The organism is Mesorhizobium sp. M2A.F.Ca.ET.046.03.2.1, from assembly GCF_003952425.1.
In the GTDB taxonomy this organism is placed as follows: domain Bacteria; phylum Pseudomonadota; class Alphaproteobacteria; order Rhizobiales; family Rhizobiaceae; genus Mesorhizobium.
This window is the reverse complement of sequence record NZ_CP034449.1, coordinates 2453342-2906288: the sequence shown is the minus strand read 5'-3', so window position 1 is coordinate 2906288 and position 452947 is coordinate 2453342. Positions and strand designations below refer to the sequence as shown.

Sequence of the window (452947 nt, the reverse complement as noted above, 5' to 3'; positions counted from 1 at the left end):
AGGATCGGCCGGGTGAGGCCGCGGCGCGGCTTGGCGGGAGCGGGCGGAGTTACGGTGACGGAAGCCGGCTTCGGCTGCGCCGAAGGCGCCTCCAGCGTCGCCGGCTCCGGCGCCACGGGCGCTTCCAGCTCATCGTCTTCGACGACAGGCGGATTATTGCCGCGCCTTTGCTCGCGCTGGCTGTCCAGGCGAATGACCTGGTCGCTTGCTCTTTCGCCGGCATTTTCTCCGTCGGCGGGCTTTCTGGGTGAGGTTCCTTCAGACATGGACTTTCTCCCGGTCGACGGCCGGCTGGGTGCAGGCCTCGAGCAGATTGGATTTGATCAGGCAAAGGGTTTGCAGCAGTTGCTGCTGCGCGTCCGCGGACAGGCCGGCGAAGGCTTCGTCACGCGTTTTCCGGCCGTTGCTGCGCATCACCTCAATCAATGGATGCGCCTGCGGGGTCAGATAGAGGAGCCACGCCCGGCGGTCGGCAGGATCGGGCCGGCGCTCGATGAAGCCGCGCGCTTCCATCTTGTCGAGCAACCTTGCGAGCGTGATCGGCATGATCTCGATGAGGTCGGCCAGCTTGTTCTGGTGGATGCCCTCATGCACCGAAAGAAAGGCCAGCACCTGCCATTGCGCGCGGGTCAGCCCAAAGGCGCGCGAGCGCTGCTCGAACCACTTCCTGAGCAGGCGCGCGACATCGTGCAGCACGAAGCTGATATTGGGCGAGGAGGGCATGGGAGAACTTCGGGGCCGGCGGACAAACTTTCGTGAGCATGCTTATTATCATCATGCACATAATCCCGCTGGACGCCGAGCGCAAGACCGACTAAGGCGCTTGCTAAAAATATCGCATAGGCCAGAACCCGGCCCGCTCGGCTTGGGTTTTCGGCAAGGACAAGACAATGAACCGGCTCAAGATCACCATGCTGGCGCTGCTCATGGGATACGCTTTTCCGGCCGCCGCGAAGGACGCGGTGAGCTGCGGCGGGGCGGCGATGCTGGGCGGCGCGCAGCTCAACTGCAGCCACGTGCAACCCAAGGCGCCGCCGCAATTCTGCACCTTCAGCTGGGCACTGCACACGATGACCAGCGACCAGAAAATCGTCGAAGGCAGCTTCTCGCTGCCGCCCGGCGCGTCGAACGTCCAGGTCTATCAGGGCAGCGGATTCGACAGCGCCCTTTCCAACCCGATCGTGATCTGCCGCGGCAATCATTGAACAGTTGTGCCGGGGCCGGATCACGTTAGTTTGATCGGACGTTGACCGCGCCGGAACGCATTGTCTTTCTGTTTTTACGCAATTCCGGACGGAAAAACCGCTCACACTTTTCCTGGAATTGCTCTAGCCACGGAGGGACCGCGATGACCGGACCCAATCCCAACATCAAGCATCCGATCGCGACGTATCCGCGCGTCGGCTTCCTGAAGGGGCTGGTGACGTCGCCCAACATCGAGATCGGCGACTTCACCTACTATGACGATCCCGATGGTCCCGACAAATTCGCCCAGAAATGCGTGCTGCACCACTATGACTTCATCGGTGACCGGCTGGTGATCGGCAAGTTCTGCGCCATCGCGGAAGGCGCGCGCTTCATCATGAACGGCGCCAACCATGCCATGTCCGGCTTCTCGACCTATCCGTTCAACATCTTCGGCCACGGCTGGGAGGAAGGGTTCGATCCTGAGACCTGGTCGAAGGAGATCCGCGGCGACACGAACGTCGAAAATGACGTGTGGATCGGCATGGATGCGGTGACCATGCCGGGCGTCAGGATCGGCAATGGCGCCATCGTTGCGGCGAAATCGGTTGTCACACACGACGTGGCGCCTTATGCGATCGTCGCCGGCAATCCGGCAAGGACAGTGAAGATGCGCTTCGACGAATTCACGGTGCGGCGGCTTTTGAAGGCGGCCTGGTGGGACTGGCCGGTCGACAAGATCAGCCGCAATCTCAACGCTATCCGCGGCGTCGACATTGCAAGACTGGAGGCAGCGGCTTGAGCGCACCCGACACGAAAAGCGACAAGATGGCGGTTGATCCGGAGCTGTTCACCCGCGGCTGGATCTTCATCCGCGGCGTGCCATCGATGAAGTTCCTGCCGCCGGAAGGCCCGCCGGAGATCGCCTTCGCCGGCCGCTCCAATGTCGGCAAGTCGTCGCTGATCAACGCGCTGGTCGGACACAAGGGCCTGGCGCGCACCTCGAACACGGCGGGGCGCACGCAGGAGCTCAACTATTTCGTGCCGGACGGGTTCTCCGGCGAAGGCGCCGACCTGCCGCCGATGGCGCTGGTCGACATGCCCGGCTACGGCTATGCCAGCGCGCCGAAGGACAAGGTCGATGAGTGGACGAAGCTCATCTATGAATATCTGCAGGGCCGCGTGACGCTGAAGCGCGTCTATGTGCTGATCGACGCGCGCCACGGCATCAAGGCCAAGGACGAGGAAGTGCTGACCCTGCTCGACAAGGCGGCAGTGTCCTACCAGGTGGTGCTGACCAAGACCGACAAGATCAAGGCCGCCGGCGTGCCGAGGCTGATCGAGGAGACGCTGGCCAAGATCAAGAAGCGGCCGGCCGCTTTTCCCGTGGTCCTGGCGACATCATCGGAAAAAGCCTCGGGTCTCGACGAGTTGCGCGCCGCGATCGTGCTGGTGGCGAACGGCGGCTGACGCCGTCCGCCTGAGGCCGATCAGCCGCGAATCACTCCGTCTCTTCGCGTTCGGGCTCGCGATCGCGCCGGCCGGTGAGGATCTCGCGCTTGCCGACATGGTTGGGGGCGCCGACCAGACCTTCCTTCTCCATGCGCTCGACCAGCGAGGCGGCGCGGTTGTAGCCGACGCCGAGGCGCCGCTGGATGTAGGAGGTCGAGCATTTCTTGTCGCGCTTGACCACCTTGACCGCTTCCTCAAAGAGCGCATCGCCATCCTCCTCGGCGATCGCGCTCTTGTCGAAGACCGGGCCGGCATCGGCCGCCTCTTCAGCCTCCTCTTCGTCGGCGGTGACGGTGTCGAGATATTCAGGACGCCCCTGCGCTTTCAGATGCGCCACGACATGCTCGACCTCGAGATCGGAAACGAAAGGACCGTGCACGCGCGAAATGCGTCCGCCGCCGGCCATGTGCAGCATGTCGCCCTGGCCGAGCAGCTGTTCGGCGCCCTGCTCGCCCAGGATCGTGCGGCTGTCGATCTTGGACGTAACCTGGAAGGAGATGCGGGTGGGGAAATTGGCCTTGATCGTGCCGGTGATGACGTCGACCGAGGGGCGCTGCGTAGCCATGATCAGGTGGATGCCCGCGGCGCGCGCCATCTGCGCCAGTCGCTGGATGGCGCCTTCGATCTCCTTGCCGGCCACCATCATCAGGTCGGCCATCTCGTCGACGATGATGACGATATAGGGCATCGGCGCGAGGTCGATCACGCGTTCCTCGAACAGCGGCTCGCCGGTGCCCTTCTCGAAACCTGTCTGCACCCGCATGGTCACGACCTCGCCCTTGTCGCGGGCGCTTGCCGCGCGCTGGTTGTAGCCGTCGATGTTGCGCACGCCGAGGCGCGCCATCTTGCGGTAGCGGTCCTCCATCTCGCGCACCGCCCATTTGAGCGCCGTGACCGCCTTCTTGGGATCGGTGACGACCGGCGTCAGAAGGTGCGGGATGCCGTCATAGACGGAGAGTTCCAGCATCTTGGGATCGACCATGATGAGGCGGCATTCCTCCGGCTTCATTCGGTAGAGTAGCGACAGGATCATGGTGTTGATGGCGACCGACTTGCCGGAACCGGTGGTGCCCGCCACCAACAGATGCGGCATCTTGGCGAGCTCTGCGATGACCGGTTCGCCGCCGATCGTCTTGCCGAGGCCGAGCGCCAGCTTGCAGGAGGTGTTGCGGAAACCGGCCGATCCGATCAGCTCGCGGAAATAGACCGTTTCGCGCGTCTCATTGGGCAATTCGATGCCGATCACATTGCGGCCCGGCACCACGGCGACGCGCGCCGAGATCGCCGACATCGAGCGGGCGATGTCGTCGGCAAGGCCGATGACGCGGCTGGATTTCACGCCCGGCGCCGGCTCGAACTCATAGAGTGTGACGACCGGACCCGGCCGGACATGGATGATCTCGCCTTTGACGCCGAAATCCTCCAGCACGCTCTCGAGCAGATCGGCATTCTGCTCCATGCGCTCCTGCGACATGTAGAAGCCCTGGCCTTCCGGCGGCATCTGCAGGAGCTCCTCGGAGGGAAGCTCATAGCCGACGGAAGCCGGCAACGGCACGACCTCGCCGGCAATGGGCAAGGAGGGTGCCTGCCTCGCCATCCTTGCGCTTGCCGGTGCCGGAGTCGTGATGGCCTCGGCAGGTATCGGCTGGGCGGCCACTTGGGACGGCGTCGGCGCCGGAGCAGGGCTTATATCCGCCGCGTTGGAGCGCCACTCGATGACCCGATAGAGTGATGTCGCCTCGCCCATGAAGGCGGCGCGAGGCGGCATCGGTCGCGCCGCCGGCGCCGGCATCGGCCTGACGGGCGGCGACACTGGCACTGCGGAGGCCTGGCCCGCTTCATTCAGGCGCGTCCGCGCCAGGCGCTCGGCGAGGAAGGGCATGCCGAATTCGAAGAAGGCGTGATCGGAAAGATAGGACCAGCGCAGTCCGCTCGGGCGCGGCTTTTGTGCCGGAGCGGCGGTGGGCTGGAGCGGCGCAGCGGGAGCGACGGGCGTGGCGGCGGAAGGCGCGATGACCGGTTTCGCTTGCGCCGGCGCCGCGGCTCGAGCCGCAGGAATCGTCCGAACTGAATTGGCTGGCGGCGGAGCCGGCGGTGCAGGCCGGACGGGCTCGCGGGCCGGTGTCCTGGCCGGCGCGGCATCTTCCTGCGGGGCGGCTCGCCGGGCGAGATCGGTGTCCGGTGTGCGGGTGAACCGCACATTGGGCGCAAGGAAAAAATAGTCCTGCCAAGCCGGGCGGCTGAACTCGCCATCGTCCGATTCGCTCGCCGGCGCGACGCGCAACGCGACCACCTGCCCAGTTTGCGTCTGCGGAACCCCGCTCCGGCGCCCGTCCGCGCCGTGATCGTCGTCGCCCTGATAAGCGGAAGCGCCGGAAAGATTGGCACGGGGAAAGCGCATGGATGTCATACTCGAGACTCGCCGATTGAACGTCCCCCGAGACATAGGAAGCGATGGTTAACAGGTCCTTCCGAATGCGCGTGCCGGAGGGATGCCTACCAATATTTTCAGAGGGGTCGGGGGGACGATCGCGACGAGCGTCACAAGACACGGCGAGGCCTCCCAGCCTTGCTTCGCACGCTTTGGGATTCACATGCCCGGAGTGGTCAGGCCGATTGCAGCGCCTTTTCCTCGGCGAGGAATTTTTCCGTGCCGTAGGCCTTGAGGAAGACGTCGACGCCGGATTTCACGATACGCTCGATCTCGGCCTGGGTCGGCGCCTTGGTGCGGTAGGAAAAGATGCACTGGCGAAACAGGCCGGCGAGGCAAAGCTCGGTGAACTGATAGGCGGCAACGTCGACATCGTCGATCTTGAGCAGGCCGCGTTCAATGGCTTCATTGAGGAAAGCCATGACCTTGTCATGGCCCCGCTTCGGGCCGCGCTCGTAGAAACGCGCGCCGAGCTCGGGAATCCGGTCGGCGGCGCCGACGACGGTGCGCTGGGCCTGGATGACCTTGGCCGAAGTGATCTTGATCGAAAGCGCCATGCCGAACTTCACCAGCGTCTTGCGCAGGTCCTCGAAATGATCGAGCACCTCATACAAGTTCTTGAAGATGGTGCCGCGTTCTTCCTCGATGAGAGCCTCGAACAGCTCTTCCTTGTTTTCGAAATAGACGTAGATCGTGCCCTTGGAGACGCCGGCCTCGCGCGTGATGTCGTTCATCGAGGCGGCCTCGAAGCCTTTGTCTATGAAGACGCGGCGGGCGCCTTCGATGATCTGGGCGCGCTTGACTGGGTCCTGCCCGGCTGCCGGCCGGCCCTTGCGTAAGTCGAGCAGATCGCTATCGGCTGTCGTGTCGACCATGGAAGTCATTCCTTGAAAATATTTCGAACCACTCGGTTCGATTTCCTCTTGATATGGTCCTCTTTCCGCGCTATGTCAATCACCAATTCGAACCGAACGGTTCAGTATGACTGACATCCAGAGAGATACCCATGTCCTCCAACGCGCCCGCCACCGCCGAAGTCCGCACGTTTCCCAACGCCAAGGTCCAACCGTCGACCGAGGCTCCGGAAATCCCTGTCCAGCCCGCCGCCCCGGTTGCCGCGCCCGCGGGTGAAGCACCCGCCAAGAAGAAGCGTTCGGTGCGCTCTTTCCTTTTGCCGGTCATCGGCCTCGCCCTGCTCGGCGCCGGTTCCTACTATGGCTATAACTACTGGACCGACGGCCGGTTCATGATCTCCACCGACGACGCCTATGTCCAGGCCGACATGTCGTTCGTGTCGCCGAAAATCTCCGGTTATATCGACAAGGTGCTGGTGAGCGAGAACCAGCAGGTCAAGGCCGGCGATCCGCTGTTCGTCATCGACAATGGCGACTACAGAATAGCCGTCGCCCAGGCCGAAGCGCAGATCGCCACGCTGGCGAAGACGCTCGACCGCATCGACGCGCAGACCAAGGCCGCGCAGGCCTCGCTGTCGCAGGCCGAGGCGCAGAAGGTCGCCGACCAGGCCGCCGCCGACAATGCCGGCCGCGCCCAGGTGCGCGCCGCGCAACTGCTCAAGACCCATGTCGGCACGCAGGCGCAGCTCGACGACGCCCAGACCGCGCTCGACCAGGCCAAGGCGGCGCTTGTCGGCGCCGATGCGCAGATCGCCGCGGCGCAGGCCAATATCGGCGTTCTGAAAGCCCAGCGCGCGGAATCGGCCTCGACGCTCGCCTCGCTGCAGCTCACCCGCGACAAGGCCCAGCGCGACCTCTCCTTCACCGTGCTGAAGGCGCCCTATGACGGCGTCGTCGGCAACCGCTCGGTCGAGCAGGGCGACCTCGTCAGCCCCGGCCAGAAGCTTGCCGTCGTCGTGCCGATGGACAAGCTCTACATCGTCGGCAACTTCAAGGAGACGCAGCTCGGCCGCATGGTGCCCGGCGAGAAGGTCCGCATCACCGTCGACGCGATCGACGGCCAGAGCTTCGAAGGCACGGTCTCCTCGCTGGCGCCGGCTTCGGGCGCGGTGTTCTCGCTGTTGCCGCCGGAAAACGCCACCGGCAACTTCACCAAAGTGGTGCAGCGCGTGCCCGTGCGCATCGACGTGCCGGCCGACGTCTTGAAGACCGGCAAGCTGCGCGCCGGCCTCAGCGTCGTCGTCGCCGTCGACAGCCGTACCGCGCCGGCCCCGACGACCAACTGATTGGGGGGCGGTTCGGTGGCCAATCGAGCGCCGAGCCGCCCAGCCTGCTTTATCCGTTTCGACGCAATTCCGGAGCGCCACGCGCTTGTCTTCGAGAATTGCTTAAGGAGGCCATGACATGGCAACCGCAACCATCACCGCAGGATCAATGCCCGCACGTCCGGCAGCCGCCGCGCCGGCCCTGCCCGCGGACCATATGCCGGTGCGCCGCGTCATCGCCTTCCTGGCGATGGTGTTCGGCATGTTCATGGCGATCCTCGACATCCAAATCGTCTCGGCATCGCTGTCGGAAATCCAGGCCGGGCTCAGCGCCAGCTCCGATGAGATCCCGTGGGTGCAGACCGCCTATCTGATCGCCGAGGTGGTGATGATCCCGCTGTCGGGCTTCCTCAGCCGCATGCTGTCGACGCGCGTGCTGTTTACCGCCGCGGCCGCCGGCTTCACCGCTGCCAGCGCGCTGGCAGCGACGGCCACCAATATCGACCAGATGATCGTCTACCGCGCCATCCAGGGTTTCATCGGCGGCGGCATGATCCCCAGCGTGTTCGCAGCCGCCTTCACCATCTTCCCGCCTTCCAAGCGCGCCGTCGTCTCGCCGATGATCGGCCTGGTGGCGACGCTGGCGCCGACGATCGGCCCGACGGTCGGCGGCTATATCAGCCATGCCATGTCCTGGCACTGGCTGTTCCTGATCAATGTCGTGCCCGGCATTTTGGTGGCGACTGCCGCCTGGGCGCTGATCGATTTCGACAAGCCCAACCTGAAGCTGTTCTCCAAGTTCGACTGGTGGGGCCTGGCCGGCATGGCCGCCTTCCTCGGCTGCATGGAATATGTGCTGGAGGAAGGCCCGAACCATGACTGGCTGCAGGAGCCGGCCGTGTTTGCCTGCGCCATCATCATGACCATAGGCGGCGTCATCTTCTTCTGGCGCGTCTTCACCGCCGAGGAGCCGATCGTCGACCTGAGGGCCTTCAGCAACATCAACTTCGCCTTCGGTTCGCTGTTCTCCTTCGTCGTCGGCATCGGCCTTTACGGGCTCACCTACCTCTATCCGGTGTTCCTGGGACGCATCCGCGGCTACGATTCGATGATGATCGGCGAGGCGCTGTTCGTCAGCGGCCTGGCGATGTTCTTCACCGCGCCGGTCGCCGGCATCCTGTCGAACAAGATCGATCTCAGGCTGATGATGATGATCGGCTTCGCCGGCTTCGCCACCGGCACCTGGTGGATGACGCATCTCACCGCCGACTGGGATTTCTACGAACTCTTGATCCCGCAGATCCTGCGCGGCTGCTCGATGATGCTGTGCATGGTGCCGATCAACAACATCGCGCTCGGCACTTTGCCGCCGGAACGGCTGAAGAATGCGTCCGGCCTATTCAACCTGACCCGCAATCTCGGCGGTGCCGTGGGCCTCGCGCTGATCAACACGGTGCTGATCGACCGCAACGCTTTCCACTATGCGCGGCTTGCCGAGCATGTGCAGTGGGGCAGCCAGGCCGCACAGACCAAGCTGCAGAACATGACGCTGAACTTCGAGCAGACCGCGGGCCTCGACGCGGGCAGCGCGGCGATGTCGAAACTGTCGGGCATGGTGCACCAGCAGGCGGCGCTCTTGTCCTTCATGGACGTGTTCATGATGCTGACCGTGCTGTTCGCCTCGCTTGGATTCTTCGTGCTGTTCATCAACAAGCCGGCCCAGCAGGGCGGCGGTGGCGGCGGAGGCCATTGAGGAGCCGGAACCCCCGCCTGGTCTCCTCAACATGTGACCCCGGAAATCGGCGACGATTTCCGGGGTCATTCTTTTGGAGAAATCGCATAGGGCGCTCCCCCTCACCCAGCCTCCGCTTCACTCGGCTGACCATTCCGGGGCGAGCCACGGATCTCGCCCGTCCTTCGGACCCCCGAGGGGAGAGGAGACTGTCGGCGCCGGCGCCAATCTCTTCTCCCCTGGGGGAGAAGGTGGCCGCGAAGCGGCCGGATGAGGGGGCGGCGCTACCCTATGCGATTGAGCTGTGTTGGCGCCGGGGGACCGCTCAAGCCGCGGCCGGCTTGAAGCTCAGCGCCACGCCGTTGATGCAATGGCGCAGGCCTGTGGGCGCCGGGCCATCGTCGAAGACATGGCCGAGATGACCGCCGCAGCGGCGGCAATGCACCTCGGTGCGCGTCATGCCGAGTGAATTGTCCACGGTCTTGCCGATGGAGTTGGCGATCTCCTGCCAGAAGCTCGGCCAGCCGGTGCCGGAATCGAATTTCGTCTCCGACGAATAGACCGGCAGGTCACAGCCGGCGCAGGCGAAGATACCCTTGCGATGCTCGTTGAGCAGCGGACTGGTGCCGGGATATTCCGTGCCCTGCTTGCGCAGCACGTCGAAAGCCTCGTCCGAAAGAATGGCGTGCCATTCGGCGTCGGTCTTGGTGACCTCGAACGTTTCGGCGGCGAGATCGGGTTTCGGTCCGCCGGCGCGCAGCATCGCTGCGGATCCGACGATGAGAGCGGTGGCGGCCGCCCCGCTCCAGAGAAAATCGCGACGGTTCATGGCCGTTCCTCCTGACGCATTTTGCCAAGATAGAGCCCGGCCCGGAAATCAAAAGCCGGTGACGCCCCATCCGTTCGTCTTGGTGATGCAGTTCCGCGCCGCCCTTGCGGGACGGCGCGGAGCACACCCTTGCCGGCGGCGCGGATCTTGGATGTCGCGGCCGGCGCTCAGCCATGTCTTCGCCGGCCAGGCCCGCTTCGTTACATCTTCGGCAAGAGAACCTTGTCGATGACGTGGATGACGCCGTTCGACTGGCGGACATCGGCGATGGTGACGTGGGCGACATTGCCGTTCTCGTCGGTGACGGTGACCTTGCCCTTCTCGGCTTTCAGCGTCAGCTCGCAGCCGCCGACGGTCTTGACCTGGTGGGCGCCGCCATCGGCCTTCGCCATCTTGGCCACGTCGGCGGCCAAGGCCTTGGCGGCGACGACATGGCAGGTCAGCACCTTGGTCAACTTGTCCTTGTTCTCGGGCTTGAGCAGCGTGTCGACCGTGCCGGCGGGCAGCGCCGCGAAGGCTTCGTTGGTCGGCGCGAAGACGGTGAACGGACCGGCGCCCTGCAGCGTGTCGACCAGGCCGGCAGCCTTGACGGCGGCGACCAGCGTGGTGTGGTCCTTCGAATTGACGGCGTTCTCGATGATGTTCTTCTTGGCGTACATCGGCGCGCCGCCGACCATCGGATTGGCATAGGCAGCGGCGCCGAGCGCGGAAAGGCCGAGCGTAGAGGCGAGCAAAAGCGTGGCGAGTTTACGCATTGTGTCAGTCTCCTCGGGTTGTTTTTCCCATTCTTGGGAACGTGAGGAGATACGGGTGCGCCGAAAATCTAGTTTCACGCCCGTCGCAAGATTTTTTCTTCATGCGGTTTATTTGATCCGCGCCGCTCATGACGTCGGCAGACTTTCCCTGCCTTCGGCAGAAATAGGATAAACTGCGATTGGTCTTTATAGGCGTGATTATGCCGAAGCGGGGATCAGATGCCCTTCAGGTCACCCGCGGCGACGACAGGGCCGGTCGGCTGGCCGGTCGGCGAACCGCCCGAAGGCTCGAGGCTGACGGCGAGCACGGCGCCCTGCGCCAGCTTCTGCTGGACAGCCGGGGTAACGGCCATGCGCGCGGTCTGGCCGGTGGGGATAACGCCCATCGAGACCGGCGCGTTCTTGCCTTCGATCATCCACAGCTCGAAGTCCTTGCCGGCGGCGTGATCGCCGGAGACCAGCGACAGGCCGACCTCATGGCGGGCGGCGTCATAGACGGCGAGGTATTTGACGTTGCTGTTGTCGGCGGCCAGCGACGCGACCAGCCTGGTTCCGGGCGGCTGAACCGGCGGATTGACGTAAGGCAGGGCGGCATAGACAGCGAGGGCGGCAATGGCCGCGACGGCGAGGCCGCGCCAGAAGGCAAGGCTTGTCCACAGGCTGCCAATGGGCGCGCCGGATGTGGAAGCCGTCGACGCGAAGAGGCGCCGGTCGATCGCCACCTTGACCGACGCCGGCGGCTCGACCGCGGCATAGGCGGCGGCCATCGGCGCGAAATGGACCTCCCAGGCATCGACCAGGCGGGCGAACGCCGTCTCGGTGTCGATGCGGCGGGACGCGATCTGCCGTTCGTCGGCTGGCAGAACGCCGAGAACGTATTCGGCGGCGAGCAGGTCGTCGCCTCCGCGTTCCGGTCCGTTGTCTTCCGCCAGTGTCATCTTTCCAGGCATTCCCTCAGTTTGAGCAGGCTTCGCCGCAGCCAGGTCCGCATCGTGTTCAGCGGAACCTTGAAGCGCTCCGCCAGCTCGGCATAGCTTTCGCCGTTCAAATAGGCGCCCCGGACGGCCGCCGCCCGGTCTTCTTCAAGTTCGTCGAGGCAATGGTGGATGCGTACGGCCTCGCCGCCCGCCACAGCCATCGCCTCGGGTCCCGGTGCCGGATCGGCGACGTCGAGGACCGCGTCGATGTTGGCGGAAGGACCGCGCCGCGCCCGGATGCGATCGATCGCATGGTTGCGCGCGATGGCCACCAGCCAGGAAATCGGGCTCAGATCGGAAACCGCGAAGCGGTCCGCCTTCGTCCATATCTTGACGAAGACCTCCTGCAGCGCTTCTTCCGCATCTCCCCTGTCCCTCAAGACACGCAGGCAGACACCGAAAAGTTTCGCGCTGGTCTGCTTGTAGAGCAGATCGAACGCGGCCCGGTCCTTCATCGAAGTCCGGACGATCAGCTTGCTGATGTCCTGCGGCGCCATGGCGGCAAATTAGAAGATTGCGATTTAATTGCAACGGGTGCGGAAGCGTCGTTCACCAGCAGGCGCGGGCCGGCCCGACGCATCTCACGAATCGGGGTGTCGCTAGCTGGAGATCGGCTGAAACCTTCCAACCTCGTCATTCCAGGGCGGAGCAGCCGCGCAGCGGCGTCTCGGAGACCCTGGAATCCATTCCGTGACCCTGATCGAAGAGTGCAGCGGAACAGAATTCTGCACCGCAGCAGCGCCCGCATGTCACGGAATGGATCCTCGGGTCTGCGCGCGTCGCTACGCTCCTTGCTCCGCCCGTGGATGACGACTGGGTTAGGCGTTTCGGCCAATCTCAACCGCATGCCGCCTGCCAACGCAGACATAGCCGAACGGTCAAAATCCCTGCGCCGGGGAATTGGCAGATTTCATCATTGTGACCGCAAAGCCGTTTGCGGCTCGCGGCAATTCCCGCTAAGAGGCCGCCAATCAAGACTTGATGTTCAAGCATGTCTTCATCCCGAAACCGGAACCCACTTTCGGGAGACATGCTCAGCTGGGATCGATACCGATGACGGACGTCGCCGCCAACGCCGAAATGCAGGCCGCGCTGCTCTCGCGCGCGCTGCCTTACATGCAGCGCTACGAGAACAAGACAGTGGTGGTGAAATATGGCGGCCATGCCATGGGCGACCATGAGCTCGGCAAGGCCTTCGCCCGCGACATCGCGCTCTTGAAACAGTCCGGCGTCAACCCGATCGTCGTGCATGGCGGCGGGCCGCAGATCGGGGCGATGCTGACCAAGATGGGCATCGAATCCAAGTTCGAGGGCGGGCTGCGCGTCACCGACCAGAAGACGGTCGAGATCGTCGAGATGGTGCTGGCCGGCTCGATCAACAAGGAGATCGTGGCGCTGATCAACGCCGAGGGCGAGTGGGCGATCGGGCTTTGCGGCAAGGACGGCAACATGGTGTTCGCCGAAAAGGCGCGCAAGACCATGATCGACCCCGATTCCAACATCGAGCGAGTGCTGGATCTCGGCTTCGTCGGCGAGCCGGTCGAGGTCGACCGCACGCTGCTCGACCTTCGCGCGCTCGGAATGATCCGTGCTGGCCGGTCGGCCCGCCGCGACTCGCCGCACGTTTGCAGGCGCCATTGCCGGCGCCTGCCGCGCCTCGCGCCTCTTGTTTCTCACCGACGTGCCGGGCGTGCTCGACAAGAACAAGAAGCTGATCGACGAGCTGACGGTCGCCGAAGCCAAGGCGCTGATCAAGGACGGCACAGTGTCCGGCGGCATGATCCCGAAGGTCGAGACCTGCATCGAGGCGATCGAACGCGGCGTCGAGGGCGTCGTCATCCTCAACGGCAAGACGCCGCATTCGGTGCTGCTGGAGCTCTTCACCGAGCACGGCGCCGGCACGCTGATCGTTCCGTAAAGAGCGCGCGAGTTCGTTGTTTCTGCAAACGGTGAACTTGCCTTTAGCCAGCTAATCTTCTCTGGTCTTCGATAATTGCGGCCGGCTTTCTCACCGGACGCCGGACGATCATTGATTCCTCCTCGGCGTCCTGCGGCGCGCCCCAGAATTCGGCGAGCGTCGGGCCGTCCGTGACCCGGCGATCACGGGCGAGAAAACCCCACACCTCGCGGAACCAGACGCGGCGGCCCATCTTGGTGTACCAGCGCATCGAATGCCGCTGCCCCGGATCGGGGTGGAAGAGGATGCGCGCCATCGCCTTCGGCCGCGACTGCACGGCGACCTCGATGAGCTTGACGGCGAAGAACAGCATCCACGGTCTCAGCCGGGTCATCGCCAGCACCTGGTGCTTGTAATCCCAGAGGCGCACGTCCTTCTGGATCACCTTGCGATCGGCAGCGATGCGGAAGAACGGCGTCCAGCGGTGCGGCGTGACATAGAGCGCCTGGATCTGGTCGGGATCATAGGCGATGAGCTGGCGGAAGCCGCGCCAGAGATCGCGCAAGGTCTCGTCCTCGAAGCCGGCCACCCAGGTCGCCATCGACAATATCCCGTGCCGGCGAAGCAGCCGGATCGCTTCGCGGTCCGACTTGGTGCTGCCACCCTTGCGGATCAACGACAGCGTTTCTTCGTCGGTGTTTTCCATGCCGAGCAGCCAGCGGATGACACCGGCCTTGCGGTAAAGGTGGAGGATATCGGCGTCGCGCACGATGTCGTCGGCGCGGGTCGAGCCGACGATCAGCACCGGCACGTTCTCGGCGATCATGGCGTGCAAAAAGGCGCGCCAGGCCTTCTTCGAGGAGGTCGGATTCTCATCCGCCAGATTCACCAGCTCGACGCCGTGCTCGCGATGCAGCCAGGCGATCTCCCTGGCGAATTTGACCGGGTCGCGATGGCGCCAGCGGGTCCAGAAGCCGCGCTGGCCGCAATAGTTGCACAGATGCGGGCAACCGCGCGAGAACTGCATGACCACCGCGCGCTTGCCGCCCCAATAGGAATAGCGGCGATGATCGATCAGCTCCCAGCCGACGCGCCAGGCATCGAGGTCGGCAATGGTCATTGCCGCCTGCGTCGCGACCGGGCGGCCGAGATCGTCGCGATAGGCGATGCCGGCGACACTTCCCACCGGCTGGCGCATCTCGATTGCCTCGACCAGCGCCGTCGCGGTCGCCTCGCCCTCGCCGCGCACGATGAAGTCGAAGACATCGGTCGCGGTCAGGATGTCGCGCCAGTGATAGGTCGGAAACACGCCGCCATAGATGACGATGACGCCCGGAGCGCGCGCCTTGATCATTTCGGCAATCTTCAAGGCGGTCGGATGCGCCGAGGTCGAGCCGGAATGGCCGATCAGGATGAGATCCGGATCGCCACACAGAGCATCATCGACCAGCACCGCAAGCGACATCGGCCCAAACTCGGCATCGACGAGGCGAACCTGGTGGCCGGAATCGATCAGCGGGCCGCCGATCGCCAGCAGCCCGAGCGGCGGCAGATGGTCGTCGGGCACGCGGCTGCCGATTGCGGTATGCGGCGGGTTGATCAGCACGGTGTTCAAGGCGGACCTCCATGTTGGTCCGCTTGTGCTAATTGCCGATGACGAAGCCACCTTGGCGCGGTTCAGCAGTTTCCACGCAGCTTTTCCGGAAAAATTCGCCCCGGTGAACGGTTATTTCCGCAGATGGCTGAGCGGCACATGGCCGGGGCCCTTGATGTTCTGCAACACCAGTTGCGTGTGGACGTCGCGCACGCCGGGCAACCGCATCAGCCGGTGCATGACGAAGGCGTTCAAATCGTCCACCGACGGCACCATGACATGCAGCAGGAAATCGTGGTCGCCGGTCATCGTCCAGCAGGACGACACCTCGTCCATACGCTGCACAGCCGCGATGAAGCTCTCAGGTGAGCCGTCGCTGTGGCTGACCAGCCGCACCTGGATGAACACCTCGACGGTCAGGCCGACGGCGCGGCGGCTGAGCACGGCGGCAAAACCCTTTATGATCCCGGTTTCCTGCAAGGCCTCGAAGCGGCGCGCGCAAGGCGTTGTCGACAGTCCGATCTCCTGCGCCAGCTCCGATACGGGCTTGCGGCCGTCGCGCTGCAGGATGTCGAGCATCCTTATCTCAAATTCGTCGAACTGAGGCATGTCTTGTCGATCTCTCGTTGATTGGAGTGATTTTACCTCAATATCCGCCGGCAAGCTACAAACAAGGCTGATTTGCCTCATCAGCCGCCTCTAAACTCCGCTTCACGATCCACGGATCACGATCTGAGAGGAGGAAACGATGACGATCAGCGTTGCCGATTACGCCGCCGAATGCGCGGCGCAGGGCCTTCGCGGCGACTATTCGGTCTGCCGCGGCGATTTCACGGTGGCGCAAGGCTACGACTACTCCGCCGAGGAACAGGCGGTGTGGCGCACGCTGTGCGACCGCCAGACGAAGCTTACCCAGAAGCTCGCGCACCGTTCCTATCTGGACGGCGTCGCCGCGCTCGGGCTGCTCGACAGGATTCCCGATTTCGACGCGGTGAGCGAAAAGCTCAGCAAGCTGACCGGTTGGGAGATCGTCGCTGTGCCCGGCCTCATTCCGGCCGGCCCCTTCTTCGACCATCTCGCCAACCGGCGCTTCCCGGTCACCAACTGGCTGCGGACGAAGAAGGAGCTCGACTATATCGTCGAACCGGACATGTTCCACGATTTCTTCGGCCATGTGCCGATCCTGACCCAGCCGGTGTTTGCCGATTTCATGCAGATGTATGGTGAGAAGGCGGAGGACATGATCGCGCTCGGCGGCGACGAGATGATCACCAGGCTTTACTGGTACAGCGCCGAATACGGCCTCATCCAGGAACCCGGCCAGCCCGTGAAGGCGTTCGGCGCCGGCTTGATGTCGTCCTTCACCGAGCTGCAATTCGCGGTCGAGAGCAAGGACGCCCACCATGTGCGGTTCGACCTCGAGACGGTGATGCGCACCGGCTACGAGATCGACAAGTTTCAGCGCGCCTATTTCGTGCTGCCGTCCTTCGATGCGCTGCGCGATGCCTTCGCTAATGGAGACCTTGCCGGCATCGTGGCGCGGTTCAAAGGCCGGCCGGCGCTCGACCCGTCGATGGTCTGAGCTTTTTACGCAACTCCGGACGGAAAACTGGGCAGCGCTTTTCCTGGAATTGTTCTGAGGTCGGTTTTCGCCCAACCGACATTCAGGGCGGTTCAGTTGCCGAGAGGCAGCTGAGCCGCTTTGTCTTGCGGATGTCTAAGCCTTATTGGGCTCGGCCTTGATCCTGGCCAACTGCTCGCTCTGCAGGTCCAGCGCGGCATTGATGAAGCGCAGGACGGTCGCGAGCTCCGCATTGCTGAAGCTCGCCACCACCTTCTCCCCCTCGCGCGCGATCGTGCCGTAATAGCGCTCCGACAATTCCCTGGTCAGCTCGGTCGCCTCGATCACCACCTTGCGCCTGTCCTCGAGGCTGCGGGCCCGGGTGACGTAGCCGCGCGCCTCCAGCCGGTCGATCAATGCAGTGACGGCGGCCGGCGTCAGTCCGGTCGCCGCCGCCACGGCGCCCGCCGATTGCGGTCCAGCATAGAGCAGGCCCAGACAATGCCGCTCGGCCGCGATCAGGCCCAGCCGCGCGCCCACCGCCTCGTCATAAGCCTGGGTGGCGTCCTGCCAGCGCATGACGGCAACGCCGGCTGGTGGCGCTGGCCGCCGCGGCCGTGCTGGTGCGCATTGCCGTCTACGGCCTTTGAACGCGGTTGCAATTTCGCCAAAAGCGCCCAGGCGGCGCCGGTTGCCACACCAGGCGCCGGCGCCGCCGGCGTTTCGGAGATCAGACGGCGATCAGCTTGCCGAGGTGCTCGCCCAAGCGGCAGGCGAGCGCGGTGATGGTCGTCGTAGGTTGCACTGGCCCGACGTGCAGAACACCGATGAGGCGCCGACATAGAGATTGTCCATGCCGTGCACTTTGCAATTGACGTCGACGACACTCTTCAAGACATCGGTGCCCATGCGGGTGCCGCCCATATGATGGTGGCCGGCGGTCTCCTCGTTGGTCGGGTAATCGCCGCCGTTGCTGATCCAGTCGTCGATGCGGACGCGGCCGAGATTCTTCTGCGCCAGCGTCGTGCCGAAGAGCTTCAGCCCCTCGAGCAGGGTGCGGCGCTCGAGCGGCGACTTCTTCCAGTGCAGTTCGATGCGCGGAACGCCGGCGTGATCGACGTCGGTCTTCGACAGCTCGATCTGGTTCGAAGCGAGTGGCGCCTGCTCCCAGGCGACATAGAGCTGGGCGGCGCAACGCAGCCTCTGGTCCAGTTGCGAAGACATCCACTCCGCCATGTTCGGCGCGGTGCAGGCGAGGTCGGCGATCAACTTCTTGACATTGGGATAGGGGCTCTCGATCAGGCGGATGCCGAAATTCATGATCTGCAGCCGCTCCATCGCGGCAAGCGTCGGCGAGAAGAAGGCTTCGTTCGAGGCGTCGACCTCGAACTCCGAATAGCTGGCGAGAATGGCGTTGCCGCCCTCGAAGGTCGGATGCTCCATCCAGTAGCGGCCGAGCGCCGCCGCGTTGGGCACCACGCCGCCATTCGAACGCTCATTCGACCACAACAGCAGCCGCGAGTTTTCCAGCCCACCGGTGCAGGTGACGAAATAGTCCGCGCTGAAAGTGCCGGCGTCCTGGCCGTTCGACCACAGCTTCGCGCCGGTGACGCGCTTGCCGTCGCCGATATGCTCGGTCGCATAGGTGTTGAGCACGACGGCGATGTTCTTGCTCCGGTCGAGCTCGTCGGCGAATTTCTCGCCGAAGCGAACCGCAGGACTCTTGATCAATTGCACCCAGCGTATGTCGTCCGAAACCGGCACGTCGGGCCGGAAGTCGGGAAGCTCGAGGATGTCGTGGACTTCCTTCAGATTAGGGCTCAACATCGGCGCGGCTGATCGGCCAGCCGGTGTCCGGCGCCCAGGCCTTGGGCTCGAAGTCTTGGCTGTCGAGCACGCGGCACCAGCCGGCCCAGTGATTGGACGAGCCGCCCATGAAGCGCAGCCTAGTGATGTCGAGGTCGAAGTAGAAATCGCCAACCGTCTTACCGCGGTAGAAATCCTGCGACTCGTCGCTGAACTCGCGCGAGCCCGCCTCCAGGACGACGACCGGGATGCCGGCGGCGCCCAGCTTCCTGGCGATCGTGGTGCCGGCCGGCCCGGAGCCGAGGATGCAGGCCCTGGGTTTGAAGCCGGCCTGCTTATAGGCTTCGTAGCTGTCGAAGATCATGCGAGGTCGCTCCGCCGCAGGATCCATCCGTTGATCTCGACGATTTCATCACGGTCGATCTCGTCAGGGTTGGCGGGGGCCGGTGGGTTGCGGAACAGCGACAGTGCCGGCAACGTGATCAAGGCCTGCAGGATCACGCGGCGCGATATTTTTCTTATGAACCTGCTCATGATACGTCTTTCGATAGGGGGCTCGATCCACGCATGCCGTTCCTGAACGGCACACATGCCGCCGAGGAGGCCAAACTCCGTGCCAAACCCGGGTGAAGACGGCGTTACACCCGGAAGTTTAGCGCGGTTGAATATGGACATGGTTAGGGTTTTCCTAAAGCGCGTCGCATTGGAGCGGTTCAGGCGCCGGGCTTTTGAGTTTTGTTTCGATGTCGTTGCCCCAAAACCGCTTCGCACTTTTGGGCGACATGCATGACGCCCGCGAGGGGCCTCAAGCCGCTTCGGGAAGCTCGCGGTCGAGTATCGAAAGGTTGCGGCCGCGGTTCTTCGCCTCGTAGAGCCTGCGGTCGGCCGCGCGCATCAAATCGGAAACGGTTGCACCTTCGCCGCAGCTTATGCCGCCGATCGAGACCGTGAGCGGCACGGTGCGCCCGTCGGTAGGGCGGAAACGGATCAGCTCGACCTCGCGACGGATGCGTTCGGCGACATGCTTGGCCTCACGCTCGCCGGCGCCGACCAGGAAAGCCGCGAACTCCTCGCCGCCGATGCGGCCGAGCACGTCGCCGTTGCGCACACCACGCTCGATGGCGCCGGCGATCAGAAGCAGCGCTTCGTCCCCCGTCAGATGACCGTAGCTGTCATTGATCCTCTTGAAGTGATCGGCGTCGATAATGAGCAGCGCGCCACGATCGCTCTTGCGCCGCGACCCATCGAGCGCGGCAAAGAAGGTTTCGCGATTGAGCATGCCGGTCATGTCGTCGCGGCTTGCCTTTTCGGAGAGGCGCCTGTGCGCCGCGGCGAGTTGCGCGTGGGCGCGGGCAAGTTCGCGATGCGCGTTCTGCAACCGGTCGCTGTGCCAGAAGCTGCCCGCGCTGGCGGCCCAGGCGAGCACGAGCGGGCATAGCGTCGATGCCAGCCAGATCGTGCGGCTCATCGGGAAGCCGATTGCCGGAACCACAATCAGCGTCAACAACAGCGAGACGGCGACCGAAGCGAATGCTACGGTAGCGGCCTTTAGAAATATGCGGCTCATCACTTGCTCCCAAGGGATAGCCTCTGTGCCAGCAAGCGCTGAAGGCGACCTTTCCGGAACTTTTAAAATTTGAAGCGAGACGCCATTTTCACATACCGTGACGCGCATAAGTTGTGGATAACTTCAGCGCCGGCATGCCATAAGAAGCCATGACAATGACACCCGATCCCGCCCGCTTTGCCCATGTCACGGACTGGGTGTTCGACCTCGACAACACGCTTTATCCGCATCACTCGAACCTGTTCGCGCAGATCGATGTGAAGATGACCGCCTATGTCGGCGAGCTGCTGACGCTTTCGCGCGACGACGCGCGCAAGCTGCAGAAGGAACTCTACCTGGAATATGGCACGACGCTGAACGGGCTGATGAAGCGGCACGGCATCGATCCCGACGATTTCCTCGAGAAGGTGCACGATATCGACTATTCGCGACTGGTGCCGGATCCGGTGCTGGGCGCGGCGATCCGCCAGCTTCCGGGGCGCAAATTCATCTTCACCAATGGCGACCGCAGGCATGCCGAGCGCACCGCGCGCCAGCTCGGCATATTGGAGCATTTCGACGCCATCTTCGACATCGTCGCGGCGGGGCTCAATCCCAAGCCGGAGCGCCAGACCTATGAACGCTTCGCCGAACTGCACTCGGTGACCGGGCACAATGCGGTGATGTTCGAGGATCTGGCGCGCAATCTGGCCGTGCCGAAATCGCTCGGCATGACGACCGTGCTGGTGGTGCCGCGCAATTTCGAACCGACCTTCTCGGAAATCTGGGAACGCGACCCGGCGAATGATGACGACGTCGATTTCGTCACCGACGATCTCGCCGGCTTCCTGACCGCGATCGTCGACGTGGTGGCCTGACCAACTTCGGATTGCCTATACGCTGTCCCGGCGCGAGCACTATTGGCGCGGACTGCGGAACCTAATCGAAATCCGGAATCGTGCCGGGCGGCAGTCCCAGCCGGCCGTTCAGCTCCTTCAAGAACCGGCAGAGGTCCGGATTGCCGGCTGCTCCCGTACCGTTGCCGTCGGACGCGTAGCCGTTGCCGTGGCCGTTGCCGCAATTGGCGTTGCCGTTGAAGCTGCCGCCATTGAAATTGCCGCTGAAGCTCCCGGCATTGCCGTTGCCGTTGAAATTGCCGCTGTTGCCGTTGCCGTTGAAGTTGCCGGCATTCCCATTGCCGTTAAAATGTCCGGTATTGCCAAGGCCATTGAAATTTCCGGTGTTGCCAAGGCCGTTGGCGACACCGGCGCCGATTGGAAGATCGGCAATCCTGACCAGGGTCGAGGCATCGGCGGCAAGCAACGCGGCAAGCAGGGTGCCGAGCGCGAGGCCGTTGCCACCAAGCAGCCTCGCCGCCACCCGACGCTCGCGGGGCCGGGCGGGCCCGGATGATTTCAGGCCGGTCATCAGCGGTTCCCCCGGCCGTTGAAGTTGCCATTGAAGGCGCCGACATTGCCGTTGCCGTTGAACGATCCGCCGTTGAAGTTGCCATTGCCGGCGCCGATGTTGCTGTTGCCGTTGTATTCGCCGGTGTTGCCGTTGCCGTTGAAGGAGCCGATGTTGCCGTTGCCGCTCGTCGCCGAGGTGTTGTTGTTGCCGTTGAACGCGCCGACATTGCCGGTACCGCTGTTGAAGGCGCCGACATTGCCGGTGCCGCTGTTCTTGTAGCCGAGATTGCCGCCGAAGTTACCGAGCGGATTCATGCTCCTGACGTCCGAGCCGATGGCCTGGCCGTATTTGCCGACCGCCGCCTGGACAGCCGACATGCCGAAGGCCTGGCTGCCCGTCGTGGTGTCGGCCTTCGCCGCGGTTGCACTCAACAACCCCAGGCATAGCGCCGGTATGACGTAGCGTTTCATCTGCGAGCTCCTTCCATGGCTAAGCTTGAAATTGGGCTTTCGAAATTGGCCCCCGTTTCGAAAAGGACCATTCTTCGAAAAGGACTGGGACCGCCGGCGACATGTCGCGATAGCCTTTGCGCGGGGGACGGGCGCGTGGCTCGGCGATCCCAGAGGCGTCAGCGTCGACTTGGCGACGCTGGCGGTTGGTCGGCGCTAGTGGTTGGCGTTGCCGTTTCCGTTGCCGTTGTTGCCGGCGCCCCAGTTGCCGTTGCCGTTGGCATTGCCGTTTCCGAGGCCCCAGTTCCCGTTGCCGTTCACGTTGCCGTTGCCGAGGCCGAAATTGCCGTTGCCGTTGCCGTTGCCGTTCGCGACGCCGGCATTCAGATTGCCGTTGTAGTTGCCGTTGAAGGCGCCCCAGTTGCCGTTGCCGTTCCCGTTGCCGTTGCCGAACCCGAAGTTGCCGTTGCCGTTGAAGTTGCCGTTGTAGGCGCCGGTATTGGCGTTGCCGTTGCCGTTGCCGTTGCCGACGCCGACATTGCCGTTGCCGTTGCCATTGCCGCTGCCGATCGAAAGCGCGGATGCCGTACCGGTCAGAGCCGACAGTACGGCCGCGGCCAGGATGATCTCATGACGTTCTCCTTCGTTGCGTTGAGCTTCCCGGGCAGTTCAAGATGACCGGGAGGACGCTTGAAGGATGCACGCAGAAATAGCGGCGATACATTCGGGCTGATCAGCGGAGGTTGTCGGTTTTTCTGCTGATCCCCATGTCAGGAAAAGTTGAAGCAATCAGGAAAAAACTGACAGGCATAAAGGCATCTGGCGGGTGTATACTGCGCAAACATTCATGCCTTTTCTCGCCGACCCGCGGGTGGCTTGCGATCCTCGCGACGGCAATGGGAAGAGAAAGGTTGATGTGGGCGGGTATGACCACAGGTAAGGACGATAGGGCCCTGCGCCGCAGGCTTGCGCGGCGCTTGATCGCCGTGCAGGAAGAGCAGCGCCTGCGCCTGTCGCGGGAGCTGCATGACGACCTCGGCCAGATGCTGGCCAGTGTCGCGCTGGAGTTGCACAACGTACGTGCCGGCACGCAGGAGATGGACGGCCGTCTCGAGCGCGCCGCGATGCTTATCGACCGGCTCAGCGCCAAGGTGCATGACGCTGCCTGGAACCTGCGGCCCGCCGACCTTAATCGTCTCGGCCTGCGCGCTTCGGTCGAGGATCTGACGACAATGCTTTGCAGCCAGCTCGGCATTCCATGCGAGATGGATCTCGACGCCCTTTCGAACCCGCTGCCCGCAGAGACCGCGCTCACGCTTTATCGTGTCGCGCAGGAGGCGATCACCAATATCGGCAAGCATGCCCTGCCGAGCCGGGTAAGCGTAACGGCCCATATTCAGGACGATCGGATGCGCCTGACAATCGAGGATGATGGCCGCGGCTTTGACGGCCGCGCCGACCCCGGTCCGGGCCATCTGGGACTTGCCGGAATGCGGGAGCGGCTGGCGCTGGTCGGTGGTGAACTGACGGTCGAAAGCGCCACGATGAAAGGAACTGCCGTTTATGCGGATGTGCCGTTGGCACATTGAATAGTGGGGGAAAGGGCTGCGCCTTCCAAGGACAGTCTGATTGGTGGGGAAATGGTTGCGTCGGCTTCGGGCCTGTTCGTCGCGTTTTGCCAAGTGTCTGGTTTTGCACGGGTTCGGACAGCACAACGCGACGTTCCTTTCCTAAACTCGTCTACGTGAAGCGCCGCACATCCCGGACATTAGCTGCGGCTTACAATCCGCGCCGCATGGGTTAGGCGGGGGGATAGCTTTACCCGCTACGGCCGCCTCAGGGCTTGCCGATACAGACGGGCGTCCCGCGCCATGCGGGGCTGTTGCCTAGACCATCAAGGACAAGAGGCCTCTTCCGGAGGAAGGGCTCTTCACGACTGATGGAGGTTAAAGGTGCGCTGCAGGCGGATATTTCTGGTCGACGACCACCCGATCATGCTGTCGGGGGTCGGGGCGATGATCAACAGCCAGGACGATCTGACGGTCGTCGGCCTGGCCGGGAATGCCGAGGATGCCCTTGAAGGGATCGGCAAGACGCTGCCCGATATCGCCGTGGTCGATATATCGCTTCCCGGCGACAGCGGGGTCGTGCTGATCGAAAGGCTCGGCGAGCGCTTTCCCGAGGTCAGCTGCATAGCATTGACAGCGCATGAGGACCCCGGCTGCCTGCGCCAGGTGCTTGCGGCGGGTGGCCGCGGCTTCGTGGTCAAGCGCTCGACCGCGACGGACCTGCTGCAGGCCATCCGATGCGTGCTGGCCGGCGACAATTATGTCGATCCCGCACTCGCGGCGCGCATATTGAGCCCGCGCAGCGCCCCGCAGGGCGATCCGGGCAATCTCAGCCAACGGGAGCGGTCGGTGATCCAGCTGGTGGCGCTCGGCTACAGCAACAAGGAAATCTCGTCCCGACTCAACCTCAGCATCAAGACGATCGAAACCTATCGCACAAGGGCGTCCGAGAAGCTCGAGCTCCGCTCGCGGGCGGCCATTGTGCGCTTCGCGCACTCGAATGGCTGGCTGGCCGAGTTGCCGGTGTGAGCCGGCATGGCCGGGATGGATCCCCGAGTAGAGGAATTGGAGAATTGAAGAATTGACGAAAAAGGGAGTCCGAGTCGTTCTTCAATTGTTTAGTTCTTCAATTCATCAGTTCCTACTCCCCCAACTTGTAGAAGCGTCGGATGATTTCCCACGCTTCCTCGGCGGTGTCGACGAAATCGATGATATCCTGATCGCCGGGCGAGATCGTGCCCTGCTCGGCAAGGAAATCGAGGTCGATCACCCTTCGCCAGAAGGCCTTGCCGAACAGGATCACCGGCACGCGCTCCATGCGCCCGGTCTGGATCAGGGTCAGCGTCTCGAAGAACTCGTCCATCGTGCCGAAGCCGCCCGGGAACACGGCAACCGCCTTGGCGCGCATGACGAAATGCATCTTGCGGATGGCGAAATAGTGGAAGTTGAAGCAGAGCTCCGGCGTGACATAGGCGTTGGGCGCCTGCTCGTGCGGCAGCACGATGTTCAAGCCGATCGACGGCGCGCCGACATCGTCGGCGCCGCGGTTGCCCGCTTCCATGACGCCAGGGCCGCCGCCGGTGACGACGACATATTCACGATAATAGGAGGTGGCCGATTGCTGCGAGCACAGACGGGCGAATTTGCGCGCTTCCTCGTAATATTTGCTGTTCGCCTCGAGGTTCTTCTTCTGCGTCTCGTTCTTCGCAGCCCAGGCTTCGCCGCCCGGCTCGGGCAGGCGGGCGCCGCCGAACAGGATCACCGTCGAGCGGATGCCGCGTTCGGCCAGGATCATTTCCGGCTTCAAGAGCTCCAGCTGCAGCCGCACGGCGCGCAATTCGCGCCGCGTCATGAAGTCCGGATCGTTCCAGGCCAGCCGGTAGGTTTCGGCACGTGTCTGCGGGGTATCCGGCACGCTTTTCGCGCGCTCCAGGTCCTCGTCCGAATGCGGCAGCGGCGTCCACCCCGCCTTTTCCATGGGAGTCATCGAATCCACCCGTCCAATTCCTTACTTGCGCCGTCCCGTGACGCTGGCGCGATTGACCCCCATTCAGCCTTAACATAGGGTCCGCGCGACTTTTAAACAGGTTAAGGCTCAGCCCCTTAACAGCTTGGTAATGGAGCGAAATCATGTCGAAGCCCGATCTGGCGAGCCTCGAAACGACTATCGAGAAGGCCTTCGAGGAGCGCGACACGATTTCGACCGCCACGCGCGGCGAGACGCGCGACGCCATCCAGTCCGCGCTCGACCTGCTCGACCGCGGTGTCGCCCGCGTCGCGGAGCGGCGGGACGACGGCACGTGGCACGTCAACCAGTGGCTGAAGAAGGCGGTGCTGCTCTCCTTCCGGCTGAACCCGATGGAGATCATCAAGGGCGGCCCCGGCCAGGCGGTGTGGTGGGACAAGGTGCCGTCCAAGTTCGACGGCTGGAGCGCCGTCGATTTCGAGAAGGCCGGCTTCCGCGCCGTGCCGTCCTCGATCGTGCGCCGCTCGGCCTATGTCGCGCCGGGCGCGGTGCTGATGCCGTCTTTCGTCAATGTCGGGGCCTATGTCGATACGGGCACCATGGTCGACACCTGGGCCTCGGTCGGCTCCTGCGCCCAGATCGGCAAGAACGTGCATCTTTCCGGCGGCGTCGGCATCGGCGGCGTGCTGGAGCCGATGCAGGCCGGCCCGACCATCATCGAGGACAATTGCTTCATCGGCGCGCGCTCCGAAGTGGTGGAAGGCTGCATCGTGCGCGAAGGCTCGGTGCTCGGCATGGGCGTGTTCATCGGCCAGTCGACCAAGATCGTCGACCGGGCCACCGGCGAGGTCTTCTACGGTGAGGTGCCGCCCAACTCGGTGGTGGTCGCCGGCTCGATGCCGGGCAAGAATTTCCCGAACAACGAGCCGGGCCCGAGCCTCTACTGCGCCGTCATCGTCAAGCGCGTCGACGCCAAGACGCGTTCGAAGACCTCGATCAACGAATTGCTGCGCGATTGATCCTTCCTAAAGCGCGTCGCGATCTTTCAGATTCGCTCCCTGCGCTTTAGGTTTTGATCTTGCGCATGTCTTTGTCCCGAAACCGGTTCCCACTTCGGGAGACATGCTTTGACGGAGCGGACGCGGTTGTCTGAAAGATCGCAATTCCTCTGGCTGTTCTTCAGCCTTTCGGGGCGGCTGAGCCCGGTCGCCTATGCGCTGGCCGGAGTTTTGCTGGTGCTCGTTCAGTTTTTCCCGTTCTACCAGTTCGCGCGGGTGGAGTTGAACACCACCGCCAGCCAGAACTGGGCCATGATCTGCTGGGGCGTGCTCTTGATCTCGGCCTGGGCCACCTTCGCGGTGACGGCAAAGCGCTTCCACGATTTCGGCAAGCCGACCTATTTTGCGCTGATCTCGCTCATCATCGGTCCCATCCTGCTCATCATCCTCTCCTGTTTCCGCAGCGATCCCGGACCGAACCGTTACGGCAGGCGCACCAACGCGCCGGCCGATTCGTGAGGCTGTCATGCGCTACCGCGCGCTCGATCCGCAACTGATCATCGAGACGGCCGAAAGGCTGGAGGGGCGGATCGGCGAGCGTTTTCCGGATGCCGGCCTGCGCGGCGTCGCCGCCGAGCTGGTGTCGCTGTCGCGGGACCTCGCCAAGGCGGCCAGGGAACTGGAGACGCCGATCTGGTGGCTGCGCGGCGTCATCATCGCGGCCTTCATCGCCGGCGTGGCGGTGTTCCTGTTCGTCGGCACGATCCTGCCGCTCGACCGCATTTCGGGCGCCGACGACGCCGTACAGTCGATGCAAGGCATCGAAGCGACGATCAACACCGTCATCCTGGCCGCGCTCGGGCTGCTGGCGCTGGTCCGCACCGAGGAGCGCATCAAGCGCAAGAAAGTCTTCCGCCAGTTGCACGGGCTGCGCTCGCTGATCCATGTCATCGACATGCATCAGCTGACCAAGGACCCGGCGGCGCTGTCGGCCGATTTCAAGCCGACCGCGCACTCGCCCGCCCGCATGACCAACGCCGCGGACCTTGCGCGCTATCTCGACTATTGCTCGGAGATGCTGTCGATCGCCGGCAAGGTGGCGGCGCTGTTCGCGCAGTCGGTCAATGACGATGTCGTCATCGACGGGGTCAACGACATCGAGAACCTGAGCTCCAACCTGTCGCGCAAGATCTGGCAGAAGATCACGCTGATCGAAGGCCGCCGCTAGAGCGGTTCACCGTTTCAAGGAAACGGCGAACCGCTCTATCCGTTTGTTTTTGCGCAATTCCGGACGGAAAACCGCTCACACTTTTCCTGGAATTGCGCTGACCGCGTCCGGCCCGAGGCCGGGGGGACCGCGCTTTTCCGCTTCGGCCTGACGCACCAGAGCCGCGACCCGTTCGTTCATCGGCGCCGGGATGCCGGCCTGCCTGGCCAGGCGAATGACCGCGCCCTGCAATTCGTCGATCTCGGTCGGACGGCCGCGTTTGAGATCGTCCCACATCGACGAACGCGCCTGAGGGCCGATCGCCAGCATGCGGCGCGCCAGGAGGCCGAACAGCCAGTCGGGCAGCCGCAGCACTTTCGGCAGCAGCGCCGGCGGCAGGCCGGTGATGCGCGCCGGCGCTATCCCCGCCGCCCTCATCGCGGCAAGCGCCTCGTCGACCTGGGCGGCCAGGATCACGCGCCAGCTCCGGTCGGCCAGTTGGCTTTCCAGCGGCAGGTCGGAGAGCGCCACCAGAGCATTGTTGAGGTTCATCAGCAATTTGCTCCACTGCACCGCCTTCATGTCGGCGCGCGCCTCGACGGCAAGCCCGTCGACATCGAGCAGCTCGGCAAGGCCATCGACGCCGTCGTCGATCATTACCTCGCCCTGGCTGGCGCGATGGATGCGGAACGGCAGCTCGCCGTCCGCCGACTGCACGACGTTGAACATCACCATGCCGGTCAGCACCCGCCGTCCGGGGAGCCCGTCACGCAGCCGGTTGGCATTGTCGACGCCGTTCTGCAGGCTGACCACCACGGCATCCGGACGCCCGTGGGCGGCGATCAGCTTCACCATCTCCCCGGTCGCGCCGCTCTTCACCGTCACCAGGATGACATCGGCGTCCGCCAGTGCGATCGCCGGATCGACGGTCGCCGAAATCGCCTGCGCTTCGATGCGGCGGTCGCGGCCATCAAGATCGCTGACGCGCAACCCGCTTTCTCGCATGGCCTCGACGACGCGGCCGCGGCCTAGGAAGACGACCTTGCGCCCGGCGAGCGCCAGGCAGCCGCCGACATAGCAGCCGATGCTGCCGGCGCCGGCTATCGCGATGGTGCTTGTTTCGCTGGCCATGAATTTGTCCTCGCTTGGCTCCCGACTTGCCATGATGTCCTGTCGTTCTCCCAGAACTGCTGCAAACGTCCGGGCGACATGCATTTATACGTGATGAAAACCATATTGTCGGCGGCATCACCGGCGATGATCTGCCACCGTGACACGACAAACGCTTTCGACTATCGCTTTGCCCATGACATTGCCGACCGATCCCGCCGCGAATCTTGCCGCCCTGATCCGCTGTCCGTCCGTCACACCCGCAGAAGGTGGGGCTCTTGCCGCACTGGGGGACATGCTGAAGCCGCTTGGCTTTTCGGTCGAGCGCCCAGTCTTCTCGGAAGACGGCACGCCGGACATCGAAAACCTCTATGCGCGGCGCTCGGGCAACGGCCCGCATCTCATGTTTGCCGGCCATACCGATGTCGTGCCGGTGGGCGACGAATCGGCATGGACGCATCCGCCCTTCGCCGCCGAAATCGCCAAAGGCGAGATGTATGGCCGAGGCGCCGTCGACATGAAGGGCGGCATCGCCTGCTTCATCGCCGCGGTGGCTCGCCACGTGGAGAAAAACGGCGGGCCGAAAGGCTCGGTCTCGCTGCTCATCACCGGCGACGAGGAAGGGCCGGCGATCAACGGCACCACCAAGCTGCTCGACTGGGCGGCGGCCAAGGGCGAGAAGTGGGACGCCTCGATCGTCGGCGAGCCGACCAATCCGGATGCGCTGGGCGACATGATCAAGATCGGGCGGCGCGGCTCGCTGTCTGGTACCGTGACCGTCAACGGACGCCAGGGCCATGCCGCCTATCCGCAGCTTGCCGACAATCCGGTGCGCGGGCTGATGAGCCTGGTCGACGCGCTGCTCCATCCCGTATTCGACAAGGGAACCAAGGATTTCCAGCCGACCAATCTCGAAGTGACGTCGATCGACGTCGGCAATCCGGCGACCAACGTCATCCCGGCCAAGGCGACGGCGACGTTCAACATCCGCTTCAACGACACATGGGACGCGCAGACGATACAAGCCGAGATCCACAACCGGCTCGACCAGGCGGCCGGCCGCAAGAAATACCGACCGGGCAAGAAGACGCCGGTCGACTACGAGCTTGTCTGGCGCGACCGGCCGAGCCATGTCTTCCTCACCCGCGACGACAGGCTGATCGATACGCTGAGCAGCTCCGTCAAGACGGTGGTCGGCAGGACGCCGGCGCTCTCCACCTCCGGCGGCACGTCGGACGCGCGCTTCATCAAGGATTATTGCCCTGTGGTCGAGTTCGGGCTGGTCGGCAAGTCCATGCATATGGTGGACGAGCGCGTCGCGCTTGCCGACCTCGAGACGCTGACGCAGATCTACGAACGTTTCATCGAAGACTGGTTCGCAAAAGGCCTTTCGTGACCATGCTATCGGCGGACGAAACCTATGCTTCGCTGGTCGGCGCTTGGCGGCTGATGTTCGGCAAGGCCGACGGGCTGCGCCTGCTCGACCTTTCGGCGGACGGTTTCTGGAATTCCTTCTACGCCATCGTCGTGGCGGCGCCGGCGCTGATCGTCGGCTGGGTGGGGATCGCCAATGAGATCGGCGATCCGGAGGCCTTCGCCGGGCGCCTCGGCATGCTGATCAGGCTGGCGACGGTGGATATCGGCTCCTGGGTGCTGCCGCTGGTGGCGCTGGCGCTGGTCGCGCCGCGCACCGGCATCGGCGGCCGCTTCGTCCACTATGTCGTTGCCTCCAACTGGGCGTCGGCGATCATCGCCTGGCTGATGCTGCCCTCGGCGCTGCTCAGGCTGTTCCTGCCCTCAACCAGCGAGATCAGCAGCCTTGTCTCGCTGTTCCTGTTCGCGCTGTCGGCGCTGCTGACCTGGCGCATGACCAATGCGTCGATCGGCAAGGGCGCCGCCGTGGGCACCGCCGTCTTTGTCGGCATGTTCATCGCCTCGCTGCTCGTCCTGTTCGGCCTGCAGGCGCTGCTCGGCATCGACATACCGGACAGCACGACGGGTTAAGTGTCGGGGTCCCCGGCGATGGTGAATTTGCCGGGCGCCTCCGGATAGTCGACGCCGACGAGAAAAAGCCCGTCCGGCGGCGCTACCTGGCCGCAGGCGGCGCGATCGCGCGCTTCGAGCGCAGCCTTGAGATCGGCCGCGCCCCAGGAGCCGTCGCCGACCCGCCGCAAGGAGCCCACCATCGAGCGAACCTGGTTGTGCAGGAAGGAGCGCGCCGAGCTGCGCACCTCGATGAAATCGCCATCGCGGCTGACCTCGAGGCGGTCAAGCGTGCGGACCGGGCTTTCGGCCTGGCACTGGGTGGAGCGGAAGGTGGTGAAGTCGTGCTTGCCGAGCAGCACTTTCGCCGCCTCGTGCATGGCCTCGGCGTCGAGCCGTTTCGGCACCCACCAGACCTTGCCCTTTTCCAGGGCCGGCGGCGCGCGACGGTTGAGGATGCGATAGAGATAGTGGCGGCCGGTGGCGGAAAAGCGCGCGTCGAAATCATCGGCGACAACCGCCGCCTTGAGGATGGCGACGCGCGCGCCGACCGCCTGCAGATGGGCATTCACCGCATCGCGCACCTTGTCGCCCGGCCACGCTTTGGCAAGATCGACATGCGCCACTTGGGCGGTGGCGTGCACGCCGGCATCGGTGCGGCCGGCGGCCCGTATTCTTACGTCTTCGCCGCAGAACTTTTCGATCGCCTGCTCGATCGCCTGCTGCACCGAGGGCTGGTCGGCCTGATGCTGCCAGCCCGCGAACTGGCTGCCGTCATATTCGATATCGAGCCGAAAACGCGGCATGCCAGCTTGTGCTGCCTTAGCCTAGGCGGCCAAGGCGGTGAAAGCGGAAGCGTAGACCAGCCTGCCGGTCTCGGGCGCATCGCCCCAGGCCAGCGCCTGCAGCGCCTCGCCCTGATACTCGCTGTCGAAATTTGCGGCGCGGCCATGGGTGTAGCCGAAGCGGCCGTAATAGACTGGATCGCCCAGGACAACGGCCAGCGTCTCGCCGGCTTCCTTGAGGCGGATATGCGCCTCGCGGATCAGCGCACCGCCGATGCCGGTGCCGTGGAAGGAGGGTTCGACCGCCAGCGGCGCCAGGGCGACGGCCGCGAAACGCTTGCCGCCACTCTGCACGTAAAGCCTGGAAAACAGGATGTGGCCGACGACCTGGCCGTCTTCCTCGGCAACCAGCTCGACGACGGCGTCGCCGCCGGTGACCAGGGCATCGACCAGCCCGGCTTCCGCCTGCTGGCCAAAGGCATGTTCTTCGACGAGGCGGATCGCCTCGCGATCCCGCGGCGTCGCCGCGCGTATCGACATCATGCTCATGTCAGTTTCGTTCCTTTTGCGATCTTGGCGCCGCGCAAGAACTCCTGCGCGGCGGCAGGCTTTCCGCCCGCCCGTTGAACTTCGACCAGCCTGACCGCGCCCGATCCGCAGGCGACCGTCAGCCGGTCATCGAGAATTCCTCCCGACTCGCCGACGCCCTCCGAGAGCGCCGAGCGAAGCAGTTTCAGCCGCTCCATGCGGCCGCCAATTTCGACCTCGCACCACGCGCCCGGAAAGGGCGAGAGGCCGCGAATGTGATTGTGGACTTCGCCAGAAGGCCGCGTCCAGTCTACGCGTGTCTCCGATTTATCGATCTTTCGGGCGTAGGTCACCCCTTCCGCCGCCTGCGGGGTAAATGTCAGACAATTTATCCCCAACTGCGCGAGCGCCTCGACCATCAGCGAGGCGCCCTGAACCATCAGGCGGTCATGCAATTCGCCGGCCGTCATATCGGGTGCGATGGCGACTTTTTCAACCAAAGCCACCGGCCCGGTATCCAGACCCTCTTCCATCTTCATGACCATCATGCCGGTCAAGGCATCGCCCGCCATGACGGCGCGCTGGATGGGAGCAGCACCACGCCAGCGTGGCAAAAGCGAGGCATGGCCGTTGAGGCAGCCGAGCCACGGCGCGTCCAGAATGGCTTTCGGCAGCAGCAATCCATAGGCGACGACCACGGCGACATCGGCCTGCAGGGCCGCGAATGACACCTGCTCGGCTTCGCCCTTCAGCGATGTCGGCGTTCGCACTTCAAGCCCCAGCCGCTCGGCCTCGCGCTGCACCGGCGACGGCGTCAGTTCCAGCCCGCGCCGGCCGGCGGCACGCGGCGGCTGCGTGTAGACGGCCGCGATCTCGTGACCGGCTTCGGCGATGGCGCGCAAGGTCGGCACGGAAAAGTCCGGCGTGCCCATGAAGATGACGCGATGCGGCATGAGGTCCTGCGATCCTGTCTTACGGGAGGCTCAAGTGCTCGCGCGGCCGAAACGGCCCTCAGCCCACCATCTTGCCCGGCGCCTTGTCCTTGGCGAGCTTCTTGAACTTGCGCACCACCATGTCGCGCTTCAACTTCGAGATGTGGTCGATGAACAGCACGCCGTTGAGATGGTCGATCTCGTGCTGCAGGCAGGTGGCCATCAGGCCTTCCGCCTGTATCTCCTGCAGCTTGCCCTCGCGGTCGAGATATTTCACCCGCACGGAAGCCGGGCGCTCGACCTCGGCATAATAATCGGGAATCGACAGGCAGCCTTCCTCATAGACGGAACGCTGGTCGGAACTCTCGAGCACTTCGGGATTGATGAAGACATGCGGCTGAGGCTCCTCGCCTTCCTTGGCGAGGTCGATGACCAGGAGCCGACGCGGCTCGCCGATCTGGATCGCCGCAAGGCCGATGCCCGGCGCGTCATACATGGTCTCCAGCATGTCGTCGGCGAGCTTGCGCAAATCGGCATCGACGCGCTCGACCGGCTTGGAAACCTGGCGCAGGACGGGATCGGGAAGGATGATGAGCGGCTTGATCGACATGGCGTCTCACCTAAGACTTCACTGGAGAAGCGTCAACGGGGGCAGCTTTTCCCTGTTCACGTTTTGATCTGTTCCGGCGATGCGAATCGGTTATGCTGCGCACATGAACGACATGACCTCCATCCTTTCGCAGCCGGTCGCGCGGCTCGGCGCCACCACGGTCACGCTCGGACAGGCGCTTGGTATCGTCGCTGTCCTATTCGTCGTGCTGTTCGCCGCGCTCGTCATCGCCCTGTGGCGCTCCGCCAAGGCGCGCGCGGTCGCCGCGGCGGAAGCGGCCGACCATGCCCGTGACACCGAGGCGCGGATGGCCGACATCATGCAGGCGCAGGCCGAGATGCAGGGGCGCATGGGCGCGATCGCCGACGTCTTCGGCGCCAGGCAGGCGGAGCTTACGCAATCGCTCGGGCAGCGGCTCGACGCCATGACCGGCCGCATCGGCCAGACCATGGCCGAGCAGACCAAGTCGACGCATGAAAGCCTGGCCAAGCTGCAGGAGCGGCTGGCGGTGATTGACACCGCGCAGGGCAATATCCAGTCGCTTGCCGGGCAGGTCGTGCAGCTGCAGGCGATCCTCTCCAACAAGCAGACGCGCGGAGCCTTCGGCCAATCGCGGATGGAAGCGATCGTCGCCGACGGGCTGCCGCACGGCGCCTATGAGTTCCAGGCCAGCCTCAGCAATGGCAGCCGGCCAGACTGCCTGGTGCGAATGCCCAACGGCGCGCCGATGCTGGCCATCGACGCCAAGTTCCCGCTGGAAGCGTGGAACGCCATCCGCGCCGCCGAGGGCGCCGACATGCAGAAGGTGGCGGCGCAGGCCTTTCGGCGCGACATCGAGGTGCATATCCGCGATATCGCGGAAAAATACCTGATCCAGGGCGAGACGCAGGACACCGCCTTCATGTTCGTGCCTTCGGAATCGGTGTTCGCGGAAATCCACGAGAATTTCGAGGCGGTGGTGCAGAAGGCGCACCGCGCCCGCGTCGTCATCGTCTCGCCGTCGCTATTGATGCTGTCGATCCAGGTTATCCAAGCGATCCTCAAGGACGCCCGCATGCGCGAGCAGGCGCATCTGATCCAGGGCGAGGTCATCCGGCTGATGGAGGATGTGGCCAGGGTCGACGAGCGGGTGCGCCGGCTGCAGACGCATTTCGGCCAAGCGGCCAAGGACATCGACGACATTCTGGTCTCGACGTCGAAGGTCACCAAGCGCGGCCAGAAGATCGAGGCGCTGGAATTCGCCGAGGGCGAGACCGAGGCGCCGCGCCCGGCGAAGGCCGAAGGCGGCGCGCGTGTGGCGGACTCCAAGACGGGCCAGTTGAGGCTCAGGGTCGTCGAGGACGGCGAATAGCCTACTGCTCTTCGAGAGTCGTCATGCCCTCGAATTCCGGCAGCCAATGCAACGCCGAGCGGTGCCATTTCTGTTGTCTGGGAACCAGGTCCTGACGCTGCCTGGCGGTCCCGACCCTGATGCCATAGACCTTCGGACCGTCGCCGACAGACGTTGCATAAAGATGCGAGCCGCAGTCGGCGCAAAAGGCCTGGGCGCGCCTGGCGCCGCTTGCCACGACCTTGATGTAGATCTTCGGCGCGCCCTTGATGATCTTGTAGTCGCTTTCCGGTGCCGGAACGGTGACGCGGAATGCCGTGCCGGTCAGTTGCTGGCAGTCGGTGCAGTGGCAGATCGAGGTCTTTTCCGGGTCGACCTCCGCCTCATAGGTGATCGCGCCGCAATGGCATCCGCCGTCGATCTTCATAGACTATGCTCCTCACAAACTTCGCTGCGTTCAACCTAACTATCGTCCGAAGCCTCGGCCATGGCCTTGCGCCGCCGCTCCCATGTGCCAGTCGCCTGCGGCTTGACGAAGAGCCTGGAGATTTGCGGCATTTCCTTCTTGAGCCTTGCCTCCAGGCGCTCGACGCAGGCTTCAATCTCCGGCGCGGTGAGGTGATCCTCGAATTCGATGCTCAAGCCCGCGACGATCTCCTCCGGGCCGACATGGACGCTTAATATGCCGTTCGCCTGCTGGACGGCCGGATCCTGCTGGACGATCGCCAGAACCTTCTTCTGGACCTCGGGCGACGCAGGTTCGCCGAGCAGCAGGCCCTTGCTCTCACGCGCCAGAAAAATCGCTGTGGCGCCAAGGATGAGGGCGATGCCAAGAGAACCGACGCCGTCGAGCTCCGGCCTTTCCAGGAGTTGCGCTGACAGGATGCCGGCGAAGGCGACGACGAGGCCAAGCAGCGCGGCGCTGTCCTCGAACAACACGGTGTAGACGCTCGGATCCTTGCTCGACTGCACGGCCTCGAACCAGCCCTGTCGGCCCTTCTGCCGGCGGAACTCCCTCAGCGCCACCAGCCACGAGCTGCCCTCGAACAAGAACGAAAGGCCGAGCACGATATAGTTGACCTTGGCGTTGACGACCGGTTCGGGCGCCATGATGTGGATGATGCCCTCATAGAAGGAAACGCCGGCGCCAAGCGCGAAAACCAGAAGCGCGACGATGAAACTCCAGAAATAGAGCTCGCGCCCGTGACCGAGCGGATGGGTGTGATCGGGCGGCCGCGCGGCGCGATGCATGCCGTAAAGGAGCAGCGTGCCATTGCCGGTGTCGACCAACGAATGCACACCTTCCGACAGCATGGCGGACGAACCGGTGAAGGCTGCCGCCACGAATTTGGTGACCGCGATCGCCAGATTGCCGGCAAGCGCGGCGTAGATCACCCGTCTCGATCCGCTATGTCCTGCCATCCGATCCCCGGCTAGCCCTGCGCGCGAGCTTAGCGGCCCGCCCAGCAAAGCTCTACAGACAATGCGCCAGTCCATGCGAGGTTTCGAACTGGCGTCGCGACCGCAAAATCGGTTGACAGCCGGCCGGCCGGCTTAGCAAAGCCGCACTGCCTCTTGCAGTCCGTCATTTCTCTTGTTTCACTCGGCTTGCCCACAATCGGAGGAGCGAATCATGGCTAAAGGTGCGATGAAGGCGGGCAAGGAAGCCCGCAAACCGAAGAAGGACGCCAAGAAGCCCGCCGCGGCCCCGGCTCCCAAGGCGCCGCCGGTCAAGGCGATGCGCATCAAGGAAAAGTAAGCGGCCCGAATCGGTCGACCGGCTCCCTGCAGATCTGAACCGGCGGCATGACAATGCTGCCGGTGTTTTGTTGATCGGAAAACAGGCCATCTTATTTTCAAGGAGGGAGGACGACCTCGCTTCCCGGAAAAACCGGCCGTGACGACCCGCCACCAAGCATCTCAGGCGATGCTGGAATGACCGAGCGTTTTTGATGTCCTGGATCTTTCTATGCTTCGCCGGCTTGTTCGAGATCGGCTGGGCGATCGGCCTCAAATACACCGATGGTTTCTCCAGGCCGCTGCCGACCCTTCTCACCATCGCCTCGATGATCGTCAGCCTCGGCCTGCTCGGCCTGGCGCTGAAGACTCTGCCCGTCGGCACCGCCTATGCCGTATGGACCGGCATCGGCACCGTCGGCACGGCGCTGCTCGGCATCTGGCTGCTCGGCGAACCTGCGACCGTCGTCCGGCTGGCCTGCATCGGCCTGATCGTCTGCGGCATCGTCGGGCTGAAGCTGGTAGCCTAAAGCGCGTCGCGATCTTTCAGATTCGCTCCATGCGCTTTAGTTTTTTGATTTTACGCATGTCTTTATCCCGAACCCGGTTCCCACTTTCGGGAGACATGCTTTAAATTAGAGCCGACGGCACAAACGCGTTCAGGGCCGCTTTCGGCGACCCTGACCGATCTTCCAAACAACCCGGACTTAGCGGGCCGAGAAGCCCGGAGGCGTCCTGCCGACGCGCGCCTTGCGGGCGGCGTAGCGTGCGTCACGCTTGGCCTTGCGCGCGGCCTCGTCGGCAAGCTCGAACGCGATGCGCTCTGCTTCCTCGGCCTCGCGGATTTTGGCCTCGGCGGCAGCAGCCTCTTCGGCGGCGATACGCGCCGCTTCGGCGGCGGCTTCGCGTTCGGCCTTCTCGGCCGCTTCGCGAGCCAGCTTTTCCTGCTTCAGCCTTGCCTTCTCCGCTTCGCGGATGGCGCGGGCCTCGAGGATCGCCTTGCGTTCGGCCTGGCGCGCCAGCACAGCGGGATCATCCGCCGCCGGCTTTGCCTTGAAGCGCGCGAGCAGCGCCTTCTTTGCCTCGTTCGCGGCATTGCGCCGCTCGAAAATGTCTTTTTCCCTGTAGATAGCCAAGTGTACTTCCCTGCAGTCTATTCGCGACGCTTACATACGCGTGAAAGCGGCGAGTTCAAGCGTCAAAACGGTATGCCAGCCATGAAAAAACCGGGCTTGTTGCCGCAGGGATACGGCTTGGCGATGCGCGATGCACTGTTCACCGATCGCGCCTCTGGCGGGCGGCAAGGCATACGGTTACCTAGAGTGCCAACAGGCAAAAAACCCACATGAACAGGTTCAGGACGCAACCAGATGGAACTCGGTCTCTACACTTTTGCCGATGTCAGCCCGGAGCCGGGTCCCGGCGCCATCGGTCCGCATGAGCGGCTGCGCAATCTCATCGAGGAAATCGAGCTGGCCGACCAGGTCGGCCTCGACGTGTTCGGGCTCGGCGAGCATCACCGCCCCGACTATGCCGCCTCCGCGCCGGTCGTGGCGCTTGCCGCGGCGGCCGAGCGCACGAAGAAGATCCGGCTTACCAGCGCCGTCACCGTGCTTTCCTCCGACGATCCGGTGCGCGTCTTCCAGCAATTCGCCACGCTCGACCTTCTGTCCAACGGCCGCGCCGAGATCATGGCGGGGCGCGGCTCCTTCATCGAATCCTTCCCGCTGTTCGGCTACAATTTGGAAGACTATGACGAGCTTTTCGCTGAGAAGCTCGATCTGTTGCTCGCCATCCGCGACCAGGTGAAGGTGATGTGGCAGGGCAAGCTACGCGCGCCGATCAACGGCCGCGGCGTCTACCCGCGTCCCTTCCAGGAGAAGCTGCCGATCTGGATCGCCATTGGCGGCACACCGCAATCCGCAGCCCGCGCCGGCGTGCTCGGCCTGCCGCTGGCTTTGGCCATCATCGGCGGCGAGCCGGCGCGTTTCGCGCCGCTGTTCGATATCTATCGCGAGGCGGCGCGCCGCGCCAACACCGATACGGCAACGCTTGCCACCAGCATCAACGTGCACGGCTTCATCGCCGAGACGACCGAGCAGGCGGCCGACGATTTCTACGGACCGCAGGCCGAGGTGATGAACCGCATCGGGCGCGAGCGGGGCTGGGGCCCGACCTCGCGGGCGCATTTCGACCAGGCGCGGGGTCCCAATGGGGCGCTCTTCGTCGGTAACCCCGAGCAGGTGGCTGAAAAGATCGTCGCCCAGCACAGGATCTTCAACAACGACCGCTTCCTGCTGCAGATGGCGATCGGCACCATGCCGCATGCCAAGATCATGAAGGCGATCGAGCTCTACGGCACCAAGGTGGCGCCGATCGTGCGCAAGGAGACGGCCAAGGCGGCGCCAGCGCCGGCTGCCTGACGAGCGATCCGCTCTAAACCGGCCCCCCGGATGCGGAAAGCCGGCTCTTGGAACCTTGCCCGGAACTCCCGCGTTTCCGGCACAGGCCCGCCATGCATTATCGGCTGGCGGCTTGCAAGGGAACCGATGAAAGCCGAACAGACCGCTTCGGGCGCAAGCGCTGCCGAAAGCCCTGACCCGCGTGCCGATGCCAGGGCGGACATACGCCTGATGCGGTCGCTGGTGATCGGGATCTTCATTCTGATGACCGCGGCGGCGCTATACTTCGCCCGCGCCTTCTTCATGCCGGTGATGCTTGCCTTCCTGCTGGCGCTGACGCTGACGCCGATCGTGCGCTTTCTGAGAAAGCACGGGATCCCGGAAGTGGTGTCGGCGACGCTGTTGGTGCTGCTGTCGATCTTCATTTTCACCGCCGCCGGCTATCTGCTCAGCGGCCCGGTTATCGACCTCATCAACAACTCCTATTCGATCGGCCAGCAGCTGACCGAGCGGCTGGCGCCGTTCAGGCGGCCGCTCGAACGAATGACGGACCTCGCGCATCAACTGGAAGCGCTGACCGAGACCTCGCAGGAGCCCGGCCTGCAGCGGGTCGCGGTGGCGCCTTCCGGCATCCTCTCCACCGCGGCCAGCAACATCCTGGAAGCAGGCACCGCGATCACCATCGTCTTCGTGCTGTCGCTGTTCCTGCTCGCCTCCGGCACGCTGTTCTACGAGAAGATCGTCCAATCCTTCGCCAGCATGACGCAGAAGAAGCGGGCGCTGCGCGTCGTCTATGACGTCGAGCGCGAGATTTCGCACTATCTGCTCACGGTCTCCGTCATCAATGTCAGTCTCGGCACGGTGATCGGGCTGGGCCTCTGGGGGCTCGGCATGCCCAACCCGCTCGTCTGGGGGGCGATGGCGGCCTTGCTCAATTTCCTGCCCTATGTCGGGGCGCTGATGACCGTCCTGATTGTCGCCGTCATTGCGCTGATCAGCTTCGACACGATCGCCTATGCGCTCTTGGCGCCGGCCTTCGTGGTGCTGTGCGACATTGTCGAAGGCCAGTTCGTGACGCCGACGGTGGTCGGGCGGCGTCTTGAGATCAACGCCGTGGCGATCTTCATCGCCATCGCCTTCTGGTCCTGGCTGTGGGGCTTCGTCGGCGCGCTGATGGCGGTGCCGCTGCTGGTCGTCATCAAGGTGTTCTGCGACCACTTCGAGAGCCTGAGCCCGTTCGGCAATTTCCTGGCGGCGCAGCAGACGGCTGTCGTCGATGACGAGCCGGCCGAGAACAACCACAATCAAGCAGCCTGAGGGCTGGCCCAATCCCAAATCCCGGCCATTGTTTGCGACGCCGGTGCCCAGTGCCTATATCGGACCGGTCAAGCCGGACCCGTCCTGAATGAGCGACTTCGATCTCGATGGCTATTTTGCCCGCATCGGTTACGGCGGACCGGCCGACGCTTCGCTTGCCACGCTGCAGGCGCTGCACGCCGCGCACCCGCGGGCGATCCCGTTCGAGAACATCGATGCCTTGATGGGCGTCTCCGTCGGCCTCGACGTCGCTTCGCTGCAGGACAAGGTTTTTCGCCAGGGCCGCGGCGGCTATTGCTTCGAGCACAATCTGATCTTCATGCACGCGCTTGACGCGCTGGGCTTCACCGTCAGCGGCCTTGCCGCCCGCGTGCTGTGGGGCCAGCCGGATGACGCCGTCACGGCGCGCAGCCATATGCTGCTGCGCATCGAGCTTGGCGGCCGCACTTACATCGGCGATGTCGGCTTCGGCGGCCTGACGCTGACGGCGCCGCTGCTTTTGGAACCAGGGCTCGAGCAGCAGACGCCGCACGAAACCTTCCGCCTCGTCGAGACCGGCGGACAATTCCGCCTGCAGGCCGATATCGGCGATGATTGGCGCACGCTCTACCGCTTCGACCTGAGCCGGGCCTATGAGGTCGACTACCGGGTCGCCAGCCATTTCCTGTCGACGCATCCGAGCTCGCATTTCCTGTCGACGCTGGTCGCCGCGCTCGCTTTGCCCGACCGGCGCTACGCGCTGCGCAACAACCGCCTTTCGACGCATCATGCCAGGGGCCGCAGCGAGCAGCGCGAGATCGCGACCGCCGTCGAACTTGCCGACGTGCTGGAGAACCAGCTCGCCATCGTCATTCCCAACCGCGCCGCTTTCGAGGCAAGGCTCAGGGAAAAACGCATCGTGGAGACCTGACCAATGACCGCCCTTTCGGTTCTCGACCTGTCGCCGATCACCCAAGGCAGCACCGCTTCGCAGTCGCTCGCCAATTCGCTCGACCTCGCCCGCCATGCCGAGCGCCTGGGCTACAAGCGCTACTGGCTGGCCGAGCACCACAACATGCCGGGCATCGCGAGCGCCGCGACATCCGTCGTGATCGCGCATGTCGCCGGCGGCACCAAGTCAATCCGCGTCGGCGCCGGCGGCATCATGCTGCCCAACCATGCGCCGCTGGTGATCGCCGAGCAGTTCGGCACGCTGGCGGCACTTTTTCCCGGCCGCATCGACCTCGGACTCGGCCGCGCGCCGGGCACCGACATGCTGACCGCGCGGGCGCTGCGCCGCAACCTGGAGTCTGCCGACAATTTCCCGCAGGACGTGGTCGAGCTGATGGGCTATTTCCAGCCGGCCGAGGAAGGCCAGCGCATCCGTGCCGTGCCGGGCGAAGGCCAGACCGTGCCGGTCTGGATACTCGGCTCCAGCCTCTATGGCGCGCAGCTCGCAGCGCTTCTCGGCCTGCCCTACGCTTTCGCCTCGCATTTCGCGCCGGCCGAGCTCGACCATGCGCTGGAGGTTTATCGCACGCGGTTCCAGGCGTCGGCGCAGCTCGACAAGCCTTATGTCATGCTCGGCCTCAATGTCTCCGCCGCGCCGACGGACGCTGAGGCGAAGCTGTTGTTCAGCTCGCTGCAGCAGGCCTTCGTCAATTTGCGCAGCGGCCGTCCGGGGCAATTGCCGCCGCCGGTCGAGAATTACGACCGCGATCTCGATCCTATGGCGAAAACCATGCTTGCCCAGGCGCTGTCCTGCGCCGTCATCGGTTCGCCGGAGACGGTGCGCCAGGGCATCGACGCCTTCATCCGCCGCACCGGCGCCGACGAATTGATGGTGACGGCGCAGATCTTCGATCACGCTGCGCGCGTGCGCTCCTACGAAATTCTCGCCGACGTGCACAAATCGATGTCCAAGGCGGCGTGATCGCGCTGTCACTTTCGCCTGACATATTGGTCTGTTAAGGGCGCAGATGTCCCTCTCAGCCAAGAGTTCCCCGTGACCAAAGATCTCGACGACCGCATGCATTTTGCCATCGACCTGGCGCGCCGCGCCGGCGAGCTGGGGCTGAAATATTTCCGCGACCTCGACAACCTGGCCGTCGAGAGCAAGGGTCACCAGGACCTGGTTTCGGAAGCCGACCGCGAGGTCGAGCTGTTCATCCGCGCGGCGATCGCCGAGGCCTATCCGCAAGACGGCATCATCGGCGAGGAGCATGCTGCGGTGACCGGAACAACCGGCCATGTCTGGGTGATCGACCCGATCGACGGCACCGCCAATTTCGTGCGCGGCATTCCCGCCTGGTGCGTGGTGATCGCCTGCGCCAAGGACGGCGAGACGGTGGTCGGCGTCATCCATGAGCCTTCGACCGACGAGACGTTCTACGGCCGCCTGGGCGGCGGCGCCTTCCTCAACGGCAAGCCGATCAAGACCAGCAATGCCGCGTCGCTTTCCGAGGGCGCCGTCGGCACCGGGCTGTCCAACCGCGCCTCGACCAAGAATGTCGTCACTCTCATCAGCCTGATCATGGCGGAGGGCGGCGTCTTCTACCGCAATGCTTCCGGAGCGCTGATGCTCGCCTATGCGGCGTCCGGCCGGCTGCTCGGCTATGTCGAGGAGCACATGAACGCCTGGGATTGCCTCGCCGGCATGCTGCTGGTCGAAGAGGCCGGCGGCACGGTGCTCAGAGCGGATCCGAAGACGGTGCTCGGCCAGGGCACGCGGGTGATCACCGGCGGCAGCCGCATCTTCCCGAGATTGCAGGCGCTGTGCGCAGAGGCTCTCGAAGCTACGCGCTGACGCTCTGCGCGATCGCGCCCAGCGGCCGGCAGGAATTGCGGATCATCAGCCGGCCCTTCAGCACCAGCTTGCGCGGCGGCGCGTCGCGGTTGCCGGCCAGCCGGTCGAGCAGGAGGTTCGCCGCCTGCTCGCCGATCGCCTGCACCGGCTGCGCGACGGTGGTGAGCTGCGGCACGAACACGTCCGACCAGGGAAAGTCGTCGAAGCAGGCGACCGAAATGTCCTCGGGGCAAGAGAGGCCGATGTCGCGGATCGCCTTCATCGTGCCGATCACCATCGGGTTGTTGGCCGAGAAGATCGCGCTTGGCCGGTCGTGCAGCGACAAGAGCTGCATGGTGGCGTTGTAGCCGTCGATCTCGTGGAAATTGCCGGAGCGTATGAGTTCCTCCGCCACCGGCAGGCCGGCCGCCTGCAGCGCCTCGCGATAGCCGATCATGCGGTCATGCATGGGAGATATGTCGGACGTGCCGGTGATGTAGCCGATGCGCCGATGGCCAAGATGGATTAGATAGGTGACGGCGTCGAACACGGCACGCTGGTTGTCCAGCACCACCGCGTCGGTGTCGACGCCTTCGCAAAGGCGGTCGAGCAGCACCACCGGCACATTGGTGTCCTCGACGATGCTCTTCAGAAGGCCGCCGTCGCCGACGCGCGCCACGATCAGCCCGTCGACCATGCGGTCGAGCAGCAGGCGGATCTGCTCGTCCTGCGTGTTCAGATCCTCGTCGGTGCAGCACAGCATGACGGCATAGCCGGCGCGGTCGAAGGCCTGCTGGATGACCGAGACGACATCGGTGAAGAACGGGTTGGTGATGTGCGGCACGGTGAGGCCGATTGTGCGCGTGGTGCCCATCTTCAGGCTGCGGGCGATGGCATTGCGCTTGTAGCCGATGTCGCGGATCGCCTGCTCGATGCGTTGCGTAAGCTCGGGACTGACGGTGGCGGTACCGTTGAGCAATGCAGAGACCGTGGCTACGGACACACGCGCCGCCTCAGCCACATGCAGCATGGTCGGCGCCGTGGATTTCCGCTGTTTTTTCTGCTCTGACGCCGTCATTTTCGAAACGTTTAGCCGCCCTTATCTGGCTAAACCTACGTAAACCCGGCATTTTTCGCAAGAATTGAAATGCATCAATCCTCAGAGAACAGATAGGCGCTTGACACGTTCGAAACGTTTCGATTAGCGTTCAAGTCGCCGAAGACGACGGAGGGAGGCCGTCCTTTGTCATGCAGCGCGCTGGCTCCATCACGACGGAGGACGTGACGGCCGACGGTCCGACCGTCGTCCTGAGCGCGACCGGCATTTCCAAGCGGTTCGGCGGCATCACCGCGCTGTCCGATGTCAGCCTGGACCTCAGGCCCGGCGAGGTGCATGCGCTGATGGGCGAGAACGGCGCCGGCAAATCGACGCTGATGAAGATCCTCTCGGGCGTCTATACCGACTACGAAGGCACTGTCGCCATCGACGGCCAGGCGGTCCGTTTCGCCGGTGTGCGCGACGCCGAGGACGCTGGCATCGCCATCATCCACCAGGAGCTCAACCTCGTCCCCGAGCTCAGCGTCGCCGACAACATCTTCCTCGGCCGCGAAAAGCTGATCGCCGGGCTGGTGGTTGACCGCAAGGCGAGCAGCCGCGCGGCAAAAGCGCTGTTGCAGCGTCTCGGCATCGAGCTCGATCCGGAAGCGCGGGTCGGCCGGCTCAGGGTCGGCGAGCAGCAGCTGGTGGAGATCGCCAAGGCGCTGTCGAAATCGGCGCGCATCCTGATCATGGACGAACCCACCTCGGCGCTGTCACCGGCCGAGTGCGAGCGACTGTTCCGCATCATCCGTCAGCTCGCGGCAAGCGGCGTCGCCATCGTCTACATCTCGCACCGCATCGACGAGGTCATGCATCTGGCAAGCCGGGTGACGGTGCTGCGCGACGGGCGTCACGTGCTGACCAACGATATGGCGGCGCTGAACGAAGACGCCATCATCTCGGCCATGGTCGGCCGCGATCTTATGGCGTCCTCCGATCATCAGCGCGGTCCGGGCGGCAAGGCTGTGCTCGCGGTCAGGGACCTGTCGCTGTCGAAGCCCGACCGGCATGGCTGGCGCAGCGTGATCGAGGGCGTGAGCTTCGATCTTTCGGCGGGCGAAATCCTCGGCATAGGCGGGCTGCTGGGTTCCGGCCGCACCGAAATCCTGGAAGCGATCTTCGGCTCCGGCGGCGGCCGTACCGGCGGCGAGATCAAGCTCGACGGCGCGCCGGTCGAGATCGGCTCGCCGCGCGAGGCGCGCCGGCTGGGCATTGCCTTGGTCACCGAGGACCGCAAGACGCAAGGCCTGCATCTCACGGCCTCGATCACCGACAATGTCGCGCTGCCGCTGGTCGGCGCGCTGGCGCGCTTCGGCCTGCGCTCGCGCTCGGGCGAGCAAGGCCTTGCGCGCGAGGCGGTGAGCGCGCTCGGCATACGCTGCGAAAGCATCGAGCAGGCCGCCGGCACGCTGTCGGGCGGCAACCAGCAGAAGGTGGTGATCGGCAAATGGCTGGCGACACGGCCGCGCGTGCTTCTGCTCGACGAGCCGACGCGCGGCATCGATGTCGGCGCCAAGCGCGAGATCTACGACCTCATCTTCAAGCTCGCCGGCGACGGGCTGGCGATCACCGTGATCAGCTCGGAACTGCCCGAGCTTCTGCATCTGGCCGACCGCATCCTGGTCATGGCGGAGGGCCGCCAGCGCGGCATCCTGTCCCGCATTGAGGCCAGCGAGGAGGCGATCATGCGGCTTGCCGCCCCTAGAAGGACCGCGAGACCTGCGGCATGAACCTCATCAGCCTTGTCTCCCGCACCAAACTTTACTGGGGGCTGATCGCCATCTTCCTGATCGGCGTGTTCGGCTCGCCGATCAGCTCCAAGGGCAACAACATCTTCTTGTCCTACGGTAACCTGCTCGACGTGCTGCGCCAGGTGTCGACCACCGGCCTCATCGCCACCGGCATGACGGCGGTGATCCTGACCGGCGGCATCGATCTTTCCGTCGGCTCGCTGATGGCGATCTGCTCGGTCGTCTGCGCCATGCTGCTCACCGTGCCGGGCATCACGCCGTCGGCGGCGCTTGGCGTGCCGACGACCGCGCTGGTGGCTCTCAGCCTCGGCGCACTCGCCACCCGCTTCATCCTGCTCAACATCCAGAAATCCCGCGCCGGCGCGGAAGCCGGCCGCGACGTGCGGCTGGACACGACGCGCGGGCTGGTCATCCCGGGCGTGGTCGGCGTGATCCTTTGCTGCCTCTCGCTGTGGTACCTGCTGCCGCAGGTCGAGACCAAGTTCGGCGTGCTCGGCGTGCTTCTGGTGGCGCCTTGCGTCGGCCTGCTGTTCGGCACCATCAACGGCTTCATCATCGTCGCCGGCCGCCTGCAGCCCTTTATCGTGACGCTGGCGATGATGGTGACAGCGCTCGGCATCGCCAGGCTGACCGCCGGCCAGAACAATGCGGTGCTGCCGGTCTATACCGGCTCCAACGCCACGGAAGAGTTCGAGATCCTGCGCTCGCTGGTGTTCGGCGTCGTGCCGATGCCAGGCCTGTTCTTCCTCGGCGCGGTCGTGATCTACGGCGCGGTGCTGCGCTTCACGCCCTTCGGCCGCTATGTCTACGCCATCGGCGGCAATGAGGAGGCGGCCAGGCTTTCCGGCATCGCGGCGGGACGCGTCAAGATCGCCACCTATGCGGTGTCCGGCCTGCTCGCCGGCATCGCGGCGGCGCTCTACGTGGCGCAATACCGGCAAGGCAAGCCGGATGCCGGCGCGGGGCTGGAGCTCGACGCCATCGCCGCCGTGGTTATCGGCGGCACCAGCCTGATGGGCGGGCGCGGCAGCCTGATCGGCACCTTCTGCGGCGTGCTGATCTTCGGACTGCTGTCCAACATCCTGCAGCTGCACAACATCAATTCGAACCTTCAGCTGGTGCTGAAGGGGGCGATCATCATCGGCACGGTGCTCGTTCAGGAGCGCAACGCCGGCGACATTTTAAGCTATCTGCGCCTGCCCGGCGGACGGGCGGCGCAAAAGGAAACGGCCGCGGCCAAGCGGCCGTCACAGGAGACCTCGTCTCTATAATCCGGAGGAAACAGGACCATGAAACGACGTGAAATGCTGAAGCTCGCCACTTTCGCGGCGGCACTTCTGACGACCACCGCAATTCTGTCCGGCAACCATGCCTTTGCCCAGGACAAGAAGTGGAAGATCGGCTTCTCGCAGGTGACGACCATCGAACCCTGGCGCGCCCAGTTCAACAAGGACATCATCGCCGAGGCCGCCAGGCATCCGGAAGTCGAGCTGATCATCACCGACGGCGAGGACAAGACCGAAAAGCAGGTCGCCGACGTCGAGAACCTGATCCGCCAGGAGGTCGACGCGCTGCTGGTGTCGCCGAAGGAATCGGCCGGCCTCACCGGCGTGGTGCAACAGGCGATCGACGCCAAGATCCCGGTCTTCGTGCTCGACCGCAATGTCGACACCAAGGACTACACGCAGTTCGTCGGTGGCGACAACAAGCTGATCGGCCGGGCTGCCGGCGAATATGCCGTCGAGCTTCTGGGCGGCAAGGGCAAGGCCGCCGGCAACGTCGTCGAGATCTGGGGCGGCATGGGCACGCAGCCGGCGCATGACCGCCATGACGGTTTCCATGAATTCACCGACAAGGAGCCGGGCATCAAGTATCTGCTCGACCAGCAGTCGGGCGACTGGAAGCAGGACCAGGCCTACAACATCATGGCCAACGCGCTGAAGACCAACGAGAAGATCGACCTCGTCTACGGCCACAACGATCCGATGGCCTATGGCGCCTATCTCGCGGCGAAGGATGTCGGGCGCGAGAAGGACATCAAGTTCATCGGCATCGACGGTCTGCCCAACGAAGGCGTGCAGATGGTGAACAAGGGCGAGCTGACCGCGACCTTCACCTATGTCACGCCGGGCGCCGAGGGCCTGCGTCAGGCGATCAAGTTCCTCAACGGCGAGAAGGTCGAGAAGACCATCACGCTGCCGACGGAGAAGATCACCAAGGAGAACGCCGCCAAGATCCTCAAGGACAACGGGCTCTAAGTCCGGAGCCCTGCCGGGCCACGCGCCCGGCAGGGTTTTGCCCGAGCGCGAGGCGCTCCCCTGACAAGCTAGCCGCCGGATGCGTGAAAGGTCGCCGAGACGCCGATTTTCCGGCCTTTCGCGACCGAAAGTCACGCCCCCCGAGGCGAGCGTTACCCTCACCGGATGACGGCTCCAGGCGCCGCCAGCGGCGTCGCGTCCAAAAAAGCCAGTCGGAACAATACGATAGCGCGGGCTCGCGCCGAGCGCGCCGCAACGCGCGGCGGATCGCTGCCAAAGCCTTGCCGAGACAATGAACAGCTTGCGCAGAATGCTTGCGCCCCGTATCGGCTGTTCTTATATACGCCCCAGCCGTCCCGGCCCCCGAAAACCGGTGACCATGACGGGATTTCTTGTGAACAGGGGCTTTCGTCGGAACGCCTTTTGAAGGGTCCTGAGAGCCTGCTTAGAGGAGAGACTAGAACAATGGCAAAAGTTATCGGTATCGATCTCGGCACCACCAATTCCTGCATCGCCATCATGGATGGCAAGGACCCCAAGGTGATTGAGAATGCTGAGGGCGCGCGCACGACGCCTTCCATCGTCGCCATCTCGAATGACGGCGAACGCCTCGTTGGCCAGCCGGCCAAGCGCCAGGCGGTCACCAATCCTGAAAACACCATCTTCGCGGTCAAGCGCCTGATCGGCCGCCGCTATGACGACCCGGTGACGGAGAAGGACAAGAAGCTTGTCCCCTACAAGATCGTCAAGGGCGACAATGGCGACGCCTGGGTCGAGGCCGGCGGCAAGAAGCAGTCGCCCAGCCAGATCTCGGCCATGATCCTGCAGAAGATGAAGGAGACGGCAGAAGCCTATCTGGGCGAGAAGGTCGAGAAGGCGGTCATCACCGTTCCGGCCTATTTCAACGACGCCCAGCGCCAGGCGACCAAGGACGCCGGCAGGATCGCCGGCCTTGAGGTGCTGCGCATCATCAACGAGCCGACGGCCGCAGCCCTTGCCTACGGCCTGGAGAAGAAGGACGGCAAGACCATCGCCGTCTATGACCTTGGCGGCGGCACCTTCGATATTTCCGTGCTCGAAATCGGCGACGGCGTGTTCGAGGTGAAGTCGACCAATGGTGACACCTTCCTCGGCGGCGAGGATTTCGACATGCGGCTCGTCGAATATCTGGCGGCCGAATTCAAGAAGGAACAGGGCATCGACCTCAAGGCCGACAAACTGGCGCTGCAGCGTCTGAAGGAAGCGGCCGAGAAGGCCAAGATCGAGCTGTCGTCGACGACGCAGACCGAGATCAACCTTCCCTTCATCACCGCCGACGCCACCGGCCCGAAGCACCTGACGATGAAGCTCACCCGGGCGAAGTTCGAGCAGCTGGTCGACGACCTCGTCCAGCGCACGATCGAGCCCTGCAAGGCGGCGCTCAAGGATGCTGGCCTGAAGGCTGCCGAGATCGACGAAGTGGTGCTGGTCGGCGGCATGACCCGCATGCCCAAGATCCAGGAGATCGTGAAGCAGTTCTTCGGCAAGGAGCCGCACAAGGGCGTCAATCCGGATGAGGTCGTTGCGCTCGGCGCCGCCATCCAGGCCGGCGTGCTGCAGGGCGATGTTAAGGACGTGCTGTTGCTCGATGTGACGCCGCTGTCGCTGGGCATCGAGACGCTGGGTGGCGTGTTCACCCGACTGATCGAGCGCAACACGACGATCCCGACCAAGAAGAGCCAGACCTTCTCGACCGCCGAGGATTCGCAGTCGGCTGTGACGATCCGCGTCTTCCAGGGCGAGCGCGAAATGGCGGCGGACAACAAGCTGCTCGGCCAGTTCGACCTGGTCGGCATCCCGCCGGCGCCGCGCGGCGTGCCGCAGATCGAGGTCACCTTCGACATCGACGCCAACGGCATCGTCAACGTCTCGGCCAAGGACAAGGGCACCGGCAAGGAGCACCAGATCCGCATCCAGGCTTCGGGCGGCCTGTCCGACGCCGACATCGAGAAGATGGTGAAGGACGCCGAGGCCAATGCCGACGCCGACAAGAAGCGCCGTGCTCTCGTCGAGGCCCGCAACCAGGCCGAGGCGCTGGTGCATTCGTCCGAGAAGTCGCTGAAGGATTATGGCGACAAGGTCTCGGATGCTGATCGCACCGCGATCTCCGATGCCATCGCCGCGCTGAAGACCGCGGCCGAAGGCGACGATCCGGCCGATATCGAGGCCAAGTCGCAGTCGCTCGCCGAAGTGTCGATGAAGCTCGGCCAGGCCATGTACGAGGCCTCGCAGAAGGAAGCGGCCGAAGCCGACGCCAAGGCGGATGCCGCCAAGGATTCGGACGTGGTCGACGCCGACTTCGAGGAAATCGACGAAGACGACGACAAGAAGAAGTCGGCTTGAGCCGGCTGACGGCGATTAAGTGCAAAAGCCCGGTGCAAAGCCGGGCTTTTTTGCAACCTTCGTTGAAAAAGTACGGGCCTGCTTGAAAAAGTGACGGAAAAAACCGGAGCTAGCCTGCTTGGTACTAGCATCCGGGAAACATCGCTCCTAAATCCAAGGCCATGCCGGCAAACGTCGCCAACAATGCTTGAAGACATTGAGCATCCGGACAGCGGGAAAAAATGAAAGCTGATTTCTACGAAACGCTGGGCGTGCAAAAAGGCGCCGACGAAAAGGAACTCAAGAGCGCTTTTCGCAAGCTCGCCATGCAGTTCCATCCCGACCGCAACCCCGGCGACCATGCCTGCGAGCACAAGTTCAAGGAAATCAACGAAGCCTACGAGACGCTGAAGGACCCGCAGAAGCGCGCCGCCTATGACCGCTTCGGCCACGCCGCCTTCGAGGGCGGCATGAACGGCGCCGCGCACGGCTTCGGCGCCGGCGGTTTCGCGGACATCTTCGAGGATATTTTCGGCGACATGATGGGTGGCCGCCAGCGCCGCTCGTCGGGCGGCCGCGAACGCGGCGCCGACCTGCGCTACAACATGGAAATCACGCTGGAAGAGGCCTTTTCCGGCAAGACCGCGCAGATCCACGTGCCGGCTTCCATTTCCTGCTCGGAATGCTCCGGCAGCGGCGCCAAGCCCGGCACGCAGCCGGTGACCTGCTCGATGTGCCACGGCCACGGCAAGGTGCGCGCCACGCAAGGCTTCTTCTCGATCGAGCGCACCTGCCCGCAATGCCAGGGCCGCGGCCAGACGATCAAGGACCCTTGCCCGAAATGCGCTGGACAGGGCCGCGTCACCGAGGAGCGCTCGCTGTCGGTCAACATCCCGGCCGGCATCGAGGACGGCACTCGCATCCGGCTGGCCAATGAGGGCGAGGCGGGCTTGCGCGGCGGGCCGTCCGGCGACCTTTACATCTTCCTGGCGGTAAAGCCGCACGAATTCTTCCAGCGCGACGGCGCAGACCTTTATTGCAAAGTGCCGATCTCGATGACGACGGCCGCCCTTGGCGGCTCCTTCGAGGTCACCACGCTCGACGGCACGCAGACCAAGGTGAAAGTGCCGGAAGGCACGCAGAACGGCCGCCAGTTCCGCCTCAAGGGCAAAGGCATGCCGGTGCTGCGCCAGGCCAATGTCGGCGACCTCTACATCCAGACGGCGGTCGAGACGCCGCAGAACCTGTCGCGCCGCCAGCGCGAATTGCTGGAAGAGTTCGAGCAGCTCTCCTCGAAGGACAACTCGCCTCAGTCGAGCGGCTTCTTCGCCCGCATGAAGGACTTCTTCGAGTCGTTCGGCGAAAACTGATCGTCACACGCCAGCATTGCGCACGGCCTGGGAGGGCGATCCGCTTCCCAAGCGTCAGCAACATCTTATGCCAGCTTGACGCCTTGCCTTGTCCCACCCACCTGCTAAGTAGCGGATCGGGGGGCGAGCATTGAGGAGAGCTCTGATGGCACGTAGTCCCGGATTGCGCAAAGCGCTGGCGGAAAAATTCGACGACGAGCTGAAGTTCTTCAAAGGCTGGATCGACAAGCCGAAAACGGTCGGCTCGATCGTCCCCACCAGTTCCGTCACCGCCCGCAAGATGGCCTCGATCGTCAATCCGAGATCTGGCCTGCCCGTGCTTGAGGTGGGGCCAGGCACCGGCGTAATCACCCGCGCCATCCTCGCCCAGGGTGTAAAGCCGGAAAATCTCTACGCGGTCGAATATTCGACCGACTTCGTGCGCCATCTGCGCGGGCTCTATCCCGGCGTCAACGTGATCGAGGGCGACGCCTTCAATCTAAATGCCACGCTCGGCGAGAAGCGCGACATGGTGTTCGATTCGGTCGTCTCCGGCGTGCCGCTGCTCAATTTCCCGGTCGCCCAGCGCATCGCCTATATCGAAAGCCTGCTCGACCGCATTCCCGCCGGACGGCCGATCGTGCAGCTGACCTACGGCCCGCTGTCGCCGATCCCGGCGGGGCGCGGCGACTACACCGTCGAGCATTTCGATTTCATCTTCCGCAACATCCCGCCGACGCAGCTGTGGATCTATCGCCGCGCGGCGCATTAGGGTTAAGGGAGTAGGGGAGTAAGGCAGTAGGGGAATAGGGAATGAACATTCAGTTTCCGCACTATCCCTACTGCCCTATTCCCTTACTCCCCTACTCCCTTGGCGAAGCAGGCCCATGGCAGTGATCCTACGAATCCTCGTCTTCGCCGGCTCGGTCCGGACCGGCGCCTATAGCGGCCGGACCGCCGATGTGGCGCAGAAGGAATTGGCCGTGCAGGGCGCGGAAGTGACGCGCATCTCGCTCGGCGACTATCCGCTGCCGATCATGGACGAGGACCTCGAAAAGGAAAAAGGCATCCCCGAGAACGCGCTCAGGCTCGGCCGCCAGATCGCGGCGCATGACGGGGTCCTGATCGCGACGCCCGAATATAACGGCTCGATCCCGCCATTGCTCAAGAACGCGATCGACTGGGTGAGCCGGATACGCCGTGAGGGCAGCCGCACCTTCAGGCCGCTTGCCGGCAAGCCGGTCGGGCTCTGCTCGTCCTCCGAGGGCAAGTTCGCCGGCATACGCTGCATCAACCATCTGCGCGCGGTGCTGGTGCGCTGCCAGATGGAGGTGATCACGCCGGAATGCTCAGTCTCCGAGGCCGACGAAGCCTTCGCCGAGGACGGACAATTCAGGGACGCCAGACTACACCAATCGATGGAGCGCCTATGCCGTACACTGATGGAAACCTCGCGCATGCTGTCGACCCGGATCGAGGTGTGATCAATTTCGCGGAGGCAGACACGATGCGGGGCCGTTTGATCGTCGGGCTCGACCTTCCGACGCTGAAGGAGGCCGAGACGGCGGTACGCGAGCTCGAAGGCGCCGTTTCCTTCTACAAGATCGGCTACCAGCTGGCCTTTGCCGGCGGGCTAGACTTCGCGCGGGAGCTCGCCAGCGGCGGCACCAAAGTGTTCCTCGACATGAAGCTGCTCGACATCGACAACACCGTGGCCAAGGGCGTGGAGAACATCGTCAAAATGGGTGTCTCGATGCTGACGCTGCATGCCTATCCCAAAACGATGAGAGCGGCTGTCGAGGCGGCCAAAGGCAGCGATCTGTGCCTGCTTGGTGTGACGGTGCTGACCTCGATGGACGAGCAGGACATGATCGACGCCGGCTATGAATACGACCCGCACACGCTGGTGCTCAGGCGCTCCGAACAGGCGCTGCATGCCGGCATGGGCGGCATCGTCTGCTCGGCGGAAGAGGCCGAAGCGGTGCGCCGCATCGTCGGCCCCGACCTGGCGGTGGTGACGCCGGGCATCCGCCCGTCGGGCAGCGACCATGGCGACCAGAAACGCGTGGTGACGCCGGCGCAGGCGATCCGCAACGGCGCCAGCCATCTCGTCGTCGGCCGGCCGATCGTCAAGGCGCCGGACCGCCGCGCCGCGGCCGAGGCGATAATCGCCGAGATGCAGTCGGCCTGAGGACCGGTTCTGAAACTCTACTCCGGCGCGTTTTCTGCGCTTCCGGTACTCACGTACTTTAAGTACGCTCCGCTCCGGTTCTCGAAAAAACCACCAGCTGCCTCACCGGAGCGACTTTCGGAACCGGTCCTCGCTCCGTGCGCGCAAACAGGAGGAACGCAATGCCCAAGGGATATTGGATCGCTCGCGTCGATGTGCGCGACGCCGAGGGATACAAGTATTATGTCGCCGCCGCGAAGCTCGCCTTCGATCGCTTCGGCGCGAAATTCCTGGCGCGCGGCGGCGAGCATGAAAAGGCCGAAGGGCCGGGCCGCGCCCGCAACGTCATCATCGAGTTCGAATCGCTGGCCGTGGCGCATGACTGCTACCACTCGCCGGAATACCAGCGCGCCGCCGCCATTCGCCAGAAAGTGGCCGACGGCGAGATCGTGCTGGTCGAGGGCGTTTAGCGAAAGAGCCTATTGGCCGCCGTCTCAGCCATCGCATCCGCGAGGCTCATGCCCCATTCCCTGCGGCAATAGTCGCGAAAATCGAAGCAGGGCAGGCCGGGGCAGACTTCGAACTCGATGAGGTGGACGGTGTCGTCAGCGTCGACTCTGAGGTCGACGGAAAAGACATCTCTCAGGCCGAGACCGCTTATCAGTTTTTGCGCGATGGCGCGGATTTTTCGATCCGCCGCCGGCTGGCTGGCGCCGACAGCCTCCAGCTCCGGCTCGACATAGGTGCCCGCATCCTTCGCGGCCTGGCCGGTCTCGCCATAAAGCGCCATCGAGTCGGCCATGGTCTGGAAGTCGCCGCCGGAATCGACGAAGAAGATACCAAGCGCCTCGATGCCGGTTTCGGGCTTTAGCCCAAGGAAGCTCGCGCGCACGTTGCGGCCGGCGACATAGGGCTGGACGACGACGTCGTCGCGGTAATGGGAAAAGACGCGCCGGCTAAGCTCCAGCGCATGGCCGAGATCGGTGATGCGCGAATCCGGCCAGATGCCGATCTTGGCGCCGAGCCGCTTCGGCTTGACGAACCAGCCCTTGGGCGAGGCCGGCGGCTCGACCAGCCATTCGCCGTTGCGCGCCAGGCCGGCTTGCGGCACCGGCAGGCCGAGCGCGCCAAGCACGGCGCCGCAGCGGAACTTGTCCTGGCAGAGCGCAAACAGCGAATCGTCGGCGCCGATGGTGCGCAGCCCGTTCAGCCGCGCCAGCGCCGGCGAAGCGCCGCCCCGGAAATAGGCAATGCCGTCGGTCAGCGTCCAGACCAGCGTTGTTGCGGGATCGGCCTTTGCCAGCACCGGCACCGCGTCGTCGAGCTCTACAGGCTTGAAAGCGAGGCCGCGCTTCTCGCAGGCGGCGGCGAGCAAGTCGAATTCGGGCGCAAGGTCGGTCGACTGCGCCAGATAGGACGAAATTTCCAGGGCACGATCCGCCGGGTATCCGTCGGCGGACAGGCGGTCGAGGCAGGCCTTTTCCGGCTCGTAGACGAGGATGAGGGTCGGCTGATCCTGGGCGCCTTCCGGCAAGGGCGCCGTTTCCGGCTGGAGCGCGATTTCGGACTCCGCCGAATCGATCGAGATATGCGGAACGGGCAGGCGCGCCACGCGCGCGGCATAACCGGAAACGCTGATCACCATCGTGACGTTGGCGTCCTCGATGATCATCACCATACGGTCTTCGGGAAACGCGGTGGCCAAGGGCACGAATGCCGCCCCGGCCTTCATCACTGCAAGCACCGCGATGTAGGTTTCGGCGGAGCGGTCGAGCAAAAGGCCAATCCTGTCGCCTGGCTTGACACCGCGCTCGATCAACAGATGGGCAAACTGGTTGGCGCGGCTGTTCAGCTCGCGATACGACCAGCGCCGACCGCCGGAGATGACCGCCGGTGCGGCATCGAAGCGGCTCGCCAGATCGGCGAATAACCGGTCGAGCCGCTCATGCGGCTCGCCTTTCTGGATGAAATCAGGGCCGATCAGGATCTGCTCGCGCGGCGGCGCCGCGGTGGCTGCTTTGGCCTTGCGGGAATCCTGCTTGGCGGGCTTGGTGGCTTCGGTAAGAGACATCAGAGAACCTCGCGGGCTCCTGTCCGCCCGCATTACGTGAGTGGTGAAATGATAAAAAACTAACGACGGCTGGCCAGGCGCCTTCTTCGCGGACGGTGAAATGATCGTGCCGTGGCGCGTATGGGACCGGGGACTGGCCGACTTCGAGCAGGCCTATGCTGCTGCGCTGATGGCCGATCCGTGACGATCGCGCGGCTTCACGATGATTTGATGGAGCAGTGCCTCACGCGACGATCAAACGCCGACGGGATGGATGTCTGCATTCTCGAGGCAGTAGGCTGCATGGCGAAAATCGCGGATGCGCACAACCTCTTCGCCGCGCCAATGGACCAGCACGAAGCCGCGCACGGCATCGTCCGCCTGCGGGTTGCGGATGAGGATCGCCGGCAGGCCATCGACAAAGCCGAGCGACAGTGTCCAGTCGCCGAGGCGCTCGTAATTGCCGAAATAGGTCGAGGCTTCCTTCTTGCCGGTGAGGCGGGTGCGGTTGACGACGTCGACCTGGACGTCCTGGGCGATCAGCGCCCTGACCCCGTCGAAATCGCGCGCGTTGAACAGCTCGATATAGCGGCGCAGCCGGCGCTCTTCTTCCGGTTCGAGTTTCGGCATCGCGAGATCGGCCGGCGCCGAAGCCAGCGCCTTCAGCTCCGCCCGGCCGCGATGCAGAGCCGCCTTGGTGGCGGCAAGCGTCGCGCCCGTCACCTCGCAGGTCTCATGCAAGGTGAGGCCAAGCACGTCGACGAGGATCACGGCGCTGCGCTGCGCCAGCGTAAGCTGCATGAAGCTGCGCAGGCTTGCCGCCGCCGCGAGCCTCACCTCGGCGTTGGCCGAGAGATCCTCGATCGTTGTCATGTCGGCCTCGGTGACGCGGGAGCGCTCCCGCTGGCGGCGGCGCAGATGATCCTGCGCCGCGTTATGAGCGATGCGGAACAGCCACTGCTCGGGGCGTTCGACGAGAGCGCCGCCATCATGGGCGGCGAGCGCCTTCACCACTGCCTCCTGCACGATGTCCTCGCCCTCGACGGCGGAGCCCGCCATGCGCGCGACATAGCGGTGCAGTTTCGGGCGCAGGCCGACGAGCATGGCTTCAAGTTCCGCGCGGCCGAACCCTGCCAAGCTCATCGTCCTCTTTCTCGCCTCGCCAATGCCAAGGTCAGGCGGGCACGGCTTCATTGGCCCTGGCCAGCATACGATAATCGCCGACGATCTTCGCCGGCGACCTCACAAGCGGCGTCGAACGCCGGCCGGCATGATCGGCGCTGAACGCCTTGAACGCGTCGAGCTCGGTCAGCGCCGAGCTGTCCTTGTCATAGCCGACAAGGTGGACGAACTCGCCGTTATCCAACTCAAGCACCAGATAGCGCACCGATCGCGGCTGCGTTTCGTCCAGCGCCTCGAACACTTTTTCCACCAGCGCCCGGTTCTCGGCGATGTTGGCGTCCTTCACGCCATAGCGGATCAGATTGTAGGTCATGGGAGTCTCCTGTTTGCGGGTCTGCATGAGGAAGACGTTCCATGGGCCCGAAAGGATTCTCGGGCGGCTCTGTTTTTTGATTGCCTCCGGCGATCAGCCGGTTCCGTCGGCCGCGCCGATCATGGAGGCGATCGTGTCGTCGCCGGCCGATTGCGGCCGCATCCGGCCGCTGGCCAGCGCGATCGACAGTCTGCACAAGGCTGCGTTGACGGGCGTCGCCATGCCGTGCAGCCGCCCGAGCAGCACGATCTCGCCGTTGAGGAAGTCGGTTTCGAGGGAGCCCGTCCCGCGCACGATGCTCTGCAGCGTCGACGACCCGACGCGCGTTCGGCCGGGAATGGCGGTTATGGTCAGTTCCTGGCGGGCCATGGCGTCGGTCTTGTCCCACGCTATTCCGGCGGCGGTCAGCACCGCCTCCGCCTCGGCGAGCGCCCTGGCATACCATTTCCGCTGAAGCTCGGTGTCGCCAAGCGCCGCGTCGATGATGTTGCGAAGATTGGCCAGCAGCTTGCGGTATTTGCTGTCCATCACATTGTCCCTGGCCTCGACGATGAAGCCGGACGTGCTCAGGACCCCGCACAGTTTCTCGACCGCGTCGTCGGTTCCGGAAGGATAGCGGCCGATGTCGAAGGCGCCGATCTTGGGCGCGAAATAGGTCCCGACCTCGCCGGGCGTGTCGTAATCGGCCGGCAGCATCACCGTTGCGCCATAGACATTGGCAAAGAAACGCAAGGCCAGCGCCTCGTTGGCGACGCCGTTCTGGAAGCAGAATACGGGTTGCGTCGCCAGGCCGGCGGCGTTGAGCCGTTGCAGCGCGCCGAGCGTGTCTGGCGTTTTCATCGTCAGCAGCACGACATCGTCCGGCTCGAAGGAAATCTCCGCCGGGTCGGCATAGACAGGAAAGCGCGCGGTCCTGGTGCCTTGCGGAGTGGAAAGCGACAGTCCCGAAGCGCGGATGGCATCAAGCTGCCTGCCGCGGGCGATGCCGAGGACCGTGTGGCCGAAAAAACTCAGCTGGGCCGCGATGGCGCCTCCTATCGCGCCGATGCCATAGACGATGATGCGCATGCTCTTCCCGCTGATTGGAGTTCGGTCGACAACTGTTGACTGAAAAAGCCTACAGCGTTGTCGCTAACCCGGCGATCACCTGCCCCCTCCGTTCACGCAATCGTGGCCGCCGCCGCCCGTCCGGCGCTGCGCCCCGAAAAGATGCAGCCGCCGAGGAAGGTGCCCTCCAGCGCCGCATAGCCATGCAGGCCGCCGCCGCCGAAGCCGGCTACCTCGCCGACCGCGTAGAGCCCCGGAACCGGCTGTCCGGCGGCATCGAGCACGCGGCTGTCGAGATCGGTCTCAAGCCCGCCCAGCGTCTTGCGGGTGAGGATGTTGAGGCGCACCGCTATCAGCGGGCCGTTCGCCGGATCGAGCATCTTGTGCGGCCTGGCCGTGCGGATCAGCCTGTCGCCGAGATAGGTGCGCGCGCCGCGCAGCGCCGTGATCTGCGCATCCTTGGAGAACGGGTTGTCGAGCTGCCTGTCGCGGGCGCGGATCTCGCGCTCGACCTGGGCGACGTCCAGCAGCGGCTCGCCGCCGGCCAGCGCGTTCATGCGCGCCACCAGCTTTGAAAGGTCGGCCTCGACGATGAAGTCTTCGCCTTTTTCCATGAAGGCTTTCACCGGGCCGGGAATGCCCGATGTCGCGCGGCCCAGCACTTGCCGCCAGCTCTTCCCGGTGAGGTCCGGATTCTGCTCGGAGCCCGACAGAGCGAACTCCTTCTGGATGATTTTCCTGGTCAGGATGAACCAGGAATAGTCGAAGCCGGTGCCCATGATATGGCTAAGCGTGGCGAGCGTATCGAAGCCCGGATAGAGCGGCACCGGCAGCCTCTTGCCGCGCGCGTCGAGCCAGATCGAGGAGGGACCGGGCAGGACGCGGATCGCATGCTCGGTCCAGATCGGCGCCCAGTTCTTGATGCCCTCGACATAGTGCCACATGCGGTCGCGGTTGATGATCCTGCCGCCCGCGGCCTCGGTGATCGCAAGCATGCGCCCGTCGACATGGTCGGGCACCCCGGTAATCATGCGCTTGGGCGGCGCGCCCAGGCGCTCGGGCCAATTCCTGCGCACCAGCTCGTGATTGCCGCCGATGCCGCCGGAAGCGACGATCACTGCTTGCGCGCTGAGCTCGAACGCGCCGGACACGGCGCGCGAGCTCTTATGCCCGCGCTCGACGCTGCTCGCCTCCAGCACGTCGCCGCGCACGCCGGTGACGGTATCGCGGGTGCGGATGATCTCGTTGACCCGATGACGGAACCTGAATTCGACCAGCCCGCGCTTCTGCGCCTCGCGCACGCGCAGCACGAAAGGTTCGAGCACGCCGGGTCCGGTGCCCCATGTGACATGGAAGCGCGGCACCGAATTGCCGTGGCCGACGGCATTGCCGCCGCCGCGCTCGGCCCAGCCGACGACGGGGAAGAATTTCAAGCCGCGCTCGATCAGCCAGGAGCGCTTCTCGCCGGCGGCGAAGCCGACATAGGCCTCGGCCCATTTGCGCGGCCAGAAATCCTCCGGGCGGTCGAAAGCGGCCGTGCCCATCCAGTCCTCGAGCGCGAGGTCGTGCGAATCGCGGATGCGCATGCGCCGCTGCTCCGGCGAATCGACCAGGAACAGTCCGCCGAAGGACCAGAAGGCCTGGCCGCCCAGCGACTGTTCCGGCTCCTGGTCGACGATGATGATTTTCTTGCCGGCCTCCGCCAGTTCGGCAGCGGCGACGAGGCCCGCCAGCCCCGCGCCGACAATGATCACGTCCGCGTCAGCCATTTTTCCTCCCAGAATGAGCCGGCAAACTTATTCGAAACCTACGCAATTCAGGAGAAGTGTGACGCGGTTTTCCGTTTGGAATTGCGTAAAAGCAAAAATCGTCAGACCGGCTCCCAGCCGTCCTTGTCGCCGGCGCGGAAGATGGCGTCGATGACCTTCTGGTTGAGCACCGATTCCTCCAGCGTGAAGACGCGGTCCTTGCCGCCCTGTGCGGCGCGCACGAAGGCCTCGCATTCCAGCCGGTATTGCTGCGTGCCGGGGAAGCGGAACACCTGCGCCTCGGTATGGTTCTGGTTGTGCAGCTCGATGCGGTGGTGCTCGTAGAGCCCGGCATTGAACGGGCCGAAGACCTCGATGAAGCCTTTCTCGCCGTGGAACACCATCACCTGGCGCGCCGCCATCTGCGTCGAGAGATAGAAGGACAATTCGAAGTCGCCGAAATCGGCGCGGATCGAGGAATAGATGTCGGTGCCGAAGGTCTTGTCGCGCTCGATCGTCGCCTGCACGCGGATCGGCTCCTTGCCAGTCGAGAACCGCGTCGACACCGTCGGATAGACGCCGATATCGGGCAGCGCGCCGCCGCCGAGGTCTAGCTTGTTGCGCATGTTGTTGGGATCGACATTGTAGTAGGAGAAGGCGCCCTGCACGTGCCGCAGCCGGCCGATGGCGCCGCTGGCGATCAGATCGCGCACCTTGATCCATTGCGGGTGATAGGTGACCATGAACGCCTCGCAGACCAGCACCTTCTTTTGGTCGCGCAGCTTGATCAGCGGCGGGATGTCCTTGGCGTCGAGCGCCAGCGGTTTTTCCACCAGCACATGCTTTCCGGCCTCGATCGCCTTCGCCGTCCATTCAACATGCTGCGAGGTCGGCAGCGGGATGTAGACGCCGTCGACGTCCGGGGAGGCAAGCAGTTCCTCATAAGAGCCGAAAGCATGGCGGGCGCCGAAACGCTCGCCCAGCGCCTTGGCCTTCGACAGGTCGCGGCTGGCGATCGCCGACAGGACGCCGTTCTCCGAATCCACGATTGCCGGCAAAAGCTGCTCGCGGCCGATCTTTGCCGTCGACAGAACACCCCATCGGAACATCACGCTTCTCCATGTCGGTTTACAGGCGACGAGGTTTGCCTGAAATCGACGGAAAAGCCAATGCAGGAGGCGGCGCGCTTCCTCGCCCCACGCAGTGGGGAGAGGTGGCCCGGCGAAGCCGGGACGGAGAGGGGCCTTCGTAGAACGCAGCTTCGGAGTGGGACGGCTTCACGACAGCACAATTCTGCGAAGGCTCTGCCGTCGCGGAGGGCGCCCCCGCTCCGTTCTCGGGCTTCGCCCGAGCCACCTCTCCCCCGCCTTCGCGGGGGCGAGGAAATGTGCTGTGCCTACCCCCTCTTCCCCGTCAGCGTCATGTCGAAGTCGACGACATTGGAATAGAGCGGCGTGCCGACATCCATGCCGTAGCGCGACCGCAGCACCTTGCCGGTGACGTGGAATTTGATGGTCCCGCCCTTCAATCCGCCGAGCTCGGCGGTGAATTTCTCCGGAAACGTCTTGCCGCGCGCCGTCAGGCGCCCGGTAACGACCGCCGTCGTGTCACCGGTGCGCGTCACGCTGGTCGAGCGGAACTGGATCTCCGGGTTGTTGGCCGCGTCGAACACCGCGTCGGAGCGCAGGAAGGCATCGATGCGGGCCTGACCGGTGCCGACGCTTTCGGGATAGATGGTGAGGTCGACCTTGGAGCGGCCGACATCGCCATTGTCGATGCGGATCGTGCCCTTGAAGCGGCCGAAAGCGCCGTCGAAGCCGCCGCCGCCGGCCTTGCCGATGGTGAAGCGGATCGAGGAGCCAGACGGGCTGATCGTGTAGCTGCCGGCCGCGTCGCTGAGCGCCACCGCGGCAACGGCAGGCACGGCAAGGCAAGCGGCAAAGGCCGCCAATCCGAGGATACGCGCGTTCATGGGTTTCTTCCTTCCGCAGATACGCTTTTCTGCGTTCTTGCCCCACCAACGAATGGTGGCGCGGTTCTATTCCCTGCCTGACGAAGGTGTGATCATGCGCGTCAGCACATTGTCGCGCAGCAGGAAATGGTGGCGCAGCGCCGCCGCGATGTGCAGCGCCACCAGCCCGATGCCGGCATAGGCGAGATACCAGTGCGCGGACGTCCAAAAGCTCTCCGAAGCGTCGGATTCGGCGAGCGGCAGATTGGGCATCACGAAGAGATCGAACGGCATGGTCGGAATCTCCAGCGTCGACACCGAAACCAACGCCCAGCCGGAGAGCGGCAGCGCGATCTGGAAGGCATAGAGCGCGAAATGCGCCAGCGGCGCGGTCCTGCGCTCCAGCGTGCCAACCGAGCTGGGCAGTGCCGGCGCCACATTGCCGAGCCGCCAGGCGATGCGCAGGATGATCAGCCCGAGCAGCAGGAAGCCGAAGGATTTGTGCAGCTGGATCAGCTCGAAGGACGCGCGCTGGCTTGTCGTGCGCACCATGACGACGCCGAGCGCGAACTGGCCGATGAAGATGACGCCGATCAGCCAGTGCAGGACGATCATCGCCCAGCCGTAGCGGGTGGGGGTGTTGGTAAAGGGTTGCATGCGAGGCGAACGAAGCCGGCGCCGGCTTTCTTCCGGGAGCCTTACCCTCCCCACAAGGGGGCAATCGCATATGGCAGCGCCAGCCCCCTCATCCGGCCGCTTCGCGGCCACCTTCTCCCCGACGGGGAGAAGAGACTGGCGCCGACGCCGGTAATCTCCTCTCCCCCTGGGGAGAGGTCAGCCGAGCGAAGCGGAGGCTGGGTGAGGGGGAGTGCCATATGCGATAGTCCTCCCCACAAGGGGGAGGGTGCCACTCACCTTGAAGAAATCGACAAACGCCCGCAGCGCAGGGCGCATCTGCCGGCGGCTCGGATAGTAGACGAAGAAGCCGTCGAAGGACGGGCACCAGTCCTCCAGCACGCGGATCAGCCTGCCGTCGGCCAGTGGCGCCGACACATAGGGCTCGAAGACGAAGGCAAGGCCGGCGCCGTCGACCGCCGCCTGGGCGATCAGGTGGTCCTCGTCGAGGATCAGCGGTCCTTGCGCCGCGATCTCGATCTCCTCGCCGTCCTTCTCGAATTCCCAGCGGTAAAGGATGCCGCTGGAGAAACGGAAGCGGATGCAGCGGTGGTCGGCCAGCTCGCGCGGATGGCGCGGTTTCGGCATGGAGGCGAAATAGGATTGCGAGCCGACCACCGCGCCGCGGAAGTCGGATCCGATGCGCACCGCGATCATGTCGCGCTGCAGGCTTTCGCCGAGCCGCACGCCAGCGTCGAAGCCGCCTTCGACGACATCGGTGAAGCGATCCTCGATGACGATCTCCAGGACGATATCGGGATAGGCCGCGGCAAAGGCGCCGAGCCTGGGCGTCAGAGTCAGGTGTGCGGCCGTGCGTGGCACGGTGAGCCGCAGATTGCCGGCGGGCCGGTCCCGCGCCTCGACCGCCGTCTCCAGCGCCAGGTCGATCTCGGACAGCGCCGGGCGCAGCCGTTCGAGCAGCTGCGCGCCTTCTTCGGTCGGCGCGACGCTGCGCGTGCTGCGCGCCAGAAGCCGCACGCCGAGCCGCGCTTCGAGGCTCGACACCGCGTGGCTGACCGCCGAGGGCGCGATGCCGAGCTCGCGCGCGGCGCCGCGAAAGCTGGCGCATTGGGCGACCGTGGCGAGCACGGCGAGCTGCGAGAGGTTGGTGCGGTTCATTGGTCTATGTTTTAGAACAAGCCGTGCAAAGGAGAGCCGATTATCGAACGGACTGCAAGGCCCTATTTCCTGCCCATCGCAACAAGGAGATGCGTGATGAAAACCCGCAAACTCGGAACTGAACTCGAAGTCTTCCCCGTCGGGCTCGGCTGCATGGGCATGAGCTTCGCTTATGGCGGCCAGCCGGAGGCCGAGGCCATCGCCACGCTGCGCCGCGCCGTCGAAATCGGCGTGACCTTCTTCGACACGGCGGAAGTCTATGGTCCGTTCGAGAACGAAATCCTGCTCGGCAAGGCGCTGAAGCCGGTGCGCGACAAGGTGACCATCGCCACCAAATTCGGCTTCAAGATCCTCGACGAAGGCACCGGCCTCGACCGCATGGCGGGCGTCGACAGTCGCCCCGAGCACGTCAAGGCGGTGGCCGAAGCTTCGCTGAAGCGGCTCGATACCGACGTGATCGACCTCTACTACCAGCACCGCGTCGATCCCAACGTGCCGATCGAGGACACGGTCGGCGCCATGGCCGAGCTGGTGCGCGAGGGCAAGGTGAGGGCGCTGGGCCTGTCGGAGGTGAGCGGCGCGACATTGCGCCGGGCGCATGCCGTGCACCCGATCGCCGCGGTGCAAAGTGAATATTCGCTGTGGAGCCGCGATCCCGAGGACGAGGTCTTCGCCGTCTGCCGCGAGCTTGGCATCGGTTTCGTGCCCTACAGCCCGCTCGGCCGCGGCCTGCTCACCGGCACGATTGCCAAGCCCGATGTGCTCGGCGCCGGCGATTGGCGCCTCACTCTGCCGCGCTTCCAGGCCGAGGCGATGGCAGCTAACAACGCCGTCATCGCGGTGCTGGAGAAGATGGCGGCGGAAAAGGGCGTGACACCGGCGCAGCTGGCGCTCGCCTGGGTGCTGCACCAGGGCGATTTCATCGTGCCGATCCCCGGTGCAAGAAAGATCCGCCACTTGGAGCAGAATACGGCGGCGGCCGGGATTGAGTTGAGCGCGGCCGAGGTTGCGGCGATCGGCGATGCATTGTCGCCGGATAAGGTGGTCGGCAAGCGCTATACGGAGGAATTGCTGGCGCTGGTGAATGGGTAGCAGACGAAGGGCGCTTTGGCGCCCGTTGTTGAAAGGCCGGCACGAGGCCCCCCTCTCTGGCCTGCCGGCCATCTCCCCCTCAAAAGGGGGGAGATCGATGTCGCATCTGCTTTCGTCAATCACCTGCGTTGCAAGGGAGCGCCGGCATCGAAACTGCCAATCTCCCCCCTTGAGGGGGAGATGCCCGGCAGGGCAGAGAGGGGGGCCTCGCGCCGACCTATTTTATTCTGCACCCTTACCAAGGCATCACTTCAATCTCCGGCCAGCACTCCCTGGCCCTTCTCCCCTTCGCCTCATGGGTCCGCTGATTGTCCAGCGCCCGGTTCGGCGTGATGCGAAACGAAAAGATATAATCCAGCCCGAACGGCGCCACCAGCTCCAGCGCCCCGTCAGCACCGTATCGCACCCCAACCGCATGCGTCTTCGACGCAAAATAGCTCACCGACTCGCTCGAACTCGCATACCGCGGACATTCCTCACCAAACTTCACCGGATACCACAGATGCACCCTCGCCTGGTTGCGCACCTCGACCGGCAGCGGCAGCCCCTCGAAATGCGCCGCCGCGCGGCGGATCACCGTGTCCTCGGCCTCGTAGGAGAGATCGGCATCATCGAAATAGAACAGATCGACGTCCTTGATGCCGTAGCCTGGCGGCTTGCCGGTCAGATGGTTCCAGACGCTGTTGTAGAGCGCGCCGGAAGCCACCAGCCAATCCGGCAGCGCAAGCGCCCGCGCCCGCGCCAGCGTCTCGGCCAACAGCGGGTCGGCCGCGATGATGCCGAGGAAAGCCGTGCGTTGCGTTTCGAAGGGAAGGCCGGAGTAGCGGAGGTGGTCCATCGCCCTTTGGAAGGCGATTCGCCACCTTCCGGCAATCCCAAGAAAGCCTATGCCCTCAGCACGCCGCCCGTCTGCTTGTTGACGTTCTCGACGATGCGCTTGGCCAGCGCCTCGAAATCCTCGTCGGTCAGCGTCTTTTCGACCGGCTGGATCGACACCTCGATGGCGATCGACTTCTTGGCTTCGCCGAGCGTGGCACCCTCGAAGACGTCGAACACCGAAACGCCGGTGACCAGCTTCTTGTCGGCAGCCAAGGCTGCTCGCACCAGCGTTCCGGCCTCGACCGTCCTGTCGACGACGAAGGCGAAATCGCGCTTCACCGCCTGGAAGGGCGACAGCTCCAGCTTCGGCTTGGTGCGCGTCGGCTTGGCCTTCGGCTCCGGCACGGCGTCGACGAAAACCTCGAAGCCGCAGATCGGGCCGGACGCATCGAGCCCGTCCAGCGTCTTCGGATGGAACTCGCCGAAAGTGCCGAGCACGGTCTTGGGGCCGAGCTTAATCGTGCCGGAACGTCCCGGGTGATACCAGGCCGGGCCGCCCGGCTCGATCTGCAGCCGGTCGACCGGCGCGCCGCAGGCCTCGAGCGCCGCGATCGCGTCCGCCTTGGCGTCGAACACGCCGACCGGCCCGGCATTGCCGGCCCAGCTGCGGCCCGAACCGTCGAGCCTAGCCGTACCGCGCCTCACGCCGGCTGCCACTCGCCGCTGCTGTTCGGGCGCGTCACCTTCATAGGTGCCGGAGACCTCGAACAGCGCCACGTCGCCGATGCCGCGGTCGGCATTGCGCTGCGCCGCGGCGATCAGTCCGGGCAGCAGCGAAGGCCGCATGTCGGACATGTCGGCGGCGATCGGGTTGGCGAGCTTCAGCGCCGTCTGGCCGCCGCCGAACAGCTCGGCGTGCTTGGCCGGGATGAACGACCAGGTCACGGCCTCCATCATGCCGCGCACGGCGAGCGCTCGCTTGGCGGCGCGGGTGCGCACCTGCAGCGTGGTCAGGATCTTGCCGTTGACGGCGTCATGCGAGGTCAGCGGCTGGGCCAAGATGTTGTCGACGCCGTGGATGCGCATCACCTCCTCGACGAGGTCTGCCTTGCCGTCGATGTCCGGCCGCCAGGACGGCACCGTCACCTTGACGACGTCGCCCGAGCCCTGCGGCTCGAAGCCGAGCCGCGTCAGGATGTCGAGGCTCTCGGCCTTGGGGACCTCGATGCCGGTCAGCCGCTTCACTTCCGACAGCGGGAAGGACACGACCATCGCCTTGTGTCCGGCATAGCCGGCAACCTCCATCTCGCTCGGCGTGCCGCCGCAGAAATCGAGCACCAGCCTGGTCGCGAGCTCCACGCCCGGCACCATGAATTGGGGATCGACGCCGCGCTCGAAACGATAGCGCGCGTCGGTGATGATGCCGAGCGCGCGGCCGGTGCGGGCCGTCGTGATCGGATCCCAGAGCGCCGATTCGATCAGCACATCGGTGGTGTTCTCGTCGCAGCCCGAATGCTCGCCGCCCATGATGCCGGCGATCGATTCCACGCCATTGTCGTCGGCGATCACACACATTTCGGGCGTCAGCGTGTATTCGCGGCCGTCCAGCGCCAGCACCTTCTCGCCGTCCCGGGCGCGGCGCACGACGAGGTTGCCGGCGACCTTCTTGGCGTCGAACACATGCAGCGGCCGGCCGCGGTCGAAGGTGACGTAGTTGGTGATGTCGACCAGCGCGCTGATCGGCCGGAGCCCGATGGCGATCAGCCGCTGCTGCAGCCATTTCGGCGACGGGCCGTTCTTGACGCCCTTGACCAGCCTCAGCGCGAAGCCGGGGCAAAGCTCGGGCGCCTCGATCGTGACCTTGACCGGTGTCGCGCCCTTGCCGGGAATCGCTTCCACCGGTGCTGTCTTCAGCCGTCCGAGCCCGCTCGCTGCAAGGTCGCGGGCGATGCCGTAGACGCTGGTCGCATCCGGCCGGTTCGGCGTCAGGTTGATCTCGATCACCGGATCGTCGAGATGCGCGTAGGCCGCGAAGCTGGTGCCGACCGGCGCATCCTCAGGCAAATCGATGATGCCGCTGTGCTCGTCCGACAGTTCCAGCTCGCGTTCCGAGCACATCATGCCATGGCTTTCGACGCCGCGGATCTTGCCGACCGAGAGCGTCACGTCGATGCCCGGGATGTAGGTGCCGGGCGCGGCGAAGGCGCCGATCATCCCCGCGCGGGCATTGGGCGCCCCGCACACCACCTGCACGGGCGGCTTGCCGTCGCCGGTGTCGACGGTCAGCACCCGCAGCCGGTCGGCATCGGGGTGCTGCACCGCCGTCAGCACCTTGGCGATGACGAAGGGTTTCAAGCCTGCCTTGTCGTCGACATGTTCGACTTCGAGGCCGATCGCGGTCAGCCGCTCGACGATCTCGGCAAGCGAGGCGTCGGTCTCGAGATGGTCCTTGAGCCAGGAGAGCGTGAATTTCATGGTTCTGTTCCGTTCGGTCCTTGCCCTTCTGGTCGGGGCACGCTGGTCTTCAGATGTCTCGGCAGGTCGTCCGGCATGTGCAGGAAGGGCAGTTGCTCGCGCACATAGGCATGCAGCGTCGGCTTGAAATAGGCCGGCATGTCCATGACGCCGAGCATGAAATAGATCTTGTTGTCGAGCCGCTTATCGACATAGGCGATCGGCGAGCCGCAAATGCCGCAGAAGGAGCGCTCCACCGGGCCGTTGCGGTAGCTTTTCAGCGACTTGCCTTCGAGCGCGACCTGGTCGGCCATGAAGCCGACAAAGGCCGACACCGGCGCGCCCGTGGCGCGCCGGCAGTCGCCGCAATGGCAATAGCTGATGTGGTGCGGCTCGGCCGAGGCCTCGAACCGCACCGCGCCGCAACGGCAGCCGCCGGTGTGAGGTGCCGTCATGCAGACAGCCCCCCGAACAGCGTCGGCAGGTCGAGCGGCCGGAAGCCGTAATGCGTGAGCCACCTCACGTCGGCGTCGAAGAAGGCGCGCAAATCCGGCATGCCGTATTTCAGCATGGCGATGCGGTCGATACCCATGCCCCAGGCAAAGCCCTGATATTCGTCGGGATCGAGCCCGCCGTAACGCAGCACGTTGGGATGCACCATGCCGCAGCCCAGGATCTCCATCCAGTCGGAGCCTTCGCCGAAGCGCACTTCGCCCGGACGCGAGCGGTCGCACTGGATGTCGACCTCGAGGCTGGGTTCGGTGAACGGGAAGAAGGACGGGCGGAAGCGCATCTTGACGCTAGGCACCTCGAAGAAGGCCTTGCAGAACTCCTCCAGCACCCACTTCATGTTGGCGATGTTGGCGGTTTTGTCGATCACCAGCCCTTCGACCTGGTGGAACATCGGCGAATGCGTCGCGTCGGAATCCTGCCGGTAGGTCTTGCCGGGAATGACGATGCGGATCGGCGGCTTCTGCCGCTCCATGGTGCGGATCTGCACAGGCGAGGTGTGTGTGCGCAGCAGCTTGCGCTCGCCCCTCTCGTCCGGCTGGAAGAAGAAGGTGTCGTGCATCTCGCGCGCCGGATGTCCCTCGGGGAAGTTCAGCGCCGTGAAATTGTAATGGTCGGTCTCGATATCCGGACCTTCGGCGATCGAGAAGCCGAGATCGCCGAAGATCGCCGCGATCTCGTCGATCACCTGGCTGATCGGATGGATGCGGCCGCGCTCGCCCGGCGACTGGCGAACGGGGAGCGTGACATCGACCTTCTCGGCCTCGAGCCGGGCGACGATCGCCACATCCTTCAACTCGGCCTTGCGCCGGGTGAGTGCCTCGGTGACGCGGTTCTTGAGGCCGTTGATCGCCGGGCCCTTCACCTGCCGTTCCTCGGCGCTCATGGCGCCCAGCGTCTTCAGCATTTCGGACACCGAGCCCTTCTTGCCCAGCGCCGAGACGCGCACCGCCTCGATCGCGGCCTCATCCGAGGCCGCCGCGATCTCGGCGAGCAGCGAAGCTTCCAGGGCTTCAAGATTTCCAGCAGTGGCGTTCACGGCGAAACTCTCTTCGTTCGGGCGGACAGCACCCATGTGGTGCGTCACCATCTTGGTTTGATCAGGCATAAGAAAAACCCGCGCCAGCCGTGCCAGCGCGGGTTCCCCAAATCAGTACTAGAAATGCTTGGGAAGCGCTGGCTTAGGCGACAGCGCTCTCAAAAGCATTCGGCGTGGTGTTCTTCAGATATTCGAGCGCGACCTTGGCCTTGGCCACCAGCGCGGCGAAAGCCTGCGGCTCGTGGATGGCCATGTCCGAAAGGACCTTGCGGTCGATCTCGATGCCGGCCTTGTTGAGACCGTCGATGAAGCGGCCATAGGTCAGGCCGTGCTCGTGGGTCGCCGCGTTGATGCGCTGGATCCACAGCGCGCGGAACGAGCGCTTGCGGTTCTTGCGGTCGCGGTAGGCATACTGCAGCGACTTCTCCACCGCCTGCTTGGCGATGCGGATGGTGTTCTTGCGGCGGCCGTAGAAACCCTTGGCGGCTTTCAGGACCTTCTTGTGCTTGGCGTGGGCGGTGACGCCTCTCTTTACGCGTGCCATGTCATGATCTCCTTAATACGTTGTCCAAGCCGAGGGATTAGAGGCCGTTCGGCAGAAAATTCTTGATGACCTTCTTGCCGTCCGGTTCAGCCAGAACCATCGTGCCGCGGGCATCGCGAATGAACTTGTTGGAACGCTTGATCATGCCGTGGCGCTTGCCGGCGGCAGCCGACAGCACCTTGCCGGTGGCAGTAATCTTGAACCGCTTCTTGGCGGCCGATTTGGTCTTCATCTTGGGCATTTTGCTACTCCGTATTGGTGGCGCACCATCGCGCTTCTTTTCTCGCTTCGGGCCGACCAAAGCCCGAAAAGCAAATGAAACCGCCACGGCATGCCCTGCCGGGCGGTTTTCTGGAACCGCGGTCCTATAGATCAAAGACGGCTGCTGTGCAACACCTCAAGCCATGCGACGCGGTGTCCGCGATGTGCGCCGGCGGGAACGGTTGAGATTCAGGTCAGGCCGAGCCGAAAATGGTGGTTTCCGAGAACCGGAGCGGAGCGTACTTAAAGTACGTGAGCACCGGAAGCGCAGGAAGCCGCCATTTGCAGGCCGGCCTCACCTGAAGATTACCGTTCCTAGGGCAGCGTGAACCACACCGGCAACACCCCCGACTGTTGCGCGCCGTCGATCAGCTCGAAGGCCGGCAGCGCCACCAGGAACACCATGCCGTCGAGCAGCGTGTTCAACAACAGGCGCGGCTTGAAGCTGCCGGTGTCGCCCTCCCGGTAGAGCCGGAGGTTCGGGAAGAAACGCGGCACCTTGGCAAGATACGCCGCATAAGGGGCGCCGAGAACTTCCTTCAGATAGCGCTCCTCGCGCAGGATGACGATGTGGAACGCGCCGGCGCACAGCAGCGCAAAGAGAATGATGCCTGAAAACGAGCCGATCTGCGCGCCGACGCCGGCAGCAGCCACGGTCGAGAACAGGTAGAGCGGGTTGCGGGTGATCGAATAGGGCCCGCCGGTGACCACTTCGGAGGATTTGCGCCCCCCGATATAAAGCGTCGACCACAATCGCCCGACTATGCCGAGAAAAATCAAGAGCACGCCGAACATCTCGATCGTTTCGTGCACCGGCGTGTCCGGCGGAAAAGTCGACTGTCCGAACAGAAGCGCGGCAAACAGCACCACGATCAGAACGGCCAGCACAACGCGGCGCATATACTGATAGCCGCCGAGACCTGGCGTTTGCCTGGCAGGCTTGGACTTCACTTCATCGGCCATGAGGAAAACCCGATCGTCTGCTCGCGATCTCGAAGCGATCGTCGAGATTTGCACGCAACCGAAGAACTCGGTCGTCGATTTGCTCGCGATCGGACAGAAAACAGGCGTCCCGCCGATCGTCGGGACGCCCCTGCACCATGATTTTGGCGGGATTTAGCGCGGCGCCAGAACCATCATCATCTGGCGGCCTTCGAGCTTCGGCTCCGCCTCGACCTTGGCGATCGTCGCCACTTCCTCGCGCACCTTGTTCAGAAGCTGCATGCCGAGCTCCATATGCGCCATCTCGCGGCCGCGGAAGCGCAGCGTCAGCTTGACCTTGTCGCCTTCCTCGAAGAAGCGCCGCACGGCCTTCATCTTGGTCTCATAGTCATGGCTGTCGATGTTCGGGCGCATCTTGATCTCCTTGATCTCGATGACCTTCTGGTTCTTGCGCGCTTCGGCCGCCTTCTTCTGGTTGGCGTATTTCAGCTTGCCGAGATCGAGGATCTTGACGACGGGCGGTACCGCATTGGGCGATATCTCGACCAGATCGAGCCCGGCCTCTTCGGCGAGCAGCAATGCGTCGTTGATGGAAACATCGCCGCGGTTCTGGCCTTCGGCGTCGATAAGCTGGACCCGGGGAACCCGGATGTCTCGGTTGGAGCGCGGCCCGTCCTTGGTGGGTGCCGCTGCTTTGAAAGGTCTGCGAATGGTCGTGGTCTCCTCGGCCGTTTCGTTCAGGGTTTCTGTAGAGTCAAAACAGGTGGACGCGCCTATGTGGTGAGCGCGGGGTGTGAGTCAATAGCATAGCCCTGCCGGAAAATCACCTGCCGCCTGCAATTGTCTGCACCAAGCAAAGAAATGCCGCGAGCACTTTTCGTTGAACCACCGCCTGTGCCAAAAGACCGGCGGAAAGGACAAGCCCATGGCCGCCGGCGCTCCGGTTTTCATCGATGTGGACGGATCGAGCATCGCCGTCAGGCAGGCGCCGGGCGCGGCGCCCGGCGTGGTGTGGCTCGGCGGCTACAAGTCCGACATGCTGGGCACGAAGGCGGAGACACTTGCCGCCTGGGCCGCTCGCGAGGGCCGCGCCTATCTGCGCCACGACTATTCCGGCCATGGCGAGTCGGGCGGCGAATTCGCCGGCGGCACGATCTCCAGATGGCTGGCCGAGAGCCTTGCCGTCTTTCGGCGCTTCAGCAAAGGCAAGCAGGTCCTGGTCGGCTCCTCGATGGGGGCGTGGATCGCTCTGCGCATGGTGCAGGAATTGCGCCGGGCGGGCGACGACCGCGTGGCCGGTCTCGTGCTGCTTGCGCCGGCGCCTGACTTCACATTCGAGTTGATCGAACCGGTGCTGACCAAGGCACAGAGGCGCGATCTTTCTAAAAAGGGATTTTTTGCCGAGCCGTCCGACTATTCGGACGAGCCTTATATCTACACCCGGGCGCTGATCGAGGACGGCCGCGCCAACCGGGTCATGACCGGACCGATCGACACGCACTGTCCGGTGCACATATTGCAGGGCCTGGCCGATCCGGACGTGCCGTCCAGCCATGCGCTGAAGCTCGCATCGATGCTTCCCGCCGACGACGTGACGCTGTCGCTGATCCCCGACGGCGACCATCGCCTGTCCCGTCCCGAGGATCTCGATATGCTGCAGCGCGCCGTCGCCGACATGGTCAGGCGGGCCGCCTGACCATGCGCATCTCCATCCCGATATCCGCCTTCGTCGCCGCGATCGTCGGCTTCGGCGGCACGCTGGCCCTCGTCATCGCCGCCGCCAAGGCGGTCGGCGCCACCCAGATCGAGACCGCCAGCGGCGTGACGGCGATCTGCCTTGCCATGGTCGTGGAATGCCTGTGGCTGTCCTGGCGCACGAAAATGCCTGTCATCACCGCCTGGTCGACGCCGGGTCTCGCCCTGATCGCGGCCTCCAGCGGTTTCACGATGCCGCAGGCCGTGGGCGCCTTCATGGTCACCGGTGTCCTTCTGGTCGCCACCGGCCTCTTCAAGCCGCTGACCCGGCTGATCGCGCAGATCCCGGCCTCTGTGGCGTCCGGCATGCTGGCCGGCATCCTGGTCAGCTTCGCCGTCAATGCGGTGAAGGCCATTCCCGCCGATCCCTGGCTGATCCTGCCACTGATCGCCGCCTTCTTCGTCATCCGCCTGTTCAGTCCGGCTTTATCGGTGCTGGTGGTGCTGATCGGCGGCGGCCTTGCCGCTTTCCTCACCGGCCGCGTCGGCAGCCTGCCGGTGCCGGAACTGTCGACATTGACGTTCATTGCGCCGCAATTCACCGCATCGGCGACCATCGGCCTTGCCTTGCCGCTCTACCTGGTCACCATGGCCTCGCAGAACCTTTCCGGCCTCGCGGTGCTGCGTGCCGCCGGCTATCACCCCGAACCCGGCCCGCTGATCGGCGTCACCGGACTGTTTTCGCTGCTCTCGGCGCCGTTCGGCGCCGCGACCACCAATCTCGCGGCGATCTCGGCCGCAATCTGCACCGGCCCCGATGTCCATCCAGATCCGGCCGAGCGGTGGAAGACCGGGCCGTTCTACGCGCTGGCCTATCTCATCTTCGCCATCTTCGGCGCCTCGCTGGTGGCGATCTTCGCCGTGCTGCCGCAGAGCCTGATCGTGCTGGTCGCGGGGCTCGCCTTGACGGCGCCCCTGGCCAATGCGCTGTCGATAGCCCTTCATGACTCTGGCGACCGCATGCCGGCCACCGTCACCTTCGCCGTGACCGCGTCGGGACTCACGCTCTTCGGCGTCGGCGCGGCGTTCTGGGGGCTTATCGCCGGCATGGCAGTGCTTTTCCTGGAAAAACTCAAAAAGCGATAATCATTTCAGAAGCTTCGCCGGTTTTGGCCGGATTTGTCTTGAATAGCCCATTTCGCCTTCCCATTTCGATTCCACGCAGCCGATTTGGCTGTCTCCAATGGAAGGATTGGGAGAAATGAATACGACTGCATTGATCCGTCCGGCCTGGACGCCGGCCACCATCGCGCTGATGGTCATCGGCTTCATGGTGTTTTGGCCGCTCGGCTTCGCCATGCTCGCCTACATCATCTGGGGCGACCGGCTGGAAGGCTTCAAGCGCGACGTCAACCGCGCGACCGACGGCATCTTCGCCGGCTGCCGCCGCGGCTCCGACAAGGCGGCCCGCTGGGGTCACGGTTCGGCCCGCACCGGCAATGTCGCCTTCGATGACTGGCGCGAGAAGGAGCTCGAGCGCCTGGCCGAAGAGCGCCGCAAGCTGGACGAGATGCTGACCGAGTTCGACGACTACGCCCGCGAACTGCGCCGCGCCAAGGACCAGGAAGAGTTCGACCGCTTCATGGCCAACCGCAACAAGCATACCGCGCCGACCACCACCGGCTCGGACGACAAGCCCGCTGCCAAGCGCGGCAAGGGCACGAACCTGCTCGACGACTGAAGCCGCGCGACAGGCTCCGGTATGATATGCGGCGTCGCGTTCAGCGGCGCCGTTTCTTTTTTGTTCTCTTTGTAGCTTCCCTCCACTGGCCGTTTTTTTCGAATCGCGTATCGTCCAGCCATGACCCTCGGCTTCTTTCGCAATCTGACCAAGCCAAAGCCCACCCCTGTGGTGGAGCGCGAACACTGCGTCGCCGGCCGCACGCTGCCGCTGAAGATCGTCGAAAGCGCCAGGGCCAGGCGGCTCACTTTGCGCATCGATTCCGGCGGCCAGGGCCTTCGCGTCACCGTGCCGCCCGGCCTGCGCCGAGGCGAAGTGGAGAAATTCCTCGACCGCCACCAGGATTGGCTGGAGCAGCGCCTGGCCAAGGTGCCTACCCGCCCGCAAGTGCGGCCCGGCATAAAAATCCCGATCCGCGGCGTGCCGCACCGCATCGTGCATGAGCCTTCGAAGCGCGGCACCGTCACGGTCTCGCGTGACGAGCGCGGCCCGCTTCTGGTCGTCCATGGCGAGCGCATCCATCTGCCGCGCCGTGTCGCCGACTACCTCAAGCGCGAGGCCAAGAAGGAGATCGAAAGACTGGTGGTCAAGCACACCGAGGCGATCGGCAAGCGCGCCAAGGCCATAAGGTACAAGGATACGTCCAGCCGCTGGGGGTCATGCACCTCGGAGGGCAATCTCTCCTTCTCCTGGCGCATCATGATGGCCCCGCCGGCGGTGATAAACTATTTGGTGGCGCATGAGGTGGCGCATCTCAAGGAGATGAACCACGGCCCGAAATTCTGGAAGCTGTGCGAGAAACTGTGCCCCGATACCGACCGCTGCAAGGACTGGCTGAAGCGCAACGGCGGGGCGTTGCAGGCGATTGTGTTTGAGTAGGGACGATGGCTTGCGCGCTACTAGCCCGCGAAGCAAGGAGCGAAGCGACGCGCGCAGATCCTAGGATCCATGCCTAACGTGCGAGCGCCGCAGCGGTGCAAACAATGCTATGCCGTTGAACGAAAAAGGGAATATTCTCCGCCGCTGCACCTTTCGGCTGATGTAACGGCATGGATCCTAGGGTCTGCTCGCCGCTTCGCGTCGCTCCGCCCTAGGATGACGACCGCGCGGTTGCCTCACGCACCCCTCAATCATCATTCGCCGCGTTCAATTCCTCCGGCCGCAGCCCTTCTTCGATATGCGGCCACGGCAGGAAATCCCGGTCGAAGCCATCGCTGCCGAAATACTCCAGCGCCCGGTGCGCCTCGGCGCCGTTGAAGGCGGCCTTGTCGATCAGATGCGCGATCACCTCGCGCGCTTGCGCGACCTTCTGCTTCAGTTCGGCGACGGTCCGGTCGGCCATGATTATCCTGCTCTCGCCTGTGGTTCCTATATGAAGGTAGCGTTTTCCGCCGTGGTGGCAACAGCATGCTTTTTCTCGACTCTCGCGGCTTTTCGTGCCAAGCCCGGCCCATGACGCTCGACATCAAGATCTGCGGATTGAAGACCGACGCCGCGATGGCCGCCGCCCTTGCCGGCTGCGCCAGCCATGTCGGCTTTATCTTCTTCCCCAAAAGCCCGCGCTATGTCGAGCCCGCCGAGGCCGGGCGCCTGCGCGAAGCGGTGCGCGGCAAGGCCTTGGCGGTTGCCGTCACGGTCGACGCCGATGATGCTTTCCTGGACGAGATCGTCGCCAAGATGCAGCCGGACATGCTGCAACTGCACGGTTCGGAAACGCCTGAGCGTGTGGCCGAGATCAAGGCGCGTTACGGCCTGCCGGTCATGAAGGTGTTTTCCGTCAGCGAGACAGCCGACCTCGAGCGTGTAAAGCCGTTCGTTGGCATCGCCGATCGTTTCATGTTCGACGCCAAGCCGCCCAAGGGATCGCAGCTGCCGGGCGGCAATGGCGTCGCCTTCGACTGGCGCATCCTTGCCGGCCTTGACGCCGGGCTCGATTACATGCTTTCCGGTGGGCTCAACGCCGCCAATATCGGCGATGCCCTGAGACTGGCCAACCCTCCCGGAATAGACGTCTCGTCCGGTGTGGAAAGCGCTCCGGGCGTCAAGGATCCGGCGCTGATCGAGCAGTTTTTCCGGGCCGTCAGGGCCGCGCGCGACGACCGCGCCGCCTGAGCACAACCAAAATCAGGAGATCGGCGATGAACAAGCCGGCTATGCCCAATTCCTTCCGCACCGGACCCGACGAGCAGGGCATGTTCGGCATTTTCGGCGGCCGCTTCGTCGCCGAGACGCTGATGCCGCTGATCCTCGACCTCGAAGAGCAGTGGAACCACGCCAAGAACGATCCGGAGTTCAAGGCCGAACTGCAGAACCTGTCGACCCACTATGCCGGGCGGCCCTCGAAGCTGTATTTCGCCGAGGGCCTGACGAAGCATCTCGGCGGCGCCAAGGTCTATTTCAAGCGCGAGGACCTCAACCACACCGGCTCGCACAAGATCAACAACTGCCTCGGCCAGATCCTGCTCGCCAAGCGCATGGGCAAGAAGCGCATCATCGCCGAGACCGGCGCCGGCCAGCACGGCGTTGCCTCGGCTACCGTTGCGGCGCGCTTCGGCTATCCCTGTGTCGTCTACATGGGCGCCACCGACGTCGCCCGCCAGAGCCCCAACGTCTTCCGCATGAAGCTGCTCGGCGCCGAGGTGCGGCCGGTCACCGCCGGCCACGGCACGCTGAAGGACGCCATGAACGAAGCCCTGCGCGACTGGGTCACCAATGTCGAGGACACCTATTACCTGATCGGCACAGCCGCCGGCCCGCATCCCTATCCGGAGATGGTACGCGACTTCCAGTCGGTGATCGGCTCCGAGGCCCGCGCCCAGATTCTGGAACAGGAAGGCCGGCTGCCGGATGTCATCATCGCCGCCGTCGGCGGCGGCTCCAACGCCATCGGCCTGTTCCACCCCTTCCTTGACGACAAGGAAGTGCGCATCATCGGCATCGAAGCGGGAGGGCGCGGCCTCGACGGCGTCGAGCATTGCGCGTCGATGAATGCCGGCAGGCCCGGCGTGCTGCATGGCAACCGCACCTATCTGCTGCAGAATTCCGACGGCCAGATCCTCGACGGCCATTCGATCTCGGCCGGTCTCGATTATCCCGGCGTCGGCCCCGAGCACTCCTGGCTGCGCGATTCCGGCCGTGTCCAATATGAGCCGATCCTCGACGACGAGGCGCTGGAGGCCTTCCAGCTCACCACCCGGGTCGAGGGCATCATCCCGGCGCTGGAATCGGCGCATGCCATCGCCCATGCGATGAAGATCGTGCCGAAGATGGACAAGGACCAGCTCGTCATCGTCAATCTGTCCGGCCGCGGCGACAAGGACGTGCATACGGTGGCCAAGATGCTGGCCATGGAGATCTGACAATGACCACCCGCATCGACCGCCGCATGGCGAAGCTCAAAGCCGAAGGCCATCCGGCTCTGGTCACCTACATCATGGGCGGCGACCCCGACTACGAGACCTCGCTGTCGATCATGAAGGCGCTGCCTGCCTCAGGCTCCGACGTCATCGAGCTCGGCATGCCCTTCTCCGACCCGATGGCCGACGGTCCGGCCATCCAGGCGGCGGGTCTTCGGGCGCTGAAAGGCGGCCAGACGCTGGCCAGGACGCTGAAGATGGCGTCCGAGTTCCGCGCTGGCGACGACGAGACGCCAATCGTGCTGATGGGCTACTACAATCCGATCTATATCTACGGCGTCGACCGCTTCCTCGCCGACGCCAAGGCCAGCGGCATCGACGGCCTGATCGTCGTCGACCTGCCGCCGGAAATGGATGAAGAGCTCTGCATTCCGGCGTTGAAAGCCGGCGTCAACTTCATCCGTCTGGCGACGCCGACCACAGACGACAAGCGCCTGCCCAAGGTGCTCGAAAACACCTCCGGCTTCGTCTATTACGTCTCGATGACCGGCATCACCGGCTCGGCACTTGCCGACACCGCCAAGGTCTCGGCGGCGGTCACCCGCATCAAGGGCCACACCGCTCTGCCGGTCTGCGTCGGCTTCGGCGTCAAGACCGCCGAGCAGGCGCGCGTCATCGGCGCCTCGGCCGACGGCGTCGTGGTCGGCACGGCGATCGTCAATGCGATCGCCAATGTGCTGGGACCGAAGGGCGAGAAGACAGCCGATCCGGCCGAAGCCGTCGCCACGCTGGTCAGCGGCCTCGCCCAGGGCGTCCGTTCGGCCCGCCTTGCTGCCGCCGAATAGCCTGACTATTCCTCTACAAGCAGTTCCGGACGGAAAATCGCCACAGACTTTTCCTGGAATTGCGTGAAGTCCTTTTCAGGACGGGAGCCGAAGCCATGAACTGGATCACCAATTACGTCCGCCCGAAGATCAATTCGATGCTCGGCCGGCGCACCGACATGCCGGAAAACCTCTGGATCAAGGATCCCGAGACCGGCGAGATGATCTTTCATAAGGATCTCGAATCCAACCAGTTCGTCATCCCGGCCTCCGGGCACCACATGAAGATTTCGGCCAAGGAGCGGCTGAAATACTTCTTCGACGACGGCAAATACGAGGTGCTGGAAAATCCCAAGGTCGTCCAGGACCCGCTGAAGTTCCGCGACGAGAAGCGCTACACCGATCGCCTGAAGGAGGCGAAGGCCAAGACCAGCCTCGAGGATGCGATCCTCAACGGCGCCGGCACCATCGATGGGCTGCCGGTCATCGTCACAGTGCAGGATTTCGCCTTCATGGGTGGCTCGCTTGGCATGGCTGCCGGCGAAGCCATCGTGCATGCTTTCGAGGTCGCGCTGCAGCGCAGGCGGCCGCTGATCCTGTTCGCCGCCTCCGGCGGCGCCCGCATGCAGGAGGGCATCCTGTCGCTGATGCAGCTGCCGCGCACCACGGTCGGCGTCGACCGGCTGAAGGAAGCCGGCCTGCCCTATATCGTCGTGCTGACCAACCCCACCACCGGCGGCGTCACCGCCTCCTACGCCATGCTGGGCGATGTCCATATCGCCGAGCCCGGCGCGCTGATAGGCTTTGCCGGTCCGCGCGTCATCGAGCAGACCATTCGCGAAAAGCTGCCCGACGGTTTCCAGCGCGCCGAATATCTGATGGAGCACGGCATGGTCGACATGGTCGTCTCGCGGCTTGAGATGCGCCAGACCATTTCCCGGCTCTTGAAGATGCTGCTCAAGGTGCCGCAAGCCGACAAACCGCTGGAGCCGGAAATCCTGCCGCCGGCGATCGCCAACGCGGAGACACGGCCCCAGGCCTGATGACGCCATATCGGTCTGCGCGACATCATTCGCCGCGAACCGCGATTTGCGCCGTGCGTTGTCTGCTGTAGCCTCTTATTTGCATATGACCGTTCCGAGACCGATTCCCGGTCTCCGGGTCAGGCGTTAGGATTCCGCCATGACAACGCTCTCCGCCGAACGCGAAATCGAACATCTGATGACGCTGCATCCGAAAGGCTTCGACCTTTCGCTGGACCGCGTCACCCGGCTTCTCGAACGCCTCGGCAATCCGCAGGACCGGCTGCCGCCGGTCATCCACATCGCCGGCACCAATGGCAAGGGTTCCTGCGCCGCCTTCTCGCGCGCGCTTCTGGAGGCGGCCGGCCATCTCGTTCACGTCCACACCTCGCCGCATCTGGTGAATTGGCACGAACGCTACCGGCTGGCGGCCGAAGGCGGCGGCAAGCTCGTCGAGGACGATGTATTCGCCGAGGCCATCGCGCGCGTCGCCGAGGCCAATGGCGGCCAGAAGATCACCGTCTTCGAGATACTCACGGCCGTCACCTTCGTCCTGTTCTCGGAGCATCCGGCGGAGGCGGCCATCATCGAGGTCGGGCTTGGCGGCCGCTTCGACGCCACCAACGTCATCAAGCGGCCCGCGGTTTCGGTGATCATGCCGATCTCGATGGACCACGAAGCCTATCTTGGCGACCGCGTCGAGCTGATCGCCGCCGAGAAGGCGGGCATCATGAAGCGCGGCTGCCCGGTGGTGATCGGCGCCCAGGAAAGCGAGACGGCGCTTCAGGTGCTGATTGAGACGGCCGAGCGGCTGGATTGCCCGACCTTTGTCTACGGCCAGGATTTCCTCGCTTTCGAGGAAAACGGCCGCATGGTCTACCAGGACGAGGACGGGCTGATGGACTTGCCCTTGCCGCGCCTGCCCGGGCGTCATCAATACGCCAACGCCGCCGCCGCGATCGCCGCTGTAAAGGCGGCCGGCTTCGAGATCGGCCATCGCGCCGCCGAGCGGGCGATGACCCATGTCGCCTGGCCGGCACGCATGCAGAAGCTGACGCAGGGCAAATTGGTGGATCTGGCTCCGAAGGGCGCGGAGATCTGGCTGGACGGCGGCCACAATCCCGGGGCCGGCATCGTCATCGCCGAGGCCCTGGCCGAGCAGGAGGAGAAGAATCCGAGGCCTCTGGTGCTGATCTCCGGCATGATCAACACCAAGGACCAGACCGGCTATTTCAGCGCCTTCAAGGGGCTTGCCCGCCATGTCTACACCGTGCCGGTGAGCAACAGCGATGCCGGCGTTCCCAACGACGAGCTGGCATTGCGGGCGGAAGAGGCCGGCCTGTCGGCCGAGCCGGTCAGCTCCGTCGCCAGCGCGCTGATGCTGTTGCGCGACTCCTGGGACGGCCCGGCGCCGCGCATTCTCATCGGCGGCTCGCTCTATTTCGCGGGCGCCGTTCTGGCCGAAAACGGTACGCCGCCGACCTAAGTCAAATTCAAGATAGCGCTGCGGATTCGGCGGGGGCCGAAAGGAACCGGCCATGATCAAAGTCAGGCAGCTCGCCCATGTCTGCATCTTCGCGCACGACCTGGAGGCGACGCGCTCCTTCTATCGCGACGTGCTTGGCATGGACACAAGGTTCAATTTCCTGCGCGACGGCAGGATTTTCGGCTTCTATCTCAACTGCGGCGGCCGCAGCCATGTCGAGGTGTTTGAGAAGACCGAGGCCAGCTACGGCGACCGTAACCAGATCAACCATTTCTGCCTGGAAGTGGAAGATATCGAGGCTGCGATCGCCCATATCCGCTCGAAAGGCGTCGAGGTGACGCCGAAGAAGCTCGCATGCGACGACACTTTTCAGGCCTGGATCACCGATCCCAACGGCGTGAGGATCGAGCTGTTCGAATACACCGCAAAAAGCGCGCAGTTCACCGGCGGCGATCGCGTCGCCGACTGGTGACCCAAGCCTACTTCAGCTCGATCTCTATAAAAGCGTATTCGCCGTCATTGGCGTTGATGACGTCGTGCTCAACGCCCTCGCGGCGGAAATAGGGCGCTCCCTTCTTCATTTCGGCGAAGGATTCGCCGTCGTTGGTCACCAGCCTCACCTTGCCGTCCATCAGCGGCACGACGACATAGTCGTGGCCATGGCGGTGCCAGCCGGTGTTGGCGCCGGGCGCGAAGCGGTACTCGGTGACGATCACCCGCTCATTGTCGACATGGACTGTGGCCTTGGCTGTTCCGGTCATGGCGTTCTCCTTTTCCTGTAGAAGAGGAGATGGCGGGCGCGAACGTCAGGGCCAGGGCGCCATGAGCGATGGCGCCAAAGAAAAGCCCGGCGCGATGGCCGGGCTTGTTCCTTGGATATCCGAATGGCTCAGGCGATGGCGCCGTTGATCCAGTGCGACAGCGCGGTCTTCGGCGCGGCGCCCACCTTCATGTCGGCCACTTCGCCGCCCTTGAAGATCATCAGCGTCGGGATCGAACGCACGCCAAACTGCGCGGCAAGCTCCGGATTCTCATCGATGTTGAGCTTGGCGATCTTCACCTTCGAGCCGAGTTCCTTGGCGATCTCTTCCAGGGACGGGCCGATCATCTTGCACGGGCCGCACCACTCGGCCCAGAAATCCACCACGACCGGCTCCTTGGCATTGAGCACATCGGCCTGGAAATTGCCATTGTCGACCTTGACGGTGGCCATGCTGAAATCCTTTCGAAAACTCGGGTTGCACCAAATGTGGTGGTTGTGGCGGCGATGTTCAAGCAGTTCTTGTGTCACGCTCCCGTGAGTCGGGCAAGGGCATCGGCCATGGCCCTTGCAGGCAGCTCGATCAGCCGCAGTGCCTCGGTAAAGAGCAGCGCCGCCGTCACCTCGCGTCCCGGATAGAGCGGCTCAAGCAGCGCGCGGTAGAGCGCAAGCTGCAGCACATAGGCCGGCGGCACTTCGGCCAGGTCTTTGGGAGCCGGCCGGTTGGTCTTGTAGTCGACGATCGACACCTTTTCCGGGCTGACGGCCAGCCGGTCGATCTTGCCGGAGATGGAACGCAGCCTGCCCTTCACCTCCAGACTGCCCATGATCGCGACTTCCGCGCGGGACGACGGCGAGAACAACGCGCCGAAGCGGTCGTCGGAAAGGATGGAGAGCACCGCGTCCAACGCCCTGTCGCGCTCACCATCTGGCCAATCTGCGCCGGCGCGCGCGAGATAGCGCTCGGCCGCACCGTGCCTTTCCGTCTCGGCGATGCCGGGCAGCATCTGCAGCAATTTGTGCAAGGCAAGGCCGCGCACGACCGCGAAGCCGGGCTCGGCGGCAGCGTCGAGCACCGGCGAGCGCGTATCGGGAATAGCGTCGTTCGCTTCCTCGATCAGCGCCGAGGCGCCGGAGGGCGAAAGCGGACGCGGCAGCTCCTCATAGGGCGGCAATGGTCGGAACAGGGTGTCCGGCAGCGGCGCAAGATGCTCGATTGGATGCTCGGCTTCGCCCTCCGCCAGCGCAACCGGCGGTAGTTTCGTCTTATGGAAGCGATGCACCGCCACATCGGCCGTCGCCGGATGCCGCCGCTCGGAACTCTCGGGCGCGCCCAGCAGCGCGCGGCTGACGATCGAATGCCAGGTGCCGGGGCTGGGCTGCCGCTTGCCGTGATAGCCGCAGACGATCAGCCGGTCCTCGGCGCGCGTCATGCCGACATAGAGCAGCCGCCGGTATTCGTCGTCCGCCAGTTCGCGCGCCCGCACCGAGGCCGCCTTCGAAACGCCATTGGCGACATCGCTGGCCGAGCGCCACAGATAGCCCTTGCCCCTCCATTGCGTCCCCGAGCTTTCGAACGGCATCAGCCGCGGCAGATGCTGGTCGCTGAACGGCGCCGAGCCGCCATCGACCAGGAAGACCAACGGCGCCTCCAGGCCCTTGGCGGCGTGCACGGTCATGACGCGCACCTCATCGCGCGTCTGGTCCATCTCGCGCTTGATCTCGGGGCCCGCATTCTCCAGTGTCGACAGGAAGGATTCCAGCCCCGGCAGTCCGGTCCGTTCCTCGGCCAGGCAAAAGCTCAGGAATTCGTCGAGGATGTCGCCGGCTTCGGGTCCAAGCCGCGCCGTCATCTTGCGGCGCAGCCCGTCGCGCGCCAGCGCCGCGGCGTAGAATTCGAACACCGGCTTGAACGCGACCTCGGTTGCCCAGCCATCGAGCCGGCTAACGACAGCGGCGAGGGAAACATCTTCGGCCGCGTGATGCCTGAGCGAGGCAATCAGCGACTGGCCCTTCGGCCTTTGGCTGGCAAGCGTCAATAACGTCTCCTCGGAGACCTCGAAGATCGGGCTGCGCAGCACCGCGGCCAGCGAAAGATCGTCCTCCGGCTGGATCAGGAAATGTCCGAGCGCGATCAGGTCCTGCACCGCGATATGGCCGGGCAGGCTGAGCCGATCTGCGCCGGCGACCGGGATCTGCCGGTTCTTCAGGCTGCGCGACAGCGCATGGACGAAGCGGTCGCGCTTGCGCACCAGCACCAGGATGTCGCCGGCGGTCAGCTTCCTGCCCTTGCCTTCGATGACCTCGCCTTGCTTGAGCCAGGTCTGGATGGTCGTGGCCACATGCTCGGCGACGCGCACGGCGGGGGCGCTGGCGTGGTTGACCGGCAAGGTCCAGTCGTCCGGTTCCTCGACCATCTCGGCGCCGACCGATGGCCACACCTCGACATAGCCGGGCGCGTCATTGCGGATCGCCTTGTGGCTGAGCGGATCGGGATCGTGGCTGATGCCGCGCCGCACGCCGGGTTCAGCGAAGACGCGGTCGACGGCGGCCAGCACATCGTCGCTCGACCGGAACGACCAGGTGAGCTTGAGATTGGCGAAGGCGGCTTCGGCGTCGCGCACGCGCCCGGCGAACAGCTGCCGGCTTTCAGCGAAGGAATCCGGCGCTGCCCCTTGGAAGGAGTAGATCGACTGCTTCTCGTCACCGACGGCAAACACCGTGCGCCTGACTGCCTCGCGCTGGCCGAGCCCGGCAAAGAACTCTTCCGTCAGCTTCTTCACCACCTCCCATTGGTCCGGGCTGGTGTCCTGCGCCTCGTCGAGCAGGATATGATCAATGCCCTGGTCGAGCTTGAACTGCACCCATGGTCCGGCATCGGGCCGTGACAGCAGGCTCACGGTGCGGGTGATGAGGTCGTTGAAGTCGAGGAAGCCGCGTCCGCGCTTCAACTGCTCGTAGCGCGCGATCAGCCAGCCCGCGACGGTGAGCGCCGCCGCCGTGCCTTCCAGCATGCGGAACAGCGCCAGCCGGTCCGACACGTCGAGGATCGCCTTGGCCCCGGCCAGATAGCGGTCCGGCAGATCCGGTAGCCGGTCGACCAGCGCCTTCTTGAAGATCTTGGGCGGCTCATAGGGGTCGCCGTCGGCCTTGAGAAAGGCCTTTGCCAGCAGCCGCAGCCGGCGGATCGGGTCGGCTTCGGCGAAGGCGCCCCGTGCATAGGGGATGACGTTGTTCAGCACCTGCCGCGCGTCGGCGGCTTCGGCGGCATGCGCGAATTCGGCGAACTGGCGGGGGTCGAAGCCAGGCAGCGGCCATAGCGAAGCGGCGATGCCCTCGGCCGTCTGTCCCGGCCTGAAGCCGAATTCGGCGAAGAGCGGCCGGAAATCCCGATCCCTGCCGAGCTTGGCGATGAAATCGCGCAACTCGTCGCGCTTGCCGACGATCTCGGCAAGCAGGGAATCGAGACCGAACTCGCCGCCGCGCTCCAGCACCGTGGCGAAGGCTTCCGCCAGGCCTTCGACGCCGGCGCCAGCGCCCGAGATCATGTCGCGGCGGGCATCGGCGAACAGCGAGGCCTCCATCTGCGGATCGAGCATCTCGAAATGCGCCGGGATGTTGGCTTCGAGCGGGAACTGGTGCAGCACGGATTCGCAGAAGGCGTGGATGGTCTGGATCTTCAACCCGCCCGGCGTCTCCAGCGCCTCGGCGAACAGCCGGCGCGCGCGCCGCATCATGTCGCGGTCGGCGCCGCGGCCGTCCAGCGCCGCGATCCTGACCGCCAGCTCCGCATCGGGCAGCGCTGTCCATTCGGACAGGGTCGAGAACACGCGGTTCGACATGTTGGCGGCGGCAGCCCGCGTGTAGGTCAGGCACAGGATCTTCGACGGATCGGTGCCGTTGAGCAGGAGCCTAATCACGCGCTGCGCCAGGACATGCGTCTTGCCGGAGCCGGCATTGGCCGACACCCAGGCGGAATAGGCAGGATCCGAGGCGCGCGCCTGGCTGGCGGCGGTATCGGAGGGGATCGGATATTTCATCCTTCCGCCTCGTCTTCGCTGGCGCCGCCGGCCGACCATTCCAGCACGCGCGCCAGATGATCGTAATCGCCGTCGGCCTCGCCCTCGCGGAAGGGCAGGGCGCGCGACAGATAGCCGGTGGTCGGGTCGGCATAATGGAACAGCAGCCGCTCTAGCCGCGCCCAGGCTTCCTCGGAGAGATCGTTGGCGGTGCGGGGCTTGCGGTTGTATTCGAGGATCGATTCCTCGAATACCTCGCCATTCGGCTTCAGCCGCACGAAGGCCAGCTGCGAGGGCTCGCGGATACCCAGTTCCCTGAACGCGCCGCGCCTGAGCAGCGCGCCTTCCAGCGCAAGCTGCGGCGACAAAAGCGTGTGCGCCTGCGCTTTCGAGGGCGAGGAGCCGGTCTTGTAGTCGAGTATGTCGGCCATGCCGCCGGCCAGCAGGTCGACGCGGTCGGCATAGCCCGACAGCGTCACGCCGGTGCGGCCGACCACCGTCTTGTCGGCGCGTTCCTCGGCATAGCGCCTCGCGACCGCATCGGCGCGGGTATGCTCCCATTCGATGATATTCTCGGCGAGCTTTTCGAAACGCGGCCACCAGATGGCCTCGATGTCCGGCGGAAGCTTTGCCTCGGCAAAGCAGAGACGGCCGGCTTCGATGAGGCTCGAGAGCGCATTCGGCGCCCTTGGATCCTCCACCCGCCGCGAGAACAGATGCAGGATCTCGTGGAACAGCGTGCCGCGTTCGGCGGCGCCCGGATCGCGGATCAACGGCTCGAGCGGCGAGAGCCCCAGGATGCGCCGCGCATAGACCGCGTAGGGGTCGCGGCGCAGCGTCTCGATCTCGGTGACCGAGAAATGCTGCGGGCGCATGCTGAGCGGCGGCCTGGGCTGCGGGCGGGCGGCGAAATCCTTCTTCTCGCCGGCATCGAGCGCGCGCGCCCAGCCAAGCAGCGCGTCGCCCCGCCCGCGAAGGGCCGCCGCCGGCTCCTTGCTGATGAAGGTCAGGATGCGCTGCAGCCAGCGCGACGGCACCGCCGGCGCATCGCCGGATCGCGCCGACCGTGTCAGCAACACTTCCGCCGCGCCCATCGCCATCTGAAAATCATGCGCGGCAAGGCCGATGCGCCGCTCCGGCGGTTCGAGGTCGATGCCGGTCTTCATCAGCCGCGACATGAAGCGATCGCTATCGGGCTTGCGCGGCCAGACCCCTTCATTGAGCCCGCCGATGACCAGCATGTCGACATTCTGCAATCGCGCTTCCAGCGCGCCCCAGATGGCGATGTTGCGGTCGGTGCCTTGCCCCGGCTTCACCGTCTCCGGCGCGATCAGCGCCTCGATCACGTCGGGCCATTCCGAGGCGGCGAAAGTGAAGGGCGAGGACGCCGCCACCAGTCCGCGCAAAAGTTCGGCGAGTTTCTCGCCGGCATCGCCGGCATAGAGTTCCGCCAGGCTGCCATCGGCGGCGCGGCCGAGATCCTCCAGCGCGATGACGCTTGCGCTGGTCAGCGTCGCGATATCGGCGTCTTTCTCGTCGCGCATAGCGGTGAGCGGCGAGAGCGCCTTGCTAAGGCGGCCAAGCATGCCGTGCGCCTGCTCGATGCCGCGCACGGTGAGCCGCGAAAACCAGAAAGGCTGCCTCGTATCGCCGCTCAGCTCCGCGAGTCGCGTCTCGAAAAGCGCGCCGAGCGATGCGACATCCGGCCGGCCCGTGCCGCCGCGCAAGGCGACCAGCTCGACCAACTCGGCCGCCTTGCGCACGGCCTGGCGTTCGAGGCCGAGCCCGAGCAGCGGATGCTTGAGCAAGGAGAGCAGGCTTACCGGGTCGCCGGGCCGGAACGCGGCGCTCAGCGCGAGCCTGAGCAGGCTGGCGGCCGGTATGTTGATGAGCGGCGCGCCGCCGGAATCGTCGGCGACGACGCCGAAGCGCAGAAGCTCGGCCGAGACCCGCCGCGCCAGCGCGCGGTCGCCGGTGACGAGCGCCGCGCGCTTGCCCGGTGCCTCGACGGCAAGTTTGAGTGCAATGGCGATTGCCGCCGCCTCGTCGCGTTCGTTCGCCGCTTCCACCAGCGTCACGCCGGCAAGCGCCTGTTCGACATCGCCTGACGTGAAGCGCGGCCGCGTTTCGGTCCAGTATTCGGTGGTTTCGGCGGGCCGCAGCGCCTCGCCGACAAGGGCCGCCCGCAGCGCCAGCGGCGGTGGCGCGGCGATGACATCCTCGACATCGCGGCGCTGGATGCCGATGCCGCCGATCAGCTTGGCGAGGCCATATTGCGGGTGGCCGAGCGTTGCCGGACGCGCGCCGGGGGCCGTGATCGCCGCGAAGGATGCGTCGTCCAGCTCGCGGTCGAGCCCGGGCAGCACGACGGCGCCATTGGGCAGCCCGGCGATCACGCCAAGCAGTTCCGCCGTGGCGGGAATCGAGCCGGTCGAACCGGCGGCGATCACAGGTCCGGCCGGCGGATTGCGCTTCAGCCGCGCCGCTTCCAGCCGGATCAGCGCGCTGCGATGCGCGGCCGGATTGGAGCGGTTGCGCTCCTTGAGCAGTTCCGGCCAGTTGTCGGTGACTATGCCGAGGAAATCGAGCGTCACCTGCCACCAGCCGGCGAGATTGCCGGTGACCAGCGTCGCGAGCTTCGCCCAATCCGTGCCTTCGGTCTCGATCTCGTCCATCAGCCGGGCAAGGTCGCGCGCCAGCCAGATGGCGTCGGCGGCCGAGGTCGGCACGACGAATTCCTCGTTGAACCGCTCTCTGACATGCGCCGGCAGGCTTTCCTTCCAGGCACGCACCAGCGGCGCCAGCAACAGCAATCGCTCCTGCGCCGCGATCGGCGGCGCGAGGTCTATCGCCGGCGCCGCCTCTGCGTCGAAGGCTGCCTCATCCTCGTCGAACTCGCCGAGCGGCCGCACCGTCGGCAGGATGGCCGAGCGTTGACCGAGAATGTCGACGAAGGCGCCGCGCAGCGCCCGCGCCGCGCGTCGGGTCGGCACATAGACGGTCGCGTCGGCCAGCGCCAGCGGCTCGCCGTCGAAACGAAAGCCGGGAATCAATCGTCCGTCGAGCAACGCCTCCGCCAGCGTCGGCAGGAACGGCGCTCCGGGCGGGATGGAAAGGACGCGGCGCGCGCCGCTCATACCGCTTTCGCGAGCGCGCCGGCCACGGCCGCTTCGGCGGCGGGAATGGCGTCCGGCGTGCCGACGGTGATCCAGCGCCCGTTCATCTTCATGCCGAACAGGCGCCCGGCGGCGATCGCCTTGTCGAAATAGACGTTGAGCGAATGCGAGCCCGTGGGCGCGTCCTTGAAGATGCGCGGATGGATGATGGCGGCGCCGGCATAGATCAGGCCAGTCGGATCACCCTTCGAGCGCCGTAGAGCTCCATCGGCGGCAACCAGGAAATCGGTGCCGACGCAGTGCCCGGTCGCTGAGTCGAGATCGGTAAGCATCAGCAGAATATCCATTCTGGCGGCGTCCCATGCAAGGGCAAGGCGCTTGAGGCTGGGCTGACCGCTGTCGATCCAGAACGTATCGGCGTTGATGATGTAGAAGGGCTCGCTGCCCAGAAGCGGCAGCGCCTTGACGATGCCGCCCGCCGATTCCAGCAGCGCCTCGCGCTCGTCGGAGATGACGATCTTCGGAGCTTTCCGGCTGGCGACATGGGCGACGATCTGCTCGGGCAGATAGTGCACATTGACGACGGCCTTGGCGATGCCGGCGGCCTCCAGGCTGTCCAGCCCCCAGTCGAGCAAGGTCTTGCCGGCGATCTTCACCAGCGGCTTGGGCATCGTGTCGGTGATCGGCCGCATGCGCTTGCCAAGCCCGGCCGCCAGCACCATCGCTGTCTTCGGCGTCGTGGTTGGGGGCTTCATGGGACCCGTTCCTCGAGCAGGCCGTGGGCCATGTAGAATTCCTTCAGGCCGGCCAGCGCCGGATGCGCCAGCGCCCGCCTCAGATAGTCGCGGATGCGCGGCAGGTGTTTCAGATAGTAAGGCTTGCCGTCGCGCTTTTCGAGCCGCACGAAGATGCCGAGGATCTTCGAATTGCGCTGCGCCGCCATGATCGCGTAGGCCTCGGCGAAAGCGGCTTCATGGAAGGCGCCCGCAGCGTGCCGCGCCGCGACATAGGCGGCGACCGTCCGGCGCTCGATCTCGGGCGAGACGGTGACGCGTGCGTCCATGGCCAGGGAGGCGACGTCATAGGCGGCGGGCCCGATCAGCGCGTCCTGGACGTCGACGATGCCGAGCCGGTCGAGGCCGGATCGCTCTGCCCGCCAGATGATGTTGGGCGAATGGAAATCGCGCAGCATCAGCGTGTATTCGCTGCCGGCGAGGCGGTCGAGCGCCGCGTTCCATTCCTTGTGATAGCCCGCTCGCAAGTCCTCGCTCGCCGGACCGCCGGTGATCCAGGGCACATACCAGTCGACCAGAAGATCGGCCTCGATCAGCATGGCGTCGCGATCGAAGGGCGGCACGTCGTGGACCACGCCGGGCGCCGCTTCCATGCGCGTGGGCCAGGCCTTGCCATGCATCATGGCAAGCAGTTCGGCCGCTGCTTCGTAGCGTTCGGCGATGGGCTGGCCGTCGTGGCTGAGAAAACCTTCCGATCCGAGATGTTCGATGAGCAGAAAGCCTTGGTCGATGTCCTGGGCATGGATCACCGGCACGCTGACGCCGTTCGCCAGCAGCGCCTTGTCGATGGCGACGAAGGCGGCGACGGATTGAGCCGTATGGGCGATCACCGCATAGGGCTTGCCGTCGCGCACCGGCGGCCCGAGCACCAGGCGCGGAGAGTTCATAAGCACGCGCGGCGCCTCGCCGGGCAGCGACACGATCTCGTAGGAGCGGGCGGAGGCATCGCCGACGAAATGGCGGCGGCTGGCTTCGCCCCGTCTGGCCGAGGCCAGGAAATCGCGCATGGCCAGCGATCGCGCCACGCGCTCAAAGACAGGTCCCTGGCCCGACAACCGCGCCACGCGACCTTCGCCATGTTCGGCGAGATCGACCCACAGCGCATTTGCGGGCAATCGGTCTCCGGCCCGTTCCGGCCACTCGATCAACGCCGCGCCTTGGCTGAGAGCATCGTCGAGTCCGAGCTCGTCGAGCTCGTCCGGCGCGGAAAGCCGATAGAGGTCGAAATGGTGGACGGGGACGCGCGTCTCGTAGCTCTGTACCAGCGTAAAGGTCGGGCTCGGCACCTCGAGATTGGCGTCGTCGGCCAGTGCCCGGATCAGCGCGCGGGCCAGCGTCGACTTGCCGGCGCCGAGATCGCCTTTGAGCGCGATCGCGTCGCCGGCGCGCAATGCCATGGCGAGATCCTCGCCAAGCCTTGCCGTTGCCGCCTCGTCGGCGAGAAAACGCTCCAGCACCATCCCTTCCATATAGGCCGCGCTACTCGGCCGCGTCGCGGATGCCGGCCGGCGTATCCGGGATTCCGGACGGCTTGTCCGGGAAGGTGCAGATCACCGTGGTGCCCCTGTCCTGGCCGGTCTCGATGCGCACGGTTCCGCCATGCAGCTCGACGAAGCTCTTGACGATCGAGAGCCCCAGCCCGGCGCCGCGCCGCCGCCCGCCATTGGCGCGCGGCTCGAAGCGGCGGAAGACCGACTCCAGCACGTCCGGCGGCATGCCGGGGCCGTCATCATGCACCGAGAACTCGACGGCGTCGGCCAGCCGCCGGCAGGTAAGCCGGATCGTGCTTGCCTCCGGCGCGTAGTTCGCCGCGTTGCTGAGCAAATTGTAGAGGATCTGGCGGATGCGGGTCTCGTCGCCATGGAAGCTCGCCGGCGCCTCCGTCGCGTCGATCGCGAGCTTGATCCGGTGCTCGTCCAGCCGGTCGGCGACCAGCTCGGCCGCCGCGGCGATCGTCCGATCGATATTCATCTCGGAAATGTCGAGCTGCATGATTCCGGCGTCGACCGTCGCCAGGTCGAGAATGTCGTTGACGATGGTGAGCAGCACCGATGACGACGAGCCGACATACTCGACATATTCGCGCTGCTTCGGCGTCAACGGCCCGGTGGCGGGCAGCGACAGCAACTCGGTGAAGCCGATGATGTTGGTCAGCGGCGAGCGCAGCTCATAGGACACGTGCTGCACGAATTCGTTCTTCAACTGGTCGGACTTCTCCAGCGCTTCGTTCCTGTCCTTCAGCGCCCGCTCGACATTGACGGTGTCGGTGACGTCGACGAAGGTGATCATCACCTGGCCATTGGGCAGGTGGATCACCGCGTAGCTCAGCACGTTGCCATTGATCAGCTCGATCTGGCCGCGCCGGTCGCGGCGCTCGTCGTCGAAGCCGGTGACGGCGGCGACGAAGCCGCCCCACGGGCTGTTCGCGGCGTGCTGGTCGCACAGGTCGCGGATCGCCGAGACATGGACGTTGGGCTTGAGCGCTTCCGCCGTCAGCCCCCAAAGCGCGACGAAGGCCGGATTGGACAGGCGCAGCCGCCCGTCCGGACCGAAGACGACCACGCCTTCGGCGAGGTTGTCCAGCGTCTCGCCCTGCACCCGCACGGCGGTCTGGTAGCGGCTCTCGAGATCCATCTTCTCGGTCAGGTTCTCGAACACCCAGGTGACGCCGCCCTTCGGCTGCGGGTTCGCCACTACGCGGATCGTCTTGCCGTCCGGCAGGTGCCACCAATGCTCCTGCGATTCGACGGCGCGATAGGCGCTGAGCAGGTTCTCCTTCCAGCGCCGCCATTCCGGCTGCTCGGCGATCCTGCCTTCCGAGCGCAGCCGGTCAAGCAGCAGCGTGTTGGAGGGCGCGCTGAGCAGGAAGCCCGAATCCAGGCCCCACAGCTTCTGGAAGGCCTGGTTGAAGAAACGCAGCTTCTCGTCGGTGTCGAAGATCGCCACCGCGGTGTTCAGCTGGTCGAGCGTGTCGGCATGGCTGCGCACGGTCCGCTCATGTTCGGCGCGGATCGTCTCGGCCGCGCTTGTGTCGCAAGCAAGTCCCGCCGAGCCGTCGGCGCCGGCGAAGTCGGTGACCGCGAACATGCGGCGGTCGCCATCGATCACGGTGGAAAGCGTCTGTTCGAAGACCGCGCGCGTCTTGTGCTGTTCGGCGATCTGATCGCGCGCCTGGCCGCCGAGGAACTCCCTGGCGTCGCGCACGGCCGCAGCCGGGCTTTCCGCCTCCACCGCCTCGGCATAGGCGCGGTTGACCCATTGCAATCGGCCGTCCGCCGCCCGCAGCCATGCCGGCATCTTCAACGCGTCGAGCAGGCCGATCATGGTGTCGTGGTCGGCGCTGAGCCGCTGGTTCTCGATCTTCAGCCTGGCTTGGTTGCGCAGCGTCTCCGACAGCGAGACGAAGCGCACCAAGACATGCGCCGCGCTTTTGCGGCCATGCACTTCCAGCGGCACGCCGGCCTGCGTTTCGATGACCAGATCGAAGGCCTTTGCCTGCTCGCGCAGCGCGGCGACCGCGTGTTCCAGCGCCGCCGCCGAGCGCGGCATCAGCCAGCGGCCGAAAGCGAGGAAGGCGGACCTGTCGTCGGGCGCGCCGCTTTCCAACGGCAGGCTGCCGATGAGTTCGGGTTTCTTGTTGTCCGTGGCCCAGACGATCAGCCGCTGGTCGCGCAGGTTGAGCAGCGCCTCGGAACGCTGCAGCGCCGCGTTGACGTCCGCGATGCGGGCCCTGAGCTGGACATTCTGCGCGGCGGTGCGCCCGCGTTCGCGGATCAGGAAGATGGCCGAGACAAGCGCCGCGCCCATCACGCCGACGAACATGGCGAGCTGCATGACCTCGACGGTACTGACCGGCGCATCGGCCTTTCCCGGAAGGCTTGTGTCGGCGCGCGCGGCAAAGGCGAGCAGCGGGCTGGCAAGCGCCGAGGTGGCAAGAAGCAAGGCCTGCCGCGCACCGGCGCGAAAACCGCCGCCGTTCACGGCGGGGTCGGCTTCGTTCGAATCCTCATGGCCGCCGGAAACGGCCTTTCCCGCGCTTCGCGGGTAATCCCCCGGCATGTCTTGGTCCTCTTCGCCGCTTGAATGCAAGACCGCCCTGAATGCGTCCCCGGCCCAACATGTCCCCGGACCGCGAATCACAACAATAACGCCTGCTGGAATCGGCGTGAAGAATCATTGGCGCAAAAAATAAAGCCGGGCGGAAAGTCAACCACCCGACTTCAATATCTGGTAGATAATTTCGCTTTGGTTAATAGCGGTAGTGTTCCGGCTTATACGGGCCCTGCGGCGTCACGCCGATATAGGCGGCCTGTTCGCCGGAGAGCTCCGTGAGCTTGGCGCCGAGCTTGTCGAGATGCAGCCGCGCCACCTTCTCGTCGAGATGCTTGGGCAGCACATAGACCTGGTTCTGGTACTGGCCGTGCTTGGTGAACAGCTCGATCTGCGCCAGGACCTGGTTGGTGAACGAGGCCGACATGACGAAGCTCGGATGTCCGGTGGCGTTGCCGAGGTTGAGCAGGCGTCCCTCGGAGAGAAGGATCATCCGCTTGCCGTCCGGGAAGGTGATCAGGTCGACCTGCGGCTTGACGTTGGTCCATTTCAGGTTGCGCAGCGACGCCACCTGGATCTCGTTGTCGAAGTGGCCGATATTGCCGACGATCACCATGTCCTTCATCGCCCGCATGTGGTCGAGCGTGACGACATCCTTGTTGCCGGTGGTGGTGATGACGATGTCGGCGGTTGGGGCCGCGTCTTCCAGCGTCACCACCTCGAAGCCGTCCATCGCTGCCTGCAGCGCGCAGATCGGGTCGACCTCGGTGACCTTGACGCGGGCGCCGGCGCCGCGCAGCGAGGCCGACGAGCCCTTGCCGACGTCGCCATAGCCGCACACCACCGCGACCTTGCCGGCCATCATCGTGTCGGTGCCGCGGCGGATGCCGTCGACCAGCGATTCCTTGCAGCCATATTTGTTGTCGAACTTCGACTTGGTGACGGAATCGTTGACGTTGATCGCCGGGAAGGGCAGCAGGCCCTTCTTCTGCAGCTGGTAGAGGCGGTTGACGCCGGTGGTGGTCTCCTCGGTGACGCCGCGGATTGCTTCGCGCTGCTTGGTGAAGAAGCTGGGCGAGGCCTTCAGGCGCTTCTTGATCTGCGCGAACAGGATCCCTTCCTCCTCGCTGCCGGGATTGGACAACACGTCCTCGCCGGCCTCTGCACGCGCGCCGAGCAGAATATACATGGTGGCGTCGCCGCCGTCATCGAGGATCATGTTGGATGTGCCGCCATCGGTCCACTGAAAGATGCGGTCGGTGTAATCCCAATAGTCCTGGAGCGACTCGCCCTTGATGGCGAAGACCGGAATGCCGGCCTCGGCGATCGCCGCAGCCGCATGGTCCTGCGTCGAGAAGATGTTGCACGATGCCCAGCGGATGTCGGCGCCCAGCGCCTTCAGCGTCTCGATCAGCACCGCCGTCTGGATCGTCATGTGCAGCGAGCCGGTGATGCGCGCGCCCTTCAGCGGCTTCTTGGCGCCGAACTCCTCGCGGCAGGCCATCAGGCCCGGCATTTCGGTTTCGGCGATCTCGATCTCCTTGCGGCCCCAGCCGGCAAGCGAGATGTCGGCGACCACATAGTCCTTGCTACCCGTCATGGCAGTGCTCCGGTGTGATTTTCTCAATGCGCGCCGGCGCCGGGAGGCGCATGGAAGGGCGCGGTTGCCGGCCTGACTAGCAGATCGGCCGCGATACGACAATGGGACATAAAGAAATCTTTATGCGCGCATGTCTTCGAGGCGCGAAATGTGAGGCCGGGAACTAGATTTCCTCGCCGAAACGCGAGGCGACCAGCTGCTCCAGCGCGTCCATGGCCGGCACGGCTTCCGGGCCGCTGGCGATCACGCGGATCGAATAGCCCGGGCTCGCCGCCAGCATCATCAAGCCCATGATCGAGGTGCCGCCGACCTTCACGCCGTCCTTCTCGACATGGATGGTGGCATTGAAGCCGCTGGCAACCTGGACGAATTTCGCCGAAGCGCGCGCATGCAGGCCGCGCTGGTTGATGATCGGGAACTCCCGCACAACCTCGTCCGTCTGCTGCGCCGGTGCGTTCATTTGCTGCTCAGGAGCTGGCTGGCGACGTTGATGTATTTGCGGCCCGCCGCCTGCGCTTCATCGAGCGCGGCGGCCATGTTGTCGCCCTTGCGGATCGAGGAGAGCTTGATCAGCATCGGCAGGTTCATGCCGGCGATGACCTCGGTGCGACCGGATTCCATGACCGAGATGGCGAGGTTGGAGGGCGTGCCGCCGAACATGTCGGTTAGCACGATGACGCCGGCGCCGGTGTCGACGCGCGCCACAGCGTCGACGATGTCGGCCCGGCGCTGCTCCATGTCGTCGTCGGCGCCGATCGCCACGGTTTCGAAATTGTCTTGCGGCCCGACGACATGTTCTACGGCATGCCGGAACTCGGTGGCGAGTTGACCGTGCGTCACGAGCACGAGTCCGATCATTCTCTGGTGGCTCCCGTCATCGCCGCTTCACAGGCGTATATTATGTTCGCCAGCCATTCCAGGCGGCGGGAGCGCTATCTTGTCGACGCACGGCCGGTTGACAAGCCCAAAATTGCGGCGGCTTGGGCCATTTTGACGCATCGCAGCAAAAAACCCCGGCCGGATCATGAAAAAGGCTGGATCGCCAGCCGCGCCATCAGCATGGGCAGCGCGGCGGTGACATTTTGCCGGGTGATGTCGATGCGGGGCAGCCGGCAACCCTCGATCGTCTCGGTGGCTTCGTCTTGCAGCCGCGCCATATCGGCCGGCTCGACAAGCCGAACGACAAGGTCAATCACGGCGGCCGGCTCGAAGGCCAACGGCCGCGGCCCGATGCCGTGCACCTCGCAGAGTCCCGCGATGCTTGCCGGCGCGCGGCACACCAGCCGCCCGCCATGCGCGGCGGCGAACAGCTGGTCGTCGCCCAGCAGCCGGGAAAACATGCCGCGGGTTCGGCAATGATCGAGGAGCGCCAGCGCCAGCGTCGTCTTGCCGGCGCCGGACGGCCCCGTGATCAGCACGCCGCGCTCGCCGATCAGGAGGGCCGTCCCGTGGATATTCAGGGGCTTCGCGGCGGTGTCCGGCATGTTCGGCTAGCGTCAGCCTTCCGCCGGCAGCGTCACCACGAAACGCGCGCCCTTGATCTCGCCGGGCTTGGTGCCGGGGATGTTTTCGGCCGTCAGCGTGCCGCCATGCGCCTCGACGATCTGGCGGCTGATCGACAGCCCGAGACCAGAGTTCTGGCCGAACGCCTCGCCGGCCGGCCGGTCGGTGTAGAAGCGCTCGAAGATGCGGTCGATGTTCTCGGCCCGGATACCCGGGCCGTTGTCGTCGACGGTGATGATGTTGAACTTGCCAGCGCGCGCCAATGAGATCGCGATATGGCCGTGCTCGTCGGGCACGAAGGAGCGCGCGTTCTCGATCAGGTTGGTGATGACTTGGCCAATCCTCAGATCATGGCCGACAACGTAATAGCCCTTGGCGCCGGTCGGCAGCTTGGCCACCTTGAGTTCGATCTCGACAGCCTTCTTGTTGCGCGTGGTCTCGCGCGAGACCGCGACCAGATCGGTGATGAACTTCTTCAGGTCCACGGTTCCGGCGTCCTCGCGCGCCAGCTCCGCGTCGAGACGGGAGGCGTCGGAGATGTCGGTGATCAGCCGGTCGAGCCGCTTCACGTCGTGCTGGATGATCTCCATCAGACGCGCGCGAGACGTGTCGTTCTTCGCCAAGGGCAGCGTCTCGACCGCGCTGCGCAGCGATGTCAGCGGGTTCTTCAATTCATGCGAGACGTCGGCGGCGAAGCTTTCGATCGCCTCGATGCGCGCGTAAAGCGCATTGGTCATGTCGCGCACGGCGATGGACAAATTGCCGATCTCGTCCTGCCGGTCGGAAAAGTCCGGTATTTCCTCGCGGTTCTTGACGCCGCGCCGCACCCTGACGGCGGCGGCGGAAAGCCGCCGCAGCGGATTGGCGATGGTGGACGCCAGAAGCATCGAAAGGATCGCGGTGACCAGCGCCGCGACGCCGAACACGCGCAGGATCGCCTTGCGCTCGGCCGCGACGATCTTGTCGATATCGCCGCCTTCCGTGGACAGCATCAGCACACCCAGCACGGCGCGAAAACGCTGGATCGGCACCGCGACGGAGACGATCTGCTCGCCCTGCTCGCTCACCCGCACAATGGTCGAAGGGCTGCCGGTCAGCGCCTTGACCACCTCCGGGAAGGCCGCGCCATTGCCGCCGGGCTGCTCGTGGTAGACGGGCAGGTCCTTGTTGCGGAAGAAGTCGAAGATGAACTTCTCGACCCGCTCCACGAGGGCGGGCTGTTCGTCGTCGACGGGCGGCAGGTCGTAGCGCAGGATCTGGCCGCGCGAATAGAGATGCCGGGAGTCGAGCAGGAGGTTCGCGTCGCGGTCATAGATGCGGGCGCGGGTGCGCGTCGGCGAGATCAGCCGTCTCAGCACCGGCGCGACGCGCTCGGGGTTGATCGGGAAGTCCAGATTGTCGAGCTGGTCCGATCCGGGCCCCAGGCTCTCGCCGGCCTGCAGCTCGAGCAGCTTTTCCGGGTCGATGCTGATCGAATCGGTTTCCACCGTCGCCGAGGCGGCGATCGCGCCGGCGATGATTTCGCCCTGCGTCATCAGGCTCTCGACGCGAGCGTCGATCAGGCCGTCGCGAAAGGTGTTGAGGTAGAGGATGCCGGTCACCAGCACGGCAAGGCCGGCCAGGTTGAGGAACAGGATGCGCCTCGTCAGGCTGGAGAAGATGTGATGGCCGAGAAACCGGCGCATCGGCACCGTGATTCTCGACACGAAGGCGGGCACGATCCGCGGCGGACGCCTTGCCGCGCCCGCCCGTCTGCCTCGCTCTACTTCCACTGCCATCGAATAGCAGGCCCTGGTTAATTAGTGAGTAGTGAGTAGGCAGTAGGCAGTAGGGAATAGAGCAGTGGCTGGCGGGGACCGCAGCTGGCATAACCGGCCGCTCGCACTATTCAAAGCTGACTACCGACTATTCCCTACTGCCTACTCACTACTGCCTATTCATGCTTCGCGGAACCGGTACCCGACTCCGTAAAGGGTTTCGATCATCTCGAAGTCGTCGTCGACGGCCTTGAACTTCTTGCGCAGCCGCTTGATGTGGCTGTCGATGGTGCGGTCGTCGACATAGACCTGCTCATCATAGGCCGAATCCATCAGCGCATCACGGCTTTTCACCACACCGGGGCGCTGCGCCAGCGAATGCAGGATGAGGAACTCGGTCACCGTCAGCGTCACCGGCTCGCCTTTCCAGGTGCAGGTATGGCGTTCCTGGTCCATCACCAGCTGGCCGCGTTCGAGCGAGCGGGCCTGCTGGGCGGGCGCCTTGGCCGCCGCCTCGCGGGCGCTGGTCCGGCGCAGCACCGCCCGCACGCGCTCGACCAGGAGCCGCTGCGAGAAGGGTTTGCGGATGAAATCGTCGGCGCCCATCTTGAGGCCGAACAATTCGTCGATCTCGTCGTCCTTAGACGTCAGGAAGATCACCGGCAGGTCCGATTTCTGACGCATGCGGCGCAACAGCTCCATGCCGTCCATGCGCGGCATCTTGATGTCGAGGATGGCGAGGTTCGGCGGGCGCGCCGCCAGGCCTTCCAGCGCCGACGCGCCGTCGGTGTAGGTTTCGACCCGGTAGCCCTCGGATTCGAGCGCGATCGACACCGAGGTCAGGATGTTGCGGTCGTCGTCGACAAGCGCGATTGTTGCCATTTCAAGCGGCTCCCTCATGAGCTGTCCCTTCTGTCGTCGAGAAGGGGCTTTTGCAGGACAAATTGGGTACAAAATGTGGCACGGGCCCTGTCCGAAGTCACGGGCGGCCTGCCGCTACACACCATCGCACCCATAACGGGATTGGACGATTGGAGTCTGCCAATCCTTTGGGCAACGTCCGCGACTTTTGCACATATAAACGATTTAAACAACTTTCAAATTTTTTAAATCGATTAATGATTTGATATCATTCGGCTTTTCTGGTTCTGAACCTGACAGCCCCCGGCACGGGCTCAGTGAAATCCCCGTCACATGCGGCCAAATCCAGAGAGGAAATTTGATGTCGGAAGCCGGCAAACGCAACCCCGACTGCGCTATTGACGCGATCGGCCTAAAGACCACGGGCATGGTGCGCTACAATCTCGGCGCGGCCGAACTCTACGAGGAAGCGATCCGGCGCAGCGAGGCGAGGCTGACCGCGCAAGGCGCGCTGGTCGCCGAGACCGGTCAGCACACCGGGCGTTCGCCGAAGGACAAATTCGTCGTGCGCGACGAGGCGACCGAGCCGCATGTCTGGTGGGACAACAACAAGGCGATCTCGCCCGCCCAGTTCGAGTCGCTGCTTTTCGACTTCCGCGCCCACGCGGCGGACAAGGATCTCTATGTTCAGGACCTGATCGGCGGCGCCGACGCCGACCTCAAGCTGCCGACCCGGGTCATCACCGAATTCGCCTGGCACTCGCTTTTCATCCGCAACCTTTTGATCCGCCCGCAAGCCGCGGAGCTCGAGCGCTTCCTCCCCGACATGACGATCATCGATTTGCCGTCCTTCCGCGCCGATCCGGCGCGTCACGGCACCCGCACCGAAACCGTGATCGCGGTCGACCTGATCCGCAAGATCGTGCTGATCGGCGGCACGTCCTATGCCGGCGAGATGAAGAAGTCGGTATTCACCATGCTGAACTACCTGCTGCCGCAAAAGAGCGTGATGCCCATGCACTGTTCCGCCAATGAAGGCCCGGCCGGCGACGCGGCGGTGTTCTTCGGCCTGTCCGGCACCGGCAAGACGACGCTGTCGGCGGATCCGTCGCGCACGCTGATCGGCGACGACGAGCATGGCTGGGGCCCGCACGGCGTCTTCAATTTCGAGGGCGGCTGCTACGCCAAGACGATCCGGCTGTCGGCCGAGGCCGAGCCTGAGATCTTCGCCACAACGCAGCGCTTCGGCACGGTGCTGGAGAATGTCGTGCTCGATGCCGGCCGCGTGCCGGATTTCAATGACGGCAGCCTCACCGAGAACACGCGCTGCGCCTATCCGCTGGACTTCATCCCCAACGCCTCGAAGACCGGCCGCGCAGGCCATCCGAAGAACATCATCATGCTGACCGCCGACGCTTTCGGCGTGATGCCGCCGATCGCCAAATTGACCCCGGCGCAGGCGATGTATCACTTCCTGTCCGGTTACACCGCCAAGGTCGCCGGCACGGAAAAGGGCGTCACCGAGCCGGAGGCGACCTTCTCGACCTGCTTCGGCGCCCCCTTCATGCCGCGCCATCCCTCGGAATACGGCAATCTGCTGCGCGAGCTGATCGCCGAGCACAAGGTCGATTGCTGGCTGGTCAACACCGGCTGGACCGGCGGCGCCTACGGCACCGGCCGCCGCATGCCGATCAAGGTGACGCGCGCTCTTCTGGGCGCCGCGCTCGATGGTTCGCTGAAGTCGGCCGAGTTCCGCACCGACGCCAATTTCGGCTTCGAGGTGCCGGTGGCGGTTCCGGGTGTCGACGGCGCCATTCTCGACCCGCGCTCGACCTGGGCGGACAAGGCCGGCTACGACCGCCAGGCGGCGAAGCTGGTCAACATGTTCGCGACCAATTTCGAGAAGTTCGAGCGTCACGTCGACGCCACCATCCTGGGCGCAGCGCCGCGCCTGCAGGAGGCGGCGGAATAATCGCTGCCTCGAGCGTCCTCACCTCCAGGGCCCGGCCAGCGCAATTCCAGGAAAAGTGCAAAACGGTTTTCCGTCCGGAATTGCGTCAACATTGAGAGCCAGGGAGGATTCGCCGTTTCCGTGAAACGGTGAAGCCCCCTGCGCCGGGCCTTTTCTTTTTGCAGCCGTCGCGTCATGAGTGCTCCATGGCGAGCGACGACGACATCATCATATCAGGCGAAGCGGTCATCCATGCGGGCGACCTGCATGAGGACTTCATCCGCTCGTCCGGCCCGGGCGGCCAGAACGTCAACAAGGTAGCCACCGCCGTACAGTTGCGCTTCGACGCGGCGAACGCTTCGGGCCTTAGCGAGCGGGTCCGCGTCCGCGCGATCAAGCTTGCCGGCCAGCGCGCCACCAAGGACGGCGTCATCGTCATCGAGGCCGGCCGGTTCCGCACCCAGGAGCAGAACCGCGCCGACGCGCGGGCGCGCCTGACCGCGCTGGTCGCCAAGGCGGCCGAGCCGCCACCGCCGCCGCGCAAGAAGACCAGGCCGTCCAAAGGCGCCGTGGAGCGCCGCCTCAAGAGCAAGGCAGGCCGGTCGACGGTGAAGAAGCTGCGCGGTCGCGTCGACAGCGACTGAGAACAGCATGCCGGAAACGAGCGGCCGTTTTCGGGTCGCGGAACTCTTCCTTCGGTGGCATGCTTTCGGGCCAATTGATCGGATCGATCCATGCTCGTTCTGCCCAAAGGCGTCCGCCACATGCCGGGCTACATCGCTCGCCCCGCCCAGGAAGCGCTGGTCAAGGAGATCCGGCGCGTGGTGCAGGCCGCACCCCTCTACGTGCCCGCCATGCCGCGCACCGGCAAGCAGATGAGCGTGCGCATGACCAATTGCGGCGCGCTTGGCTGGGTGACCGACAAGGAGCGCGGCTACCGCTACCAGCCGACGCATCCGGTGACCGGCGAGCCTTGGCCGCCGATCCCCGAGGCGCTGCTGCAATTGTGGCGCGAAGTCTCGGCTTACCCGCATCCGCCCGAGGCCTGTCTTGTCAACTTCTATGCGGCGGACGCCAGGATGGGTCTGCACCAGGATCGCGACGAGCAGGATTTTGACGCGCCCGTTGTGTCGGTCTCGCTGGGCGACGACTGCCTGTTCCGGGTCGGCCAGAACACGCGCGAAGGCGGCACCAAATCGTTCAGGCTGAAGAGCGGCGACGTCGTCGTGCTCGGCGGCGAGGGGCGCCTCGCCTTCCATGGCGTCGATCGCATCTATCCGGCGACATCGGCGCTGTTGAAGAATGGCGGCCGCATCAATCTGACGCTGCGGCGGGTGACGGTGCCTGGCTGACCATGTCCGGGGGCAACGCGATTTTAAGGACACCCACGCTACAAGCGCGGTTGCCAAATCGAGATCGCCATGGAACCGAACTGGATCAGGACCCGAAGCCTCTTGGACGTGGCAATGGTCACGGTCGTATCGATGATCGGTATCTGGATGGCCGAGGTCTACCTGAGCATGTTGTGGAACCTCGACGGCAGAGGGTTTTCCGAGCTATCGCACAGGCTGCCCTACTGGGATTTCACCAATCTCTGGGCCGGCTCCCGCCTGGCCATCGACGGCCATGTTGCCGTGCTTTTCGATGCGGACGCCTACCGCGCGGCGTTGCGCGGCATGTTCTCGCCCGACCTTCCAAATCAGGAATGGAGCTATCCGCCGAACATCCTCTTGCTCGGCGTCCCGCTCGCGACCCTGCCGATCCTGCCCGCCTTTCTGGTCTGGACGTTCGGGACCGTTCTGTGTCTGTGGCTGGCAATCCGGCCGCTGAAACTCGGAGCGCTGGTGGAACTGGCGGTCGTCCTCAGTCCCGCCGTTATCTGGAACTCGATATTCGGTCAGAACGGCGGCTGTTCCTGACCGAAACCCGTCCCTTGATGACGGCGATCATGGAGGCGCCTTATCCGCAGCCTTATCAGTATAATGCGATAACGTTGTTCTTCACGGCGAGGGCGCTCGGCTTCGGGCTAACCGCCGCCTATGGCGCCCAGGCGGTCGCGACTATCATTTCCATCGCCATAGCGGTCTGGCTCTGGCGGCCGGGGCGCCAGGTCTCGCATCAGGAACGCGTGGCGCTGACCGCTGTCCTTGCGATCCTTGCCACGCCCTACGGCTACACCTACGACACGATCGGTCTGGCCGTCGCTGTCGCCATGCTGGCCGCGATGACGTCAAGGCCGCCCCGGCTGATACTCGCGATTTGCTGGCTCTGGCCTTTCGTCACGCATTACTTCACCTGGGGCGGATATTGCGTTGCCGTCCTGGTGCCATTGTTTCTCGCGCGTGGATGCTGTCTACGAAATGGACGGGAAGCCGGAAGGCTGAAATCTCCGCAAAGCCGTCGCTGGCGTAGCGGTTCAGGGCGCAGCCGTTCTGGGGCAACTGCCCCGGCGATTTTCCGTCTGGCATAGCGCAAGGAAGAGGGCTTCCGCGTCCCGAATTTTCAGCGATCCAGATTGGATCGTGGCGCGAAGGAGCTGCCTCGCAGATGTGAAGAATGGCGATCCGGCGTCGGGCGCGGCCTCACAGCTTCCTCAGCGCCACTTCCTCGATCAAATGGTTGGCGCCTTTGCGCAGGATGAGATCGGCCCGCGCCCTGGTCGGCAGGATGTTCTCGCGCAGGTTCTTCAGGTTGATATTGGCCCAAAGCCCCTCAGCAATGGCCCGCGCGGCATCCTCGGAAAGCTGCGAATAGCGGTGGAAGAAGGAGTCCGGATTGCGGAAGGCGGTCTCGCGCAGCCGCATGAAGCGCTGGATGTACCATTGGTGGATCAGCTTCTCGTCGGCATCGATATAGATGGCGAAATCGAAGAAGTCTGACAAGAACGGCACGATCTTGCCGTCCTTCGGCAGCTTGCCCGGCTGCAGCACGTTGATGCCTTCGAAGATCAGGATGTCGGGACGGTCGATGGTGACGAACTCGCCGGGGATGACGTCATAGGTCAGGTGCGAGTAGACCGGCGCGCGGACGCTGCCTTGCGCCGATTTGATGCCGGACAGGAATCTCAGCAGCGCGCCGACATCGTAGCTCTCGGGAAATCCCTTGCGCTCCATGAGGTTCTCGCGGCGCAGGATCTCATTGGGCAGCAGGAAGCCGTCGGTGGTGATGAGATCGACCTTGGGGCTCGACGGCCAGCGCGCCAGAAGCTCCTTCAGCACACGCGCCGTGGTCGACTTGCCGACCGCGACCGAACCGGCGATGCCGATGATGAAAGGCGTCTTGACGATGTCCTGCGCCTTGAAGAAGGCCTGGCGCTGCCTGAACAGCAGCTGGCTCGCCTCGACATGCGCCGAGAGCAGGCGGGAAAGCGACAGGTAGATGCGCTTGACCTCTTCGAGGTTGACCGGGTCATTGAGCGAGCGCAGCCGGTCGATCTCGTCCTCGGTCAGCGTCAGCGGCGTGTCGGCGCGGAACTGCGACCATTGCTCGGCGGAGAAGAAGCGATAAGGGGAATACTTCTCGGTCGGAGTCAGCTGGTCCATCGGGTTTCCTGCCCTCCTCGCCGTGTGCCCCGGGCGTCAAACCCGGGGGCGGGACGCCTTTTCGGCAACCCCCGAGCGGCCGGTGCGGCCCTCGAGCTCCTTGAGCACGTCGTCCAACGGAACGCCCGCGATGCCGAGCACGACCAGCCAATGATACAGAAGATCCGCGCTTTCCGAAACGAGGGCCTGCTTGTCGCCGCGGACGGCGGCGATCACGGCTTCCACAGCCTCCTCGCCGAGCTTCTGCGCCGCCTTGTCCATGCCCTTGGCGAACAGTTTCGCCGTCCATGAGTCCGGGTCGCCGGAATGGGCGCGCTGATGGATGATCGTTTCCAGCTCGGCGAGCGAAAATTGAGCCATGTCGGTCATCTATCTGCTTGTTTAAGCATGATCTTTTCCGAAAACCGGTCCCCAACCTTGCGGGATCATGCTTTAAGCCCGATGGGCGGCCGAGTCCAGCCGCATCGGCAGGCCGGCCTTGGCCATGTATGCCTTGGCCTCGGCGATCGAGTAAGTGCCGAAATGGAAGATCGAGGCGGCAAGCACGGCGCCAGCATGGCCGTCGCGGATGCCTTCGACCAGGTGATCGAGCGTTCCGACGCCGCCCGAAGCGATGACCGGCGCGCGCACCGCGTCGGCGACGGCGCGGGTCAGCGCGATGTCGTAGCCGGCCTTCGTGCCGTCGCGGTCCATCGAGGTCAGCAGGATCTCGCCGGCGCCGCGATCGACCATGCGTGCGGCGAAGTCGACCGCGTCGATGCCCGTCTTCTCGCGACCGCCATGGGTGAAGATCTCCCAGCGGTCGGCCTCGCCGGCCGCCGACACCTTCTTGGCGTCGATGGCCACGACGATGCACTGGTTGCCGAACTTGTCGGCGGCCTCCGTGACGAAATCGGGGTTCTTCACCGCCGCCGTGTTGATCGACACCTTGTCGGCGCCGGCCAGAAGCAGCTTGCGGATATCGGCCACCTGGCGCACGCCGCCGCCGACGGTGAGCGGCATGAAGCATTGCTCGGCGGTCCGGGCGACCACGTCGAAGATCGTCTCGCGATTGTCCGACGAGGCGGTGATGTCGAGGAAGCACAGCTCATCGGCGCCCGCGGCATCATAAGCCTTGGCGGCTTCGACCGGATCGCCGGCGTCGATGAGGTCGACGAAATTGACGCCCTTGACCACGCGGCCGTTTTTGACGTCCAGGCAGGGGATGACGCGGGCTTTCAGCATCACTTGCTTTCCAGGGTGGACAGCAGGTCGACCACCAGCTCGCCGACCAGCGGCGGCACGTCGCCCTTGGGGTCGAAGGCCGGATCGTAGGCGGAAATGGTGAGCCCGGCGATGGCAAGCGGACCGGCAAGGCCGCACATCGCCATGCGCACTTGCTCCGGCACCGGGCCGCCGGGCGTGGTGTAGCGGTTGGCCTGCAGCTTCTCGGGGTCATGCACGTCGAGATCGACATGCATGTGGACCGGGCGTGCGCCGTCGGCTTTCAGTCTCTGCGCAGCGCTCTTCCAGTCGGGGCATTCGGTCCGGACGATCGGCAGCTTTTCCAGCAGTTCTCTTTCGGCGGCGTCGAGGTCGCGCGCGTTGACTAGGACGCTGCGCGACGGATCGACTGGCTTGAAGCCGGGGATCTGGTTCGCCATCCGCCGCCAGCAGAGGCCGAGCACGGTGGCCAGCGCCATGCCGTCGAGGAAGCCCGTTGTGGTGGTCTCCGGCGTGTTGAGGTCCCCATGCTGGTCGGCCCAGATGATGGCGTCGGCGCCGGCGCCTGCCACGGCGCCGGCGGCGGTCAGGCAGTTGCCGGCCAGCACGATCGGAAACCGCTTCTTGTCCAGCGCCATGCGAACTTCGCCTGAAACGGCGTTGCAGACGGCAAAGCCGGTGCCGATCTCGCGCTCTTCTTCGTCCTCGACCACCTTGCCGATGTCGTTCACCTCGACGTCGTGGCCGGCGAGCTTCAGCGCCTCGGCCAGCCCGCCCGAGATGAGCGCGTCCGGGCCCTGGCCGCAGCCACCGTGGAAGTGGCCGCTGTCATAGGATGCCAGGATGATCGAGATGTTCACTATTCTGCCTCCGCCCGTTCGCCGCGCAGGATCGCCAGTGCCTCGGCCGGGTCGATACGTCCGTCATATAGGGCGCGGCCCGAGATCGCGCCTTCGAGTTTTTGCGCGTCGGGCATGGTCATGCGCACGATGTCGGCAATCGAGGCGAGGCCGCCGGATGCGATCACGGGAATGGAAACCGCTTCCGCGAGGTCGATGGTCGAATCCCAGTTGATGCCGGTCAGCACGCCGTCGCGGTCGATGTCGGTGTAGATGATAGCGGCAACGCCGGCGCCCTCGAATTTCCTGGCCAGCTCGATGACGCCGAGCTCGGAGGCTTCGGCCCAGCCCTCGACGGCCACCTTGCCGCCCTTGGCGTCGATGCCGACTGCGATTTTTCCCGGAAAAGCCTTGCACGCTTCCTTGACGAGTTCGGGTTCGCGCACGGCCACGGTGCCGAGGATGACGCGCGTCAGGCCGCGGTCCAGCCAGTCTTCGATCTGCGGCAAGGTGCGGATTCCGCCGCCGAGCTGCACCGGGTTCTTCGTCGCCCTGAGGATAGCCCCGACCGCGGCGCTGTTGACGCTCTGGCCCTTGAAGGCGCCGTTGAGGTCGACGACATGCAGCCACTCGAAGCCCTGGTCCTCGAAGGCCCGTGCCTGCGCGGCGGGGTCGTCATTATAGATCGTGGCGGTGGCCATGTCGCCGTGTTTCAGGCGCACGCATTTGCCGTCCTTGAGGTCTATGGCTGGAAACAGGATCATGGGTCAGTCGCCCTCGACGATGACGAAATGACCGGTCGAAGCGGCGAGCCGGAATTTCGAGGCGTGCTGATATTCAGGCGAATGATAGCATTCGATTGCCTTGTCGTAGGACTCGAACTCCACCAGCACGTGACGGTTGCCGGTCGGTCCTTCCGGGCTCTCGTAGCGGCCCGCGCGGACCGCGAATTTCGCCCCGTATTTCGCGAAGGCGACGGCATTCGCTTCGATATACTGCTTGTAGACGTCGGGATCGCGGACATCGATCATCGCCATCCAATAGCCCTTCCTGCTCATTTTCAGGGCCTCCATTTCAGGAAATTGGTGATCAGCGCCAGGCCGAGCGCCTGGCTCTTCTCGGGATGGAACTGCGTGCCGGCGAGGTTGTCGCGGGCGACCGCCGCCGTCACCGGGCCGCCATAGTCGGCAACCGCCAGCACCTCGTCCGGGTTCTTCGCGTCCAGATGATAGGAATGGACGAAATAGGCGTGCAGTCCCCTCGGGCCGGTCTCGATGCCGGAAAACAGCGGATGGGGGCGGATAAGGTCGATCGTGTTCCAGCCGATCTGCGGGATTTTCAGCGTTGGATCGGAGGGCTGAATCTCCTTGACGTCGCCGGCGATCCAGCCAAGGCCCTTGGTGATGGTCTTTTCCAACCCGCGTTGCGACATCAACTGCATGCCGACGCAGATGCCGAGGAACGGCCGCCCCTTGGCGATTGCCGCTTCCTCCACCGCCTCCCACATGCCTGGCACCGCGTGCAGGCCGGCGGCGCAGTCGGCATAGGCGCCGACGCCCGGCAGCACGATGCGGTCGGCGGAACGCACCCGCTCGGCATCGGCCGTCAGCTCGATCGTCGCTGCAATGCCTCCCTCGCGCGCGGCGCGCTCGAAAGCCTTGGTGGCCGAGCGCAGATTGCCCGAGCCGTAGTCGATGATGGCTACCCGCATGTCAGGGCCTTCCAGGCGTATGGGTCAGGCCCAGCGCCATGCCGGTTTGCGGCGGTCGCGCCAGCGACGCGTCCGGTATGATGCGCGGCATTGGCGTTGGCTCTGGCTCATGGTCATCGACCTCCGCCGCAAAGCGTATCTCGGCATCGGCGAGATCGCCGGCCTCGACCACGCCCCATTCGCGCCAGCCGCGCCGCCGCAGAGTCGCGATGCGCAGGGCCTGGCCTTCGAAGCCGACATAGAGCGAGACCAGCAGTGACAGCATTGATCCGGCCCATTCGAGCCCGAGCCTCTCACCGAGCGCCGACAACACCGCCATGACGACGAAGGCCAACACCGCCTCGATCCACAGCCGGTTCCAGGCGAGCCAGAGCGGCGAGAACAGGAAACCGAGCCAGGTGAAGCTGTCGCGCACAAAATGGACGTCCTCGGCTTTTTTGCCGGCCGGCGGCTCCATCACGACATAGATCGCCATAGCCTATCCTTTCAGCGATCCCTTGGTGGAAGGCACGGCATCCGGCTGGCGCGGATCTGGCTCGAGTGCTGCCCGCAGCACGCGCGCCACCGCCTTGAAGCAGGTCTCGGCAATATGATGGTTGTTGGCGCCGTAATGGTTGGTCACATGCAGCGTGATGCCGGCATTCTGCGCCAGAGCCTGGAAGAACTCGCGCACCAGTTCGGTATCGAACGTGCCGATCCTCGGCGAGGAGAAGCCGACGTTCCAGACCAGAAACGGCCGGCCGGACACGTCGATCGCCGCGCGGGTCAGCGTCTCGTCCATGGCAAGGTCGATCGAGGCGTAGCGCATGATGCCGCGCCGCTCGCCCAACGCCTTGCTCAGCGCCTGGCCGATCGCGATCCCCGTATCCTCGACCGTGTGGTGGTCGTCGATATGCAGGTCGCCCTTGGCCTTGATGGTCATGTCGATCAGCGAGTGGCGCGACAGCTGGTCGAGCATATGGTCGAAGAAGCCGACGCCGGTCGAAATGTCGGCCTTGCCCTTGCCGTCGACATGGACCGAGACCGAAATCTCGGTTTCCCTGGTCTTGCGGCTGACTTCGGCCGAACGCGTCATCGTCGTGTCCTTATTGCCCTGATCGGGGCCCCGGGCTTGAAAACGAAAGCCTTCTATCAGCATGATCCGGCGATTGCCAGTTGCCATTCCGGCCACTATCGGCCTTCGCCGCGGGGCGGTTTGCAATCATTGGCCTTATGCATACATATGGCCCATCCAACTCACTCGTACCGCGCCAATCGCCTTCAAGGGATAGCGCGAATCGGAGCTCAAAATGTCGAATGAACTCACCATGCACGCCACGACCATCATCAGCGTGCGCAAGGGCAACAAGGTCGTGATCGCCGGCGACGGCCAGGTCAGCCTTGGCCAGACCATCATGAAGGGCAACGCCCGCAAGGTGCGCCGCATCGGCAAGGGAGGCAGCGTCATTGCCGGCTTCGCCGGCGCCACTGCCGACGCCTTCACCCTCTTGGAGCGGCTCGAAGCCAAGCTCGAGCAATATCCCGATCAGCTGACGCGCGCCTGCGTCGAGCTCGCCAAGGACTGGCGCACCGACCGTTACCTGCGCCGCCTGGAAGCCATGATGCTGGTCGCCGACAAGTCGGTCTCGCTGGCGCTGACCGGCAATGGCGACGTGCTGGAACCCGAGCATGGCGTGATGGCCATAGGCTCCGGCGGCAATTACGCCCTGGCCGCGGCCCGCGCGCTGATCGACACCGACAAGGACGCCGAGGAGATCGCCCGCAAGGCCATGCAGATCGCGTCCGACATCTGCGTCTACACCAACAACAATTTTGTTGTCGAAACGCTCGATGCCGCTTGAGCTTGCCGACCATGATCCCAAAAAGTGGGAGCCGGTTTTTGGATAAGGTCATGGTCACTCAGCAGCATAGCTACGATTTTCGGCCGGTCACCGAGAAGGATCTGGCGTTGATCGCCAGGTGGCTGCGCGAGCCGCATGTCGCTGAGTGTTGGGACGATCCGGACAAGGAAATCGCCGAGATCCGCGAGCATATGGATTCGGTCTCGGTGGAGCCGCTGATCGTCGAGCTCGACGGCAGGCCGATCGCCTATCTGCAGAGCTATGATCCGCATCTGGAGGACGACCATCCTTACGCCGACCAGCCCTTCGGCACGCTGGGCGTCGATCTTACGATCGGCCCGCCGGAGCTGGTCGGTGTCGGCCATGGCTCGGCAATCCTGAGCCAGTTCGTCGAGGAACTGTTCGGGGAAGGCGCGCCGCGCGTCATCATCGACCCGCATCCCGACAACGGCCGCGCCATCCGCGCCTATGAGAAGGCCGGCTTCAGGCCGATCGGCCACAGGCATTCGCAATATGGGGACGTCGTGCTGATGGCCGTCGATGCGGACGAAGACGACGATGAAGATCTGGGGGACTGACGAATGACCGCGCCTGAGGACAAGACTCTTTCCGCCTATGAGGACAGCTGGCGCATGGGCCTGCTGCTGGTGCTCGCCTTGATCGTGTTCCAGGCGGGCACCCTATACGGCATGGGGCATCCGCCGATCTGCACCTGCGGCTACGTCAAGCTCTGGCACGGCGTGGTCAACAGCTCGGAGAATTCCCAGCACATCGCCGACTGGTACACCTTCTCGCACATCATCCACGGCTTCCTGTTCTATGCGCTGGCCTGGGCGCTGTTCCCGCGCTCGCCGGTCGGGTTGAGGCTCGCCTTCGCCGTCCTCATCGAAGGCGGCTGGGAGATCCTGGAGAACAGCCCCTTCATCATCGAGCGCTACCGCGCCGGCACCATCTCGCTGAATTATTACGGCGATTCGATCATCAACTCGGTGTCCGACACGCTGTTCATGGTGCTGGGATTTGTGATGGCGCGAAAGCTACCTATATGGGTGATCGTGGCCCTGGCGCTCATCTTCGAGCTCGGCACGGGCTACATCATCCGGGACAATCTGACGCTCAACGTGATCATGCTGCTGCATCCGTTCGAGTCCATCAGGCAGTGGCAAAGTGGAATTTGAGTAATATGAGCACCTTTTCTCCCCGCGAAATCGTTTCGGAACTCGACCGCTTCATCATCGGCCAGAAGGACGCCAAGCGCGCCGTGGCCATCGCCTTGCGCAACCGCTGGCGCCGCCAGCAGCTGGAAGGCCAGATGCGCGAAGAGGTGATGCCGAAGAACATCCTGATGATCGGCCCGACCGGCGTCGGCAAGACCGAGATCTCGCGCCGCCTGGCGCGGCTCGCCGGCGCGCCCTTCGTCAAGGTCGAGGCGACCAAGTTCACCGAGGTCGGCTATGTCGGCCGCGATGTCGAGCAGATCGTGCGCGACCTCGTCGAGGTCGCCATCGGCCTGACCCGCGAAAAGATGCGCGAGGATGTCGCCGCGCGCGCCCAGATCAACGCCGAGGAGCGCGTGCTGGAAGCCCTGGTCGGCAAGACGGCGAGCCCGGCCACGCGCGATTCTTTCCGCAAGAAGCTGCGCGACGGCGAGCTCGACGACAAGGAGATCGAGATCGAGGTGGCCGACACCGGCAATGGCGGCATGCCAGGCTTCGAGATCCCCGGCATGCCGGGCGCCAATGTCGGCGTGCTCAACATCAACGACATGCTGTCGAAGGCGATGGGCGGCCGCAGGACCAAGACCCGCAAGACGACGGTGCGCGATTCCTACGCGCTGCTCGTCAACGACGAGTCCGACAAGCTGCTCGACCAGGACGAGGTCGTGCGTCGCGCGCTGGACTCGGCCGAGAACGACGGCATCGTCTTCCTCGACGAGATCGACAAGATCGCGGCCAGGAGCGACATTTCGGGCGGCCCGTCGCGCGAGGGCGTGCAGCGCGACCTGCTGCCGCTGGTCGAAGGCACCACGGTCGCGACCAAATACGGGCCGATCAAGACCGACCATATCCTGTTCATCGCTTCCGGCGCCTTCCACGTCTCGAAGCCGTCAGACTTGCTGCCGGAATTGCAGGGCCGCCTGCCGATCCGCGTCGAGCTGCGCGCGCTGGAGAAGGCGGATTTCGTCCGCATCCTCACCGAGACCGAGGCCAGCCTCATCAAGCAGTATATCGCGCTGATGAAGACCGAGGGCGTCGAGCTGAGCTTCACCGACGACGCCATCGATTCGCTGGCCGGCATCGCCGTCGACCTCAACGCCAGCGTCGAGAACATCGGCGCACGGCGCCTGCAGACGGTCATGGAGCGCGTGCTGGACGAGATCTCCTACGACGCGCCGGACCGCAACGGCACCCAAGTCGTCATCGACGCCGCCTATGTCGAGAAGCATGTCGGCGACCTGTCGCGCAACACCGACCTGTCGCGCTTCATCCTGTAGCTCCGCCGCCGGCGGCAGCTATCCTTCCTTCTCGCTCGTTGGCGCATGGGACGGATGTCTGCCGCGCCCAGCGCGGGTCTTGATTGGATGCTGGCCCAATGCTATCATTGCTCTCAATGAGAGCATGGAAGGCGTATGGCCGGAAATCTGCACGTCCGCAATCTGGATGACGACTTGATCGCCAAGCTGAAGATGCGTGCCGCCCGGCATGGGCGCTCGGCTGAGGCCGAGCACCGTGAAATCCTCAGGCAGGCGCTGGAAAATGAGAGCGAGCCCTCGTTCGATGAACTGGCCGCCCGGCTGCGGCGGCTCACCGCGCAGCGAAAGCAGACACCCTCCGAAGTGCTGCTGCGCGAAGGACGTGACGAACGGTGACGGAAACGCTCGTCGTAGACGCCAGCATCGCTGTCAAATGGGTGGTCGAGGAGGAGGGTACGTCTCTGGCACTTGGCTTGCGGCATGGTCGACGCTTCGCGGCGCCGGAACTGCTGATCGTTGAGTGCGCCAACATTCTCTGGAAGAAGGTCCTGCGCGGTGAAGTCAGTCGCGAAGAGGCGAAGATGGCCGCAAGCTTGCTGGAGCGTAGCGATATCGAATTGTTCGGCATGCGGGGATTGCTCGCCAAAGCGACCGAACTGGCGACGGATATCGGTCATCCGGCCTATGACTGCATGTATGTCTGCCTTGCGATGAGCCGAAACTGTCGCTTTGTGACCGCGGATGAACGCCTTGTACGAGTGCTGCACCAGAAGGCTCCCCGTGAAATCGCCAATCTCTGCATGACCCTGGAGCAGCTCTCAGCTGGCTCGGATTAATGCCGTTGACCGATATCCGCCGGCTCGGCAATTTAACGGCGGCTGATCTCTTGGTGACGGTCCTTTATCTAAAACCTGCAGTGTGGCCAGACGGTACCATCTGGCCGCCTTTCGATCCGGTTTGACCGCGCCTTCTCTCGACTCTGTCGTGCGCTTTTCCTAGTTTGCCGCGAATTCAAAGGCGGCGGCATGAAGAAATATATCCTGCTTTTTCTGGGCATCGCTTTGGCGGCGGCGGTGACGATCGCCGATGCCGCGACCATGGTGCCTCCGGGCAATCGCAACGCCGTGCAGCCGGACATTCCGGGCGCGTCCAGCCGGCGCACCCAGGCAACCAACACCACCTTCCAGGCCAAGTACCGTAAAGTCTACGCGTTGCTGCAGAACGATGCCGAGCTGCGCGGCAAGATCAGGAAGGTGGCGGCTGCCTACGGTATCGATCCGATGCATATCGTCGGCGCCATCGTCGGCGAGCACACCTACAATGTCGACGCCTATGACCGCCTGCAGACCTACTACGTCAAGGCGATGTCCTATCTGTCGAGCAAGCTGACCTTCGCCTATGAGGGCGAGGATGTCGGCGATTTCGTTCAGCGGCCGGAATTCAAGAAATGCGCCGGCATGGACGACAGCTACGATCTGTGGGAATGCCGCGAGCAGGTGTGGAACCATGCCTTTCGCGGCAAGACCGTCGGCGGCACAAGCTTCCCCAACGACCGCTTCGGCGCAACCTTCTTCCAGCCCTATTATGCCGGCCAGACCTTCGGTCTCGGCCAGTTGAACCCGCTGACCGCGCTGCAGATGAGCGATCTCGTGCACAAGGTCTCCGGCCTGCCGAAGCTTGATGTCGAGGATCCCAATGCGGTCTACAAGACCATCATGGACCCGGACCTGACGCTGCCTTACGTTGCAGCGACCATCAGGAAGTCGATCGACGCCTATCGCAGCATCGCCGGCTTCGACATCTCCCACAATCCGGGGCTTACCGCCACGCTCTACAATGTCGGCAACCCCGAGCAGCGCGCCTATGCGCTGAAGGCCGAGAACGACAGACGCCGCGCCGCCGGCGAACCGGAAAAGCTGCCCGAGGAGAACTATTACGGCTGGCTGGTCAACGACAAGCTGGACGAGCTGAAGGCGCTTTTCTAACCAGACCTCAAGCTGCCAGCAGCGACTTCAGCTTGACCGCCTGCGAGCCGAGCGCTTCCGGCGCCGGCTTCCCCCGCTTGGCGATCAGCATCTCCGCCAGGCGGATATCGCGCGCCACCGCATTGCCGGGGCCGATGCCGCTGGCGGCGACCAGCCTGCCGTCCTCCGCCAGATGGAACAGAATGAAGGCGCCGTCGTCGAGGTCGCGCCGCACGATGCTCTTGCCCTCGTCGGGAAGCCCGGCGATCTGCAAGGTCAGGCCGTACTGATCCGACCAGAACCAAGGCACGGCGCCATGCGCCTCGTTGGCGCCCATCATGTTCCTGGCGGCCAATGCGCCTTGTTCCTGGGCGTTGCGCCAGGCCTCCAGCCGCACGCGACGGCCGCCATAGATCGCCAGCGGAAACGAGCAGCAATCGCCGGCGGCGAAGATATCCGGGTCGGCGGTGCGCAAATGCTCGTCGACGGCGATGCCATTGTCGATCGCGAGCCCCGCTTCGGCGGCAAGCGCCGTCACCGGCACGGCGCCGATGCCGATCACCGCGAGATCGGCAACGATCCTTTGTCCGTCGGCCAGCGTGATGGCGACGTCCTTGCCGTCATCGGCAATCGCGGCGATCCCCTGGCCGGTGCGGATCGGGACGCCCTCGGCCTCATGCGCCTTGTGAATGATCTCCGCGATCTCGGCCGTCACGCCGCGCCTCAGGATGCGCGGCTGCGCCTCGATGACGGTGACCGTGGCGCCGAGCTTGCGCGCCGAGGCGGCAAGCTCCAGCCCGATGAACCCACCGCCGATGACGGCGATGCGCCTTTCCGCACCGAGATGGGCACGGATGGCGAACGCGTCGCTGAAGGTCCTCAGATAGACGCAGCGCGACCCAAGGCCTGGCATCGGCAACTGCCGCGGCACGGAGCCGGTGGCCAGCAGCAGCTTGTCGTAGGCAAGCGAAGAGCCGTCCGACAGCTGCACGATATGGGCCGCGCGGTCGATCGCGACGGCCCGGACGGAATGGATGTGCCGGATCGCGCGTTCGGCGAAGAGCTCCTCTGTGGCGATCGCCTTGATGCCCGGAGCCTCACCGGTCATCGCGTCCTTCGACAGCGGCGGTCGCTCATAGGGCAGATGCGGCTCGTCGCCGACCAGTGTCACCGGCCCGTCATAACCGAGATCGCGGAGCGCAAGCGCGGCGCGCCCGCCGCACTCGCCCGCACCAATGATCACCATCCCCGGCATCGCCGTCATCCGACCTGGATCAGGACCTTTCCGGCATCGACCTTGACCGGATAAGTCCTGAGATTCACGCAAACCGGCGCGCCGCGCGCGTCGCCGGTCTTGTAGTTGAAGCGACCATTGTGCTTGGGGCATTCGATGATGTCGTCCATCACGAGCCCGTCCGCCAGATGCACCTTTTCATGCGTGCACAGGCCGTCGGTGGCGAAGTACTCGTCGTCTGGGCTGCGGTAGATGGCGAAGGTGCGTCCGGCATGGTCGAACCGCATCACGTCCTCTTCGTCGATATCCCCGGCCGCGCAGGCCTCGACCCAGTCGCTCATCTCGTCCTCGTGAAATTCCTGGTCAGCCTTCGGCAGCTCACTCGGCCGCTGCCGCCACCGGGCTGTCGTTGTGCAATTCTTCCCGGTAGGGCTTTGCCGTCGGCGGCAGCACGCGCTTGAGGAAGTAATCCTCGTTGCGCAGCTGGCGCAGGAAGGCAGGGATCATCTCGCGGTAGCCGGCCAGGATCGACGGCGTCGGTGGCGGCAGGTCGTGCTTGATCATCTCGTGCAGCTTGGGCAGCGCGTGATAGGGCACCATCGGGAACATGTGGTGCTCCACATGGTAGTTCATGTTCCAGTAGATGAAGCGGCTGATCGGGTTCATCAGCACCGTCCGGCTGTTCAGGCGGTGATCGATGACATTTTCGGCGAGTCCGCCATGCTGCAGCAGGCCGGTCATCACGTGATGCCAGGCGCCGTAGAGGCGGGGCAGGCCGACGAGCATCAGCGGCAGCCATGAATGCAGGTAGAGCGCCAGCGCGATGGTCGCGATGTAGATGGCGAGCCAGATACGCGCCACACGGATCGCCTTCGGCTGCTCCTGTTCGGGAATGAAGGTCTTTTCCGCGGGGCTGATGATGCCGGCGGCATTGCGCAGCATGTCGGTCATCGCATGCCAGGCGTCGACGATGCCGAAGAAGTTCAGCACCACGCGCAACAGGTCCGGCGGGCGCATGACGGCGATCTCGGGATCGCGTCCGACAATGATGGTGTCGGTGTGGTGGCGCGTATGACTCCAGCGCCAGGTCACCGGATTGCGCATGATCATGAAGCAGGCGAGCTGGTAGACGGCGTCGTTCATCCACTGCGTGCGGAAGGCCGTGCCGTGGCCGCATTCGTGCCAACGGGAATCGGTCGAGGAGCCGTAAAGCGTGCCGTAGACGAAGAAGAACGGCACGCACCACCAGCTGCCCCAGAACCAGATACCGCCCGCGGCGCTGATGACGAAAGCGGCGAGCCAGATGATGGTGTCGCGGATCGCCGGCTCGTCGGAGCGCTGCATCAGCTCCTTCATCTGCTTGCGCGGGATATCGGTGTGGTACCACTCGGCCGCGGCGAGCCCGTTCTCGACCGCGAGCCTGGCGTCCCGGCCGGTCAGGCTGTAGTCACGCGGCGACGCCGCCGAAGACGTGATTGCCGTCATTGGGGTCCTCCGTCAGAGCCTTGGCGAAGCGCCCGACCATGCGGGGCTCGCGCGATCGCTGACTTTGGACTTCAGCATAGCCGCAAGATCTGATAATCTCAACATCACAAAGATAGTTTCTATCATTTTCTATCAGAATGAGATATGGGTGAGCCGGATAGCCGGAGTGGGACAAGCGAGGAAGCATTCATGGCAAAGCGCCCGACCATTACCGATCTCGCGCGCGTCTCCGGCGTCAGCGTCGCCACTGTCGACCGGGTGCTGAACAGCCGTCTGCCGGTGCGCGAGGAGACGGCGCGCCGGGTCTATGACGCCGCCACCGAGATCGGCTATCACGCCGCCGGGCTGATCAAGCAGCGCATGCGCCAGGAATTGCCGGAATATCGGCTCGGCTTCCTGCTGCTCAGGGGCAATGACGTCTTCTATGGCGATTTCGCCAAGGAGCTCGAGCTCGCTGTCGCACAGTCGCAGCGTTTTCGCGGCGTTGCAGCCATCGATTTCGCCGCTTCGCTGGCGCCCGATGAGATCGCCGCCCAGATGCGTGGGCTTGCGGCGAAATCCAGGGCCATCGCCGTCGTCGGTCCGGACCATCCGACTCTGACGGCGGTCGTGGAGACAATGAAGGCGAGGGGACAGCCGGTCTTCTCGCTGCTGTCGGATTTTGCCGCCGGCATCCGCGAGGGCTATGTCGGGCTCGACAACCGCAAGGTCGGGCGCAGCGCCGCCTGGATGATCGCCAAGGCCGCCAGGAAGCCGGGCAAGGTCGCGCTTTTCGTCGGCAGCCATCGCTTCCACGGCCACGAATTGCGCGAGATCGGCTTCCGCTCATTCTTTCGCGAGCACGCGCCCGACTTCACCGTGATGGAGACGCTGGTCAACCTCGAGGCCAACGACGTGACGCATGACGCCATGCTCGACCTCCTGGCCCGCCATCCCGATCTCGCCGGCTGCTATGTCGCCGGCGGCGGCATGGAGGGCGCGGTCTCGGCGCTGCGGACGGCGCGCCCGGCCGAGATGCCGGTCGTGATCTGCAACGAGATCAACGCCGTCTCGCGCGCGGCGCTTGCCGACAACATCCTCACCATGGTGATCTCGACGCCGCTCGCGGCGCTCTGCCGCGAACTCGTCGGGCTGATGGCCCATGCCATCGAAAGCGGCGCCGCCAATGCGCCGGGGCAGACCTTCCTGCCCTTCGACATCTATCTGCCCGAAAACATCTAGGCGCGCCGATCACGATATAGCCGATGTGAAAGAATCCATCAGCCTGATGGATTCTTTCATCGTGGTTCACCCGGGCAAGGGCGCAAATTTCGACGAATTTGGTCCTCGCCCCGCCCATAGTGATCGAAAACCGGCCGCCCCGGTCGGAATCGCCCTTGACGTTTCCGAAACGAAATGGAATAAATATTTCACCAAACAGGCCTTTTGGTTCTTTCGTTCCGGAGCGCCTGTTCGAACGGAGGAAGAGGCGTTCCAGTCGACTGGCGACGCCGCATGGCCGCAGGGAGAGATTCCCCGGGCAAACCGGGGATTCCGGTTCAATAGGTGCAGCCGGACACCAAGTGGAGGAGAAAATGAAGAAACTTCTTTTGGGCGTCGCGCTTTCGGCGCTGATGTGTTCATCCGCCTTCGCCGCCAAGATCGGCGTTTCGATGGCTCTTTTCGACGACAACTTCCTCACCGTGCTGCGCAACGGCATGATCGCGCAGGCCAAGGGCATGGATGGCGTCGAGCTGCAGGTCGAGGACGCGCAGAACGACGTCGCCAAGCAGCTCGACCAAATCAAGAACTTCGCCGCCTCGGGCGTCGACGCCATCATCGTCAATCCGGTCGACACCTCGGCCACGCAGGCGATGTCGGACGCTGCCGCCGCGGCCAAGATCCCGCTGGTCTATGTCAACCGCGAGCCGGTCAATGTCGACAAGCTTCCCGACAACCAGGCCTTCGTCGCCTCGAACGAAGCCGATTCCGGCACGCTCGAGACCAAGGAGGTCTGCCGCCTGTTCAAGGAAGCCGGCAAGAAGGAAGCCAATGTCTATGTGATCATGGGCGAGCTTTCCAACCAAGCCGCGGTGCAGCGCACCAAGGACATCGACGAGGTCATCGCCACGCCGGACTGCAGCTTCATCAAGATCATCGACAAGCAGACCTCGAACTGGAAGCGTGACGAGGCGCAGAACCTGATGACCAACTGGCTGTCGTCCGGCAAGGCCTTCGACGGCGTCATCGCCAACAACGACGAAAGCGCCATCGGCGCCATCCAGGCGATGAAGGCCGCCAATATCGACATGAAGTCGGTCGTGGTCGGCGGAGTCGACGCCACCCAGGACGCGCTGGTGGCCATGCAGGCCGGCGATCTCGATGCGACGGTCTTCCAGGACGCCGCCGGCCAGGGCGCCGGCGCGCTCGACGCCGCGCTCAAGCTCGCCAAGGGCGAGAAGGTGGACAAGAAGGTCTACATCCCGTTCCAGCTCGTGACACCGGCGAACATCGACAAGTTCTTGAAGAAGAACTGAGGCGCCTCGATACGGGGCGGCGCGTCCAATCGGAACAAGCGCGCCGCTCCGCCTTTCCTCCCGCCCGCGCGGGAGGCCGGACAGCTGCGCCCGACGGAGGAAGAAGACGTGTCACAGACATCGCATGGCATTGGCGGGCTGAGCTACGACGCCAAGAAGCGCCCGTGGCCGGCCGAGTTCAACGTGTTCCTGGCCCTGGTCATCCTGGTCGCCGCCTTCGAGCTGGTCGGCCGCGTCTTCCTCGGCGACAGCTTCCTGTTCAACACCCGCGAGAATGTTTCCGGGCTCTTCAACGAGCAGCGCCTGCAGATCATCATCCTGCAGGTCTCGATTGTCGGCATCATCGCCATCGGCGTCACCCAGGTCATCATCTGCGGCGGCATCGACCTGTCCTCGGGCTCGATCGTCGGCGCCACCGCCATGATCGCCATGAGTTTCGCCCAGGTCGCGACCGTCAACGGCAATCCCAATCCCAAGGCGATGTTCATCAATTATGGCTGGACCGACCTGCCGGTCATCGTGCCGCTGCTGGTTGCTGTCGGCTGCGGCCTGATCGCCGGCCTGATCAACGGCCTCTTGATCGCCTACACCCGCATCCCACCCTTCATTGCCACGCTGGGCATGATGGTCACCGCCCGCGGCATCGCCAAATGGTGGTCGAAGGGCCAGCCGATCTCGTTTCCGACCGACAGCTTCGCGGCCATCGGCAAGGGGCTGATGCCGGTCGTCATCTTCATCTCGTTGGCGATCCTGTTCCAGCTCATCCTGACCTACACGAAATACGGCAAGCACTGTTACGCCATCGGCTCGAACGAGGACGCCGCGCGCATGTCGGGCATCAAGATCGCCAATCACAAGGTGCTGGTCTACGCGATCGCCGGCATCTTGGCCGCGATCGCCGCGGTGGTGCTGTCGTCCAAGAACCTCACCGCCCAGGCCGGCATGGGCGTCATGTACGAGCTCGACGCCATCGCCATGGCGGTCATCGGCGGCGTTTCGCTGTCGGGTGGCCGCGGCTCGATCATCGGCACCGTGATCGGCTCGCTGATCTTCGGCGTCATCATTTCCGGCTTCACCTTCCTGCGCCTCGACGCCTACTATCAGGAGATGGTCAAGGGCGTGATCATCGTCGGCGCGGTCGTTCTCGATCAATGGCGCCAGCGCCGCCGCGCGATAGGAGCTTGACCATGTCCGATATCGTTCTGAAAACCGAAAACCTCACCAAGCATTATGGCGGCGTGCACGCGCTGCAGGAGGCGAATTTCGAGCTGCGCAAGGGCGAGCATGTCGCCATCATGGGCGACAACGGCGCCGGCAAGTCGACCTTCGTGCGCCAGATCACCGGCGTCGAGCAGCGCACCAGTGGCAAGATCTGGTTCGACGGCAAGGAGGTGAACTTCGCCGGCCCGATCGAGGCGCGCGAGGCAGGCATCGAGACTGTGTTCCAGAACCTCGCTCTGGCTGATGATCTCGACGTGCCGTCGAACCTGTTCCTCGGCCGCGAGAAGGTGCTGTTCAACCTCGGCCCCTTCTCCATCCTCGACCGCAAGGCGATGCGCAAGGCCACCGAGGCAGCGCTTGTCCGCACGGCGGTGAAGATTCCTAACCTTTCCAGCACCATCCGCCACATGTCGGGCGGCCAGCGCCAGTGCGTGGCGATCGCCAGGACGGCGACCTTCGCCTCCAAGCTGATCATCATGGACGAGCCGACCGCGGCGCTCGGCGTGCAGGAGACCGCGCAGGTCGAAAACATCATCCGCACGCTGAAGGAGAACGGCGAGCCGTTGATCCTGGTCAGCCACAACATGCGCCAGGTGTTTGACCTGGTCGACCGCATCGTCGTCTTCCGCCGCGGGCGTATCGTCGCCAATTTGCGCAAGCAGGACACCGATGGCAACGACATCGTCGCCTACATCACCGGCGCCAAGACCGGCCAGGCGGAACTGCAGGCCGCCTGACGGCGTCCGACGAACCAATCGTCCGCGCCGCAAGGCGCGGATAGGCCTACAAACCCACCCTCGAAGGACATTCCATGACACTCCGCTTCGCTCTCCTCGGCGCCGGCCGCATCGGCAAGGTGCATGCCCGCGCCGTCGCTTCCAACCCGCAGGCAAAACTCGTCGCCGTGGCCGATGCCTTCGAGAAAGCGGCGACCGAGCTGGCCTCTGCCTATGGCGCCGAAGTGCGCAGCATCGATGCCATCGAAAAGGCCAAGGACATCGACGCCGTCATCATCTGCACGCCGACCGACACCCATGCCGACCTGATCGAGCGCTTCGCCAAGGCCGGCAAGGCGATCTTCTGCGAGAAGCCGATCGACCTCTCCGTCGAGCGCGTCGAAAAATGCCTGGCGGTGGTCGAGAAGACCGGCGCCACGCTGATGGTCGGCTTCAACCGCCGCTTCGACCCGCATTTCGCCGCCGTGCGCAAGGCGATCGACGACGGCGCCATCGGCACGGTCGAGATGGTCACCATCACGTCCCGCGATCCGGGCGCTCCGCCGCTCGATTACATCGCCCGCTCCGGCGGCATTTTCCGCGACATGACCATCCACGATTTCGACATGGCGCGCTTCCTGCTCGGCGAGGAGCCGGTCGCGGTCAGCGCCCACGCCTCGGTGCTGGTCGACAAGAAGATCGGCGAAGCCGGCGATTTCGATTCGGTCAGCGTCATCCTCGAAACCGCGTCCGGCAGGCAGGCCGTCATTTCCAACTCACGCCGCGCCACCTATGGCTATGACCAGCGCATCGAGGTGCATGGCTCGAAAGGCATGGTCGCCGCCGAGAACCAGCGGCCGGTCTCGATCGAGCTCGCCAACGACAAGGGCTACACCCGCCCGCCGCTACACGACTTCTTCATGACCCGCTACATCGATGCCTATGCCAATGAGATCGCCTCCTTCATCGCCGCGGCGACTGCCGGCAAGAAGGCGGCGCCGAGCGGCAAGGACGGACTGATCGCGCTGAAGCTGGCCGACGCGGCTTTGGAGTCGGCGAAAACGGGGAAGACCGTCCGCGTCGATTAGTCCGGTTGGGCGAACGCTTTGAAGGATGGTCGGTTTGTTGGTCTGCAAGGGTGGCGATTAGCCGGAACATCCATCGCGTCGTCATCCACGGGCGGAGCAAGGAGCGAAGCGACGCGCGCATACCCGAGGATCCATGCCGTTACATCGGAGCGGTGTGCAACGGTCCAGAAATTCTGCTCCGCCGCTTTCTTCGGCCGGGGTCACGGCATGGATCCTAGGGTCTCCGCAACGGAGCTACGCTCCTGCTTCGCCCTAGGATGACGAAGTCGGGCCGCTTCGGCCAAGTTATCAACGTGGGCCAAGGCACCGGGAAACCGAACGGAACGTCAATGAATCTCGAAAATCCATTGGTCATTCAAAACACAGGAGCACAGCGATGAGCGGTTTGGCCGGTCGCAATTCAGAAACACGCGCCATCGTCACCGGCGGCGCGCAGGGCATCGGCTTCGCCGTCGCGGAAGCGCTTGCAGACGAGGGCTGCCGCGCGCTCGCGCTGATCGGCCGCTCGCAGGAAAAGGGCGACAAGGCGGTGGCAGTGCTGAAGAAAAACGGCGTCGACGCCATCTTCATCAGCGCCGATGTCGCCAAGGTCGCCGACTGCAAGCGCGCGGTCGCGACGGCGCTTGAGCATTTCGGAACCTTGAACGCGCTGGTCAACGCCGCCGCCACGTCCGCGCGGGGGTCGTTAGTGGAGACCACCGAAGAACTCTTCAACCAGATCTTCGACACCAATGTCCGCGGCCCCTTCTTCCTGATGCAGGGCCTTGTCGCGCATCTGCTGGAGCGCAAGGCGCCCGGCTCGATCGTCAACGTGCTGTCGATGTCGGCGCATGCCGGCCAGTCCTTCCTCACGCCCTATTCGACCAGCAAAGGTGCGCTGATGACGCTGACCAAGAATGTCGCCAGCGCCTACCGGAAGAACCGCATCCGCTGCAACGCCGTGCTGCCGGGATGGATGGACACCGAGGGCGAGGCGATCGTGCAGAAGAAATGGCACGGAGCGTCGGATGACTGGCTGGAGAAGGCAGAGGCAGCGCAGCCGATGGGCCAGCTGGTCAAGCCGGCGCAGCTAGCCCGGCTGATCACCTATATGCTGAGCCCTCAGGCCGGCGTCATGACCGGCTCCCTCGTCGATTATGATCAGAACATAGCCGGCGTGATTGGGGAGTAGTGACAACCGCCCTCGCATCGACTATATGAGCCGCATGATCCACCTGACCGCCTCGTTTTGGTACTTTAGCTACGGTAGCTCGCTGGCGGCGGGAGGATTGCGCTCGATCTGAAAAACTCCAGATCAAAATCCGACAAGCCGCCAGACCTGGCGGCTTTTTTGTTTCAAGCCGGCAGGTCTCCTAAATCAGGAGCAGAAAGCCGTGTTGACCACCACAGACGACCTTCGGGTCACCGAAATCAGAGCCTTGAGCACGCCGGACGAGGTGATGCGCGAGATACCGCGCTCGCTCACCGCGACGCGCACCGTTGCCGCCTCGCGCAACACCATTCATTCGATCCTGACCGGGGCCGACGATCGACTGCTTGTCATCGTCGGCCCTTGTTCCATCCACGATCCGGTCGCGGCCGTTGACTATGCCAGCCGTCTGGCGGCGCTGCGCGAGACCCTGGCCGACCGGCTCGAGATCGTCATGCGCGTCTATTTCGAGAAGCCGCGCACCACGCTCGGCTGGAAGGGGCTGATCAACGATCCCGATCTCGACGGCAGCTTCAACATCGAGAAGGGCTTGCGCATGGCGCGCAACGTGCTGTCGGCCGTCAACAATCTCGGCCTGCCGGCGGCGACCGAGTTCCTCGACATGACCATCCCACAATACATCGCCGACCTCGTCGCCTGGGGCGCCATCGGCGCGCGCACGACCGAAAGCCAGATCCATCGCGAGCTGGCATCGGGCCTCTCCTGCCCGGTTGGCTTCAAGAATGGCACCGACGGCAATCTCAGGATCGCCGGCGAAGCGGTGAAGTCGGCAGCCCAGCCGCATCATTTCATGGCGGTGACCAAGGGCGGCCGCAGTGCGATCGCGGCCACCACGGGCAATGAGGATTGCCATGTGATCCTGCGCGGCGGCATTCAGCCGAACTACGATGCCGCAAGCGTCGATGCCGCCGCCGCCGAGCTCGGCCGCATCGGCATCGCTCCGCGGCTGATGATCGATGTCAGCCACGCCAACAGCGCCAAGAAGCCGGAGAACCAGCCGAAGGTGGCGCATGACGTTGCCGGTCAGGTCGCAGCCGGCGACGAGCGCATCATCGGCGTCATGATCGAGAGCAATCTCGTCGCCGGCCGCCAGGACGTCGTGCCCGGCAAGCCGCTTACCTACGGCCAGAGCATCACCGACGGCTGCATCGACTGGGCGACCACCGAGACCGTGCTTCACGGCCTTGCCGGCGCCGTCGAATGGCGCCGGTCCGTGAAGCGCGAGTTGCTCGCCAGCCGCCAGGGCGCGGCATAAGCCGAATGCAGAGGGCGGCGGTCAGGCCGCCCTCAACCCTTCCCAGGCGGTGAAGATCGATACCCCGAACAGCAACAACCCTGCTGCGCGGCCTGCGAATATGGTCGCTCGCGGATTGTCGACCAGCAGCCCCCGGCTGCGGCCCGCTGTAACGGCGAGCCCGCCATAGATCGCCGCCTGTGTGGCGACCGTCAGCAATCCCATGATCGTCGCCTGCATCCAGATCGGACCGTAAGCCGGCTTCAGGAATTGCGGATAGACGGCAAGGATGAAGAGATAGGCCTTCGGATTGATCAGGCAGGTGACCAGGCCCTGGCGGAACGCCTGCCAGGCCGAGCGGCTGCCGGCTGGCCCGTCATCGCCGACGGTGATCGAGCTGCGCATCAGCGAAATGCCGATATAGGCCATATAGGCGGCGCCGACGATAAGCAGCGGCGTGAACAGCACCGGCACGAAATGCATGAGCAGGCCGACCCCGATCGCCCCGTTCAGCGTGTGCACCGCGCCGCCGAGCATGATGCCTGCGGTCGCGGCCAGGCCACGGTTGCTGCCGCCGGTCAGCGCGTTGGCCAGCACGAACAGCATATCCATGCCCGGAACGGCGATGATGCCGAACAGAAGCACGAAGAACAGCCAGAGGTTTTCGCCATAGCTCATGTCAGTTGCCTGTCGCTTCGCCCGCCGGGGCAAAAAGGAATCTGTTGATTTTTGAAGTGCGTAGGCGGCCCTATAGGTCACGCCAACTGACGGGGATGTGTCAGTTGCGTTTCGGTCGGGTGGAAAAATGCGCAAGGCCTCGCGCCTGTTCGAGATCATCCAGATCCTGCGTCTGGCCAGAAAACCGGTGACCGCAGCTGCGATGGCCGGACAACTGGAGGTGACGGTGCGCTCGGTCTATCGCGACATCGCCGCCCTGCAGGCGATGCGCGTGCCGATCGAGGGCGGACGGGGCATCGGCTACATATTGCGCCCCGGCTTCGACCTGCCGCCGCTGATGTTTTCCATCGAGGAGATGGAAGCGATCGTGCTGTCGCTGGCGCTGCTCGAACGCACCGGTGACGACGAGCTGAAGCAGGCGGCAAAACGCGTCGGCGCCAAGATCGCCGGCGCCGTGCCGTCGCCCTTGCGGCAGACGCTCGACGCCAATGCGCTTCATGCCTGGGGTTTTGCGGCGCCTTCAGCTTCCGCCGTCGACCTTGCGCAGGTCCGCCGCGCCATCCGCGACGAGGAGAAGCTCGCTCTCTCCTACCGCGACGAGGCGGGACGGGCGAGCGAGCGCATCATCCGTCCGGTCGCGCTGATCTATTATGCCGAGACCGCCAACATCGTCGCCTGGTGCGAGTTGCGCCAGGCGATCCGCAATTTCCGCAGCGACCGCATCGAGGACTGCCGGCCAACGAACCTGTGGTTCAAGGGCGAGGGCGACCGGCTGCGGCAGGTCTGGGTCGACGGCTGGGAGATCAATGCCGCGGCCACCGGCGGCAACTGACGCGCGCCTTGGCTTCAGGGCACGATGCCGCGACAGGCCCAGGCGACATTGGCGAAGGATCGCGGGCCGTCGGGCCGGCCGGCCTGATAGGCATCGCGCATGGCGGCCTCGACGCGCTGCCGCTCGGCCGTATCCAGAGTGGTGATGTATTTGCCGAGCGGGCCTTCTCCGGCGCCGATCGGCGCCCAGAGGTCGTCGAAATCCGCGTAGTCCATGCGGATCATCAGCTCGGCCTCGGTGACTTCGACGAGACCCTGCTCGACAAAGGTCCGCTTCATCTCGCCCGGCTGCATCATCGGCTGGAAGCAGTAGCGGCTGCGCATTTGGCGTCCGCTTTCGCTGAGCGCCGCCATAGTGTCGATCATCATGCGCATCCCGGTCATGCCGCCGTAATGGTCCCAGACCACTGCCGCGACTATGCCGCCTGGTCGCACCACGCGGCGCATCTCGGCCACCGCCTTGCCGGCCTCCGGCACGAAATGCAGCACCAGCAGCGCCAGCGCGCGGTCGAATGCATTGTCCGCGAAAGGCAGCGCCGTGGCATCGGCCTGGCTGATGGTGATGCGCGGATCGGTGTTTTTCTCCTTCGTCGCCGCCACGAAGACCGGGGAAAAATCGATGGCCTGGATCTCGGCAAGATCGGCCGATTTCGCCAGCTCGAAGGTCAGGCTCCCGGTGCCGCAGCCGACATCCAGGATTGTCTCGCCGGGGGCAAGCCCGGCGAAATCGATGAATTTGGGCGCGAGCCTTTGGCTCCAGCGCCCCATGAGTTGCTCATAACCGGATGCTGCATGGACGGTGAAGGTGGACGTCATCGGAACCTCCCTTTCATCAGCTTAAGCTAAACGACGGCGCAACTGCTGCATAGTCGCCGGGCAATCTGCAACATCGGCAGCAAGGTAGCCGACCGGATCGGCGGTTATGTAGGTGATTTCACGCCCGCCACGCTCTCCCGCTCCACCAGCGGGCACTCCAATTTGGTGATGGGATAGCGGCCGCGGCCGGGCGTCGGCGGGGTTTCCAACTGCTCGATCGCCCATTGGCCCATCGCCAGATGCGGCAGGATCGAAGTGGTCAGCGGCGGGAAGAGATGACGGGCGATCTCCTCGTCGTCATAGCCGACCACGGAGATGTCCCGCGGGATATGCAGGCCGGCTTCCTTCAGCGCCTCGTAGCAGCCGATCGCGGTGCGGTCGTTCTGGCAGAAGATCGCGGTGGGCCGCTCCTTGAGTCCAAGCAGTTTCACCGTCGCGGCGTAGCCGGCGCTGGCCGACCAGTCGCCCTCGACCACCAGTTCGGGATCGAAGGGGATGTCGGCGGTAGCGAGGGCACGACGGTAGCCCTTGAGCCGATCCTGCGCGGCTTGCATCCACGGTTCGCCGGTGATGGTGGCGATGCGGCGATGGCCATGCGCGATCAGGTGCCTTGTCGCGCTCTGGCCGCCGGCGATCTCGGAGGGAACCACGGCCGGGAAGGCATAGTCGGCGGTGTAGCAGTTGAGCAGGACGACCGGGATGTCGAGGCTGTAGAGGAAATCCGGCGCCGTGATCTCGCGCGTGAAGATGGTCATATAGATCAGCGCCGAGATGCCCCGCCGCGTCAGCGCTGAAATCGCGCGCGGCTCCATCACCGCGTCGCCCATGGTCTGCGCAACCAAGAGCACGTTGCCGGCGTTCCACGAGGCCTGCCGCGCGCCCTCGATGGCGACCACCGCCTCGGGGCTGGTGGCGAGCTGGTCGACCGCGAAGCCGATGACGCCGTCCAGGCCCTCGAACGGCGTCACCGGCGGCCTGAGCGCCGAGAAGACCGGCGGCGAATAGCCCAGCGCCCGCGCCGCCTCGATCACCCGGTCGCGTGTCTGCTGCGACAGCCTGATGCCCGGCGAATTGTTGAGCACGAACGAGACCGTCGCCTGCGAGCAGCCGGCGGCGCGCGCAATGTCGGTCATGGTCACGCGCCCCTTCGGCTTGGCCGCCGGCTTGCGGCGCCTGGAAGCCCCGGGAGGATCGCGCAGGTCCGTCGGTTCGCTCATGGTCGTTTCCCAAACCCAGCCGGCTCTAAATCAAAGGCGGCGGCAACGGCAAGATGGTCGAGGCCGCTGCGTTTACCGACATGCGCCAACTAATATGTATTAGCAGGCATGACATGCAAATCGCTGGCTACGCCGCTTTGCGACGAAACCGGTCAGACAAGGTCAGCAATGCTGACAATTCGGCCATTTTCCGCGCGGCTGCAGACTTTGTAGCGCTCGCCCTCCTTACTCCCGGCACGTCCTTCGACCAGCGTCTCCTCCGCGTCGAAAGTGCGCCTCGCGGCTTCATAACTAATAGTCTTTACTAATAGCGGCAAGCGTTCTACTGTCAACTCGCCGTGGCTGTCCGGGCATCCGTTCGGCGCGGCAGGTGCGAGGGACGCTCGCTCGAAACCCGGCTTTTATCGCCGGTCTGGGCCTGCATCCGTTTCCACGAAATGTCGGACAAATCGGACTATTTACGAACGCCACATGAGTGTCTAGTGTCTCGACCGCGGCCCGATCGGCACCGTTCTTAAGTCGGCGGACCTTTGCGCCAGACCCTTGAGGAGGAGGGTTGTCCGGACCGCGGCCAGACATCGGCGACGAGTTCTACAGTCAGGTTCTACAAGGGAGGTTGAACTATGAAATCCATGATCCGTAACGCATCTGTCGCCGCGGCGGCCCTGCTCATCGGACTTGCGGCCACGGCGGTTACCCGCGCGGACGACAAGCCGACGCTGGCCTTCGTCGTCAACGGCGCGTCAGACTTCTGGAAGGCGGCGGAAGCCGGCGTTAAGAAGGCGCAGGGCGAACTGCCCGACTATAATCTCGAGCTGAAGTATCCCGAACAGTCCTCGGTCGCCATCCAGCAGCGGCTGATGGATGACTTGGTGACGGCTGGCGTCAAGGGCATCATGGTCTCGGCCGTCGATCCCAAGACCTCGACCGACGGGCTGAACAAGATCGCGTCCGAAACCGCGCTGTTCACCACCGACTCCGACGCGCCGCAGACCAAGCGCGTCGCCTATATCGGCTCGTCCAACGTCGATGCCGGCAAGCAGGCGGCCGAGATCGCCAAGAAGGCGATGCCGGACGGCGGCAAGTGCCTCGGCTTCGTCGGCCTGCTCGGCGCCGACAACGCTAAGGAGCGCATCCAGGGCATGAAGGACGGGCTCGCCGGCAGCAAGATCGAGCTGGTCGACGTGCGCGGCGACGATATCGACCAGGCGCGCGCCAAGAAGAATGTCGAGGACGCGCTGGTTGCCAGCCCAGACATCACCTGCATGGTCGGCTTCTATTCCTACAACACGCCGCGCATCTATGAAGCGCTGCGCGACGCCGGCAAGCTCGGCCAGATCACCGTCGTCGGCTTCGACGACGATCCGATCACGCTGGGCGGCGTCAAGGAAGGCACTGTTGCCGCGACCGTGGTGCAGCAGCCCTTCGAATGGGCCTATCAGGGCATGAAGCTGATGGCTTCCTACCTCAAGGGCGACAAGTCGGGCATCCCGGCCAACGGCTTGATCATCATCCCGACCAAGATCATCGGCAAGGATGATGTCGACGCCTACGCCGCCAACCTCAAGGCGATGCAGGGCAAGTAAGCCCAAGACAGGTGCGCCGGCTCAAGGGATTCCTTGAGCCGGCGTTCGTATTGACGGACCCGCCAAGGCCGGTCAGTCTGTGGCCCACCGGCTGCTGTCAGGCGCGATGACCTCTACCGACACCACTCACCCAGACACCGCTCCGTTCCTGAGCCTCGAGGCCGTGCGCAAGACCTATCCGGGCGTTGTCGCGCTGGACCGGTTCTCGATGGAGGTCCGGCCCGGCGAGGTCATCGGCCTTGTCGGCGAAAACGGCGCCGGCAAATCGACGCTGATGAAGATCCTCGGCGGCGTGACGCGGCCGGACAGCGGCACCATCACCGTCGATGGCGTCGCGCATGACGGGCTGACCGTCGAGCAGAGCATCGGCTCCGGCATCGCTTTCGTGCACCAGGAATTGAATCTCTTCGAAAATCTCGACGTCGCCGCCAACATCTTCTTCGGCCGCGAGCCGCTGAAGGCCGGGCCGTTGAGGCTGGTCGACCGCGCCAGGCTGCGCGAAATGGTGGCGCCGCTGTTGAAGCGTGTCGGCGCCAATTTCTCGGCCGACGCGCCGGTCGCGTCGCTGTCGCTCGCCCAGCAGCAGATGGTCGAGATCGCCAAGGCGCTGTCGATCAGGGCCCGCCTTGTGATCCTCGACGAGCCGACCTCCAGCCTGCCGATGGCGGAAACCGAAAAACTGCTCGACGTCATCAAGGGGCTGAAGGCGCAAGGCATCAGCGTCATCTTCATTTCGCATCGGCTGCACGAGATCGAGCGCGTCGCCGACCGCGTCGTGGTGCTGCGCGACGGGACGCTGGCCGGCACGCTGGCGAAGGACCGGATCAATCACGACGAGATGGTCAGGCTGATGATCGGCCGCATGCTGAAGGAGCGCGAGAAGGCGGGCGAAGCCACGCGCGCGCCGGGCAGTGTGGCGCTGTCGGCCGACGCGATCCGCACCAGCACCTATCCGGACCGGCCGGTCAGCATCGAGCTGAGGCGCGCGGAGATACTCGGCCTTGCGGGCCTTGTCGGCTCCGGCCGCACCGAGCTCGCGCGCGTGCTGTTCGGCATTGACGAGCGGCTGGGCGGCAGCGTCACGCTCGACGGCAAGCCGCTCAATGTCGGCTCGGCCGCCGACGCGGTAGCGACCGGCATCTTCCTCGTGCCGGAAGACCGCAAGCTCACCGGCATATTGCTCGATCTCTCGATCGCCCAGAACATCTCGCTGCCCAACCTGCCGGCGCATGCCAGGCGTTCGCTGGTCTCGGCCGGCGCCGAGCTTGCGACGGCGGAAAAGCAGAAGAAGAACCTGGGCATCAAGGCGCCCTCGGTCTTGACCCGCACAGGCACGCTTTCGGGCGGCAACCAGCAGAAGGTGGTCCTCGCCAAATGGCTGGCGATGAACCCCAAGGTTATGATCCTGGACGAGCCGACGCGTGGCATCGATATCGGCGCCAAGGCCGAAATCTACGGACTGATGCGGGCGCTGGCAGATGCCGGCGTCGCGGTGCTGATGATCTCCAGCGACATGGAAGAGGTGATCGGCGTCTCGGACCGCATCGCGGTCATGCATGAGGGGCAGATCTCCGGCATCCTCGACAAGGACGATTTCAGCCAGGAGAACGTGCTCTTGCTGGCGGTCGGCAAGAAGCCGAAACTGCTGCAAGCGGCGGGAGGAGTTGAATGAGCAAGAAAGATCTCGGCCTGCTGATCCTGATCCTGGTGGTCGGCGCGGTGGTGACGGCCATTAATCCGCGCTTCCTGTCGGCGATCAATCTCGCCAACACCTCCAACCTCGTCGCGCTGTTCGGCATCCTGTCGATCGGTCAGGCCTTCGTCATCATCACCGGCGGCATCGAATTGTCGGTCGGCTCGCTGATCGCGCTGCTCGGCACCCTGTTCATCGACTTCATCGCTGTCCGCGAACTGGACTGGCCGCTGGCCTTCGTGGTGATCATCGTGCTCGGCGCCGTCATCGGCTTCGTGCATGGCTGGCTGATCACAAGGCTGAAATTGCAGCCCTTCGTGGTGACGCTGTGCGGCCTCTTGATCTATCGCGGCGTGGCGCGTTTCTACACCGCCGATGGTACGGCGGGCTTTGCCTTCGGGCAGAATTTCCCGACGCTCGAATTCCTGACCGCGGGCCGCTCCTACGGCTTGCCGAACTCCTTCATCGCACTGATCGTCATTGCCATTGTCATGTGGGTGGTGCTGCACCGCTCGGTGTTCGGCCGCTATCTCTACGCCATCGGCAAGAACGAGGAGGCGGCGAAATATTCCGGCATCCGCACCGGCCGGATCATCATCGCGGCCTATGTCATCTGCGGCGTGCTGACGGCGCTGTCGGCGATCTATTTCGCCATGTACACGCGCTCGATCTCGCCGGCGAGCCACGGCCAGTTCTATGAACTCTACGCCATCGCCGCGGCGGTGCTCGGCGGCTTCTCGCTGCGCGGCGGCGAGGGCTCGCTGGTCGGAGTCCTGCTCGGAACTGTGCTGCTGCAGGAACTGCAGAACCTCGTCAACCTGCTCGGCATCCCCTCATCGCTCAATTTCGCGGTAATGGGCGGCGTCATCCTGATCGGCGTGCTGGTCGACCAGCAATGGGGCGTCTTCCGCGCCCGGCGCCGCATGATCGAAGCGACGCGCCAGAACGTTGCCGGCGCGCCGGCGGAGTAATCTCGCTCTTCGGACAACGGCCTGATTGGATCGATGCTCGCGGATGAGACGCCGGGCGCGTGCGGATTCGTCGACGAATTGCAACAACCCGTGAACCGGAAAACAGCCCTTGTCGGCGAATCGGGGCTGGGCTAAGCAGTTGGTATCTGAGCATTCCAAGAACAAAAATGGGAGTAACTACAGTGACATCATCAGGTTGGATCGCGCTCGCGGCGCTGGCGTTGACCTGCTCGACCCCGGCACTGGCCAAGGACTGGAAGACCGTTTCCGTCGCCATGGAGGGCTCCTATGCCCCCTGGAATCAGACCGATGCCAGCGGCAAGATCGTCGGCTTTGAGGTGGATATCCTCAACGATGTCTGCGCCCGCGCCAAGCTCGAATGCAACATCGTCGCGCAGGATTGGGACGGCGTCATTCCGGGCCTCACCGCAGGCAAGTTCGACATCGTCATGGACGGCATGTCGATCACCGAGGAGCGCATGAAAACGATCGACTTCTCGATCCCTTATGCCTCGTCGCCGGTGGCCTTCCTGGCCGACAAGAACGGCCCGCTGGCCAACCTGTCCAACAAAGGCAAGATGATCGATTTGTCGAAGGACGACGCCGAATCCAAGGCGGCGCTCGACACGCTGCGCAAGGAGCTCACCGGCAAGAATGTCGGCCTGCAGGTCTCGACCACCGAGGCGACCTTCGCCGACAAATATCTGAAGGACGTCGCCAACGTCCATGAATACAAGACCACCGACGAGCACGACCTCGACCTGATGGCGGGCCGCATCGACGTGGCCTTCGCCGACACCACCTATTTCCTCGGCACGCTGGCCAAGCCCGACGCCAAGGACCTGGAATTCGTCGGGCCGCAATTCAAGGGTGGTCCGATCCTCGGGCCGGGCATCGGCGCCGCCTTCCGCAAGAGCGACAAGGACCTGCAGGACATTTACAACAAGGCACTCAAGGCCGCGCTCGACGACGGCTCGGTGTCAAAATACTCCATGCAGTGGTTCAAGATCGACATTACCAAGTGATGTCGCAACGGGAGCAGCCAAGGCTGCTCCCGTTTTGCACTGAGACAAGGAACCGTCGCCGGGAAGGAAGGCGTACGTGGAGTTTCTCAACGATCTGCAGGCGCAGTTTTCGACGGCCTATGAGCTGCTGGCCGCCGGCTGGGGCGTGCAACTGCTCTGGGGCATCGCCTGGACGCTCGCCGTCACCGTCGTCTCGATGCTGATTGGTGCTGCGCTGGGCTCACTGGTGGCTGCGGCCAAGCTCTCGCATCGCGGCGGATTGAGGTTCATCGGCGAGAGCTACACCACCGTCTTCCGCGGCGAACCGGAACTTCTGATCATCTACCTGTTCTACTATGGCGGCACGCAGGTGCTGACCGGTGTGGCGCGGTCGACCGGATCGATCGGCTCGACCGACATCCTGAACATGCCGAGCTTCCTCGGCGGCGTGCTTGCGGTCGGCATCATTTCCGGCGCCTACCAGGCCGAGGTTTTTCGCGGCTCGTTCCTGGCGATCCACCGCGGCGAGCTGGAGGCGGCGCGCGCCTACGGCATGTCGGCCTGGCTGCGGTTTCGCCTCGTGATCGTGCCCCAGGTGCTGCGCCTCGCCGTGCCGGGGCTGGGCAATGTCTGGCAATTGACCATCAAGGATTCGGCGCTGATCTCGGTCACCGGCGTCGCGGAGCTGATGCTCACCGCGAACAAGGCCGCGCGTTCGACGCATCATTCGCTGCTTTTCTACACGGTCGCTGGCATCCTTTACCTGGTGATGACCTCGATCTCGACGCCGATCTTCGAAAAGGCCGAGCGTTACACCTCGCGCAGTTTCACGCGGCCGAAGTGAGGTGGCGGTGGATCTCGACTTCTACCTTCCCACCATGTGGAGCGTGCTGAAGGCGCTGCCGCTGACGCTCGAGATCTGGTTCTTCGGCATCGCCTTCGGGCTGATCATCGCCACCGGCCTGACCTGGCTGCGGGCTTCCGGCTACAGATTGGGCGAATATTTCACCCGCGCCTATGTCTTCATCTTCCGTGGCTCGCCGCTTCTGGTGCAGCTCTATTTGATCTATTTCGGCCTCTCCCAGTTCGACTTCGTCCGCCACAGCTCGATCCTGTGGCCGATCCTGCGCGATCCGATGTATTGCACGATCGTCGCTATGGCCTTGAACACGGCCGCCTATGAGAGCGAGATATTCCGCGGCGCGCTGCGGGCGGTGCCGGTCGGACAGATCGAGGCGGCCAAGGCGTTCGGCATGTCGGCCTTCACCCGTTTCCGCCTCGTCACGCTCCCGATCGCGCTGCGGCTCGCTCTGCCGGCCTATTCGACCGAAATCATCCTGATGACCAAGGCGACCGCGCTCGCCTCGGTGGTCACGATCATGGAGATGATGGGAACGGCGCAGAAGATCCAGCACGACACGTTCCGGCCGATCGAGGTGCTGACCTGCGCCGGCGTGATCTACCTGCTGCTCAACCTGTCGATCGCCCGGCTGTTCGCCTGGGTCGAATACCGGCTGTCGCCGCATCTGCGGCCGCCGCCCGAGCAGAGTCAGCAAATCAAACCCGTACCGGAGGTGTTGTGATGTCGGCAAATGTCGCCGCTGCCGCGAAAGCAGCACCGTCCTCCGGAGTGACGCCTGCCATCAGCGTCAAGGACCTGCGCAAATGCTTTGGCGATCACGAGGTGCTCAAGGGCATTTCGCTGGAAGCCCACAAGGGCGACGTGATTTCCATCCTCGGCTCCTCCGGGTCCGGCAAGAGCACGATGCTTCGCTGCATCAACCTGCTGGAGACCCCTGACTCCGGCGAGGTGCGGGTCGACGGCGAGCTGATCAAGATGAAGCGAAGCCGCGACGGCCATCAGATGCCGGCCGACATCCGCCAGGTGGAACGGATTCGCGCCAACCTCGCCATGGTCTTCCAGAGCTTCAATCTCTGGTCGCACATGACCGTGCTGGAAAACCTCGTCGCCGCGCCGACGCATGTTTTGAAGCGGCCGCGCGCCGAGTGCCTGGAGCAGGCCGAGGCCTTGCTGAAGCGCGTCGGCATATGGGAGCGCCGCAACTACTATCCGCCGCATATGTCGGGCGGCCAGCAGCAGCGCGCGGCAATTGCCCGCGCCCTGGCGATGAACCCCAAGGTGATGCTGTTCGACGAGCCGACATCGGCGCTCGATCCGGAACTGGTCGGCGAGGTGCTGCGCGTCATGCGCTCGCTTGCCGAGGAAGGGCGCACCATGCTCGTCGTCACCCACGAAATGGGCTTCGCCCGCGACGTGTCGAGCAAGGTGATGTTCCTGCACAAGGGCGAGGTGGATTCGGTCGGCGAGCCGAAGGAGATGTTCGCCAGGCCGCCGACGCCGCAGTTCAAGCAGTTCATCGCCAACTTCAACAAGTAGGCGCCTCTCCTTCTCGGATCGGCGCGAAGCGCCGAGACGGATGAGGGGTGTTCCAGCTGGGCAATGGCGTTCGCCTGGCAGCACCGTTGTGCCCAACCGCCAGCGCTTCATTCCTTCCAGCACCCTTCATCCGGCCGCTTCGCAGCCACCTGCTCCCACAAGGGGGAGAAGGGAAGGCGCTTAAATCATGTCCGACAGACCGGAAAACGCCATCGCCTTGCGCAGCACCTCGGCGAAGCGTTCGCCGGCGAGCTCCTTGTCGCCGCTGTTGTCGATCGAGGTGACGTCCGGCCCGGTCAGCTTGACGCTGGCGCTGCGCGCCAGGCGGGCAAGCACTTCGCCGCGCGATTCGCGGCCGCGCGCCGCCAGCCGCTCGGCGAGGATCTCCGGCGTGGCGGTGATCTCGACCACGGCCAGGTTGGCGTAGCGTTCGCGCAGCGCCGGGATGACCGCGCGGGAGACATTCGCCACGGCGACATGGCCGTTCGCCACGGCCCAGTCGACATCGGCCGGCAGGCCGTAGCGCAGGCCGTGCGCGTCCCAGCACAGCGAGAAGGCGCCGTCTGCCTCGGCTTCCGCGAAGGCGGCATCCGCCAGCGTGTCGTGATCCTCGCTTGCGGTGTCACTTGGCCGGGTGATGACGCGGCGCACGAATTCCAGCCGCGTCTCACCGGCAAAACGCTGCTTGGCGTAGCCGATCACCGTATCCTTGCCGGCACCGCTCGGGCCGACCACCGCGACGAAGACGCCGTTGCGGATCGGCAGGCTATCGGCCAGCTCGCGCTCGATGAGGGCCGAGACCATCATGCGACCCGGCGGCCCTGGCGCCACACGGTGCGCACGACCGGCACATGGTCGTCGACGCGCACGCGCACCAGATCGGCGCGGCGGCCAGGCTCGATGACGCCGCGGTCGGCGAGGCCGACCGCTTCGGCCGGGTTCTTCGAGACCATCGCTACAGCCTGGGGCAGCGAAATCCCTTCGACGACATCGCCGAGGAAGAAGGCCGACTGGATCAGGCTGAAGGGGATGTAGTCGGACGACAGGATGTCGAGCAGGCCGTCGGCGGCAAGCGTGCGCGCCGAGACATTGCCGGAATGCGAGGCGCCGCGCATGACGTTCGGCGCACCCATCAGCACGCCGAGACCCGCCGCCTTGGAGGCCTTGGCCGCTTCTTCCGTCGTCGGGAACTCGGCGACGCGCACGCCCTGCTCGATCGCCTCGTCGACATGGCCGGCGGTTGCATCGTCATGGCTGGCCAGCACGATGCCGCGCTCGCGGCAGGCGGCCGAGATGAAAACCCGGTTCGGGCCGGAATTGCGGGCCGATTCCGCCATTCGCTTCTCGCAGAATTTCTGGAAGTCGCGGTCGGTCAGCTTCAGCTTGCGCTGGTAGTAATAGGCATAGGTCTCGAGATTGACGAACTGGCGCTGTCCGGGCGCGTGATCCATCAGCGAGGCGAGCTTCACCCTGTCGTCAGTCTCGAAATTGGCGAAAGCCTCGAGGCAGTCCGGCGCCGAGACCTCGCAGCGCAAATGGATGAAATGGTCGGCCCTGAGCCGATCCTGGCGCACGCTATCTTCGATCGCATCGGCCAGCTTGCGCACATCGTCGGATTTCAGGTCGGCGTCCTCGTCCATGCCGACGCGCAGGGCGTCGAGCACGGTGGTGATGCCGGCGGTCGCCACCTGGGCATCATGGGCAAGCACGGCGGCGATCGGGTTCCAGCGCACTTTCGGGCGTGGCGCGTAATGCCCTTCGAGGTGATCGGTGTGCAGCTCGACGAGGCCCGGGATGATGTAGTCGCCGCCCATATCCTCGCCGGTGCGGGCAGCGCCCGGCTCGACGGCGGCGATCAGGCCGTCGCGCAACAGAAGCGAGCCCTCGACGATCTCGTCGGGCAGCACGATGCGGGTATTGGTGAGAACGGTTTCGGCGGTCATCTCAGGCGGTCCTATCTCGAGCGGTCGGCAATCAAATCAAGCTGTCTTGCGGGCCTGGCCACGGCCAAGCGCGTGGTGCGAAAGCACCATGAACGGGGCGCCAGGCTCGCTTTCGACGAACAAGGTCAGCGCATCGACCGGCACCGGCTGCCGCAGCACGTCGGCGAACAGGCCGTCGATCGCCGCGCGAAGACGCGGGCTCTCCTCCGGCCCGACGCGCCCCGACAGCGTCATGTGGAAGCGGAACGTGTCGAAGACGTAAGGATAGCCCCATTGGCAGAGGTTGCGGAACTCGTCCGGCTTCAGCGCATCGGGGCTGCGTCGCTCGATCTCGGCCTCGGTCAGCGGCGCCCGGAAACTGTCGAAGGCGCGCACCACCTCGCCGGCGAAGTCGTTGAGCGGCGCGAACCGCGTTTCCGGCACCAGCGCGAAGAAGCCGTCGATCTGCCCGACGACCAGACGCGGGATGACGACAGGCGGCGTCGCCTCGGCGAAAGCGTCGAGCGCGGCCCGCAGCGAGGCTTCGGTCTCGTTCGGCGCCAGCCGGAATGGCGCCTTCAGCGTCGCATGGAACCCGTAGCGCCTGGCCGAGGCGGTGTGGAAGGCGACTTCCGCGGCAGACAGATCGCCGACGGCCTCCACCGGCCGCGTCGCCGCCCCGAATGGGTCACGGCCCAGCCAGTTGGCGGCAATGCGCGCCAGCTTCTCGTCCTGTTCCGGTGTGTAGTAGATGGCGTATCGCATCGGCGTTCCTCGTCAAGCGCGCCGCGCCCGAAGGATCATGCGACGCGCTTCAAGTCATTGTCTTGGCAAGTCGTGGGTCCCAAAACGCCAAGGCGTTTGCGGCGACATGCACCGGAACCGCTGCCATAGGTGATTTCCATGACGGATTGACGAAGCTTTCATGGGTTTTCGAAGGCAAGTCCAGCCGCAAGCTCGTTAGCCGACGATTTTTCCGGGCTGGACCAATGCGCGGTCAGGCCTTCATCAGCCATTCGTGCTCGGCCGCGTTGTGGAATTTCCACGTCCGCTTCGGTCCGGCCATGACGTTGAGATAATAGAGGTCGTAGCCGTGGCAGGCCGCGCAGGGGTGATAGCCCTTCGGCACCAGCACGACATCGCCGTCCTCGATCGCCATGGCCTCGTCCAGCTCGCGCACGCCGTTGCGGTCGGCGTCGGTGTAGACGCGCTGGAAGGCAAAACCCTGCGGCGGGTTGAGGCGGTGATAGTAGGTCTCTTCCAGGTAGGATTCGGCCGGCAGATTGTCCTGGTCGTGCTTGTGCGGCGGGTAGCTGGACGTGTGGCCGCCGGGCGTGATGACCTCGACCACCAGCAGCGAATCCGCCGGCTTGCCCTCGGGCAGGATGTTGGTGACGTAGCGCGTGTTGGTGCCCTTGCCACGTACCTCCTGGCCGAGATCGTCCGGCCCGATGACGCGCACCGGCAGGCCGCCGCCGAGGCCCGGCGCCGAGCAGACGGCGAGTTCCAGCTCGGTGTCGGCGGTCACCGACCATTCGGTGCCTTGCGGCACATAGACCGACCACGGCTTGCCTTCGAAAGGCGACATGCGCTCGCCGAGCAGGCCGAGATCCTTGCCGCCGGCGGTCGCCTTGCCCTTGCCGGTAACGAAGACCAGGCAAACCTCGCGGTCGCCCGTCTTGCCGGACGCCGTCTCGCCCACCTTCAGCCGATGCAGGTCGAACCCGACATAGGTCCAGCCGGCGCTTTGCGGCGTGACATGCGCGACATGGCCGTGGCCCCTGTCGGCCTTGACGATGAGTTTCGACATTTTGTCTCTCCTGTCCTTGTTCGCTCAGCGGGCTGGCGACCCAGAGATTTCACCAGCTGAGGAATCCGGCGCAAACCTTCGGTGTTGGCCGTGGCCTCTAAACTTCGTCATCCTAGGGCGAAGCAGGAGCGAAGCTCCGTCGCGGAGACCCTAGGATCCATGCCGTTACCTCAGACGTGGAATGCCAGCGGAGCAGAATTCTGCACCGTTGCAACACTTCAAAGTCATGGCATGGATCCTAGGCCTGCGCTGCGTCGCTGCGCTCCTTGCTCCGCCCTAGGATGACGAAGCGAGGTGCGTTCCGGCCAATCGCCGACGTATGCGATCTATGACGCACGCAGCACCCGATCCGCAAAAACGTCCGCGCCATGGCTTCCGCCTCATTCCTTCGGCTCGGCCGGAGGCTTCGCCTCCTCCGCCGGCTTGTAGAGATAGAAAAACTGCCACACCGCATAGCCGGCGAAGCCGAGCGCGATGATGCCCCAGAACGGCGTGCCGGAGGCGAACTCGATCGCCGACCAGATCAGGCAGACCGCGACGACGGCGATGCGTCGCCACAACGGCCGGAAGAAGGGATGCTCATAGTCTTTCATCACGCCAATCCAGGATTTGCCCAAAGCGCAACGGATAAACCGGGCGCTGGACCAGATCCACCGTTCAGGCCGGAAACCCTTGCGTCTCCACCGTGTAGCCGGCGGCTGTCATCACTCGCATCAGCTCCTTGTGGCCGACCTGGGCCATCTTGAGCGGCGGGTTCTTCTTAGGATCCTGTTCGGCTTCCACGACGAACCAGCCTTCATAGCCATAATCGGCGAAACGCTGAACGATGGCGCCGAAATCGAGCGAGCCGTCGCCCGGCACGGTGAAGGCGCCGAGCGCCACGGCATCGAGGAAGGACTGTTTGGAGCGGTCGAGCCCCTCGATCACACCCATGCGCACATCCTTCAGATGGACATGGTTGATGCGCTTGTAATGGTTGTCGATGGCGCGCAGCACATCGCCGCCGGCAAAGGCGAGATGGCCGGCGTCGAGCAAAAGCGGGATGCCTTCGCCGGAGTTGCGCATGAAGGCATCGAGCTCCGGCTCGGTCTCGACCACAGCGGCCATGTGATGGTGGTAGGAAAGCGGCATGCCCTGCTCCGCGCACCATTCGCCGAATTCGGTGACGCGCCGGCCATAGGCCTTCATCTCGTCGTCCGAAAGTTTTGGCTTGGTGGCCAAAGGCTTCGAGCGGTCGCCCTGGATCGAACGGCCGACCTCGCCATAAACGATGCAGGGCGCGTCGACCGCCTTGAACAGGTCGATCATAGGCTGGATGCGGTCCTTGTTCTTCGCCAGGTCCTCGTTGACCAGCGTGCCGGAGAACCAGCCGCCGCAAAGGGTGACGTCGGCCTCCTTCAGGATCGGCAGCATCACCTTGGGATCGTTGGGGAAGCGGCGGCCCATCTCCATGCCGGTGAAGCCGGCCGAGCGCGACTGGCGCAGGCACTCCTCCAGCGACACGTCGTCGCTCAGTTCCACGAGATCGTCGTTCCACCATGCGATGGGAGACATGCCCAGTTTGGCTTTCAAGTCGTCACTCCAATGTCGGTTCGTTCCTACCCTCCCCCTTTGTGGTGAGGGTCGCTGCGAAGCAGCGGGGAGGGGGCAGCGCCGACCCCCACCCGGACCTTCGGTCCGACCTCCCCACAAGGGGGAGGTAGGGGATCTGCGCTGTCAGCTTCAATCTCCGATCTTCTGCATTTGACGCTTTTCTTCGTAGACTTTGCGCGCTGCGTTCACTTCGCGTCGCGCCGAGACCTCCGGCACGGCGACGTCCCACCAGTGGCCGCCGGCCTCGGTCGAAACCAGCGGATCGGTGTCTATGACCAGAACGGTCGTCCTGTCGTTCTTCTTCGCCTTGGCCAGCGCCGTTTCCAGCTCGGCGATCGACGCCACCTTCTCGGCGATGGCACCCATGCTTGCGGCATGCGCGGCGAAATCGACATCGGGCAGCACCTCGTGGCGCGCGTCCTTCAAGAGATTGTTGAAGTTGGCGCCGCCGGTCGCCATCTGCAGCCGGTTGATGCAGCCATAGCCGCGATTGTCGAGCAGCACGATGGTGAGCTTCAGGCCAAGCATCACCGAGGTGGCGATCTCGGAATTCATCATCAGATAGGAGCCGTCGCCGACCATGACGACGACCTCCTGATCAGGCTTGGCCATCTTGGCGCCGAGCCCGCCGGCGATCTCGTAACCCATGGTCGAGAAGCCGTATTCCCCATGATACGAGCCGGGAGCGCCCGCCTGCCAGAGTTTGTGCAGTTCTCCCGGCAGGCCGCCAGACGCATTCAGCAGCGTCACGCCCGAGCCCATGGCGCGCTGCACGGCGCCGATCACCTGCGCATCGGAAGGGTAGGCGGCGTTGGTCGAAGCCGTCACCTTGGCGGCGGCGGCCTGCCACTCCGTCTTGCCCTTCAGTGCATTGTCGGTCCAGGCGGCGGGCGCCGTCCAGCCCTTCAGCGCCGCGGCCAGTTCGGAAAGCCCTTCGCCGGCGTCGGCGACCAGCGGCAGCGCCCAGTGCTTGCCCGCATCAAAGACTTGCGTGTTCAGCCCGATGATGGTGCGGCCGGCATTCTTGAACAGCGCCCAGGAACCGGTCGTGAAATCCTGCAGCCTGGTGCCGACGGCGAGCACGACGTCGGCCTCCTCCGCCAGCCGGTTGGCGGCCGAGGTGCCGGTCACGCCGACCGCCGCCATGTTGAGCGGATGATCGTCAGGCAGCGAGGACTTGCCGCCCTGGGTCTCGCAGACCGGGATGCCGGCGCCCTGCACCAGCTTCGCCAGTTCATCGGAAGCCTGCGAATAGAGCACGCCGCCGCCGGCGATCACCAGCGGCTTCTTCGCCCCTTTCAGCGCCGCGACGGCGGCCGCAAGCTCGTTGCGGTCGGGGCGCAGCCGCCGTGGCGTCCAGATCCGTTCGGCGAACAGGCTTTCCGGATAATCATAGGCCTCGGCCTGCACGTCCTGGCAGAGCGACAGCGTCACCGGGCCGCATTCGGCTGGATCGGTCAGCACCTGCATCGCGCGGTTGAGCGCCGGGATGATCTGCTCCGGCCGCGTGATGCGATCGAAATAGCGCGACACGGGCCGGAAGCAGTCGTTGACGCTCGCCGTGCCGTCGGAGAAATCCTCCGCCTGCTGCAGCACCGGGTCGGGCAGGCGGTTGGCGAACACATCGCCGGGCAGGAACAGGACGGGCAGCCGGTTCACATGCGCCAGCGCCGCCGCGGTCACCATGTTCAGCGCGCCGGGGCCGATCGAAGAGGTCGCGGCCATGAAGCGGCGGCGGAAATTCGCCTTGCCATAGGCGATCGCCGCATGCGCCATCGCCTGCTCGTTATGGGCGCGGAAGGTCGGCAGTTCGTCGCGCACCTGGTAGAGCGCCTCGCCGATGCCGGCGACATTGCCATGGCCGAAGATTGCCCACACGCCGCCGAAGATCGGCACCGTCTTGCCGTCGAGCTCGGTCATTTGCCGGCTGAGAAAGCGGGTCAGTGCCTGCGCCATCGTCAGGCGAACGGTCTTCGTCATTGTCGTTTCCTCCGGCTTTCGTTGACGCCGTTTTCTTATGCTGCCCGTTTCTTATGCTGCTTTACGGCCGCGCGCGGCAAGCCACGCTTCGGTCAACTGTTCGAAACGGGACGCCATGTCGGCGATGGCCTCGTCATCCGACATCCGGCCCGCCAACCATTGTTCGGCGGCGTTGATGAAGATGGTGCGACCGACGGCAAATCCTTTCACGATCGGCGCATTGGCCGTTGCCGCAAAGGCCGCGACCAGCTCGTCCTGCGGCGCTTCCAGCCCCAGCAGCACGACGCCGCGGCACCATGGGTCGTTCCTGACGATCACCTGTTCTATCTTCGCCCAGGCGCCTGCGGAAGCTTGCGGCTCGAGCTTCCACCAGTCGGGCTTGATGCCCAGCGCATAGAGTTCCTCCAGCGCGCGCGGAATGGTGGTGTCGTCGAGCTTGCCATGCTTACCGGCGATGATCTCGACCAGCAGTTCGCGGCCGACTTTCCGCGCCGCCTCGAACAGCGCGCGCAGCTTCTGCTGCTGCTCGACTTTGAGCGTTTCCGGATCGTCCGGGTGATAGAAGCACAGGCACTTGATGCAATGGTCGACCGGCCATTCGGTGAGTTGCGAGCCGATATCCTGCGAGAATTCGAAGCGCAGCGGCCGCGATCCGGGCAGCTCGACCGGACGGCCGAGCCAGGCGAAAGGATGGCGAGCGAATTCGAACATCGCGTCGCGGCCGTATTTCTCGTCGATCAGCATGCCGTAGCCGTCGCGGCCGGCGGCGACTTTTGCCGCCGCCTTGACCGTCAGCACCTTGAAGTCCGGAATGCGCGATTGATCGGCGCCCACCCTGGCCGCGACATCCTCCAGCTGCACGCGATGGTCGCAGGCCAGCGCCATCAGCGAAGGAATGTCGCGCCTGCGTGTCGTTGCCCAATGGATGTGGTTGATCGCCTCGTCCTTGCGTAGCGCCAGGTGCTTGCTGCCGTTCTTCAGGAAGAACTGCAGCTCCTCGAAGGTCGGATATTCCGGCGCGCAGAGCAGGCGCGACACCGCAAAGGCGCCGCAGGCATTGGCCCAGGTGGCTGCGGTGGCAAAGCTTTCGCCGCCCAGCCAGCCGCGCAGGAAGCCGGACATGAAGGCGTCGCCGGCGCCCAGCACATTGTAGATCTCGATCGGGAAACCCTTGCCGACGATGCCGTCCTCGAGGTCGTCGCTGATCGGGCCGTCATAGACGATGCAGCCCTTGGCGCCGCGCTTCAGCACGATGGTGGCCGAGGAAAGCGCACGGATCGTCTTCAGCGCGCTCAGACAGTCGTCGGCTCCGGAAGCGATCATGATCTCCTCCTCGGTGCCGACAATGAGATCGCAGTCCGGAAGCACCGTCTTCAGCTGCGCTGAGACACGGTCGGATTTGACATAACGCTCGAAACCTTCGGCATGGCCGGCAAGGCCCCAGAGGTTCGGGCGATAGTCGATGTCGAAGACTACCTTGCCGCCTCGGGCCTTCATCAGCCGGATCGCCTTGCGCTGCGCGGCATCGGAATTCGGCCGCGAGAAATGCGTGCCGGTGACGACGACGGAGCGCGCCGAGGCAATGAAGGCCTCGTCGATATCCTCTTCGGCCAGCGCCATGTCGGCGCAGTCGGAGCGGTAGAAAATCATCGGCGAGACGCCTTCGCTCTCGACCGAAAGCAGCACCAGCGCCGTCAGCCGTTCCTTGTCGGTCTTCAACCCGTCAACGGAGACGCCCTCGCGCCGAAGCTGTTCGCGGATGAAGCGGCCCATCTGCTCGTCGCCGACGCGCGTGAGCAGCGCCGAACGCAGGCCGAGCCTTGCCGTGCCGACGGAAATATTGGCCGGGCAGCCGCCGACCGACTTGGCGAAAGAGGTGATGTCCTCCAGCCGCGAGCCAATCTGCTGGCCGTAGAGATCGACCGAGGCGCGGCCGATGGTGATGACGTCGAGCGGCGGGTATTTCCCTTCCACGGCTTCGCCCATTCGAACCTCCCATCGGCCTTGTTGTGCAGAGCAGCGTCGTTTTGGACAGCGCGCGCCAGCGACGGCGTGATGTCGCCAATATGAAATATTAATTCCAATCAGCAGTCAATATGGAATGAGCGTTCCCATGCCGAAAAGCACTCCGCCGGCAGGGTTCAGCCCTTACGCCGGCGCCCGGCTTCGCGGCGCTTTTCGCCGACGGCAACGGTCAGCGCCATGGCCAGCGCCATCGTCGCCGAGATCGAGCGGAAACCGCCGAAATCGGCCTCGGCGACCTCGAACCAGACCTTGGCGAACTGCGCCAGCGGCGAGAAGGACGAGTCGGTGATCGCCACGATCGGCACGCCCTCTTCTGCGATCGCGCGCGTCTCCTCGATGGTCGCCGGCGCGTAAGGCGAGAAGCTGATGGCGATGACGGCGTCGCGCGGCGTGGCGAAGCCGATCATCTCGGCATTGAGCCCCGCGGCCGATTCTACCAGCTGGTTGCGGATTTTGAGCTTGCCGAGCGCATAGGCGATGTAGGCGGCGACCGGATAGGAACGGCGCTTGGCCAGCACATAAATGGTCTCGGCTTTCGCCAGGAGTGCGATCGCCTCTTCGAAATGCGCGTCGTTCAACGCACGCGAAATGTCGCTGAGTGAGGTGCTGGCGGCGGCGACGAAGCCGTCGAAGATTGCCCGGTGGCCGGCGCCTTCCTCCGCCTTGGCACGCAGCGCCGCCAGCCTTTCGTCATAGGAGGAGTTGCGCTCGCGCAGCCGCTCGCGGAAAACCTGCTGCAGGCTGGTGAAGCCGTCGAAGCCGAGCTGCTGGGCAAAACGGATCAGCGTCGAGGGCTGGACGCCGGCCGAGGCGGCGATGCTCGCCGCCGTGCCGAAGGCGATATCGTCGGGGTTGTCGAGCGCATAGGCGGCGATCTGCGCGATGCGCTTGGGCAGGCTCGCGCGCCTGTCCAGGATCGTCGCGCGCAGCGTTTCGAAATCGCGAGGCACCCGTTCGTCCATCGTCACTCCGTCCGCGCCCATAAGGTCTGTCCCTCTCCTGCCTCATCATAGCGAGTTCGCGCAAGAACACCATAAAAAATGATTTGTATGTTCCATTCGCAGCCAAAATGGACTAATCAATCCACACCAGTATTTCCTTCGTCTCGGAGACAATCGACATGGTCGGAGTGGGCCTCATCGGCACGGGCTTCATGGGCAAGTGCCACGCCATCGCCTGGAACGCGGTGAGCACCGTCTTTCCCGATGTCGACAAGCCGAAACTGGTGCATCTGGGCGAGGTGAATGACGAGTTGGCCCGGCGCAAGGCCGGCGAGTTCGGCTTCGCCAAGGGCTCCGGGGACTGGCGCGCCGTGGTCAACGATCCGGAGGTCGATGTCGTCTCGCTGACCACGCCGAACCAGTTCCATCCCGAGATGGCGATCGCCATCCTCGAAGCCGGCAAGCATCTGTGGTGCGAGAAGCCGATGGCGCCGAGTTTCGCCGAGGCCGAGACCATGGCGGCCGCGGCCAGGAAATCCGGCAGGGTCGCCGGGCTCGGCTACAACTACATCCAGAACCCCGCCATCCGCCATATCGGCGCGCTGCTCGAGGAAAAGATCATCGGCGACATCAACCTTGTGCGTATCGAGATGGACGAGGACTTCATGGCCGACCCGGAAGCGCTGTTCTTCTGGAAGCACGAGGCTTCGTCCGGTTACGGCGCGCTCGACGATTTCGCCGTCCATCCGCTGTCGCTGATCAAGGTACTGTTCGGCCGCGTTTCGCGCGTCATGTGCGACATGGCCAAACCCTATGCCGACCGCAAGACCGCTTCGGGCGCCCGCCGCGCGGTCGAGACCTATGATATCGCCAGCGTGCTCATGCATCTCGAAAACGGTGTCGCCGGCACGCTGCTGGTCAACCGCTCGGCCTGGGGCCGCAAGGGCCGCATCGCCATCCAGATATTCGGCTCGAAGGGTTCGATCCTCTACGACCAGGAGCGGATGAACGAGTTCCAGCTCTACCTCACCGCCGACCGGCCGACCGAGCAGGGCTACCGCACCATCCTGGTGGCGCCGCATCACAAGCCCTACGATTCCTTCCTGCCGGCGCCCGGCCATGGCCTCGGCTTCAACGACCTCAAGATGATCGAATGCCGCGAGCTTTTGATGCGCATCGCCGGCAAGCCGGCCCGCATCATCGACTTCGACGAGGGGCTGGAGATCGAGCGCACCGTGCATGCCATGGCGCGCTCCTTCCAGGAGCAGCGCTGGGTCGATGTGAGGTAGGCCAGGCAAACGTGTCAGAACCGGACAGGCTCGAATCGGCCGGATTTCGCCGAGGCAAGGGCGGCTTCGCATAGGATCATCGCCTTGCGTCCGTCCGCCGCGCCGACCGCCGGCGTCCGGCCCGCGGCGACCGACTGGATGAAATGGTCGAGCTCGGCCTCGTAGGATTCGGCATAGCGCTCGACGAAGAAATAGAGCGGCCGGTCGGCCGCGATCCCGCTCTCGCCGCTGAGGCTGACCGAGGTCGGCGTGCGGTTGCCGGCCTGCAGCATGCCCTTCGCGCCATGCACCTCGATGCGCTGGTCGTAGCCATAGACGGCGCGCACGCTGTTGTTGATGTGGCACTGCCGGCCGGACGCCGTGCGCAGGATGAACATCGCCGTGTCGTAGTCGCCGAGCCTGGCGTAGTAGGACTCGACCAGCGAGGAGCCGGTGGCGAAGAGCTCCACCGGCTCCTCGCCGAGCAGAAAGCGCGCCATGTCGAAATCATGGATGGTCATCTCGCGGAACACGCCGCCGCCGCCGGCCAGCGCTTCCTCGGTTTCCGGCTCAGGGTCGCGGCTGGTGATGATCACCTGCTCGACCGCGCCAATCTCGCCGGCGTCGATCCTTTTCTTGACAGCGGCGAAGGACGGATCGAAGCGCCGGTTGAAACCGATCTGCAGCGGCACGCCGGCCTTCTCCACGGCAGCCAGGCACTGGTCCGTGCTGGCGATGTCGAGGTCGATCGGCTTCTCGCAGAAGATCGCCTTGCCCTTGGCGGCGGCTTCGATGATCAGCTCGGCATGCGTGCGGGTGGCCGACGCGATCACCACCGCCTTGATCGACGGGTCGTTAATCACCGTCGCGGTATCGGCGATCTCGGCGCCTGTGCCGGCCGCGATCCGCTCGGCCGCGTCGCGGCGCGGGTCCACGATGGTGCGCAGGTGCACATCCGGATGGCGGGCAAGATTTTTCGCATGCACCGAGCCGATCAGCCCGGCGCCGAACAATGCGGCGTCGATCATTTTTCTCTCTTTTCAGTCTTTCAGGAGGTGACCGCTTCCGCGCCGGATCTCGGCTTGGTGAAGCGCTCCAGCTCCTGCTGCAATTCGCGGATCTCGCGGCCGCCGGCCATCATGTCCAGCACCTCCTTCTCGCTGATGTCGCCCTTGCGGAACGTGCCGAGCGAGCGGCCGCGGTTGAGCATGGTGAAGACATCGCCGATCGGATAGGCGTGATGGATGTTGTGGGTGATGAAGATGACGGCGAGCCCGCGCTGGCGCGCCTGCGCCACATAGCGCAGCACGATCGAGGCCTGGTGCACCCCGAGCGCCGAGGTCGGCTCGTCGAGGATCAGCACCCTGGCGCCGTGATAGACGGCGCGCGCGATCGCCACGCATTGCCGCTCGCCGCCGGAAAGCGTGCCGACAGCCTGCTGCGGGTCGCGCACATTGATGCCGATCTTGCCGAGCTGGTCATAGACGATCGCGTCGGCCGTCTTCATGTCGATACGCCTGGCCGGCCCCCAGCCTTTCACCGGTTCGCGGCCAAGGAAGAAATTGCGCGTGATGCTCATCAGCGGGATCATCGACAGGTCTTGGAAGACCGTGGCGATGCCGGCGTCGAGCGCCTGGCGCGGCGAGGTGAAGGTCACCGGCTTGCCGTCGACATACATCTGGCCTTCGCTCGGCGTGTGCACGCCCGACAGCGTCTTGATCAGCGTCGACTTGCCGGCGCCATTGTCGCCGAGCAGGCAGTGCACCTCGCTGGCATGCGCGGCGAACGACATGTCGCGCAGCGCCGTCACCGAGCCGAAGCGGCGGGTGACGTTGCGCAGTTCGATGAGCGGAACGGCGTCAGTCATCAGCGCGCCTCCGTCGCCTTGCGGCGTACGTAATTGTTGACCAGCACCGCGATCAAAAGCATCGAGCCGAGGAAGACCTGGAACCAGTCGGTGTCAATGCCGGTGTAGAAGATGCCCATCTCCACCGTGCCGAAGATCAGCGCGCCGAACATGGCGCCGATCGCCGAGCCGTAGCCGCCGGTGAGCAGGCAGCCGCCGATCACCGCGGCGATGATCGCCTGGAATTCCTTCTGCGTGCCGCGCAGCGTATCGGCCGAGCCTGCCTCCAGCACCTGGATGACGGCGAACAGCGTCGCCGACAGCGCCGTGCCGATGAACAGCAGGATCTTCACCCGGTCGACCGGCACGCCGACATTGCGCGCCGCCCGGTCGTCGCCGCCGACGGCGAACACCCAGTTGCCGAAGCGCGTCTTGATCAGCAGCCAGGTGGCGAAGGCGGTCACCGCCACCCACCACAGGATCGACATGGACAGGCCCTGCACCATCGGCGAGCCGTCGGGACGCGCGGCGATCACGCCATGCGCTGCAAGCCAGGCGAAGACCGGCCCGCCGAACTTGCCGCCGAACAGCCAGACGACGAAGCCGCCTTCCTGGCCGTCGGTGATGTAGGGGATCTGCGTGCGCCCGGTGACGGTGCGCGTGATGGCGAGCGTCAGCCCGCGCAGGATGAACAGGCCGGCCAGCGTGACGATGAAGGAGGGCAGCCTGGTGCGCACCACAAGGATGCCGTTCAGCGCGCCGACGATGATGGCGATGACGAAGGCGATCGCCACCGCCGCGGGGATGGAAAGCCCGAACTGGGTGACGCAGAGCCCGATGGTGACGCTGGCAAAGCCGATCATCGAGCCGAGGGAAAGATCGAACTCGCCGCCGATCATCAGCAGCGCCACCGCTGCGGCGAGGATGCCGAGCTGCGCCGACACCTGCAGGAAATTGGCGATGCCGGCCATCGAGAACAGGCCGCTGTTGCCGGCGGTGATGCCGAAGGCGAGGAACACGATGATGGTGCCGGTGATGGCGCCGAGCTCCGGCCGCCGCATCAGGCGCACCAGGCGTCGCGAAACGGGCTTCGGCTCGGGCGGGTGAGCCGGGTTCAGAGCTTCGGTCACGATCGTCATCCCAATAAGCGTCCAGGGCATCCAACAAGGGCCCGCCAGCGCCTTTCGCCGGCGGGCCATTATAGCATCAGCGGATGCCGGCCTTGCTGAGATCGCGCACGGCGGCCGCGTCCTCCTTCATGATGAAGGACGGACCGGTGCGCACGGCCGATGTCGGGAAGGTCTTGTACATCGCCTTGTTGGTGAGGAAGACGACCGGATAGTAGCCCATCATATATTGCTGGTTGTCGATGCCGAACATCATCGTGCCCTTGGCGACGGCATAGAGGATCTCGGGCGACAGGTCGAACGTGCCGATCTTGTAATTGCCGATCGTGCCGGCGTCCTCGAACATCTTGAGCAGCGGCGCGGCGACCGTCGGGCCCAGCGTCAGCACGCCGGTGACGTCCGGATGCGCGGTGAGATAGCCCTCGACGCGGCGCGTCACGTCGGTCGGGTCCATCGTGGCCGCCACCACGTCGGAGGAGCCGCCGCTCTTCTTCAGCCCGTCATTGTAGCCTTCGCAGCGCTTGTCGAGGCTGACATTGCCGACCTCGTGATTGATGCAGACGCCCTTCTTGACGCCGGCCTTGGCCATGATCTCGCCGGCCTTGACGCCGTTGTCATATTCGGAGCCGCCGCCGACGAAGAGGTCGAGGCCCCAGGGCTCCACCGCTTCCTCGCCGCTGTCGATGACCACCACCGGAATGCCGGCGGCCTTGGCCGCTTCCACCGGCGCCTTCAGCGCGTCCATGTCGGGAATGGAGACGACCAGCCCGTCCGGCTTCGAGGCCGTGGCGGCCTCGATCATGCGCGCCATGCGCACCACGTCGAAGGTTTCCGGCGCCTGGTATTCGACCTTGACGCCGAGCTGCTGGGCGGCGGCCTGCATGCCGTTCTTCACCACGCTCCAATAGACGTCGTTGGCCTGGCCGTGGGTGACGAAGACGATGCGCACATCGCTTTCCTTCTTCACCTGGGCCGGCGCTGGCAGAATGCCGGCGCCGGCAAAGGCGAGCGAGAGCGCCGCCGCGCTCAGCGCATTTCGCAGTCCGGACATCGAGAATAAGGCACTCATAGTGGTTCTCCTCAAGTTATCGTTGTCGTCCTTAAAGCGTTTCGCGCTGAAACGGATTCAGGCGACACGCTTTAAGCCTTTGATTTGATGCACGTCGTTCTCCCAAAACCGCTTCGCACTTTTGGGCGACATGCATTAGTCTCGGCCTCGACCCTCCCGGTCAGGCCGCTTTCGTCATGCTCGAAAGTCCCGGAGCGTGCCGCGGCGGATGGACAGTCCCTCCACGAAGGCCATGAAATCCGGGTCTGGAAGCAGGTCGAATTCGTCGATGCGGATCTGTGCCGAGCTGGGCTCGATCACCTCGATCTCGCCAGGCGCGTTGGCATGCAGGCAAAGGAAGTTGAGCCCGTCGCCGATCTGGCCGAACAGCGCCTCGTAGCGCGCCCGGGCTGGCTGGTTGCGGTGCCATGGCGTCTCCAGCACCGCGCTTGCCAGCGTCTCGCCGGCTTGCTCCAGCCGCTTGCCCGGCGCGGAGAAGACGCTATCGTCCAGCGGGCCCAGATTGTGGATCGGCCCATAGACCGAGATGCTTTTCGGGAACAGCGTCGGCAGGCCGTAGTCGATGCCGACAGCCGGGTAGCGGTCGACGAATTCCGGCGAGAACACCGCGCCCATATGCCCGTCCATATGGGTGAGCGACAGCCCCGCGGCCTTGGCCGCATCGATCTGCGCCCGCATCTCGGCCTCCACCGCTTCCGGCTCGCCCTTGGCGCGCAATTCCGGCACCGAGCGGAACAGGTAGCCGTCGCCATCGACGATGCCGGAGGCCTGGCTCGCCTTGGTCAGCGGCCGCCAGCGGTAGTATTTCTTCTCCGAGGTGAGCGTGATGTGGACGCCGAGATTGAGCGAGGCGTCCTTCGCCCCTTCCTCGGCGATCTCCAGGAACCACGGGCAGGGCACCATCACCGAGCCGCTGTCGACGGCGCCGGCGCGCTTCAGCTTGAGATAGGCGACATTGGCGCCATGGCACATGCCGACATCGTCGATGTTTATGACGACCTTGCGTTCAGCCGGCATGGCGGACCTCCTTTGCGCGCTCGTGGACATAGAAGCCCGCGCCCTGCGCCAGCTTCTTCAGATTGCGATACCCCATCGTCGCATAGGTCAAGGGGTGCGCCTTGGCCGGGTCCTGCTCGGCCTCCACCACCAGCCAGCCGGAATAGCCCTGGCCGGCGAGGATCTTGAGCAGCGTCGCATAGTCGATCGCGCCGTCGCCTGGCACGGTGAAGATGCCTTCCATCACCGCGCCCATGAAGCTCATGTCGGCCTCGCGCGCCTTCTTCAGCATCGCCGGGCGCACATCCTTGCAATGGACATGCACGACGCGCTCGACATGCCGGCGCAGCAATTGCTCCGGGTCGCCGCCCGAAAAGGCGCAGTGCCCGGTGTCGTAGAGAAGGCCGACCGCCTCGCCGGTGCTGTGCATCAGCCGGTCGATCTCCGTGTCGGTCTCGACGATCGTGCCCATGTGATGGTGGAAGGCCATGCCGACGCCGAAATCGGAGAACCGCTCGGCGAGCCTGGTGATCTTGGCGCCATAGGCCTTCCATTCGCCGTCCATCAGCTTCGGCCGCTGCGAGATCGGGTCATGGATCGCGCCATGCCGGCCGCGCGAGGTGTCGGCATAGACGACGCGCCTGGCGCCGAGATCGCGCAATAAAGTCAGATGCGGCCGGATCGCCTCGAACTCCTCGTCGACCTCCTTCTCGCAGATGCGCCCGTCATACCAGCCGGAGATCAGCGCCAGCCCGTAATGGTCGAGGATTGGCCGAAGCGCGCGGCTGTCGCGCGGGAACTTGCCGCCAAGCTCGGTGCCGGCATAGCCGGCCTCGGCGGTCTCGGCGAGGCAGGTCTCGAGCGGCGTGTCGCCGCCCAGTTCCGGCACATCGTCATTGGTCCAGGTGATCGGGTTGATGCCAAGTCGAACTGTCGTCATTGCTCGCTTTCCGCCCCGCGGCCAGGATGGCTGCGGGGTTCATGGTCTCGGGAGGGAAATGGCTTCATGCCTGCGGCGGGCGATGCATCGCGCTCGCCTTGCCTGTCCGGCCGGCAGCCTCCCAGTTGCCTTGCCCGGACTTTGTCTTCCCCGTCTTGCGCCGACGTCTTATCCCCAACGTCTATGAGCGAAGTCTACGCCGCTCTGTCTCCATCGCGAGGGCCAGTTTTCTGGAAAATGAAGGAACCAGTTTGTGACGGCAGGGTCGCTGTGGCAGGATGGGGGATGGGAAATCTGGAAATGATCGAGCGTCGGCGCGAGGCCCCCCTCTCTGCCCTGCCGGACATCTCCCCCTCAAGGGGGGAGATTGGCAGCTTCAGCCCTGGCGTTCCCCTTGCAACGTTGGCGATTGGCGAAAGCCGGCGCGACATCCAATCTCCCCCCTTGAGGGGGTTGAGGAGCGGTCCGCGCAGCGGACGGGAAGCCAATTGCTTGGCTTTCCGAGCGACGAAAGCCCTGAGCGGCAGCGAAGGGCCGGGCAGTCCGGCAGGACAGAGAGTGGGGCGAAGGAACTCGACGTCGGAAGCCAAGCCCGCCGCGGCACACCAATGCACCTATGGGCGGGCGTAACCCATGCGCCCGCACGCCAAACCCCAACCCTTCCCCCTCGACACGCTCACCGTGAACCGCGCCGGCCCGGAGCATCTCTCGCGCCAGCTCTATCACGGCCTCGTCGCCATCATCCGCAGCCGCGCGCTGCCCCCCGGCTCGGAGCTTCCCTCCACCCGCGCCTTGGCCGCTGAGCTCGGCCTTGGCCGCAACACCATCGTTGCCGCTTACGACCAGCTCGTCACCGAAGGCTATCTCGCCAACCGCCAGGGCGCGCGGCCCGTGATCGTCGACCTGCCCGAAGGCCCGCGCGAGTCGCCGCGCGAGGAGCCGCCGGTGCCACTGCGGTCGCCCTCGCTGCGCGGCCGGCTGCTGCTCAGCCAGCCCTACCATCACGGCAGGCCGGGGCATGTCGCCTTCCATCCCGGCATGCCGGATGCGCAGAGCTTTCCCTTCGGCGTCTGGGGCCGGCTGGTCGCGCGCCGCGCCAGCCATGGCGGCGAGACGCTGTTCGGCACCTATGACGTCACCGGCCACCCGGCGCTGAAGGAGGCGATCGCCGGCTATCTTTATTCCGCGCGCGGCGTGCGCTGCCGACCCGAGCAGATCGTCGTCACCACCGGCGCGCAGGCCGCCTTCGATCTTCTGGCGCGCCTGCTGCTCGACCCCGGCGACACGGTGTGGATGGAGGAGCCCGGCTATTACGGCGCCAAGGCCGCCTTCACCGTGGCCGGCGCAAGGGTTCTGCCCATCCCCGTCGACCAGGAGCGCGGCTGGTATCTCGAGCCCCCCGCCCCGTTGCCCCATCTCATCTATGTGACGCCGGCCTGCCAGCATCCGCTCGGCATCACCATGCGCATGGAGGAGCGGCTGCGCCTGCTCGACATCGCCGAGACCGCCAATTCATGGGTGATCGAGGACGATTTCGACGGCGAATACCGCTTTCAGGGCCGCCCCGTGCCGGCGATCCAGAGCATGGACCGCTCCGGCCGCGTCATCTATGTCGGCACCTTCGCCAAGCTGCTGTTCCCGGCCCTGCGCCTCGGCTTCATGGTGCTGCCGCCGGAGCTCGCCGGCCGCATCGTCAACGCGCTCTCCACCACCGGCCAGTTCGCGCCGCTGCTCCTCCAGGCCGCCTTGGCCGACTTCATCACCGAAGGCCATATGAGCCGGCACCTGAAGCGCATGCGCCGCATCTACGCCCAGCGCCGCCAGCTTTTCCGCGACATCGTCACCGAGCGCCTGCGCGACGAGATCACGCTTTCCCCCGCCGAAGCCGGCATCCAGGTGGTGGGCTATCTGAGGGACGGCATCGACGACATCAAGGTCAGCCAGGCCGCGGCGAAGCGAGCCATCAACGTCTCGCCCCTGTCGAAATATTTCCAGAACACGGCGCCGACCCAAGGCCTGGTGCTGGGCTACGCGGCGTGCGACGCGGCGCAGACGCGGGACGGGGTGGAGCGGCTGGTGGCGGCGATAGGGGAGGTGCTGGGGTGAGGCTTTGGCAGTCCAGAAAACTATAGCGAACCGCCTGACATTGGGCACGCAGGAGGAGATGAAACTGGGCGTTGCTATGTTACTTTGGTGACTATCAATTCTAAACGCTCACCACTGACCGCACGTTCGGTCGGGCACAAATGTCACCGTCGCCGCCGGGCATTGTGCAGCGGCGGAACATTCGAACCGGAGGCTCAAATGCCAGTTGTCCAGGAAGAAGAACCTTCGGCCGCCGTTCACTCACATCCTGAGGAAATCAAGTCGGTTTTTGACCTGCGTTTGGGTAAGCATGTGACCTTGCAAGGCAGTGCCAGGATAACGCCCGCAGGCGTGATCAGCGCCGGAATCGCGGTGGCCGCTATGATGCTTGCGCTGCGTTATCTTGCTTCATCGGGCAGGCGTCGCAGGCAATAAGGTGGGATGCCCGGCTTTATTGGCGCACCCGACAAGAAGCGGCGTGTGCCAGAGCTTGCGCAATAGCGGTGAGCAGCGAAAGTTGGTTTAGCTCTGCGGCACGATGCCTAAGTTGAGCACCCACATTTCACGATAGCAGAAGTTGGGGTCGGCAATCAGGCGCTCCGGCTCGTCGCCTATTGCCTTCCATTGAAGATGATCCGCTTCTGGCAAATCGCACGTCCGGGCGAGCCCAGATAGGAACTTGAGATTGTTCCGAATGTAGTCACGCTCTACTGGCCTGAGCGGCTGGCGGCGCTCTGCCAGCGTTGTGATGGCGGAGACGTTCTCGAGCCCCGTCGACCGAAACCAGGCCGCCAAGCGAGTTCCCCTCATGGCGCCGGAAAGCTGTACATCATCGGACAACGCGTCGAGCAGACGCCAAGTCAGTTTGGGATCGTGCGGCTGAAACTGCCAAACCGAGATATCGACTTCCTTCACAGCAACAAGCCCACCCGGTTTCACGACGCGGCGGAACTCCTCGATTGCCTTGGTAAGTTCTTCGTCGCTTAGATATTGGGTAGCGTTTGCGCTCCAAAGCGCGTCGAACGCGCCCGTCCCATACGGCAGATCGGTCATGTCACCGGTTCGCGCGCTTATCGGACAGGCGAACTGCCGGCTTGCGATCAAATCTTCGATTGCCTCAACATTTTCTGGCGCCAGATCGAGAGCCTCGACGCGCCCCTCGGCACCCAGCAAGTCCGCCATTAAAGGCAGGAAGACCCCATTCCCTGCGCCTGCGTCCAGCACTGACCAACCGGGTTGGATACCGGTGGCGCGGAGGGTGGCATCATACTCGTCCTTCAGTGCAAGGTAATGAACATCAAGATGTCCACTACCGCTGAGCTTGTGCCCAGCCGATGTGATTTGCTCGGAATTCGAGACGTTCCTCATTTTGCCAATCGAGCCCTAGCTCCGGATAGCGACAGTTTCCCCGAATGCGGCATCAATGATGACACCTACCGCGAGGTACATCAATTTACCCTGGAAATAAGCTCCTAGAATTCCTTAGCTCTCGATCCCTCGAGAACGCGCCACCGACGCAACCCAAAGCAATGATTCAACAAAAATTGGGCGCTCGTCCAACTGTGTATCAAACCCAGCACCAAAATGACTAATCCCTGACCAGGACTGAAAAGCCATCACATCATAAGCTAGGACAGGGATGGAATGGCGCACCCGACAAGATTCGAACTTGTGACCTCTGCCTTCGGAGAATGGATAGTCGGTTTCGCCGAACCTATCCGCTTCTATCCGATTGCGCGCTATGCCACGGAATCACAAAACAAATTTGAATTCGATAGCATCAGGGCTACGACAGGGCGGCCGAAACCCTGCCCTGCCGTGCCTACGCTTTGCTTACGCGCGGATCTTTGACGGAGGCGCCCGGGCATGGCGAAGCTGACCAAACGAACTGTTGATACCACTGAAATTCGTTTCGCGGACTATGTCATTTGGGACGAGGAGTTGCCCGGTTTCGGGTTGCGTCTTCGCCTCGGGGAAGCCAAGCTACGTCGTGCAATACCGTGCCGCAGGCCGGTCGCGCCGCTACACGATCGGACTGCATGGCGTTTGGGCTCCCGAGGAAGCCAGGCGCGAGGCCAAGGTCCTGCCTGGCCAGGTCGCACGAGGTTAAGGCGCGCTTGTTAAGTCGAGCGCCGGACGTTGTGGCGGCGTCTGATCCAAGCCACTTGTTCGGATCGTGGCTCGCTCACAATCCAGGCACGCTTCGGAGCTAGGTTCTGGAATGAGTGCGACTAGTAGAACCAATGCACCATTGCGGTAAGATTTCACCATTTCCGGTTTCGAGAACCAATGTCTGAAATGGACTGGCTTAGCCATCTCTTGCAAATCATCACCGTTAGCGGCCAACTCGAGGTCCGCTGCGCTTACGGTGCGCCATGGCGTGTCGCCTGGGGCCAAGCGGCGGCGAACGAGATCCCCTTTCACGTCATAGTCAAGGGTCGCGCCATTCTCGAGGATCCAGAGTCGAAAACGGCGCGGGAACTGGTGAGCGGAGATATCGTGCTGCTGCCTCACGGTGCGGCGCATGTGCTGCACGATGGTAGCGGGCAAAGGCCCATCCGGACGCACGAAAGCCTCGGCTCTGCCGGATGGATGCTAAGCGAGAACGACAGCCAAGGCGAGCAACTGGATCTGTTGTGCGGTCGCTTTTTCATCGCGCCGCCGCATGACCGGCTGATCCGCAACTACATGCCGGCAAATCTGGTGGCGCGGGCCTTGAACGGCCAGGCGGAAGAAGGCATCGGGTCCGCTTCCAACGAACTTGCCGGTCTTGTCGGGCTGATGCGAATGGAGTCAGCGACCGACCGAGCCGGAGGACGTGCCATTCTTAACGCGCTTTCGTCGGCCCTGTTCACATTGGTACTGCGCGCCGCGAGCCAATCGGGGAAAGCCCCAGAGGGTCTGTTGGCCTTGGCCGGCCATCCGCGCCTTGCTCCGGCCATAGCCGCGATGTTCGCCAATCCGGCACGGCCTTGGAAACTGCCCGAACTGGCCGATTTGTGCCGCATGTCACGCGCCACGTTCATGCGCCAGTTTCAGGACAAGTTGGGTCGCCCTGCACTCGACTTTTTGACTGACCTTCGCATGAGCCTGGCCGCCAACGAGTTGAAGAAGCCGGCGATCAGTACCGAGGCTGTGGCCGAGACCGTTGGGTATCATTCCGTTTCGGCATTCCGGCATGTCTTCGCCGAAAGGATAGGGATGACGCCGGGAGAGTGGCGACGACTGGCGCGCAAGGGCGAGTAAGACGCGCGGTATGACACTCGAAAGGCTAAATTGATCCTTTCGCGCATCATATTGAGCTGATTGGGTCTCGAAATTATCAGGCCCGCCCGTAAATTGGTTCCCATAAACATCGATGAGGGAGCCATCCAATGAACTGTATCAGTATTGCCATCACCCTGTCTCACGGTTGGGCGCGGAAGGCGCCGAACCGATAGCCAACTGCGCGAGAGGTCGCGAAGACCTTCCACGTCTGCAACTTACCTCGAACCAACAAATCACTGAGGAGACAATTCCCATGAAAGCAATCGTTGTAACGGACCAGACCGCGGGAACCGCCGGCATGACACTGGCAGAGCGGCCCGAGCCACAGCCAGCGATAAACGATGTCGTCGTTCAGGTTCATGCGGCGGGATTCGTCAACACTGAGTTAGAGTGGCCTTCGACTTGGGCGGATCGGGCCTTCCGTGACCGGACGCCGTCGATCCTCGGGCATGAATTGGCTGGCGTGGTCACCGCGCTGGGCTACGGCACCACGGGGCTGTCGATCGGTCAGCGGGTGTTCGGCCTGTCGGACTGGCATCGCGACGGCACACTTGCCGAATACGTCGCGATGGAAGCACGCAATCTCGCGCCATTGCCCGGCGATGTCGACTTCGCTGTGGGCGCGAGTCTGCCGATCTCGGGGCTGACCGCATGGCAGGGCCTGTTTCAGCATGGCCGCCTTCAGGCAGGACAGAGCGTGCTGGCGCATGGCGCGGCCGGCGCCGTCGGTTCGGTCGTGACGCAGCTTGCGCGGGAAGCCGGCGCCTATGTCATCGGCACCGGACGCGCCGCCGACCGCCAGAAGGCACTCGACTTCGGTGCAAATGAATTCGTCGACCTAGGGAACGATACCCTGAAGGACGTCGGCGGCGTCGATCTGGTGTTCGATGTCATCGGCGGTGATATTCAGAAGCAGTCCGCAGCACTGATCCGGACCGGAGGAACGCTGGTGACCGTCGTCGGCCCGGCCGAGGCGCGGCCCACAGACGGCCTGGCGGTTGATTTCGTTGTTGAGTCCGATCGCGCCCAACTGAGGGAGATCGTCCAGCGGGTGCGGGACGGACGACTGCAGACTAACATCGGCAAAGTTTCGGCTCTCGACGAGGCCGTTGCAACCTTCAACGCGAGCGGGCGACGCAACGGGAAGACGGTCATCCGCGTTCGTCCGTAAGAAGGTTAAGAGAGAGGGCGGTTCCTCTCTCCTCCTGGTCTTCGCCAAGCCGCGCTGAGCGATATGACGACGCGATTCCGACGGCCTTTCGAAGATCGGATGCGGCGTGATCCACCAGAAGACCGGGCATGGCCGAGGGCACGGCTGATACGGCAGCTTGCAGCTCATTCCGGACCCAGGCCCGACGGTAACGGCCCGGTCGCGGCACTCTCCGATCGTCCCGGCTGCCTTCTGCGATGCCCTACCGACGCCGGCTGAACAGCTGCGCTGCTTCCGAATGTGATTTCAGAGGTCTGACGCAGACTCAATTCTCCTCACGCGAGACGCGGTGCCGGAGGGCAATCGAACTTGACTGCGCTCACCAGACGGACCTCATGAGCTCCCGATTCCAGGCAGGTCGAAGGGTTGGCTCGCTGTCGCTTCTATCCCCGCATAATGCGATAGACAGTTGCATCGCCTTCCACACCTCGAAGAGGCGCGTCGAAAGCCACCACACGATGGCCGGCAAGCATCTCGCTGACACCGGGCGCGGAATGGAGTGCCTCGGAAATGCAGATCTGTCCGGCTTCCGCCAGGGACTGCACGCGCGCGGCGACATTCACGGTCTGGCCGAAATAGTCGAGGTTGTCGTTGAGCGTCACGGCGATCGATGGTCCACAGTGGGCGCCGATCTTGAGGATGATGCCCGGCCCGTCATGGTCGCTGTTGAAACGATCGATTTCTTCAAAGATGTGGAGTGCGGCCGAAATCGCATCCGACGGCTGTGAGAATACAGCCATCACCGCATCGCCAATCGTCTTGACCACCGCTCCGGAATGTTGCCGAACCGCCGCGTTGACCAGAGCGAAATGCTCGCGAACCAATGCATAGGCGTTGAGGTCACCCAGGCGCTCATACATGGCGGTCGAACCCTTGAGGTCGGTGAACAGGAAGGTGATCTGGCGGATGCCGAGCCCCTCCTTCTCATCGACACGTTCGGACCGGAAGAGCTGGCGGAAGGTTTGCCGCGCAAGCAGCGCTCCGCCGGAGACATAAGGGTCGAACTCGAGCGCCGGCTTGGTGGTCAGCGCGACAAGCTCGGGCGGCCAGTTGATGGCAAGCAACGAACCGCGCACCGCCCCCCTGTTCGCCACCTCAATGACAATCGGACCAGCCGGCACGGCTGGTAACGCCGGCAAGAAGCGTTTGCCATCATAGTCGATCTTCAGAAGCGTCGGCGCCGAAACCGGATCGCCCGATATCGGCACAGCGAATGCGGCCTGCGTCTGCACGTTGACGCCCGCAAGGACGCCTGGTCCCAGGTCGGCGCGGACCACTGTGGTGGTGCCTGGCGGCAGAAACGTCATGCCCCGAACGAAGCCGCGCAGAACGTCAAGAAAGCGAACGTCTTGCCCGGGTAGCCGCCCGTCATGTCCGAAGTGGAGCTTCCAGTGAAAATCCTCGACAGGCAACGTCTCGGGATCGTGGTGCGGCAGGCGCCGCAGCTTTGGCGATATCGAGAAGGTGACCTCGATGAAGTCGTCGAGGTCGGTGTCGCCCGACACGTCGCACAGGCCGCAGACGTAGTGGGTCTTGAGCGTGCGAAGGGCGCCGAAACTGTCGAGCACCATGCCGGACTGGGGACAGAGCACATCCCAGCTCATGTCGAACAAACCACAGCGGGCGGCGTGAAGGAAGAGGTCGATTGCTTCAGGCTCGGCGATTGCGCGGTCGCGAGCAAAGGCCAGCGGATTGACACGATAAAGCGAGTGGTCGTCGGCACTCCTGATCAGCGTCTCGAATTTCGAGATGACGCGAGGGCTCCAGGCGCGCGCCTGCTCCACCTTGGTCATTTTGCTTTCGAGAAGACGATCGTCGACTGCCGTCACGCCCGATCCTCAACCTTGTCTCGCGACAGCCTACTAAAAAACCAGCGCGATGCGAATGGATTGCCCTTGAAATCGCTGCCGGAACAGCAGGGGTGCATGTGCTCCTGCTCGTTTACCGTGACATGGACGGTCGCGCACGCCATGCAATGTGCCGGTCGCGGTTGCCGGGAAGGAAGAGAACTCTAGCCCCCAATCCAAGGCATATCGATCGCCCCAAGCGACACAGCAATTCCGAGGGCCACCAGAGCAACGCCCAGCCTACCTTCGAAGCGCTGGCCACGGGGCAGCAGCTTTCTCGATGAAGATGACCAGCGTCAAAAGCAGCATCCAGGCGATGCTCATGACGCCATCGGCGGCGGTGTTGGCGCGTCGTTCTCGCTATTGGCCCTCAAGATAATGCGGCGCATTCGACGCTGGAACGCGCTGCAGCCACTACGGCGCACGCTGGCGGTGGCGGGCATCTGCGGGCTGGCGGTAGCGGGGATCGGCCTTGCATCGGGCGGCCTTACCTTTGGCACCGGCTACGCGCAGGCGCGGGGAGCCGTCGAAGGAACGCCTCTACCGGTGTTCTTCTTCTACCGGTGTTCTTCTTCGTCGAGAAGTTCTCCGCCGGGCTAATGTCGATGGTATCCGGGATTCCGGGCGGTATCTTCGCGCCGTCACTCGCTGTCGGCGCGGGCCTTGGCAGCGCGCTGGGGCTCATTTTCGGCGCTCGCACTGGCATCGCCGCGCTGCTCGGCATGGCCGGTTATTTCGCCGGCGTGGTGCAGGCGCCGATGACCGCCTTCGTCATCATCCTCGAAATGACCGGCAACCATGACAATGTCATCGCGCTGATGTGCGCGTCGATGCTGGGCTTTGGCACGGCGCGGCTGATTTCCAATGAACCGCTGTATCACGCGCTGTCCCGCGTATTCGTCGCCGAAGCGATCCGGCGCCGCAGAACGGCAGGTGGTGAAGTGTGCGCTGCCGGGAACCCATCCGGCCTGCCTCGCTGAGAGGACTCGCCGCACGGGTCAGGGCCCTGAAGCTGTTGGGCTCGGGGTGAGCGTGAACGATGAAGATGCGCACCGCGCGTTTCCAGCTAGGCGGAATGCCTATTTTCTGGGTGCCGAAAGGATTCGCTCGGCGACATGGTCGAGCGAGAAGACGCCGGCGCCGCGTGTCAGGACCAGAAGCAGCAACGATGCCCACAGCAGATGCTCCGCCCAGTTTTCTGGATAGACGAAGATCTGGATGACAGAGACGACCCCGAGCAGCATCACGGCCGCAAAGCGCGAGAATAGTCCAAAGAAGATCAACACCGAGCCGGTGATTTCGGCGGTCGTCGCAAGCGGCGCCGCGATCGAAGGGTCGATGAACGGCAGATTGTATTCGTTGGCGAACAACTGCAGCGTCACCGGCCAGGATGCCAGCTTGCTCTGTGCCGACTGCCAGAAGACATGAGCCACTGCCACGCGGGCGGCGAGCTGGACCAGCGAGAATGGAATGTGTTCGGGCAGCTTGATGATACGCTTGTAGAGGCGGACAAAGCCGGCCGGGTTGGACGAGGATTGCTCCGATATTGCGGTCATGACCGTCTCCGTCAGTTTGAGGGGGAATTCGAGGCGACCCGCACGTCGGTGACGAGCCTGTCGCGGAACAGACGCACGAGGGCTGAAACCAGGTCGAAGGCCGGGTCGAGCGCCAAGGCGCGGCCAGTGGCATGCTCGAGGCCCAAGCCGTGCTTCAGCGAATGCCAGAAGGCGAAGCTCGCGCGGTCGAGCAGAAAAAGCCGCACGTAGTTCCCCGATCGCCACAACGCCACACGCTCGGGGCGCCTTATCCAGGTAACGGCTTCGTCGACCGCCTTTTCCTGTTGATGCGCCATCCACACCGACAGGATCGACCAGTGCGAGACGATCAACCGCAGTGAGGGCTGGAGCTGGATATCCGGCGACAGCCCAAGATCGGTGTTGTCATATTCTGCGAGGCTGCGAGGCGGCAGCGACGCTGTGTCGAGCGCCTCCGCTATGGCCCATTCGAGACGCGCCGTTTCGGCGACGATAGGCATGTCGGACAGGGTGTCGATCGTTTTCAGGAAGCGCGGGAAGCCGGCGCCATAACGTGCCAGCCGCGACTCCACTGGCGGATGCCGCCGAATGAATTCGCTCGCCGCGAAGCGGAAGAAGCGCTCATCGACGAGGCGGACGGTCACGGGAAACACCGCCATCAGCGCTGCGGTGAGGGAACTGCGCGTGTTGTTCTGGTAAATCCGCAGGCGCGCCAACGGATCTGCCTTGCCGGCGGTCAGTATATTTGCGCCGACCACCGGCTCCAAGGCCAGCACCGACCGCGCCATGGTGGTCTGCAAGTGTTCAAGCGGCAGCATGATATTCCTCCTCTATCGAGACAAGCGCCGCGGACATGCACGGCCTGGCGCGTCTTGCAGCGGCAAACGCCGCAAGGACGGGCATGCCGGTCGTCGTTTCGCTTTGGACAGAAAGGATCGGCGTCGCTCGCGTTTTGGTCATTTGCTCGCGCCGCGTGGCTTGCTTGCGGCTGAACATGAGCGAAGCGGTGAGCATGTCGGCCCACATGGCTTCGCCAAGCAGCACGTCGAGGATGGGAACGTCGGTATCCCACTCGATCAAGGTTGGGCGCGGCCCAAGCCGGTCTATAGCATGCTGATAGAGCGCCCATACGACGGGAGGCACGCGCGAGCCGTGGTCGTCGATGAGCACAGTGTCGGCGCCGACGTGGTTCGTCGCATGGCCAGCAAGGTGGATCTCGCCGATCGCCTCCGCCGGCAGCGCATCGATGAAGGCCTTGGCGTCGTATTGCAGATTGTGCGCCGAGACCTGGACATTGTTGACGTCCAGCAGCAGACCGCAGCCGGTCCGCACCACGAGCTCGGCCAGAAACTCGGCCTCGCTCATCGAGGAGTCCGCAAAGGCGACGTAGGCAGACAGATTCTCGATCAGCACCTGCCGCTTCAACGTTCCCTGGACGGTCTCGACGTTACGCGCGACGATCGCCAGAGCTTCTTCGTCATAGCGCAGCGGCAAGAGATCGTTGAGATAGGCGCCGTCAGCAACACTCCAGGCGAGATGCTCGGAAACCAGATCGGGTTGGAAGCGCTCGCAGACCATGCGCAGTCGCTCCAGATGATCGCGGTCCAAGCCTCGTGCGCTACCAAGCGACAGGCCGACTCCATGCACCGAAAGGGGATAGATCTCGCGGAGTTTTTCCAGCGCCTCGACGCCCGCGCCGTCTCCCATGTAGTTCTCGGCATGAACCTCCAACCACCCGGCGGAAGGCCGCCGCGTCAGCATTTCGCCGATGTGAGGAGAGCGAAGACCGATGCCCGCCGATGCGGGGATTGCGAGAGGCTGAAATGCACGGGACATCGGTCTGCTCCATTTTGGAGGTTGGCAAGAAGTCTGGATCTTTCAGGCTTTCGGCTTATCGCTGCCGCCCGCGATCTTGGCGCAGCTGCCGGCGGGCACGTAGAGCCAGGAATCCGGCTGGTTGTCGGCGGTCGCGGTGCCGGCGCAGGAATGCGTCGCGGTCTGGCAGTCGTTCTGGCCGGCCTTGACCACGCCGTAGCATTTCTCGAAGGCGAAGCCGGGCTTGGCGGCCGGGCCGCTATAGGCCGCCGTCGCGGCAAGGGAAGTGGCGGCAGCAAGGGCCGATCCGATGAGAGTTTTGGTATTGATCACAGGCTTGTCTCCTGGTTGGCGTTTCGAGAGAAAGACCGGCCTTGAGGCCTGTCTGCAAAATCAGTCTCGCCGATCGTGATGCCGAGCTGAAATGCTGTCTCGGCATGGAATTGATACGCTGCCACTATGTTCTGAAACTTGGCGCGAAAAAGCCCTCCAGCGGGGAGCCGGAGGGCTTGGCACCTGCATTCGGGAGTATGCGAAGCAGGCGCGGCTAGGGCGGGGAGCGAGGCGCCTAGATGTATCGTCTTTCGCAGTTGGAGGCCGGGGCTTAATCAGCGCGGAAAGGCTCGGTAGCAAGCCAGTCCGCCGCACGCAGCCGCCCCCTGTCGCGCATCTCGGTCAGTTCGCCCCAGTCGATCCAGGGCCGCAGAAGCAGTGGGGCTCCGGCACGGTATCGGCCGTCGAATATGGTGTGAACGGGCGCGCATCTGGTCAAGCAACAACCGGCGGCGGGGCTGCGATCCGGACACGGTGCGGTGAAGACGGAAGGTCTGCCGGTGACGATCAGGCGATGGCGAGCTTCAGTTGCCAGGACAGGCGGGGACTGAAAGACGTCGCCGTCACCCCAATAGATGTCGCCGTCGATCTCGACGGGCAGCGAGAGGAAGGGGATAGTGGCCGCCGCGACGATCGCGTCGATCGAAAGCTGACTGCCGGTGAAAACCTTCACGGCGTCAGTGCGGGCATTAACGGCCTGGACGCAAAGTTTCACCGGGCAGCGTTCGACGCGGATTTGCTCGATATCGATTGACTGTTCCAGGACCGATCGAAGCAGGCTGGTCCTGTCATTGGCGAAGACAGAGGCGTGGCTGACGCGCCGCCAGAAATTGGCGAGTGCCATCCGCGCACCGCGCCTGCCGCCGACGCTTAGGCCGTAGGCAAAGACTGCTGCCTCCATCGCTGCAAAGCCCGATGCGGTCACGCCGCTGAAGCTGCAGCGCGGCTCGTCCAGCAGGCGATCGAGCACGCCCCAGACAAAAGCTCCATGCGCGTCGTTTGCCAGCACGATGTCGATCGTCGGGTCTTCCGCACCAAGATCCGCAACCGAAACGGCGGCCTGGTTTGTTCTCATCGGGGACTGGGCAAGCATGGTTTGGTCTCCTCCCAAGATCGTCACTAGGACGACTGGAGAGAGACTGCCGCATCTTCTTGTTCAGCCGAAATGCCAAGGTGGCATGAAGTCCATAGGCAGATTGCATTGGCTGCAGGACTTCGCGCGCCGCACTCTTCATCCCGATCAGGCCGGGTAATGAGCCGCTGCCAGAACCGCGGCCTGGAACAGGAGACGGATGAATGAAGAGACAATTCGCCTGTGTGGCTGCGCTTGCAATCGGTCTTGGTGCGAGCCCCGCGTCGGCCGACCCGTTCAGCGACCTCGCCGCATTGCCGACGTTCTATACGGACGCCACGATGAAGACGATGAAACCGATGACTGGGTTCAAGAAGGCCTGGTTTGCCATGCCGAAGCATGACCGGGTCAAGATGACCAAGGCGTGCAACGACCCGGTGATGAGCGGGCACCACGCCCAATTTTGCGCCAACGCGCTTGCTTTGGGCGGAGACAATTAGCGGTGCTCGTCGAGGACCCTTGGAATACAGAGCCGGCATAAACTCCATTCGCAGACGGCATTGGCGAGTTGAGTGCCGGATGAAGCAAAGTCAAGCTCGGCAAGCTGGAACAACAGAGTTCAAAAAAATGCTGCCAGTCGTTCGGCGGGGTCGTCAAAGGGACGACTGCATAACTCCAGAAAAGGCTCCCATCATGAATATCAAAGCTATCTGCGTCGGCGCTTTTGCCCTTTCGGTTATCGGCGGGGTCGCCTTCGCCGGAGTTCTCGACGAACCGTCCAACATGCAGCCCTTCTTCACCGATTCCGGCATGAAGACGATGAAGTCGAGCGCGGATTTCGAGACGGCGTGGAAAGCCACGCCGAAGGCGATGCAGACTTCAATGATGAAGGAATGCAACGACGTCGCCATGAGCAAGCCGCATGCTCAGTTCTGCGCCCAGCTCTTCGCCTTGGGCCATCACAGCTGATTTTTCCGGGCGCCGAGCACTATCGCACGGTTTGATGGCGGGCCCTGGCCCGCCATCAGCGCATGACGAAACGCTATCGACTTTATAGCCCCCGTGCATTGGCGTGATGGATTGCTTTGCGGCACGGTTCCAACCTGCACATGCATCTATGCAGCAGAGGGATAAACCGGCATGGACATTCATCACATCCGCTACTTCCTGGCCGTCTGCGAGACGCGGAATTTCACGCGCGCCGGCGAAAAGTGCAACATTACCCAACCGGCGCTGTCGCGCGCGATCCAGCAGCTTGAAGACGAGGTTGGCGGCCTTCTGTTTCGCCGCGAGCGGAACCTAACGCACCTCACGGATCTGGGCGCTTTGCTCCGTCCCAGATTTCAGCAAATTCTCGACGAGGTGACTGGCGTGCGCCAAGAAGCGTCGAGGTTCCTGTGCCTGGAGAATGCAAATCTCAAGGTTGGGGTCATGTGCACGATCGGCCCGCGGCGATTTACCGGCCTATTGACCGACTTCAACAGGCGCCAGCAAGGCATCCAGCTGCAGCTTGTTGAGGGCGTGCCGGCATCCCTATCGCAGCTGTTGGAAGCCGGCGAGATCGATGTCGCGATCATGGCGTCCAGCAACAGTTTCCCGGAGCGCTTCGATGTCACGCCGCTCTATCGCGAACGGTTCGTGCTAGCGTTTCCCAACGGCCATCGGCTGGCCCGCAACGACAATGTTGCCATCTCGGAACTCGACGGCGAGAACTATCTCCGACGCCTGAATTGCGAATATCGAGACTATCTTGCCGGCCTCTGCAATGAACGTGGCGTGAAGCTCAGGATCTCCTACGCCAGCGAACGCGAAGACTGGATTCAAAACATGGTCTCGGGCGGGCTGGGAATCTGCTTCATCCCGGAATTCAGCGCCGTCATTCCCGGTTTGCAGATCAGGCCAGTCGTCGATCCTGAAGTTTGGCGCGAAGTCTCGCTCGTTGTGGTGGCGGGGCGCCGCTTCTCGCCGGCGACATCGACGTTCGTGAACAGCGTCAAGGCGCACAGCTGGCCGGAAAGCGGCATCGATCTGTCGCCCAGGAAGAGCGCTGCATAGCATTTCGAAGTGAAGCCTAACGCCGCGATTAAACGTCGTGGCGGGACAGCCTCGTTGGCGCGGTCGTCCACCATAGTTTTCAGGTATCGAATTAAGAGCCAGTCAGCATTTCTCTTTCTTCGAGGCTGCCGTCACTCTCCTCCTATGCCCCGCTACCGCGATTGGGCACCGACAAAGGAGAAATAGACATGGCTTCCAAGACTATTGCATTGCGGGTGCCGCTGAAGCTGGCGCTGACACTAGGACTTCTCACCGCGACCGCCGCGTTTTCGGTGGCCCCGGTTTTCGCCGGCGACTGCCCTGCTGGCCAGGCCGCCACCGCCGACATCCAGGAACATCCCAGCAAGCCCGTCGGCGTGACGGACACGGTTCTTTCGGCGATCGACCTCAGCCCGAAGGGCGAAGCCTGGAAGGGCAACATGCTGCGTCTGCGCAAGCTTGTCGTTCAGCCGGGCGGCGTGGTGCCGTGGCATGAGCACACGGTTCGCCCCGCCAACATTATCGTCGTCGAAGGCTCCATCACCGAATACGCCAGCACCTGCAAGGTCGGCATCGAGCATCCGGCCGGCGACGTGACCGCCGAGTTCGGCCAGCTCGCCCACTGGTGGAAGAACAACGGGGAGGTTCCGGCGGTGCTCTACTCAGCCGACGTTCTGCCGCCGGCGATGCATAACGATCATATGATGTGAGCTGCTTTCGCGACCAGCGGATCCCAGCAGCAGCAGCAGCAAACAGCGCGTCCTCAGGCGATCGCCCGAGGACGCATTGGCCAGGAGCCTGTGATGACGACCAGTGAACATACCGAATTAATGGGGCTCCGCAGGGTCGCTGCGGACAGCTGGCGCTTTGGGCTGATCGCCCTGATCGCGTTCCTGACGCTCGTCGACCTGTTCGCCACCCAGGCCATCCTGCCTTCACTGGTGACAAAATTCGGGGTCAGCCGCGCGACTATGGGCTTCGCCGTCAACGCCAGCACCTTCGGCATGGCGGTGGCCGGTATCGCCATCGCTCTCTTCGGGCGCGGCATCGATCGCCGCAACGGCATCTGGATCAGCCTGGCCATCCTGGCGATTCCGACGACGCTGCTGTCGCAGACGGACAATATTGTGGTCTTCGCCCTGCTGCGTGTAGCTCAAGGCCTGTGCATGTCGACTGCGTTCACGCTCACCATGGCCTACCTGGCGGAGCATTTTTCCGCCCGGCAGACCACGAACGCGCTTGCGGCGTATGTGACCGGCAATGTTGCCAGCAACTTTTTCGGCCGGCTGATGTCGGCGGCCGTCGCCGACATGTTCGGCATCTCCACCAACTTCCTGACCTTCGCCGCCCTCAATCTGTTTGGCGCTGCTCTGGTCTGGTTCACGCTGCAGAAGACCTCGGCAATGATTCGCGCAGACCTGGACGGCCAGCCTGTGCGCGCCGCCTGGAAAGCGCCGTTGCGGAACGTCGAACTGCGGGCCTGTTTTGCGATCGGCTTCCTGATTCTGTTCGTCTTTATCGGCACGTTCACCTACGTGAATTTCCAGCTCGTTGCGGTGCCGCTTTCGCTCACGCCGATGGCCTTGGGCGCCGTCTATTTCGTTTTCCTGCCATCGATGCTGACCACCCCGCTTGCCGGCCGAGTCGCAGCGGGGCTTGGCCCAAGGGGAGGGATTGGGGCAACGCTTGCGCTGGCGATCGTCGGCTTGCTTCTGCTGCTTTTACCCAGTCTTCCGATTGTTCTTGCCGGAATGACCCTGGTTGCCGTCGGCACCTTCCTGGCTCAGGCCATAGCCACGGGACATGTCAGCCGCACCGCGTCGCGCGATCGCGCCGCCGCGAGCGGCATTTATCTCGCGTCCTACTACGGCGGCGGGCTCGCCGGCAGCTTCCTCATCGGACAGATCTACGACCGTGTCGGCTGGACCGCATGCGTGGTCGTGCTGGCCGCGGTTCTCGCCGGCGCGATCGCGATCGCGCGTGTGCTGCGAACGCCCAAGGCCTGATACTGAAATCGAAACTTAGTTATCCAACCAAGGAGACCGACATGACCAACCAACTCAAAACTCTGCTTGCAGGTGCCGCCATGCTGATGACGGTCATCCTTCCGGCTGCCGCCTCGGACGGCGTCGTCGCGGTGAAGAGCGACTACTCGGTCGCCGAGACCGTCGCCCGCATCAAGAAGGACGTCCTTAAGAAGGGCCTCATGTTCTTTGGCGTGATCGACCAGGCAAAGCTCGGCAACAAGGCCGGCAACGACGTCCGGCCGTCGCGGCTCGTCATGTTCGGCAATCCGGCGCTCGGCACGACGTTCATCACCTCAAATCCCGAGGCCGGCCTGGACTGGCCGGTGCGCGTGCTGGTCTACCAAACCGGAGATGGCACGGTTTACGCCGCCTATAGTGATTTCGACTGGATCGCCAAGCGGCACGGCATCACTGACCGGCAGGCACAGTTCAAGATGGCGACCGAGGTGATCCAGTCCGTCACGTCGTCGGTCAGGAAGAATTGATCGGCGCGAGGCGCTCAGATGCTTCGGCTCGTCGAAGTGTCAGCCTCGAACAGCCAGTCATTCGGCGGCGGACAGCGCCTTCATCCGCTCGCCCAACCATTTCTTCTGCGTGGCCTCGCGCACCAATGTGCCGACCGCGGGCGAATGCCTGCGGCCGCGCACGGTGACGAGATTGACCTCTCGCCAGAATTCGGGCTCGGTGATCGGCAAAGGCACCACGCCGGGATGCTTGACGGTATGCTCGGGCATTAAGCCGAAGCCGAGCCCGGCAACGATCATCGCCAATGGCCAGTCGTCACGATCGCTCCAGTAGACCGGACCGACCGTGACGCCTTGTTCGGCAAGGATGGCATCCGCGTAACCCGCGAACTCGCAATTGTTGCGGTGGATGTAGCTTTCGTTTGACATATGCTTCACCTGCACCGCGCGCCGAATGGCAAGGCGATGGGTCAGGTGGACCGCCATCACCATCTGCTCCTGGAACAACGGCAGGGAGTGCACTTCTTCGTCGGCATCGTCTGAAGGTAACGCATAGATGGCAGCCTCGAGTTCGCCCTCGAGCAGCCTTCTCCTGAGGCTCACCGCATCCGCATCGCAAAGATGCAACTCGACGCCCGGGTGGTGCGCGCGCACAGCCGCGATGAGCTCGATGATCTTGTCCGGAGCGATCGTGCTCATGATGCCGACCTTGAGCGGCATCTTCTTTAGGATCACATATCGAGATAGGTCTCGCCCATGCGGCCGAGCTCGGTGAGGTGAATGAAGCGGCGCTCACGGTGGAAAAGCGGCCCGCCGAATTCATCTTCCAGAAGCTTGATTGCGCGCGACAGCGCCGGCTGCGTGACGTTGCACTGCTCGGCCGCCCTGGTGAAATTCAGCTCCTTGGCGACAGCCAAGAAGTATCGGACTGGCTGATCTCCACGGCACGCTCCCCTCACTGGTCGCGCATACGGCGCCGCCCGCGTTGCGGCGCGATCTTACTAGCTGCCGTTACGTCAAACAACCCGACCGGTCGATCGACGTCCGAGCTTCGAGCCAACGTTCTGACCGTCAGCTATCGAATCCATGTCTCAACGGCATTTCCGCAGCTTGCGGCGGTTCACCATACTAGTCCTCAGATCCAGGGCCGGCCCGCGCCGTCGCTGGTAGCCGCGCAATCAGAAGGACAAGACGATGCTCAAAGGTAAGACAGCACTCATCACAGGCTCGACCAGCGGCATCGGGCAGGGCATTGCCGAAGCCTTCGCTGCCAAGGGCTGCAACATCGTTCTGAACGGCTTTGGCGACGCCGCCGAGATCGAACGCCTGCGGGCCAGGCTTGCCGCCGATCATAAGGTCGCCGTTCGACACGACAATGCCGACATGAGCAAGGGCGACGCGATCACCTCGATGATGGACAAGGCCATCGCCGAGTTCGGCGCCGTCGACATACTGGTCAACAATGCCGGCATTCAGCATGTCGCGCCGATCGATGACTTCCCGATCGAGAAATGGGAAGCGGTCGTGGCGATCGACCTCATGTCTTCCTTCTATACGATCCGGCGCGCCCTGCAGGCGATGAAGGCGCGCAAATGGGGTCGCATCATCAATGTGGCCTCGGCGCACGCGCTCGTCGCATCTCCCTATAAGTCGGCCTATGTCGCGGCCAAGCACGGTGTCGCGGGCCTGACCAAGACCGTTGCGCTGGAAGTTGCCGAACAAGGTATCACGGTCAACGCTGTTTGCCCCGGCTACGTGCTCACGCCGCTCGTCGAGAAGCAGATACCGGACACGGCCAAGGCCCGCGGGATCACCGAGCAGCAGGTGATCAAGGATGTTCTGTTGGCCGCGCAGCCCACCAAGCAGTTCGTCACCGTCGAGCAGGTTGCCGCGCTCTGTCTGTTCCTGGCGTCGGACGAGGCGGCCTCGATCACCGGCGCCGTGATGCCGATCGAAGGCGGTTGGACCGCTCACTAGACCTGCACGAGGAGCGAAGGCCATGAACAAGATCACGCAAAACCTATCCGCCCCGAAAGCAGAACCGGCGACTGGGCACCAGGGCGACGTCAAACGTCAGACCGTCCTTGTCCTTCAGGGCGGCGGCGCGCTCGGCGCCTATCAGGCCGGAGTCTATCAGGCGCTGGTCGAGGGCGGCATCGAACCGGATTGGGTCATAGGCACGTCCATCGGCGCCATCAACGCCGCGCTGATTGCTGGAAACAAGCCCGGCGATCGTCTGCCCAGGCTTCAGGAATTCTGGGACGGCGTCAGCAGGAGCAGTCCATTCGACGAGTTTTTCCGGATGATGGTTCCGAGCAACATTTTTGCCAACATGGGCACGGTGATGCGCGGCATCCCTGGGTTCTTCGAGCCGAACCCGAGCGCCATGTTTGGGGTCAACCGCGAAGTCGGTGTCGAGAACGCGTCTTACTACACCACCGATCCGCTCAAGAGGACGCTGAGCAATCTGATCGACTTCGACTACCTCAACGGGCGTCACACCCGGCTGACAGTCGGCGCCGTCAACGTCAACACCAGCGAGCTCAAATACTTCGATACGCGCGAGATGATCCTGTCGGCGGCCCACATCATGGCGTCGGGCGCCTTGCCGCCGGCGTTTCCGGCGGTCTGCATCGACGGCGAGCCGTATTGGGACGGCGGCATCTATTCGAACACGCCGATCGAGGTGGTGCTCGATGCGCGACCCAGGCGAGACGCGCTGATCTTTGCGGTCAACATGTGGCAGCCCCGTGCCACTGAGCCGAAGTCAATCTGGCAGGTCATGGGCCGGCAAAAGGATCTTCAATACGCCAGCCGCGGCCGGAGCCATGTCGCTCGGCAGGAGCAACTGCATCGGTTGCGGCATGTCGTGCGCGAAATGGGCAGGCTCGTGCCCGAGGAGCGTCGCGAGGATCCGATGTTCAAGGAACTCGCCTCCTATGGCTGCCCATCGGTCATGCACCTCGTCCGCCTGCTTTCGCCGCGACTGGACGGCGAGGACCACACCAAGGACATCGACTTCACCCGCTCGGGCATCCGCACGCGCTGGCAGGCAGGATACGAGCATGGGCAGCGCGTCCTCACCGACAAGCCCTGGGAATGCGAGGTCGACATGCTTCAGGGCATCGTGATCCACGAATCCCAAGAGTGATGCGCCGCGACGAGAAAGATACGGAGACCACCGATGCAGATCATCACTCCCGGCATGCGGTTGATCCCGGAAGCCGTGCTCGCCAACGATGCTGCGCTGTTCCGCACGATCCCGGAGACTCCCTCGCACGCGGACAAGTCGCTGCATCGCGTGGTCATTGTGGGCGGCGGCGCCGGCGGCCTGGAACTGGCGACACGCCTCGGCCGCAAATTCGGCAACCGGCGGCTTTCCGTCACGCTTGTCGACCGAAACCGCACCCATATCTGGAAGCCGCTTCTGCATGAGGTGGCATCCGGCGCCTTGAGCGCCTCGCACGACGCGGTTGAATACATCGCCCATGCCAGCCGACACGGCTACCGATATCGCATTGGCGAGGTCGTTGGCATCGATCGCGCCAAGCGCCAGGTCTTCGTTGCGCCCAGCTTCGACGAAGGCGGTCGCCAGGTCATACCACCACGTGTCCTGGGTTACGACACACTCGTCATGGCAGTCGGCAGCGTCAGCAACGATTTCGGCACGCCGGGCGCCGCGCGCCACGCCATTTCGCTCGACACCGCGGAGCAGGCGGCCCGGTTCAACAAGCGGATGATCGACGCATGCCTGCGCGCCAACGCGCAATACGAGCCGCTTTCGCCGGGTCAGCTTCATTGCGTCATCGTCGGTGCCGGCGCAACCGGTGTCGAACTGGCTGCGGAACTGCACAAGTCGATGCGCGAAATTGCGTCGCACAATCTCGACAATATCGATTTCGAAAGGCTGATCCGCATCACCATCGTCGAAGCAGGGCCCCGGATTCTGCCTGCACTGCCTGAGGAGATGGCGCGCGCAACGGCACGCTTGCTGATCAAGCTGGGCGTCCAGATACGATGCGGAATAAGGGTCACCGAAGTGACCGAAGACGGCATCCGGCTTGGCGAAAAGCTCTTTCTGCCTGCTGAATTGGTCGTCTGGGCGGCCGGTATCAAGGCGCCGGAATTCCTGAAGGGCCTCGATGGCCTCGAAACCGACCGCATCAACCGCCTGATGGTCGATAAAACCTTGCGCGCGGTCGGAGATGACAACGTGTTCGCGATCGGCGACTGCGCGAACTGCGTGCTGCCGGGTGAAGACAACGCCTTGCCGCCGCGCGCCCAGACGGCCCATCAACAGGCAGACCACATGGCCAAGGTGATTGTAGCACGTCTCGCAGGGCAAATCGCGCCAGCGTATCGCTACCGCGACTACGGCTCGCTCGTTTCACTTGCTGACTACGGTGCTTTTGGTAGCCTCATCGGCGGACTGAAGATCGAGGGTCTTGTAGCGAGGCTCGTCTATCGCTCGCTGCACAAGATGCATCTCAGGGCGGTGCACGGGCTCGCCAAGACAACGCTCGCTTCGATCGGCGAGATGATCGTCAGGCGCGCCAGACCGCGGATCAAGCTTCACTGAGGTCGGCGGAGACGCTGCGATGGAAAAGTATGACGTCGTGATCCTGGGCGGCGGCAATGCAGGAATGGACGTCACGGTCGCGATGCGCGCCGCCGGACTCTCCGTCGCCATGATCGAGGCTCGCAATCTCGGTGGCACCTGTCCCAATCGCGGCTGCACGCCGAAGAAGGTGCTGGTCGCGGCGGCCCACGCGCTCGACGAGATCGCAAGGGCCGACACCCGTGCAATCAAGATCGAACCGCCGAGGCTCGATTGGCGAGCCTTGATCGAGCGAGAAAAGGATATCATCAGGGACATTCCATCCCGGCTGTCCGGATTGATGGCCAAGCGGGGCGTCGATGTAATCTGGGGCGAGGCGGCGTTCGTCGCCAGCAATGCCGTCCGCGTCGGCGCCCGAGAGCTCGAGGCCAGAAACATCGTCATCGCCACCGGCTCGAAGCCGCGCCCGCTGTCGATTCCGGGGTCGGAATTTCTAACCACATCCGACGATGTGCTGAACGATCCTGTGCTGCCGCGCGCCGTGGTTTTTATTGGCGGCGGCGTTGTCGCCTTCGAACTGGGCCACGTCTATGCGCGCGCCGGCGTTCAGGTCACCGTCCTCGAGGCACTGCCACAACTCCTCGGGGGCTTCGACGAGGATGCCGTTGCCCAAATCCGTGCCGAGAGCGAGCGGCTGGCCATCGGCATCCATACCAAGGCTTGGATCAAGAAGATCGAAGCGGCCGACGGGCGACTGCGGGTGAGCTTCGCGAAAGATGGCGTGGAGTGCAGTGTTGACGCTGATCGGGCCGTTAATTGCGCGGGACGCGTGGCCAATGTCGAGGGCCTCGATCTTGGGGCGGGTGTCATCGTGCATCGCGAAGGCCGCATCGAGATAGACGAGCACCTGCGCTCGCGTTCCAATCCCGATGTTTATGTCTGCGGCGATGCAATGTGGAACTCCCCGCAGCTTTCGCCGGTGGCGACCTATGAGGGCGGCATCGTCGGGCGCAACATCGTCGACGGGCCTAGGCATCGGCCCGACTATGGTAGCCTCGCTCTAAAGCATTCCGGCCGTGGCAAGCGTCGGAATGACCGAAGCCAAGGCGAGGGAACAGGGTCTGCGCATCAGGGTCCACGTCAACGACATGCAAGGCTGGTTCTCAGCCAGGACCTATGCCGAGGCGGTCGCATGGTCGAAGATAATTGTCGATGAGTCGACGGATCGCATCGTTGGAGCACATTTGGTGGGCCATGCCGGCGAGGAACTGGTCCACATCTTCGCGCTCGCCATGAAACACGGCATCACGGCGCGAGGTCTGTCCGAGATGGTCTACGGTTTCCCGACTTTTTCGGCGGATATCAGGAACATGATGTAACGCGTGGATCCGGCCGGCGAATAGAAGGTGAACCTGTCATGCGTCGATGCACGTAGGGCATCAAAACCATGCAGGAAAAACATGGCGAATGCCGAGGGGTTCCGGTGGTAGGCTGTGTGCGACATATGAAAGTGCAGATATGGCCGCTGACGATCAGGCAATGACATTCGAGCAGTCCGTCCAGGCAGCCATCGAACTTGATGCGCCTCTCAACGAACGGCTGGCGGTGATTGCCGCCGCGGTCCGGCGTATGAACTCCGAATTCGCCGACGCTGTAGAGCGACTGGTAGATCGCCTTGAGAAACAGGGAGCCGGAACCATGGCGCCGGCTCAGGGCGAGGTCATGCCGGATTTTCTGCTGCCTGACGACGAGGGCAAGCTCGTCAGCCTGGCCGAGATCCTGAAAAAGGGGCCAGCCGTCATCACCTTTCAGCGCGGTCATTGGTGCCCCTATTGCCGCTTGAACGCCATCGGCATCGTCGAGGTGCAGCGCGAGATCGTTGAACTGGGCGGACAGGTCGTCGTGATCATGCCGGAACGGCGCAAATTTGCCAAAGCCATGAAGGCCGCCGTTGGCGCGCAGTTTCCGTTTCTGATCGACATGGACAACGGCTATGCATTGTCTCTCAACCTTGCGATCTGGGTCGGCGCCGAGATGGAGCGGCTGATGGGGCTCGGGTTCGATCTCCCCAACTACCAGGGCAACAGCAGTTGGTTTCTGCCGATCCCGGCCACCTTCATCGTTGGAACCGACGGGATCATCACGGATCGCTTCGTCGATCCGGACTACCGCCGCCGCATGGATATTGACGAGATGATCGCGGCGCTCAGGCGGGCTCGCTGACGCCGAAGGACGACCAGTCTGCAGACCTCAGCAGGTTGAGCAGCGTTGTCGCGACAGGCGAGCGCTGCCTGCCTGCAACCGCATAGACGGAAACGGTTCGCGAGACGTCAAGATCACGAAGCTTGAGCCGTCGGGTGTTCGAGGATCGCGGTGCCGTAAGCGAGACAAAGCCAACCCCGGCATTCGCCTCCAGCAGGGCCAGCAGGTCCTGGTCGGTCTCGACCTCATGCGCGGTTCGAGGCGAATAGCCTTTTGCGGACAGGCAACGCGATAGTTCCTCGGAGGTCTCCCAATCGATCCGGCTAAGCACGGGCTCCGCAGCAAGCTGAGCCAACGCGACATCGGCCTCATTGCGGCGGGCCAGCGGATGATCGGAATTCACGGCGAGCTCGATTCCTTCCTGGAAAAGTGGCCATGTGTCGAGACGATCCCAGGCCTGGCCCAGCGGGCCCGCGACGGCCAGCTCGACTTCGCCATTTTTGAGGGCCTCAATGACAGCTGCTGGCGACCCGCGTTGGATTTTGAGATGCGCGCCGGGATAGGCCCGGAAGAGTTCCGTGAACGGCGAAACCAGCAGTGCGATGTTGATACTGTTGGAGATGGTCACGTTGAGAGGGGCCACATCGCTGCTTTGAACGGCTTTGGCCAGTGATTTGGCGGATGTGGCCGCGTCATAGCACTGCTGCAGCAACGGCAGCATGCGCCGTCCCAGTTCGGTAAGGTGCGAGTGCTGACGCTCGCGCCGAAGGAGTTCTCCACCTAGTTCCTCTTCAAGCGTCTTGATCGCACGCGTCAGCGCCGGCTGCGTGACGTTGCATTCCTCCGCGGCTCTGGTGAAGTTCAACGTATTCGACAAGGCCAGAAAATAGCGGACTTGCTGCATTTCCATGAATTTCGCCCCCTCAGCGAAAATGGTCTATCAGCGACGACGCATGTTCGTAGGCTAGCGCAATTCAGCGCTTTCGGCAAAGTACAGCCAGCCAGATGTCCGCTTTCACCAAGCCGGCTCCGAAAACTGTCGGTCTGCTTGCTTCACCATTCCAGACCGACGGCTAAGGCAGTTCTTCAGCCGACGACTGGGTCACTGAGGTGCCATCCCTATAAGTTGTCCCTTCTATCGCGAGAGTTTGGGACCGCTTCCTGCCTGGCAACGGCGAGCGCCGGCGGATATTCACCAAAGATCAAGCGAGCCTGATCGCCTTTCAACAGGCGACAACCGCCTCAACAATTTGCGGATGGTGCGCCCCCAAGGGGCCAATGCCTTGGTGTCAGCAGCTAACGCATAGAGATTTTTGTCACGAGGCGAGAATTCAACGCCAAGCTGGTCACGCTGATTGGCCTGCCTGGCGCGCCTATGCCGACGCCTTCGATGCTGAATTGCTCATCCGGTGCGGCGATCCAAAGCATGGCTTGGCCGTGATGTATTCAGCACTGACCAAGCTTCGAGCCGCAGGCTTCGTCCTTTACGACATGGCGTTCCGCGGAGTTGTCGCGGCAGGACTCGTCGCCGTTGGCGACAATGTCGGAGCCGCTGCCGAGCTTGATCTTGCTCTCGCGCAGTGCGCCAAAACTGGTGAAGGCTGGTGCCTGCCGGAACTTCAGCGCATCAGGGCAGAGCTGTATGCCGCTGTCGGTGAGCGCGATGCGGGCAAAAGACCTGCTGCGGCAAGCTTCTGAACTTGCATCTGTGCAAGATTCGGGGGTTGTGGCTCGCCAGCGTCGAAGCATTCCCCAGCCCGGTAGCGAGCGATGGGCCAGAAGCGCCTAGGCATCAAAGGCCATCTGCTCCGCTCGTTGGCCTGGGCTTCGGCTTCGCGGTTGTAACCGGCGGAGTTATTGGCTCCGGCATCATGCGCAAGCCGATCATCTCGCACAGCAGATCGGCATCGGACCTCTTCTCTACGAGCGTGGGGAAGCTCATCATGTCGTCGGTCATCGATCGTTCCTTCGAATCAGGTTGGCTTCAGCAGCCCGACCTTACTGGGGAACATCGATGAGCGCCCGCGAAGCCGCTCGCTCACTACAGCGCTGTTGAGGGCGCGCGAGCGAGCGACTTCGCTACCGCCGAGCTACACCACTCCAAGGGACACGACCGGCGCGCCCTGAGAGCCTGACTCAAAAGCCCACATTCTGAACAGCCCAAAGTCAGGCAGCCGCGACCGCCTCCCGTCGCGCGTTTCTGCGCAACGCCTCTGCGGGCACGCCGAAGGTCCGGAGGAACGCGCGACGCATGCGTTCGCGGTTCGCAAATCCCGTCTCCTGCGCCACGACGTTAACCGTGTGCCGCCCCTCTTCAACCATGAACCTGGCTGCCTCCAGCCTAAGCCGCTCCACGGCTTTTGCCGGTGACTGGCCGGTCTCAGCCAGAAAGGCACGACTGAACTGGCGGGGGCTGAGACTGGCGACCGCCGCAAGCTCCTCGATCGTGAGCGGATTCCGCAGATTCTGACGGATGTGCGCCAGGACCAATTCGATGCGATCGGACTTCGGCGTCATATCGAGGAGGGCGGAATGCTGTTTTTGTCCACCCATCCGACGCTGGTTCATGACCAGTAGCCTGGCGACCATTTTCGCAGCTTCGGGACCGAGATCATTGTCGATCAATGCCAGGACCAGGTCGATCCCGGCCGTCATTCCAGCCGACGTCCATACCGGACCGTCATTGATGAATATCCGGTCCTCCTCCGCCCTCACATCCGGAAACCGAGCCCTGAAGCTCGCTGCATGGGCCCAGTGCATCGTCGCGCGCCGACCCCTCAGAAGGCCCGCTTCAGCCAGCACAAACGCTCCGCTGCAGATGGAGGCGATGCGCCTCGACGCCTTGGCGGCCTCCTGCACGAACGCGATCATCGTCGCACCGGACGACGGCATGTCCATCTCGGTGATCGAGCCCACGATGACCGTGTCGAAGACTGGATCTCCAAACGCCTCGGTTTCCAGCATCATTCCGGAGGAAGACCGAACCGGACCGCCATGTTCCGACAATAAATGGATGTCGTAGCGCTGGTCGGCCGGGGGCAGGTTCACGATCTCGAACGCCGTCAGCGCCGCAAGGCTCATCAACTGAAACCGTTGCGGCACGATGAACCCAACTCGATGCATATCCACTCCTCGCGTCCGGAATTCGTACACTACCCGAATTTAGTGACATCCACGAGCGCTGATCCGAAACAGCCACTCGACGTCCGCACTCGACAGGCTGCGCGTGGCCCGGACCGACCCATGTCACGAATGGTGGCAAGAACGACCTACGCCGGAAACGCTTGAGCCGCTAAGGTACAAGGAACAAACAGCTCACGTCCCGCCTGACTCAGTTATCGCTCACTTCTCGGGCCGAGGCAGAGAAGAATATTCTTGGCCGTCATCAACGTAGTTCCGCGGCTGCACGGTCAGGTACTCGCAGATACGACTCTCCGGTAAGTCCGCAAGAGGCGAATCTTCTTGCGGCATGATCGTTAATCACGCGCCGACCTCAGCGCCTCCACGAGGAAGTTAGGATGATGCATGTCTTCTGATCCAGGCGAGTTCTCCGAGCACCGTATTCCGCGGGGCGAAGGAAGCCTCTACGCTCGAGATTATGCGGGTGCCGGCCCGGCGTTCGTGCTCATGCACGGCTTCCCCGACAATCTGCACATCTGGGACGATCTGGTTCCGCATTTGGTCACCAGCGGCCGGCGTGTCGTGACGTTCGATTTCCTGGGCTTTGGTGCCTCAGACAAGCCCGCCGGCGCCGCCTATAGCTTTAAGCAGCAACTGGGCGACCTTGAAGCGGTCGTCGAGGGTCTGGACCTGAGAACGATCGTTCCGGTCGCTCACGACTCCTCCGGGATGGCGACGCTCAACTACGCGCTCGCCCATCCGGGAAGCGTCGACTCCGCGATCATGCTCAACTCGGCCTATAGCGAGGACTCCACGGTTCTTTGGCCCGAGATGATCACGCTCTTTGCGACTCGCAGCATGCAGGCCCTTGCAATAGCGATCGCCCAGAGCCCCGAACAGTTAGGCTGGCTGCTGAAATGGCAGCAGAAGAAATTCCTGGACTCCTTGCCTGAGGCGCAAAGACCCCATTTCAGCGCGTTCATCGGTCCGCTGATCAGCGACAACTTCATCGCCCAACCCGGCGCCGGTCCTGCCTTCGTGCAGTTAGCGGCGGAATTCTTCGATGAACACGCCCGAAACGCCAAGCATCTGACGGCGCTCAAGACGCTCGATATTCCGGTCAAGCTGATCTGGGGACAATACGACCCCTACTTCCCCGTCGCCATGGCCGAGCGGCGTCAATCCCAGCTCAAAAATGCGTCCCTCACCGTCATACCGGCGGGCCATTGGCTGCAGGCCGATGAGCCCGCGCCGGTAGCGAAGGCGATGCTGTCATGAGCGGCTATGGACCCGCTTGGATCAAATCGGCCTCAGCGTGCTGGCTGGAGCCCTTATGGTGATCAGTTCCGAGGTTGGGTTTGGCTCAGCCTGCAGGTCAAGCAGCCCCGCACACCGCTAGCCCGCCCGTCATGGAAGTAACCCCCTACTAATGAAGGTTTTGACGACCATGTCAGACGACAAGAAATCCACGACCGTTGACGCCGAAATGAAGGCCGCGGCGGCCCTGACGACGAAGGTGTTGGCGATCGGTAGTTGGACAGCCAAGGCCACGCCGGAAACGCGGCCTCCTGTCATGCCGTTCGAGGCGCGCGACACCATGCGCCTGCAATTGGCTGGCAAGATCGACCAATGGTTCGCCAAGACCGATGGATCCGGCGCCGTGTTCCTGATGAACGTGACCGATCCCGCCGAGGCGCACGCATTGCTCGAGGTGCTGCCTCTTGGCCGCGCCGGCATGATGACGTTCGAACTCATCCCTGTGGGACCGCTTTGGCCCCTCGGCTTACTGCTGCGCGAACCGGCCAGATAGAACCGGCCGGTCCGGCCTCGGGTCGCAAGGCCCGAGCCGGCGCCCTTACGATCCATTTGCAAGGAGAACGGCCATGACCAACCGCAAGACAACGGCAGGCCTCCAAGTCCCGCGCCGCGCATTGCTTGTCGCCGCTACCGGCGTGGCTGCGACGGTCGCATTTCACCGATCAGCGTCTGCGGCCACCAACAAAATCCCCACAGCCCATTCTTCCAGCCCCGAGAAAGGTGCCAGCCCGATGACGACCGCGACAATGAAAGACGGCGCGAAGATCTACTTCAAGGACTGGGGCGCCGGCCCGGTCGTCACCTTCTCCCATGGATGGCCGCTCACCGCGGACGCCTGGGACGCCCAGATGCTGTTCCTGGGGAACAATGGCTACCGCGTCATCGCCCACGATCGCCGCAGCCATGGTCGGTCGGATCAGACCTGGACCGGCAACGACATGGATACCTATGCCGACGATCTCGCCACGCTCCTGGCGACGCTCGACATCAAGGGTGCAACCATGATCGGCCACTCGACGGGCGGCGGAGAGGTCGCGCGCTATATTGGCCGTCACGGCACGTCGCGTGTGTCGAAAGCGGTCTTGATTTCCGCGGTGCCTCCGCACATGGCGCAGACGCCCACGAACCCCAACAGCGCGCCGATGAGCGTGTTCGATGGCCTGCGCTCGAGCCTGGTTGCAGATCGAGCGGGGTTCTTCAAGGAACTGGCGATGCCGTTCTTCGGCTATAACCGTCCTAGCGCGAAGGTTTCGCAGGGGCAGATCGACTCCTTCTGGCTTCAGGGCATGATGGGAAGCCTCCAAGGCGAGTATGACTGCATCAAGGCCTTCTCCGAGACCGACTTCACGGATGACCTCAAGAAGATGACGATCCCAACCCTGCTCCTGCAGGGCGATGACGATCAGATCGTTCCGATCGATATTGCCTCCAGGCGTTCGGTGAAGATCCTGCCGAAGGCGACCCTGAAGGAATATGCCGGCGCCCCGCATGGCATGTGCGTCACCCACGCCGACCAAGTGAATGCAGACCTGTTGGCTTTCCTCAAAGGATGACGGGCGAAGTCATTTTGCCGATCGAGGTGCCGCGTGAAGCCATGGTGGTGCGGCGATGCATGTTCATTCTGAGCGAGGCGGAAGATGAACGAGACACAGTATGAACTTCCGATTCTCGTGACTGGCGCGGCCGGACGAATCGGCTCAGTAGGCCGAATCGTGACGGAACTGCTTCTCGCTCAAGCGATCACCGTCAAGGAACTCTGCACCCGCTATCTCGAAGATCTGAGGAATGGCCTTGTGCTCGGCAAGAGCGGGCGGCCTAAGGCCCGACGATCTCCACCGATGTCGGAAGCATAGAGCGCCACATCTTTCCTCTGCTCGGGCGTCGACGGGTCCGGGATTTGGCCAAGGCCGACATCACCCAAGCCATGAAGGACATCATGGCCGGCAAGACACGCGCCAACGTGAAGACGGAAAAGCTGCGTGGGCGAGCAATCGTGCGTGGCGGAGCCGAACAGCATCTCGGACGATCGGTCTCTTCGGCGGCATTCTCACCTACGCGGTCGAACTCGGCATCATCGAGCAGAACCCTGTGCATGGGTGAGTAAGCCGAAGGACCAGGTCAATGCGATCCGGACCACCGTCTGGCCGGCGGAGACGACCTGGCCCGGCTCGCCGAGCGTGTCGACCACCGTTCCATCGGCGTCCGCCAGCAGGACGGCGTATATCGCCTCATTCTCCGCGACCTTCGCTTCCGCCTCGGCGGCGGCGAGCTGGGCCGTGGCTGTGTCCAGCGCGGCCTTTGCCTGCTCGTAGCGCTGCCGGGGGACCCATCCGTCTTTCAGCAGATTGGCATATCGCCGTTCATCCGGTTGCGTCTGAGCCACGATCGCGCGCGCGCGGCAACAACGGCATTGTGCTTTGCCGTGAGCGCCAGGCGAAGATCGGTGTCGTCGATCCGCATCAGCGGCTGGCCGGCTTTGACCTGCTGGCCGACATTCACCAGCCGCTCGACGATCTTGCCGGGGACGCGGAAGCCGAGATTGCTCTCCACCCTCGCCCCTATGATGCCGGTGAAGCTGCGTTCGGAACCGCTTACCCGCGCTGCCGTCGCCAGCTTGACGACGGGCGGCTCCTGTCTTGGATCGTTCGCGGCGGAAGCCTCCTGCGCGGGATTGGCGAATGTGGCGAATGCCGTCGCCCCTGATACCGCGATCGCCCCTGATCCGGCCAGCAGGACCCCGCCCAGCATAATAACCGATCTCTTTTTCATGCCCGTCAGCCTCATGTCGAATTAGATTGCGTTCGAACTCTATAGGTTATAGATTACGAATGCAATCTAAAAAGGAGATGATGATGCGCGTGAGTCGCAATCAGGCTGAGCAGAACCGGCAAACCGTGATCGATGTGGCCAGCCGGCTTTTTCGGGAGCATGGCTTCGACGGCATCGGCCTGAAGGATCTGATGAAGGGCGCCGGGCTAACCCAAGGTGCTTTTTACAAACAGTTCGCATCAAAGGAGGACCTGGCGGCGCAGGCGTCCAGGCGGGCGATGGAGAGCTCTGCCCACCGATGGGCGGAGGCAACTGCATCGAAACCCGAAGATCCAGTTGGTGCTGTGATCGAGTTCTACCTTAGTAGCGGGCATCGCGGAGAAAGGATGGACGGCTGCCCGGTTGTGGCGCTCGGTTCGGATGCCGCCAGGCAAGGCAGCGACGTCAAAGCGTCATTCGAAACGGGGATCAGGAAATACCTCGACCTGCTCGGCGGTTGGGTTGGCGATGCGCGCCAAGGGGATTCCCGCGACAAGGCCATGGCAATTCTCTCGACCATGGTCGGCGCGGTCATCCTTTCGAGGGCCGTCAATGACGAGGGGCTGTCGGAGCAATTCCTGCAAGCGGCCGCCGAGAGCATACGGGCGGGGCTGGCCGCTGGTCGCCAACGGGGATCGGCCCAATGACAATGGCTTCTCCAACCAAGGGACGACGGGCGTCTTGGCGCCACTGGCTGGAAGAATTGCGCCGGTTTGAGGAGGCGATCGACACCACCGAGCTGGATCTCCTCGAAAGGCGAGTCAGGGAAGCGCAAGTCTCGGAGTTGCGTGCAAGGGCGAGGCAGCAGTGATGCTCACATCTTCGATTGCGAGCTTTTCGGTCGTTTGCACGCCGAGCGGCGAAACGGTCATCCAGCTCGGCTGGCTGCCGGATCCGGGCCAGCCCCGAGCCACACCGGTTGGCACCGGAAGAGTGCTGGAATCGAAAGGAGAATAGATGCGGCGGATTGTTGTTACGGGCATGGGCGCGGTTACCCCCCTTGCCGCCAATGTCGAAAGGTCTTGGTCGCGCCTCCTGGCCGGCCGCTCGGGCATCCGGAGGCTGGCCGACGAGATTGTTGGAGATTTGCCCGCGAAGGTTGGCGGCGTGGTTCCTCTCCGGGAGGAAGACCCGGAAGCCGGCCTCGATGCGAATGCCTTCGTGGCTCCAAAGGATCAGCGAAGAATCGATCGCTTCATTCTCTTCGCGCTGGCTGCGGCGGAAGAAGCGCTTGCCCAGTCTAGGTGGAAGCCGGCCTCGGAAAACGAGCGGGCTCGCACCGCGACGATCATTGCTTCAGGCGTCGGCGGGTTCCCCGCCATCACCGAGGCGGTGCGCACGGTCGATCAACGCGGCGTCCGGCGTCTTTCACCGTTCACGGTGCCGTCTTTCCTGGTGAATCTCGCTGCGGGCCACATCTCGATCCGCCACGGCTTCAAGGGCCACATCGGAGCACCGGTGACGGCGTGCGCTGCCGGCATCCAGGCGATCGGCGATGCGGCCCGTATCATCCGCGCCGATGAAGCCGACATAGCCGTGTGCGGAGGCACGGAAGCATGCATGAACACCGTCAGTCTCGGCGGTTTTGCAGCCGCACGCTCGCTCTCGACATCCTTCAACCACCGCCCCGACCAGGCCTCCCGTCCATTCGACATGTCGCGGGACGGCTTCGTCATGGGCGAAGGCGCTGGCATCCTCGTCATCGAGGAATTGAGCCATGCGCTGGCGCGCGGCGCGGAGCCGCTCGCTGAGGTCGTTGGCTATGGCACGACGGCAGACGCCCATCACGTTACTTCCGGCCCCGAGGATGGCGATGGCGCGCGGCGCGCCATGGAGATCGCGATTGCCCAAGCAGGCATTTCCCCCCGCGAGATCCGCCACCTCAACGCGCACGCGACCTCCACGCCGGTGGGCGACCTGGGCGAAATCGAAGCGATCAAAAGCGTCTTCGGCGCGGATTTCTCGATCGCCGTCAGCGGAACCAAGTCGGCGACCGGACACCTGCTCGGGGCGGCCGGCGGGCTTGGCGCGATCTTCACGATCCTGGCGCTCAGGGATCAGGTGGCACCGCCGACTCTCAATCTGAGTGCGCCCGATCCGGCGGCCGACGGAATAGACTTCGTGGCAAACGAGGTCCGGCCGATGGAGATGGACTACGCGATCGCCAACGGTTTCGGCTTCGGAGGCGTCAATGCCAGCGTGCTGTTCCGGCGCTGGGACGGAGACGGCGCGAACGGTCGAGCCGCTCCCGACTGACGCTTTCGCTCCAGACTTCTCGCTGCTCCAATCCAACCCCAAGAAAGTGATCTCCATGAATAAGACCAATCCTGGCGTCGCCATCGCCACAGGGGCATCCTCCGGCATCGGGCAAGTGACAGCCAAGGCCCTGCAGAATGCGGGCTTTCGCGTGTTCGGAACCAGCCGTCGCGCGGTCTCCAAGAAATCCGACGGCATCACCATGCTGACCTGCGACGTGACCGACGACGCGTCCGTCGCGAAGCTGGTCGACGAGGTGCTGGCCGAGGCCGGGCGCATCGACCTGCTCGTCAACAATGCCGGCATGGGCCTGCTTGGCGGCGCGGAGGAGTCCTCGACCACCCAGGCTCAAGCGCTGTTCGACGTGAATGTCTTCGGCGTCATCCGAATGACCAACGCGGTGCTGCCGACCATGCGACGTCAGGGAAAGGGCAGGATCGTCAATCTGAGCTCGGTGCAGGGGTTCATCCCGGCTCCCTATTTCGCGCTTTATTCGTCGACCAAACACGCCGTTGAAGGCTATTCCGAATCGCTCGACCACGAACTGCGGCCGTTCGGAATTCGCGTCGCATTGGTCGAGCCGGCCTATACCCAAACGTCGTTCGAAGACAATCTGGCCAGACCTGACCAGGTGCTCGACATCTATGACGCCGCGCGTGCCGGCATGGCCGTAGCCGTGCGGAAGGCGATGGAAAAAGGCGATACGCCCGAAGTGGTCGCCAACACCGTTCTGGCGGCCGCGACCGACCCTACGCCGAAGCGGCGCTATGCGGCGGGAAAAATGGCGCGCCAGGTCAGTGTCCTGCGCCGCTTCGTCCCCGCATCCGCATTCGACAAGAGCCTGCGAAAGCAGCTTGGCCTGCCGGTCTGACGTGGCGGCGGTTTACGCACGACAGGACATCCCATGAAGATAGGAATTATTGGGGGGGGGCAACATCGGCGCCGCCTTGGCGCGGAAGCTTGCGGCGCGCGACCACGAGGTCAAGCTCGCCAACTCGACGGGGCCAGACACCATTCGTGATCTGGCCCGCGACGTTGGGGTACCGCCGTGATGAAGGAGGAAGCTGTGCGGGGCGTAAGTGGCAAGGCCATAGGCGTACGCTCCGCCAAGCTCGTAGTTGTCGAAACCGACAATGGCCATGTCCTGCGGCACGCGCAGCCCAAACTGGCCCCGGATTTCGTCGAGCGCACCAATGGCCAGGATGTCGTTCTCGCACATGAGAACATCGACCCTGTCCTTGGCCTGCGTATTCTGAAGATAGTCGCGAACGACGTCGGCCCCGGCCTGGGCGCTGTACCGTTCGGCCGAGATCACCGCGATCTCATCGACGCGGCCGGCGCCGGGAGATGACGATCTTGGCGCTACGTACGTTGTCGGCGATGAACTCGCTTTGGTAGCATTCTGCCGTACCATCGCGCAGACATTAGGACTCAGCGAAGTCGTCGCCGGTCCCGCTTGAGCGCGAGGCCGACAACCATTTCGACCATATGCCGCTTCAACGCATCCTGGCCTCTTGCGTCGAACAGATCGTGGCCGAAAATGCGCGAGAAGGTGGCACGGTTCGAGACGTTGAAGAAGCTCATCGCGCTGATGTGCCAGTGCAGTTCGAGCGGCGTCACGTCGTCACGAAACAGGGCCGCTTCGCGGCCGCGCCGGCAGATCGCCTCCAGCTTCTGGATGGCGCCTGCATTGAGCAGGCTTATCAGCTCCGACTGCCCCATATATTCGGCGTGGTGTATGTTTTCGATCATGACGATACGGATGAAGTCCGGATGTCGGCTGTGGTGTTCGAAAGTGAACTCGGCCAGTCTCGTCAGCGCTTCGAGCGGCGGCAGATCATCAAGCTCGAGTTCCTGTTCGCCGGCACGGACCTCCCGGTAGGCCTCTTCCAGAACCTTGCCGTAGAGTCCTTCCTTGTCGCCGAAATAATAGTAAATCATGCGCTTCGACGTGTTCGTCTTGGCCGCGATCTCATCGATGCGCGCGCCCGAGAGGCCGTTGGCGGCAAACTCCGTCATCGCCACGGCAAGAATGTTCTTGCGCACGCCCGCCGGATCCTGCTTCCAGCCGCTTCGCCCGCTTGCCGGTTTTTCGTCCATGATAGGCCCAATTCTCCCACCGCAGGGTTACCCTAGCGCGGGTTGTTTGCAAATTAACCGTTTCGTACAAAGTTGTTGACGAAATTAACCGAACGGTACAAAGTTCTGGTGATGCCGGGAGGACCTTGCCAGTGGCATGGCGGCATCGGGAGGTCGGATTGGCATCAGTTTCCGCCAGCTTCGGGGCCGATCGGCATGCCGCCGCCGATCCGCGGCGCATTCTGGTCGGCTTGATCGGGCGTGGCATCCAGCTATCGCGAACGCCGGCAATGCATGAAGCCGAGGGGAGGGCGCGAGGGATCGCCTACATCTATCGCCTGCTCGACGCCGATCGCATGGGCGACGGCGCCCTGCGGCTGGACGACATACTCGCTTTCGCCGCGCATTTCGGCTTCGACGGGCTGAACGTCACATTCCCCTACAAGCAGGAGATCATTCCGCTGCTCGACGAATTGTCGGAGGCGGCGGAAAGGATCGGATCTGTCAACACGGTCGTTTTCAGCGGCGGTCGCCGCATCGGGCACAACACCGACTTCTGGGGTTTCAAAGAGAGCTTCCGGCTCGAGATGGCGAATGCGGAGCGCGATACCGTTTTGCTGCTTGGCGCAGGCGGAGCGGGCGCCGCGGTTGCTCAAGCCCTTCTCGAAAGCGGCGTCGGGCAGTTGCGGCTCTTCGATATCGAGGAAGCCAAGGCGGCCGCGCTCGCCGCAGAGCTGACGTCTCGGTTTGGCGCCAACCGCGTGACGGTTGCCTCCGACTCCGTCACGGCAGCGGCGCGGGTCGACGGGATCGTCAATGCGACGCCGGTCGGCATGGCCAAGCTGCCTGGTATCCCCCTCCATCCAGCGCTGCTAAGGCCGGATTGCTGGGTTGCCGACATCGTCTACTTCCCTCTGGAGACAGAGCTGCTCTCCGAGGCGCGGCGGCGTGGCTGCCGCACGCTGAGCGGCGAGAGCATGGCGGTCCATCAGGCGGCGCGGGCCTTCGAGCTTTTCACCGGCATCGTGCCCGACATCGATCGAATGCGGGCAGCATTCGACGCCTTCGGCGACACGCCCGTTCCGCATTCGGCGAGCGGCGACTGACGCAATCAGGAACAAGGGAATAGAACAGGGAGGATAATATGACTTTCAACGCAAACCGACGCCAGTTTCTTGTCGGCACCGGTGCCATAGCGGCCGCCGCGGCCTTTCCGGCCTTTGCGCAGGACAAGCCGAAGCTGCGCTTCTCGGCGGTGTTCTCCGAGCAGGACATCCGCGCCGAGATGATGAAAAAATTCGCCGACGCCATCAAGGACGACTTCACCTTCGAAGGCTACTACGGCGGCAACCTCTTCAAGCAGGGGACCGAGCTTGTCGCCATGCAGCGCGGCAACCTCGAAATGGGCAACATCGCCCCGCAGGACGTCTCCAAGCAGATCCCGGCATGGTCCATCGTCACCGCGGGTTATCTGTTCCGCGATGCGGCGCACATGCGAAAATTCTTCGCCAGCGAGTCGGGCGCGGAGTTGAAGAAGATGACCGAGGACCAGCTCGGCATAAAGGTGCTCGGGCCTACCTACTTCGGTGTGCGCCAGTTGGGCCTCAAGCCCGACAAGGAGGTCAAGACACCGGCCGACTTAGCCGGCGTCAAGCTCAGGATGCCTGGCGGCGACGCCTGGCAGTTCCTCGGCAAGGCGCTGGGCGCCAACCCGACCCCGATGGCCTATGCCGAGGTCTATACAGGCCTGCAGACCGGTGCGATCGACGGGCAGGACAATCCGCTGCCGAATGTCGAGAACATGAAATTCTACGAGGTGATGTCACAGATCGTGCTGACGTCGCATCTCGTCGGCTTCGATCTTCTGGCCGTCTCCAAGAAAGTGTGGGACGAGATGGGAGCCGACAAGCAGGGGCGGCTCCAGGCCGCGGCCGACGCGGCCATCGAGTTCTCGACCGGCAAGCATCTGGCACGGGAAAAGGAATTGGTCGAGTTTTTCAAAGGCAAGGGGCTGAAGCTCTATGAGCCAGACGTCGCCGCCTTCCGCAAGCACGTGCAAGAGCAGTATCTGGCGTCCGACCTGGCGAAAGACTGGCCGGCCGGCATGCTGGAGAAAATCAACGCGCTCTGAACCGATCCGGCTCCAGGGTGAATACCGTGGAGCCGGCGCCGCCACGCCGCCGCCGTGAGGGACCAATCTTGAACGCCAATCCGCGCGAAATCGCCGGCCGACTCTATCGCCTCGCGGAGGCCGTGCTGGCCGCCATGATGGCGCTGATGTTTGCCGCGTTCATCCTGCAGATCGTCTTTCGCTATCTGCTGAATTTCCCGATCGGCTGGACCAACGAGCTCAGTGTGATGCTGTGGATTTGGCTGGTGCTCTGGGGGGCCGCCTTCGTGATCCGGGAGGAAGAAGAGATCCGCTTCGACCTCTTCTACGCATCGGCAGGACCAGGCATCCGCCGCGTCATGTTCATGACGGCGGCCGTGGCGCTCATCGTGCTCTACACGATCTCGTTGCCAGCGGTGTTCGATTACGTGACCTTCATGAAGGTCGAGCACACCGCCTACCTGAAGTTCCGCTTCGACTGGCTCTTCTCGATCTATCTTGTCTTTGCCGTCGCGACCCTGATGCGCTACCTGTGGCTTTCTTGGCAGGCAGCCTTCGGTCCGGCGCCTGAGAAGCCGGATCCGACACAAATGGGGTCCGGCACGTGAACCTCGCCAGCCCCTTCTCCCTGTCGGTCATCGCGATCACGACACTGGCCTTTCTCGGTCTGCCGATCGGCCATGCCATGATCGCCGGCTCGATCCTTTATCTGCTGCTTGCCGGGCTCGACATGGGCACAGTTGCCGAACAGTTGCTGAACGGCATGTATGCCAACTACATCATTCTCGCCGTGCCCCTTTTCGTGCTGGCGGCCGAACTTATGAACATCGGCTCGATGACCGAGCGGCTGCTGCGCTTCTGCAATGCCATTGTCGGCCGCTTTCGCGGCGGCCTCGCCTTCGTCAACATTGTCCAGGCGATCATCTTTGCCGGCATGTCGGGCTCGGCTATCGCCGACGCCGCCGGGCCCGGCAAGCTGATGCAGAAGATAATGACCAAGGACGGCAAATACCCGCCGAGCTATGCTGCCGCGCTCTCCGCCGCGACGGCGGTGATCGGACCGATCATCCCGCCCTCGATCCCGATGGTCGTCTACGCCCTCGTCTCCGACGCCTCGATCGGCTACCTCTTCCTCGGCGGCGTGGTGCCCGGCTTGCTGATGGCGGCGGGTCAGATGACCATCGTCGCCTATCATGCCCGCGTCCACGGCTTTCCGGTCGAACCGCCGACGCCGCTGCGCGAGATGCCGCGCATCACCTGGCAGGCGTTGCCCTCGCTGATGATGCCGGTGGTGTTGCTGGGCGGCATCTACAGCGGCGCAACCACGCCGACGGAGGCGGCCGCCGTCGCCGGCGCCTACGCCTTGCTGGTCTCGGTCGTCCTCTATCGCAGCGTCAGTTTCGCCGATTTCTACCGCTCGGTGCTGGTGAGCGCCCGCACCAGCGCCTCGATCGGCATGTTGATCGGCGGTGCGCTGGTGTTCAACTATGTGGTGACCGTCGAGAACATCCCGCAGTCGGTGAGCGCGTTGCTGCAGGCCTGGCAGCTATCGCCCACAGGCTTCCTGATCCTCGTCAACATCCTGCTTTTGCTGCTGGGCTGCGTGCTGGAGGGAACGACCATCCTGCTGGTCATCGTGCCGGTGCTCATCCCGACTGCGCGGGCGCTGGGCATCGATCTGGTGCATTTCGGCGTGGTGGTCGTCGTCAACATCATGCTTGGCCTCGTCACGCTGCCTTATGGCCTGCTGCTCTTCATCATGGCCAGGATCGCCGAAGTGCCATTTAGGGACCTGGTGCGCAATGTACTGCCTTTCCTCGGGGCAATGATCGGCTCGCTGGCGCTGATCACCTTCTTTCCGGGGCTTGTGCTCTGGCTACCGCGCTTGCTCGGCTATCAGGGGTGACAGGGAGCTTCGGAATGAAATCAATCTTTGTGATCAATGGCCCGAACCTCAACCGCCTCGGGACACGCGAACCTGAGATCTACGGCAGGACGACGCTCGCCGAGATCGAGGCTATGTGCCGCGAGGCGGCCGGCGAACATCCGCTCCGCTTCCACCAGTCCAATTTCGAGGGCGAGGTCGTCAACTGGATCCACCAGGCGATCGACGACGGCGCCGGCATCGTCATCAATCCGGCCGGGTTCTCCTTCACCTCGATTGCCATTCTCGATGCGCTGAAGATGTTCGCCGGGCCGATCGTCGAGCTCCACATTTCCAACATCCACCGGCGCGAGGAAATCTATCACCGCTCGCTGGTCTCGAAGGTCGCGACCGCCGTCATCGCCGGTCTCGGCCCTCGCGGATATGCGACGGCCGTGAAATCGCTGAAGGAATTGATCGACGCATAGCGGCTCCATCACCCGCTCGCGGAAGCGGGCGAATGAACGAACTGGTTAGTATAGACCGGCATGACTTTTAACCATCAAAGGGGAAGGAGATCGCATGTGCCCTCCAGGATGCCTTCACTCGATCTGCGAAAATGCGACGCGCAGAGGCTTGCTCAAAGCCGGATTTACACTTGGGCTTGGCGCGGCGGCGGTCGCCGCGCTTCCGGCAGTGCCGCCGGCCCAAGCGGCGCCGATCAGTTTCACCGATACGGTCGACCTCTCGCACGCGCTCTATGAGGGCTTTCCGACCTTCAGCGGTGAGAAATGGTTCACCGTCGAACATCTCGTCACCTTTGCCAAGGATAAGGTGAACCTCAATCGATGGACGATCGTCGAGCATAGTGGCACGCATATGGACGCGCCGATCCACTTCTCCGCAGATGGAATGACGGCGGATCTGATCCCGATCGCGGATCTGATAGTCCCGGTCGCCATCATCAACATCGCAGCGCGTGCGGCCGAGAATGCGGACACGGCGTTGACCCCGGACGACATCAAGGCCTGGGAATCGAAGAACGGTCCCCTGCCGGAAGGCTGCTGCGTGGTGATGAACTCCGGCTGGCACAAGTTGGTCGGCGATCCAAAATTCGCTGGCAGAGACGATCAGAAGAAGAACCACACCCCTGGTTTTCATGTAGAGGCCGCGCAGTTTTTGATTAACGAACGCAAGGTGAAGGGTATCGGCGTCGATACCCTCTCGCTCGACACCGGCTTAAACTCAAGCGGAGCTTTTCCGGTCCACTACGAATGGCTGGGCAGCGGCCGTTGGGGCGTGGAGTGCCTGGCTAATCTCGATGCGATCCCGGAAGCCGGCGCACGTCTTTTCCTCGGCATTCCGAAGGTTAAGGGCGCGACTGGTGGACCAACGCGTGCCATCGCGCTCCTTTGACGCGCCAACAACGATGAAGACCTCCATCGCCACCGTCTCGATCAGCGGCGACCTTCGCGAAAAGCTCGCAGCCATAGCCGCGGCCGGATTCGATGGCGCGGAGATCTTCGAGAACGACTTCCTGGCTTTCGACGGTACGCCGGCCGAAGTGGGACGGATGGTTCGCGATCATGGGCTGGAAATTACGGTCTTCCAGCCATTCCGCGATTTCGAAGGATTGCCGGAGCCGCAAAGACAGCACGCCTTCGACAGGGCCGAACGCAAGTTCGACCTGATGCGGGAACTCGGCACCGACCTGATGCTTGTCTGCTCCAACGTCTCGCCAATGGCGCTTGGCGGCATAGACCGGGCCGCCGCCGACTTCCGCGAACTGGGCGAGCGCGCGGCGCGCCGGGGCCTGCGCGTCGGTTACGAAGCGCTGGCTTGGGGGCGCCATATCAACGACCACCGCGACGCATGGGAGATCGTGCGCCGCGCGGACCATCCGAGCATCGGCCTCATCCTCGATTCCTTCCACACACTGGCGAGAAAGACCGACGTCGGGACCATCCGCGCCATCCCCGGGGACCGCATCTTCATCGTGCAGCTTGCCGACGCACCTCTGATCGACATGGACCTGCTCTATTGGAGCCGCCATTTCCGCAACATGCCGGGAGAGGGTGACTTGCCGGTCATCGACTTCACGCGGGCGGTAGCGGCGACAGGCTACGACGGGCCTTTGTCCCTGGAGATCTTCAACGACCAGTTCCGTGGCGGCTCGCCGAAGTCGATCGCCATGGATGGAAGGCGCTCGCTTATCTACCTGATGGACCAGGTGCGCCGCGCCGAGCCTGGAATTGCAATCGATCCGCCGGAGATGCCGGACCGCATCGGCGTTTCGGGCATCGAATTCATCGAGTTCGCGGCCAACGAGCAGGAAGGCGAAGAACTGGCGGCGCTTCTCTCGACCATGGGCTTTTCGCTGTCCGCCCGCCACAAGAACCGCGACGTGACCGTCTGGCGGCAAGGTGGCCACCGTGGCGTCAACATCGTCATCAACACCGGACACGATGGTTTTGCCCATTCCTCCTATGTCGTGCACGGAACCAACGCCTATGCGATGGGGCTGAGGGTTGCCGATGCCGCGGCGACGGTGGCGCGGGCAAGGGCGCTTGGCGCGGAGACCTTCTCCGAGCAGCGCGGTCCGGGCGAATTCTCTATTCCCGCCATCCGCGGCGTCGGCGGCGGCGTCATCTATTTCGTCGACGATACGCTCGCCAAAGTCTGGGACGTCGAATTCGATCCGCTGCCGCAAACAGGCGACACGGGCTGCGGCCTCGTCGGTATCGATCATGCCGCCCAGACGATGAACTATGAGGAGATGCTCACCTGGCTCCTTTTCTACACCTCCATCTTCCGAACTCGAAAATTGCCAGTGGTCGACGTCGTCGATCCGAGCGGTCTGGTGCGAAGCCAGGTCGTCGAGGGCTCAGATGGCGGACTGCGGCTCACGCTCAACGGCGCCGAAAGCCGCAAGACGCTGGCGGGCCGTTTCATCGCCGATAGCTTTGGCTCCGGCATTCAGCACATCGCCTTCGCCTGCGATGATATTTTTGCCACGGCGGGTCGGTTGAAACCGCTTGGCTTCCACGCGTTGGAAATCTCGGCGAATTACTACGATGATCTTGAAGCCCGCCTGGGCCTGGATCCCGATCTGACGAACCGCTTGCGGGCCGGTAACATCCTCTACGACCGGGACGAGACCCGCGAGTATTTCCAGCTCTACAGCCAAAACTATGGCGAGGGCCTTTTCTTCGAGGTCGTCGAGCGCCGAAAAGGCTACAAGGGCTACGGCGCCGTCAATGCACCCTTCCGCATCGCTGCTCTGAAGCGACTGCTGCCACCGAGCGGAATGCCGAGGTGATCGGGGGACATTCGATATCGACGAGTCCTCACCCAGGGAAGGCCGTCCGGGCGCGCAAGACCCGTTACGCTGCCGGCAAATACGTCAAGCCCATGATCGCTATCCGCAAATGGTTCGGCGGCCGCATGTTCGACCGGATCACCATGAGCCAGATGCGATAAACAAGCCCAGAATGGGCCGCTTGGCGGCGGCCCATTGACGATGTGAATTACAGGAGAACAGATCATGGGTGCAACTCCCGCTGAGGTAGCAACCTGCGGAATAGTGCCTCTTCGCCGGGCCACCGAATCCGCTCTCTGGCTAGCCGCCCCGAAAGCCGACTGTCCGTGTCCGACCCCATTTTCGATCAAGTTGAGCGTTGCTCACGTGGGCAGCGCTCAACCTTCTATTTCTTAACTCGTCCATTGGAAGCTGATGCTTTCACGCTCATTTGCCCGAATCTGCGGGTTTGCGGCGACATGGCTCCCTCAAACTCAGGTTCTCAGCGCTTACGCCGCTCAGCCTGAACGCGTTTCAGCTAAGCATGGTGTGGCGCTAAGTTCTTGTCCTGCAATTGGAAATTGGCGCACCCGACAAGATTCGAACTTGTGACCTCTGCCTTCGGAGGGCAGCGCTCTATCCAGCTGAGCTACGGGTGCTTCCCGGGGGACCGGAAAACGAACCGGCCGGTGAGCCGGCCAGCCACGGCTTCTTAGCGGAAGCGGCGTCGGGCTTCAACGGGCAATTGGCGATTGTGCGGGGGTGGGTGATTGTCTGGCCGATAGGTTGTCAGATAGGGCGCTCCCCTCTCCGTCTCGGGCTTCGCCCGAGCCACCTCTCCCCACTGCGTGGGGCGAGGAACTGGCCTAACCCTCCACCCCCACCTTCGCCGTCTTCCGCCGCACCGCCCGCGTCGCGCGTTTCACCTTCTTCGCCGCGGTCAGCTCGTGCATGGCGTCGAGCTGCATCTGCTGCATTTCGGCCAGGCGCTGCCATTGGCGCGAGATGAGGTAGTCGAGCTTTTCGTGCAGGTGGCGCACTTCCAGCTCGGCCTTCAGGTTCACCCGGTAATCGTTGAAGGAGCGCAGCCGGTCTTTGGCTTCCTGGCGCTTCTGGCTCATCATGATCACCGGCGCCTGAATGGCGGCGATGCAGGACAACACCAGGTTGAGCAGGATGAACGGGTAGGGGTCGAAGGCGCTGGTCGCGCTGGCGACCAGGTTGATGCCGATCCACAGCAAAAGCACCGCCGCGAAAGAGATCAGGAACCACCAGCTGCCGCCGAACTCGGCCATGGTGTCGGAAACGCGGTCGGGGAAGGAGCGGTGCTCCTCATATTCCTCTTCCGAGTTCTCAGAGATCGTGTCCTGCTTGGCGATCGATTCCACCACCTGGCGGTCGAGCTCGGAGAATTCGCCGTGCTCCTGCTGCAGCAGTTCCTCCATGTAGCGCATGCGGTAGCGGCCGAGCTCCTCGCGGCTGATGCGGGCGCCGCGCGGCAGGTCGGGATGGTCGGAGCGGATGCGGTCGGCGAGGCTGGGCCTCAGATCGTCGATGCGCACCAGGTCGCGCTTGCGGAATTTGCGCCCCGAGATCGCCGAGGGTTTCTTCTTGGGCTTGATCCGGGAGGTGCCCGGAACATGCGGTTCGGCCTGCGGCTCGGAATCCGGCACCTCCGGCGCTTCGAGGATCTCGTCGGCGGCTGCCTGCGCATCCTCCGGCACGGTCTCCGCCTCGAGATACTCGCCGGCGACGTCGTTCTCGTCGTCGGCCTGGATTTGCGCGGATGCCTTCGGGTCGCCTGCCATGGTCGCTGCTCCTGTTCGAGGCTTTGCGGGTACGATACGCCAAGCCGGCGCGGCATATCCATGGTCAGTGTGAAGAGTGTGTGACCGAACAAGTTCTTGTGATGGGGGGCGGGCTGTTGAGGCAATCGCATAGGTCGGCGCAGCCCCTCATCCGGCCGCTACGCGGCCACCTTCTCCCCGCCGGGGAGAAGAGGTGGGCACCGGCGCTGACAATCTCCTCTCCCCTGGGGGAGAGGTCAGCCGAGCGAAGCGGAGGCTGGGTGAGGGGGAGCGCCGCCGGCGATTTCACGCCCCCACTGGCGCAATCGTCTCTGCCGCCTGGCCTTGATCCGCATCAAACTGGCCCCTGTGGCGGGCCTGATAGGCAGACTATATCGAAATCAGGCCTGAGCGTTCAGGCTCCCGCCACTTGGGCGCGCGCGGCGCCCTGCAAAAGAGGGATCGCCACAATGTACAAGAAAATCCTCATCGCCACCGACGGCTCCGAACTCGCCCAGAAGGGCGTCGCCCACGGGCTGGAGCTGGCCAAGGGCCTCGGCGCCACCGTGGCCTTCGTCACCGTCTCCGAGCCGTTCCCGGCGCTGGCCTGGGGCGGCGCCATGGCCGGCTATGTCGCCGCCGACGAGCTGGTCAATTACGAGGAGAGCGCGCGCAAATATGCAAGCGAACTGCTCGGCAAGTGCAAGGCCGAGGCGGATGCGAAGGGGGTCGGCGCGAAGACCCTGCATATCGAGAACCGCACCCCCGCCGAGGCGATCCTCGAGGTGGCCGCCGGCGAGGGCAGCGACATCATCGTCATGGCCTCGCACGGCCGCCGCGGGCTGGGACGGCTGGTGCTGGGCAGCCAGACGGCGGAAGTGGTGTCGCTGACCGAGATTCCGGTGCTGGTGGTTAGATAGGCAACGGCAGCGCGGCCTAAGAAAGAGAAACGCCGCGTTCCTTCGCCCCCCTCTCTGTCCTGCCGGACATCTCCCCCTCAAGGGGGGAGATCAGCCGTCACGACCGCCTTCGCCAATCACAGACGTTTGCAAGACGAGCGCCGTCGCCAAAGCTGCCAATCTCCCCCCAAGTGGGGGAGATGGCCGGCAGGCCAGAGGGGGGCGCTGTCCCGCCGACGTCTAAAATTTTCCCCCGCCGCCTACTGCGTCTGCAGCAGCGGCGCGCCGGGCGAGGCCAGATCCGGCGACGGAAAATCGGACGCCGTCGAACCCGGCGCCGCCGAGGCGGGCGTCGGCTGCTGCGGCGGCAACCCTGGCAACGCCGAGTCCGCCGGTGGAAGCAGCGGCGGCGAGGCCGGCTGCTGGCCGGAATACATCAGCCTGGGCTGGTTTGCATCGGCGATCGCCGGTCCGAGACTCCGCTGGATCAGCGCCTCGACATGGTCGTTGCGCTGGCGCGCGGTGTCGGCGCCCATCACCACCACGATCAGATGCCGCCCGTCGGCATTGTAGGAGGTGACGATGTTGTAGCCGGAAGCCCTTATGTAGCCGGTCTTGATGCCGTCGACGCCGCGCACCCGCCCCAGCATGTCGTTATGGCCGCGCACCAGCCTGCCGCGGAACATGAAGTCGCTTTCGGAGAAATAGTGGAAATGCTGCGGGAAGCGCTTTTCCAGCGCCATGCCCAGCACCGCCATGTCGCGCGCCGTGGTCACCTGGCCGTCGTCAGGCAGGCCGCAGGCGTTGCGGAAATTGGTGCCGCTCATGCCGAGCGAGCGCGCCTTGGCGGTCATCATGGCGGCGAACTGATCCTCCGAGCCGCCGCCCAGATATTCGCCCACCGCCACCGCCACGTCGTTTGCCGACTTCACCACCATGGCGCGGATGGCGGAATCGACGTCGATCGTCTCGCCACGCCTAAAACGCAGTTTTGTCGGCGGCTGCGAGGCGGCGTGGTCGGAAACCGGGATCCGCGTTTCCTTGGTCACCCGGCCGCTCTCCAGCGCCTCGAACAGCATGTAGAGTGTCATCATCTTGGTCAGCGACGCCGGATAGCGCTGCGACCGCGAATTGACCTCGAACAGGGTCTTGCCGGTCAAGGCGTCGACCACGATCGCCGCATATTTCTGCGGCTGCGCCGGCACGGCAAGCACGCTTTCAGGCGGTGCCGCCGTCGTGCAGCCGGCGACCAGCGCGAGCAATGCCAGTACGGCGATGAGTTTCTGGAGGAGAGGGAAGGTAGGGGGCAAGACTGTTCTAAAACTGTTGCTGAGACGCGGCGAAACTAACGTAACCCATATGCCGCGTCCAACTGGTTAACGGACGCAAGAAGGCATTTGCCCAGGTTTTGGGGGGTCGCGCATGCTTTCCTTGCTTTTGGAGGGGCGGCACTGCCCCTCACCTGCCTGCCGGTGTCCAGCGGATAGATGGGTAACACTTTGAACCGGATACATAGGTAACAGTTTTCTCTCCCTATGATGCGGTCGCCGCAGCGCCAAGCGGTCGGCTTGGCGCGGCGCTGCGGCGAACCAGTTTCATGTGCTTCTCATCGATGAAGCCGAGCGGATGGGTGTGGAAGCGCATCGTCCACTCGCCATCCTCGGTCTCTTCAATGGCAATCGGTTCGCCGGCCAACGTGGCCGAGACATAGATCTCGGTGCCCCGCCATTTGACCGCGCCGTTCTGGCGCACGCCGCGCACCGCTGCCTCGGTCGGATAATCGGGTTCAGGGGCTGTCTTCGGCATCGGTCGGGTCGAGGGGCGGTAATGCTGTGCCGGGGTGTCCATGCCCAGCGCCTCGTGCGGACGCTCCTCATTGTAGCTGCGCCGGAAGTTCTCGAAGGCCCTGGCTTGAGCCGCTTTGTCAGCCTTCGGTGCATCGGCCATCGGCAGCATGGTCAGATGGAAACGCTCATGGCGCCCGTTCTGCTGCGGCTTGCCTGGCTGGATGCGCTCCAGGGCGATGCCGAGCTTAATGAAGCGCACTGCCAGCGGCGTCAGCCCTGTGACGCCGGCCGACGCAAAGGGTGGGCCATTGTCGCTTCGAATGCGATCCGGCAGACCGTTTTCCTCAAACAATCGCTCAAACACCGGCCACGCCTCCTCGTCGGCCGTCGAGCCCGTCGCCTCGAGCCCCAGCAGGTAGCGGCTCAATGCATCCATCACCGTCAATGGCTCGCAGCGCCAGCCGTCACGGGTCCGGAACCAGCCCTTGTGGTCTACCGTCCACACCGCATTCGGCGCCGCAGGCTCCGGCCATGGCCCATTGCCCACAGCCCGCCAGCGCCGGCGCCGGCGTCCCACAAGACCATGCCGCTTCAGGATCTCGCCAGCTGTCGAGACTGCCGGCCAGCCACAACTGGGCTCCGCCCGCTTCAGCCGCGCTATGATCTTCTTCGGCCCCCACAGCGGATGCGCTTCCTTCTCCGCCACGATCCGCTCCACCAGCTCGGCTGCCGTTGCTCGGCCGTGATCGAGCGGCGCCCGCGGCCGGTCGTGCAGGCCTTCCGGCCCGGTCTCCCGGTAACGCCCAAGCCATTTGTAGCCGGTCTTGCGTGAGATCTCGAAGGCCGCGCAAAGCTGCGTCATCGTCTCCTCGCCAGCTAGGCATTCAACAACAAAACGAAGCCGCTCATCCATGATGCCAGTCTCTCGCCAAACCATCGCCGGTCCTCCCGGCTGGCAAGAAAACTGTCACCCATCTAATCGGTCCATTCTGTTACCTATCTATCCGGTTCGGACACCGGCATCCTCTCCCCGTATAGTGACGGGGAGAGGGACGCTGTCGCCAGCGATTTCGCAAATCGCCGGCGCTACAGAAAGGGCGCCGTCATCGCGGCCAGCCCCTTCTCCCCGTCACTATACGGGGAGAAGTGCCCGGCAGGGCGATGAGGGGCAGCGCCAAACCTCTGTCATTAGCGATAGCGATCGGTGTAGCAACGGCCGTTCCAATGCCGCCAACCCCCGCTTTGCCATCCCCACCTCCTTTCCGCTAGTATGTCGCGGCTTGGATTTGGGGGGATCGGCATGTCGGAAATCGCCACGGGTACGACCTCGTTGCTCAGGGCATCGCTCAGCCGCACCGGCAAATGGGCGGCGAGCTTCGCCTTTATCAGCGGCGCAGTCGGCGATGTGCTCAACCCGCTCGGGCCCTTTGCCGCCTACATTGCCCTGGTCGCGGCCGTCGCGGCCATCATCATCGCCGTCGCCATGGTGCTGCGCCTGGTGCTGGCCGCCAAGGCGATGCCGGCGCTGATCTTCGCCACCAGTGCGGCGGCGATCGCCGGCGGCGTCTACGGCATCCAGCAGGAAACGAATTCGCAGAACGGCGTGATCGCCAACCTTGTGCCGGCCGTCGCCGAGCTGCAGCAATCGCTGGGCATCGTCTCGCAGAAGGTGGCGAAGATCGAGCAGACGGTCACCGAGACGCAGAAAACGGTCGAGGAGGTCATGAAGTCGACCGACACGGTCGCCAAGACCACCGAGCAGATCGCTTCCACCCAGCAACAGCAGACCGCGCAGGGTGCCGAGACGCAGAAGACCGTCGAGGCGGTCAAGCAGACCACGGATACGGTGGCGCAGAAGACTGAGCAGATCGCTTCCGCCCAACAGCAGCAGTCGGCGCAAGGCGCCGAGACGCAGAAGACTGTCGAGGCGGTCAAGCAGACGACCGACACCTTGGCCGCCGGCCAGCAACAGCAGCAGGCGCAGGCGGAAAAGCTGCAGGCGACGACCGAGCAGATCGCCGCTTCGATCGACACGATCGCCAAGGGCTTCGCCCGGCTGGCCCAGGGCGGCGCGATCGCCGATCCGAAGCGTCCCGACGAATTCTACCACAATGCCCGCGTCTATGAGCTCGCAGGCGACATGCTCAACGCCCGCCGCTCCTATCTCGCCTTTGCCGGCTTCGACGTTGACGCCATCGACCCCTATACGCGCTTTGCCACGCTGCTCAGGGTCCAGGACGGCAAGGCCGGCGCCCGCGAAGTGTTCGGCACGCTGACGGAGAAAGCCAAGGCGCCCTCGATCAAGCTCGTGCATCTGTTGCAGTTCGACGACGCGCAGCGGCTCGACAAGCTCAACGCCTTCATCGCGGCCAACCCCGATTATGCGCCGGCTTATTTTCTCCTGGCGCAGGAGTTTTCCGAGGATCGCCTCGGCAGCCAGACGCTGGCCGACAAGCGCAGCGAGGCGCAGGCGCTGAGCAAATTCGTCGCCTACGAGAAGGACGGCGGCCTGCTGAAATATTTCGTCGACCAGACACAACTGGCCGACTGGCTCGACCGCAGCCGCAGCCGGCTGACGGCGTTGGGCGACGTGCTCGACCCGTCGCGCTTCGTGCCGACGCTGACGCCGATGCGCTCCAACGCCGGCTGGTCGATGACGATCTCGCTGCCCGAGCCGGCGACGGCGATCTCCTGGCGCCTTGGCGATTCCGGCCCGTTCACCGACACCGGCCTGATGGCGATGAACGACCAGCGCACCGGCAAGCCGATGCCCAATCCGAGCTTCGAGTTGCCGGACAGCACTGCCGCCACCACCATCGCCATAAAATATCTCGACATCCGCGGCCGCGAGACCGGCCCGTTCGACATCCGCTTCGACCCCGACGGCGCGCTCCAGCAGGAGAACAAGCAGATCCTCGACCAGTTCTGGACGTCGTGGATCGCTTTCGATTCCGGCGGCAATCGTGGCCTGGTCTATTTCACCCAGATGCTCTCCTACCGCTGCGCCATCAAGGAGGTGCATTACAGCCTCAACGGCAGCGCGCTCGACAAGGAGATCAAGATGCCGCCCTGCGACGCAAAGGACCCCTATGCCATTCCCTCCGACTACCAGCCCTATTTCAAGGTCAAGGACGACGTGAAATCGATGGCGGTTCAGGTGACCTATACGGATGGCACGAAGTCGCCGGTGCGGGAGTATAAAAGGCAGTAGGGCTCCACCCTCCCCCTTGTGGGGAGGGTCGATCCGCGCAGAGGATCGGGATGGGGGTCGAAAGGACTCTTTTTGTCAGACCCCTCCCCGTCGACCGGTCTCCGCTTTGCTCCGACCGCTCGCCGAGCCTCCCCGTAAGGGGGAGGGTGAGGAACTGATGCAAAATGCCGATCGCGCTGCTTGCACGGGAGGCATTCGACGGGCTTTGCTCCCCGCGAGAAAAGATTCGCGGGAGGCATTCATGAACACGGTCACGATCGGCGCAAAAGGCATCTCCGTCTCGCTCGATCTCGCCGTCGGCCATATCGCCGCCATGGACATCGAGGCCGATGGCCGCGTTCTGAAGCCGCTGCATCGCGCGCCCTGGGTCGGCGCGCCGCGCGAGACATTGCCCGCGAACCTCCCGGAAGGCACGGTGCGCCTCTCCGGCGATTTCCTCTGCTCACCCTTCTCCGCCAGCGACGTCGAGGCGGCACCCCTGCATGGCTGGCCGGCCAACAGCGAATGGGACGTCGTCGAAAAGGGCGCCATTGCCGGCGGCTGGCGGGCCGTGTTCCGGCTGCGCCGCAAGGTGATGGGCGCCGCCGTCGACAAGGTTTTTACCCTGCGCGACGACCATCCTTTCCTTTACCAGGAGCACGTCTTCTCCGGCGGCTCCGGCGCCATCTCCGTCGCCCATCATCCGATGACGGTCATGCAAGGCGGCGGCCGGCTCGCCTTCTCGCCCAAGCGCGTCGCTGTCACGCCCCCAACGCCGCTGGAGCCCGACCCGGCGCGCGGCCGCTTCATGCTTGCCTATCCGGCCCGCGCCGCCGACCTCACGCAGTTTCCGCTCGCCGCCGGCGGCACCACCGACCTCACCGACTACCGCATGGAAGACAGGCGCGAGGATTTCGTCACGCTGGTCGAGGCGGATCACGGCGGCCCGGGCTGGACGGCGATCGCGCGGCGCGCGGAGAAGGACCTGGTTCTGGTGCTGAAGAACCCGGCCGAACTGCCGGTGACGATGCTGTGGTTCTCGAATGGCGGCCGCGACTACGCGCCCTGGAGCGGCCGCCATCTCGGCGTGCTCGGCATCGAGGACGGCCGCAGCGCGATCGGCCATGCCGCCTCGCTCGGCGACAATTGGCTGAAGCATGAAGGCATGGCCACGGCCTTCGCGCTGGCTGAAGGGCGGTCGGTGTCGTTTCGCCATGTCATCGGCGCGGTTCCGTCCGCCGAGGCCGAGGCGCCGGCCGAGATTGAGGCAGTGGCCGATCGTTTGCGCGTTCTTGCGCCGAACGGCGCGGTGAAGGAGGCGCCGTTCGACAGCGGCTTCCTGCGCATCGGGCGTTCAGCTCCGGCGTAGGGGTTCAGGCGGGGGCGCCTGGGAGTTCGTCATTCCAGGGCGGAGCCCGTGGATGACGAAGGGGGCAGGCGTTCCGGCCAATTTCGAAAGCGGGAGGCTGCCGAACAAGCGGTCGAGCCTCAGTCACCAAGAGCAGGTTTGAAATTTCCACCGACACCCGCCAAAATGCCGGCCGCACCCTTACCGAAGAGGCGCCGATGTCCGAGATCGCCCATATCACTGCCGCCATCTTCAAGCGCGCCGGCAAGGCCAAGCGCTTCGTCGTCGCCATTGCCGGTCCGCCGGGCTCCGGCAAGTCGACACTGTCGGCGAACCTGCATGAGCTTCTGCCCGAAGGCACATCCGAGGTCGTGCCGATGGACGGCTTCCACTATGACGACATCATCCTCAACCGCCGCGGCCTGCGTCCGCGCAAGGGCGCGCCGGAAACCTTCGACTTCGCCGGCTTCGAGACGCTGTTGAAGCGCATCCGCTCCGGCGAACCCGACATCGCCATTCCGGTGTTCGACCGCAGCATCGAACTGTCGCGCGCGGCGGCCGAGATCGTTTCCGCCGACACCAAGTTCATCCTGGTCGAGGGCAATTACCTGCTGCTCGACGAGGAGCCGTGGACGCGGCTGGCGCCATTGTTCGATTTCACCATCTTCGTCGACGTGCCGCGCAATGAGCTCGAGCGCCGGCTGATGGAGCGCTGGCGCGAGCATGGCAAGTCGGATGAGGACGCCCGCGCCTGGATCGCCTCCAACGACATGCCCAACATCGAGCGCGTGCTGGCGCGGCGCCGGCCGGCCGACATGGTCATCGGTCAATGACGGGTCATTGATCAATGATGCTGGTGATTGGTTAACCTGCTCAATTTTCGATATTTTCGGACGGGAACTTTAAGGTTTTCACGCCGTTATCAGCCTATCCCGAATTGTCCGGCGCCGGAGCAATTCCAGGGGAGCGGACAACCGCTTTCCGTCCGGAATTGCGGAAAAGAAGCGAGCAGGAACTGTCAGATGGCAACCAACAGCAGAAAGCCCGTGGCCAAAAAAACCAGGGCCACCCAATCCAGGACGACGCAGGCCAAGGCGGGCGCCGGCCCGGCGATCGCCGAGCGATCGAAAGACGCCAAGCCGGCTTTCGGCAAGGCGGCCCCGAAGAAAGTGACGCCAGGCGTGACCCACAAAGCCGCGGCCCGTAAGGTTGCGGCCCATAAAGTCGAGGCTAAGAGCGCGAAACATCCCAAGTCGGCGGCAAAGAAAGCGGGTCCGATCCGCGCCGTGGCAAGCGTCGCCACAGGAGCAGTCGTCGCGACTGCGCGGCTTGCGGCCTCTATGCTCGGCCGCAGTGGTGCCAAGGCCAAGACGAAATAGCCCTTTTTGCGCGATTCCGGACGGCGAAGTCGCCGAGCCGGACCTTCGCGATTGGCGGTCAAGACAGCTCGGTCGTCATTCCAGGGCGGAGCAAGGAGCGAAGCGACGCGCGCAGACCCTGGAATCCATGCCGTGACGCTAAAGCGTTGCTGCAGTTACAGAATTCTGCACCGTTGCACTCTACGGCAGCGGCCACGGCATGGATACTCGGGTCAAGCCCGAGTATGACGACGTCCTGGGGGTTTCGGCTAATCTCCAACGTGGGCGCTAGCCGCGCCCGCTTAGCCCACCGCTACCTTCAGCCAAAGCGCCGAGCGTCGAAACCAGCCCGGCATGGGCGCGCCCGCAGGACTCTTGTGCCGCACGACTTTACCTGAACCGTCTTCAGCCCTTCGCCGGAATGGTGAGGCCCCTTTTCACCGCCGGCCGCGCCAGGCCGCGCTCCAGCCATTCGGCGACGGTCGGGAAATCATCGAAACCGACCAGCTCGCGCGCTTCGTAGAAGCCGATCAGGTTGCGCACCCAGCCCAGCATCGACACATCGGCGATCGTGTAGTCGTCATCCATGATCCACTTGCGGCCCTTCAGCCGCGTTTCAAGCACTCCGATCAGCCGCCGCGATTCGTCGCGGTAGCGTTCGAGCGGCCGCTTGTCGGCGATCTCGCGCCCGGCGAATTTGTGGAAGAAGCCGACCTGCCCGAAGATCGGGCCGATCGCCGCCATCTGGAAGAACACCCACTGGATCGTCTCGTAGCGCCGTGCCGGATCGGCGGGAATGAGCTTGCCGGTCTTGTCGGCCAGATAGAGCAGGATGGCGCCGGACTCGAACAGGCCGATCGGCTTGCCGCCCGGGCCGTCCGGGTCGATGATGGCCGGTATCTTGCCGTTCGGGTTGAGCGACAGGAATTCCGGCGTCCAGCTCTCGTTCTTGCCGATATCGACATAATGCGGCTCATAGGGCAGGCCGATTTCCTCCAGCGCGATCGAGACCTTCACGCCGTTGGGCGTCGTGGCCGAATAGAGCTGCAGGCGCTCGGGCTGCTTGGCCGGCCAGCGCTTGGCTATCGGAAAGGCGGACAGGTCGGTCATCGGAAACTCCGGATAGGGCTGGCGCCGGGCGGCGCTCACAATGGGTGGCAAACAATACGGCGGGGTGAGGAAGAGTTAGGTCCCCGGCCGGCCGGGATCAATACACCGGCCACCGGCGGCCGATGCACATACAGTCAACCGGGATTGTGATCAGACCGCCTTGAAGGCCAGCACCGCATTGGTTCCGCCAAAGGCGAAACTGTTGCTGAGCGCGGCGCGTATCTTGCGCTCGCGCGCCGTGTTGGGCGTTACGTCGAGGTCGCATTCCGGGTCGGGCTCGCGATAATTGGCGGTCGGCGGCACGATGCCGTCGCGGATCGCCATCACGCAAGCGATCATCTCCAGCCCGCCGGAAGCGCCGAGGCAATGCGCATGCATCGACTTGGTCGAGGACACGGAGAGCGAAGGGGCGTGGTTGCCGAAGACGCGCTTGATCGCGGCGGTCTCGATCTGGTCATTGGCCTTGGTGCCGGTGCCATGCGCGTTGAGGTAGTCGACGTCTTCCGGATTGAGCCCGGCATCCGCCAGGCAGAAACGCATCGCCGCTTCCGGTCCCTCGACGGTCGGCGCGACGATGTCGGAGGCATCGGCGGAAAGCCCGACGCCGGCGATCTCGGCCAGGATGGTGGCGCCGCGCGCCATCGCGTGATCGTAGCTTTCCAGCACCGCCATGCCGGCGCCTTCGCCAAGCACGAGGCCCGCGCGGTCGGCCGAGAATGGCCGGCACGTGTCGGGCGAAAGCACCCTGAGCGCCTCCCAGCCCTTGAGCACGCCCCACACCAGCGGCGCTTCGGTGCCGCCGGCAACCATCACGTCGGCGCGGCCGAGCCTGATCTGGTCGACCGCCGTGGAAATTGCATGGTTGGCCGATGAGCAGGCCGAGGTGGCGCCGAACACAGGGCCGCGCAGCCCGAGCGCCATGCTCACCTGCCCGGCGGCCGCGCCCGGCATCACTTTCGGCACGGTGAAGATGGCGGCGCGGTTGCGCCCCTCGAGCAGGATCGCGCGGTAATTCTCCTCGATGGTCTCGAAGCCCGCGACGCCGATGCCGACGATCGCGCCCATCCGGTAGGTGTTGTCGGCATGTGCCGTCAGTCCGGACTGCCGCATGGCCTCGCGCGCGGCGATCACCGCCAGCAGGCTGAAACGGTCCATCGAGACGACCTGCTTGCGGTCGATGCCATGTTCGGGCAGTTCCTTGATTTCGCAGCCGGTCTTGACCTTGAGGTCATGCAGCGACGGATTGTCGATCGGGCCGATCGCCGAGCGGCCGGCGCGCATGGCGTCCCACATGGCCGGCACATCGTTGCCAAGCCCGCAAATCCCGCCAATACCGGTGATGACGATGCGTTTTTGCATGCAGTCAGGCTTTTTTCGCGATCAGTTCGCGAACCGCCTCGACCATGTCGCCGACGTTCTTCAGGTTGCTCCAGGCATCGACCGTGTTCATCTCGATCTCGATGCCGTACTTCTCCTCGAGATCGAAGATGATCTCGGTCAATTCCAGCGAATGGATGCCGAGCGTTCCGAGATCGGTGCTGGCGGTGATTTCCTCACCGCCGGTGTCGGCATGCGCTTTGATCTTTTCGATGATCTCGGTCGTCAGCTGGTCAGCCATTCGGTTCCTTCCCTGTCGTTTTCCCGACGCCAACTGATCAGCGCCCTTTTTTGGTCCCCGGATCCAACAACGCCGTTGCCCTTACCTCGCCAGACACCGCGCGACCGCTCCAGGGTGGCTTCCCTCTATAGAAACCAAAACGATGTCAAGCAACAAGCGATATATCGACAAAGCCGCCGGAGTGCTTAACCTGGAAACGTGGACACGATCGACAACGCCCTGACACCCGCCTTGCCTTTGGCCGGCGCTCCTTTGCCTGCCGCGCAACGTGTTGCCGGGCGAGCCAGGCTTTTCTGCGGCAAGAGCGATGGTCGGACGCGCCTGCAGCGGCTCTACCAGGACGGATCGGCCAAGATCCGCCTGCCGGCGGTGCAGGGCGATCCGCTCGAGGCGGTGCTCATCAACACGGCCGGCGGAATGACCGGCGGCGACCGCCTCGGCTGGACGATCGAGGTCGGCGCCGAGGCCTCCGCCTCCATCACCACCCAGGCCTGCGAGAAGGTCTATCGCGCCGCCGCCGACAGGGCCGAGACAAGCGTCGGCCTGCGGGTTGGGCCGGGCGGGCGCCTCGCCTGGCTGCCGCAGGAAACCATCGTTTTCGACCGCGCCGCCTTCGCCCGCACGCTGGATGTCGATCTCGCGGAGGATGCCGAGGCGCTGGTGCTCGAAGCCACGCTGTTCGGCCGGCTGGCGATGGGCGAGCGGACGGTTCGAGGCAGCTTCCACGACCGCTGGCGGGTCCGCCATGGCGGCGCGCTGGTCCATGCGGAGGATTTCCGGATCGGTCCGGATATCGCGGCAACGTTGCGGCGGCCGGCGGCGACCGGCGGCGCGCTTGCCATCGCGACGCTGCTGCTCGTTTCGCCGCAAGCGGAAAGCCTGCTCGAGGCGGCCCGCGCCATCATCGGCGATCGCGGCATCGGCGGCCCCGTTATCAGTGACTGCGGCGGCGCCAGTTTCTGGAGCGTCGGCCGATCTGGCAAGCTTCTTGCGAGGCTCACCGCCGGCGACGGCTACCAGCTCCGCAAGCGGTTGGTTCCGCTCGTCGAACTGCTCAATGGACGGGCGGGTCTGCCTAAATTGTGGTCACTTTGATCTGAAATACCGGGACATTGCATGAATCTTACGCCGCGTGAAAAAGACAAGCTGCTCATCGCCATGGCGGCGATGGTGGCGCGCAAGCGCCTGGAGCGTGGCGTCAAGCTCAACCATCCCGAAGCCATCGCCCTGATCACCGACTTCGTCGTCGAAGGCGCCCGCGACGGCCGTCCCGTCGCGGAACTGATGGAGGCCGGCGCTCACGTCGTCACCCGCGCCCAGGTCATGGACGGCATCGCCGAGATGATCCACGACGTCCAGGTCGAGGCGACGTTTCCCGACGGCACCAAGCTGGTGACCGTGCACGAGCCGATCAGGTAAAGCGCCGATCCGGTGAGGAGGAAGACCGATGCTGGAGCTTAGGCCAAATTGCGAATGCTGCGACAAGGATCTGCCGCCGGAGGCGACGGATGCGCTGATCTGCACCTTCGAATGCACCTTCTGCGCCGACTGCGTGGACAATGTGCTGGGCGGTGTCTGCCCGAATTGCGGCGGCAATTTCGCGCCGCGGCCGATCCGGCCGGCAGGCAAGCTGACGAAATATCCGCCATCGACCAGGCGCGTGCCCAAGGCCGAAGGCTGCGGCCCGCGCAAGGCCGCTTAACTAGGTCAATTGGAAAGGGCAGAAAGATGATCCCCGCCTCCACGAAACGCAACACGCTCGCCGTCATCCTGTTGCTGGCGGCGGCGATGCCCGCTTACGCCCATGTCGGCGCAGGCTCCACCTCTTCTTTTGCCGCCGGTTTCGTGCATCCGCTGTCCGGCCTCGACCACATGACGGCCATGGTCGCCGTCGGCCTGTGGGCGGCGATGAAGGGCGGCAAGGCGCTCTGGGCCTGGCCGCTGGCCTTCCTCGGCGTGATGCTGGCCGGCGGCGCGCTCGGCATGCTGCATGTGCCGGTGCCTTTCGTCGAGCCGGGCATCCTCGCTTCCGTCGTGGCGTTCGGCCTGCTGGTGGCGCTGGCGATCGACCTGCCGGTCTCGGCCGGGGTCGCCATCATCGGCCTGTTCGCTCTGTTCCACGGTCACGCCCATGGCGCCGAGGTGCCTGAAAACGCTGCCGGCCTCGAATATATGGCTGGCTTTGCCGCCGCCACCGCGCTGCTCCACGGTGTCGGCATGGCAGCCGGCCTTCGGCTTGGGTGGCGTTTCCGCGGCCTGGCGCGCGCCGCCGGCGCCGCTTGCGCGACGATCAGCGTCGGCCTTTCCGTCGGCATGGTGTGAGGGCGCGATGATCCCTGGTGAAGTTATTGCGGCCAAAGGCGAGATCGACCTCAACAAGGGCCGGCCGACCGTCACCCTCAAGGTCGCCAACAGCGGCGACCGTCCGATCCAGGTCGGCAGCCATTATCATTTCTTCGAGACCAATGAGGGCCTGAAATTCGACCGCGAGCGCGCGCGCGGCATGCGGCTGGATATCGCCGCCGGCACGGCCATGCGCTTCGAGCCGGGCCAGGAACGCGACGTCACGCTGGTGCCGCTGGGGGGAAAACGCGAGGTCTATGGCTTCCAGCAGAAGGTGATGGGCAAGCTGTGAGGTCCGCCGCCGCGCTCAAATCACTTCGGAGGCCATCACTTCGGGGGCTTGGCGGCCGCGTAGATGACGACCTTCCCCGGATTGTCGAACTCCACGGCGAGCACGTCCTCGGCCTGCACGCGCCGGGAATCGATCGCGTTGAAGAGCAGGGCGTTCGCCTCGATCTCCTGGCGCAGCTCGGCGACATCGTCCTGATGCTGCTTCATTTTGTTCTCGATGGCCGGCGGCGGCCCGCCTTCGCTGCGCGCCGCATCGGTCAGGAACACGATGTCGACCCTGTCGAGCTTGGTGGTCTTGCGCACCGTGCCGATATTGTCGCGGGTCCGGTCGATGGCGGTGATGACTTTTCCGGCCTCCGTCCTGGAGAGCGCCTCTTCCTGGCGGACATCGGAATCGACGATCGCGGCGGCAGGCTTGTCGCTGCCCAGCGGCTGCGCAGCGGACGCGGCATGGGGCGCGGCGACCGCGAAAAGCGCGGCAACAACCACGGAACTCCATCTTGCAAAACGCCGGCCATTCGCCATCGCTCGCTCCTGACTGACCTCGTGGCGGGGCGAAAACAGCGAAACGGTCCGGCCTGGCCGCAGGTTCCCTTCGAAAGCCTGGCGGCGGACCGAGAGGCGGCCCGCATTCCCTTCAAAATATGGTTGGCGGACCACATGGCGGCCCGCCTGGGCGCGCGATCAGCTCGCCTTCTTGGTGATCAGCGTCAGTGCGCCATTGGGCTGCATGCTGGCGGCAATCACCTGCGCCGAGCTCATGCCCTTGGCTTCGAGCGCGGATTTCACCTTGGGCGTCGCGTCGATCGACTTGCGCAAGGTCTGCAGGCCGGCGTCGCCGCGCTGCGCCACGATCTGGTTGACCTGCGTCTGCGCATCCTTGGGCAGTTCGGTGATGTCGACGACGTTGACGCTCTGGATCGCCGGCGCCGCGGACTGGGCTTTCGGCGCGGCGGGGGCGGTCGGTGCCGGGCTGGGCGTCGGCTGCTGCTGGGCGCCGGCAGCGCCCGCCATCAACAAGCTGGCGGCTGCGGCGACAAGTATCGCGTTGCGCATGGATATTCCTTCCATCGGATTGGGAGTGATTCCGCCCGCCTTAACGGCCCGATGGGAACGCTGAAATGGGCGCTCAAAGTGTCGGCGAGCGGGTCATTGCGTGACCGTTGGGTGGCGACAATGTGTGCCCCACGCACAAACAATTGGAATTTCGGGAGCGATTGCTGATGGCCAGGATAAGCCGCGCCGCCTATGCGCAGATGTATGGACCGACGGTCGGCGACAAGGTGCGGCTTGCCGACACCGAGCTGTTCGTCGAGGTCGAGAAGGACCTCACCGTCTACGGCGAGGAAGTGAAATTCGGCGGCGGCAAGGTCATCCGCGATGGCATGGGCCAGAGCCAGGTGACGCGGGCAGGGGGCGCCGTCGACACCGTCATCACCAATGCGCTGGTGGTCGACGCGCTTGCCGGCATCGTCAAGGCCGATATCGGCCTGAAGGATGGCCGCATCGCCGCGATCGGCAAGGCCGGTAATCCGGACACGCAGGATGGCGTCACCATCATCATCGGCCCTGGGACCGAGATCATCGCCGGCGAAGGCAAGATACTGACGGCCGGCGGCTTCGACGCGCATATCCATTTCATCTGCCCGCAGCAGATCGAGGAAGCGCTGATGAGCGGCATCACCACCATGCTGGGCGGCGGCACCGGCCCGGCGCATGGCACCTTGGCCACCACCTGCACGCCCGGCCCCTGGCACATGGCGCGCATGATTCAGTCCTTCGACGCCTTCCCGATGAATATCGGTCTGTCGGGCAAGGGCAACGCGTCAAAGCCGGCGGCGCTGGAAGAGATGGTGCTGGCCGGCGCCTGCTCGCTGAAGCTGCATGAGGATTGGGGCACGACGCCGGCCGCCATCGATTGCTGCCTGTCGGTCGCCGAAGCCTACGACGTGCAGGTGATGATCCACACCGACACGTTAAATGAATCGGGCTTCGTCGAGAACACGGTGGCGGCCATCAAGGGCCGCACCATCCATGCCTTCCACACCGAAGGGGCGGGCGGTGGCCACGCGCCCGACATCATCAAGGTCTGCGGCCTGCCCAACGTCATCCCGTCCTCCACCAACCCGACCAGGCCCTACACGGTCAACACGCTGGCCGAGCATCTCGACATGCTGATGGTCTGCCATCATCTGTCCCCGTCGATCCCCGAGGACATCGCCTTCGCCGAAAGCCGCATCCGCAAGGAGACGATCGCGGCGGAGGACATCCTGCACGACATCGGCGCCTTCTCGATCATCTCCTCGGACAGCCAGGCCATGGGCCGGGTCGGCGAGGTGGCGATCCGCTGCTGGCAGACCGCCGACAAGATGAAGCGCCAGCGCGGCGCGCTGCCCGACGAAACCGGCGACAACGACAATTTCCGCGTCCGCCGCTACATCGCCAAATACACGATCAATCCGGCCATCGCGCACGGCCTGTCGAAGGAGATCGGCTCGATCACCGTCGGCAAGCGCGCCGATCTCGTGCTGTGGAATCCGGCCTTTTTCGGCGTCAAGCCGGAGATGGTGCTGGTCGGCGGCTCGATAGCCGCTGCCCCCATGGGTGATCCGAACGCCTCGATCCCGACGCCGCAGCCGATGCACTATCGGCCGATGTTCGGCGCCTATGGCAAGGCGCTGACCAACTCCTCGGTCACCTTCGTCTCGAAGGCGGCGCTTGACGCCGGCCTGCAGGGCAGGCTTGGCGTCGACAAGGCAATGGTCGCGGTCGAGAACACACGCGGCGGCATCGGCAAGCATTCCATGGTGCTCAACGACGCCACGCCGCATGTCGAGGTCGATCCCGAAACATACGAAGTGCGGGCCGACGGCGAGCTCTTGACCTGTGAGCCGGCCACCGTGCTGCCGATGGCGCAGCGGTATTTTCTGTTTTGACGGGCGGCTGGTCCGATTGACGGGCAAATGGCGTTGCGGCTCGCGCGCGCAGATCGCAATATGCTGCAGAGCAGCAGCATTGTGATCGGGCATGGCCACCGAAATCGCCTCGCAGCACGACATCTTCCCGCATATCCGCATCGTCATGGGCATGGTGATCGGCCTCGGAGTCACCCGCCTGCTTTCGGGAACTGCCCGCATCGTCCAGCATCCCGGCCAATACCGGCTCTATGCGGTGCATCTCGCCTGGGTCGCCTCGGTGCTGTTGATGCTGGTGCATTTCTGGTGGTGGGAGTTCGGCCTCTACGCCATCGAGAACTGGACCTTCGGCAAATATCTTTTCATCATCTTCTACGCCATCACGCTGTTCCTGCTCTGCGCGCTGCTGTTTCCGGATTCGATGCTCGATTACACCAGCTACGAGGACTATTTCTATTCGCGCCGCGCCTGGTTCTTCGGCCTGCTCGGCTTCACCTATCTGCTTGATGTGATCGACACGCTGCTCAAGGGTCCGGAGCATTTCGCCCGCTTCGGCAACGAATATCTGTTCCGCACGCCGGTCTTCGTGGCGCTGTGCATCGTCGCGATCCTGGTGCGCGATCGCCGCTTCCACATCGCTTTCGTCGCGGCCGCGCTGATCTATCAGATATCGTTCATCCTGCGGCTGTTCGACACCATCGTCTGAGCGTTCGCGATGCGGTAGGGTTCTCGGAAAGGCAAGGGTTCAACCATGTACAAGGCTGTCGGATCGCGCGGCTCCCGCGTCAGCCGGGTGCTCTGGATGCTCGAGGAGCTCGGGCAGCCCTACGCGTTCGTCGAGGTCAAGCTGCGCTCGCCGGAAGCCTACGCGCTCAACCCTTCAGGCAAGGTGCCGATCCTGATCGACGACGACCTGAAAATCACGGATTCGGCGGCGATCTGCGTCTATCTGGCCGACAAGCATGCCGACAAAGGCATGGGCGCCAATCCGGGCGTTGCCGGGCGCGCCGAGATGGATTCATGGATGCATTTCGCCCAGAGTGAGTTGGAAGCCCCGCTATGGAACAAGCTGCGCCACCGCTTCCTGCTGCCGAAGGATGTTCGGGTCGATGTCGGCCCGGCTGCGGCGTATGATTTCGCATCCGAAATAAAGGCGCTGGACCGCCGACTTGGCGACAAGCCCTATGCCTTGGGCGACCGCTTCTCGGCCGTTGACGTCTTGCTTGGCGATATGGGCGGCTGGGCGCGTGCCGGCCGCTTTCCGATCGAATCCGACCGGGTGAATGCCTATTTCGACCGTGTCCTCAGGCGCCCTGCACGCGCCCGCGCCCAAGCCAATGGCGGAGCCATGAAATGAAGCTCAACATCACCACCGATTTCACCAAGTTTCCACGCGCTGTCTCGGTGCTTGTCGCCGGTGATCCCGGATTGACGACGCCCTATGACAAGGCCGTGCTGCCGCATGACGAGCGCCATCTGCGCCGCCGCGCCATCGAGACGGCGGCCGGCGACAAGGTGCTGGTCGACCTGCCTGAACCGGTGGCGTTGAACGATGGCGACCGGCTGGTGCTGGAAGACGGCCGCCAGCTCGAAATCGTCGCAGCACCCGAAGAGGTCTACGACATCCGCGCCCGCGACGCCGTTCATCTCACCGAGCTCGCCTGGCACATCGGCAACCGCCACCTCGCGGCGGCGATCGAGCCGGACCGCCTCGTCATCCTGCGCGACCATGTCATCAAGGCGATGCTCGAAGGCCTCGGCGCCAAGGTGCATGAGGTTTCGCAGCCGTTCAGCCCCGTGCGCGGCGCCTATTCAGGGCATGGCCACGATCACGGCCATTCGCATGATCACGATCATGACCACCATGGCCACGATCACGGCCACGCGCATGACCATCATGATCATGACCATGGGCACGATCATCACGATCACGACCATCATCATCACAGCCACCACCATCACCATGACTGAGCAGCTTTCCACTGTCGCGCTGCTACGGCTGATGGCCTGGTTGTCGCCGGCCTTTCCGGTCGGCGGCTTCTCCTACAGCCACGGGCTCGAGCGCGCCGTGCACGATGGATTGATCGCAAATCGTGACGATCTCGCCGGCTGGCTGGAGACGCTGGTCGAGATCGGCTCGGGCTGGAACGACGCCGTGCTGTTCGCCGAAAGCTGGCGTCGTGCGCGCGATGACGGCGACCTCAACAAAGTCGCCGCGCTGGCCGAGGCGCTTGCCGGCTCGCGGGAGCGTCATATGGAGACAATGCTCCAAGGCGCGGCCTTCCTCAAAGCGGCATCTGCCTGGCCGTCTCCGGTGCTTGAACGGTTGCCGGCCGACTGCCCCTATTGCGTTGCGGTCGGCGCCGTTGCCGGCAGCAGCGGTATCGGCCTTTCGGATGCGCTTTCCGCCTTCCAGCAGGCTTTCTTCTCCAATCTTGTGCAAGCGGCGATAAGGCTCGGTGTCGTCGGCCAGGTCGATGCCATCGCATTGTTAGCCGGCTTCGAACCTCTGGCGCTGTCGGTTGCGTCGCGCGCCGCCGCTTCCAGCCTGGACGATCTGGGCGGCTCGGCCTTCATGTCCGACATAGCGGCGATGCAGCACGAAACGCAATATTCCAGGCTGTTTCGCTCATGACCGTGCTTGCCGTCATCCTCTCCTTCGTGCTGCTTTTGATTACCACGCTACATGTCTATTGGGGCATAGGCGGCATCTGGCCGGGTACGGACCAGGCCTCCTGCGCCCGCGCCGTCGTCGGCTTCCGCGGCATCGATGAGATGCCGTCGTCCTTCGCGAGTTTCGCCGTCGCCGCGTGCCTCGCGCTCGCGACGCTCTGGCCGCTGGCGCTGGCCGGCGTCTTTGCGACGCCGTTTCCACGGGAAGGCCTTGCGGCCACCGCGTTGATGATCGGCCTCGTCTTCCTCGGCCGCGGCATAGCCGGCTTCACGCCTTGGTGGCGCAGGCTTACGCCGGAGCAACCTTTCGCGCGGCTCGACCAAAGTCTCTATTCGCCGCTCTGCCTGTTGATCGGGCTGGGCTTTGTCATTCTCTCTATCTCGGAGTTCCCGGCATGACGTCGAAAAACGGTCCTCTTCGCATCGGCATTGGCGGCCCCGTCGGCTCCGGCAAGACGACGCTCACCGAAAAGCTCTGCAAGGCGTTGCGCGACGACTTCTCCATCGCCGTCGTCACCAATGACATCTACACCAAGGAGGACGCGATGATGCTCGCGCGGCTGCAGGCATTGCCGGAGGAGCGCATCGTCGGCGTCGAGACCGGCGGCTGTCCGCACACCGCCATCCGCGAGGATGCCTCGATCAATCTGCGGGCGATCGCCGAGCTGAACAAGAAATTCCCCGACCTCGACATCATCTTCATCGAATCCGGCGGCGACAATCTCGCCGCCACCTTCTCGCCCGACCTCGCCGACCTGACGCTCTATGTCATCTCGGTCTGCCAGGGCGAGGAAATTCCGAGGAAGGGCGGCCCGGCCATTACCCGCTCGGATTTCCTCATCATCAACAAGAGCGATCTCGCGCCCTATGTGAACGTGAACCTCGATGTCATGGAGAGCGACGCCGGCCGCATGCGTGGCAAGCGGCCCTTCGGCTTCACCGATCTGTCGCGCGGCAAGGGCTTGCAAGACGTGATCGACTTCATCGTCGAGCAGGGCGGGCTGCAATCGGCGCGCCCGGCGGCTTGATCCGCTGAGCCATCGATTATCGGTTGCTGGCAGCGGCGTCGCACGGCATTCTCATCCAAACAGGAGGATTTTCGATGAGCCTTGCCCGCCTGCACAAGGAACCGCTGAGCAACCTGCCCTATTACGAGGAGCGGGTCGATCTCGCCGCCGCCTTCCGCTGGACCGCGCGGCTCAACATGCATGAGGCGGTGGCCAATCACTTCTCACTGTCCGTCAACGAGGACAGCACGAAGTTTCTGATGAACCCGAACCAGGTGCATTTCTCGCGCATCAAGGCGAGCGACTTGCTCCTGATCGATGCCAACGATCCCGACACGCTCTCCGGCCCCGACGCGCCGGACCCGACCGCCTGGGGCCTGCACGGCGCCATCCATCGCAACGTCCCGCATGCGCGCTGCGCCATGCATGTCCATTCGATCCACGCCACGGTACTTGCCTCGCTCGCCGATTCGACGTTGCCGCCGGTCGACCAGAACTCGGCCATGTTCTTCAACCGCCATGTCGTCGACGCCAATTATGGCGGGCTGGCCTTCGAGGAAGAGGGCGAGCGTTGCTCTCAGCTTCTCACCGACCCCAAGGTCAAGGTGATGGTCATGGGCAATCATGGCGTCATGGTCATCGGCGACACGGTCGCCGACACCTTCAACCGCATGTTCTACTTCGAGCGCGCCGCCGAGACTTACATCAAGGCGCTGTGGACCGGGCGCCCGCTGCGCACGCTCTCCGACGAGATCGCCGAGAAGACCGCGCGCGAGATGGACGACTACCCCGGCCAGGCCGAGCGCCATCTGGCCGAGCTGAAAGCGATCCTGGACGAGGAAGAGCCGGTTTATCGGAATTGAGCGGCCTTTCCTTCTCCCCGTTTTACGGGGAGGTCCGAAGGACCGGATGAGGGGCAGCACCGACCTTCGGGGTTAAAGCCCCAACTGCGCCCGCAGCTCTTCAGCGCTGTTGATCACAATCGCGCCGGCCGGGCCGTCCATCGGCGCCTCCGGCCAGAAGAGCGTCTTCATGCCGGCAGCCAGTCCGGCCATGGCGCCCGTCAGGCTGTCGTCGACGGCGAAAGCATCCGCCGGGTCGACGCCGGCGAGATAAGCGGCGCGCAGGAAGGGTTCGGGAAGCGGCTTGCCGTCGATCACATCGTTGCGGCTGACCGTCATCATGCCCGGATAGGTGAGGCCGACGACGCGCAGATTGGCATCGACGATCAGCCGGTCGGAATTGGACACCACCGCCTGCTCTACGCCGAGCGCGCGCAATTCGTTGAACACCTCGATCGCGCCGGGGCGTGGCTTCAGCGTTTCCGCCAGCGGCAGGTAGTGATCGTATTTGCGCACGATCCAGTCGTCGAAAGGCAGGTCGAGGCCGAATTCGTCGCGCAGCATCTCGTAGACCGGCCATGCGGCGATGCCCAGCACGCGCTCATGCAGGTCGTGCGGCGGGGCGATGCCGACGCTGCGCAGCGCCGCCACAAGGGCTGCCTCATGCAAGGGCTCGCTGTCGACCAGCGTTCCGTCCATATCCCAGAATACGGCTTTCGGCGTCATGCGCGGCTCCTTCGCCGATCCCCTTAATCGGTTTCCCGCCGGAGATAAACCGTCCCGCCGGCAAATGGTTCGGGGCGTGACGGCAGATCTTCGGGAGGCCTGTGGGGCGCCCAAGCAATTGCTCTTTCGATAGACAATTGCGCGCCGGCATATTCGCTGTAAGCTATGGCGCCCGTTTCAGCGTTCTTGCGGGCGGGGAGGCAGGACGTGAGTTTGCGACAGGAAACCGGCAGCACCAGGTTGGACGATGCCGCGCGCGCCGGCTGGCTTTATTATGTTGCCGGCAACACGCAGGACCAGATCGCCGCCAAGCTCGGCATCTCCAGGCAGACGGCGCAGCGGCTGGTGTCGCTGGCGATGTCCGAAGGGCTGATCAAGGTGCGCGTCGATCACCCGATCGCCAACTGCCTCGACCTAGCCGCCCGACTGAAATCGCGTTTCGCGCTCGATCTTGTCGAAGTGGTGCCGAGCGATCCGGCGTCGAACTCGACGACGATCGGCATCGCCGAGGCGGCAGCGGCCGAGATCGAGCGCCGGCTGCGCTCGGAAGCCCCCATCGTCATGGCGATCGGCACCGGGCGCACGCTGAAGGCGGCGATCGAGCAGCTGCCGCCGATGGACTGCCCGCAGCACAAGGTCGTGTCCCTGACCGGCAACATCTCGCCCGACGGCTCGGCCGCCTTCTACAACGTCATCTTCACCATGGCCGACCGCGTCAAGGCGCGGTCCTTCCCGATGCCGCTGCCGGTCATCGCCTCCTCGCCAGAAGAGCGCGAGATGCTGCTCAACCAGCCGATGATCCAGCCGACGCTGGCGCTGGCCGCGGAAGCCGACGTCACCTTCGTCGGCATCGGCGATCTCGGGCCCAAGGCGCCGCTCTACGAGGACGGCTTCATTTCCGAAAGCGAGCTGAAGGCGCTGCAGAAAGCCGGCGGCATCGCCGAGATCGTCGGTTGGGTGTTCGACCGCGAAGGCCGCATGATCGAAGGGATCACCAACGACCGCGTGTCGTCCGCCGCGCTGCCGTCGCGGGAAAAATCGCTGGTCATCGCCTTGGCCATGGGCGACCGCAAGCTGCCGGGCATTTTGGCCGCCGTCAACCGCCGGCTGGTCAATGGCCTCATCACCGACGAACGGACGGCCGAAACCCTGCTTGCCGGCTGATGGCCATAAAAGAAGCCGGCTATTGCGAGGGTCCGCGCGGATCATTGCCGTCGAGAAAACCCATGTCGCGCTGCAGATGCTCGGATAGTTCCCGAACATCGATGTAGCCGCGCCTGCGGCCCGAAAACTTTGCAAATTCCCGTACCAGCATGAAAAACCAGCCGCGTGCGGGGGTGGAAACGAGTTTTTCCTGTACCGTGACCATGATCGTCAGCCTTGAACTGGATTGATCGTTGATCCCAAATATCGGTCTGGCTGGTTCGTGCTTCCAATTAAACCTCGATCATGACCCATAAGGAGGCCTTATGCCCGATCTGACCCCTCCGCAGCTTGCGCCGCTGCCGCCGCTGCAGGCGATCCGGGTGTTCGAAGCGGTGGCAAGGCACCTGTCCTTCACCAAGGCGGCGCAGGAATTGGGCATGACCCAGGCGGCCGCGAGCTACCAGATCAAGCTGCTGGAGGAACGCATCGGCGCGCCGCTGTTCCTGCGCCGGCCGAAGCAGATCGAGTTGACCGGACCCGGCCAGCGCCTGGCGCCTGCCGTCAGCGAAGCCTTTTCCATCCTGGGTCAGGCTTATGCCGCGGCGCGCGGCGGCGCCGACGGACTGCTTTGCGTCACCACCGTGCTGACCTTCGCCTCGAACTGGCTGGCCCAGCATCTGGGCTCATTCCAGATCGCTCATCCAGCACTCGCCGTGCGGCTCGACACGTCGAGCCGCCTGACCGATTTCGCGCGCGAGGATGTCGATATCGCCATCCGCTCCGGCGGCGGCAAGTGGCCGGGCCTGGAAGCGCATAAGCTGCTTGATGCCGATTTCACCCCCATGCTGAGCCCCAAGCTCGCGGCGAGCATAGGCGGCGTCAAGGAGCCGGCCGACCTGTTGCGCCTGCCGATCCTCGACCCCGGCGACGTCTGGTGGTCGCAATGGTTCGAGGCCGCCGGTGTGACCGGCCATGATCTCGCCAAGCGGCCGGGTTCTAGCATGGGCGCGCAGGCCTATGAGGCGAATGCGGCGATGGCGGGCCATGGCGTGGCGATCCTGACCAGGGCGCTGTTCAAGAACGAGATCGCCGACGGCCGTCTGATCCAGCCCTTCGATCTCGTCGGCGATGACGGCCATGCCTATTGGCTGGTCTATCCGACGGCGCGTCGCAATGTGCCGAAGATCCGCGCCTTCCGTGACTGGATCCTCGCCGAGATCGCCTGCGCGTAAGCCGACTGCTCTCAGCCTTCCTCGCCAAGATCCTGGCCGCGTCGCCGGGTCGGGGTTCACGTTTCTGCTGCGCTGCAGCATCGATTCCGCCTTGACATAAATCACACCAAGTGAGTAATTGCTCAAAGCCAAGGCAAATGCTCATCTTGGTTTATGGGAGGAATTTGATGAAACTTCGCACGCTCACCCTGGGCCTGTTGTCGGCCAGCGCTCTCGCTTTCGCTGCGCATGCCGAATCCATCACCATCGCCACCGTCAACAATGGCGACATGGTCCGCATGCAGAAGCTGACGGACGACTTCACCAAGGCCAACCCCGACATCCAGCTCAACTGGGTCACGCTTGAAGAGAATGTGCTGCGCGAGCGCGTGACCACCGACATCGCCACCAAGGGCGGCCAGTACGACGTCATGACCATCGGCACCTACGAGGTTCCGATCTGGGCCAAGCAGAGCTGGCTGCTGCCGCTCGACAAGCTCGGCGACGACTATGACGTCAAGGACATCATCCCGGCCATCGCCGGCGGCCTGTCGGTCGACGGCAAGCTCTATGCCGCGCCCTTCTACGGCGAAAGCTCCTTCGTCATGTACCGCAAGGACCTGATGGAGAAGGCGGGCCTGAAGATGCCCGACGCGCCGACCTGGGAATTCATCAAGCAGGCCGCCGACAAGATGACCGACCGCGCCAATGGCGTGAACGGTGTCTGCCTGCGCGGCAAGGCCGGCTGGGGCGAGAACATGGCCTTCCTCACCGCCATGTCGAACTCCTTCGGCGCCCGCTGGTTCGACGAGAACTGGAAGCCGCAGTTCGATCAGCCCGAGTGGAAGAACACGCTGCAGTTCTATGTCGACCTGATGAAGGCCGACGGTCCGGAAGGCGCTTCGTCAAACGGCTTCAACGAGAACCTGGCGCTGTTCCAGCAGGGCAAGTGCGGCATGTGGATCGACGCCACCGTCGCGGCGTCCTTCGTCTCCGATCCGAAGGCCTCGCAGGTCGCCGACAAGGTCGGCTATGCGCTGGCGCCCGACAACGGCCTAGGCAAGCGCGGCAATTGGCTGTGGGCCTGGTCGCTGGCGATCCCCGCCGGCACCCAGAAGGCCGATGCCGCCGAGAAGTTCGTCTCCTGGGCAACCAGCAAGCACTATGCCGAGCTGGTCGCCTCGAAGGAAGGCTGGGCCAATGTTCCGCCTGGAACGCGCTCCTCGCTCTACGCCAATCCGGAGTACCAGAAGGCGGCGCCCTTCGCGAAGATGACGCTGGACTCAATCAACGCCGCCGACCCGACGCATCCGACCGTCAAGCCGGTGCCCTATGTCGGCGTGCAGTTCGTCGCCATTCCTGAATTCCAGGGTCTCGGCACCACCGTTGGCCAGCTCTTCTCGGCCGCCCTTGCCGGCCAGTCGAGCGTCGACGACGCCCTCAAGCAGGCCCAGGACGCAGCCACCGCGGCGATGACCGAAGGCGGCTACATCAAGTAAGGCTCCTCCCGGTGCCGAACGCCGGTCGCGCATCATGGCCGGCAAGGGGCCGCCCGAAACCCAGTTCGGGCGGCCACCCTTCAAAACCGGGAAGATTCTGGGCGCAACTCTGAAAATCCGGCTGACTTTGGGAGGGTGACCGTCATGGCTACTCAGCAAACCCGTTCGCTTGCCCGCTTCATGATGGCGCCATCGGTGATCCTGCTGTTCGTCTGGATGATCGTGCCGCTGCTGTTCACGCTCTGGTTCTCGTTTCAGCAATACAATCCGCTGAACCCGATGCGTGACGGCTTCGTCGGCTTCTCCAACTACGCGCTGTTCTATTCCAACCCGGCCTTCCTCTATTCGATCCTCAACACGCTCACCATCGTCGTCAGCGTGCTGGTCATCACGGTGGTCGGCGGCATCCTTCTGGCGATGCTGCTCGATCAGCCGATCTGGGGCCAGGGCATCGTGCGCATCCTGGTCATCTCGCCGTTCTTCGTCATGCCGCCGGTCGCGGCACTTGTCTGGAAGAACATGATCATGCACCCGCAATACGGCGTCTTCGCCGACATTGCGCGCTTCTTCGGCGCCCAGCCGATCGACTGGTTCGGCCAGCACCCGCTGACCGCCGTCATCCTGATCGTCGCCTGGCAGTGGCTGCCCTTCGCCACGCTGATCCTGCTCACCTCTTTGCAGTCGCTCGACGGCGAGCAGAAGGAGGCGGCCGAGATGGACGGCGCCGGCTTCGTGAGCCGCTTCATCTACCTGACACTGCCGCACATGTCGCGCGCCATCACCGTCGTCATCCTGATCCAGACGATCTTCCTGCTCTCGATCTATGCCGAGATCCTGGTCACCACCAATGGCGGCCCGGGCTACGCCTCCACCAACCTGCCCTTCCTCGTCTACCAGAAGGCGCTCCTGGAGTTCAAAATCGGCCAGGCATCCGCCGGTGGCGTGATCGCCGTCATTCTCGCCAACATCGTTGCCTTCTTCGCCATGCGCGCCGTCGGCAAGAACCTCGACAAATAAGGGAGGATAAGATGGCCCGCGCAGTCACCACCCAGCACAAGACCATCGCCACGGCCGCGGCCTGGATCGTCGCCCTGCTGATCTTCTTTCCGATCCTCTACACGATCATCACCTCGTTCAAGTCGGAGCAGGAGGCGATCCAGGGCTTCAACCTCATCCCGTCCGGGACCTTCGAGAGTTACTCGGAGGTCCAGCAGCAGAGCGGCTACTTCAAGTTCTTCTTCAATTCGGTGCTGCTCTCGGTCGGCTCGACCATCCTCGCGCTCATCGTCGCCGTCCCGGCGGCCTGGTCGATGGCGTTTTCGCCGAGCAAGCGCACCAAGGACATCCTGATGTGGATGCTGTCGACCAAGATGATGCCGGCGGTCGCGGTGCTGTTCCCGATCTACCTGATCTTCCGCGACACCGGCCTGCTCGACAGCCGCATCGGCCTTACCGTGATGCTGATGCTGATCAACCTGCCGATCGTGGTCTGGATGCTCTACACTTATTTCCGCGAGATCCCAGGCGAGATCCTGGAAGCGGCGCGCATGGACGGCGCCTCGCTGTGGAACGAGATCATCTATGTGCTGACGCCGATGGCCGTTCCCGGCATTGCCTCGACCATGCTCTTGAACATCATCCTCGCCTGGAACGAAGCGTTCTGGACCATCCGGCTCACCACCACCAACGCGGCGCCGCTGACCGCCTTCATCAGCTCCTTCTCCAGTCCGCAAGGCCTGTTCTGGGCCAAGCTCTCAGCGGCCTCGACGCTGGCGATCGCGCCGATCCTGATCATGGGCTGGTTCAGCCAGAAGCAGCTGGTGCGCGGCCTGACCTTTGGTGCCGTGAAGTAGAAAGCCCACGCGGCGGACGACCAAGACCATCCCCGGGAGGAAACCATGGGAAACATCACGCTCAAGAACGTCTCCAAGTCCTTCGGGTCGACGACGATCATTCCGAACATCGACCTCAACATCGAGGACGGCGAGTTCGTGGTGTTCGTCGGCCCCTCGGGTTGCGGCAAGTCCACGCTGCTCAGGCTGATCGCCGGGCTGGAGGACACCAGCGGCGGCACGATCTCGATCGATGGCCGCGACGTCACCCGCGAGGCTCCGGCCAAGCGCAAGCTCGCCATGGTCTTCCAGTCCTACGCGCTCTACCCGCATATGACGGTCGCCAAGAACATCGCCTTCCCGCTGAAGATGGCCGGCGAGGACCAGGCGACGATCGACAAGAAGGTGAAGGACGCGGCACGCGTCCTCAACCTCACCAATTATCTCGAGCGCCGCCCGGGTCAGCTCTCCGGCGGCCAGCGCCAGCGCGTCGCCATCGGCCGCGCCATCGTGCGCCAGCCCTCTGCCTTCCTATTCGACGAGCCGCTGTCCAACCTCGACGCCGCGCTTCGCGGCACCATGCGGCTGGAGATCAGCGAGCTGCATCAGCAGCTGAAGACGACGATGATCTACGTCACCCACGACCAGGTCGAGGCCATGACCATGGCCGACAAGATCGTCGTGCTCAACGCCGGCAACATCGAGCAGGTCGGCTCGCCGATGGAGCTCTACAAGACGCCGAAGAACCTCTTCGTCGCTGGCTTCATCGGCTCCCCCAAGATGAACATGATCGAAGGCGCGCCGGCGGAGAAATACGGCGCCAAGACCATCGGCATCCGGCCCGAACATCTCAACATCTCGACCTTGTCCGGCGACTGGAAGGCGACGGTCGGCGTCGCCGAGCATCTCGGCTCCGACACCTTCCTGCATGTCCAGGCGGACGGCATCGGCACCGTCAATGTCCGCGCCGACGGCGAGGTTGCGGTCAGGCATGGCGACACCGTCTACCTGACCCCCGACAAGACCAAGCTTCACCGCTTCGGCGCCGACGGCAAGGCGCTGGCCGCGTGAGGACGGGACAGTGAGGCTGAAAGCCAAATCGGCGCTGATCACCGGATCGGCGCGCGGCATCGGCAGGGCCTTCGCCGAAGCCTATGCGCGCGAAGGCGCGACGGTGGCGATTGCCGACATCGACCTCGACGCGGCGCAAGCGACGGCGAAAGCGATCGGCCCCGCTGCTTACGCGCTGCGGCTCGACGTCACCGACCAGGCCTCGATCGAGGCGGCGGTGAAAGTTGTCGAGGCGAAGACCGGCGGGCTGGACGTGCTGATCAACAATGCCGCGATCTTCGACCTGGCGCCGATCGTCGAGATCACCAGGGCGAGCTACGACAAGCTGTTCGCGGTCAACGTCGCCGGCACGCTGTTCATGCTGCAGGCCGCCGCCCGCTCGATGATCGCGCGCGGCCGGGGCGGCAGGATCATCAACATGGCAAGCCAGGCAGGCCGGCGCGGCGAGCCGCTGGTCGCGGTCTATTGCGCCACCAAGGCCGCTGTCATCTCGCTGACGCAATCGGCGGGGCTCGACCTCATCAAGCACCGCATCAACGTCAACGGCATCGCGCCGGGCGTCGTCGACAGCGACATGTGGGACCAGGTCGACGCGCTCTTCGCCAAATATGAGAACCGGCCGAAGGGCGAGAAGAAGCGCCTGGTCGGCGAAGGCGTGCCTTACGGCCGCATGGGCAAGCCCGAGGACCTCGCCGGCATGGCCGTGTTCCTCGCCAGTGACGAGGCCGAATACATTGTTGCCCAGACCTACAATGTCGACGGCGGCCAATGGATGAGCTGACGGGATGAGTTGAGGGGGGAGGCGCTTCTCTCTTTTCCTCCGGAGCAAGCGTCGCGGGGCAGGTGAGGGGCAGCATGCTGGAACACCAGATGTTGCCCCTCATCCTCGCTCTCCTCAGGAGGCGTAAACAGTCGGGCTGCAGATCGGCCAAAGGGTAAAATGAGATGACCGTGAAACTCTCTTCCTCGAACCTCGCCAGCCTGCCGGCCAAGGTCGCCGGTCCGAAATATGACCGCTCGGCCTTGAAGGCCGGCATCGTCCATTTCGGCGTCGGCAATTTCCACCGCTCGCACCAGGCTGTCTATCTCGACGACCTGTTCGCCACCGGCGAAGGCCATGACTGGGCTCTGATCGGCGCCGGCGTGTTTGAGGGCGAGAAGATCGGCCGTTCCAAGCTGCAGGAACAGGACTGGCTGACCACTGTCGTCGAGGACCAGGGCCATATGAGCGCCCGCGTCACCGGCGCCATGATCGATTTCCTGACGCCTCGCGATGCGGCCGCGATCATCGAGCGGCTTGCCGATCCGGCGATCAAGATCGTCTCGCTGACCATCACCGAAGGCGGCTATTTCATCGACCCGGCTTCCGGCAAGTTCAACCCGGCCCATCCCGACATCGTCGCCGACGCGCAACCGGGCGCCGTGCCGAAAACCGTGTTCGGCATCGTCCTTGCCGGCCTGCTGCGCCGGCGCGCCGACGGCATCGTGCCCTTCACCGTCATGTCCTGCGACAACATCCCCCATAACGGCCATGTCACCTCAGACGGCGTCATCGGCCTTGCCCGGCTGATCGACGAGGACCTGGCAACATGGGTGGAGGACAAGGTCGCCTTTCCGAACGGCATGGTCGATCGCATCACGCCGGCCACGACCGACCGCGAGCGCCGCATCCTCGCCGACGATTTCGGCTTGGAGGACAACTGGCCGGTGTTCTGCGAGCCGTTCAAGCAATGGGTGCTGGAGGACCATTTCACCGCCGGCCGTCCGGCCCTGGAAAAGGTCGGCGTGCAGTTCGTCAAGGACGTCTCGCCCTACGAGCTGATGAAGATCCGCATCCTCAATGGCGGCCACGCGACAATAGCCTATCCGGCCGGCCTGATGGACATCCATTTCGTCCATGAAGGCATGCAGGAGCCGCTGGTGCGCGCCTTCCTGTCGAAGCTCGAGCATGACGAGATCATCCCGACCGTGCCGCCGGTGCCCGACACCGATCTGGAGGATTACTACCAGCTCATCGAGCGGCGATTCTCCAATCCCAAGATCGGCGACACCATCCGCCGGCTGTGCCTCGACGGTTCCAACCGCCAGCCGAAATTCATCATCCCGACCATCGCCGACCGGCTGAAGGCGGGCGAAGGCGTCGCCGGCCTCGCGCTGGAATCGGCCTTGTGGTGTCGTTACTGCTTCGGCACCACCGACAGCGGCGCCGTCATCGAGCCCAACGACCCGAGCTGGGGCCGCATGCAGGCCACCGCCAGGGCGGCCAAGGATGACCCCAAGGCCTGGCTGGCGATGGAGGACATCTACGGCGATGTCGGCCGCTCGCCCGTCTTCGCCGGGGCCTTCGCCCATGCCTTGAAGGTGCTGTGGGCGAACGGCGCACGCGAAACCCTGGCGCGCTATCTCGCCGGCAAGCTCTGAGGCCAGCGGAAGCCTGCCCGATGACGCCTGAGCTGGTCATCTTCGACTGTGACGGCGTGCTGGTCGATAGCGAGGCGCTTTCGGTCTCGGCGCTGCTCGGCATGATCGAGCTCGCCGGCGGCACGGTCAGCGAGGACGCTGCCTACGAGCATTTCCTCGGCAAGAGCATGAAAAGCGTGCGCGAGATCCTCGGCCAAGAGTTCGGGCTGGAGATCAGCGACCAGCATCTGACCGCGATGCGCGTCGACCTGATGCGCAAGTTCCGCGAGGAATTGAAGCCGATCCCCGGCATCAAGGAGGTGCTGCCGAAGCTCGGTCTGCCTTGCTGCGTCGCCTCGTCCGGCACGCTGGAACGCATCCGCTACGCGCTCGACGTCACCGGCCTGCTGCCGCTGCTGGAGCCGCATATCTTCAGCGCCACCATGGTCAAGCGCGGCAAGCCGGCGCCCGACCTTTTCCTCCATGCCGCTGCCTCCATGCGGGCGCATCCACGCAATTGCCTGGTCGTCGAGGACAGCCCGGCCGGCGTCGCCGCGGCGCGCGCGGCTGGCATGCGCGTCCTTGCCTTCACCGGTGGCTCGCATGCCTCCAATCCGGCGCTCAAGGCGCGGCTTGCGTCGACGGAACCGGACTCTATATTCGCTGACATGCTGCAATTGCCCGATCTGATTGCAGGCCTGGGAGCGAGAGTAAAAGCATCTTGACGAAGAGTTTCGTTTGCGCGGTCGATGTCGGCACCGGGAGCGCTCGCGCGGGTATTCTTGACGCGCGCGGCAACCTGCTTGCCCGCGCCGATCATCCAATCGCCATGCACCAGCCCAAGCCCGATCATGCCGAGCATGATTCGGAGGACATCTGGTCGGCGGTGTGCAAATCGGTGCGGTCCGCCCTCGAGAAATCCGGCGTTGCCGCCGGCGATATCGCCGGCATCTCCTTCGACGCCACCTGCTCGCTGGTCGCGCGCGACAGGCAAGGCGGCCAGATCAGCGTCTCGGTCACCGGCGAGAGGCGCTGGGACACGGTCGTCTGGCTCGATCACCGCGCCATCGCCGAGGCCGATGAATGCACGGCAAGCGGCCATGCCGTGCTCGATTATATCGGCGGGGTGATGTCGCCGGAGATGGCAACGCCGAAGCTGATGTGGCTGAAGCGCCATCTGCTGCAGACTTGGAATGAAGCCGGCTATCTGTTCGACCTGGCCGATTTCCTGACCTGGAAGGCATCAGGCTCGCTCGCCCGCTCGCAATGCACGCTGACGGCCAAATGGACCTATCTCGCGCATGAGGAAGAAAGCTGGCGGCGCGATTTCTTCGAGCTCGTCGGCCTCGGCGATCTGTTCGAACATGGCAATCTGCCCGAAAAGGCGAGCCCGGTCGGCACCGATATCGGTCCGCTGACGGCGAAGGCCGCCGCCGAGCTCGGCCTGACTGAGAAATGCCGGGTCGGCGCCGGGGTCATCGATGCCTATGCGGGCGCGCTGGGTGTCCTGGGCGGCTTTGCCGGCGACGAGAAGAACATCAGCCGGCACTTGGCGCTGATCGCCGGCACATCGTCCTGCGTCATGGCGATGTCGCATGACCCGCAGCCCTTCGCTGGCGTCTGGGGCCCCTATTTCGGCGCGGCCTTGCCGACGCTGTGGCTGTCGGAAGGCGGCCAGTCGGCCACCGGCGCCCTGCTCGACCACATCATCCGCTGGCATGGCGCGGGCGGCGAGCCGGACGCGGCCATGCATATGAAGATCGCCAGGCGCGTCGCCGAATTGCGCGCCGAGGAGGGCGATGCGCTGGCGGCCAGGCTGCATGTGCTGCCGGACTTCCACGGCAACCGTTCGCCGCTCGCCGACCCGCATGCGGTCGGCGTCATCAGCGGCCTGACGCTCGATTCTTCCTTCGACAGCCTGTGCAAGCTCTATTGGCGCACCGCCGTCGGCATCGCGCTCGGCGTGCGCCATGTGCTCGAGGCCCTGAACGAGAACGGCTATCTGATCGACACGCTGCACGTCACCGGCGGCCACACCAAGAACCCGCTGTTGATGGAGCTCTATGCCGACGCCACCGGCTGCACGGTGGTCGAGCCGCTGGCCGACGAGGCGGTGCTGCTCGGCACCGGCATGGTGGCGGCGACCGCCGCCGGCCTCTATCCCGATCTCAACGCCGCCTGCGTCGCCATGCAGCAGGGCGGCAGGACGCGCGCGCCCAACAAGGAAGCCGGCGCCCGCTTCGATCGCGACTACCGCATCTTCCTCGAAATGCACCGCCAGCGGCAGATGCTCGACGCTATCAGCTGACCTGTTGCCTGCGCAGCGACTTGCCGGTCTCCGCGTCGAACAGATGGATGCCTTCTTCCTCGAAGCTGTAGCGAACCGGCGCGCGCAACTTCGGGCATTCGCGGGCCGGCACCAGCGCGCTGATCTCTTTGTCGCCCGAGCCGAACGTCACCAGCGCGTCATTGCCATGGAATTCGATGAGGTCGGCGGTGCCTTGCAGGATGTTGCCTGCGCCTCCGTTTGCCGTCTTGAGATCCGGAGGCCGGATGCCGAGCACGACCCGATCGCCGTGCCGCAGGTCGAAAGCGCTGCCTTCAAGCGAGAGCACCGTCCCCGTGCCGGTCAGCGTCCAGCCATCGCCCTTGCGGCCGACCGTGGCCTCGATGAAATTCATATTCGGCGTGCCGATGAAGCCGGCCACGAACTGGTTGCCGGGCCGCCGATAGATCTCCGCCGGCGAGCCGATCTGCTCGATCACGCCGTCCTTCAGAAGCACGATCCGGTCGGCAAGGGTCATCGCCTCGAGCTGGTCGTGCGTGACATAGACGGTGGTGGTCTTCAGCGACTGGTGCAATCTCGCGATCTCAACCCGCATATGGTTGCGCAGCTTGGCGTCGAGATTGGAGAGCGGCTCGTCGAACAGGAACACTTTCGGCGTCTTGATCATGGCGCGCGCGATCGCAACGCGCTGCTGCTGGCCGCCGGAAAGCTCGGTCGGCTTTCGACCGAGATAGGGCTCCAGCCCAAGCGTCTTCGAGACCGCCTCGACCCGCTTCTTGATCTCGGCCGCCGGCACCTTCTGCCGCTTGAGCCCGAAGGCGACGTTGTCGAAGATCGTCATATGCGGATAGAGAGCATAATTCTGGAAGACCATGGCGATGCCGCGGTCGCCCGGCTCGAGATCGTTGACCACCTTGCCGCCGATCGACACCTCGCCGCCGCTGATGTCTTCCAGCCCCGCCAGCATCCTGAGAAGCGTGGACTTGCCGCAGCCGGAAGGCCCCAGGAACACGACGAACTCATGCTCCTCGATCGCGAGGTTGAGATCGCGGATGACGGTCGTGGCGCCATAGGCCTTGTCGACATGGGAGCAAACGATGGCGGACATCCCTTATCCCTTCTCGCCGGTCAGCAGGATCTGCAGCTTGACGTCCTGAGGCCTGCCTTGCGCGGCGCGCTCGAACGCCTTGATGCTCGCGGAGAAATCATAGGTGCCGGTAATCAGCGGCTTGAGGTCGACCTTGCCGGAGGCGATCAGCTGCAAGGCGCGGTCGAAAATGTTGGCATAGCGGAACACGGTCTCGATGCGCACTTCCTTGGAGATCGCCGCCGGCACATTGAGCTCGACCGTCTCCACCGGCAGCCCGACCAGCACCACCGCGCCGCCCGGCCGCACGATGTCGAACAGGTTGGCGAAGGCCTTCGGGCTGCCGCTCGCCTCGAATACGATATCGGCGCCCCAATTGTCCGTCGCGCTCCGCACCGCGTCGACCAGCGACTGCTCGCCGACATTGACCGGCACGATGCCCGGATACTGGCCGGCGATCTCAAGCTTGGGTGCGGAAAAATCGGAGATCAGCACCTTGGAACAGCCGCCCGCCAGCGCGGCGAGCGCGATCATGATGCCGATCGGGCCGCAGCCGACGACGACGGCGACGTCGCCCGGCACGATGCGGGCGCGCGCCGCCGCCTGCATGCCGATGGCGAAAGGCTCGACCATCGCGCCTTCGGCGAAGGAGACATTGTCCGGCAGCTTGTAGGTGAAGGCCGCCGGATGAACGGCGTATGGCGCCAGCACGCCGTGCACCGGCGGCGTCGCCCAGAAGCGGACGTCCGGGTCGACATTGTAGATGCCGAGCTTCGTCGCGCGCGAGGAAAGATTCGGCACGCCCGGCTCCATGCAGACGCGGTCGCCGACTTTCAGGTTCGTGACGTTGGCGCCGACCTCAACGATCGTTCCCGAGGCCTCATGGCCGAGCACCATCGGCTGGCGCACGATATAGCTGCCGATGGCGCCATGCGTGTAGTAATGCACGTCGCTGCCGCAGACGCCGACCGTGTGGATGGCGATCCGGACATCGTCCGGTCCGACGTCTTGCGGCAGCGCGATCTCGCGCAGCGACAGTTCGCCTTTTTTCTCAAGCACCAGTGCCCGCATCGGGTATCCTCGCTTCAACTTTTCTTTTGCCGGAAAACGGAATTCAGGAAGCCGCTCAGAACACCGAGGAAGAGCAGCGGCGGCAGCGACAGAAGCACCACCGAGGCATTGAGGATGCCCCAAGGCACGTTCATGCCTTGCTGCGACAGCTCGGAAGCCACGATCGGCAGCGTCTTGGCGTTGGAACTCGACAGCATCAGCGCGATCAGGAACTCGTTCCAGACCAGCACGAAGCTGAAGGCGATGGCGCCGACCAGCGAGCGCGCCGCGACAGGAAGCGCGATCCGCCAGAACACCGAATAGGCGCCGTAGCCGTCGACGAAGGCCGCCTCCTCGATCTCCTTCGGCACGCCCTGGAAGGCCGGGATCGCAAGCCACATGATCACCGAGATGGTCAGCAGCGAGTAGGTGACGATCAACGCGGGAAGCGTGTCGTAGAGGCCGATCTGCAGCCAGATCACCATCAGCGGGATGGCGACCGCCACCGGCGGCAGGAAGCGCAGCGAAAGCACGAAGAACTGGATGTCGCCGGCGAAGCGGTTGGGATAGCGCGCCACGGCATAGGCCGCCGGCAGGCCCAGCACGATGCCGATCAGCACGGCCGCGCCGCAGGCGACCGCAGAATTGTAGAGCCCGGTCAGCACGCTATCGCGGCCGAGGATGTAGCTGATATTGGCGAGCGTCGGCGTGAAGATCACCTTCGGCACGCGCGTGATGATGTCGACATTGTTCTTCAGCGCGTTGAGCGCCGTCCACACCAGCGGGAACACGGCCAGGAACCCGGCCAGCGCCAGGACGGCCTTGGCGATCAGGCGGCCCGGTTTCATCCGATATGGCCTCATGCCTGCACCCGCTTCCACAGCATGGTGAAGGTGATGACGGTCGCGATCATCATCAGCACCGCCATGGCCGAAGCATAGGACACCTTGCCGGATTCGATGAAGCCTTGCGAGAAGGCGTACATGTCGAGCGTTTCGGTCGCGACGCCGGGCCCGCCGCGCGTCATCACATAGATGAGGTCGAAGGAGCGCAGCGACTCGATCATCTTGACGAACATCAGGCTGATCAGCGGCGCCTTCAGCATCGGCAGTGTCACGTAGGCATGGATCTGCCAGCGCTTGGCGTGGTCGAGCCTGGCCGCCTCGATCGGCTGCGGCGGCAGGGTTTCGAGCAGCTTGAGCACGATGACGGCGAAGAACAGTCCCCATTGCCAGACATCCACCGAAGCGACGGCGAACAGCGCTGAGCCGGGCTTGGACAGCGGATCGAAGATCAACCCGCCGGTGATCAGCCGGTAGGGATAGGTGGCGATGCCGTAGAGCGGGTGATAGGCGAACTTCCAGACGAAGGCCGCCGAGACGCGCGGCAAAAGCACGGGGATGATGAACAACAGGCAGTAGAAGTTGCGCAGGCGCGGGCCGGCGACCTCGAACATCAAAACGCCTAGCCCGATCGCCACCACCATCGTCGCCACGACGGTGACGATCTCCCATTTCACCGAGACCCAGACGGCGTTGAGGAAACGGCGATCGCTAAAGAGATCGGCGAAGTTCGAGAACCACACCCAGGAATAGCCCGGCGCGCTCAATTCGCGGTTCTGCAGCGCGATCACGATGGCGTAGAGCGTCGGCACCATCGACAGCACCAGAAGGATGGCGAGGGTGGGAACCAGAAATGTGACCGGCAGGGAAGAGCGTCGCCGCATTGCCTCTCCTCGGGTTTGTCGCGGTGCCTTGGATCGAAGGGAACCCGCGGCGCGGATCCCGGCATTCCTTCGAATGCCGTGGACCGCGCGCCGCGGGCGGGAGGATTACTTCTTCTTCACCAGGTCGTTGGCATAGGCCTCGAGCTCGTTGAGGCCGCCCTTGATGTCGGTGCGCGTGCCGGTGACCAGTTCTTCCAGGATGATGCCCCAGCGGTCGCCGAGATCGGGCCAGCGCGGATCCTGCCAGAAGTTCACCGCCGTCACCTTCCCGGTTTCGGCCAGCGCCTGGCCGAGATCGGCGCCGTAGATGTCGGCGAACTCCTTGCTGGAGAGCACGCTGGTGCGGTTGAGCTCGCCGAACTGATGCGCGTCCAGCCGGCGCTTCTCGTTCTCCTTCGACGTCGCCCAGGCGATGAACAGGCCGGCGCATTTCTTCGCCGCGTCATCCGCATTGGCCTTGGTGCCTATGGCCAGCCCATGGCCATAGCCGCCGCCGGGCAGCGGCGACGGCGGCGGTAGGAAGCCAACCTTGCCGACCACCTGCGAGGTCTTCGGATCTACGGCCATGCCCGACAGCGGCGTCGATTCGACAAGGATCGCGACCTGGCCGGAGAGGAAGGCGCCGGTCGATTCATCCCAGCTGCCGGTCTGCGTGCCGGCGGCCGAGTCCTTGAAGAGCTTGAGATAGGTCTCTGTCGCCTTCACGGCGGCGTCGGAATTGAAAGCCGGCTTGTCGCCGTCGAACCACTTGCCGCCATAGGCCTTGAAGAACGGCATCCAGCGCCAGACATTGGCGCCCGAGCCGCGCGCGCCGCGCAGCGCGATGCCGTATATGCCCTTGTCGGCATTGGTCAGCTTCGGCACGTCGGCGATCAGCTCGTCCAGCGTCTTCGGCGGCTGGATGCCGGCGGCCTCCAGCACATCCTTGCGGTAAACCATCAAGTCGCCGCCGCCGGTCAGCGGCGCGAACCAGACCTTGCCGTCATAGGTGGCGACCTTCTGGCGGCCCGGATCGAAATCGGCATAGTCGTAGTCAGCCGGGTAATAATCGGTCAGCGGCACGATCCAGCCCGAGGAGGCGAACAGCGCCACATTGGCCTCGTCGACATAGTAGACGTTGTAATTGCCGACGGTGGAAGCATCGGCGCGCGACTTGGCGCGGCGGTCGTTCTCGTTGAGGTAGTCGATCTGGAACGAAGCGCCGGAGAGCTTCTTGAACTCATCCTTGGAGTCCTCCAGAAGCGTCAGCCCGTCGCGCGGCTGCGCCAGCACCTTGACCGGCGCCGAGCAGACGGGCGCCTGGGCAAGTGCTGCGGTTGACACGGAAGCGGTAAGCACGAACGCTGCGCCGAGGCTGGCAGCGAGCCGATATGATTTCATTGATTTTCTCCTCCAGGAACAGTCGCGAAGCGGCAGATCCTTGGCCAAGCGACCCTCACCGTCGCCCGTCTGACCTGTCACCCGTCGCCAAAATGAGCAGTTGGAAGAGGCGAGACTAGAAGCCCCGTTGCAGCAGACCTGTACTTTTATGCATTGTGCGCCGCAAAAAATGTCGCCGGCAGAGTCTGTCCGTCACACGAGTATCAGTGCAATCGGAAGTGGCCGGATATCGGCTGTGTCACGCTCTTAGCGTCAGCCGCTGCCGCGACAGCTTGCGGTAGGAGGACGGCGTCATCTTGTGCTTGCGCAGGAAGGCGCGGTTGAAGTTCGAGATGTTCATGTAGCCGACCTGGAAGCAGATGTCGGTTATCGGGATCTCGGTGTCTGCGAGCAGCTTGCAGGCCTGCCAAAGCCTCAGCTTGGCGACATGGTCGCTGAAGGAGTTGCCGGTGTTCTTCTGGAAGAAGCGCGAGAAGGTGCTTTCGCTCATCCCAGCCAAGGCTGCCACGTCCGGCAGCTTCAGATCCTCGGCGAAATGCTGGAACAGATAGATCAGCGAGCGCTGAATGATGTCGAGCGACTCCGCATCGAGAAGCGGCGAAAAGTCGGGCGACGACAACAGCGCGTATTCGTCGGTGGTGGCCAGAAGGTCGAGCAGCTCGAGGAACATGCGGAACCTTGCCAGCCCGTGCACTTCGCCCATTCTTTCCATCAGCTCGGCGCCGTCCAGCGCCGTCTGGCCGTGGAAGACCATGCCGCGCAGCGAGCGCTCCAAGAACGGCTCCAGCTCGCGCAACTCCGGCAGCAGCCCGGACGAACCGCGCAGCCGCTCGGCGTCGAACTGCAGCACGATATCGCGGCCCTCGATCAGCTCGCCCGGCTGCACCGCCGTCACCCAGTCATGTGGCAGCCCGCCGCCGACGATGGTCAGGTAGCCCGGCCCGAACTCGCCGATATGGTCGCCGACCAGCACCACGCCGGACGATTTGCGCAGAAGATGGATCTCGTATTCCGGATGGAAATTCCAGACATTGCGCTCCCACGGATAATCGTCCAGCCGCCACAGGAAGCTCTCGCTCGCCTCCGTGACGATGTGCTCGAAGGCGGGCGCCGTGCGCGGAATCGCGGCCGTGTTCTTTCTGCGCCTGAACGGCATCCATTCCTCCCGGCATGGCGCGCCGGCTGCGCATGCCCGGGGGCATCCGTAGCAGCCTGCGGCCGGCAAATGAAGGAGGCGCGGGGAATCGCAGCTCCGCCTGGATCAATCGCTAACGCGGCCTCCTCCCTTGCCAACATGTCGCGTTTCGTTCACAAGGCGACGCAAATGGCGCCATTTTGCGCCATTGTGTGCGGCTTCCGGTCCCTTTTTGCCGACGCGCCGTGTTCTGAAAGAGCGGAACAATGTCTGCGATCGAAACCGGCGCCCTCGCGCCGGAAAACCTTTGGCGTCAGGAAATCAGGGCGACGGTGGCGCTTGCCTGGCCGATGGTGCTGACCAATCTCGGCCAGACGGCCATGACCGCGACCGATGTCATGATGATGGGCCGGCTGGGGCCGGATACGCTCGCGGCCGGCGCGCTCGGCTCCAACCTCTATTTCATGCCGCTGATCTTCGGCCTCGGCCTGATGCTGGCGACCTCGCCGATGATGGCGACCGAGCTCGGCCGCCATCGCCATTCGGTGCGCGACCTGCGCCGCACGGTGCGACAGGGCCTGTGGCTGGCGATCCTTATCTCGATCCCGATCTGGTTTTTTCTCTCGCATGGCGAAGAGGTGCTTCTGGCCATGGGCCAGAAGCCAGAGCTCGCGCATCAGGCCGGCATCTATCTGCACTGGCTGCAATGGGCGGTGCTGCCCTTCTACGGCTATATCGTGTTGCGCTCCTTCATCTCGGCGCTGGAGCGGCCGAGCTGGGCGCTGATCATCGTTTTCGTCGCGGTCGCCTGCAACGCCTTCTTCAACTGGGTGTTCATGTTCGGCAACCTCGGCGTCAAGTCGATGGGCATTGCCGGCTCTGGTCTCGCCACCACTCTGTCCAGCACGCTGATGTTCATCGGCCTGGCGGCGGTGGTGATCAAGGAGAAGAAATTCCGCCGCTATCGTCTGTTCGGCCGCTTCTGGCGCTCCGACTGGCCGCGTTTCCGCGGGTTGCTGCGGCTCGGCCTGCCGATCGCCGGCATCCTCGCCTTCGAGGTGACGATCTTCAATGCGGCGGCGCTGCTGATGGGCCTGATCGATGCGGATTCGCTCGCCGCCCACGCGATCGCCATCCAGATCGCCTCGATCTCTTTCATGGTGCCGCTTGGCCTCAACCAGGCGGTCACGGTCCGGGTCGGCCTGGCGCATGGCGCCGGCAATCCGGAAGGGGTGTCGCGCGCTGGCTGGACTGCCTTCGTCATCGGCGTCTCCTTCATGGCGCTGATGGGGCTGGTGATGATCCTCTGGCCGCACGCGCTGATCAGCGCCTTCATCGACCTTGCCGATCCGGCCAATGCCAGGGTGATCACGCTCGCCGTGTCGTTCCTGGTGTTCGCCGCGCTGTTCCAGATCTTCGACGGCGCCCAGGCGGTAGCCGCCGGCATGCTGCGCGGCCTGCACGACACCAAGGTGCCGATGATTTATGCCGCGATCGGCTATTGGGGCGTCGGCCTGCCGCTCGGCGTGCTGCTCGCATTCCATTTCGGCCTGAACGGCGTCGGCATCTGGATCGGCCTGGCCTCGGGGCTGGCCGTGGTGGCGGCGCTGCTGCTCGCGCGCTGGCTCCGGCGCGACCGCATCGCGCCACAGCTCGCCTTCGGGCATTGATCGACAAAGGCTGCCGGTCCGGTCGGCAGCCTTTCGCCGGCTCAGTGCGCCCCTGCGCGCTGCTCCAGCCTCCGTGCGTATTGCGTCAGCGGAAAACACAAGACGAAGAAGATCAACGCCACCAGCCCGTAGACCTTGAACGGCTCGAAGGTCGCATTGTTGATGGCGTTGGAGGTTCTGACCAGTTCCTCGAAGCCGATGATCGAGGTCAGCGCCGTCGATTTGATCAATTGCACCAGGAAGCCGACGGTCGGCGCGCGGGTGATCGCGAAGGCCTGCGGCAGTATGATTAGCCTGAGCTCCTGCAGGTAATGCAGCCCGAGGCTGGCGCCGGCGTCCCATTGTCCCCTCGGCAGCGCGTCGACGCCGCTGCGCCAGATCTCGGCGAGATAGGCGCTGGCGAAGAAGGTCAGGCCGAGCACCGCCGCCGTCCACGGCTCGATGCGCAGCCCCAGCATCGGCAGGCCGAAGAACATCAGGAAGAGCTGCATCAACAGCGGCGTGCCCTGGAACAGCGCGATGTAACCCGAAGCGAACCGCTTGATCCATTTGTTCCGGGCGATTCGGAAGAACAGCACCACCAACCCGACCAGCGCGCCGCCGATGAAGGCGGCGAGCGACAAAAGCACCGTCCAGCGCGCGGCAAGCAAGAGGTTGCGCACGATGTCCCAGAGAGTGAACTCGATCATGACACGCCGGCTCCGAGAACGCGGCGGCCGCCACTGACGAGCAGCCGGCGCAGCCCCATCGACAGGCCGAGATAGACCATCGTCACCACGAAATAGGTCTCGAAGGCGCGAAACGTGCGGGCCTGCAGCATGTCGGCCTCGTAGGTCAGCTCGCGCACCGCGATCTGCGACACCACGGCCGATTCCAGCATCATGATGACGATCTGGCTGGTCAGCGCCGGGTAGATCACCTTCAGCGCCTGCGGCAGCACGATTTTGATGAACACCTGGCGTGGCCTCAGCCCAAGCGCCAGCGCGGCTTCCGTCTGCCCGCGCGGCACGGCGTCGAGACCGGCGCCGACGATCTCGATCGTGTAGGCCGCCATGTTGAGCGTCATCGCCAGCATCGCGGCCAGGATCGGGTCGAGTCTGATGCCGAGGCTGGGCAGGCCGAAGAAGATGAAGAACAGCTGCACCAGGAACGGCGTGTTGCGCATCACCTCGACATAAACGCCGATAGCGAGCTGAAGCGGCTTGGGGCCGTTTCTCTTTCCTGCCGCGCCGAGGATGCTGAGGAAAGTTCCGGCGAACGTCGTGACGGCGATCAGAAGCAGCGTCATCGCCGCGCCGCGCGCGATCACGCCCGCCGCACCCGCAAGCCAGCCGAAGTCGAGGCTGTAGCCCATGGCGATTGACCTTGTTGGAGGCGCCCGACCCAAGAGGAGGCTCGGCTCCTGTTACGGAGCCGAACCGATCGGCATCAATCCTTGAGGTTGGCGGGATTGAGCGGCGTCTTCAGCCAGGCCTTGGAGCTTTCGTCCAGCTTGCCGTCGGCGAGCATCTTGGCGACCGCGTCGTTCACCGCGTTCTTCAGCCGGTCCTCATTCTTGTTGAGGCCGATATGCGAGGGCGAGGTCAAGAGCTGGAATTTCTGCTCCGGCTGCAGCGCATCCTGCTTGGCCAGCACCTGAGCGCCGACATCGTTGCCGACCACCATCAGCTGCGTCTGGCCGGAGATGAAGGCCTGGATGACGGAATTGTAGTTGTCGAAGCGGCGGATATCGGCGGACGAGGGCGCCGCCTCGGTCAGCGACGTATCCTCCAGCGTGCCGCGATTAACCGCGATCGACTTGTCGGCAAGGTCTTCCTTGCCTTTGACCGCGAGCGCTTTCGGCCCGATGACGGCGATGTAATAGGGCGCGTAGGCGGCGGCGAAGTCGATCACCTGCTCGCGCTCCTTGGAGTAGCCGACGCTCATCAATATATCGACGCGCTTGTCGGTGAGATAAGGGATGCGGTTCTGGCCGGTGACGCTGACCAGGTTGAGCTTCACCTTCAAGGCATCGGCGATCGCCTGCGCGACGTCGATGTCATAGCCCTTGATGCTCATGTCGGCGCTGGCCGAGGAAAAGGGCGGGAAGTCGGAGAAGATGCCGACATTGATGGCGCCGGCCTTGGTGATGTCGTCGACGGCGTCGGCCTTGGCCTGGGTGGCGAGGCCGGCAGCGCCGAGCATCATCGCCGCCGCGACTATGGATTTCAATGCATTGCGAAGAGTCATTTTTTGGTTCCCCTGCTGGAAGCTTGTTTGTTGCGTCCGGCCGCCGGCTCCAGCGCGGCGGCCGTATTGGCTAAAGCAATTCCAGGAAAAGTGTGACGCGGTTTTCTGTCCGGAATTGCGTGAAACTAAGAAGTCTCAGCCCTTCCTGATCGCCGGGCTGAACACCATGAGGCTCAGAATCTCGAACAGGACCTGCGCGCCGACATGGGCGGTGTTGGTGGTCGCGTCGTATTGCGGCGCCACCTCGACGACGTCGCCGCCGACGATGTTGAGGCCCTTCAGGCCGCGCAGCAGCTCCAGCACCTCGCGCGTCGTCAGCCCGCCGACCTCCGGCGTGCCTGTGCCGGGCGCGAAGGCGGGGTCGATGCTGTCGACGTCGAAGGAGATGTAGGTCGGCCCGTCGCCGACAATCTTGCGCGCCTTCTCGATGATGGCCGGGATACCGAGCCCGGTCACCTCCTCGGCATGCACGACCGTCATGCCGGACTCGTAGGTGAACTCCCACAGATATTCGGCCGAGCCGCGTATGCCGATCTGGATGGTGCGCGAGGGATCGAGCACGCCGTCCAGCACCGCGTTGCGGAAAGGGCCGCCATGGTGGAACTTGGTCATGTCGAACAGCCCGCTGGTGTCGCAATGGGCGTCGATATGGATCATGCCGACGGGCGACTTCTTGCCGACCGCCTTCAGGATCGGATGGCTGATCGAATGGTCGCCGCCGACCGAGAGTGGCAGCACGCCGGCATCGACGATCTGGTTGGTGCGCTTTTCGATGTCCTCGTGGCTGATCTCCAGCCGGTAGCGGCTGCGGAACGGCGTGTCGCCGATGTCGGCGACGCGAAGCTCATGCGTCGGCGCGCATTCCAGCACATGATTGTAGGGCCCGATGCGTTCGATGGCGCGCAGCGCGCGCGGCCCGAAGCGCGAGCCGGGCCGGTTGGTGACGCCGAGATCCATCGGCACGCCGATCATCGCCACCTGCAGGTCGCCGAAATCCGGGTTCTCGGCGGCGATCTCGCGATAGGGCGCGGCGAGGAAGGTCGGGATGCCGGAATAGGGGGCAAGCCGCGTGCCCGACTTGTTGAAGATCTTGTCGGCGACCTTGCGGAATTTCGGGTCGAACATCTCGCCGCCATGGCTCTCGCCATATTTGCGGCGCAACGCTTCGAGCTTGCCGCGATCGTAACCCATGTCCGGTCCTCCTGTGCTTGCCGCCCGCACGGACGATTTGCCAGGCCAGCCACGGATCCAGCCCCTTGCCGGCTGGATCGTTGCTCGCTGTCCTTGCGGATTCCACGTCTCTTGAAGCTGTTTCGGGCAAAAGTGTCGGGCAGCGGCATTGAAAAATCAATTGATATTGTTAGGGTCTTGATTGTGAGAAAATCTCACAAAGTAGGAGCCCTTCCATGGCCAAGCGCCTGCCGCCGCTGAACCCGCTGCGCGCCTTCGAGGCCACGGCGCGGCACGCCTCGCTGACCAAGGCGGCGGGTGAGCTCAATGTCACGCATGGCGCCGTCAGCCACCAGATCAAGGCGCTCGAGCAATCGCTCGGCGTGAAACTCTTCGAGCGCACCGGCCGGCGGGTGAAGCTGACGCCGCATGGCGCCGAATTCCTGCCGGCGGTTTCGACTGCCTTTGAAGGCATCGCCGCCGCCACGCAGCGCATGACGCGGCCGGCGAGTGCCGGCACGCTGTCGGTGTCCTGTGTGCCGGCGCTTCTGCTGCTTTGGATGACGCCACGGCTCGGCTCCTTCACGGCGCAATATCCCGACATCCAGCTGACGCTGATCCCGTCCAACGATCCCAAGGACATCCGCGCCGGGGATATCGACGTCTGCGTGCATTATGGCGACGGTGGCTGGAGCGACTGCTGGATACGCAAATGGTCCGGGCTGGAATTGTTTCCCGTGGTCAGCCCGACGCTGATCAACAACCGGCCGATCCGCAGCGTCCGCGACCTCGCCGATCACGTCTTCCTGCATGGCGACGATGGCCGTGAATGGCACACCTGGCTGGCCGCCGCCGATGCGCTCGATCTCGAGCGCGGCCGCCGCCACCGTCTGGGCGATGCGCGCATGGCGACGGAGGCCGCCGTGCATGGCCACGGTGTCGCGCTCGGCGACTCGGTGACTGCGCGCGCCTTGCTTGCCAGGGGCATGCTCGTCGCGCCCTTCACGCTCTCGGTGCCGGCGGTCGACGATTTCTACGTCGTCTGCCGCAACGAGATGCGATCGGCGCCGATCGTCCAGCTGTTCATCGACTGGCTGTTCGCGGAGAAGGAGCAGGACGAGGCCCGCGCCGATGCCCCCGTGGCCGGCCGCCTGCCGAGCCGCAGGAAACGTCCCGCGCTGAAGGTTATCGGCGCCAAAGCAATTCCAGGAAAAGTGTGAAGCGGTTTTCCGTCTGGAATTGCGTCAAAACAAAAAAACTGGAGCATTTCGCCGTTTCCGTGAAACGGTGGAAATGCGCCAGGGCCCTGTCCTGACGGCTGGACTTGCATAGCCGCTTTTTGTCGGGCCAGCTTGCAAAGCGGGGAGCGCGTTCGAAAATACAATGCTAAGAGGCAGTTGGCTGAGGCATTCCAGGAAAACCGCGCGACGGTCTTCCAAGCGGAGTTGCTCGAACAAGGACTTGAAGCTTGGCGCCCGCGTTTGAGTGCGTCGTGCTTCATGGGTGAGGAAGCATGGCAAAGACTGACATAGCGCGGCGCGTCTACAACCACACCTGGAAGCTGGACCCGATCGTCCGCAGCCTGCTGGACACCGATTTCTACAAGCTTCTGATGCTGCAGATGATCTGGGGCATGTATCCCAAGGTCGACGCCACCTTCACCTTGATCAACCGCACGACCTCGGTGCGCTTGGCCGACGAGATCGACGAAGGAGAATTGCGCGAGCAGCTCGACCATGCCCGCACGCTTCGCTTTTCGAAAAAGGAGATGATCTGGCTGGGCGGCAACACTTTTTACGGCCGCAAACAGATCTTCGAGCCGGAATTCCTCGCATGGCTAGAGGATTTCCGCTTGCCCGCCTACGAGCTGTCCCGGCGCGACGGCCAGTACGTGCTCTCCTTCCCCGGCCCCTGGATGTACACCACGCTCTGGGAAATCCCGGCTTTGGCCATCATCAACGAGCTGCGTTCCCGCGCGGCGATGCGTTCCTTCGGCCCCTTCGCGCTCGATGTGCTCTATGCTCGCGCCAAGGCCAAGATGTGGGCCAAGACCGAGCGGCTGAAGGCGCTGCCTGGCATCCGCATTTCCGACTTCGGCACAAGACGCCGTCACTCTTTCCTTTGGCAGCGTTGGTGCGTCGAGGCGTTGAAGGAAGGCATCGGTGATGCCTTCACCGGCACCTCCAACGTGCTTCTGGCCATGGACAACGACCTCGAGGCTTTGGGTACCAACGCCCATGAACTGCCGATGGTGTTTGGGGCTCTTGCCAACTCCGAGGAGGAGTTGCGGCAGTCGCCCTACAAGGTGCTGCAGGACTGGCAGCGCTATTATGGCGGCAATCTCCTGATCGTGCTGCCCGACGCCTTCGGCACGGACTCCTTCCTGCGCGAGGCGCCGGACTGGGTCGCCGACTGGACCGGCTTCCGCCCTGACAGCGCGCCGCCGATCGAGGGCGGCGAGAAGATCATCGACTGGTGGCGCAAGAGGGGCAAGGACCCCAAGCAGAAGCTGCTGATCTTCTCCGACGGCCTTGAGGTCGAGACCATTGAGGAGACCTACAGGCACTTCCGCGGCAAGGTGCGCATGTCCTTCGGCTGGGGCACCAACCTCACCAATGATTTCGAAGGCTGCGCCCCGACGGAGACTGACAGCCTCGACGCGATCTCGCTGGTCTGCAAGGTGACGGAAGCCAATGGACGGCCGGCGGTGAAGCTGTCGGACAATCCCGCCAAGGCGACAGGGGATGAGAAGGAAATCAAGCGGTATCTGCGCATCTTTGGCGAGAAGGGCAGGGTGGAGCAGTTGGTGAAGGTGTAGAGGGCGGCTCCCTGTGGCATCGTCGAGCGGTCCTGCGAGGCTGGATAGGTCGAGTTCCTTCGCCCCCCTCTCTGTCCTGCCGGACATCTCCCCCTCAAGGGGGGAGATTAAGCTTGTGTCTCCGCTTTCGCCAACCTTCGACGTTGCGAAGGAAGAACCGGCGCTGAAACTGCTAATCTCCCCCCTTGAGGGGGAGATGTCCGGCAGGACAGAGAGGGGGGCCGTAGAACGCCGTCGCCGCAGGTTAGCCTTCTCTCTCGCTTTCCTCGCTGCTCTCCCCACCCCCGCATTCGCCCACGCCTCCGATCGCGGTCACGTCCTGCTTCTCCCGACCGGCTACTACATCGCCGGCGGCGCGCTGGCCGTGGCCGTCAGCTTCCTCGTCCTGGCGCTGCTGCCGCCCGCCGCCCTCGACCGCTTCTGGCGCCGGCGCTTGCCCATGCTCACCTTCGGCGATGCTCCGCGCACCCTCTTCAGCTTGATTTCCTTTGCCGGCTTCATACTTCTCGTCGCCGCCGGCTTTCTCGGCAGCCGCGATCCGCTCTCCAACCCGCTGCCGCTGCTGATCTGGACGCTGCTCTGGGCAGGCTTCACGCTGCTGCAGGGCTTGCTCGGCGATCTCTGGGTATGGCTCAACCCATGGTACGGGCCGTGGCGTGTCGCCTCTCGCGTCTTCGGCCTTCCTGCGGACGATGCAAACCGATCGCGCCTGCCCAACTGGCTCGGCTACTGGCCGGCCTTCGTGCTGTTCTTAGCCTTCGCCTGGTTCGAGCTGATCGATCCCGCCCCCGACGATCCGGCCCGCCTCGCCTTTGCTGCCGGCCTCTACTGGCTGGCGAGCTTCATCGCCATGCTCATCTTCGGCTACGGCTCCTGGAGCAAGCGCGGCGAATTCCTGAGCGTCTTCTTCTCGATGGTCGCCCGCTTCGCGCCATTCGAGCGTGACGAAGGCCGGCTGAAACTCTGCTGGCCGGGCGCCAAATTGCTCGCCGCGGAGCCACTGCCGCCAAGCGGCACGGCTTTCCTCCTGCTGGCGCTGTCGTCGGTGTCCTTCGACGGCCTGTCGAAAACCTTCTTCTGGCTCGGCCTGTTCGGTGTCAATCCGCTGGAATATCCCGGCCGCACCGCGCTGATCGGCATCGGCAGTTTTGGCGTGGTGCTCACCTTCGTCTTGCTGGCGGCGGTGTTCGCCCTGGCCGTCTTTCTCGGCCAGCTCCTCCCCGGCGACAAACATTCTTTCGGCGAGGCGGCCGGCCTGCTGGTCTGGTCGATCGTGCCGATCGCGCTTGCCTATCACATCGCGCACTACCTCGCGGTGCTGCTGGTCGACGGCCAGTACGCGCTGGTCGCGCTCTCCGATCCTTTCGCGCTCGGCTGGAATCTCTTCGGCACCGCCGACAGGATGGTCGAGGCGGGCATTGTCGCCGGCGCCGAGTCGGCCCGGTGGCTCTGGAATCTGCAGGCCGGTGTCATCATCGGCGGCCATGTGCTGGCCGTGCTCGTCGCGCATGGCCTTGCCTGGCGTCTCCATCGGCAGCCGTCGCGCGCAGCGCTCAGTCAATTGCCACTCACCTTGCTGATGATCGCCTACACGATCTTCGGCCTTTGGTTGCTTGCCACGCCGACCGCCGGATGACACAAAGCGTGCCAACGATGCCGTCGGGTAAAGCTCGCTTGCCAGGCCAAAGCTTTGGTGATTTAGTTTGTACACATGCAATTTTTCCATCCTTCGGAACGGGATGGATTAGCCGCCTTATCGCTGGTCAAGACTGAAAAAACAGGGGAACCGACATGGCTGACAAGAACGGATTTTTCGATCTCTCCAAGACGACGCTGTCGCGCCGCACCGCGCTGAAGGGCATCGCCGCCGGCGCGGGCCTTGCGCTGGCGCCCGGCTTCGTCCGCTACAGCCAGGCGCAGAGCTCGGCGCCGATCAAGATCGGCTTCCAGTCGCATCGCACCGGCATCGGGGCCGCCTATGGCCGCTGGTACGAGAAGACAAGTGCTGCCGCCGTCAAGGCGATCAACGACGCCGGCGGCATCAGCGGCCGCAAGGTCGAGCTGGTGATCGAGGACGACGGCACCGATCCGGCGCGCGGCGCCGAGGTGGTCAACAAATTCGCCAAGCAGCACAAGACCGATATCGTCTTCGGCACCTTGTTCTCGCATGTGGTGATCGGCTCGGCGCCCGCCGCCGGCGAGAACAAGATCCCCTATTTCGTGGTCAGCGAAGGCCATCACGTCGCCTCGACCAAACTCAACCGCTACGTCTTCCAGCCCGGCATCACCGACGTGAAGAGCCAGATCCAGTCCATGGCGCCGTGGATCGCGGCGAACGCCGGCAAGAAGGTGACGCAGATCTTCCCCGACTTTGCCTTCGGCTACGACCATCGCGACTACCTGCCGCCGGCGCTGAAGGCGCAAGGCGCCGACGTCATCGCCCAGATCGCCATCCCGCCGACGGAATCGTCCTTCACCAAATACTTCCCGCAGATCCCGGCCGAGACCGAGGTGATCTACCACGTCATGGTCGGCCCTGCGGTGCTCACCTTCGTCAAGGAGCTCGGCGAGTTCTACGGTTCGCAAAGGCCGCAGCTTTTCGGCTTCATGGATTCGCTCGAGGCCGTCGACATCAACAGCCCCGGCCTCGAATTCCTCGACGGCAGCCATTTCTGGGAAGGCTCGCCGCGCTACGCGCAGCCCGATGATTCCGCCGCGCAGAAAGCCTATCGCGCCGCCGTCGGCATCGACGACAATGGCGCCGCGGTCGGCGATCCCAAGGACATCTCCACCGCCTCGCACATGTTCGGCTGCTGGGAAACGCTCTACGTGGTCAAGAAGGCGATGGAAGATGCCGGCTACAAGGGACCGGAGGACCGCGCCAAGCTGGTCGAGGCGACCGAGGCGCTGAAGGAATTCGCCGAGGGACCGGAACATCCGCAGGGCCCGAAGACCTTCAACGGCAAGATCCACCAGTGTTTCGGCATCCAGAACATCTCCAAGGTCGAAGGCGGCAAGCTCAAGGTCGTGCACAAGACCAAGATCGAGGACGGCCTCTACGAGCCGGAAGGGGATTACACGACGCAGGCGCTGTAGGTTCATTCCAACCAGCGTGAGCGCCCAGGCCCCCCTCTCTGTCCTGCCGGACATCTTCCCCTCAAGGGGGGAGATCAGCTGTTATTTCCGCTTTCGCCAATCGCTCAGGCCGGCAGGTGGGCGCCTTCGCAGGAACTGCCAATCTCCCCCCTGCCCGGCAGGGCAGAGAGGGGGGTCTCGCGCCTCCGTTGGCAAATAATCCATGCATTTCGGACCCCACCTCCTCCTCGCCGCCCTTGAAGGCCTGGTCACCTCCGCCGTGCTGGCGCTGACGGCGCTCGGCCTGTCGCTGGTGTTCGGCGTCATGCGCATCGTCAATGTCGCTCACGGCGAGTTCTTCATGCTGGGCGCGGTGCTCGCCTGGGCGGTCTCGACGGCGATTTCCGGCCATCCGGCGGTAGGCTTCGTCGCAGCACTCGTGGTCGCGCCCTTGCTCGTTGGGCTGGTCGCATTCCTCGCCGAATGGCTGGTGCTGCGGCGGCTGAACTACAATCCCGAAAGCACCATCGTCGCCACCATCGGCATGCTCTACATCATCCAGCAGCTGGCGCTCACCTTCTACGGTCCAGAGGCGCGCCCGGTCGAGCCGCCTTTCAGCTACCGCATCCTTCTGCCCTGGTTCGGCTATTCCGGCTACAAGCTCTCGGTGGTCGCCGCTTCCGCTTTCCTGCTCGTGATCACCTGGCTGGTGCTGACGCGCACGAAGATCGGCCTGATCATGCGCGCCACCCAATATGATCGCGAGACGGCGCAGGCCTTCGGCATTCCTGTCGAGCGCGTCTATGCCGGCGTCTTCGCCATAGGCGCCATGCTGGCGGCGATCGCCGCGGTGCTGATCGTGCCGATCAGCCAGGCGCATTATCTGATGGGACAGGACCCGCTGCTTCTGTCCTTCATCGTCGTCATCATCGGTGGCCTGGGATCGCTCCGCGGAACCGTGGTCGCTGCCGTCCTGATCGGCCTCTCCGACGGCATCATCTCGATGTTCTTCTCGCCGACGCTCGCCAAGATCATCGCCACGCTGGTGGTCGCCATGGTGCTGGTGTTCCGCCCGCAAGGCCTGTTCGGAACCGCGCCGCGATGAGGGATGCTTCGCCGGCAAAGACCTATGCCCTGCATATCGGCGTCATCGCGCTTTTGTTCGCGCTGAACTTCGTCCTGCCGGATTACCATCAGGGTCTGTTTGCTCGAATCATGGTACTGGCGGTCTTCGCCATGGGCTACAATCTGCTCTTCGGCTATGTCGGCCTGCTCAGCCTCGGCCACGCCATGTTCTTCTCGGCCGGCCTCTATGGCGCGGGCCTGACCGTCTACCATATCGGCTGGGGCGTGCCGGAAGCCTTCGTCGCCGGCGTCGCCTGTGGCGCGCTGCTCGCCCTGGTTATCGGCCTGCTGGCGCTGCGCACCTCGGGCGTGGCGTTCATGATCGTCACCATGATGTTCGCTCAGGTCTTCTATCTGCTCATCCTCTATTTCGCCGCCTGGACCGGCGGCGACCAGGGGCTGGTCATCCAGCAGGCATCGCGGGTGATTTCGATCGGCGGCGCATCCCTCGACCTGACCAACCCGACGGTGCGCTACATGGGCGCGCTGGCGCTGCTCTCGGTCGTGCTGCTCATCGCGCTCGCCCTTGTCCGCTCCCGCTTCGGCCGTGTGCTGGTCGCCATCCGAGAAAACGAAGAGCGCACGAAGATGCTTGGCTATGACACGGTCGCCAACAAGCTCATCGCTGTCGTCGCCTCCGGCGCCATCTGCGCCGCGTCTGGCGCCACCTATGCGCTGCTGTTCGGCTATGTCGGATCGAATTTCGCGTCGATCCAGTATTCGATCCTGCCGCTGCTCTGGGTGCTGCTTGGCGGCGCCGCGACCACGCTCGGGCCGCTCATCGGCACCCTGTTCATGTACTATGTCACCGACATCACCAGCGGCTTCACCTCGGCCTATCTGCTGATCGTCGGCGTCGCGCTCATCCTGCTCGTCCTGTTTGCCCCAAAGGGCATCATGGGCAGCATCCGCGAGCGCTGGCTGGGGTGGCTGCCATGATGCCGTTGCTCACCACCAAGGGTCTTTCGCGCCAGTTCGGCGGCCTGCGCGCCGTCGACGGCGTCGACTTCGCGCTGATGCCGGGCGAGATCCGCGCCGTCATTGGCCCGAACGGCGCCGGCAAGACGACTTTCGTCAGCCTGCTCTCGGGCCGCATCCGGCCATCGTCGGGTGCCGTTGTCTTCGACGGCGTGGACATCACCGCCATGCCGGCCTACCAACGGGTCAGGCTCGGCGTCGCCTACACCTTCCAGATCACCAGCGTCTTCGCCAACCTCACGGTCTTCGACAATGTCGCGCTGCCGGTGCAGCGCACGCTGACGGACGGCCGCACCAAGGGGCAGGTCAGGACCGGCGTCATGGCGGCGCTGGAGCGCACCGGACTTGCCGACCGCGCCGGCACGCTGGCCGCGCATCTTTCCTACGGCCATCAGCGTCTGCTCGAAGTGGCGATGGGCCTGGCGCTGAAGCCGCGTTTGCTGATCCTCGACGAGCCTACACAGGGCCTGGCCGACAGCGAGATCGACAATTTCATCACGCTGGTGCGCGGGATCGCCAGGGACGCGACGGTGCTTCTGATCGAGCACAACATGCCGGTCGTCATGGGACTCGCCGACCGCATCACCGTCTTCAATTCAGGCAAGATCCTTGCGGAAGGCACGCCGGGCGAGATCCGCGCCAACACACAAGTCCAGGACGCCTATCTCGGAGCGACCCATGGCTGATACGGAATTGCTCACCATTGCCGGCCTCGATTGCTTCTATGGCGGGGTGCAGGTGCTCTACGGCCTCGACCTCGTCCTCAACAAGGGCGAGGTGCTGTGCCTGTTCGGCCGCAACGGCGCCGGCAAGACGACGACGCTGAAGGCCATCATGGGGCTGGTCCCGGCGGCCGCCGGCTCGATCAAGCTGGATGGCAAGGAACTGACCGGCCTCGCCGCGCATGACGTGCCGAAGGCTGGCGTCGCCTATGTGCCGCAGGGCAGGCGCCTGTTCGCCGAGATGAGCGTGGCGGAAAACATCGAGATCGGCTTGATGGCGCGCGGCAAGGGCAAGCAGACGCGCGAGAACGTCCTCGATCTCTTCCCGCTGCTACGCGAGCGGCTGAAGCAGCGTTCAGGCACGCTCTCCGGTGGCGAGCAGCAGATGCTGGCCATGGCCCGCGCGCTCTGCCTCGAGCCGCACGTGCTGTTGCTGGACGAGCCGACCGAGGGCCTGATGCCGTCGATGATCGCCAGGATCCGCGAGACGGTGGCCAAGCTGCGCGAGCTCGGCGTCTCCACCATCCTGGTCGAGCAGCGCGTCGACGCCGTGCTGTCGGTCGCTGATCGGGTTTGCTTCATCGAGAACGGCCGCAACCGCGAGACGGTGGACGTCGAAGCGCTGCGGGCGGATCCCTCGGCGGTGCGAAGATATGTTGGAGTGGGCTGAGGATTACCCTCCCCCTTTGTGGGGAGGGTCGCTGCGAAGCAGCGGGGACGGGGCAGCGCCGACCCCCACCCGGACCTGCAGTCCGACCTCCCCACAAGGGGGAGGTAAGGCTCCGCGCCGCTTCAGAAAAGCAAAAACCCGGCAATCAAGAATGTCGGGATCAGCACAAGGCCGGACCACGCCATATAGCCGAAGAAGCCCGGCATCTTGAAGCCGCGATGCCTGGCGATGGCGAAGACCATGAAGTTGGGTGCGTTGCCGATATAGGTGTTGGCGCCCATGAACACCGCTCCCGCCGAGATCGCGGCCAGCGTCGAGGCTGCCTCAGTCATCAGGTGCTGGGCATCACCGCCGGCAAGCTCGAAGAACACCAGATAGGTCGGCGCGTTGTCGAGGAAGGAAGACAGCGCCCCGGTCAGCCAGAAATAGGCCAGATCGTTGGGCTGGCCGTCAGCGGAGGTGACGAGCGCCACCAGCGGCGCCAGTGCGCCGTAATGGCCGGCCCGCAGGATGGCGATGACCGGCACGATGCAGATGAAGATGCCGGCAAACAATTTCGCCACCTCGGCGATCGGCCCCCAGGTGAAGCCGTTGGCCTCGCGATGGCTCTTGTACGAGACCTTCAAGGACAGGAAGGCCAGCACCAGGATGATGACGTCGCGCACCAGGTTCTGCAACTCGAGGCTGACGCCAAGGATTGGGATGCTGACGCCCGGCTTCCAGCTCGCCGAAAGCAGGATCGCGCCGATCACGCCGGCGAGCAGCGGCAGGTTGGCGAGCCCGCGCAGGCGCACCTTTGTATCGGGCGTCGGGTCCTTGATCTTCGGCATGCCGGCCTCGCGGCGATGCAGGACCAGATCGATCGCCAGGAACACCGCCAGCACCAGCCCGCCGACAAAAAGCGTGTCCGGCAGGATGTGCACTGTCGTCCAGAAGAAATCCACGCCGCGCAGGAAGCCGACGAACAGCGGCGGATCGCCGAGCGGCGTCAGCGAGCCGCCGATGTTGGAGACCAGGAAGATGAAGAAGATCACCACATGGGCGTTGAACGGCCGGTTGTCGTTGGCGCGCAGCATCGGCCGGATTAGGATCATCGAGGCGCCGGTCGTGCCGATGACCGAGGCAAGCAGCGCGCCGATGAGCAGCAGCCCGGCATTGGTGAGCGGCGTGCCGTGGATGTTGCCGGCGAGCAGGATGCCGCCCGAGATGGTGTAGAGCGCGAACAGCAGGATGATGAAGGACATGTATTCGCTGAGCAGCGTGTGCAGCACGGCCTCGCCTGCCGTCGGTATGCCGAAAGCGACGGCCAGCGGGACCACCGCCAGCGCTGCCCAGCCGGCGGCGATCTTGCCGTAATGATGTTCCCACAGGTGATGAAAGAGCAGCGGTCCGGTCGCGATCGACAGCAGCAGGCCGGCAAAGGGCAGTCCCCACCATAGCGACATGGCGGCGCCGGGCAGTTCATGGATTTCGGCGGCCAGCGCCTGCCCTGGGAGCAGCAGCGCTATGGCGAGCGCCGCGAATGGAAAAATCATCCGGCCGCGGCGCGTTTTCCCTTCTCCCCTTGTGGGAGAAGGTGGATCGGCGCGATAGCGCCGAGACGGATGAGGGGTGTTCCAGCGGAGTGAGACGCCGGCTTTCCCTGGAGCACCCCTCATCCGTCGCCTTCGGCGACACCTTCTCCCACAAGGGGAGAAGGGGGAACCCGCTTTCCGGCGCCGCAAACCAGCTATCTCCTCTCCCCTCGGGGAGAGGTCGGATTGCCCCGAATTGCCCTTCGCAATTCGGCTGGCAATCCGGGTGAGGGGGCCTTTCCCCACGGTCCGGTCAATCCGCCGAGTGGTCTTCGAGCGTCACGCCGGCTTCGCGCATGCGCTTCAGCATCGCCTCCACCGAGCCGTTGAGGTCGATGCCGCGGCAGGCGTCGAGCCGGACTGTCGTCTTGAAACCCTGCTTCACCGCGTCGAGCGCCGAGAAGGCAACGCAGAAATCGGTGGCGAGCCCGACCAGTGTGATCGTGTCGATGCCGCGCTCCTTGAGGTAGCCGCCAAGGCCGGTCGGTGTCTTATGGTCGTTCTCGAAGAACGCCGAATAGGAGTCGATCGCTGTGCGGAACCCCTTGCGGAGCACCAGCTCGGCCTTGGTCCAGGCGAGCCCGGAATGGAAATCGGAACCGAGGCTGCCCTGGATGCAATGGTCCGGCCACAGCGTCTGCGGCCCATAAGGCATCTCGATGGTTTCAAACGGCTGCTTGCCCGGATGGCTGGAGGCGAAGCTCGAATGTCCGGCCGGGTGCCAGTCCTGCGTCAGGATCACGTGGTCGGTCCGCCGGATCAAGTCATTGACCAAAGGCACGATCTCGTCGCCGCCGGCCACCGCCAGCGCGCCGCCTGGACAAAAATCGTTCTGCAGGTCGATGACGATCAGCGCTTCGTCGGCCATGCGGCTTCCCTCTCGTTTGGGCCCCCCTGGTATCGGCTTGAGGCTCCAGTCCAAAGCCGCTGACGCGACCGGACACGGAACCTTGACCAGATGGGCGGCGGCGTCAACCTCCGGCACCATAACAATCGCGTTCAGGTCCTTGCCCTGCCAACTCCGGCTTTGACAATTCCGAACGGCCTGATATCATTTGCATACGAATGAATTTGACCGGTCTGGATACCGGCGGAAAGTCCCAGGGCAAGGCGCTTTGGGCGGGCCAATCGGGGACGGCTCGTTTCTGGGAAGGTTCTGGAAGGCAGAGCGTGATCCGTTACGCGAAACCCACCACGGTCGACGAGGCGCTCGCGCTGCTTGGCGAGGATCGCTGGCGCATTCTCGCCGGCGGCACCGATTTCTACCCCGCCCAGGGCGCAAGACCCTTCCGCGACAACATACTCGACATCAACGGTCTCGCCGAACTGCGCGGCATCGAAGAGACGGACGAAAACTGGCGGATCGGTGCCCGCACCACCTGGACCGATATTGTCCGTCACCCACTCCCGCCCGCCTTCGACGCGCTGAAATCGGCCGCGCGCGAAGTCGGCTCGGTCCAGATCCAGAACGTCGCCTCGATTGCCGGCAATCTCTGCAACGCCTCGCCCGCCGCCGACGGCGTGCCGGCGCTGCTTGCGCTCGACGCCGATGTCGAATTGCGGTCGGCGAAAGCCCCCCGTCATCTGCCGCTCGACGCGTTCATACTTGGCAATCGCCGCACGGCGCTGCAGCCAGGCGAGATGGTCACAGCCATCCGCGTGCCGAAGCGTTCCGCGGTCGGCACCTCGGCCTTCGTCAAGCTCGGCGCCCGTCGCTACCTCGTCATCTCGATCGCCATGACTGCGGCGCGGCTCGTGGTCGAGAATGGCGTCGTCGCCGAAGCGGCGATCGCGGTCGGATCCTGCTCCGCGGTCGCCCGCCGCCTCGCAGGCGTCGAGGCGGTCCTGCGCGGGCGTCCGATCGGTGAGGCGCTTGCCGACGCGGTGCTGTCGGCGCCGTTCGATGAATTGTCGCCGATCGCCGATGTGCGCGGCAGCGCCGAGTATCGGGAGCAAGCGGCGCGCGAGATCGTCGTCCGCGCCGTGCGCTCTGCAATTGGCCTCGACCAAGGCAAGGTGGCCGCATGAGCATGGTCCACCCCGGCATGGCACAGTCAGGCGTGGCCCAGTCCGGCATCGAGCGCGCCGACATTGCTTTCGAGGTCAACGGCGCCGCCGTCCGGGTATCCGTGCCGCCGGTGCGGCGCCTGTCGCAGGTGTTGCGCGACGAGTTGCGGCTGACCGGCACCAAGGTCGGCTGCGACGCCGGCGATTGCGGCGCCTGCACGGTGCTGGTCGACGGCGATCCGGTCTGCGCCTGCCTTGTGCCGGCGGCGTCCGTCACCGGCGCTTCCGTGACCACTGTCGAAGGTCTTGCCAATGGCAGGCTTTCGGCGCTGCAGGCCTCCTTCCTCGACCATGGCGCCGCGCAATGCGGCATCTGCACGCCCGGCCTGCTGGTCGCGGCCACCGCGCTTTTGGAGCGCAACCCGACACCCAGCGAGGCCGAAACGCAGGATGCGCTGGGCGGCGTGCTCTGCCGCTGCACCGGCTATCGAAAAATCGTCGCTGCGGTGATGCAGGCCTCGCGGCACATGAACGGCATAGACCTTCGCCAGCCGGACGTGGGCCACGCGGTCGGCGCCTCGCCGATCCGCCTCGACGGCGTGCCGAAGGTCAATGGCACCGAGAAATTCGGCGGCGATTCCTTCCCGGTTGATGCTTTGTCGGTGCTGGTGGTCCGCTCGCCGCATTATCATGCCGGCTTTGCCTTCGGCGACCTTGATGCCTGGGTCGAAGCGCATCCCGGCATTGCCGGGGTGTTCACCGCCGCCGACATTCCCGGCAAGAACTGCTTCGGCGTCATTGGCCCCTTTGCCGACCAGCCGGCGCTGGCCGAAGGCTTTGTCCGCCTGCGCGGCGAGGCTGTGGCGCTGGTGGCCGGCGAGCGTGAGGCGATCCTCGATCTCGACCTGACGGATTTTCCGATCTCCTGGACCGAATTGCCGCATGTGCTGCAGCCGCGCGAGGCGAAGGCCGATGGCGCCGCGCTGATCCACCAGCACCGCCCGGCAAACCTGCTGACCTCCGGCTATGTCGAACGCGGCGATCCGGAACGAGCGCTCGCCGGCGCGACGGTCACGGCATCCGGCGCCATCGAAACCTCTTTCGTCGAGCACGCCTATATCGAGCCGGAAGCCGGCTATGCGTACATCGATGGCGACACGCTGGTCGTCGTCGCCTGCACCCAGGCGCCCTATATGGACCGCGACGACACGGCCAAGGTGCTCGGGCTTGCCGTCGACAAGGTCCGCATCGTGCCAACCGCCACCGGCGGCGGCTTCGGCTCGAAGCTCGATGTCTCGCTGCAGCCGCTGATCGGCCTTGTGGCGATGAAGACCGGCCGCCCGGCGGCGCTTGCCTACACCCGCAATGAATCGATGATGTCGACCACCAAGCGCCATCCGGCCGAAATGAAGGCGACCATCGGCGCCGACGCCGAGGGCCGTATCACCGGCATGGTCTTCGAGGGCGATTTCAACACCGGGGCTTACGCCAGCTGGGGGCCGACAGTGGCCAATCGCGTGCCGGTGCACGCCTCCGGCCCCTATGCCACGCCGAACTACCGCGCCACCGGCTACGCCATCCACACCAACGGCCCGATCGCTGGCGCCTTCCGTGGCTTCGGTGTGCCGCAGGCCACCATAATGCAGGAAACGCTCTATGACGAGCTTGCCGGAAAACTTGGGATGGATCGGCTCGATTTTCGGCTGAAGAACTGCCTGCGCGACGGCTGCGAGACGGTCACCGGCCAGCGCCTGGAATCGGGCGTCGGCATCGGCGAATGCCTGGAGCAGCTTCAGCCGCATTGGGCGCGTGCGCTCGCCGACGCGGAAGCCTTCAACGCCGCCAATTCGGCAAGCGGGCGCGGCGTCGGCGTCGCCTCCTGCTGGTATGGCTGCGGCAACACTTCGCTGCCCAATCCCTCCACCATCAAGGTCGGCATCTCGGCCTCCGGCGAGGTGATCCTGCACCAGGGCGCCGTCGATGTCGGCCAGGGCTCCAACACGGTGATCACCCAGATCTGCGCCGACGCCCTCGGCCTGCCGCTGGACAGGTTCAAGCTGAAGAGCGCCGACACCGCCATCACGCCCGACGCCGGCAAAACATCCGCCTCGCGCCAGACTTTTGTAACGGGCAAGGCGGCGGAGAAGGCGGGCCGCGCCTTGCGCGAAAAGATCCTGCGCTACGCCAACGTCTCGGGCGAAGCGACGATCATGCTCGACGGCGACAGCCTCTCCATCCGCGAAGGCGATGCCGCGCGGCGCATCGATCTTGCGGCGCTGAAGGCCGATGCAGACGGTCTCGTCTTCGCCGCCGAGGAAACCTATGACCCGCCCACACTGCCGCTCGACGCCAAGGGGCAAGGCAAACCCTATGCCGTCTATGGCTATGGCGCGCAGATCGCCGAGCTCGAGGTCGATCTCAAGCTGGGCACCGTGAAGCTCATCAAGATCACCGCCGCGCATGATGTCGGCAAGGCGATCAATCCCGTGCTGGTCGAAGGCCAGATCGAGGGCGGCATCGCGCAGGGCATCGGCATGGCGCTGATGGAGGAATACATCCCCGGCCGCACCGAGAATTTGCACGATTACCTCATCCCGACCATCGGAGACGTGCCGCCGGTCGAGCACATATTGGTCGAGGTTCCGGATCCGGAAGGACCCTTCGGCGCCAAGGGCCTTGGCGAGCATGTGCTGATCCCCACCGCGCCGGCGATCCTCAATGCCATCCGCCATGCCACAGGCGTCCTGGTCACCAAGGTGCCGGCGACGCCGAGCCGCATCCTGGCGGCGATCCGCGAGAAGGAGGCGCGCCGATGAGCGAGCTTGCCGAACGTTTCGAAACCCATGATCCCGGCGAGAAGCAGGTGGCGGAGAAGATCCGCTGCGATGCCTGTCCGGTCATGTGCTACATCGCCGACGGACGCACCGGCGCCTGCGACCGCTACGGCAATGTCGGCGGCCGCATCGTGCGCATGGATCCGCTAACCATCCTCGACCATGCCGCCGAGACCGGCGGCGCGGTCGTGCCTTTCGTTGCCGAGGGCGAGGCCTGGAACGGCGAGCTGGTCAACACCGGAAGGCGCTTCGTCACCGCGATCGGCGCCGGAACCACCTATCCGGACTACAAGCCGGCGCCCTTCATCGTCAGCCAGGAGGTCGAGGGCGTCGATCTCGTCACCGTCGTCACCGAAGGAATATTCTCCTACTGCGGCGTCAAGGTGAAGATCGACACCGACCGCCATATCGGCGACGAGTCGGCAATCGTGCGCTCGCAAGGCGAGGCGATCGGCCATGTCACCACAGGCGAATACGGCTCGCAGATGCTGTCGCTAGGCGGCGTCCATCATTTGACCGGCGGCTCCAAGCAGGAAGGCCGCGCCACTTGCGACGCGCTGCTTAACCTCTGCAACCGCAAGCCGGTCGAGCTCACCATCGACGGCGGCGCCACGGTGATCGTCGAAGCCGGCAAATCGCCGGTCATCGACGGCAAGGTCGAGCACCGCATGCGCGTCGGCTGCGGCTCGGCCACCATCGGCATGTTCGCCACGCAATGGCGCGGTCTCGTCGACGAAGTCGTTGTGGTCGACGACCACATCACCGGCGTCGTCTCGGAGCATCAGGCCGGCAAGGTGCTGGGCTGGGAAGACACCGGCATAAAGATCATCGGCCGCCGTTCGACGCCCGGCCGTTATTTCAAGGTGTCTGAGCCCGGCCTCGGCTGGGGCGGCACGACGATTTCCGACCCGCTGTCGATCCTCGGCGACTGGAACGCCAAGAAGGGCGCGCGCCCCGGCCTGTCGCTGCTGATGGTGTCGACCACCGGCGAGCAGTTCGCCTATTACGAGCTGGACGACGAGCTGAAGCCGGTCCAAAAACCGTTTCCGGAGCGGCTGCAGAAGTCGGTCGGCCTGATCGAGGACAATTGCGAGCCGGCGCTCTGCACCGTTCTCTTCATCGGCGGCGCCGGCGGCTCGCTGCGCGCCGGCGTCACCGAAAACCCCGTCAACCTCACGCGCTCGGTGCAGGGCTTGAGGACCTACGTGACGGTGGGCGGCGCGCCGGTCTATGTCTGGCCGGGCGGCGGCATCACGCTGATGGTCGACGTCACCCGCGTGCCGGAAGGCGCCTTCGGCTATGTGCCGACGCCGGCTCTGGTCGCGCCGATCGAGTTCACCATGCGCCGCGACGATTATGTCCGGCTGGGCGGCTATGAGAATGAGATCCGAGGCGTCGAGGATATCCTCGCCAAGGGCGGCGAGTATCTCAACCCACGCCGCGGCACAGGCGCGCCGGCCAACAACCCTGGCCGCCCCTGGCGCAGCTGCGGCGCGCGGCGGCGAACGGTGCCGGCTGATGAACGGCCCGCAGGCGCATTGGCTTGCCGACGGCCGGCGGCTCCATCTCAACCATGGGCCGATCGATCTCATCGTCGAGGCCTTCGGTTCTGACGACGAACGTCGCGCCGCCTACCAGCAGGCGGTCACGCGCTTCCAGATGATCCTGATCGAACTGGTCGAGGAGCTGCCCGAGTTGCGCCTGCCAGCCTTCTTCCTGGCGCCGCGCGATTTCGCCGGCCCGACGGCGCGCCGCATGGAAGCAGCCGTCATGCCATTGGCGGAATGCTTCATCACCCCGATGGCCGCCGTTGCCGGTTCAGTAGCCGACGAAATTCTTGCCGCAATGCTCGCCGGCCGCCGGCTCGACCGCGCTTATGTCAACAATGGCGGCGATTGCGCCCTCTATCTCGGCAGGGACCAGTCGATGACGGTGGCGATTGCCGGCACCGGCAATGGCATGGCCGATCGCGTCGGCATCCGCGCCGAGGATGGCGTGCGCGGTGTTGCCACCAGCGGCTGGCGCGGCCGCTCGTTTTCGTTCGGCATCGCCGATGCCGTCACCGTTCTCGCTCCGACCGGCGCCGAGGCGGATGCGGCGGCGACGCTGATTGCCAACGCCGTCGACCTGCCCGGTCACCCTGCCATCGCGCGCGTTCCGGCGCGCGACCTGGCGCCCGACAGCGATCTTGGAGAGCAACTGGTGACGCAGAGCGTCGGCGCGCTTTCGCCGGGCGACATTGCCCAGGCGCTGGACAAGGGCCTCGCCGTCGCCGAAGATTTTCGCCGGCGCGGCCTGGTCGCCGCCTCGGCGCTGTTTCTGGCGGGGAAGGCCCGCATCAGCGGCGCGATAGCGCTCGCCGCGCCCAACAAGCATGCACAGGAGGAATTTGCCGATGCCTGAGTTTCCGATCCGCAAGGTCGCGGTGCTGACCGAGGAGATTTTCCACGACGGCGGCCCCGTCGCCCAACAGCCGCGCCTTCGCGCGGCGGCTCTCGCAGTGGTCAAGAACCCTTTCGCCGGGCGCTATGTGGAAGAGCTGCAGGGCGCGATGGAGGACCTGAAGCCGCTGGGCCTCCTGCTTTCAGACAGGCTGATCGCGGCGCTCGGCGGCGACGTGAAGAAGATCGACGGTTACGGCAAGGGCGCCATCGTCGGCACGGCAGGAGAGCTGGAGCACGGCGCGCTCTGGCATGTGCCGGGCGGCTACTCCATGCGCGAGCGGCTCGGCGACGCCAAGGCGATCGTGCCGTCGGCCAAGAAGGTCGGCGCTTTCGGCTCGCGCCTCGACGTGCCGCTCGGCCACATCAACGCCGCCTATGTGCGCAGCCATTTCGACGCCATGGAGGTCGGCATCAGCGACGGCCCGCGCCCCGACGAGATCCTGTTCTGCCTCGCCATGACCTGCGGCCCGCGCGTCCATAACCGCATGGGCGGGCTGGCGGCCGAGGACATCAAGGCATGGGATGGCCTCAGATGAGCGGCGAGGACAATCTGCTGCGGCTGGTCGAGGCCGAGGACGGCGACGAGAACAACTACCATCTGCAGGATCAGGTCGGCTTCATCCTGCGCAAGGCGCATCAGCGCCATGTGTCGATCTTCGCCTCGCATATCAGCGACCTGACGCCGCCGCAATTCGCCGCTCTGGCCAAGCTCTACGACATCGGCGAGACCTCCCAGAACCAGCTGGGAACGCTGATCGCCATGGACGCCGCCACCGTGAAGGGCGTCATCGACCGGCTGAAGGCGCGCGGGCTGGTCGAGGTCTCCAAGCATGAGGTCGACAAGAGGCGGCTGCTGGTCAATCTGACGCCGGAAGGCCGCGAGGCCATTGAGCGGCTGATCCCGCTTGCCCGCAGAATTACAGAGGAAACGCTGGCGCCGCTGACCGCCAAGGAGGCCGCGACGTTCCTGCGGCTGTTGGCGAAGCTGGCCTGATCGGATGGGTTCGGACCTTTGCCACGCTTACGGCGAAACCCTTTCAGCGCGACGCGCTTTAGCCGTGTTTTCGGAAATGCGGGCCGACCACCGCCAGATCGTGGCGACCAGCGCTATCGAGACATAGCCGTCTATCGCGTAGTGCCAGCCCGTATAGACGGAGCCGAATAGGATCAGCGCGGCAAACGCCCATGCCGCTGCCCCGAATCCGCGATTGAGCCGTGTGACGTAGAAGGCATTCAACGTCGCAACGGCCACATGCATGCTGGGCATTGCCGATATCCCTGTGCCGAAGTCGGCCGTTCGCTCGGTGTAGCTCTTTAGCAGGTAATCGGAGAACAGCGTCATGTGCTGGCTGTAGGGATAGAGCCGAAGCGCCTCGTGGAGATCGGTGAAGCGGCTGCCGCCGACGAAGCGGTCATAAAAGATCGGGCCGACGGAAGACAGCAACGTCGCCAGGATCGTGCCGATCACCACCGTCGTCAGCGCCAGCGCCACAAGGTAACGGAGATGGACCGGCTGTCTGGCATGGAAGGCGGCAAGGAACGCCAACGCGAACCACTCGAGGAACCATAGCTGGCTGTAGGTTTTCTCGACCAGCCAGGACAGCGTCGCTGCATCGATCGAATGGGCAATCCGCCAGGGCGCGATGCCATGCAGGAATTCGTCGATATCGGCCACCGCCCTGTCGCCGTAGAAGGGCACGACATTGGGGATGTTCAGCTTGTAGGTGGTGAAGGCGGAGAGACCCAACACGAAGACGCCGACGACGAGCGCCGCTTGCCGACCCCGCGAGCGGAGGAAGCCGATGATGCCATGAAGTGGCTGTTGGGGAGAGGCCATCACCCCAGCTGGAATGGCGATGGCGAGGGCGACCATCCAGCCGGTCAAGACGAGCGTCGAAAGATAGGCGTTGGCCATAGCGATGAAGATCGTTGGCCAAATCAGCATCGCGCTGGCGATGTAGCAAAGACAAAACAGCAGCAGAATGCGGGAGACAACTGCGAGGCCGCCGGGCGGAACAGCGTTGGAGCTGGCCTGGGTGCTGGCCTCCATTTGCTCCGCGACGCTCATGATCCTCTCCCGATCGTGTCGGGAGTACACCTACCGTCCTCGAATTAAGATACGATTGATCAGGCGCTTAAAGATTAGCTATGACGGTATATCGGCGGGCGCGAATCCGAACATCTCCCGCGCCTGCTCAGGTGTGTAGTAGCCGAGCCGGACATCCTCCGCGACCAGCCTCGTGTCGCGCTCGCGTGGATCGCCATAGCCGCCGCCGCCCGGCGTGCCGACGCGCACGCGGTCGCCGGCCTTGAGCGCGATGTCCTGTTCCTTGGAAAGATGCGGCGGCACATGCGCTTCGCTGCCCCGGAACACGGTCACGCTGTTCGGTGCGCCGTCCTTGCCGCCGAGCGCGCCCTGCGGGCCGAAGCGGCCGTGGTCCATGACGAAGGATGCGCGGGCCTCGCCGCGCAGGATCTCGACCTCATAGGCGAGACCGAAGCCGCCGCGATGTTTGCCGGCGCCGCCTGAGCCTTCGCGCAGCGCGTAATGCCGGTAAAGCACCGGAAAAGCCTGCTCCATGATCTCGACCGGCGGCGACTTCGAAATACCGATGGTCGAGCAGCCATTGCTCAAGCCGTCATGGCCGGCATTGCCGCCATAGCCGCCGCCGGAGATCTGGTACATGATATAGTCGCGGCCGCGCGCCGGATCGTTGCCGCCGAGCGCGAAATTGCCGCTGGAGCCGGCGGGCGCCGCCGTCACCTTCTTGGGCAGCGCCTGCACCATCGCCGCGAATACCGCTTCCGCGATGCGCTGTGATACTTCGGCAGCGCAGCCCGACACGGGCCGAGGATATTTGGCGTCGAGGAACGTGCCCTCCGGCCGCTTGACTTTCAGCGGCTCGAAGGCGCCGGCGCTGATCGGCACCTCCGGAAAAATATGCCGCATGGCGAGGTAGACGGACGACAAGGTCGTCGCCAGCACGCTGTTCATCGGCCCGGCGCAGGGTTTTGAAGAGCCGGCAAAGTCGAAGGTCAGTGTATCGCCCTGTTTCTCGACGGCCAGATTGATGGTCAACGGCTCGTTCACCACGCCGTCGGAATCGACGAAGGCCTGCGAGCGGTAGACGCCGTCGGGGATGACGGCGATCGAAGAGCGCATCTGCTCGGCGGCGCGGCGGCGCAGTTCCGCGATCGCTTCGACTGCGGTTTCGTCACCGTAACGATCGAGGATTTCATTGAGCCTGTCCTGGCCGATCAGTAGCGCCGCGGCCTGCGCGCGGATATCGCCGATACGCTGGTCGGCGACGCGGATGTTCGAGCAGATGATGGCGTAGATCTCGGGATCGAGCACGCCCTTCTTGAACAGTTTCACCGGCGGCAGCCGCAGGCCCTCCTGCTCGACGGCGGTGGCCGAGGCCGAAAAGCCGCCGGGCACCGAGCCGCCGATATCCGGCCAATGTCCAGTGTTGGAAAGCCAGCAAAAGATTTTTCCGCCGCGATAGACCGGCATGACGAAGCGCACATCCATCAGATGCGTGCCGCCGAGATAGGGGTCGTTGACGATGTAGATGTCACCGGGCTCAGGAGCCAGGCAACGGCCGTCGGCGATCATCTCGATCACCGTCCTGGTCGAATACTGCATCACGCCGACGAACACCGGCAGGCCCTGGCTGCCTTGCGCGATCAGCGAACCGTCGACGGCCGAATAGATGCCGTCCGAGCGGTCATTGGCTTCGGCGATGACTGGCGAGAAGGCGGCGCGGGAAAAGGTCAGATCCATCTCGTCGCAGACCTGCTGCAGCGCCGCCTGCAGCACCGAAAGCGTGATCGTGTCGAGCTTTGCCATCTCAAGCCTCGCCGATGTCGATGATGATGTTGCCGTCCGCGTCCGATCGCGCCTGGTCGCCGGGTTCGAGCACCGTGGTGGCGTCCATCTGTTCCAGGATCGCCGGTCCTTCGATCACGGCATCAAACGGCAGTTTTTCGCGGGCATAGACCGGCGTGTCGTGCCAGGTGCCATGATACCAGACCGGGCGGATCTCGCGCCGCGCCTCCTCCAGCGTTGCCGCGCGGCCCGCAGGGTCGATCAGCCGCGACAGGTCGATCTGCGGCCGCACGCCGGTAACCGAGGTGTTTAGGTTGACGAGATTGGCGCGGATTTCCGGCAGCTCGACCTTGAAGCGGGCGAAATAGGCCTTCTCGAACAGAAGCTGCAGCGTTTCTCGTGAAACCGAAGAGGAGGGCAGCGGCACGTTGATGATATGCGTCTGGCCGACGAACTGCATGTCGGCGGAATGCGTGACGCGGATCGCGTCCGGCTTCACCGCTTCCTTGGCGATCAGCGCCTCGCCTTCGTTACGGTGCCGTTCCAATACCCCGCGAAGCGCAGCTTCGTCGAGGCTCGCCACGGGTTGGTTGATCGTGTTGACGAAGTCGTGCCGCAGGTCCGCGACGACGCAGCCGAGCGCATTGGTGATCCCCGGCCGTGCCGGCACCAGCACGCGCGGCAGGCCGAGCTCGCGGGCAAGCGCCGTCGCATGCAGCGGGCCGGCGCCGCCAAAGGCGAACAGCGCGAAATCGCGTGGATCATGGCCGCGCGACACCGAGACCATGCGTATGGCGCCGGCCATCTTCATGTTGCCGAGCCGAAGCACCGCGCCGGCCGCTTCTACGCCGGAGAGCCCGGTGTGCTTGCCGATCTTGTCCTCGAAAATGCCGGTGACACGCTCGACGGTGACCGGATTGTCGACCGCCAGCAACTTCTTCGGCGCCAGGCGTCCCAGCACCAGATTGGCGTCGGTGATGGTTGGCTCGACGCCGCCGCGCCCGTAGCAGATCGGGCCGGGATTGGCGCCGGCGCTTTCCGGGCCGATCTGGATCAGCCCGGCCGCGTCGACACGCGCGGTCGAGCCGCCGCCGGCGCCCACCGTGTGCACCGCCACCATCGGCACATGGATCGGCATCGCATATTCGATCTCGATCTCGTTCGACACGGCGGGCTCGGCATTGTGGATCAGCGCCACGTCGGTCGAGGTGCCGCCCATGTCGTAGGTGACGAGATTGCCGAAGCCGGCGCGCTTGCCCGTATAGGCGGCGGCGATGACGCCGGAAGCCGGGCCGGACATCACGGTCTTGGCCGATTCCAGCGTGACGAAGCGGGCCGAGATCATGCCGCCATTGCCGTTCATGATCAGGAAGTCGCGGGCATAGCCCTTCGCGCCAAGCTCCTTGCGCAGCCGCTCGACATAACGCTCCAGGATCGGCTGCACCGAGGCGTTGACGGCGGCCGTCACGCCTCGCTCGAACTCGCGCGCTTCCGAAAGCAGCGCATGCCCGGTGGTGATGTGGCCGTTCGGCCAAAGCTCCGCCGCGATTTCGGCGGCGCGCCGCTCATGCGCCGGGTTGGCGTAGGAGTGCAGGAAGTGGATGACGAGCGACTCGCAGCCGGCGTCGAGCAGCTTCTTCACCGCATCGCGCATCTCGGCTTCGTCGAGTTGAATGCGCACCGCGCCCGAAGCCTCGATCCGCTCCGACACTTCGAGCCGAAGGTCGCGGGGAATGACGGGGACAAAAGTGCCGGTCATGCCATAGGCCTGCGGCCTGGTGCGGCGGCCAAGCTCGATCACGTCGCGAAAGCCGCGCGTGGTGATCATGCCGGTCCGCGCCAGGCGGCGTTCCAGCACGGCGTTGGTGGTGGTCGTCGTGCCATGCACGATGAGGTCGATGCCGTCGATCGGAAAGCCGGTGGCGCCAAGGGCGGCGACCACGCCGAAGGCCTGGTTTTCGACAGTCGTCGGGGTCTTGGCGATATGGACCTTGCCGCCCGCCTTGCCGTCGATCAAAAGCAGGTCGGTGAAGGTTCCGCCGACGTCGATGCCTGCTACGACGCTTCCCGCGGACGCCGAAAAATTCTCAATCATTGCCGAAACCCGAAATAGCAGGACTACGGATATGCCTTGGTTTGGAAAGGCATTTTACGTCGCCATCTTGACCTCGAGATCATTTGTATACTAATAAGTTTCGGACACAAGAGCTTACCGCTTGGCAATGTGCAGCGGGCACGTCGGAACCTGACCGTTCGGACGCGCAGGAGAAAGTTTGGCGCCCAGTGCGTTTGTCTGGGCCGGAAAGTTGGGTTTGATGAACACATCCGCGTTGAACACCGCCGGCGCAAGGCCGCTGCAGTTCCCGATCCCGGCCAATGTCTACGCCGAGACCGTGGTGTCGGTGAAGCATTACACCGACCGGCTGTTCTCCTTCCGCATCACCCGCCCGCAGTCGCTGCGTTTCCGCTCCGGCGAGTTCGTCATGATCGGCCTGCCCAATGCCGAGAAGCCGATCTTCCGCGCCTACTCGGTCGCCAGCCCCGCCTGGGACGACGAGCTGGAATTCTTCTCGATCAAGGTCCCGGACGGCCCGCTTACCTCCGAGCTGCAGAAGATCCAGGTCGGCGACACCGTCATCATGCGCCAGAAGGCGACCGGCACGCTGGTGCTCGACGCGCTGACGCCCGCCAAGCGGGTGTTCATGATCTCGACCGGCACCGGCATCGCGCCTTTCGCCAGCCTGCTGCGCGATCCCGACACCTATGAGAAGTTCGACCAGGTGATCCTTACCCACACCTGCCGCGACATTGCCGAGCTCACTTACGGCCAGGAACTGGTGGCGGCGCTCGAAAGCGATCCTCTGATCGGCGAGCTGACCGCCGGCCGCGTCACGCTCTACAATTCGACGACGCGCGAGGAATCGGCGCGCATGGGCCGCATCACCGCGCTGATCGGCTCCGGAAAATTCTATTCCGATCTCGGCATCGACAAGCTCAATCCCGAGACCGATCGCATCATGATCTGCGGCTCGATGCACATGCTGAAGGACGTCAAGGAACTCGCCGAAAGCCTCGACTTCCAGGAGGGCTCCTTGAGCCATCCGGCCAGCTTCGTCGTCGAGCGCGCCTTCGTCGGCTGAGGCGCCTCAATTTGACCATACGGTCAAAAATCTACTGCCTCGACGGCCTTTTTCCGCTATGAGCCTTTGAAAGACTCGTGAAGCATCGCTTCACGGGCTATCCTTCGGCGTAAGCAGCTGAATGAAAGGGCAGGAGATGAGCACGATCCGCGAAGCAGGTGCGGGAGCTTCCAAGGTGATGCCGCTGCCGGCGCGTGCCGCCGCCAACACGCCGCTGCCGCTGGAACATGGCATTGCCCGCAATCCCGGCATGAAGCTCGATCTCGGCTTCCTGGAATCGGTGCGCAGCGTCAACCGTTCGGCGCTGGAGCGCCGTGTCGCGACGCTGACCAAGCGGCGCTCGATCAAGGCCGACAACCAGGCCGCCTGGCTGCTGCGGGCCCTCGCCTGCATGGACCTCACCACGCTGAATTCCAATGACACGGACGAGCGCGTGCGCCGGCTCTGCGCCAAGGCGATCAATCCGCTGCGCCGCGACATCGTCGAGGGTCTCGGCATCTCGGGCGAAACCATCCGTCCGGCGGCGGTCTGCGTCTATCATCCCTTTGTCGCCACCGCGGTCGACGCTGTGCGCGGCACCGGCATCCATGTCGCCGCCGTCTCCACCGCCTTCCCGCACGGCCTTGCGCCGCTGTCGACCCGCCTGCAGGAGATCGAGGCTTCGGTGAAGGACGGCGCCGACGAGATCGACGTCGTCATTCCGCGCGGCCTGGTCTACGGCGCCAAATGGCGCGAGCTGTTCAACGAGATCGTCGCCATGCGCACGGCCTGCGGCGATGCGCATCTGAAAGTCATCCTCGGCACCGGCGATCTCGCCACTTTGCGTAATGTCATGCTTGCCTCCATGGTCGCGATGATGGCGGGCGCGGATTTCATCAAGACCTCGACCGGCAAGGAGAGCGTCAACGCCACGCTCCCCGTCGGCCTCACCATGGTGCGCGCCATCCGCGCCTATTTCGAGGAGACCGGTTATCTCATCGGCTTCAAGCCGGCCGGCGGCATTTCCACCGCCAAGGTCGCGCTCGATTGGCTGGTGCTGATGAAGGAAGAGCTCGGCCGGCCGTGGCTGGAGCCGGACCTGTTCCGCTTCGGCGCGTCGAGCCTGCTCACCGACATCGAACGCCAGCTCGAGCATCATTTGACGGGCCATTACTCGGCCAACCATCGCCACGCGATGGCCTAGGCTCCCACCCTCCCCCTTGGGGGGAGGGTCGCCGCGCAGCGGCGGGGTGGGGGTAGTAAAACCAAAATAGCCTATCCAATGAACCGAACCATCAACCGTTTACCCCCACCCCGATCGGCTTTGCCGATCGACCCTCCCCACAAGGGGGAGGGTAAAGGAGGCGTCCCATGAACATCCTCGAACGCTATCACGCCATGGAATACGGTCCGGCGCCGGAAGCCCGCAACGAGGCCGATGCCTGGCTCGCCGGTTGCGATTTTTCCAAGGCGCTGTTCATCGACGGCGCCTGGAAAGCGGCGGCCGGCGGCAAGATTTTCGAGACCAGCGAGCCGTCCTCCGGCAAGCTGCTTGCGAAGGTCTCGGATGCCGGCGCGGCCGACATCGATGCCGCGGTTACCGCCGCCGCCAAGGCGCTGCCAAAATGGTCGGCTTCCTCCGGCTACGCCCGCGCAAAAATCCTCTACGCCATCGGCCGCGCCATGCAGCGCCACCAGCGCCTGTTTGCGGTGCTGGAATCGATCGACAACGGCAAACCGATCCGCGAAAGCCGTGACATCGACGTGCCGCTGGCGATCCGCCATTTCATCCATCATGCCGGCTGGGCGCAGACGCTCGAGAAGGATTTTCCCGACCATAAGCCGGTCGGCGTCGTCGGCCAGGTCATTCCGTGGAACTTCCCGCTGCTGATGCTGGCCTGGAAGATCGCGCCGGCTCTGGCCGCCGGCTGCACGGTGGTGCTGAAGCCGGCCGAGTTCACGCCGCTCACCGCGATCCTGTTTGCCGAGATCTGCGAGCGAGCCGGCGTGCCGAGGGGTGTTGTCAACATCGTCCAGGGCGGGCCTGAGGCGGGCGCGGCCATCGTCAATCATCCCGGCGTGCAGAAGATCGCCTTCACCGGCTCATCGGAAGTCGGCAAGATCATCCGCAAGGCGACCGCCGGCTCAGGGAAAAAACTGTCGCTGGAACTCGGCGGCAAATCGGCCTTCATCGTCTTCGAGGATGCCGATCTCGACAGCGCCGTGGAGGGTCTGGTCGACGGCATCTGGTTCAACCAGGGCCAGGTCTGCTGCGCCGGCTCGCGCCTCCTGGTGCAGGAGGGTATCGCCGAGGCCTTCATCGCCAAGGTCAAGGTCAGGATGAGCCGGCTGCGCGTCGGCAGCCCGCTCGACAAGAACGCCGATATCGGCCCGCTTGTCGACCGCACCCAGCTCGACCGCGTCAAGGGCTTGATCGCCGAGGGCGCGAAGCAGGGCGCCGTATGCTGGCAGCCGGACGCCGCTTTGCCGTCCTCCGGCTATTATCACCTGCCGACGCTGGCGACGTCTGTTTCGCCGGCTAATATTCTCGCGCAGGAAGAGGTGTTCGGTCCGGTGCTGGCGACCATGACCTTCCGCAACACCGAGGAAGCGATCGAGCTTGCCAACAACACGCGCTACGGCCTTGCCGCTTCCGTGTGGAGCGAGAACGTTAATCTGGCCCTGCATGTCGCGCCGCAGTTGAAGGCCGGCGTCGTCTGGGTCAACGGCACCAACATGTTCGACGCCGCCTGCGGCTTCGGCGGCTATCGCGAAAGCGGCTTCGGCCGTGAAGGTGGCCGCGAAGGCATGTTCGAATATCTGGCGGCAAAGCTTCCCATTGGCCCGGCCATCAAGCCGTCGGCCCCCGGGTCCGCCCAGCCGGTCGAACAGGCCGACGGCACGGCCATCGACCGCACCGCAAAGCTGTTCATCGGCGGCAAGCAGGTGCGGCCGGACGGCAACTATTCTCTGGCCGTCGCCACCGCCAAGGGCAAGCTTGCCGGCGAAGTCGGTCTCGGCAACCGCAAGGATATCCGCGATGCCGTGGCCGCAGCCCGCGCCTGCAAGGCCTGGCCGGATGCGACCGCTTACAACCGCAGCCAGGTTCTCTATTATTTCGCCGAGAACTTGTCCGGCCGCGCCGACGAGTTCGCCGCGCGCCTTGTTCAGCTGACGGGCGTTACGGCCAAGGCTGCGCGCGAGGAGGTCGAGCAGTCGATCGAGCGGCTGTTCCTCTATGCCGGCCTCGCCGACAAGTTCGAGGGCCGCGTCCATCAGCCGCCGGCCCGTGTCGTGACGCTTGCGTTGCATGAGCCGGTCGGCGTCGTGGGCATCGTTGCGCCGGACAACCAGCCGCTGCTCAACTTCATCTCGCTGATCGCCCCGGCGCTCGCCATGGGCAACACGGTGGTCGCGGTTCCGTCGGAGCGGCATCCGCTTTTGGCCACCGACCTCTACCAGGTGATCGAATATTCCGACTTGCCTGCCGGCGCGATCAACATCGTCACCGGCCGCAGCGCCGAGCTTGCCGGTGTGCTGGCCAAGCATGACGATGTCGACGGGCTCTGGCTGTTCGCCGATGCCGACACCTGCGCCAAGGCGGAGGCGGATTCCATCGGCAACCTCAAGCGCGTCTGGACCGGCAATGGCCGCACGCTCGATTGGACGTCGAGCGAGGCGGCCGGCGAGCCCTTCCTGCGCCGGGCCATTGAGGTCAAGAACGTCTGGGTGCCTTACGGCGACTGAGGCGTTCCGCCGAGGCACCGCGCGACGGAACCATTTCAGCCGCTGTCGCGAAGGTGATCGCCTTCGGGCTTGACGCTCGGGCGCGTGTTCTTTAACGAGAAAAAACATCTTTATCTGTGAAATGGAAATCTGACCGCACGATGCCGGCTGTCTGGCACACCACCCCGGGGCCGGCCATCGATAGAGGCGAAACGCTCCAGGCAGGCGAGGAAAAAAATGGCGGATCTGACAGGTAAGGTGGTTGTCATAACCGCGGCGGCGCAAGGCATCGGTCGGGCGAGCGCGCTGGCTTTCGCCAAGGCAGGCGCAAGCGTTCACGCCACCGATATCAACGAGCCGTTGCTGGCGGAGTTGGGCAAAACCCCCGGCATTACGACGCGAAAACTCGATGTGCTGAACGACGCGGCCGTCGCTTCCGCCTTCGCCGAGATCGGCCGCGTCGATGTGCTGTTCAACTGCGCTGGCTTCGTCCATGGCGGTTCAATTCTGGAGATGAAGGACGAGGATCTCGACTTCGCGCTCAACCTCAATGTCCGTTCGATGATCCGCACCATCCGCGCCGTGCTGCCAGGCATGCTGGAGCGCGGCGACGGCTCGATCATCAACATGGCCTCGCTGGCAAGCTCGCAGAAGGGCGTGCCGAACCGCTTCGTCTACGGGCTGACCAAGGCGGCCGTGGTCGGCCTGACCAAGGCGGTCGCCGCCGACTATGTCGCCATGGGCATTCGCTGCAACGCCATCTGCCCGGGCACGGTCGAAAGCCCGTCGTTGCAGGACCGCATGCATGCACAGGGCGACTATGAGGCGGCGCGAGCGGCCTTCATCGCCCGCCAGCCGATGGGCCGGCTTGGCACGCCGGAGGAGATCGCCGATCTCGCCGTCTACCTTGCCGGCGCCACCTACACGTCGGGGCAGGCCTACAACATCGACGGCGGCTGGTCGATCTGACGAAAGGCTCCGAAGTCGGCGGGTTGGTCGGATCGAAACGTCTGAAAATCTCGACGATTTGGCCGGCATCGCAGCGGGCTCGCTTGCCGCCGGTGTGGTCGGCGACTACGGTCCGCTGGCTTTGATGGGAATTTGTGAAAACGGCCGCTGGCCGCAAGGTGGAGAACGTTGAGATGAAGTTGTTGCGCTATGGCGAAGCTGGCAGTGAAAAGCCCGGCCTGCTTGATGCGGATGGGAATATCCGCGACCTTTCCGCTCATGTCGCCGATATTGCCGGGACGACGCTTCATCCGGCCTCGCTGGAGATGCTCTCCAAGCTCGATCCCAAGACGCTGCCGGTGGTCTCCGGCAAGCCGCGCCTGGGCGCCTGCGTCGCCGGCACGGGCAAATTTATCTGCATCGGCCTCAACTATTCCGATCACGCCGCCGAGACCGGCGCCACGGTGCCGCCGGAGCCGATCATCTTCATGAAGGCAAGTTCCGCCATCGTCGGCCCGGATGACGACGTGCTCATCCCGCGCGGTTCGGAAAAGACCGATTGGGAAGTCGAGCTCGCCGTGATCATTGGCAAGACGGCAAAATATGTTTCGGAGGACGACGCGCTGGATTATGTCGCCGGCTACGCCGTCGCGCATGATGTGTCGGAGCGCGCCTTCCAGGCCGAGCGCCAGGGCCAGTGGACCAAGGGCAAATCCTGCGACACGTTCGGACCGATCGGCCCGTGGCTGGTCACCAAGGACGAGGTCGCCGACCCGCAGAACCTGAAGATGTGGCTGACCGTCAACGGCAAGACCATGCAGAACGGCTCGACCAAGACCATGGTCTACGGCGTGAAGTATCTGGTCTCCTATCTCAGCCAGTTCATGTCGCTGCATCCCGGCGACATCATCTCCACCGGCACGCCGCCCGGCGTCGGGCTGGGCATGAAGCCGCCGGTGTTCCTGAAGGCCGGCGACGTGGTGGAGCTCGGCATCGAAGGCATGGGCCAGCAGAAGCAGACGTTCAAGGCGGACGAGTAAGCCGGCGCTTACCTCAACACCTTCCCATCCGCGCCAAGCCGATACGTCTTCGCCGCGTCCGGCGTCGCATAAAGCGTCGCGCCGGGCTCGGCATTGTACACGCCGAAGATGCGCACCGTGATCAGCCCGGCCTTCTCGCAGTCGAGGTAGAGGTTGGTGTCGGCGCCGAGATGCTCGGCATGCACCACCGTGCCCTTCCAGGCGCCGGAATTCGCATCGACTGTCAGATGCTCCGGCCGCACCCCGATGGTCTTCGCCGTTTCGCCCAGTCGCGCGCCGTCGATGAAATTCATCTTCGGCGAGCCGATGAAGCCGGCGACGAATTCGTTGGCCGGCGAATTGTAGAGCTCCATCGGGCTGCCGATCTGCTCGATGCGGCCGGCATTGAGGACGACGATCTTGTCAGCCAGCGTCATCGCCTCGACCTGGTCGTGGGTGACATAGATCATCGTCGCCCTGAGCCGCCGGTGCAGTTGCGCGATCTCCAGCCTTGTGTTGACGCGCAGCGCCGCATCGAGGTTCGACAGCGGCTCGTCGAACAGAAAAAGCTTCGGCTCGCGCACCACGGCGCGGCCGATGGCGACGCGCTGGCGCTGGCCGCCCGACAATTCCGCAGGGCGGCGCTCGAGATAGGGCTCGAGCGACAGCATCGCGGATGCGATCTTGATGCGGCGCTCGATCTCGGCGGTTGGCGTGCCGGCCTGCTTGAGGCCCAGCGCCATGTTGTTCTTCACCGTCAGATGCGGATAGAGCGCGTAGGTCTGGAACACCATGGCGATGCCGCGTTTCGCCGGCGGCGTGACCGAGACATCGGCGCCGTCGATCAGCACGCGGCCGGAGGTCGAGTCCTCCAGGCCCGCGATCACGCGCAGCAGCGTCGACTTCCCGCAGCCGGACGGGCCGACGAAGACGACGAACTCGCCGTCCGTCACTTCGAGGTCGATGCCCTTCAGCACCTCGACCGGCCCGAAAGCCTTCTTCACATTCTCGATCTTCAGCGAGCCCACGGCTTCGTTCCTGTTCTAGAGTTTGACGGCGTTACCGCTGCGCACGCTCTCGTCGGCGGCGAGGCAGACGGCGAGCGACTTCACGGCATCGTCCATGTGGCGGGTGAGATCGATATTTTCGCGGATGGCCTTGAGCAGGAAGGCCTGCTCCAGATCGCAGAGCTCCTGGTGGCCCGGCTCACCCTCCATCGACAGCAGCTGGTCTTCCTTGGCCAAGCTGCCGTCGGGTCCGGTCGCCGCACTATGCAGCCGGATGGTCGAGGTCTTGGTGTGGGTGTCGATGTCGTCGGACTTCACGCCCTCCTTCATGACGATCGACACGCAGCCCCTGGGCGACATCACGTCCTTCACGAAGAAGGCTGTCTCGGAGATCATCGGCCCCCAGCCGGCTTCATACCAGCCGACAGAACCGTCCTCGAACAGCACCTGCAGGTGGCCGTAATTGTACATCGACGGCGCCACCTCGTCGCTGAGCCGCACGCCCATGCCGCGCACCTCGATCGGCCTCGCGTCGGTGATCTGCAGCATGACGTCGAGATAATGCACGCCGCAGTCGACGATCGGCGAGGTCGTCTGCATCAGATGCTTGTGCGTCTCCCAGGTGTGGCCGGAGGATTGCTGGTTGAGGTTCATGCGGAAGACATATGGACCGCCGAGCTTGCGCGCCTCGGCGATCAGCCGGATCCAGGACGGATGGTGGCGCAATATATAGCCGATCACCAGTTTCCTGCCGTTGGCCTTGGCCGCATCGACGACGCGTTGCGCGTCGGCAACGGTCGTCGCCAGCGGCTTCTCGACGAAGACGTGGCAACCGGCCTCGAAGGCCCGCACCGCATAGTCGGCATGGCTGTCGGAATAGGTGGCGATCGCGGCGACGTCCGGCTTCTCGTCGCGCAGCACCTCCTCGAAGGAGCGGCGGATGTCGTAGCCGCCAAGCCCCTCCGGCAACGGCACGTCGGAGCGGTTGACCAGCGCGGCGATGTCGAAGCCCGGATTGGTGTGATAGGCCAGCGCATGGCTGCGGCCCATATTGCCAAGGCCGGCGACGACGACACGAAGGGGTTTATCGCTCACAGACTGCTCCACTTTCTTTTGAGAGGGTGTCACCCCGGGCGGGGTGAAGCGCAGCCCTGTGGAGAGTTGGCTGTTACGGCTCACTTGACGGCTCCCGATGTGATGCCGCGGATCAGTTGCCGCGAGAAGATGACATAGAGGATGAGCACCGGCAGGATCGCCAGCGACAGCGCCGCCAGGATCGCGTTCCAATTGGTGACGAACTGGCCGAGGAAGAGCTGCGCGCCGAGCGTCACCGTCTTGGTCTCTTCCGACGGCGCCAGGATCAGCGGGAACCACAGATCGTTCCAGATCGGGATCATGGTGAAGACGGCGACCGTTGCCATCGCCGGCCGCACCAGCGGCAGGACAAGGCGGAAGAAGATCGTATATTCCGACAGCCCGTCGATACGTCCGGCGTTCTTCAGGTCGTTTGACACCTGCTTCATGAATTCCGACAGGATGAAGATCGCCAGCGGCAGGCCCTGCGCGGTGTAGACCAGGATCAGCGCCGTCAGCGTGTTCACCAGCCCGCTCGCCACCATCAGTTGCAGGATGGCGACGGTGCCGAGCCGGATCGGGATCATGATGCCGAGCGCCAGGTAAAGCCCCATCAGCGTGTTGCCGCGGAAGCGGTATTCCGACAGCGCGAAGGCGGCCATCGCGCCGAACAGAAGCACGAAGAACAGCGAGGCGACAGTGACGACGAGGCTGTTCTGGAAATAGTGGAAGAAATCGCCCTGGCCGAACACGGTGGTGTAGCCGATCAGGTCGAAGGTCTTCGGTGTCGGCGGCGTCAGCGGCGCGCCGAAGATGCCCGCGCGCGATTTGAACGAATTCATCACCACCAGGATCACCGGGAACAGCGCGATCACCGTGTAGGTGATAAGGATCGCGTGCGCGCCGATGGTGCGGGGCAGGGAACGGGTGGCTAGGCTCATGGCGCGCCTCAGAACTGGTAGCGACGCAGGCGCGTCTGCACGAGGAACAGGTAGACGCAGACGCCGGCGAGGATGATTAGGAACATGATCGTGGCGATCGCGGCGCCCATATTCGGATCGCCGACCTGCAGCTGGAAGCCGAAGAAGGCGCGGTAGAGGAAGGTGCCGAGAATGTCGGTCGAATAGTTCGGCCCGGCGAGCGCGCCCTGCGCGGTGTAGATCAGGTCGAAGGCGTTGAAATTGCCGACGAAGGTCAGGATCGAGATGATGCCGATCGAGGGCAGGATCAGCGGCAGCTTGATCTTCCAGAACTGCGCCATGCCGGTGATGCCGTCGCATTCGGCCGCCTCGATCACCTCGTCCGGGATCGACAGCAGCGCTGCGTAGATCAGCATCATCGGGATGCCGACGAACTGCCACACCGACACCAGGCTGAGCGCGGTCAGCGCGTATTGCTCCTTGCCGAGCCAGGGCGTGAAGAAGCTCTTCAAGCCGACAAAATCCATCAGATGCGGTGCCACGCCCCAGATCGGCGACAGGATCAGCTTCCAGGCGAAGCCGACGATGACGAAGGACAGGATCGTCGGCACGAAGATCGCCGTGCGATAGAAGGCGGTGAAGCGCAGCCGGGGGCTGGAAAGCAGCGCTGCCAGCAGGATGCCGATCGGGTTCTGCACCAGCATGTGGATGATGAAGAACCAGACATTGTTCCTGAGCGCATTCCAGAAATTCACCGACCAGTTCGGATCGCCGAACAGCGTGCGGAAATTGCCGAGGCCGACAAACACCTGGGACTGCTCGATGTTGCGGAACAGCGAGAGCTGCAGCGTGCCGAACAGCGGCAGGATCATGAAGGCGGTGTAGACCAGCACCGCCGGCGCCAGGAAGACGCCGACATGCCAGCGTATGGGTCTTTTCGCTCGCGTTTCTGCAGCCATGGTCTCGGTGTCCATGAGTTCGGTTCCCCGCCGTCTCTGGGTTCCAGTTCGGTGATGCTAGCTGATGCCTCGATGCACGGCCTGGCTGTCCCCTCTGGGGGTAAGACAAGGCCAGCGACAGATCGGCTCCGTTTTCCCCGCGAGATCGAGGGTAAGACCGGGAGGCTGCGCCGACAATCGCTATCTAACAGCTGTTCGAATGCCGGCCGGGCATGTTCCCGGCCGGCCCGTTGCCTGCGACTTTACTTCGCCGGCTTGTACCAGCTGTCGAGGCCGTCCTGCAGCTTCTTGGCCGCGGCCTCCGGCGTGTCGGTGCCGTTGATCACGTTGGCCGATTCAACCCAGGTCTCGTTCTCGAGGTTCGGCGTGCCGCGCGACAGGATCTGGTAGGTCGAGCGGATCGTCGACTTGCACTTGCCGCGCCAGGAGACGAATTCCTGCGCCAGCGGGTCTTCCATCTTCACCGGCGTCGAGTTCAGGCTGAAGAAGCCCGGCAGCGCGTTGGCATAGATGGTGGCGAAATCAGGCGAAGCGACCCAGGACAGGAACTTCTTGGCCTCTTCCGGATGCTTCGATGCCGCGTTCAGGCCCATGCCGATATCGGTATGGTCGGAGATGTAGCAGGTATCGCCGGCCTTCTGCACCGGCGGCGGGAAGGCGCCCATCTTGAACTGCGCCTGTGTGTTGAACAGGCCGATCTCCCACGAGCCGGCCGGGTAGATGGCGGCGCGGCCGAGCGTGAACAGGTTCTGGCTGTCCGGGTAGGTCTGGGCCTCGAAGCCGTCGCCCAGATAGGGCTTCCACTTGGCCAGTTCCTTGTAGGGCTCGACCCAGTCGGCATCGGTCAGCTTCTGCTCGCCCTTGATCAGGGCCGCGCGGCCTTCCTCGCCCTTCCAGTAGTTCGGGCCGATATTCTGGTAGCCCATGGTCGCGGCTTCCCAGAGATCCTTGGTGCCCATCGCCATCGGGATGTAGGTGCCGTCGGCCTTGATCTTGTCGAGCACGGCGTAGAACTCTTCGTTGGTGGTCGGCACCTTGAGGCCGAGCTTGTCGAAGGCGTCCTTGTTGTAGATGAAGCCGTGGATGACCGAAGCCATCGGCACGCAGAAGCTCGACTTGCCGTCATCGGTCTGCCAGGCGGCCTTGGCGACGGGCGAGAAGTTCTCCATGCCGGGCAGCGAGGAGATGTCGGCGAGGTTGCCCTTCTTGAACAGCTCGAGCGACTTGTCGAAGGGGCGGCAGGTGATCAGGTCGCCGGCCGAGCCGGCGGCGAGCTTGGCGCCGAGCGCTGCGTCATACTCGGTCGGAGCCGAAGGCGCGAACACCACCTTGATGCCGGGGTTCTTGGCTTCGAAGGCCGGGATCAGCTTGTCCTTCCAGATGGTCAGGTCGTCGCCGCGCCAGCTTTCGATGTTGAGCGTCACGTCCTCGGCCAGAGCCATCCCGGTGGTGCCGAGGATGCCCGTGCCGAGGATGCTTGTGCCGAGCAGAAGGGCCGTCAGTAGTTTGGTCTTCATCTTCAGTCTCCCTGTTGACCTTTTTCAGGTTCGGTTTTGATGAGAACAGAGGCTCAGCGCCCCTTGCTCCCCTCGATCTCGGAAAGCGCCGGCCGAAGCTTTTGGCCGGTTCCTTCCAGTATCTTCTCGGCCGCATCGGCGTTTGCCGCGCCCGCGGCGAGCAGAATGGCGGTCTTGACCACGCCCCCGCTCTTCTCGAGCAAGCGGGCGGCGTCGTCGCGGCTCTTGCCGCTGATGGCCGCGACCATGCGCACGGCGCGGTCGCGCAGCTTGATGTTGTCGGCGGTGAGATTGACCATGTAGCCGTCATGGACATGGCCAAGATGGATGGCGGCAAGCGTCGACAGCATGTTGAGCGCGATCTTCTGCGCGGTGCCCGCGCCCATGCGCGTCGAGCCGGCGATCAGCTCCGGTGGCGTTTCGAGCAGGATGGCGACATCGGCCTGCTTGAACAGCGCGGCGCCCCGGTTGTTGGCGATGGCGATGGTCGCCGCGCCGCGGCTGCGTGCGTCCTGCAGCGCCTGGACCGCATAGGGGGTGGAGCCGCTTGCGGAGATGGCGATCAGGCAGTCGCCCTTGCCGATGGCGGCCGCGGCAACAGCCGACGAAGCTTCCTCGGTGTCGTCCTCGGGGCCGCCTGCCAGCGTGCGGAAGGCATTGTCGCCGCCGGCGATCAGGATGGCGATCCGGTCGCGGGCGATGCCGAAGGTGCCAGGCAATTCCAGCGCGTCGGCCACCGCCATCAGGCCGGAACTGCCGGCCGCCGCATAGGCAAGTTTCCCGCCACTCTTCAACTGCTTCGCGATGAGTTCGGCGGCGGCGGCGATCGCCGGAATGGCGCCGTGCACGGCCTTGGCGGCCTCGATCTGGGCGTTGGCCAGGAACGCCAGAATGGCTTCCGGGGCCTCGACATCCAGCCCCTCGGCATTCTGGTGAAGCGCTTCCGTGCGCGTCTCGGCCATCCATTTTCCTCCGACCTGAACGAACAATACCAAAAAAATACCACTTGTCCACACGCATTAACGAATTTCAGGTGGCGGAACTCGCTTTCCGGCAAATTAACGTGATTTTTCAATAAAATACGGATTAATCTTTTTTGAACCGAAATTAACTCTTGGCTATTGGTATTTTATTGGTATTATCCGGCCCCGAGGAGAAATCGCGTGAAATTCGTGCTTGGCATCGATGGCGGCGGCACCAGCTGCAGGGCGGCCCTTGCGACCGTCGACGGCGTTGTCGTCGGCCGCGCCAAGAGCGGCGCCGCCAACATCCGCACCGATCTCACCGGCGCCCGCGCCAACATCATCGAAGCGGCCAGGCAGGCTTTCCTTGCGGCTGGCGCGGATCCGGATTTGATCCCGCAAACACCGGCCATTCTCGGGTTGGCCGGCGCCAATGTCGGCACCTACCGGCAGCAGCTCGAAGCAATCCTGCCCTTCAGCCGAAGCCGCGTCGAAACCGATGCCGAGATCGCGCTCGAGGGGGCGGTCGGCTCCGGTGACGGCGCCATGGCCATCCTGGGCACAGGCACCGCCTATATGGCGCGTAAAGAGGGCAAGTCCCGCGCCATCGGCGGCTGGGGCTTCCAGGTCGGCGACCAGGGCAGCGGCGCCCGCATCGGCCGCGACCTGCTGGAACAGACGCTGCTTGCCTATGACGGCATCCGTCCGGGCTCGCCCTTGACCGACGCCATGCTCGCGGTCTTCCGCAACAATCCGGAAGACGTGGTCGAATTCACCACCAACGCCAAGCCCGGCGATTTCGGCGGCTTCGCGCCGAAGGTTTTCGAGCATGCCGAAAAGGGCGATCTCGTCGCCAATTTCATCCTCGCCAAGGCTGTGGCCGATGTCGAGGCTTCGCTCGGAGCGCTCGATCTTGCCGACGACGCGCCGGTCTGCCTGCTCGGCGGCCTGGCGCCGCTTTACGCGCCGCGCCTTTCGGCGCGTTATCAGGCGCTGCTCAAAGCCCCGCTCGACGATGCGCTGGGCGGCGCCGTTCAGATGGCCGCGCGCGTCTTCGCCAATGGTTCGGAGGCCGCCCGATGAGCGCCGCCGACCAGATATTCGCCATGCTGAAACAATCCTCGCAGAGCGGCGCGCCGCTTTATCTGCAACTGCGGAAAAGCATCGAGGAAGCGGTCAATCGCGGCCTGATCGGTCCCGGCGACGCGCTGCCGTCGGAGCGCGACATCGCCAGCAAGGCCGATATCTCGCGCGTCACCGTGCGCAAGGCGGTGCAGGACCTCGTCAAGGGCGGCATCCTCATCCAGCGCCACGGCTCGGGCACCTTCGTCGCGCCGCGCATGGAGCGCGTCGAGCAGTCGCTGTCCCGGCTCACTTCCTTCACCGAGGACATGGCGCGCCGCGGCATGACGGTGCGTTCGGTCTGGCTCGACCGCGGCCTCTATGCGCCGTCGCCCGACGAGATGATGGTGCTCGGCCTTTCCTCGACCGAGCTGGTGGCCCGCGTCGCGCGCCTGCGCATCGCCGACGACACGCCGCTGGCGATCGAGCGCGCGGCGCTCTCGGCCAGCGTTCTGCCCGATCCCGAAGCGATCGGCTCCTCGCTCTACGCCGCGCTTGGCATGACTGGCAATCGTCCGGTGCGCGCCGTGCAGCGCATCTCGGCCACCAATCTCGGCGATGCCGATGCGCGCCTCCTGGAAGTGCCGCCGAGGGTTGCCGGACTGCAGATCGAGCGCATTTCGTATCTGGCGAGCGGCAAGGTGATCGAGTTCACCCGCTCAGTCTACAGGGGCGACGCCTATGATTTCGTCGCGGAACTCCGGCTGACCGGGCCGGGAGAGGAGATCCGGCCATGAGCGCCACCACCACCCATATGCGGCGCGAGATCGACGAGATCCCTGAAGCCGCCGCCCGCCTTCTCGACGGCTCGGCTTCGGCTTTGGCCGAGGCCGGTCGCGGCCTGCGCGAGCGTGACCCGCAATTCGTCGTCACCGTGGCGCGCGGCTCGTCCGACCATGCCGCGACCTTCATGAAATATGCCGTCGAGCTGACGGCCGGCCTTGCGGTCGCTTCCGTCGGGCCGTCGATCGCTTCGATCTACGGCGCCAAGTTGAGACTCCGTGGTTCCGCCTGCCTGGCGGTCTCGCAGTCGGGCAAGAGCCCGGACATCGTCGCCATGGCCGAAACGGCGCGGGCCGGCGGCGCGCTCACCGTCGCCATCACCAACACGGCCGACTCGCCGCTCGCGCGGGCTTCCGATTACGCCATCGATATCCTCGCCGGGCCGGAGCGCTCCGTCGCGGCCACCAAGACCTTCGTCAATTCGGCCGTCGCCGGCCTCGCGCTGATGGCGCACGCCACCGACGACCAGGCACTGCTCAAGGCGCTCGCCGGCCTGCCGGCCCATTTCGAGAAGGCGATCGCCTGCGACTGGATGGCGCTCGCCGGCGCCTTGGAGGATCCGCAGTCGCTCTTCATCCTCGGCCGTGGCCCCTCCTTCGCCATCGCCAGCGAGGCGGCGCTGAAATTCAAGGAAACCTGCGCCATGCATGCCGAGGCCTACAGCGCGGCGGAAGTCATGCATGGGCCGCTGGCACTGGTCGGACCGGGGTTCCCGGTGCTGGCGCTTGCCGCGCGAGACGCGTCGGAACCCTCGGTCGCCGAGGCGGCTGATGGTCTGACGGCCAAGGGCGCCGCCGCCTTCATCACCTCCGACAAGGCCAAGGCCGCGAGGCTTCTTCCCCATGTCGCTACCGGCCATCCGCTTACCGATCCGCTGCCGCTGATCGTGTCCTTCTATGGCTTCGTCGAGGCCTTCGCGCGTCATCGCGGCCTCGACCCGGATACGCCGCGCAATCTGCGCAAGGTGACGGAAACCGTATGAGCAACCGTTTCGCGCTCACCGGCGCCCGCATCTTCGACGGCGCCGACTGGCATGACAACGCCGCCCTTGTCGTCAAGGGCGACCTGGTCGAGGCCATCCTGCCCGCCGGCGCCATTCCGTCCGGCGTTCCGGTGGTCGAGACCGGCGGCGGCCTGCTGGTGCCCGGTTTCGTCGACATCCAGGTCAATGGCGGCGGCGGCGTCATGCTCAACGACCATCCCGACGTCGCCTCGATAGAGACGATCTGCCGGGCGCATGCGCCTTTCGGCACCACGGCGCTGCTGGTGACGCTGATCACCGACACGCCGGCGATTACCGCCGCCGCCATCGCTGCGGGCGGCGAGGCGGCCCGGGAAAAGGTGCCGGGCTTCCTCGGCCTGCATCTGGAAGGGCCGCATCTTTCCCTGGCCCGCAAGGGCGCGCATGATCCGGCGCTGATCCGGCCGATGACCGACGCCGACCAGGCCGCGCTCATCGCCGCGCGCCAGGACCTGCCGGTGCTGCTCACCACGATCGCGCCGGAATCGGTCGAACCGGTCCGTGTCACCGCGCTGGCCAAGGCCGGCGTTATCGTGAGCCTCGGCCATAGCGATACAAATTACGCGACGGCCAGCGCCTACGCCGCCGCCGGCGCCACGGTGGTGACGCATCTCTTCAACGCCATGAGCCAGATCGGCAACCGCGAGCCGGGCCTGGCGGGCGCTGCGATCGATAGCGGTGGTCTGTATGCCGGCATCATCGCCGACGGCATCCATGTCAATCCGGCGACGATGATCCTCGCGCTGCGCGGCAAGCAGGGGCCAGGCAAGATCGTGCTGGTCACCGACGCCATGGCGACGATCGGCACCGACATGACGTCGTTCACGCTGAACGGCCGCACCATCTACCGCAAGGACGGGAGCCTCAGGCTCGCCGACGGCACGCTGGCCGGCGCCGACCTGGACATGATCTCCGCCATCCGCTTCGTCCATCGCGTCATCGGGCTCGATCTCGACGAGGCCTTGCGCATGGCCTCGCTCTATCCCGCCGAGGCAATCGGCCAGCCGCACCGGCTCGGGCGGTTCGCCAACGGGACAGCTGCCGACATTGTTGGGCTGTCGGAGGATCTGGATGTCAAGAATGTCTGGATCGGTGGCGAGAAGGTTTTTGGAGCGTAGGCCTCTCGATCCCATCGTCAGTCGGGAAACCCACGCAAACGTTCGCGATTGTGCGAAGCCTTTAGCGCGTCGCCATCCTCGGGCTTGACCCGAGGATCCATTCCGTGACCTGTGATGTAGAGTGCAACGGTGCAGAATTCTGCCATGTTAGCAGCGCGGTAGCGTTACGGAATGGATCCTAGGGTCTGCGCGCGTCGCTTTGCTCCTTGCTCCTAGGATGACGACCCCGATGGGCGCCTCGGCCAATCTCCGAGGCCCGCCGCTCGATAGTAATTAGCCGGCTCAACGCGCTACGTAGATATCCTTATACGCCTCGCGCAGCACGTTCTTCTGCACCTTGCCCATCGTGTTGCGCGGCAGTTCGTCGACGAAGATCACCTGCTTCGGATGCTTGTATTTCGCCAGCCGGCTAGCAATAGCGCCGGCAATGTCTGAGGCGTCAATCACCGATCCCAGCTTGCGCACCACGACAGCGGTGACGCCCTCGCCGAAATCAGGATGGGCGACGCCGATCACCGCGCTTTCGCTGACGCCGTCGAGCGCGTCGATCTCGCTCTCGATCTCCTTCGGATAGACATTGTAGCCGCCGGAGATGATCAGGTCCTTGCCGCGTCCGACGATGTGGACATAGCCGTCGGCGTCGATCAGGCCGAGGTCGCCGGTGATGAAGAAGCCGTCGTCGCGGAACTCGGCCTTGGTCTTCTCGGGCATGCGCCAATAGCCGGCAAAGACGTTCGGCCCCTTGACCTCGATCATGCCGATCTCGCCCTGGGCGAGCGGCCTGGCCGTCTCGCGATCGGCGATGCGCAGCGAGACGCCGGGCAAGGGGAAGCCGACCGTTCCGGCGCGCCGCTCGCCGTCATAGGGATTGGACGTGTTCATGTTGGTCTCGGTCATGCCGTAGCGCTCGAGGATGGCGTGGCCGGTGCGCTCGCGCCAGGCCTTGTGCGTCTCGGCGAGCAGCGGCGCCGAGCCGGAGATGAACACCCGGATTGTCTTCGCAGCCTCGCGCGTCAGCCCCTCCTGCTGCAGCAGCCGCACATAGAAGGTCGGCACGCCCATCAAGGCCGTCGCGCGCGGCATCAGCGACAGGATGCGCGCCGGGTCGAATTTCTGCTCGAACAACATTGTCGCGCCGGCCATCAGGATAACGTTGGTGGCGACGAACAGGCCGTGCGTGTGGAAGATTGGCAGCGCGTGGATCAGCACGTCGTCGGCGCCGAAGCGCCACTGCTCGACCAACACGCGGGCGTTGGAGGCAAGGTTCTCGTGGCTAAGCATCGCGCCCTTGGAGCGGCCGGTGGTGCCCGACGTGTAGAGGATGGCGGCAAGATCGTCCGGCCCGCGCGCGAGGTCGCTGAACTGCGTCGCCTGCCGCGAAGCCTGGCTGGCCAGCGTTCCCTGTCCCTCACGGCCGAGCGTGAGCATCGTGGCGCCGATCGACGCGGCAAGCGGCTCGACGCCGGCAAGACGGTCCGGATCGCACACGATCAGCTTCGGCTCGGCGTCGCGGAAGAAATAGTCGAGTTCGGGCAGCGTGTAGGCCGTGTTGAGCGGCAGGAAGACCGCGCCGGCACGCAACGAGGCGAGATAGAGCAGCGCCGCCTCCGGGCTCTTCTCGACCTGGACCGCGACGCGGTCGCCCGGCTCGACGCCGGCCTGCACCAGCGCATGCGCCAGTTGCGCCGACTTCGCCAGCATGTCGCCATAGCTGATCGAACGGCCGTCATCCGTCTCCATCAGCAGTCGGTCGGGAGCCGGCATGCGGGAACGGAACGCGTCGAACAGATGATTGGTCATGCAGGGTTCCTCAGGCGCGGACGCCGAATGGCACATGCGTCGCGCTCGCCTGAGCGAATAGCAGATTTGGCCGCCGGAGCAAAAAGACCGTGGGCGGGTTTCCGTCGCTATCTGCGGCGCGCCTTGGCAATACCGGCCCTCGGATCATAGCCCTGGGCGAAGCGTTCCATGCACATCGCGGCGGTGAGGCGGTAGTGGTTGAGAAGCGCCTCGACGGCGCCGTCGGCGTCGCCATCCAGCGTGCGCTCGGCGATGATGCGGTGCTCGCCGAGATCGTCGCGGCCCATGCCCGGCCCGTTTTGCGAGATCAGCCGGTAACGCGAAGCCTGGTCGGAAAGCTGTTCGCAGAAGCCGATCAGCCAGTGCGAGCGGCAAGCCGCGATCAGCGCCCGATGAAAGGCGCGGTGCAGCTTCTCCCATTCCGGATCGTTGGTCGAGGGATCCTCCGGCAGGCGACACTCGGCGCGGGCCAGGCGGTGGAGGGCCAGCACCAGCTGTTCTTCCCATTCGGCCGTGCGGTGCGCAATGGATTCGCGCAGTGCCCGTTCCTCCATCCAGCAGCGCGTCCGCGTCAATTCCTCCAGTTCCGCGGCGCCGACCGGCATGAGGAAGAAGCCGCGCTGGTCATGCCGCCCGAGCAGGCCCTCGGCGGCAAGGCGGTTGAGGGCCTCGCGCACCGGTGAGGCGCCCGCCCCGTAGCGCGAAACCACCCATTCGACACGCAGCTTGCTCTCGGCCTCCAGCGCGCCGCGCAAAAGATCGTCGCGGAGCTTTTGGTATACTGAACTGGCCAGCGTGCTCTTGGCGCCCTTGCCGTCGCCCGCATCGGCAGTTCCGTGTGTCAAATGAACTCCTAATGCTTGCCCAGTTTTGTCAGGGTCCCTCGGTCAAGCAATTTCCCGTACATGTATCATACAGCCGGGCAAGGTGGGCTCAAGCGGTAGATGATATTCGACTTTAAGACAAGGCGGCTGGTCTATTGAATGTGTGAAGTAGAATCTCGACAAAGAAACCGCTATTCCTGCACGGCGTTATATATACTGAACAGTCGTTCAATGAGCGCTTCGGCTTTGGAACTCGGGCGAGAGGCGGGCCGGTTGTATATTAACTGGCAGCCTTGTCGGCAGCCGTGCGAATCGCTTCAATGTTTGCCCTGTAGGCTTCGACGCTGCCGCCCTTGAAGACGGCGGCGCCCGCCACCAGCACATTGGCGCCGGCCGCAGTTACCAGCGGCGCGGTCTCGGCCGAGACGCCGCCGTCGATCTCGATATGGATCGGCCGGCTGCCGATCAGCGCCTTCACCCGCCTCACCTTGTCGACGATCGCCGGGATGAAGGCCTGCCCGCCGAACCCCGGATTGACGGTCATGATCAGGATCAGGTCGAGCCGGTCGAGCACATATTCGATCGCCGTCTCCGGCGTCGCCGGGTTCAGCGAAACGCCGGCTTTCTTGCCGAGGCTCTTGATGGTCTGCAGCGAGCGGTCGAGATGCGGCCCGGCCTCGGCATGCACCGTCATGCCGTCGCAGCCGGCCTCGGCGAAAGCCGCCAGGTAAGGATCGGCCGGCGCGATCATCAGATGGCAGTCGAAAAAGGCCTTGGTGCGGTTGCGGATCGCCTTGATCACCGGCGGGCCGAAGGTGATGTTGGGCACGAAATGGCCGTCCATCACGTCGAGATGGATCCAGTCGGCGCCGGCCGCCGCGACGGCCTCGACCTCATCACCCAGCTTCGAAAAATCCGATGCCAGCACCGACGGTGCGATCAGGGTCTTCTTGCTCATGGTGCGGCCTCTGTTGCGGATGCAAATCTCGGATTGCCTAGAGCATTTTGCGCCCAAGTGGAATCACTTGGAGTTGCGGAAATGCGGCTAACAGGAGGAAGATGCCGAAAGGGGAAGCGCGGGACAAGAAAGACCCGCCGGATCGCTCCGGCGGGTCTTGGTCTTCAGCCGCCTGGTTTACGGCTTGAAGTTCTGGATGTTGGCGCCCGCCGGGTCCTGCAGCACACGCCGCGGCTGTCGCTGCGGCACCAGCTGCTGCAGGATGTTTGGGTTGAGCAGCAGGTTCGGATTGATCCCCAGGCCCGGCTGCCGGCGGATCGGGAAGCAATCCGGATACCGTCCGGTCGTGCCGACCGGGCAGCGCCGCCTGATAATCGGCTGGCAAATGCCGTCGATCATCTGCGAGCCCGGAGCGCATTCAGCGTCTTCGAACGTGCCGCATCTGCCTTCTATCACCTCGGTGCCGCGCGGACACACGCAGGCGCCGCGCTTGTTGAGGACCTGGCCGCGGATCGAGCACGTCTGCGGCTTCCTGATCGGCGTGCAAGCCTTGCCCTTCAGCGCCGTCCCCTTCGGGCAGACGCAATCGCCATCGGCGTTGCGCACCTGGCCGCGGATGCGGCACTGGGCAGGCGGCTGCCGGTCAGGCACGCAAGCCTTGGCCGCGCGGTCGAGATGCGTCCCGTCCGGGCAGGTGCAGCCGTTCGATGTCGGCACCGCGCCACGGATCGTGCACTTCGGTGGAGCGACCTGGCAAACGCCGTTGACCAGCTCGCCGCGGCGGCACACGCAGTTGCCGTTCTCGTCGCGGTATTGGCCGGGACGCAGCGTGCACTGCGACTCTTCCGGTATGTCGCTCCGCACGCATTTGCCGTTCTCCAGATCGGTGCCGCGCGGGCAGACGCAACGTCCGTCCGCCGTCCGGATCTGGCCCTGCAGCAGGACGCAGCGCGGCGGTGGCGGCAGCGGCAGGAGCTTGGTGCCTCCGCCGGACGTGCCCCCGCTGCCCGAACACTGGCCATTGCGGAAGGTGGTGCCCTCCGGGCAGACGCAACGGCCGGCCGAGTTCATCACCAGTCCATACAAGCACTGGTTCTTCACCTCGTGCCGGGTGGTGAAGGGATGGCACGCATAAGCCTTGCCGCGATCGCCCTGGTTGGTGGTCAGGTCGCGCGACAGCACGTCGCCGCCGCCTTGCACCGGCGTGTTCGGAGGAAGCACGCCGACGCAGTTCTGTCCGCTGACCGTGCCCTGCAGAGCGGCAAGACGCCCATCCTCGGGAAGGATCACGGTGACGTGGTGGCTGTGGCTTTCGCCGGCGCCCAGCGTCAGATTGGCGATGCAGGATGCCGGCAGCGTCGTCGGCTCCGGCGAACAGCCGAAGGGTGGGTCGATCGACGTGATCGGAACGTCTTCCAGCCGGCCGAGACCCTCCACGCCGATCGCATCGCCGATGCGGACTGGACCCGAGAAGGGGTTCGGCCCGTCATTCGTGATGGTGATCTCGAACGAGCATGGTTCTCCCGGCTGGCATTCGGCATCGCCGGTCTTCTCGACGCGGATGGTGGAGGCGCCGCCGCCCTTCGCGCAGGGCTGACCGATCGGGTAGACGATGTCGTCGCCCGGCGCCGGCCCAAAACTGCCACGCGCGCAGTTCTCGAACGCGCCATTGCCGCTCACCGTCACGTCCAAGTGCCGGCTGGTTCCGGGCGTCATCACGGCGCCGGGAATCTGACACGACAGCGTGTTTGCAGGCACCGGACCGCAAGCCCAGTCCGCACCGTCAGGGGTGACGGTTTGAATCTGGACAGGCGCTCCGCCCGACACCAGCGTGGCGGCATCGCTGACCCGCACCGGGCCAGTTGGGGCCGCGCTGCCGGCATTAGTGACGGTGATCCGGCAGGAAACAGCCGCGGCACCGGCCAGCGAGCCGCCGCATGTCTTGGTGATGCGCAGGCCGGGCTGACCGCCATTCGGATGGCGGATGCGCTCGGTCGCGCAGGCCTTGTTATTGGCGAGGTCGACCTCGCCGGGAATGCCTTTCACCTCGGCGCAGTTCTCGACCGTGTCCGGCCGGTAGTTTGCCGGCATCACCGCCTTGACGACGATCGGCGTCGAGGCGCCCGGAGGTAGCGCGATGCCGGCATTGTCGCAGCGGAACTGTCCAGGCCCGTTCGGTCCGCAAGCCCATGGCAGGCTCGGCCCGAAGGTCGACGAGGTCGGCGCGCCGCCCGGATAGGTGTCGATCACCGTCAGCGGCCCGTTATAGGTGCCGGTGCCGTTGTTGATGATGTCGATCACGAAAGAGCAAACGCCGTCCGGCGTGCAGACCGGGGTGCGGGCGCGCTTCTTCAGGATCAGGTCGACCTTCTTCTCGACCGGCGGATTGCACTGCGGATCGCGATCGCCACGGCTGCAGATCGGGATCGAAGCGCAGCCGCGGTCGTTCTGCTGGCTGCCGAACAGCGGCTTGCCGCTGGCCTGGTAGTCATAGGCGGCGCAGTTGCGCAACGCGCCGCCCTGCCAGCCGCCCGCCGGCTTGAAACCGAGCTTGAGGTTGACCGCGGCGCCGGGGTTGAGCGTCGTTACCGGATAGGTGCAGGTCATCGGCGTCGTGCCGGGCACGCAGACCCAGGGCGCATTCGGCCCTGAAGTCAGCACCGAGCCTGCCGGCAACGTCACCTCGTCGAGCACGATCTTGCCGTTATAGGGCGCGTCGCCGACATTGGTGACGGTGATGGTGAAGTCGCAGCCGCCGGCCATCGTGCAGCGCGGCACGTCGGCATGCTTCTCGACCTTGAGGTCCGGCTCCTTGTCCTTCGGCGGGCATCTCAGATCACGCGGGATGACGATGTCGATGACCTGCGTGCAGCAGAGCCCCCAGCCCGCCTTCGGCCCGGCATAGGTCTCGATGCCGGTGACGATGAGGTGGATGGTCTCGCCGGGCGAGGCGCCGATGATCTTCCAGTTCAGCACGCCGCCGCCGACCGGCACTTTCTGCGTGTCGGGAACGATGCTGATGCCGGGCGTGGTCGTCGCCACCTGCACCCATTTGCCGCCCATCTCCGGTCCGACCGGCATGTGGTAGACGAAGGCGCCGCCGCGGGGCACGCAATCGACAGTGCCGCGCTCGACCTTGAAGCATTCCTTGCCGGGAGGCGGAGGCGGCGGGTTGCATTTGGTCAGGTCGATCCTGATCGAGGTTTTCACCCCGGTGAGGAAATCGCCGTCGTCTAGCTTGTCCGGATCCTGCGAGGGGATGGTCGTTGCCGGCCCGCCTCGCAGCGAAACCTTGATCTCTCCCTGGTTGTCGACCGTTGCCGGTGCGGGGAAGGCCGCATGGTCTATCTTGGCGGTGATCCGGAAGGTGATGACGCGTTCGTTCGCAGCACCCGCGCCATCGAGGTTGGCAGCGCTGATGCGGAAATTGGAGACGCTCGCCGTGTCGTTCGGACCCGCCGACGTGCTGATCGAAGCAGCCGGCAGCGGTCCGCCGGAGGCGCTGGTGCCGTCGCCGGCGACATTGACGCTGACGATCTGCAGGCCGTGCGGCAGCTGGTCCCTGAAATCGAGCCTTGTCGCCTTGAGCAAGGCCGCCACGCTTGGCCGGTCGAAATCCTGCGGGTCGCCATGGATGCCGAAGCTCAGGACATATTCGACCGTATCGCAGCTTCTCTGGCCGCCTTTCTTGGTGAAGAACGGCACGATCCGCGCAAGTTCCGCGTTGATGCCGCGTGACGCCGGATTGGCGGCCTGGCTGGTCGTGGCCGGAGCCTGGTCCTGGGCGACAGCCGGCAGAGCCGGCATCATGGCGACCGCGATACCGGCCGCCATCAGCCAGCGCGCGCCGCGCCTGGCATATGACAGGGGCTTCATGATCGTTTCCAAGACGGTTTCGCGCGAGGCGAAGCGGGAGTGGGCGAGATCGCTCATCTTTCCCTCCTCGGCACTTCGCAGTCGACGGCTGGCGTTCTGAGCGGCAGTGTCATCTTGCAGCAAGGGTAGTAGCCGCCCTTGTCCTGGTCGGACTTGCGGTAGAAGCAGAGCCCGACATTGACGGTATCGCCCGGATCATGGCCGGTGATGTCGACCGTGTAGGGCTTGCCCGGGACATGCGACATGGGGGTGGTCACCCCGACGCCGGGCGTCCTGGACTGCGCCTTGATGGAATCGCCGCCGAAGCCGGCGTGGTCATGGAGAGTGAGTTCGGCCCGCAGCCCGCGCGGCGTGCAGTAGTAATGCACGTCCTCAACATCGACGCAGGGCGGCAGGTTGCCGGGCGGCGGGAAGTCGGGCGGATAGAACGGAGGCAGATAGCCGCCGGGGATTTCCTCGTAATAGCCGGCGCGGCCCTCGCAAGGACGCCAGACCCTGACGTCGCCGACATGGCCTTGCACGTCCGGGTCCTCGAAATAGCCGTCGAAATCGACGAACCAGGAGCCGAAGGGCGGCACGTTGGCCGGCTTGACCAGCCCGCTCGGGGTCAGCTGCACGCCATGCACGGCAAGCGGCCCGCCGGCGGCGAGCCGCTCGGCAAGCTCCGGATTGTCGCGCAATTTGTCGCCGGTGTTGACGACGGTGTCGGTGCAGACGGACGTGTCGAGATTGCCTTCGGCATCATAGCGATATTGCAGGTCGACGCCGCCGGCCGACTGGCGATTGCCCTGCGGGAAGCCGATCGCATATTCCGATGGAACCTCGACCCAGGCCGATTCCGTCGCCGGATCGTCCGGGTCCTCGCGCCAGTAGCGGATCAGCTCGCCTTTGCCGGAGGAGGCGAAGCGGCTGTAATCATAGCGATTTTCGATCGGGCCGCGCTGGGCGAGATACATGAAGCCCTTGTTGTCGAAGGCGATGTCGGTGACCGCATAATCCTGGTCCGCCTTGACCGTCAGCTCCCAGCGCGGATCGCCTGCGAAGCTTCCGTCGCTCGCAATGCCGACCGACCAGATTTCGGCCTTCTCGCCGACGGAATAGTAGAGCCGGCCGCCATGATAGGAGACGGCCCAGACCCGGCGCGCATCCTGCGTGTAACCCCAGGTCGCGGGGTCTTCGGCGTCGAAGGCCGCGCCCTGGATGTCCATTGGGACGCCGTCGTCGGCGACCGGGGCCAACCCATGCGCCGGGCGCCCGGCGATGCCATGGTCGAAGCTGTCGATCGGATTGCCCTCGATATCGATGCGCTGAATGAGCCCCGTGTCGAGATCCGAAGCGAAGAAATCGCGATGGGTCGGATCGAAGGCGAGGTTGCCGATGCCTGGCCCGCTGTTGGTGTCGATGTCGGCGAATTTGGAGACGGCACCCGTGATGCCGTCGATCTTCCAGATCGTGCCCGGGCCGCCTCCATTCTCGGTACCGAACTGGCCATCCATGAAGACCGCGCCCGCGGCGCCGCGGCGCTGCCGTTCCGGCCTTCCATCACTGTCCGCGTCCGAGGTGACGATCTCGACGCCGTGCAGCGAGGTCGCGGCCGCATAGAGGTTGGGAACGCCCGACGGCACGCCGTCGCGCACGCCATCGTCATAGGCGAGGCCGAACACCTCGCCGATCTGGCCGGCCGTCACCTCGAAGGGCGGCGGCGTGAAGACAAGCTGGCCGGAAGCCGGTCCCCCGAGATGCGAGACGTTGAAAATGCGCAAGGATGCGCGCGACGTGTCGATGAAGGTCTCGTCGACCGGGTCGACGCCGGGCGGCAGACCCCCCTTTTCGGAATCGGGAGGGTCGAAATCGGGAATGATGGTGCCCGGAAAGCCGGTGACCGCCATCGATCCGGGATAGATGATCTCCTGCGCCTTCGCCGCGCCGCCGAGCCACAAGCCGGCGGACAGCGCCAAAGCGAGAATTCCGCTGCCTGTCGCGATTGCGCGGCGCAAACGGCCGCCACGGGAACGCAGGAACGAGCCGCGAACGCCAGACATTGAACTCCCCCGAAGCCGCTGGGAGAAACGTCCGTTCTTGCCGCGCCAACCAGGGCAAGGCGCGGCGTTGCGGCACGTTCTTCCCCGATCGAATTGTCTGTTTTCCTCTTTGCGACGATACGCCGGCTGCCGGGCAGGGTCAACGGAATCAGCCGGAAGCCTAGCGCGTCGACCCCATCCCGAAGGCGGTGATCGCGCCGGACTCCCGCTGTTCCCGGAGACCGCGAAGTCTCTGGGTTTTTGTCATGGCGGCTTTCCTTTCCGGGCCGCACCATCGCGGCGCCTGGCCGTCAGTCGCCCGCCGGCGGGGAAAGGTTCATGTCAGGATAGCGGAGCGGAAAGCGCCCTGGGATGTCACCAGATCCAGTCGCCGCGCCCGAGCGCCGAAACCGCCTCGACGATGCGGGTGAAGCTGGTCCGCGCCCGGCCCACCATGTGCCGGGCCCTGAGGTATCCATGCACCAGCCCGGCTCCTCGAACCAGAAGGCGTGCCCGCCAGCCGCGACGATGCGGTCGCGATAGGCTTCGCCGTCGGATGACAGCGGGTCGCATTGCGCGGTGATCAGCACGGTCGGCGGCAGGTTTGCGAAATCGGCGTCGGCGAGCGGGTAGAGCGTGATGTCGCCGGTCAAGTCGACGCCGCCAGTGCGGACATGCTTGTAGAAGTCGAGGTCGCGCAAGGTCAGCATCGGCGCCTCGGCATGCGTAACGTAAGAGCCCTTCGAGTGGTCGCCGCCGAGGCCGGGATAGATCAGCACCTGGCCGGCCGGCTTCTTGGCATGGCCGCGCGTCGCATGCGCAACCGCCGCGCAGAGATTGCCGCCGGCGCTGTCGCCGCAGAGCAGGACCGGGCAGTCATAGGTCTTGGCGGCCCATTCGAAGGCGTCCATGGCGTCGTCGAAGGCCGCCGGGTGCAGATGCTCCGGCGCCAGCCGGTAATCGAGCGAGACCACATCGAAGCCGGTGCGGGCGCAAAGCTCGGCGCAGACATCGTCATGGCTGTCCAGCCCGCCAAGGATGAAGCCGCCGCCATGGATATAGAGCACCATCGCGGCCTTGTTCGGAACGGCGTTGCGGTAGACGCGGATCGAGATGCTGTTGGTCGGCGCGGCAACGACAGTCGTCTCCGCCGTCACGCCTTGGGGGTAGCCGGCAAAGAACTCCCGGCACATCCGGTCGTAGATCGCCCGCTGCTCTTCGATCGTGTAGTCGATCGTGTCCGGCGGATAATAGGAGTTGGTCTTCTCGATAAAGGCCCACGTTTCCGCGTCGATGAGGGTTCTGTAGTCGGTCATGATGGATGACGCCGTTATCTCCGACGTTATCGTCCCTTCCACACCGGATCGCGCTTCTCGGCGAACGCCCGGAAGCCTTCAATATTGTCTTCCGACCCGTAGAGGATATCGACCGTCGGCAGTTGCCTCCTTGTCACCTTGTTCATGGCGTCCTGGAAGGTCAGCGCCTCGGCCACGCGCGCCGTCTCCTTGATCGAGGCGAAGACCAGCGGCGGACCGCTGGCCAAAAGCCTTGCGATCTCCCAGACGCGCTCTTCCAGCTTGTCCTTGGGCAGCACCTCGTTGACCAGGCCCCAGCGATGCGCTTCGGCGACATCCATCCAGCGGCCGGTGAACAGGAGGTCCATGGCGATGTGGTAGGGAATGCGCTTCGGCAGCTTGATGGTCGCGGCGTCGGCAAGCGTGCCGGCGCGGATCTCGGGCAGCGCGAAGGAGGAATGGTCCGAGGCGTAGATGAGGTCACAGGACAGCGCCAGCTCGAAACCGCCGCCCACCGCCATGCCGTTGACGCAGGCGATCACCGGCTTGTTGAGGTCGCGCAGTTCCTGCAGCCCGGCGAAGCCGCCGACGCCATAGTCGCCGTCGACCGCATCCCCGGCTGCCGCCGCCTTCAGGTCCCAGCCGGCGCTGAAGAACTTGTCGCCGGCCGTCTTGACGATGGCGACGCGCAGCTCCGGATCGTCGCGGAACGCCTTGAAGGTCTCGCCCATCAGCCGCGATGTCTTGAGGTCGATGGCGTTGGCCTTCGGCCGGTCGAGCGTGACCTCGAGGATCGCGCCTTCGCGGCGGGTGGTGATGACGTCAGCCATTCTTCTTTTCTCCAAGCACCAAGAGGGCGTCCGCGATCCATGCGCCCTTGCCTTCGGCGCAGACGATGAGCGGGTTGATGTCGAGTTCCTCGATCTCGCCTTCGTTCTTCTGCACGAAGTCGGCAATGCCGGAGATGGCGTCGATGGCGGCGTTGACGTCGGCCTTCGGCCGGCCGCGATAGCCCTCGAGGAGAGGATAGAGCTTCAGCCCACGCAATGCCGCCTCGATGTCGTCGCGCGTCGCCGGCAGCATCAGCGTCACGCTGTCGCGCAGAAGTTCCACCAGCACGCCGCCGGTGCCCAGCGTCATCACCACGCCGAACATCGGGTCGCGGGTGAAGCCGACGATCAGCTCGGCGACGCCGTCGCGCACCATGCGCTCGGCATAGAGCCCGGTGCCGAGCGGCAGAAGGTCGTGCGCGGCGGCGCTGACGGATTCGGCATCCTTGAGGTTCAGCCTGACGGCGCCGACTTCCGACTTGTGCGTCACGCCGAGCGCCTTGAGAGCGACCGGGAAGCCGAGCGTCATGGAGGAGATCACCGCCTCGACCGCATTGGAGGCGCGCTCGCCCTTCGGCACCGACAGGCCGGCCTTGATCAGCCTTTCCTTGGCTTCGGCCTCGTCCGGCGTCACGCGCTTGGCCTCGGACGCACCGGCGGCCGTCGTGTCGACTGGCTGCGCCTGCGGCTCGCGCCAGGCCCAGCCGATGAAAGCGGCGGCCTGGGCGGCATCCATGGCTTCGGAAATGCCGAACAACGGCACCATGCCCCGCGCCATCAGGCCTGCAGTGTATTCCTCCGGCAGGTTTTCCGGCAGCGAGGAGACGATCGCGCCTTGCGCCCTGTTGGTCTTCAGCGCCGCTTCGAAGGCGCGCAGCGTCGCCCACCAGTCGACGTCCGAGCAGCGGTCCGGGCGCGGGAAGTCGAGCACCAGCATGTTCAAGTCAAAACCGCCCGACACCATCGCGGTGAAGGTCGCGGTCATCGCCGGCTCGTTGTTCCAGATGAAAGTGTGGTAGTCGAGCGGATTGGCAACCGCCACCAGCGGGCCGAGCGTCGATTTGACATGCGCGCGATGCTCGGCCGTCAGGGCCGGGAAATGCACCCAGCGCCCCTCGGCGCTGTCCGCCATCACCGAAGCCTCACCGCCGGAGCAGCTCATCGAGGACAGCTTGTAGCCCGGCAGCGGCCCGGTGATGTGCAAAAGCTTCAGCGCCTCGATGAAGGCGGGGATGGAATCGACGCGCGCGATGCCGAGCCGCCTGAGGAAAGCGCCGGAAGCGGCGTCGGAGCCGGCGAGTGAGGCGGTGTGCGATACCGTCGCCTGCCTTGCCTGTTCGGAGCGGCCGACCTTCATGGCAATGATCGGCTTCTTCAGTTCGCGCGCCCGGGCCGCCAGCCTTTCGAAGCCCGCCACCGAATCGAAGGCCTCGATATGCAGGCCGAGCGAAGTGACGCGCTCGTCCTCGATGAGGCCGAGCGCCATTTCGGAGAGCCCGGTCTGCGCCTGGTTGCCCGCCGTCATCAGGAAGGCGATCGGCAGGCCGCGCTTCTGCATCGTCATGTTGATGGCGATGTTGGACGACTGCGTGATGATGGCGACGCCCTTGCCGCCCTCGGCCAGCCGTATGCCGCCATGCTGGTCGGGCCACAGCAGCGCGCCGTCGGCATAGTTGATCAGGCCGTAGCAGTTCGGCCCGATGATCGGCATCTGGCCGGCGGCGGCGACGAGCTCGGCCTGCAGCCGCTCGCCGTCCTCGTCATAGGCCTCGGTCTCGAGGAAGCCGGCGGCAAAGCAGACGGCGCCGCCGGCGCCGCGCTCGGCCAGTGCCTTGATCACCTCGATGGTGAGATGCCGGTTAACGCCGACAAAGGCGGCGTCCGGCGCGCCAGGCAGGTCGGCGACGGAGCGGTACGCCTTGCGGCCGGCGACCTCATCCTTGGTCGGATGCACCGGCCAGATTTCGCCGGCAAAGCCCATCTTGATCGATTGAGCCACGACGGCGGCGGCCTGCGCCCCGCCGAACACGGCGATCGATTTGGGGCGCAGGAGACGTTCGAGTTTATGCATGGTCATCTTTTCGTTTGAGCATGTTCCCGTCCAAAGCCGGACCCGGCTTTGGACCATCATGCTCTAAGCTCCGAACGGACGCAGCAGCGCCCGCGAAATAATGTGTCGCTGAATCTCCGACGTGCCCTCCCAGATGCGCTCGACGCGCGCATCGCGCCAGATGCGCTCCAGCGGCAGGTCGTCCATCAGCCCCATGCCGCCATGGATCTGGATGGCTTCGTCGGCGACGAAGGCGAGCATCTCGGTGGCCTTCAGCTTGGCCATCGCCATGTCCTGGTCGGTGACGGTGCCCTGATCGTATTTCCAGCCGGCTTCGAACACCATCAGATCGGCGGCCTTCAGCTCCGTCGCCATGTCGGCGAGCTTGAAGGAAACGCCCTGGAACTTGCCGATCTGCTGGCCGAACTGCTGGCGCTGCGCGGCATATTCGATGGCGTGCGACAGAGCGCGCTCGGCACGGCCGAGACAGGTGGCGCCGACCTGCAGGCGCGTGGCGCCGAGCCACGAATTCGCGACGTCGAAACCCTTGTGCACCTCGCCGAGCACCTGGCTTGCCGGCAGCCGGCAATCGTCGAATTCAAGGATCGAGTTGGTGTAGCCGCGATGCGAGACATTGCGGTAGCCGTCGCGCACCGTGAAACCCTTGGTGCCCTTGTCGACGAAGAAGGCGGTGATCTTCTTGCGCTTGCCGCGCGGGGTCTCTTCCTCGCCGGAGGCCATGAAACAAATCGCGAAATCGGCGAGATCGGCGTGGCTGATGAAGTGCTTGGTGCCGTTGAGCACCCAGCCCGAGCCGTCCTGCACGGCGGTCGCCTTCATGCCGCGCAGGTCGGAACCTGCGCCGGGTTCGGTCATCGCCAGGCAGTCCCACTTCTCGCCGCGGATGCAGGGGAAGAGGTATTTCTCGCGCTGCTCCGGCGTGCCGGCGAGCAGGATGTTGGAGGGACGCGCCACGCAGGTCCAATGCAGCGCGTAATTGGCGCGGCCGAGCTCCTTCTCGTAGAGCAGCCAGCTCACCGTATCGAGCCCGGCGCCGCCGACATCGGCCGGCATGTTGGCAGCGTAGAGCCCCGCTTCGATCGCCTTCGCCTTCAATTCGTCGATCAGCTCGCGGCGCAGCACGCCGGTGCGCTCCACCTCGCGCTCATGCGGGTAGAGCTCGTTCTCGACGAAGGCGCGGGTCGTCTCGACGATAAGTTTCTGCTCTTCCGAAAGACCGAAATACATCGCCTCAGCCCTTCTTCTTGCCGCTCTTCTTCTTCGGCTTTTCGACCTTTACCGCCTTGGCCGGTTTCGCAGCCTTTGCCGGCTTCGCGGCCTTCTTCGCCGGCTTGGCCGCTTCGGCCTTGGCGGAACTCTTCTTCGCCGCGAGTTTGGCGAGCTGCCTGGTATAGTCCTTGTGCAGCGCGCCGGCGCCCCAGCCCTTGCCCTTGTTCTGCCTCGACAGCGCTTCCATGATCGCGACCAGATTGTCGTCGCGGATTTTCTCCAGCTCGCGGATCGAAAGCCCGTGCGCCTGCTCGTCCGACTGGGTGGCGATCAGGTCGACCAGCTCGTCGTTGAATTCCGGCACGTCCATCAGCTTGGTCCAGGGCCATTTCAGGCAAGGCCCGAACTGCGCCATGAAGTGACGCATGCCCGCCTCGCCGCCGGCAACGCGATAGACCTGGAACATGCCCATCTGCGCCCAGCGCAGGCCGAAGGAATAGCGCATGATGTCGTCGAGTTCCTCGACGGTGCAGATGCCGTCCTTGACCAGCCACAGTGCCTCGCGCCATGCGGCTTCGAGCAGGCGGTCGCCGACAAACGCCTCGATCTCCTTGCGCACCACCACCGGTTTCATGCCGATCGAGGCGTAGAGCTCCTTGGCGACCTCGATCGCCTCGGGGAAGGTCTGCTCGCCGCCGACGATCTCGACCAGCGGCAGAAGATAGACCGGGTTGAATGGATGGCCGACGACCAGCCGCTCCGGGTGCTTCTTCATCGCCACCTGCATGTCGGTCGGCTTGATGCCGGAGGTCGACGAGCCGACGATGGCATTGGCCGGCGCATGCTGGTCGATCTCGGCCAGCACCTTGTGCTTGAGGTCGAGCCGCTCCGGCACGCTTTCCTGGATGAAATCGGCGTCGGCCACCGCTTCGCCGATGGTCTTGGCGAAGGTGAGTTTGCCTTCCCTGGGGAGGCCGCCCGGCAGCATCTGCTTGTAGGCGCGGCGCGCGCCCTTCATCACTTCGCCCACCTTGCGTGACGCTTCCGGATCCGGATCGAAGATCGACACGTCGATGCCGTTCAAGAGCAGTCGCGCCACCCAGCCGGCGCCGATGACGCCGCCGCCGATGGCGGCCGCCTTGTTGATGATGCTCATGGGCAGGCTCCGGTTCTTGTCTTGGCTGTATCGGGATTAGTAAGGGCCACACGCTCGCCGGCGCGGATCACTGTCGGGTCGTAGGCCTTGCGGGCGAACACTTCGAGCACGAAGGGCCGGAAGAACTCGATCGGCAGCGTCTCATAGTCGGGGTCGAAGCTCGACTGGTCCCAGCGCTCGCAGAACTGGTCGCAATCGTCGAAATAGAGGTGTCCGGCGAAGTGGTCGCGGGCGTGGCGATTGCCGCCCAGATGATGCGCGTAATAGAGGCGCTGGAAATCGCCGTGCTTTTCCACCACCCAGGTGCATTGCTCGCGCACGAAGGGTTTTAGGATCGCAGCCGCATATTCGTCGTGGTTGTAGGGCGCATAGATGTCGCCGATGTCATGCAGCAGCGCCGAGACGATCCAGTCCGTGTCGGCGCCATCCTGCCAGGCGCGCGTCGCCGCCTGCAGCGAATTGCCGAGCCGGGTGATCTTGTAGCCCGACAGACCCTCGTCGAGCTGCACCAGCGCATCGAGCAGCCGGTCGCCGGTCTTGGCGGCATAGTCGATCTCATGGGCAGTCAGGAATTCGTAGTCTTCCTTGTCGCCGTCCTTCATCGCGGTGAATTTGACGGTGTCAGTCATCGCAAATTCCTGCCTTAAGCTGCAGCAGCTAGGGGCGCCCGCTTGGTGAGATTGAGCTTCTTGCGCACTTCCTCCGGCCCGAGGATCCGCGCGCCGAGATTGGTGACGATGCTCGCGGCGCGCTCGACGAGCTGCGCATTGGTCGCCAGCACGCCCTTGTCGAGCCACAGATTGTCTTCCAGTCCGACGCGGACATTGCCGCCGGCAAGCACCGCCGCCGCGGCATAGGCCATCTGGTTGCGGCCGATCGAGAAGGCCGACCAGTTCCAGGTCGAGGGCACATTGTTGACCATCGCCATGAAGGTGTTGAGGTCGTCCGGCGCGCCCCACGGCACGCCCATGCAGAGCTGCACCAGAGCGTCCGCGTTGAGCACTTTCTCCTCGACCAGTTGCTTGGCGAACCACAGATGTCCGGTGTCGAAGGCCTCGATCTCGGGCTTGACGCCCAGCGCCGTCATCATGCCGCCCATGGCGCGCAGCATGCCGGGCGTGTTGGTCATCACATAGTCGGCTTCGGCGAAGTTCATCGTGCCGCAATCCAGCGTGCAGATCTCCGGCAGGCACTGGCGCACATGCTCCATGCGGTTGGTGGCGCCGCCCATGTCCGTGCCTTTTTCGTTGAGCGGCAGCGGCGCCTCGGGCGAGCCGAACACCATGTCGCCGCCCATGCCCGCGGTGAGGTTCAGCACCACGTCGACATTGGCTTCGCGGATGCGCTCGGTCACTTCGCGATAGAGATGCACGTCGCGCCTAGGCTTGCCGGTCTCGGGATCGCGCACATGGCAGTGGACGATCGCGGCGCCCGCCTTGGCGGCGTCGATCGCCGAATCGGCGATCTGCTTGGGCGAGCGCGGCACATGCGGGCTGCGGTCCTGCGTGCCGCCGGAGCCGGTCACGGCACAGGTAATGAAGACCTCACGGTTCATCGCAAGCGGCATCGTCTATCCTCCCAGGGTCGATCGGCCATGCGTGCCGCCAAAGCGGAAGCCTGTTGGGCTGTGCACGGGATGGATACAGAATGACCGACTTGCCGGAAACTGTTTTGCGTTTTACGAAGCTCTCATGATCAAAAGCGAAAAGCCGCCCATCTTTCGGCCCGAGCGCGAGACGCTCAAGGTGACGTTCCTTGTGTTCTCGGGCTCGTCGATCATGTGCGTGGCCTCGGCCGTCGATCCGTTGCGCGCCGCAAACCGCATCTCGGGCGAGACGCTATTCGATTTCAAGCTGGTCTCGGTCACCGGCGAGGCGCCGGTCACCACTTGCGGCCTCCCCGTGGCCGTCAGCGGCCGCTTCGATGCCGCCGAGCCGACCGACATGCTGGTCGTCGTCGCCGGTTTCGGCACGCAGAACTACGCCACCTCGGCGCTGCTTGCCGGCCTGCGCCGCGCGGCACGCGCCGCGCGCGCCTGCGGCGGCGTCGAGGCCGGCACCTGGCTGGTGGCGCGCGCCGGGCTGCTCGAAGGCCGCAGCGCCACCACCCATTGGGAGGACATGGAGGATTTCTCCGCCGCATTCCCGGGCGTCGACGTGCGGCCGGACCGCTATGTCATCGACGGGCCGGTGTTCACCTCCGGCGGCGCCTCGCCGACCTTCGACCTGATGCTGCATCTGGTCCGCACCAGGCTCGGCATGGCCGCCGCGCTCGATGTGGCGAGCGTCTTCATCTACGATCAGGCGCGCGCCGCGACCGACGCGCAGCCGCTGGTCTCGCTCGGCCGGCTCGACGGCTACGATCCCAGGCTTGCCCAGGCGATCCGGCTGATGGAAGCGCATGTCGACCAGCCGCTCACCATTGACGCCGTGGCCAAGCGCGCCGGCGTCACGGCAAGAACGCTGGAAAGCATCTTTCGCAAATCGATCGGCGAGACGCCCGGCGCCTATTATCTGAGGCTGCGCCTCAGCGCCGCCCGTCGCCTGGTGGTCGACACGCGCATTGCCATGGCCGACATCGCCGGGCGTACCGGCTTTTCGTCCGCAGCCGCGTTTTCCAGGGCATTTTCAAGAGCTTTCGGCGAAGCGCCGGTCAGATTGCGGCGCGGCTGAATATCCACTCGGCTGCTGCCGCGAGATCGTCGACCAGCGCTGCGGGAGCCGGATCGAAGCGTGTTTCGTCGCCGGGACGATATTTGCCGGTGCGCACCAGAAGCGCCGCGCCCAGCCCGGCGCGCAGCGCGCCGGCGACATCGCCCTCGGCGTCGTCGCCGACCATGACCGCATCGGCCGCCGGGCAGTCCAGGTCCGCAAGCGCCGAGAGAAAGAAATCCGGCGACGGCTTGCCGAGCACCACGGGGCTTCGTCCGCTGGCGAATTCCAGCGCTGCGACGAAGGCGCCGGCGTCGAGGCTGAGCTGGCCGTCGGCATCCTTGAAGGTGCGATTGACGGCAAGCGCCACGAAATCGGCACCGGCGGCAAGCTCGCGGAATGCCCGGTTCAGGCTCGCATGGTCGAAGCCCTCGCCGGCATCGCCGACGACGACAGCACGCCCGTTCCCGCCCTCCAGTCCGGAAAACTCGGCTTCGAGGTCGGGATGGACGAGCAGATGCGGCTGGCGGTCGTGATTGCGCAGCCATTCGACCGCGGCGCGCGCCGGCGTCAGCAACTCTTCGTCCGCGACCTCGATGCCCATGGCCACAAGCTGCGCGATGATCTTGCTGCGCGGCGAGCGTGTCGTGTTGCTGACGAAACGCAGCGGCAGGCCGGCCTTACGCAGACGTTCGATAGCCGCGGCCGCGCCTGGTATCGGGGTATCGCCATCGTAGACGACACCCAGAAGATCGAGCAGCACCGCGCGTATCATCGGCGCAGGATGGAGAAACGGTCTCCGTTCGTCAAACCAGGAGAAAATCAGGCCACGAGAGAATCAGGCCACGGAAGAATCAGGCGGCGTCGCGGCCTTCGCCGACTATGCGCGAGCGCATGCTCTTGGCCAGCGCCGTTTCGAGCCGCGCGGCAACCGCGCGATCCCATTCATTTGTCTTGCGCGCATTGTCTTTCGAGTGCGGCAATGCCATCAGCCGGTCGATGATCGATCCGGTCTCGCCGGACGAGAGCAGGGCGTCGATTTCGCGTTCGTGCTGCATATCGGTTCGCCTCCTTCTTCTTCACCCGCCACAGGAGCCACGTTTATACGAAATCCGTGACGGCTGTTTGAAGGCAAGAACGAGGTGATTGAGGGGCAGCGCGGGGCAAAGTTTTGTCGCTTGATTCCGCCCTCGCGAACGCAATTTTCAGGCCTGCCCCGCGTCCCGACTGCTCGGGCGCGAGGCAGCGTGCCGTTCTTTAGACATACCTGTTGACGATGTTTTCGAGCAGCTCCTGCCGGCCGGAGCGCGGCTGCGGCTCGATCTTCGTCTTCACCACGCGTTCGGCGATCTCCTCCAGCGTGCGCTTGCCTGAAAGCATCGCCTCGCCTTCGGCGGTGTTCCAGCCGGCATAGCGTTCGGCGAGCGGACCGGACAGCGCCTTGTCCTCGATCATCTTCGCCGCCGCCTTCAGGCCGCGCGCGCAGGCATCCATGCCGCCGATATGGCCGATCAGCAGGTCGTCCGGGTCGAGCGATTGGCGCCGGAGCTTGGCGTCGAAATTGGTGCCGCCAGTCTTGAAGCCGCCGCCCAGCAGCACCTGGTAATAGGCCAAGGCCATTTCCGGCACATTGTTGGGGAACTGGTCGGTGTCCCAGCCCGATTGGTAGTCGTTGCGGTTCATGTCGATAGAGCCGAAGACGCCCAGCGCGTTGGCCAGAGCCAGTTCGTGCTCGAAGGAATGGCCGGCGAGGATCGCGTGGCCCTGCTCGATGTTGAGCTTGACCTCCTTCTCCAGGCCGAAGCGCTTGAGGAAGCCGTACACAGTGGCGACGTCGTAGTCGTACTGGTGTTTTGTGGGCTCCTGCGGCTTCGGCTCGATCAGGATCGTGCCCTTGAAGCCGATCTTGTGCTTGTAGTCGACGACGAGGTTGAGGAAGCGGCCGGCCTGTTCCTGCTCGCGCGCGAGGTCGGTGTTGAGCAAGGTCTCATAGCCTTCGCGCCCGCCCCACAGCACATAGTTCTCGCCCTTCAGCTTCTTCGTCACGTCGATGCACTTCTTCACCGTCGCCGCCGCATAGGCGAACACATCCGGATCGGGGTTGGTGGCCGCGCCCGACATGAAGCGGCGATGCGAGAACAGGTTCGCCGTGCCCCAGAGCAGCTTGACGCCGGTCTTTTTCATCTTGTCGGCGAAATAGTCGGTGATCTCGTCGAGGCGCGCGGCGCTCTCGGAGAAATCCTTGCCTTCCGGGCGCACGTCGGCATCGTGGAAGCAGAAATAGGGCGCGCCGAGCAGCGAGAACATCTCGAAGGCGACGTCGGCCTTGAGCTTGGCCAGCTCCATCGTGTCGATGCCGCCCGGCTTGGCGAACCAGGGCCGGTCGAAGGTCTGGCCGCCGAACGGGTCGCCGCCCGGCCAGGCAAAGGAATGCCAGTAGGCGACGGCGAAGCGCAGATGGTCTTCCAGCCGCTTGCCGGCCACCACCTCGTCCGGGTTGTAGAAGCGATAGGCCAGCGGATTGGTCGAATCCGGTCCCTCATATTTGATCTTCTTGATGTCGCCGAAAAATCCGCTGCTCATGGTTTCCTTCCTCTCCGGGTGCATTCGCCCGATTACCTCAGGCGTAATTGGTTTCGCTTCTGCGGGGCGCCAAAAAGGTCATGTCGAAACGATCCAACGAAGGAGCATGACAATGACCGACCTCAACACGATCGCCCGCAACTACATCGCCGCCTGGAACGAGAGCGATGCGGCCCGCCGCGAGGCGCTGCTCGAAGCTGCCTTCACCGAGGATGTCAGCTATCGCGACCCGGTCATGCAGGGCGACGGCCATGACGGGGTCGCGTCCCTCATCGACGGCGTCCAGCAGCGCTTCGCCGGCTTCCGTTTCTCGCTGAAGGGCGAGCCCGACGGTTTTGCCGACCGCATACGCTTCTCGTGGAATCTGGGGCCCGAAGGCACGGAGTCGGTCATCGAAGGCACCGACATCGGCGTCATCGAGAACGGCCGCCTGAAGAGCGTCACCGGGTTTTTGGACAAGGTGCCGGCGCAGTGAGGCTAGCCGGGTAAGGCAGGCGCGAGGCCCCCCTCTCTGGCCTGCCGGCTCCGGCCCTTCGCTATCGCTCCGGGCGTTCGTCGTTCGGAAAGCCAAGCAATTGGCTTTCCGCCCGCTGCGCGGACCACTCCTCACCCCCCTCAAGGGAGGAGATCGGATGTCGCTTCGGCTTTCGCCAATCTCCAGCGTTGCAGGAGGTAGCGGGGCATTCCAACTGCCAATCTCCCCCCTTGAGGGGGAGATGCCCGGCAGGGCAGAGAGGGGGGCCTCGCGCCCGCTCATGCGACTACGAGGTGCCTCGCTTCCACTCACGCGGTTACAGCCCTTATCGCCGGGTAAAGCGCGCGATACCTCTGATAGGCATCGGCATAAGCCCCACCAAGCCCGCCTTCCGGCTCAACCGTCGCATCCGTCGCCGGCGCCGTGCATACCGCAAGCGGATCGGCACCGGTCGCGGCTATCAAGCCCAGCCTTGCCGCGCCAAACGCCGCGCCGAAATCGCCGTCAGCGGGAATATCGACCGGCACCTGCAACGCGGTGGCGATCGCCTTCAGCCAGTAGCGCGAGCGCGAGCCGCCGCCGATCGCCGTCACCCTGCTGATCGTCGTGCCGGCCGTCTTCAGCGCTTCGAGGCTGTCGCGGAAGGCGAAGGCGACGCCTTCCAGCACCGCCTGCGTCAGCACGGCCCGGCTCGATTGATGCGCAAGCCCCGTGAAAGAGCCGCGAATGGCGGAATCATTGTGCGGCGTGCGCTCGCCGGAGAGATAAGGCAGGAAGGAGACGCCCGTCGGCGCCTTGAGCGTGTCGCCAAGCTCGCCGGTCAGGTCGCCGGCGCTTTTTCCCGTGATTTCCGAAAGCCAGTTGAGCGAATCGGTCGCGGACAGGATCACGCCCATCTGGTGCCAGGTGTTGGGCAGCGCGTGGCAGAAGGTGTGCACCGCGCTTTCCGGATTGGGCAGATAGGAGGCGTTCGCCGCGAAGAGCACACCCGACGTGCCGAGCGACACGAAGGCGTGGCCCGCGCCGACCGTGCCCATGCCGCAGGCCGAGGCCGCATTGTCGCCGGCACCGCCAGCAATCGGAATGCCTCCCGCGATGCCCCATTTCGAGGCAAGCTCGGCGCGCAGCCCGCCGGCCTTGTCCGTGCCTTCGACCAGTAACGGCATATGCTTCTCGTCGAGCGACGTCGCCGCCAGCAATTCGGGGGCCCAGCGCCGATTGCCGACATCGAGCCAAGACGTGCCGGCTGAGTCCGACATTTCCGAGATGTGTTCGCCGGTCAGCCAGAGCCGCAGATAGTCCTTGGGCAAAAGCACCTTGGCTACCCTGGCAAAGATCGCCGGCTCGTTGTTCTTCACCCAGGCAAGCTTCGGCGCCGTGAAGCCCGGGAAGACGATGTTGCCGGTGAGCTTGCGGAAGCGCGGATCGGCATCGAGCGCCGCCGCCTCGGCATGGCTGCGCGTGTCGTTCCACAGGATGCAGGGGCGCAGCACCTTGTCCGATGCGTCGAGCAGGGTGGCGCCGTGCATCTGGCCGGAAAGGCCGATGCCCTTGACCGCCGCCAGTTCTTTAGGGTGCGAAGCCTTGAGCTCGGCAATTGCGGCCTCGCAGGCCTCGATCCAATGGGCCGGATCCTGCTCCGACCAGCCGGGATGCGGTCGCGACACGTCGAGCGAGCCATTGCCGGCGCCAATGACTTTCTGGTGGTCATCGATCAGCAGCGCCTTGACGCCCGAAGTGCCCAGGTCGAGGCCGAGATACATGATTTCCTCCCACTGCCATTAATTTTTTCGGATCTCGAAAAAATCTGGCTGGCCAGTTTTTAGGGCAAGATCCGTCCCGGGTCAATTCTCAGACAAATCGAATGCGCGCCGCGAGAACAATGCCGACAACGGGCTGTCCGGCCGCGCCAACTGCCGTTCGGCGGTAAGCGCTCGCGCCAGCCCCCTATTGCCGGCGCGCAACGCGGCTTCGATCAGCGTCAGGTCGATCACGTCGCGCTGCGCGTGGCTGCCGCCGAAGCGGTGCGCGATCGAGCGGATCGGCCGGATCAGCCGCACGGCCTCATCGTAGCGGCCCTCGCCGAAGGCCTTGATCGCAAGCGTCAGCGGATGGCCGACATCGCGCGCGAAGGCGGCATTGTCGTCGCTGCCGCGCATCGCTTCGCGCTGCGCCTCGAGCAGCGTCTTCGCCGGCGCTTCCAGCCCGGCGCCGACAAAGGCCATCATCGCATGCGCGTCGTTGAAGGCATAATTGCCGCCGCCGGCCTTGTGCCAGTTGTCGGCCAGAGCCGTCCAGCGGCCGCCGACATCGACGCCGCCGAGGCGCAGCCGCCACAGGATTGCCGAGGCATCAACCATATTGAGCGCCATCGTCGATGCCTCGCCATAGATCGGTCCGTCATAGAGCGCCAGCACCTCGGCGACCTCGCCGAGGTCGTAGTGGAACAGCGCCAGATGCCACCAATTGTGCACCTTGAGGAAGCTTTCCCTGGTCCAGGCGTCGGGATTGGCGCGCATCCACGCGATGCCGTCTTTTTGCCGGCTCTGCATCTCCATGACATGGGCGACGGCGTGCTGCGCCCAGCCGTCGCGGGGCTCGATCTCGACAGCCGTGCGGCCAAGCCGTTCGGCGCGCGCATAATCGCCCATCTCCTCGAGCCCGAAGGCCTGCATGCCGAGAACCGCATGATAGCCGGGCATGTCGCTTCGCCAGGCTGGCAGGGCGCGGCCGATGCGGTCGCGCAGCATGCGGGCATTGCCGGTGAAGAAATCAATCTGATGCCCGGTCAACAGAGCCACGAGATCGAGCGGATGGTCGATGGCGACATCCTCGAGGATGCGGGAGGCTTCATGCCAGCGCCCCCAGGCAAGATGGCCGAGGGCCGCGACATGCGCCCGCTCGCGCGCCGTGGCGGCGAGCGGCAAGGCCGCCTCGTGGCATGCTCTGGCCACGAGCGTTGCCTCGCGCTCGGTGGCGAGGCCGAAGAGGTAGCCCTTGAGCACATGCGCCATGACGAAGCCGGGATCCTCGGCGATCGCGCGATCGGCGGAGCCGACCGGATCGCCGATGAAGCATTGCAGCTCATGCACGGCGCGGGCGTAGGATGAAAACCCGGCTTCGGTCGCGCCCGAGTAAGCCAGGCCGAATGCATCCTTCAGCGCCATTCTGTGTCCTTCGACGATCGCGAATTTGCTGTCTGGAGCCCGATCCTAAAGCATCGGCGAGGAGCGTGCCAACCCGTGGTCGATAGTGCCTCAGGCCTGCCGGGCGTGCGCCGCCTCAATTCCCCGAGCGCATCGCCACCGTGGCGATGCCGGCGCCGACCAGCAGCGTGCCGCCGGTGCGGTTGAAGATGCGGATGGCCTTTGGATTGCGCACGATGGCGCGGGCCCTCGATGCGACCAGCGCGTAACCGAAGGCATTGGCGAAGGCCAAGGTCAGGAAGGTCGTCTCGAAGATCAGCATCTGCGTCCAGAAGTCGGCGTGCCGGTCGAGGAACTGCGGCAGGAAGGCGACGAAGAAGGTGATGCTCTTCGGGTTCAGCGCCGTCACCAGCCAGGCATGCGCCATCATCCTTGCCGCCGAAACCGCGTCGGTGCGCGGCTCGGCCTTCAGCGCGCCGCCGGCGCGGAACAGTTTTATGCCGAGATAGATGAGGTAGCCGGCGCCGATCACCTTCAAGATGGTGAACACGGTGGCCGAAGCCGCGAGCAGCGCGCCGATGCCGAGCATCGACAGCGTCATGGCGGTGAAGTCGCCCAGCGCGACGCCGACGGCCATCGGCAGCGCGGTGCGCCAGCCCTGGCCCAGCGCATAGGAGACGACCAAAAGGATCGTCGGGCCCGGAATGACGAGAAGGATGGAAGAGGCGGCGGCGAAGGCAGCCCAGTTTTCGAAGGACATTTCCCTGCTCCTTGAGCGCAAAGAACAGGATAAATCCTGGGGTCGTCGGGAATGTAAAGGGGCCGCCGGAAAAATCTTCAGCGAAAATCTTAGGCGCCTCGACCGGTAGCCCCATCAGCCGGCGAAACGATCCGTTAGGGTTAAGCCGGACCAGCGCCCTTTCACGCTTTTTCAACCATGAGTGACGAAAATGCCCTTATCCGGCCGGACCGTGCTTCCCGCCGGCAGCGTAGGGTTTGGTGTATGCGCGAGTTGCCGCAAAGTCTGACGCCGCCTTCCAACGGCGCCGCAATCGATACCGAAATTCAACTTTCCCGCCGTGCCTTGCTTTCCGGCGCCGGCGCCATGGCGCTGCTGGGCCTTGCCGGCTGCACCACCACCGACACGCTCGACCTGCCGCAAATGCAGCTCGACAACACCGTCACCGGTTCCGTGCCGCCGATGCGTCCGGCGATCAGCGTCGACAAGAACGTCACCGCCCCGGACGTCATGTACGCCTCGCTTACCGACGGCGGCTTCGAGGTGCCTGCGGTGCCGTGGCAGAAGGTCAAGCCGCAGTTCCGCCGCCAGATCGTCGTCGACAAGACCGGCGAGGCGCCCGGCACCATCGTCGTGCATCTCGAGGAGCGCATGCTCTATCTCGTCCAGCCGGGGGGCGACGCCATCCGCTACGGCGTCGGCATCGGCAAGGACGGTTTCCGCTGGTCGGGCCGCGCCAATATCCAGTATGGCCGCGAATGGCCGGTCTGGACGCCGCCGCCGGAAATGATCCAGCGCAAGCCGGAACTGGTGAAATGGCAGGGCGGCCAGCCCGGCGGCCTCACCAATCCGCTCGGCGCTCGGGCGCTCTACATCTACCAGAACGGCAAGGACACCGGCTACCGCATCCACGGCTCGCCCGAATGGTGGAGCATCGGCCAGGCGATGTCGTCGGGCTGCGTGCGCCTGATCAACCAGGACATCATCGACCTCTACAGCCGCGTTTCCAAGAAGAACCCGGTCGTCGTGGTCTGATCGGGTCCGTCGGCCCACTCTTCCGTTGCGCGATGCCGCAAGACAGGCGAAGGTGCCCTGAAAACTTCGGGAGAGAACGAGCATGGCTGGAACCTTCGTCATCGCGCAGGGCGGCGGCCCGACCGCCGTCATCAACCAGACGGTCGTCGGCGCCACGCTGGAAATCCGCAAGCGTCATCCCGGCGCCAGGGTGCTGGGCTCGATCCATGGTGTGCGCGGCATCCGCGACGGCAACTATGTCGATCTCTCCGCCATCCCCGAGGATCGGCTGCGGCTGATCGCCGGCACGCCAAGCGCCGCCCTTGGCTCGACCCGCGACAAGCCGGACGCCGCCTATTGCGAGGTCATCCTCAACGGCCTGAAGAAGGTCGGCGCCGACGCCTTCATCTATATCGGCGGCAACGACACCTCGGGCACGCAGCAGATCCTGACCGATGCCGCCGGCGGCTCGATCGCCTTCGTGCATGCGCCGAAGACCATCGACAACGACCTTGAGGAGAACGACCACACGCCGGGCTTCATCTCGGCGGCCGAGTTCGTCGCAGGCGCCTTTCTCTCCGTCGACCTCGATTTCCGCGCCTTGCCCGGCATCTATGTAGGCATCGTCATGGGCCGGCATGCGGGCTTCCTCACCGCCGCAGCGGCCGCCTGGCAGCTCGATCCCGACAGCGGCCCGCATCTGGTCTACGTGCCGGAGCGCGCCTTCTCGGCGAAGCGCTTCATCGATGAAGTGCGCGAGAAGCTGGACCGCCACAAGCGCTGCATCGTCGCCGTCTCGGAAGGCGTCAGCACCGCCGACGGCAAGGCGCTGGTCGAAAGCCTGGTGCCGCCGGAGAAGCTTGAGCGCGATCAGCACGGCAACGTCAAGCTGTCGGGCAGCGACCTGCCGGCGGCGCTCGAACGAGCCCTGGCCGAAGGCCTGCCCGGCAAGCGCGCACGCGTCGATGCTTTAGGCTACATGCCGCGCGGCTATGTCGGCGCCATCAGCGCCGTCGACGCCCAGGAGGCTTTCGACGCCGGCGCCTTCGCGATCGCCGTCGCCGGGGAAGGTGGCGGCTCGGTTGCGATCCAGTATGATGGGTCGAAGACCGTGCTGAAAAAGGTGCCGCTGAAGGCGGTGGCCGGCAAGACCCGCCATATGCCCGACGATTTCATGCAGCCGGACGCCAACCAGCTTTCAGACGCGGGCATGGCCTATCTGAAGCGTCTCGTGCCGGAAAAGTACAAGGTAGGGAAGCCGTTCGTCTGATGGGCGGTCCGATGCCCGAGCTTGAGGTCGGCGACTGGTTCGGCAAGGCGACAGTCGATGCCGGCACGACGGTGTTGACCGAGCCCTTCGTGCATGATTTCGTGCGCGCCAATATCTGGCATTTGAAAGGCCGCGATGCGGACCTTCTGGTCGACACCGGCATGGGCATCCGTCCGCTGGCGCCTGAGGTCGACACGCCGCCCGGCAAGCCGCTCATCGTCGTTGCCACGCACATCCATCTCGACCATGTCGGCTCGCTGCACGAATTTCCTCTCAGGATGGGACCGAAGGTCAGCGCGGCTAAGTTCGACGGCATGGATGATACCGTCACCTACGCCTACATGTTCTACAATCTCGACGGCGCCGTCTCGAAACTGCCGGCACCGGACTGGAAGGCGGCCGACTATCGCATTCCTTCCGCGCCGCTGACCCGCGCGCTCGACGAGGGCGATGTCGTCGATCTCGGCGACCGGAAGTTCCGTGTGCTGCATCTGCCCGGACACTCGCCCGATTCCATCGCGCTCTTCGACGAGATCGACGGCCTCTTCTTTGCAGGCGACGCGATCTATGACGGCATGCTGATCGACGACCTGCCGGATTCCGACCGCACGGCCTATTGCCGCACCATGCAGCGCCTGCTCGACCTGCCGATCCGCATCGGCCATGGCGGCCACGGCCCGAGTTTCGATCGCGCCAGAATGCACGAAATTACCTCCTCTTATCTGCGCCGGCGGCAGCGGTTCGTGAGCGCTTCCTGAATTAAATCTTTGTAAGGTCACCGCAAAACCCTAATTCAGGCCATTCGGCGACCTAGATGCTTGTCTGTCGAGACGGCCGGCTGCCATGCACGGCGAGACAGGCAGATCCGGCCATCGGCACGTTGACGGACGCTTCCGTGGGAGCGCCCGCGACGCCGGATCAACTCTCGCCCGGACAGAACGACCATGTCACCATCAAGCATTCTTCGCAGACATCGCGTCGCCGCCCTGCTGGGCGTCGCGCTGATCATTTCGCCCGTCGTCGTCTCCTTTGCCCAGAATAATTCCGGCCTGAGCACGGTGGCCGCGACGACCCAGACCCCGGTCGCCGGCATCACGGCCCCGAACGGCTCCTTCGCCCCGGTCATCGCCGTCACCAAGCCGGCGGTTGTCACAATCACCTCGATCATGAAGGCGCAGCCACAGGCGGGTGATGACGGTTCGCCCCTCGGTGGCAATGTGCCGTTCGACCAGTTCTTCCAGCAGTTCTTCGGCGACCAGGGCATGCCGATGCCGCGCACGCCGCCGCAGCAGCAGGGGCAGCGCGCCGAGGCGCTCGGCTCGGGCTTCATCGTCGGCGCCGACGGCACCATCGTCACCAACAATCACGTCATCGACGGCGCAAGCTCGATCAAGGTGACGCTCGACGACGGCACCGAGCTTCCCGCCAAGCTCGTCGGCCATGACGCCAAGAACGATCTGGCGGTGCTCAAGATCAAGGCCGACAAGCCGCTGCCGACCGTCAAATGGGGGGATTCCAGCAAGCTGATGACCGGCGACCAGGTGCTGGCGATCGGCAATCCGTTCGGCATCGGCACCACCGTCACCGCCGGCATCGTCTCGGCGCGTGGCCGCGACCTGCATAGCGGGCCGTTCGACGATTTCATCCAGATCGACGCGCCGATCAACCACGGCAATTCCGGCGGCCCGCTGGTCGACGTCAACGGCAATGTCATCGGCATCAACACCGCCATCTATTCGCCCAATGGCGGCAGCGTCGGCGTCGGTTTTGCCATCCCTTCGGATCAGGCTGAGAAGGTCGTCGCCAAGCTGATGAAGGGCGGCGACATCGAATATGGCTATCTCGGTGTGCAGATCCAGCCGGTCACGCCGGATGTCGCCAGCGCCATCGGCCTCGAACATCCGGGCGGCGCGCTGGTTTCCCAGGTTACCGACGGATCGCCGGCGGCCAAGGCCGGCATTAAAACCGGCGATGTCATCACCGGCTTCGGCGGCCAGGAGATCAAGGATCCCAAGGACCTGTCGCGCGCCGTCGCCGATGTGTCGCCTGGCGTCAAGGAAACGCTCGATGTCTGGCGCAAGGGCAAGGCGATGCAGATCTCCGCCGATGTCGGCCGCAACGCCGAGGATCAGAAGACGGCGTCGAGCGGCAATGAAGGCAGCAGCCCGTCGGCCGAACAGGGCTTGCGCGTTCCCTCGCTCGGCCTCGGCCTGACCGACCTCACGCCCGATATCCGCGACCAGCTCAACCTTGCCGGCAACCAGCGCGGCGCGGTGGTCGAGCGGGTCAATCCGGACAAGGCGGCTTCGGTCGCCGGCATCCAGCCGGGCGACGTCATCGTCGGCGTCGACCAGACGCCGGTGAAGACGGCCAGGCAGGCCAACCAGGCGATCGCCGAGGCCGGCAAGTCCGGCAGGAAGTCTGTTCTCCTGCTGATCGATCGCGGTGACGCGCAGATCTTCGTCGCCGTGCCTTTCGCCGCCGGCTGAGAAGCGCTTCGACAGGGGCCTGCCGGCATCTCCGGCGGGCTCCACTCTCAAGATTTCTGTTGCCCCCCGAGGCGTATTCGAGAACACTCCCTACGGTCGATCGAATCCGGCACGAGGGATGTCTTGATGATCACGCGCGGCTTCTTTTCCGGACGGCGTCCCCCTTCCGACACCGATGCGCGCATTCCGCCCGGCCAGTATCTGGAGCAGGGTTTTCCCGTGCTTTCGGCCGGGCCGACGCCGCGCGTGCGCACGGAGGATTGGTCTTTCACCCTCAAGCACGGGCCAAAGCCGATCAAGAAATGGAACTGGGCCGAGTTCAACGCGCTGCCGCAGAGCAAGATGACGCGCGACATCCATTGCGTGACGGCCTGGACAAAATTCAACACGCCCTGGCAGGGCGTCATGATCGACGACATCCTCGCCGACGCCGGCATCGAGCCGCCGACCGCCTACACGCTGGCGCTGTCCTTTGACGGCTATTCCACCAATGTGCCGACCAAGGACCTCGTCACCGGCAAGGCGATGGTGGCGCTGCTCTATGAAGGCAAGCCGATCACGCCGGATCATGGCGGGCCGGCACGGCTATTGGTGCCGCACCTCTATTTCTGGAAGTCGGCCAAATGGGTGAACGGGCTGCAGTTCACCGAGCGCGACGAACCGGGCTTCTGGGAGCTTCGCGGCTATCACATGTATGGCGACCCCTGGCGCGAGCAGCGCTATTCCAGCGACCGGTGAGGGGCGACGCGTGAGCAGCAATCGATGAGCGCCGAGCCGTCGCCGCAATCGCCCTGGCAGGCAGCCACGATCACCCGCATCGAAAAGCGCACGCCGCGCGTCACCAGCTTCTGGTTCCAGCCGTCGCGGCCTTTCGCTCACCTTGCCGGACAGCATGTCGACATCAGGCTGACGGCCCCGGACGGCTACCAGGCGCGCCGCTCCTATTCCATCGCCTCGGCGCCAGAAGCAGGCGGCGGCGTCGAGCTGGCGATCGAGCGGCTGGACGACGGCGAGGTCTCGCCCTTCTTTCACGACGTGGCCGCCGTCGGCGACGAGATCGAGCTGCGCGGGCCGCTGGGCGGCCATTTCATCTGGGAGGAGAGCGACGGCGGGCCGATCCTTCTGGTCGGCGGCGGCTCGGGCGTTGTGCCGCTGATGGCGATGGTGCGTCATCGCACGCTGCGCAACACGGCGGTGCCCGTCGCGCTGGTGTTTTCGGCGCGGGTCTGGGACGAGGTAATCTTCCGCGACGAGCTGATCGGCCTCGACGACCGTCGCGACGGATTCGACCTGGTTTTGACGCTGACCCGCGAACCGGCGAGGCGGCCCTCCGATTATTCCCGGCGCGTCGACGCCCGCATGATGGCGCAGGCCGTCGAGCGCCTGCCCAAGACGCCAAGGCTCGCCTATGTCTGCGGCTCGAATGCGTTCGTCTCGGCCGCCGCCGACGCCTTGATCGGCGCCGGCGTTCCGGCGGGGATCATCCGCACCGAGCGCTACGGGGTTTAGATCATGATCCCGAAAAGTGGGTGCCGGTTTTCGGGAGGGATCATGCTTCAACAAAGAGCATGATCCCGGAAAGTGGGAACCGGTTTTCGGAAGAGATCATGCTCCAACAAAGAGCTGGATCAGGATGGCGATTCAACGGAAAATCATCCTGATCCGGCGCGCCGATTGCTCGGCGAGCCTTCGCCACGAGACGCCTCCGGGCACTGAACTTCTGTTCGGCAGGACAGCGGCCGGCGAGGGTGTTCCCGCAACGGCCCTTGCCTCGACCGACAAGCCTTCAGGCCTCGATGTCCAGCGCCGACAACGGCCTCGAACAGCAGGCCAGGATATAGCCGTCATCGATCTCGTGATCGAGAATGCCGCCATTGTGGCTCATCGAAACCTCGCCGGAGACCTTTTTCACCTTGCAGGTGCCGCAGAGACCGAACTCGCAGGCCGCCGGGATCCTGACGCCCGAAGCGCGCGCCGTCTGCAGCACGGTCTGTCCGGGGACGCATTCCGCATCGACGTTTGAAAGCGAAAAGCGGACCGGCGTCACCGCCTCGGCGAGCGGCTTGGCTTCGTCGCCGGCCGGCATCGCGAACGGCGCCGGGACTTCTTCCACGGCCGGCGCCGCGAAGCTCTCCTGATGGTAGCGGCTCATGTCGAAGCCGGCGGCCTCCAGCATCTGGCGCACGGCGCGCATGAAGGGGTCCGGCCCGCAGCAGAAGATTTCCCGCTCGCGGAAATCGGGTGCCAGAAGCGGCAGCCGGATCGCGTCGATGCGGCCCATATGGCCGAACCAGCCCTCGCGGCTCGACCGCTCCTCGATCATGAAGCCGAGCGACAGGCCGGGCATGCGGCTGCCGAGCAGTTCGAGCTCCTTGCGGAAGATGATCTCTTCCGGCCGCCGCGCGCAATTGACGAAACCGACATCGGTCCAGGGCGCGCAGTCGTTCAGCCAGCGCAGCATCGACATCATCGGCGTGACGCCGGAACCGGCCGAAATGAACAGATATTTGGCCGCTGGATGGCTGTGCAGCGAGAAATCGCCGGTCGGCCCGTAGGCCTTCACATGGACGCCGGGCTTCAGATTGTCGAACATCCAGCGCGTGCCGACGCTGTCGGCTTGCGCTTTCACCGTCACCGCGATCGAGAACGGCCGCGACGGCGAGGACGACAGCGTGTAGGTCCGCATCAGCGGCCCGTCGGCCGTCGGCAATTCCAGCGTCACGAACTGCCCGGGTTTGTAGCGGAACCAGGTCTGATTGTCGGAGCGGAAGGTGAACGTCTTCACCTGCGGCGCCTCGTCGCTGACGCCGATCACTTCCAGCACCTGCAGCCTGTCGTTCCAGGGCGCCATCTCGTCGAGATGGCGATAGAGGCCGAGATCCGTCATCGCGTTCATCTCCTTAGCCTTCAGGCGACGCTGCGCAACGCCGGGCGACCGCCTTCGGCAAGGCGCGGACCGATGAAGGAGGCGTACCACTCGACGAACTGGATGACACCGCCCTCATGCAACTCGGAATAGGGACCAGGCTCGTAAGCCGGCGACAGGATGCCGAGCGCGTTTTCCTCGACGATGCGGCGGTCCTGATCGTTGGTCTCGGTCCAGACATGGGTGAGTTCTGCCAGATCGTAGTCGACGCCTTCCACCGCGTCCTTGTGGACCAGCCATTTCGTCGTCACCGCGGTCTCGGTGGCGCTGATCGGCAGCACACGGAAGGTGACGGCGTGATCGATGAGGATGTGGTTCCACGTGGTCGGGTAATGGTAGTGCATCAACGTGCCGATGCGGTAGGCGGCGACGCTGGCGGACAGGTTTTTCGTCACGGCGCGTCTGCCGCTCATCGTGTAGCTGACGGCGTCGCGCAGCAGCGGCGCGCGCGTTGCGCGGTATTGCCCGGCCGGATCGATCCGGAACCGGCTCGGCAGACCCGCCGCCTCGCATTTCGCCCAGTGCGCAAGCATTTCCGGATCGCTGTCGGCGCCTTGCACACCTGTCACCGTCGGCGCTTCCGGAAAAGTCTTGCACAGTTCCGGATGGTTGCCGGCGCAATGATAGCACTCGCGGTTGTTTTCCCAGACGAGCTTCCAGTTGCCCTTTTCGACGATCGTCGATTCGAACGCGACCTTCGCCTCGCTCAGCCGGTGCGGCAGGACATAGGGTTCGATCATGGCGCGCATCGGCGCGAAGTCGGCCGGCTCTTTTGCCAGGCAAATGAAGATGTAGCCGCCGACGCTCTCGCAGGCCACGGGCTTCAGTCCGAACTGGCTCTTGTCGAAGCCGTCCGCCATCTGGCGCGCGAACAGCAGCCGCCCGTCGAGCTCGTAAGTCCACTGATGGTAGGGACAGACCAGCTTGGCGGCGGTGCCCTTGTCGGTGTTGCACAGGCGGCTGCCGCGATGCCGGCAGGAGTTGTGGAAAGCGTTGATCCTTCCCTTCTGGTCGCGGACCAGCACCACCGGATAATCGCCGATCTGAACGGTGATGTAGCTGCCTGGTTTCGGCAGCTCGCAATCATGGCCGATGAACAACCAGTCACGATGCCAGATCAGCTCCATATCGAGCTTGAAATAGTCGGGATCGGTGTAGAAGGGCTGCTCAAGCGAGTAGCCCTGCTTGCGGCTCTGCAGGAGCCTCAGCATGTCGTTGCGCGCATCCATGTCCTGTCCTCGCATCAAGGACTGAACTGGTGGTGATGGAGAAGAACGACCGCCACCGGCAGGGCCGGGCACGCGCCGTCCGCCTCTTGACCGCCCACCGCGATCAGTCGAGTTCAAAATGTCTCTGGCTGGTTTCCGGGCTTTGGAGTTGCCCTCGCGGGCGGTCGCAACACCTTCCCAGGCCCATGGCCCAGTGGTCTCCCGTTGCGACCTCACTCCACCACCGTTGCGGGGGCAGCGCCGGATTTCGACCGGCTTCCCAATTCTCCGCCTCGTCGCGACGAAGCGGCACCTGAGATGGCCTGATCTAACCACGACGGCCGGTTTCCCGTCGGCATGAAAACGACATCGCATCCATACGGCGCGACAATGGGCGGCGTGTTCACGTTGCCGATTCTCGTCCTTCTCGCCATGCCACCGGCTTCCAGGGGTGCTCCCGGACGAGGTTCGGGAGCGTCGTTGATGGTTAACAGTATCAAAAAGTGACTATTAGCAGATTCTAAAATCGAACCGAACGGTTCGTTTCTGTTGACGGTGCGTGCAGAACGCTGTGAACGTTGGCGCTCCGACACACTTGGTGAGCCAGCAGCATAAATCACATAAGTCATTGATTGAACTTAGCAAAAAAATGGTTGTAGGCATGCTTATGAAAACTTCAAGAGGCGGATTCATGGTCCAGACGAAAAAACTTCGTGATTGGAATCCCGCAGTCGGCTCACCCAAATGAGCGCTGTCCGAACGACGCGATTTCATTCCCAAGACACGCCGCTAGACGGACTGAATAAAAATACTGGAGTAGCAAAAATGAAAAAGATTGTTCTCACTGCCGCCGCCCTTCTGGCAATTTCCGGCAGCGCCTTTGCCGGTAGCGACAATTACAACGCGCAGGCTGCCAACCCGCCGGCCGCCACGGTCGACTCTTCTTACACAGCCTCGGTCCGCAAGTCCGAACCGGCTGAACAGAAGCCTGTCACCACGGGCGCCGACCGCAACCTTTTCGGTAACAACTAACAGCCGACTTCGAACGGCGACGGGTTTGCCCGTCGCCTCGGTCGGATCAGGAAATTCAGGAGTACTGAGATGAAAAAGATCATTCTTGCCACCGCGGCTCTCATGGCCGTTTCCTCGGCTGCTTTTGCGGGCAGCGACAATCACGGCAACAGCGGAGTCAACCAGCCGGCTCCCGCCGTGGATACGACCCGCACCTCGTCGATCGGCACCGACTCGCCTGTCTACAAGCTGCTGAATTCGTCCCGCGACGCGCAGAAGTCGGCTCCGCAGCAGGGCAGCGACCGCGACCACTTCGGCAATCGTTAACAGCCGACCGTGATTTGAAAACAGGAGCGGCGGGCCAGGGCCCGCCGCTTCTCTTTGCCGCAGCGGCTCTGCGCTCAGGCTGCCTTCGCCTCTTCGCGATGCAGCGTGAAGGAATGGCCGTCGGCGTCGAAAATATGCAGATCGCTGGCGCTTGCGTTGAGCCGCAGCGTCTCACCGCGCTTGACCTCGACATTGCCCGGCAGCTTGGCGACCAGCGGCAGGTCTGCGCGGCCGATATCGATATAGACGAGCTGAACCTCGCCGAGTTGCTCGATATAGTCGACCTTGCCCTCGAAGAGGTAATCGGAACCGGTGGCGATCGCGAGATCCTCCGGCCGCACGCCGAAGCTGACCGCCGCGCCATTCGCCGAAGCAGGCGTCGCGATCGGCACCGTCGCCTTGCGGTCGCCGACATGGCTGACCACGGTCGGATTGCCGGCCTTCTCGATCTTTGCCGGCAATATGTTCATCGCCGGCGAGCCGATGAACTGGGCGACGAACAGATTGCCCGGACGCTTGTAGAGTTCCATCGGCGTGCCGACCTGCTCGACGACGCCGTCCTTCAGCACCACGATGCGGTCCGCCAGCGTCATCGCCTCGACCTGGTCGTGGGTGACGTAGATCATGGTGGTGTTCGGCATCGATTCCTTGAGCTTGGCAATCTCGATGCGGGTGGCGACGCGAAGCGCTGCGTCGAGGTTCGAAAGCGGCTCGTCGAACAGGAACACTTTTGGGTTGCGCACGATGGCGCGGCCGATCGCGACGCGCTGGCGCTGGCCGCCCGACATCGCCTTGGGCAGGCGATCGAGATATTTGGTGAGCTGCAGGATCTCCGCCGCCTGTCGCACCCGCTTGTCGATCTCCGCCTTGCTTTCCTTGCCGATCTTCATCGAGAAGGCCATGTTGTCGTAGACGGTCATATGCGGATAAAGCGCATAGGACTGGAACACCATGGCGATGCCGCGCTTCGACGGCGGCACGTCGTTCACCACCTCGCCGTCGATCTTCAGTTCGCCCCCGGTGATCTCCTCGAGACCGGCGATCGACCGCAGCAAGGTCGACTTGCCGCATCCCGACGGTCCGACGAAGACGATGAACTCGCCCGATTTGATGTCTAGGTCGATGCCGTGGAGAATATTGAGGTTGCCGTATGATTTCCTCACCTGGTTGAGCGTGACATCGGCCATGGTTCTCTCCTTCCGTTGATCTCTATCTGCAAGTTCAGTCGATGCGCCCGAACCAGGCGCCGTATCCGCCGAGGCGGACCGGCCCGCTGCCAGTCTGTCCCGAAAAGCCATGTCCGGGCAAGGGCTTCAGCGAGCCTTGGCCGAGATTGACCTCGGCGGGCTTGCTGCCGAGGTTGAAGGCGCAGACGATCCGCTCATTGCCCTCGCGGCGCGTGAAGGCGACGGTATCGCCATCGCTTTCGATGAAGTCGATATCGCCCTTGCCCAGCGCCGGATGCTGGCGCCGGAAGGCGAGGAAGCGGCGGTAATGCTCGAGCAGCGAGCTTGCATCGCCCTGCTGCACGTTGACGGCCTGCGACAGGTGCCTGCCCGGCACCGGCAGCCAGGGCTTGGCGGTCGAGAAGCCGCCATTCTTGGCCGCGGCCTCCCACACCATCGGCGTGCGGCAGCCGTCGCGGCCCTTGAACTCCGGCCAGAAGCGGATGCCGTAGGGGTCCTGCAGGTCCTCGAACTTCAGCTCCGCTTCGCCAAGGCCGAGTTCTTCGCCCTGGTAGATGCATACCGAGCCGCGCAGCGACATCAGAAGCGCCGAGATCACCTTCAGATAGGCGGTCGGGTCCGTCTCGTTGGCGGCCCAGCGCGAGGCGACCCGCATCACGTCATGGTTGGAGAAGGCCCAGCACGACCAGCCGTCGCTGGCGACCCGGCCGAAGGCCTCCAGCACCGCGCGCACTTTCGCCGCGCTGATCTTCTCCGGCGCCAGGAAGTCGAAGGAATAGCACATGTGCACGCGCTTGCCGTCGGCGGTGTAGGCGGCGACCACTTCCAGGCCGCGCTGCGAGTCACCGACCTCGCCGACGGCGGCCTGTGCCGGATATTCGTCCAGAAGCGCGCGGAAGCGCTCGAGGAAGCCGAGATTCTCCGGCCGGCTCTTGTCGTAGATATGGTCCTGGTAGTTGTAGGGATTGACCGCAGGTGCGGTCTGGTCGTTGCGCTGTTCCGGCGGCAGCGCCGGATTGTCCTCCAGCCCCTGGCTGTGGAAGTAGAAATTGATCGTATCCAGCCGAAAGCCGTCGACCCCGCGCTCAAGCCAGAAGCGGGTGATGTCGAGCAGCGCGTCCTGGACTTCTCCATTGTGGAAGTTGAGGTCGGGCTGCTCGGCCAGGAAATTATGCATGTAATATTGCTGGCGGCTGGTGTCCCACTGCCAGGCCGAGCCGCCGAAGATCGACAGCCAGTTGTTGGGCGGCGTGCCGTCCGGCTTGGCGTCGGCCCACACATACCAGTCAGCCTTTGGATTGCTGCGGCTGGAGCGGCTTTCCTTGAACCACGGGTGGATGTCGGCGGTGTGCGACAGCACCTCGTCGATCATCACCTTGAGGCCCAGGCGATGGGCCTCCGCCACCAGCGCGTCGAAATCGGCGAGCGTGCCGAACATCGGGTCGACATCGCAGTAATCCGAGACGTCATAGCCGAAATCCTTCATCGGCGATTTGAAGAAGGGCGAGATCCAGATGGCATCGACGCCGAGCGAAGCGATGTAGGGCAGACGCTGAACGATGCCCTTCAGATCGCCGATGCCGTCGTCGTTGGAGTCCTGGTAGGAGCGCGGATAGATCTGGTAGATCACCGCGCCCCGCCACCAGTCTCGGTCGATCGCAGGGTCTGGTCTCGAAGTCGCCTTCAAAGCCGATTGCATGTCTTCAACCTCCTTTCACCGAGCCGGCAAGCAGCCCGCGGACGAAATAGCGTTGCAGCGAGAAGAACACGATCAGCGGCACGATGATGGTGATGAATGCCGATGTCGTGAGGATTTCCCAATTGCCGCCGCGTGAGCCGAGCAGCGCGTTGAGCTTGGCCGTCAGCACGATCTGATCGGGCGCCGTGCCGAGGAAAACCATCGCCACCAGCAGATCGTTCCATACCCATAGGAACTGGAAGATGGCGAAGGAGGCAAGCACCGGGAACGACAGCGGCAGCACGATCTTGACGAAGATCTCGAAATCGCTGGCGCCGTCGATGCGCGCCGATTCCATGATCTCGCGCGGCAGGCCGGCGATGTAGCTCCTCAGCAGATAGATGGCGAAAGGCAGGCCGAAGCCTGTATGCGCCAGCCAGATGCCGAGATAGGTCTTCGACGGCACGCCGAAGAAGGTGCCGACGCCGTTATAGAGCTTGAGCAGCGGGATGAGCGACATCTGCAGCGGCACGACCAGCAGGCCGATGATGACGGCGATCAGCAGCGCCCGGCCGGGAAAGCGCATCCAGGCGAGCGCATAGGCCGCGAAGGCCGCGATCAGGATGGGGATGATCGTTGCCGGAATGGTCACCGTCAGCGAGTTCATGAACGAGCGGCCGATGCCTTCGGAAAACAGCACGGCATCGTAGTTCTCGGTGGTGAATTTCGGCGGCGCCGAGGAGGCGTAATAGACGCGCTGGCCGCGGTCGCCTTCGAATGCCTTCGGCGAGGCGAGCACGAAGCTGCCATCCGCGTTCACCTGCAAGGTGACGCCGTCGCCGAGATCGGCCGCCGTGCCGGCCTTGTATTGCGTCGGCGCCGCCGCCTTGACGCCAAAGGCGCTGATGTCGCGCTTGGCGCCGTCGCCGAAGACATTGCCTTCGATGACATATTTGCCGTCCTTCTGCGTCTGCGCCGCGGCGGCCGGCAGTCGTCCGGCCTCGGTCTGGCTGGAACTGGCGAAGGAATTCCACCAGCCCGAGGCGATGATCTGGTCCTTGTCGCGCAGCGACGAGACGAGAATGCCGAGCGTGGGGATGGTCCAGATGACGACGAAGACCAGCACGGCGATATGAACGCCGAAGCGGCTGGCGAAGGACTTTCCGGTGGACGCGGCCATCTCAATGCCCTCCCGTCTCTTTGTTGGCCTGCCGGATGTTCCAGACCATGATCGGAATGACCGCGATCATGATGATGATGGCGATGGTCGCGCCGCGGCCGAAATCGCCGCCGCCGCGGAACATCCAGTCGAACATCAGATTGGCCAGCACCTGGCTGTTCCATTGGCCGTTGGTCATGGTCAGCACGATGTCGAACACTTTCAGCACCAGTATGGTGATGGTGGTCCACACCACCGCGATCGTGCCCCAGATCTGCGGCACCATGATTTTCCAGAAGATCTGGAACGGGTTGGCGCCGTCGATCACGGCGGCCTCGAGCGTCTCTTCCGGAATGCCGCGCAGCGCCGACGACAGGATGACCATCGCAAACCCTGTCTGGATCCAGATCAGGATCACCATCAGGAAGAAATTGTTCCAGAACGGCAGCGATATCCACACCTGCGGCTGGCCGCCGAAATACTGGATGATGGCGTTGAGCAGGCCGATCTGCACCTGGCCCTCGCCGCGGTACTCGTAGATGAATTTCCAGATCACGCTGGCGCCGACGAAGGAGATGGCCAGCGGCAGGAAGATCAGGCTCTTGGCGATCGTGCCCCACCAGATCTTGTCGGTGAGCACGGCGATGATCAGCCCGAGGAAGGTGCAGGCCGCCGGCACCACCGCCAGCCACAGGATGTTGTTGAGGATCGAGTTGCGGAAATCGTGGTCGCCGAACGCCCATTCGTAATTGGCGAGGCCGACGAAATTCTCGCCGCCGCGATCGAGGAAGGAGAGCCGCAGCGTCTCGATGACCGGGTAGATCAGATAGATGGTGAGGATGATCATCGCCGGGCCGACGAACAGCCAGGGCCGCACCAGGCCCTGGCGGCGCAGATTGTCGACGGCTGCCGCGCCTGAGACGCCGCGCGACGGGAAAACGAGATCGAGCAGTTTGTTGGCGCCCCAGAAATAGGCGACACAGCCGCCGACGCCGATGATGATGACGAATATGGCCGAGAAAATCTGAGCCGCCATGGGTCCCTCTCCCTGCGCATGACCGGCCAGCCGGGGCTGGCGGTCGGATGCACCGACTTTCGGTTATTCGGAACGATCGAAACGCGAAGGCTTCCGGCGTGGACCGCCGGTCGGATCCGGGCCGTAGCCCGGATCCTGGTGGAGGATGAGGAAAATATCAGGCCGCGCGCGGCGGTCTGTTTGCCGGATGGCTACTTGATGGCATCCCAGCTTTTCTGGATGTCGGCGGCGACGTCCTGCGCGGACTTGCCGCCGACCAGGTCGATCATGCCGGTCCAGAACGAGCCCGCGCCGACCTTGCCGGGCATCAGGTCGGAGCCGTCGAACCGCACCGTCGTGGCTCCAACGAGGATCTCGCCCTGCTTCTTCAGCGCGTCGCTGCCATAGGCGTCCTTGTTGGCGGCCTTGAACGGGGTGACGAAGCTCTTCTGCGCCATCCACAATTCATGCGCGAGCGGCATCTGCAGGAACTTGATGAACTCGCGCGAGGCCTTGGAGTCCTTGGTGATCATCACCAGCGTTCCGGCCACTTCCAGCGGCGTGCCCAGCTCCGGCTTGGAGGCGTAGGGCGGATAGGGGAAGAAGTCCGCATCCTGGCCGAGCTTCACGTTCTCCGGGAAGAAGGAAGGAATGAATGAGGCCTGATGGTGCATGTAGCATTTGGGCGGCACGGTGAAGAGGCCCTTCGGACTGTCGCGGAAGTCGGTCGCCGCGACCGCCTTGGCGCCGCCATCCACCATCTTGTCGTCGGTGGCGATCTTGCCGAAGATGTCGATGGCGTTGACCACGGCCGGGTCGGTGAACGGGATCTCGTTCTTCGTCCACTTGTCGTAGACTTCCGGCGGCTGTGTGCGCAGCATGATGTCCTCGACCCAGTCGGTCGCCGGCCAGCCGGTGGCGCCGCCCGAACCGAGCCCGATGCACCAGGGCTTGCCGCCATCGGCGACGATCTTCTTCTCGAGGTCGGCCAGCTCTTCCTGGGTCTTCGGCACCTTGTAGCCGGCCTCGTCGAAATTATCCGGCGAGTACCAGACCAGACCCTTCACGTCGATCTTGTAGGGGAAGGCGTAGAAGCCGGCCTTGCCGTCCTTGCCATTATAGGTGCCGAGCTTGGCCCAGGAGTCGCCGGCGGCATAATTTTCCTTGATCCAGGCGGCGACGTCGTCGCCCAGCGGGGTCAGCACGCCCTTGGAAGCAAGGTCCTGGATCAGGCCAGGCTGCGGCAGGACGGCGATGTTGGGCGGGCTGCCGGCCTGGGTGTCGATGACGATCTGCTGCTCATAATTCTCGGACGAGGAATATTTGACCTCGGCGCCGGTGGCTTCCTGGAAATAATCGAGAACCGAACGCACAAGCGTCTCGTCCTCGCCGCGCCACGGCCCGAAGATCGTCAGCGTCTCGCCCTTGAGGTCGACCTTCTTGAGGTCGTCGTAGTTCGCCCAGTGGAATTTCGAATCCTCGCCCGGCTTGAACTTCAGTTCGGCATGTGCCGGCAGGCCAAGGGTGAGCGCAGCGAACGCGGCACCCAAGAGAAGCATTTTCTTCATCGCAGTCCTCCCAGTGTTGAGACAGTTCGGACGAAACCTCCATTTCATCCGCCGACGCCCACGGAACTGTGACTCAGCGAGAAGGCAACCGCAACCTTTCGAAGAGTGTTCCAAAGCGCTTTGGCTAACTTGATCTCGCCATTGAATCGTCATGAAGTCAAGAGGCTCGTGTTGCTAATCGATTTAAAAAAGGCCGAATGCCTGAAGAAAGTGCAGTGCAGCAAGCTTTTTTGGCGCTGCAGCAGCAATTTTGGCTTCAAACACGGTCGATGCGCCTCTAAGCTCACCTCGTCTGGCGATTGCGCCAGCCATCATCGGGTCGATTAAAATTGAAAGCGCTTTGAGGCTGGAGGCCTCCGATGAACCTCAAGCAACTGTCGCACATGCTGTCGCTTTCGCAGACCACGGTCAGTCGGGCATTGAACGGCTACCCCGAGGTCAGCGAGGAAACCCGGCGCCGGGTGATGGACGCCGCCAAGCGCCACGGCTACCGGCCGAACCCCAGCGCGCGCCGGCTCGCCACCGGCAAGTCGGGCATGATCGGCTATGTGCTGCCGACGGGCGCCGCCGTCGACATCGATCCGCATTTCGTCGAATTCCTCTCCGGCCTCGGCGACTATGCCCGGTCGCACGAACTCGACCTGGTGCTGTCGCCCGCTGATGCCGACGATGAGGAGACCACCTACCGCCGCATCGTCGCCAACCGGCAGGTCGACGCCGTCTACATCTCCTCGCCGCGTCCGGCCGACCGGCGGCTGGCCCTGGTCAATACGCTGGGCATACCCTTCATTGCCCATGGCCGCAGCGAAGGTTTGGATTTCGATTATCCCTATCTCGACATCGACAATGAGGGCGCCTTCCACGAAGCGGCGCGGCTGCTGCTTCAGCTCGGCCACAAGCGCCTGGCGCTGATCAACGGCAATGAGCGCGAGACCTTCGCCATCCACCGCGAGCGCGGCATGCGCCGGGCGCTTGTCGCGAGCGGGATGACGCTCGGCGAGCGTCTCATCCGCTCGGTGACCATGACCGAGGAAAACGGTTATCGCGCCGCCCGCCGCCTGCTTGAGGACAGTGAGCCGCCGACGGCGATCGTCTGCTCCAGTCTGATCATGGCGCTGGGCGTCGTGCGCGCCGTGCGCGATCTTGGCCTGACGATACCGGGCGACCTGTCGCTGATCGCCCATGACGACGTCTTCCCATGGCTGCGGCCGGAAAATTTCCCGGTGCCTTTGTCGACGACGCGCTCCTCGATCCGCCTTGCCGGCGCGCGCGTCGCCGAGCGGCTGGCGGCGCGCATATCGGGACTGGAAGAGGGCGCGCGCGGCGAGGTGTGGCCGGTGGATCTGGTGGTGCGGGGATCGGTGGCAGGGGCGCCGGTCTAGGGCAGGATCCAACAGCCTAGCCAGCCGCCGCCTTTCGGGCTGTTTTTACCTCGTGGGACAACGATCCGCCTTCGCCTGCTCCTGATCTTGGACGGCAACAACCGGTAAGCCTGGACCGTCAACCGATCCTTCAGGGTGCGCCATTTGCCCACATTCCCGTTCACCGAAGCGGATCCAATCCAGTACCCTGGGCCGCCGCCGAAGACTTCGGAAGTGATGATCGTCGGTGGCGGTGTCATCGGCGTAACGACGGCGCTTTTCCTTGCCGCCCGCAACATTCCGGTGACGCTGCTGGAAAAGGGCCGCGTCGCTGCCGAGCAGTCCTCGCGAAATTGGGGCTGGATCAGAAAGCAGGGACGGGACGCGGACGAACTGCCGATCGTTATCGAGGCTATCCGCCTGTGGCGGCAACTGGCCGACGAAAGCGGCGAGGACATCGGGCTCACCCAGACAGGCGTGACCTATCTGGCCAACACCGAAAAGGACATGGCCGGCTTCGAAGCGTTCATGAAGATCGCCGCGATCCATGGGCTCGACACACGTCTCCTGGATGCGGACGAAACCGCGAAGCTCATCACCGGCATGTCGCGCAGATTCAAGGGCGCGATGACGACGCCCTCCGACATGCGCGCGGAACCCTGGCTGGCGGTGCCGGCGCTGGCCCGGCTTGCCGCGCGAAAAGGCGCCAGGATCGTCGAGAATTGCGCGGCGCGCACCCTCGACATCGAGGCCGGCAGGATCAGGGGCGTGTGGACCGAGGCGGGATATATCGAGACCTCCACCGTGCTGGTCGCGGGCGGCGCCTGGTCGTCCCTGTTCCTGGCGCGGCACGGCGTGTCCATCCCCCAGCTCAGCGTCCGGGTAACCGTAGCCGCGACCGAGCCCTTGCCCGAGATCTATGCAGGCGCGGCCGCCGACGACCACATCGCTTTCCGGCGCAGACAGGACGGCGGATACACGCTCGCCGGCGGCGGCAGCCATTTGCTTTACCTCGGGCCTGACGCATTTCGGCATGCCACCAAATATATCCCCGCCCTCAGGAACGATCCGTTCGGAGCGCGCTATTTCCCGTTCGCGCCGTCAGGCTACCCGGACGGCTGGTCGACGCCGCGCGATTGGGCGCCGGATGAAGAGAGTCCCTTCGAGAGAATGCGGGTGCTCAACCCGGCCCCCGAACCGGCCCGGCTGCGCGCGACAGAGCGCAATTTCAAACAGCTTTTTCCCCAGTTCGAGAAAGCGCGCTTGAAGGTCGGCTGGGGCGGCATGATCGACGCCATGCCCGATGTCGTCCCTGTCGTCGATCGGGTCCAGGCGATCGGCGGTCTCTTCGTGGCGACCGGAATGAGCGGCCACGGCTTCGGCATCGGGCCCGGCATGGGCCGCGTCGTCTCCGACATGATCCAGGGAAACGACACCGGCCACGACCTCAGCCGCTTCCGGCTGCCGCGCTTCTATGACGGAAGCCCGGTACGGTTGGGTCCGGCTCTGTAAGCGCATGTGGCCGAGGATCAATCCTTGGCAGCCTCCGCCGCCTTATTTCAAGCAGGCCGTAGCCGTCGCAGGTTGTCCCTGATGACGTCTTCCCGGGGCCGCGGCTGGAGAATTCCAGGTGCCGCTGTCCGCCTCGTGCTCCGGCTCGCCGGCGCGCGGCGTGTCGCCAAGGGTGTCTGGCGGCGCGCATCTGGTGGTGCGAGGGTCAGTGGCTGGGGGCGCCGGCCCGGGAATCCAAGCCGGCGCGGAGGCGCTGGCGGATACCTCAGGCGACTGCTTCGGCCGGCGCGTCGAAGCGGTCGGCCTTGCCACCCGTGAAGCCCTGCCTGGTCTCGGGATCATTGAGCACCGTGTAGGGGAAGATCGGTCGCGTCGCGCTCACCTCATCAAGGCGTGCAATTTGCTCCGGCGACAACGTTACTTTTGCCGCAGCCAGGTTGTTTTCGAGCTGAGCCAGCGTGCGTGGTCCGATGATCGGGAGCGAGCCCTTGGCCGCAACCCAGGCGATGGCGATTTCACTGGGCGTGACTCCGGCGTCCTTCGCAACCGCGATCAGGGTGTCGAGGATGGCAGTACGCTGCGCGGAATCTTCGGCTTGGAATACCCTGCCGCCGAAACCCTCCGCGCGGCCTTTCTCGCCTTTGCGGTACTTTCCGGTCAACATGCCGCCGCCAAGCGGTGACCAGGCCACGATGCCGAGGCCGAGCGCTTGCCCTGCAGGCAGGAGTTCCAGTTCGGTCGTTCGCTCGACGAGGCTGTGCTCCACCTGAAGACCTGCAATAGGGGCGGCTCCGCGCAATTCCGCAATGGTGACGGCCCTCGCCGCCCGCCAGGCGGGAAAGTCGGAAAGACCCGCATAAAGGATCTTGCCGGCCTGGACTAGATCGTCAAAGCCGCGCACGACTTCTTCGACCGGGGTGACTCCGTCCGACATGTGAGCCCAATAGAGATCGATGCGATCGGTTTTGAGCCGCCTGAGGCTCGCCTCGACCGATGAGACCATGGCCTTGCGGCTATTGCCCGTGACCAGAATACCGGCCGCGGGGTCCGTCCGCATGGTGAATTTGGTGGCCAACACGAAATCGTCGCGCCGCCCAGCCAGCAGATCGCCCAGGATTTCCTCGGATTGACCGAACTGATAGCCGTTGGCCGTATCGATGAAGTTGCCGCCGGCGTCCGCATAGGCGTCGAAGATGCGACGGGCCTCCTCGGGCTCAGCGCCATGTCCCCAGCCCGTCCCGAAGCTACCGGTCCCGAGCACCAGTTCGGAGACCCGAAGTCCCGTGTGCTTCCCGAAAAGTCTGTAACGCATGCCTGTTTCTCCATTGGTTGCGATCGCAATCAAAAAGCGATGTCCGGCATCTATTTGACTTTGGTGGCGATCGCAACTAAAAAATTCGTGACATTGGTCTGGAAGCTGGAAATGCGTGTTTCGAAGGAAAAAGCTGCGGAGAACCGGCACGCTCTGTTGCAGGCGGCGAGCAGGCTGTTCCGTAAACGGGGAATAGACGGCGTCGGCGTAGCGGAAGTCGCCAAGGAGGCCGGACTGACGCATGGAGCGCTCTATGCACATTTCTCGTCGAAGGATGAGCTGGCGGCGGCTGCGTTTTCCCATGGCTTCGCGGGAAACATGGCTGATACCCGGGCTTGGGCGGGTGATCGCAGTCCCACCTTCGAGGAATACCTCGCTGGATATCTTTCAGCGGATATGCGCGACAGAGTCGAGACGGCTTGTCCGATGGCCGCTTCCGCAAGTGAAGTTGGGCGGCAGGACAGCGCCGTCAGCGCCAGCTTTACGCGTGCATTTGAGGAAATGGCAGCGACGCTTCAACGTTCGCTTGAGACGACGATTCCCGCGTCTGAGAGACGCCGTCTCGCCGTTGCTGCCGTCGCTGCCGAAATCGGCGCTATCGCAGCATCTCGCGCCATCGCAAAAACAGATGTGGCGCTGGCGGACGAGGTGCTTCGGGCCGTTCGGGAGACGCTCGGCCTTGCTCACAAAGCACAAGCAACTGGCGTCGAGCAGGCCGCCGCATCAGTATAAGCGCGGTATCGGGAACCCGGCAGCCAATTTATTGACGGGCCTGCCACCTTAAACTCACTACTTCGCCGCCTCGGCCGCCTTTGTATCGATCAACCCATAACCAAAGTCATTGTCCCGCCCCTTGGGCCCGAGATCCTTCGCCGTTGCCGCCAGTGCCTTCTCGATATCGTCGGCCGAGCGTTCCGGCGAAGCATGGATTAGATTGGCGATCGCGCCGCTCACGATGGCTGCCGCGAAGGAGGTGCCGGTCACCACGTCCGAACCGGCGCCGCTCGGCGCCACCATCTCGACGCCCGGCGCCGAGATAAACACATAGGCGCCGCGATTGGCCTGCGGCATCAGTCCGTCCTTGGCGTCGGTCGCGGTCACGGCGATCACGCCGTCGAAGGCGGCCGGATAGCCATAGGGCGCCTTCGGGCCGTTATTGCCGGCGGCCGCCACCAGCACCATGCCCAATGCCCGCGCATTGCGGCAGGCGGTGCCGAGCAGGTCGTTCTTCGGGCCGACGAAGCTCATATTGATGATGCGCACATTCTGCTCGGCCGCCCAGTCGAGCGCCGACAGGATGACGTCCATGGTCGACTTGCCGCCTTCGAAGGCGCGCGCGTGATAGATCTTGGCGCCCGGCGCCATGCCTTCCAGCGGCCCGACGCCGGCGATCAGCCCGTCGACCGAGGTGCCGTGGTCGCGCTTCTCGATCGGCACATTGGGCATGGCGTCATATTGGTCAGCAATGACGCCCTTAAGCGCCGGGTTGGTGTCGTCGATGCCGGTGTCGATGACGGCGACCCGCACATTCTCGCCGCTCGCCTGTTTTGAATCGAGCGCGATGCGGTCGAAGGCATAGTTCACGATGCCGGCCGCCTGTTGCAGCGTGTAGATATGGTTCGGCTCGCGCCGTTGTGTGCGGCCGTCGGCGGCAAGCTGCGCCAGCACCACGCCGACGGGGCGCCCGTCGGTGATGCCAAAGCGCACCAGCGTCGAGCCAAGCAGCCGCGACTGGCGCTGCGAGCGCACCTGCAGGCCGAAGGAATTGGCGATCTGCTGAACCACGCCGGCGTCGCCGTCGACCGTCACCAGCACCTCGTCGGGCACGAATTCGCCGGCGATGGCGCGCGGCGGCTCCGCCAGGTTGAGGCCTTGCGGCACGGTGACCGGACCGCTCGGCGCCGGAGCGGGCGGCGGCGTGTTGCCGGAACCGCTCGATGACGATGCGCCGTTGGACGGCGCCGGCATTTGCGGGGCGGCGCCTGCCGGTGGGTTCGGAAAGAGATCGACGATCAGCGCCGGCAGGAACACCGCACCGCTCGCAGTGCCTGGCGTTCCTTCGCCATTCTTGGCGCCGCCGTCCCTGTCGCAGTCGCCGCCTGCGGTTGTCGTGCGGTTCAGGCAGTCCACCTGCTTCTGCGTCAGATTGGGATCGTTGGTCTGCGCGAACGCAGGCGCGGCGACAAAAGCCGCCGCCGCAAGGAGCGCCACACGAAGAATGATCCTTGGTCCCGACGCAATTCCGGACGGAAAACCGCGGCGCACTTTTCCTGGAATTGCCTTAGCCGCCATCGGCCGGTTTCCTTCCCTGGATCACAGTATCCGCGAAAGGCTGGGCGGCAACAAGGCCGACGAGCCTGTCGTAATCGGCCGCCGTGCTGGCCGGGATCGTCAGGTGGAACACGCCGTCGGCGGTCGGTCCGCTGGCGATCTTCAGCCCGTTCTGGCCGAGGAAGGCGGCGATATCGGCCATCTTGGCATCCGGCTTGAACTTGGCCAGGGCGAAAGGCAGCTTCGCCAGATCGTCCTCGGCGCCGGCCACCTCGAAGTCGTTGCCCTTGCCGCCCGGCCGTTCGAAGGACTGCACCAGGACCAACGCCAGCAGCGCAGCGGCCGCCGCCCAGGCGACGCCGGCCGGCATCGCCGTCACCCGGCCAAAAACTTTCGCCAGCCAGGATTGGCCGGGCACGCGCACGGGGCCGGCCTCGGCGTCGAGCGCCCTGGTAAAACGGCTGAGCGCATCGGCTGGCGGGCGGATCGCCTCGTTGGCGGCGGCGGTGCCGGAGAATTCGGCTTCCGCTTCACCAAGGGCGACCATCGCCGCCGGATCGGTGGCCAGCCATTCCTCGACGGCCTCCAGCTCGGCGCCTTCCAGCGAGCCGTTCAGGTAGAACGGCAGCAGCGTCTCCATCTCGTCGCGGCGCGACATCTTTTCAGCGGCGCTCATGGCCACCCCCTGTCGTAACCGGCGGCCTTGAGGGCTTCGCCGAGTTTCTTGCGGGCGTAGAACATCCTGGTCTTGACGGTCGCGACTGGAATGCCAAGCACCTCGCCGATCTCGGTCACCGACTGGCCATGGTAATAGGCAAGGTCGATCACCGTGCGATGTTCTTCGGCCAGGGCATCGACGAAACGGCGCAAGGCGGCGGCCTTGTCTTCCTTCATGGTGACGACTTCCGGCGTGTCGGCGCTGTCGGGGACCTGCGCCGCGTCATCGTCGTCGATCCAGTCTTCTTTCTTCTTGCGCAGCGAAGACAGCGCCTTGAAGCGGGCGATGCCGAGCAGCCAGGTCGAGACTTCAGAGCGGCCCTCGAAGCCGGGCGCCTGCTTCCACAGCTCCAGAAAAACCTCGTTTGCGATATCGTCGGCCATCATTTCCGATCCCGTCTGGCGCGCCACGAAGCGGTAGATCCGCGCGTGGTGACGCATGAACAGGAGCCGAACGGCGGCCCGGTCGCCCTTCGCGACCCGGTCTACAAGCGCGCGATCGGTTTCCGTCGCCGCATTCATGGCCGGTCGAGCCGCCTGGCTCCTCGAAGCTCTGTCGCTGATCGGTCCAAAAAGGTTCACCCTCCGCCGAGGAATTTTCGGAGGCTAACCGAAGAGCGGGGAGGTTGCCAGTAGGGGCGCTTTTCCTTCTCCCTTGTGGGAGAAGGTGGCGCCGAAGGCGACGGATGAGGGGTGTTCCAGGGAATGCCCGCGTCTCACTCCGCTGGAACACCCCTCATCCGTCTCGGCGCTGCGCGCCGATCCACCTTCTCCCGCAAGGGGAGAAGGGAAGGCCGCGCTAACCCAAAAACACCTTCGCCTTCATCGTCTCCGGTATCGCCACGCCAAGCCGGCTCAGCACCGTCGGCGCGAGCTGCAGCTGGTCGAGCAGAGTGTCGGCCTCGGGGCCTTTCGCGGGCCCGAAATAATAGAGCGCGAAATCCTGCATCTCGTCGTCATGGCCGCCATGGTGGCCGCGGTCGGTCTGGCCGTGGTCGGCCGTCACGATCACTTCATAACCGGCTTCGCGCCATCGCGGCAGGAAGGCGGCGAGCATGCCGTCCATGGCGTAGCAGGCATGGTCCATCTCGATGCAGTCATGGCCGAAGCGATGTCCCATCGAGTCCAGCGTGCAGGTGTGCAGGATGCCGTAGTCGATGCCGTGGCGCTTCGCCAGCATGGTCAGCGTCGCGAACAGGTCGACGTCGCTCGGCGTCATCTGGTTCTTGAGATTGTAGCCGGTCATGGTGTGGAAGCGGCCATGCGTGATCGGTCCGCTCGGATCGTCGAACTCCATGTCCTCGACAAGGTCGAACGGAAAGCTGCGGAAGAATTCCGACCAATAGGAATGGGTCACCGCACCCGTCTTGCCGCCGGCCTTGCTGACCTCCGAGAAGATGTCCGGCTGCGTGACGCGAAAGCGGTTCTCGTTGGAAAGTATGCCATGCACCTGCGGCGTGACCCCGGTGTGGATCGAGGCGTAGCAGCAGGCGGACGTCGACGGCAGCACCGAGCGCATCTTCCACACCTGCGCCTCGCCCGACTGCGTCCATCCCTCGAGATTGCCCATCAGCCGGCGCCAGTTCCGGTAGGGCACGCCGTCGAGAATGATGAGCAGCAGTTTGGATTTGAGCGCCACGGACAGCTTCCTGTGATTGTCGGTCTAAACAAGAACGCCGCGCGTCCAAGGGACACGCGGTGTTCGAAGAATTATACTGATGTCAGGCGTTCAGCCAGCATTCGCAGAGCGCGTAGCCGTCCATCATCTCGCCATTGGGGTTCTTGGCGTAGCCGCTGATCTTCTTGGTGTTGGCAGCGTCGACGAACTGGTTGAAGAACGGCACGATCAGGCCGCCTTCGTCGCGCATCAACATCGCCATGTCGCGATAGATCGCCTTGCGCCTGGCCTGGTCCAGCTCGGCGCGCGCCGCATAGAGCATCTTGTCGAATTCGGGCCGCTTGAAGCGTGTGTCGTTCCAGTCGGCGGTCGACAGGTAGCCGGTGGAATACATCTGGCCTTGCGTCGGCCGCCCGCCCCAATAGGAGAGCGAGAAGGGCTGCTTGTTCCACACCTCCGACCAGTAACCGTCGCCCGGCTCGCGCTTGATCTCTATTTTGATGCCGGCCTTGGCGCAGGACTGCTGGTAGAGTTGCGCCGCGTCGACCGCGCCGGGGAAGGCGACGTCCGAGGTGCGCAGCAGGATCGAGCCGCTGTGGCCCGATTTCTTGTAGGCGGCTGCCGCTTTTTCCGGATCGAACTTGCGCTGCTCGATATCGGCGGAGAAAAGCGGGTAGGCTTCGTTGATCGGGAAGTCGTTGCCGACCGAGCCATAGCCGCGCAGGATCTTGTCGAGCATCTCCTCGCGGTCCATGGCGAGCTTCAACGCCATCCTGAGGTCGTTGTTGTCGAAGGGCGCGGTGTCGCAGAACATGTTGAACGGGTAGTAGCCGCGCCCCGACACGTTCTCGACGCTGACACCCGGCATGCGTTTCACCAGATCGACCACCTTGGGCTCGACGCGGTTGATGAGATGCACCTGGCCGCCCTGCAGCGCCGCGAGCCGGGCCGTCGGATCGTTGATCACGACAATCTCGATCTGGTCGGCATGGCCGGCCTTGTCGCCGCGCCAGTAATTGGCGAAGCGCTCGCCGCCATGCTTCACGCCGGGCTGGTTGACGGCGACCTTGTACGGCCCGGCGCTGACGCCGGCATTCGGGTTGTCCTTGCCGCCATTCGGCTGGATCACCAGGTGGTAGTCGGCCATCAGATAGGGGAAGTCGGCGTCGGCGTCGCCGAGCGTCACCACCACGTCCTTGCCGTCGGCCTTGATGGTCTTGATGTTCTTCAAAATGCCGAGCGCGCCGGATTTCGACTTCTCGTCGGCGTGGCGCTCGAGGGTGGCGACGACATCTTCAGCCGTCACCGTCTTGCCGTTGTGGAATTCGACGCCGTCGCGGATCTTCATCGTCCAGGTCTTGGCGTCGGCCGAGGCGCCGATCTCCTCGGCGATCAGGTTCTCGACGCCTCCATCGGGCGTCAGCCGGACAAGGAATTCGCCCCACTGCTTACAGAAGTTGAATGTGACCTGGCTGAGGTTCAGCGCCGGGTCGAGGCTGTTGGTCGATTCACCGCCCTGCAGGCCGGCCTTGATGATGCCGCCCTTCACCGGGCTCGCGGCGAAGGCCTTGCCGGCCAGCGTCGTCGCCAGCGCCGCCGAGGCGCCGAGCGCTGCCGCGCGGCCGAGGAAATCGCGCCGCGATATCCTGCCCTTGCCGGCGAGTTCGGCGAGATGATCGAGTTCCGTATGCATGTCCTGCCCCCTTCTTCGAGATTGATTCCGGTGCGGGTTCTATCCGCCCGCGGCGATCTTTCCCCTTCCCTGTTGCGGCCGCATGACAAAAGTGCCTTGGGTCGATTTTGGCAGGCTAATTTCCAGCGCTTTCCATGCGTCGGCCCTTGATCGCCTTCTCCAGCCAGCCGATCTCCATCTCCGGCACGGAGGAGAGCAGCAGGTCCGTATAGGCGTCGAAAGGCGGCGTCAGCACCTTGCTCTTGGAGCCGTAGCGCACCACCTCGCCGCGATACATGACAGCGATCGAATCGGCGATCGACTTCACCGTCGCCAGGTCATGGGTGATGAAGAGATACGCGACCTTTTCGTGCTGCTGCAGGTTGAGCAGCAGTTTCAGGATGCCGTTGGCGACCAGCGGGTCGAGCGCCGATGTCACCTCGTCGCAGATGATCAGCTTCGGCTTGGCGGCGAGCGAGCGCGCGATGCAGACACGCTGCTTCTGGCCGCCGGAAAGCTCGGCCGGGTAGCGGTCGACGAAACCCTTGCCCATCTCGATCTCGTCGAGCAGCTCGGCGACGCGCTTGTCGCGCTCGCGGCCCTTCATGCCGAAATAGAACTCCAGCGGCCGGCCGATGATGGTGCCTACCGTCTGGCGAGGGTTCATCGCCACGTCGGCCATCTGGTAGATCATCTGCAGCTGCCGCAGGTCCTCCTTCGGCCGGTCGGCCAGCCTGTTGGCGAGTGGCCTGCCGTCGAAGGTGACGGTGCCCTCCTCGGGCGGCAACAGGCCTGTGATCGCGCGCGCCAGCGTCGACTTGCCGGAGCCGCTCTCGCCGACCACCGCCAGCGTCTGTCCCGGATAAATGTCGACCGAGACGTTCTTCAGCACCTTGACATGGCCGCCGCCATAGGCGGCGGTGACATTCTTCACCGACAGGAAGGGCGTTGTGCCGGGCGGCTGTTCCTTGTGCTCGATCTCATGCACAGAGACCAGCGCGTTGGTGTATTCCTGGCGCGGCTCCTTGATGATCTGCCGCGTGCCGCCCCACTCCACCAGCCGGCCATGGCGTAGCACCATGATCTCGTCCGACACCTGGGCGACGACGGCAAGGTCGTGCGTGATGTAGAGGGCCGCCACATGCGTGTCGCGGATGGCGTCCTTGATCGCCGCCAGCACGTCGATCTGTGTCGTCACGTCGAGCGCCGTGGTCGGCTCGTCGAAGACGATGAGGTCCGGCTCCGAGCAGAGCGCCATCGCCGTCATCACGCGCTGCAGCTGGCCGCCGGAGACCTGGTGCGGGTAGCGCTCGCCGATCGTTTCGGGATTGGGCAGGCTGAGCTTCTTGAACAGCGCGACGGCCCGCTTCTCGGCTTCGGCGCGCGTCGCGGTGCCATGCAGCATGGCCGCCTCGACCACCTGGTCGATCAGCTTATGGGCCGGATTGAAGGCGGCGGCCGCCGATTGCGCGACATAGCAGACTTCGCGTCCGCGCAGCGCCCGCACGCCCTTGGGGCCGGCTTTCAGGATATCGCGGCCGTTAAGGATCACCTCGCCGCCGGTGATGCGCACGCCGCCACGGCCATAGGCCATGGACGACAGGCCGATGGTCGATTTGCCGGCGCCGGATTCGCCGATCAGGCCGAGCACCTTGCCCTTTTCCAAGGTCAGCGAGACGTCGTGGACCAGCGTGATCGTCTTCGGCGCTTCGCCAGGCGGGTAGACGGTCGCCTCGATGCGCAGGTTGCGGATATCGAGGAGCTTGCCTGAATTTGCCTTGGTGTCGGCCATCAGCCGCGCCCTCCCTTCAGGCTCGTCGTGCGGTTGAGCACCCAGTCGGCGACGAGGTTGACCGAGATCGCCAGCACCGCGATCGCGGCCGCCGGGATGAGCGCCGCCGGAATGCCGAAGACGATGCCGTCCTTGTTTTCCTTGACCATGCCGCCCCAGTCCGAATCCGGCGGCTGCACGCCGAGGCCGAGGAAGGAGAGCGCTGACAGGAAGAGCACCGCGAAGATGAAGCGCACGCCGAGCTCCGCCACCAACGGCGACAGCGCATTGGGCAGGATTTCGCGGAAGATGATCCAGGCCTTGCCTTCGCCGCGCAGCTTCGCCGCTTCGACATAGTCCATGACGTTTATGTCGACGGCGACGGCGCGCGACAGGCGGTAGACGCGGGTGGAATCGAGGATGCCCATGACCAAGATCAGCGTCAGCGTGTTGGTCGGCAGCACCGACAGCACGACGAGGCCGAAGATCAGCGTCGGGATCGACATCAGAAGGTCGACGAAGCGCGACAGCAGCGTGTCGAACCAGCCGCCGAAGACAGCCGCCGTGAAGCCGAGGATTGAGCCCAGCGAGAAGGACAGCGCCGTCGCCGCCACCGCGATCTCCATGGTGATGCGCGCGCCATAGATCATGCGCGAGATCAGATCGCGGCCGAGATTGTCGGTGCCCAGCCAATGCGCCGCCGACATAGGCTCCCACACGTCGCCGACGATCTCGCCATTGCCGTGCGGCGCGACCCAGGGCGCGAAGATGGCGCAGAACGCAAAGAAGCCGGTCAGGATTAGCCCGATCCAGGCGGTGAACGGAATTTGTCGTAGCGCCATTCGCTTCAGTTCCCCCTCTGGTCGTCCTGCATCCGGCCCGTCATTTCGGATGCTCTCGTCACTTCGGATGCCTGAGCCGCGGATTGGCCACGATGGCGGCGATATCCGCGACGATGTTGAGCGAGATGTAGACCGCGGCGAAGATCAGGCCGACCGCCTGCACCACCGGCACGTCGCGTTTGGCGACATGGTCGACCAGATACTGTCCCATGCCCGGATAGACGAAGATCACCTCCACCACGACGACGCCGACGATGAGATAGGCGAGATTGAGCATGACGACATTGACGACCGGCGCGATCGCGTTCGGAAAAGCATGCTTACGGATGATGTCGAAGGGTTTCAGCCCCTTGAGCTCGGCCGTCTCGATATAGGCCGACTGCATGACATTGAGGATCGCCGCGCGCGTCATGCGCATCATATGGGCGAGCACCACCAGGGTGAGCGCCGTGGCCGGCAGCACCACGGCCTGCAGCCTTTCGAGGAAAGGCGTGGAATCATCCACCGTCGAGATGCTCGGGAAAATCTGCCAGTGCACCGCGAACACGAAGATCAGCACATAGCCGATGAAGAATTCCGGGAACGATGTCGAGGCCAGGGCCAGGCCGGAGATCAGCTTGTCGACGAAGCCGTTGCGGTAGCGCACTGCAATCAGCCCAAGGATGACCGCCAGCGGCACAGCGACGATCGCCGCGCACGCGGCCAGGAAAAGCGTGTTCTTCAGCCGGGTGCCGATCGAGCTTGCAATGTCGAGCCCGCTCGACTGCGCCGTGCCGAAATCGCCATGCAGGATGCCCCACAGCCAGTGCACGTAGCGCAGCCATGCCGGGTCGTTGAGCCCGAGCTGTTCGCGCAGGTTCGCCAGCGCCTCCGGCGTTGCCGACTGGCCGAGGATCGCCTGGGCGACGTCGCCCGGCAGGATCTGCGTGCCGGCGAAGATCAGCACCGAAACGGCGAACAGAAGAACCAGGCCCAGCAAGATACGCTGAGCGACCAATCTCAGGATCGGAGACGACATCGGCTACCTGCAATGGTGAAGAAGGGACGGTGCCCGCCTTTCAGGCAGGCCATGAAAGCCGGAAGGGCCGGCTCGCGCCGGCCCTTTCCTATCCTTCGTCAAGCCTGCAGCCAGCACTCGATCAGCGCGTGGCCGTTGCTGAGTTCCTGCGCCGGGTTGTCGACCCAGCCTTCGACGCCCTTGCCGGTCGCGTCGACGAACTGGTTGAAGAACGGCACGATCAGGCCGCCTTCGTCGCGCATGATCTCGCCCATGTCGCGGTAGATCTTCTTGCGCTTGGCTTCGTCGAGCTCGCCGCGCGCCGCAAGCACCATCTTGTCGAAATCCGGCCGCTTGAAGCGCGTGTCGTTCCAGTCGGCGGTCGAGAGATAGGCGGTCGAATACATCTGGTCCTGCGTCGGACGCCCGCCCCAGTAGGAGAGCGAGAAAGGCTGCTTGTTCCAGACTTCCGTCCAGTAGCCGTCGCCCGGCTCGCGCTTGATCTCGATCTTGATGCCAGCCTTGGCGCAGCTCTGCTGGTAAAGCTGGGCGGCGTCAACGGCGCCAGGGAAGGCGACGTCGGACGTGCGCAGCAGGATCGAGCCGCTATGGCCGGACTTCTTGTAGAGCGCGGCGGCTTTTTCCGGATCGAACTTGCGCTGCTCGAAATCCTCTGCGAACAGCGGATAGGCCTTGTTGACCGGCATGTCGTTGCCGACCTCGCCGTAGCCGCGCAGGATCTTGGTCAGCATCTCCTCGCGGTCCATGGCAAGCTTCAGCGCCATGCGAAGGTCGTTGTTGTCGAAGGGCGCGGTGTCGCAGAACATGTTGAACGGATAGAAGCCGCGGCCTGAGGCGGCGCGGATGGTGACGCCGGGCAGCCGCTTGACCAGGTCGACGATCTTCGGTTCGACGCGGTTGATCATGTTGACCTGGCCGCCCTGCAGCGCAGCCATGCGGGCCGTCGGGTCGTTGACGACGATGATCTCGACCTGGTCGGCATGGCCGTATTTGTCGGCCTGCCAGTAATTGGCGAAGCGCTCTCCGCCATGCTTCACGCCGGGCTGATTGACGGTGACCTTGTACGGGCCGGTGCCGATGCCGGCATCCGGCTTATCGTTGCCGCCATTCGGCTGGATGATCAGGTGATAGTCCGCCATCAAATAGGGGAGGTCGGCGTTCGGGTCCTTCAGCGTGACCACGACATTGCCTCCATCGGCCTTGATGGTGTCGATGCTCTTCAGGACGCCCAGCGCGCCCGACTTGGATTTTTCGTCGCTGTGGCGCTTCAGCGTCGCCACCACGTCGTCCGGCGTCACTTCCTTGCCGTTGTGGAACTGAACGCCCTTGCGGATCTTCATCGTCCAGGTCTTGGCATCCTTCGAGCTGCCGATCTCCTCGGCGATGAGATATTCGACGCCGCCGCCCGGCGCGAGCTCGACCAGCGTTTCGCCCCAGCACTTGCCGAAGGCGAACGGAACCTGGCTGAGGAAAGTCGCGGGATCGAGGCTGTTGGTGGATTCACCGCCCTGCAGGCCGGCTTTCAGCGTGCCGCCCTTGACCGGGCCGGCAGCGCGCACGGCGCTGGAGAGCAGCGAGTTGGCGAAAGTGGCGGTGACGCCAAGCGCGGCGGCGCGACCGAGAAAGTCGCGACGGCTAAGTTTCCCGGCCGCGACTCGCCGGCTGAGATAGTCGAGTTCGTTGGACATTATGGTTCCTCACTCTGGGTATGCGACCTTATGGTCGTTTCTTCTATTGGAGGAGATAATGACCGTAAGGGAAAGCGGCAGGCAAGACCGAATGCGACATGCGGTGGCGTAAATCGCATGTCGCGTTTGGACCAATCTTGCCTCCGCTCAAACCAGGGAGCGGGGAATCGTCTGCTCGAAATCGCGTTCGAAGATCAGCTTTTCGCCCTCATAGGCTTCGATTCTGGCGCTGACGATGAAGCTCTCTGCGTCCGATCGCATGTCGGCAAAGGTTTCGGTCCGCACCGACCATTCATCGCGCGACAATGTCTGCGTCCAATGCGTGGCTCCGGTGGCCGACAGCGGATCGTCGGGATGGATCGCCCATGTCTCGCGTACGATGCTGCCATTGACCAGCCCGTGGTCGAGATCGCGCACCGCGCCGAAATCGTCGGTGATGGAAAGCGTGACCGTGCCGGTCTTCTCGTCGCGGTCGATATGGCGTTCGGAACTCGTCGGCCTGATCGTCTCGGTCGCCCAGGGCGTCGCGCCTTCCGGCTCAGGGAACGAAACCTCATTGCCTTTCGCCAGCGGCCGCAGCGGCAGCTTCAGCGTGGCCTTCGCAAGATCGAGTTGCACCGGTTCCGGCGAGGGCCAGATCATCGGCCAGTAGGCGGTCGAAACGGCGACGCGCAATTTATGGCCGGCCGGCACGCGGTAGGCGCATTGGTCGAGCACGACGCGCGCCGAAAAGGTCTGCCCTGGCACCAGCGCCTGCGGGAACTCATGCGAGTCGCGGTGGGTCAAATTGAGCAAGCCATAGGAGATCAGTTCCGAGGCGCCGTCCGGGTGCACATCGCAGAGACGCACCGCGATGTTGGCCTGCGGCCGATCGGAGGCAACTCGGACCGCGAGCTCCGGCGCGCCGACGATGTCGATCGCCTCACCGAGCTCGGGCTGGTCGAAGCAGACCGACAGCGCGTCGTCGGGGCGTTGGTCGCCGGGCAATTCCGGCCCGAAGGTGAAGGGAAAATACTCGCCGCCGGCGAGGCCGCAGGTCTGCGGCGAAGCGACGATCAGGGGTTTGCCGCCATTGGCGATAAGCTCGATCGCCTCGACCTTGATGTTTGAGGACGGCCATTCCTGCTCCGCCACCCAGCGGCCCGGCCGTTCCGGGTGCCAGCGCGCCGGCCGCACGCTGTCCATCACATAGGCGCGGTAGTCCGGATCGGCCTCGACGCCGGTCGCAGCACCCTTTAGCCAGCGGTCCCACCAGCGCAGCGCCTCCTGCAGGAAGCCGATCGCCGGATTGGGTCCGGCGTAATGCGGGTATTTGTGGATCCAGGGGCCGACGATGCCTTTGACCGGCGACTGGATGCCGGTGACGAGATTGGAGATCGTGTTGCGGTAGCCGTCATGCCAGCCGCCGATCGACAGCACCGCCGCTTTGACCGCCGAAAAATCCTCACAGATCGAGCCGCGCTTCCAATAGGCGTCGCGGTGCTGGTGACTGAGCCAGAGCGGCAAAAGGAAGGCCTGGTTCTCCAGCCGGCTGAGCCATAAGTCGCGCCAGCGGTTGCCGCCGGCAATCGCCGGATCCGGCGGCCGTGACGAATAGGACAGCATCGTCGAGGCCCAGCCGAAATTTTCCAAGAGCAGGCAGCCGCCCTTGTAATGGATGTCGTCGGCATAGCGGTCGACGGTCGAGCACAGGCTGATCACCGCCTTCAGCGCCAGCGGCTGTTTCGCCGCCACCTGCAGGCAGTTGAAGCCGCCCCAGGAGATGCCCATCATGCCGACATTGCCGTTGCACCAGGGCTGCGCCGCCGCCCAGGCGATGACGTCGCAGGCGTCCTGCAGTTCCTGCTCGGAATATTCATCGTCCATCAGTCCTTCGGAATCGCCATTGCCGCGCATGTCGACGCGGATCGAGGCATAACCGTGCCCGGCGAAATAGGGATGGGTGAGCTGGTCGCGAAAAATGGTGCCGTCGCGCTTGCGGTAGGGCAGATGCTCGAGGATCGCGGGCACGGGATTGTCGGCGGCATCCTCGGGCATCCAGATGCGCGCCGACAGCCGGCAGCCATCCGGCATGACGATGCCCATATCGGGAAATTCGACGACTTTGCGGGGGAATTCTGTGACGGTTTTCATGGGGCGCATAACGCTCCGCGGCGCACCGACTTTCAATCGCCATTCGCGACTGGAGCATCAAAAAATGCGACCTGGGTCGTTAGCGCAATTCGTCGAGCAATTCGGGGTGTTTTTCGAGCAACGTCATCAGCTGAATGGTCGGGCCGCTCGGCTCGATCAGACCTCGCTCATATTTGTCGAAGGCATTCTCGCCGACTTTGAACAGGGAACCCGCCTCACGCTGCGACAGCTTGAGCTTTGCGCGCATGCGCCGGATGGTTTCTGGCGCCGGCAGGCCGTCGATCTTTTCCTTGAGAATGCGCAGGGCGGCATCAACGGCAGCCATATCCTCCCCGACATGCACGCCGTCTCCGTCCGAAGCCGAAGCCGGATAGTAGCCCGGCAGGTCGACAACCATGCTCTCGCCTTTGTAGGTCACGGTGAACGGACGTACCCCGCGCGTCAGGATCTCTCCGGTTTCGGGAGAGATCATGGTTTCACTGGTTTCTGGCGCCATGTCATTTCTCCTTGAATGCCATGACCATGAATTCGGTCACGACATCAGCCTGGAATTTCACATAGAGAAGCATGTCGCGCGCCGGCACGTGATAGACATCCTGCCAGACCCGGTGATCGGCGAAGGTCGTCATCGATTTCACGAACATCTTCCGCGTCATGCCATCGATCACCTCGACAATGCCGGCGCGATCGAAACCAAGGCCGACCGCATCGCGCAGGGCTGACGTTGTGATAGCCAACGTGTCGACAGACCCGAACGTGGTCTTGATCGCCTCAAGATCGTAGGTGGGCCTGCGTTTCTCCATGACTCAATATGCCACCATAAAGGTGGCAATTCAAGGTAGGTGCAGTGGAAACGATTCAGTTCAGCGGAATGTCGTTCTCCGCCTTGCTCGCTTGGTAAGCGTCGGACAGCTCGTCATAGCGCTCCGAAATCCTGCCGATCCTTGCCTCCAGCCGCTTGCGCTCGGCTTCGGGCAGGGCGCGCACCAGCCTGCGAATGGAAAAGCTTTTCCAATAGGCGTTCTCGGCATTGTAACCGCCGGGGTCCAGGGTGAAGACCTCTTTCAGGATTTTGAGATCGTGCGGAATGGCGAAGCTGTCGCGCGAATCCTCGTGGCTGAACAGATAGTAGAAATTGTCGAAGCCGGTCCAGGTGATCGCTGACAGGCAGAGCGAGCAGGGCTCATGCGTGGCGAGAAACAACGCATCCTGGGTGTCGACGCGCTCAGCCTTCGGCATCTCATAGAAACGCTTCAGGCAATGCACCTCGCCATGCCAGAGCGGATTTTCCATCTCGTTGTTGGTCTCGGCCAGCACCAGCGAGCGGTCGTCCTTCCTGAGGATCGCGGCGCCGAACAGCTTATTGCCATGGGCGACGCCTTGCGCCGTCTTTGGCACGATGTCGTGCTCGATCACGTCGAGCAGGCGGTCGATCAGCGAAACGTCGGTCATGGAAGGGCTTTCAGGGAAGGTGGATCTCGTAAGGGTGCGAGAAGTGAAATTCCTCGAGATTGGAGCCGTCGCCGGCGCGGTCGACGATCAGGAAATCCTGTTCCTCGCCGATCGGCGTCAGCACGCCATGCCACAGGTTGCGGCGGTAGTTGATGCCCTGTCCGGGTCCGGCGAGGAAGGCGTGCGGCTCACCCGGGCCGTCCTTGGTGTCATGGCAGACGACCACCAGAAAGGGCCGCGGCGACAGCGGGATGAAGGCCTGGCTGCCGAGCGGATGGCGTTCGACCATGGTGAGCTTCAGCGGCATCTCGTAGGGCGTCCCGCGCACCATCGAGATCAGCACCCGCGCGTTCGGGCCGGCCGCTTCCGCCGTGGCCAGGTCGTGATAGCGCATCGCCTTGCCGCCATTGATCGGGTAGCGGTTGTCGCCGCCCATGTCGATGACGTCGCCGAAAGGCGCAAAGTTCTCGCGGGTCAGTGGCTTGGCAACGATGCGGCTCACCGCGCCTTGCCCCCGAGATAGCCGCCCCCAAGATAACCGTTAAGCCTGGCGTGGCGGTTGACGTCCTTGTAGAGCAAATAGCGGAAATTGCCGGGTCCACCGGCATAGCAGGCCTGCGGGCAGAAGGCGCGCAGCCACATGAAGTCGCCGGCCTCGACCTCGACCCAGTCCTGGTTGAGCCGGTAAACAGCCTTGCCTTCGAGCACGTAGAGCCCGTGCTCCATCACATGGGTCTCGGCGAACGGTATGACCGCGCCCGGCTTCAGCGTGACGATGGTGACATGCATGTCGTGGCGCATATCGGCCGGATCGACGAAGCGGGTCGTTGCCCAGCGCCCTTCCGTGCCCGGCATCGGGCTCAGCGCGACGTCCTGGTCGCTGGAGAAGAAGGCTTCCGGCACGTCGAGGCCGTCGACAGCCTCATAGGCCTTGCGGATCCAGTGGAATCGGGCAGCGGCGCCGCTCTCGTTGCGCACCGTCCAGCCGCTGGACGGCGGCAGGAAGGCGAAGCCGCCGGGGGCAAGTACATGCTTTTTGCCGGCCAGCGAAACGGTGATCTCGCCTTCGACGACGAACAGCACGCCCTCGGCGCCGGCGTCGAGTTCGGGCCGGTCGCTGCCGCCGCCCGGCAGGACCTCGACGATATATTGCGAAAAAGTCTCGGCGAAGCCCGAAAGCGGCCTTGCGATGATCCAGGCCCTGGTCTTGTCCCAGAACGGCAGCGGACTGGTGACGATGTCCTGCATGACGCCTTTGGGAATGACCGCATAGGCTTCGGTGAAGACGGCGCGGCCGGTCAAAAGCTCGTTCTGGCCGGGATGGCCACCCTGCGGCGCGTAATAGGTTCGCTCGGCAGTCTTGATCATATCCATGGGGTCCTGACCCTCAGAGCAATTCCAGTGTAAAGGGGTTGGATTCGGCGACTTCGCCCAAGCCTTCCGTCCGGAATTGCGTAAAAACAAACATCAGAGTGGGAGCATGTCTTTCAGGCGAAGCAACGCGATGCGTTCGACCTGTTTGCAGGCGGTTTCCAACTCGGTGCCGCGGCTGTTGCCGATCCGCGCCTCGAACTCCGCCAGGATTTCGTCCTTGGACTTGCCCTTGACCGCGATGATGAAGGGAAAGCCGAAGGTGGTGACATACGCGGCGTTGAGTTTCGAGAACAGCTCGCGCTCCTTGTCGGTCAGCGCGTCGAGCCCGGCGGAGGCCTGCTCCCTGGCCGATTCCGGCGTCAGCCGCTTGGCCGCCGCCAGCTTGCCCGCAAGGTCGGGATGGGCGTTGAGCACGGAAAGACGCTCGGCCTCCGTCGCCGCGCGGAAGACCCGGCAGAGCGCGTTGTGCAGGCCGCCCGCGCTGTCATGCGCCGGCCCAAGCTCCAGTTCGTAGGCGCGCTCGGCAATCCAGGGCGAATGCTCGAACACGCCGCCAAAGGCGTGCACGAATTCCTCGAACTCCATCCTGGACGGCCGCAGCGCCGGCGCCTGATAGGGATGCTTCTCGCGCCAGTGTTTGGCGATGTCGATGCGCCGGGTCAGCCAGACCTTGTCATGCGACTTAACATAATCGACGAAGCGCTTCAGCGCCGCTACCCGACCGGGGCGGCCGACCAACCGGCAGTGCAGGCCGATATTCATCATGCGCGGCCGGCCTGCCTTGCCGTCGGCGTAGAGCGTGTCGAAACTGTCCTTCAGATAGGCGAAGAACTGGTCGCCGGAGTTGAACCCTTGCGGCGTCGCGAAGCGCATGTCGTTGGCGTCGAGCGTGTAGGGGATGATGAGCTGCGGCGTCTCCAGCCCGTCGCGGTCGAACCAGTAAGGCAGCTCGTCGTCATAGGTGTCGGAGACATAGTCGAAGCCGCCTTCCTCGGCGACGAGCCGCACCGTGTTCACCGAGGTGCGCCCGGTATACCAGCCGGTCGGCCGCGCGCCGGTCACCTCGTAATGCAGCCGGATCGCCTCATCGAGGTCGCGCTTCTCATCCTCGGCCGCATGGTCGCGATAGTCGATCCATTTCAGGCCGTGCGAGGCGATCTCCCAGCCGGCTTCCTGCATTGCGACGACCTGATCGGGCGAGCGTGCGAGCGCGGTGGCGACGCCGTAGCAGGTCACCGGCACCTGCGCTTCGGTGAACAGCCTGTAGAGCCGCCAGAAGCCGGCGCGGGCGCCGTATTCATAGATCGACTCCATGTTCCAGTGGCGCTGGCCGACCCACGGCGCTGCGCCGACGATCTCGGACAGGAAGGCTTCCGAGGCCTTGTCGCCGTGCAGCACACAGTTCTCGCCGCCTTCCTCGTAGTTGACGACGAACTGAACCGCGACGTGCGCGCCGCCAGGCCATTTCGGGTCCGGCGGATTGGCCCCGTAACCGCGCATGTCCCTATCGTAACGCATTGTCGCTCCTGCCCGATGGTTGCGATTAAGATATCGAAAGGAGTGCGCATGCATTCCCCCGAAAATTTTTGAAAGTGCTTTTTGCCCCGCTCCGCTCGACCGGGGCTTATGCATCGCCTTTAATTGGCGCACAATTGATCTGAGATTGTACCGAGACGGGAGGCCGCCAGTGGCAGAAACGTCGAAAGCCGATGGCGGGCGCCTGACCACCCATGTGCTGGACACCGCGACCGGACGGCCGGCAAAGGGCCTGTCGATCGAGCTTTTCCGCATCGAGGCCCAGAGCCGCACCCATCTCAAGACCGTCGCCACCAATGACGATGGTCGCTGCGACGGGCCGCTGCTCGCCGGCGCCGAGTTCCGCACCGGCGAATATGAGCTGGTCTTCGCCGCCGGCGACTATCTGCGTGGCCAAGGCATCAGCTTGCCTGAGCCTGCTTTCCTCGACATCGTGCCGATCCGCTTCGGCATGGCAGAAGCGCGGCACTATCACGTCCCGCTCTTGATTTCGCCCTATGGCTACTCGACCTATCGGGGGAGTTGAGACATGGCCGATACCAAGGTCCGCACCGAGATACGTTTCATCCTGAACGGCGGCGACGTGGCTCTCACAGACGTCGCGCCCGATGCGACCCTGCTCGACTGGCTGCGGCTCAACCGCTCGCTGCGCGGCACCAAGGAAGGCTGCGCCGAGGGCGACTGCGGCGCCTGCACGGTGCTGGTCGGCAAGCTTGCCGGCGACGGCCTGGTCTATGAAAGCGTCAATGCCTGCATCCGTTTCGTGGGTTCGCTCGACGGCACCCATGTCGTCACTGTCGAGCATCTGCGCGGCGAGCCTGGTAAGTTGCACCCCGTGCAGCAGGCGATGGTCGATTTCCACGGCTCGCAATGCGGCTTCTGCACGCCGGGCTTCGTCATGTCGCTCTACGGGCTGTGGATGAAGACGCCCGATCCGTCCAACGCCGCGATCGAAAAGGCGCTGCAGGGCAATCTTTGCCGCTGCACCGGCTATGAGGCGATCATGCGCGCCGCGCATGCCATTTCGAGCTACGGCAAGGCGGCGAAGGATCCGCTGGCGGTGGAGCGCAAGGACATCACCGCGCGGCTGAAGGCATTGCGCGATGGCGCGAGAGTCGAGATCGGGTCGGGCAAGGCGCGGCTGATCGTGCCGGCCGGCGTCGACGATTTCGCAGGGCTGCTCGAAAAGGAGCCGGGCGCCACCATCGTCGCCGGCTCGACCGATGTCGGCCTCTGGGTCACCAAGCATATGCGCGACATCTCGCCCGCGATCTTCATCGGCGGTCTCGACGGCCTGCGCGCCATCTCGGAGAAGGACGGCGTCATCACCATCGGCGCGGGCGTAACCTACACCGAAGCCTTCGAGACGCTGTCGAAGCGCATCCCGGCCTTGGGACCGCTGGTCGACCGCATCGGCGGTGAGCAGGTGCGCAACATGGGCACGATCGGCGGCAACATCGCCAACGGCTCGCCCATCGGCGACACGCCGCCGCCGCTGATCGCGCTCGGCGCGCAGCTTACGCTGGGCAAGGGCAAGAAGCGCCGCACGATCCCGCTCGAAACCTTCTTCATCGCCTATGGCAAGCAGGACCGTCAGCCCGGCGAGTTCGTCGAAGCGGTGCATGTTCCGGTGCCGGCGAGCGGCGAAAAATTTGCCGTCTACAAGGTCACCAAGCGCCGCGACGAGGACATCACGGCGACGCTCGGGGCTTTTTACCTGACGTTGGCCAAGAACGGTACGGTGGCCGATATCCGCATCGCCTATGGCGGCATGGCGGCGACGCCGAAGCGCGCCACGGCGGTTGAGAAGGCATTGATCGGCAAGGTCTGGAGCGAAGCGACCGTGGAGGCGGCTATGGCCGAATACGCCAGTGACTTCACGCCGCTCACCGACATGCGGGCAAGCGCCGAATATCGGGCGCTGGCGGCGAAGAACCTTCTGCTGCGCTTTTATGTCGAGACGACCGGCACCAAGGCGCCGCTACAGGTTTCGCGCAGCGAGGCGGCCTGATGCAAATCAACGCGTGCAAGCAGTCGCGGGTAGCGTCCTTCTCCCCGTTCACGGGGAGAAGATGCCGGCAGGCAGATGAGGGGCGGCGCCGGCACCGGTCGTTTTCTGCAAACTCGTCGACGTCAGCGCCGCCCCTCATCCGACCCTTCGGGCCACCTTCTCCCCGTGAACGCAGGGCTGTCCGGGGAAAGTTAGACATAGTCGAGGCTCATCTGATCGGGAGAGCAGCGGGGGTACCTTCGACTTGGATTGACGGGCGGCGGTTTGTCGATGGCGGCGATGTGGCGCCGCTCGAACAGGCATCGTGTCACCAGGTCGGTGAAGCGCAGGATCGGCAGTGCAACGCGATATGCGCGCGCTGCAATGCGCAACAGCGCATAGGCGATCATGGCGGCGAAGAGCTGCAGGCGGATGGCGTTGTCATTGTTGCCGAGGAACTTACGGATCTTGAGGTGCTGCTTGATCCAGCGGAACAGGAGCTCAATCTGCCAGCGCCCCTTGTAGAGGGCTGCTATGTCGGCGGCCGAGCGCTCGAGATCGTTGGTCAGCAGCGTGATGGTGTCGCCTTCGTCTCGCTTCACGATGATGCGACGCAAGCGGATCGGCAGTTTGGAATCGCCTTTGCTGGCAAAGCTCACCTCGGCATCCTCAAGCACGGTGAAGCCATCGCCGTGCATGGCTGCGAGGGGACGATCGCACACCAGCTTGAGCCCCATGTTGGTTTTGGGCCGGGTGACGAAGAAGGCTTGCGCCGCCGCGATCGCCGTCCACCAGCCGTAGTGGCAGTAACCCTTGTCGAACACGTAGGTCGCACCGTCTTCGATAGAGATGGTGCGGCCGATCTGGGCGTCGTTGACGTTGGCATCGGTGATGTCGAGGACGCGCGGACAGTCGCTGTCTGGATCATAGACGATATGCAGCTTCATGCCGCGGATGCGGCCGTTCGACTTGGCCCAGTCGCAAAGCTTGCCGAGCGGGATGGGCGTGGAATCGATCAGCCGCAGCATGGCACTGCCTTCGCGACGCATCTGCCGGTCGAGTTGGCCTGCAAGCAGGGCGAACGTCTCGGCGAAGACGGCTACAGGGCGGCGCCGGTTGGCGTCCGACAAGGTCGAGCGCCGCAACAGGTCGCTGCCGAGGTGGTAATGGTGCTGGCAGTTGGCGTTCCAGCCGGCTTGCAGGCTGCGAAGGCTCGTCGCGCCGCTGAGCTGAGCATAGATCAACACCACGAGATGGTCCCAGCTCTTGAACGACTTGTCATACGCATCCCCGTCATGGCTATCCACAATCGTCTGGAAGCGGCGACGATTGATCGGTTCAACCAGCTTGCCAAGAATGCTAGGCGTAAAGCGCATGCCCCGTTCCCTTTCTGAGTCTCGACAACCAGAAGGTAGACGGAAAATCCCCGTCTTACGGGGCATGCACATGCGGCATTTCGATTCACCCGAACCTTTCCCCGGACAGCCCTGCCGTGAACGGGGAGAAGGAAAGGAGGCTGAATGACCAAGCACGTCCCTAACCTCAAGGCCCAGAAGATCTCGGGTGGCGTCGCCAGCGACCAGCGCCACGAATCCGCGCACAAGCATGTCAGCGGCACGGCGGTCTATATCGACGACATGCCGGAGCCGGCCGGCACGCTGCATGGCTGCCTCGGCCTGTCCACCGCGACGCATGCGACGATCACGAAGATGGACCTCTCGGCCGTGCGCGCCGCGCCTGGCGTCGTCGATGTGCTGACGGCAAAGGACGTGCCGGGAGAAAACGACATTTCGCCCACCGGCCGCCATGACGAGCCGGTGCTCGCCGAGGGCAAGGTTGAGTTCTATGGCCAGCCGATCTTCTGCGTCATCGCCGAGACACGCGAGCAGGCCCGCCGCGCCACCAGGCTGGCCAGGGTCGAGTACGAGCAGCTGCCCTTCGTCACCGACATAGGCGCGCTCGACCCGCGCAAGGACAAGCTTGTCACGCCGCCGCTCACATTGAGGCGCGGCGACGCGGCGGCGGCGATCAAGGCAGCGCCCCGCAAGCTCAAGGGCAAGATGCGCCTCGGCGGCCAGGAGCACTTCTATCTCGAAGGCCATATCGCAATGGCCGTCCCCGGCGAGGACCAGGACGTCACCATCTATTCCTCGACCCAGCATCCGAGCGAAGTCCAGCATATGGTGAGCCATGCGCTGGGTATCCCGAGCAACGCCATCACGGTGGAAATCCGCCGCATGGGCGGCGGCTTCGGCGGCAAGGAAACGCAGGGCAACCAGTTCGCGGCGCTCGCCGCGATCGCGGCCAAGCGCCATCATCGTGCGGTCAAGATCCGGCCGGACCGCGACGACGACATGACCGCGACCGGCAAGCGGCATGATTTCCTGATCGACTACGAGGTCGGCTTCGACGACGACGGCAACATCCTCGGCGTCGACTTCATGTTTGCTGCGCGCTGTGGCTTTTCGTCGGACCTCTCCGGCCCGGTCACCGACCGCGCGCTGTTCCACTGCGACAACACCTATTTCTGGCCGGCGGTGCACGCTCAGTCAGCGCCGCTTTATACCAACACGGTCTCCAACACCGCGTTTCGCGGCTTCGGCGGCCCGCAAGGCATGGTCGGCGCAGAGCGGGTCATCGACGAGGTGGCCTTTGCCCTCGGCAAGGACCCGCTCGAGATCCGCAAGAAGAACTTCTATGGCGCAAGTGGTGACAAGGAGGGCGACCGCAACGTCACGCCCTACCACCAGACGGTCGAGGACAATGTCATCCAGCGCATCATCGCCGAGCTGGAGGCGAGCTCGAACTATGCGCGGCGCCGGCGCGAGATCAGCGCTTTCAACGCCAACAGCCGCTTCATCAAGCGCGGGCTGGCGCTGACGCCGGTCAAGTTCGGCATCTCCTTCACCGCCACGCACTACAACCAGGCCGGCGCGCTGGTGCATGTCTACACCGACGGTTCGGTGCATCTGAACCATGGCGGCACCGAGATGGGGCAGGGCCTCTACCTAAAGGTGGCGCAGGTGGTGGCCGAGGAGTTCCAGATCGACCTCGATCAGGTGAAGATCACCGCGACCACCACCGGCAAGGTGCCGAACACCTCGGCGACCGCCGCCTCGTCCGGTTCCGACCTCAACGGCATGGCGGCGCAGAACGCCGCCCGCCAGATCAAGGACCGGCTGACCAACTTCGCCTCGGAAAAATACCAGGTGCCGCGCGACCAGGTGTTGTTCCTGCCCAACCGCGTCCGCATCGGCAACCAGGAGATACCCTTCGGCGATCTGGTCAAGCAGGCCTATATGGCCCGCATCCAGCTGTCGGCGGCCGGCTTCTACAAGACGCCGAAGATCCACTGGAACCGCGACAAGGGCGAAGGTCGCCCGTTCTACTACTTCGCCTATGGCGCTTCCTGCTCGGAAGTCTCGGTCGACACGCTGACCGGAGAATATGTGGTCGAACGCACCGATATCCTGCATGAAACCGGCCGTTCGCTGAACCGCGCCATCGACCTCGGCCAGGTCGAAGGCGGCTTCATCCAGGGCATGGGCTGGCTGACCACCGAGGAACTGTGGTGGGACGACAAGGGCCGCCTGCGCACTCATGCGCCGTCGACCTACAAGATCCCGCTCGCCTCCGACCGTCCAAAAGTCTTCAACGTCACGCTGGCCGACTGGTCCGAGGCGAACGAGCCGACCGTGCATCGCTCCAAGGCCGTCGGCGAGCCGCCTTTCCCGCTCGGCATGTCGGTTCTGCATGCGCTTTCCGACGCCGTCGCGAGCGTCGCGGACCACAGGATCTGTCCGCGCCTCGACGCGCCGGCGACACCGGAGCGTGTCTTGATGGCGATCGAGAGGCTGAAGCGGGAGGCCACGCAGCCGGCCTGAATGCGCCTAAACGTGCAAATCGAGGCGCAAAACGCTATATTTCCGGGATGGAAATGCAGACGATGAACTCGAAAGTACAAGATCTGAAGGCGTTCCTCGGCCAAACCGGCCGGGTCGCCCTCGTCGAGGTCGCGGCCACGAAAGGCTCGACGCCGCGCGAGGCCGGCGCTTTCATGCTCGTCTCGACATCGGCCATTTTCGGCACGATCGGCGGCGGCCAGCTCGAATATATGGCGATCGACAAGGCGCGGCAGATTCTGCGCTCCTCACCCTCCCCCTCGTGGGGAGGGTCGGACGACGAAGTCGGCCGGGGTGGGGGCCGCGGCGTCTCCGTGCCCCCACCCCGGATAGCAAACGCCGCTTCGCGCCGCCTGCTCTCCGACCCTCCCCACGAGGGGGAGGGTAAAGAGGCCCGCATCGAGGTCGATGAAGTTTGCGCCACGCTCGACGTCCCGCTCGGGCCGGAGATCGGCCAATGCTGCGGCGGCCGCGTCGAGGTGCTGATCCGCCTCGTCGACGGCTCGCTGGAGCAGCAACTGATCGCCAACGCTCAATCGGAAGAGGCGCATCTGCCGCATGTCTATATCTTCGGCGGCGGCCATGTCGGCCAGGCGCTTGCCGCGTCGCTGGCGCTGCTGCCGATCCACGTCGTCGTCGTCGAGACCCGGTCCGAGGCATTGGAAGGCATGCCGGAAACGGTGGAAACCCGGCTGACGCCGATGCCCGAAACCGTGGTGCGCGAGGCGCCGGCCGGCTCAGCCTTCGCCATCCTGACCCACGATCACGCCCTGGATTTCCTGATCGTCGCCGAGGCGCTGAAGCGCGACGACACCGCCTATGTCGGCATGATCGGTTCGAAGACCAAGAAAGCCACCTTCAGGAGCTGGTTCCTGAAGTCCGCCGATGGCAGCGAAGCCGAGTTCGACCGCCTTGTCTCGCCGATCGGCGGCAATGCCGTTAAGGATAAGCGGCCCCCGGTGATTGCCGCGCTCGCCGCCGCCGAGATCATGACGGCGCTGGTCGCGCATGCCTCCGATGCGCCAGGCGCTGCCAGCGCCGAAAAGGTGATGGCCGGCTGACCTTGCCGTGGCGATTGGCCAGGAACGCCCGTCACTTCGTCATCCACGGGCGAAGCAAGGAGCGTAGCGACGCAGCGCAGACCCGAGGATCCATTCCGTGACTTCGATGCGTCGCAACGATCCAGAATTCTGCGCCACTGCACCTCCCGATCAAGGTCACGGCATGGATCCCAGGGTCTCCGCGACGGAGCTGCGCTCCTGCTTCGCCCTGGGATGACGAAGTTTGGGGCCTAATCCCCAGCACTTGCGCTGATTTCGAACGGTGTAAATCTTGCCTGCTGCCTTAAATCCCCGTGTCGAGGAGTTGGCAGCAAAGATACGCGGCTATGACTGCCGCTCACAGCTGCTCGTCGCTTTCTTCGTTTCCCAACAGACTTTGAACCGTGTTTTCTGCGCGCCTGACCAATACGAGGCGAGAAACATGGACATTCTGCGCATAGCAGCCTTTTCGAACGGCAACACCGGTGGCAATCCCGCCGGCGTGGTGATCGGCGAGGCCTTGCCGGATACGGCCGACATGCAGCGCGTCGCGGCCGAAATCGGCTTCTCCGAAACCGCTTTCGCCGCGCCCGAGGGCGATAGCTGGCGTGTCCGCTACTTTTCGCCGGAATCGGAAGTGCCGTTCTGCGGCCATGCCACCATTGCGCTCGGTGCGGCGCTAGTCAGGAAGTTTGGCAACGGGGTCTTCGCGCTGATCCTCAATCAGGCGAACATCACCGTCGAAGGTTTTTGCAACGGCGCCAACGTCGCCGCCGCGCTGCAGTCGCCGCCGACGCGCAGCGGGCCGGCTTCGTCGGAACTGGCCGGCGAGGCATTGGCGCTGTTCGGCTACCAGCCGGGTGATCTCGATCCGGCCATTCCGCCAGCCCTGATCCACGGCGGCGCCGACCACCTCGTGCTGGCGCTGAGGTCGCGTGAGGCATTGGCCGCCATGGCTTATGACCTGAAGCAGGGCCAGTCCTTCATGCGGCGCGAAGGCTTGGTCACGATCCTGCTCGCTTATGCCGAGACGCCGCGCATTTTCCACACGCGCAATCCTTTTGCTTCCGGCGGTGTCTACGAGGATCCGGCGACAGGGGCGGCGACCGCGGCCTTTGCCGGCTATCTGCGCGATCTCGGCTGGCCGCATGGCGGCGCCATCGACATCGTCCAGGGCGAGGATATGGGCATGCGCTCGCGCCTCCATGCCGATATTCCGCCGACGCTTGGCAGCTCGATCCGGGTGTCCGGAACGGCGCAGCTAATGGACTGAGCTGAAGCAATTCCAGGAAAAGTGCGCCGCGGTTTTCCGTCCGGAATTGCGAAACCAAGAATCTTAGATAGGCCGCTTGAGGCCGAGATGGTCCCGCAGCGTGCGGCCTTCATAGTCCCTGCGGAACAGGCCGCGCCGCTGCAACTCCGGCACCACCAGCGTTGCAAAGGCGTCGAGCTCGCCCGGGAACCAGGACGGCATGACGTTGAAACCGTCGGCGGCGCCGCCTTCAAAACGCTCCTGCAATTCGTCGGCGATCTCTTCGGCAGTGCCGACAATCCGCCAATGGCCGCGCGCGCCGGCAAAGTATCGCGCCAGCTCGCGGATCGAGAGCCCGTCGCGGCGCGCCTGTTCGATGACCAGCGCCTGCCGGCTCTTCATGCCTTCGCTCTCCGGCAGCTCGGGCAGCGGCCCATCGATCGGGTAGCGCCCAAGATCGGAAATGCTGAGATAGCTGGAGAGCAGCGCCACGCCGACATCGTCGGGGATCAATTCCTGCAGTGCATCGTATTTCGCCTGTGCCTCGGCTTTCGTGGCGGCCACGATCGGCGCCACTCCGGGCATGATCTTCACATCGTCCGGCTGGCGGCCATAGGCGGCGAGCCGCCCTTTGAGATCGTCATAGAAGGCCCTGGCTTCCTCGAAAGTCTGCGCGGCCGAGAACACGACATCGGCGGTGCGCGCGGCCAGATCCTTGCCGTCGTCCGATGCTCCGGCCTGCACCATCACCGGCGCGCCCTGCGGCGAGGGCGGGACGTCGAGCGGGTCGCGCACCGAGAAGCTTTCGCCGTCATGGCCGGCCGGCTTGCGGTGCCAGAGCCCGGTGATCACCGTGGCGAACTCGCACGCCCGCGCATAGCGGTCGGCATGCGGCCGCAGCCCCGTCGCGCCGAAATTCGCCGCTTCGATCGGGCTGGCCGAGGTGACGAGGTTCCAGCCGGCCCGCCCGCCGCTCAGATTGTCGAGCGAGGCGAAGGTTCGCGCCAGCCCATAGGGTTCGTTGTAGCTGGTCGATGCCGTGGAAACCAGGCCGATGCGCTCGGTCTGGACGGCCAGGGCTGAAAGAAGGCTGATCGGCTCGAAGCCGATCGAGCGTGACGTCTGGCTGGCAATGTTGACATTGGCCTCGCGCAGGCCGGCGGCGTCCTCGCAGAACACCATGTCGAACTTCGCCGCTTCAGCAGTGCGGGCAAGTTGAATGTAATGCTCGATGTCGATACCGGCCGTCACATGCGCGTCCGGATGGCGCCAGGCGGCGATGTGGTGTCCGGTCGCCCACAAGAACAGGCCGAGCTTCATCCGGCGCGCGGTCATTTTGCGCCTCCTGTGCCGAGGCCAAGACGGGCGCGCAGCGTCGCGCCCTGCTGGCCCCGGCCGGCGAGGCCATCGCGTCGGAGCTCCGGCAAGGCACGGTCGGTAAAATTCTGAAGTGCCGGGACATCAGCCGGCAAAACAAGATTGAAGCCGTCGCAGCCGCTCGAGCCCAGCAAGCTTCGAAGCCCGTCGATAGGCGGCTCGGATTCAATGGCGACCGTCAGCAGCACCATCACGCCTTCCGGTTTGCGGCCGGCGGCAAGCGCCCGGCGTCTCAAGTCGGCGGTCGCAGCATTGGCAGCGTCGGCCGACTGTTCCGCGATCAGAATGACGTCGGCGCCACGGCTTGCGAAATCTCGATCGGTTTCGTTCAAACCGGACATGACCAGCACCGGCGTGTCCTGAGGCGAACGCGCGACATTGAGTGGCCCGCGCACCGCGAAGAACTCGCCCTTATGGTCGAGCATATGCATCCTGTCGGGATCGTGGAACCGGCCGCCCGCCTTGTCGAACAGCAAGGCATCGCCGTCCCAGCTCCGCCATAACCCTTGGACGATGCCGATATATTCCTCCGCGCGACGGCGAAAATCGCCATCGGAGAAACCTTCCGGGCGGCTGAAATTCGCCGCCTCGCGCGGGTTCTGCCTCAGTGTCGCGTTCCAGCCGACGCGGCCATGGCTGATGATGTCGAGCGAAGCAAAACGGCGCGCCAGATTGTAGGGCTGGTGCGCGAGCGTCGAGGCGCTGGCGACGAGGCCAATCCTGTAGGTCACCGTCGCCAAGGCGGCCAGCAGCGTGGTCGCTTCGAACGGGCTGGTCGATGGTCCCTCCGCGACGTCGGAAATGATGACCATATCCACACCGGCCGCTTCCGCCTGCCGTACGAAGGCGCTGATTTGGCCGAAGTCCAGGACGTCTTGTCCTGTGGCTGCGATGTTGAGCGAAACGGCGAAATGCATGTGGCGGCCCTCGGCTGCCCTGAAAATCGGGCAGACGTCTGGCCCCCAACCTAGGCCGCTCTTCGCGCATGGCAACCGGATCGAGTGGGCCACGAGGCTGTCATATGCCGACCAGCCTTTGACTGCATCAAGGCAGAGGCCTTGGCCCGAATGTCATGTTGGCGGCCACATGTTTCGGCGATTAGCCTGAACGCTCCTCGCGGTCGTCATTCTATGGCGGAGCAAGGAGCGAAGCGACGCGGCGCAGACCCGAGGATCCATTCCGTGACGTCGAGGCGCCGCGCAACGAGGCAGAATTCTGCTCCGCTGCGCCCCACGTCGAAGGTCACGGAATGGATCCTCGGGTCTGCGCGCCGCTTCGCGTCGCTCCGCCCGTGGATGACGACGTCGCGGAGGCTTCGGCCAACCGAGAGCAAGCCACCACTACTTCCCCGCAAGAATATCCTTGATCAGCCGCTGGCAGCGCTCGGCCATGAAGTCGAGCAGCAGCCGCACCTTCGGGTCCTGCAGCTTCTTGTGCGGATAGACGGCGGCGAATTGCACCGGCGTTGGCGGCGTCTGCGGCAGGATCACCTTCAGCCGGCGGTCGCGGATGAAGGGCTCGACCTCGAACCGCGGCTTGTTGATGATGCCGCGACCCGACAGCGCCCAGCCGGTCAGCACGTCGCCGTCGTCAGTGTCGTAAGGGCCGTGCACCTCGAACTTCTGCGGGCCGCCGGGCGTCTGCAGCGTCCAGACATATTCGCGCGCGCCGGCATAGCGCAGCATCAGGCAGTCGTGTTTCCTGCCGATCAGTTCCTGGGGTTCGGCGGGCTCGCCGCGCGCTTCCAGATATTTCGGCGCCGCCACCAGCACGCGCTCGCATTCCATGATGCCGCGCATCCTGAGGCTCGAATCCTCGATGATGCCGAGGCGGAAGGCGACGTCGATGCCTTCCTTCATGATGTCGACATTGTGGTCGGAGAGCCTGAGCCGCACCTCGATATCTGGATATTTGTCGTGGAAATCCGGGATGCCCGAGGCGATCAGCCGCCGTCCGAGGCCGAGCGGCGCCGTCACCCTGATGGTCCCGCGCGGCTGGCCGGACAGCGATGCGACCGCGGCTTCCGCCTCGGTGATGGCATCCAGCACCTGCTTGGCGCCGGTGTAGAACACTGTGCCGTGCTCGGTCGGCATCAATTGACGGGTCGTGCGGTTGAACAGCCGCACCCCCAGATGCTTTTCCAGTTCCTTGATGCGGTTGGAGGCGACGGCCGGAGAAATGCGCATGTCACGCCCCGCCGCCGACAGATTGCCGAGCTCGACGACGCGGACGAAGACGGCGATGTTGTCGAGATAGGCCATGCGTGGCTCTCAAACGGCTATGAGGGGCAAGCCTAGTATTTTCCATTTTTTTTTGAAAGTCATCGCGCACCTCGCCTCTTTTCGTTTGCGCTGCACACCGTAAAGTCGCTCTCATCGGCAGGGACGATTTCAATGATGGATTTCGCGATTTTCTGGGACTGGCTAAGCTTCGCCGTCCGCTGGCTGCATGTAATCACCGGCATCGCCTGGATCGGCTCCTCCTTCTATTTCGTCGCCCTCGATCTCGGCCTGCGCCAGCGTCCCGGCCTGCCTGCCGGCGCCTTCGGCGAGGAATGGCAGGTGCATGGCGGCGGCTTCTACCACATCCAGAAATACCTGGTGGCGCCGGCCGAGATGCCGGAACACCTCACCTGGTTCAAATGGGAGTCCTACGCCACCTGGCTGTCGGGCTTCGCCATGCTCTGCGTGGTCTACTATGCCGGCGCCGATCTCTTCCTGATCGATCCCAACGTGCTCAACATCTCGGCGCCGGTCGGCATCCTCTTGTCGCTGGCCACCATCGGCGTCGGCTGGATCGTATACGATCTTCTGTGCCGCTCGCCGCTCGGCAAAAGCGACACTGGGCTGATGCTGGTGCTCTATTGCGTGCTGGTGTTCATCGCCTGGGGGCTCACCCATCTCTTCACCGGCCGCGCCGCCTTCCTGCATCTCGGCGCCATCACCGCCACGATCATGTCGGCCAATGTCTTCATGGTCATCATCCCCAACCAGAAGATCGTCGTCGCCGACCTCATCGCCGGCCGCAAGCCTGACCCGAGATACGGCAAGATCGCCAAGCAGCGCTCGCTGCACAACAACTACCTGACCTTGCCGGTCCTGTTCCTGATGCTGTCGAACCACTACCCGCTGGCCTTCGGCACGCAGTTCAACTGGGTCATCGCCTCGCTGGTCTTCATCATCGGCGTGCTGATCCGGCACTATTTCAACACGGTCCATGCGCGCAAAGGCAACCCGACCTGGACCTGGCTGGGCGCCGCCGTGCTGTTCATGATCATCATCTGGCTGTCGACCGTCCCGAAGGTGCTGACCGGCGAGCCGAAGACCTCGGCCGCCTCCGCCGCCGCTCAGGTCTATATCGCCTCGGCGCATTTCCCGGCCGTGCGCGACACCGTGCTCGGCCGCTGCTCCATGTGCCATACGGAAGAGCCGGTCTATGAAGGCATCTACCATGCGCCGAAGGGCGTGCTGCTCGACACCGACGAGCGCATCGCCGAGCATGCGCGCGAGATCTACATCCAGGCCGGCCGGGCGCATGCCATGCCGCCCGCCAACGTCACCCAGATCACCGACCAGGAACGGGCCCTTCTGGTCGCCTGGTTCGAAGGCGCCGGAAAATAGGCATGACAGCGAAAATTCTGCGCGGCCGTACGCTCTCCTTCATGCGCTGGCCCGAAACGATCGACGACCATTCCGCCTGGCGCTACGAGGAGGATGGCGCCCTGCTGATTGACAATGGCAGGATCGTCGCCGCCGGCGCCTATGCGGATGTCTCGAAGAAGGCGGGCGCCGGCGTCGAGACGATCGACCATCGTCCGCATCTGATCCTGCCGGGCTTCCTCGACGCGCATGTCCATGTGCCGCAGATGCAGATCATCGCCTCCTACGGCGCCGAGCTGCTCGACTGGCTGAACAAATACACCTTTCCAGAGGAGTCGAAATTCCAGAACGCCCAGCATGGCCGCCGCATCGCGCGGCTGTTCCTCGACGAGATGCTGCGGCAAGGCACGACGACGGTCGCCGCCTATTGCTCGGTGCACAAATCATCGGCGGAAGCCTTCTTCGCCGAGTCGCATGAGCGCAACATGCTCAACATCGCCGGCAAGGTGATGATGGACCGCAACGCCCCGGACGGCGTGCTCGACACGCCGCAAACCGGTTACGACGACAGCAAGGCGCTGATTGCCGAATGGCACGGCAAGGGCCGTCAGCTCTATGCCATCACGCCGCGCTTCGCCATTACGTCTACGCCCGAGCAGATGGAGATGGCCGGCGCGCTCTGCCGCGAGCATCCCGGCCTGCACATGCAGACGCATCTGTCGGAGAACCACGCCGAGATCGCCTTCACCCAGGAGCTCTACCCCTGGTCGCGCGACTACACCGACGTCTATGAGCATTACGGCCTGCTCGGCAAAAAGAGCCTGTTCGGCCACTGCATCCATTTGTCGGAGCGCGAGGCGGATGCGCTGTCGCAATCGGGCTCGGTCGCGGTGTTCTGCCCCACCTCCAATCTTTTCCTCGGATCCGGCCTGTTCGACTACCAGCGCTATCGTCTGCGCGAGAAGCCGCTTCGGATTGCGGCCGCGACCGATGTCGGTGGCGGCACCAATTATTCGATGCTGCGCACCATGGACGAGGGCTACAAGGTGATCGCGCTGAACGGCGAGAAGCTGAACCCGTTCCAGTCCTTCTGGCAATTGACGCGCGGCAATGCCGAGGCGCTGTCGGTGGCCGACAAGGTCGGCACGCTGGAGGAGGGCACCGATGCCGACATCGTCGTGCTCGATGCCCATGCCACGCCGGGCATGCGGCTCAGGATGGAGACGGTCGAGACGCTGGCGGAGGAGCTGTTCCTCTTGCAGACGCTGGGCGACGATCGGGTTGTGCGCGAGGTCTATCTGGCGGGCCGTCCGGCGAAGAGCGCGATTGTCGCAGGGTGACCCCCTCACCCGGATTGCCGACCGAATTGCGAAGCGCAATTCGGGGCAATCCGACCTCTCCCCGAGGGGAGAGGAGCGAGCCGGCGCTGGCGCCAGTCTCTTCTCCCCTCGGGGAGAAGGTGGCCGCGAAGAGGCCGGATGAGGGGGCGTCCGCGATGGATGCTTGACCACACGGAGCTTGTCGTACAAACGACGGTGTCGATTTTCGGAGAAAGAGACATGGCCACCGCCGACGACATCGCTCTGATCAAGAAACAGGAAGCCACGCTGGTCTTCCCGGCCTTCGACGAGGCCGTCGCCTTCAAGATCGGTTCCGGCATCAGGGATCGGGCGCTGAAGGAAGAGCTGCCGATCATCGTCGACATCAGGACCTTCGACCGGCCGCTCTTCTATGCCGCGATGCCGGGCTCCAACGCCTCCAATCCGGACTGGGCGCGGCGCAAGATCAACGTCGTGAAGCGCTATCTGAGAAGCACCTATCGCCTTGTGCTGGAGCAGCAGCGGCCTGACCGCACGTTCAAGGTCGGCGAAGCGCTTGACATCGCCGACTATGTGCTGGCCGGCGGCGGCTTTCCGGTCACGGTCAAGGGGGCCGGGGTCATTGGCGTCATCGCCGTTTCGGGCCTGCCGGAGCGCGAGGACCACGGCGTCGTGGTCGATGCGATCTGCGCGCATCTCGGCGTCGATGCGAGCAAGCTCAGATTGCCGCCGGAAGACAAATGACCGATCCAAAGACCTTCCTCACCTCGATCTTCAAGGCCGCCGTCGCCGCCGCCGACCCGGAAAAGACGATCCGCAATCATTTGCCGGCTAAGCCGAAAGGCCGCACCGTCGTCATCGGCGCGGGAAAGGGCTCGGCGCAGATGGCGGCGGCCTTCGAGAAGGTCTGGGACGGTCCCATCGATGGTCTGGTCGTCACCCGCTACGGCTATGGCGCCAGTTGTGAGCGCATCGAGATCATCGAGGCGGCGCATCCGGTGCCGGATGCCGCCGGCCTGGAGGCCTCGCGCCGGCTGCTCGAGAAGGTGCGGGGCCTGACTTCGGAAGACCTGGTCGTGGCGCTGATTTCCGGCGGCGGCTCGGCCCTGCTGCCGTCTCCCGCTCCCGGCCTGACGCTTGCCGACGAGATCGCCGTCAACGAGGCGCTGCTTGCCTCCGGCGCGCCGATCGCGGCGATGAACACCATCCGCAAGCATGTCTCGACCATCAAGGGCGGACGCCTGGCTGCCGCGGCGCATCCGGCGCGGGTCGTGTCGCTGGTCGTCTCCGACATCCCCGGCGACAACCCGGCGCTGGTCGCCTCGGGGCCGACCGTTCCCGACACCGGCAGCCGTCAGGATGCACTGGCCTCGATCGCCGCTTATGGCATGAAGCTGCCGGCCTCGGTCATGGCCCATATCCAGTCGCCCGACGCCGATGCTCCGCGTCCCGGCGATCCGCGCTTTGCCGGCAATGAGGTGCACCTGACCGCCTCGGCCGGCGTCTCGCTGGAAGCTGCCGCCGCCGAAGCGAAGCGGCAAGGCATCGAGACGGTCATCCTGTCGGATGCCATCGAGGGCGAGGCGCGCGAGGTCGGAGGCGTCCACGCCGCGATCGCGCGCGAGGTGGCGACGCGCAACCGCCCTTTCAAGAAGCCCGTGCTGATCCTGTCCGGTGGCGAGACCACCGTCACCTTGCGGGCCAAGGGGAAGGGCGGCCGCAATTCCGAATTCCTGCTCGCCTTCGCCATCGGTATCGACGGTGTCGAGTGCATTCATGCCCTTGCTGCCGACACCGACGGCATAGACGGCTCGGAGAACAATGCCGGCGCCTTCGCCGACGGCTCGACCGTGGCGCGCATGCGCGCGGCAGGCGTCGACGCCAAGGCAATGCTCGCCGGTAACAACGCCTGGACGGCATTTAATGCGGTTGGAGATTTGTTCGTGCCGGGGCCGACGGGGACGAACGTGAACGATCTGAGGGCGATTCTGGTTAGGTAGCGCGGAGCCCCACAGAGCTCGTCATTCTAGGGCGGAGCAAGGAGCGAAGCGACGCGCGTAGACCCTAGAATCCATGCCGTGACCTTAGCCGAAGAGTGCAGCAGAGCAGAATTCTGCACCGTCGCGGCGCGTTTAAGTCACGGCATGGATCCTCGGGTCTGCGCTGCGTCGCTTCGCTCCTTGCTCCGCCCGTGGATGACGAAGCGGTGGGGCGTCTCCGCTAATCTCCAAGGCCGCACACCCCGCAACAGCATCATCCGGTGCGTAGAACGATCAAGCCCCCATCAGCTGCTTGACCTTCCGCATATCCTGCAAGAACCGCTCCCTCTCGGCCTCCTTGTCCTCCTGCTCCCGGATGCGCAGGATGAAGGAGGGGTGGATCGTCAGGAACACCCGCAAGCCATCCTCGCGCTCGACAACGTCGCCGCGCATCTTGGTGATCGGCACCGCCTTGCCGAGCAGCGATTGCGCCGCCGTCGCGCCGAGCGCCACAACGAGGTTAGGCTTGACCAGGTCAAGCTCCTTGTCCAGCCACCAGCGGCAGGCCTGGATCTCACCGGCATTGGGCTTGGAGTGGATGCGCCTTTTGCCGCGCGGCTCGAATTTGAAGTGTTTCACCGCATTGGTCACATAGACCTTGTGGCGATCGATCGCGGCGTCGTCCAGGATGCTGTCGAACACCTTGCCCGCCGGCCCGACGAACGGCTTGCCGGCCAGGTCCTCTTGGTCGCCAGGCTGCTCGCCGACGAAGATCACGTCGGCATTTTCTGGCCCTTCGCCGAAGACGGTCTGCGTCGCATCGCGCCACAACGGGCAGCGGCGGCAGCCTTTCGCCTCCTCGCGCAGCTCCGGAATATCGTCGGCCTCAGGCGCCGCCACATCGGACGGCTCGGGCGTGGGCCAGTGCTTGGCCTTCACCTTGGCATGATGCGGTGCTGGGCTGGTTGGCATCCGGGCGATCATGTCTGACGCGGCTTTGTCCGCTCCTGCTATCAAATCTGGAATGAGCGAGGCCTCGGGAAGGTTCCGCCAATATTTCTTCGGCATCTCCTTCTGCATCGCCTTCACCTTGAGGCGGGCCGGGTTGAAGATGTTTTCGAAATAGGTCCGCCACAACGCCTCGGCATCGTCTTCCGCCGGCGCGTCGCGCTTGGCCGCACCCGGCCCCATCGCCAGCCTCTCGCCGTCCCAGTCGGCCGAGGCATGCGGGGTCAGGATCGTCCAGCGCATGCCAGTGAAACGACGCACGAAGAAATCGGCATTGCGCTCGACGATGTAATGGTCGGGCTCGAACCATGCGACATAACGCTCGTCCGGGCCTTCGCCGATTTTTCGGAAGCGCACGAAGGCGCGCATCTTGTGGATGTCGCGGTGCACGGCCTTCTCCATCGCCTCCAGCCGCCGGATATCGGGATCGGTGGCGATCGAAAGCAGCTTCGGCTCCGAGCGCAATCGCCAGAGCAGCCGGTAGAGAAAGCCGAAGCGCTCGGGGTCGCAATGGCAGATCACCGTCTCGGCTCGCTCGATGAAGTCGCGCGGCACGACCAGTCGCGCATCGGCTTGCGCAGCCGGCAAATCGCTGGCGCCATCTTCGCGATCCGGCTCGACCTGCCACGCGACATCTTCCGGCGGAATATCGTTCGTCGCCAGCCGCCGCGCCGCGTCGCGCCAGCCGGCAAAATCGGTCTGGCTGCCGAGCCGGACGACATGAGCGGCGAGGTTGAGCTGTGTTCTTGCCATGGTCAGAACAAGGAAAGCTGCTCGCAGGAGCGGGTGATCGCCTGGCGCAAGCCGGCCTTGTCGGTCAGCGCGCCCGGCGACCAGCCTTCCGCGACGATGAAGGGCCGCACCTTGGCGATCGAATGGCAGAGCCGGCCGACATCCTCGAGCCGCAGCCGGCGGTGACGGCGCGTCTCGACGATCCTGTCGATGACCTTGGTGCCGAGCCCGGGAACGCGCAGCAGCGCCTCTCGCTCGGCGCGGTTGACGTCGACCGGGAATCGGCCCCGATTGCGCAGCGCCCAGGCGAGCTTGGGATCGATGGCAAGGTCGAGCATCCCGTCATTGCTGCCGGCCAGGATTTCCGGCTGCGAGAAGCCGTAGAAGCGCATCAGCCAGTCGGCCTGATAGAGCCGGTGCTCGCGCATCAGCGGCGGTTTCTGCAAGGGCAGCGAAGATGTTGAATCGGGTATCGGGCTGAACGCGGAGTAGTAGACGCGGCGCAGGTGATAGCTGCCATAGAGCCGGGCGCTCGCGCGCAATATGCCGTCGTCGGAGGTCGTGTCGGCGCCGACGATCATCTGCGTCGACTGGCCACCCGGGGCGAAGCGCTCGCGCCTGCGGCTCTGCAAAGTGGGCTCGGCCTTCTCCTCGATCTTGCGGCGCAGCTTGGCCATCGAAAGCCGGATCGTTTCCGGTTTCTTTTCCGGCGCCAGTTTCTTGACGCCTTCGTCCGTCGGCAGCTCGACATTGATCGACAAACGGTCGGCATAAAGCCCTGCCTTCTCGATCAGTTCGGCAGACGCTTCGGGGATGGTCTTGAGGTGTATGTAGCCGCCGAACTTTTCCTCGATCCTGAGCCTGCGTGCCACCTCGACCATCTCGCCCATCGTCTCGTCCGGCGAGCGAATGACGCCAGAGGACAGGAACAGCCCCTCGATGTAGTTGCGGCGGTAGAAATCCATGGTGAGCTTCACCACCTCATCGACGCTGAAGCGAGCGCGCCGCACATTCGAGGACGAGCGGTTGATGCAATAGCTGCAGTCATAGATGCAGAAATTGGTGAGCAGGATTTTCAAGAGCGAGATGCAGCGCCCGTCCGGCGCGTAGGAATGGCAGATGCCGGAACCCTCCGTCGAGCCGATGCCGCCCGATCTCAGCGAGTCGCGCTTCGCCGAGCCGGACGATGCGCAGGAAGCGTCGTATTTGGCGGCGTCGGACAGGATCGCCAGTTTCTCGCGGACGGAAAGCACAGCCATTTGTTCATGATATGTTCCAGAAATGCAATTGGCTATAACTTTTGATTGTCCGCGGCAACACGTGATCGCCACGCGCGTGTCGTCCGCCTTACACCTCGTGCAGATAGAGGTGGTAGTCCAATTCGCTGACCGTGCGCGCGACGCGCAGATATTCGGCCTGCTTGATCGCCACGAAGGTCCGGTGCAGGTCGGGACCCAGCGCCGATTTCAGGAAATCGGATCCCCTGGCCGCCTCGATCGCGGCGCGCCAGTCGGCCGGCATGGTCGATCTTTCGCTCGGCTGCTCGTAACCGTTCCCGGTGGTCTCTGGCCCCGGATCCAGCCCTTCGTCGAGCCCTTTGACGATGCCGGCCAGCACCGTCGCCGCTACCAGATAGGGGTTGGCGTCGACGCCCGACGGCCTGTGCTCGATGCGGCGGTTCCTGGCGTCGCCCGCCGGCACGCGCAGCGCCACCGAGCGGTTGTTGACGCCCCATGTCGGCGCCACGGGCGCGTAGGATTGCGAAACGAAGCGCCGCCATGAATTGGCGTGCGGCGCGAACACCAGCATCGATTCCGCCATGGTGTGGATCAGGCCGCCAAGCGCGTTGAGCAGCTTCGGTGACCATTTCTCGCCGGTGGCCTCGGTGAAGACGTTACGGCCGGCATCGTCCTGCAGCGAGACGTGGAAATGCATGCCGGAGCCGGCATAGGACTCGATGGGCTTGGCCATGAAGCAGGCGGTGACGCCGTGCCGCCGCGCCTGCGCCCTGACCAGCCGCTTCAGCATGACGAGGTCGTCAGCCGCGCGCATCACGTCCTTGCGGTAGTTGAGCGTCAGCTCGTACTGGCCGGGCGCGTATTCGGAAATGACCGTTTCGGCCGGAATGCCCTGCGCCTTGGCCCCCGCGTAGATGTCGGAGAACAGCGGCTCCATGCCATGCAGATGGTCGACGGAATAGACCTCGGTCTTCGCCGAACGACGGCCGTCGAGCACCGCGCGGGCAGGCTGCACCTTGCCATCCGCATCGCGCTCGTTGGACAGCAGGAAGAACTCCAGCTCGAAAGCGCCAGCAGGATGCAGGCCGCGCGCCGCCAGCAATTCCACCTGCCTTGCCAGCACCAGCCGTGGGTCGGAGGTCATCGGTTGGCCGTCGAGATGGTACATCGACATCAGCACCTGGCCGCGCGCCGGATTGGTGCCGTAGAGCGGCACCAGCGTGCCCGGGATCGGCCACGCCCTGAGGTCGCCGTCGCCTGTATCCCACACCAGTCCGGTCTCGTGCACGTCCTCGCCGGTGATGTCGAGGCCGAGGATCGAGATAGGCAGGTGCCTTCCGTTCTCGAAAATCCCCATCAGCTCATGGCGGCGCACGATCTTGCCGCGGCCGATACCGTTGGCGTCGGTCAGCACGATGTCGAACGCCTCGATCTCCGGATGCGCGTCGAGAAAGGCCTTCGCCTTGGCGGGCGTCGACCCGGAAGGCGATGTTGTTACGGCGTTCGGATTGTCCATGGCCGCTTTTCTCACGCCGTCAGCCTGGCCGCAACCGCGGCGAAGGCGGCGATCAGCCGGCTCACTTGCGCTGAAGACGTCACCGGCGAGATCAGCATCATGTTGTGGAACGGCGCGATCAGCACGCCGCGATTGACCAGCGCGACATGGATGGCGGCTTCGAGCTCCGGCGCATGCGCCTTCTCGGCCTCGGCGCCATTATGCAGCGGTCCGGGCGCGCAGATGAATTCGACGCGCGCGCCGACCCGCGCGACATGCCAGGGCAGCTTGTTTCGCTGGATGACGGCGGTCAGCCCCGCATCGAGCCGGCGCGCCAGCCGGTCCATATGCGCGTAGGCTTGCTCCGTCATCACCTCCTCTAGCGTCGCGCGCATTGCCGCGAACTGCAGCGGGTTGGCCGACAACGTCGTGCCCATGCCGGAATAGCCGGGCTCCTTGGTCCGGTTATAGGCGGCGTAACGCGTGGCGACCTCCTCGCTCATCCCCCAGATGCTCGCCGGCACGCCGCCGGCCACCGGCTTGCCGAGCACGAACAGGTCTGGCTCCAGCCCGTACTTGCGCGTATAGCCGCCCGGGCCGGTGGAGATGGTGTGGGTTTCGTCGATCAGGAGCAGCGTGCCGGCCGCGCGGGTCAGCCGCCGCAGCGCGTCATGGAAGCCGGCATCCGGCAGCACCATGCAGGAATTGGTCAGCACCGGCTCGGTGATGACGCAGGCTACGTCGCGGTCCGCGAGCGCTGCTTCCAATGCGGCAACATCGTTGAACTCGACGATCTTGGTCGCCCGCGTGAGATCGCGGAATTCGCCGGCCAAACCAGGCCGGTTCGCCGGCTTGCCGTCGATCAGCCGCACCATCGTCTCATCGACCGAGCCATGATAGCAACCGTTGAAGACCAGGATCTTCTCGCGCCCGGTGACCGCGCGGGCGACGCGCAGCGCGAAACGGTTGGCGTCGGTGGCGGTGGTGGCGATCTGCCAGTAGGGGAGGCCAAAGCGCTGCTGCAGGAGCGGGCCGATCGCCAGCGCATCCTCGCTGGGCAGCATGTATGTCAGGCCACGCGCCGCCTGCCGGCGGATCGCGCGCGCGACCGCCGGCGGCGAATGGCCGAGCATCGAGCCGGTGTCGCCGAGGCAGAAATCGTCGAGCCTGTTGCCGTCGATATCGGTAATGGTGGCGCCCTTGGCGCCGTCGACCAGTATCGGGAATGGTGTCGGCCAGTCGATCATCCAATGCATCGGCACGCCGCCCAGGAAGCCGGCGATGCCATTGCCAAGCTTCGCCTCGGATTTCGGCCGCGCTTTGCGGAAGGCGGCCGCTTCCCCTTCGCGCAATTCGGCGATGCGCGCGATGTCGATGCCGCCGATGGAATTCCTGGAACTGTCCGATGCCTGCATGAAAACCCCTGTGTTTCGCGCGGCACTCTGCCAACCGGCTAGCAAAACCGCAATTGGCCGCGCCGGCGGCGGGCGTTGGCTCAGCGCTCTTGACCCGGCACCTCCGTCAGGGCCTCATTGCGGGCAGGCATGGAGGAGGGGAAAATGCGGACAGTTCTTTGCGGGGCAGTGCTTCTTGCGTCAGTGAATGGCGGTTTCGCCTCCGGCGCCCTCTGGTGCTCGGTCGATGACGCCAAGGTCGCCTTCCAGCTCGACGCCGGCGTGACCCGTGGCCTGGGCGGGCCGACCTTCAATTTCCGCGGTGACTTGGAGATCAAGGCCCGTCCCGCCACCGACAGCCTGCGCAAGACGGTGTTCGAGGACCAGAACCTTACGCAATACTGGCTCGACGGCGAGGAGTTGCGGCTGCTCGTTTATCGCGAGCACGAAGCCAAGGACACCTACCGCTCGGTGGAGCTGACGATCCTGACCAAGGCCAGCGACGAAAGCACCTATAACGGGCGCTACACGCTCGCGGTCTCTGACGGCACGGCCGGCGCGAGCAGCGATCCAGTCGAGTTCAAGGGCGATGTGTCCTGCGGCGCCGAATGATCAGGCGGTGATGTCAATCACGCCGCAATCGCCGGCCGCACTTCCGAAGACGATGCGGCGCTCTTCCTTGTCCCACATCATGGCGGTGATGGCGCCCTTGCCGGGGCGGCGCAGCAGCACTTCCTTGGCGTCGGCAAAGCGCGCCGCGATCACCATGCCGTCCTCATAGCCGATGGCCACCACGTCCTGGCTCGGATGGCAGGCGACGCAGGTCACCATCGTGTTGCCGCGCGTGCCGAGTTCCAGCGGCGCCTTGCCCATCGGCCCGTCCTTGGCTTGAAACGGCCAGACGATCGCCGCCGGCGCGCCCGAACTCGCCAGCCATTTGCCCTTCACGCTCCAGGACAGGCTCTTCACCTTGCCGGGATAGCCTGACATGCGCATGTGCTTGCCGTCGGCGAGCTTCCAGCCATGCAGCGCGTTTTCCTGCATGGTGGTGACCAGGAAGGCGCCATCCGGCGAGAAGGTGATGCCGGTATGGGCGCCGGCCCATTCGAGCTCCACCGGCTTGCCTTCGGCCGCCGGAAAATGCAGCGTCGCGCCATTGTAACGGGCCACGCCGAAACGCATGCCCTTGGGCGAGAAGACAAGCCCTTCCACCGAGCGCGGATGAGCGAATTCCTTGATCTTGCCGTCGGCGAAACGCACGAAGGCGGTCTTGCCGGAGGCGTAGGCGATGGCGCCCTGCGGTCCGGCGGTGACGCTGGTCACCCACTTCTTGCCGGCGCTCGCCAGTTCGCTCACCTTGCCGCCGGCCTTGACGGCAAACACCTTGCCGTCTTCGCCGCCGGTGATCAGCCGGTCGTTGGCCGCGTCATGGAAGGCGGCAAGCAGGCCGTCATTGGCCTGCACCGTCTTCTGCCCATTCTCCAGGCGGTGGATCACGCCGTCGGCCAAAGCGAAATGCGGCACGTCGTTGAGGAAGACGGCGGCGACGCAATGGCCTTCGAGATCAAGCGGGGCGACTGTGGGCATAGGGGCGGTCCATTCGAGATCAATGCCCTTCCCATAAGGGGTCGAGCTGAGGGTCTCAACCCATGCTTGGAATCGCTATAAGGAAGGGCGCCGGCGTTGCGGCTCTCCCTTCTCCCCCTGTGGGAGAAGGGGAGGCCGGCGAAAAATCAAGCCGCCTGGCAGGCTTCAAAACTCTTGCGCAACCGCTCGGCGTCGAGATCGCGGCCGATGAAGACCAGCCGGCTCTCGTGCTTCTCGCCGTCCTTCCAGGCGCGCTGGTGGTCGCCCTCGAGGATCATGTGCACGCCCTGCAGCACGTAGCGGTCCTCGTCGCCCTTGAGCGCGATGATGCCCTTCAGCCGCAGGATGTTTGGCCCTTCCATCTGAGTCACCTTCTCGATCCAGGGGAAAAACTTCTTCGGGTCCATCTCGCCGCCGCGCAGCGACACCGACTTCACCGTCACGTCATGGATGTCGGAAGCATGGTCATGATGGTGATGATGATCGTGCCCGTCATGGTCATGATGCTGGTGGTCGTGATCATAGTCATGGTCGTGATCATGCGCCTCGAGGAAATGCGGATCGCTCTCCAGCGCGCGCGACAGATCGAAGGCGCCTCGGTCGAGCACTTCGTCGAGCGCCACGCCGGACCGCTGCGTGCGATGGATCTTTGCCGCCGGGTTGATGGCGCGGATCGTCGCCTCGACCTTTTCCAGCTCTTCCGGCGTGACTAGATCGGTCTTGTTCAGCACCACCACGTCGGCGAAGGCGATCTGGTCCTCGGCTTCCTTGGAATCCTTGAGGCGCAGTGGCAAATGCTTGGCGTCGACCAGCGCCACCACCGCGTCGAGCTTGGTCTTGGTGCGCACGTCGTCGTCCATGAAGAAGGTCTGCGCCACCGGCACCGGGTCGGCGAGACCGGTGGTCTCGACGACGATGGCGTCGAAGCGGCCCGGCCGTTTCATCAGGCCCTCGACGACGCGGATCAGGTCGCCGCGCACCGTGCAGCACACGCAACCATTGTTCATCTCATAGATTTCCTCGTCGGATTCCACGATCAGGTCGTTGTCGATGCCGATCTCGCCGAACTCGTTGACGATGACGGCGTAGCGCTTGCCGTGGTTCTCCGACAGGATGCGGTTGAGCAGCGTCGTCTTGCCCGCGCCGAGATAGCCGGTGAGAACGGTTACGGGGATTTGCGTTTGTGCATCGCTCATGACTTGCCTCGAAATCTTGGCCTCGAAAAATCTGCATTGTCGGCCTCATATAGGATGGGCGTCGCGCTTTTGCACGCGCCAAACCGATGGGCCAGGCGGACCCTCTGACCGGAATGGCGGCGAGGAGGAATTGGCCGCGGTCGAGGCCGGCCAAAGGCGGGAGCCGCGGCAGCGACAGGCAGCCCTGATCGGCTTCCGCTTTGAATCCCGCCTGCGCAAAAGTCGTTTGTCATCTAACTGAAATAAACATCTGGCATCACCTGCGCGAACACCGCAATGCTTGCCGGCAAAGCGTTCCGCAAGCCGGTTTCTTAGGGATCGTCATTTGCCAACCGCCGGACAGCCTCTATGCTGGCCGCGCCGGTTCGGCCGAAGAGGGAATGGCCATGGCCAAGGCGGACAAGACTGCGACAATGAGCCGGCTGCATTCGGCGGCGAGGCTGGCCCGAACGGCGCTCGCGGCGCGGCTTCTGGCGCATGGTTTCTACGCCGGCCAGGACCAGATCATGCTGGCGCTCGATCGCGAGGATGGCCAGACCCCCGGCAACCTCGCCGGCCGGCTCGGTGTGCGTCCGCCGACCATCACCAAGACCATCAACCGGCTGCAGGCCCAGGGTTTCCTGGAAAAGCGCGCCTCCAACGCCGATGCCCGGCAGGCGCATATCTTCCTCACCGAGTCCGGCCGCGAAACCATCCGCGCCATCGAGAAATCGGTCAAGAAGACCGAGAAGCAGGCGCTGAAGGGGCTCGACAAGAAGGACCAGAAGGCGCTGTTCAAGCTGCTCGCCCGTATCGAGGCGAATTTGTCGAACGAAGACCTGGTCCTGATGGACGACGACGCGGAGATGGATGAAGCGTGACGCGCAGCGTCATCGCTCAACTGCACGGCGTTGGTGACAGACGCGCGATGCGCAGCATCGGCGCGCAACCACGCGGGCCCAGGCATCGGCGGCTTAGTGAAAAGGGCGACGACGCTGCGCGTCGCGCCTGAAGGCCATTACCGGACGCCTTGCCCTTAAGCGACGACGCTACGCGTCGCGCCTCACCAGCGCCGCCCAACGCCCCGGCGTCAGGCCGAACGCCCTCTTGAAATGCCGGTTGAAATGGCTCTGGTCGCTGAAGCCGGCTCCGGCGGCGATCTCCGCCAGCGGTTCTCCCTCGGCGATCATGCGCCGCGCTCTTTGCAGCCGGCGCATCAACAGGAAGCGGTGCGGGCTGGTCGAATAAGTAGCGCGAAAATGCCGTGATAACTGATAGCGGTCGAGGCCGGTAACGGCCTCGAGCTCATCGGAGCGCACCGGCCGTTCGGCATTCTCCGCAAGATAGTCGCGCGCAAGTGTCGCCGCGCGCCACGCGGTCTTGCCTGTTGATTTTGCCGGCTTTCCGGCGTGGCGTCTCAGATGCTGCGCCAGCTGCGCGACGAAATCCGCCACGAACAGGTCATCGAGCTCTTCGTCCAGTGGGGTTAGCGCCGACAAAAGCGTGTCCCGCAAGTGAGGATCGTCGACCACGGCGTTGCGCACGAAAGGCAGTGGCTCGCCATCGAGGCTATCGAGCAGCAGGGACGGCTCCAGATAGAGGATCCGGTAGCGCAGCCCGTCTTCGGTGCCGGCGCCGCCATCATGTAATTCGTCCGGGTGCAGCACGATCGCCTGGCCGGGCAGGCTGTGTTGCAGCGCGTCGCGATAATGGAAGCGCTGCACGCCGTGCAATGTCACGCCGATGGCATAGGTGTCGTGCCGGTGCGGCTCGAAGGCGTTGCCGTGGAAACGCGCCTCGATGCGTTCGAGGCCCAGCCCACCCGGCGCCGAAACAATGCGATCGCCATTGGCCGCGTCCGCGCACGAACGTTCAAGACCTTGCTTCGCTTCTGCGCCTAGAGCCTGCGCCATCGCCCTGTTCCGCCCGTCGCGGGCCATCCCGGAGTCTCAATCTTGGTGTTCGATACGAAAATTGCAATTGTTCTCAGAGAGGATCTGCCGGTCTGGCAGAAGCTCAACGTCACCGCCTTCCTCACCAGCGGCATCGTCGCGCAATTCCCCGAGATCATCGGCGAGCCGTATCGCGACCGTGCCGGCAACCTCTACAATCCGATGTCGGTCCAGCCGGTCATCGTCCTCTCGGCCGACGCGGTGACGCTCAGCACGATCCATCGCCGGTCATTGGAGCGCGGCGTGACGACATCCGCCTATGTCGAGGAGATGTTTTCGACCGGCCACGACGTGGCCAACCGCGCCGTCTTCGCCGAATTCGCCCCGGACGATGCCAAGGTCGTCGGCATCGCCTTGCGCGGCGAGAAGAAGCTGGTCGACAAGATCACCAAGGGCGCCCGCATGCATGGGTGATTTTATCCGTCTTGAACGTTCGGGATTAGCAGCGACCTCGCCAACTTCGTCATCCTTGGGCGTAGCGACGCGAAGCGGAGCGAAGACCCAAGGATCCATGCCGTGACCTTCGCCGAGGTTCGCAGCGGAGCAGAATTTTGCACCGTTGCTGGAGCGTCGATGTAACGGCATGGATCCTCGGGTCTGCGCGCGTCGCTTCGCTCCTTGCTCCGCCCGTGGATGACGAACCGCGAGGAACCGTTCAAGCCAATCGCCGACGGCGATGCGCTCTAAGCCTGTCCAAAGCGCTTGTTGGGGCTTTTGGCTTGCCGGCCAGCGGCGATTGCCGCAGAAGGGGACGTCTATCCTCCCTTCGGCCCGACCTTGAGCATTCCCAAAAACAACGACGACAGCGCAACGCCGCCCGCGGCGATGCTTTTGATGCTTTGCGTCTATGTCTGCTTCACCTTTCTCGACACCTCCAGCAAATATCTGGTGCTGGCCGGCGTATCGGCGCTGATCGTCGCCTGGGCCCGCTTCACCGTCCATGTCTTGCTCGTCGGCGTCTTCCTGCGCGGCTGGCGCGAGCCGGCGCGCTTTCGCGCCAACAACCTGCCGGCGCATATATTGCGCGGCTGCATGCTTTTCGGCTCGACCATGTTCAACATCCTGGCGCTGAAGACGCTGCAGCTGGCCGAGACGACGTCGATCTATTTCTTTGGCCCGATGGTCATCACCGCCCTTGCCGGCCCGCTGCTCGGCGAATGGGCCGGCTGGCGGCGCTGGCTGGCGATCCTCACCGGCTTTGTCGGTGTCCTGATCATCACCAGGCCCGGCGTGGGCGTGTTCGGCATCGGCCATCTCTTCGCGCTGTGCTCGATGCTGTCGAACTCCTTCTACGTCATTATGACGCGGCGTATGTCCTCGACCGAAACATCGGAGAGCCTGATATTGTTCTCGGCGCTGGCGCCGTCGGTGCTGCTGGCCCCGATGCTTGCCTTTGCGCCCGCGCTGCCGCACGGCGGCTTTCAATGGTTCATCGTCCTGATGCTGGGCGTCTTCGGCGCCGGCGGCCACTATCTGCTGGTCCGGGCCTATCGCCTGGCGACCACGACGCAGCTGGCGCCTTTCCCCTATTCGCAGATGGTGTGGATGATCATCTCAGGCTGGCTGATCTTCCACCAGTTCCCCGATCGCTGGACCTTGCTGGGCGCCGCCATCATCGTTGCCAGTGGCCTCTATATCATCCACCGCGAGCACCGGCTTCGCGTGCGCAACTCCGCCTCGCTCGACACCGAGGCCGAGGCGCTGGCGAAAAAACTTTGATTTGCTCCCGATCGATGGCATAAGGCCGAATTTAAACAGTTTAAAGACCCTGGGGAGCGAAGGGCGCTGGCACAGAAGATCAAGCTTTCGACGATCGCGGATGCGCTCGGCGTCTCCACGGCAACGGTATCGCTGGCGCTGCGCGACAGCCCGCTGGTGGCCGGCGCCACGCGGGAGCGCATCAAGGAGCACGCGCGCGCCATCGGCTATATCTACAACCGCCGCGCCGCCTCGCTGCGCACCTCGCGCTCCGGCATCGTCGGCGTCGTCGTGCACGACATCATGAACCCCTTCTTCGCCGAGATACTGCGCTCGATCGAAAGCGAGCTCGACCGCAGCCGCCAGACCTTCATCCTGTCCAATCACTACGACCAGCTGGAAAAGCAGCGCACCTTCATCGACACGCTGCTGCAGCTCGGCGCCGACGGCGTCATCATGTCGCCGGCCATAGGCACGCCGGCCGAGGACATCATCATGGCCGAAGAAAACGGCCTGCCGGCGGTGCTGATCGCGCGCAGCGTCGCCGGCGCCGACGTGCCGGTGTTCCGCGGCGACGATGCCTATGGCACCGCACTTGCCACCAATCATCTGATCTCGCTCGGCCACAAGCGCATCGCCATGGTCGGCGGCACCGACCAGACCTCGACCGGTCGCGACCGTTACCAGGGCTATCTCAACGCCATGGAGGCGGCCGGCCTGGAGGTGAAGCCGTCCTGGCGCATTCCCGGCCCCCGCACCAAGCAGGCCGGCTTCGAAGCCGCGGGGCAGTTTCTGGCGCTGAAGGACAAGCCCACCGCCGCCTGCTGCTGGAACGATCTGGTCGCGATCGGGTTGATGAACGGCATCGCGCGGGCCGGCCTCGTGCCGGGCGTCGACATCTCGGTCACCGGCTATGACGATCTTGAGGAGGCGGCAATCGCAACGCCGGCCCTGACCACGGTCTGGAACGGCCAGCGCGAGGTCGGCCGCCGCGCCGCGAGCGCCTTGCTCGACAAATTGAACGGGCAGGCGGTGCGGCCATCGCAGGAACTGATCAAGCCGGAACTGCATGTGCGGCAGTCGACCGGCAAGCCGGTGGAGCGTGCATGACCATTGCAGAAGGAAAATTGCCGGTCGCCATCCTGGTGCCTGGCGATTTCAACGACCATGCCGTCAGCCGCCTAGACAGGGCGTTCAAGCTTGTGCGCATCGAACGCGCCGACCCTTCGCTGGTCACGGAAGAGATGCGCGCCACTGTGCGCGGCATCGCCTCCTACGCGGGCATCAACGCGGCGATCATCGACGCGCTGCCCAACCTTGAGATCATCGCCAGTTTCGGCGTCGGCTATGATTCGGTGGATGCCAATCACGCGGCCAAGCGCGGCGTCATGGTCACCAACACGCCCGACGTCCTGAGCGAGGAGGTCGCCGACACCGCCATTGGTCTTTTGATCAACACCGTGCGCGAGCTCTACGCCGCCGAGAAGTGGCTGCGCGACGGCGACTGGGTGAAGAAGGGTAATTATCGCCTGAGCCGGCTTACCTTGCGCGGCCGCAGCGTCGGCATTTTCGGCATGGGCCGCATCGGCCGCGCCGTCGCCCGCCGCCTTGAAGCCTTCGGCCTGCCGATCGCTTACCACAATCGCCGCAGGGTCGAAGGCGTGCCTTACGAATATCATGCCACTTTGAAAGGCCTTGCCGAGGCCGTCGACACGCTGATCTGCATCGCGCCGGGTGGCGCCTCCACGGAGAAAGCGGTCAATGCCGAAATCTTGTCGGCGCTGGGTTCGAACGGCGTCTTCGTCAATATCGGCCGTGGCTCGGCGGTGGACGAGACAGCACTGGCGGCCGCCCTGAAGAGCGGTACCATCGCCGCCGCGGGGCTCGACGTCTTTGCCGACGAACCGAACGTGCCACGGGCCCTGCTCGACGCTGCCAATGCCTCGCTTCTGCCGCATGTCGGCTCGGCGTCCGTCCACACCCGCCGCGCCATGGCGGATCTTTGCGTCGACAATCTCGTCGCCTGGTTCACCGAGCGCCGGCCGCTGACGCCCGTGCCGGAGACGATCAACGTCAAGGCGCGCGGGTAAAACAATTCCAGGGACGTCTGAGGGGGCTTTCGCAGCCTATGGAACGTTCAACCGTTCCGGGCGCTTCGCCACATTTGTTAATGCTTTAGCCGGCCCATTATCTCCCGCTTAAGGCTTTGAAATCATTCTCCATACATGATCGAGTGTGGAGAAGCGGCATGAAGCTGGTTACGGGCTGGCTCTGCCGGGTGTCATTGGCGTCCACCGGCCACCAGACGGGAGCCAGCGTGGTTTTTGTGCAACTTCAGATAAGAAAGCATCTTCCGGATGCCCGGCTATATTGCGCTGCAATCGAAGCGGTCTACACTGCCGCGAAACACGGGGTGGGTCCATGAAATCGATTTTGTTGGCTTCTGCTATTCTTGCTGCCCTTCCGGGTAGCGCTTTTGCCGCGGATGCGCTTTCCGCCGCTCCGGCGATCTATGACTGGAGCGGCGCCTATGTTGGCGTCCAACTAGGCTATGGTTGGGGCCACGTCGATAGCCATGATCAGTCGATATCGAGTGGCAATTCGGATTGGGCCGACTCCTGGAAATCCAACGGAGTGCTCGGCGGTATCCATCTTGGCTACAACCAAGCTTACGGTTCGTTCGTTCTCGGCGGCGAAGCCGACATCGAAGCCTCCGGAATGAGCGGTTCAGTCGATTCGGTGTTTGCCGGCACGATCGACACCAAGATCGATGTCCAGGGTTCGCTTCGAGCCCGCTTGGGCTATGCGATGGGACCGGCATTGCTGTACGCAACCGGCGGTCTCGCGGTTGCTCATTTCAAAACCCACTATGAAGAAGGCCCGACGGCGGATAGTTCATCCCACACAAAGGCAGGGTGGACGTTGGGCGCAGGTGTTGAATATGCCTTCGCGCAAAATTGGACCACCCGCGTCGAGTACCGTTACACTGATTTCGGGAAGTTCACCGACAATCCAGCGACTGATAGCTCGTGGCTTTACCCGACTCACGTGACGACGCAATCTGTCCGCTTCGGCGTCAGCTACAAGTTCTGATCGCGGAATTTCGCACCAAGCGGCGGCTACATCGATATCTACTCCGCCGCGGCGCGCGCGCCTGCTTTTGCCGCCGCGTGCAGCCGCACGGCATCTCCGAAGGCCTTGAAGATCTTGGCGGAATTGCTGTCCGACTTCACCCAGTATTCGGGGTGCCATTGCACGCCGACCGCGAAGGCGCGGGCGTCCTTGACGGAAACCGCTTCGATCGTGCCGTCGGTGGCCAAAGCCTCGATTTGCAGTTTCGAGCCGAGTCGGTCGATCCCCTGCCGATGCAAGGAGTTGACCTTGATGTCGCCGGCGCCGAACACGCCGGCTAAGCAGCTGCCCGGCTTGATCGAGACCGTCTGATGGATGGCGAAGCGCTCGTCCTGATTGTCGCTCACCGGCGCGCGATGGTCGAGCGAGCCTTCGCGCTCCTGGATTTCGGTGCCCAGCGTGCCGCCCAGCGCCACGTTCAGCTCCTGGATGCCGCGGCAGATCGCAAGCACCGGCACGCCGCGCTCGAGCGCCTTGCGGATCAGCGGCAGCGTCGTGGCATCGCGCGCCTGATCGTAGGGACCGTTGGCCTCGCTCGGGTCGCCGTCATAAAGCGAGGGATGCACATTGGATTTCGAACCCGTCAGCATGACGCCGTCGACTGCCGACAGCAATTCGTCGAGGTCGAGCCGGTCGCCGAAGGACGGCACCAGCAGCGGGAACACGCCGGCGCCGGCCACAGCCGCTTCCAGATACTGCTGGGGCGCGGCGTGCCAGCTGTAGTTGTCGAACTGGCGGACGTCGGTTGAGACGGCGACGAGCGGTTGCTGCATTTTGAGTTTGGTTTCCATCAGGCCAAGGAATTGTTCTGCCTATAAAATAAGCGATCCGACGCGGCTTTTCCATGGCAAGTTTGGCCGCCTCGCATGGGCCAGGGAAGTGAGCGTTAGACTATAGTTGCAGATGGCGGCCGAATGGCCGCTAGCTGGGTCGCGGCGCTGGACTCGACTTCTTGCCCGTGTATGGTTCTCGACAACCGGTCCGGGCACCGAGAATGTCCCGGCATCGGTCAGCTGATCCGCAAGGGAGGAAACTTAATGGATCGTCGTTCATTCATCCGCAAGGCCGGTGCCTCCGGCGTTGGTGCCGCCGCAGCGGCCGCGGCGCTCGCCGCGCCGGCCATCGCCCAGTCCAACCCGAAAGTGACCTGGCGGCTTGCGTCGTCCTTCCCCAAGTCGCTCGACACGATCTATGGCGGCGCCGAGGTCTTCTCGAAAATGCTGTCGGAAGCGACCGATGGCAATTTCCAGGTCCAGGTCTTCGCCTCCGGCGAACTGGTGCCCGGTCTGCAGGCGGCGGACGCCACCGCAGCCGGCACGGTCGAAGCCTGTCATACGGTGGCATACTATTACTGGGGCAAGGATCCCACCTGGGCGCTGGGCGCGGCCGTGCCGTTCTCGCTCAATGCGCGCGGCATGAATGCCTGGCACTACCATGGCGGCGGCATCGACCTGTTCAACGAATTCCTGGCCACGCAGGGCCTTTTCGGTCTGCCGGGCGGCAACACGGGCGTGCAGATGGGCGGCTGGTTCCGCAAGCAGATCAACACGGTCGCCGACCTGTCCGGCCTGAAGATGCGCATCGGCGGTTTTGCCGGCAAGGTCGTGCAGAAGCTCGGAGTCGTGCCGCAGCAGATCGCCGGCGGCGACATCTACCCGGCGCTGGAAAAGGGCACGATCGATGCGGCCGAATGGGTCGGCCCCTATGACGACGAGAAGCTCGGCTTCTACAAGGTCGCGCCCTATTACTACTATCCCGGCTGGTGGGAAGGCGGCCCGACCGTGCACCTGCTCTTCAACAAGGCCAAATACGAAGAGCTGTCGCCGGCCTACAAGTCGCTGGTGCACACCGCCGCCCAGGCGGCGGACGCCAACATGCTGCAGAAATACGACTTCCTCAATCCGGCGGCGGTGAAGCGGCTGGTGGCCGGCGGCGCCAAGCTGGCGCCTTTCAGCCAGGAAATCCTGGCGGCCTGCTTCGAAAAGGCCAACGAAGTCTATGCCGAAATGGAAGCCAACAACGCGCCGTTCAAGAAGATCTGGGAATCGATCAAGGGCTTCCGCAAGGAGCACTATCTCTGGGCCCAGGTCGCCGAATATAATTACGACACCTTCATGATGGTGCAGCAGCGCAACGGCAAGCTGTAGGCTTGCCCTTACCTTCTCCCCTTGTGGGAGAAGGTGGATCGGCGCGCAGCGCCGAGACGGATGAGGGGTGTTGGACGGAGTGCCGTCCGCGCCAAGCTGGAGCACCCCTCATCCGTCGCCTTCGGCGACACCTTCTCCCACAAGGGGAGAAGGGAGAACTGCGTCTCAGCCTCGTCCCGGCACCACCAGCACCTTGACCTCGCCCGGCGCCGGCGGATTGGCGATGACGTCTGGAGCCTCTTCCAAGCTGACCTGCCTTGAGATCAGCCTATCGATCTCGATCGCCCCGGAGGCAATCAACTGCGCCGCCCGGCCATGCGTGAACGGGTTGAGGAAGGAGCCGAGCACCTTCAATTCGCGAAACAAAAGATCGAACGGCTCGATCTCCACCTTCATGCCTTGCGGCACCACGCCGACGATCACGACCGTGCCGCCGGCTTTGGCAATCCGCATCGACTGTTCGACCGTGTCGCGCACGCCAGCGCACTCCAGCACCATGTCGACGCCGCCGGGCGCCAGGCCATTCGGGCCGGCGATGGCTGCGACCGGATCGCCGGCGCTTGGATCCACCGTTGCCGTCGCGCCGAGCTCCTCGGCAAGCGCGCGGCGCGAGGCCTGCCTGGTCGACAGGATGATGGTCGCAGCACCGGCGAGCTTCGCCAGTTGCACGACGAGCAGGCCGATGACGCCGCCGCCGAGCACCACGACCGACGCGCCCGGCCGGATCGCTGCCAGGTCGACGCCGTGCAGGCAGCAGGCCAGCGGCTCGCAGAAGGCGCCATGCGTCGGTCTTAGGTTCGGGGGTAGCCGGAACGCCTGCCTGTGCGGCATCAGCACATAGTCGGCGAAGCCGCCGTCGCGATGGATGCCGATGGCGCTGAGATTGCTGCAGAGATTGACGCGGCCGGCATGGCAGTGGGCGCAGCGTCCGCAGGCGATGTTGGGATCGCCGGTGACGCGGTCGCCGATCGCAATGCCGGACACTGCCGCGCCGACGGCTTCGACAATGCCGGAGAATTCATGGCCGAGCGTCACCGGCGGCGTGCAGGGGAACTCGCCGTGGAAAAGGTGCCGGTCGGTGCCGCAGACGCCGCAGGCTTCGATGCGCACGAGAACGTGCTCGGGCCCGGGAAAGGGTTTGGGGACCTCGCGCAGCGCGATCTTGCCTACCGCCTCCAGCCGCACGGCTCTCATGGTCCGCTCGCCTCAGTTGAATTTGGGTGGCTGCGAGAGGTCGGGTGCCGGCGCCGCCGGTTTGGCCGGCGCTTCGCCGAAGCTCGGTGGCTGCGACAGGTCGGGCGTGCCTGGCGCCGCCGGCGCGCCGCCATTGGCGGGCGCCGCGCCGTTATTGGTGGGTGGCGTGCCGAGCGGCGACAGCGAGGGCATGTCGGGCAGCTTCAGGTCTATCGTGCTGGGCTCCACCGCCGCTCCCTTGTAGCGCATGACCATCTGCGGGAAGGCGATGGTGAGCCCGATCATGATCACCTGGATGCAGACGAACGGCACGGCGCCCCAATAGATCTGCCCGGTAGAGACTGGCGCGATCTGCTTTCCGGTGATCCTGTCCAGGTAAGGCACGCGGGCCGCGACCGAGCGCAGGTAGAACAGCGCGAAGCCGAATGGCGGATGCATGAAGCTGGTCTGCATGTTGACGCCGAGCAGCACGCCGAACCAGATCAGGTCGATGCCGAGCTTGTCGGCGGCGGGCGCCAGCAGCGGCACGATGATGAAGGCGAGCTCGAAAAAATCGAGGAAGAAGGCAAGCACGAAGACCAGGATGTTGACGCCGATCAGGAAGCCCGTCTCGCCGCCGGGCAGCGAGATCAACAGATGCTCGACCCAGATGTGGCCGTTGACGCCGTAGAAGGTCAGCGAGAAGACGCGCGCGCCGATCAGGATGAACAGCACGAAGGAGGAAAGCCTGGTCGTCGAGGCGAGCGCCTGTTTGACGACGTCGAGCGACAGCCGCCCCTTGGCCGCCGCCATGATCAATGCTCCGACCGAACCCATGGCGCCGCCCTCGGTCGGCGTGGCGATGCCGAGGAAGATCGTGCCCAGCACCAGGAAGATCAGCGCCAGCGGCGGGATCAGCACGATTACCACCTGCTGCGCCAGCTTGGACATCATGTTGATGCGCAGCCGCTGGTCGACGATGGCGGCGACATAGATGACGATGACCCCGACGGCGAAGCCGAGGATGTCGGCATTGTCGCCCTGTGTCGGTGCAAGATAGCGATAGGCGCCATAGGAGATCGCACCGGTAACCAGAAGCGCCACGATCAGCGACAGCACGCCGCGGCCGAGCGTTCGGGCTTCGAGCGGCAGCGCCGGCATCGAGTTCGGCCGGACGATCGAAATGATCAGGATGTAGAGCATGTAGATACCGGTCAGCACGATGCCCGGGATCAACGCGCCGGCATACATGTCGCCGACCGAGCGGCCGAGCTGGTCGGCGAGCACGATCAGCACCAGCGAGGGCGGGATGATCTGCGCGAGCGTGCCGGAAGCCGCGATGACGCCGGAGGCGACCCTGCGGTCATAGCCGTAGCGCAACATGATCGGCAGGGAGATCAGCCCCATGGCGATGACCGAGGCCGCCACCACGCCGGTGGTTGCGGCCAACAGCGCGCCGACGAAGATGACCGCATAGGCAAGGCCGCCGCGGATCGGCCCGAACAGCTGGCCGATCGTGTCGAGAAGGTCCTCGGCCATGCCGGATCGTTCGAGCACGATGCCCATGAAGGTGAAGAACGGTATCGCCAGCAGCGTGTCGTTGGACATCACCCTGGTGCCGTAGAAATTGTCCGGCAGCGCATGCAGCAGCGGCCAGGCGAGGTTGATCGACCCGCCGGAATAGGGCGAGACCAGCACGCCGATGAAGAAGAACAGCAGGCCGTTGGCGGCGAGCGAGAAGGCGACGGGGTAGCCGATCAAAAGGAAGATGATCAGCGAGGCGAACATGATCGGCGCCATGTTCTGCGCGATGAACTCGATCATGGGCGGACCTCGCCGGCGATGGCTTTGGCTTCCTCGGCCAGCGCCTCCGCCTCGAGCCTGGCCTGCTCATGCGCCGATATGAAGGGATTGGGATCGTCCATGTCGCCGCGCATGATGGCGATCTTCTTGATGATCTCGGAAACGCCTTGCAGGGCCAGCAGGAAGAAGCCGACGAGCAGGATGGCCTTGGCCGGCCAGACGATCAGGCCGCCGGCATTGGTCGACATCTCGCCGCTGTGGAAGGACAGCGACACATAAGGCACGAAATAGACCACCATCAGCACGACGAAAGGCATCAGGAAGAACAGGTGGCCGAGCAGGTCGATCCAGTGCTGCACGCGCCGCGAGAACATGCCGTAGACGATGTCGATGCGGATATGGTCGTTCTGCTTCAGCGTGTAGGCCGCGGCCAGCATGAAGGCGGCGCCGAACAGATACCACTGCAGTTCCAGCCAGGCATTGGACGAGGTGTCGAACACCTTGCGGATGACGGCATTGCCGGCGCTCACGAGGATCGCAAGCAGGATCAGCCAAGAAACCCAGCGGCCGATGAACTCGTTGATGCGGTCGATCGTCCTGGATAGAGCGAGAAGCCCTGCCATGCATATCCTCCCTCACAATGCGGCGCGCCCGATTCCCCCTCCGGTGTCGCGTCGCCTGGCCCAACGGTATGCAGTGCGTGGTCCGGCAGGTCAACATGGCAAAGCCGCGCCGAGCAGATCGATAAGCCGCGCAGAGGCGGAATGCCGCCGCCTGACGATGCGTCATGCAACCAAAGTCTGGGATGCTTGAAGCATGTCTCCCGAAAGTGGGAACCGGTTTCGGGATAAGGACATGCTAAATCCAAAACGTAAAGCGGATGAAGCGAATCTGAAAGATCGCGACGCGCTTTAGGCGATCTTGGCCTGGTCGCGCCCGGCGCCGATCAGCACCAGCATGGCGACGAGGAAGAGATAGATCCAGGCGTCGCGCCATTCGAGCGGGAAGTAGCCGGCCCAGAGCGATTCAGCCATGCCGAAGGCCGCGGCGCCAAGGGCCGCCCGAAGCGGCGACAGGTAGCCGCCGACCGCTGTCACGAACAGGATCTTCAGGCCGTAGACCAGCCCGGTGCCGAAGGAGATATTGCCGTAGTAGAGGCCGGCAAGCACCCCGGCCAGGGCCGCGCAGAAACCGCCGAACAGCACGGCGCGGCGGAACACCGCGCGCACATCGATCCCGCACATCGCCGCTGCTTTCGGATCGTCGGAGACGGCACGCCAGGCGCGGCCGAAGCGCGAATGCGAGAACAGCCAGGCCGCCAGCGCCACCAGCGCGACGACCCCCGCGCAGTCGAGCAGCTGGATGACGGTAAGCGTGACCTTGAACCCTTCACCTTCGGCGAAGACGACGGGATCGGCGAGCATCGGCGGCAGCCAGAGATCATGCGTGTCGGCGGCGATGCGGCTCGCCTCCGACAGGAAAATCAAGATGCCGAGCGTCGTCACCACGATGGCGTTGGGCGAGCGGTCGGCGAGCCTCTCGAACACGCTGCGCGACAGGACGTGGCTGATCAGCGCGGCGTAGAGCAGGGCCGCGGCGACGCCGAGCGCCACCGCGGCGGCGAGCGTCAGCCACAGCGCCTGATAGCCGAAGGCGGCGGTCAGGATCATCGTCTGGCCGCAAAAGGCGAACAGCGCGCCGTAGGCCAGGTTGGTGCGGTGCAGGATGCCGTTGGTCAGCACATAGCCGAAGGCGAGCAGCGCGTAGAGCGCGCCTGAATGCAGCCCGTTCAGCACCTGCTGGAAGAAATAGAGCATGCGGCATCCCCTACAGCGCCGCGCGCCCATCCGGCGCGCAAAGGACGCTGTAGCACTTTGATATTGCGCATGACCCTTTCCAAAAATCGTTCCGATTTTGGTATCATGCGCGGGCCGGATAATCCGGCCCACTCGGAAACTTGCACTCGGAATCTAACTTGTCAAACACGTTTTATAGGTTAGATTTTGATCATGACGGTATCCTGGACCCCGCACCGCTTCACCGGCGGCATCCTTGCGCTCGATACGGCGAACACCGTGGTGCTGCGCAACGATCCGCAAAAGTCCTTCGACCGTTTCGACGACCCGGCCGAGATCGCCCGCTTTGCCGAGGCGGCCAGCGGCTTCCGCGCGGCCGAGCTCGGCGGCCGGCGGCTGCGGGCGCCGGAGCCGGGTGAGATCAAACCGACCGTCATCTCGATCCGCGAAGCGACCGATCGCCTATTTCGCCATGCCGTATCGAATGGCGCGGTGGCGACCAGCCACCTGCCGGATTTGCTCATGGCCTGCGCCAGCGGGCTGTCCGGCAGCGCGACCGAGATCGGAACGCCTGGCCAGCCTTTCGGCGACCCGCGAACGCCGATCGCCTTCGAGGCGGCTTTGGCCGTCTCGGCGCTGTCGCTGCTGCGCGACGAAACGGTGGCAAGGCTGAGGATCTGCCCCAATTGCAGCTGGCTGTTCGTCGACCGCAGCCGCAACGCCAGCCGGTTGTGGTGCGATATGGCTGTCTGCGGCAATCGCCAGAAGGCAAACCGCTATTACCGCCGCCGCTCGGCGGCGAGGGAGGTTCCCAATGCTTAGCAAACTGTCGCGTTCAGCTTTGATCGGCGCCGCCCTGGTCGCCGCAGTCGCGCTCGGCGCCTGCCGCGACACCGGCAAGGACCAGCTTTTCGCCATCTCGGGAAAACTGTTCGAGTTCAACTACCGGCTGGCCATCGCCACCTATGTCATCACGCTGAAGCCGCTGCGGCCGATGGTCGACGGTCAGGTCGCGGTGGTGAGCTTCCAGAATCCGGCCGGCGGCGACCCGCTCATCGTCAACCAGAAGATCTGGCCGAAGCTGCCGCACATCACGCTCACCAGCCCGCCGCTCACCTGCGTGGTCAAAGATAAACCCTATTCCGTCTCGATCCGCATCGAGGATGCGAGCGGCACGCTGCTGCAGAGCATCGATACCACGATGACCTCGTCCGAGGACCAGACGATGCTGCCGGACCGGCCACTGGTGATCGGGCCGAAATACGAGCTCAACCCGGACCTTGCCGGCCATCCTGACGGCAAGCTGCCCGATGCCCAGAAGCCGGATTGCTCCAAAGCGACTTGAGCCACGAAATTTTTGTTCCTCACAAAGCGGTTAGCATGATCTTGCATGCGCCACCGGCCACTCGCCAGACCGCTTGTTGCGTGTTATCTGGCCTCTGTGATTTTGTTTGACCTCACCGCCTAGGGACGAAAGACTGCGACGTCCCACTCCGACGTTGGCTGCCTGATTTGAGGCGCCTCCGCAGAGGAAATACCTGATGACGCTGCACGACGTCGCGCTCGACGACAAGTTCGACCTTGGCAAGGAGCGCGTCTTCCTATCGGGTGCGCAAGCCGTCGTGCGCATGCTTCTGATGCAGCGCGAGCGCGACCGCCGCGCGGGCCTCAACACGGCGGGCTTCGTTTCCGGCTATCGCGGCTCGCCCCTGGGCGGCCTCGACATGCAGCTGTGGCGGGCGAAGAAGCAGCTTGCGCAAGCCGACATCGTCTTTCAGCCGGGCCTCAACGAGGAACTCGCCGCCACCGCCTGCTGGGGCTCGCAGCAGACCGAATTGCTGGGCGAGGGCACGCATGATGGCGTTTTTTCGGTCTGGTACGGCAAGGGCCCGGGGGTCGACCGGTCCGGCGACGTCTTCCGCCACGCCAATCTTGCCGGCTCCTCCAAGCATGGCGGCGTGCTTGCCCTGATGGGCGACGACCACATGGCCGAATCCTCGACCAACGCGCATGCCACCGAATTCCTCTTCGTCGACACCATGGTGCCGATCCTCAATCCGGCCGGCGTGCAGGAGATCATCGACTACGGCCTTTACGGCTTTGCCATGTCGCGCTTCGCCGGCACCTGGGCGGCGATCAAATGCGTCAAGGACAATATCGAATCGACGGCCTCGGTCGACGCCTCGATCGAGCGTCTGGGCATCGTCATTCCCGAATTCGACATGCCGCCGGGCGGCTTGAACATCCGCCACGAGATCGACATGCTCGGCCAGGAAGAGCGGCTGCACGAGTACAAGCGCGCCGCCGCCTCGGCCTTCATCCAGGCCAATGGGCTGAACCGCATCGTCTATTCCGGCGGCCGCAATCCCAAGCTCGGCGTCATCACCATCGGCAAGAGCTATCTCGACGTCCGCCAAGCGCTGGAGGATATCGGCATCGACGAAGCGGCCGCCAACCGCATCGGCATCCGCCTGTTCAAGGTCGGCTGTCCGTGGCCGTTGGATTTCCAGCACATCGCCGACTTCGCCCGCGGCCTCGACACCATCGTCGTCGTCGAGGAGAAGCGCTCGCTGATCGAGGTGCAGCTGCGCGAGAACCTCTACGGCACCGCCACCCAGCCGGTGATCGTCGGCAAGAAGGACGAGCGCGGTGACTGGCTGTTTCCGGCCAAGGGTGCGCTCGATCCGAACGAGATCGCGATTGCGCTCGGCGAACGGATCCTGCGCACCATCGGCTCCTCGGAAGAGATCGCAGCGCGGGTGGCGAAGCTGCGCCAGTTCCAGGCGATGCTCGCCGACACGCTCGATATCGGCTCGCGCACGCCTTTCTTCTGCTCGGGCTGCCCGCATAATTCCTCGACCAAGGTGCCGGACGGCTCGCTGGCCGCCGCCGGCATCGGCTGCCACTTCATGGCGCTGTGGATGGACAGGAACACCGTCGGCTTCACCGCCATGGGAGGCGAGGGCGCGCAATGGGTCGGACAGGCGCCGTTCTCCAAGCGCGACCACATCTTCCAGAATCTCGGCGACGGCACCTACAACCACTCCGGCGTGCTGGCGATCCGCTTCGCGCTGTCCTCCGACGCCAACATCACCTACAAGATCCTCTACAACGATGCCGTCGCCATGACCGGCGGCCAGCCGCATGAGGGCGGCCTGACCGTCGACATGATCGCCAGGCAAGTGCGCGCCGAGGGCGTCGAGCGCATCGCCGTTGTCACGGACGAGCCTGGCAAATATGCCGGCAAGGCCGATTTCCCGGCCGGCATAACCATCCACCATCGCGACGATCTCGATCTCGTCCAGCGCGAATTGCGCGAGGTGAAAGGCGTTTCGGTGCTGCTCTACGATCAGACCTGCGCCGCCGAAAAGCGCCGCCGACGCAAGCGCGGCACCTTCCCCGATCCGGACAAACGCGTCTTCATCAACGAGCTGGTCTGCGAAGGCTGCGGCGATTGCGGCGTACAGTCCAACTGCGTCTCGATCCAGCCGGTCGAGACCGAATTCGGCCGCAAGCGCCGCATCGACCAGTCGAGCTGCAACAAGGATTTTTCCTGCCTCAACGGTTTCTGCCCGTCTTTCGTCACCGTGCATGGCGGCAAGATCAGGAAGGCCGAAGGCACTGCCGGCAGGGCCGATCCGCTGGACGGCGTGCCGGCGCCGGCCGAATTCCGCATGGGCAACCAGGGCTGGGCGGCGATCATCGACGGCGTCGGCGGCACCGGCGTCGTCACCGTCGGCGCGGTGCTCGGCATGGCCGCGCATCTGGAAGGCAAGGGTTGCGGCATGATCGATATGGCGGGCCTCGCCCAGAAGGGCGGCTCGGTCTTCACTCATGTCCGCATCGCCCCGACACCCGAGGACATCCACGCCATTCGCGTCTCGGCCGGCAAGGCCGACCTTGTGCTCGGCTGCGACCTCGTCGTCTCCGGCGCCAAGAAGGTGCTGGGCGCGGTGCGCGAGGGCCACACGATCTTCCTCGCCAACACCGCCGAGATCATGCCCGGCGAATTCACCCGTTCGGCGGACTTCTCGCTGCCGGTCGAGCGGCTGAAGAAGGCGATCCGGGCCGCTGCCGGCGACGACAAGGCGCATTTCTTCGACGCCACCCGCACGGCGACCGCTCTGTTCGGCAATTCGCTCGGCGCCAACATGTTCATGCTTGGCTTCGCCTTCCAGCATGGCGGCCTGCCGCTTTCGGCTGAAGCCGTTGAAAAGGCGATAGAATTGAACGGCGAAGCGGTGGCGATGAATATCGCCGCTTTCCGCTGGGGCCGCCGCGCCGCGCATCAGCCCGACTTCGTACGTGGCCTGGTCGCTCAGACCGGCAGGCCTGCGCCCAAACTGGCCGAGACGCTGGACGATGTCATCGCCCGCCGGGTCGCCTTCCTCACCGCCTACCAGAACGCCGCCTACGCCAGGCGCTACGCCGACCGCGTGGCGACGTTGCGCGCCGCCGAGGCGAAGGCGATTCCAGGCTCGACGGTGGTGACTGAAGCGGCGGCGAAAAACCTCTTCAAGCTGATGGCGATCAAGGACGAGTATGAGGTGGCGCGGCTCTACACCGACGGCACTTTCGCCGCCGACCTCGCCAAGCAGTTCCAGAGCTACGAGAGGCTTGAATTCCATCTCGCGCCGCCGATCCTCGGCCGCCGCGGCAATGACGGCAAGCCCAGGAAATCGAGCTTCGGCCAGTGGATGATGAAGGGCTTTCGACTGCTGGCGGCGATGAAGGGCCTGCGCGGCACCGCCTTCGACCTCTTCGGCTACACGGCCGAGCGGCGCATGGAGCGGCAAGCGTTGAGGGAATACGAAGCCGATCTCGACCTCATCGCCGGCGCGCTGGCGCCGGGCAGGGTGGAGGCCGCGACCGCCCTGGCCTCCGTGCCGGCATTGATCCGCGGCTACGGCCATGTCCGGCAGGCCAGCGCCGCGAAGGCGGCGGGCGAGCGCTCGCGCTTGATCGAGCGTCTGGCCCAGGCTCCGGCGGAGCCGACGCTTCGCGCCGCCGAGTGACCGCGCCGGCGCATTGACGGCGCGCCAGAACCCCCGGATTCCCTGGACTGTCCCGCCTGCTGCAACCCTCCGCAACCGGGGTTGAACGCCGTTCTAAGCCTTTCTTAAGGCGGGTGTGGCATGACAAGGCGTAGCGTTGGGCCACGGCATGGGTAGAACAAAGACCGAGAACATCCCGGCGGATGTCTATATCCAATTCGTGCGGGCATTGTTCGACAACGCCGGCATGGTTGCGATCGGCGGCGTCTGCTACTGGATTCTCGGGTTCATGGTCTACCTGCGTACGCAGGATCTGCTTTATCTGACGTTGGCTTTCGTTCTGCTATCGGCCAGCCTCTGGCGGTACTTCAGCATCCGAGGCTTCCATAGAGCGGGCGGCACCATAGCAAGTGTCGCAGAGGCAGAAGCGATAGAGCGCAATTACATTCTCAAAGGCAGCGCGCAGGGCCTCGCATTGGGGTCATTCTGCTTCGTGTCGATCTACCTGCGTCCTGACCAATTTGCTGAACTGGCGTCGGTATCGTTGTCGTTGACGACCCTGGTAACGGTTGTCGGACGAAGCTACGGGTCCATGCGCATGGTCCAGATTTTTTCCTTGACCCTCGTCGGGCCCGCGGCTCTTGCGCTCATCCTGCGCATGGATATGGCTTCTGTCGTCCTCGGCTTGATGATCTTCCCGTTGACGTTCGTCACCATCAACAGCGCCGACCATGTCCGCAACGTGCTCTTCTCCGCGGTCATCGGCCACAAGCAGGCCGGGAACCTGACGCGCCGGTTCGATCGCGCGCTCAACACCATGTCGCATGGCCTGGTCATGCTGGGGCCCGACGGGCGCGTTGCGGTGGCCAATGCCGAAGCCGCCCGCCTGATGTCGCTGAGATCGGGCGATGCCTTGCTCGGACGCTCGATCCACGGCCTTTTGATGCGGGGCGTCGCCGGCGGCATGCTGGCGCCGAAAGACTGCCGCTACATCGAGGCGCAGCTGACGCGCGCCCTGCGCGAAGGCCGCGACCGCAAGGTGCTCGTTTCGCTGGCTAATGGTCAGCATTACGAATTCTCCGCCCGCGAAGGCAGCCAGGAACTGGGCGTCATCACCTTCGAAGACGTGACGGTGCGCGTCGAGGCGGAAGAAAAGATACGCTTCATGGCGCGCTACGACAATCTGACGGGCCTGCCGAACCGCGCCTATTTCCACGAGCTGGTCCGTGAGGCCATGGCCTCCGGCGAGCAGGATCGGCTCTGCGGCCTCGCGGTGCTCGATCTCGACGACTTCAAGAGCGTCAACGACACACTCGGCCATCCGGTCGGCGACGGGCTGATCTACGCCGTGGCCGAGCGTCTCGCGGCGATTGCCGGACCAGGCATCACGGTCAGCCGCTTCGGCGGCGACGAGTTCATGATCTTCTTCGACCGCGTCGAGGACGAGAGCCATCTCGGCACCCTGCTCGACCGGATCTTCGCGGACCTGCAGGGCGAAGTGGACGTCGCCGGCCATGGCTTGCGCATCCAGGCCAGCGGCGGCGCGGTGCTGTCCAAGGTCAAGGACACCGAGGTTGATGCAATGATCGTCAAGGCCGACCTTGCCCTCTACAAGGCCAAGGAACTCGGCAAGAACAGCTGGCGGCTGTTCGAGGCGGCCATGGACGCCGCGTTCCGCAATCGCCAGCTGATGAAGGCCGATCTGCGCAATGCCGTGCAGGCCAAGGATCTGCGCGTGGTTTATCAGCCAATCGTCTCCATCAGCACCATGCGCATCGCCAGTTGCGAGGCGCTCTGCCGCTGGGACCATCCCGACCTCGGCCCAATCTCGCCCGGCGTCTTCATCCCCTTGGCGGAAGAGATGGGCATCGTTTCCGACATCAGCACCTTCGTGCTGGAGGCCGCCTGCGCCGAATGCGCCAAATGGCCGGCGCAGACCAGTGTGTCGGTGAACCTGTCGGCCAAGGATTTCCGCAGCCGCGACATCGTCCAAAAGGTCAGGGACGCCTTGGCCAAGTCGGGCCTTGCGGCGCACCGGCTCGAAATCGAGGTCACCGAGACCGCCTTGCTCGATGACAAATCGCTGACGCGCGAATCGATCGAGGACTTGAAGGCGCTTGGCGTGCGCATCGCGCTTGACGATTTCGGCACCGGCTACTCCAGTCTGAGCTATCTCCACAAGCTGCCGCTCGATAAGATCAAGATCGACCGCTCTTTCCTGGTCGATATGAACCAGAACCGGCAGTCGCTCGATCTGCTGAAGGGCATCGTCAGCCTGTCGCGGACATTGGGCCTTTCGGTCACCATCGAAGGGGTCGAGACCTTCGAGCAGCTGAAGACGCTGGTTCATCTGGTCAAGCCGGACTTCGTGCAAGGCTTTCTCTTCGGCGCCGCGCTCAGCGCGTCGGGCATCGAGACGATGTCGAGCGTCACCTGGCCATTTGCCGCGGACCTGCATATCGCCGGCAAACGAACGGCCAGCTGACCGGATTTCCGGGCAAAGCGCAAAACGGCTTCCACTTCGCAGAATTACGACCCGTATTGAGGACCCGCCAAATATATTGGCCGCTCAGGACAAGTGTAGGCTGGGCGTGCCTCGGCGCTTTCGAAGCTCTGAATTCGAAATGACTTCGTCGATTATAACCGGTTGGCATTAGAGGGTCGCTCGCGTCGGGATTTGCTTTTCTCGCGCATGATCAGCGAAATTGGGCGACCGGCATTAAGGTTAACAAGAGGTAAATCAGCAATATCGAATTTTCAGCTTGTGTCTCATTTCAACTCGAATAGCCTTGGTCGCAGGCGGAATTCGAGGACTGACAATGGATGCTGCGAGGAAGAGTGCGTCGGCCGACGCCAGCGCGAGGATGGACTCCGCGCTCAACCGGTCGATGATGGAACTGCTGGATCATGTCGAATATCGCCTCATCACGGGGGGTGAAGATCAGGAGGCAATCTATCGGCTCCGCTACAATTCCTATCGGCGCTCAGGTATGTGTGGTCCGATCGCGAGCGGGATGTTCGAGGATCGCTGGGATAATCTACCCAACGCCTATCGGTTCGGTGTCTATTGCTATGACCAATTGGTCAGCACACTGCGTTTCCATTATATTACCAGCGCGCAGCCATACTCGCCTTCGGTCGATGCCTATCCCGAAGTTTTGCTTCCACGGCTCGCCCGCGGCGAAACCTTCATTGACGGAACCCGCTTCGCGGCCGACCCCGACAGCGCGCCGGCGCCGGGGGTGCTGCCTTTTCTGACGCTCAGGATCGCCATGGTCGCCTCCTGCTACTTCGGTCAGGACTCGGTGCTGACGCCGGTCAAGATGGAGCATTCCTCTTTTTACGTTCGTTACTTTCAGGCCGTGCAGAGGACAGAGGCTAAAGCATTTCCGGGCGTTCTTCCCCCGCTCGCACTGTTCGAAATACCGGCCGGCGAAAACATGCGCCTGACGCTCAAACGATTGCCGTTCTTCAGATCGACGCCGATGGAGCAGCGGCTGATGTTCGGCAACCCGGCCATCAATCGGCTGACGCCCCTCTCGATCGTGCCGACGGCGAAATACTATCGCGCCGCTGCCTGAACGCGGGCCATGAACCTTCTGCCGGCTGCGGCGTTAGCAAGCAACTCCAGGAAAGTGTGAGCGGTTTTCCGGCCGGAATTGCATCAGGACAAGCTCCGCAGCCGTCTGACGGGCGATCGCCTGTCGAATGAAAGGATTGCGACATGACCATTCATTCAATCGCGCTGACGCCGCTGATCTCGCTGATCGCCGGTGTGCTGATCCTGGTGATGCCGCGGCTCCTCAACTACATCGTCGCGCTTTACCTGATCGTCGTCGGCCTGCTCGGCCTTTTTCCCCAACTCGCCGGCTGAAGTCCCCCTTGCCGCGCGGGCGAGGGCGCCGTTCAATTTCAACTTTCATTTGAGGCTGTTGTCGCAGGCTGTGCGGCAATAGCGCCATTGCTCTTGGTTCGGCTTTTCGCTATGTGCCTCAAAGGCTTTTTCGAAGGGGTACTTCCATGGCTGATCACACGCCCGCCGGTCCGGTCGAGCTTGGCGCGCAGATGGACTATGCCGAGCACGACCGCACCTACAAGGCCTTCCTCGGCCTTGCCAAATACGGCTCGCTGGTCTGCGCCGCCATCCTCATCGCCATGGCCTTCGGCTTCTTCGTCGGCGGCTTCTTCTCGGGCCTCATCGTGTTCATCCTGATCACGGCCATCGGCACTCTCATTCTGCGGTAGACTTCCCAAGCCCATCGCCCTCGACGTCGCCGGACGTCCGGCCGACGCCTTGCGTAATCAAGGTTCCAGCCGAAAGGATCGTCCGGTGGGACAAATAGTGTTCATCCCTCGTGAGCTTGACCCGAACGAGCCGCGCGTCGCGGCCTCGCCGGAGACGGTCAAACGTCTGGTGGGTCTCGGCTTCGACGTGATCGTCGAGAAGGGCGCCGGTCTCGGCTCCCGCATCCCCGACCAGGATTTTGCCGCGGTGGGTGCCGTGATCGGCAAGGCGTCGGACGCTGGCCGCGCCGACGTGGTGCTGAAAGTGCGCCGTCCGACGGATGCCGAGCTGAAGGGCTACAAATCCGGCGCCGCCGTCATCGCCATCATGGACCCCTACGGCAACGATGCCGCGGTCGCGGCGCTTGCCAAGGCCGGAGTGACTGCCTTCTCCATGGAATTCATGCCGCGCATCACCCGCGCGCAGGTGATGGACGTGCTGTCCTCGCAGGCCAACCTTGCCGGCTACCAGGCGGTGATCGACGCGGCCGCCGAATACGATCGCGCATTGCCGATGATGATGACGGCGGCTGGCACCGTGCCGGCGGCCAAGGCCTTCATCATGGGCGTCGGCGTTGCCGGCCTGCAGGCGATTGCCACCGCGCGCCGCCTCGGCGCCGTCGTCACCGCCACCGATGTGCGCCCGGCTGTGAAGGAGCAGGTGCAGTCGCTTGGCGCGAAGTTCCTGGCGGTCGAGGACGAGGAGTTCAAGGCTGCCGAGACCGCCGGCGGCTACGCCAAGGAAATGTCGAAGGAATATCAGGCCAAGCAGGCCGCGCTGACGGCCGAGCATATCGCCAAGCAGGATATCGTCATCACCACGGCGCTGATCCCTGGACGGCCGGCGCCGAAGCTGGTCTCGGCTGCCATGGTCGCCTCGATGAAGCCGGGTTCGGTGATCGTCGATCTCGCGGTCGAGCGCGGCGGCAATGTCGAGGGCGCGGTTCCAGGCAAGGTCGTGACGACCGAGAACGGCGTCAAGATCGTCGGCCATCTCAACGTGCCTGGCCGTGTCGCGGCCTCCGCCTCGCTGCTCTACGCCAAGAACCTTTACGCCTTCCTCGAGACGATGGTCGACAAGACTGCCAAGACGCTCGCCATCAAACGCGACGACGAACTGGTCAAGGCGACGATGCTGACCGACGGCGGTCGGGTCGTGCATCCTGCCTTCGCCAAGGCGGCGGAGGAGCCGCGCACCGAGCCGGCGGCCATTCCGGCGACCACCATGGTTGCCGAAGCCGCCGACGCGAAGCCGGCGGCAAGGAAGAAGGCCGCAGCCAAGCCTAAGGGGACCGCGTGATGGACGCCTTGCAGAAAGCCCTCGACCAACTCGACCAGGCGACCGCCGCCGTGCGGCTGGCGGTGCAGGATCTTGCCAACGCGCCTGCCGGCGCCGAGGCTGCGGGCAACGCCGCGCATGCGCTCTCGGGCGGCGCCATCGATCCCTTCGTCTTCCGCTTCGCCATCTTCGTGCTGGCGATCTTCGTCGGCTATTATGTCGTCTGGTCGGTGACGCCGGCGCTGCACACGCCGCTGATGGCCGTCACCAATGCAATCTCCTCGGTCATCGTCGTCGGCGCGCTGCTTGCCGTCGGCATTGCCGCTTCCGGCCTCGCCGCAGGCTTCGGCTTCGTCGCCCTGGTGCTGGTCTCGGTCAACATCTTCGGCGGCTTCCTGGTCACCCAGCGCATGCTCGCCATGTACAAGAAGAAGGAAAAGTGACGTGACCGTCAATCTCGCTTCCTTCCTCTATCTCGTCTCCGGCATCCTGTTCATTCTAGCGCTGCGCGGGCTCTCGCATCCGACCACCAGCCGCCAGGGCAATCTCTACGGCATGATCGGCATGGGCATTGCCATCGCCACCACGCTGGCGCTGGCGACCCCCTCTGCCGGCCGCTTCGGCCTGATCGTGCTCGGCCTCGCCATCGGCGGCGGCATCGGCGCCGTTACCGCGCGCCGCATCGCCATGACCTCGATGCCGCAACTGGTCGCCGCCTTCCATTCGCTCGTCGGCTTCGCCGCCGTCATGGTGGCCGCGGCCGCCATCTATGCGCCCGAAAGCTTCGGCATCGGCACGGCGGGCGACATCCACGCCCAGGCGCTGGTCGAGATGAGTCTCGGTGTGGCCATCGGCGCCATCACCTTCACCGGTTCGGTCATCGCCTTCCTCAAGCTCGACGGCCGCATGTCCGGCAAGCCAATCATGATCGGCGGTCGCCACCTGATCAACATCGTCCTCGGCGTCGCGCTGGTGGTGCTGATCGTGCTTCTGGTCACCACCGAGTCCAAGCTCGTCTTCTGGCTGATCGTCGCCGCCTCGCTGGTGCTCGGCGTGCTGTTGATCATCCCGATCGGCGGCGCCGACATGCCGGTCGTGGTGTCGATGCTGAATTCCTATTCGGGCTGGGCGGCGGCGGCGCTTGGCTTCACCCTCGGCAACCTGGCGCTGATCATCACCGGCGCGCTGGTCGGCTCGTCCGGCGCGATCCTGTCCTACATCATGTGCAAGGGCATGAACCGCTCTTTCATCTCGGTCATCCTCGGCGGCTTCGGCGGCGAGACGGCGGCCGTTGCCGACGACGGCATCGAGCGCACCGTCAAGCAAGGCTCGGCCGACGACGCCGCCTATCTGATGATGAACGCGCAGAAGGTCATCATCGTGCCGGGTTACGGCATGGCGGTCGCCCAGGCGCAGCATGCGCTGCGTGAGATGGCCGACAAGCTCAAGGCTGCCGGAGTCGAGGTGAAGTACGCCATCCATCCGGTCGCCGGCCGCATGCCCGGCCACATGAACGTCCTTTTGGCGGAGGCGAACGTCCCTTACGACGAGGTGTTCGAGCTGGAGGACATCAACTCCGAGTTCGCGCAGGCCGATGTCGCCTATGTCATCGGCGCCAACGACGTCACCAACCCGTCCGCGCGCGACGACAAGGCCTCGCCCATCTACGGCATGCCGATCCTCGACGTCGACAAGGCCCGCACCTGCCTGTTCGTCAAGCGCTCGCTCGGCTCCGGCTATGCCGGCATCGACAACACGCTGTTCTACAAGGACGGCACTATGATGCTGCTCGGCGACGCCAAGAAGATGACCGAGGAAATCGTCAAGGCCATGGATCACTGAGCTTGATTGCAGGCTTCAAAAAGAGAGGCCCGGCAAACGCCGGGCCTCTCTTTTTGAGTGTGCAGGTGCGCTCAGATATCCAGATTGGCCACCGACAGCGCGTTGTCCTGGATGAACTCGCGGCGCGGCTCCACCTCGTCGCCCATCAGCCGCGAGAACAGCGAGTCGGCGTCGGTAGCGTCGTTGACCTTGACCTGCAGCAGCGAGCGCACATTCGGGTCCAGCGTGGTTTCCCAGAGCTGCTCGGCATTCATCTCGCCAAGGCCCTTGTAGCGTTGCATGGTGAGGCCCTTGCGGCCGGAAGCGAACACCGCGTTGAGCAGCGCCAGCGGTCCCGAAACAAGCTCCGAGGTCTCCTTGCGGCGCAGCGTCGGCTGCTCGCCATAGACTTCCGAAAGCCGCGGCGCGTAGCGGTCGAGCTGGCGCGCGTCGGCCGAAGCGATCAGCCCGGCATCGAGCTGCACCACATCCTTCACGCCGCGCACCGTGCGTTCGAAGACATAGCCGCCCGAGCCGTCATTGGAGGTCGACAGCCGGCCGGTCCAGCCGCGCTCGGTCTCCTCGGCGATCATGTCCAGCCGCTGCGCGACGCGCTCGGCCATCGCGTTGGCGCGGCCGAGATCGGCAAGCACGTCGGCATTGAGCGCGCCGGCGATCGCCGCCTGCTCGACGACGCTGCGGTTGTAGCGCGTATGCAGCCCGTTGATCAGCTGCCGCACCGCCAGCGCGTCGTCGACGGAGCTGCGCAGATCCTGCCCGGTCCGGACCTCGCCGGAGGCGAGCACCAGCGAGGCCTCATCCAGCCCGGAGCCGATCAGATATTCCTCATAGGCGCTCTCGTCCTTGAGATATTGCGAGCTCTTGCCCCGCGTCACTTTGTAAAGCGGCGGCTGGGCGATGTAGAGATGGCCGCGCTCGATCAGCTCCGGCATCTGCCGGAAGAAGAAGGTGAGCAGCAGCGTGCGGATGTGGGCGCCGTCGACGTCGGCGTCCGTCATCAGGATGATCTTGTGATAGCGCAGCTTGTCGGCGTTGAACTCGTCCTTGCCGATCGAGGTGCCGAGCGCGGTGATCAGCGTGCCGATCATGTCGGAGGAGAGCATGCGGTCGAAGCGGGCGCGCTCGACATTGAGGATCTTGCCGCGCAGCGGCAGGATCGCCTGGTTCTGCCGCGAGCGCCCGCCCTTGGCCGAGCCGCCGGCGGAGTCACCCTCGACGATGAAGATTTCCGACTTGGCCGGGTCGCGCTCCTGGCAGTCGGCGAGCTTGCCGGGCAGCGAGGTGACGCCAAGCGTGCTCTTGCGCGTGATGTCGCGCGCCTTGCGCGCGGCTTCGCGCGCCGCGGCCGCCTGGATCACCTTCTCGACCACCACCCTGCCTTCGCTCGGATGCTCTTCCAGCCAGGTGCCCAGGGCCTCGTTGACCAGGCTCTCCACCACCGGGCGAACCTCTGACGAGACCAGCTTGTCCTTAGTCTGCGAGGAGAATTTCGGGTCCGGCACCTTGACCGAGAGAACAGCGGTCAAGCCTTCGCGGCAGTCGTCGCCGGTCAGCGAGACCTTTTCCTTCTTGGTCTGGCCGGAAGACTCGCCATAGCCGGTGATCTGCCTGGTCAGCGCCGCGCGGAAGCCGGCCAGATGCGTGCCGCCGTCGCGCTGCGGGATGTTGTTGGTGAAGGCCAGCACATTCTCGTGGTAGCTGTCGTTCCACCACATCGCGACTTCGACGGTGATGCCGTCGCGCTCGGCGCGGATGGCGATCGGCGCCTCGATCAGCGGCTTTTTCACCCGGTCGAGATATTTGACGAACTCTTCCAGCCCGCCGTCATAATGCAGCTCATGGCGCACGAGGTCGGCATGGCGCGCGTCGGTCAGTACGATGCGCACGCCGGAATTGAGGAAGGCGAGCTCGCGCAGCCGGTGCTCCAGCGTGTTGTAGTCGAACTCGACCATGGTGAAGGTCTCGGCCGACGGGAAGAACGTGATCTCGCTGCCGCTGCGGCCTTCATAGGTGCCGGGCTGCTTGTCCTGCACGTAGCTGCCGGTCACCTTCAGTGGCGCGTCGGCATTGCCATGCGTGAAGCTCATCTCGAAGATCTCCCCGTTGCGGCGGATCTTGAGCTTGAGCCAGGCGGAAAGCGCGTTGACCACCGAGACGCCGACCCCATGCAGGCCGCCGGACACCTTGTAGGAGTTCTGGTCGAATTTGCCGCCGGCATGCAGCTGCGTCATGATCACTTCGGCCGCCGAAACACCCTCCGAGGGGTGGATATCGGTCGGAATCCCGCGGCCATTGTCGATGACGGTGACGGAACCGTCGGGGTTGAGCGTCACCGAGACGAGGTCGGCGTGGCCGGCCAGCGCCTCGTCGATGGCGTTGTCCACCACCTCATAGACCATGTGATGTAGGCCCGAGCCGTCGTCGGTGTCGCCGATATACATGCCCGGACGCTTGCGCACCGCATCCAACCCCTTCAAAACCTTGATGGAATCGGCGCCGTATTCGGCTTGCGCGCCAATGGCGCTTTCGGTCTGATCGCTCATGAAAACCTGTCTGATTGATGTCGCTGGTCCGGCGCGGAAAAATGGCCGCGAATCGCGCCGTTTTGATGTCCTAGATATAGGCGCAAATGGCGGATTTTCCAAGGTTTGCGGGCATTTTGCCGGCTTGGCGACAAGGCATTTCCACGCCCCGCGCTGATACGGTCCCGGCGTTCGGCTGGAGAGGGTCGCTGAGACGCAAAAGGCCGCTTAGCGCAGCCTGATAATTGCCTTCCTGGGGGCCTTTCGTGCCTATTCGGCCGCGCGCAGCGTCTTCAGTGCCCCGCTCCAGCGGAACAACTCGTCCAGCATCGTCTTCGCGCCGCCCTGCACCTGCTCGCTCGGATGGTAGGCGCGCTTCTCATCGAGCAGGCTCGCATAGGCCGGCAGCGCCACCCCCTCCGGGATCGGCATGACGCCGACCGAGGTGAGCAGCGGCTTCAGCGATTGCGCGGCGCGCAATCCGCCGGATACGCCGCCATAGCTGAAGATCGCCGCCGGCTTGTAGCACCATTCATGCAGCAGATAGTCGATGGCGTTCACGATCGCGGGCGCCACGAAGTAGTTATACTCCGGCGCCACGAACACGAAGGCGTCGGCGGCGTCGATCGCCTTCGACCACGCCTTGGTGTGGTCGTTCTCATATTTGCGCAGGCGCGGATGGTGCGGCTCGTCGAGCATCGGCAGGTGGAACGCGGCGATGTCGGTCAGTGCCGGCTCGAACTTGCCGTGCTCGCGCGCGAATCCTTCCAGCCATTCGCCGAAGATCGGGCCGGCGCGTCCCGGCCGCGTGCTGCCGATGATGATGTTCAGACGATGCTTCACGGGAGGGCTCCTTGCTTGTCGGTATCCATTGGTGACTAACGCAGGCTGCCGCCGGCAACAAGCGGCTATTGGCTGATGCCGGTCACATTCCGGCGAGATGGCTCGACAGTGCGCTGCCGTCCGGTCACATGGACGCCGGCCTTGTCGGGCACTACATTCACCGTTGTCAGCGGAGCATCTTTATGGACACCAAGCCCGCCCCCTTCGTGCCGCCGGCGCCCAAGCCGCGCACTGAGCCGCCTTCGACGCTGGAGATGATGCGCATCGTCTACCGCAACCCGCTCGAATTGTGGGGCGAGCACACCTACAACGAGCCGTGGGTTTCGGCCAATGGCGTCGGCGGACACCTGATCGTCGCCAACGATCCCGGCCTCATCCGCCATGTGCTGATCGACAACGCCAAAAACTACAAGATGGCGACGGTGCGCCAGCTGATCCTGCGGCCGATCTTGCGCGACGGGCTGCTGACCGCCGAGGGCGAGGTCTGGAAGCGTTCGCGCAAGGCGATGGCGCCGGTGTTCACGCCGCGCCATATCTTCGGTTTCGCCGACCCGATGCTGAAGCGCACGCTGGAATTCGTCACCCGCTATGAAGCGGGCGGCATGACCGATGTCGCGCATGACATGACCCTGCTCACCTATGACATCCTGGCCGAGACGCTGTTTTCCGGCGAGATCGCCGGCGAGCCGGGCAGCTTCGCCAAGGAGATCGACCGCCTGTTCGAGACCATGGGCCGCGTAGACCCGCTCGACCTGTTACGTGCTCCGGAATGGCTGCCGCGCCTCACCCGCATCCGCGGCCGCAAGACCATGGCCTATTTCCGCAACATCGTCGCCGGCACGGTGAAGATGCGCGAAGAACGGATGAAGCGCGATCCGGGTGGCGTGGCGCAGGATTTCCTCACGCTGCTGCTTCGGGCCGAGGGACCGGACGGGCTGACCCGCGCCGAAGTCGAGGACAACATCATCACCTTCATCGGCGCCGGCCACGAGACGACGGCGCGGGCGCTGGGCTGGACGATCTATTGCCTGGCTGAGGCGCCCTGGGAACGCGACAGGGTCGAGCAGGAGATCGACGCCGTGCTGGCGCGCGAGCCCGATCCGACCAAGTGGCTGGACGCCATGCCGCTCACCCGCGCGGCCTTCGAGGAGGCACTTAGGCTCTATCCGCCGGCGCCTTCGATCAACCGCGAGCCGATCGAGCCGGAGACCTGGAACGGCCTCTACATTCCGAAATACGCCGCCGTGCTGGTGATGCCCTGGGTCGTGCACCGCCACAGAAAACTCTGGGACAGGCCGAACGCCTTCATGCCGGAGCGTTTCCACCCGGAAAACCGCGACAAGATTGACCGCTTTCAGTACCTGCCCTTCGGCGCCGGCCCGCGCGTGTGCATAGGCGCCAGCTTCGCCATGCAGGAGGCGATCATCGCTTTAGCGATCCTGTTGTCGCGCTTCCGCTTCGACGTCACCTCCGACACCAAGCCATGGCCGGTGCAGAAGCTCACCACGCAGCCGCAGGGCGGCCTGCCGATGCAGGTCTCGCGCCGGGGCTGAGCAATGCATGCCGCCCAGAAGTGTGCAGCGGTTCTGGGTTAACGACATGCATCAAACTTAGATCCTCTACCGGTCGGCGATCGGCCGGCGCTGCTGGAACTGGCCGGCGGCGCGGAAGCGCCAGAGATAGCTGGGCAGGATGGTGGCGATCGCTTGCGGCTGGATGCCCAGCCCGGCAAGCGTCCTGGCGGCCTTGACGGCGTCATCCGAGACGACATTGTGCTCACGCAACTGCAGCACCTGGTCCTTGGTCAGGAGCGGATTGGGCAGCAGCTGGAGGATCGATGCCTGGATGTTCGCCACCCAGAACGGCACCGGCACCAGGAAACGGCGGCGTTCGATGACCGTCAGCAACTCCTCCATGCATTCCTTGAAGGTCAGCACCTGCGGGCCGCCAAGCTCATAGACCTGGCCGCCCCTGACATTGCCGTCGACGGAGCGCGCCACCGCTTCGGCGACATCGCCGACATAGACCGGCTGGAACTTGTTCTGTCCGCCGCCGATCAGCGGCAGCACCGGAGAGTAGCGCGCCATGTTGGCGAAGCGGTTGAAGAAGGAGTCCTCCGGCCCGAAATTGATCGACGGGCGGAAGATGACGGCGTCCGCGATCGTATCGAACACTGCCTTTTCGCCGAGCGCCTTGGTGCGGGCATAGCTGGACGGGGAATTCGGGTCGGCTCCGAGAGCGGAGATGTGGGTGAGGCCGGCGCCGACCGAGCGTGCGGCCTCGGCGACGGCGCGCGCGCCGAAATCGTGCACCGCGCCGAATTTCTGGCGGCCGGTCTCATGCAGGATGGCGACGAGGTTGACGACATGGTCGGCGCCCTGCACGGCGCGGTCGACTGACCAGCGCACGCGCACATTGGCCTGCACCGGCTGGATCTGGCCGACATTGCCGAGCGGCTGCACGTGGCCGGCAAGGTCGGGCCGCCGGCAGGCGACACGGATGCGGTAGCCGCGCTTGGCCAGGGCGCGAACGACATGGCGACCGACGAAGCCCGAGCCGCCGAAGACGACGACGAGCTTGGGGGTCTGCAGGATTTCGGTCATGACTGGCTCCGCGCGAATGCTTGGCTGAAGCCGTTTCTTAATCCGTTTCTCGCCAAAGGCAAAGAGCGACCGGAGGTCGCCATTGCGTTGTTTTTGGACTTGCCCGGAACGCCCCTCCTGCAGGGTTTGAAGAAGACAGAAAACCCCGCCGAAGCGGGGTTTTCCGGGCAGTTCCGCGCCAAAACAGGGTCCAACGAGGCTGCCTGACCTGAGACGGTATCAAGGTGGCGTGAAGCAAGCACGCCCGCCTCGCCCTGAACGCCCGGCGCGGCGCCGCCAGCCACGAGCCGGACGAAGTCAACCAGGCGGCTCGCGGCATCGGGTGCCGCGAATGTGTCGCGTCAGTTCGGGAAAAGGTTCAACAGCCGGGAATCAGGCCGAGTAACGCTCGGCGAATTCCGAAATGCGCTGCACGACCGACCTGAACGTGGTGATGCCACGCGCCTTTGCCTTCTCCGCGGCTTCGGCGCGCGAGCGTCCAGGAATATGCACGCCATAGCGCCGCCGCAGCCGGTCGAGCTGGTCCTTCATGCGCTGCTCGAAGTCCGGATCGAGCAGCTTGGGCTCGATGGCGAGAACGAAAAGGCCGGTGCCGGGGCTGTCCGGCCCGCCGGTGAACCAGGGCGCGTCGAGGGACCAGTTGGCGCCGGAAATGCCGGCGGCCAGCACCTCGACCATCAGCGCGATGTTGGCGCCGCGCTGACCGCCGAAGGCAAGCATCGCGCCCTTCATCGCCGCCGCCGGATCGGTGGTCGGGTTGCCGCTGGCATCCAGAGCCCAGCCTTCGGGGATCTTCTTGCCATCCTCGGCCGCCTTGCGGATGTTGACGAAGGCGGTGGCGCTCGACGACTGGTCGATGACCAGCGGCGGCCCGTCGGCGGCGGGCGAGGCGAAGGACATCGGGTTGGTGCAATAGACCGGCTTGACCGATCCGGAGCCGGCCAGCACCGCCGGCCCATTGGTGGCGGCGAAGGACACCAGCCCCTGTTCCGCCAGCCGCCCGGTGAAATAGCCGAGCGCGCCGCATGTGTAGGCGTTCTTCTGCGAGAAGATCGACACGCCGAACAGTTTCGCCGCCTTGACCAGGTCATCGATCGTGCGGTCGAAGCCGGTATGGGCAAGCCCGCCGCGCGCGTCGGAGAGGTAGACCGCAAGCGCCGGCCGCGTGATCACCGGATCGGCATTGCCGTCGATGCGACCGGCTTCGAGCGCCTCCAGATAGTCGATGAAATGCGACAGCCCGACCGTCGACAGGCCTTCGGCCTCCGCGGCGATGATCGAGGCGGTCAGCGACTGCGCCGCCTCCTCATTGGCGCCGGCGCCGAGCGCCGCCATCCGGCATAGGCCTGTTGCCTGGTCGAGGGTGAGTTGCATCAGAGTTGCCCTGCAGCGAGTAGCGAATAGGGAATAGCGAGTAGGGGAGATAAAGGAACTACTCGCTATTCGCTACTCTCTATTCGCTACCCGATCTTCACCGGAATCCTCGCCTCGATCCGGCTGAACGCGAAGACGAGAATGCCGGTGATCGACATATAGATCAGCGCCAGAAGCAGCAAAGGCTCATAGGTCAGGTAGGTGTCCTGCCGCACCTTGGATGAGACGGCGAAGATGTCGATGACGCTGATCGTCGCCACCAGTGGTGTCGACTTCAGCTGCAGCACCGTCTCGCCGGTCAGGGTCGGCAGCGCCCGGTAGAAGGCCTGCGGCAGCCAGATGCGGCGGAAGATTTTCCAGCGGCTCATGCCGAAGGCGCGGGCGGCCTCCAGCTGTCCGCGCGGCACGCCGGCAAAGGCGCCGCGCATCACTTCGCCCTCATAGCCGGCGAAGGAGAAGGTCAGCGCCACCACGGCATAGGGCCAGGCCTGCCGGAGATACGGCCAGAGCCAGGATTCGCGGATCCACGGATATTGCGGGAAGATCGAGCCGAGGCCGTAATAGAGCAGCCAAAGCTGCAGGAGCAGCGGCGTTCCTCGGATGATGGTGCAGAAGACCTTGGCCGGTGCCGAGAACCAGATCGGTCCGCCGGCCTGCGCGAGCCCGAGCGGCACCGCAAGCGCGAAGCCCAGCGCGCAGGTGACGGCCAGGATCCAGAGCGCCCGCCAGATGCCCATCAGGCCCATTTCCCAATATTGCGGCAGCCAGTCCCAGCGCATAAAGAAAGCCGCGCAGAGCACCAGCGCCAACGCGATCAGGATAAGCACGATGCGGTGCGGCTTGAGCCAGATCGAGGCGCGCGCCGCCATGTTGATCGCGGTGGCTTCGGCCGACATCAGCGCGCCTCCTTGACGGAGGGCATGCCGCGCCGCGACCAGGCCTCGACGCGGCCGATGATCAGGTTGGAGAAGAGGGTCACGGCCAGGTAAAGCACGCCGGCGGCGACGTAGAAGAGCAGATAGGCCTTGGTGACGCCGGCTGCCTGGCGCGTCGCCAGCGTCAGCTCGAAGAAGCCGACCACGGCAAGCAGCGCCGTGTCCTTGGTGGCGATCAGCCAGAGATTGGCGAGGCCGGGTATGGCGAAGGGGAGCATCGCCGGGAGCGTGATGCGCCTGAGCATCAGACCGGGCGACATGCCATAGGCGCGTGCGGCCTCGATCTGGCCTTGCGGGATGGCGAGGATGGCGCCGCGGATGACTTCCGTCGAATAGGCGCCCTGGACGAAACCCAGCACGAAAATGCCGGCGGCCAGCCCGCTGATGTCGACACGGCTGTAGCCCATTGCCGCCAGCACCTGGTTGATGAGGTCGGTGCCGGCGTAATAGAGCAGCAGGATCAGCACCAGTTCCGGCACCGCGCGGACCACCGTGGTGTAGACGGCCAGAAGGTCGCGCGTCACTGGCCCGCCATAGAGCTTGCCGAAGGCGCCGGCGGTGCCGATCAGCAGGCCGAGGCAGGTGGCGCCGATGGCGATCTCGAGCGAATGCAGCAGCCCGACCAGCAGCGTGCCGCCCCAGCCTGGCGCCACCGGTGACAGGAGTTCGATGATGCCGGCCGCCGAGGCCGGAAGAAAGGCGTCGATCAGCTTCGCCCCCGGATTGCTGGCAAGCCACTGAAGCCGAAGGTCAGCGGCAAGCGTGCGTGGCAAGGATCGGGCATGGCGCGAACGCCATGCCCTCACTCAGTTGCGAGAGGCTCAGTTCGACTGCGTGGCGCCGCCATAGATGTCGAAATCGAAATACTTCTTCGAGATCTCGTCATATTTGCCGTTGGCGCGGATCGCCTTGATGCCGGCGTTGAACTTTTCCTTGAGCGCGGTGTCTTCCTTGCGGATGCCGGCGCCGACACCCGGTCCCAGCACCTCGTCGTCCGGGGCCACCATGCCCTTCAGGTCGCAGCAGGCCTTGCCCTGGTCGGATTTCAGGAATTCGCCGAGCGCGATCGAGTCGGCCTGCACCGCGTCGATGCGGCCGGCGGCCAGATCGTTGTTGGCTTCGTCCTGCGTCTGGTATTCCTTGATCTCCTGCGCGCCGGTGAAGTGCTTCTTGGCGTAGACCGCATGCACGGTCGACACCTGGACGCCGATCACCTTGCCCTTGAGATCGTCCGGCGTGGCGCCGAACTTCTGGTCCTTCGGCCCGATGATTGCGGTCGGAGTGTTGTAGTACTTGTCCGAGAAGTCGATCGTCTTCTCGCGCTCGGCGGTGATCGACATCGAGGAGACGATGGCGTCGATCTTCTTGGTGGTCAGCGCCGGGATGATGCCGTCCCAGGCAACCGGCGTGATGACGCAGTCGAGCTTCTCTTCGGCGCAGACCGCATCGACGAAATCGATCTCCCAGCCGACCCATTTGCCGCTGGCGTCGGGCGAGGTGAAAGGCGGGTAGGGCTCGGCGGCGACGCCGATCTTGACCTGCTCGGCCTTGGCGACGCCGCCCATCGCCGCGACGCCGAAAAGCAGCGCTGCCGCGAATGTCTTGAGAACAGTCTTCATGTCAGGACTCCCAGTTTGTTGTTGTTCCCGGTTTTCGCCCCGCTTGACGCCGGCCCCTAGCCGACATTGCGGAGGAATTGTTTGAGCCTTTCGGATTTGGGCGCGCCGAACAGCTGTTCGGGCGGACCCTCTTCCTCGACCAGCCCGTTGTAGAGATAGACGACATGCGTCGCGACCTCGCGGGCAAACTTCATTTCATGCGTCACCAGCACCATGGTGCGCCCCTCGCGCGCCAGATCGCCGATCACTTTCAGCACCTCGCCGACCAGCTCCGGATCGAGCGCCGACGTCGGCTCGTCGAACAGCATGACGCGCGGGTTGATCGCCAGCGCCCGGGCGATCGCGGCGCGCTGCTGCTGGCCGCCGGACAGGAAGGCCGGATAGACGTCGCGCTTCTCCGCCAGCCCGACGCGGGCGAGCAGCTTCTCGGCCTGGGCGATCGCCTCATCGCGCTTGACGCCGAGCACATGCACCGGAACCTCGATGACGTTCTCGATCAACGTCATGTGGCTCCACAGGTTGAAATTCTGGAACACCATGCCGAGCCGGGAGCGGATCCGCTCGATCTGCCGGCGGTCGGCCGGAACAGTCTGGCCGTGGCTGTCGGCCTTGAGCTTGATCTCCTCGCCATTGACCCGGATGATGCCGCTGGTCGGGTTTTCCAGGCAGTTGATGCAGCGCAACAGCGTCGATTTGCCGGAGCCGGAGCCGCCGATGATGGCGACTACCTCGCCGTCGCGCGCCGACAGCGAAACGCCCTTCAGCACGTGCAGCTGGCCGAATTTCTTGTGCAGGTTCTCGACATGGATGGCTTCGGCGGCGGCGCTTTGCGCCTTGCCGGATTGGACTGGGGCGGCATCCGCCACGCTCACCGGGCGACCTCGCTATGGTCGAAGGCAGGTCGTCGAACGTCCATCCGGCTAATCAACATACGCTGCACTGCCCACTCCAGACCTCAGCATGGACCCGACAGCGCGAGCCCGTTAATCCCGCTCATTACGGCACTTGCGGCGTTGTTGTGCAAGTGTATAAATAGCCTTTCATGAAATTTTTTCGCTTTTTTTCATCTTAGAAGGGCATCGATGAGCGCTTTCGGATCACAGTCCATGGCGGCGCCGTTGCGGCGCGTGCTGATGCGTTCGGCAACCAACGCCATGCGCGGCGCCGACAGGGCTGCCTGGCACTATGGCTCGGGTTTCGACCCGGCGAAAGCGGCAATGCAGCACGCGGTCCTTGCCGAACTGGTGGCGGCTTCGGGTGCCGAAATCGAGTGGATCGAGGACAAGGCCGACGGTCTCGCGGATTCGGTGTTCACGCATGATCCGTCGCTGATGACCGATCGCGGCGCGCTGATCCTGTCCATGGGCAAGCCGTTGCGCGCCAAAGAGCCTTCGCTGCATGAGGAAACCTATCGAAGGCTGGGCATTCCGGTCCTCGGCCGCGTCGAGGCGCCCGGGCAGGTCGAAGGCGGTGACTGCGTATGGGTGGATGCCCGCACGCTGGCGATCGGACGCGGCGTGCGCACCAACCAGGAAGGCATCCAGCAGGTCGCCAACCTGCTGACGCCGCTCGGCATTTCCGTCTACGGCTTCGACCTGCCGCTGTGGCAGGGCGAAGAGGCGTGCCTGCATCTGATGTCGGTGATCAGCCCGCTGGCCGACGACCTCGCGCTGGTCTATTCGCCGCTTCTGCCGGCCCCGTTCTACCAGATGCTGAAGGCGCGCGGCATCCGCCTGGTCGAAGGCGATCCGCAAGAGTTCGCCGCGTCCAACGGCCTCAGCCTGAACGTGCTGCCGACCAGCCCGTTGAAGGTCATTGCCGTTGCCGGCTTCCCCAAGACCAAAGCCGCGATGGAAGCCGCCGGCTGCACGGTCGACATCTTCGAGGCGGATGCGCTCTGCATCGCCTGCGAAGGCGGCCCGACATGCCTGACGCGGCCGATCCTGCGCCAATGAATGCGCCGTCCCGCCGCAAGTTCCGCCGCGAGGGCGAGGAGCGGCGGCGGCAGGATTTGATCGATGCGACCCTGGACAGCGTTGCCGAACATGGCCTTGAGGGCGCCACCGTGCGCACCATCGCCTTGCGCGCCGGCGTCACCGCCGGGCTGATCCGCCACTATTTCCCCGGCAAGGAAGATCTGCTGCGGGAAGCCTATGCGGCGTTGATGGGCCGCATGACCGAGCAGGCGAAAGCGGCATTGCTCATGGAAGACGCCGCGCCGCGCCAGCGTCTTGCCGCCTTCGTCACCGCCAATCTCAACGCGCCGATCATCGACCAGCGGGTGTTTTCGCTCTGGGCGACCTTCATCGGCCGTGCCGGCGCCGATCCGGCGCTCGCCCGCGCCCACCGGGAGGGCTATCTCGGCTTTCGCAATGAGGTGGAAGCGGTCGTGGCCGAAGTGCTCGCCGCCGAACGGCACAAGCCGGACGCAAGCGAACTGCGCCACCATGCCATCGCCATCAACGCGATCATCGACGGGCTCTGGATCGAAGGCTGCCTGGCCGGCGAGATGTTCTCGCCTGGCGAATTGGCGGCGATCGGCATCAAAGCCATAGAGGCCGAGCTCGGCCTCGCGCCGGAAAAGCAATTCCAGGAAAAGTGAGAAGCGGGTTTCCGTCCGGAATTGCGTATGAAAAAAGCAATTCCGGGAGAAGTGAGAAGCGGGTTTCCGTCCGGAATTGAGTAAGAAAGAAGAGATAGAGCGGGTCGCTGGAACAGTGACCCGCTGTAACGGGAGAAGACCAATGACCACCATCGGCGAAGCGCTGATCACCTTGCTCGAGGCGCATGGCGTCGACACCGTCTTCGGCATTCCGGGCGTGCATACGGTCGAGCTCTATCGCGGCCTGGCGCGTTCGAGGATCCGTCATGTCACGCCGCGCCACGAGCAGGGCGCCGGCTTCATGGCCGACGGCTATGCGCGCGCCGGCGGCCGGCCGGGCGTCGCCTTCGTCATCACCGGACCGGGGCTGACCAACACCATCACCGCCATGGGCCAGGCGCGCGCCGATTCCGTGCCGATGCTGGTCATCTCAGGCGTCAACGCCACCGATACGCTGGGCAAGGGTCTGGGCTACCTGCATGAGTTGCCCGACCAGCGCGGCATGATGGAAAAGGTGGCGCTGTCTTCCGAGCGCATCACCGAGGCGGGGCAATTGCCGGGCGCGCTCGCCCGCGCCTTCGCATTGTTCTCGTCGGCCCGGCCGGGGCCGGTGCATATCGAGATCCCCACCGACGTCATGGTCAAGCCCGCCGACGGCATCGCGGCGGCGCTGAGCAACGCCGCGCCCCCGGCGCCGGACGCGGCGGCGGTCGCCGAGGCGGCGAAGTTAATCAAGGCGGCACGCCGTCCACTGATCCTCGCTGGCGGCGGCGGCAAGCAGGCTGACGCGGCGTTACGGCGCTTCGCCGAAACGCTCGGCGCTCCGGTCGTCGAGACCGCCAATGCGCGCGGCCTGCTGCATGGCCATCCGCTTTGCGTGCCGGCGAGCCCCGGCCTCAAGGCGGTGCGCGTGCTGGTGGCGGGCGCCGATCTGGTGATCGCCGCTGGCACCGAATTCGGCCCGACCGACTATGACGGCTATGGCGACGGCGGCTTCGTGCTGCCGAACAATCTGATCCGCATTGATATCGGCGCCGACCAGATCGCGCGCCGGCCGGTGACGGTCGGCATCCAGGCCGATTGCGCCGAGGGCATCGAGGCTTTGCTTACGGCGGTCGGGCCCGGTCATGTTGCGGCTGGGGATGGCGAGGCTCGCGCCGCCGCGACGCGCCAGGCCGCGCGGGCCGAACTGAAGCCCGAATACCTGGCGCAGGTGCGCGCGGTGGAGACGATCCGCGACGCGCTGCCGGGCGCCATCATCGTCGGCGATTCAACCCAGCCGATCTATGCCGCCAACCTCTACTATGACCATGATCGTCCCGGCGGCTGGTTCAACGCCGCGACCGGCTTCGGCGCGCTGGGCTACGGTCCGCCGGCGGCGATCGGCGCGGCGCTTGCCGTTCCGCAAGCGCCCGTGGTGTGCCTCACGGGCGATGGCGGCTTCCAGTTCACCTTGCCGGAGATCGGCGCCGCGCTCGATGCCGACACGCCGGTCATCTTCGTCGTCTGGAACAATCGCGGCTATCGCGAGATCGAGACCTCGATGCTCGATGTCGGCGTCGAGCCCGTCGGCGTGTCGCCGGCGCCGCCGGATTTCTGCAAGCTCGCCGAGGCCTATGGCATCGCGGCCGAGCGCTTGACCGGGACCGCCGATCTGGCCGAGGCGCTGAAGCGGGCGCGGGCGGCCGGCAAGCCGCGCGTCATCGAAATCACCGTCGACTGAAAGGCTGGTGTGGCCGTCGCCCGGACCGTACCGGCGGGCCGGCAATTGTCGTCACCGGCCACGACCCCCACACATGCAAAGACGCTGCGCCAGCCATGTCGATATTTCAATTGAGTGACAGCGCGAAAGGCGCGACGTTCCAGCCTGGGGCGGCATAACCCGAGATATAATCATAAAAAAATGACAGGAGCGCTCAAAGTATGACGGAAACGCTTAACGGCAGGCATGTCGTGATCACGGGCGGCACTGGGGCGCTCGGCGGCGCGGTTGTCGGCAGATTGCTGGAGCAAGGCGCGATCTGCCACGTGCCCAATGCCCACGCGGCGGCCCCGCCGCATTTTCCCTACGCAGCCCACGCCAGCGTGCATCTGGCGCACAATGTCGACCTGTCGGATTCGGCCAAGGTCGAGGCCTTCTACCATCAGGTGCCCGAGCTCTGGGCCTCGATCCATCTTGCCGGCGGCTTCACCATGGCGCCGGTCGAAAAGATCGAGTCGGCCTCCTTCGCCGAAATGATGGACACCAACGCCCGCACGACCTTCCTGTGCAGCCGCGCCGCGGTGCGCTCGCTGCTGGCGTCCGACACGGCCGGCCGCATCGTCAACGTTACCGCGCGCGCCGGCCTGGAACCGCGCAAAGGTTCGGGCATGGTCGCTTATACTGCGAGCAAGGCCGCGGTCGCGGCAATGACGGTGGCGATGGCCGAGGAGTTGAAGCACAAGGGCATACTGGTCAACGCCGTGGCCCCCTCGACGCTCGACACGCAGGCCAACCGCGAAGCCATGCCGGACGCCGATTTCGCCAAATGGGTCAGCCTTGAAGCAGCTGCGGAAGCGATCGCTTACCTTGCCTCGCCCGCAAACCAGGCCATGAGCGGCACGCTGGTCCCGCTCTACGGCAGGGCCTGAGCTCTATCTGTTTTTTTACGCAATTCCGGACGGAAAACCGCTGACACTTTTCCTGGAATTGCTCTGATATCCCGACAAAAGAAAACCCCGCCGGATCGCTCCGGCGGGGTTTTGTTATTCGCGAAGCGAAAGGGCTTAGTTGCCCTGCTTCTTCAGCGCCGCGCCCAGGATGTCGCCGAGCGACGCGCCGGAGTCGGTCGAGCCGTACTGGGCGACCGCTTCCTTCTCCTCGGCGATTTCCAGCGCCTTGATCGAGACCTGCAGCTTGCGGGTCTTCTTGTCGAAGGCGATGACGCGGGCGTCGACCTTCTGGCCGACGGTGAAGCGCTCGGGGCGCTGCTCGTCGCGGTCGCGCGAAAGGTCGGAGCGCTTGATGAAAGTCTCGATGCCGCTGTCGACCAGCCGCACGTCCAGACCGCCATCCTTCACACCGATGACCTCGCAGGTGACGACGGCGTTCTTGCGCAGCTCGCCGCTGTTGGCCGCTTCGCCGACCGTGTCACGGGCCAGCTGCTTGATGCCGAGCGAGATGCGCTCCTTCTCGATGTCGACGTCGAGCACCTGCGCCTTGACCATGTCGCCGCGATTGTACTCTTCGATGACCTGCTCGCCTGGACGGGTCCAGTCGAGGTCGGAGAGGTGCACCATGCCGTCCACGTCGCCTTCCAGGCCGATGAACAGGCCGAACTCGGTCTTGTTCTTGACCTCGCCCTCGACCTGGCTGCCGACCGGATGGTTGCGCGCGAAGGCTTCCCACGGGTTCTCAAGCGTCTGCTTGAGACCGAGCGAGATGCGGCGCTTGGCCGGATCGACCTCGAGCACGACCACGTCGACTTCCTGGGTCGTCGACAGGATCTTGCCGGGGTGCACGTTCTTCTTCGTCCACGACATTTCCGAAACGTGGATGAGGCCCTCGATGCCCGGCTCCAGCTCGACGAACGCGCCGTAGTCGGTGATGTTGGTGACGGTGCCCTTGATCTTCTTGCCGATCGGGAACTTGGTGCCGATATCCGACCACGGATCCGACTCGAGCTGCTTCATGCCGAGCGAGATGCGGTGGGTTTCCTGGTTGATGCGGATGATCTGCACCTTGACCGTCTGGCCGATGTTGAGGATCTCGGTCGGATGGTTGACGCGGCGCCATGCCATGTCGGTGACATGCAGCAGGCCGTCGATGCCGCCGAGGTCGACGAACGCACCGTAGTCGGTGATGTTCTTGACCACGCCTTCGACCACCTGGCCTTCCTCGAGGTTCTGCACGATTTCCGAACGCTGTTCGGCGCGGCTCTCCTCGAGCACGGTGCGGCGCGACACCACGATGTTGCCGCGGCGGCGATCCATCTTGAGGATTTCGAAGGGCTGCGGGTTGTGCATCAGCGGGGTGACGTCGCGGATCGGGCGGATGTCGACCTGGCTGCGCGGCAGGAACGCCACGGCGCCATCGAGGTCGACGGTGAAGCCGCCCTTGACCTGGTTGAAGATGACGCCTTCGACGCGCTCACCCTTGGTGAACTTCTCTTCGAGACGGACCCAGCTTTCCTCGCGACGAGCCTTCTCGCGCGACAGCATGGCTTCGCCCAGCGCGTTCTCGATGCGCTCGACATAGACCTCGACGGTGTCGCCGACCTTGAGGGAGGAGTCCTTGCCCTTGGCGCCGAATTCCTTCAGCGGCACGCGGCCTTCGACCTTGAGGCCGACATCGATGATGGCCATGTCCTTTTCGATCGCGGTGATCGTGCCCCGGACAACCTGGCCCTCGCCGGAATGGCCGGCGGTGAATGATTCTTCGAGCATGCTCGCGAAATCGTCGCGAGACGGATTAGCTACTGACATTGTTTCTCCTGGAATGCTCCGCTTTTGTCGCGGAGCGGGCGCCGTGGGTTAGCGTTGCGTGAGCCTGCCGGCGTTCCGGGCTGAAGAGCCCTTGGCCGCTATCTAAGCGGCAAGTCCGGCGCATGAAGAATGCTGGCAGGCTGGTTCGGGCCCGATATGGGTATTTTCGCCGCTCAAGGCAACCGAAAAAGCCCGATCAGGCCTTGTTTCTCTTGGCAAGGACATCGTCAACGACCGCCATCGCCGCCAGAAACGCGGCTTCTATAGCCATTTCGCTGGTATCAAGCAAGTGCGCGTCCGCCGCCGGCTTCAACGGCGAGGAGGCTCTGCCCATGTCGCGCTCGTCGCGGCGCTCGATGTCGGCGAGTATGGTGGCGAAATCGGCGCTGCCGCCCATGCTTTCGATCTCGGCCAGCCGGCGCCTGGCGCGCACCTCGGCGCTCGCCGTGACATAGAGCTTGATGTCGGCGTCGGGGCATACGACCGTGCCGATGTCGCGGCCGTCGAGCACCGCGCCCGGCGGCGCCTTGGCGAAGGCGCGCTGCTTCTCGACCAGGATGCGGCGCACGGTGGGAATGACCGCGACCTTGGAGGCCGCTTCGCCCACCGCATGCGCGGAAAGCACTGCGCGGTCGAGGTTCGAAAGGTCCACCTGCCGCGCCGCGGTTTCCGCGGCCGAGACATTGTCGAGCGGCAGGCCGAGTTCCAGCAGCTTATGGGCGACCGCGCGATAGGTGAGGCCGGTGTCGAGCAGGTTGAGGCGATAGTGGTCGGCGAGCCGGCGGGCAAGCGTGCCCTTGCCCGCGCCTGCGGGTCCGTCGATGGCGATGGTGAAGGTGTGGGTCATGGGCGGACCATCGCTTCGTTGGCGTGGCGACAAACCCTCACGCCTTCGTCATCCCAGGGCGAAGCGAAGCGGAGACCCTGGGATCCATGCCGTGACATCAGCCGAAGAATGCCACGGACCAGAATTCTGCACCGCTGCAGCGCGTTGGCGTCACGGCATGGATCCTGGGGTCTGCGCCGCGTCGCTTCGCTCCTTGCTCCGCCCCAGGATGACGACGGGACGGATGTTGGGTGCCAATCTCGAAAGTTTGCGATTGCCATCGCCGTCACTCGATCTCCGCGCCCAATCCCTTCATCAGTCCCATGAATTCCGGAAAGCTCGTCGCGATCATGTTCGCGTCGTCGATGGTCACCGGCTTCTCGGTGGCCAGCCCCATGATCAGGAAGCTCATGGCGATGCGGTGGTCGAGATGCGTCTTCACCGACGTGTCCGGTCCATTGGGGTGAGCGCCCAGCCCCTTGCCGCCCGGTCTGCCGCGCACGGCGAGCGATGCCTCGCCCTCGGTGCAGTCGACACCGTTTAGCTTCAGCCCGTTGGCGACCGCCGACAGCCGGTCGGATTCCTTGACGCGCAATTCCTCCAGGCCCTGCATCAGCGTCTCGCCCTCGGCGAAGCTGGCCGCGACCGCCAGCACCGGATATTCGTCGATCATCGACGGTGCGCGTTCCGGCGGTACGGTAACGCCCTTCAACTCGGAATAGCGCACGCGCAAATCCGCCACGTCCTCGCCGCCGGCATTGCGCGGATTGAGGATATCGATCCGGCCGCCCATTTCCTGCAATGTGAGAAGCAGGCCGGTGCGGGTCGGGTTCATCAGCACGTTTTCGATCACGATGTCCGAGCCCGGCACGATCAGCGCCGCCACCAGCGGGAAGCCGGCGGAGGACGGGTCGCCGGGCACGGCGATCGTCTGGCCGGTGAGCTTGCCCTGGCCTTCGATGAAGATGTGGCGCACGCCGCGCTCGTCGGTCTCGACGGTGAGGTTGGCGCCAAAACCCTTCAGCATTTTTTCGGTGTGGTCGCGCGTCATCACCGGCTCGATCACCGTGGTGATACCCGGCGTGTTCAGGCCGGCAAGCAGCACCGCCGACTTCACCTGGGCCGACGCCATCGGCACGCGATAGGTGATCGGCGCGGCATGTTTCGGGCCGCGCAGCGTGATCGGCATGCGGTCGCCGGGCGCCGCCTTCAGCACCTGCACGCCCATCTGGCGCAGCGGGTCGAGCACGCGGCCCATTGGCCGGCCCGACAGCGAGGCGTCGCCGATGAAGGTGGTCTCCATATCATATGTGCCGACGAGGCCCATGGTGAGCCGCGAGCCGGTGCCGGCATTGCCGAAATCGAGCGGCCCTTCCGGCTGCAGCAGCGCGCCGTTGCCGGTGCCACGGATCACCCATTCGGCGCCGTTCTTTTCGATATGCGCGCCCATCGCCTTCATGGCCGCGCCGGTGCGCATCACGTCCTCGCCTTCGAGCAGGCCGGTGATGCGCGTCTCGCCGGAGGCAAGGCCGCCGAACATGAAGGAGCGGTGCGAGATCGACTTGTCGCCCGGCACGCGCGCGGTGCCGGCAAGGGCAGGGGATTTGCGGGCCGTGGCTGCTTTAGCGGCGGCGGAATGAGACATTTTGTCTTCCAAATGAAAGGCCGGCTGGCCGGCCCGGTTCGTCATGATGCGGCGGTCTCGTATCACGGCGCGCGGCAATGGTCATCCCCTTGGCGCAAGCCTTTGAAAAGCGGGTTTCGGGCACATGTCTTTTGGCTTTGACAGCGCGGAAAACTGCGGTTAAGGGGACCATTCTTTTTTTGACGAGGCCTGACGTGGCAAAAGCTGAACTTGGCACCAAGCGTGTCGACCCCGAAACGGGTCGGAAATTCTACGACCTGAACAAAGATCCGATTGTCTCGCCCTATACGGGCAAGAGCTATCCGCGCTCTTATTTCGACGAAGGCAAGATTTCCGCCCTCGAGGAAGATGAGGAAGTCGCCGACAAGGAAGTGGACGGCGACGAGGAAGAAGGCGCCGAAGTTGTCTCGCTCGAGGACGCCGACGAGGAAGCCAAGGGCGGCGGCGACGATCTTCCCGATCTCGGCGACGACGAGGATGACGACGTCGATCTCGGCGATGATGAGGACGATACCTTCCTTGCCGACGAAGAAGAAGAGGACGATGACGTCTCCGACATGATCGGCGTCGGCGATGACGAGGACGAGGTCTGATTTTAGACCTCGGCGCGATTGTTTGCCGGCGATTTTCGCCTGTGACGAAAAAGCGGTCTTTCGAGGCTTGATCTTGACCGAAGGCGGCGCTAGAAGCCGCCAGCACTAAACGACGGCGCGGTTCCCAACCGCGCCGGATCTCTTCGCCGGAAACGGCGCCGGCTGACTGCCGGGAGTGGGGCCATAGCTCAGTTGGGAGAGCGCTTGAATGGCATTCAAGAGGTCGTCGGTTCGATTCCGATTGGCTCCACCAAACAGTCGTTCCTGAGCAGATTTCTTGGCGGCAGAAATCGTCACCGCTGTTCGCTCTTGTCTGCGCGGCGTCCGAGCCCGTAGGGGGCCTGGACGCAATGTGGCCAGAGCAATTCCAGGAAAAGTGTGACACGGTTTTCCGTTCGGAATTGCGTAAAGACAAAGAGATAGAGCGGTTCGCCGTTTCCGTGAAACGGTGAAACGCTCTAACCGCGCTCCGCGCGGGTTCTGGCTGCCTTGCGCGCAGCCGCTGATCGTCCGGCTGCGCCTTTGGTCTGCGCGGCTTTCCTGGCCGCAGCGGACCGCTCTGCGGCCGTGCGGCCGGATGCGGCGCTCTTGGCCTGACGCGACAGGGCCTTGCGGGAGGCGGTGCTTTTCGGCTCGCCCTCAAGCACCTTCGACACCGCCTTCGAGACCTTCGGCTGGCGCTTCGGCTTGCGTTCGCCCTGGCCTGCCTCGTAGGCATATTTGGCGCTCTTGCGCGTGGTCTCCTTCACGTCGCGTTTTTTGGGCGGCGGCAGGTCGACGCCCGCGCGGCGCGCCTCCGAAAGGCCGATGGCGATCGCCTGCTTTGGTGGAGCGGGCGCCGTGCTTGCCTTGGCGGACTTTGTCGATTTCCGCGTGAACGAATTCACCGGCCTGCGTGCTTGCCGATTTGCCTTCGCGCTTGTCCTTGCGCGCCTTTTCGATGGTTTTCTTGTCCGGCATTGTTTTTCTCCTTGTTCGAACGGGGCACGATCGAACGCCGACGGGCCGCCTCGGATCGCGCGTCAGCGGCTTTCATAGGTGCCGACAAGGTGGCGATCATGTGCGGTCCCGCACGGGTCAGAAGGTCGGCATTGCCGTTTCTCCGCTGGATTCCAGCGTCTCCACGTCGAGTGCTGAAAGGCGGAAGTGATAGTGATGGACGCCATGCCCTTTTGGCGGCTGGGGACCGTCATAATGGGCGTTGCCGAGGTCGTTCACGCCTTGGCGGAAACGCTCCGGCCCGGCAGTGCCTTCCGGCAGGCGATCCCGCCCGGCGGCGATGTCATAGACTGCCCAATGGCGAAACATGCCGCGCGGCGCATCGGGATCCTCGACGACAAGCAGGAAGCTTCTGGTCCCGGCCGGCGCGTTCTTCCATTACAGGGGAGGAGACAAGTTGCCTCCGTTGCGGACATAGGGCTCGGGAATGGTCTGCCCGGTTTCAAAGGCTGGGCTCTCAAGCGTGAAAGCCATGCTGGAACTCCCTGCTCTATCGCGTTCTTCTCGAAGAAAATCGACAAACGATCTTTGCTCGGATCGGTGGAGCGCAATCGCGGCTGGTTTCTTGGGAACGTGGGGCGTCGGCGGGAGTTCCAGCATCACGCCCCCCCGACGGCGCTCGATGAATGCTCGCAAGTGGAGCTATCGCCCCTTGAAAAGCTGCCCGGACGGAAGCGACGCAGGCCGTATCCGGCGAAAGAGTTGGCAGGTCGGCATAAGAGCCGTTGAGGCGGAACCGCAGGTCTCGACGATTTTGCCGGCCGCATTTTCGGTATATTGAATCGGGAAGGTTTCGGCGCAGCAGGTAACAACGTCATGCGCGTTCTGGTCCGGATTGCGGTGATCGTCGCGATATTGTTGGCGTTGCTGTATCTGGGATTGTGGTATTCGACTGGCGAACAGGGCTTTCTGCTGCTCCCCGGCGGCGCGCCGTCTCAATAGATGGATGGCCCTCAAATTTGAACTGGCTTTGACATTCCTGCGATGAATTCCCGTTGGGCCACGGCGTCCCTGCGATGACCTGCTCGCCCGATTGTTTGGCCCGGGTACAAAGGAAAGTGCCCGAGGAAACCCCTATGCCGGCGACGGCAACTAGGCTAAGTGGCTTCCTGTCAGAGGGATGCTTATGAGAATTCCGGTTTTGGGTGTGAAACTGGCACAGGGACGGGTTCGATCCGGACTGCTTGCGCGATCAAGCAGTCTCTTGCCGATGCTGGGCGGTGTGGCCGCGCTTGTCGCTTGCCAGTCGACTCCAGACACACAGCCTGTTGCTGGCTCCCATCCTGTTGCTGACCCGCAACCCGCTCCAGCCGCTGCACCCGCTCCGGCCTTGCCGAATTCGGCGGTGCTCGATCAGACGGTCGCGGTCGTTCCGCCCGGAAAGGGCGTTCCGGCGAGATACGCCGCCTTCTCCGGCATCTGGACAGGGCAGCTCAACGGCATGTATGACGGCAAGCTGGCGGTGCTGACCGTGTCCTCGGGCGGGCAGGTGACGGTCAGCTACGCATGGGGCGACCTAGCCGACAACAAGCCGGGCGTCGCCGACGGATCCGGCAGGATTTCCGGCAACACGTTGAAGCTCGGGCGCCTGCCGAACGGCGCCGACATCACCGCCACGATGCCGTCGCCAGGAACGCTCAACGTCACCTACGCGCTTGCCGGCCAGACCTATGCCGGCACGTTCGCCCGGGTCAGCCAGTAGGCAACGCCAGCCGTTAGAGCAATTCCAGGAAAAGTGTGAGCGGTTTTCCGTCCGGAATTGCGTAAAAACAAGGAGATAGAGCGGTTCGCCGTTTCCGTGAAACGGTGAAGCGCTCTAGAATTGAACCGGGTCGCGCGTGATCCGCACGCACATCGGCGTTCCGATCTCGATGGCCTGCCCGGTGTCGGTCAGCCGCCCGCTCGCCTCGTCGCGGGCGAAGATCGAGATGCGGTCGGCGTTCTGGTTGGCTGAGAACAGATGCCTGCCGGATGGCGTCAGCGCCAGGTTGCGCGGCGTCGCGCCGCCGCATGGCGTGAAGTCCACCGTTTCGAGTTTTCCCGTCTGCTGATCGACGGCGAAGATCGCGACGCTGTCATGGCCGCGGTTGGAGCCGTAGAGGAAACGGCCGTCGGGCGAAATCTGGATGTCGGCGCAGTGGTTGTGCGCGCGAGCCTCTCCGGGAACCGCCGGCTTGGTGTCGATGAGTTCAAGCCTGCCGGAAGACGGCTCGAGCGCCAGCGACATTACAGTCGAGTTGAGCTCGTTCATGACGAAGACGAAGCGGCCGTTCGGATGCAGCGCGACATGGCGCGGCCCGGCGCCGAGCGCGAGCGCCGACGACGCGAGCTTCACCAGCGCGCCGTCCGGCTCGATCCGGTAGGAGATCAGCTGGTCGATGCCGAGATCGGCGACGATGGCGACGCCGCCCTGGATGGTCTCGGTGACGCTGTGCGCATGCGAGCGCTCCTGCCGCTCTGCATTGGGGCCGGTGCCGGAATGCGCGACGCTCGCCAGCGGCGCCGTCAGGCCGCCATCGGCCGTAAAGCCGAACACGGCGACCGCCTTGTCGGGGCCGCCGCTGCCCATGCCGTAATTCGCGACCAGAAGCTTGCTGCCGTCGCGGGTGATCGTGTTGTGGGCGGTGATGCTGCCAAGCGATGGCTGCTTGTTGATATAGGCGAGCGAGTTGGTGGCGCGGTCGAAGCGATAGGCCGTGACCGTTCCCTCGCGCCAGGCGAAGACTTCCGAATTGGCATAGATCAGCGTCCCGTCCGGCGTCACCGACAGGAAGGTCGGATTGTCGACCTCATTGGTCTCGGCAAGTTTTTGAACGGCAAGCGTTGCCTCGTCGAAGGCGTAGACGCCGAGGCCGACGCCGCGCGCGCCCTGGAAATAGGGCGCCTCGCGGTTGAGGCTGCCGACAAAGACAAGACAGGCGCTTTGCATCGATCTTCCTCCCTAAGCAGGTTCCGCAAAAGTGTCTTACGGTTTTGCGAAGAGAACCTGCGAAACAACAATGCCGGCGGCTCCTCCGCCTGTGCCGGCTTTGCAAAAATTTCGCCGATCGTCGCTTGCAAGGCAATCCCATATGTGAAAATATTATTCACAAAAGAAAATTGACGGGAGGAAAGCGATCATGCGTCTCGCCATCCGGCATCGTGCCCGGAACCGCCTTGCAGGCCGCGCCGAAAGCTCCCGGAGCGCGGCATGAGCGCGTTCTCGCCGACCGTCGGCGTCGCCTCGACGCATCCGGCCGACATGCCTGAGGCGCATGCCGACATCCCGGTCTGGAATTCGGAAAACTGGTTCTACGAGGACTGGCAGCCCGGCCATAAAATCCGCTCGCTCCGCCGCACCATCTCCGAGGGCGAAAGCCATATGTTCAATGCGCTGGTGCTGGATATCCACCCTTACGTCCAGGACCAGATGTTCGCCGAAAGGGAAGGCATTTTCGGCAAGCGCCTGGTGGCCGGCGCCTTCGTCTTTTCCGCCGGACTCGGCCTCGTCGCCACCAACTGCGTCAACGCCTTTTCCTATGGCTATGACAAGCTCCGCTTCATCAAGCCGGTCTTCATCGGCGACACCATTTATTCGATCCGCACCAACCTCGACAAAAAGCCGCGCTATCACGACATGGGCCTGATCCGCGCCAGCTATGAAGTCTTCAAGGGTGAAGGAGAGCTCGTGCTCTACTGCGAGCATCTGCAGACGGTGAAATACAAGAACCCGGCCGATTTCGTCGGCAAGACCGAGAAGTGAACCGTGGCCGCTGACGCTGAACTTCCGCTGACCGGCCTCGTGGTCGTCGACATGAGCCAGTTCCTGTCGGGGCCTTACTGTTCGCTGCGCCTGCTCGACCTCGGCGCGCGCGTCATCAAGATCGAGCGGCCGGATGGAGGGGATCTCTCGCGCAGGCTCTATCTCAGCGACACCGAGATCGGCGGCGATTCCACCATCTTCCACGCCATCAACCGTGGCAAGGAGAGCCTGGCCATCGACCTCAAGAACGAGGCCGATCTCGCCGCGCTGCGCGGCCTGATCGCCAAGGCCGACGTGCTGATCCAGAACTTCCGGCCGGGCGTGATCGAGCGGCTCGGCCTCGATTACGAGCATGTCAGCACCATCAACCCGCGGCTCGTCTACGCCTCGATCAGCGGCTATGGCGAGGACGGCCCCTGGGTGAGGCGCCCGGGGCAGGATCTGCTCGCCCAAGCGCGCTCCGGCGTGATGTGGCTGAACGGCGACGAGGAGCAGGGGCCGGTGCCGTTCGGGCTGGCGATCGCCGACATGCTGGCGGGCGCGGCCTGCGCGCAAGGCATCCTGGCCAAACTGGTGCGGCGCGGCATCACGGGCGAGGGCGGCCATGTCGAGACCAGCCTCCTCGAGGCGCTGGTCGATTTCCAGTTCGAGGTGCTGACCACGCATCTCAATGACGGCCGCCGCCTGCCGAAGCGCTCGTCCTTTCGCAGCGCCCATGCCTACCTCTCGGCGCCTTACGGCGTCTATCCGGCCAAGGACGGTTACTTGGCGATCGCCATGACGCCGATCCCGAAGATTGCCGATCTGCTCGACTTGCCCGAGCTCGACCCGTTCCGCGACAAGCCCGCGACCTGGTTCACCGCCCGCGACGAGATCAAGGCGATCATCGCCAGACGCATCGCCGAAAAAACCACCGACGAGTGGCTGGCCATTCTCGAGCCCGCCGACATCTGGTGCGCCAAGGTGCTGACCTGGCCGGAGCTGATGGAAAACGACGGCTTCAAGGCGCTCGACATGCTGCAGACCGTGACGCGCGAGGACAATGTCTCGATCCTCACCACGCGTTCGCCGCTGCGCGTCGATGGCGCCCGCGCCAGGGTGGATCGGGCCGCGCCGCGCATCGGCGAGCACAGCGAGAAGATCCGCGCGGAGTTCGGCCTGTGAGCGGTGTTTTTCTGAAAGGCATGACCTGGAGCCATCCGCGCGGCTACGACCCGATGGTGGCCTGCTCGGCGCTATGGCGGGAAAAAACCGGCGTTTCGGTCGAATGGGAGAAGCGCTCGCTGCAGGATTTCGAGTCTTTCCCGGTAGAGGAACTCGCCCGCGCCTATGATCTGATCGTCATCGACCATCCGCATGTCGGCCAGATCACCGCGGAAAAGTGCCTGGCGCCGCTCGATGTGCCCGGGCGCGAGGCGGAACGCGAGGCGCTGGCCAGGGGCAGTGTCGGCAAATCCTACCCGAGCTACAATTGGCAGGGCCGGCAATGGGCCTTCCCGATTGATGCGGCGACGCAGGTGCAGGCCTGGCGACCGGATCTGATCCAGGCCGCGCCAAGAATCTGGACGGAAGTGCTGGCGCTTGCCGAGCAGGGGCGCGTTCTCTTGCCGCTACGGCCGCCGCATTCGCTGATGTGCTTCTACACTTTGGCCGCCGAGCTCGGCCAGCCCTGCACGGTCGACGGCTCGGTTGACCTCGTCGACGGCGAAACCGGCGAAACCGCCTTCGAGATGCTGAGCGAGATCGCGGCGCTTGTCGATCCCGCATGCCTGACGATGGACCCGATCGCGGTTTTCGAGAAAATGGCCGAGCCCGGCTCGCGCATCGCCTGCGCGCCGCTGATCTATGGCTATGTTTCCTATGCGGCGGCGGGTTTTCGGCCGCATCGCATCGCCTTTGCCGACATGCCGGTCGTCGGCGGCAACGGCCCGGTCGGCTCGGCGCTCGGCGGCACCGGCATTGCCGTCTCAGCCTTTTCCGCCCAACGCGAGGCGTCGATCGACTTCGCTTATTGGATCGCCAGCGGCGATGTGCAGCGCGGCCCTTACGCCGCCGCCGGTGGCCAGCCCGGCCATGCCGCCGCCTGGGAGGATGACGCCGTCAACGCCGCGACCGGCAACTTCTATCGCGCCACGCGCGCGACGCTCGAAGGCGCCTGGGTCCGCCCCCGCCATGACGGCTACATGGCGTTCCAGCAGCAGGCCTCCGACCGCATCAACGAAGGCCTTGCCGGCAGACAGGACGCGGGCCGCGTCGTCGCCGACATCAATCGCCTGTTCCGGGAGAGTTTCGCGCCGGCCGCCGCCGGCTAATTTCACTGCACCAAGGGAGGAAAAAATGACCAGCCTGACACGCGGCCTGCTCGCCGCAACCGCCATAGTCTCGATACCGTTCGCCGCCCATGCCGCCGACGTGAAGTCGGTGATCGACGGCCTGCCCGCCGATCTCAAGGCGCAATATGACGGCGCGCCGCAGAAAGTGCTGCCCTCGGCCTGGGATAATTTCACGCCGCCGGCGAAGCCCTGGAAGTGGTGCCATTCGGAGAGCTACCAGGGCAATCCGTGGCGCGTCTCGGTCACCAAGGAGCTGAAGCGGCTGGTCGACGGCCTCATCGCCGACGGCACGGTGTCGAGCTTCGAAGTGTCGGATTCGAACAACGACGCGAGCCAGCAGATCAACCAGATCCGCGCCTTCATTGACAAGAAATGCTCGATCATCACCTCGATCCCGGGCTCGGCAACGGCGCTCGACGACGCTGTCGATGCGGCGGCCAAGGCGGGCATTCCCTTCATCACAGCGGCGGGCTCCATCACCAGCCCCAACGCCATCAATGTCGATTCCAACTATGCCCGCTGGGGCTATGACATGATGACGGCGATCGGCAAGGCAAAGCCCGACGCCAGCGTGCTGGTGGTGGAAGGCATCGCCGGACATCCGATCGTGGTCCAGGAGAAGCAGGGCGCCGACAAGGCGCTGTCCGAGAACAAGGGGCTCAAGGTCGCGCGCACCGTCAACGGCAATTGGACGGCCAACGTCACCAAGACAGTGGTGCTGCAGGCGATCGCCACCAATCCGGCGCCGATCGACGCGGTGTGGACGACCGGCAGCGAAAGCCGCGTCGTCGCCGAAGCCTTCACCGAAGCCGGACGTCCGGCGCCGCTGATCACCGGCTCGATTACCGGCGACGCGCTCGGCTACTGGAAAGCCAATCCCGACAAGTACCGCTTCGAGGGCCATGCGGTGCTGCCGGGCTGGACGGCGGAGACTTTGTTCCGTGTCGGCGAGCGCATGCTCGACGGCCAGAAGCCCAAGCTCAACACGCTGCTGATCCCGATCCCGCCGGTGCATGCCGCCGAGCTCGACAAATGGTACAAGGACTGCATGACGCCGGATGCCGTGTCGGTCTTCCCGGTGCCGCCGACCGACCCGATGCCCGAAAATGTGCTCGACGCCTACTTCGCCAATCCGGCGCCGACCAAGGGCTGGGATTATTCCAAGGTGCCGGACGCCTGCGCCAAGTGATGTCACGCGAAGCCGACACCCACTGAGGGTCGGCTTCTCCATTTCGGAAAGAAAAATGCTCGAGGTCCAAGGCGTTTCAAAGCGCTATGGCGAAACCGTCGCGCTGGCGGAGGCGTCGATCGCCTTCCGTCCCGGCACGATCCATACGATCCTGGGCGAGAACGGCTCGGGCAAGAGCACGCTGGTGAAGCTGTTGTCCGGCATCGTGCAGCCGGATGGCGGCGCGATCCTGCTCGATGGCAAAGCGTTTTCCGGAGCGCAGCCCGCCGCCTTTCAGGCCGCGGGCTTTGCCACCGTGTTCCAGGAGGTGCTGGTCGCGCCTGAACGTTCGGTGACCGACAACATCCTTCTCGGCCTCGACGGCCTGTGGCGACGAGGCGTGCCGCGCGGCGAGCGGCGCGCCAGGGCGCAGGCCGCGCTCGGCCGCTTCGCGGTGACGCCGATCGATCTCGACCGGCCGTGCGGCGAGCTGCCGCTTGCCGCAAGGCAGCTTGTCGTGCTCGCCCGCGCCGTCATCCGCAACCCGCGTGTCCTGATCCTCGATGAGGTGACGGCGGCGCTCGACTTCGCCGACCGCGAGTCGGTCTTCGCGCTGATGCGCGCCATGGCCGGGGCGGGCACGCTGATCCTGTTCATCACGCACCGCATGGACGAAGTGATGGCTTTGTCCGACCGCATATCCATCCTGCGCGCCGGCCGCGTGGTGAAGACCGAGGAGCGCGGCACCTCGACCCCGGCCGAGCTCCTGGCGGCGATGGCGCCGCAAACGGCAGCGGAGCTGGCGCATGGCTGAGACAAAGGCGCTTCATGTGCGGGGGCTGGTCATCGCGCCGGGTGTCGATCCGATCAGCCAGACCATCGCGCCGGGCGAGATCGTCGGTCTTGCCGGGCTCGACGGCCATGGTCAGGAACGCTTCCTGCGCGCGCTGGCCGGGCTCGAGCGTCCGGTCGCGGGCGACATCGCTGTCGACGGTAAGGCCGGATCGATCACCAGCTTTCGCAAAGCCGTCGCCGGCGGCATCGCCTATCTGCCGCGCGATCGCCGCTCGACCGGCATTTTCCCGACTCAATCGGTGCTCGACAATTTCGCCATTTCCACCGTGTCGAACGACCGCCGCTTCGGCCTCTTGAGCTTCGCCGCCCGACGTCGTCGCTACGATACCTATAGGCAAAGGCTCAGCATAGTCGCGCCGCGTCCCGACGCGGCCATAACCACGCTGTCCGGCGGCAACCAGCAGAAGGTGCTGCTCGCCCGCGCCCTTGCGCTGGAGCCAAACTTCCTTCTGCTCAACGACCCGACGCGCGGCGTCGACGTGGCGACCCGGCACGTGCTCTATGACGTCTTCCGCGGCCTTGCCGCCGAGGGCATGGCCTTGGTGATCCTGTCCAGCGAGATCGAGGAGATACTGCTTCTCTGCCACCGCGTGCTGGTGTTCCGCGAGCAGCGCGTATCGGCCGAGTTCTCCGGCGCCGAGATGACCACCGATACGGTGATCGCCGCCATGTTCGGACGCGCCGCATGAGCCCGACCCTTCGCAAGCTGCGCGGCGTCGGCTTTGCTGTCGTGATGCTCGTCGTCCTGCTGGTGCTCAACGTCGCGCTCAATCCGGCGCGTTTTCAGCCTTCGTCCTGGGGCACGCTGCTCGGGCTGGCCGCTCCCCTGATCGGCGCGGCCGTCGCCTCGGCGCCGGTCATCCTGGCGGGACGCGGCGGCATCGACATCTCCGCCGGCCCGCTGATGGGCTTCGTCAACGCCCTGGTCATCCAGGTCCTGTTCCTCAATCTCGGCATCTCGTCGCCATGGATCGTCGTTCCGGCAGCGCTGTTGGTCGGGGCGACTGTTGGCGCCGCGAATGGCGCGCTTGCCACCATCGTGCGCATCCAGCCGATCGTGGCGACGCTCGGCACCTATCTGATCCTCACCGGCGTCACGCTCACCATCCTGCCGGCGCCGATCGGTCCGGCGCCGGACTGGCTGAAGGCCATGGCGGGACCGCTCTCGATCGTGCCGCTGGCGCTGATCGGCCTGTGCTGGCTGCTCGTGCGCCGCACGCCCTATTACGACCTGCTGATGGCCGTTGGCAGCGACGACCGCGCCGCCTATACGGCCGGCGTGCCGGTGACGAAGGTGCGGCTCGTTGCCTATGTCCTGACCGGGCTCTTTGCCGCCGCCGCCGGACTGATGCTCACCTCGCTGATCGGCTCGGCCGACCCCAATATCGGCCCGACCTACACGCTGATCGCGATTGCCGCCGTGGCGCTCGGCGGCGTCAGCCTCGCCGGCGGGCGCGGCGGTCTCGGCGGCGCCGCGATCGGCGCCATCGACATTTTCCTGCTGCAGAGCCTGCTCACCACCTTCAACGTTTCGACCTATGTGCTGCAGATCGCCTATGGCCTGATCCTCGTCGTCGCCGTGGTGCTGACAGCGGTGCAGGAACGGCTGTCGAGGCGGAAAGGCTGACCGGGATGACAAGCAACTGGTTCCAGTCCACCAACGCCCGCATCGCCGGCGCCTTCGCGATGGCGCTGCTGCTGCAGGTCGTCGGCACGCTGCTCATCCCCGGCTATTCGGCGCCTTTCGCCATCCGCGCGCTGCTGGTCATCGCCTCGCTGCTCGCGGTCGCCTCCGTCGGCCAGACGCTGGTCGTCATCCTCGGCGGCATCGATCTTTCCATTCCCTTCGTCATCGGCTTTGCCAATGTCGTCGCGGCGCAGCTTTACGGCCAGGGCTGGAACTTCGCCCTGGTCTGCGGTCTCGTCGGCATCCTTGCCGTCGCGATCGGCGCGCTCAATGGACTGATCTCGCGCGGGCTGAGCATCCATCCGCTCATCGTCACGCTCGGCATCGGCATGATCGTCCAGGGCGCAGTGCTGTTATGGACCGGCGGCTTCCCCTCCGGCTCGGCGCCTGAAGCCGTGTCCAGCTTCGTCTCGATCGGCGGCTCGGTCGGCCCCTTGCCTGTGCCCTTGCTGGTGCCCAGCCTCGTCATGCTGACGGCGCTGATCGTGCTGGTGCTCGCCCGCACGCCCTATGGGCGCCGCCTCTACGCGGTCGGCAGCAACCCTGAGGCGGCACCTCTGGCGCTGATCGACCCGCTGCGCATGTGGATCGTCACCTATGCCGCGAGCGCCTTCTTCGCGGCGGTCGCCGGCGTGCTTTTGCTCGGCTTCACCGGCTCGGCCTATGGCGATGTCGGCCAACCCTATCTGTTCCAGACGATCGCCGCCGTCGTGGTCGGCGGCGCAGCACTTGTCGGCGGCCTCGGCAGCTATCTCGGCACCATCGCCGGTGTGCTGGTGCTCACCGAAATCAACACGCTGCTGATCGGCCTCGGCTTCCGCCCATCGACGGTGCAGGCCGCCCTTGGCCTGGTCATCCTGCTTCTGGTCTCGCTCTACGGCCGCGAGCGCCACGTGCGGACGACGATCTAGGTGCAATTCCAGGAAAAGTGTGAAGCGGGTTCCGTCGGGAATTGCGCTAAGAAAGAGCTATAGCCGCCACAGCCGGCGCGCATTGCCCGAAAGCAGGCGCGTCCGCTCCGACTCGCTCGCGCCGGCCAGCAGCGCATGCGTCGCGGCGATCCAGGTGGTCAGCCCACCGCCCAAGGTGCAGACCGGCCAGTCGCTGCCCCAGATCACCCGGTCCCAGCCGAAGCAGCCTATCGTGTGTTCGACGTAGGGTTTGAGCGTATCGACCGTCCAGCTCGCCGGATCGGCATAGGCGACCACGCCGGAGATCTTGGCCGTGACGTTGGGCCGTTTGGCGATCGCTTCCATATGCCCGCGCCACGGATGCTCGGCATTGCCCTTGATGTCGGGCACGCCGCAATGGTCGAGCACGAACTGGACGTCGGGCGCGAGATCGGCAAGCGCCATCGCCTTCGGGATCTGATGCGGCAGCACCACCAGGTCGAAGGTCAGGCCGGTGCCGGCCAGCCGCTTGATGTTCTGGCGAAACAGCGCCCCTTCCGAGACATCGTCGGGCACGACATGCAGCACGCGGCGGAAACCCTTGATGAACGGGTCTGCCTTGACCGTCTCCAGATAGGCCTCGAAACCGGCCTCCTCGGGCCTGCAGGCGGCGATCGCTCCGCGAAGCAGGCTCCCGGCCCGGCCGGCGAGCGACTTCACATAAGCGGTCTCAGCTGCGATGTCGGCGGGGTCGACATCGACCTCCATATGCAGCACGCCCTCGATGCCGGAGCGCAACGCATCGGTGGCATACTCCTGGTAGGAAAAGTCGCGGTTCAGCGCCGGCACGCCGGCCAGCCACGGGTAGCGCAGCGCGGCCTGGTCAATGAGGTGCAGATGCGTGTCGATGATCATGGCGGCGTCTCCTCCCTTGGTGCCAGACAATATCCCGCCTAAAAATCCATTATTCAAATAAGAAATTACGACGATTGCGGCACATCCGACCCCGCGAGCTGCGACAACCTCGCGGCGGCGTCCTGCAGGTGCCGAATCGTCAGCGTGATATCCGGCGCCGTGGGAGCGTTGACGAGGGTGATGTAAGGGATGGTCAGCGCCGCGATGGCTCTGCCGTCGGGTCCGAGCACCGGCGTCGAGAGGTTGTAGACGCCGGCGGTCTGCAGCGAGGCCATCATCTCGTAGCCGCGGTCGCGCACCTGGTCGAGGCGGGCGAAGAACTCCGGCGTCAGATTGAGCTGTTCGGTGCTCTGCAGATGCTCGGCGATCATCATCTTGCGTTCCTCCGGCGAGCGGAAGGCAAGCAGCACATGGCCGGAGCCGGTGTCGAACAGGCTGATATGCGACCCGACGCGAATCGAGATGCCCCAGTAGCGCGGCGCTTCCTGCTGGGCGATGACAACGGCGGCGCCGCGGTCGAACACCACCAATTGATTGGCCTGCCATGAGGTTTCGGCGAGTTCCCGCATGATCGGCGTCGCGTAGGACACCAGCCGCCGCACCGGCGCGTGCAATTGCGCCAGCCCGAAAAGCTTGAGCGTCAGCGAATAGCGGTCGCCGTCGATCTTGGTGACATAGCCGCGCCGCACCAGGCGGTCGAGCATGCGGTAGAACTCGTTCGGGCTGCGGTCGAGCCGCTTGGCAATTTCGGCTTGCGTCAGGCCGCCGTCGACGCCTGACAGCAGCTCGAGTATGTCCAGCCCCTTGTCCAGCGCCGGCGCGCGGTAGCGGTCCCCGTCTTCTTCCTCGGCCACCTGCCCCTCCAGTGAATTTCCTTCTGCATATATGCATGAAGTTCGTGTCGCTGGAAGCATAATCGGCTTGACCCGTGAATGAAAATGCTATTTGCATATGAATGAAGCTTAAGCGATCGGCTGCGCATCCGGCCGGCCGTCGCCGCGAGCTCGTGGGAGGAGAGAACATGACGAGACTGCTTCTGGGCGTTTCCGCCGGCCTGGCCGGCTTGCTGCTGACCGGCACGGCGTTTTCAGCCGATCTGCCCGGCAAATTTCCGGGCGTGACGATCGACGCGAAGCTGATCGGCGGCCAGCAATATGAGAAGCTCTACGAGCGCATTCCCGAATGGGAGAAGCTGACCGGCGCCAAGGTCAACATCCTGTCGAAGAAGAACCACTTCGACCTCGACAAGGAGATCAAGTCGGACATTGCCTCCAACTCGATCACCTGGTGCGTCGGCTCCAACCACACCTCGTTCGCGCCGCAATATCCCGGCATCTACACCGATCTCGCCAAGCTGTTGCCGAAGGAAGAGATCGACGCCTTCGTGCCGGCCAACATCGCCGCCGGCACGTTGGACGGCAAGCTGGTGATGCTGCCGCGCGCCCAGTTCGACGTCTCGGCGCTCTACTACCAGAAGAGCCTCTACCGGGACGAAGCCAAGAAAAAGGCCTACAAGGACAAATACGGCGAGGAGCTCGCTCCGCCGGACACGTTCGACGAGATGGCGCAGCAGGCCGAATTCTTCGCCAGCCCGCCTGATTTCTACGGCACGCAATATGCCGGCAAGGAAGAGGCGATCAACGGCCGCTTCTACGAGATGGTGGTCGCCGATGGCGGCGAATATCTCGACAAGGACGGCAAGCCCGCCTTCAACTCCGAGGCCGGCGTCAAGGCGCTCGACTGGTTCGTCAACCTCTACAAGGCCAAGGCCGTGCCGGCCGGCACCACCAATTATCTGTGGGACGATCTCGGCCAGGGCTTCGCCTCCGGCACCGTGGCGATCAACCTCGACTGGCCTGGCTGGGCCGGCTTCTTCAATGATCCGAAATCGTCCAAGGTCGCCGGCAATGTCGGCGTCAAGGTCCAGCCCAAGGGCTCGTCCGGCAAGCGTTCCGGCTGGTCCGGCGCGCATGGCTTCTCGGTGACCGAGAACTGCGCCAACAAGGAAGCCGCCGCCTCGCTGGTCTGGTGGCTGACCAATGAGGACAGCCAGAAGCTGGAAGCCGCGGCCGGCCCTCTGCCCACCCGAACCAAGGTTTGGGAATGGGATCTCGAGCAGGCGAAGTCCGATCCCTACAAGACCGAAGTGCTGCAGGCCTTCCAGGAAGCCGCCAAGAACGCCTTCCCGGTGCCGCAGACGCCGGAATGGATCGAGATCTCCAACGCCGTCTATCCCGAGCTGCAGGCCGCCATCCTCGGCGACAAGACGTCGAAGCAGGCGCTCGACGACGCTGCCGCCAAGGCAACGCAAATCCTCCAGGACGCGGGCAAGCTCTAGGCAACCGCATCCCGCAACCGCCTCCCCGCAAACCGGGGAGGCGGCCGCGTAGCCTCGCAAAATATGCCATCCTCGGTACCGCCCGCGGCTGGATCACATCACCTCGCTGACAGGATCCCGATGAAGGGCTTGAAGCCATCCGCGCCGATTCTCCTGCTGCTGCCGGCCTTTGTCGTGCTGGCGGCGGTGGTGCTCGTGCCGCTGCTTTTGTCGCTCTATTCCAGCTTCACGCCCTTCCGCCTGACCCGGCCCGAGACCTTCTTCGTGCTGATCGGCTTCAGGAACTATGTCTCGATCCTGAGCAATCCGGACTTCTGGTGGGCCTTCGGTCGCACCGTTCTGCTGCTCACCATCGCGCTCAATCTCGAAATGCTGCTCGGCCTCGGCCTGGCCATGCTGGTCGAGAAGGCAAAACGCGGCCAGCGCATCCTGCGCACGCTGATGATGTTCCCGATGATGTTCTCGCCGATCCTGGTCGGCTTCCAGTTCAAGTTCATGTTCAACGACAATATCGGCCTGGTGAACAACGCGCTGCAGTCGCTCGGCCTCACCGAGGAAGCCATCCCGTGGCTGATCGAAAGCCACCTCGCCTTCACCGCCATCACCATAGCGGAAGTCTGGTCGTCGACCTCGATCTTCGCCATCCTGATCCTGGCCGGTCTGCTCGCCATGCCCAAGGAGCCGATCGAGGCGGCCCGCGTCGACGGCTGCACGCCCTGGCAGACCTTCCGCTATGTGACCTGGCCTTTCGTCATGCCCTTCGCCTACATCGCCATGACGATCCGTTCGCTCGACGTCGCGCGCGCCTATGACATCGTCAAGATCATGACCGATGGCGGCCCGGCCGGCCGCACCGAGCTGTTGTGGACGCTGGTCGGGCGCACCGCCTACAGCGACGCCCGCATGGGCCTCGCCAACGCCATGGCCTATTTCTCGATCCTGCTGTCGATCGCCTTCACGGTCTATTTCTACAACAAGCTCGCCGCGGCGCGCGCGCAGATCGGCGCGGAGTGGTGATGATGGACGAGAACGCCTCCGCCCGGCTGATCCGCCGCACGCTGACCGTGGCGCATCGTGTCGGCCTGTTCCTGGCCATGCTGCTGATCTGCCTGCCGGGCATCTGGATCGTGCTGTCGTCGCTCAGGCCCACAGTCGAGATCATGGCCAAGCCGCCGGTCTGGATCCCGCAAGAGCTGTCCTTCGACGCCTATGTCGCCATGTTCAGCGGCATCGGCAAAGGCGGCATTCCGGTGCTCGACTATTTCCGCAACTCGCTGATCATCTCGGTCACCTCGACGGTGATCGCGGTCGCCATCGGCATGGCCGGCGGCTACGCCTTCGCGCGCTATCGCTTCCGTGGCAAGCCGGGCATGTTCCTCGGCCTGATGCTGACCCGTACCGTGCCCGGCATCGCCATGTCGCTGCCGCTCTTCTTCGTCTATGCGCGGCTCGGCATCATCGACACGCATTTCGGCATGATCCTCGCCTATGTGGCGCTGAACATCCCCTTCACCATCTGGCTGATCGACGGCTTTTTCCGCCAGGTGCCGAAGGATTTGGCCGAGGCCGCGCAGATCGACGGCTGCACGCGCTGGCAGGCCTTCTGGCAGGTCGAATTCCCGCTGGCGCGTCCCGGCATCGCCTCGGCCGCCATCTTCGCCTTCCTCACCTGCTGGAACGAGTTCGCGCTGGCCTCGCAGCTGACCCGTTCCGTCAACTCCAAGACGCTGCCCGTCGGGCTGCTCGACTACACGGCCGAGTTCACCATCGACTGGCGCGGCATGTGCGCGCTGGCCGTGGTGATGATCATCCCGGCGCTGACCCTCACCTACATCGTCCAGAAACACCTCGTCGGCGGCCTCACCTCCGGCGCGGTGAAAGGTTGAACTTCATGGCAACGGTTTCGCTGAAAAAGCTCACCAAACGTTACGGCAACATGGAGATCGTGCACGGCATCGATCTCGACATCGCCGACCGCGAGTTCATCGCGCTGGTCGGCCCGTCGGGCTGCGGCAAGTCGACGACCTTGCGCATGATCGCGGGCCTCGAGGACATCAGCGGCGGCAACATCGACATCGGCGGCCGCGTGGTCAACGACCTGCCGCCGCGCTCGCGCAACATCTCGATGGTGTTCCAGTCCTACGCGCTCTACCCGCATATGACGGTGCGCGAGAATCTCGGCTTCTCGCTGAAGATCGCGGGCGCCGCCAAGGACGACATGGACCGCCGTGTGGCGGAAGCCTCCGCCATCCTCGGCCTGGACGAACTGCTTGACCGTAGGCCCTCGCAGCTCTCCGGCGGTCAGCGCCAGCGCGTCGCCATGGGCCGCGCCATCGTGCGCGATCCCGACGTGTTCCTGTTCGACGAGCCGCTCTCCAACCTCGACGCCAAGCTGCGCACACAGATGCGCACCGAGATCAAGAAGCTGCACGCCAAGGTGAAGTCGACGGTGATCTATGTCACCCACGACCAGGTCGAGGCGATGACGCTTGCCGACCGCATCGTCATCATGCGCTCCGGCCATATCGAGCAGGTCGGCACGCCGGACGAGGTGTTCAGCCGTCCTGCCACCCGTTTCGTCGCCGGTTTCATCGGCTCGCCGCCGATGAATTTGCACGAGGCGACCGTCAGCGACGGCAGATTGGTTTTCAGCCGCGGCGACAGCCTGCCGCTGCCTGGCCAGTTCAAGTCGAAGACGGCGGCCGGCGACAAGGTCGTGTTCGGCATCCGCCCGGATGATTTCTACCCGACCGGCCACGGCCTGAGCTCGGGCGGCGAAACCGAAGTCCACCGCGTCGAGCTGCCGGTCAGCATCACCGAGCCGCTCGGCAATGAAACTTTGGTCTTCGCCGAGTTCAACGGCGCCGACTGGGTCTCGCGCATGCTCAATCCCAGGCCGCTGAAAGCCGGCGACAGGATCGGCATGAGCTTCGATCTGAGCCGCGCGCATCTGTTCTCCGCCGAAACCGGCAAGTCGCTGAGGAACTGACATGGCGAAAATCGAGAAGATCGAACTGCGCATGGTCGACCTCGTGCCGAAGGTCAAGCGCACGGACGCCATCCAGAGTTTCGTCAGCCAGGAAACGCCGATCGTAACCATCACCGATTCCGACGGCGCGACGGGCACCGGCTACAGCTACACGATCGGCACCGGCGGCTCGTCGGTGATGCGGCTTCTCGCCGACCATCTCGCGCCGCGCCTGATCGGCCGCGACGCCGACCAGATCGAGGCGATCTGGCACGATCTCGAATTCGCCACCCACGCCACCACCATCGGCGCCATCACCGCGATCGCGCTCGCCGCGATCGACACGGCGCTGTGGGATCTGCGGGCGAGAAAACAGAACCTGCCGCTCTGGAAGCTCGCCGGCGGCGCCAAGGACCGCTGTCCGCTCTACACGACAGAAGGCGGCTGGCTGCATATCGAGACGCAGGCTTTGGTCGACGATGCGCTGGAAGCGAAGGCCAAGGGCTTCACCGGCTCGAAGGTCAAGATCGGGAAGCCGCATGGCTCGGAGGATTTTTCGCGGCTGTCGGCCGTGCGCAAGGCCGTCGCCGACGGCTATGAGATCATGACCGACTGCAACCAGGGCTTTTCCGTCGACGAGGCGATCCGCCGCGCCGAGCGGCTGCGCGATCTCGACCTCGCCTGGATCGAGGAGCCGCTGCCGGCCGACGACATAGACGGCCATGTGCGGCTGTCGAATTCGACGGCGACGCCGATCGCCGTCGGCGAGTCGCTCTATTCGATCAGGCATTTCCGCGAGTACATGCAGAAAGGCGGCGCCAGCATCATCCAGGTCGATGTCGGCCGCATCGGCGGCATCACGCCCTGGCTGAAAGTCGCCCATGCCGCGGAGGCCTTCGACATGCCGGTCTGCCCGCATTTCCTGATGGAATTGCATGTCAGCCTGGTCTGCGCCATCCAGAACGGCAAATATGTCGAGTATATTCCGCAGCTCGATGAGTTGACGGGCGCCAAGATGCGCATCGAGGATGGCCATGCTCTGGCGCCCAGCGAGCCCGGCATCGGCATCGACTGGGACTGGGACGCGGTCAAGGCAAGAAGCATCGCCGAATTCACTACGGCGATCGTGAAATAGGGAGGCGGTTATGCAGCGCATGGGCATGGTGCTTGGATTGAAATCCGAGAAGGTCGAGGAATATGTCCGCCTTCACGCCGCCGTCTGGCCGGACGTGCTGACCATGATCTCGGCCTGCAACATCAAGAACTATTCGATCCACCTGAAGCGGCCGGAGAACCTGCTTTTCTCCTATTTCGAATATCACGGCACCGACTACGCCGCCGATATGGCCAAGATGGCGGCCGACCCGAAGACGCAGGAATGGTGGGCGGTCTGCATGCCCTGCCAGGAGCCGCTGGAAACCCGCAAGGAGGGCGAGTGGTGGGCGTCGATGGACGAGGTCTTCCATCATGACTGAGGTCTTCGCTCCGGCATCGCTGGCCCAGTCCTGGCCGAAGCCGTCGAAGCCGCGCCAGATCGTCACCTTCGGCGCCGGTTCGATCGTCGGCGACGCGCATTTTCCGGCCTATCGCAAGGGCGGCTTCCCGATTTCCGGCCTCTACGATCCGGACCAGGCGAAGGCGCAGAAGCTCGCCGAGACATGGGGCGTGACGGCGTTTCGTTCGGTCGAGGAAGCAGCGGCGGTGAAGGACGCGATCTTCGACCTCGCCACCCCGCCCGGCCGCCACGCCGATGTGCTGAAAGCGCTGCCGGATGGCGCCGTCGCGCTGATCCAGAAGCCGATGGGCAATTATCTCGGCGAGGCGACGGAAATCCTTGAAATCTGCCGCGCCAAGCGACTGAAGGCCGCGGTCAACTTCCAGCTTCGCTTCGCGCCGATGATGCTGGCGCTGAAGGACGCCATCGCCAAGGGCTGGCTGGGCGAGGTCGTCGATTTCGATGCGCTGCTCGCGCTCGATACGCCGTGGCAGCTTTGGGAGTTCCTGCTCAAGGCGCCACGCGTCGAGATCGCCATGCATTCGATCCATTATCTCGACCTGATCCGCCAGCTTCTCGGCGACCCGCTGGGCGTGCACGCCAAGACGCTCGGCCATCCCAACCACAAGGTCGCGCAGACCCGCACCAGCGCCATCCTCGACTACGGCGACACGGTGCGCTGCGCGCTCTCGATCAACCACGACCACAAATTCGGCCGCCGCCACCAGGCCTGCGAGTTTCGCATCTGCGGCACCGAGGGCGCGGCCTATGTCAAGCTCGGCCTCAATCTCGATTACCCGCGCGGCGAGCCGGACATTCTGGAAATCCATCCGAAAGGCGGGTCGGAGTGGGTCACCGTGCCGCTCGCCGGCGAATGGTTTCCCGATGCCTTTGTCGGCCGCATGGCCAATGTCCAGCGCTTCGCCTCCGGCGAAGATGCTGAGCTGGTGAGTTCCGTCGAGGACGCCTGGCACACCATGGCGCTGGTCGAGGCCGCCTATAAATCGAGCGCCGCGCCGGCGACGCCGCTGGCCGCGAAGCCATAAGGCCGGACATGGAACAGACCACCTATTTCGAGGATTACGAGATCGGTGCGTCGCGCCTCACCAGCGGCCGCACCATCACCGAGACCGATTTCATCGTCCATGCCGGCCACACCGGCGATTTCTTCCCGCATCACATGGATGCCGAGTTCATGAAGACGACGCCCTTCGGCCAGCGCATCGCGCATGGCACGCTGGTCTTCTCGGTCGGCGTCGGCCTGACGGCAAGCGTCATCAATCCGGTCGCCTTCTCCTATGGTTACGACCGGCTGCGTTTCATCAAGCCGGTCTTCATCGGCGACACGATCCGCACGCGCACCACCATCGCGGCCAAGGAAGATGACCCGAAACGGCCGAATGCCGGACGCGTCATCGAACGCGTCGAGGTTTTGAACCAGCGCGACCAGGTCGTGCTGGCCGCGGACCACATCTACATCGTCGAGCGACGGCCCGGCTGAAGGACGGAGATAAAGAATGGCTGACATCACAGGCAAGGTCGTGGTCGTTACGGCGGCCGCGCAGGGCATTGGGCGGGCAAGCGCGCTGGCCTTCGGCAAAGCGGGCGCCATCGTCCACGCCACCGACATCAACGAGACGGCCCTGGCCGAGCTCGCCAGGACGCCCGGCATCACGACTCGAAAACTCGATGTGCTGAACGACGAGGCGGTGAAGGCCGCTTTCGCCGAGATCGGCCGCGTCGACGTCTTGTTCAACTGCGCCGGCTTCGTCCATGCCGGCTCGATCCTGGAGATGAAGGACGAGGATCTCGATTTCGCCTTCAACCTCAATGTGCGCGCCATGATCCGCACCATCCGTGCCGTGCTGCCCGGCATGCTGGAGCGCGGCGACGGCGCGATCATCAACATGGCGTCCGTCGCCGGCGCCCCGAAAGGGGTGCCGAACCGTTTTGCTTACGGCGTGACCAAGGCGGCCGTCATCGGCCTGACAAAATCAATTGCCGCCGACTATGTAGCTAAGGGTATACGCTGCAATGCCATTTGTCCGGGCACGGTCGAGAGCCCTTCGCTTCAGGGCCGCATGCAGGCGCAAGGCGACTATGAGGCGGCGCGCGCGGCCTTCATCGCCCGCCAGCCGATGGGCAGGATCGGCACGCCGGAAGAGATCGCCGATCTCGCCGTCTATCTGGCCGGCGCGACCTACACGACCGGGCAGGCCTACAACATCGACGGCGGCTGGTCGATCTGAGGCCGCTCCGGCGATCGAATGACGAGGCGGGCCAGCACGAGGCAGCAATGACGAAAATCACGGACCTCAGAACCTTCGACCTCCGCTTCCCGACATCGCAAAGCCTCGACGGCTCCGACGCGATGAACCCGGATCCGGACTACTCGGCCGCCTATGTCATCCTCGACACCGACGTCCCGTCGCTGAAGGGCCATGGCCTCACCTTCACCATCGGCCGTGGCAACGAGATCTGCTGCGCGGCGATCGAGGCGCTGCGCCATCTCGTCGTCGGTCTCGATCTCGACTGGGTGAAAGAGGACCCCGGCCGCTTCTGGCATCACGTGACCGGCGACAGCCAGTTGCGCTGGATCGGGCCGGACAAGGGCGCCATGCATCTCGCAGTCGGCGCGGTGGTCAACGCGGTGTGGGATCTCTGGGCCAAGGAAGCCGGCAAGCCGGTCTGGCGCCTGGTCGCCGAGATGAGCCCGGAAGAGATCGTCAGGATCATCGACTTCCGCTATCTCACCGACGCCATCACGCCGGCCGAGGCGCTCGAGATTTTGAAGAAGGCCGAAGCCGGCAAGGTCGAGCGCATCGCCGCGCTCGAGCGCGAGGGCTATGCCTGCTACACCACCTCGGCCGGCTGGCTCGGCTATCCCGACGACAAGCTCAGGCGCCTCTGCCAGGAAGCGGTCGACGATGGGTTCAACCACATCAAGCTGAAGGTCGGCCGTGACCGCGCCGACGACATCCGCCGTCTCAGGATCGCCCGCGAGGTCATCGGTCCGGACCGTTATTTGATGATCGACGCTAACCAGGTCTGGGAGGTCGACCAGGCGATTGATTGGCTCAAGGACCTCGCGTTCGCCAAGCCCTTCTTCATCGAGGAGCCGACCAGTCCCGACGACGTCGGCGGCCACGCCAAGATCCGCAAGGCCGTGGCGCCGATCAAGGTCGCGACCGGCGAGATGTGCCAGAACCGCATCATGTTCAAGCAGTTCATCGCCGGCGGCGCAATCGACGTGGTGCAGATCGATTCCTGTCGCATGGGCGGGCTGAACGAAGTGCTGGCGGTGCTGCTGATCGCCGCCAAGTTCGGCCTGCCGGTCTGGCCGCATGCCGGCGGCGTCGGCTTGTGCGAATATGTCCAGCATCTGTCGATGATCGACTACGTCGCCGTGTCAGGTACTAAGGATGGGCGGGTGATCGAATATGTCGACCACCTGCACGAGCATTTCATCGAACCCTGCGTCATCCGCGACGCCGCCTATATGCCGCCCCAGGCGCCCGGTTTCTCGATCGAGATGAAGGCGCAGTCGATCGAGGATTACCTGCACCGCGCCTGACATCGGTGGCCGTGACCGCAATGGTGCCGCTGGGCCGACCAGCCGCGAATCGGTTATGCCTCTCTCATGCAGGAAACCTCCCTCTACGAGCCGGTGAAGCGGTTCCTCGAGAGCATGGATTTCGCCGTCAAGGGCGAGGTTGGCGGCTGCGACGTGGTCGGCGTGCGCGCCGGCGAGCCGCCGGTCGTCGTCATCTGCGAGCTCAAGCTGCAATTCAACCTCGAGCTCGTCCTGCAAGCCGTCGACCGCGCGGCGGCCTGTGACGAGGTGTGGCTCGCCGCCTTGATGTCGGCGCGCGGCAAGGGCCGGGAGCACGACCGGCGCTTCCGCGCGCTTTGTCGTCGCCTCGGCTTCGGCCTGCTTGGCGTCAGCGCCAGGGGCGAGGTGGAGTTGATCCTCAGTCCCGCCGCCCTGCCGCCGCGACGCGATCCACGGCGGCGCTCGCGCTTGGTTGAGGAGCATCATCGCCGCAAGGGCGACCCATCCATCGGCGGCAGCACGCGCAAGAAGCCGATCATGACCGCATATCGGCAGGAGGCGCTCGCCTGCGCCGCCGCCATGGCCAATGGCCCGAAACGGCCGCGCGACCTGAAGACGCTTTCGCCACGCGCCGCAAGCATCTTGCAGCACAATTACTATGGCTGGTTCGCCCGCGCCGAGCGCGGCATCTACGCGCTGACCGAAGCCGGCCTCGCAGCGATTGGGCCGCTGCCGGCGGCGCTATAATGCATGTCGCCCAGAAGTGTGAGCGGTTCTGGGACAACGACATGCATCAAAACAAAGACTTAAAGCGCGTCGCCTGAATCCGGTTCAGCGCGACGCGCTTTAGGCCATCGCGCCGAATGGCCGTGGAAGTCTTTTACGCGACAGGCCGAGGTCACATAGGACCCTGCAAGCTCCGCTCCAGGTCGCCCCGGATCAGACCGACCAGCTCGGCATGGAGGTCGGCGCGCGAGCGGCTGCCGCCGTCGGCGCAGATCGGATCGAGCTCGCCCGTTTCCCTCAGCAGCTCGGCGCCGCCCGGCTTGCATTCCTGCAAGAAGCTGAAATGGATGGCGCCTTTGACGGAGGCATATGTGCCGCGCGGCGCGATCGCAGCCAGTTTGTCGGCAACGACGCCCAGCGGAATCGTGTCGGTGCCGCCGAGATTGATGAAATCCATCGGGATCGCGATCGCCTTCAGGCTGGCGGTGTCATAGGCCGGCGCAAGGCCGGGATCGACCAGCACGGCCGCTTTGACGCGGCGGTCGAGGTTTGACTGCTCGAAACGCGCCTTGTCGATCGTCCTGAGGTCGAGCTTGTGGACATGCACGACCGCGTCGTCACGGTAGCCGATGCCGCCCGCATACCAGGCGCAGTCCCATTTCTTGTACTCGTCGCAATAATGGGCATAAGCGTCGAGGCTGGCGCGGGCGCCGGCAATCTCCATCGCCGCGGCGCCGCCGAGCGAGAAGCCGAGCACGCCGATCCTGTCGCCGTCGACGCCGCCGCCCCATGTCGGGTCGGTCGTCATCGCGTCGACCACTGCCGAGAGGTCCCGCGTGCGCTCCCAAAATTTCGGCGTGTCGGCTGGGGTTGAGTCGCCGCTGGTCGTGCCGGGATGATTGGGCCCGGCCACGATGAAGCCCGCTTTGGTGAGTTCCGTCGCCAGCCAGGCCATGCCTTGCACGCGCCCGCCCGACCCATGCGACAGCACGACCAGGGGAAACCGCCCCTTGAGCGGTGGCGCATTCTTGAAGGCCGGCACGCCCTTGAAGGCCCTGTTGTCGCCAAGCACGATGGCTTCGCCGCCGGCCTCGGCCGGATACCAGACAAAGACCTGGAGATCGTGGCCGCGTTGCGGTGCCGCGACGGAGATTTCGCGCATGCCGACCTCGGCGGCGTGGCTTGTAGCGGTGAAAGCGACTGTGAGTATTGCTGCGGACAGGATGCGGGAGAATGTCATGAGGACCTCGCTCGGTTGGAGAGACCGGCGATGATCTGCTGATGACATCCCGAAGTTGCGACCTCGATCGCGATCGAGGTCGTTCTCAATCGTGATCCGGGCCATTATCAATGTACCCGACTGCTTTTGAGACTGCCCGTGATTTTCGTCCCGCTTCCCTTCGTCGTCGCCCTGCTTTTGCTCGTCCTGCTTGTCCGGATGCTGCATGCCGAGCAGCCGAGCCGGCCGTTCGTCGCCCTGACGGCCTTTGCATCCTGCAGTCGGTGCTTCTCGGTCTGCGCTGGGGCTATGGCATGACAGCGCTGCGCTACGTGCTGCCGGTGGTTGCGAGCGGCCTGCCACCCATCGTCTTTGCCGGGTTCCGCAGTCTGATCCACCGCAGCGCCGCCGACGCTGGCAGCGTCCGCTGGCTTCATGCCGCCCCGCTGTCCTGATGCTTGCCCTGGTGCTGTTCGCGCCGGCGCTGATCGACGCCGCCATGATCGTGATCTTTGTGGGCTATGCCTTGGCAGTGCTCGATCTTGGCCGCGCCGGTCCCGATGCGCTGGACGAGGCGCGGCTCGACGGCGCGGTCGCCGCGCACCGCGCGCTCGTCATCGCCGCCCTGGCGCTTTGTGTCTCTGCCTTCTTCGATCTCGCCATACTGATGGATTTCGAATGGAGCAGAGGCGAGAACGCGGCCTTCATCGTCAGCAATGCGAACTTTCTTGGCCTGTTTCTCATCGGGCTGACAGCCATCGCCGCTGCGCGCGCGCAGCCTCAATCCCAAGCCGCCGAGGAGCTCGAAGCACCATCCACGGCGGCGCAGGATCGTGAGGTTCTCGACAGGGTACGCACCCTCCTGGCCGAGCAGAAACTGGCGCGCGACGAAAATCTCACCTTGTCGCGGCTGGCTCGCCGCGCCGGCGTTCCCGCCCGCCAGATATCCGGCGCGGTCAATCGGCTGGCCGGCAAGAACGTCTCGCAGTTCATCAATGATTTCCGCATTGCTGAAGGCTGCAGGCTGCTCAGCGAAACCGAGATGTCGGTGACCGCGGCGATGCTCGAATCCGGCTTCCAGACCAAATCGAACTTCAATCGCGAGTTCCGGCGCGTCACGTCGCTCAGCCCGGCTTCATGGCGCGAGCGGTCGCGATCAGAAGCGCTCGCGGTAGTCGCGCGGGTTGGTGCCAAGGACACGTAGGAAGCGGCGCCGCATCGTTTCTTCCGAGCCGAAGCCGCAACGCCGCGCCGTCTGGCCGACCGTTTGTCCCCGCTCCAGCATCCGCCGCGCCGCTTCGATCCGGATCTCCTCGACGGCGCGGGCGGGTGTGCGGCCGGTCGCCTCCTGATAGCGCCGCGAGAAACTGCGCCGGCTCATATTGGCGCGGTCGGCCAATTGCTCCAGCGAGAGATCGGCGCTGAGATTGTCGAGGATCCAGCCATGCAGCCGGTCGAAGCGCCCGTCGCCTTGCTGCAGCTTTAAGGTCTGGCTGAACTGCGCCTGGCCGCCAGGACGTTTGAGGAAGACGACCAGCTCGCGCGCCACCGCCAGCGCCATGCGCCGGCCAAGGTCGGCCTCGACGAAGGACAGTGCGAGGTCGATGCCAGCCGTTACTCCGGCCGAGGTCCAGACATTGCCGTCGCGAATGAAGATCGGGTCGGGATCGAGCCGAACCGCCGGAAAGCGTCGTGCGAACTCCGCGCAGCGGCCCCAATGGGTCACCGCACGCCGGCCGTCGAGCAGGCCGGCCTCGGCCAGCAGCATGGCGCCGCTGCAAACTGAGGCGGTTCGCGTCGCATCGCGCGAGCGGCCGATGATCCACTGCACCAGCTCGGCATCCTCGCAGGCCGCGTTGACGCCCCAGCCGCCGGGCACGATCACCGTGTCGATCGTGGTTCCGTGCGCCGGCAACGCCGCTGCCTCAACCACCAGACCGGACGATGTCCTGATCCGTGGCGAAGCGGCGACGACGACGACATCATAGGCCGGCGCTTCGCCGGCCTGCGTCCTGAAGTCGTTGGCGCTGGCGAAAACCTGAAGCGGTCCGCTGACATCGAGGAGCTGGATGTCGGGATAGGCGAGGATTTCGATGCGGCGCATGGCCTTTGGCCTGAAACGAGGGATGATTGGCGACCGGGCCAAAGCATGATGCCGTAGATTGCCCGAAGTCAACCTGCCCCAAGTCAAACTGTGGAGATTTCCATGAGCCTTCGTTTCGGCATTATCGTATTCCCCAACGTCCAGCAACTCGACCTCACCGGGCCTTATGAGGTCATGGCGACCGTCAAGGGCGCCGAGGTGGAACTGATCTGGAAGGATCGCAATCCGGTGACGTCCTCGACGCGTCTTTCGCTTACGCCGACTGCTACCTTCGACGATTGTCCGCCGCTCGACGTGCTGTGCATTCCAGGTGGCGGCGGCGTCAACGCGCTGCTCGAGGACAAGGCGGTTCTGGATTTCGTCTGGGAGCGCGCGGCTGAGGCGCGCTACATCACCTCGGTATGCAGCGGCGCCCTGGTGCTTGGCGCAGCCGGGCTGCTCAGGGGCAAACGCGCCACCACGCACTGGTATGCACATGATTTCCTGGAAGAATTCGGCGCGATCCCAGTCGATGCGCGGATCGTCGAGGACGGCAAGCTGATCACCGCCGGCGGCGTCACCTCAGGCATCGATTTCGGCCTGGCACTGGTCGCAAGGTTGCTTGGCCAAGCCGAAGCCGAGATCGTGCAGCTCTCGCTCGAATACGCGCCGGTACCACCCTTCCGCTCCGGCACGCCGGCCGAGGCGTCGCCTTCTGTCCTGGCGGAGGCGAAAGCGCGGCTTTCGGGTTCGAGGCTGGTCCGCGAGGAGATGTTCGCTCGTTGGCGCCGGGAGCGCGCGGCTGCCGCGTCTGCGCGGATCCGCGCCTAATACCTCAGGGCCGAATGGCGAAATCCGCGTCGTCGGCCCGGCGAATCGACCGTTGACTCATCCTTCGGTATGTGCAGAAATTGGTTGGACCATTGAACCACTTTAGGCGCAGCCGGCTTGACCGATCTTTTGCCCCCGATCCAGACGACGGCCCGCGATGACGCGGTGCTGAAGGCGTTGGCGGGGTTCGTGCGGCAGGAGGCTCTGGGCCCGGGCGAAAAACTGCCGACCGAGCGCATCCTCGCCGAACGCCTCAAGGTGAGCCGCAACACGGTGCGCGAGGCGCTGACGCGCTGGGAAGGGCTGGGCCTTGTCGAACGGCGGCAGGGCTCGGGCACCTATCTCAAGGCCGCCGTCTCGCCCGACATGCTGCACATGCCGCTGACGCTCGCCGGCGGCAATGATTTCGCCGGCCTGATGGCGACGCTGGAGATTCGCCGCGCACTGGAGGCGGAGGCGGCCGCCCTTTGCGCCATTCGTGCCGGCAAGGCCGAGCTCGCCGAGATCGAGCGCAAGCTCGACCTCATGGAGGAAGCGTTCCAGACTCGCGCCGGCATGTCCTCGGACGAGGATTGGGAGTTCCACCAGGCGGTCTTCCGTGCCTCCGGCAATCCGCTGTTCGAGCAGATCATCGCCGCCATGTACGAGATGTTCCACCGCTTCTGGGAACATCCGCTCGGGGTGCGCGATTTCGGCCATGCCAGCTTTCCCTATCACCGCACCATTTTCGAGCGCATCGCCGCGCATGACCCTGAGGGCGCCCGCGCCGAGGCGCTGAAGCTCATCGCCACCGTCGAGGACGATCTGAAGCGCGGCGCCGCCAACCTCAAACTTTCGGACCGCAGATGAACGAGCAGCCCAACACTTTCGACCCGGCCTCCCTGGCCAGCGACTATCTCGGCGAGGCGGCGACGCTGCTTGCGCATGATGATCCGTTCCCCGGCGGCGCGGTGGTGCCGCCGATCTACCAGACCTCGCTCTTCACCTTCGCCAGCTACGCAGACATGGCCGACACTTTTGCTGGCAGAAGAACGCAGCCGATCTATTCGCGCGGCGACAATCCGACGGTGATGGAGTTCGAGGCGCGTGTCGCGGCGCTCGAAGGCGCCGAAGCCGCGCGCGGTTTCTCCAGCGGCATGGCGGCCATCAGCGCCACGGTGCTCGCCTTCGTCGGCGCCGGAGAGCGCATAGTCGCCGTGCGCAACTGCTATGGCGATGCCTACCGGCTGTTCGAACGCCTGTTTCCGCGTTTGAACATCAAGGTCGACTATGTCGACGGCTCGGATCCCGACGCGGTTGCGGCCGCGCTTCCCGGCGCCAAGCTGCTCTATCTCGAAAGCCCGACGTCGATGATGTTCGAGCTGCAGGATCTCGAGCATCTGACGCGGCTGGCGAAGGAGCAGGGCATTGTCACTACGATAGACAATTCCTGGGCGACGCCCGTCTTCCAGAAGCCGATCTCTCATGGCGTCGACCTGGTACTGCATTCGGCCTCGAAATATCTGAGCGGCCACAGCGACACCGTCGCCGGCGTGGTGGCGGGCTCGGCCGCCCACATCAAGCACATCAACGAGCAGACCTATTCGCAGCTTGGCGGCAAGCTGTCGCCCTTCGAAGGCTGGCTCTTGCTGCGCGGCCTGCGCACGCTGCCGCTTCGCCTTCCGCATCACATGAAGAGTGGGCTCATCCTCGCCGAGCGGCTGAAGGCGCATGGCAAGGTCGAGCGCGTCAACCACCCCGCCCATTCCAACCATCCCGGCAAGAAGACCTTAGCCGGCTATGCCGGCCTGTTCTCCTTCGAGGTCACCGAGGATGTCGACATCCCGGCCTTCGTCGATGCGCTGAAATATTTTCGCATCGGCGTCAGCTGGGGCGGCCATGAAAGCCTGGTCGTGCCGGCAAAGGCCTCGCTCGAGCAGACGCCGGGCATCAATTCGATGGCGCGCTTCGGCGTCAGCCCCCGAACCATCCGCTTTAATGTCGGATTGGAAAATGTCGAGGATCTCTGGGCTGACATCACCCAGGCCTTCGACAAGTCAAAAAAATAATGAGTGTTCCAAAATGGGAGTCCTGAACATGAAAAGACTGACCTTCATGCTTGCCGCCGTCGCCGGCCTGGCGATCTCCGCCAGCGGCGCGCTGGCCGACACCACCATCAAGCTGGTCGAGGTCATCACCAGCCCGCCGCGCACCGAATTCCTGAAGAAGCAGATCGCCGAATTCGAGAGCGCCAATCCGGGGATCAAGGTGGAGGTGGTCTCGCTGCCCTGGGGCCAGGCCTTCGAAAAATTCCTCACCATGGTGCAGGCCGGCGACACGCCCGACGTCGTCGAGATGCCGGAACGCTGGATGG

The 452947-nt window shown here is 64.4% G+C and carries 427 protein-coding genes, 2 tRNA genes, 14 pseudogenes and 1 riboswitch (2 of these 444 cut by a window edge); of the genes and pseudogenes, 231 read left to right on the top strand and 212 right to left on the bottom strand.

The genetic code is table 11. The features are described 5' to 3' along the window. Both EJ072_RS13850 and EJ072_RS13845 read right to left on the bottom strand, forming a co-directional pair. Window positions 1-266: the 5' portion of an HlyD family secretion protein gene (locus tag EJ072_RS13850; protein WP_126080188.1), read on the bottom strand. Its footprint begins 1030 nt before the window's first position; only the first 266 of its 1296 coding nucleotides appear in the window; its start codon is at window positions 264-266; the stop codon falls past the left edge of the window. Then, a complete protein-coding gene (locus EJ072_RS13845) occupies window positions 259-723 on the bottom strand; it encodes a MarR family transcriptional regulator (RefSeq protein ID WP_126080187.1) in 465 nt (154 codons plus the stop codon). The genes EJ072_RS13850 and EJ072_RS13845 overlap by 8 nt, the downstream gene beginning before the upstream one ends. A 167-nt stretch (window positions 724-890) precedes the next feature. Between EJ072_RS13845 and EJ072_RS13840 the strand changes: the two genes are divergently transcribed. From EJ072_RS13840 to yihA, 3 genes are all read left to right on the top strand, one after another. Beyond that, complete coding sequence (locus EJ072_RS13840; protein WP_126080186.1) at window positions 891-1205, top strand: hypothetical protein; 315 nt, start codon at window positions 891-893, stop codon at window positions 1203-1205. A 143-nt stretch (window positions 1206-1348) separates the two neighbouring features. Next, entirely contained in the window at window positions 1349-1987 is a 639-nt protein-coding gene (locus EJ072_RS13835) for a CatB-related O-acetyltransferase (RefSeq protein ID WP_126080185.1), read from the top strand. Window positions 1988-2013: 26 nt separating this feature from the next. Then, window positions 2014-2655, top strand: coding sequence for a ribosome biogenesis GTP-binding protein YihA/YsxC (gene yihA, locus EJ072_RS13830; RefSeq protein ID WP_126083623.1), 642 nt, complete (start codon window positions 2014-2016; stop codon window positions 2653-2655). Between the two features lie 31 nt (window positions 2656-2686). Here yihA and EJ072_RS13825 read toward each other — a convergent pair whose 3' ends face one another. Both EJ072_RS13825 and EJ072_RS13820 read right to left on the bottom strand, forming a co-directional pair. Beyond that, window positions 2687-5107, bottom strand: coding sequence for a DNA translocase FtsK (locus EJ072_RS13825; protein WP_126080184.1), 2421 nt, complete (start codon window positions 5105-5107; stop codon window positions 2687-2689). A 197-nt stretch (window positions 5108-5304) separates the two neighbouring features. After that, the gene (locus tag EJ072_RS13820) at window positions 5305-6003 is read right to left on the bottom strand and encodes a TetR/AcrR family transcriptional regulator (RefSeq protein WP_189343303.1); all 699 of its coding nucleotides are present in this window, start codon (window positions 6001-6003) and stop codon (window positions 5305-5307) included. A gap of 131 nt (window positions 6004-6134) precedes the next feature. On the opposite strand from EJ072_RS13820, the gene EJ072_RS13815 reads away from it, so the two are divergent. Further along, window positions 6135-7328 (top strand): HlyD family secretion protein, encoded by a 1194-nt coding sequence (locus EJ072_RS13815; RefSeq protein WP_126080182.1) that lies wholly within the window; start codon window positions 6135-6137, stop codon window positions 7326-7328. Window positions 7329-7476: 148 nt separating this feature from the next. Beyond that, window positions 7477-9060, top strand: coding sequence for a DHA2 family efflux MFS transporter permease subunit (locus EJ072_RS13810; RefSeq protein WP_245467362.1), 1584 nt, complete (start codon window positions 7477-7479; stop codon window positions 9058-9060). Window positions 9061-9364: 304 nt separating this feature from the next. On the opposite strand, the gene msrB is transcribed toward EJ072_RS13810, so the two are convergent. The 4 genes from msrB to EJ072_RS13790 all read right to left on the bottom strand — a co-directional run bounded on the left by msrB (window position 9365) and on the right by EJ072_RS13790 (window position 12097). Then, entirely contained in the window at window positions 9365-9868 is a 504-nt protein-coding gene (gene msrB / locus EJ072_RS13805; RefSeq protein WP_126080180.1) for a peptide-methionine (R)-S-oxide reductase MsrB, read from the bottom strand. 200 nt (window positions 9869-10068) lie between these two features. Further along, window positions 10069-10623, bottom strand: coding sequence for a fasciclin domain-containing protein (locus tag EJ072_RS13800; protein ID WP_126080179.1), 555 nt, complete (start codon window positions 10621-10623; stop codon window positions 10069-10071). A 215-nt stretch (window positions 10624-10838) separates the two neighbouring features. Beyond that, the gene (locus EJ072_RS13795) at window positions 10839-11561 is read right to left on the bottom strand and encodes an anti-sigma factor (RefSeq protein ID WP_126080178.1); all 723 of its coding nucleotides are present in this window, start codon (window positions 11559-11561) and stop codon (window positions 10839-10841) included. Beyond that, window positions 11558-12097 (bottom strand): sigma-70 family RNA polymerase sigma factor, encoded by a 540-nt coding sequence (locus EJ072_RS13790; RefSeq protein WP_126080177.1) that lies wholly within the window; start codon window positions 12095-12097, stop codon window positions 11558-11560. Before EJ072_RS13790 ends, EJ072_RS13795 begins: the two co-directional genes overlap by 4 nt. 556 nt (window positions 12098-12653) lie before the next feature. Between EJ072_RS13790 and argB the strand changes: the two are divergent. Beyond that, window positions 12654-13518: pseudogene (gene argB, locus EJ072_RS13785) on the top strand (acetylglutamate kinase). A gap of 43 nt (window positions 13519-13561) precedes the next feature. Here the strand turns inward: argB and bchE are convergent. Together bchE and EJ072_RS13775 are read right to left on the bottom strand one after the other, a co-directional pair. Then, entirely contained in the window at window positions 13562-15112 is a 1551-nt protein-coding gene (gene bchE, locus EJ072_RS13780) for a magnesium-protoporphyrin IX monomethyl ester anaerobic oxidative cyclase (RefSeq protein ID WP_126080176.1), read from the bottom strand. Between the two features lie 111 nt (window positions 15113-15223). Continuing rightward, window positions 15224-15700: an Lrp/AsnC family transcriptional regulator gene (locus EJ072_RS13775; protein ID WP_126080175.1), complete on the bottom strand. Its 477-nt coding sequence runs from the start codon at window positions 15698-15700 to the stop codon at window positions 15224-15226. A 139-nt stretch (window positions 15701-15839) separates the two neighbouring features. On the opposite strand from EJ072_RS13775, the gene phhA reads away from it, so the two are divergent. Beyond that, entirely contained in the window at window positions 15840-16673 is an 834-nt protein-coding gene (gene phhA, locus EJ072_RS13770) for a phenylalanine 4-monooxygenase (protein WP_126080174.1), read from the top strand. Window positions 16674-16808: 135 nt separating this feature from the next. Here phhA and EJ072_RS13765 read toward each other — a convergent pair whose 3' ends face one another. The 4 genes and pseudogenes from EJ072_RS13765 to EJ072_RS13750 form a co-directional block, all read right to left on the bottom strand. Continuing rightward, window positions 16809-17231 carry a MarR family transcriptional regulator gene (locus tag EJ072_RS13765; RefSeq protein ID WP_126080173.1) on the bottom strand — a complete coding sequence of 141 codons (423 nt, stop codon included), beginning with the start codon at window positions 17229-17231 and terminating at the stop codon, window positions 16809-16811. Window positions 17232-17382: 151 nt separating this feature from the next. Then, window positions 17383-18822, bottom strand: a pseudogene (locus EJ072_RS13760) (GMC family oxidoreductase). After that, window positions 18819-19133 (bottom strand): hypothetical protein, encoded by a 315-nt coding sequence (locus tag EJ072_RS13755; protein ID WP_126080172.1) that lies wholly within the window; start codon window positions 19131-19133, stop codon window positions 18819-18821. Before EJ072_RS13755 ends, EJ072_RS13760 begins: the two are co-directional and overlap by 4 nt. Window positions 19134-19263: 130 nt before the next feature. After that, on the bottom strand, window positions 19264-20025 hold the full coding sequence (locus EJ072_RS13750; RefSeq protein WP_126080171.1) for a GGDEF domain-containing protein: 762 nt from the start codon (window positions 20023-20025) through the stop codon (window positions 19264-19266). A gap of 149 nt (window positions 20026-20174) precedes the next feature. Here EJ072_RS13750 and EJ072_RS13745 point away from each other — a divergent pair, with 149 nt between their 5' ends. After that, window positions 20175-20882, top strand: coding sequence for a pyrimidine 5'-nucleotidase (locus EJ072_RS13745; protein ID WP_126063409.1), 708 nt, complete (start codon window positions 20175-20177; stop codon window positions 20880-20882). A gap of 61 nt (window positions 20883-20943) precedes the next feature. On the opposite strand, the gene EJ072_RS13740 is transcribed toward EJ072_RS13745, so the two are convergent. Together EJ072_RS13740 and EJ072_RS13735 are read right to left on the bottom strand one after the other, a co-directional pair. Further along, on the bottom strand, window positions 20944-21432 hold the full coding sequence (locus EJ072_RS13740) for a hypothetical protein (RefSeq protein ID WP_126080170.1): 489 nt from the start codon (window positions 21430-21432) through the stop codon (window positions 20944-20946). Further along, a complete protein-coding gene (locus EJ072_RS13735; protein WP_126080169.1) occupies window positions 21432-21884 on the bottom strand; it encodes a hypothetical protein in 453 nt (150 codons plus the stop codon). Before EJ072_RS13735 ends, EJ072_RS13740 begins: the two co-directional genes overlap by 1 nt. A 198-nt stretch (window positions 21885-22082) precedes the next feature. On the opposite strand from EJ072_RS13735, the gene EJ072_RS37290 reads away from it, so the two are divergent. The 3 genes from EJ072_RS37290 to EJ072_RS13720 all read left to right on the top strand — a co-directional run bounded on the left by EJ072_RS37290 (window position 22083) and on the right by EJ072_RS13720 (window position 24460). Beyond that, a complete protein-coding gene (locus EJ072_RS37290) occupies window positions 22083-22541 on the top strand; it encodes a hypothetical protein (RefSeq protein ID WP_189343302.1) in 459 nt (152 codons plus the stop codon). A 308-nt stretch (window positions 22542-22849) separates the two neighbouring features. After that, entirely contained in the window at window positions 22850-23452 is a 603-nt protein-coding gene (locus EJ072_RS13725) for a sensor histidine kinase (RefSeq protein ID WP_245467361.1), read from the top strand. A 363-nt stretch (window positions 23453-23815) separates the two neighbouring features. Continuing rightward, window positions 23816-24460: a response regulator transcription factor gene (locus tag EJ072_RS13720; RefSeq protein ID WP_245463435.1), complete on the top strand. Its 645-nt coding sequence runs from the start codon at window positions 23816-23818 to the stop codon at window positions 24458-24460. 112 nt (window positions 24461-24572) lie between these two features. On the opposite strand, the gene EJ072_RS13715 is transcribed toward EJ072_RS13720, so the two are convergent. Continuing rightward, complete coding sequence (locus tag EJ072_RS13715) at window positions 24573-25418, bottom strand: LOG family protein (protein WP_126080167.1); 846 nt, start codon at window positions 25416-25418, stop codon at window positions 24573-24575. A gap of 143 nt (window positions 25419-25561) precedes the next feature. On the opposite strand from EJ072_RS13715, the gene dapD reads away from it, so the two are divergent. The 3 genes from dapD to EJ072_RS13700 all read left to right on the top strand — a co-directional run bounded on the left by dapD (window position 25562) and on the right by EJ072_RS13700 (window position 27623). Beyond that, the gene (dapD, locus tag EJ072_RS13710; RefSeq protein ID WP_126080166.1) at window positions 25562-26416 is read left to right on the top strand and encodes a 2,3,4,5-tetrahydropyridine-2,6-dicarboxylate N-succinyltransferase; all 855 of its coding nucleotides are present in this window, start codon (window positions 25562-25564) and stop codon (window positions 26414-26416) included. 126 nt (window positions 26417-26542) lie between these two features. Next, window positions 26543-26914, top strand: a complete 372-nt coding sequence (locus EJ072_RS13705) for a DUF805 domain-containing protein (RefSeq protein ID WP_189341914.1) — start codon at window positions 26543-26545, stop codon at window positions 26912-26914. A gap of 7 nt (window positions 26915-26921) precedes the next feature. Further along, window positions 26922-27623 (top strand): hypothetical protein, encoded by a 702-nt coding sequence (locus tag EJ072_RS13700; RefSeq protein ID WP_126080164.1) that lies wholly within the window; start codon window positions 26922-26924, stop codon window positions 27621-27623. A 75-nt stretch (window positions 27624-27698) separates the two neighbouring features. Here the strand turns inward: EJ072_RS13700 and EJ072_RS13695 are convergent, their stop codons facing one another. Further along, the gene (locus tag EJ072_RS13695) at window positions 27699-28733 is read right to left on the bottom strand and encodes a 2-dehydropantoate 2-reductase (RefSeq protein WP_126080163.1); all 1035 of its coding nucleotides are present in this window, start codon (window positions 28731-28733) and stop codon (window positions 27699-27701) included. A 175-nt stretch (window positions 28734-28908) separates the two neighbouring features. On the opposite strand from EJ072_RS13695, the gene dapE reads away from it, so the two are divergent. After that, window positions 28909-30108, top strand: coding sequence for a succinyl-diaminopimelate desuccinylase (dapE, locus tag EJ072_RS13690; protein ID WP_126080162.1), 1200 nt, complete (start codon window positions 28909-28911; stop codon window positions 30106-30108). A 2-nt stretch (window positions 30109-30110) separates the two neighbouring features. Further along, complete coding sequence (locus EJ072_RS13685; protein WP_126083621.1) at window positions 30111-30716, top strand: transporter; 606 nt, start codon at window positions 30111-30113, stop codon at window positions 30714-30716. On the opposite strand, the gene truA is transcribed toward EJ072_RS13685, so the two are convergent. The 4 genes from truA to def are packed head-to-tail and all read right to left on the bottom strand — an operon-like array spanning window position 30713 to window position 33550. Beyond that, entirely contained in the window at window positions 30713-31501 is a 789-nt protein-coding gene (gene truA, locus EJ072_RS13680) for a tRNA pseudouridine(38-40) synthase TruA (RefSeq protein WP_126080161.1), read from the bottom strand. The genes EJ072_RS13685 and truA overlap by 4 nt on opposite strands. Before the next feature lie 21 nt (window positions 31502-31522). Beyond that, a complete protein-coding gene (locus EJ072_RS13675; RefSeq protein ID WP_126080160.1) occupies window positions 31523-32029 on the bottom strand; it encodes an N-acetyltransferase in 507 nt (168 codons plus the stop codon). Beyond that, window positions 32026-32961 (bottom strand): methionyl-tRNA formyltransferase, encoded by a 936-nt coding sequence (gene fmt / locus EJ072_RS13670; RefSeq protein ID WP_126080159.1) that lies wholly within the window; start codon window positions 32959-32961, stop codon window positions 32026-32028. Before fmt ends, EJ072_RS13675 begins: the two co-directional genes overlap by 4 nt. A gap of 58 nt (window positions 32962-33019) precedes the next feature. Next, window positions 33020-33550, bottom strand: coding sequence for a peptide deformylase (gene def, locus EJ072_RS13665; protein WP_126080158.1), 531 nt, complete (start codon window positions 33548-33550; stop codon window positions 33020-33022). 103 nt (window positions 33551-33653) lie between these two features. Here def and EJ072_RS13660 point away from each other — a divergent pair, with 103 nt between their 5' ends. Then, window positions 33654-34901 carry a DNA recombination protein RmuC gene (locus EJ072_RS13660; protein WP_126080157.1) on the top strand — a complete coding sequence of 416 codons (1248 nt, stop codon included), beginning with the start codon at window positions 33654-33656 and terminating at the stop codon, window positions 34899-34901. Between the two features lies 1 nt (window position 34902). Here the strand turns inward: EJ072_RS13660 and EJ072_RS13655 are convergent, their stop codons facing one another. Both EJ072_RS13655 and EJ072_RS13650 read right to left on the bottom strand, forming a co-directional pair. Continuing rightward, on the bottom strand, window positions 34903-35307 hold the full coding sequence (locus EJ072_RS13655; RefSeq protein WP_126080156.1) for a GFA family protein: 405 nt from the start codon (window positions 35305-35307) through the stop codon (window positions 34903-34905). 35 nt (window positions 35308-35342) lie between these two features. Further along, complete coding sequence (locus EJ072_RS13650) at window positions 35343-36302, bottom strand: cation diffusion facilitator family transporter (RefSeq protein WP_126080155.1); 960 nt, start codon at window positions 36300-36302, stop codon at window positions 35343-35345. Between the two features lie 211 nt (window positions 36303-36513). Between EJ072_RS13650 and EJ072_RS37285 the strand changes: the two genes are divergently transcribed. Together EJ072_RS37285 and sugE are read left to right on the top strand one after the other, a co-directional pair. Then, entirely contained in the window at window positions 36514-36639 is a 126-nt protein-coding gene (locus EJ072_RS37285; RefSeq protein WP_095819016.1) for a hypothetical protein, read from the top strand. A 193-nt stretch (window positions 36640-36832) separates the two neighbouring features. Further along, window positions 36833-37147: a quaternary ammonium compound efflux SMR transporter SugE gene (gene sugE / locus EJ072_RS13640; RefSeq protein WP_126080154.1), complete on the top strand. Its 315-nt coding sequence runs from the start codon at window positions 36833-36835 to the stop codon at window positions 37145-37147. Between the two features lie 177 nt (window positions 37148-37324). Here the strand turns inward: sugE and EJ072_RS13635 are convergent, their stop codons facing one another. Next, window positions 37325-37753, bottom strand: coding sequence for a DUF6481 family protein (locus tag EJ072_RS13635; RefSeq protein ID WP_126080153.1), 429 nt, complete (start codon window positions 37751-37753; stop codon window positions 37325-37327). Window positions 37754-37987: 234 nt separating this feature from the next. Here EJ072_RS13635 and EJ072_RS13630 point away from each other — a divergent pair, with 234 nt between their 5' ends. From EJ072_RS13630 to EJ072_RS13610, 5 genes are all read left to right on the top strand, one after another. Then, window positions 37988-39040 (top strand): LLM class flavin-dependent oxidoreductase, encoded by a 1053-nt coding sequence (locus EJ072_RS13630; protein WP_126080152.1) that lies wholly within the window; start codon window positions 37988-37990, stop codon window positions 39038-39040. A 126-nt stretch (window positions 39041-39166) separates the two neighbouring features. Then, a complete protein-coding gene (locus EJ072_RS13625; RefSeq protein WP_126080151.1) occupies window positions 39167-40336 on the top strand; it encodes an AI-2E family transporter in 1170 nt (389 codons plus the stop codon). 88 nt (window positions 40337-40424) lie between these two features. Further along, on the top strand, window positions 40425-41246 hold the full coding sequence (locus tag EJ072_RS13620; RefSeq protein WP_126080150.1) for an arylamine N-acetyltransferase: 822 nt from the start codon (window positions 40425-40427) through the stop codon (window positions 41244-41246). A gap of 3 nt (window positions 41247-41249) precedes the next feature. Beyond that, window positions 41250-42248, top strand: coding sequence for an LLM class flavin-dependent oxidoreductase (locus EJ072_RS13615; RefSeq protein WP_126080149.1), 999 nt, complete (start codon window positions 41250-41252; stop codon window positions 42246-42248). A 72-nt stretch (window positions 42249-42320) separates the two neighbouring features. Continuing rightward, a complete protein-coding gene (locus tag EJ072_RS13610) occupies window positions 42321-43121 on the top strand; it encodes an inositol monophosphatase family protein (protein WP_126080148.1) in 801 nt (266 codons plus the stop codon). On the opposite strand, the gene EJ072_RS13605 is transcribed toward EJ072_RS13610, so the two are convergent. Then, the gene (locus EJ072_RS13605; RefSeq protein ID WP_126080147.1) at window positions 43111-44130 is read right to left on the bottom strand and encodes a LacI family DNA-binding transcriptional regulator; all 1020 of its coding nucleotides are present in this window, start codon (window positions 44128-44130) and stop codon (window positions 43111-43113) included. The genes EJ072_RS13610 and EJ072_RS13605 overlap by 11 nt on opposite strands. A 218-nt stretch (window positions 44131-44348) precedes the next feature. Here EJ072_RS13605 and EJ072_RS13600 point away from each other — a divergent pair, with 218 nt between their 5' ends. From EJ072_RS13600 to EJ072_RS13560, 9 genes are all read left to right on the top strand, one after another. Beyond that, window positions 44349-45929, top strand: coding sequence for a sugar ABC transporter ATP-binding protein (locus tag EJ072_RS13600; RefSeq protein WP_126080146.1), 1581 nt, complete (start codon window positions 44349-44351; stop codon window positions 45927-45929). Next, the gene (locus tag EJ072_RS13595; protein WP_126080145.1) at window positions 45926-47221 is read left to right on the top strand and encodes an ABC transporter permease; all 1296 of its coding nucleotides are present in this window, start codon (window positions 45926-45928) and stop codon (window positions 47219-47221) included. The genes EJ072_RS13600 and EJ072_RS13595 overlap by 4 nt, the downstream gene beginning before the upstream one ends. A gap of 18 nt (window positions 47222-47239) precedes the next feature. After that, window positions 47240-48208, top strand: coding sequence for a substrate-binding domain-containing protein (locus EJ072_RS13590; protein WP_126080144.1), 969 nt, complete (start codon window positions 47240-47242; stop codon window positions 48206-48208). A gap of 465 nt (window positions 48209-48673) precedes the next feature. Then, window positions 48674-50590: a molecular chaperone DnaK gene (gene dnaK / locus EJ072_RS13585; protein ID WP_126080143.1), complete on the top strand. Its 1917-nt coding sequence runs from the start codon at window positions 48674-48676 to the stop codon at window positions 50588-50590. 221 nt (window positions 50591-50811) lie between these two features. Next, window positions 50812-51939: a molecular chaperone DnaJ gene (gene dnaJ / locus EJ072_RS13580; RefSeq protein WP_126080142.1), complete on the top strand. Its 1128-nt coding sequence runs from the start codon at window positions 50812-50814 to the stop codon at window positions 51937-51939. A 145-nt stretch (window positions 51940-52084) separates the two neighbouring features. After that, entirely contained in the window at window positions 52085-52690 is a 606-nt protein-coding gene (pmtA, locus tag EJ072_RS13575; protein ID WP_126080141.1) for a phospholipid N-methyltransferase PmtA, read from the top strand. 115 nt (window positions 52691-52805) lie between these two features. Beyond that, window positions 52806-53402, top strand: a complete 597-nt coding sequence (locus tag EJ072_RS13570) for an NADPH-dependent FMN reductase (RefSeq protein ID WP_126080140.1) — start codon at window positions 52806-52808, stop codon at window positions 53400-53402. Between the two features lie 23 nt (window positions 53403-53425). Beyond that, entirely contained in the window at window positions 53426-54109 is a 684-nt protein-coding gene (pyrF, locus tag EJ072_RS13565; protein ID WP_245467301.1) for an orotidine-5'-phosphate decarboxylase, read from the top strand. Between the two features lie 161 nt (window positions 54110-54270). After that, on the top strand, window positions 54271-54558 hold the full coding sequence (locus EJ072_RS13560; protein ID WP_126080138.1) for a DUF1330 domain-containing protein: 288 nt from the start codon (window positions 54271-54273) through the stop codon (window positions 54556-54558). On the opposite strand, the gene EJ072_RS13555 is transcribed toward EJ072_RS13560, so the two are convergent. From EJ072_RS13555 to EJ072_RS13510, 10 genes and pseudogenes are all read right to left on the bottom strand, one after another. Next, complete coding sequence (locus EJ072_RS13555; RefSeq protein ID WP_245467360.1) at window positions 54555-55622, bottom strand: D-alanine:D-lactate ligase-like protein; 1068 nt, start codon at window positions 55620-55622, stop codon at window positions 54555-54557. The genes EJ072_RS13560 and EJ072_RS13555 overlap by 4 nt on opposite strands. An 84-nt stretch (window positions 55623-55706) precedes the next feature. Next, window positions 55707-56159 (bottom strand): annotated as a pseudogene (locus EJ072_RS36740) (AMP-binding protein); the annotation flags it as partial. Window positions 56160-56393: 234 nt separating this feature from the next. Then, complete coding sequence (locus tag EJ072_RS13545; protein WP_126080137.1) at window positions 56394-57281, bottom strand: RNA polymerase sigma factor; 888 nt, start codon at window positions 57279-57281, stop codon at window positions 56394-56396. A gap of 31 nt (window positions 57282-57312) precedes the next feature. Next, window positions 57313-57633 carry a hypothetical protein gene (locus EJ072_RS13540; RefSeq protein ID WP_245467300.1) on the bottom strand — a complete coding sequence of 107 codons (321 nt, stop codon included), beginning with the start codon at window positions 57631-57633 and terminating at the stop codon, window positions 57313-57315. A gap of 93 nt (window positions 57634-57726) precedes the next feature. Continuing rightward, window positions 57727-58701 (bottom strand): 2-dehydropantoate 2-reductase N-terminal domain-containing protein, encoded by a 975-nt coding sequence (locus EJ072_RS13535; RefSeq protein ID WP_126080136.1) that lies wholly within the window; start codon window positions 58699-58701, stop codon window positions 57727-57729. A 92-nt stretch (window positions 58702-58793) separates the two neighbouring features. Continuing rightward, on the bottom strand, window positions 58794-60449 hold the full coding sequence (locus EJ072_RS13530; RefSeq protein ID WP_126080135.1) for an FAD-binding dehydrogenase: 1656 nt from the start codon (window positions 60447-60449) through the stop codon (window positions 58794-58796). A 101-nt stretch (window positions 60450-60550) separates the two neighbouring features. Beyond that, on the bottom strand, window positions 60551-61537 hold the full coding sequence (locus tag EJ072_RS13525) for a Gfo/Idh/MocA family oxidoreductase (protein ID WP_126080134.1): 987 nt from the start codon (window positions 61535-61537) through the stop codon (window positions 60551-60553). Window positions 61538-61824: 287 nt separating this feature from the next. After that, window positions 61825-62400 carry a YceI family protein gene (locus EJ072_RS13520; protein WP_126080133.1) on the bottom strand — a complete coding sequence of 192 codons (576 nt, stop codon included), beginning with the start codon at window positions 62398-62400 and terminating at the stop codon, window positions 61825-61827. Between the two features lie 66 nt (window positions 62401-62466). Then, window positions 62467-63036 (bottom strand): cytochrome b, encoded by a 570-nt coding sequence (locus tag EJ072_RS13515; protein ID WP_126080132.1) that lies wholly within the window; start codon window positions 63034-63036, stop codon window positions 62467-62469. A 177-nt stretch (window positions 63037-63213) separates the two neighbouring features. After that, window positions 63214-64173 (bottom strand): LysR family transcriptional regulator, encoded by a 960-nt coding sequence (locus tag EJ072_RS13510; RefSeq protein WP_245467299.1) that lies wholly within the window; start codon window positions 64171-64173, stop codon window positions 63214-63216. Window positions 64174-64269: 96 nt separating this feature from the next. On the opposite strand from EJ072_RS13510, the gene EJ072_RS13505 reads away from it, so the two are divergent. Next, window positions 64270-65265, top strand: a complete 996-nt coding sequence (locus tag EJ072_RS13505; protein ID WP_126080131.1) for an aldo/keto reductase — start codon at window positions 64270-64272, stop codon at window positions 65263-65265. A 235-nt stretch (window positions 65266-65500) separates the two neighbouring features. Here the strand turns inward: EJ072_RS13505 and EJ072_RS13495 are convergent, their stop codons facing one another. The 8 genes from EJ072_RS13495 to infC all read right to left on the bottom strand — a co-directional run bounded on the left by EJ072_RS13495 (window position 65501) and on the right by infC (window position 72545). Next, entirely contained in the window at window positions 65501-66103 is a 603-nt protein-coding gene (locus EJ072_RS13495) for a nucleotidyltransferase family protein (protein ID WP_126080130.1), read from the bottom strand. 47 nt (window positions 66104-66150) lie between these two features. Beyond that, a complete protein-coding gene (pheT, locus tag EJ072_RS13490; RefSeq protein WP_126080129.1) occupies window positions 66151-68559 on the bottom strand; it encodes a phenylalanine--tRNA ligase subunit beta in 2409 nt (802 codons plus the stop codon). Next, window positions 68556-68993: a GFA family protein gene (locus EJ072_RS13485; protein WP_126080128.1), complete on the bottom strand. Its 438-nt coding sequence runs from the start codon at window positions 68991-68993 to the stop codon at window positions 68556-68558. Before EJ072_RS13485 ends, pheT begins: the two co-directional genes overlap by 4 nt. Further along, the gene (gene pheS / locus EJ072_RS13480; RefSeq protein ID WP_126083619.1) at window positions 68990-70123 is read right to left on the bottom strand and encodes a phenylalanine--tRNA ligase subunit alpha; all 1134 of its coding nucleotides are present in this window, start codon (window positions 70121-70123) and stop codon (window positions 68990-68992) included. The genes EJ072_RS13485 and pheS overlap by 4 nt, the downstream gene beginning before the upstream one ends. Window positions 70124-70229: 106 nt before the next feature. Beyond that, the gene (gene rplT / locus EJ072_RS13475) at window positions 70230-70631 is read right to left on the bottom strand and encodes a 50S ribosomal protein L20 (protein WP_042637600.1); all 402 of its coding nucleotides are present in this window, start codon (window positions 70629-70631) and stop codon (window positions 70230-70232) included. Window positions 70632-70668: 37 nt separating this feature from the next. After that, window positions 70669-70872, bottom strand: coding sequence for a 50S ribosomal protein L35 (rpmI, locus tag EJ072_RS13470; protein WP_027166935.1), 204 nt, complete (start codon window positions 70870-70872; stop codon window positions 70669-70671). A 335-nt stretch (window positions 70873-71207) separates the two neighbouring features. After that, window positions 71208-71855: an isoprenylcysteine carboxylmethyltransferase family protein gene (locus EJ072_RS13465; protein WP_126080127.1), complete on the bottom strand. Its 648-nt coding sequence runs from the start codon at window positions 71853-71855 to the stop codon at window positions 71208-71210. Between the two features lie 153 nt (window positions 71856-72008). After that, a complete protein-coding gene (gene infC / locus EJ072_RS13460; RefSeq protein ID WP_010912915.1) occupies window positions 72009-72545 on the bottom strand; it encodes a translation initiation factor IF-3 in 537 nt (178 codons plus the stop codon). Between the two features lie 214 nt (window positions 72546-72759). Here infC and EJ072_RS13455 point away from each other — a divergent pair, with 214 nt between their 5' ends. From EJ072_RS13455 to EJ072_RS13440, 4 genes are all read left to right on the top strand, one after another. Then, a complete protein-coding gene (locus EJ072_RS13455; RefSeq protein WP_126080126.1) occupies window positions 72760-73530 on the top strand; it encodes an alpha/beta hydrolase in 771 nt (256 codons plus the stop codon). 2 nt (window positions 73531-73532) lie between these two features. Next, entirely contained in the window at window positions 73533-74675 is a 1143-nt protein-coding gene (locus EJ072_RS13450; RefSeq protein ID WP_126080125.1) for a benzoate/H(+) symporter BenE family transporter, read from the top strand. Between the two features lie 115 nt (window positions 74676-74790). Then, the gene (locus EJ072_RS13445; protein WP_126080124.1) at window positions 74791-75270 is read left to right on the top strand and encodes a DUF2852 domain-containing protein; all 480 of its coding nucleotides are present in this window, start codon (window positions 74791-74793) and stop codon (window positions 75268-75270) included. A gap of 120 nt (window positions 75271-75390) precedes the next feature. Beyond that, on the top strand, window positions 75391-76149 hold the full coding sequence (locus EJ072_RS13440; RefSeq protein WP_126080123.1) for a M48 family metallopeptidase: 759 nt from the start codon (window positions 75391-75393) through the stop codon (window positions 76147-76149). A 247-nt stretch (window positions 76150-76396) separates the two neighbouring features. On the opposite strand, the gene EJ072_RS13435 is transcribed toward EJ072_RS13440, so the two are convergent. Next, a complete protein-coding gene (locus EJ072_RS13435) occupies window positions 76397-76612 on the bottom strand; it encodes a hypothetical protein (RefSeq protein WP_126080122.1) in 216 nt (71 codons plus the stop codon). 110 nt (window positions 76613-76722) lie between these two features. On the opposite strand from EJ072_RS13435, the gene EJ072_RS13430 reads away from it, so the two are divergent. The 6 genes from EJ072_RS13430 (at window position 76723) to EJ072_RS13405 (ending at window position 82430) form a co-directional block, all read left to right on the top strand. Beyond that, a complete protein-coding gene (locus EJ072_RS13430; protein ID WP_126080121.1) occupies window positions 76723-77382 on the top strand; it encodes a phosphoribosylanthranilate isomerase in 660 nt (219 codons plus the stop codon). Between the two features lie 26 nt (window positions 77383-77408). Next, entirely contained in the window at window positions 77409-78629 is a 1221-nt protein-coding gene (trpB, locus tag EJ072_RS13425) for a tryptophan synthase subunit beta (protein ID WP_126080120.1), read from the top strand. 2 nt (window positions 78630-78631) lie between these two features. Further along, the gene (trpA, locus tag EJ072_RS13420) at window positions 78632-79471 is read left to right on the top strand and encodes a tryptophan synthase subunit alpha (protein WP_126080119.1); all 840 of its coding nucleotides are present in this window, start codon (window positions 78632-78634) and stop codon (window positions 79469-79471) included. A 95-nt stretch (window positions 79472-79566) separates the two neighbouring features. After that, on the top strand, window positions 79567-80493 hold the full coding sequence (gene accD / locus EJ072_RS13415; RefSeq protein WP_126080118.1) for an acetyl-CoA carboxylase, carboxyltransferase subunit beta: 927 nt from the start codon (window positions 79567-79569) through the stop codon (window positions 80491-80493). 139 nt (window positions 80494-80632) lie between these two features. After that, a complete protein-coding gene (locus tag EJ072_RS13410; RefSeq protein WP_126080117.1) occupies window positions 80633-81958 on the top strand; it encodes a folylpolyglutamate synthase/dihydrofolate synthase family protein in 1326 nt (441 codons plus the stop codon). A gap of 52 nt (window positions 81959-82010) precedes the next feature. Continuing rightward, window positions 82011-82430, top strand: coding sequence for a VOC family protein (locus tag EJ072_RS13405; RefSeq protein WP_126080116.1), 420 nt, complete (start codon window positions 82011-82013; stop codon window positions 82428-82430). A gap of 7 nt (window positions 82431-82437) precedes the next feature. Here the strand turns inward: EJ072_RS13405 and EJ072_RS13400 are convergent, their stop codons facing one another. From EJ072_RS13400 to EJ072_RS13335, 13 genes are all read right to left on the bottom strand, one after another. Beyond that, a complete protein-coding gene (locus EJ072_RS13400) occupies window positions 82438-82719 on the bottom strand; it encodes a cupin domain-containing protein (protein ID WP_126080115.1) in 282 nt (93 codons plus the stop codon). Window positions 82720-82847: 128 nt separating this feature from the next. Next, window positions 82848-83171, bottom strand: coding sequence for a thioredoxin (trxA, locus tag EJ072_RS13395; protein ID WP_112129004.1), 324 nt, complete (start codon window positions 83169-83171; stop codon window positions 82848-82850). A 74-nt stretch (window positions 83172-83245) separates the two neighbouring features. Further along, entirely contained in the window at window positions 83246-86758 is a 3513-nt protein-coding gene (addA, locus tag EJ072_RS13390) for a double-strand break repair helicase AddA (RefSeq protein ID WP_126080114.1), read from the bottom strand. Further along, window positions 86755-89874 (bottom strand): double-strand break repair protein AddB, encoded by a 3120-nt coding sequence (addB, locus tag EJ072_RS13385; protein WP_126080113.1) that lies wholly within the window; start codon window positions 89872-89874, stop codon window positions 86755-86757. The genes addA and addB overlap by 4 nt, the downstream gene beginning before the upstream one ends. Next, window positions 89871-90608, bottom strand: a complete 738-nt coding sequence (locus tag EJ072_RS13380; protein ID WP_126080112.1) for a nucleotidyltransferase family protein — start codon at window positions 90606-90608, stop codon at window positions 89871-89873. The genes addB and EJ072_RS13380 overlap by 4 nt, the downstream gene beginning before the upstream one ends. Then, window positions 90605-92116 carry a tRNA (adenosine(37)-N6)-threonylcarbamoyltransferase complex ATPase subunit type 1 TsaE gene (tsaE, locus tag EJ072_RS13375; RefSeq protein ID WP_126080111.1) on the bottom strand — a complete coding sequence of 504 codons (1512 nt, stop codon included), beginning with the start codon at window positions 92114-92116 and terminating at the stop codon, window positions 90605-90607. The genes EJ072_RS13380 and tsaE overlap by 4 nt, the downstream gene beginning before the upstream one ends. A 10-nt stretch (window positions 92117-92126) precedes the next feature. Continuing rightward, window positions 92127-94706, bottom strand: coding sequence for a PAS domain-containing sensor histidine kinase (locus EJ072_RS13370; protein WP_126080110.1), 2580 nt, complete (start codon window positions 94704-94706; stop codon window positions 92127-92129). A 190-nt stretch (window positions 94707-94896) separates the two neighbouring features. Continuing rightward, a complete protein-coding gene (gene ahcY / locus EJ072_RS13365; protein ID WP_126080109.1) occupies window positions 94897-96297 on the bottom strand; it encodes an adenosylhomocysteinase in 1401 nt (466 codons plus the stop codon). 163 nt (window positions 96298-96460) lie between these two features. Next, the gene (locus tag EJ072_RS13360) at window positions 96461-96757 is read right to left on the bottom strand and encodes an HPr family phosphocarrier protein (RefSeq protein WP_126080108.1); all 297 of its coding nucleotides are present in this window, start codon (window positions 96755-96757) and stop codon (window positions 96461-96463) included. Then, a complete protein-coding gene (locus EJ072_RS13355; protein WP_027166957.1) occupies window positions 96754-97155 on the bottom strand; it encodes a PTS sugar transporter subunit IIA in 402 nt (133 codons plus the stop codon). The genes EJ072_RS13360 and EJ072_RS13355 overlap by 4 nt, the downstream gene beginning before the upstream one ends. Before the next feature lie 164 nt (window positions 97156-97319). Continuing rightward, a complete protein-coding gene (locus tag EJ072_RS13345; RefSeq protein WP_126080107.1) occupies window positions 97320-97781 on the bottom strand; it encodes an HPr kinase/phosphorylase in 462 nt (153 codons plus the stop codon). 12 nt (window positions 97782-97793) lie between these two features. Further along, complete coding sequence (locus tag EJ072_RS13340; protein ID WP_126080106.1) at window positions 97794-99578, bottom strand: sensor histidine kinase; 1785 nt, start codon at window positions 99576-99578, stop codon at window positions 97794-97796. A gap of 159 nt (window positions 99579-99737) precedes the next feature. After that, window positions 99738-100439, bottom strand: a complete 702-nt coding sequence (locus EJ072_RS13335; RefSeq protein WP_095819116.1) for a response regulator transcription factor — start codon at window positions 100437-100439, stop codon at window positions 99738-99740. A 340-nt stretch (window positions 100440-100779) separates the two neighbouring features. Between EJ072_RS13335 and EJ072_RS13330 the strand changes: the two genes are divergently transcribed. From EJ072_RS13330 to EJ072_RS13305, 5 genes are all read left to right on the top strand, one after another. After that, a complete protein-coding gene (locus EJ072_RS13330; RefSeq protein ID WP_126080105.1) occupies window positions 100780-102390 on the top strand; it encodes a phosphoenolpyruvate carboxykinase in 1611 nt (536 codons plus the stop codon). Window positions 102391-102575: 185 nt separating this feature from the next. Next, complete coding sequence (gene arfB, locus EJ072_RS13320) at window positions 102576-103013, top strand: alternative ribosome rescue aminoacyl-tRNA hydrolase ArfB (RefSeq protein ID WP_126080103.1); 438 nt, start codon at window positions 102576-102578, stop codon at window positions 103011-103013. 90 nt (window positions 103014-103103) lie between these two features. After that, window positions 103104-103721 carry an alpha-ketoglutarate-dependent dioxygenase AlkB gene (locus tag EJ072_RS13315; RefSeq protein WP_126080102.1) on the top strand — a complete coding sequence of 206 codons (618 nt, stop codon included), beginning with the start codon at window positions 103104-103106 and terminating at the stop codon, window positions 103719-103721. A 69-nt stretch (window positions 103722-103790) separates the two neighbouring features. Next, window positions 103791-104288, top strand: coding sequence for a glycosyltransferase family 87 protein (locus EJ072_RS13310; RefSeq protein ID WP_126080101.1), 498 nt, complete (start codon window positions 103791-103793; stop codon window positions 104286-104288). Window positions 104289-104302: 14 nt separating this feature from the next. Then, the gene (locus EJ072_RS13305; RefSeq protein WP_126080100.1) at window positions 104303-104839 is read left to right on the top strand and encodes a hypothetical protein; all 537 of its coding nucleotides are present in this window, start codon (window positions 104303-104305) and stop codon (window positions 104837-104839) included. 112 nt (window positions 104840-104951) lie between these two features. Here the strand turns inward: EJ072_RS13305 and coaA are convergent, their stop codons facing one another. From coaA to hisB, 9 genes are all read right to left on the bottom strand, one after another. Next, window positions 104952-105911, bottom strand: coding sequence for a type I pantothenate kinase (gene coaA, locus EJ072_RS13300; protein ID WP_126080099.1), 960 nt, complete (start codon window positions 105909-105911; stop codon window positions 104952-104954). 36 nt (window positions 105912-105947) lie between these two features. After that, complete coding sequence (locus EJ072_RS13295) at window positions 105948-106271, bottom strand: phosphoribosyl-ATP diphosphatase (RefSeq protein ID WP_126080098.1); 324 nt, start codon at window positions 106269-106271, stop codon at window positions 105948-105950. Window positions 106272-106343: 72 nt separating this feature from the next. Continuing rightward, a complete protein-coding gene (gene hisF, locus EJ072_RS13290; protein ID WP_189341946.1) occupies window positions 106344-107138 on the bottom strand; it encodes an imidazole glycerol phosphate synthase subunit HisF in 795 nt (264 codons plus the stop codon). Further along, the gene (locus tag EJ072_RS13285) at window positions 107135-107974 is read right to left on the bottom strand and encodes an arginase family protein (protein ID WP_126080096.1); all 840 of its coding nucleotides are present in this window, start codon (window positions 107972-107974) and stop codon (window positions 107135-107137) included. Before EJ072_RS13285 ends, hisF begins: the two co-directional genes overlap by 4 nt. Next, entirely contained in the window at window positions 107974-108717 is a 744-nt protein-coding gene (gene hisA / locus EJ072_RS13280; RefSeq protein WP_126080095.1) for a 1-(5-phosphoribosyl)-5-[(5-phosphoribosylamino)methylideneamino]imidazole-4-carboxamide isomerase, read from the bottom strand. The genes EJ072_RS13285 and hisA overlap by 1 nt, the downstream gene beginning before the upstream one ends. A 3-nt stretch (window positions 108718-108720) precedes the next feature. Then, window positions 108721-109011 (bottom strand): DUF1330 domain-containing protein, encoded by a 291-nt coding sequence (locus EJ072_RS13275; RefSeq protein WP_126080094.1) that lies wholly within the window; start codon window positions 109009-109011, stop codon window positions 108721-108723. Window positions 109012-109013: 2 nt separating this feature from the next. Further along, window positions 109014-109664, bottom strand: a complete 651-nt coding sequence (gene hisH / locus EJ072_RS13270) for an imidazole glycerol phosphate synthase subunit HisH (RefSeq protein WP_126080093.1) — start codon at window positions 109662-109664, stop codon at window positions 109014-109016. A gap of 1 nt (window position 109665) precedes the next feature. Further along, window positions 109666-110139, bottom strand: a complete 474-nt coding sequence (locus tag EJ072_RS13265; protein WP_126080092.1) for a DUF2628 domain-containing protein — start codon at window positions 110137-110139, stop codon at window positions 109666-109668. 3 nt (window positions 110140-110142) lie between these two features. Beyond that, the gene (hisB, locus tag EJ072_RS13260; protein WP_126080091.1) at window positions 110143-110739 is read right to left on the bottom strand and encodes an imidazoleglycerol-phosphate dehydratase HisB; all 597 of its coding nucleotides are present in this window, start codon (window positions 110737-110739) and stop codon (window positions 110143-110145) included. 214 nt (window positions 110740-110953) lie between these two features. Here hisB and hslV point away from each other — a divergent pair, with 214 nt between their 5' ends. From hslV to EJ072_RS13225, 7 genes are all read left to right on the top strand, one after another. Next, the gene (gene hslV, locus EJ072_RS13255; protein WP_040986886.1) at window positions 110954-111505 is read left to right on the top strand and encodes an ATP-dependent protease subunit HslV; all 552 of its coding nucleotides are present in this window, start codon (window positions 110954-110956) and stop codon (window positions 111503-111505) included. 50 nt (window positions 111506-111555) lie between these two features. After that, window positions 111556-112083, top strand: coding sequence for a GNAT family N-acetyltransferase (locus EJ072_RS13250; RefSeq protein ID WP_126080090.1), 528 nt, complete (start codon window positions 111556-111558; stop codon window positions 112081-112083). Between the two features lie 3 nt (window positions 112084-112086). Continuing rightward, window positions 112087-112683 (top strand): DUF2585 domain-containing protein, encoded by a 597-nt coding sequence (locus EJ072_RS13245; RefSeq protein WP_126080089.1) that lies wholly within the window; start codon window positions 112087-112089, stop codon window positions 112681-112683. 5 nt (window positions 112684-112688) lie between these two features. Next, the gene (gene hslU, locus EJ072_RS13240; RefSeq protein ID WP_126080088.1) at window positions 112689-113999 is read left to right on the top strand and encodes an ATP-dependent protease ATPase subunit HslU; all 1311 of its coding nucleotides are present in this window, start codon (window positions 112689-112691) and stop codon (window positions 113997-113999) included. A gap of 135 nt (window positions 114000-114134) precedes the next feature. Further along, a complete protein-coding gene (locus EJ072_RS13235) occupies window positions 114135-114374 on the top strand; it encodes a hypothetical protein (RefSeq protein ID WP_126080087.1) in 240 nt (79 codons plus the stop codon). Continuing rightward, window positions 114371-114814, top strand: coding sequence for a type II toxin-antitoxin system VapC family toxin (locus EJ072_RS13230; protein ID WP_126080086.1), 444 nt, complete (start codon window positions 114371-114373; stop codon window positions 114812-114814). Before EJ072_RS13235 ends, EJ072_RS13230 begins: the two co-directional genes overlap by 4 nt. A gap of 189 nt (window positions 114815-115003) precedes the next feature. After that, window positions 115004-115963, top strand: a complete 960-nt coding sequence (locus tag EJ072_RS13225) for a DUF1402 family protein (protein WP_126080085.1) — start codon at window positions 115004-115006, stop codon at window positions 115961-115963. A 7-nt stretch (window positions 115964-115970) separates the two neighbouring features. On the opposite strand, the gene EJ072_RS13220 is transcribed toward EJ072_RS13225, so the two are convergent. The 3 genes from EJ072_RS13220 to EJ072_RS13210 are packed head-to-tail and all read right to left on the bottom strand — an operon-like array spanning window position 115971 to window position 118661. Then, a complete protein-coding gene (locus EJ072_RS13220; RefSeq protein WP_126080084.1) occupies window positions 115971-117206 on the bottom strand; it encodes an FAD-dependent oxidoreductase in 1236 nt (411 codons plus the stop codon). Then, window positions 117203-117517 (bottom strand): MocE family 2Fe-2S type ferredoxin, encoded by a 315-nt coding sequence (locus EJ072_RS13215; RefSeq protein ID WP_126063309.1) that lies wholly within the window; start codon window positions 117515-117517, stop codon window positions 117203-117205. The genes EJ072_RS13220 and EJ072_RS13215 overlap by 4 nt, the downstream gene beginning before the upstream one ends. Window positions 117518-117554: 37 nt before the next feature. Then, the gene (locus tag EJ072_RS13210; RefSeq protein ID WP_126080083.1) at window positions 117555-118661 is read right to left on the bottom strand and encodes a fatty acid desaturase family protein; all 1107 of its coding nucleotides are present in this window, start codon (window positions 118659-118661) and stop codon (window positions 117555-117557) included. A 189-nt stretch (window positions 118662-118850) separates the two neighbouring features. Between EJ072_RS13210 and EJ072_RS13205 the strand changes: the two genes are divergently transcribed. From EJ072_RS13205 to EJ072_RS13175, 7 genes are all read left to right on the top strand, one after another. After that, window positions 118851-119882: a LacI family DNA-binding transcriptional regulator gene (locus EJ072_RS13205; protein WP_126080082.1), complete on the top strand. Its 1032-nt coding sequence runs from the start codon at window positions 118851-118853 to the stop codon at window positions 119880-119882. Window positions 119883-120235: 353 nt separating this feature from the next. Continuing rightward, window positions 120236-121177 carry a sugar ABC transporter substrate-binding protein gene (locus tag EJ072_RS13200; protein WP_126080081.1) on the top strand — a complete coding sequence of 314 codons (942 nt, stop codon included), beginning with the start codon at window positions 120236-120238 and terminating at the stop codon, window positions 121175-121177. 108 nt (window positions 121178-121285) lie between these two features. Next, on the top strand, window positions 121286-122362 hold the full coding sequence (locus EJ072_RS13195; RefSeq protein ID WP_126080080.1) for an ABC transporter permease: 1077 nt from the start codon (window positions 121286-121288) through the stop codon (window positions 122360-122362). 2 nt (window positions 122363-122364) lie between these two features. Continuing rightward, window positions 122365-123135 carry an ATP-binding cassette domain-containing protein gene (locus EJ072_RS13190; protein ID WP_042637543.1) on the top strand — a complete coding sequence of 257 codons (771 nt, stop codon included), beginning with the start codon at window positions 122365-122367 and terminating at the stop codon, window positions 123133-123135. A gap of 74 nt (window positions 123136-123209) precedes the next feature. Beyond that, the gene (iolG, locus tag EJ072_RS13185) at window positions 123210-124202 is read left to right on the top strand and encodes an inositol 2-dehydrogenase (RefSeq protein WP_126063304.1); all 993 of its coding nucleotides are present in this window, start codon (window positions 123210-123212) and stop codon (window positions 124200-124202) included. Window positions 124203-124578: 376 nt separating this feature from the next. Next, the gene (locus EJ072_RS13180) at window positions 124579-125373 is read left to right on the top strand and encodes an SDR family oxidoreductase (protein WP_126080079.1); all 795 of its coding nucleotides are present in this window, start codon (window positions 124579-124581) and stop codon (window positions 125371-125373) included. 202 nt (window positions 125374-125575) lie between these two features. Beyond that, window positions 125576-126667, top strand: coding sequence for a 3-deoxy-7-phosphoheptulonate synthase (locus tag EJ072_RS13175; protein WP_126080078.1), 1092 nt, complete (start codon window positions 125576-125578; stop codon window positions 126665-126667). Between the two features lie 21 nt (window positions 126668-126688). Here EJ072_RS13175 and EJ072_RS13170 read toward each other — a convergent pair whose 3' ends face one another. After that, window positions 126689-127324: a LysE family translocator gene (locus tag EJ072_RS13170; RefSeq protein ID WP_126080077.1), complete on the bottom strand. Its 636-nt coding sequence runs from the start codon at window positions 127322-127324 to the stop codon at window positions 126689-126691. A gap of 127 nt (window positions 127325-127451) precedes the next feature. Here EJ072_RS13170 and EJ072_RS13165 point away from each other — a divergent pair, with 127 nt between their 5' ends. Further along, window positions 127452-128156, top strand: coding sequence for a YafY family protein (locus tag EJ072_RS13165; protein ID WP_126080076.1), 705 nt, complete (start codon window positions 127452-127454; stop codon window positions 128154-128156). 14 nt (window positions 128157-128170) lie between these two features. On the opposite strand, the gene EJ072_RS13160 is transcribed toward EJ072_RS13165, so the two are convergent. Together EJ072_RS13160 and EJ072_RS13155 are read right to left on the bottom strand one after the other, a co-directional pair. Then, window positions 128171-128971, bottom strand: coding sequence for a class I SAM-dependent methyltransferase (locus EJ072_RS13160; RefSeq protein WP_126080075.1), 801 nt, complete (start codon window positions 128969-128971; stop codon window positions 128171-128173). A 104-nt stretch (window positions 128972-129075) separates the two neighbouring features. Then, window positions 129076-130188, bottom strand: a complete 1113-nt coding sequence (locus EJ072_RS13155; RefSeq protein WP_189341992.1) for a LacI family DNA-binding transcriptional regulator — start codon at window positions 130186-130188, stop codon at window positions 129076-129078. A 623-nt stretch (window positions 130189-130811) separates the two neighbouring features. On the opposite strand from EJ072_RS13155, the gene EJ072_RS13150 reads away from it, so the two are divergent. From EJ072_RS13150 to EJ072_RS13120, 7 genes are all read left to right on the top strand, one after another. Continuing rightward, the gene (locus EJ072_RS13150; RefSeq protein WP_126080074.1) at window positions 130812-131774 is read left to right on the top strand and encodes a sugar-binding protein; all 963 of its coding nucleotides are present in this window, start codon (window positions 130812-130814) and stop codon (window positions 131772-131774) included. Window positions 131775-131880: 106 nt separating this feature from the next. Further along, complete coding sequence (locus EJ072_RS13145) at window positions 131881-133446, top strand: sugar ABC transporter ATP-binding protein (RefSeq protein WP_126080073.1); 1566 nt, start codon at window positions 131881-131883, stop codon at window positions 133444-133446. Then, window positions 133443-134438 carry an ABC transporter permease gene (locus EJ072_RS13140; RefSeq protein WP_126080072.1) on the top strand — a complete coding sequence of 332 codons (996 nt, stop codon included), beginning with the start codon at window positions 133443-133445 and terminating at the stop codon, window positions 134436-134438. The genes EJ072_RS13145 and EJ072_RS13140 overlap by 4 nt, the downstream gene beginning before the upstream one ends. A gap of 182 nt (window positions 134439-134620) precedes the next feature. Continuing rightward, the gene (locus tag EJ072_RS13135) at window positions 134621-135463 is read left to right on the top strand and encodes a transporter substrate-binding domain-containing protein (protein WP_245467298.1); all 843 of its coding nucleotides are present in this window, start codon (window positions 134621-134623) and stop codon (window positions 135461-135463) included. 76 nt (window positions 135464-135539) lie between these two features. Then, a complete protein-coding gene (locus tag EJ072_RS13130; protein WP_245463128.1) occupies window positions 135540-136286 on the top strand; it encodes an ABC transporter permease subunit in 747 nt (248 codons plus the stop codon). 7 nt (window positions 136287-136293) lie between these two features. Continuing rightward, window positions 136294-137025, top strand: coding sequence for an ABC transporter permease (locus EJ072_RS13125; RefSeq protein WP_245467297.1), 732 nt, complete (start codon window positions 136294-136296; stop codon window positions 137023-137025). Next, complete coding sequence (locus EJ072_RS13120; protein ID WP_126080070.1) at window positions 137025-137840, top strand: ATP-binding cassette domain-containing protein; 816 nt, start codon at window positions 137025-137027, stop codon at window positions 137838-137840. Before EJ072_RS13125 ends, EJ072_RS13120 begins: the two co-directional genes overlap by 1 nt. Before the next feature lie 180 nt (window positions 137841-138020). Here the strand turns inward: EJ072_RS13120 and phnN are convergent, their stop codons facing one another. The 9 genes from phnN to EJ072_RS13075 form a co-directional block, all read right to left on the bottom strand. Continuing rightward, on the bottom strand, window positions 138021-138647 hold the full coding sequence (gene phnN / locus EJ072_RS13115) for a phosphonate metabolism protein/1,5-bisphosphokinase (PRPP-forming) PhnN (RefSeq protein WP_189343300.1): 627 nt from the start codon (window positions 138645-138647) through the stop codon (window positions 138021-138023). Next, complete coding sequence (locus EJ072_RS13110; protein WP_126080069.1) at window positions 138644-139783, bottom strand: alpha-D-ribose 1-methylphosphonate 5-triphosphate diphosphatase; 1140 nt, start codon at window positions 139781-139783, stop codon at window positions 138644-138646. The genes phnN and EJ072_RS13110 overlap by 4 nt, the downstream gene beginning before the upstream one ends. Before the next feature lie 36 nt (window positions 139784-139819). After that, window positions 139820-140527 carry a DUF1045 domain-containing protein gene (locus EJ072_RS13105; RefSeq protein WP_126080068.1) on the bottom strand — a complete coding sequence of 236 codons (708 nt, stop codon included), beginning with the start codon at window positions 140525-140527 and terminating at the stop codon, window positions 139820-139822. A gap of 232 nt (window positions 140528-140759) precedes the next feature. After that, a complete protein-coding gene (iolB, locus tag EJ072_RS13100) occupies window positions 140760-141572 on the bottom strand; it encodes a 5-deoxy-glucuronate isomerase (RefSeq protein WP_126080067.1) in 813 nt (270 codons plus the stop codon). 380 nt (window positions 141573-141952) lie between these two features. Then, the gene (locus EJ072_RS13095; RefSeq protein ID WP_126080066.1) at window positions 141953-142165 is read right to left on the bottom strand and encodes a DUF3329 domain-containing protein; all 213 of its coding nucleotides are present in this window, start codon (window positions 142163-142165) and stop codon (window positions 141953-141955) included. Between the two features lie 64 nt (window positions 142166-142229). After that, entirely contained in the window at window positions 142230-143144 is a 915-nt protein-coding gene (gene iolE, locus EJ072_RS13090; RefSeq protein ID WP_126080065.1) for a myo-inosose-2 dehydratase, read from the bottom strand. Between the two features lie 150 nt (window positions 143145-143294). After that, window positions 143295-145145: a 3D-(3,5/4)-trihydroxycyclohexane-1,2-dione acylhydrolase (decyclizing) gene (gene iolD, locus EJ072_RS13085; RefSeq protein WP_126080064.1), complete on the bottom strand. Its 1851-nt coding sequence runs from the start codon at window positions 145143-145145 to the stop codon at window positions 143295-143297. A 51-nt stretch (window positions 145146-145196) separates the two neighbouring features. Next, window positions 145197-147131: a 5-dehydro-2-deoxygluconokinase gene (iolC, locus tag EJ072_RS13080; RefSeq protein WP_126080063.1), complete on the bottom strand. Its 1935-nt coding sequence runs from the start codon at window positions 147129-147131 to the stop codon at window positions 145197-145199. Between the two features lie 155 nt (window positions 147132-147286). Then, window positions 147287-148132 (bottom strand): MurR/RpiR family transcriptional regulator, encoded by an 846-nt coding sequence (locus EJ072_RS13075; protein WP_126083614.1) that lies wholly within the window; start codon window positions 148130-148132, stop codon window positions 147287-147289. A 158-nt stretch (window positions 148133-148290) separates the two neighbouring features. On the opposite strand from EJ072_RS13075, the gene EJ072_RS13070 reads away from it, so the two are divergent. Continuing rightward, window positions 148291-149400, top strand: coding sequence for a Gfo/Idh/MocA family oxidoreductase (locus tag EJ072_RS13070; RefSeq protein WP_126080062.1), 1110 nt, complete (start codon window positions 148291-148293; stop codon window positions 149398-149400). A gap of 14 nt (window positions 149401-149414) precedes the next feature. Here the strand turns inward: EJ072_RS13070 and iolG (EJ072_RS13065) are convergent, their stop codons facing one another. The 6 genes from iolG (EJ072_RS13065) to iolE (EJ072_RS13040) all read right to left on the bottom strand — a co-directional run bounded on the left by iolG (EJ072_RS13065) (window position 149415) and on the right by iolE (EJ072_RS13040) (window position 155357). Beyond that, a complete protein-coding gene (gene iolG, locus EJ072_RS13065) occupies window positions 149415-150407 on the bottom strand; it encodes an inositol 2-dehydrogenase (RefSeq protein ID WP_126080061.1) in 993 nt (330 codons plus the stop codon). A 20-nt stretch (window positions 150408-150427) separates the two neighbouring features. Next, entirely contained in the window at window positions 150428-151246 is an 819-nt protein-coding gene (locus EJ072_RS13060) for an ATP-binding cassette domain-containing protein (protein WP_126080060.1), read from the bottom strand. Then, complete coding sequence (locus tag EJ072_RS13055; protein ID WP_245467296.1) at window positions 151246-152355, bottom strand: ABC transporter permease; 1110 nt, start codon at window positions 152353-152355, stop codon at window positions 151246-151248. Before EJ072_RS13055 ends, EJ072_RS13060 begins: the two co-directional genes overlap by 1 nt. A gap of 76 nt (window positions 152356-152431) precedes the next feature. Then, a complete protein-coding gene (locus EJ072_RS13050) occupies window positions 152432-153421 on the bottom strand; it encodes a sugar ABC transporter substrate-binding protein (protein WP_245467295.1) in 990 nt (329 codons plus the stop codon). Between the two features lie 174 nt (window positions 153422-153595). Then, window positions 153596-154438 carry a polysaccharide deacetylase family protein gene (locus EJ072_RS13045; protein WP_245467294.1) on the bottom strand — a complete coding sequence of 281 codons (843 nt, stop codon included), beginning with the start codon at window positions 154436-154438 and terminating at the stop codon, window positions 153596-153598. Then, window positions 154428-155357, bottom strand: coding sequence for a myo-inosose-2 dehydratase (gene iolE / locus EJ072_RS13040; RefSeq protein ID WP_126080057.1), 930 nt, complete (start codon window positions 155355-155357; stop codon window positions 154428-154430). The genes EJ072_RS13045 and iolE (EJ072_RS13040) overlap by 11 nt, the downstream gene beginning before the upstream one ends. A gap of 633 nt (window positions 155358-155990) precedes the next feature. Between iolE (EJ072_RS13040) and EJ072_RS13030 the strand changes: the two genes are divergently transcribed. Then, on the top strand, window positions 155991-157463 hold the full coding sequence (locus EJ072_RS13030; RefSeq protein WP_126080056.1) for a PLP-dependent aminotransferase family protein: 1473 nt from the start codon (window positions 155991-155993) through the stop codon (window positions 157461-157463). A gap of 198 nt (window positions 157464-157661) precedes the next feature. Then, window positions 157662-157877 carry a hypothetical protein gene (locus EJ072_RS13025; protein WP_126080055.1) on the top strand — a complete coding sequence of 72 codons (216 nt, stop codon included), beginning with the start codon at window positions 157662-157664 and terminating at the stop codon, window positions 157875-157877. 87 nt (window positions 157878-157964) lie between these two features. Here the strand turns inward: EJ072_RS13025 and EJ072_RS13020 are convergent, their stop codons facing one another. After that, window positions 157965-158810, bottom strand: a complete 846-nt coding sequence (locus EJ072_RS13020; protein WP_126080054.1) for a methyltransferase domain-containing protein — start codon at window positions 158808-158810, stop codon at window positions 157965-157967. A 498-nt stretch (window positions 158811-159308) separates the two neighbouring features. On the opposite strand from EJ072_RS13020, the pseudogene EJ072_RS36735 reads away from it, so the two are divergent. The 3 genes and pseudogenes from EJ072_RS36735 to EJ072_RS13005 all read left to right on the top strand — a co-directional run. Next, a pseudogene (locus EJ072_RS36735) lies at window positions 159309-159549 on the top strand (Arm DNA-binding domain-containing protein); the annotation flags it as partial. Window positions 159550-159731: 182 nt separating this feature from the next. After that, the gene (locus EJ072_RS13010; protein ID WP_126080053.1) at window positions 159732-160688 is read left to right on the top strand and encodes an AraC family transcriptional regulator; all 957 of its coding nucleotides are present in this window, start codon (window positions 159732-159734) and stop codon (window positions 160686-160688) included. Between the two features lie 274 nt (window positions 160689-160962). Then, window positions 160963-161880, top strand: coding sequence for an NADP-dependent oxidoreductase (locus EJ072_RS13005; protein WP_126080052.1), 918 nt, complete (start codon window positions 160963-160965; stop codon window positions 161878-161880). A 422-nt stretch (window positions 161881-162302) separates the two neighbouring features. Here EJ072_RS13005 and EJ072_RS13000 read toward each other — a convergent pair whose 3' ends face one another. Next, a complete protein-coding gene (locus EJ072_RS13000) occupies window positions 162303-163748 on the bottom strand; it encodes an adenylate/guanylate cyclase domain-containing protein (protein WP_126080051.1) in 1446 nt (481 codons plus the stop codon). A gap of 351 nt (window positions 163749-164099) precedes the next feature. On the opposite strand from EJ072_RS13000, the pseudogene EJ072_RS12995 reads away from it, so the two are divergent. Continuing rightward, window positions 164100-164746 (top strand): annotated as a pseudogene (locus tag EJ072_RS12995) (chloride channel protein); the annotation flags it as partial. Between the two features lie 99 nt (window positions 164747-164845). On the opposite strand, the gene EJ072_RS12990 reads toward EJ072_RS12995, so the two are convergent. The 5 genes from EJ072_RS12990 to EJ072_RS12970 all read right to left on the bottom strand — a co-directional run bounded on the left by EJ072_RS12990 (window position 164846) and on the right by EJ072_RS12970 (window position 168542). Beyond that, window positions 164846-165322, bottom strand: a complete 477-nt coding sequence (locus EJ072_RS12990; protein ID WP_126080050.1) for a DoxX family protein — start codon at window positions 165320-165322, stop codon at window positions 164846-164848. 11 nt (window positions 165323-165333) lie between these two features. Further along, entirely contained in the window at window positions 165334-166119 is a 786-nt protein-coding gene (locus EJ072_RS12985; protein ID WP_126080049.1) for a DNA-binding domain-containing protein, read from the bottom strand. Beyond that, the gene (locus EJ072_RS12980; RefSeq protein ID WP_126080048.1) at window positions 166106-167137 is read right to left on the bottom strand and encodes a DUF692 domain-containing protein; all 1032 of its coding nucleotides are present in this window, start codon (window positions 167135-167137) and stop codon (window positions 166106-166108) included. The genes EJ072_RS12985 and EJ072_RS12980 overlap by 14 nt, the downstream gene beginning before the upstream one ends. A 42-nt stretch (window positions 167138-167179) precedes the next feature. Then, window positions 167180-167449: a DUF2282 domain-containing protein gene (locus tag EJ072_RS12975; RefSeq protein ID WP_095081018.1), complete on the bottom strand. Its 270-nt coding sequence runs from the start codon at window positions 167447-167449 to the stop codon at window positions 167180-167182. Between the two features lie 271 nt (window positions 167450-167720). Next, window positions 167721-168542 (bottom strand): hypothetical protein, encoded by an 822-nt coding sequence (locus EJ072_RS12970; protein ID WP_126080047.1) that lies wholly within the window; start codon window positions 168540-168542, stop codon window positions 167721-167723. Window positions 168543-168745: 203 nt separating this feature from the next. On the opposite strand from EJ072_RS12970, the gene EJ072_RS12965 reads away from it, so the two are divergent. From EJ072_RS12965 to EJ072_RS12940, 6 genes are all read left to right on the top strand, one after another. Then, entirely contained in the window at window positions 168746-169021 is a 276-nt protein-coding gene (locus EJ072_RS12965; protein ID WP_126080046.1) for a hypothetical protein, read from the top strand. 193 nt (window positions 169022-169214) lie between these two features. Next, window positions 169215-169490 carry a hypothetical protein gene (locus EJ072_RS12960; protein WP_126080045.1) on the top strand — a complete coding sequence of 92 codons (276 nt, stop codon included), beginning with the start codon at window positions 169215-169217 and terminating at the stop codon, window positions 169488-169490. Between the two features lie 171 nt (window positions 169491-169661). Next, window positions 169662-170576 (top strand): LysR family transcriptional regulator, encoded by a 915-nt coding sequence (locus EJ072_RS12955; RefSeq protein ID WP_126080044.1) that lies wholly within the window; start codon window positions 169662-169664, stop codon window positions 170574-170576. Window positions 170577-170764: 188 nt separating this feature from the next. Beyond that, window positions 170765-171265 (top strand): cupin, encoded by a 501-nt coding sequence (locus tag EJ072_RS12950; RefSeq protein WP_126080043.1) that lies wholly within the window; start codon window positions 170765-170767, stop codon window positions 171263-171265. 93 nt (window positions 171266-171358) lie between these two features. Beyond that, the gene (locus EJ072_RS12945) at window positions 171359-172561 is read left to right on the top strand and encodes an MFS transporter (RefSeq protein ID WP_126080042.1); all 1203 of its coding nucleotides are present in this window, start codon (window positions 171359-171361) and stop codon (window positions 172559-172561) included. A gap of 80 nt (window positions 172562-172641) precedes the next feature. After that, entirely contained in the window at window positions 172642-173067 is a 426-nt protein-coding gene (locus tag EJ072_RS12940; protein ID WP_245463466.1) for a DUF302 domain-containing protein, read from the top strand. 57 nt (window positions 173068-173124) lie between these two features. Here EJ072_RS12940 and EJ072_RS12935 read toward each other — a convergent pair whose 3' ends face one another. Further along, on the bottom strand, window positions 173125-173745 hold the full coding sequence (locus EJ072_RS12935; RefSeq protein ID WP_245467293.1) for a LysR family transcriptional regulator substrate-binding protein: 621 nt from the start codon (window positions 173743-173745) through the stop codon (window positions 173125-173127). Between the two features lie 32 nt (window positions 173746-173777). Continuing rightward, window positions 173778-173963 (bottom strand): LysR family transcriptional regulator, encoded by a 186-nt coding sequence (locus EJ072_RS36730; RefSeq protein WP_245467292.1) that lies wholly within the window; start codon window positions 173961-173963, stop codon window positions 173778-173780. A 277-nt stretch (window positions 173964-174240) separates the two neighbouring features. Here EJ072_RS36730 and EJ072_RS12930 point away from each other — a divergent pair, with 277 nt between their 5' ends. The 6 genes from EJ072_RS12930 to EJ072_RS12910 all read left to right on the top strand — a co-directional run bounded on the left by EJ072_RS12930 (window position 174241) and on the right by EJ072_RS12910 (window position 179827). Then, entirely contained in the window at window positions 174241-175023 is a 783-nt protein-coding gene (locus EJ072_RS12930; RefSeq protein WP_126080040.1) for a 3-hydroxybutyrate dehydrogenase, read from the top strand. Between the two features lie 22 nt (window positions 175024-175045). Further along, window positions 175046-176197, top strand: a complete 1152-nt coding sequence (locus tag EJ072_RS12925) for a patatin-like phospholipase family protein (RefSeq protein ID WP_126080039.1) — start codon at window positions 175046-175048, stop codon at window positions 176195-176197. Between the two features lie 33 nt (window positions 176198-176230). Next, window positions 176231-177625, top strand: a complete 1395-nt coding sequence (locus EJ072_RS12920) for an NAD(P)/FAD-dependent oxidoreductase (protein ID WP_245467291.1) — start codon at window positions 176231-176233, stop codon at window positions 177623-177625. A gap of 37 nt (window positions 177626-177662) precedes the next feature. Then, a complete protein-coding gene (locus EJ072_RS12915; RefSeq protein WP_210211647.1) occupies window positions 177663-178820 on the top strand; it encodes an NAD(P)/FAD-dependent oxidoreductase in 1158 nt (385 codons plus the stop codon). Further along, entirely contained in the window at window positions 178726-178983 is a 258-nt protein-coding gene (locus EJ072_RS36375) for a hypothetical protein (protein WP_245467358.1), read from the top strand. The genes EJ072_RS12915 and EJ072_RS36375 overlap by 95 nt, the downstream gene beginning before the upstream one ends. Before the next feature lie 139 nt (window positions 178984-179122). Further along, window positions 179123-179827 carry a peroxiredoxin-like family protein gene (locus EJ072_RS12910; RefSeq protein ID WP_126080038.1) on the top strand — a complete coding sequence of 235 codons (705 nt, stop codon included), beginning with the start codon at window positions 179123-179125 and terminating at the stop codon, window positions 179825-179827. On the opposite strand, the gene EJ072_RS12905 is transcribed toward EJ072_RS12910, so the two are convergent. Then, window positions 179811-180716, bottom strand: a complete 906-nt coding sequence (locus EJ072_RS12905; protein ID WP_126080037.1) for a LysR family transcriptional regulator — start codon at window positions 180714-180716, stop codon at window positions 179811-179813. The two genes, EJ072_RS12910 and EJ072_RS12905, sit on opposite strands and share 17 nt — an antisense overlap. A 368-nt stretch (window positions 180717-181084) precedes the next feature. Between EJ072_RS12905 and EJ072_RS12900 the strand changes: the two genes are divergently transcribed. Further along, window positions 181085-181504: a hypothetical protein gene (locus EJ072_RS12900; protein ID WP_126080036.1), complete on the top strand. Its 420-nt coding sequence runs from the start codon at window positions 181085-181087 to the stop codon at window positions 181502-181504. A gap of 94 nt (window positions 181505-181598) precedes the next feature. Here EJ072_RS12900 and EJ072_RS35945 read toward each other — a convergent pair whose 3' ends face one another. Together EJ072_RS35945 and EJ072_RS12895 are read right to left on the bottom strand one after the other, a co-directional pair. After that, entirely contained in the window at window positions 181599-181763 is a 165-nt protein-coding gene (locus tag EJ072_RS35945) for a hypothetical protein (RefSeq protein WP_189343299.1), read from the bottom strand. Between the two features lie 209 nt (window positions 181764-181972). Next, window positions 181973-182929, bottom strand: a complete 957-nt coding sequence (locus EJ072_RS12895; RefSeq protein WP_126080035.1) for a GlxA family transcriptional regulator — start codon at window positions 182927-182929, stop codon at window positions 181973-181975. A 402-nt stretch (window positions 182930-183331) separates the two neighbouring features. Here EJ072_RS12895 and EJ072_RS12890 point away from each other — a divergent pair, with 402 nt between their 5' ends. The 4 genes and pseudogenes from EJ072_RS12890 to EJ072_RS12875 form a co-directional block, all read left to right on the top strand. Continuing rightward, entirely contained in the window at window positions 183332-184204 is an 873-nt protein-coding gene (locus EJ072_RS12890) for an alpha/beta hydrolase (protein ID WP_126080034.1), read from the top strand. A gap of 169 nt (window positions 184205-184373) precedes the next feature. After that, window positions 184374-184736 (top strand): hypothetical protein, encoded by a 363-nt coding sequence (locus EJ072_RS36370; protein WP_245463134.1) that lies wholly within the window; start codon window positions 184374-184376, stop codon window positions 184734-184736. 238 nt (window positions 184737-184974) lie between these two features. Then, window positions 184975-185796: an alpha/beta hydrolase gene (locus EJ072_RS12880; protein WP_126083611.1), complete on the top strand. Its 822-nt coding sequence runs from the start codon at window positions 184975-184977 to the stop codon at window positions 185794-185796. A gap of 84 nt (window positions 185797-185880) precedes the next feature. Further along, window positions 185881-186363 (top strand): annotated as a pseudogene (locus tag EJ072_RS12875) (hypothetical protein); the annotation flags it as partial. Between the two features lie 8 nt (window positions 186364-186371). Here EJ072_RS12875 and EJ072_RS12870 read toward each other — a convergent pair. After that, window positions 186372-187012: pseudogene (locus EJ072_RS12870) on the bottom strand (efflux RND transporter periplasmic adaptor subunit); the annotation flags it as partial. An 83-nt stretch (window positions 187013-187095) separates the two neighbouring features. Between EJ072_RS12870 and EJ072_RS12865 the strand changes: the two are divergent. The 4 genes and pseudogenes from EJ072_RS12865 to EJ072_RS36725 form a co-directional block, all read left to right on the top strand. Next, complete coding sequence (locus EJ072_RS12865; RefSeq protein WP_126083610.1) at window positions 187096-187698, top strand: TetR/AcrR family transcriptional regulator; 603 nt, start codon at window positions 187096-187098, stop codon at window positions 187696-187698. A 310-nt stretch (window positions 187699-188008) separates the two neighbouring features. Beyond that, complete coding sequence (gene fabF, locus EJ072_RS12860; RefSeq protein WP_126080032.1) at window positions 188009-189307, top strand: beta-ketoacyl-ACP synthase II; 1299 nt, start codon at window positions 188009-188011, stop codon at window positions 189305-189307. A 55-nt stretch (window positions 189308-189362) separates the two neighbouring features. Next, window positions 189363-190178 carry an oxidoreductase gene (locus EJ072_RS12855; RefSeq protein WP_126080031.1) on the top strand — a complete coding sequence of 272 codons (816 nt, stop codon included), beginning with the start codon at window positions 189363-189365 and terminating at the stop codon, window positions 190176-190178. A 33-nt stretch (window positions 190179-190211) separates the two neighbouring features. Beyond that, window positions 190212-190385, top strand: a pseudogene (locus tag EJ072_RS36725) (NAD(P)-binding domain-containing protein); the annotation flags it as partial. Here the strand turns inward: EJ072_RS36725 and EJ072_RS36720 are convergent. Beyond that, window positions 190383-190631 (bottom strand): annotated as a pseudogene (locus EJ072_RS36720) (substrate-binding domain-containing protein); the annotation flags it as partial. The pseudogenes EJ072_RS36725 and EJ072_RS36720 overlap by 3 nt on opposite strands. Before the next feature lie 107 nt (window positions 190632-190738). Beyond that, entirely contained in the window at window positions 190739-191407 is a 669-nt protein-coding gene (locus EJ072_RS12845; RefSeq protein ID WP_126080030.1) for a TetR/AcrR family transcriptional regulator, read from the bottom strand. A gap of 158 nt (window positions 191408-191565) precedes the next feature. Between EJ072_RS12845 and EJ072_RS12840 the strand changes: the two genes are divergently transcribed. The 7 genes from EJ072_RS12840 (at window position 191566) to EJ072_RS12810 (ending at window position 198679) form a co-directional block, all read left to right on the top strand. Further along, window positions 191566-192492: a shikimate dehydrogenase gene (locus tag EJ072_RS12840; protein ID WP_210211645.1), complete on the top strand. Its 927-nt coding sequence runs from the start codon at window positions 191566-191568 to the stop codon at window positions 192490-192492. Between the two features lie 38 nt (window positions 192493-192530). Next, window positions 192531-193517 (top strand): TRAP transporter substrate-binding protein DctP, encoded by a 987-nt coding sequence (dctP, locus tag EJ072_RS12835; protein ID WP_126080029.1) that lies wholly within the window; start codon window positions 192531-192533, stop codon window positions 193515-193517. Between the two features lie 68 nt (window positions 193518-193585). Continuing rightward, on the top strand, window positions 193586-194104 hold the full coding sequence (locus EJ072_RS12830) for a TRAP transporter small permease subunit (protein ID WP_348525911.1): 519 nt from the start codon (window positions 193586-193588) through the stop codon (window positions 194102-194104). Then, window positions 194101-195402 carry a TRAP transporter large permease gene (locus EJ072_RS12825; RefSeq protein ID WP_126080028.1) on the top strand — a complete coding sequence of 434 codons (1302 nt, stop codon included), beginning with the start codon at window positions 194101-194103 and terminating at the stop codon, window positions 195400-195402. Before EJ072_RS12830 ends, EJ072_RS12825 begins: the two co-directional genes overlap by 4 nt. A 14-nt stretch (window positions 195403-195416) precedes the next feature. Continuing rightward, window positions 195417-195848, top strand: a complete 432-nt coding sequence (locus EJ072_RS12820; protein WP_126080027.1) for a type II 3-dehydroquinate dehydratase — start codon at window positions 195417-195419, stop codon at window positions 195846-195848. A 148-nt stretch (window positions 195849-195996) separates the two neighbouring features. Further along, complete coding sequence (locus EJ072_RS12815; RefSeq protein ID WP_210211644.1) at window positions 195997-196776, top strand: cyclase family protein; 780 nt, start codon at window positions 195997-195999, stop codon at window positions 196774-196776. Window positions 196777-196789: 13 nt separating this feature from the next. Then, complete coding sequence (locus tag EJ072_RS12810) at window positions 196790-198679, top strand: sugar phosphate isomerase/epimerase and 4-hydroxyphenylpyruvate domain-containing protein (protein WP_126080025.1); 1890 nt, start codon at window positions 196790-196792, stop codon at window positions 198677-198679. Between the two features lie 561 nt (window positions 198680-199240). On the opposite strand, the gene EJ072_RS12800 is transcribed toward EJ072_RS12810, so the two are convergent. Together EJ072_RS12800 and EJ072_RS12795 are read right to left on the bottom strand one after the other, a co-directional pair. After that, window positions 199241-199317 (bottom strand) — tRNA-Arg (locus EJ072_RS12800). A gap of 207 nt (window positions 199318-199524) precedes the next feature. After that, a complete protein-coding gene (locus tag EJ072_RS12795; RefSeq protein ID WP_126080024.1) occupies window positions 199525-200466 on the bottom strand; it encodes a DUF1003 domain-containing protein in 942 nt (313 codons plus the stop codon). A 449-nt stretch (window positions 200467-200915) separates the two neighbouring features. Between EJ072_RS12795 and EJ072_RS12790 the strand changes: the two genes are divergently transcribed. Next, window positions 200916-201365, top strand: a complete 450-nt coding sequence (locus EJ072_RS12790; RefSeq protein WP_126080023.1) for a universal stress protein — start codon at window positions 200916-200918, stop codon at window positions 201363-201365. A gap of 398 nt (window positions 201366-201763) precedes the next feature. Here the strand turns inward: EJ072_RS12790 and EJ072_RS12780 are convergent. Together EJ072_RS12780 and EJ072_RS12775 are read right to left on the bottom strand one after the other, a co-directional pair. Further along, window positions 201764-202654, bottom strand: a pseudogene (locus tag EJ072_RS12780) (D-alanyl-D-alanine carboxypeptidase family protein); the annotation flags it as partial. A gap of 223 nt (window positions 202655-202877) precedes the next feature. After that, a complete protein-coding gene (locus EJ072_RS12775) occupies window positions 202878-204068 on the bottom strand; it encodes an integrase core domain-containing protein (protein WP_126080021.1) in 1191 nt (396 codons plus the stop codon). Between the two features lie 363 nt (window positions 204069-204431). Between EJ072_RS12775 and EJ072_RS12770 the strand changes: the two genes are divergently transcribed. The 4 genes from EJ072_RS12770 to EJ072_RS12755 all read left to right on the top strand — a co-directional run bounded on the left by EJ072_RS12770 (window position 204432) and on the right by EJ072_RS12755 (window position 209048). After that, window positions 204432-206342, top strand: a complete 1911-nt coding sequence (locus tag EJ072_RS12770) for a methyl-accepting chemotaxis protein (protein ID WP_126080020.1) — start codon at window positions 204432-204434, stop codon at window positions 206340-206342. A gap of 241 nt (window positions 206343-206583) precedes the next feature. Next, window positions 206584-207690 carry a hypothetical protein gene (locus EJ072_RS12765; protein WP_126080019.1) on the top strand — a complete coding sequence of 369 codons (1107 nt, stop codon included), beginning with the start codon at window positions 206584-206586 and terminating at the stop codon, window positions 207688-207690. A 197-nt stretch (window positions 207691-207887) separates the two neighbouring features. Further along, complete coding sequence (locus EJ072_RS12760; RefSeq protein ID WP_126080018.1) at window positions 207888-208502, top strand: nucleoside triphosphate hydrolase; 615 nt, start codon at window positions 207888-207890, stop codon at window positions 208500-208502. A gap of 213 nt (window positions 208503-208715) precedes the next feature. After that, window positions 208716-209048, top strand: a complete 333-nt coding sequence (locus EJ072_RS12755; RefSeq protein WP_348633084.1) for a hypothetical protein — start codon at window positions 208716-208718, stop codon at window positions 209046-209048. A gap of 384 nt (window positions 209049-209432) precedes the next feature. Here EJ072_RS12755 and EJ072_RS12750 read toward each other — a convergent pair whose 3' ends face one another. The 3 genes from EJ072_RS12750 to EJ072_RS12740 all read right to left on the bottom strand — a co-directional run bounded on the left by EJ072_RS12750 (window position 209433) and on the right by EJ072_RS12740 (window position 211755). Then, window positions 209433-210137 carry a glutathione S-transferase N-terminal domain-containing protein gene (locus tag EJ072_RS12750; protein WP_126080016.1) on the bottom strand — a complete coding sequence of 235 codons (705 nt, stop codon included), beginning with the start codon at window positions 210135-210137 and terminating at the stop codon, window positions 209433-209435. Between the two features lie 150 nt (window positions 210138-210287). After that, on the bottom strand, window positions 210288-211496 hold the full coding sequence (locus EJ072_RS12745; protein WP_126080015.1) for a beta-ketoacyl-[acyl-carrier-protein] synthase family protein: 1209 nt from the start codon (window positions 211494-211496) through the stop codon (window positions 210288-210290). A gap of 4 nt (window positions 211497-211500) precedes the next feature. After that, window positions 211501-211755, bottom strand: a complete 255-nt coding sequence (locus EJ072_RS12740; protein WP_041003067.1) for an acyl carrier protein — start codon at window positions 211753-211755, stop codon at window positions 211501-211503. Between the two features lie 252 nt (window positions 211756-212007). Here EJ072_RS12740 and EJ072_RS12735 point away from each other — a divergent pair, with 252 nt between their 5' ends. The 5 genes from EJ072_RS12735 to EJ072_RS12715 are packed head-to-tail and all read left to right on the top strand — an operon-like array spanning window position 212008 to window position 214390. Next, window positions 212008-212850: an urease accessory protein UreD gene (locus tag EJ072_RS12735; RefSeq protein WP_245467357.1), complete on the top strand. Its 843-nt coding sequence runs from the start codon at window positions 212008-212010 to the stop codon at window positions 212848-212850. Between the two features lie 21 nt (window positions 212851-212871). Beyond that, the gene (locus tag EJ072_RS12730) at window positions 212872-213174 is read left to right on the top strand and encodes an urease subunit gamma (RefSeq protein ID WP_041003069.1); all 303 of its coding nucleotides are present in this window, start codon (window positions 212872-212874) and stop codon (window positions 213172-213174) included. Window positions 213175-213202: 28 nt separating this feature from the next. Then, a complete protein-coding gene (locus EJ072_RS12725) occupies window positions 213203-213457 on the top strand; it encodes a DUF1272 domain-containing protein (protein WP_126080014.1) in 255 nt (84 codons plus the stop codon). Between the two features lie 26 nt (window positions 213458-213483). After that, complete coding sequence (locus EJ072_RS12720; protein WP_126080013.1) at window positions 213484-214077, top strand: HupE/UreJ family protein; 594 nt, start codon at window positions 213484-213486, stop codon at window positions 214075-214077. A gap of 7 nt (window positions 214078-214084) precedes the next feature. Next, window positions 214085-214390 (top strand): urease subunit beta, encoded by a 306-nt coding sequence (locus EJ072_RS12715; protein WP_126080012.1) that lies wholly within the window; start codon window positions 214085-214087, stop codon window positions 214388-214390. A 35-nt stretch (window positions 214391-214425) separates the two neighbouring features. Here EJ072_RS12715 and EJ072_RS12710 read toward each other — a convergent pair whose 3' ends face one another. Together EJ072_RS12710 and EJ072_RS12705 are read right to left on the bottom strand one after the other, a co-directional pair. Continuing rightward, window positions 214426-214914, bottom strand: coding sequence for a hypothetical protein (locus tag EJ072_RS12710; protein ID WP_126080011.1), 489 nt, complete (start codon window positions 214912-214914; stop codon window positions 214426-214428). A gap of 159 nt (window positions 214915-215073) precedes the next feature. Beyond that, window positions 215074-215445: a hypothetical protein gene (locus tag EJ072_RS12705; RefSeq protein ID WP_126080010.1), complete on the bottom strand. Its 372-nt coding sequence runs from the start codon at window positions 215443-215445 to the stop codon at window positions 215074-215076. A 164-nt stretch (window positions 215446-215609) separates the two neighbouring features. On the opposite strand from EJ072_RS12705, the gene ureC reads away from it, so the two are divergent. The 8 genes from ureC to EJ072_RS12665 all read left to right on the top strand — a co-directional run bounded on the left by ureC (window position 215610) and on the right by EJ072_RS12665 (window position 221847). Further along, window positions 215610-217325, top strand: a complete 1716-nt coding sequence (gene ureC, locus EJ072_RS12700) for an urease subunit alpha (RefSeq protein ID WP_189343353.1) — start codon at window positions 215610-215612, stop codon at window positions 217323-217325. Window positions 217326-217416: 91 nt separating this feature from the next. Further along, window positions 217417-218010 (top strand): hypothetical protein, encoded by a 594-nt coding sequence (locus tag EJ072_RS12695; protein WP_126080008.1) that lies wholly within the window; start codon window positions 217417-217419, stop codon window positions 218008-218010. 45 nt (window positions 218011-218055) lie between these two features. Beyond that, window positions 218056-218661, top strand: coding sequence for a glutathione S-transferase family protein (locus EJ072_RS12690; RefSeq protein ID WP_126080007.1), 606 nt, complete (start codon window positions 218056-218058; stop codon window positions 218659-218661). Beyond that, on the top strand, window positions 218658-219275 hold the full coding sequence (ureE, locus tag EJ072_RS12685; RefSeq protein WP_126080006.1) for an urease accessory protein UreE: 618 nt from the start codon (window positions 218658-218660) through the stop codon (window positions 219273-219275). Before EJ072_RS12690 ends, ureE begins: the two co-directional genes overlap by 4 nt. Beyond that, window positions 219268-219939: an urease accessory protein UreF gene (locus tag EJ072_RS12680; protein WP_348526199.1), complete on the top strand. Its 672-nt coding sequence runs from the start codon at window positions 219268-219270 to the stop codon at window positions 219937-219939. The genes ureE and EJ072_RS12680 overlap by 8 nt, the downstream gene beginning before the upstream one ends. Next, complete coding sequence (locus EJ072_RS12675) at window positions 219936-220376, top strand: DUF3995 domain-containing protein (RefSeq protein WP_126080005.1); 441 nt, start codon at window positions 219936-219938, stop codon at window positions 220374-220376. The genes EJ072_RS12680 and EJ072_RS12675 overlap by 4 nt, the downstream gene beginning before the upstream one ends. Continuing rightward, window positions 220373-221005 (top strand): urease accessory protein UreG, encoded by a 633-nt coding sequence (ureG, locus tag EJ072_RS12670; protein ID WP_042637471.1) that lies wholly within the window; start codon window positions 220373-220375, stop codon window positions 221003-221005. Before EJ072_RS12675 ends, ureG begins: the two co-directional genes overlap by 4 nt. A 74-nt stretch (window positions 221006-221079) precedes the next feature. After that, on the top strand, window positions 221080-221847 hold the full coding sequence (locus tag EJ072_RS12665) for a class II aldolase and adducin N-terminal domain-containing protein (RefSeq protein ID WP_126080004.1): 768 nt from the start codon (window positions 221080-221082) through the stop codon (window positions 221845-221847). Window positions 221848-221919: 72 nt separating this feature from the next. Here the strand turns inward: EJ072_RS12665 and EJ072_RS12660 are convergent, their stop codons facing one another. Continuing rightward, window positions 221920-222552 carry an HAD family phosphatase gene (locus tag EJ072_RS12660; RefSeq protein ID WP_126080003.1) on the bottom strand — a complete coding sequence of 211 codons (633 nt, stop codon included), beginning with the start codon at window positions 222550-222552 and terminating at the stop codon, window positions 221920-221922. 207 nt (window positions 222553-222759) lie between these two features. On the opposite strand from EJ072_RS12660, the gene EJ072_RS12655 reads away from it, so the two are divergent. Further along, a complete protein-coding gene (locus tag EJ072_RS12655) occupies window positions 222760-223716 on the top strand; it encodes a sugar-binding transcriptional regulator (RefSeq protein WP_126080002.1) in 957 nt (318 codons plus the stop codon). Between the two features lie 19 nt (window positions 223717-223735). On the opposite strand, the gene EJ072_RS12650 is transcribed toward EJ072_RS12655, so the two are convergent. Beyond that, window positions 223736-223921 (bottom strand): hypothetical protein, encoded by a 186-nt coding sequence (locus tag EJ072_RS12650; protein ID WP_126080001.1) that lies wholly within the window; start codon window positions 223919-223921, stop codon window positions 223736-223738. A gap of 100 nt (window positions 223922-224021) precedes the next feature. Between EJ072_RS12650 and EJ072_RS12645 the strand changes: the two genes are divergently transcribed. The 9 genes from EJ072_RS12645 to EJ072_RS12605 all read left to right on the top strand — a co-directional run bounded on the left by EJ072_RS12645 (window position 224022) and on the right by EJ072_RS12605 (window position 234019). Next, on the top strand, window positions 224022-224930 hold the full coding sequence (locus EJ072_RS12645; RefSeq protein WP_126080000.1) for a LysR substrate-binding domain-containing protein: 909 nt from the start codon (window positions 224022-224024) through the stop codon (window positions 224928-224930). 167 nt (window positions 224931-225097) lie between these two features. Next, entirely contained in the window at window positions 225098-226408 is a 1311-nt protein-coding gene (locus EJ072_RS12640) for a sugar ABC transporter substrate-binding protein (protein ID WP_042637462.1), read from the top strand. A gap of 144 nt (window positions 226409-226552) precedes the next feature. Further along, the gene (locus tag EJ072_RS12635) at window positions 226553-227425 is read left to right on the top strand and encodes a sugar ABC transporter permease (protein ID WP_126079999.1); all 873 of its coding nucleotides are present in this window, start codon (window positions 226553-226555) and stop codon (window positions 227423-227425) included. A gap of 11 nt (window positions 227426-227436) precedes the next feature. Continuing rightward, complete coding sequence (locus EJ072_RS12630) at window positions 227437-228261, top strand: carbohydrate ABC transporter permease (protein WP_126079998.1); 825 nt, start codon at window positions 227437-227439, stop codon at window positions 228259-228261. 45 nt (window positions 228262-228306) lie between these two features. Further along, complete coding sequence (locus EJ072_RS12625) at window positions 228307-229311, top strand: ABC transporter ATP-binding protein (protein ID WP_126079997.1); 1005 nt, start codon at window positions 228307-228309, stop codon at window positions 229309-229311. Window positions 229312-229321: 10 nt separating this feature from the next. After that, window positions 229322-230092, top strand: coding sequence for an L-iditol 2-dehydrogenase (locus EJ072_RS12620; protein ID WP_126079996.1), 771 nt, complete (start codon window positions 229322-229324; stop codon window positions 230090-230092). Between the two features lie 164 nt (window positions 230093-230256). Further along, on the top strand, window positions 230257-231732 hold the full coding sequence (locus EJ072_RS12615; protein ID WP_126079995.1) for a mannitol dehydrogenase family protein: 1476 nt from the start codon (window positions 230257-230259) through the stop codon (window positions 231730-231732). A 20-nt stretch (window positions 231733-231752) separates the two neighbouring features. After that, entirely contained in the window at window positions 231753-232436 is a 684-nt protein-coding gene (locus tag EJ072_RS12610; protein WP_126079994.1) for an HAD-IA family hydrolase, read from the top strand. Beyond that, window positions 232433-234019 carry an FGGY-family carbohydrate kinase gene (locus EJ072_RS12605; protein ID WP_126079993.1) on the top strand — a complete coding sequence of 529 codons (1587 nt, stop codon included), beginning with the start codon at window positions 232433-232435 and terminating at the stop codon, window positions 234017-234019. The genes EJ072_RS12610 and EJ072_RS12605 overlap by 4 nt, the downstream gene beginning before the upstream one ends. Here the strand turns inward: EJ072_RS12605 and ugpC (EJ072_RS12600) are convergent. From ugpC (EJ072_RS12600) to EJ072_RS12575, 6 genes are all read right to left on the bottom strand, one after another. After that, the gene (ugpC, locus tag EJ072_RS12600) at window positions 234012-235106 is read right to left on the bottom strand and encodes a sn-glycerol-3-phosphate ABC transporter ATP-binding protein UgpC (RefSeq protein WP_126079992.1); all 1095 of its coding nucleotides are present in this window, start codon (window positions 235104-235106) and stop codon (window positions 234012-234014) included. The two genes, EJ072_RS12605 and ugpC (EJ072_RS12600), sit on opposite strands and share 8 nt — an antisense overlap. Before the next feature lie 3 nt (window positions 235107-235109). Beyond that, complete coding sequence (locus tag EJ072_RS12595) at window positions 235110-236156, bottom strand: NAD(P)-dependent alcohol dehydrogenase (RefSeq protein ID WP_126079991.1); 1047 nt, start codon at window positions 236154-236156, stop codon at window positions 235110-235112. Between the two features lie 14 nt (window positions 236157-236170). Beyond that, a complete protein-coding gene (locus tag EJ072_RS12590) occupies window positions 236171-236983 on the bottom strand; it encodes a carbohydrate ABC transporter permease (RefSeq protein ID WP_126079990.1) in 813 nt (270 codons plus the stop codon). Window positions 236984-236994: 11 nt separating this feature from the next. Further along, window positions 236995-237861, bottom strand: coding sequence for a sugar ABC transporter permease (locus EJ072_RS12585; protein WP_042637447.1), 867 nt, complete (start codon window positions 237859-237861; stop codon window positions 236995-236997). Window positions 237862-237966: 105 nt separating this feature from the next. Continuing rightward, window positions 237967-239241 carry an extracellular solute-binding protein gene (locus EJ072_RS12580; RefSeq protein ID WP_126079989.1) on the bottom strand — a complete coding sequence of 425 codons (1275 nt, stop codon included), beginning with the start codon at window positions 239239-239241 and terminating at the stop codon, window positions 237967-237969. Window positions 239242-239479: 238 nt separating this feature from the next. Further along, window positions 239480-240397 carry an AraC family transcriptional regulator gene (locus EJ072_RS12575; RefSeq protein WP_126079988.1) on the bottom strand — a complete coding sequence of 306 codons (918 nt, stop codon included), beginning with the start codon at window positions 240395-240397 and terminating at the stop codon, window positions 239480-239482. Window positions 240398-240642: 245 nt separating this feature from the next. Between EJ072_RS12575 and EJ072_RS12570 the strand changes: the two genes are divergently transcribed. Beyond that, window positions 240643-242046 (top strand): MATE family efflux transporter, encoded by a 1404-nt coding sequence (locus tag EJ072_RS12570; protein ID WP_126079987.1) that lies wholly within the window; start codon window positions 240643-240645, stop codon window positions 242044-242046. 41 nt (window positions 242047-242087) lie between these two features. Here the strand turns inward: EJ072_RS12570 and EJ072_RS12565 are convergent, their stop codons facing one another. The 4 genes from EJ072_RS12565 to speB form a co-directional block, all read right to left on the bottom strand. Then, a complete protein-coding gene (locus EJ072_RS12565) occupies window positions 242088-242735 on the bottom strand; it encodes an amino acid ABC transporter permease (protein WP_126079986.1) in 648 nt (215 codons plus the stop codon). After that, complete coding sequence (locus EJ072_RS12560) at window positions 242732-243400, bottom strand: amino acid ABC transporter permease (protein ID WP_126079985.1); 669 nt, start codon at window positions 243398-243400, stop codon at window positions 242732-242734. Before EJ072_RS12560 ends, EJ072_RS12565 begins: the two co-directional genes overlap by 4 nt. Window positions 243401-243474: 74 nt before the next feature. After that, on the bottom strand, window positions 243475-244275 hold the full coding sequence (locus tag EJ072_RS12555) for a transporter substrate-binding domain-containing protein (RefSeq protein WP_126079984.1): 801 nt from the start codon (window positions 244273-244275) through the stop codon (window positions 243475-243477). Between the two features lie 135 nt (window positions 244276-244410). Further along, a complete protein-coding gene (gene speB / locus EJ072_RS12550) occupies window positions 244411-245466 on the bottom strand; it encodes an agmatinase (RefSeq protein WP_126079983.1) in 1056 nt (351 codons plus the stop codon). A gap of 215 nt (window positions 245467-245681) precedes the next feature. Here speB and gcvA point away from each other — a divergent pair, with 215 nt between their 5' ends. The 8 genes from gcvA (at window position 245682) to EJ072_RS12505 (ending at window position 254833) form a co-directional block, all read left to right on the top strand. Beyond that, window positions 245682-246665, top strand: a complete 984-nt coding sequence (gcvA, locus tag EJ072_RS12545; RefSeq protein WP_126079982.1) for a transcriptional regulator GcvA — start codon at window positions 245682-245684, stop codon at window positions 246663-246665. Window positions 246666-246958: 293 nt separating this feature from the next. Next, window positions 246959-248263 (top strand): nicotinate phosphoribosyltransferase, encoded by a 1305-nt coding sequence (gene pncB / locus EJ072_RS12540; RefSeq protein ID WP_126079981.1) that lies wholly within the window; start codon window positions 246959-246961, stop codon window positions 248261-248263. Between the two features lie 196 nt (window positions 248264-248459). Further along, entirely contained in the window at window positions 248460-249899 is a 1440-nt protein-coding gene (locus EJ072_RS12535) for a hypothetical protein (protein ID WP_126079980.1), read from the top strand. Window positions 249900-250054: 155 nt separating this feature from the next. Further along, a complete protein-coding gene (locus EJ072_RS12530) occupies window positions 250055-251359 on the top strand; it encodes an ABC transporter substrate-binding protein (protein ID WP_126079979.1) in 1305 nt (434 codons plus the stop codon). A 202-nt stretch (window positions 251360-251561) separates the two neighbouring features. Next, window positions 251562-252443: a branched-chain amino acid ABC transporter permease gene (locus EJ072_RS12520; RefSeq protein WP_126079978.1), complete on the top strand. Its 882-nt coding sequence runs from the start codon at window positions 251562-251564 to the stop codon at window positions 252441-252443. Further along, window positions 252440-253402, top strand: coding sequence for a branched-chain amino acid ABC transporter permease (locus tag EJ072_RS12515; protein ID WP_126079977.1), 963 nt, complete (start codon window positions 252440-252442; stop codon window positions 253400-253402). Before EJ072_RS12520 ends, EJ072_RS12515 begins: the two co-directional genes overlap by 4 nt. Then, window positions 253399-254127, top strand: coding sequence for an ABC transporter ATP-binding protein (locus tag EJ072_RS12510; protein ID WP_126079976.1), 729 nt, complete (start codon window positions 253399-253401; stop codon window positions 254125-254127). Before EJ072_RS12515 ends, EJ072_RS12510 begins: the two co-directional genes overlap by 4 nt. Next, a complete protein-coding gene (locus tag EJ072_RS12505; protein ID WP_126079975.1) occupies window positions 254120-254833 on the top strand; it encodes an ABC transporter ATP-binding protein in 714 nt (237 codons plus the stop codon). The genes EJ072_RS12510 and EJ072_RS12505 overlap by 8 nt, the downstream gene beginning before the upstream one ends. Window positions 254834-254955: 122 nt before the next feature. Here the strand turns inward: EJ072_RS12505 and EJ072_RS12500 are convergent, their stop codons facing one another. Together EJ072_RS12500 and pncA are read right to left on the bottom strand one after the other, a co-directional pair. Continuing rightward, window positions 254956-256368, bottom strand: coding sequence for a sodium:proton antiporter (locus EJ072_RS12500; protein ID WP_126079974.1), 1413 nt, complete (start codon window positions 256366-256368; stop codon window positions 254956-254958). A gap of 292 nt (window positions 256369-256660) precedes the next feature. Next, entirely contained in the window at window positions 256661-257275 is a 615-nt protein-coding gene (gene pncA, locus EJ072_RS12495; protein ID WP_126079973.1) for a bifunctional nicotinamidase/pyrazinamidase, read from the bottom strand. A gap of 302 nt (window positions 257276-257577) precedes the next feature. Between pncA and EJ072_RS12490 the strand changes: the two genes are divergently transcribed. The 6 genes and pseudogenes from EJ072_RS12490 to EJ072_RS12465 all read left to right on the top strand — a co-directional run bounded on the left by EJ072_RS12490 (window position 257578) and on the right by EJ072_RS12465 (window position 264686). Next, window positions 257578-258435, top strand: a complete 858-nt coding sequence (locus tag EJ072_RS12490) for a xanthine dehydrogenase family protein subunit M (RefSeq protein WP_126079972.1) — start codon at window positions 257578-257580, stop codon at window positions 258433-258435. Then, window positions 258432-261230: a molybdopterin-dependent oxidoreductase gene (locus tag EJ072_RS12485; RefSeq protein WP_126079971.1), complete on the top strand. Its 2799-nt coding sequence runs from the start codon at window positions 258432-258434 to the stop codon at window positions 261228-261230. Before EJ072_RS12490 ends, EJ072_RS12485 begins: the two co-directional genes overlap by 4 nt. Then, window positions 261227-262767 (top strand): annotated as a pseudogene (locus EJ072_RS12480) (6-hydroxynicotinate reductase). The gene EJ072_RS12485 and the pseudogene EJ072_RS12480 overlap by 4 nt, the downstream one beginning before the upstream one ends. Next, the gene (locus EJ072_RS12475; RefSeq protein ID WP_126079970.1) at window positions 262767-263651 is read left to right on the top strand and encodes a UPF0280 family protein; all 885 of its coding nucleotides are present in this window, start codon (window positions 262767-262769) and stop codon (window positions 263649-263651) included. The pseudogene EJ072_RS12480 and the gene EJ072_RS12475 overlap by 1 nt, the downstream one beginning before the upstream one ends. Next, a complete protein-coding gene (locus tag EJ072_RS12470) occupies window positions 263644-264228 on the top strand; it encodes an amino acid synthesis family protein (protein ID WP_126079969.1) in 585 nt (194 codons plus the stop codon). Before EJ072_RS12475 ends, EJ072_RS12470 begins: the two co-directional genes overlap by 8 nt. Then, window positions 264225-264686, top strand: a complete 462-nt coding sequence (locus EJ072_RS12465) for a MarR family transcriptional regulator (protein WP_126079968.1) — start codon at window positions 264225-264227, stop codon at window positions 264684-264686. The genes EJ072_RS12470 and EJ072_RS12465 overlap by 4 nt, the downstream gene beginning before the upstream one ends. A gap of 27 nt (window positions 264687-264713) precedes the next feature. On the opposite strand, the gene EJ072_RS12460 is transcribed toward EJ072_RS12465, so the two are convergent. The 3 genes from EJ072_RS12460 to EJ072_RS12450 all read right to left on the bottom strand — a co-directional run bounded on the left by EJ072_RS12460 (window position 264714) and on the right by EJ072_RS12450 (window position 269616). Continuing rightward, complete coding sequence (locus tag EJ072_RS12460; protein WP_126079967.1) at window positions 264714-265760, bottom strand: phosphatase PAP2 family protein; 1047 nt, start codon at window positions 265758-265760, stop codon at window positions 264714-264716. Between the two features lie 78 nt (window positions 265761-265838). Continuing rightward, window positions 265839-267542, bottom strand: coding sequence for a hydantoinase B/oxoprolinase family protein (locus EJ072_RS12455; protein ID WP_126079966.1), 1704 nt, complete (start codon window positions 267540-267542; stop codon window positions 265839-265841). A gap of 1 nt (window position 267543) precedes the next feature. Then, window positions 267544-269616 carry a hydantoinase/oxoprolinase family protein gene (locus tag EJ072_RS12450; protein WP_126079965.1) on the bottom strand — a complete coding sequence of 691 codons (2073 nt, stop codon included), beginning with the start codon at window positions 269614-269616 and terminating at the stop codon, window positions 267544-267546. 220 nt (window positions 269617-269836) lie between these two features. On the opposite strand from EJ072_RS12450, the gene EJ072_RS12445 reads away from it, so the two are divergent. The 5 genes from EJ072_RS12445 (at window position 269837) to EJ072_RS12425 (ending at window position 276354) form a co-directional block, all read left to right on the top strand. Continuing rightward, the gene (locus tag EJ072_RS12445; protein ID WP_126079964.1) at window positions 269837-270661 is read left to right on the top strand and encodes a ferredoxin--NADP reductase; all 825 of its coding nucleotides are present in this window, start codon (window positions 269837-269839) and stop codon (window positions 270659-270661) included. 136 nt (window positions 270662-270797) lie between these two features. Then, window positions 270798-271844: a deoxyribose-phosphate aldolase gene (gene deoC / locus EJ072_RS12440; RefSeq protein WP_126079963.1), complete on the top strand. Its 1047-nt coding sequence runs from the start codon at window positions 270798-270800 to the stop codon at window positions 271842-271844. Window positions 271845-272011: 167 nt separating this feature from the next. Further along, window positions 272012-274387: an aldehyde dehydrogenase family protein gene (locus EJ072_RS12435; protein WP_126079962.1), complete on the top strand. Its 2376-nt coding sequence runs from the start codon at window positions 272012-272014 to the stop codon at window positions 274385-274387. A gap of 216 nt (window positions 274388-274603) precedes the next feature. Next, the gene (locus tag EJ072_RS12430; protein WP_126079961.1) at window positions 274604-275335 is read left to right on the top strand and encodes an SDR family oxidoreductase; all 732 of its coding nucleotides are present in this window, start codon (window positions 274604-274606) and stop codon (window positions 275333-275335) included. A gap of 173 nt (window positions 275336-275508) precedes the next feature. Further along, window positions 275509-276354 carry a fumarylacetoacetate hydrolase family protein gene (locus EJ072_RS12425; protein ID WP_126079960.1) on the top strand — a complete coding sequence of 282 codons (846 nt, stop codon included), beginning with the start codon at window positions 275509-275511 and terminating at the stop codon, window positions 276352-276354. Window positions 276355-276362: 8 nt separating this feature from the next. On the opposite strand, the gene EJ072_RS12420 is transcribed toward EJ072_RS12425, so the two are convergent. The 6 genes from EJ072_RS12420 to EJ072_RS12395 form a co-directional block, all read right to left on the bottom strand. Next, window positions 276363-277361, bottom strand: coding sequence for an ABC transporter ATP-binding protein (locus EJ072_RS12420; protein ID WP_126079959.1), 999 nt, complete (start codon window positions 277359-277361; stop codon window positions 276363-276365). A gap of 15 nt (window positions 277362-277376) precedes the next feature. Beyond that, window positions 277377-278435 (bottom strand): Gfo/Idh/MocA family oxidoreductase, encoded by a 1059-nt coding sequence (locus EJ072_RS12415; protein ID WP_126079958.1) that lies wholly within the window; start codon window positions 278433-278435, stop codon window positions 277377-277379. Between the two features lie 80 nt (window positions 278436-278515). Next, complete coding sequence (locus tag EJ072_RS12410) at window positions 278516-279355, bottom strand: carbohydrate ABC transporter permease (protein WP_126079957.1); 840 nt, start codon at window positions 279353-279355, stop codon at window positions 278516-278518. Window positions 279356-279363: 8 nt separating this feature from the next. Continuing rightward, window positions 279364-280293, bottom strand: coding sequence for a sugar ABC transporter permease (locus EJ072_RS12405; protein WP_126083605.1), 930 nt, complete (start codon window positions 280291-280293; stop codon window positions 279364-279366). A 242-nt stretch (window positions 280294-280535) separates the two neighbouring features. Beyond that, window positions 280536-281810, bottom strand: coding sequence for an ABC transporter substrate-binding protein (locus EJ072_RS12400; RefSeq protein WP_126079956.1), 1275 nt, complete (start codon window positions 281808-281810; stop codon window positions 280536-280538). 53 nt (window positions 281811-281863) lie between these two features. Then, a complete protein-coding gene (locus tag EJ072_RS12395; protein ID WP_126079955.1) occupies window positions 281864-282772 on the bottom strand; it encodes an N-acetylmuramic acid 6-phosphate etherase in 909 nt (302 codons plus the stop codon). Window positions 282773-282973: 201 nt separating this feature from the next. Here EJ072_RS12395 and EJ072_RS12390 point away from each other — a divergent pair, with 201 nt between their 5' ends. From EJ072_RS12390 to nagA, 4 genes are read left to right on the top strand one after another with little or no spacing between them, the layout of a single operon-like run. Then, the gene (locus EJ072_RS12390; RefSeq protein ID WP_126079954.1) at window positions 282974-283855 is read left to right on the top strand and encodes an N-acetylglucosamine kinase; all 882 of its coding nucleotides are present in this window, start codon (window positions 282974-282976) and stop codon (window positions 283853-283855) included. Beyond that, window positions 283852-284631 carry a GntR family transcriptional regulator gene (locus EJ072_RS12385; RefSeq protein ID WP_126079953.1) on the top strand — a complete coding sequence of 260 codons (780 nt, stop codon included), beginning with the start codon at window positions 283852-283854 and terminating at the stop codon, window positions 284629-284631. Before EJ072_RS12390 ends, EJ072_RS12385 begins: the two co-directional genes overlap by 4 nt. Next, entirely contained in the window at window positions 284628-285659 is a 1032-nt protein-coding gene (locus EJ072_RS12380) for an SIS domain-containing protein (RefSeq protein WP_042637388.1), read from the top strand. The genes EJ072_RS12385 and EJ072_RS12380 overlap by 4 nt, the downstream gene beginning before the upstream one ends. Then, entirely contained in the window at window positions 285656-286816 is a 1161-nt protein-coding gene (gene nagA, locus EJ072_RS12375; protein WP_126079952.1) for an N-acetylglucosamine-6-phosphate deacetylase, read from the top strand. Before EJ072_RS12380 ends, nagA begins: the two co-directional genes overlap by 4 nt. Window positions 286817-287098: 282 nt before the next feature. Here the strand turns inward: nagA and EJ072_RS12370 are convergent, their stop codons facing one another. The 12 genes and pseudogenes from EJ072_RS12370 to EJ072_RS12315 all read right to left on the bottom strand — a co-directional run bounded on the left by EJ072_RS12370 (window position 287099) and on the right by EJ072_RS12315 (window position 304423). Next, window positions 287099-288616, bottom strand: a complete 1518-nt coding sequence (locus EJ072_RS12370) for a malonyl-CoA synthase (protein WP_126079951.1) — start codon at window positions 288614-288616, stop codon at window positions 287099-287101. A gap of 107 nt (window positions 288617-288723) precedes the next feature. Beyond that, entirely contained in the window at window positions 288724-289461 is a 738-nt protein-coding gene (locus EJ072_RS12365; RefSeq protein ID WP_126079950.1) for a GntR family transcriptional regulator, read from the bottom strand. Between the two features lie 259 nt (window positions 289462-289720). Continuing rightward, the gene (gene rpe / locus EJ072_RS12360) at window positions 289721-290398 is read right to left on the bottom strand and encodes a ribulose-phosphate 3-epimerase (RefSeq protein WP_126079949.1); all 678 of its coding nucleotides are present in this window, start codon (window positions 290396-290398) and stop codon (window positions 289721-289723) included. A gap of 177 nt (window positions 290399-290575) precedes the next feature. Next, a complete protein-coding gene (locus EJ072_RS12355; RefSeq protein ID WP_126079948.1) occupies window positions 290576-294331 on the bottom strand; it encodes a hypothetical protein in 3756 nt (1251 codons plus the stop codon). Continuing rightward, complete coding sequence (locus EJ072_RS12350) at window positions 294328-296316, bottom strand: hypothetical protein (RefSeq protein WP_126079947.1); 1989 nt, start codon at window positions 296314-296316, stop codon at window positions 294328-294330. Before EJ072_RS12350 ends, EJ072_RS12355 begins: the two co-directional genes overlap by 4 nt. A 354-nt stretch (window positions 296317-296670) precedes the next feature. Beyond that, window positions 296671-297611: pseudogene (locus EJ072_RS12345) on the bottom strand (alpha/beta hydrolase). Window positions 297612-297637: 26 nt separating this feature from the next. Continuing rightward, the gene (locus EJ072_RS12340) at window positions 297638-298420 is read right to left on the bottom strand and encodes a carnitinyl-CoA dehydratase (RefSeq protein WP_126079946.1); all 783 of its coding nucleotides are present in this window, start codon (window positions 298418-298420) and stop codon (window positions 297638-297640) included. Continuing rightward, window positions 298413-300491: an acetate--CoA ligase family protein gene (locus tag EJ072_RS12335; RefSeq protein ID WP_126079945.1), complete on the bottom strand. Its 2079-nt coding sequence runs from the start codon at window positions 300489-300491 to the stop codon at window positions 298413-298415. Before EJ072_RS12335 ends, EJ072_RS12340 begins: the two co-directional genes overlap by 8 nt. A 63-nt stretch (window positions 300492-300554) precedes the next feature. Beyond that, window positions 300555-301718, bottom strand: coding sequence for an acyl-CoA dehydrogenase (locus EJ072_RS12330; RefSeq protein ID WP_126079944.1), 1164 nt, complete (start codon window positions 301716-301718; stop codon window positions 300555-300557). 4 nt (window positions 301719-301722) lie between these two features. After that, the gene (locus EJ072_RS12325; RefSeq protein WP_126079943.1) at window positions 301723-302856 is read right to left on the bottom strand and encodes a carnitine 3-dehydrogenase; all 1134 of its coding nucleotides are present in this window, start codon (window positions 302854-302856) and stop codon (window positions 301723-301725) included. Next, the gene (locus tag EJ072_RS12320; RefSeq protein WP_126079942.1) at window positions 302853-303485 is read right to left on the bottom strand and encodes an HD domain-containing protein; all 633 of its coding nucleotides are present in this window, start codon (window positions 303483-303485) and stop codon (window positions 302853-302855) included. Before EJ072_RS12320 ends, EJ072_RS12325 begins: the two co-directional genes overlap by 4 nt. Window positions 303486-303499: 14 nt before the next feature. After that, the gene (locus EJ072_RS12315) at window positions 303500-304423 is read right to left on the bottom strand and encodes a 3-keto-5-aminohexanoate cleavage protein (RefSeq protein ID WP_126079941.1); all 924 of its coding nucleotides are present in this window, start codon (window positions 304421-304423) and stop codon (window positions 303500-303502) included. Between the two features lie 124 nt (window positions 304424-304547). Between EJ072_RS12315 and EJ072_RS12310 the strand changes: the two genes are divergently transcribed. Next, complete coding sequence (locus EJ072_RS12310; RefSeq protein ID WP_126079940.1) at window positions 304548-305528, top strand: GlxA family transcriptional regulator; 981 nt, start codon at window positions 304548-304550, stop codon at window positions 305526-305528. On the opposite strand, the gene EJ072_RS12305 is transcribed toward EJ072_RS12310, so the two are convergent. From EJ072_RS12305 to xylA, 3 genes are all read right to left on the bottom strand, one after another. After that, window positions 305509-306270: a TIGR01458 family HAD-type hydrolase gene (locus EJ072_RS12305; protein ID WP_348526433.1), complete on the bottom strand. Its 762-nt coding sequence runs from the start codon at window positions 306268-306270 to the stop codon at window positions 305509-305511. The genes EJ072_RS12310 and EJ072_RS12305 overlap by 20 nt on opposite strands. A 91-nt stretch (window positions 306271-306361) precedes the next feature. Continuing rightward, window positions 306362-306565: a hypothetical protein gene (locus EJ072_RS12300; protein ID WP_126079938.1), complete on the bottom strand. Its 204-nt coding sequence runs from the start codon at window positions 306563-306565 to the stop codon at window positions 306362-306364. Window positions 306566-306764: 199 nt separating this feature from the next. Beyond that, entirely contained in the window at window positions 306765-308090 is a 1326-nt protein-coding gene (gene xylA, locus EJ072_RS12295; RefSeq protein ID WP_126079937.1) for a xylose isomerase, read from the bottom strand. A 112-nt stretch (window positions 308091-308202) separates the two neighbouring features. On the opposite strand from xylA, the gene EJ072_RS12290 reads away from it, so the two are divergent. Continuing rightward, window positions 308203-308565, top strand: coding sequence for a nuclear transport factor 2 family protein (locus tag EJ072_RS12290; protein WP_126079936.1), 363 nt, complete (start codon window positions 308203-308205; stop codon window positions 308563-308565). A gap of 308 nt (window positions 308566-308873) precedes the next feature. Here EJ072_RS12290 and xylB read toward each other — a convergent pair whose 3' ends face one another. The 3 genes from xylB to EJ072_RS12275 all read right to left on the bottom strand — a co-directional run bounded on the left by xylB (window position 308874) and on the right by EJ072_RS12275 (window position 312471). Then, window positions 308874-310328 (bottom strand): xylulokinase, encoded by a 1455-nt coding sequence (gene xylB / locus EJ072_RS12285; RefSeq protein WP_126079935.1) that lies wholly within the window; start codon window positions 310326-310328, stop codon window positions 308874-308876. A gap of 81 nt (window positions 310329-310409) precedes the next feature. Further along, complete coding sequence (locus EJ072_RS12280; RefSeq protein WP_126079934.1) at window positions 310410-311732, bottom strand: tetratricopeptide repeat protein; 1323 nt, start codon at window positions 311730-311732, stop codon at window positions 310410-310412. Window positions 311733-311847: 115 nt separating this feature from the next. Next, window positions 311848-312471: a LysE family translocator gene (locus EJ072_RS12275; RefSeq protein WP_126079933.1), complete on the bottom strand. Its 624-nt coding sequence runs from the start codon at window positions 312469-312471 to the stop codon at window positions 311848-311850. Between the two features lie 345 nt (window positions 312472-312816). On the opposite strand from EJ072_RS12275, the gene EJ072_RS12270 reads away from it, so the two are divergent. From EJ072_RS12270 to EJ072_RS12245, 6 genes are all read left to right on the top strand, one after another. Beyond that, the gene (locus EJ072_RS12270) at window positions 312817-313485 is read left to right on the top strand and encodes a L,D-transpeptidase (protein ID WP_245467355.1); all 669 of its coding nucleotides are present in this window, start codon (window positions 312817-312819) and stop codon (window positions 313483-313485) included. A gap of 82 nt (window positions 313486-313567) precedes the next feature. Next, a complete protein-coding gene (locus tag EJ072_RS12265) occupies window positions 313568-314734 on the top strand; it encodes a diphosphate--fructose-6-phosphate 1-phosphotransferase (protein ID WP_126079931.1) in 1167 nt (388 codons plus the stop codon). An 11-nt stretch (window positions 314735-314745) separates the two neighbouring features. Beyond that, window positions 314746-315492 carry an MBL fold metallo-hydrolase gene (locus EJ072_RS12260; protein WP_126079930.1) on the top strand — a complete coding sequence of 249 codons (747 nt, stop codon included), beginning with the start codon at window positions 314746-314748 and terminating at the stop codon, window positions 315490-315492. 186 nt (window positions 315493-315678) lie between these two features. After that, window positions 315679-317223 carry a DegQ family serine endoprotease gene (locus tag EJ072_RS12255; RefSeq protein ID WP_126079929.1) on the top strand — a complete coding sequence of 515 codons (1545 nt, stop codon included), beginning with the start codon at window positions 315679-315681 and terminating at the stop codon, window positions 317221-317223. Window positions 317224-317349: 126 nt separating this feature from the next. Continuing rightward, complete coding sequence (locus EJ072_RS12250) at window positions 317350-317961, top strand: sulfite oxidase-like oxidoreductase (protein ID WP_126079928.1); 612 nt, start codon at window positions 317350-317352, stop codon at window positions 317959-317961. Between the two features lie 24 nt (window positions 317962-317985). Next, window positions 317986-318732 (top strand): ferredoxin reductase, encoded by a 747-nt coding sequence (locus EJ072_RS12245; protein WP_126079927.1) that lies wholly within the window; start codon window positions 317986-317988, stop codon window positions 318730-318732. Window positions 318733-318772: 40 nt separating this feature from the next. On the opposite strand, the gene EJ072_RS35940 is transcribed toward EJ072_RS12245, so the two are convergent. From EJ072_RS35940 to EJ072_RS12235, 3 genes are all read right to left on the bottom strand, one after another. Continuing rightward, window positions 318773-318919 carry a hypothetical protein gene (locus EJ072_RS35940; RefSeq protein ID WP_189342010.1) on the bottom strand — a complete coding sequence of 49 codons (147 nt, stop codon included), beginning with the start codon at window positions 318917-318919 and terminating at the stop codon, window positions 318773-318775. A 90-nt stretch (window positions 318920-319009) separates the two neighbouring features. Continuing rightward, the gene (locus EJ072_RS12240) at window positions 319010-320110 is read right to left on the bottom strand and encodes a hybrid-cluster NAD(P)-dependent oxidoreductase (RefSeq protein WP_126083604.1); all 1101 of its coding nucleotides are present in this window, start codon (window positions 320108-320110) and stop codon (window positions 319010-319012) included. A gap of 20 nt (window positions 320111-320130) precedes the next feature. Beyond that, window positions 320131-321378 (bottom strand): aromatic ring-hydroxylating dioxygenase subunit alpha, encoded by a 1248-nt coding sequence (locus tag EJ072_RS12235; RefSeq protein ID WP_126079926.1) that lies wholly within the window; start codon window positions 321376-321378, stop codon window positions 320131-320133. A gap of 108 nt (window positions 321379-321486) precedes the next feature. Further along, window positions 321487-321689: riboswitch (cobalamin riboswitch) on the bottom strand. 493 nt (window positions 321690-322182) lie between these two features. Here EJ072_RS12235 and EJ072_RS12230 point away from each other — a divergent pair. Together EJ072_RS12230 and EJ072_RS12225 are read left to right on the top strand one after the other, a co-directional pair. Continuing rightward, on the top strand, window positions 322183-322389 hold the full coding sequence (locus tag EJ072_RS12230; RefSeq protein ID WP_042637362.1) for a DUF680 domain-containing protein: 207 nt from the start codon (window positions 322183-322185) through the stop codon (window positions 322387-322389). 69 nt (window positions 322390-322458) lie between these two features. Further along, a complete protein-coding gene (locus tag EJ072_RS12225; protein WP_126079925.1) occupies window positions 322459-322695 on the top strand; it encodes a DUF680 domain-containing protein in 237 nt (78 codons plus the stop codon). 74 nt (window positions 322696-322769) lie between these two features. On the opposite strand, the gene ugpC (EJ072_RS12220) is transcribed toward EJ072_RS12225, so the two are convergent. The 5 genes from ugpC (EJ072_RS12220) to EJ072_RS12200 form a co-directional block, all read right to left on the bottom strand. After that, window positions 322770-323882, bottom strand: coding sequence for a sn-glycerol-3-phosphate ABC transporter ATP-binding protein UgpC (gene ugpC, locus EJ072_RS12220; RefSeq protein ID WP_126079924.1), 1113 nt, complete (start codon window positions 323880-323882; stop codon window positions 322770-322772). Between the two features lie 34 nt (window positions 323883-323916). After that, on the bottom strand, window positions 323917-325581 hold the full coding sequence (locus tag EJ072_RS12215; RefSeq protein ID WP_126079923.1) for an alpha-glucosidase: 1665 nt from the start codon (window positions 325579-325581) through the stop codon (window positions 323917-323919). Window positions 325582-325585: 4 nt separating this feature from the next. Beyond that, on the bottom strand, window positions 325586-326740 hold the full coding sequence (locus EJ072_RS12210) for a carbohydrate ABC transporter permease (RefSeq protein WP_126079922.1): 1155 nt from the start codon (window positions 326738-326740) through the stop codon (window positions 325586-325588). Window position 326741: 1 nt separating this feature from the next. Further along, window positions 326742-327755: a sugar ABC transporter permease gene (locus EJ072_RS12205; RefSeq protein WP_126079921.1), complete on the bottom strand. Its 1014-nt coding sequence runs from the start codon at window positions 327753-327755 to the stop codon at window positions 326742-326744. Between the two features lie 191 nt (window positions 327756-327946). Then, complete coding sequence (locus tag EJ072_RS12200) at window positions 327947-329302, bottom strand: ABC transporter substrate-binding protein (RefSeq protein ID WP_126079920.1); 1356 nt, start codon at window positions 329300-329302, stop codon at window positions 327947-327949. A gap of 359 nt (window positions 329303-329661) precedes the next feature. On the opposite strand from EJ072_RS12200, the gene EJ072_RS12195 reads away from it, so the two are divergent. Further along, window positions 329662-330684 (top strand): substrate-binding domain-containing protein, encoded by a 1023-nt coding sequence (locus tag EJ072_RS12195; RefSeq protein WP_126079919.1) that lies wholly within the window; start codon window positions 329662-329664, stop codon window positions 330682-330684. A gap of 144 nt (window positions 330685-330828) precedes the next feature. Beyond that, window positions 330829-332175: an FAD-binding oxidoreductase gene (locus tag EJ072_RS12190; RefSeq protein ID WP_126079918.1), complete on the top strand. Its 1347-nt coding sequence runs from the start codon at window positions 330829-330831 to the stop codon at window positions 332173-332175. A 265-nt stretch (window positions 332176-332440) separates the two neighbouring features. Here the strand turns inward: EJ072_RS12190 and EJ072_RS12185 are convergent, their stop codons facing one another. After that, window positions 332441-333487: an aldo/keto reductase gene (locus EJ072_RS12185; protein ID WP_126079917.1), complete on the bottom strand. Its 1047-nt coding sequence runs from the start codon at window positions 333485-333487 to the stop codon at window positions 332441-332443. Window positions 333488-333526: 39 nt separating this feature from the next. On the opposite strand from EJ072_RS12185, the gene EJ072_RS12180 reads away from it, so the two are divergent. Beyond that, the gene (locus EJ072_RS12180) at window positions 333527-334219 is read left to right on the top strand and encodes a TetR/AcrR family transcriptional regulator (protein WP_245463142.1); all 693 of its coding nucleotides are present in this window, start codon (window positions 333527-333529) and stop codon (window positions 334217-334219) included. Window positions 334220-334276: 57 nt separating this feature from the next. Here EJ072_RS12180 and EJ072_RS12175 read toward each other — a convergent pair whose 3' ends face one another. From EJ072_RS12175 to puuE, 16 genes are all read right to left on the bottom strand, one after another. Next, complete coding sequence (locus tag EJ072_RS12175) at window positions 334277-335698, bottom strand: S8 family serine peptidase (RefSeq protein WP_245467290.1); 1422 nt, start codon at window positions 335696-335698, stop codon at window positions 334277-334279. Window positions 335699-335768: 70 nt separating this feature from the next. Further along, complete coding sequence (locus tag EJ072_RS12170; protein ID WP_126079916.1) at window positions 335769-336434, bottom strand: anti-sigma factor; 666 nt, start codon at window positions 336432-336434, stop codon at window positions 335769-335771. Continuing rightward, window positions 336431-336997 (bottom strand): sigma-70 family RNA polymerase sigma factor, encoded by a 567-nt coding sequence (locus EJ072_RS12165; RefSeq protein ID WP_126079915.1) that lies wholly within the window; start codon window positions 336995-336997, stop codon window positions 336431-336433. The genes EJ072_RS12170 and EJ072_RS12165 overlap by 4 nt, the downstream gene beginning before the upstream one ends. A gap of 277 nt (window positions 336998-337274) precedes the next feature. After that, window positions 337275-338114: an alkaline phosphatase family protein gene (locus tag EJ072_RS12160; protein ID WP_126079914.1), complete on the bottom strand. Its 840-nt coding sequence runs from the start codon at window positions 338112-338114 to the stop codon at window positions 337275-337277. Between the two features lie 82 nt (window positions 338115-338196). After that, on the bottom strand, window positions 338197-339786 hold the full coding sequence (locus EJ072_RS12155; protein ID WP_126079913.1) for an ABC transporter substrate-binding protein: 1590 nt from the start codon (window positions 339784-339786) through the stop codon (window positions 338197-338199). A 115-nt stretch (window positions 339787-339901) separates the two neighbouring features. Next, complete coding sequence (locus tag EJ072_RS12150) at window positions 339902-341557, bottom strand: ABC transporter ATP-binding protein (RefSeq protein ID WP_126079912.1); 1656 nt, start codon at window positions 341555-341557, stop codon at window positions 339902-339904. Continuing rightward, the gene (locus EJ072_RS12145) at window positions 341557-342378 is read right to left on the bottom strand and encodes an ABC transporter permease (protein ID WP_126079911.1); all 822 of its coding nucleotides are present in this window, start codon (window positions 342376-342378) and stop codon (window positions 341557-341559) included. Before EJ072_RS12145 ends, EJ072_RS12150 begins: the two co-directional genes overlap by 1 nt. A gap of 58 nt (window positions 342379-342436) precedes the next feature. Next, a complete protein-coding gene (locus EJ072_RS12140; protein WP_126079910.1) occupies window positions 342437-343396 on the bottom strand; it encodes an ABC transporter permease in 960 nt (319 codons plus the stop codon). 98 nt (window positions 343397-343494) lie between these two features. Further along, complete coding sequence (locus EJ072_RS12135) at window positions 343495-345084, bottom strand: ABC transporter substrate-binding protein (RefSeq protein ID WP_126079909.1); 1590 nt, start codon at window positions 345082-345084, stop codon at window positions 343495-343497. A gap of 147 nt (window positions 345085-345231) precedes the next feature. Next, on the bottom strand, window positions 345232-347217 hold the full coding sequence (locus EJ072_RS12130) for a CocE/NonD family hydrolase (RefSeq protein WP_126079908.1): 1986 nt from the start codon (window positions 347215-347217) through the stop codon (window positions 345232-345234). Between the two features lie 79 nt (window positions 347218-347296). Continuing rightward, a complete protein-coding gene (locus tag EJ072_RS12125) occupies window positions 347297-347713 on the bottom strand; it encodes a type II toxin-antitoxin system MqsA family antitoxin (RefSeq protein ID WP_126079907.1) in 417 nt (138 codons plus the stop codon). A gap of 1 nt (window position 347714) precedes the next feature. Further along, a complete protein-coding gene (locus tag EJ072_RS12120; RefSeq protein WP_126079906.1) occupies window positions 347715-348020 on the bottom strand; it encodes a type II toxin-antitoxin system MqsR family toxin in 306 nt (101 codons plus the stop codon). Between the two features lie 55 nt (window positions 348021-348075). Further along, a complete protein-coding gene (locus EJ072_RS12115) occupies window positions 348076-348669 on the bottom strand; it encodes a nucleoside deaminase (protein ID WP_126079905.1) in 594 nt (197 codons plus the stop codon). A gap of 10 nt (window positions 348670-348679) precedes the next feature. Then, window positions 348680-349171, bottom strand: coding sequence for an ureidoglycolate lyase (locus EJ072_RS12110; RefSeq protein WP_126079904.1), 492 nt, complete (start codon window positions 349169-349171; stop codon window positions 348680-348682). Further along, window positions 349168-350043 carry a bifunctional allantoicase/(S)-ureidoglycine aminohydrolase gene (locus EJ072_RS12105; protein ID WP_126079903.1) on the bottom strand — a complete coding sequence of 292 codons (876 nt, stop codon included), beginning with the start codon at window positions 350041-350043 and terminating at the stop codon, window positions 349168-349170. The genes EJ072_RS12110 and EJ072_RS12105 overlap by 4 nt, the downstream gene beginning before the upstream one ends. A gap of 93 nt (window positions 350044-350136) precedes the next feature. Further along, window positions 350137-351561, bottom strand: a complete 1425-nt coding sequence (gene puuE, locus EJ072_RS12100) for an allantoinase PuuE (RefSeq protein ID WP_126079902.1) — start codon at window positions 351559-351561, stop codon at window positions 350137-350139. Window positions 351562-351730: 169 nt separating this feature from the next. On the opposite strand from puuE, the gene uraH reads away from it, so the two are divergent. Together uraH and xdhA are read left to right on the top strand one after the other, a co-directional pair. Beyond that, a complete protein-coding gene (gene uraH / locus EJ072_RS12095; RefSeq protein WP_126079901.1) occupies window positions 351731-352105 on the top strand; it encodes a hydroxyisourate hydrolase in 375 nt (124 codons plus the stop codon). Window positions 352106-352108: 3 nt separating this feature from the next. Beyond that, window positions 352109-353590: a xanthine dehydrogenase small subunit gene (gene xdhA / locus EJ072_RS12090; RefSeq protein WP_126079900.1), complete on the top strand. Its 1482-nt coding sequence runs from the start codon at window positions 352109-352111 to the stop codon at window positions 353588-353590. 191 nt (window positions 353591-353781) lie between these two features. Here the strand turns inward: xdhA and EJ072_RS12085 are convergent, their stop codons facing one another. Beyond that, entirely contained in the window at window positions 353782-354945 is a 1164-nt protein-coding gene (locus EJ072_RS12085) for an IS4 family transposase (protein WP_126078352.1), read from the bottom strand. A 144-nt stretch (window positions 354946-355089) separates the two neighbouring features. Here EJ072_RS12085 and xdhB point away from each other — a divergent pair, with 144 nt between their 5' ends. From xdhB to EJ072_RS12070, 3 genes are all read left to right on the top strand, one after another. Next, window positions 355090-357453, top strand: a complete 2364-nt coding sequence (gene xdhB / locus EJ072_RS12080) for a xanthine dehydrogenase molybdopterin binding subunit (RefSeq protein ID WP_126079899.1) — start codon at window positions 355090-355092, stop codon at window positions 357451-357453. 62 nt (window positions 357454-357515) lie between these two features. Continuing rightward, entirely contained in the window at window positions 357516-358532 is a 1017-nt protein-coding gene (xdhC, locus tag EJ072_RS12075) for a xanthine dehydrogenase accessory protein XdhC (protein WP_126079898.1), read from the top strand. A 421-nt stretch (window positions 358533-358953) separates the two neighbouring features. Then, complete coding sequence (locus EJ072_RS12070; RefSeq protein ID WP_126079897.1) at window positions 358954-359784, top strand: PhzF family phenazine biosynthesis protein; 831 nt, start codon at window positions 358954-358956, stop codon at window positions 359782-359784. A gap of 63 nt (window positions 359785-359847) precedes the next feature. On the opposite strand, the gene EJ072_RS12065 is transcribed toward EJ072_RS12070, so the two are convergent. The 3 genes from EJ072_RS12065 to EJ072_RS12055 form a co-directional block, all read right to left on the bottom strand. Next, window positions 359848-361098, bottom strand: coding sequence for an LLM class flavin-dependent oxidoreductase (locus EJ072_RS12065; RefSeq protein ID WP_126079896.1), 1251 nt, complete (start codon window positions 361096-361098; stop codon window positions 359848-359850). Then, window positions 361095-362057, bottom strand: coding sequence for an LLM class flavin-dependent oxidoreductase (locus EJ072_RS12060; protein WP_126079895.1), 963 nt, complete (start codon window positions 362055-362057; stop codon window positions 361095-361097). Before EJ072_RS12060 ends, EJ072_RS12065 begins: the two co-directional genes overlap by 4 nt. Before the next feature lie 423 nt (window positions 362058-362480). Further along, on the bottom strand, window positions 362481-363401 hold the full coding sequence (locus EJ072_RS12055) for a LysR family transcriptional regulator (RefSeq protein ID WP_126079894.1): 921 nt from the start codon (window positions 363399-363401) through the stop codon (window positions 362481-362483). 132 nt (window positions 363402-363533) lie between these two features. Between EJ072_RS12055 and EJ072_RS12050 the strand changes: the two genes are divergently transcribed. From EJ072_RS12050 to EJ072_RS12035, 4 genes are all read left to right on the top strand, one after another. Beyond that, on the top strand, window positions 363534-364760 hold the full coding sequence (locus tag EJ072_RS12050; protein WP_126079893.1) for a urate hydroxylase PuuD: 1227 nt from the start codon (window positions 363534-363536) through the stop codon (window positions 364758-364760). Between the two features lie 2 nt (window positions 364761-364762). Beyond that, window positions 364763-366079 carry a guanine deaminase gene (gene guaD / locus EJ072_RS12045; protein WP_126079892.1) on the top strand — a complete coding sequence of 439 codons (1317 nt, stop codon included), beginning with the start codon at window positions 364763-364765 and terminating at the stop codon, window positions 366077-366079. Window positions 366080-366298: 219 nt separating this feature from the next. After that, window positions 366299-366802, top strand: coding sequence for a heme-degrading domain-containing protein (locus EJ072_RS12040; protein ID WP_126079891.1), 504 nt, complete (start codon window positions 366299-366301; stop codon window positions 366800-366802). After that, window positions 366799-368058, top strand: a complete 1260-nt coding sequence (locus EJ072_RS12035; RefSeq protein ID WP_126079890.1) for a glycerate kinase — start codon at window positions 366799-366801, stop codon at window positions 368056-368058. The genes EJ072_RS12040 and EJ072_RS12035 overlap by 4 nt, the downstream gene beginning before the upstream one ends. A 273-nt stretch (window positions 368059-368331) precedes the next feature. Here the strand turns inward: EJ072_RS12035 and EJ072_RS12025 are convergent, their stop codons facing one another. From EJ072_RS12025 to EJ072_RS12010, 4 genes are all read right to left on the bottom strand, one after another. Further along, a complete protein-coding gene (locus tag EJ072_RS12025; protein ID WP_126079889.1) occupies window positions 368332-369798 on the bottom strand; it encodes a UdgX family uracil-DNA binding protein in 1467 nt (488 codons plus the stop codon). Window positions 369799-369800: 2 nt separating this feature from the next. Then, the gene (locus tag EJ072_RS12020) at window positions 369801-371036 is read right to left on the bottom strand and encodes a putative DNA modification/repair radical SAM protein (RefSeq protein WP_126079888.1); all 1236 of its coding nucleotides are present in this window, start codon (window positions 371034-371036) and stop codon (window positions 369801-369803) included. A gap of 88 nt (window positions 371037-371124) precedes the next feature. Further along, entirely contained in the window at window positions 371125-372531 is a 1407-nt protein-coding gene (locus EJ072_RS12015) for a glutamine synthetase family protein (RefSeq protein WP_126079887.1), read from the bottom strand. Between the two features lie 11 nt (window positions 372532-372542). Beyond that, window positions 372543-373925 carry an aspartate aminotransferase family protein gene (locus EJ072_RS12010; protein WP_126079886.1) on the bottom strand — a complete coding sequence of 461 codons (1383 nt, stop codon included), beginning with the start codon at window positions 373923-373925 and terminating at the stop codon, window positions 372543-372545. Window positions 373926-374069: 144 nt separating this feature from the next. On the opposite strand from EJ072_RS12010, the gene EJ072_RS12005 reads away from it, so the two are divergent. Beyond that, the gene (locus EJ072_RS12005) at window positions 374070-374516 is read left to right on the top strand and encodes a hypothetical protein (RefSeq protein WP_126079885.1); all 447 of its coding nucleotides are present in this window, start codon (window positions 374070-374072) and stop codon (window positions 374514-374516) included. On the opposite strand, the gene EJ072_RS12000 is transcribed toward EJ072_RS12005, so the two are convergent. Next, window positions 374517-375491 carry a WD40 repeat domain-containing protein gene (locus EJ072_RS12000; protein WP_126079884.1) on the bottom strand — a complete coding sequence of 325 codons (975 nt, stop codon included), beginning with the start codon at window positions 375489-375491 and terminating at the stop codon, window positions 374517-374519. 146 nt (window positions 375492-375637) lie between these two features. Next, the gene (locus tag EJ072_RS11995) at window positions 375638-376687 is read right to left on the bottom strand and encodes a GTP-binding protein (protein ID WP_126079883.1); all 1050 of its coding nucleotides are present in this window, start codon (window positions 376685-376687) and stop codon (window positions 375638-375640) included. Between the two features lie 386 nt (window positions 376688-377073). Here EJ072_RS11995 and EJ072_RS11990 point away from each other — a divergent pair, with 386 nt between their 5' ends. Continuing rightward, window positions 377074-377547 carry a MarR family transcriptional regulator gene (locus EJ072_RS11990; RefSeq protein ID WP_126079882.1) on the top strand — a complete coding sequence of 158 codons (474 nt, stop codon included), beginning with the start codon at window positions 377074-377076 and terminating at the stop codon, window positions 377545-377547. A gap of 168 nt (window positions 377548-377715) precedes the next feature. Here EJ072_RS11990 and EJ072_RS11985 read toward each other — a convergent pair whose 3' ends face one another. Beyond that, window positions 377716-378579, bottom strand: coding sequence for an AraC family transcriptional regulator (locus tag EJ072_RS11985; RefSeq protein ID WP_126079881.1), 864 nt, complete (start codon window positions 378577-378579; stop codon window positions 377716-377718). A gap of 45 nt (window positions 378580-378624) precedes the next feature. Between EJ072_RS11985 and EJ072_RS11980 the strand changes: the two genes are divergently transcribed. From EJ072_RS11980 to EJ072_RS11960, 5 genes are all read left to right on the top strand, one after another. Next, a complete protein-coding gene (locus tag EJ072_RS11980) occupies window positions 378625-379032 on the top strand; it encodes a DUF2000 family protein (RefSeq protein WP_126079880.1) in 408 nt (135 codons plus the stop codon). Window positions 379033-379452: 420 nt separating this feature from the next. Beyond that, window positions 379453-380337, top strand: a complete 885-nt coding sequence (locus EJ072_RS11975) for a DMT family transporter (RefSeq protein ID WP_189343351.1) — start codon at window positions 379453-379455, stop codon at window positions 380335-380337. 66 nt (window positions 380338-380403) lie between these two features. Next, window positions 380404-381426, top strand: a complete 1023-nt coding sequence (locus tag EJ072_RS11970) for a LacI family DNA-binding transcriptional regulator (RefSeq protein ID WP_042645188.1) — start codon at window positions 380404-380406, stop codon at window positions 381424-381426. Next, entirely contained in the window at window positions 381423-382406 is a 984-nt protein-coding gene (locus tag EJ072_RS11965; protein WP_126079878.1) for a 2-hydroxyacid dehydrogenase, read from the top strand. The genes EJ072_RS11970 and EJ072_RS11965 overlap by 4 nt, the downstream gene beginning before the upstream one ends. A gap of 331 nt (window positions 382407-382737) precedes the next feature. Further along, the gene (locus EJ072_RS11960; protein WP_126079877.1) at window positions 382738-383409 is read left to right on the top strand and encodes an outer membrane protein; all 672 of its coding nucleotides are present in this window, start codon (window positions 382738-382740) and stop codon (window positions 383407-383409) included. Between the two features lie 38 nt (window positions 383410-383447). Here EJ072_RS11960 and EJ072_RS11955 read toward each other — a convergent pair whose 3' ends face one another. Then, window positions 383448-384221, bottom strand: a complete 774-nt coding sequence (locus EJ072_RS11955) for a gamma-glutamyl-gamma-aminobutyrate hydrolase family protein (protein ID WP_126079876.1) — start codon at window positions 384219-384221, stop codon at window positions 383448-383450. Between the two features lie 264 nt (window positions 384222-384485). Between EJ072_RS11955 and EJ072_RS11950 the strand changes: the two genes are divergently transcribed. Next, entirely contained in the window at window positions 384486-385595 is a 1110-nt protein-coding gene (locus EJ072_RS11950) for a TRAP transporter substrate-binding protein (RefSeq protein ID WP_126079875.1), read from the top strand. Between the two features lie 165 nt (window positions 385596-385760). On the opposite strand, the gene EJ072_RS11945 is transcribed toward EJ072_RS11950, so the two are convergent. The 4 genes from EJ072_RS11945 to EJ072_RS11930 all read right to left on the bottom strand — a co-directional run bounded on the left by EJ072_RS11945 (window position 385761) and on the right by EJ072_RS11930 (window position 390388). Continuing rightward, window positions 385761-386789 carry a zinc-dependent alcohol dehydrogenase family protein gene (locus EJ072_RS11945; protein WP_126079874.1) on the bottom strand — a complete coding sequence of 343 codons (1029 nt, stop codon included), beginning with the start codon at window positions 386787-386789 and terminating at the stop codon, window positions 385761-385763. Between the two features lie 12 nt (window positions 386790-386801). Continuing rightward, window positions 386802-388592, bottom strand: a complete 1791-nt coding sequence (locus EJ072_RS11940; protein WP_189343296.1) for a TRAP transporter large permease subunit — start codon at window positions 388590-388592, stop codon at window positions 386802-386804. Further along, the gene (locus EJ072_RS11935; RefSeq protein ID WP_126079873.1) at window positions 388589-389194 is read right to left on the bottom strand and encodes a TRAP transporter small permease subunit; all 606 of its coding nucleotides are present in this window, start codon (window positions 389192-389194) and stop codon (window positions 388589-388591) included. The genes EJ072_RS11940 and EJ072_RS11935 overlap by 4 nt, the downstream gene beginning before the upstream one ends. Before the next feature lie 288 nt (window positions 389195-389482). Further along, window positions 389483-390388: a branched-chain amino acid ABC transporter permease gene (locus tag EJ072_RS11930; RefSeq protein ID WP_126079872.1), complete on the bottom strand. Its 906-nt coding sequence runs from the start codon at window positions 390386-390388 to the stop codon at window positions 389483-389485. A gap of 192 nt (window positions 390389-390580) precedes the next feature. Between EJ072_RS11930 and EJ072_RS11925 the strand changes: the two genes are divergently transcribed. The 10 genes and pseudogenes from EJ072_RS11925 to EJ072_RS11880 all read left to right on the top strand — a co-directional run bounded on the left by EJ072_RS11925 (window position 390581) and on the right by EJ072_RS11880 (window position 402766). Beyond that, on the top strand, window positions 390581-391189 hold the full coding sequence (locus EJ072_RS11925; RefSeq protein WP_126079871.1) for a CGNR zinc finger domain-containing protein: 609 nt from the start codon (window positions 390581-390583) through the stop codon (window positions 391187-391189). Next, on the top strand, window positions 391182-391712 hold the full coding sequence (locus EJ072_RS11920) for a hypothetical protein (protein ID WP_126079870.1): 531 nt from the start codon (window positions 391182-391184) through the stop codon (window positions 391710-391712). The genes EJ072_RS11925 and EJ072_RS11920 overlap by 8 nt, the downstream gene beginning before the upstream one ends. Before the next feature lie 184 nt (window positions 391713-391896). Further along, window positions 391897-395382: pseudogene (locus tag EJ072_RS11915) on the top strand (indolepyruvate ferredoxin oxidoreductase family protein); the annotation flags it as partial. Window positions 395383-395530: 148 nt separating this feature from the next. Beyond that, window positions 395531-397846, top strand: a complete 2316-nt coding sequence (locus tag EJ072_RS11910) for an EAL domain-containing protein (protein WP_126079868.1) — start codon at window positions 395531-395533, stop codon at window positions 397844-397846. 334 nt (window positions 397847-398180) lie between these two features. Then, a complete protein-coding gene (locus EJ072_RS11905; RefSeq protein WP_042645176.1) occupies window positions 398181-398942 on the top strand; it encodes a hypothetical protein in 762 nt (253 codons plus the stop codon). A gap of 143 nt (window positions 398943-399085) precedes the next feature. Continuing rightward, window positions 399086-399235 (top strand): DUF3096 domain-containing protein, encoded by a 150-nt coding sequence (locus EJ072_RS11900; RefSeq protein ID WP_082056395.1) that lies wholly within the window; start codon window positions 399086-399088, stop codon window positions 399233-399235. A gap of 146 nt (window positions 399236-399381) precedes the next feature. Then, on the top strand, window positions 399382-399606 hold the full coding sequence (locus EJ072_RS11895) for an aa3-type cytochrome c oxidase subunit IV (RefSeq protein WP_042645175.1): 225 nt from the start codon (window positions 399382-399384) through the stop codon (window positions 399604-399606). Window positions 399607-399691: 85 nt separating this feature from the next. Further along, on the top strand, window positions 399692-400945 hold the full coding sequence (locus EJ072_RS11890) for a Re/Si-specific NAD(P)(+) transhydrogenase subunit alpha (protein ID WP_126079867.1): 1254 nt from the start codon (window positions 399692-399694) through the stop codon (window positions 400943-400945). Next, window positions 400945-401367 carry a proton-translocating transhydrogenase family protein gene (locus EJ072_RS11885; RefSeq protein ID WP_112128301.1) on the top strand — a complete coding sequence of 141 codons (423 nt, stop codon included), beginning with the start codon at window positions 400945-400947 and terminating at the stop codon, window positions 401365-401367. The genes EJ072_RS11890 and EJ072_RS11885 overlap by 1 nt, the downstream gene beginning before the upstream one ends. Window position 401368: 1 nt before the next feature. Then, entirely contained in the window at window positions 401369-402766 is a 1398-nt protein-coding gene (locus tag EJ072_RS11880) for an NAD(P)(+) transhydrogenase (Re/Si-specific) subunit beta (RefSeq protein ID WP_126079866.1), read from the top strand. Between the two features lie 71 nt (window positions 402767-402837). Here EJ072_RS11880 and gyrB read toward each other — a convergent pair whose 3' ends face one another. Then, the gene (gene gyrB / locus EJ072_RS11875) at window positions 402838-405309 is read right to left on the bottom strand and encodes a DNA topoisomerase (ATP-hydrolyzing) subunit B (RefSeq protein ID WP_042645171.1); all 2472 of its coding nucleotides are present in this window, start codon (window positions 405307-405309) and stop codon (window positions 402838-402840) included. Between the two features lie 249 nt (window positions 405310-405558). Next, window positions 405559-406131: an NADPH-dependent FMN reductase gene (locus tag EJ072_RS11870; protein WP_126079865.1), complete on the bottom strand. Its 573-nt coding sequence runs from the start codon at window positions 406129-406131 to the stop codon at window positions 405559-405561. A 182-nt stretch (window positions 406132-406313) separates the two neighbouring features. On the opposite strand from EJ072_RS11870, the gene EJ072_RS11865 reads away from it, so the two are divergent. Then, on the top strand, window positions 406314-407684 hold the full coding sequence (locus tag EJ072_RS11865) for a cytochrome P450 (RefSeq protein ID WP_126079864.1): 1371 nt from the start codon (window positions 406314-406316) through the stop codon (window positions 407682-407684). Window positions 407685-407750: 66 nt separating this feature from the next. Here the strand turns inward: EJ072_RS11865 and EJ072_RS11860 are convergent, their stop codons facing one another. The 6 genes from EJ072_RS11860 to EJ072_RS11835 all read right to left on the bottom strand — a co-directional run bounded on the left by EJ072_RS11860 (window position 407751) and on the right by EJ072_RS11835 (window position 413534). Next, window positions 407751-408734, bottom strand: coding sequence for a complex I NDUFA9 subunit family protein (locus EJ072_RS11860; protein ID WP_126079863.1), 984 nt, complete (start codon window positions 408732-408734; stop codon window positions 407751-407753). Window positions 408735-409106: 372 nt separating this feature from the next. Then, window positions 409107-410108: an Ldh family oxidoreductase gene (locus tag EJ072_RS11855; protein ID WP_189343295.1), complete on the bottom strand. Its 1002-nt coding sequence runs from the start codon at window positions 410106-410108 to the stop codon at window positions 409107-409109. Between the two features lie 86 nt (window positions 410109-410194). Beyond that, window positions 410195-411004 carry an ABC transporter permease gene (locus tag EJ072_RS11850; RefSeq protein ID WP_126079861.1) on the bottom strand — a complete coding sequence of 270 codons (810 nt, stop codon included), beginning with the start codon at window positions 411002-411004 and terminating at the stop codon, window positions 410195-410197. Continuing rightward, window positions 411004-411669, bottom strand: a complete 666-nt coding sequence (locus EJ072_RS11845) for an ABC transporter permease (RefSeq protein ID WP_189341701.1) — start codon at window positions 411667-411669, stop codon at window positions 411004-411006. Before EJ072_RS11845 ends, EJ072_RS11850 begins: the two co-directional genes overlap by 1 nt. 195 nt (window positions 411670-411864) lie before the next feature. Further along, a complete protein-coding gene (locus tag EJ072_RS11840; protein ID WP_126079859.1) occupies window positions 411865-412662 on the bottom strand; it encodes a transporter substrate-binding domain-containing protein in 798 nt (265 codons plus the stop codon). A 56-nt stretch (window positions 412663-412718) separates the two neighbouring features. Further along, a complete protein-coding gene (locus EJ072_RS11835; RefSeq protein ID WP_126079858.1) occupies window positions 412719-413534 on the bottom strand; it encodes an ABC transporter ATP-binding protein in 816 nt (271 codons plus the stop codon). A 210-nt stretch (window positions 413535-413744) separates the two neighbouring features. Between EJ072_RS11835 and EJ072_RS11830 the strand changes: the two genes are divergently transcribed. The 4 genes from EJ072_RS11830 to EJ072_RS11815 all read left to right on the top strand — a co-directional run bounded on the left by EJ072_RS11830 (window position 413745) and on the right by EJ072_RS11815 (window position 417895). Then, complete coding sequence (locus tag EJ072_RS11830) at window positions 413745-414617, top strand: dimethylarginine dimethylaminohydrolase family protein (protein ID WP_126079857.1); 873 nt, start codon at window positions 413745-413747, stop codon at window positions 414615-414617. Next, on the top strand, window positions 414587-415264 hold the full coding sequence (locus tag EJ072_RS11825) for a TetR family transcriptional regulator C-terminal domain-containing protein (protein WP_126079856.1): 678 nt from the start codon (window positions 414587-414589) through the stop codon (window positions 415262-415264). Before EJ072_RS11830 ends, EJ072_RS11825 begins: the two co-directional genes overlap by 31 nt. A gap of 142 nt (window positions 415265-415406) precedes the next feature. After that, on the top strand, window positions 415407-416987 hold the full coding sequence (locus EJ072_RS11820) for a 5-guanidino-2-oxopentanoate decarboxylase (RefSeq protein ID WP_126079855.1): 1581 nt from the start codon (window positions 415407-415409) through the stop codon (window positions 416985-416987). Between the two features lie 200 nt (window positions 416988-417187). Further along, a complete protein-coding gene (locus tag EJ072_RS11815; RefSeq protein WP_126079854.1) occupies window positions 417188-417895 on the top strand; it encodes an SDR family NAD(P)-dependent oxidoreductase in 708 nt (235 codons plus the stop codon). Between the two features lie 135 nt (window positions 417896-418030). Here EJ072_RS11815 and rpsA read toward each other — a convergent pair whose 3' ends face one another. The 3 genes from rpsA to aroA form a co-directional block, all read right to left on the bottom strand. Further along, window positions 418031-419728, bottom strand: coding sequence for a 30S ribosomal protein S1 (gene rpsA / locus EJ072_RS11810; RefSeq protein WP_040988866.1), 1698 nt, complete (start codon window positions 419726-419728; stop codon window positions 418031-418033). 196 nt (window positions 419729-419924) lie between these two features. Then, a complete protein-coding gene (gene cmk, locus EJ072_RS11805; protein ID WP_126079853.1) occupies window positions 419925-420575 on the bottom strand; it encodes a (d)CMP kinase in 651 nt (216 codons plus the stop codon). 265 nt (window positions 420576-420840) lie between these two features. Next, on the bottom strand, window positions 420841-422199 hold the full coding sequence (gene aroA, locus EJ072_RS11800) for a 3-phosphoshikimate 1-carboxyvinyltransferase (RefSeq protein WP_126079852.1): 1359 nt from the start codon (window positions 422197-422199) through the stop codon (window positions 420841-420843). Window positions 422200-422393: 194 nt separating this feature from the next. Here aroA and EJ072_RS11795 point away from each other — a divergent pair, with 194 nt between their 5' ends. Beyond that, the gene (locus EJ072_RS11795; RefSeq protein ID WP_126079851.1) at window positions 422394-422792 is read left to right on the top strand and encodes a TIGR02300 family protein; all 399 of its coding nucleotides are present in this window, start codon (window positions 422394-422396) and stop codon (window positions 422790-422792) included. Between the two features lie 177 nt (window positions 422793-422969). Further along, window positions 422970-423045 (top strand) — tRNA-Ala (locus EJ072_RS11790). Between the two features lie 205 nt (window positions 423046-423250). Here the strand turns inward: EJ072_RS11790 and EJ072_RS11785 are convergent. Then, a complete protein-coding gene (locus EJ072_RS11785; RefSeq protein WP_245467289.1) occupies window positions 423251-423679 on the bottom strand; it encodes a DUF6496 domain-containing protein in 429 nt (142 codons plus the stop codon). A gap of 190 nt (window positions 423680-423869) precedes the next feature. Beyond that, complete coding sequence (locus EJ072_RS37505) at window positions 423870-424136, bottom strand: YbhB/YbcL family Raf kinase inhibitor-like protein (protein ID WP_348527261.1); 267 nt, start codon at window positions 424134-424136, stop codon at window positions 423870-423872. Between the two features lie 471 nt (window positions 424137-424607). Between EJ072_RS37505 and EJ072_RS37280 the strand changes: the two genes are divergently transcribed. Beyond that, window positions 424608-424733 carry a hypothetical protein gene (locus EJ072_RS37280; RefSeq protein WP_281058740.1) on the top strand — a complete coding sequence of 42 codons (126 nt, stop codon included), beginning with the start codon at window positions 424608-424610 and terminating at the stop codon, window positions 424731-424733. Window positions 424734-425136: 403 nt separating this feature from the next. Then, a complete protein-coding gene (locus EJ072_RS11775) occupies window positions 425137-425493 on the top strand; it encodes a hypothetical protein (RefSeq protein WP_245467288.1) in 357 nt (118 codons plus the stop codon). A 114-nt stretch (window positions 425494-425607) separates the two neighbouring features. Here the strand turns inward: EJ072_RS11775 and EJ072_RS11770 are convergent, their stop codons facing one another. Further along, entirely contained in the window at window positions 425608-426720 is a 1113-nt protein-coding gene (locus EJ072_RS11770; RefSeq protein ID WP_126079850.1) for a lactonase family protein, read from the bottom strand. Between the two features lie 261 nt (window positions 426721-426981). Between EJ072_RS11770 and EJ072_RS11765 the strand changes: the two genes are divergently transcribed. The 8 genes from EJ072_RS11765 to EJ072_RS11730 are packed head-to-tail and all read left to right on the top strand — an operon-like array spanning window position 426982 to window position 434487. Next, the gene (locus EJ072_RS11765) at window positions 426982-427533 is read left to right on the top strand and encodes a MaoC family dehydratase (protein WP_126079849.1); all 552 of its coding nucleotides are present in this window, start codon (window positions 426982-426984) and stop codon (window positions 427531-427533) included. Between the two features lie 3 nt (window positions 427534-427536). Then, the gene (locus EJ072_RS11760; RefSeq protein ID WP_126079848.1) at window positions 427537-428697 is read left to right on the top strand and encodes a CaiB/BaiF CoA-transferase family protein; all 1161 of its coding nucleotides are present in this window, start codon (window positions 427537-427539) and stop codon (window positions 428695-428697) included. 20 nt (window positions 428698-428717) lie between these two features. Beyond that, a complete protein-coding gene (locus EJ072_RS11755; protein WP_189343348.1) occupies window positions 428718-429845 on the top strand; it encodes an extracellular solute-binding protein in 1128 nt (375 codons plus the stop codon). 25 nt (window positions 429846-429870) lie between these two features. Then, the gene (locus EJ072_RS11750; protein WP_126079846.1) at window positions 429871-431055 is read left to right on the top strand and encodes a substrate-binding domain-containing protein; all 1185 of its coding nucleotides are present in this window, start codon (window positions 429871-429873) and stop codon (window positions 431053-431055) included. Window positions 431056-431110: 55 nt separating this feature from the next. Continuing rightward, entirely contained in the window at window positions 431111-431848 is a 738-nt protein-coding gene (locus tag EJ072_RS11745) for an ATP-binding cassette domain-containing protein (protein ID WP_126079845.1), read from the top strand. Continuing rightward, window positions 431841-432578, top strand: coding sequence for an ATP-binding cassette domain-containing protein (locus tag EJ072_RS11740; RefSeq protein WP_126079844.1), 738 nt, complete (start codon window positions 431841-431843; stop codon window positions 432576-432578). Before EJ072_RS11745 ends, EJ072_RS11740 begins: the two co-directional genes overlap by 8 nt. Further along, the gene (locus EJ072_RS11735) at window positions 432575-433516 is read left to right on the top strand and encodes an ABC transporter permease (protein WP_126079843.1); all 942 of its coding nucleotides are present in this window, start codon (window positions 432575-432577) and stop codon (window positions 433514-433516) included. The genes EJ072_RS11740 and EJ072_RS11735 overlap by 4 nt, the downstream gene beginning before the upstream one ends. A gap of 5 nt (window positions 433517-433521) precedes the next feature. Continuing rightward, window positions 433522-434487, top strand: coding sequence for an ABC transporter permease (locus EJ072_RS11730; RefSeq protein ID WP_126079842.1), 966 nt, complete (start codon window positions 433522-433524; stop codon window positions 434485-434487). Between the two features lie 57 nt (window positions 434488-434544). Here the strand turns inward: EJ072_RS11730 and EJ072_RS11725 are convergent, their stop codons facing one another. Both EJ072_RS11725 and EJ072_RS11720 read right to left on the bottom strand, forming a co-directional pair. After that, on the bottom strand, window positions 434545-435381 hold the full coding sequence (locus tag EJ072_RS11725) for an amidohydrolase (protein ID WP_126079841.1): 837 nt from the start codon (window positions 435379-435381) through the stop codon (window positions 434545-434547). A 65-nt stretch (window positions 435382-435446) separates the two neighbouring features. Further along, window positions 435447-436235: an IclR family transcriptional regulator gene (locus tag EJ072_RS11720; protein WP_245467287.1), complete on the bottom strand. Its 789-nt coding sequence runs from the start codon at window positions 436233-436235 to the stop codon at window positions 435447-435449. A 167-nt stretch (window positions 436236-436402) separates the two neighbouring features. On the opposite strand from EJ072_RS11720, the gene EJ072_RS11715 reads away from it, so the two are divergent. From EJ072_RS11715 to EJ072_RS11665, 11 genes are all read left to right on the top strand, one after another. Further along, on the top strand, window positions 436403-437719 hold the full coding sequence (locus tag EJ072_RS11715) for a sugar ABC transporter substrate-binding protein (RefSeq protein ID WP_126079839.1): 1317 nt from the start codon (window positions 436403-436405) through the stop codon (window positions 437717-437719). A 120-nt stretch (window positions 437720-437839) separates the two neighbouring features. After that, window positions 437840-438736, top strand: coding sequence for a sugar ABC transporter permease (locus EJ072_RS11710; RefSeq protein WP_126079838.1), 897 nt, complete (start codon window positions 437840-437842; stop codon window positions 438734-438736). Between the two features lie 2 nt (window positions 438737-438738). Further along, window positions 438739-439605: a carbohydrate ABC transporter permease gene (locus EJ072_RS11705; RefSeq protein WP_126083599.1), complete on the top strand. Its 867-nt coding sequence runs from the start codon at window positions 438739-438741 to the stop codon at window positions 439603-439605. A 5-nt stretch (window positions 439606-439610) separates the two neighbouring features. Continuing rightward, window positions 439611-440708, top strand: coding sequence for a sn-glycerol-3-phosphate ABC transporter ATP-binding protein UgpC (gene ugpC / locus EJ072_RS11700; RefSeq protein ID WP_126079837.1), 1098 nt, complete (start codon window positions 439611-439613; stop codon window positions 440706-440708). A gap of 1 nt (window position 440709) precedes the next feature. Beyond that, window positions 440710-441822 (top strand): mandelate racemase/muconate lactonizing enzyme family protein, encoded by a 1113-nt coding sequence (locus tag EJ072_RS11695; RefSeq protein WP_126079836.1) that lies wholly within the window; start codon window positions 440710-440712, stop codon window positions 441820-441822. Between the two features lie 10 nt (window positions 441823-441832). Beyond that, window positions 441833-442162 carry an L-rhamnose mutarotase gene (locus EJ072_RS11690; protein ID WP_126079835.1) on the top strand — a complete coding sequence of 110 codons (330 nt, stop codon included), beginning with the start codon at window positions 441833-441835 and terminating at the stop codon, window positions 442160-442162. Continuing rightward, window positions 442155-443228, top strand: coding sequence for a Gfo/Idh/MocA family oxidoreductase (locus tag EJ072_RS11685; protein ID WP_126079834.1), 1074 nt, complete (start codon window positions 442155-442157; stop codon window positions 443226-443228). The genes EJ072_RS11690 and EJ072_RS11685 overlap by 8 nt, the downstream gene beginning before the upstream one ends. An 8-nt stretch (window positions 443229-443236) precedes the next feature. Next, window positions 443237-443683: a MaoC/PaaZ C-terminal domain-containing protein gene (locus EJ072_RS11680; RefSeq protein ID WP_126079833.1), complete on the top strand. Its 447-nt coding sequence runs from the start codon at window positions 443237-443239 to the stop codon at window positions 443681-443683. Between the two features lie 16 nt (window positions 443684-443699). Continuing rightward, the gene (locus EJ072_RS11675) at window positions 443700-444431 is read left to right on the top strand and encodes an SDR family oxidoreductase (RefSeq protein ID WP_126079832.1); all 732 of its coding nucleotides are present in this window, start codon (window positions 443700-443702) and stop codon (window positions 444429-444431) included. Window positions 444432-444478: 47 nt separating this feature from the next. Beyond that, window positions 444479-445756 (top strand): L-fuconate dehydratase, encoded by a 1278-nt coding sequence (locus EJ072_RS11670; RefSeq protein ID WP_126079831.1) that lies wholly within the window; start codon window positions 444479-444481, stop codon window positions 445754-445756. Between the two features lie 66 nt (window positions 445757-445822). Beyond that, window positions 445823-446482, top strand: coding sequence for a DUF2161 family putative PD-(D/E)XK-type phosphodiesterase (locus tag EJ072_RS11665; RefSeq protein ID WP_126079830.1), 660 nt, complete (start codon window positions 445823-445825; stop codon window positions 446480-446482). 151 nt (window positions 446483-446633) lie between these two features. Here EJ072_RS11665 and EJ072_RS11655 read toward each other — a convergent pair whose 3' ends face one another. Next, the gene (locus EJ072_RS11655) at window positions 446634-447701 is read right to left on the bottom strand and encodes an alpha/beta hydrolase (RefSeq protein WP_126079829.1); all 1068 of its coding nucleotides are present in this window, start codon (window positions 447699-447701) and stop codon (window positions 446634-446636) included. 138 nt (window positions 447702-447839) lie between these two features. Here EJ072_RS11655 and EJ072_RS11650 point away from each other — a divergent pair. Beyond that, window positions 447840-448884 (top strand): annotated as a pseudogene (locus EJ072_RS11650) (AraC family transcriptional regulator). Here the strand turns inward: EJ072_RS11650 and EJ072_RS11645 are convergent. Further along, entirely contained in the window at window positions 448837-449784 is a 948-nt protein-coding gene (locus EJ072_RS11645) for a GlxA family transcriptional regulator (RefSeq protein ID WP_126079828.1), read from the bottom strand. The pseudogene EJ072_RS11650 and the gene EJ072_RS11645 sit on opposite strands and share 48 nt — an antisense overlap. A gap of 102 nt (window positions 449785-449886) precedes the next feature. On the opposite strand from EJ072_RS11645, the gene EJ072_RS11640 reads away from it, so the two are divergent. The 4 genes from EJ072_RS11640 to EJ072_RS11625 all read left to right on the top strand — a co-directional run. Next, window positions 449887-450594, top strand: a complete 708-nt coding sequence (locus tag EJ072_RS11640) for a DJ-1/PfpI family protein (protein WP_126079827.1) — start codon at window positions 449887-449889, stop codon at window positions 450592-450594. A 117-nt stretch (window positions 450595-450711) separates the two neighbouring features. After that, entirely contained in the window at window positions 450712-451443 is a 732-nt protein-coding gene (locus EJ072_RS11635) for a FadR/GntR family transcriptional regulator (RefSeq protein ID WP_126079826.1), read from the top strand. Then, a complete protein-coding gene (locus EJ072_RS11630; RefSeq protein ID WP_126079825.1) occupies window positions 451440-452642 on the top strand; it encodes a PLP-dependent transferase in 1203 nt (400 codons plus the stop codon). Before EJ072_RS11635 ends, EJ072_RS11630 begins: the two co-directional genes overlap by 4 nt. Before the next feature lie 28 nt (window positions 452643-452670). After that, a protein-coding gene (locus EJ072_RS11625) for a sugar ABC transporter substrate-binding protein (RefSeq protein ID WP_126079824.1) crosses the window boundary here: on the top strand, window positions 452671-452947 show its 5' end (the start). The gene runs 1001 nt beyond the window's last position; the window shows 277 of its 1278 coding nt (coding positions 1-277); the start codon lies at window positions 452671-452673; its stop codon lies off the right edge, out of view.

Coding starts and splice junctions, on each gene's coding strand:
- EJ072_RS13845 (WP_126080187.1), bottom strand. CDS start 723: ATGCCCTCCTCGCCCAATATCAGCTTCGTGCTGCACGATGTCGCGCGC.
- EJ072_RS13840 (WP_126080186.1), top strand. CDS start 891: ATGAACCGGCTCAAGATCACCATGCTGGCGCTGCTCATGGGATACGCT.
- EJ072_RS13835 (WP_126080185.1), top strand. CDS start 1,349: ATGACCGGACCCAATCCCAACATCAAGCATCCGATCGCGACGTATCCG.
- yihA (WP_126083623.1), top strand. CDS start 2,014: ATGGCGGTTGATCCGGAGCTGTTCACCCGCGGCTGGATCTTCATCCGC.
- EJ072_RS13825 (WP_126080184.1), bottom strand. CDS start 5,107: ATGACATCCATGCGCTTTCCCCGTGCCAATCTTTCCGGCGCTTCCGCT.
- EJ072_RS13820 (WP_189343303.1), bottom strand. CDS start 6,003: ATGGTCGACACGACAGCCGATAGCGATCTGCTCGACTTACGCAAGGGC.
- EJ072_RS13815 (WP_126080182.1), top strand. CDS start 6,135: ATGTCCTCCAACGCGCCCGCCACCGCCGAAGTCCGCACGTTTCCCAAC.
- EJ072_RS13810 (WP_245467362.1), top strand. CDS start 7,477: ATGCCCGCACGTCCGGCAGCCGCCGCGCCGGCCCTGCCCGCGGACCAT.
- msrB (WP_126080180.1), bottom strand. CDS start 9,868: ATGAACCGTCGCGATTTTCTCTGGAGCGGGGCGGCCGCCACCGCTCTC.
- EJ072_RS13800 (WP_126080179.1), bottom strand. CDS start 10,623: ATGCGTAAACTCGCCACGCTTTTGCTCGCCTCTACGCTCGGCCTTTCC.
- EJ072_RS13795 (WP_126080178.1), bottom strand. CDS start 11,561: ATGACACTGGCGGAAGACAACGGACCGGAACGCGGAGGCGACGACCTG.
- EJ072_RS13790 (WP_126080177.1), bottom strand. CDS start 12,097: ATGGCGCCGCAGGACATCAGCAAGCTGATCGTCCGGACTTCGATGAAG.
- EJ072_RS13775 (WP_126080175.1), bottom strand. CDS start 15,700: ATGCCTCAGTTCGACGAATTTGAGATAAGGATGCTCGACATCCTGCAG.
- phhA (WP_126080174.1), top strand. CDS start 15,840: ATGACGATCAGCGTTGCCGATTACGCCGCCGAATGCGCGGCGCAGGGC.
- EJ072_RS13765 (WP_126080173.1), bottom strand. CDS start 17,231: ATGCGCTGGCAGGACGCCACCCAGGCTTATGACGAGGCGGTGGGCGCG.
- EJ072_RS13755 (WP_126080172.1), bottom strand. CDS start 19,133: ATGTCCATATTCAACCGCGCTAAACTTCCGGGTGTAACGCCGTCTTCA.
- EJ072_RS13750 (WP_126080171.1), bottom strand. CDS start 20,025: ATGAGCCGCATATTTCTAAAGGCCGCTACCGTAGCATTCGCTTCGGTC.
- EJ072_RS13745 (WP_126063409.1), top strand. CDS start 20,175: ATGACAATGACACCCGATCCCGCCCGCTTTGCCCATGTCACGGACTGG.
- EJ072_RS13740 (WP_126080170.1), bottom strand. CDS start 21,432: ATGACCGGCCTGAAATCATCCGGGCCCGCCCGGCCCCGCGAGCGTCGG.
- EJ072_RS13735 (WP_126080169.1), bottom strand. CDS start 21,884: ATGAAACGCTACGTCATACCGGCGCTATGCCTGGGGTTGTTGAGTGCA.
- EJ072_RS13715 (WP_126080167.1), bottom strand. CDS start 25,418: ATGACTCCCATGGAAAAGGCGGGGTGGACGCCGCTGCCGCATTCGGAC.
- dapD (WP_126080166.1), top strand. CDS start 25,562: ATGTCGAAGCCCGATCTGGCGAGCCTCGAAACGACTATCGAGAAGGCC.
- EJ072_RS13700 (WP_126080164.1), top strand. CDS start 26,922: ATGCGCTACCGCGCGCTCGATCCGCAACTGATCATCGAGACGGCCGAA.
- EJ072_RS13695 (WP_126080163.1), bottom strand. CDS start 28,733: ATGGCCAGCGAAACAAGCACCATCGCGATAGCCGGCGCCGGCAGCATC.
- dapE (WP_126080162.1), top strand. CDS start 28,909: ATGACATTGCCGACCGATCCCGCCGCGAATCTTGCCGCCCTGATCCGC.
- EJ072_RS13685 (WP_126083621.1), top strand. CDS start 30,111: ATGCTATCGGCGGACGAAACCTATGCTTCGCTGGTCGGCGCTTGGCGG.
- truA (WP_126080161.1), bottom strand. CDS start 31,501: ATGCCGCGTTTTCGGCTCGATATCGAATATGACGGCAGCCAGTTCGCG.
- EJ072_RS13675 (WP_126080160.1), bottom strand. CDS start 32,029: ATGAGCATGATGTCGATACGCGCGGCGACGCCGCGGGATCGCGAGGCG.
- fmt (WP_126080159.1), bottom strand. CDS start 32,961: ATGCCGCATCGCGTCATCTTCATGGGCACGCCGGACTTTTCCGTGCCG.
- def (WP_126080158.1), bottom strand. CDS start 33,550: ATGTCGATCAAGCCGCTCATCATCCTTCCCGATCCCGTCCTGCGCCAG.
- EJ072_RS13660 (WP_126080157.1), top strand. CDS start 33,654: ATGAACGACATGACCTCCATCCTTTCGCAGCCGGTCGCGCGGCTCGGC.
- EJ072_RS13655 (WP_126080156.1), bottom strand. CDS start 35,307: ATGAAGATCGACGGCGGATGCCATTGCGGCGCGATCACCTATGAGGCG.
- EJ072_RS13650 (WP_126080155.1), bottom strand. CDS start 36,302: ATGGCAGGACATAGCGGATCGAGACGGGTGATCTACGCCGCGCTTGCC.
- EJ072_RS37285 (WP_095819016.1), top strand. CDS start 36,514: ATGGCTAAAGGTGCGATGAAGGCGGGCAAGGAAGCCCGCAAACCGAAG.
- sugE (WP_126080154.1), top strand. CDS start 36,833: ATGTCCTGGATCTTTCTATGCTTCGCCGGCTTGTTCGAGATCGGCTGG.
- EJ072_RS13630 (WP_126080152.1), top strand. CDS start 37,988: ATGGAACTCGGTCTCTACACTTTTGCCGATGTCAGCCCGGAGCCGGGT.
- EJ072_RS13625 (WP_126080151.1), top strand. CDS start 39,167: ATGAAAGCCGAACAGACCGCTTCGGGCGCAAGCGCTGCCGAAAGCCCT.
- EJ072_RS13620 (WP_126080150.1), top strand. CDS start 40,425: ATGAGCGACTTCGATCTCGATGGCTATTTTGCCCGCATCGGTTACGGC.
- EJ072_RS13615 (WP_126080149.1), top strand. CDS start 41,250: ATGACCGCCCTTTCGGTTCTCGACCTGTCGCCGATCACCCAAGGCAGC.
- EJ072_RS13605 (WP_126080147.1), bottom strand. CDS start 44,130: ATGCTGCATGTGGCTGAGGCGGCGCGTGTGTCCGTAGCCACGGTCTCT.
- EJ072_RS13600 (WP_126080146.1), top strand. CDS start 44,349: ATGCAGCGCGCTGGCTCCATCACGACGGAGGACGTGACGGCCGACGGT.
- EJ072_RS13595 (WP_126080145.1), top strand. CDS start 45,926: ATGAACCTCATCAGCCTTGTCTCCCGCACCAAACTTTACTGGGGGCTG.
- EJ072_RS13590 (WP_126080144.1), top strand. CDS start 47,240: ATGAAACGACGTGAAATGCTGAAGCTCGCCACTTTCGCGGCGGCACTT.
- dnaK (WP_126080143.1), top strand. CDS start 48,674: ATGGCAAAAGTTATCGGTATCGATCTCGGCACCACCAATTCCTGCATC.
- dnaJ (WP_126080142.1), top strand. CDS start 50,812: ATGAAAGCTGATTTCTACGAAACGCTGGGCGTGCAAAAAGGCGCCGAC.
- pmtA (WP_126080141.1), top strand. CDS start 52,085: ATGGCACGTAGTCCCGGATTGCGCAAAGCGCTGGCGGAAAAATTCGAC.
- EJ072_RS13570 (WP_126080140.1), top strand. CDS start 52,806: ATGGCAGTGATCCTACGAATCCTCGTCTTCGCCGGCTCGGTCCGGACC.
- pyrF (WP_245467301.1), top strand. CDS start 53,426: ATGCGGGGCCGTTTGATCGTCGGGCTCGACCTTCCGACGCTGAAGGAG.
- EJ072_RS13560 (WP_126080138.1), top strand. CDS start 54,271: ATGCCCAAGGGATATTGGATCGCTCGCGTCGATGTGCGCGACGCCGAG.
- EJ072_RS13545 (WP_126080137.1), bottom strand. CDS start 57,281: ATGAGCTTGGCAGGGTTCGGCCGCGCGGAACTTGAAGCCATGCTCGTC.
- EJ072_RS13540 (WP_245467300.1), bottom strand. CDS start 57,633: ATGACCTACAATCTGATCCGCTATGGCGTGAAGGACGCCAACATCGCC.
- EJ072_RS13535 (WP_126080136.1), bottom strand. CDS start 58,701: ATGCGCATCATCGTCTATGGCATCGGCGCGATAGGAGGCGCCATCGCG.
- EJ072_RS13530 (WP_126080135.1), bottom strand. CDS start 60,449: ATGGCTGACGCGGACGTGATCATTGTCGGCGCGGGGCTGGCGGGCCTC.
- EJ072_RS13525 (WP_126080134.1), bottom strand. CDS start 61,537: ATGTTCCGATGGGGTGTTCTGTCGACGGCAAAGATCGGCCGCGAGCAG.
- EJ072_RS13520 (WP_126080133.1), bottom strand. CDS start 62,400: ATGAACGCGCGTATCCTCGGATTGGCGGCCTTTGCCGCTTGCCTTGCC.
- EJ072_RS13515 (WP_126080132.1), bottom strand. CDS start 63,036: ATGCAACCCTTTACCAACACCCCCACCCGCTACGGCTGGGCGATGATC.
- EJ072_RS13510 (WP_245467299.1), bottom strand. CDS start 64,173: ATGAACCGCACCAACCTCTCGCAGCTCGCCGTGCTCGCCACGGTCGCC.
- EJ072_RS13505 (WP_126080131.1), top strand. CDS start 64,270: ATGAAAACCCGCAAACTCGGAACTGAACTCGAAGTCTTCCCCGTCGGG.
- EJ072_RS13495 (WP_126080130.1), bottom strand. CDS start 66,103: ATGGACCACCTCCGCTACTCCGGCCTTCCCTTCGAAACGCAACGCACG.
- pheT (WP_126080129.1), bottom strand. CDS start 68,559: ATGAAATTCACGCTCTCCTGGCTCAAGGACCATCTCGAGACCGACGCC.
- EJ072_RS13485 (WP_126080128.1), bottom strand. CDS start 68,993: ATGACGGCACCTCACACCGGCGGCTGCCGTTGCGGCGCGGTGCGGTTC.
- pheS (WP_126083619.1), bottom strand. CDS start 70,123: ATGGGTGCTGTCCGCCCGAACGAAGAGAGTTTCGCCGTGAACGCCACT.
- rplT (WP_042637600.1), bottom strand. CDS start 70,631: ATGGCACGCGTAAAGAGAGGCGTCACCGCCCACGCCAAGCACAAGAAG.
- rpmI (WP_027166935.1), bottom strand. CDS start 70,872: ATGCCCAAGATGAAGACCAAATCGGCCGCCAAGAAGCGGTTCAAGATT.
- EJ072_RS13465 (WP_126080127.1), bottom strand. CDS start 71,855: ATGGCCGATGAAGTGAAGTCCAAGCCTGCCAGGCAAACGCCAGGTCTC.
- EJ072_RS13455 (WP_126080126.1), top strand. CDS start 72,760: ATGGCCGCCGGCGCTCCGGTTTTCATCGATGTGGACGGATCGAGCATC.
- EJ072_RS13450 (WP_126080125.1), top strand. CDS start 73,533: ATGCGCATCTCCATCCCGATATCCGCCTTCGTCGCCGCGATCGTCGGC.
- EJ072_RS13445 (WP_126080124.1), top strand. CDS start 74,791: ATGAATACGACTGCATTGATCCGTCCGGCCTGGACGCCGGCCACCATC.
- EJ072_RS13440 (WP_126080123.1), top strand. CDS start 75,391: ATGACCCTCGGCTTCTTTCGCAATCTGACCAAGCCAAAGCCCACCCCT.
- EJ072_RS13435 (WP_126080122.1), bottom strand. CDS start 76,612: ATGGCCGACCGGACCGTCGCCGAACTGAAGCAGAAGGTCGCGCAAGCG.
- EJ072_RS13430 (WP_126080121.1), top strand. CDS start 76,723: ATGACGCTCGACATCAAGATCTGCGGATTGAAGACCGACGCCGCGATG.
- trpB (WP_126080120.1), top strand. CDS start 77,409: ATGAACAAGCCGGCTATGCCCAATTCCTTCCGCACCGGACCCGACGAG.
- trpA (WP_126080119.1), top strand. CDS start 78,632: ATGACCACCCGCATCGACCGCCGCATGGCGAAGCTCAAAGCCGAAGGC.
- accD (WP_126080118.1), top strand. CDS start 79,567: ATGAACTGGATCACCAATTACGTCCGCCCGAAGATCAATTCGATGCTC.
- EJ072_RS13410 (WP_126080117.1), top strand. CDS start 80,633: ATGACAACGCTCTCCGCCGAACGCGAAATCGAACATCTGATGACGCTG.
- EJ072_RS13405 (WP_126080116.1), top strand. CDS start 82,011: ATGATCAAAGTCAGGCAGCTCGCCCATGTCTGCATCTTCGCGCACGAC.
- EJ072_RS13400 (WP_126080115.1), bottom strand. CDS start 82,719: ATGACCGGAACAGCCAAGGCCACAGTCCATGTCGACAATGAGCGGGTG.
- trxA (WP_112129004.1), bottom strand. CDS start 83,171: ATGGCCACCGTCAAGGTCGACAATGGCAATTTCCAGGCCGATGTGCTC.
- addA (WP_126080114.1), bottom strand. CDS start 86,758: ATGAAATATCCGATCCCCTCCGATACCGCCGCCAGCCAGGCGCGCGCC.
- addB (WP_126080113.1), bottom strand. CDS start 89,874: ATGAGCGGCGCGCGCCGCGTCCTTTCCATCCCGCCCGGAGCGCCGTTC.
- EJ072_RS13380 (WP_126080112.1), bottom strand. CDS start 90,608: ATGAAGCCCCCAACCACGACGCCGAAGACAGCGATGGTGCTGGCGGCC.
- tsaE (WP_126080111.1), bottom strand. CDS start 92,116: ATGGAAGGGATGGTGCTGGAGCGTTTTCTCGCCGACGAGGCGGCAACG.
- EJ072_RS13370 (WP_126080110.1), bottom strand. CDS start 94,706: ATGCCGGGGGATTACCCGCGAAGCGCGGGAAAGGCCGTTTCCGGCGGC.
- ahcY (WP_126080109.1), bottom strand. CDS start 96,297: ATGACGGGTAGCAAGGACTATGTGGTCGCCGACATCTCGCTTGCCGGC.
- EJ072_RS13360 (WP_126080108.1), bottom strand. CDS start 96,757: ATGAACGCACCGGCGCAGCAGACGGACGAGGTTGTGCGGGAGTTCCCG.
- EJ072_RS13355 (WP_027166957.1), bottom strand. CDS start 97,155: ATGATCGGACTCGTGCTCGTGACGCACGGTCAACTCGCCACCGAGTTC.
- EJ072_RS13345 (WP_126080107.1), bottom strand. CDS start 97,781: ATGCCGGACACCGCCGCGAAGCCCCTGAATATCCACGGGACGGCCCTC.
- EJ072_RS13340 (WP_126080106.1), bottom strand. CDS start 99,578: ATGGCAGTGGAAGTAGAGCGAGGCAGACGGGCGGGCGCGGCAAGGCGT.
- EJ072_RS13335 (WP_095819116.1), bottom strand. CDS start 100,439: ATGGCAACAATCGCGCTTGTCGACGACGACCGCAACATCCTGACCTCG.
- EJ072_RS13330 (WP_126080105.1), top strand. CDS start 100,780: ATGTCGGAAGCCGGCAAACGCAACCCCGACTGCGCTATTGACGCGATC.
- arfB (WP_126080103.1), top strand. CDS start 102,576: ATGGCGAGCGACGACGACATCATCATATCAGGCGAAGCGGTCATCCAT.
- EJ072_RS13315 (WP_126080102.1), top strand. CDS start 103,104: ATGCTCGTTCTGCCCAAAGGCGTCCGCCACATGCCGGGCTACATCGCT.
- EJ072_RS13310 (WP_126080101.1), top strand. CDS start 103,791: ATGGAACCGAACTGGATCAGGACCCGAAGCCTCTTGGACGTGGCAATG.
- coaA (WP_126080099.1), bottom strand. CDS start 105,911: ATGGACCAGCTGACTCCGACCGAGAAGTATTCCCCTTATCGCTTCTTC.
- EJ072_RS13295 (WP_126080098.1), bottom strand. CDS start 106,271: ATGGCTCAATTTTCGCTCGCCGAGCTGGAAACGATCATCCATCAGCGC.
- hisA (WP_126080095.1), bottom strand. CDS start 108,717: ATGATCCTGTTTCCAGCCATAGACCTCAAGGACGGCAAATGCGTGCGC.
- EJ072_RS13275 (WP_126080094.1), bottom strand. CDS start 109,011: ATGAGCAGGAAGGGCTATTGGATGGCGATGATCGATGTCCGCGATCCC.
- hisH (WP_126080093.1), bottom strand. CDS start 109,664: ATGCGGGTAGCCATCATCGACTACGGCTCGGGCAATCTGCGCTCGGCC.
- EJ072_RS13265 (WP_126080092.1), bottom strand. CDS start 110,139: ATGGCGATCTATGTCGTGATGGAGCCGCCGGCCGGCAAAAAAGCCGAG.
- hisB (WP_126080091.1), bottom strand. CDS start 110,739: ATGACGCGTTCGGCCGAAGTCAGCCGCAAGACCAGGGAAACCGAGATT.
- hslV (WP_040986886.1), top strand. CDS start 110,954: ATGTCGAATGAACTCACCATGCACGCCACGACCATCATCAGCGTGCGC.
- EJ072_RS13250 (WP_126080090.1), top strand. CDS start 111,556: ATGGTCACTCAGCAGCATAGCTACGATTTTCGGCCGGTCACCGAGAAG.
- EJ072_RS13245 (WP_126080089.1), top strand. CDS start 112,087: ATGACCGCGCCTGAGGACAAGACTCTTTCCGCCTATGAGGACAGCTGG.
- hslU (WP_126080088.1), top strand. CDS start 112,689: ATGAGCACCTTTTCTCCCCGCGAAATCGTTTCGGAACTCGACCGCTTC.
- EJ072_RS13235 (WP_126080087.1), top strand. CDS start 114,135: ATGGCCGGAAATCTGCACGTCCGCAATCTGGATGACGACTTGATCGCC.
- EJ072_RS13225 (WP_126080085.1), top strand. CDS start 115,004: ATGAAGAAATATATCCTGCTTTTTCTGGGCATCGCTTTGGCGGCGGCG.
- EJ072_RS13220 (WP_126080084.1), bottom strand. CDS start 117,206: ATGACGGCGATGCCGGGGATGGTGATCATTGGTGCGGGCGAGTGCGGC.
- EJ072_RS13215 (WP_126063309.1), bottom strand. CDS start 117,517: ATGAGCGACTGGGTCGAGGCCTGCGCGGCCGGGGATATCGACGAAGAG.
- EJ072_RS13210 (WP_126080083.1), bottom strand. CDS start 118,661: ATGACGGCAATCACGTCTTCGGCGGCGTCGCCGCGTGACTACAGCCTG.
- EJ072_RS13205 (WP_126080082.1), top strand. CDS start 118,851: ATGGCAAAGCGCCCGACCATTACCGATCTCGCGCGCGTCTCCGGCGTC.
- EJ072_RS13200 (WP_126080081.1), top strand. CDS start 120,236: ATGAAGAAACTTCTTTTGGGCGTCGCGCTTTCGGCGCTGATGTGTTCA.
- EJ072_RS13190 (WP_042637543.1), top strand. CDS start 122,365: ATGTCCGATATCGTTCTGAAAACCGAAAACCTCACCAAGCATTATGGC.
- iolG (WP_126063304.1), top strand. CDS start 123,210: ATGACACTCCGCTTCGCTCTCCTCGGCGCCGGCCGCATCGGCAAGGTG.
- EJ072_RS13180 (WP_126080079.1), top strand. CDS start 124,579: ATGAGCGGTTTGGCCGGTCGCAATTCAGAAACACGCGCCATCGTCACC.
- EJ072_RS13170 (WP_126080077.1), bottom strand. CDS start 127,324: ATGAGCTATGGCGAAAACCTCTGGCTGTTCTTCGTGCTTCTGTTCGGC.
- EJ072_RS13165 (WP_126080076.1), top strand. CDS start 127,452: ATGCGCAAGGCCTCGCGCCTGTTCGAGATCATCCAGATCCTGCGTCTG.
- EJ072_RS13160 (WP_126080075.1), bottom strand. CDS start 128,971: ATGACGTCCACCTTCACCGTCCATGCAGCATCCGGTTATGAGCAACTC.
- EJ072_RS13155 (WP_189341992.1), bottom strand. CDS start 130,188: ATGAGCGAACCGACGGACCTGCGCGATCCTCCCGGGGCTTCCAGGCGC.
- EJ072_RS13150 (WP_126080074.1), top strand. CDS start 130,812: ATGAAATCCATGATCCGTAACGCATCTGTCGCCGCGGCGGCCCTGCTC.
- EJ072_RS13145 (WP_126080073.1), top strand. CDS start 131,881: ATGACCTCTACCGACACCACTCACCCAGACACCGCTCCGTTCCTGAGC.
- EJ072_RS13140 (WP_126080072.1), top strand. CDS start 133,443: ATGAGCAAGAAAGATCTCGGCCTGCTGATCCTGATCCTGGTGGTCGGC.
- EJ072_RS13120 (WP_126080070.1), top strand. CDS start 137,025: ATGTCGGCAAATGTCGCCGCTGCCGCGAAAGCAGCACCGTCCTCCGGA.
- phnN (WP_189343300.1), bottom strand. CDS start 138,647: ATGATGGTCTCGGCCCTCATCGAGCGCGAGCTGGCCGATAGCCTGCCG.
- EJ072_RS13110 (WP_126080069.1), bottom strand. CDS start 139,783: ATGACCGCCGAAACCGTTCTCACCAATACCCGCATCGTGCTGCCCGAC.
- EJ072_RS13105 (WP_126080068.1), bottom strand. CDS start 140,527: ATGCGATACGCCATCTACTACACACCGGAACAGGACGAGAAGCTGGCG.
- iolB (WP_126080067.1), bottom strand. CDS start 141,572: ATGTCGAAACTCATCGTCAAGGCCGACAGGGGCCACGGCCATGTCGCG.
- EJ072_RS13095 (WP_126080066.1), bottom strand. CDS start 142,165: ATGAAAGACTATGAGCATCCCTTCTTCCGGCCGTTGTGGCGACGCATC.
- iolD (WP_126080064.1), bottom strand. CDS start 145,145: ATGACGAAGACCGTTCGCCTGACGATGGCGCAGGCACTGACCCGCTTT.
- iolC (WP_126080063.1), bottom strand. CDS start 147,131: ATGGGCGAAGCCGTGGAAGGGAAATACCCGCCGCTCGACGTCATCACC.
- EJ072_RS13075 (WP_126083614.1), bottom strand. CDS start 148,132: ATGGACGAACGGGTGCCTCGCGATTTCGAAACGCTGCGCGCGACGATC.
- EJ072_RS13070 (WP_126080062.1), top strand. CDS start 148,291: ATGGTCGGAGTGGGCCTCATCGGCACGGGCTTCATGGGCAAGTGCCAC.
- iolG (WP_126080061.1), bottom strand. CDS start 150,407: ATGATCGACGCCGCATTGTTCGGCGCCGGGCTGATCGGCTCGGTGCAT.
- EJ072_RS13060 (WP_126080060.1), bottom strand. CDS start 151,246: ATGACTGACGCCGTTCCGCTCATCGAACTGCGCAACGTCACCCGCCGC.
- EJ072_RS13050 (WP_245467295.1), bottom strand. CDS start 153,421: ATGAGTGCCTTATTCTCGATGTCCGGACTGCGAAATGCGCTGAGCGCG.
- EJ072_RS13045 (WP_245467294.1), bottom strand. CDS start 154,438: ATGCCGGCTGAACGCAAGGTCGTCATAAACATCGACGATGTCGGCATG.
- iolE (WP_126080057.1), bottom strand. CDS start 155,357: ATGACGACAGTTCGACTTGGCATCAACCCGATCACCTGGACCAATGAC.
- EJ072_RS13030 (WP_126080056.1), top strand. CDS start 155,991: ATGCGCCCGCACGCCAAACCCCAACCCTTCCCCCTCGACACGCTCACC.
- EJ072_RS13025 (WP_126080055.1), top strand. CDS start 157,662: ATGCCAGTTGTCCAGGAAGAAGAACCTTCGGCCGCCGTTCACTCACAT.
- EJ072_RS13020 (WP_126080054.1), bottom strand. CDS start 158,810: ATGAGGAACGTCTCGAATTCCGAGCAAATCACATCGGCTGGGCACAAG.
- EJ072_RS13010 (WP_126080053.1), top strand. CDS start 159,732: ATGTCTGAAATGGACTGGCTTAGCCATCTCTTGCAAATCATCACCGTT.
- EJ072_RS13005 (WP_126080052.1), top strand. CDS start 160,963: ATGAAAGCAATCGTTGTAACGGACCAGACCGCGGGAACCGCCGGCATG.
- EJ072_RS12990 (WP_126080050.1), bottom strand. CDS start 165,322: ATGACCGCAATATCGGAGCAATCCTCGTCCAACCCGGCCGGCTTTGTC.
- EJ072_RS12985 (WP_126080049.1), bottom strand. CDS start 166,119: ATGCTGCCGCTTGAACACTTGCAGACCACCATGGCGCGGTCGGTGCTG.
- EJ072_RS12980 (WP_126080048.1), bottom strand. CDS start 167,137: ATGTCCCGTGCATTTCAGCCTCTCGCAATCCCCGCATCGGCGGGCATC.
- EJ072_RS12970 (WP_126080047.1), bottom strand. CDS start 168,542: ATGCTTGCCCAGTCCCCGATGAGAACAAACCAGGCCGCCGTTTCGGTT.
- EJ072_RS12965 (WP_126080046.1), top strand. CDS start 168,746: ATGAAGAGACAATTCGCCTGTGTGGCTGCGCTTGCAATCGGTCTTGGT.
- EJ072_RS12960 (WP_126080045.1), top strand. CDS start 169,215: ATGAATATCAAAGCTATCTGCGTCGGCGCTTTTGCCCTTTCGGTTATC.
- EJ072_RS12955 (WP_126080044.1), top strand. CDS start 169,662: ATGGACATTCATCACATCCGCTACTTCCTGGCCGTCTGCGAGACGCGG.
- EJ072_RS12950 (WP_126080043.1), top strand. CDS start 170,765: ATGGCTTCCAAGACTATTGCATTGCGGGTGCCGCTGAAGCTGGCGCTG.
- EJ072_RS12945 (WP_126080042.1), top strand. CDS start 171,359: ATGACGACCAGTGAACATACCGAATTAATGGGGCTCCGCAGGGTCGCT.
- EJ072_RS12940 (WP_245463466.1), top strand. CDS start 172,642: ATGCTGATGACGGTCATCCTTCCGGCTGCCGCCTCGGACGGCGTCGTC.
- EJ072_RS12935 (WP_245467293.1), bottom strand. CDS start 173,745: ATGAGCACGATCGCTCCGGACAAGATCATCGAGCTCATCGCGGCTGTG.
- EJ072_RS12930 (WP_126080040.1), top strand. CDS start 174,241: ATGCTCAAAGGTAAGACAGCACTCATCACAGGCTCGACCAGCGGCATC.
- EJ072_RS12925 (WP_126080039.1), top strand. CDS start 175,046: ATGAACAAGATCACGCAAAACCTATCCGCCCCGAAAGCAGAACCGGCG.
- EJ072_RS12920 (WP_245467291.1), top strand. CDS start 176,231: ATGCAGATCATCACTCCCGGCATGCGGTTGATCCCGGAAGCCGTGCTC.
- EJ072_RS12910 (WP_126080038.1), top strand. CDS start 179,123: ATGGCCGCTGACGATCAGGCAATGACATTCGAGCAGTCCGTCCAGGCA.
- EJ072_RS12905 (WP_126080037.1), bottom strand. CDS start 180,716: ATGGAAATGCAGCAAGTCCGCTATTTTCTGGCCTTGTCGAATACGTTG.
- EJ072_RS12900 (WP_126080036.1), top strand. CDS start 181,085: ATGCCTTGGTGTCAGCAGCTAACGCATAGAGATTTTTGTCACGAGGCG.
- EJ072_RS35945 (WP_189343299.1), bottom strand. CDS start 181,763: ATGACCGACGACATGATGAGCTTCCCCACGCTCGTAGAGAAGAGGTCC.
- EJ072_RS12895 (WP_126080035.1), bottom strand. CDS start 182,929: ATGCATCGAGTTGGGTTCATCGTGCCGCAACGGTTTCAGTTGATGAGC.
- EJ072_RS12890 (WP_126080034.1), top strand. CDS start 183,332: ATGTCTTCTGATCCAGGCGAGTTCTCCGAGCACCGTATTCCGCGGGGC.
- EJ072_RS36370 (WP_245463134.1), top strand. CDS start 184,374: ATGTCAGACGACAAGAAATCCACGACCGTTGACGCCGAAATGAAGGCC.
- EJ072_RS12880 (WP_126083611.1), top strand. CDS start 184,975: ATGACGACCGCGACAATGAAAGACGGCGCGAAGATCTACTTCAAGGAC.
- EJ072_RS12865 (WP_126083610.1), top strand. CDS start 187,096: ATGCGCGTGAGTCGCAATCAGGCTGAGCAGAACCGGCAAACCGTGATC.
- fabF (WP_126080032.1), top strand. CDS start 188,009: ATGCGGCGGATTGTTGTTACGGGCATGGGCGCGGTTACCCCCCTTGCC.
- EJ072_RS12855 (WP_126080031.1), top strand. CDS start 189,363: ATGAATAAGACCAATCCTGGCGTCGCCATCGCCACAGGGGCATCCTCC.
- EJ072_RS12845 (WP_126080030.1), bottom strand. CDS start 191,407: ATGGACGAAAAACCGGCAAGCGGGCGAAGCGGCTGGAAGCAGGATCCG.
- dctP (WP_126080029.1), top strand. CDS start 192,531: ATGACTTTCAACGCAAACCGACGCCAGTTTCTTGTCGGCACCGGTGCC.
- EJ072_RS12820 (WP_126080027.1), top strand. CDS start 195,417: ATGAAATCAATCTTTGTGATCAATGGCCCGAACCTCAACCGCCTCGGG.
- EJ072_RS12810 (WP_126080025.1), top strand. CDS start 196,790: ATGAAGACCTCCATCGCCACCGTCTCGATCAGCGGCGACCTTCGCGAA.
- EJ072_RS12795 (WP_126080024.1), bottom strand. CDS start 200,466: ATGGCAGGCGACCCGAAGGCATCCGCGCAAATCCAGGCCGACGACGAG.
- EJ072_RS12790 (WP_126080023.1), top strand. CDS start 200,916: ATGTACAAGAAAATCCTCATCGCCACCGACGGCTCCGAACTCGCCCAG.
- EJ072_RS12775 (WP_126080021.1), bottom strand. CDS start 204,068: ATGGTTTGGCGAGAGACTGGCATCATGGATGAGCGGCTTCGTTTTGTT.
- EJ072_RS12770 (WP_126080020.1), top strand. CDS start 204,432: ATGTCGGAAATCGCCACGGGTACGACCTCGTTGCTCAGGGCATCGCTC.
- EJ072_RS12765 (WP_126080019.1), top strand. CDS start 206,584: ATGAACACGGTCACGATCGGCGCAAAAGGCATCTCCGTCTCGCTCGAT.
- EJ072_RS12760 (WP_126080018.1), top strand. CDS start 207,888: ATGTCCGAGATCGCCCATATCACTGCCGCCATCTTCAAGCGCGCCGGC.
- EJ072_RS12750 (WP_126080016.1), bottom strand. CDS start 210,137: ATGACCGACCTGTCCGCCTTTCCGATAGCCAAGCGCTGGCCGGCCAAG.
- EJ072_RS12745 (WP_126080015.1), bottom strand. CDS start 211,496: ATGCAAAAACGCATCGTCATCACCGGTATTGGCGGGATTTGCGGGCTT.
- EJ072_RS12740 (WP_041003067.1), bottom strand. CDS start 211,755: ATGGCTGACCAGCTGACGACCGAGATCATCGAAAAGATCAAAGCGCAT.
- EJ072_RS12730 (WP_041003069.1), top strand. CDS start 212,872: ATGAATCTTACGCCGCGTGAAAAAGACAAGCTGCTCATCGCCATGGCG.
- EJ072_RS12725 (WP_126080014.1), top strand. CDS start 213,203: ATGCTGGAGCTTAGGCCAAATTGCGAATGCTGCGACAAGGATCTGCCG.
- EJ072_RS12720 (WP_126080013.1), top strand. CDS start 213,484: ATGATCCCCGCCTCCACGAAACGCAACACGCTCGCCGTCATCCTGTTG.
- EJ072_RS12715 (WP_126080012.1), top strand. CDS start 214,085: ATGATCCCTGGTGAAGTTATTGCGGCCAAAGGCGAGATCGACCTCAAC.
- EJ072_RS12710 (WP_126080011.1), bottom strand. CDS start 214,914: ATGGCGAATGGCCGGCGTTTTGCAAGATGGAGTTCCGTGGTTGTTGCC.
- EJ072_RS12705 (WP_126080010.1), bottom strand. CDS start 215,445: ATGCGCAACGCGATACTTGTCGCCGCAGCCGCCAGCTTGTTGATGGCG.
- EJ072_RS12695 (WP_126080008.1), top strand. CDS start 217,417: ATGGCCACCGAAATCGCCTCGCAGCACGACATCTTCCCGCATATCCGC.
- EJ072_RS12690 (WP_126080007.1), top strand. CDS start 218,056: ATGTACAAGGCTGTCGGATCGCGCGGCTCCCGCGTCAGCCGGGTGCTC.
- ureE (WP_126080006.1), top strand. CDS start 218,658: ATGAAGCTCAACATCACCACCGATTTCACCAAGTTTCCACGCGCTGTC.
- EJ072_RS12680 (WP_348526199.1), top strand. CDS start 219,268: ATGACTGAGCAGCTTTCCACTGTCGCGCTGCTACGGCTGATGGCCTGG.
- EJ072_RS12675 (WP_126080005.1), top strand. CDS start 219,936: ATGACCGTGCTTGCCGTCATCCTCTCCTTCGTGCTGCTTTTGATTACC.
- ureG (WP_042637471.1), top strand. CDS start 220,373: ATGACGTCGAAAAACGGTCCTCTTCGCATCGGCATTGGCGGCCCCGTC.
- EJ072_RS12665 (WP_126080004.1), top strand. CDS start 221,080: ATGAGCCTTGCCCGCCTGCACAAGGAACCGCTGAGCAACCTGCCCTAT.
- EJ072_RS12660 (WP_126080003.1), bottom strand. CDS start 222,552: ATGACGCCGAAAGCCGTATTCTGGGATATGGACGGAACGCTGGTCGAC.
- EJ072_RS12650 (WP_126080001.1), bottom strand. CDS start 223,921: ATGGTCACGGTACAGGAAAAACTCGTTTCCACCCCCGCACGCGGCTGG.
- EJ072_RS12645 (WP_126080000.1), top strand. CDS start 224,022: ATGCCCGATCTGACCCCTCCGCAGCTTGCGCCGCTGCCGCCGCTGCAG.
- EJ072_RS12640 (WP_042637462.1), top strand. CDS start 225,098: ATGAAACTTCGCACGCTCACCCTGGGCCTGTTGTCGGCCAGCGCTCTC.
- EJ072_RS12635 (WP_126079999.1), top strand. CDS start 226,553: ATGGCTACTCAGCAAACCCGTTCGCTTGCCCGCTTCATGATGGCGCCA.
- EJ072_RS12630 (WP_126079998.1), top strand. CDS start 227,437: ATGGCCCGCGCAGTCACCACCCAGCACAAGACCATCGCCACGGCCGCG.
- EJ072_RS12625 (WP_126079997.1), top strand. CDS start 228,307: ATGGGAAACATCACGCTCAAGAACGTCTCCAAGTCCTTCGGGTCGACG.
- EJ072_RS12615 (WP_126079995.1), top strand. CDS start 230,257: ATGACCGTGAAACTCTCTTCCTCGAACCTCGCCAGCCTGCCGGCCAAG.
- EJ072_RS12610 (WP_126079994.1), top strand. CDS start 231,753: ATGACGCCTGAGCTGGTCATCTTCGACTGTGACGGCGTGCTGGTCGAT.
- ugpC (WP_126079992.1), bottom strand. CDS start 235,106: ATGTCCGCCATCGTTTGCTCCCATGTCGACAAGGCCTATGGCGCCACG.
- EJ072_RS12595 (WP_126079991.1), bottom strand. CDS start 236,156: ATGCGGGCACTGGTGCTTGAGAAAAAAGGCGAACTGTCGCTGCGCGAG.
- EJ072_RS12590 (WP_126079990.1), bottom strand. CDS start 236,983: ATGAAACCGGGCCGCCTGATCGCCAAGGCCGTCCTGGCGCTGGCCGGG.
- EJ072_RS12585 (WP_042637447.1), bottom strand. CDS start 237,861: ATGCGGCGACGCTCTTCCCTGCCGGTCACATTTCTGGTTCCCACCCTC.
- EJ072_RS12580 (WP_126079989.1), bottom strand. CDS start 239,241: ATGAAATCATATCGGCTCGCTGCCAGCCTCGGCGCAGCGTTCGTGCTT.
- EJ072_RS12575 (WP_126079988.1), bottom strand. CDS start 240,397: ATGCCGTTCAGGCGCAGAAAGAACACGGCCGCGATTCCGCGCACGGCG.
- EJ072_RS12570 (WP_126079987.1), top strand. CDS start 240,643: ATGTCTGCGATCGAAACCGGCGCCCTCGCGCCGGAAAACCTTTGGCGT.
- EJ072_RS12565 (WP_126079986.1), bottom strand. CDS start 242,735: ATGATCGAGTTCACTCTCTGGGACATCGTGCGCAACCTCTTGCTTGCC.
- EJ072_RS12560 (WP_126079985.1), bottom strand. CDS start 243,400: ATGGGCTACAGCCTCGACTTCGGCTGGCTTGCGGGTGCGGCGGGCGTG.
- EJ072_RS12555 (WP_126079984.1), bottom strand. CDS start 244,275: ATGACTCTTCGCAATGCATTGAAATCCATAGTCGCGGCGGCGATGATG.
- speB (WP_126079983.1), bottom strand. CDS start 245,466: ATGGGTTACGATCGCGGCAAGCTCGAAGCGTTGCGCCGCAAATATGGC.
- gcvA (WP_126079982.1), top strand. CDS start 245,682: ATGGCCAAGCGCCTGCCGCCGCTGAACCCGCTGCGCGCCTTCGAGGCC.
- pncB (WP_126079981.1), top strand. CDS start 246,959: ATGGCAAAGACTGACATAGCGCGGCGCGTCTACAACCACACCTGGAAG.
- EJ072_RS12535 (WP_126079980.1), top strand. CDS start 248,460: ATGTCCGGCAGGACAGAGAGGGGGGCCGTAGAACGCCGTCGCCGCAGG.
- EJ072_RS12530 (WP_126079979.1), top strand. CDS start 250,055: ATGGCTGACAAGAACGGATTTTTCGATCTCTCCAAGACGACGCTGTCG.
- EJ072_RS12520 (WP_126079978.1), top strand. CDS start 251,562: ATGCATTTCGGACCCCACCTCCTCCTCGCCGCCCTTGAAGGCCTGGTC.
- EJ072_RS12515 (WP_126079977.1), top strand. CDS start 252,440: ATGAGGGATGCTTCGCCGGCAAAGACCTATGCCCTGCATATCGGCGTC.
- EJ072_RS12510 (WP_126079976.1), top strand. CDS start 253,399: ATGATGCCGTTGCTCACCACCAAGGGTCTTTCGCGCCAGTTCGGCGGC.
- EJ072_RS12505 (WP_126079975.1), top strand. CDS start 254,120: ATGGCTGATACGGAATTGCTCACCATTGCCGGCCTCGATTGCTTCTAT.
- EJ072_RS12500 (WP_126079974.1), bottom strand. CDS start 256,368: ATGATTTTTCCATTCGCGGCGCTCGCCATAGCGCTGCTGCTCCCAGGG.
- pncA (WP_126079973.1), bottom strand. CDS start 257,275: ATGGCCGACGAAGCGCTGATCGTCATCGACCTGCAGAACGATTTTTGT.
- EJ072_RS12485 (WP_126079971.1), top strand. CDS start 258,432: ATGAGCATGGTCCACCCCGGCATGGCACAGTCAGGCGTGGCCCAGTCC.
- EJ072_RS12475 (WP_126079970.1), top strand. CDS start 262,767: ATGAACGGCCCGCAGGCGCATTGGCTTGCCGACGGCCGGCGGCTCCAT.
- EJ072_RS12470 (WP_126079969.1), top strand. CDS start 263,644: ATGCCTGAGTTTCCGATCCGCAAGGTCGCGGTGCTGACCGAGGAGATT.
- EJ072_RS12465 (WP_126079968.1), top strand. CDS start 264,225: ATGAGCGGCGAGGACAATCTGCTGCGGCTGGTCGAGGCCGAGGACGGC.
- EJ072_RS12460 (WP_126079967.1), bottom strand. CDS start 265,760: ATGAGCGTCGCGGAGCAAATGGAGGCCAGCACCCAGGCCAGCTCCAAC.
- EJ072_RS12455 (WP_126079966.1), bottom strand. CDS start 267,542: ATGGCAAAGCTCGACACGATCACGCTTTCGGTGCTGCAGGCGGCGCTG.
- EJ072_RS12450 (WP_126079965.1), bottom strand. CDS start 269,616: ATGATTGAGAATTTTTCGGCGTCCGCGGGAAGCGTCGTAGCAGGCATC.
- EJ072_RS12445 (WP_126079964.1), top strand. CDS start 269,837: ATGAACACATCCGCGTTGAACACCGCCGGCGCAAGGCCGCTGCAGTTC.
- deoC (WP_126079963.1), top strand. CDS start 270,798: ATGAGCACGATCCGCGAAGCAGGTGCGGGAGCTTCCAAGGTGATGCCG.
- EJ072_RS12435 (WP_126079962.1), top strand. CDS start 272,012: ATGAACATCCTCGAACGCTATCACGCCATGGAATACGGTCCGGCGCCG.
- EJ072_RS12430 (WP_126079961.1), top strand. CDS start 274,604: ATGGCGGATCTGACAGGTAAGGTGGTTGTCATAACCGCGGCGGCGCAA.
- EJ072_RS12425 (WP_126079960.1), top strand. CDS start 275,509: ATGAAGTTGTTGCGCTATGGCGAAGCTGGCAGTGAAAAGCCCGGCCTG.
- EJ072_RS12410 (WP_126079957.1), bottom strand. CDS start 279,355: ATGAGCCTAGCCACCCGTTCCCTGCCCCGCACCATCGGCGCGCACGCG.
- EJ072_RS12405 (WP_126083605.1), bottom strand. CDS start 280,293: ATGGCTGCAGAAACGCGAGCGAAAAGACCCATACGCTGGCATGTCGGC.
- EJ072_RS12400 (WP_126079956.1), bottom strand. CDS start 281,810: ATGAAGACCAAACTACTGACGGCCCTTCTGCTCGGCACAAGCATCCTC.
- EJ072_RS12395 (WP_126079955.1), bottom strand. CDS start 282,772: ATGGCCGAGACGCGCACGGAAGCGCTTCACCAGAATGCCGAGGGGCTG.
- EJ072_RS12385 (WP_126079953.1), top strand. CDS start 283,852: ATGAGCGCCGCCGACCAGATATTCGCCATGCTGAAACAATCCTCGCAG.
- EJ072_RS12380 (WP_042637388.1), top strand. CDS start 284,628: ATGAGCGCCACCACCACCCATATGCGGCGCGAGATCGACGAGATCCCT.
- nagA (WP_126079952.1), top strand. CDS start 285,656: ATGAGCAACCGTTTCGCGCTCACCGGCGCCCGCATCTTCGACGGCGCC.
- EJ072_RS12370 (WP_126079951.1), bottom strand. CDS start 288,616: ATGACCAATCATCTGTTCGACGCGTTCCGTTCCCGCATGCCGGCTCCC.
- rpe (WP_126079949.1), bottom strand. CDS start 290,398: ATGAGCAAGAAGACCCTGATCGCACCGTCGGTGCTGGCATCGGATTTT.
- EJ072_RS12355 (WP_126079948.1), bottom strand. CDS start 294,331: ATGAGCGATCTCGCCCACTCCCGCTTCGCCTCGCGCGAAACCGTCTTG.
- EJ072_RS12350 (WP_126079947.1), bottom strand. CDS start 296,316: ATGTCTGGCGTTCGCGGCTCGTTCCTGCGTTCCCGTGGCGGCCGTTTG.
- EJ072_RS12340 (WP_126079946.1), bottom strand. CDS start 298,420: ATGGCTGACGTCATCACCACCCGCCGCGAAGGCGCGATCCTCGAGGTC.
- EJ072_RS12335 (WP_126079945.1), bottom strand. CDS start 300,491: ATGCATAAACTCGAACGTCTCCTGCGCCCCAAATCGATCGCCGTGTTC.
- EJ072_RS12330 (WP_126079944.1), bottom strand. CDS start 301,718: ATGTATTTCGGTCTTTCGGAAGAGCAGAAACTTATCGTCGAGACGACC.
- EJ072_RS12325 (WP_126079943.1), bottom strand. CDS start 302,856: ATGAGCATCATCAACAAGGCGGCCGCCATCGGCGGCGGCGTCATCGGC.
- EJ072_RS12320 (WP_126079942.1), bottom strand. CDS start 303,485: ATGACTGACACCGTCAAATTCACCGCGATGAAGGACGGCGACAAGGAA.
- EJ072_RS12315 (WP_126079941.1), bottom strand. CDS start 304,423: ATGCCGCTTGCGATGAACCGTGAGGTCTTCATTACCTGTGCCGTGACC.
- EJ072_RS12310 (WP_126079940.1), top strand. CDS start 304,548: ATGATCAAAAGCGAAAAGCCGCCCATCTTTCGGCCCGAGCGCGAGACG.
- EJ072_RS12300 (WP_126079938.1), bottom strand. CDS start 306,565: ATGCAGCACGAACGCGAAATCGACGCCCTGCTCTCGTCCGGCGAGACC.
- xylA (WP_126079937.1), bottom strand. CDS start 308,090: ATGAGCAGCGGATTTTTCGGCGACATCAAGAAGATCAAATATGAGGGA.
- EJ072_RS12290 (WP_126079936.1), top strand. CDS start 308,203: ATGACCGACCTCAACACGATCGCCCGCAACTACATCGCCGCCTGGAAC.
- xylB (WP_126079935.1), bottom strand. CDS start 310,328: ATGTATCTCGGCCTCGACCTGGGCACTTCGGGCGTCAAGGCGCTGCTG.
- EJ072_RS12280 (WP_126079934.1), bottom strand. CDS start 311,732: ATGGCGCTGAAGGATGCATTCGGCCTGGCTTACTCGGGCGCGACCGAA.
- EJ072_RS12275 (WP_126079933.1), bottom strand. CDS start 312,471: ATGTCCTTCGAAAACTGGGCTGCCTTCGCCGCCGCCTCTTCCATCCTT.
- EJ072_RS12270 (WP_245467355.1), top strand. CDS start 312,817: ATGGCGCTGCTGGGCCTTGCCGGCTGCACCACCACCGACACGCTCGAC.
- EJ072_RS12265 (WP_126079931.1), top strand. CDS start 313,568: ATGGCTGGAACCTTCGTCATCGCGCAGGGCGGCGGCCCGACCGCCGTC.
- EJ072_RS12260 (WP_126079930.1), top strand. CDS start 314,746: ATGCCCGAGCTTGAGGTCGGCGACTGGTTCGGCAAGGCGACAGTCGAT.
- EJ072_RS12255 (WP_126079929.1), top strand. CDS start 315,679: ATGTCACCATCAAGCATTCTTCGCAGACATCGCGTCGCCGCCCTGCTG.
- EJ072_RS12250 (WP_126079928.1), top strand. CDS start 317,350: ATGATCACGCGCGGCTTCTTTTCCGGACGGCGTCCCCCTTCCGACACC.
- EJ072_RS12245 (WP_126079927.1), top strand. CDS start 317,986: ATGAGCGCCGAGCCGTCGCCGCAATCGCCCTGGCAGGCAGCCACGATC.
- EJ072_RS12240 (WP_126083604.1), bottom strand. CDS start 320,110: ATGACGGATCTCGGCCTCTATCGCCATCTCGACGAGATGGCGCCCTGG.
- EJ072_RS12235 (WP_126079926.1), bottom strand. CDS start 321,378: ATGGATGCGCGCAACGACATGCTGAGGCTCCTGCAGAGCCGCAAGCAG.
- EJ072_RS12230 (WP_042637362.1), top strand. CDS start 322,183: ATGAAAAAGATTGTTCTCACTGCCGCCGCCCTTCTGGCAATTTCCGGC.
- EJ072_RS12225 (WP_126079925.1), top strand. CDS start 322,459: ATGAAAAAGATCATTCTTGCCACCGCGGCTCTCATGGCCGTTTCCTCG.
- ugpC (WP_126079924.1), bottom strand. CDS start 323,882: ATGGCCGATGTCACGCTCAACCAGGTGAGGAAATCATACGGCAACCTC.
- EJ072_RS12215 (WP_126079923.1), bottom strand. CDS start 325,581: ATGCAATCGGCTTTGAAGGCGACTTCGAGACCAGACCCTGCGATCGAC.
- EJ072_RS12210 (WP_126079922.1), bottom strand. CDS start 326,740: ATGGCCGCGTCCACCGGAAAGTCCTTCGCCAGCCGCTTCGGCGTTCAT.
- EJ072_RS12205 (WP_126079921.1), bottom strand. CDS start 327,755: ATGGCGGCTCAGATTTTCTCGGCCATATTCGTCATCATCATCGGCGTC.
- EJ072_RS12200 (WP_126079920.1), bottom strand. CDS start 329,302: ATGAAGAAAATGCTTCTCTTGGGTGCCGCGTTCGCTGCGCTCACCCTT.
- EJ072_RS12195 (WP_126079919.1), top strand. CDS start 329,662: ATGAACCTCAAGCAACTGTCGCACATGCTGTCGCTTTCGCAGACCACG.
- EJ072_RS12185 (WP_126079917.1), bottom strand. CDS start 333,487: ATGCGTTACAGACTTTTCGGGAAGCACACGGGACTTCGGGTCTCCGAA.
- EJ072_RS12180 (WP_245463142.1), top strand. CDS start 333,527: ATGTCCGGCATCTATTTGACTTTGGTGGCGATCGCAACTAAAAAATTC.
- EJ072_RS12170 (WP_126079916.1), bottom strand. CDS start 336,434: ATGAGCGCCGCTGAAAAGATGTCGCGCCGCGACGAGATGGAGACGCTG.
- EJ072_RS12165 (WP_126079915.1), bottom strand. CDS start 336,997: ATGAATGCGGCGACGGAAACCGATCGCGCGCTTGTAGACCGGGTCGCG.
- EJ072_RS12155 (WP_126079913.1), bottom strand. CDS start 339,786: ATGCATACGGAACTCGATCATCTCGCCGAACTCGCCGGCAAGGGCAGG.
- EJ072_RS12150 (WP_126079912.1), bottom strand. CDS start 341,557: ATGGCCGACACCAAGGCAAATTCAGGCAAGCTCCTCGATATCCGCAAC.
- EJ072_RS12145 (WP_126079911.1), bottom strand. CDS start 342,378: ATGGCGCTACGACAAATTCCGTTCACCGCCTGGATCGGGCTAATCCTG.
- EJ072_RS12140 (WP_126079910.1), bottom strand. CDS start 343,396: ATGTCGTCTCCGATCCTGAGATTGGTCGCTCAGCGTATCTTGCTGGGC.
- EJ072_RS12135 (WP_126079909.1), bottom strand. CDS start 345,084: ATGTCCAACGAACTCGACTATCTCAGCCGGCGAGTCGCGGCCGGGAAA.
- EJ072_RS12130 (WP_126079908.1), bottom strand. CDS start 347,217: ATGAAAACCGTCACAGAATTCCCCCGCAAAGTCGTCGAATTTCCCGAT.
- EJ072_RS12125 (WP_126079907.1), bottom strand. CDS start 347,713: ATGGCGCCAGAAACCAGTGAAACCATGATCTCTCCCGAAACCGGAGAG.
- EJ072_RS12120 (WP_126079906.1), bottom strand. CDS start 348,020: ATGGAGAAACGCAGGCCCACCTACGATCTTGAGGCGATCAAGACCACG.
- EJ072_RS12115 (WP_126079905.1), bottom strand. CDS start 348,669: ATGACCGACGTTTCGCTGATCGACCGCCTGCTCGACGTGATCGAGCAC.
- EJ072_RS12105 (WP_126079903.1), bottom strand. CDS start 350,043: ATGGATATGATCAAGACTGCCGAGCGAACCTATTACGCGCCGCAGGGT.
- puuE (WP_126079902.1), bottom strand. CDS start 351,561: ATGCGTTACGATAGGGACATGCGCGGTTACGGGGCCAATCCGCCGGAC.
- xdhA (WP_126079900.1), top strand. CDS start 352,109: ATGGCCGATACCAAGGTCCGCACCGAGATACGTTTCATCCTGAACGGC.
- EJ072_RS12085 (WP_126078352.1), bottom strand. CDS start 354,945: ATGCGCTTTACGCCTAGCATTCTTGGCAAGCTGGTTGAACCGATCAAT.
- xdhB (WP_126079899.1), top strand. CDS start 355,090: ATGACCAAGCACGTCCCTAACCTCAAGGCCCAGAAGATCTCGGGTGGC.
- xdhC (WP_126079898.1), top strand. CDS start 357,516: ATGAACTCGAAAGTACAAGATCTGAAGGCGTTCCTCGGCCAAACCGGC.
- EJ072_RS12070 (WP_126079897.1), top strand. CDS start 358,954: ATGGACATTCTGCGCATAGCAGCCTTTTCGAACGGCAACACCGGTGGC.
- EJ072_RS12065 (WP_126079896.1), bottom strand. CDS start 361,098: ATGACCGCGCGCCGGATGAAGCTCGGCCTGTTCTTGTGGGCGACCGGA.
- EJ072_RS12060 (WP_126079895.1), bottom strand. CDS start 362,057: ATGCATTTCGCCGTTTCGCTCAACATCGCAGCCACAGGACAAGACGTC.
- EJ072_RS12055 (WP_126079894.1), bottom strand. CDS start 363,401: ATGGCCTATCTCGACAACATCGCCGTCTTCGTCCGCGTCGTCGAGCTC.
- EJ072_RS12050 (WP_126079893.1), top strand. CDS start 363,534: ATGATGGATTTCGCGATTTTCTGGGACTGGCTAAGCTTCGCCGTCCGC.
- guaD (WP_126079892.1), top strand. CDS start 364,763: ATGACAGCGAAAATTCTGCGCGGCCGTACGCTCTCCTTCATGCGCTGG.
- EJ072_RS12040 (WP_126079891.1), top strand. CDS start 366,299: ATGGCCACCGCCGACGACATCGCTCTGATCAAGAAACAGGAAGCCACG.
- EJ072_RS12035 (WP_126079890.1), top strand. CDS start 366,799: ATGACCGATCCAAAGACCTTCCTCACCTCGATCTTCAAGGCCGCCGTC.
- EJ072_RS12025 (WP_126079889.1), bottom strand. CDS start 369,798: ATGGCAAGAACACAGCTCAACCTCGCCGCTCATGTCGTCCGGCTCGGC.
- EJ072_RS12020 (WP_126079888.1), bottom strand. CDS start 371,036: ATGGCTGTGCTTTCCGTCCGCGAGAAACTGGCGATCCTGTCCGACGCC.
- EJ072_RS12015 (WP_126079887.1), bottom strand. CDS start 372,531: ATGGACAATCCGAACGCCGTAACAACATCGCCTTCCGGGTCGACGCCC.
- EJ072_RS12010 (WP_126079886.1), bottom strand. CDS start 373,925: ATGCAGGCATCGGACAGTTCCAGGAATTCCATCGGCGGCATCGACATC.
- EJ072_RS12005 (WP_126079885.1), top strand. CDS start 374,070: ATGCGGACAGTTCTTTGCGGGGCAGTGCTTCTTGCGTCAGTGAATGGC.
- EJ072_RS12000 (WP_126079884.1), bottom strand. CDS start 375,491: ATGCCCACAGTCGCCCCGCTTGATCTCGAAGGCCATTGCGTCGCCGCC.
- EJ072_RS11995 (WP_126079883.1), bottom strand. CDS start 376,687: ATGAGCGATGCACAAACGCAAATCCCCGTAACCGTTCTCACCGGCTAT.
- EJ072_RS11990 (WP_126079882.1), top strand. CDS start 377,074: ATGGCCAAGGCGGACAAGACTGCGACAATGAGCCGGCTGCATTCGGCG.
- EJ072_RS11985 (WP_126079881.1), bottom strand. CDS start 378,579: ATGGCGCAGGCTCTAGGCGCAGAAGCGAAGCAAGGTCTTGAACGTTCG.
- EJ072_RS11975 (WP_189343351.1), top strand. CDS start 379,453: ATGCTTTGCGTCTATGTCTGCTTCACCTTTCTCGACACCTCCAGCAAA.
- EJ072_RS11965 (WP_126079878.1), top strand. CDS start 381,423: ATGACCATTGCAGAAGGAAAATTGCCGGTCGCCATCCTGGTGCCTGGC.
- EJ072_RS11960 (WP_126079877.1), top strand. CDS start 382,738: ATGAAATCGATTTTGTTGGCTTCTGCTATTCTTGCTGCCCTTCCGGGT.
- EJ072_RS11955 (WP_126079876.1), bottom strand. CDS start 384,221: ATGCAGCAACCGCTCGTCGCCGTCTCAACCGACGTCCGCCAGTTCGAC.
- EJ072_RS11950 (WP_126079875.1), top strand. CDS start 384,486: ATGGATCGTCGTTCATTCATCCGCAAGGCCGGTGCCTCCGGCGTTGGT.
- EJ072_RS11945 (WP_126079874.1), bottom strand. CDS start 386,789: ATGAGAGCCGTGCGGCTGGAGGCGGTAGGCAAGATCGCGCTGCGCGAG.
- EJ072_RS11940 (WP_189343296.1), bottom strand. CDS start 388,592: ATGATCGAGTTCATCGCGCAGAACATGGCGCCGATCATGTTCGCCTCG.
- EJ072_RS11935 (WP_126079873.1), bottom strand. CDS start 389,194: ATGGCAGGGCTTCTCGCTCTATCCAGGACGATCGACCGCATCAACGAG.
- EJ072_RS11930 (WP_126079872.1), bottom strand. CDS start 390,388: ATGCTCTATTTCTTCCAGCAGGTGCTGAACGGGCTGCATTCAGGCGCG.
- EJ072_RS11925 (WP_126079871.1), top strand. CDS start 390,581: ATGACGGTATCCTGGACCCCGCACCGCTTCACCGGCGGCATCCTTGCG.
- EJ072_RS11920 (WP_126079870.1), top strand. CDS start 391,182: ATGCTTAGCAAACTGTCGCGTTCAGCTTTGATCGGCGCCGCCCTGGTC.
- EJ072_RS11910 (WP_126079868.1), top strand. CDS start 395,531: ATGGGTAGAACAAAGACCGAGAACATCCCGGCGGATGTCTATATCCAA.
- EJ072_RS11905 (WP_042645176.1), top strand. CDS start 398,181: ATGGATGCTGCGAGGAAGAGTGCGTCGGCCGACGCCAGCGCGAGGATG.
- EJ072_RS11900 (WP_082056395.1), top strand. CDS start 399,086: ATGACCATTCATTCAATCGCGCTGACGCCGCTGATCTCGCTGATCGCC.
- EJ072_RS11895 (WP_042645175.1), top strand. CDS start 399,382: ATGGCTGATCACACGCCCGCCGGTCCGGTCGAGCTTGGCGCGCAGATG.
- EJ072_RS11885 (WP_112128301.1), top strand. CDS start 400,945: ATGGACGCCTTGCAGAAAGCCCTCGACCAACTCGACCAGGCGACCGCC.
- gyrB (WP_042645171.1), bottom strand. CDS start 405,309: ATGAGCGATCAGACCGAAAGCGCCATTGGCGCGCAAGCCGAATACGGC.
- EJ072_RS11865 (WP_126079864.1), top strand. CDS start 406,314: ATGGACACCAAGCCCGCCCCCTTCGTGCCGCCGGCGCCCAAGCCGCGC.
- EJ072_RS11860 (WP_126079863.1), bottom strand. CDS start 408,734: ATGACCGAAATCCTGCAGACCCCCAAGCTCGTCGTCGTCTTCGGCGGC.
- EJ072_RS11855 (WP_189343295.1), bottom strand. CDS start 410,108: ATGCAACTCACCCTCGACCAGGCAACAGGCCTATGCCGGATGGCGGCG.
- EJ072_RS11850 (WP_126079861.1), bottom strand. CDS start 411,004: ATGTCGGCCGAAGCCACCGCGATCAACATGGCGGCGCGCGCCTCGATC.
- EJ072_RS11840 (WP_126079859.1), bottom strand. CDS start 412,662: ATGAAGACTGTTCTCAAGACATTCGCGGCAGCGCTGCTTTTCGGCGTC.
- EJ072_RS11830 (WP_126079857.1), top strand. CDS start 413,745: ATGAGCGCTTTCGGATCACAGTCCATGGCGGCGCCGTTGCGGCGCGTG.
- EJ072_RS11825 (WP_126079856.1), top strand. CDS start 414,587: ATGCCTGACGCGGCCGATCCTGCGCCAATGAATGCGCCGTCCCGCCGC.
- EJ072_RS11820 (WP_126079855.1), top strand. CDS start 415,407: ATGACCACCATCGGCGAAGCGCTGATCACCTTGCTCGAGGCGCATGGC.
- EJ072_RS11815 (WP_126079854.1), top strand. CDS start 417,188: ATGACGGAAACGCTTAACGGCAGGCATGTCGTGATCACGGGCGGCACT.
- rpsA (WP_040988866.1), bottom strand. CDS start 419,728: ATGTCAGTAGCTAATCCGTCTCGCGACGATTTCGCGAGCATGCTCGAA.
- cmk (WP_126079853.1), bottom strand. CDS start 420,575: ATGACCCACACCTTCACCATCGCCATCGACGGACCCGCAGGCGCGGGC.
- aroA (WP_126079852.1), bottom strand. CDS start 422,199: ATGTCTCATTCCGCCGCCGCTAAAGCAGCCACGGCCCGCAAATCCCCT.
- EJ072_RS37280 (WP_281058740.1), top strand. CDS start 424,608: ATGCGCGTTCTGGTCCGGATTGCGGTGATCGTCGCGATATTGTTGGCG.
- EJ072_RS11770 (WP_126079850.1), bottom strand. CDS start 426,720: ATGCAAAGCGCCTGTCTTGTCTTTGTCGGCAGCCTCAACCGCGAGGCG.
- EJ072_RS11765 (WP_126079849.1), top strand. CDS start 426,982: ATGAGCGCGTTCTCGCCGACCGTCGGCGTCGCCTCGACGCATCCGGCC.
- EJ072_RS11755 (WP_189343348.1), top strand. CDS start 428,718: ATGACCTGGAGCCATCCGCGCGGCTACGACCCGATGGTGGCCTGCTCG.
- EJ072_RS11750 (WP_126079846.1), top strand. CDS start 429,871: ATGACCAGCCTGACACGCGGCCTGCTCGCCGCAACCGCCATAGTCTCG.
- EJ072_RS11745 (WP_126079845.1), top strand. CDS start 431,111: ATGCTCGAGGTCCAAGGCGTTTCAAAGCGCTATGGCGAAACCGTCGCG.
- EJ072_RS11740 (WP_126079844.1), top strand. CDS start 431,841: ATGGCTGAGACAAAGGCGCTTCATGTGCGGGGGCTGGTCATCGCGCCG.
- EJ072_RS11735 (WP_126079843.1), top strand. CDS start 432,575: ATGAGCCCGACCCTTCGCAAGCTGCGCGGCGTCGGCTTTGCTGTCGTG.
- EJ072_RS11730 (WP_126079842.1), top strand. CDS start 433,522: ATGACAAGCAACTGGTTCCAGTCCACCAACGCCCGCATCGCCGGCGCC.
- EJ072_RS11725 (WP_126079841.1), bottom strand. CDS start 435,381: ATGATCATCGACACGCATCTGCACCTCATTGACCAGGCCGCGCTGCGC.
- EJ072_RS11715 (WP_126079839.1), top strand. CDS start 436,403: ATGACGAGACTGCTTCTGGGCGTTTCCGCCGGCCTGGCCGGCTTGCTG.
- EJ072_RS11710 (WP_126079838.1), top strand. CDS start 437,840: ATGAAGGGCTTGAAGCCATCCGCGCCGATTCTCCTGCTGCTGCCGGCC.
- EJ072_RS11705 (WP_126083599.1), top strand. CDS start 438,739: ATGGACGAGAACGCCTCCGCCCGGCTGATCCGCCGCACGCTGACCGTG.
- ugpC (WP_126079837.1), top strand. CDS start 439,611: ATGGCAACGGTTTCGCTGAAAAAGCTCACCAAACGTTACGGCAACATG.
- EJ072_RS11695 (WP_126079836.1), top strand. CDS start 440,710: ATGGCGAAAATCGAGAAGATCGAACTGCGCATGGTCGACCTCGTGCCG.
- EJ072_RS11690 (WP_126079835.1), top strand. CDS start 441,833: ATGCAGCGCATGGGCATGGTGCTTGGATTGAAATCCGAGAAGGTCGAG.
- EJ072_RS11685 (WP_126079834.1), top strand. CDS start 442,155: ATGACTGAGGTCTTCGCTCCGGCATCGCTGGCCCAGTCCTGGCCGAAG.
- EJ072_RS11680 (WP_126079833.1), top strand. CDS start 443,237: ATGGAACAGACCACCTATTTCGAGGATTACGAGATCGGTGCGTCGCGC.
- EJ072_RS11675 (WP_126079832.1), top strand. CDS start 443,700: ATGGCTGACATCACAGGCAAGGTCGTGGTCGTTACGGCGGCCGCGCAG.
- EJ072_RS11670 (WP_126079831.1), top strand. CDS start 444,479: ATGACGAAAATCACGGACCTCAGAACCTTCGACCTCCGCTTCCCGACA.
- EJ072_RS11665 (WP_126079830.1), top strand. CDS start 445,823: ATGCAGGAAACCTCCCTCTACGAGCCGGTGAAGCGGTTCCTCGAGAGC.
- EJ072_RS11655 (WP_126079829.1), bottom strand. CDS start 447,701: ATGACATTCTCCCGCATCCTGTCCGCAGCAATACTCACAGTCGCTTTC.
- EJ072_RS11645 (WP_126079828.1), bottom strand. CDS start 449,784: ATGCGCCGCATCGAAATCCTCGCCTATCCCGACATCCAGCTCCTCGAT.
- EJ072_RS11640 (WP_126079827.1), top strand. CDS start 449,887: ATGAGCCTTCGTTTCGGCATTATCGTATTCCCCAACGTCCAGCAACTC.
- EJ072_RS11630 (WP_126079825.1), top strand. CDS start 451,440: ATGAACGAGCAGCCCAACACTTTCGACCCGGCCTCCCTGGCCAGCGAC.